This window comes from Haloglomus halophilum (assembly GCF_024298885.1).
Taxonomy (GTDB): Archaea; Halobacteriota; Halobacteria; order Halobacteriales; family Haloarculaceae; genus Haloglomus; species Haloglomus halophilum.
In genome coordinates this window covers 397,020-840,435 of record NZ_CP101166.1, presented here as the reverse complement: position 1 = coordinate 840,435, position 443,416 = coordinate 397,020, and the positions used below count along the sequence as shown (strand labels likewise).

Annotated in this window: 468 protein-coding genes, 5 tRNA genes, 1 other RNA gene and 1 pseudogene (1 of these 475 running past the window's edge); 273 read left to right on the top strand and 202 right to left on the bottom strand. The window is 69.1% G+C overall.

Features of this window, described 5'->3' with window-relative positions:
• Positions 1-515 precede the first annotated feature (515 nt).
• From NL114_RS04215 to NL114_RS04205, 3 genes are all read left to right on the top strand, one after another.
• Positions 516-746, top strand: coding sequence for an Lrp/AsnC ligand binding domain-containing protein (locus tag NL114_RS04215; RefSeq protein WP_254823549.1), 231 nt, complete (start codon positions 516-518; stop codon positions 744-746).
• Complete coding sequence (locus NL114_RS04210) at positions 743-1,264, top strand: ester cyclase (RefSeq protein WP_254823548.1); 522 nt, start codon at positions 743-745, stop codon at positions 1,262-1,264. Before NL114_RS04215 ends, NL114_RS04210 begins: the two co-directional genes overlap by 4 nt.
• A gap of 327 nt (positions 1,265-1,591) precedes the next feature.
• Complete coding sequence (locus NL114_RS04205; RefSeq protein WP_254823547.1) at positions 1,592-2,626, top strand: tyrosine-type recombinase/integrase; 1,035 nt, start codon at positions 1,592-1,594, stop codon at positions 2,624-2,626.
• Positions 2,627-2,775: 149 nt separating this feature from the next.
• Here the strand turns inward: NL114_RS04205 and NL114_RS04200 are convergent, their stop codons facing one another.
• The 5 genes from NL114_RS04200 to NL114_RS04180 all read right to left on the bottom strand — a co-directional run bounded on the left by NL114_RS04200 (position 2,776) and on the right by NL114_RS04180 (position 6,912).
• On the bottom strand, positions 2,776-3,423 hold the full coding sequence (locus tag NL114_RS04200) for a hypothetical protein (RefSeq protein WP_254823546.1): 648 nt from the start codon (positions 3,421-3,423) through the stop codon (positions 2,776-2,778).
• 60 nt (positions 3,424-3,483) lie between these two features.
• Entirely contained in the window at positions 3,484-3,873 is a 390-nt protein-coding gene (locus NL114_RS04195) for a hypothetical protein (RefSeq protein ID WP_254823545.1), read from the bottom strand.
• A 202-nt stretch (positions 3,874-4,075) separates the two neighbouring features.
• Positions 4,076-5,224, bottom strand: a complete 1,149-nt coding sequence (locus NL114_RS04190; RefSeq protein ID WP_254823544.1) for a hypothetical protein — start codon at positions 5,222-5,224, stop codon at positions 4,076-4,078.
• An 81-nt stretch (positions 5,225-5,305) separates the two neighbouring features.
• On the bottom strand, positions 5,306-5,932 hold the full coding sequence (locus NL114_RS04185) for a phage NrS-1 polymerase family protein (RefSeq protein WP_254823543.1): 627 nt from the start codon (positions 5,930-5,932) through the stop codon (positions 5,306-5,308).
• Positions 5,933-6,414: 482 nt separating this feature from the next.
• Positions 6,415-6,912, bottom strand: a complete 498-nt coding sequence (locus NL114_RS04180; RefSeq protein ID WP_254823542.1) for a transcription initiation factor IIB family protein — start codon at positions 6,910-6,912, stop codon at positions 6,415-6,417.
• Positions 6,913-8,085: 1,173 nt separating this feature from the next.
• Between NL114_RS04180 and NL114_RS04175 the strand changes: the two genes are divergently transcribed.
• Entirely contained in the window at positions 8,086-8,340 is a 255-nt protein-coding gene (locus tag NL114_RS04175; RefSeq protein WP_254823541.1) for a hypothetical protein, read from the top strand.
• Positions 8,341-8,918: 578 nt separating this feature from the next.
• Here the strand turns inward: NL114_RS04175 and NL114_RS04170 are convergent.
• Positions 8,919-8,991: transfer RNA gene (locus NL114_RS04170), tRNA-Arg, on the bottom strand.
• Between the two features lie 49 nt (positions 8,992-9,040).
• Positions 9,041-9,691, bottom strand: a complete 651-nt coding sequence (locus NL114_RS04165) for a hypothetical protein (protein WP_254823540.1) — start codon at positions 9,689-9,691, stop codon at positions 9,041-9,043.
• Between the two features lie 150 nt (positions 9,692-9,841).
• Here NL114_RS04165 and NL114_RS04160 point away from each other — a divergent pair, with 150 nt between their 5' ends.
• The gene (locus tag NL114_RS04160) at positions 9,842-10,744 is read left to right on the top strand and encodes an AhpC/TSA family protein (protein WP_254823539.1); all 903 of its coding nucleotides are present in this window, start codon (positions 9,842-9,844) and stop codon (positions 10,742-10,744) included.
• Positions 10,745-10,784: 40 nt separating this feature from the next.
• On the opposite strand, the gene NL114_RS04155 is transcribed toward NL114_RS04160, so the two are convergent.
• A complete protein-coding gene (locus tag NL114_RS04155; RefSeq protein WP_434084108.1) occupies positions 10,785-12,338 on the bottom strand; it encodes an MATE family efflux transporter in 1,554 nt (517 codons plus the stop codon).
• A 209-nt stretch (positions 12,339-12,547) separates the two neighbouring features.
• Between NL114_RS04155 and NL114_RS04150 the strand changes: the two genes are divergently transcribed.
• From NL114_RS04150 to NL114_RS04120, 7 genes are all read left to right on the top strand, one after another.
• Positions 12,548-13,444 (top strand): pantoate kinase, encoded by an 897-nt coding sequence (locus NL114_RS04150; RefSeq protein WP_254823537.1) that lies wholly within the window; start codon positions 12,548-12,550, stop codon positions 13,442-13,444.
• Positions 13,445-13,502: 58 nt separating this feature from the next.
• A complete protein-coding gene (locus NL114_RS04145; protein ID WP_254823536.1) occupies positions 13,503-13,934 on the top strand; it encodes a DUF8009 family protein in 432 nt (143 codons plus the stop codon).
• 313 nt (positions 13,935-14,247) lie between these two features.
• Complete coding sequence (locus NL114_RS04140; protein WP_254823535.1) at positions 14,248-14,550, top strand: DUF8028 family protein; 303 nt, start codon at positions 14,248-14,250, stop codon at positions 14,548-14,550.
• Between the two features lie 143 nt (positions 14,551-14,693).
• Positions 14,694-15,194, top strand: a complete 501-nt coding sequence (locus NL114_RS04135; RefSeq protein WP_254823534.1) for a hypothetical protein — start codon at positions 14,694-14,696, stop codon at positions 15,192-15,194.
• A 77-nt stretch (positions 15,195-15,271) separates the two neighbouring features.
• The gene (locus tag NL114_RS04130) at positions 15,272-15,841 is read left to right on the top strand and encodes a GNAT family N-acetyltransferase (protein ID WP_254823533.1); all 570 of its coding nucleotides are present in this window, start codon (positions 15,272-15,274) and stop codon (positions 15,839-15,841) included.
• The gene (locus tag NL114_RS04125; protein ID WP_254823532.1) at positions 15,841-16,617 is read left to right on the top strand and encodes a GNAT family N-acetyltransferase; all 777 of its coding nucleotides are present in this window, start codon (positions 15,841-15,843) and stop codon (positions 16,615-16,617) included. The genes NL114_RS04130 and NL114_RS04125 overlap by 1 nt, the downstream gene beginning before the upstream one ends.
• Positions 16,617-17,162 carry a GNAT family N-acetyltransferase gene (locus NL114_RS04120; RefSeq protein ID WP_254823531.1) on the top strand — a complete coding sequence of 182 codons (546 nt, stop codon included), beginning with the start codon at positions 16,617-16,619 and terminating at the stop codon, positions 17,160-17,162. The genes NL114_RS04125 and NL114_RS04120 overlap by 1 nt, the downstream gene beginning before the upstream one ends.
• 73 nt (positions 17,163-17,235) lie before the next feature.
• Here NL114_RS04120 and NL114_RS04115 read toward each other — a convergent pair whose 3' ends face one another.
• Positions 17,236-17,955 carry a Yip1 family protein gene (locus NL114_RS04115; protein WP_254823530.1) on the bottom strand — a complete coding sequence of 240 codons (720 nt, stop codon included), beginning with the start codon at positions 17,953-17,955 and terminating at the stop codon, positions 17,236-17,238.
• Between the two features lie 61 nt (positions 17,956-18,016).
• A complete protein-coding gene (locus NL114_RS04110; RefSeq protein ID WP_254823529.1) occupies positions 18,017-18,631 on the bottom strand; it encodes a helix-turn-helix domain-containing protein in 615 nt (204 codons plus the stop codon).
• Positions 18,632-18,906: 275 nt separating this feature from the next.
• Here NL114_RS04110 and NL114_RS04105 point away from each other — a divergent pair, with 275 nt between their 5' ends.
• The 10 genes from NL114_RS04105 (at position 18,907) to NL114_RS04060 (ending at position 36,213) form a co-directional block, all read left to right on the top strand.
• Positions 18,907-21,168: a (Fe-S)-binding protein gene (locus tag NL114_RS04105; protein ID WP_254823528.1), complete on the top strand. Its 2,262-nt coding sequence runs from the start codon at positions 18,907-18,909 to the stop codon at positions 21,166-21,168.
• 119 nt (positions 21,169-21,287) lie between these two features.
• Complete coding sequence (locus NL114_RS04100; protein WP_254823527.1) at positions 21,288-21,836, top strand: response regulator; 549 nt, start codon at positions 21,288-21,290, stop codon at positions 21,834-21,836.
• 197 nt (positions 21,837-22,033) lie between these two features.
• Positions 22,034-26,590 carry a glutamate synthase large subunit gene (gene gltB / locus NL114_RS04095; RefSeq protein ID WP_254823526.1) on the top strand — a complete coding sequence of 1,519 codons (4,557 nt, stop codon included), beginning with the start codon at positions 22,034-22,036 and terminating at the stop codon, positions 26,588-26,590.
• A gap of 814 nt (positions 26,591-27,404) precedes the next feature.
• A complete protein-coding gene (locus tag NL114_RS04090; RefSeq protein ID WP_254823525.1) occupies positions 27,405-28,145 on the top strand; it encodes an MBL fold metallo-hydrolase in 741 nt (246 codons plus the stop codon).
• Positions 28,146-28,218: 73 nt separating this feature from the next.
• Positions 28,219-30,024 (top strand): DUF7408 domain-containing protein, encoded by a 1,806-nt coding sequence (locus NL114_RS04085; protein WP_254823524.1) that lies wholly within the window; start codon positions 28,219-28,221, stop codon positions 30,022-30,024.
• Positions 30,024-32,474 (top strand): VWA domain-containing protein, encoded by a 2,451-nt coding sequence (locus NL114_RS04080; protein ID WP_254823523.1) that lies wholly within the window; start codon positions 30,024-30,026, stop codon positions 32,472-32,474. The genes NL114_RS04085 and NL114_RS04080 overlap by 1 nt, the downstream gene beginning before the upstream one ends.
• Positions 32,475-32,606: 132 nt before the next feature.
• A complete protein-coding gene (locus NL114_RS04075; protein WP_254823522.1) occupies positions 32,607-33,323 on the top strand; it encodes a hypothetical protein in 717 nt (238 codons plus the stop codon).
• Positions 33,320-34,219, top strand: coding sequence for a DUF7502 family protein (locus tag NL114_RS04070; protein ID WP_254823521.1), 900 nt, complete (start codon positions 33,320-33,322; stop codon positions 34,217-34,219). Before NL114_RS04075 ends, NL114_RS04070 begins: the two co-directional genes overlap by 4 nt.
• A gap of 133 nt (positions 34,220-34,352) precedes the next feature.
• On the top strand, positions 34,353-35,318 hold the full coding sequence (locus NL114_RS04065) for an AAA family ATPase (RefSeq protein ID WP_254823520.1): 966 nt from the start codon (positions 34,353-34,355) through the stop codon (positions 35,316-35,318).
• Between the two features lie 28 nt (positions 35,319-35,346).
• On the top strand, positions 35,347-36,213 hold the full coding sequence (locus NL114_RS04060; RefSeq protein ID WP_254823519.1) for a DUF58 domain-containing protein: 867 nt from the start codon (positions 35,347-35,349) through the stop codon (positions 36,211-36,213).
• Positions 36,214-36,255: 42 nt separating this feature from the next.
• Here NL114_RS04060 and polX read toward each other — a convergent pair whose 3' ends face one another.
• Positions 36,256-38,007 (bottom strand): DNA polymerase/3'-5' exonuclease PolX, encoded by a 1,752-nt coding sequence (polX, locus tag NL114_RS04055; RefSeq protein WP_254823518.1) that lies wholly within the window; start codon positions 38,005-38,007, stop codon positions 36,256-36,258.
• Positions 38,008-38,096: 89 nt separating this feature from the next.
• Between polX and NL114_RS04050 the strand changes: the two genes are divergently transcribed.
• Positions 38,097-38,939, top strand: a complete 843-nt coding sequence (locus NL114_RS04050; RefSeq protein WP_254823517.1) for an ABC transporter permease — start codon at positions 38,097-38,099, stop codon at positions 38,937-38,939.
• 92 nt (positions 38,940-39,031) lie between these two features.
• Here NL114_RS04050 and NL114_RS04045 read toward each other — a convergent pair whose 3' ends face one another.
• Both NL114_RS04045 and NL114_RS04040 read right to left on the bottom strand, forming a co-directional pair.
• Positions 39,032-39,484 (bottom strand): DUF5788 family protein, encoded by a 453-nt coding sequence (locus tag NL114_RS04045; RefSeq protein ID WP_254823516.1) that lies wholly within the window; start codon positions 39,482-39,484, stop codon positions 39,032-39,034.
• A gap of 198 nt (positions 39,485-39,682) precedes the next feature.
• Complete coding sequence (locus NL114_RS04040) at positions 39,683-40,675, bottom strand: radical SAM protein (RefSeq protein WP_254823515.1); 993 nt, start codon at positions 40,673-40,675, stop codon at positions 39,683-39,685.
• A 282-nt stretch (positions 40,676-40,957) separates the two neighbouring features.
• Here NL114_RS04040 and NL114_RS04035 point away from each other — a divergent pair, with 282 nt between their 5' ends.
• The 6 genes from NL114_RS04035 (at position 40,958) to NL114_RS21860 (ending at position 45,043) form a co-directional block, all read left to right on the top strand.
• Complete coding sequence (locus NL114_RS04035; RefSeq protein WP_254823514.1) at positions 40,958-41,161, top strand: hypothetical protein; 204 nt, start codon at positions 40,958-40,960, stop codon at positions 41,159-41,161.
• A complete protein-coding gene (locus tag NL114_RS04030) occupies positions 41,161-41,301 on the top strand; it encodes a hypothetical protein (protein ID WP_254823513.1) in 141 nt (46 codons plus the stop codon). The genes NL114_RS04035 and NL114_RS04030 overlap by 1 nt, the downstream gene beginning before the upstream one ends.
• Positions 41,302-41,432: 131 nt before the next feature.
• Positions 41,433-42,143 (top strand): DUF6517 family protein, encoded by a 711-nt coding sequence (locus tag NL114_RS04025; RefSeq protein WP_254823512.1) that lies wholly within the window; start codon positions 41,433-41,435, stop codon positions 42,141-42,143.
• Between the two features lie 54 nt (positions 42,144-42,197).
• On the top strand, positions 42,198-43,295 hold the full coding sequence (locus NL114_RS04020; RefSeq protein ID WP_254823511.1) for a DUF373 family protein: 1,098 nt from the start codon (positions 42,198-42,200) through the stop codon (positions 43,293-43,295).
• 100 nt (positions 43,296-43,395) lie between these two features.
• A complete protein-coding gene (locus NL114_RS04015) occupies positions 43,396-44,694 on the top strand; it encodes an O-acetylhomoserine aminocarboxypropyltransferase/cysteine synthase family protein (RefSeq protein ID WP_254823510.1) in 1,299 nt (432 codons plus the stop codon).
• Positions 44,695-44,851: 157 nt separating this feature from the next.
• Entirely contained in the window at positions 44,852-45,043 is a 192-nt protein-coding gene (locus NL114_RS21860) for a DUF8106 domain-containing protein (protein WP_491543636.1), read from the top strand.
• A gap of 86 nt (positions 45,044-45,129) precedes the next feature.
• On the opposite strand, the gene NL114_RS04010 is transcribed toward NL114_RS21860, so the two are convergent.
• Positions 45,130-46,206: a pyridoxal-phosphate dependent enzyme gene (locus NL114_RS04010; RefSeq protein WP_254823509.1), complete on the bottom strand. Its 1,077-nt coding sequence runs from the start codon at positions 46,204-46,206 to the stop codon at positions 45,130-45,132.
• Positions 46,207-46,444: 238 nt separating this feature from the next.
• Positions 46,445-47,401, bottom strand: a complete 957-nt coding sequence (locus NL114_RS04005; RefSeq protein WP_254823508.1) for a succinylglutamate desuccinylase/aspartoacylase family protein — start codon at positions 47,399-47,401, stop codon at positions 46,445-46,447.
• 118 nt (positions 47,402-47,519) lie between these two features.
• Between NL114_RS04005 and NL114_RS04000 the strand changes: the two genes are divergently transcribed.
• Complete coding sequence (locus NL114_RS04000) at positions 47,520-47,822, top strand: DUF7536 family protein (RefSeq protein ID WP_254823507.1); 303 nt, start codon at positions 47,520-47,522, stop codon at positions 47,820-47,822.
• 9 nt (positions 47,823-47,831) lie between these two features.
• On the opposite strand, the gene NL114_RS03995 is transcribed toward NL114_RS04000, so the two are convergent.
• Entirely contained in the window at positions 47,832-49,055 is a 1,224-nt protein-coding gene (locus NL114_RS03995) for a potassium channel family protein (protein ID WP_254823506.1), read from the bottom strand.
• A gap of 219 nt (positions 49,056-49,274) precedes the next feature.
• Between NL114_RS03995 and NL114_RS03990 the strand changes: the two genes are divergently transcribed.
• Positions 49,275-52,355 (top strand): MMPL family transporter, encoded by a 3,081-nt coding sequence (locus NL114_RS03990; protein WP_254823505.1) that lies wholly within the window; start codon positions 49,275-49,277, stop codon positions 52,353-52,355.
• Positions 52,356-52,413: 58 nt separating this feature from the next.
• Here the strand turns inward: NL114_RS03990 and NL114_RS03985 are convergent, their stop codons facing one another.
• Together NL114_RS03985 and NL114_RS03980 are read right to left on the bottom strand one after the other, a co-directional pair.
• Positions 52,414-52,938: a hypothetical protein gene (locus NL114_RS03985; RefSeq protein WP_254823504.1), complete on the bottom strand. Its 525-nt coding sequence runs from the start codon at positions 52,936-52,938 to the stop codon at positions 52,414-52,416.
• 111 nt (positions 52,939-53,049) lie between these two features.
• Positions 53,050-55,725 carry a valine--tRNA ligase gene (locus NL114_RS03980; RefSeq protein ID WP_254823503.1) on the bottom strand — a complete coding sequence of 892 codons (2,676 nt, stop codon included), beginning with the start codon at positions 55,723-55,725 and terminating at the stop codon, positions 53,050-53,052.
• A gap of 221 nt (positions 55,726-55,946) precedes the next feature.
• Between NL114_RS03980 and NL114_RS03975 the strand changes: the two genes are divergently transcribed.
• Positions 55,947-57,155 carry an ATPase domain-containing protein gene (locus NL114_RS03975; protein WP_254823502.1) on the top strand — a complete coding sequence of 403 codons (1,209 nt, stop codon included), beginning with the start codon at positions 55,947-55,949 and terminating at the stop codon, positions 57,153-57,155.
• A gap of 174 nt (positions 57,156-57,329) precedes the next feature.
• Positions 57,330-58,514 (top strand): aspartate kinase, encoded by a 1,185-nt coding sequence (locus NL114_RS03970; RefSeq protein WP_254823501.1) that lies wholly within the window; start codon positions 57,330-57,332, stop codon positions 58,512-58,514.
• A 33-nt stretch (positions 58,515-58,547) separates the two neighbouring features.
• Here the strand turns inward: NL114_RS03970 and NL114_RS03965 are convergent, their stop codons facing one another.
• The 3 genes from NL114_RS03965 to NL114_RS03955 all read right to left on the bottom strand — a co-directional run bounded on the left by NL114_RS03965 (position 58,548) and on the right by NL114_RS03955 (position 61,495).
• Positions 58,548-59,768 carry a sensor histidine kinase gene (locus NL114_RS03965; protein ID WP_254823500.1) on the bottom strand — a complete coding sequence of 407 codons (1,221 nt, stop codon included), beginning with the start codon at positions 59,766-59,768 and terminating at the stop codon, positions 58,548-58,550.
• A 50-nt stretch (positions 59,769-59,818) separates the two neighbouring features.
• The gene (locus NL114_RS03960) at positions 59,819-60,559 is read right to left on the bottom strand and encodes a metallophosphoesterase family protein (RefSeq protein WP_254823499.1); all 741 of its coding nucleotides are present in this window, start codon (positions 60,557-60,559) and stop codon (positions 59,819-59,821) included.
• A gap of 342 nt (positions 60,560-60,901) precedes the next feature.
• Positions 60,902-61,495, bottom strand: a complete 594-nt coding sequence (locus NL114_RS03955) for an IMP cyclohydrolase (protein ID WP_254823498.1) — start codon at positions 61,493-61,495, stop codon at positions 60,902-60,904.
• 127 nt (positions 61,496-61,622) lie between these two features.
• Between NL114_RS03955 and NL114_RS03950 the strand changes: the two genes are divergently transcribed.
• A complete protein-coding gene (locus NL114_RS03950) occupies positions 61,623-61,880 on the top strand; it encodes a hypothetical protein (RefSeq protein ID WP_254823497.1) in 258 nt (85 codons plus the stop codon).
• A 6-nt stretch (positions 61,881-61,886) separates the two neighbouring features.
• Here the strand turns inward: NL114_RS03950 and NL114_RS03945 are convergent, their stop codons facing one another.
• Both NL114_RS03945 and NL114_RS03940 read right to left on the bottom strand, forming a co-directional pair.
• Positions 61,887-63,398, bottom strand: coding sequence for a glutamate-cysteine ligase family protein (locus NL114_RS03945; protein WP_254823496.1), 1,512 nt, complete (start codon positions 63,396-63,398; stop codon positions 61,887-61,889).
• Between the two features lie 59 nt (positions 63,399-63,457).
• Positions 63,458-64,432 (bottom strand): phosphotransferase family protein, encoded by a 975-nt coding sequence (locus NL114_RS03940; RefSeq protein ID WP_254823495.1) that lies wholly within the window; start codon positions 64,430-64,432, stop codon positions 63,458-63,460.
• Positions 64,433-64,581: 149 nt separating this feature from the next.
• On the opposite strand from NL114_RS03940, the gene NL114_RS03935 reads away from it, so the two are divergent.
• From NL114_RS03935 to NL114_RS03920, 4 genes are all read left to right on the top strand, one after another.
• Positions 64,582-66,204: a glutamate-cysteine ligase family protein gene (locus tag NL114_RS03935; protein ID WP_254823494.1), complete on the top strand. Its 1,623-nt coding sequence runs from the start codon at positions 64,582-64,584 to the stop codon at positions 66,202-66,204.
• A 629-nt stretch (positions 66,205-66,833) separates the two neighbouring features.
• The gene (locus NL114_RS03930; RefSeq protein ID WP_254823493.1) at positions 66,834-67,844 is read left to right on the top strand and encodes an NOG1 family protein; all 1,011 of its coding nucleotides are present in this window, start codon (positions 66,834-66,836) and stop codon (positions 67,842-67,844) included.
• Between the two features lie 80 nt (positions 67,845-67,924).
• Complete coding sequence (locus tag NL114_RS03925; RefSeq protein ID WP_254823492.1) at positions 67,925-68,356, top strand: DUF7555 family protein; 432 nt, start codon at positions 67,925-67,927, stop codon at positions 68,354-68,356.
• Positions 68,357-68,514: 158 nt separating this feature from the next.
• The gene (locus NL114_RS03920) at positions 68,515-69,096 is read left to right on the top strand and encodes a DUF7529 family protein (RefSeq protein ID WP_254823491.1); all 582 of its coding nucleotides are present in this window, start codon (positions 68,515-68,517) and stop codon (positions 69,094-69,096) included.
• 2 nt (positions 69,097-69,098) lie between these two features.
• Here NL114_RS03920 and NL114_RS03915 read toward each other — a convergent pair whose 3' ends face one another.
• Together NL114_RS03915 and NL114_RS03910 are read right to left on the bottom strand one after the other, a co-directional pair.
• Positions 69,099-69,539: a DUF7988 family protein gene (locus tag NL114_RS03915; protein ID WP_254823490.1), complete on the bottom strand. Its 441-nt coding sequence runs from the start codon at positions 69,537-69,539 to the stop codon at positions 69,099-69,101.
• Between the two features lies 1 nt (position 69,540).
• A complete protein-coding gene (locus tag NL114_RS03910; protein WP_254823489.1) occupies positions 69,541-70,779 on the bottom strand; it encodes an MBL fold metallo-hydrolase in 1,239 nt (412 codons plus the stop codon).
• A 90-nt stretch (positions 70,780-70,869) separates the two neighbouring features.
• On the opposite strand from NL114_RS03910, the gene NL114_RS03905 reads away from it, so the two are divergent.
• The gene (locus tag NL114_RS03905) at positions 70,870-71,502 is read left to right on the top strand and encodes a transcription antitermination protein (RefSeq protein ID WP_254823488.1); all 633 of its coding nucleotides are present in this window, start codon (positions 70,870-70,872) and stop codon (positions 71,500-71,502) included.
• Here the strand turns inward: NL114_RS03905 and NL114_RS03900 are convergent, their stop codons facing one another.
• The 4 genes from NL114_RS03900 to NL114_RS03880 form a co-directional block, all read right to left on the bottom strand.
• Entirely contained in the window at positions 71,503-71,892 is a 390-nt protein-coding gene (locus tag NL114_RS03900; protein WP_254823487.1) for a DUF8159 domain-containing protein, read from the bottom strand.
• Between the two features lie 75 nt (positions 71,893-71,967).
• Positions 71,968-72,429, bottom strand: a complete 462-nt coding sequence (locus tag NL114_RS03895; protein WP_254823486.1) for an acyl-CoA thioesterase — start codon at positions 72,427-72,429, stop codon at positions 71,968-71,970.
• A gap of 30 nt (positions 72,430-72,459) precedes the next feature.
• Positions 72,460-73,053, bottom strand: coding sequence for a DUF5810 domain-containing protein (locus NL114_RS21595; RefSeq protein WP_286671097.1), 594 nt, complete (start codon positions 73,051-73,053; stop codon positions 72,460-72,462).
• 55 nt (positions 73,054-73,108) lie between these two features.
• A complete protein-coding gene (locus NL114_RS03880) occupies positions 73,109-73,597 on the bottom strand; it encodes a GNAT family N-acetyltransferase (protein WP_254823485.1) in 489 nt (162 codons plus the stop codon).
• Between the two features lie 387 nt (positions 73,598-73,984).
• Here NL114_RS03880 and NL114_RS03875 point away from each other — a divergent pair, with 387 nt between their 5' ends.
• Positions 73,985-74,815, top strand: a complete 831-nt coding sequence (locus NL114_RS03875) for a J domain-containing protein (RefSeq protein ID WP_254823484.1) — start codon at positions 73,985-73,987, stop codon at positions 74,813-74,815.
• 181 nt (positions 74,816-74,996) lie between these two features.
• Here the strand turns inward: NL114_RS03875 and NL114_RS03870 are convergent, their stop codons facing one another.
• A complete protein-coding gene (locus NL114_RS03870; RefSeq protein ID WP_254823483.1) occupies positions 74,997-76,976 on the bottom strand; it encodes an aconitate hydratase in 1,980 nt (659 codons plus the stop codon).
• 219 nt (positions 76,977-77,195) lie between these two features.
• Here NL114_RS03870 and NL114_RS03865 point away from each other — a divergent pair, with 219 nt between their 5' ends.
• The 5 genes from NL114_RS03865 (at position 77,196) to NL114_RS03845 (ending at position 81,587) form a co-directional block, all read left to right on the top strand.
• Positions 77,196-77,855, top strand: a complete 660-nt coding sequence (locus tag NL114_RS03865; protein WP_254823482.1) for an HVO_0476 family zinc finger protein — start codon at positions 77,196-77,198, stop codon at positions 77,853-77,855.
• A gap of 6 nt (positions 77,856-77,861) precedes the next feature.
• Entirely contained in the window at positions 77,862-78,497 is a 636-nt protein-coding gene (locus NL114_RS03860; RefSeq protein WP_286671096.1) for a protein-L-isoaspartate(D-aspartate) O-methyltransferase, read from the top strand.
• Between the two features lie 527 nt (positions 78,498-79,024).
• Positions 79,025-79,816: a CAP domain-containing protein gene (locus NL114_RS03855; RefSeq protein ID WP_254823481.1), complete on the top strand. Its 792-nt coding sequence runs from the start codon at positions 79,025-79,027 to the stop codon at positions 79,814-79,816.
• Positions 79,817-80,553: 737 nt separating this feature from the next.
• On the top strand, positions 80,554-81,177 hold the full coding sequence (locus tag NL114_RS03850; protein WP_254823480.1) for an AAA family ATPase: 624 nt from the start codon (positions 80,554-80,556) through the stop codon (positions 81,175-81,177).
• Positions 81,174-81,587 carry an RNA-binding domain-containing protein gene (locus NL114_RS03845; RefSeq protein ID WP_254823479.1) on the top strand — a complete coding sequence of 138 codons (414 nt, stop codon included), beginning with the start codon at positions 81,174-81,176 and terminating at the stop codon, positions 81,585-81,587. The genes NL114_RS03850 and NL114_RS03845 overlap by 4 nt, the downstream gene beginning before the upstream one ends.
• Before the next feature lie 42 nt (positions 81,588-81,629).
• On the opposite strand, the gene NL114_RS03840 is transcribed toward NL114_RS03845, so the two are convergent.
• Positions 81,630-82,793: a polymer-forming cytoskeletal protein gene (locus tag NL114_RS03840; RefSeq protein ID WP_254823478.1), complete on the bottom strand. Its 1,164-nt coding sequence runs from the start codon at positions 82,791-82,793 to the stop codon at positions 81,630-81,632.
• A 175-nt stretch (positions 82,794-82,968) separates the two neighbouring features.
• Here NL114_RS03840 and NL114_RS03835 point away from each other — a divergent pair, with 175 nt between their 5' ends.
• Positions 82,969-83,877: a rhomboid family intramembrane serine protease gene (locus NL114_RS03835; protein ID WP_254823477.1), complete on the top strand. Its 909-nt coding sequence runs from the start codon at positions 82,969-82,971 to the stop codon at positions 83,875-83,877.
• A gap of 24 nt (positions 83,878-83,901) precedes the next feature.
• Here the strand turns inward: NL114_RS03835 and NL114_RS03830 are convergent, their stop codons facing one another.
• The gene (locus NL114_RS03830) at positions 83,902-85,839 is read right to left on the bottom strand and encodes a sensor histidine kinase (RefSeq protein WP_254823476.1); all 1,938 of its coding nucleotides are present in this window, start codon (positions 85,837-85,839) and stop codon (positions 83,902-83,904) included.
• A 110-nt stretch (positions 85,840-85,949) separates the two neighbouring features.
• Here NL114_RS03830 and NL114_RS03825 point away from each other — a divergent pair, with 110 nt between their 5' ends.
• The 4 genes from NL114_RS03825 (at position 85,950) to mtnP (ending at position 90,015) form a co-directional block, all read left to right on the top strand.
• Entirely contained in the window at positions 85,950-86,723 is a 774-nt protein-coding gene (locus NL114_RS03825) for an endonuclease V (protein ID WP_254823475.1), read from the top strand.
• A gap of 49 nt (positions 86,724-86,772) precedes the next feature.
• Positions 86,773-87,864, top strand: a complete 1,092-nt coding sequence (locus NL114_RS03820) for an aldo/keto reductase (protein ID WP_254823474.1) — start codon at positions 86,773-86,775, stop codon at positions 87,862-87,864.
• A gap of 129 nt (positions 87,865-87,993) precedes the next feature.
• Positions 87,994-89,007, top strand: coding sequence for a matrixin family metalloprotease (locus NL114_RS03815; protein WP_254823473.1), 1,014 nt, complete (start codon positions 87,994-87,996; stop codon positions 89,005-89,007).
• A 153-nt stretch (positions 89,008-89,160) separates the two neighbouring features.
• Positions 89,161-90,015, top strand: coding sequence for an S-methyl-5'-thioadenosine phosphorylase (mtnP, locus tag NL114_RS03810; RefSeq protein WP_254823472.1), 855 nt, complete (start codon positions 89,161-89,163; stop codon positions 90,013-90,015).
• Positions 90,016-90,026: 11 nt separating this feature from the next.
• On the opposite strand, the gene NL114_RS03805 is transcribed toward mtnP, so the two are convergent.
• The 6 genes from NL114_RS03805 to NL114_RS03780 form a co-directional block, all read right to left on the bottom strand.
• Entirely contained in the window at positions 90,027-90,194 is a 168-nt protein-coding gene (locus NL114_RS03805) for a hypothetical protein (RefSeq protein ID WP_254823471.1), read from the bottom strand.
• A 135-nt stretch (positions 90,195-90,329) separates the two neighbouring features.
• Positions 90,330-91,391: a segregation/condensation protein A gene (locus NL114_RS03800; RefSeq protein ID WP_254823470.1), complete on the bottom strand. Its 1,062-nt coding sequence runs from the start codon at positions 91,389-91,391 to the stop codon at positions 90,330-90,332.
• A 12-nt stretch (positions 91,392-91,403) separates the two neighbouring features.
• A complete protein-coding gene (gene smc / locus NL114_RS03795; protein WP_254823469.1) occupies positions 91,404-95,000 on the bottom strand; it encodes a chromosome segregation protein SMC in 3,597 nt (1,198 codons plus the stop codon).
• A 23-nt stretch (positions 95,001-95,023) separates the two neighbouring features.
• Positions 95,024-95,335, bottom strand: a complete 312-nt coding sequence (locus tag NL114_RS03790; protein WP_254823468.1) for a DUF7518 family protein — start codon at positions 95,333-95,335, stop codon at positions 95,024-95,026.
• A 96-nt stretch (positions 95,336-95,431) separates the two neighbouring features.
• The gene (locus NL114_RS03785; RefSeq protein WP_254823467.1) at positions 95,432-97,096 is read right to left on the bottom strand and encodes a CocE/NonD family hydrolase; all 1,665 of its coding nucleotides are present in this window, start codon (positions 97,094-97,096) and stop codon (positions 95,432-95,434) included.
• A 75-nt stretch (positions 97,097-97,171) separates the two neighbouring features.
• A complete protein-coding gene (locus NL114_RS03780) occupies positions 97,172-99,232 on the bottom strand; it encodes a CocE/NonD family hydrolase (protein ID WP_254823466.1) in 2,061 nt (686 codons plus the stop codon).
• A 179-nt stretch (positions 99,233-99,411) separates the two neighbouring features.
• Between NL114_RS03780 and NL114_RS03775 the strand changes: the two genes are divergently transcribed.
• From NL114_RS03775 to NL114_RS03765, 3 genes are all read left to right on the top strand, one after another.
• Positions 99,412-100,281, top strand: a complete 870-nt coding sequence (locus tag NL114_RS03775; protein WP_254823465.1) for a hypothetical protein — start codon at positions 99,412-99,414, stop codon at positions 100,279-100,281.
• 80 nt (positions 100,282-100,361) lie between these two features.
• On the top strand, positions 100,362-101,111 hold the full coding sequence (locus NL114_RS03770; RefSeq protein WP_254823464.1) for a 4-phosphopantoate--beta-alanine ligase: 750 nt from the start codon (positions 100,362-100,364) through the stop codon (positions 101,109-101,111).
• 117 nt (positions 101,112-101,228) lie between these two features.
• Positions 101,229-102,191 (top strand): sulfide-dependent adenosine diphosphate thiazole synthase, encoded by a 963-nt coding sequence (locus NL114_RS03765; RefSeq protein WP_254823463.1) that lies wholly within the window; start codon positions 101,229-101,231, stop codon positions 102,189-102,191.
• Between the two features lie 20 nt (positions 102,192-102,211).
• On the opposite strand, the gene NL114_RS03760 is transcribed toward NL114_RS03765, so the two are convergent.
• The 3 genes from NL114_RS03760 to dcd form a co-directional block, all read right to left on the bottom strand.
• The gene (locus tag NL114_RS03760) at positions 102,212-102,910 is read right to left on the bottom strand and encodes a class I SAM-dependent methyltransferase (protein ID WP_254823462.1); all 699 of its coding nucleotides are present in this window, start codon (positions 102,908-102,910) and stop codon (positions 102,212-102,214) included.
• On the bottom strand, positions 102,907-103,851 hold the full coding sequence (locus NL114_RS03755; protein ID WP_254823461.1) for a thiamine-phosphate synthase family protein: 945 nt from the start codon (positions 103,849-103,851) through the stop codon (positions 102,907-102,909). Before NL114_RS03755 ends, NL114_RS03760 begins: the two co-directional genes overlap by 4 nt.
• Positions 103,852-103,916: 65 nt before the next feature.
• A complete protein-coding gene (gene dcd / locus NL114_RS03750; RefSeq protein ID WP_254823460.1) occupies positions 103,917-104,504 on the bottom strand; it encodes a dCTP deaminase in 588 nt (195 codons plus the stop codon).
• A gap of 305 nt (positions 104,505-104,809) precedes the next feature.
• Here dcd and NL114_RS03745 point away from each other — a divergent pair, with 305 nt between their 5' ends.
• The 3 genes from NL114_RS03745 to pth2 all read left to right on the top strand — a co-directional run bounded on the left by NL114_RS03745 (position 104,810) and on the right by pth2 (position 109,651).
• Entirely contained in the window at positions 104,810-106,948 is a 2,139-nt protein-coding gene (locus NL114_RS03745) for a type II/IV secretion system ATPase subunit (RefSeq protein ID WP_254823459.1), read from the top strand.
• Positions 106,945-109,035: a type II secretion system F family protein gene (locus NL114_RS03740; protein WP_254823458.1), complete on the top strand. Its 2,091-nt coding sequence runs from the start codon at positions 106,945-106,947 to the stop codon at positions 109,033-109,035. Before NL114_RS03745 ends, NL114_RS03740 begins: the two co-directional genes overlap by 4 nt.
• Positions 109,036-109,306: 271 nt before the next feature.
• Positions 109,307-109,651 carry a peptidyl-tRNA hydrolase Pth2 gene (gene pth2, locus NL114_RS03735; protein WP_254823457.1) on the top strand — a complete coding sequence of 115 codons (345 nt, stop codon included), beginning with the start codon at positions 109,307-109,309 and terminating at the stop codon, positions 109,649-109,651.
• 90 nt (positions 109,652-109,741) lie between these two features.
• Here the strand turns inward: pth2 and NL114_RS03730 are convergent, their stop codons facing one another.
• Entirely contained in the window at positions 109,742-110,776 is a 1,035-nt protein-coding gene (locus tag NL114_RS03730; protein WP_254823456.1) for an FAD-dependent oxidoreductase, read from the bottom strand.
• An 80-nt stretch (positions 110,777-110,856) separates the two neighbouring features.
• Positions 110,857-111,978, bottom strand: a complete 1,122-nt coding sequence (locus NL114_RS03725) for an NADH:flavin oxidoreductase/NADH oxidase (RefSeq protein ID WP_254823455.1) — start codon at positions 111,976-111,978, stop codon at positions 110,857-110,859.
• Between the two features lie 242 nt (positions 111,979-112,220).
• Here NL114_RS03725 and NL114_RS03720 point away from each other — a divergent pair, with 242 nt between their 5' ends.
• Entirely contained in the window at positions 112,221-113,399 is a 1,179-nt protein-coding gene (locus NL114_RS03720) for a 3-dehydroquinate synthase II (protein ID WP_254823454.1), read from the top strand.
• A gap of 73 nt (positions 113,400-113,472) precedes the next feature.
• Here NL114_RS03720 and NL114_RS03715 read toward each other — a convergent pair whose 3' ends face one another.
• The 8 genes from NL114_RS03715 to NL114_RS03680 all read right to left on the bottom strand — a co-directional run bounded on the left by NL114_RS03715 (position 113,473) and on the right by NL114_RS03680 (position 123,031).
• Complete coding sequence (locus tag NL114_RS03715) at positions 113,473-113,898, bottom strand: universal stress protein (RefSeq protein WP_254823453.1); 426 nt, start codon at positions 113,896-113,898, stop codon at positions 113,473-113,475.
• Positions 113,899-114,023: 125 nt separating this feature from the next.
• Positions 114,024-114,482 carry a zinc ribbon domain-containing protein gene (locus NL114_RS03710; protein WP_254823452.1) on the bottom strand — a complete coding sequence of 153 codons (459 nt, stop codon included), beginning with the start codon at positions 114,480-114,482 and terminating at the stop codon, positions 114,024-114,026.
• 100 nt (positions 114,483-114,582) lie between these two features.
• A complete protein-coding gene (locus tag NL114_RS03705) occupies positions 114,583-115,287 on the bottom strand; it encodes a type I 3-dehydroquinate dehydratase (RefSeq protein WP_254823451.1) in 705 nt (234 codons plus the stop codon).
• Positions 115,288-115,357: 70 nt separating this feature from the next.
• The gene (locus NL114_RS03700) at positions 115,358-116,404 is read right to left on the bottom strand and encodes a DNA-methyltransferase (RefSeq protein WP_254823450.1); all 1,047 of its coding nucleotides are present in this window, start codon (positions 116,402-116,404) and stop codon (positions 115,358-115,360) included.
• A gap of 393 nt (positions 116,405-116,797) precedes the next feature.
• Entirely contained in the window at positions 116,798-117,763 is a 966-nt protein-coding gene (locus NL114_RS03695; protein ID WP_254823449.1) for a transcription initiation factor IIB, read from the bottom strand.
• Positions 117,764-118,097: 334 nt separating this feature from the next.
• Entirely contained in the window at positions 118,098-119,918 is a 1,821-nt protein-coding gene (locus NL114_RS03690; RefSeq protein WP_254823448.1) for a flippase-like domain-containing protein, read from the bottom strand.
• A 137-nt stretch (positions 119,919-120,055) separates the two neighbouring features.
• Complete coding sequence (locus NL114_RS03685) at positions 120,056-121,783, bottom strand: radical SAM protein (protein WP_254823447.1); 1,728 nt, start codon at positions 121,781-121,783, stop codon at positions 120,056-120,058.
• A gap of 84 nt (positions 121,784-121,867) precedes the next feature.
• Entirely contained in the window at positions 121,868-123,031 is a 1,164-nt protein-coding gene (locus tag NL114_RS03680; RefSeq protein WP_254823446.1) for an AI-2E family transporter, read from the bottom strand.
• A 405-nt stretch (positions 123,032-123,436) separates the two neighbouring features.
• Between NL114_RS03680 and pdxT the strand changes: the two genes are divergently transcribed.
• From pdxT to hisE, 3 genes are all read left to right on the top strand, one after another.
• Positions 123,437-124,057, top strand: coding sequence for a pyridoxal 5'-phosphate synthase glutaminase subunit PdxT (gene pdxT / locus NL114_RS03675; protein ID WP_254823445.1), 621 nt, complete (start codon positions 123,437-123,439; stop codon positions 124,055-124,057).
• Between the two features lie 78 nt (positions 124,058-124,135).
• Positions 124,136-124,720: a bifunctional nuclease family protein gene (locus tag NL114_RS03670; RefSeq protein WP_254823444.1), complete on the top strand. Its 585-nt coding sequence runs from the start codon at positions 124,136-124,138 to the stop codon at positions 124,718-124,720.
• On the top strand, positions 124,710-125,027 hold the full coding sequence (hisE, locus tag NL114_RS03665; protein ID WP_254823443.1) for a phosphoribosyl-ATP diphosphatase: 318 nt from the start codon (positions 124,710-124,712) through the stop codon (positions 125,025-125,027). Before NL114_RS03670 ends, hisE begins: the two co-directional genes overlap by 11 nt.
• An 18-nt stretch (positions 125,028-125,045) precedes the next feature.
• Here the strand turns inward: hisE and NL114_RS03660 are convergent, their stop codons facing one another.
• The gene (locus NL114_RS03660; RefSeq protein WP_254823442.1) at positions 125,046-125,387 is read right to left on the bottom strand and encodes an ASCH domain-containing protein; all 342 of its coding nucleotides are present in this window, start codon (positions 125,385-125,387) and stop codon (positions 125,046-125,048) included.
• 83 nt (positions 125,388-125,470) lie between these two features.
• The gene (locus NL114_RS03655) at positions 125,471-125,836 is read right to left on the bottom strand and encodes a DUF5518 domain-containing protein (protein ID WP_254823441.1); all 366 of its coding nucleotides are present in this window, start codon (positions 125,834-125,836) and stop codon (positions 125,471-125,473) included.
• 137 nt (positions 125,837-125,973) lie between these two features.
• On the opposite strand from NL114_RS03655, the gene NL114_RS03650 reads away from it, so the two are divergent.
• Both NL114_RS03650 and NL114_RS03645 read left to right on the top strand, forming a co-directional pair.
• Positions 125,974-126,753 carry a PHP domain-containing protein gene (locus NL114_RS03650; RefSeq protein WP_254823440.1) on the top strand — a complete coding sequence of 260 codons (780 nt, stop codon included), beginning with the start codon at positions 125,974-125,976 and terminating at the stop codon, positions 126,751-126,753.
• 299 nt (positions 126,754-127,052) lie between these two features.
• Complete coding sequence (locus tag NL114_RS03645; protein WP_254823439.1) at positions 127,053-127,577, top strand: DUF8173 domain-containing protein; 525 nt, start codon at positions 127,053-127,055, stop codon at positions 127,575-127,577.
• Between the two features lie 184 nt (positions 127,578-127,761).
• On the opposite strand, the gene NL114_RS03640 is transcribed toward NL114_RS03645, so the two are convergent.
• Positions 127,762-127,941, bottom strand: a complete 180-nt coding sequence (locus NL114_RS03640; RefSeq protein ID WP_254823438.1) for a hypothetical protein — start codon at positions 127,939-127,941, stop codon at positions 127,762-127,764.
• 146 nt (positions 127,942-128,087) lie between these two features.
• Here NL114_RS03640 and NL114_RS03635 point away from each other — a divergent pair, with 146 nt between their 5' ends.
• Complete coding sequence (locus NL114_RS03635) at positions 128,088-129,137, top strand: SPL family radical SAM protein (RefSeq protein WP_350355397.1); 1,050 nt, start codon at positions 128,088-128,090, stop codon at positions 129,135-129,137.
• Here NL114_RS03635 and tcmP read toward each other — a convergent pair.
• Both tcmP and NL114_RS03625 read right to left on the bottom strand, forming a co-directional pair.
• Positions 129,134-130,159 (bottom strand): three-Cys-motif partner protein TcmP, encoded by a 1,026-nt coding sequence (gene tcmP, locus NL114_RS03630; protein ID WP_254823436.1) that lies wholly within the window; start codon positions 130,157-130,159, stop codon positions 129,134-129,136. The two genes, NL114_RS03635 and tcmP, sit on opposite strands and share 4 nt — an antisense overlap.
• Before the next feature lie 192 nt (positions 130,160-130,351).
• Entirely contained in the window at positions 130,352-130,873 is a 522-nt protein-coding gene (locus NL114_RS03625; protein WP_254823435.1) for an archaemetzincin family Zn-dependent metalloprotease, read from the bottom strand.
• Between the two features lie 175 nt (positions 130,874-131,048).
• On the opposite strand from NL114_RS03625, the gene NL114_RS03620 reads away from it, so the two are divergent.
• The 4 genes from NL114_RS03620 to npdG all read left to right on the top strand — a co-directional run bounded on the left by NL114_RS03620 (position 131,049) and on the right by npdG (position 133,505).
• Positions 131,049-131,513 carry a UPF0146 family protein gene (locus NL114_RS03620; RefSeq protein WP_254824673.1) on the top strand — a complete coding sequence of 155 codons (465 nt, stop codon included), beginning with the start codon at positions 131,049-131,051 and terminating at the stop codon, positions 131,511-131,513.
• A gap of 8 nt (positions 131,514-131,521) precedes the next feature.
• Entirely contained in the window at positions 131,522-132,400 is an 879-nt protein-coding gene (locus tag NL114_RS03615) for a TIGR01548 family HAD-type hydrolase (RefSeq protein ID WP_254824672.1), read from the top strand.
• 109 nt (positions 132,401-132,509) lie between these two features.
• The gene (locus NL114_RS03610) at positions 132,510-132,728 is read left to right on the top strand and encodes a hypothetical protein (RefSeq protein ID WP_254823434.1); all 219 of its coding nucleotides are present in this window, start codon (positions 132,510-132,512) and stop codon (positions 132,726-132,728) included.
• 114 nt (positions 132,729-132,842) lie between these two features.
• The gene (npdG, locus tag NL114_RS03605) at positions 132,843-133,505 is read left to right on the top strand and encodes an NADPH-dependent F420 reductase (RefSeq protein ID WP_254823433.1); all 663 of its coding nucleotides are present in this window, start codon (positions 132,843-132,845) and stop codon (positions 133,503-133,505) included.
• A gap of 342 nt (positions 133,506-133,847) precedes the next feature.
• Here npdG and NL114_RS03600 read toward each other — a convergent pair whose 3' ends face one another.
• From NL114_RS03600 to NL114_RS03580, 6 genes are all read right to left on the bottom strand, one after another.
• Complete coding sequence (locus tag NL114_RS03600; protein WP_254823432.1) at positions 133,848-135,197, bottom strand: APC family permease; 1,350 nt, start codon at positions 135,195-135,197, stop codon at positions 133,848-133,850.
• 27 nt (positions 135,198-135,224) lie between these two features.
• Complete coding sequence (locus NL114_RS03595) at positions 135,225-136,403, bottom strand: alkyl sulfatase dimerization domain-containing protein (RefSeq protein ID WP_254823431.1); 1,179 nt, start codon at positions 136,401-136,403, stop codon at positions 135,225-135,227.
• Between the two features lie 163 nt (positions 136,404-136,566).
• Positions 136,567-137,250: a helix-turn-helix domain-containing protein gene (locus NL114_RS03590; protein WP_254823430.1), complete on the bottom strand. Its 684-nt coding sequence runs from the start codon at positions 137,248-137,250 to the stop codon at positions 136,567-136,569.
• A 76-nt stretch (positions 137,251-137,326) separates the two neighbouring features.
• Positions 137,327-138,934, bottom strand: a complete 1,608-nt coding sequence (locus NL114_RS03585) for a sulfatase (RefSeq protein WP_254823429.1) — start codon at positions 138,932-138,934, stop codon at positions 137,327-137,329.
• Positions 138,927-139,217, bottom strand: a complete 291-nt coding sequence (locus tag NL114_RS21725; RefSeq protein ID WP_350355396.1) for a DUF1450 domain-containing protein — start codon at positions 139,215-139,217, stop codon at positions 138,927-138,929. Before NL114_RS21725 ends, NL114_RS03585 begins: the two co-directional genes overlap by 8 nt.
• 289 nt (positions 139,218-139,506) lie before the next feature.
• Positions 139,507-139,983, bottom strand: coding sequence for a bifunctional nuclease family protein (locus NL114_RS03580; protein ID WP_254823428.1), 477 nt, complete (start codon positions 139,981-139,983; stop codon positions 139,507-139,509).
• 61 nt (positions 139,984-140,044) lie between these two features.
• Between NL114_RS03580 and NL114_RS03575 the strand changes: the two genes are divergently transcribed.
• Both NL114_RS03575 and NL114_RS03570 read left to right on the top strand, forming a co-directional pair.
• Positions 140,045-140,323: a DUF8081 domain-containing protein gene (locus NL114_RS03575; protein WP_254823427.1), complete on the top strand. Its 279-nt coding sequence runs from the start codon at positions 140,045-140,047 to the stop codon at positions 140,321-140,323.
• A 186-nt stretch (positions 140,324-140,509) separates the two neighbouring features.
• Positions 140,510-140,845 (top strand): hypothetical protein, encoded by a 336-nt coding sequence (locus tag NL114_RS03570; RefSeq protein WP_254823426.1) that lies wholly within the window; start codon positions 140,510-140,512, stop codon positions 140,843-140,845.
• A gap of 24 nt (positions 140,846-140,869) precedes the next feature.
• Here NL114_RS03570 and NL114_RS03565 read toward each other — a convergent pair whose 3' ends face one another.
• Complete coding sequence (locus NL114_RS03565; protein ID WP_254823425.1) at positions 140,870-141,403, bottom strand: hypothetical protein; 534 nt, start codon at positions 141,401-141,403, stop codon at positions 140,870-140,872.
• 125 nt (positions 141,404-141,528) lie between these two features.
• Between NL114_RS03565 and NL114_RS03560 the strand changes: the two genes are divergently transcribed.
• From NL114_RS03560 to NL114_RS03550, 3 genes are all read left to right on the top strand, one after another.
• Positions 141,529-142,323 (top strand): enoyl-CoA hydratase/isomerase family protein, encoded by a 795-nt coding sequence (locus NL114_RS03560; RefSeq protein ID WP_254823424.1) that lies wholly within the window; start codon positions 141,529-141,531, stop codon positions 142,321-142,323.
• A gap of 95 nt (positions 142,324-142,418) precedes the next feature.
• Entirely contained in the window at positions 142,419-142,751 is a 333-nt protein-coding gene (locus tag NL114_RS03555; RefSeq protein ID WP_254823423.1) for a DUF6684 family protein, read from the top strand.
• 61 nt (positions 142,752-142,812) lie between these two features.
• Entirely contained in the window at positions 142,813-143,073 is a 261-nt protein-coding gene (locus NL114_RS03550; protein WP_254823422.1) for a DUF8142 family protein, read from the top strand.
• 33 nt (positions 143,074-143,106) lie between these two features.
• Here the strand turns inward: NL114_RS03550 and NL114_RS03545 are convergent, their stop codons facing one another.
• Together NL114_RS03545 and NL114_RS03540 are read right to left on the bottom strand one after the other, a co-directional pair.
• Complete coding sequence (locus tag NL114_RS03545) at positions 143,107-143,397, bottom strand: hypothetical protein (RefSeq protein ID WP_254823421.1); 291 nt, start codon at positions 143,395-143,397, stop codon at positions 143,107-143,109.
• A gap of 141 nt (positions 143,398-143,538) precedes the next feature.
• Positions 143,539-143,623, bottom strand: a tRNA-Ser gene (locus NL114_RS03540).
• A 179-nt stretch (positions 143,624-143,802) separates the two neighbouring features.
• On the opposite strand from NL114_RS03540, the gene NL114_RS03535 reads away from it, so the two are divergent.
• The 9 genes from NL114_RS03535 to NL114_RS03495 all read left to right on the top strand — a co-directional run bounded on the left by NL114_RS03535 (position 143,803) and on the right by NL114_RS03495 (position 150,680).
• Positions 143,803-144,360 carry a DNA-binding transcriptional response regulator gene (locus NL114_RS03535; RefSeq protein ID WP_254823420.1) on the top strand — a complete coding sequence of 186 codons (558 nt, stop codon included), beginning with the start codon at positions 143,803-143,805 and terminating at the stop codon, positions 144,358-144,360.
• A 65-nt stretch (positions 144,361-144,425) separates the two neighbouring features.
• Positions 144,426-145,100, top strand: a complete 675-nt coding sequence (locus NL114_RS03530; RefSeq protein ID WP_254823419.1) for a DUF7504 family protein — start codon at positions 144,426-144,428, stop codon at positions 145,098-145,100.
• 84 nt (positions 145,101-145,184) lie between these two features.
• Complete coding sequence (locus NL114_RS03525; protein ID WP_254823418.1) at positions 145,185-145,853, top strand: HAD family hydrolase; 669 nt, start codon at positions 145,185-145,187, stop codon at positions 145,851-145,853.
• Positions 145,850-146,800: a CobD/CbiB family cobalamin biosynthesis protein gene (locus NL114_RS03520; RefSeq protein WP_254823417.1), complete on the top strand. Its 951-nt coding sequence runs from the start codon at positions 145,850-145,852 to the stop codon at positions 146,798-146,800. Before NL114_RS03525 ends, NL114_RS03520 begins: the two co-directional genes overlap by 4 nt.
• Entirely contained in the window at positions 146,800-147,621 is an 822-nt protein-coding gene (locus NL114_RS03515; RefSeq protein WP_254823416.1) for an adenosylcobinamide-GDP ribazoletransferase, read from the top strand. The genes NL114_RS03520 and NL114_RS03515 overlap by 1 nt, the downstream gene beginning before the upstream one ends.
• 32 nt (positions 147,622-147,653) lie before the next feature.
• Positions 147,654-148,337: an NTP transferase domain-containing protein gene (locus tag NL114_RS03510; RefSeq protein WP_254824671.1), complete on the top strand. Its 684-nt coding sequence runs from the start codon at positions 147,654-147,656 to the stop codon at positions 148,335-148,337.
• On the top strand, positions 148,334-149,353 hold the full coding sequence (locus NL114_RS03505) for an aminotransferase class I/II-fold pyridoxal phosphate-dependent enzyme (RefSeq protein WP_254823415.1): 1,020 nt from the start codon (positions 148,334-148,336) through the stop codon (positions 149,351-149,353). The genes NL114_RS03510 and NL114_RS03505 overlap by 4 nt, the downstream gene beginning before the upstream one ends.
• Positions 149,346-150,107, top strand: a complete 762-nt coding sequence (locus NL114_RS03500) for an adenosylcobinamide amidohydrolase (protein WP_254823414.1) — start codon at positions 149,346-149,348, stop codon at positions 150,105-150,107. Before NL114_RS03505 ends, NL114_RS03500 begins: the two co-directional genes overlap by 8 nt.
• 57 nt (positions 150,108-150,164) lie before the next feature.
• A complete protein-coding gene (locus NL114_RS03495) occupies positions 150,165-150,680 on the top strand; it encodes a glutathione S-transferase N-terminal domain-containing protein (protein WP_254823413.1) in 516 nt (171 codons plus the stop codon).
• Positions 150,681-150,966: 286 nt separating this feature from the next.
• On the opposite strand, the gene NL114_RS03490 is transcribed toward NL114_RS03495, so the two are convergent.
• The 5 genes from NL114_RS03490 to NL114_RS03470 all read right to left on the bottom strand — a co-directional run bounded on the left by NL114_RS03490 (position 150,967) and on the right by NL114_RS03470 (position 156,201).
• Positions 150,967-152,079, bottom strand: a complete 1,113-nt coding sequence (locus tag NL114_RS03490; protein WP_254823412.1) for a mandelate racemase/muconate lactonizing enzyme family protein — start codon at positions 152,077-152,079, stop codon at positions 150,967-150,969.
• 66 nt (positions 152,080-152,145) lie between these two features.
• Positions 152,146-154,128, bottom strand: coding sequence for a sensor histidine kinase (locus NL114_RS03485; RefSeq protein ID WP_254823411.1), 1,983 nt, complete (start codon positions 154,126-154,128; stop codon positions 152,146-152,148).
• A 109-nt stretch (positions 154,129-154,237) separates the two neighbouring features.
• On the bottom strand, positions 154,238-154,534 hold the full coding sequence (locus NL114_RS03480) for a DUF424 domain-containing protein (RefSeq protein ID WP_254823410.1): 297 nt from the start codon (positions 154,532-154,534) through the stop codon (positions 154,238-154,240).
• Entirely contained in the window at positions 154,531-155,529 is a 999-nt protein-coding gene (locus NL114_RS03475; RefSeq protein WP_350355395.1) for a tetratricopeptide repeat protein, read from the bottom strand. Before NL114_RS03475 ends, NL114_RS03480 begins: the two co-directional genes overlap by 4 nt.
• Positions 155,530-155,607: 78 nt before the next feature.
• On the bottom strand, positions 155,608-156,201 hold the full coding sequence (locus tag NL114_RS03470) for an NUDIX hydrolase (RefSeq protein ID WP_254823409.1): 594 nt from the start codon (positions 156,199-156,201) through the stop codon (positions 155,608-155,610).
• Between the two features lie 337 nt (positions 156,202-156,538).
• Here NL114_RS03470 and NL114_RS03465 point away from each other — a divergent pair, with 337 nt between their 5' ends.
• Positions 156,539-157,225, top strand: a complete 687-nt coding sequence (locus tag NL114_RS03465) for a DUF7504 family protein (RefSeq protein ID WP_254823408.1) — start codon at positions 156,539-156,541, stop codon at positions 157,223-157,225.
• A 78-nt stretch (positions 157,226-157,303) separates the two neighbouring features.
• Here NL114_RS03465 and NL114_RS03460 read toward each other — a convergent pair whose 3' ends face one another.
• Complete coding sequence (locus NL114_RS03460) at positions 157,304-157,717, bottom strand: Lrp/AsnC family transcriptional regulator (protein ID WP_254823407.1); 414 nt, start codon at positions 157,715-157,717, stop codon at positions 157,304-157,306.
• A 143-nt stretch (positions 157,718-157,860) separates the two neighbouring features.
• On the opposite strand from NL114_RS03460, the gene carA reads away from it, so the two are divergent.
• Positions 157,861-158,985: a glutamine-hydrolyzing carbamoyl-phosphate synthase small subunit gene (gene carA / locus NL114_RS03455; RefSeq protein ID WP_254823406.1), complete on the top strand. Its 1,125-nt coding sequence runs from the start codon at positions 157,861-157,863 to the stop codon at positions 158,983-158,985.
• Positions 158,986-159,013: 28 nt separating this feature from the next.
• On the opposite strand, the gene NL114_RS03450 is transcribed toward carA, so the two are convergent.
• Positions 159,014-159,424, bottom strand: coding sequence for a hypothetical protein (locus NL114_RS03450; RefSeq protein ID WP_254823405.1), 411 nt, complete (start codon positions 159,422-159,424; stop codon positions 159,014-159,016).
• 112 nt (positions 159,425-159,536) lie between these two features.
• Here NL114_RS03450 and NL114_RS03445 point away from each other — a divergent pair, with 112 nt between their 5' ends.
• Together NL114_RS03445 and NL114_RS03440 are read left to right on the top strand one after the other, a co-directional pair.
• Entirely contained in the window at positions 159,537-160,376 is an 840-nt protein-coding gene (locus NL114_RS03445) for a PspA/IM30 family protein (protein ID WP_254823404.1), read from the top strand.
• Between the two features lie 147 nt (positions 160,377-160,523).
• Complete coding sequence (locus NL114_RS03440) at positions 160,524-161,582, top strand: DUF7972 family membrane protein (RefSeq protein WP_254823403.1); 1,059 nt, start codon at positions 160,524-160,526, stop codon at positions 161,580-161,582.
• Positions 161,583-161,630: 48 nt separating this feature from the next.
• On the opposite strand, the gene NL114_RS03435 is transcribed toward NL114_RS03440, so the two are convergent.
• From NL114_RS03435 to NL114_RS03410, 6 genes are all read right to left on the bottom strand, one after another.
• Positions 161,631-161,975, bottom strand: a complete 345-nt coding sequence (locus NL114_RS03435) for a hypothetical protein (protein ID WP_254823402.1) — start codon at positions 161,973-161,975, stop codon at positions 161,631-161,633.
• Between the two features lie 3 nt (positions 161,976-161,978).
• Positions 161,979-162,326 (bottom strand): hypothetical protein, encoded by a 348-nt coding sequence (locus NL114_RS03430; protein WP_254823401.1) that lies wholly within the window; start codon positions 162,324-162,326, stop codon positions 161,979-161,981.
• Between the two features lie 102 nt (positions 162,327-162,428).
• Positions 162,429-162,599 carry an HVO_0758 family zinc finger protein gene (locus NL114_RS03425; protein ID WP_254823400.1) on the bottom strand — a complete coding sequence of 57 codons (171 nt, stop codon included), beginning with the start codon at positions 162,597-162,599 and terminating at the stop codon, positions 162,429-162,431.
• A 101-nt stretch (positions 162,600-162,700) separates the two neighbouring features.
• An RNA gene (rnpB, locus tag NL114_RS03420) (RNase P RNA component) lies at positions 162,701-163,066 on the bottom strand.
• A 635-nt stretch (positions 163,067-163,701) separates the two neighbouring features.
• Positions 163,702-165,261, bottom strand: a complete 1,560-nt coding sequence (gene thsA / locus NL114_RS03415) for a thermosome subunit alpha (protein WP_434084121.1) — start codon at positions 165,259-165,261, stop codon at positions 163,702-163,704.
• A 169-nt stretch (positions 165,262-165,430) separates the two neighbouring features.
• On the bottom strand, positions 165,431-165,667 hold the full coding sequence (locus tag NL114_RS03410) for a hypothetical protein (RefSeq protein WP_254823398.1): 237 nt from the start codon (positions 165,665-165,667) through the stop codon (positions 165,431-165,433).
• 114 nt (positions 165,668-165,781) lie between these two features.
• Between NL114_RS03410 and NL114_RS03405 the strand changes: the two genes are divergently transcribed.
• From NL114_RS03405 to NL114_RS03390, 4 genes are all read left to right on the top strand, one after another.
• On the top strand, positions 165,782-166,204 hold the full coding sequence (locus NL114_RS03405; RefSeq protein ID WP_254823397.1) for a DUF7124 domain-containing protein: 423 nt from the start codon (positions 165,782-165,784) through the stop codon (positions 166,202-166,204).
• 1 nt (position 166,205) lies between these two features.
• The gene (locus NL114_RS03400; RefSeq protein ID WP_254823396.1) at positions 166,206-167,156 is read left to right on the top strand and encodes a DUF7847 domain-containing protein; all 951 of its coding nucleotides are present in this window, start codon (positions 166,206-166,208) and stop codon (positions 167,154-167,156) included.
• A 73-nt stretch (positions 167,157-167,229) separates the two neighbouring features.
• On the top strand, positions 167,230-167,517 hold the full coding sequence (locus NL114_RS03395) for a hypothetical protein (RefSeq protein ID WP_254823395.1): 288 nt from the start codon (positions 167,230-167,232) through the stop codon (positions 167,515-167,517).
• Positions 167,518-167,673: 156 nt separating this feature from the next.
• On the top strand, positions 167,674-169,899 hold the full coding sequence (locus NL114_RS03390; protein WP_254823394.1) for a CDC48 family AAA ATPase: 2,226 nt from the start codon (positions 167,674-167,676) through the stop codon (positions 169,897-169,899).
• A gap of 178 nt (positions 169,900-170,077) precedes the next feature.
• Here the strand turns inward: NL114_RS03390 and NL114_RS03385 are convergent, their stop codons facing one another.
• Positions 170,078-170,338: a hypothetical protein gene (locus NL114_RS03385; RefSeq protein WP_254823393.1), complete on the bottom strand. Its 261-nt coding sequence runs from the start codon at positions 170,336-170,338 to the stop codon at positions 170,078-170,080.
• Between the two features lie 6 nt (positions 170,339-170,344).
• Positions 170,345-170,893, bottom strand: a complete 549-nt coding sequence (locus NL114_RS03380) for a DoxX family protein (RefSeq protein ID WP_254823392.1) — start codon at positions 170,891-170,893, stop codon at positions 170,345-170,347.
• Positions 170,894-171,054: 161 nt separating this feature from the next.
• On the opposite strand from NL114_RS03380, the gene NL114_RS03375 reads away from it, so the two are divergent.
• Together NL114_RS03375 and NL114_RS03370 are read left to right on the top strand one after the other, a co-directional pair.
• Positions 171,055-172,992, top strand: a complete 1,938-nt coding sequence (locus NL114_RS03375; RefSeq protein ID WP_254823391.1) for an ABC transporter ATP-binding protein — start codon at positions 171,055-171,057, stop codon at positions 172,990-172,992.
• A 54-nt stretch (positions 172,993-173,046) separates the two neighbouring features.
• Entirely contained in the window at positions 173,047-173,811 is a 765-nt protein-coding gene (locus tag NL114_RS03370; protein ID WP_254823390.1) for a formyltransferase family protein, read from the top strand.
• A 66-nt stretch (positions 173,812-173,877) separates the two neighbouring features.
• On the opposite strand, the gene NL114_RS03365 is transcribed toward NL114_RS03370, so the two are convergent.
• Both NL114_RS03365 and NL114_RS03360 read right to left on the bottom strand, forming a co-directional pair.
• Positions 173,878-174,699, bottom strand: a complete 822-nt coding sequence (locus NL114_RS03365) for a polysaccharide deacetylase family protein (protein ID WP_254823389.1) — start codon at positions 174,697-174,699, stop codon at positions 173,878-173,880.
• Positions 174,700-174,724: 25 nt separating this feature from the next.
• On the bottom strand, positions 174,725-176,011 hold the full coding sequence (locus NL114_RS03360; RefSeq protein ID WP_254823388.1) for a glycosyltransferase family protein: 1,287 nt from the start codon (positions 176,009-176,011) through the stop codon (positions 174,725-174,727).
• A 106-nt stretch (positions 176,012-176,117) separates the two neighbouring features.
• On the opposite strand from NL114_RS03360, the gene NL114_RS03355 reads away from it, so the two are divergent.
• Positions 176,118-176,618 (top strand): cupin domain-containing protein, encoded by a 501-nt coding sequence (locus NL114_RS03355; protein ID WP_254823387.1) that lies wholly within the window; start codon positions 176,118-176,120, stop codon positions 176,616-176,618.
• 43 nt (positions 176,619-176,661) lie between these two features.
• On the opposite strand, the gene NL114_RS03350 is transcribed toward NL114_RS03355, so the two are convergent.
• The 4 genes from NL114_RS03350 to NL114_RS03335 all read right to left on the bottom strand — a co-directional run bounded on the left by NL114_RS03350 (position 176,662) and on the right by NL114_RS03335 (position 180,309).
• The gene (locus tag NL114_RS03350) at positions 176,662-177,840 is read right to left on the bottom strand and encodes an inorganic phosphate transporter (RefSeq protein WP_254823386.1); all 1,179 of its coding nucleotides are present in this window, start codon (positions 177,838-177,840) and stop codon (positions 176,662-176,664) included.
• The gene (locus NL114_RS03345) at positions 177,840-178,805 is read right to left on the bottom strand and encodes a hypothetical protein (protein WP_254823385.1); all 966 of its coding nucleotides are present in this window, start codon (positions 178,803-178,805) and stop codon (positions 177,840-177,842) included. Before NL114_RS03345 ends, NL114_RS03350 begins: the two co-directional genes overlap by 1 nt.
• A 160-nt stretch (positions 178,806-178,965) precedes the next feature.
• Positions 178,966-179,787 (bottom strand): MBL fold metallo-hydrolase, encoded by an 822-nt coding sequence (locus tag NL114_RS03340; protein ID WP_254823384.1) that lies wholly within the window; start codon positions 179,785-179,787, stop codon positions 178,966-178,968.
• 69 nt (positions 179,788-179,856) lie between these two features.
• Positions 179,857-180,309 carry a helix-turn-helix transcriptional regulator gene (locus NL114_RS03335; RefSeq protein WP_254823383.1) on the bottom strand — a complete coding sequence of 151 codons (453 nt, stop codon included), beginning with the start codon at positions 180,307-180,309 and terminating at the stop codon, positions 179,857-179,859.
• Between the two features lie 243 nt (positions 180,310-180,552).
• Here NL114_RS03335 and NL114_RS03330 point away from each other — a divergent pair, with 243 nt between their 5' ends.
• On the top strand, positions 180,553-183,756 hold the full coding sequence (locus tag NL114_RS03330) for a PAS domain S-box protein (RefSeq protein ID WP_254823382.1): 3,204 nt from the start codon (positions 180,553-180,555) through the stop codon (positions 183,754-183,756).
• Positions 183,757-183,790: 34 nt separating this feature from the next.
• Here NL114_RS03330 and NL114_RS03325 read toward each other — a convergent pair whose 3' ends face one another.
• On the bottom strand, positions 183,791-185,161 hold the full coding sequence (locus NL114_RS03325) for an ATP-binding protein (protein WP_254823381.1): 1,371 nt from the start codon (positions 185,159-185,161) through the stop codon (positions 183,791-183,793).
• A gap of 214 nt (positions 185,162-185,375) precedes the next feature.
• On the bottom strand, positions 185,376-186,080 hold the full coding sequence (locus NL114_RS03320; RefSeq protein ID WP_254823380.1) for a TOBE domain-containing protein: 705 nt from the start codon (positions 186,078-186,080) through the stop codon (positions 185,376-185,378).
• 187 nt (positions 186,081-186,267) lie between these two features.
• Between NL114_RS03320 and NL114_RS03315 the strand changes: the two genes are divergently transcribed.
• The 5 genes from NL114_RS03315 to NL114_RS03295 all read left to right on the top strand — a co-directional run bounded on the left by NL114_RS03315 (position 186,268) and on the right by NL114_RS03295 (position 190,679).
• On the top strand, positions 186,268-187,215 hold the full coding sequence (locus NL114_RS03315; protein ID WP_350355444.1) for an ABC transporter substrate-binding protein: 948 nt from the start codon (positions 186,268-186,270) through the stop codon (positions 187,213-187,215).
• 18 nt (positions 187,216-187,233) lie between these two features.
• Positions 187,234-187,971, top strand: coding sequence for an ABC transporter permease (locus tag NL114_RS03310; protein ID WP_254823378.1), 738 nt, complete (start codon positions 187,234-187,236; stop codon positions 187,969-187,971).
• Complete coding sequence (locus tag NL114_RS03305) at positions 187,968-188,846, top strand: ABC transporter ATP-binding protein (protein ID WP_254823377.1); 879 nt, start codon at positions 187,968-187,970, stop codon at positions 188,844-188,846. Before NL114_RS03310 ends, NL114_RS03305 begins: the two co-directional genes overlap by 4 nt.
• A gap of 94 nt (positions 188,847-188,940) precedes the next feature.
• Complete coding sequence (locus NL114_RS03300) at positions 188,941-190,056, top strand: putative sulfate/molybdate transporter (RefSeq protein ID WP_254823376.1); 1,116 nt, start codon at positions 188,941-188,943, stop codon at positions 190,054-190,056.
• Positions 190,057-190,115: 59 nt separating this feature from the next.
• Positions 190,116-190,679, top strand: coding sequence for an MGMT family protein (locus tag NL114_RS03295; protein ID WP_434084120.1), 564 nt, complete (start codon positions 190,116-190,118; stop codon positions 190,677-190,679).
• A 14-nt stretch (positions 190,680-190,693) separates the two neighbouring features.
• Here the strand turns inward: NL114_RS03295 and NL114_RS03290 are convergent, their stop codons facing one another.
• Both NL114_RS03290 and lonB read right to left on the bottom strand, forming a co-directional pair.
• On the bottom strand, positions 190,694-191,512 hold the full coding sequence (locus tag NL114_RS03290) for a CPBP family intramembrane glutamic endopeptidase (RefSeq protein WP_254823375.1): 819 nt from the start codon (positions 191,510-191,512) through the stop codon (positions 190,694-190,696).
• Position 191,513: 1 nt separating this feature from the next.
• Positions 191,514-193,622, bottom strand: a complete 2,109-nt coding sequence (lonB, locus tag NL114_RS03285; RefSeq protein WP_254823374.1) for an ATP-dependent protease LonB — start codon at positions 193,620-193,622, stop codon at positions 191,514-191,516.
• 245 nt (positions 193,623-193,867) lie between these two features.
• Between lonB and NL114_RS03280 the strand changes: the two genes are divergently transcribed.
• A complete protein-coding gene (locus tag NL114_RS03280; RefSeq protein WP_254823373.1) occupies positions 193,868-194,392 on the top strand; it encodes a nicotinamide-nucleotide adenylyltransferase in 525 nt (174 codons plus the stop codon).
• Between the two features lie 503 nt (positions 194,393-194,895).
• Here the strand turns inward: NL114_RS03280 and NL114_RS03275 are convergent.
• Entirely contained in the window at positions 194,896-195,243 is a 348-nt protein-coding gene (locus tag NL114_RS03275) for a DUF7991 family protein (protein WP_254823372.1), read from the bottom strand.
• 136 nt (positions 195,244-195,379) lie between these two features.
• Here NL114_RS03275 and NL114_RS03270 point away from each other — a divergent pair, with 136 nt between their 5' ends.
• Complete coding sequence (locus NL114_RS03270) at positions 195,380-195,973, top strand: response regulator transcription factor (protein ID WP_254823371.1); 594 nt, start codon at positions 195,380-195,382, stop codon at positions 195,971-195,973.
• A 52-nt stretch (positions 195,974-196,025) separates the two neighbouring features.
• Here NL114_RS03270 and NL114_RS03265 read toward each other — a convergent pair whose 3' ends face one another.
• From NL114_RS03265 to NL114_RS03245, 5 genes are read right to left on the bottom strand one after another with little or no spacing between them, the layout of a single operon-like run.
• On the bottom strand, positions 196,026-196,643 hold the full coding sequence (locus NL114_RS03265) for a GTP-dependent dephospho-CoA kinase family protein (protein ID WP_434084107.1): 618 nt from the start codon (positions 196,641-196,643) through the stop codon (positions 196,026-196,028).
• Complete coding sequence (gene spt4, locus NL114_RS03260; RefSeq protein WP_254823370.1) at positions 196,643-196,840, bottom strand: transcription elongation factor subunit Spt4; 198 nt, start codon at positions 196,838-196,840, stop codon at positions 196,643-196,645. The genes NL114_RS03265 and spt4 overlap by 1 nt, the downstream gene beginning before the upstream one ends.
• Complete coding sequence (locus tag NL114_RS03255) at positions 196,841-197,416, bottom strand: DNA-directed RNA polymerase (protein WP_254823369.1); 576 nt, start codon at positions 197,414-197,416, stop codon at positions 196,841-196,843. It lies immediately after the preceding gene.
• A 60-nt stretch (positions 197,417-197,476) separates the two neighbouring features.
• Positions 197,477-197,872, bottom strand: coding sequence for a type II toxin-antitoxin system VapC family toxin (locus NL114_RS03250; RefSeq protein ID WP_254823368.1), 396 nt, complete (start codon positions 197,870-197,872; stop codon positions 197,477-197,479).
• Position 197,873: 1 nt separating this feature from the next.
• A complete protein-coding gene (locus NL114_RS03245; RefSeq protein WP_254823367.1) occupies positions 197,874-199,103 on the bottom strand; it encodes a translation initiation factor IF-2 subunit gamma in 1,230 nt (409 codons plus the stop codon).
• A 187-nt stretch (positions 199,104-199,290) separates the two neighbouring features.
• On the opposite strand from NL114_RS03245, the gene NL114_RS03240 reads away from it, so the two are divergent.
• The 16 genes from NL114_RS03240 (at position 199,291) to NL114_RS03170 (ending at position 212,040) form a co-directional block, all read left to right on the top strand.
• The gene (locus tag NL114_RS03240) at positions 199,291-200,286 is read left to right on the top strand and encodes a winged helix-turn-helix domain-containing protein (RefSeq protein WP_254823366.1); all 996 of its coding nucleotides are present in this window, start codon (positions 199,291-199,293) and stop codon (positions 200,284-200,286) included.
• Positions 200,279-200,590, top strand: coding sequence for a hypothetical protein (locus NL114_RS03235; RefSeq protein ID WP_254823365.1), 312 nt, complete (start codon positions 200,279-200,281; stop codon positions 200,588-200,590). Before NL114_RS03240 ends, NL114_RS03235 begins: the two co-directional genes overlap by 8 nt.
• A 103-nt stretch (positions 200,591-200,693) precedes the next feature.
• Entirely contained in the window at positions 200,694-202,154 is a 1,461-nt protein-coding gene (locus NL114_RS03230; RefSeq protein ID WP_254823364.1) for a cytochrome P450, read from the top strand.
• Between the two features lie 141 nt (positions 202,155-202,295).
• A complete protein-coding gene (locus NL114_RS03225; RefSeq protein ID WP_254823363.1) occupies positions 202,296-202,562 on the top strand; it encodes a hypothetical protein in 267 nt (88 codons plus the stop codon).
• Positions 202,563-202,617: 55 nt separating this feature from the next.
• Entirely contained in the window at positions 202,618-203,307 is a 690-nt protein-coding gene (locus NL114_RS03220) for a haloacid dehalogenase type II (RefSeq protein WP_254823362.1), read from the top strand.
• A 50-nt stretch (positions 203,308-203,357) separates the two neighbouring features.
• Entirely contained in the window at positions 203,358-204,044 is a 687-nt protein-coding gene (locus NL114_RS03215; protein ID WP_254823361.1) for a haloacid dehalogenase type II, read from the top strand.
• Positions 204,045-204,121: 77 nt separating this feature from the next.
• Positions 204,122-205,930 carry an SLC13 family permease gene (locus NL114_RS03210; RefSeq protein WP_254824769.1) on the top strand — a complete coding sequence of 603 codons (1,809 nt, stop codon included), beginning with the start codon at positions 204,122-204,124 and terminating at the stop codon, positions 205,928-205,930.
• A gap of 51 nt (positions 205,931-205,981) precedes the next feature.
• A tRNA-Pro gene (locus NL114_RS03205) sits at positions 205,982-206,054 on the top strand.
• 188 nt (positions 206,055-206,242) lie between these two features.
• On the top strand, positions 206,243-206,374 hold the full coding sequence (locus NL114_RS21590; RefSeq protein WP_286671095.1) for a hypothetical protein: 132 nt from the start codon (positions 206,243-206,245) through the stop codon (positions 206,372-206,374).
• Between the two features lie 230 nt (positions 206,375-206,604).
• Positions 206,605-206,820, top strand: coding sequence for a hypothetical protein (locus NL114_RS03200; RefSeq protein WP_254823360.1), 216 nt, complete (start codon positions 206,605-206,607; stop codon positions 206,818-206,820).
• A gap of 693 nt (positions 206,821-207,513) precedes the next feature.
• Entirely contained in the window at positions 207,514-207,999 is a 486-nt protein-coding gene (locus tag NL114_RS03195) for a type IV pilin domain-containing protein (RefSeq protein WP_254823359.1), read from the top strand.
• Positions 208,000-208,011: 12 nt separating this feature from the next.
• A complete protein-coding gene (locus tag NL114_RS03190) occupies positions 208,012-208,548 on the top strand; it encodes a type IV pilin domain-containing protein (protein WP_254823358.1) in 537 nt (178 codons plus the stop codon).
• Positions 208,549-208,555: 7 nt separating this feature from the next.
• Positions 208,556-209,095, top strand: a complete 540-nt coding sequence (locus NL114_RS03185) for a type IV pilin domain-containing protein (RefSeq protein ID WP_254823357.1) — start codon at positions 208,556-208,558, stop codon at positions 209,093-209,095.
• Positions 209,096-209,116: 21 nt separating this feature from the next.
• Positions 209,117-209,587, top strand: a complete 471-nt coding sequence (locus NL114_RS03180; protein ID WP_254823356.1) for a type IV pilin domain-containing protein — start codon at positions 209,117-209,119, stop codon at positions 209,585-209,587.
• Positions 209,588-209,716: 129 nt separating this feature from the next.
• Positions 209,717-210,211 (top strand): hypothetical protein, encoded by a 495-nt coding sequence (locus tag NL114_RS03175; RefSeq protein WP_254823355.1) that lies wholly within the window; start codon positions 209,717-209,719, stop codon positions 210,209-210,211.
• Entirely contained in the window at positions 210,208-212,040 is a 1,833-nt protein-coding gene (locus NL114_RS03170; RefSeq protein ID WP_254823354.1) for a hypothetical protein, read from the top strand. The genes NL114_RS03175 and NL114_RS03170 overlap by 4 nt, the downstream gene beginning before the upstream one ends.
• A 406-nt stretch (positions 212,041-212,446) precedes the next feature.
• Here NL114_RS03170 and NL114_RS03165 read toward each other — a convergent pair whose 3' ends face one another.
• From NL114_RS03165 to NL114_RS03155, 3 genes are all read right to left on the bottom strand, one after another.
• Positions 212,447-213,544: an SMP-30/gluconolactonase/LRE family protein gene (locus tag NL114_RS03165; protein WP_254823353.1), complete on the bottom strand. Its 1,098-nt coding sequence runs from the start codon at positions 213,542-213,544 to the stop codon at positions 212,447-212,449.
• Positions 213,545-213,632: 88 nt separating this feature from the next.
• On the bottom strand, positions 213,633-213,785 hold the full coding sequence (locus tag NL114_RS03160; RefSeq protein WP_254823352.1) for a hypothetical protein: 153 nt from the start codon (positions 213,783-213,785) through the stop codon (positions 213,633-213,635).
• A 188-nt stretch (positions 213,786-213,973) separates the two neighbouring features.
• Positions 213,974-214,663, bottom strand: a complete 690-nt coding sequence (locus NL114_RS03155; RefSeq protein WP_254823351.1) for a lipoate--protein ligase family protein — start codon at positions 214,661-214,663, stop codon at positions 213,974-213,976.
• 840 nt (positions 214,664-215,503) lie between these two features.
• Between NL114_RS03155 and NL114_RS03150 the strand changes: the two genes are divergently transcribed.
• The 25 genes from NL114_RS03150 (at position 215,504) to secY (ending at position 230,292) form a co-directional block, all read left to right on the top strand.
• The gene (locus NL114_RS03150) at positions 215,504-216,448 is read left to right on the top strand and encodes a putative RNA uridine N3 methyltransferase (protein ID WP_254823350.1); all 945 of its coding nucleotides are present in this window, start codon (positions 215,504-215,506) and stop codon (positions 216,446-216,448) included.
• A gap of 136 nt (positions 216,449-216,584) precedes the next feature.
• Positions 216,585-217,592 carry a 50S ribosomal protein L3 gene (locus tag NL114_RS03145; RefSeq protein WP_254823349.1) on the top strand — a complete coding sequence of 336 codons (1,008 nt, stop codon included), beginning with the start codon at positions 216,585-216,587 and terminating at the stop codon, positions 217,590-217,592.
• 3 nt (positions 217,593-217,595) lie between these two features.
• Positions 217,596-218,342, top strand: a complete 747-nt coding sequence (rpl4p, locus tag NL114_RS03140; RefSeq protein ID WP_254823348.1) for a 50S ribosomal protein L4 — start codon at positions 217,596-217,598, stop codon at positions 218,340-218,342.
• The gene (locus NL114_RS03135; protein WP_254823347.1) at positions 218,339-218,596 is read left to right on the top strand and encodes a 50S ribosomal protein L23; all 258 of its coding nucleotides are present in this window, start codon (positions 218,339-218,341) and stop codon (positions 218,594-218,596) included. The genes rpl4p and NL114_RS03135 overlap by 4 nt, the downstream gene beginning before the upstream one ends.
• Positions 218,597-219,334, top strand: a complete 738-nt coding sequence (locus NL114_RS03130; protein ID WP_254823346.1) for a 50S ribosomal protein L2 — start codon at positions 218,597-218,599, stop codon at positions 219,332-219,334.
• A complete protein-coding gene (locus NL114_RS03125) occupies positions 219,331-219,759 on the top strand; it encodes a 30S ribosomal protein S19 (protein ID WP_254823345.1) in 429 nt (142 codons plus the stop codon). Before NL114_RS03130 ends, NL114_RS03125 begins: the two co-directional genes overlap by 4 nt.
• Before the next feature lie 3 nt (positions 219,760-219,762).
• The gene (locus NL114_RS03120) at positions 219,763-220,227 is read left to right on the top strand and encodes a 50S ribosomal protein L22 (protein WP_254823344.1); all 465 of its coding nucleotides are present in this window, start codon (positions 219,763-219,765) and stop codon (positions 220,225-220,227) included.
• Positions 220,227-221,225, top strand: a complete 999-nt coding sequence (locus NL114_RS03115) for a 30S ribosomal protein S3 (protein WP_254823343.1) — start codon at positions 220,227-220,229, stop codon at positions 221,223-221,225. Before NL114_RS03120 ends, NL114_RS03115 begins: the two co-directional genes overlap by 1 nt.
• Positions 221,222-221,425 (top strand): 50S ribosomal protein L29, encoded by a 204-nt coding sequence (gene rpmC, locus NL114_RS03110; protein ID WP_254823342.1) that lies wholly within the window; start codon positions 221,222-221,224, stop codon positions 221,423-221,425. The genes NL114_RS03115 and rpmC overlap by 4 nt, the downstream gene beginning before the upstream one ends.
• Before the next feature lie 2 nt (positions 221,426-221,427).
• Positions 221,428-221,826 carry a ribonuclease P protein component 1 gene (locus NL114_RS03105; RefSeq protein ID WP_350355442.1) on the top strand — a complete coding sequence of 133 codons (399 nt, stop codon included), beginning with the start codon at positions 221,428-221,430 and terminating at the stop codon, positions 221,824-221,826.
• Complete coding sequence (locus tag NL114_RS03100) at positions 221,817-222,143, top strand: 30S ribosomal protein S17 (RefSeq protein WP_254823340.1); 327 nt, start codon at positions 221,817-221,819, stop codon at positions 222,141-222,143. Before NL114_RS03105 ends, NL114_RS03100 begins: the two co-directional genes overlap by 10 nt.
• Positions 222,143-222,541 (top strand): 50S ribosomal protein L14, encoded by a 399-nt coding sequence (locus NL114_RS03095; RefSeq protein WP_254823339.1) that lies wholly within the window; start codon positions 222,143-222,145, stop codon positions 222,539-222,541. The genes NL114_RS03100 and NL114_RS03095 overlap by 1 nt, the downstream gene beginning before the upstream one ends.
• Positions 222,538-222,906 (top strand): 50S ribosomal protein L24, encoded by a 369-nt coding sequence (gene rplX, locus NL114_RS03090; protein ID WP_254823338.1) that lies wholly within the window; start codon positions 222,538-222,540, stop codon positions 222,904-222,906. Before NL114_RS03095 ends, rplX begins: the two co-directional genes overlap by 4 nt.
• Positions 222,903-223,703 (top strand): 30S ribosomal protein S4e, encoded by an 801-nt coding sequence (locus NL114_RS03085; RefSeq protein WP_254823337.1) that lies wholly within the window; start codon positions 222,903-222,905, stop codon positions 223,701-223,703. Before rplX ends, NL114_RS03085 begins: the two co-directional genes overlap by 4 nt.
• A complete protein-coding gene (locus tag NL114_RS03080; protein WP_254823336.1) occupies positions 223,696-224,226 on the top strand; it encodes a 50S ribosomal protein L5 in 531 nt (176 codons plus the stop codon). Before NL114_RS03085 ends, NL114_RS03080 begins: the two co-directional genes overlap by 8 nt.
• Complete coding sequence (locus NL114_RS03075) at positions 224,223-224,414, top strand: 30S ribosomal protein S14 (RefSeq protein ID WP_254823335.1); 192 nt, start codon at positions 224,223-224,225, stop codon at positions 224,412-224,414. Before NL114_RS03080 ends, NL114_RS03075 begins: the two co-directional genes overlap by 4 nt.
• Positions 224,414-224,806, top strand: a complete 393-nt coding sequence (locus tag NL114_RS03070) for a 30S ribosomal protein S8 (RefSeq protein WP_254823334.1) — start codon at positions 224,414-224,416, stop codon at positions 224,804-224,806. Before NL114_RS03075 ends, NL114_RS03070 begins: the two co-directional genes overlap by 1 nt.
• A gap of 2 nt (positions 224,807-224,808) precedes the next feature.
• Positions 224,809-225,348 carry a 50S ribosomal protein L6 gene (locus NL114_RS03065; protein WP_254823333.1) on the top strand — a complete coding sequence of 180 codons (540 nt, stop codon included), beginning with the start codon at positions 224,809-224,811 and terminating at the stop codon, positions 225,346-225,348.
• An 89-nt stretch (positions 225,349-225,437) separates the two neighbouring features.
• Positions 225,438-226,166 (top strand): 50S ribosomal protein L32e, encoded by a 729-nt coding sequence (locus tag NL114_RS03060; RefSeq protein ID WP_254824768.1) that lies wholly within the window; start codon positions 225,438-225,440, stop codon positions 226,164-226,166.
• Positions 226,163-226,621, top strand: coding sequence for a 50S ribosomal protein L19e (locus NL114_RS03055; RefSeq protein ID WP_254823332.1), 459 nt, complete (start codon positions 226,163-226,165; stop codon positions 226,619-226,621). The genes NL114_RS03060 and NL114_RS03055 overlap by 4 nt, the downstream gene beginning before the upstream one ends.
• Positions 226,621-227,181, top strand: coding sequence for a 50S ribosomal protein L18 (locus tag NL114_RS03050; protein WP_254823331.1), 561 nt, complete (start codon positions 226,621-226,623; stop codon positions 227,179-227,181). Before NL114_RS03055 ends, NL114_RS03050 begins: the two co-directional genes overlap by 1 nt.
• Positions 227,178-227,825 (top strand): 30S ribosomal protein S5, encoded by a 648-nt coding sequence (locus tag NL114_RS03045; protein WP_254823330.1) that lies wholly within the window; start codon positions 227,178-227,180, stop codon positions 227,823-227,825. Before NL114_RS03050 ends, NL114_RS03045 begins: the two co-directional genes overlap by 4 nt.
• Complete coding sequence (locus NL114_RS03040) at positions 227,825-228,289, top strand: 50S ribosomal protein L30 (RefSeq protein ID WP_254823329.1); 465 nt, start codon at positions 227,825-227,827, stop codon at positions 228,287-228,289. Before NL114_RS03045 ends, NL114_RS03040 begins: the two co-directional genes overlap by 1 nt.
• A complete protein-coding gene (locus NL114_RS03035; RefSeq protein WP_254823328.1) occupies positions 228,286-228,801 on the top strand; it encodes an uL15m family ribosomal protein in 516 nt (171 codons plus the stop codon). The genes NL114_RS03040 and NL114_RS03035 overlap by 4 nt, the downstream gene beginning before the upstream one ends.
• A 3-nt stretch (positions 228,802-228,804) precedes the next feature.
• Positions 228,805-230,292, top strand: a complete 1,488-nt coding sequence (gene secY, locus NL114_RS03030; RefSeq protein WP_254823327.1) for a preprotein translocase subunit SecY — start codon at positions 228,805-228,807, stop codon at positions 230,290-230,292.
• Positions 230,293-230,455: 163 nt separating this feature from the next.
• Here secY and NL114_RS03025 read toward each other — a convergent pair whose 3' ends face one another.
• Together NL114_RS03025 and cmk are read right to left on the bottom strand one after the other, a co-directional pair.
• Positions 230,456-231,955 (bottom strand): ABC transporter substrate-binding protein, encoded by a 1,500-nt coding sequence (locus NL114_RS03025; protein ID WP_254823326.1) that lies wholly within the window; start codon positions 231,953-231,955, stop codon positions 230,456-230,458.
• Between the two features lie 154 nt (positions 231,956-232,109).
• On the bottom strand, positions 232,110-232,727 hold the full coding sequence (gene cmk / locus NL114_RS03020) for a (d)CMP kinase (protein WP_254823325.1): 618 nt from the start codon (positions 232,725-232,727) through the stop codon (positions 232,110-232,112).
• Positions 232,728-232,831: 104 nt separating this feature from the next.
• On the opposite strand from cmk, the gene NL114_RS03015 reads away from it, so the two are divergent.
• Both NL114_RS03015 and NL114_RS03010 read left to right on the top strand, forming a co-directional pair.
• The gene (locus tag NL114_RS03015) at positions 232,832-233,254 is read left to right on the top strand and encodes a DUF7975 family protein (protein ID WP_254823324.1); all 423 of its coding nucleotides are present in this window, start codon (positions 232,832-232,834) and stop codon (positions 233,252-233,254) included.
• A 158-nt stretch (positions 233,255-233,412) separates the two neighbouring features.
• Positions 233,413-233,751: a hypothetical protein gene (locus NL114_RS03010; protein WP_254823323.1), complete on the top strand. Its 339-nt coding sequence runs from the start codon at positions 233,413-233,415 to the stop codon at positions 233,749-233,751.
• 91 nt (positions 233,752-233,842) lie between these two features.
• On the opposite strand, the gene NL114_RS03005 is transcribed toward NL114_RS03010, so the two are convergent.
• The gene (locus NL114_RS03005; protein ID WP_254823322.1) at positions 233,843-234,817 is read right to left on the bottom strand and encodes a transcriptional regulator; all 975 of its coding nucleotides are present in this window, start codon (positions 234,815-234,817) and stop codon (positions 233,843-233,845) included.
• 221 nt (positions 234,818-235,038) lie between these two features.
• Here NL114_RS03005 and NL114_RS03000 point away from each other — a divergent pair, with 221 nt between their 5' ends.
• Positions 235,039-236,349 (top strand): tRNA(Ile)(2)-agmatinylcytidine synthase, encoded by a 1,311-nt coding sequence (locus NL114_RS03000; RefSeq protein ID WP_254824767.1) that lies wholly within the window; start codon positions 235,039-235,041, stop codon positions 236,347-236,349.
• Positions 236,350-236,358: 9 nt separating this feature from the next.
• Here the strand turns inward: NL114_RS03000 and NL114_RS02995 are convergent, their stop codons facing one another.
• Complete coding sequence (locus NL114_RS02995; protein WP_254823321.1) at positions 236,359-236,676, bottom strand: MTH1187 family thiamine-binding protein; 318 nt, start codon at positions 236,674-236,676, stop codon at positions 236,359-236,361.
• Between the two features lie 52 nt (positions 236,677-236,728).
• On the opposite strand from NL114_RS02995, the gene NL114_RS02990 reads away from it, so the two are divergent.
• On the top strand, positions 236,729-237,721 hold the full coding sequence (locus NL114_RS02990; RefSeq protein ID WP_254823320.1) for an alpha/beta fold hydrolase: 993 nt from the start codon (positions 236,729-236,731) through the stop codon (positions 237,719-237,721).
• Positions 237,722-237,759: 38 nt separating this feature from the next.
• On the opposite strand, the gene NL114_RS02985 is transcribed toward NL114_RS02990, so the two are convergent.
• Positions 237,760-238,146 carry a DUF7522 family protein gene (locus NL114_RS02985; protein WP_254823319.1) on the bottom strand — a complete coding sequence of 129 codons (387 nt, stop codon included), beginning with the start codon at positions 238,144-238,146 and terminating at the stop codon, positions 237,760-237,762.
• Between the two features lie 121 nt (positions 238,147-238,267).
• Between NL114_RS02985 and NL114_RS02980 the strand changes: the two genes are divergently transcribed.
• The gene (locus NL114_RS02980) at positions 238,268-239,404 is read left to right on the top strand and encodes a YihY/virulence factor BrkB family protein (protein WP_254823318.1); all 1,137 of its coding nucleotides are present in this window, start codon (positions 238,268-238,270) and stop codon (positions 239,402-239,404) included.
• Between the two features lie 41 nt (positions 239,405-239,445).
• Positions 239,446-239,616 carry a hypothetical protein gene (locus tag NL114_RS02975; protein WP_254823317.1) on the top strand — a complete coding sequence of 57 codons (171 nt, stop codon included), beginning with the start codon at positions 239,446-239,448 and terminating at the stop codon, positions 239,614-239,616.
• A gap of 254 nt (positions 239,617-239,870) precedes the next feature.
• Here NL114_RS02975 and NL114_RS02970 read toward each other — a convergent pair.
• Positions 239,871-239,941: transfer RNA gene (locus tag NL114_RS02970), tRNA-Gly, on the bottom strand.
• Positions 239,942-240,036: 95 nt separating this feature from the next.
• Between NL114_RS02970 and NL114_RS02965 the strand changes: the two genes are divergently transcribed.
• The 3 genes from NL114_RS02965 (at position 240,037) to hisA (ending at position 242,528) form a co-directional block, all read left to right on the top strand.
• On the top strand, positions 240,037-240,423 hold the full coding sequence (locus NL114_RS02965) for a nuclear transport factor 2 family protein (RefSeq protein ID WP_254823316.1): 387 nt from the start codon (positions 240,037-240,039) through the stop codon (positions 240,421-240,423).
• 150 nt (positions 240,424-240,573) lie between these two features.
• Positions 240,574-241,752: a serine hydrolase domain-containing protein gene (locus tag NL114_RS02960; RefSeq protein WP_254823315.1), complete on the top strand. Its 1,179-nt coding sequence runs from the start codon at positions 240,574-240,576 to the stop codon at positions 241,750-241,752.
• A 53-nt stretch (positions 241,753-241,805) separates the two neighbouring features.
• Entirely contained in the window at positions 241,806-242,528 is a 723-nt protein-coding gene (gene hisA / locus NL114_RS02955) for a 1-(5-phosphoribosyl)-5-[(5-phosphoribosylamino)methylideneamino]imidazole-4-carboxamide isomerase (protein WP_254823314.1), read from the top strand.
• 32 nt (positions 242,529-242,560) lie between these two features.
• Here hisA and NL114_RS02950 read toward each other — a convergent pair whose 3' ends face one another.
• Positions 242,561-242,716, bottom strand: a complete 156-nt coding sequence (locus tag NL114_RS02950; RefSeq protein ID WP_254823313.1) for a hypothetical protein — start codon at positions 242,714-242,716, stop codon at positions 242,561-242,563.
• Positions 242,717-242,884: 168 nt separating this feature from the next.
• Positions 242,885-246,079 carry a tetratricopeptide repeat protein gene (locus NL114_RS02945; RefSeq protein ID WP_254823312.1) on the bottom strand — a complete coding sequence of 1,065 codons (3,195 nt, stop codon included), beginning with the start codon at positions 246,077-246,079 and terminating at the stop codon, positions 242,885-242,887.
• Positions 246,080-246,371: 292 nt separating this feature from the next.
• Here NL114_RS02945 and hisB point away from each other — a divergent pair, with 292 nt between their 5' ends.
• The gene (gene hisB, locus NL114_RS02940) at positions 246,372-246,983 is read left to right on the top strand and encodes an imidazoleglycerol-phosphate dehydratase HisB (protein ID WP_254823311.1); all 612 of its coding nucleotides are present in this window, start codon (positions 246,372-246,374) and stop codon (positions 246,981-246,983) included.
• A 179-nt stretch (positions 246,984-247,162) separates the two neighbouring features.
• A complete protein-coding gene (locus tag NL114_RS02935; RefSeq protein ID WP_254823310.1) occupies positions 247,163-248,431 on the top strand; it encodes an outer membrane protein assembly factor BamB family protein in 1,269 nt (422 codons plus the stop codon).
• Here the strand turns inward: NL114_RS02935 and NL114_RS02930 are convergent, their stop codons facing one another.
• A complete protein-coding gene (locus NL114_RS02930; RefSeq protein ID WP_254823309.1) occupies positions 248,432-248,908 on the bottom strand; it encodes a hypothetical protein in 477 nt (158 codons plus the stop codon).
• Positions 248,909-249,028: 120 nt separating this feature from the next.
• On the opposite strand from NL114_RS02930, the gene NL114_RS02925 reads away from it, so the two are divergent.
• Entirely contained in the window at positions 249,029-249,367 is a 339-nt protein-coding gene (locus tag NL114_RS02925) for a twin-arginine translocation signal domain-containing protein (protein WP_254823308.1), read from the top strand.
• Between the two features lie 9 nt (positions 249,368-249,376).
• Here NL114_RS02925 and NL114_RS02920 read toward each other — a convergent pair whose 3' ends face one another.
• Positions 249,377-249,997 (bottom strand): uracil-DNA glycosylase, encoded by a 621-nt coding sequence (locus NL114_RS02920; protein ID WP_254823307.1) that lies wholly within the window; start codon positions 249,995-249,997, stop codon positions 249,377-249,379.
• Positions 249,998-250,207: 210 nt separating this feature from the next.
• Between NL114_RS02920 and NL114_RS02915 the strand changes: the two genes are divergently transcribed.
• The 3 genes from NL114_RS02915 (at position 250,208) to NL114_RS02905 (ending at position 251,039) form a co-directional block, all read left to right on the top strand.
• Positions 250,208-250,393, top strand: a complete 186-nt coding sequence (locus NL114_RS02915) for a DUF7331 family protein (protein WP_254823306.1) — start codon at positions 250,208-250,210, stop codon at positions 250,391-250,393.
• On the top strand, positions 250,393-250,584 hold the full coding sequence (locus NL114_RS02910; protein WP_254823305.1) for a DUF7331 family protein: 192 nt from the start codon (positions 250,393-250,395) through the stop codon (positions 250,582-250,584). The genes NL114_RS02915 and NL114_RS02910 overlap by 1 nt, the downstream gene beginning before the upstream one ends.
• A gap of 260 nt (positions 250,585-250,844) precedes the next feature.
• Positions 250,845-251,039: a DUF7331 family protein gene (locus NL114_RS02905; protein ID WP_254823304.1), complete on the top strand. Its 195-nt coding sequence runs from the start codon at positions 250,845-250,847 to the stop codon at positions 251,037-251,039.
• A gap of 3 nt (positions 251,040-251,042) precedes the next feature.
• Here NL114_RS02905 and NL114_RS02900 read toward each other — a convergent pair whose 3' ends face one another.
• Positions 251,043-252,134 (bottom strand): sensor histidine kinase, encoded by a 1,092-nt coding sequence (locus NL114_RS02900; protein ID WP_254823303.1) that lies wholly within the window; start codon positions 252,132-252,134, stop codon positions 251,043-251,045.
• Positions 252,135-252,365: 231 nt separating this feature from the next.
• On the opposite strand from NL114_RS02900, the gene NL114_RS02895 reads away from it, so the two are divergent.
• Both NL114_RS02895 and NL114_RS02890 read left to right on the top strand, forming a co-directional pair.
• Complete coding sequence (locus NL114_RS02895) at positions 252,366-254,594, top strand: hypothetical protein (RefSeq protein ID WP_254823302.1); 2,229 nt, start codon at positions 252,366-252,368, stop codon at positions 254,592-254,594.
• 25 nt (positions 254,595-254,619) lie between these two features.
• Complete coding sequence (locus tag NL114_RS02890) at positions 254,620-256,251, top strand: acyl-CoA carboxylase subunit beta (RefSeq protein WP_254823301.1); 1,632 nt, start codon at positions 254,620-254,622, stop codon at positions 256,249-256,251.
• Positions 256,252-256,306: 55 nt separating this feature from the next.
• On the opposite strand, the gene NL114_RS02885 is transcribed toward NL114_RS02890, so the two are convergent.
• On the bottom strand, positions 256,307-256,573 hold the full coding sequence (locus tag NL114_RS02885) for a hypothetical protein (RefSeq protein ID WP_254823300.1): 267 nt from the start codon (positions 256,571-256,573) through the stop codon (positions 256,307-256,309).
• A gap of 131 nt (positions 256,574-256,704) precedes the next feature.
• Here NL114_RS02885 and NL114_RS02880 point away from each other — a divergent pair, with 131 nt between their 5' ends.
• Positions 256,705-257,262 carry a metal-dependent hydrolase gene (locus NL114_RS02880; protein ID WP_254823299.1) on the top strand — a complete coding sequence of 186 codons (558 nt, stop codon included), beginning with the start codon at positions 256,705-256,707 and terminating at the stop codon, positions 257,260-257,262.
• 1 nt (position 257,263) lies between these two features.
• Here the strand turns inward: NL114_RS02880 and NL114_RS02875 are convergent, their stop codons facing one another.
• From NL114_RS02875 to NL114_RS02830, 10 genes are all read right to left on the bottom strand, one after another.
• Positions 257,264-258,025 (bottom strand): PHP-associated domain-containing protein, encoded by a 762-nt coding sequence (locus tag NL114_RS02875; protein ID WP_254823298.1) that lies wholly within the window; start codon positions 258,023-258,025, stop codon positions 257,264-257,266.
• 91 nt (positions 258,026-258,116) lie between these two features.
• Positions 258,117-260,519, bottom strand: coding sequence for a DUF2309 domain-containing protein (locus NL114_RS02870; RefSeq protein ID WP_254823297.1), 2,403 nt, complete (start codon positions 260,517-260,519; stop codon positions 258,117-258,119).
• Positions 260,509-262,005 (bottom strand): proton-conducting transporter transmembrane domain-containing protein, encoded by a 1,497-nt coding sequence (locus NL114_RS02865; RefSeq protein ID WP_254823296.1) that lies wholly within the window; start codon positions 262,003-262,005, stop codon positions 260,509-260,511. Before NL114_RS02865 ends, NL114_RS02870 begins: the two co-directional genes overlap by 11 nt.
• Before the next feature lie 270 nt (positions 262,006-262,275).
• Positions 262,276-262,749, bottom strand: coding sequence for an Lrp/AsnC family transcriptional regulator (locus NL114_RS02860; protein ID WP_254823295.1), 474 nt, complete (start codon positions 262,747-262,749; stop codon positions 262,276-262,278).
• Between the two features lie 241 nt (positions 262,750-262,990).
• Positions 262,991-263,428 carry a transcription elongation factor Spt5 gene (locus NL114_RS02855; RefSeq protein ID WP_254824766.1) on the bottom strand — a complete coding sequence of 146 codons (438 nt, stop codon included), beginning with the start codon at positions 263,426-263,428 and terminating at the stop codon, positions 262,991-262,993.
• 4 nt (positions 263,429-263,432) lie between these two features.
• Entirely contained in the window at positions 263,433-263,606 is a 174-nt protein-coding gene (locus tag NL114_RS02850; RefSeq protein WP_254823294.1) for a protein translocase SEC61 complex subunit gamma, read from the bottom strand.
• A gap of 102 nt (positions 263,607-263,708) precedes the next feature.
• Positions 263,709-266,159, bottom strand: coding sequence for a CARDB domain-containing protein (locus NL114_RS02845; protein WP_254823293.1), 2,451 nt, complete (start codon positions 266,157-266,159; stop codon positions 263,709-263,711).
• Positions 266,160-266,350: 191 nt separating this feature from the next.
• On the bottom strand, positions 266,351-267,568 hold the full coding sequence (gene ftsZ, locus NL114_RS02840) for a cell division protein FtsZ (protein WP_254823292.1): 1,218 nt from the start codon (positions 267,566-267,568) through the stop codon (positions 266,351-266,353).
• Positions 267,569-267,775: 207 nt separating this feature from the next.
• On the bottom strand, positions 267,776-269,155 hold the full coding sequence (locus NL114_RS02835) for a D-aminoacyl-tRNA deacylase (RefSeq protein WP_350355393.1): 1,380 nt from the start codon (positions 269,153-269,155) through the stop codon (positions 267,776-267,778).
• Between the two features lie 54 nt (positions 269,156-269,209).
• Positions 269,210-269,731, bottom strand: coding sequence for a CinA family protein (locus tag NL114_RS02830; RefSeq protein ID WP_254823290.1), 522 nt, complete (start codon positions 269,729-269,731; stop codon positions 269,210-269,212).
• 192 nt (positions 269,732-269,923) lie between these two features.
• Here NL114_RS02830 and NL114_RS02825 point away from each other — a divergent pair, with 192 nt between their 5' ends.
• Positions 269,924-271,024: a pyridoxal phosphate-dependent aminotransferase gene (locus NL114_RS02825; protein ID WP_254823289.1), complete on the top strand. Its 1,101-nt coding sequence runs from the start codon at positions 269,924-269,926 to the stop codon at positions 271,022-271,024.
• Between the two features lie 212 nt (positions 271,025-271,236).
• A complete protein-coding gene (locus NL114_RS02820; protein ID WP_254823288.1) occupies positions 271,237-272,280 on the top strand; it encodes an ArsA family ATPase in 1,044 nt (347 codons plus the stop codon).
• 25 nt (positions 272,281-272,305) lie between these two features.
• On the opposite strand, the gene NL114_RS02815 is transcribed toward NL114_RS02820, so the two are convergent.
• From NL114_RS02815 to serS, 3 genes are all read right to left on the bottom strand, one after another.
• Positions 272,306-272,572: a hypothetical protein gene (locus tag NL114_RS02815; RefSeq protein ID WP_254823287.1), complete on the bottom strand. Its 267-nt coding sequence runs from the start codon at positions 272,570-272,572 to the stop codon at positions 272,306-272,308.
• Positions 272,569-273,930 (bottom strand): glycerate kinase type-2 family protein, encoded by a 1,362-nt coding sequence (locus NL114_RS02810; protein ID WP_350355392.1) that lies wholly within the window; start codon positions 273,928-273,930, stop codon positions 272,569-272,571. Before NL114_RS02810 ends, NL114_RS02815 begins: the two co-directional genes overlap by 4 nt.
• Positions 273,931-274,219: 289 nt before the next feature.
• On the bottom strand, positions 274,220-275,602 hold the full coding sequence (gene serS, locus NL114_RS02805) for a serine--tRNA ligase (RefSeq protein ID WP_254823286.1): 1,383 nt from the start codon (positions 275,600-275,602) through the stop codon (positions 274,220-274,222).
• 626 nt (positions 275,603-276,228) lie between these two features.
• Between serS and NL114_RS02800 the strand changes: the two genes are divergently transcribed.
• On the top strand, positions 276,229-277,029 hold the full coding sequence (locus NL114_RS02800) for an SDR family NAD(P)-dependent oxidoreductase (protein WP_254823285.1): 801 nt from the start codon (positions 276,229-276,231) through the stop codon (positions 277,027-277,029).
• An 18-nt stretch (positions 277,030-277,047) separates the two neighbouring features.
• On the opposite strand, the gene NL114_RS02795 is transcribed toward NL114_RS02800, so the two are convergent.
• The 4 genes from NL114_RS02795 to NL114_RS02780 all read right to left on the bottom strand — a co-directional run bounded on the left by NL114_RS02795 (position 277,048) and on the right by NL114_RS02780 (position 281,079).
• Complete coding sequence (locus tag NL114_RS02795) at positions 277,048-277,590, bottom strand: DUF7384 family protein (protein WP_254823284.1); 543 nt, start codon at positions 277,588-277,590, stop codon at positions 277,048-277,050.
• A 76-nt stretch (positions 277,591-277,666) separates the two neighbouring features.
• Complete coding sequence (locus NL114_RS02790) at positions 277,667-279,067, bottom strand: outer membrane protein assembly factor BamB family protein (protein ID WP_254823283.1); 1,401 nt, start codon at positions 279,065-279,067, stop codon at positions 277,667-277,669.
• Positions 279,068-279,380: 313 nt separating this feature from the next.
• On the bottom strand, positions 279,381-279,770 hold the full coding sequence (gene fer / locus NL114_RS02785) for a ferredoxin Fer (RefSeq protein WP_254823282.1): 390 nt from the start codon (positions 279,768-279,770) through the stop codon (positions 279,381-279,383).
• A gap of 103 nt (positions 279,771-279,873) precedes the next feature.
• Positions 279,874-281,079, bottom strand: a complete 1,206-nt coding sequence (locus NL114_RS02780) for an inorganic phosphate transporter (RefSeq protein WP_254823281.1) — start codon at positions 281,077-281,079, stop codon at positions 279,874-279,876.
• Between the two features lie 245 nt (positions 281,080-281,324).
• On the opposite strand from NL114_RS02780, the gene NL114_RS02775 reads away from it, so the two are divergent.
• The 7 genes from NL114_RS02775 to NL114_RS02745 all read left to right on the top strand — a co-directional run bounded on the left by NL114_RS02775 (position 281,325) and on the right by NL114_RS02745 (position 285,844).
• Positions 281,325-281,510, top strand: coding sequence for a DUF7987 family protein (locus NL114_RS02775; protein ID WP_254823280.1), 186 nt, complete (start codon positions 281,325-281,327; stop codon positions 281,508-281,510).
• An 83-nt stretch (positions 281,511-281,593) separates the two neighbouring features.
• The gene (locus tag NL114_RS02770) at positions 281,594-281,866 is read left to right on the top strand and encodes an eL43 family ribosomal protein (RefSeq protein ID WP_254823279.1); all 273 of its coding nucleotides are present in this window, start codon (positions 281,594-281,596) and stop codon (positions 281,864-281,866) included.
• 3 nt (positions 281,867-281,869) lie between these two features.
• Entirely contained in the window at positions 281,870-282,004 is a 135-nt protein-coding gene (locus NL114_RS02765; RefSeq protein ID WP_248653523.1) for a DNA-directed RNA polymerase subunit P, read from the top strand.
• A gap of 3 nt (positions 282,005-282,007) precedes the next feature.
• Positions 282,008-282,292: a KEOPS complex subunit Pcc1 gene (locus tag NL114_RS02760; RefSeq protein ID WP_254823278.1), complete on the top strand. Its 285-nt coding sequence runs from the start codon at positions 282,008-282,010 to the stop codon at positions 282,290-282,292.
• Positions 282,293-282,386: 94 nt separating this feature from the next.
• Positions 282,387-282,794, top strand: a complete 408-nt coding sequence (locus tag NL114_RS02755; RefSeq protein ID WP_254823277.1) for a prefoldin subunit beta — start codon at positions 282,387-282,389, stop codon at positions 282,792-282,794.
• Between the two features lie 10 nt (positions 282,795-282,804).
• Entirely contained in the window at positions 282,805-283,089 is a 285-nt protein-coding gene (locus NL114_RS02750) for a DUF3194 domain-containing protein (protein ID WP_254823276.1), read from the top strand.
• 253 nt (positions 283,090-283,342) lie between these two features.
• Positions 283,343-285,844, top strand: coding sequence for a DNA topoisomerase I (locus NL114_RS02745; protein WP_254823275.1), 2,502 nt, complete (start codon positions 283,343-283,345; stop codon positions 285,842-285,844).
• Positions 285,845-285,901: 57 nt separating this feature from the next.
• On the opposite strand, the gene NL114_RS02740 is transcribed toward NL114_RS02745, so the two are convergent.
• Together NL114_RS02740 and NL114_RS02735 are read right to left on the bottom strand one after the other, a co-directional pair.
• On the bottom strand, positions 285,902-286,537 hold the full coding sequence (locus tag NL114_RS02740) for a helix-turn-helix domain-containing protein (RefSeq protein ID WP_254823274.1): 636 nt from the start codon (positions 286,535-286,537) through the stop codon (positions 285,902-285,904).
• A gap of 133 nt (positions 286,538-286,670) precedes the next feature.
• Positions 286,671-287,390: a phosphoglycerol geranylgeranyltransferase gene (locus NL114_RS02735; protein WP_254823273.1), complete on the bottom strand. Its 720-nt coding sequence runs from the start codon at positions 287,388-287,390 to the stop codon at positions 286,671-286,673.
• Positions 287,391-288,595: 1,205 nt separating this feature from the next.
• On the opposite strand from NL114_RS02735, the gene aspS reads away from it, so the two are divergent.
• The 4 genes from aspS to NL114_RS02715 all read left to right on the top strand — a co-directional run bounded on the left by aspS (position 288,596) and on the right by NL114_RS02715 (position 291,686).
• On the top strand, positions 288,596-289,900 hold the full coding sequence (gene aspS / locus NL114_RS02730; RefSeq protein WP_254823272.1) for an aspartate--tRNA(Asn) ligase: 1,305 nt from the start codon (positions 288,596-288,598) through the stop codon (positions 289,898-289,900).
• Positions 289,901-290,015: 115 nt separating this feature from the next.
• Positions 290,016-290,579 (top strand): DUF4188 domain-containing protein, encoded by a 564-nt coding sequence (locus NL114_RS02725; RefSeq protein WP_254823271.1) that lies wholly within the window; start codon positions 290,016-290,018, stop codon positions 290,577-290,579.
• On the top strand, positions 290,576-291,031 hold the full coding sequence (locus tag NL114_RS02720; protein ID WP_254823270.1) for an SHOCT domain-containing protein: 456 nt from the start codon (positions 290,576-290,578) through the stop codon (positions 291,029-291,031). The genes NL114_RS02725 and NL114_RS02720 overlap by 4 nt, the downstream gene beginning before the upstream one ends.
• Complete coding sequence (locus NL114_RS02715) at positions 290,961-291,686, top strand: DUF2306 domain-containing protein (protein WP_254823269.1); 726 nt, start codon at positions 290,961-290,963, stop codon at positions 291,684-291,686. The genes NL114_RS02720 and NL114_RS02715 overlap by 71 nt, the downstream gene beginning before the upstream one ends.
• A gap of 8 nt (positions 291,687-291,694) precedes the next feature.
• Here the strand turns inward: NL114_RS02715 and NL114_RS02710 are convergent, their stop codons facing one another.
• Together NL114_RS02710 and NL114_RS02705 are read right to left on the bottom strand one after the other, a co-directional pair.
• A complete protein-coding gene (locus NL114_RS02710; RefSeq protein ID WP_254823268.1) occupies positions 291,695-292,327 on the bottom strand; it encodes a TetR/AcrR family transcriptional regulator in 633 nt (210 codons plus the stop codon).
• Between the two features lie 71 nt (positions 292,328-292,398).
• A complete protein-coding gene (locus NL114_RS02705; RefSeq protein ID WP_254823267.1) occupies positions 292,399-292,869 on the bottom strand; it encodes a hypothetical protein in 471 nt (156 codons plus the stop codon).
• Positions 292,870-292,951: 82 nt separating this feature from the next.
• On the opposite strand from NL114_RS02705, the gene NL114_RS02700 reads away from it, so the two are divergent.
• The 6 genes from NL114_RS02700 (at position 292,952) to NL114_RS02675 (ending at position 298,385) form a co-directional block, all read left to right on the top strand.
• A complete protein-coding gene (locus NL114_RS02700) occupies positions 292,952-294,304 on the top strand; it encodes a dihydroorotase (protein WP_254823266.1) in 1,353 nt (450 codons plus the stop codon).
• 48 nt (positions 294,305-294,352) lie between these two features.
• Entirely contained in the window at positions 294,353-295,003 is a 651-nt protein-coding gene (locus NL114_RS02695) for a helix-turn-helix domain-containing protein (RefSeq protein ID WP_254823265.1), read from the top strand.
• 277 nt (positions 295,004-295,280) lie between these two features.
• Positions 295,281-295,928, top strand: a complete 648-nt coding sequence (locus NL114_RS02690) for a hypothetical protein (RefSeq protein WP_254823264.1) — start codon at positions 295,281-295,283, stop codon at positions 295,926-295,928.
• Between the two features lie 2 nt (positions 295,929-295,930).
• Positions 295,931-296,464 (top strand): DUF6114 domain-containing protein, encoded by a 534-nt coding sequence (locus NL114_RS02685; protein ID WP_254823263.1) that lies wholly within the window; start codon positions 295,931-295,933, stop codon positions 296,462-296,464.
• 6 nt (positions 296,465-296,470) lie between these two features.
• Positions 296,471-297,664 carry a hypothetical protein gene (locus NL114_RS02680; protein ID WP_254823262.1) on the top strand — a complete coding sequence of 398 codons (1,194 nt, stop codon included), beginning with the start codon at positions 296,471-296,473 and terminating at the stop codon, positions 297,662-297,664.
• Positions 297,665-297,740: 76 nt separating this feature from the next.
• Entirely contained in the window at positions 297,741-298,385 is a 645-nt protein-coding gene (locus NL114_RS02675) for a DUF7529 family protein (protein ID WP_254823261.1), read from the top strand.
• Positions 298,386-298,456: 71 nt separating this feature from the next.
• Here NL114_RS02675 and NL114_RS02670 read toward each other — a convergent pair whose 3' ends face one another.
• Positions 298,457-299,176 (bottom strand): DUF5806 family protein, encoded by a 720-nt coding sequence (locus NL114_RS02670; RefSeq protein WP_254823260.1) that lies wholly within the window; start codon positions 299,174-299,176, stop codon positions 298,457-298,459.
• A gap of 184 nt (positions 299,177-299,360) precedes the next feature.
• On the opposite strand from NL114_RS02670, the gene NL114_RS02665 reads away from it, so the two are divergent.
• Positions 299,361-300,200, top strand: coding sequence for a sugar phosphate isomerase/epimerase family protein (locus tag NL114_RS02665; RefSeq protein ID WP_254823259.1), 840 nt, complete (start codon positions 299,361-299,363; stop codon positions 300,198-300,200).
• A 30-nt stretch (positions 300,201-300,230) separates the two neighbouring features.
• Here the strand turns inward: NL114_RS02665 and NL114_RS21585 are convergent, their stop codons facing one another.
• Positions 300,231-300,365 carry a hypothetical protein gene (locus NL114_RS21585; protein ID WP_286671094.1) on the bottom strand — a complete coding sequence of 45 codons (135 nt, stop codon included), beginning with the start codon at positions 300,363-300,365 and terminating at the stop codon, positions 300,231-300,233.
• 183 nt (positions 300,366-300,548) lie between these two features.
• On the bottom strand, positions 300,549-300,989 hold the full coding sequence (locus NL114_RS02660) for an acyl-CoA thioesterase (RefSeq protein WP_254823258.1): 441 nt from the start codon (positions 300,987-300,989) through the stop codon (positions 300,549-300,551).
• A gap of 124 nt (positions 300,990-301,113) precedes the next feature.
• Between NL114_RS02660 and NL114_RS02655 the strand changes: the two genes are divergently transcribed.
• Positions 301,114-303,438, top strand: coding sequence for a receiver/sensor box histidine kinase (locus NL114_RS02655; protein ID WP_254823257.1), 2,325 nt, complete (start codon positions 301,114-301,116; stop codon positions 303,436-303,438).
• A gap of 7 nt (positions 303,439-303,445) precedes the next feature.
• Here the strand turns inward: NL114_RS02655 and uvrB are convergent, their stop codons facing one another.
• The 3 genes from uvrB to NL114_RS02640 form a co-directional block, all read right to left on the bottom strand.
• Positions 303,446-305,518, bottom strand: coding sequence for an excinuclease ABC subunit UvrB (uvrB, locus tag NL114_RS02650; RefSeq protein WP_254823256.1), 2,073 nt, complete (start codon positions 305,516-305,518; stop codon positions 303,446-303,448).
• A 100-nt stretch (positions 305,519-305,618) separates the two neighbouring features.
• Positions 305,619-306,929 (bottom strand): MFS transporter, encoded by a 1,311-nt coding sequence (locus NL114_RS02645; protein WP_254823255.1) that lies wholly within the window; start codon positions 306,927-306,929, stop codon positions 305,619-305,621.
• Between the two features lie 155 nt (positions 306,930-307,084).
• Positions 307,085-307,780 carry an SDR family NAD(P)-dependent oxidoreductase gene (locus NL114_RS02640; RefSeq protein WP_254823254.1) on the bottom strand — a complete coding sequence of 232 codons (696 nt, stop codon included), beginning with the start codon at positions 307,778-307,780 and terminating at the stop codon, positions 307,085-307,087.
• 174 nt (positions 307,781-307,954) lie between these two features.
• On the opposite strand from NL114_RS02640, the gene NL114_RS21810 reads away from it, so the two are divergent.
• Positions 307,955-308,113, top strand: a complete 159-nt coding sequence (locus NL114_RS21810) for a DUF7563 family protein (RefSeq protein WP_434084007.1) — start codon at positions 307,955-307,957, stop codon at positions 308,111-308,113.
• Between the two features lie 17 nt (positions 308,114-308,130).
• Here the strand turns inward: NL114_RS21810 and glmM are convergent, their stop codons facing one another.
• Together glmM and NL114_RS02630 are read right to left on the bottom strand one after the other, a co-directional pair.
• Positions 308,131-309,441 (bottom strand): phosphoglucosamine mutase, encoded by a 1,311-nt coding sequence (gene glmM, locus NL114_RS02635; protein WP_254823253.1) that lies wholly within the window; start codon positions 309,439-309,441, stop codon positions 308,131-308,133.
• A gap of 63 nt (positions 309,442-309,504) precedes the next feature.
• A complete protein-coding gene (locus NL114_RS02630; protein WP_254823252.1) occupies positions 309,505-309,705 on the bottom strand; it encodes a hypothetical protein in 201 nt (66 codons plus the stop codon).
• Between the two features lie 105 nt (positions 309,706-309,810).
• Between NL114_RS02630 and rpiA the strand changes: the two genes are divergently transcribed.
• Positions 309,811-310,542 carry a ribose-5-phosphate isomerase RpiA gene (gene rpiA / locus NL114_RS02625; RefSeq protein ID WP_254823251.1) on the top strand — a complete coding sequence of 244 codons (732 nt, stop codon included), beginning with the start codon at positions 309,811-309,813 and terminating at the stop codon, positions 310,540-310,542.
• A 72-nt stretch (positions 310,543-310,614) separates the two neighbouring features.
• Here the strand turns inward: rpiA and NL114_RS02620 are convergent, their stop codons facing one another.
• Positions 310,615-310,782, bottom strand: a complete 168-nt coding sequence (locus NL114_RS02620) for a DUF1931 family protein (protein WP_254823250.1) — start codon at positions 310,780-310,782, stop codon at positions 310,615-310,617.
• Positions 310,783-310,991: 209 nt separating this feature from the next.
• On the opposite strand from NL114_RS02620, the gene larB reads away from it, so the two are divergent.
• From larB to NL114_RS02610, 3 genes are all read left to right on the top strand, one after another.
• Positions 310,992-311,765, top strand: a complete 774-nt coding sequence (larB, locus tag NL114_RS02615) for a nickel pincer cofactor biosynthesis protein LarB (protein ID WP_254823249.1) — start codon at positions 310,992-310,994, stop codon at positions 311,763-311,765.
• A 115-nt stretch (positions 311,766-311,880) separates the two neighbouring features.
• Entirely contained in the window at positions 311,881-312,036 is a 156-nt protein-coding gene (locus NL114_RS21805; RefSeq protein ID WP_434084106.1) for a DUF7563 family protein, read from the top strand.
• Between the two features lie 63 nt (positions 312,037-312,099).
• Positions 312,100-312,378, top strand: coding sequence for a GIY-YIG nuclease family protein (locus NL114_RS02610; RefSeq protein WP_254824764.1), 279 nt, complete (start codon positions 312,100-312,102; stop codon positions 312,376-312,378).
• Positions 312,379-312,388: 10 nt separating this feature from the next.
• Here NL114_RS02610 and NL114_RS02605 read toward each other — a convergent pair whose 3' ends face one another.
• Both NL114_RS02605 and NL114_RS02600 read right to left on the bottom strand, forming a co-directional pair.
• Positions 312,389-312,547: a DUF6757 family protein gene (locus tag NL114_RS02605; RefSeq protein ID WP_254823248.1), complete on the bottom strand. Its 159-nt coding sequence runs from the start codon at positions 312,545-312,547 to the stop codon at positions 312,389-312,391.
• A 33-nt stretch (positions 312,548-312,580) separates the two neighbouring features.
• A complete protein-coding gene (locus tag NL114_RS02600) occupies positions 312,581-313,360 on the bottom strand; it encodes a PHP domain-containing protein (protein ID WP_254823247.1) in 780 nt (259 codons plus the stop codon).
• Positions 313,361-313,513: 153 nt separating this feature from the next.
• On the opposite strand from NL114_RS02600, the gene NL114_RS02595 reads away from it, so the two are divergent.
• Positions 313,514-313,801, top strand: a complete 288-nt coding sequence (locus NL114_RS02595; protein ID WP_254823246.1) for a DUF5789 family protein — start codon at positions 313,514-313,516, stop codon at positions 313,799-313,801.
• Positions 313,802-314,243: 442 nt separating this feature from the next.
• Here NL114_RS02595 and ligA read toward each other — a convergent pair whose 3' ends face one another.
• The gene (gene ligA, locus NL114_RS02590) at positions 314,244-316,337 is read right to left on the bottom strand and encodes an NAD-dependent DNA ligase LigA (RefSeq protein ID WP_254823245.1); all 2,094 of its coding nucleotides are present in this window, start codon (positions 316,335-316,337) and stop codon (positions 314,244-314,246) included.
• 156 nt (positions 316,338-316,493) lie between these two features.
• On the opposite strand from ligA, the gene NL114_RS02585 reads away from it, so the two are divergent.
• The 3 genes from NL114_RS02585 (at position 316,494) to NL114_RS02575 (ending at position 321,391) form a co-directional block, all read left to right on the top strand.
• On the top strand, positions 316,494-319,985 hold the full coding sequence (locus NL114_RS02585) for an LAGLIDADG family homing endonuclease (RefSeq protein ID WP_254823244.1): 3,492 nt from the start codon (positions 316,494-316,496) through the stop codon (positions 319,983-319,985).
• 124 nt (positions 319,986-320,109) lie between these two features.
• Positions 320,110-321,027, top strand: coding sequence for a hypothetical protein (locus NL114_RS02580; RefSeq protein ID WP_254823243.1), 918 nt, complete (start codon positions 320,110-320,112; stop codon positions 321,025-321,027).
• Between the two features lie 94 nt (positions 321,028-321,121).
• Positions 321,122-321,391 carry a DUF7854 family protein gene (locus tag NL114_RS02575; RefSeq protein WP_254823242.1) on the top strand — a complete coding sequence of 90 codons (270 nt, stop codon included), beginning with the start codon at positions 321,122-321,124 and terminating at the stop codon, positions 321,389-321,391.
• A 9-nt stretch (positions 321,392-321,400) separates the two neighbouring features.
• Here the strand turns inward: NL114_RS02575 and NL114_RS02570 are convergent, their stop codons facing one another.
• The gene (locus NL114_RS02570) at positions 321,401-322,885 is read right to left on the bottom strand and encodes an alpha/beta hydrolase family protein (protein ID WP_254823241.1); all 1,485 of its coding nucleotides are present in this window, start codon (positions 322,883-322,885) and stop codon (positions 321,401-321,403) included.
• Between the two features lie 153 nt (positions 322,886-323,038).
• Between NL114_RS02570 and gnd the strand changes: the two genes are divergently transcribed.
• A complete protein-coding gene (gene gnd / locus NL114_RS02565) occupies positions 323,039-323,947 on the top strand; it encodes a phosphogluconate dehydrogenase (NAD(+)-dependent, decarboxylating) (RefSeq protein ID WP_254823240.1) in 909 nt (302 codons plus the stop codon).
• Between the two features lie 94 nt (positions 323,948-324,041).
• The gene (locus NL114_RS02560) at positions 324,042-324,629 is read left to right on the top strand and encodes a 2Fe-2S iron-sulfur cluster-binding protein (protein ID WP_254823239.1); all 588 of its coding nucleotides are present in this window, start codon (positions 324,042-324,044) and stop codon (positions 324,627-324,629) included.
• Positions 324,630-325,229: 600 nt separating this feature from the next.
• Here the strand turns inward: NL114_RS02560 and NL114_RS02555 are convergent.
• Together NL114_RS02555 and NL114_RS02550 are read right to left on the bottom strand one after the other, a co-directional pair.
• Complete coding sequence (locus tag NL114_RS02555) at positions 325,230-325,769, bottom strand: GNAT family N-acetyltransferase (RefSeq protein ID WP_254823238.1); 540 nt, start codon at positions 325,767-325,769, stop codon at positions 325,230-325,232.
• Entirely contained in the window at positions 325,766-326,134 is a 369-nt protein-coding gene (locus NL114_RS02550; protein WP_254823237.1) for a universal stress protein, read from the bottom strand. Before NL114_RS02550 ends, NL114_RS02555 begins: the two co-directional genes overlap by 4 nt.
• Positions 326,135-326,287: 153 nt before the next feature.
• Between NL114_RS02550 and NL114_RS02545 the strand changes: the two genes are divergently transcribed.
• Positions 326,288-326,752: a plastocyanin/azurin family copper-binding protein gene (locus NL114_RS02545; RefSeq protein WP_254823236.1), complete on the top strand. Its 465-nt coding sequence runs from the start codon at positions 326,288-326,290 to the stop codon at positions 326,750-326,752.
• A 94-nt stretch (positions 326,753-326,846) separates the two neighbouring features.
• Positions 326,847-327,989 (top strand): acyl-CoA dehydrogenase family protein, encoded by a 1,143-nt coding sequence (locus NL114_RS02540; RefSeq protein WP_254823235.1) that lies wholly within the window; start codon positions 326,847-326,849, stop codon positions 327,987-327,989.
• 145 nt (positions 327,990-328,134) lie between these two features.
• On the opposite strand, the gene NL114_RS02535 is transcribed toward NL114_RS02540, so the two are convergent.
• Positions 328,135-328,701 carry a hypothetical protein gene (locus NL114_RS02535; protein ID WP_254823234.1) on the bottom strand — a complete coding sequence of 189 codons (567 nt, stop codon included), beginning with the start codon at positions 328,699-328,701 and terminating at the stop codon, positions 328,135-328,137.
• 119 nt (positions 328,702-328,820) lie between these two features.
• Between NL114_RS02535 and nth the strand changes: the two genes are divergently transcribed.
• On the top strand, positions 328,821-329,504 hold the full coding sequence (gene nth / locus NL114_RS02530; RefSeq protein WP_254823233.1) for an endonuclease III: 684 nt from the start codon (positions 328,821-328,823) through the stop codon (positions 329,502-329,504).
• Between the two features lie 90 nt (positions 329,505-329,594).
• On the opposite strand, the gene NL114_RS02525 is transcribed toward nth, so the two are convergent.
• Together NL114_RS02525 and NL114_RS02520 are read right to left on the bottom strand one after the other, a co-directional pair.
• On the bottom strand, positions 329,595-330,098 hold the full coding sequence (locus tag NL114_RS02525) for a DUF7321 family protein (RefSeq protein ID WP_254823232.1): 504 nt from the start codon (positions 330,096-330,098) through the stop codon (positions 329,595-329,597).
• An 89-nt stretch (positions 330,099-330,187) separates the two neighbouring features.
• Entirely contained in the window at positions 330,188-330,829 is a 642-nt protein-coding gene (locus NL114_RS02520; protein WP_254823231.1) for a helix-turn-helix domain-containing protein, read from the bottom strand.
• Positions 330,830-330,952: 123 nt separating this feature from the next.
• On the opposite strand from NL114_RS02520, the gene NL114_RS02515 reads away from it, so the two are divergent.
• The 8 genes from NL114_RS02515 to NL114_RS02480 all read left to right on the top strand — a co-directional run bounded on the left by NL114_RS02515 (position 330,953) and on the right by NL114_RS02480 (position 336,355).
• On the top strand, positions 330,953-331,867 hold the full coding sequence (locus tag NL114_RS02515) for a DUF7319 domain-containing protein (protein WP_254823230.1): 915 nt from the start codon (positions 330,953-330,955) through the stop codon (positions 331,865-331,867).
• Positions 331,868-332,007: 140 nt separating this feature from the next.
• A complete protein-coding gene (locus NL114_RS02510; protein WP_254823229.1) occupies positions 332,008-332,568 on the top strand; it encodes a plastocyanin/azurin family copper-binding protein in 561 nt (186 codons plus the stop codon).
• 1 nt (position 332,569) lies between these two features.
• Entirely contained in the window at positions 332,570-332,956 is a 387-nt protein-coding gene (locus NL114_RS02505; RefSeq protein ID WP_254823228.1) for a DUF7318 family protein, read from the top strand.
• A complete protein-coding gene (locus NL114_RS02500) occupies positions 332,956-333,798 on the top strand; it encodes a Rieske (2Fe-2S) protein (protein ID WP_254823227.1) in 843 nt (280 codons plus the stop codon). The genes NL114_RS02505 and NL114_RS02500 overlap by 1 nt, the downstream gene beginning before the upstream one ends.
• A 93-nt stretch (positions 333,799-333,891) precedes the next feature.
• On the top strand, positions 333,892-334,686 hold the full coding sequence (locus NL114_RS02495) for a cytochrome b (protein ID WP_254823226.1): 795 nt from the start codon (positions 333,892-333,894) through the stop codon (positions 334,684-334,686).
• Positions 334,687-334,692: 6 nt separating this feature from the next.
• Positions 334,693-335,541 (top strand): cytochrome b family protein, encoded by an 849-nt coding sequence (locus tag NL114_RS02490; protein ID WP_254823225.1) that lies wholly within the window; start codon positions 334,693-334,695, stop codon positions 335,539-335,541.
• Between the two features lie 155 nt (positions 335,542-335,696).
• Positions 335,697-336,077 (top strand): DUF7315 family membrane protein, encoded by a 381-nt coding sequence (locus NL114_RS02485; protein WP_434084105.1) that lies wholly within the window; start codon positions 335,697-335,699, stop codon positions 336,075-336,077.
• A gap of 8 nt (positions 336,078-336,085) precedes the next feature.
• Entirely contained in the window at positions 336,086-336,355 is a 270-nt protein-coding gene (locus NL114_RS02480) for a DUF7314 family protein (RefSeq protein WP_254823224.1), read from the top strand.
• A 150-nt stretch (positions 336,356-336,505) separates the two neighbouring features.
• On the opposite strand, the gene NL114_RS02475 is transcribed toward NL114_RS02480, so the two are convergent.
• Both NL114_RS02475 and NL114_RS02470 read right to left on the bottom strand, forming a co-directional pair.
• On the bottom strand, positions 336,506-337,567 hold the full coding sequence (locus NL114_RS02475) for a polyprenyl synthetase family protein (protein WP_254823223.1): 1,062 nt from the start codon (positions 337,565-337,567) through the stop codon (positions 336,506-336,508).
• A gap of 98 nt (positions 337,568-337,665) precedes the next feature.
• Positions 337,666-338,967, bottom strand: a complete 1,302-nt coding sequence (locus NL114_RS02470; RefSeq protein WP_254823222.1) for a M28 family peptidase — start codon at positions 338,965-338,967, stop codon at positions 337,666-337,668.
• 151 nt (positions 338,968-339,118) lie between these two features.
• On the opposite strand from NL114_RS02470, the gene NL114_RS02465 reads away from it, so the two are divergent.
• The 3 genes from NL114_RS02465 to NL114_RS02455 all read left to right on the top strand — a co-directional run bounded on the left by NL114_RS02465 (position 339,119) and on the right by NL114_RS02455 (position 341,194).
• A complete protein-coding gene (locus NL114_RS02465; protein WP_254823221.1) occupies positions 339,119-339,562 on the top strand; it encodes a DUF7313 family protein in 444 nt (147 codons plus the stop codon).
• 163 nt (positions 339,563-339,725) lie between these two features.
• A complete protein-coding gene (locus NL114_RS02460) occupies positions 339,726-340,505 on the top strand; it encodes an NAD(+)/NADH kinase (RefSeq protein ID WP_254823220.1) in 780 nt (259 codons plus the stop codon).
• A gap of 122 nt (positions 340,506-340,627) precedes the next feature.
• Positions 340,628-341,194, top strand: a complete 567-nt coding sequence (locus NL114_RS02455) for a plastocyanin/azurin family copper-binding protein (RefSeq protein ID WP_254823219.1) — start codon at positions 340,628-340,630, stop codon at positions 341,192-341,194.
• Between the two features lie 39 nt (positions 341,195-341,233).
• On the opposite strand, the gene NL114_RS02450 is transcribed toward NL114_RS02455, so the two are convergent.
• Positions 341,234-341,530: a DUF7967 family protein gene (locus tag NL114_RS02450; protein ID WP_254823218.1), complete on the bottom strand. Its 297-nt coding sequence runs from the start codon at positions 341,528-341,530 to the stop codon at positions 341,234-341,236.
• Positions 341,531-341,596: 66 nt separating this feature from the next.
• A complete protein-coding gene (locus NL114_RS02445; protein WP_254823217.1) occupies positions 341,597-342,130 on the bottom strand; it encodes an SRPBCC family protein in 534 nt (177 codons plus the stop codon).
• Between the two features lie 82 nt (positions 342,131-342,212).
• Here NL114_RS02445 and NL114_RS02440 point away from each other — a divergent pair, with 82 nt between their 5' ends.
• Positions 342,213-343,043 (top strand): FAD-dependent oxidoreductase, encoded by an 831-nt coding sequence (locus NL114_RS02440; RefSeq protein ID WP_254823216.1) that lies wholly within the window; start codon positions 342,213-342,215, stop codon positions 343,041-343,043.
• A gap of 23 nt (positions 343,044-343,066) precedes the next feature.
• Here the strand turns inward: NL114_RS02440 and NL114_RS02435 are convergent, their stop codons facing one another.
• A complete protein-coding gene (locus tag NL114_RS02435; protein WP_254823215.1) occupies positions 343,067-343,291 on the bottom strand; it encodes a hypothetical protein in 225 nt (74 codons plus the stop codon).
• Between the two features lie 98 nt (positions 343,292-343,389).
• On the opposite strand from NL114_RS02435, the gene coaBC reads away from it, so the two are divergent.
• From coaBC to NL114_RS02420, 3 genes are all read left to right on the top strand, one after another.
• Complete coding sequence (coaBC, locus tag NL114_RS02430) at positions 343,390-344,559, top strand: bifunctional phosphopantothenoylcysteine decarboxylase/phosphopantothenate--cysteine ligase CoaBC (protein WP_254823214.1); 1,170 nt, start codon at positions 343,390-343,392, stop codon at positions 344,557-344,559.
• 130 nt (positions 344,560-344,689) lie between these two features.
• Positions 344,690-345,040 carry a DUF5518 domain-containing protein gene (locus tag NL114_RS02425; RefSeq protein ID WP_254823213.1) on the top strand — a complete coding sequence of 117 codons (351 nt, stop codon included), beginning with the start codon at positions 344,690-344,692 and terminating at the stop codon, positions 345,038-345,040.
• Between the two features lie 52 nt (positions 345,041-345,092).
• Positions 345,093-345,872, top strand: coding sequence for an SDR family NAD(P)-dependent oxidoreductase (locus tag NL114_RS02420; protein ID WP_254823212.1), 780 nt, complete (start codon positions 345,093-345,095; stop codon positions 345,870-345,872).
• A 30-nt stretch (positions 345,873-345,902) separates the two neighbouring features.
• Here the strand turns inward: NL114_RS02420 and mnhG are convergent, their stop codons facing one another.
• From mnhG to mbhE, 7 genes and pseudogenes are all read right to left on the bottom strand, one after another.
• Positions 345,903-346,364 (bottom strand): monovalent cation/H(+) antiporter subunit G, encoded by a 462-nt coding sequence (mnhG, locus tag NL114_RS02415; RefSeq protein WP_434084104.1) that lies wholly within the window; start codon positions 346,362-346,364, stop codon positions 345,903-345,905.
• Between the two features lie 2 nt (positions 346,365-346,366).
• The gene (locus NL114_RS02410) at positions 346,367-346,654 is read right to left on the bottom strand and encodes an MrpF/PhaF family protein (RefSeq protein WP_254823211.1); all 288 of its coding nucleotides are present in this window, start codon (positions 346,652-346,654) and stop codon (positions 346,367-346,369) included.
• The gene (locus tag NL114_RS02405) at positions 346,644-347,267 is read right to left on the bottom strand and encodes a Na+/H+ antiporter subunit E (RefSeq protein WP_254823210.1); all 624 of its coding nucleotides are present in this window, start codon (positions 347,265-347,267) and stop codon (positions 346,644-346,646) included. The genes NL114_RS02410 and NL114_RS02405 overlap by 11 nt, the downstream gene beginning before the upstream one ends.
• On the bottom strand, positions 347,264-349,051 hold the full coding sequence (locus NL114_RS02400; protein ID WP_254823209.1) for a complex I subunit 5 family protein: 1,788 nt from the start codon (positions 349,049-349,051) through the stop codon (positions 347,264-347,266). Before NL114_RS02400 ends, NL114_RS02405 begins: the two co-directional genes overlap by 4 nt.
• Positions 349,052-349,158: 107 nt before the next feature.
• A pseudogene (locus NL114_RS02395) lies at positions 349,159-349,497 on the bottom strand (sodium:proton antiporter); the annotation flags it as partial.
• A gap of 112 nt (positions 349,498-349,609) precedes the next feature.
• On the bottom strand, positions 349,610-350,080 hold the full coding sequence (locus tag NL114_RS02390) for an MnhB domain-containing protein (protein ID WP_254823208.1): 471 nt from the start codon (positions 350,078-350,080) through the stop codon (positions 349,610-349,612).
• Positions 350,077-352,617, bottom strand: coding sequence for a hydrogen gas-evolving membrane-bound hydrogenase subunit E (mbhE, locus tag NL114_RS02385; RefSeq protein WP_254823207.1), 2,541 nt, complete (start codon positions 352,615-352,617; stop codon positions 350,077-350,079). Before mbhE ends, NL114_RS02390 begins: the two co-directional genes overlap by 4 nt.
• A gap of 140 nt (positions 352,618-352,757) precedes the next feature.
• Between mbhE and NL114_RS02380 the strand changes: the two genes are divergently transcribed.
• The 3 genes from NL114_RS02380 to hpt all read left to right on the top strand — a co-directional run bounded on the left by NL114_RS02380 (position 352,758) and on the right by hpt (position 354,466).
• On the top strand, positions 352,758-353,252 hold the full coding sequence (locus NL114_RS02380; RefSeq protein WP_254823206.1) for a hypothetical protein: 495 nt from the start codon (positions 352,758-352,760) through the stop codon (positions 353,250-353,252).
• An 82-nt stretch (positions 353,253-353,334) separates the two neighbouring features.
• Complete coding sequence (locus NL114_RS02375) at positions 353,335-353,841, top strand: type IV pilin N-terminal domain-containing protein (protein WP_254823205.1); 507 nt, start codon at positions 353,335-353,337, stop codon at positions 353,839-353,841.
• A 58-nt stretch (positions 353,842-353,899) separates the two neighbouring features.
• Positions 353,900-354,466, top strand: a complete 567-nt coding sequence (hpt, locus tag NL114_RS02370; RefSeq protein WP_254823204.1) for a hypoxanthine/guanine phosphoribosyltransferase — start codon at positions 353,900-353,902, stop codon at positions 354,464-354,466.
• A 966-nt stretch (positions 354,467-355,432) separates the two neighbouring features.
• On the opposite strand, the gene NL114_RS02365 is transcribed toward hpt, so the two are convergent.
• The 5 genes from NL114_RS02365 to NL114_RS02345 form a co-directional block, all read right to left on the bottom strand.
• Positions 355,433-356,620, bottom strand: a complete 1,188-nt coding sequence (locus NL114_RS02365) for an RNA-guided endonuclease InsQ/TnpB family protein (protein WP_254823203.1) — start codon at positions 356,618-356,620, stop codon at positions 355,433-355,435.
• Positions 356,621-356,738: 118 nt separating this feature from the next.
• Positions 356,739-356,813: transfer RNA gene (locus NL114_RS02360), tRNA-Met, on the bottom strand.
• 96 nt (positions 356,814-356,909) lie between these two features.
• The gene (locus NL114_RS02355; RefSeq protein ID WP_254823202.1) at positions 356,910-357,401 is read right to left on the bottom strand and encodes a GtrA family protein; all 492 of its coding nucleotides are present in this window, start codon (positions 357,399-357,401) and stop codon (positions 356,910-356,912) included.
• The gene (locus NL114_RS02350) at positions 357,398-358,183 is read right to left on the bottom strand and encodes a glycosyltransferase (RefSeq protein WP_254823201.1); all 786 of its coding nucleotides are present in this window, start codon (positions 358,181-358,183) and stop codon (positions 357,398-357,400) included. Before NL114_RS02350 ends, NL114_RS02355 begins: the two co-directional genes overlap by 4 nt.
• A 45-nt stretch (positions 358,184-358,228) precedes the next feature.
• Positions 358,229-358,939 carry a hypothetical protein gene (locus NL114_RS02345; RefSeq protein ID WP_254823200.1) on the bottom strand — a complete coding sequence of 237 codons (711 nt, stop codon included), beginning with the start codon at positions 358,937-358,939 and terminating at the stop codon, positions 358,229-358,231.
• 142 nt (positions 358,940-359,081) lie between these two features.
• Between NL114_RS02345 and NL114_RS02340 the strand changes: the two genes are divergently transcribed.
• A complete protein-coding gene (locus tag NL114_RS02340; protein ID WP_254823199.1) occupies positions 359,082-361,589 on the top strand; it encodes a DUF2298 domain-containing protein in 2,508 nt (835 codons plus the stop codon).
• A 671-nt stretch (positions 361,590-362,260) separates the two neighbouring features.
• A complete protein-coding gene (locus tag NL114_RS02335) occupies positions 362,261-363,331 on the top strand; it encodes a glycosyltransferase family 4 protein (RefSeq protein WP_254823198.1) in 1,071 nt (356 codons plus the stop codon).
• A 62-nt stretch (positions 363,332-363,393) separates the two neighbouring features.
• Here NL114_RS02335 and NL114_RS02330 read toward each other — a convergent pair whose 3' ends face one another.
• Together NL114_RS02330 and NL114_RS02325 are read right to left on the bottom strand one after the other, a co-directional pair.
• Positions 363,394-363,573, bottom strand: coding sequence for a 30S ribosomal protein S27e (locus tag NL114_RS02330; RefSeq protein ID WP_254823197.1), 180 nt, complete (start codon positions 363,571-363,573; stop codon positions 363,394-363,396).
• A complete protein-coding gene (locus tag NL114_RS02325) occupies positions 363,573-363,854 on the bottom strand; it encodes a 50S ribosomal protein L44e (RefSeq protein WP_254823196.1) in 282 nt (93 codons plus the stop codon). Before NL114_RS02325 ends, NL114_RS02330 begins: the two co-directional genes overlap by 1 nt.
• 156 nt (positions 363,855-364,010) lie before the next feature.
• Between NL114_RS02325 and NL114_RS02320 the strand changes: the two genes are divergently transcribed.
• Genes NL114_RS02320 through NL114_RS02310 form a run of 3 tightly spaced genes read left to right on the top strand, consistent with a single transcriptional unit; the run spans position 364,011 to position 366,564 of the window.
• Entirely contained in the window at positions 364,011-365,450 is a 1,440-nt protein-coding gene (locus NL114_RS02320) for a sensor histidine kinase (RefSeq protein WP_254823195.1), read from the top strand.
• Between the two features lie 50 nt (positions 365,451-365,500).
• A complete protein-coding gene (locus NL114_RS02315; protein ID WP_254823194.1) occupies positions 365,501-365,767 on the top strand; it encodes an HAH_0734 family protein in 267 nt (88 codons plus the stop codon).
• Between the two features lie 59 nt (positions 365,768-365,826).
• A complete protein-coding gene (locus tag NL114_RS02310) occupies positions 365,827-366,564 on the top strand; it encodes a metallophosphoesterase (RefSeq protein WP_254823193.1) in 738 nt (245 codons plus the stop codon).
• A 30-nt stretch (positions 366,565-366,594) separates the two neighbouring features.
• Here the strand turns inward: NL114_RS02310 and NL114_RS02305 are convergent, their stop codons facing one another.
• Complete coding sequence (locus tag NL114_RS02305) at positions 366,595-367,881, bottom strand: NAD(P)/FAD-dependent oxidoreductase (protein WP_254823192.1); 1,287 nt, start codon at positions 367,879-367,881, stop codon at positions 366,595-366,597.
• A gap of 124 nt (positions 367,882-368,005) precedes the next feature.
• On the opposite strand from NL114_RS02305, the gene NL114_RS02300 reads away from it, so the two are divergent.
• Together NL114_RS02300 and NL114_RS02295 are read left to right on the top strand one after the other, a co-directional pair.
• Complete coding sequence (locus NL114_RS02300; protein ID WP_254823191.1) at positions 368,006-369,211, top strand: threonine synthase; 1,206 nt, start codon at positions 368,006-368,008, stop codon at positions 369,209-369,211.
• Positions 369,212-369,353: 142 nt separating this feature from the next.
• The gene (locus tag NL114_RS02295; protein WP_254823190.1) at positions 369,354-370,091 is read left to right on the top strand and encodes an ATP-grasp domain-containing protein; all 738 of its coding nucleotides are present in this window, start codon (positions 369,354-369,356) and stop codon (positions 370,089-370,091) included.
• Positions 370,092-370,192: 101 nt separating this feature from the next.
• Here the strand turns inward: NL114_RS02295 and NL114_RS02290 are convergent, their stop codons facing one another.
• Positions 370,193-371,263 carry a saccharopine dehydrogenase family protein gene (locus tag NL114_RS02290; protein ID WP_254823189.1) on the bottom strand — a complete coding sequence of 357 codons (1,071 nt, stop codon included), beginning with the start codon at positions 371,261-371,263 and terminating at the stop codon, positions 370,193-370,195.
• A gap of 111 nt (positions 371,264-371,374) precedes the next feature.
• Between NL114_RS02290 and NL114_RS02285 the strand changes: the two genes are divergently transcribed.
• The 4 genes from NL114_RS02285 to NL114_RS02270 all read left to right on the top strand — a co-directional run bounded on the left by NL114_RS02285 (position 371,375) and on the right by NL114_RS02270 (position 375,462).
• Positions 371,375-371,977, top strand: coding sequence for a rhomboid family intramembrane serine protease (locus NL114_RS02285; protein ID WP_254823188.1), 603 nt, complete (start codon positions 371,375-371,377; stop codon positions 371,975-371,977).
• A gap of 118 nt (positions 371,978-372,095) precedes the next feature.
• Positions 372,096-372,374: a DUF8028 family protein gene (locus NL114_RS02280; RefSeq protein WP_254823187.1), complete on the top strand. Its 279-nt coding sequence runs from the start codon at positions 372,096-372,098 to the stop codon at positions 372,372-372,374.
• A gap of 135 nt (positions 372,375-372,509) precedes the next feature.
• Positions 372,510-374,873, top strand: coding sequence for a tubulin-like doman-containing protein (locus tag NL114_RS02275; RefSeq protein ID WP_254823186.1), 2,364 nt, complete (start codon positions 372,510-372,512; stop codon positions 374,871-374,873).
• A gap of 61 nt (positions 374,874-374,934) precedes the next feature.
• Entirely contained in the window at positions 374,935-375,462 is a 528-nt protein-coding gene (locus NL114_RS02270) for a gamma carbonic anhydrase family protein (RefSeq protein WP_254823185.1), read from the top strand.
• Positions 375,463-375,802: 340 nt separating this feature from the next.
• Here NL114_RS02270 and NL114_RS02265 read toward each other — a convergent pair whose 3' ends face one another.
• Positions 375,803-377,023, bottom strand: a complete 1,221-nt coding sequence (locus tag NL114_RS02265; protein ID WP_254823184.1) for an MFS transporter — start codon at positions 377,021-377,023, stop codon at positions 375,803-375,805.
• 112 nt (positions 377,024-377,135) lie between these two features.
• A complete protein-coding gene (locus NL114_RS02260; RefSeq protein ID WP_254823183.1) occupies positions 377,136-378,575 on the bottom strand; it encodes an aryl-sulfate sulfotransferase in 1,440 nt (479 codons plus the stop codon).
• Between the two features lie 153 nt (positions 378,576-378,728).
• Here NL114_RS02260 and NL114_RS02255 point away from each other — a divergent pair, with 153 nt between their 5' ends.
• The gene (locus NL114_RS02255) at positions 378,729-379,361 is read left to right on the top strand and encodes an NUDIX hydrolase (protein WP_254823182.1); all 633 of its coding nucleotides are present in this window, start codon (positions 378,729-378,731) and stop codon (positions 379,359-379,361) included.
• A gap of 1 nt (position 379,362) precedes the next feature.
• On the opposite strand, the gene NL114_RS02250 is transcribed toward NL114_RS02255, so the two are convergent.
• Together NL114_RS02250 and NL114_RS02245 are read right to left on the bottom strand one after the other, a co-directional pair.
• Entirely contained in the window at positions 379,363-380,025 is a 663-nt protein-coding gene (locus NL114_RS02250; protein WP_254823181.1) for a hypothetical protein, read from the bottom strand.
• 6 nt (positions 380,026-380,031) lie between these two features.
• Complete coding sequence (locus NL114_RS02245) at positions 380,032-380,415, bottom strand: SHOCT domain-containing protein (protein ID WP_254823180.1); 384 nt, start codon at positions 380,413-380,415, stop codon at positions 380,032-380,034.
• A 414-nt stretch (positions 380,416-380,829) separates the two neighbouring features.
• Between NL114_RS02245 and gpmI the strand changes: the two genes are divergently transcribed.
• Entirely contained in the window at positions 380,830-382,350 is a 1,521-nt protein-coding gene (gpmI, locus tag NL114_RS02240) for a 2,3-bisphosphoglycerate-independent phosphoglycerate mutase (protein ID WP_254823179.1), read from the top strand.
• A gap of 183 nt (positions 382,351-382,533) precedes the next feature.
• On the opposite strand, the gene NL114_RS02235 is transcribed toward gpmI, so the two are convergent.
• A complete protein-coding gene (locus NL114_RS02235; protein WP_254823178.1) occupies positions 382,534-384,477 on the bottom strand; it encodes an aldehyde ferredoxin oxidoreductase family protein in 1,944 nt (647 codons plus the stop codon).
• A gap of 298 nt (positions 384,478-384,775) precedes the next feature.
• On the opposite strand from NL114_RS02235, the gene NL114_RS02230 reads away from it, so the two are divergent.
• The 4 genes from NL114_RS02230 (at position 384,776) to NL114_RS02215 (ending at position 388,296) form a co-directional block, all read left to right on the top strand.
• Positions 384,776-385,240 carry a VanZ family protein gene (locus NL114_RS02230; protein ID WP_254823177.1) on the top strand — a complete coding sequence of 155 codons (465 nt, stop codon included), beginning with the start codon at positions 384,776-384,778 and terminating at the stop codon, positions 385,238-385,240.
• A gap of 63 nt (positions 385,241-385,303) precedes the next feature.
• Entirely contained in the window at positions 385,304-386,386 is a 1,083-nt protein-coding gene (locus NL114_RS02225) for an archaeosine biosynthesis radical SAM protein RaSEA (RefSeq protein ID WP_254823176.1), read from the top strand.
• Between the two features lie 64 nt (positions 386,387-386,450).
• Positions 386,451-387,374 (top strand): helix-turn-helix domain-containing protein, encoded by a 924-nt coding sequence (locus NL114_RS02220; protein ID WP_254823175.1) that lies wholly within the window; start codon positions 386,451-386,453, stop codon positions 387,372-387,374.
• 313 nt (positions 387,375-387,687) lie between these two features.
• Positions 387,688-388,296: a class I SAM-dependent methyltransferase gene (locus NL114_RS02215; protein WP_434084119.1), complete on the top strand. Its 609-nt coding sequence runs from the start codon at positions 387,688-387,690 to the stop codon at positions 388,294-388,296.
• A 33-nt stretch (positions 388,297-388,329) separates the two neighbouring features.
• On the opposite strand, the gene NL114_RS02210 is transcribed toward NL114_RS02215, so the two are convergent.
• Positions 388,330-389,157, bottom strand: coding sequence for an SDR family oxidoreductase (locus NL114_RS02210; protein ID WP_254823173.1), 828 nt, complete (start codon positions 389,155-389,157; stop codon positions 388,330-388,332).
• Between the two features lie 138 nt (positions 389,158-389,295).
• Between NL114_RS02210 and NL114_RS02205 the strand changes: the two genes are divergently transcribed.
• Positions 389,296-390,381: a lysylphosphatidylglycerol synthase transmembrane domain-containing protein gene (locus NL114_RS02205; protein WP_254823172.1), complete on the top strand. Its 1,086-nt coding sequence runs from the start codon at positions 389,296-389,298 to the stop codon at positions 390,379-390,381.
• A 77-nt stretch (positions 390,382-390,458) separates the two neighbouring features.
• The gene (locus tag NL114_RS02200) at positions 390,459-390,920 is read left to right on the top strand and encodes a 30S ribosomal protein S19e (RefSeq protein ID WP_254823171.1); all 462 of its coding nucleotides are present in this window, start codon (positions 390,459-390,461) and stop codon (positions 390,918-390,920) included.
• Positions 390,921-390,984: 64 nt separating this feature from the next.
• Here NL114_RS02200 and NL114_RS02195 read toward each other — a convergent pair whose 3' ends face one another.
• A complete protein-coding gene (locus tag NL114_RS02195; protein ID WP_254823170.1) occupies positions 390,985-392,127 on the bottom strand; it encodes a mechanosensitive ion channel family protein in 1,143 nt (380 codons plus the stop codon).
• A 103-nt stretch (positions 392,128-392,230) separates the two neighbouring features.
• Here NL114_RS02195 and NL114_RS02190 point away from each other — a divergent pair, with 103 nt between their 5' ends.
• The 4 genes from NL114_RS02190 (at position 392,231) to NL114_RS02175 (ending at position 398,103) form a co-directional block, all read left to right on the top strand.
• Entirely contained in the window at positions 392,231-393,541 is a 1,311-nt protein-coding gene (locus NL114_RS02190; protein WP_254823169.1) for a phosphoglucose isomerase-related protein, read from the top strand.
• 89 nt (positions 393,542-393,630) lie between these two features.
• Positions 393,631-394,383 carry a CPBP family intramembrane glutamic endopeptidase gene (locus NL114_RS02185; protein ID WP_254823168.1) on the top strand — a complete coding sequence of 251 codons (753 nt, stop codon included), beginning with the start codon at positions 393,631-393,633 and terminating at the stop codon, positions 394,381-394,383.
• Positions 394,384-394,645: 262 nt separating this feature from the next.
• Positions 394,646-395,764 (top strand): sensor histidine kinase, encoded by a 1,119-nt coding sequence (locus tag NL114_RS02180; protein ID WP_254823167.1) that lies wholly within the window; start codon positions 394,646-394,648, stop codon positions 395,762-395,764.
• Positions 395,765-395,868: 104 nt separating this feature from the next.
• Positions 395,869-398,103, top strand: a complete 2,235-nt coding sequence (locus NL114_RS02175; protein ID WP_254823166.1) for an HU family DNA-binding protein — start codon at positions 395,869-395,871, stop codon at positions 398,101-398,103.
• A 75-nt stretch (positions 398,104-398,178) separates the two neighbouring features.
• Here NL114_RS02175 and NL114_RS02170 read toward each other — a convergent pair whose 3' ends face one another.
• Entirely contained in the window at positions 398,179-398,640 is a 462-nt protein-coding gene (locus tag NL114_RS02170; RefSeq protein ID WP_254823165.1) for an NOB1 family endonuclease, read from the bottom strand.
• 119 nt (positions 398,641-398,759) lie between these two features.
• On the opposite strand from NL114_RS02170, the gene NL114_RS02165 reads away from it, so the two are divergent.
• From NL114_RS02165 to NL114_RS02145, 5 genes are all read left to right on the top strand, one after another.
• On the top strand, positions 398,760-399,530 hold the full coding sequence (locus NL114_RS02165; RefSeq protein ID WP_254823164.1) for a YkgJ family cysteine cluster protein: 771 nt from the start codon (positions 398,760-398,762) through the stop codon (positions 399,528-399,530).
• A gap of 226 nt (positions 399,531-399,756) precedes the next feature.
• Positions 399,757-400,155: a TRAM domain-containing protein gene (locus tag NL114_RS02160; RefSeq protein ID WP_254823163.1), complete on the top strand. Its 399-nt coding sequence runs from the start codon at positions 399,757-399,759 to the stop codon at positions 400,153-400,155.
• A gap of 253 nt (positions 400,156-400,408) precedes the next feature.
• A complete protein-coding gene (locus NL114_RS02155) occupies positions 400,409-402,259 on the top strand; it encodes a PAS domain S-box protein (protein ID WP_350355441.1) in 1,851 nt (616 codons plus the stop codon).
• Between the two features lie 71 nt (positions 402,260-402,330).
• Positions 402,331-402,840: a pyruvoyl-dependent arginine decarboxylase gene (locus tag NL114_RS02150; RefSeq protein ID WP_254823161.1), complete on the top strand. Its 510-nt coding sequence runs from the start codon at positions 402,331-402,333 to the stop codon at positions 402,838-402,840.
• Positions 402,841-402,930: 90 nt separating this feature from the next.
• The gene (locus NL114_RS02145) at positions 402,931-403,251 is read left to right on the top strand and encodes a DUF5811 family protein (RefSeq protein WP_254823160.1); all 321 of its coding nucleotides are present in this window, start codon (positions 402,931-402,933) and stop codon (positions 403,249-403,251) included.
• An 18-nt stretch (positions 403,252-403,269) separates the two neighbouring features.
• Here NL114_RS02145 and NL114_RS02140 read toward each other — a convergent pair whose 3' ends face one another.
• The gene (locus NL114_RS02140) at positions 403,270-403,566 is read right to left on the bottom strand and encodes a DUF8015 family protein (protein ID WP_254823159.1); all 297 of its coding nucleotides are present in this window, start codon (positions 403,564-403,566) and stop codon (positions 403,270-403,272) included.
• Between the two features lie 169 nt (positions 403,567-403,735).
• On the opposite strand from NL114_RS02140, the gene NL114_RS02135 reads away from it, so the two are divergent.
• From NL114_RS02135 to NL114_RS02125, 3 genes are all read left to right on the top strand, one after another.
• The gene (locus NL114_RS02135) at positions 403,736-404,521 is read left to right on the top strand and encodes a hypothetical protein (protein ID WP_254823158.1); all 786 of its coding nucleotides are present in this window, start codon (positions 403,736-403,738) and stop codon (positions 404,519-404,521) included.
• A 181-nt stretch (positions 404,522-404,702) separates the two neighbouring features.
• Positions 404,703-404,888 (top strand): hypothetical protein, encoded by a 186-nt coding sequence (locus NL114_RS02130; protein WP_254823157.1) that lies wholly within the window; start codon positions 404,703-404,705, stop codon positions 404,886-404,888.
• A 75-nt stretch (positions 404,889-404,963) separates the two neighbouring features.
• A complete protein-coding gene (locus NL114_RS02125) occupies positions 404,964-405,257 on the top strand; it encodes a hypothetical protein (protein WP_254823156.1) in 294 nt (97 codons plus the stop codon).
• A 102-nt stretch (positions 405,258-405,359) separates the two neighbouring features.
• Here NL114_RS02125 and NL114_RS02120 read toward each other — a convergent pair whose 3' ends face one another.
• Entirely contained in the window at positions 405,360-405,734 is a 375-nt protein-coding gene (locus NL114_RS02120; protein ID WP_254823155.1) for a hypothetical protein, read from the bottom strand.
• A gap of 164 nt (positions 405,735-405,898) precedes the next feature.
• Here NL114_RS02120 and NL114_RS02115 point away from each other — a divergent pair, with 164 nt between their 5' ends.
• Positions 405,899-406,102, top strand: coding sequence for a hypothetical protein (locus tag NL114_RS02115; protein WP_254823154.1), 204 nt, complete (start codon positions 405,899-405,901; stop codon positions 406,100-406,102).
• A 20-nt stretch (positions 406,103-406,122) separates the two neighbouring features.
• Here NL114_RS02115 and infB read toward each other — a convergent pair whose 3' ends face one another.
• Together infB and NL114_RS02105 are read right to left on the bottom strand one after the other, a co-directional pair.
• Entirely contained in the window at positions 406,123-407,943 is a 1,821-nt protein-coding gene (gene infB, locus NL114_RS02110) for a translation initiation factor IF-2 (protein WP_254823153.1), read from the bottom strand.
• A gap of 108 nt (positions 407,944-408,051) precedes the next feature.
• The gene (locus NL114_RS02105; RefSeq protein WP_254823152.1) at positions 408,052-408,594 is read right to left on the bottom strand and encodes a plastocyanin/azurin family copper-binding protein; all 543 of its coding nucleotides are present in this window, start codon (positions 408,592-408,594) and stop codon (positions 408,052-408,054) included.
• A 150-nt stretch (positions 408,595-408,744) separates the two neighbouring features.
• On the opposite strand from NL114_RS02105, the gene NL114_RS02100 reads away from it, so the two are divergent.
• Positions 408,745-408,987, top strand: coding sequence for a PRC-barrel domain-containing protein (locus NL114_RS02100; protein ID WP_254823151.1), 243 nt, complete (start codon positions 408,745-408,747; stop codon positions 408,985-408,987).
• A gap of 165 nt (positions 408,988-409,152) precedes the next feature.
• Here NL114_RS02100 and NL114_RS02095 read toward each other — a convergent pair whose 3' ends face one another.
• A complete protein-coding gene (locus NL114_RS02095; RefSeq protein ID WP_254823150.1) occupies positions 409,153-409,686 on the bottom strand; it encodes a 50S ribosomal protein L16 in 534 nt (177 codons plus the stop codon).
• Between the two features lie 194 nt (positions 409,687-409,880).
• Between NL114_RS02095 and NL114_RS02090 the strand changes: the two genes are divergently transcribed.
• The 3 genes from NL114_RS02090 (at position 409,881) to radB (ending at position 412,696) form a co-directional block, all read left to right on the top strand.
• Entirely contained in the window at positions 409,881-410,321 is a 441-nt protein-coding gene (locus NL114_RS02090) for a universal stress protein (RefSeq protein ID WP_254823149.1), read from the top strand.
• A gap of 109 nt (positions 410,322-410,430) precedes the next feature.
• Positions 410,431-411,885, top strand: coding sequence for a cytochrome P450 (locus NL114_RS02085; protein ID WP_254823148.1), 1,455 nt, complete (start codon positions 410,431-410,433; stop codon positions 411,883-411,885).
• Between the two features lie 82 nt (positions 411,886-411,967).
• Positions 411,968-412,696: a DNA repair and recombination protein RadB gene (gene radB / locus NL114_RS02080; RefSeq protein ID WP_254823147.1), complete on the top strand. Its 729-nt coding sequence runs from the start codon at positions 411,968-411,970 to the stop codon at positions 412,694-412,696.
• Between the two features lie 3 nt (positions 412,697-412,699).
• Here radB and NL114_RS02075 read toward each other — a convergent pair whose 3' ends face one another.
• The 12 genes from NL114_RS02075 to NL114_RS02020 all read right to left on the bottom strand — a co-directional run bounded on the left by NL114_RS02075 (position 412,700) and on the right by NL114_RS02020 (position 420,900).
• The gene (locus NL114_RS02075) at positions 412,700-412,912 is read right to left on the bottom strand and encodes a hypothetical protein (RefSeq protein WP_254823146.1); all 213 of its coding nucleotides are present in this window, start codon (positions 412,910-412,912) and stop codon (positions 412,700-412,702) included.
• Positions 412,913-413,115: 203 nt separating this feature from the next.
• The gene (locus tag NL114_RS02070; RefSeq protein ID WP_254823145.1) at positions 413,116-414,258 is read right to left on the bottom strand and encodes a CBS domain-containing protein; all 1,143 of its coding nucleotides are present in this window, start codon (positions 414,256-414,258) and stop codon (positions 413,116-413,118) included.
• Between the two features lie 941 nt (positions 414,259-415,199).
• On the bottom strand, positions 415,200-415,595 hold the full coding sequence (locus NL114_RS02065; protein WP_254823144.1) for a hypothetical protein: 396 nt from the start codon (positions 415,593-415,595) through the stop codon (positions 415,200-415,202).
• 152 nt (positions 415,596-415,747) lie between these two features.
• The gene (locus NL114_RS02060; protein WP_254823143.1) at positions 415,748-416,782 is read right to left on the bottom strand and encodes a tyrosine-type recombinase/integrase; all 1,035 of its coding nucleotides are present in this window, start codon (positions 416,780-416,782) and stop codon (positions 415,748-415,750) included.
• The gene (locus NL114_RS02055; RefSeq protein WP_254823142.1) at positions 416,779-417,366 is read right to left on the bottom strand and encodes a J domain-containing protein; all 588 of its coding nucleotides are present in this window, start codon (positions 417,364-417,366) and stop codon (positions 416,779-416,781) included. Before NL114_RS02055 ends, NL114_RS02060 begins: the two co-directional genes overlap by 4 nt.
• Positions 417,363-418,826, bottom strand: coding sequence for a hypothetical protein (locus NL114_RS02050; protein WP_254823141.1), 1,464 nt, complete (start codon positions 418,824-418,826; stop codon positions 417,363-417,365). Before NL114_RS02050 ends, NL114_RS02055 begins: the two co-directional genes overlap by 4 nt.
• A 112-nt stretch (positions 418,827-418,938) precedes the next feature.
• A complete protein-coding gene (locus tag NL114_RS02045; protein WP_254823140.1) occupies positions 418,939-419,166 on the bottom strand; it encodes a hypothetical protein in 228 nt (75 codons plus the stop codon).
• A 115-nt stretch (positions 419,167-419,281) separates the two neighbouring features.
• A complete protein-coding gene (locus NL114_RS02040; protein ID WP_254823139.1) occupies positions 419,282-419,476 on the bottom strand; it encodes a hypothetical protein in 195 nt (64 codons plus the stop codon).
• Positions 419,473-419,910 carry a hypothetical protein gene (locus NL114_RS02035; RefSeq protein WP_254823138.1) on the bottom strand — a complete coding sequence of 146 codons (438 nt, stop codon included), beginning with the start codon at positions 419,908-419,910 and terminating at the stop codon, positions 419,473-419,475. Before NL114_RS02035 ends, NL114_RS02040 begins: the two co-directional genes overlap by 4 nt.
• Complete coding sequence (locus tag NL114_RS02030; RefSeq protein WP_254823137.1) at positions 419,907-420,206, bottom strand: hypothetical protein; 300 nt, start codon at positions 420,204-420,206, stop codon at positions 419,907-419,909. Before NL114_RS02030 ends, NL114_RS02035 begins: the two co-directional genes overlap by 4 nt.
• Complete coding sequence (locus NL114_RS02025) at positions 420,203-420,640, bottom strand: hypothetical protein (RefSeq protein WP_254823136.1); 438 nt, start codon at positions 420,638-420,640, stop codon at positions 420,203-420,205. The genes NL114_RS02030 and NL114_RS02025 overlap by 4 nt, the downstream gene beginning before the upstream one ends.
• A complete protein-coding gene (locus NL114_RS02020; protein WP_254823135.1) occupies positions 420,637-420,900 on the bottom strand; it encodes a hypothetical protein in 264 nt (87 codons plus the stop codon). The genes NL114_RS02025 and NL114_RS02020 overlap by 4 nt, the downstream gene beginning before the upstream one ends.
• A gap of 354 nt (positions 420,901-421,254) precedes the next feature.
• Here NL114_RS02020 and NL114_RS02015 point away from each other — a divergent pair, with 354 nt between their 5' ends.
• From NL114_RS02015 to NL114_RS01995, 6 genes are all read left to right on the top strand, one after another.
• Positions 421,255-421,527 carry a hypothetical protein gene (locus NL114_RS02015; RefSeq protein ID WP_254823134.1) on the top strand — a complete coding sequence of 91 codons (273 nt, stop codon included), beginning with the start codon at positions 421,255-421,257 and terminating at the stop codon, positions 421,525-421,527.
• A 158-nt stretch (positions 421,528-421,685) separates the two neighbouring features.
• Positions 421,686-421,952, top strand: a complete 267-nt coding sequence (locus NL114_RS02010) for a hypothetical protein (protein WP_254823133.1) — start codon at positions 421,686-421,688, stop codon at positions 421,950-421,952.
• Complete coding sequence (locus tag NL114_RS21580) at positions 421,949-422,077, top strand: hypothetical protein (protein ID WP_286671093.1); 129 nt, start codon at positions 421,949-421,951, stop codon at positions 422,075-422,077. The genes NL114_RS02010 and NL114_RS21580 overlap by 4 nt, the downstream gene beginning before the upstream one ends.
• Entirely contained in the window at positions 422,074-422,283 is a 210-nt protein-coding gene (locus NL114_RS02005; RefSeq protein ID WP_254823132.1) for a hypothetical protein, read from the top strand. Before NL114_RS21580 ends, NL114_RS02005 begins: the two co-directional genes overlap by 4 nt.
• Positions 422,284-422,507: 224 nt before the next feature.
• The gene (locus NL114_RS02000) at positions 422,508-422,693 is read left to right on the top strand and encodes a DUF2188 domain-containing protein (RefSeq protein ID WP_254823131.1); all 186 of its coding nucleotides are present in this window, start codon (positions 422,508-422,510) and stop codon (positions 422,691-422,693) included.
• Between the two features lie 167 nt (positions 422,694-422,860).
• The gene (locus tag NL114_RS01995) at positions 422,861-422,998 is read left to right on the top strand and encodes a hypothetical protein (protein WP_254823130.1); all 138 of its coding nucleotides are present in this window, start codon (positions 422,861-422,863) and stop codon (positions 422,996-422,998) included.
• Here NL114_RS01995 and NL114_RS01990 read toward each other — a convergent pair whose 3' ends face one another.
• The 5 genes from NL114_RS01990 to NL114_RS01970 all read right to left on the bottom strand — a co-directional run bounded on the left by NL114_RS01990 (position 422,999) and on the right by NL114_RS01970 (position 427,330).
• Positions 422,999-424,006, bottom strand: coding sequence for a Cdc6/Cdc18 family protein (locus NL114_RS01990; RefSeq protein ID WP_254823129.1), 1,008 nt, complete (start codon positions 424,004-424,006; stop codon positions 422,999-423,001).
• Positions 424,007-424,123: 117 nt separating this feature from the next.
• Complete coding sequence (locus tag NL114_RS01985; protein WP_254823128.1) at positions 424,124-424,705, bottom strand: type IV pilin domain-containing protein; 582 nt, start codon at positions 424,703-424,705, stop codon at positions 424,124-424,126.
• Positions 424,706-424,714: 9 nt separating this feature from the next.
• Positions 424,715-425,209 (bottom strand): type IV pilin domain-containing protein, encoded by a 495-nt coding sequence (locus tag NL114_RS01980; RefSeq protein ID WP_254823127.1) that lies wholly within the window; start codon positions 425,207-425,209, stop codon positions 424,715-424,717.
• A gap of 29 nt (positions 425,210-425,238) precedes the next feature.
• On the bottom strand, positions 425,239-425,706 hold the full coding sequence (locus NL114_RS01975; RefSeq protein ID WP_254823126.1) for a type IV pilin domain-containing protein: 468 nt from the start codon (positions 425,704-425,706) through the stop codon (positions 425,239-425,241).
• Between the two features lie 766 nt (positions 425,707-426,472).
• Positions 426,473-427,330, bottom strand: coding sequence for a hypothetical protein (locus tag NL114_RS01970; RefSeq protein WP_254823125.1), 858 nt, complete (start codon positions 427,328-427,330; stop codon positions 426,473-426,475).
• Positions 427,331-427,446: 116 nt separating this feature from the next.
• On the opposite strand from NL114_RS01970, the gene NL114_RS01965 reads away from it, so the two are divergent.
• Both NL114_RS01965 and NL114_RS01960 read left to right on the top strand, forming a co-directional pair.
• Positions 427,447-427,596: a DUF8106 domain-containing protein gene (locus NL114_RS01965; RefSeq protein WP_254823124.1), complete on the top strand. Its 150-nt coding sequence runs from the start codon at positions 427,447-427,449 to the stop codon at positions 427,594-427,596.
• Between the two features lie 485 nt (positions 427,597-428,081).
• Positions 428,082-428,675, top strand: a complete 594-nt coding sequence (locus tag NL114_RS01960) for a site-specific integrase (protein ID WP_254823123.1) — start codon at positions 428,082-428,084, stop codon at positions 428,673-428,675.
• 1 nt (position 428,676) lies between these two features.
• On the opposite strand, the gene NL114_RS01955 is transcribed toward NL114_RS01960, so the two are convergent.
• Complete coding sequence (locus NL114_RS01955; RefSeq protein WP_254823122.1) at positions 428,677-429,021, bottom strand: hypothetical protein; 345 nt, start codon at positions 429,019-429,021, stop codon at positions 428,677-428,679.
• Between the two features lie 195 nt (positions 429,022-429,216).
• On the opposite strand from NL114_RS01955, the gene NL114_RS01950 reads away from it, so the two are divergent.
• From NL114_RS01950 to NL114_RS01875, 16 genes are all read left to right on the top strand, one after another.
• Positions 429,217-429,402 (top strand): hypothetical protein, encoded by a 186-nt coding sequence (locus tag NL114_RS01950; RefSeq protein WP_254823121.1) that lies wholly within the window; start codon positions 429,217-429,219, stop codon positions 429,400-429,402.
• Positions 429,399-430,970, top strand: a complete 1,572-nt coding sequence (locus NL114_RS01945; RefSeq protein WP_254823120.1) for a hypothetical protein — start codon at positions 429,399-429,401, stop codon at positions 430,968-430,970. The genes NL114_RS01950 and NL114_RS01945 overlap by 4 nt, the downstream gene beginning before the upstream one ends.
• 3 nt (positions 430,971-430,973) lie before the next feature.
• Positions 430,974-431,453, top strand: a complete 480-nt coding sequence (locus tag NL114_RS01940; RefSeq protein ID WP_254823119.1) for a hypothetical protein — start codon at positions 430,974-430,976, stop codon at positions 431,451-431,453.
• Between the two features lie 75 nt (positions 431,454-431,528).
• Positions 431,529-431,918 carry a hypothetical protein gene (locus tag NL114_RS01935; RefSeq protein WP_254823118.1) on the top strand — a complete coding sequence of 130 codons (390 nt, stop codon included), beginning with the start codon at positions 431,529-431,531 and terminating at the stop codon, positions 431,916-431,918.
• Positions 431,911-432,462, top strand: coding sequence for a hypothetical protein (locus NL114_RS01930; RefSeq protein WP_254823117.1), 552 nt, complete (start codon positions 431,911-431,913; stop codon positions 432,460-432,462). The genes NL114_RS01935 and NL114_RS01930 overlap by 8 nt, the downstream gene beginning before the upstream one ends.
• Positions 432,463-432,486: 24 nt before the next feature.
• Positions 432,487-432,780 (top strand): hypothetical protein, encoded by a 294-nt coding sequence (locus NL114_RS01925; protein ID WP_254823116.1) that lies wholly within the window; start codon positions 432,487-432,489, stop codon positions 432,778-432,780.
• 214 nt (positions 432,781-432,994) lie between these two features.
• Positions 432,995-433,729 carry a hypothetical protein gene (locus tag NL114_RS01920; RefSeq protein ID WP_254823115.1) on the top strand — a complete coding sequence of 245 codons (735 nt, stop codon included), beginning with the start codon at positions 432,995-432,997 and terminating at the stop codon, positions 433,727-433,729.
• Entirely contained in the window at positions 433,722-434,618 is an 897-nt protein-coding gene (locus NL114_RS01915) for a hypothetical protein (RefSeq protein WP_254823114.1), read from the top strand. Before NL114_RS01920 ends, NL114_RS01915 begins: the two co-directional genes overlap by 8 nt.
• Positions 434,615-436,666 carry a hypothetical protein gene (locus NL114_RS01910; RefSeq protein WP_254823113.1) on the top strand — a complete coding sequence of 684 codons (2,052 nt, stop codon included), beginning with the start codon at positions 434,615-434,617 and terminating at the stop codon, positions 436,664-436,666. The genes NL114_RS01915 and NL114_RS01910 overlap by 4 nt, the downstream gene beginning before the upstream one ends.
• Positions 436,663-437,514, top strand: a complete 852-nt coding sequence (locus NL114_RS01905) for a hypothetical protein (protein ID WP_254823112.1) — start codon at positions 436,663-436,665, stop codon at positions 437,512-437,514. Before NL114_RS01910 ends, NL114_RS01905 begins: the two co-directional genes overlap by 4 nt.
• Before the next feature lie 5 nt (positions 437,515-437,519).
• Entirely contained in the window at positions 437,520-438,911 is a 1,392-nt protein-coding gene (locus NL114_RS01900; protein ID WP_254823111.1) for a hypothetical protein, read from the top strand.
• A gap of 68 nt (positions 438,912-438,979) precedes the next feature.
• Entirely contained in the window at positions 438,980-439,363 is a 384-nt protein-coding gene (locus NL114_RS01895) for a hypothetical protein (protein WP_254823110.1), read from the top strand.
• A 55-nt stretch (positions 439,364-439,418) separates the two neighbouring features.
• Positions 439,419-439,676 carry a hypothetical protein gene (locus NL114_RS01890; RefSeq protein ID WP_254823109.1) on the top strand — a complete coding sequence of 86 codons (258 nt, stop codon included), beginning with the start codon at positions 439,419-439,421 and terminating at the stop codon, positions 439,674-439,676.
• On the top strand, positions 439,676-442,162 hold the full coding sequence (locus NL114_RS01885) for a carboxypeptidase-like regulatory domain-containing protein (RefSeq protein WP_254824761.1): 2,487 nt from the start codon (positions 439,676-439,678) through the stop codon (positions 442,160-442,162). Before NL114_RS01890 ends, NL114_RS01885 begins: the two co-directional genes overlap by 1 nt.
• Positions 442,163-442,176: 14 nt before the next feature.
• Positions 442,177-443,031 carry a hypothetical protein gene (locus tag NL114_RS01880; protein ID WP_254823108.1) on the top strand — a complete coding sequence of 285 codons (855 nt, stop codon included), beginning with the start codon at positions 442,177-442,179 and terminating at the stop codon, positions 443,029-443,031.
• Positions 443,028-443,416: the 5' portion of a hypothetical protein gene (locus tag NL114_RS01875; RefSeq protein WP_254823107.1), read on the top strand. 268 nt of this gene lie beyond the right edge of the window; 389 of the gene's 657 nt are visible here — the first part of the coding sequence; the start codon lies at positions 443,028-443,030; its stop codon lies off the right edge, out of view. Before NL114_RS01880 ends, NL114_RS01875 begins: the two co-directional genes overlap by 4 nt.

Sequence of the window (443,416 nt, the reverse complement as noted above, 5' to 3'; positions counted from 1 at the left end):
GTTCTATTCCAGTCGTTGCAGGGAGTGTAGTTGGAGGGAGATGCAGAGCGAGGAACCGCGAATAGAACCGGTTTGGAAGCCCCTGGCCGCTCGACCGTCCGCGGCCCGCTGCGGTCCTCGGCGGCCTTCGGCCGCCTGCGGTCCTTGCTTCGCCGGGGCCGGGTCGAGCGGCCAGCCCCTTCCATTCCACCCGAGAGTGTCCGGTCCACGGAGCGTCCGCACCGAGCCAGCCTGGTGCGAAGCGACCCTGGAACGCCGACCCAGGCGGGACTGAAAGGGGCCGAGCACTCCGCGGCTCCCGGGCGACGTAAGGACCGCAGGCCGCCTCCGGCGGCCGAGGACCGCAGCGAGCCCCGGAGCCCGGAGCGCTCGGGGGCTTTCCAGAAGGTCAGGGAAGCGCTGTCACCAGAGAGCCCTTCTGTATCTTCGCACGCCCTGGTTATCACTCTCCGCTACCCGACCCCCGTTCACTCCACCGGGCGAAGGTTTAGGACGGCGGTGGTCGAACGGCTGCTATGGTCCGTGCGTTCATCATGGTCAAGGCCGATGCCGGCTACGCCGAGTCGACCCTGGACGAGGTGCTTGCGCTCGAGCGCGTCACGGAAGCGCACGTCGTCGCCGGCGATTTCGACCTGGTCGTGGAGGCCGAAGGCGAGGAAGTGTACGACGTGCTCCACTCCGCCTCGAACGCCATCCGCTCTGTCGAGGGTGTGACGGATACGAAGACCTACGTCTGTCTCGAATGAGCGACAACACCGACTCGCCGCCGGCCGCCGAGCTGGCCCGCGAGTACTTCGGTCACGTCGCCGACCGTGACCCGGACGCGATGGCGGCGATGGTACACGAGGACGTGGTCGAGGAGTTCGTGGTACTGGGGACCTTCCACGGCCGCGCGGCACTGCGTGATTTCTTCGCGGAACTGTTCGCGGCCGTCCCGGACTCCACCTTCGAGATCGAGTCGATCCACGCCGTCGACGCCGACACCGCCATCGGCCAGTGGCGCTTCACCGGCACGTTCGACGGCGGCCCCTTCCAGGGCATCGAGCCGACCGGGGCGGACCTCGACTTCCGCGGCGTCGACGTGATGGAGTTCGAGGCGCGCTCGGCCGACGAGAAGCGCCTGTGCCACAACACCATCTACTACGACGGGCTCACGTTCGCCCGGCAGGTCGGCCTGCTCCCCGACGAGGACTCGCTCGGGGACCGGGCGCTGATGACTGGCTTCAACGGGCTGACGAAGGTGCGGCGGGAACTGCTGGACTGAGTTCCGAATCGGCTCGCAGGAGCGAGCCCGGAGGGATTCGAACCACGGTCACTCCGCTCGCTATCGCTCGCTCCGTTCCCTGATTCGAATCCCTCGTCGGCTCGTGGTCGTCACTCACTGCGTTCGTGACGACACACGAGCCCGGAGGGATTCTCCACCCCCGTCAGCGGGCACCTCAGCCGCTCTCGTGCCCGGACACAACATATGCTGGGAACACGGCGTGCTGTCCGGGCCCGAGCTACTGGCGGCACCACAGGCCCCGAGCGACGGGTCGGATTCCGGTCGAACTGGATGTGCGGAAATCAGACTATGACCGACCCGAACCCGATGGCAGTACCCGGAGACGCACCGCTCGAACCGATCACGCCACGCGAGGCCTACAACTGGTATCTCGAAGACCGGGCCAGCGAGTTGACCGAGTTGACCCACCAGACCCACCGCTCCCGGCTGATCGACTTCGTGGAGTGGTGCGAAGACTCCGAGAAGGGCGGCATCGACAATATGAACGACGTGGGCGGGCGTCAGCTGATGCGCTTCAAGAGCGTATGGCGACAGAGAGGCGACGGCATCAAGACGGTCACGTTGCGCGGCTACGTCACCACCCTTCGCGCCTTCATCAAGTGGTGTGAGACGATTCAGGCCGTCCCACCGTTCACCTCGCAGATGGTCCAACTTCCCGAGGTGGGCGACGACGGCGTGGACGACCGGATGATAGACTACGAGCACGCCAACGACGTACTGGCCTACCTGAGCAAGTTCGAGTACGCCAGCCTCCGGCACGCCCTGTTCGAGTTGCTGTGGGTGACGGGGATGCGAATCGGCGCGGCGTGGTCGCTGGATATAGACGATTTCGACGCCGAGAACCGCTCGCTATCCATCCGCCACCGCCCGGAGCAGGGCACGTATCTCAAGCAGAAGGAGAAGGGGGAGCGGGACGTGTCACTCCGGTCGAACACCGTTGCGGTCGTGGAGGACTACATCGCCCACACCCGCGAGAGCAAGACGGACGACTACGGGAGGGAGCCGCTGTTCACCTCGCAGTACGGACGGCGCGGAACATCGAACCTCCGAGAGCAGATCTACCGGGTCACACAGCCCTGCTACTACGGTAGCTGTCCCGTCGGAAACGACCCGGAGACGTGTGACTACATCGGCAAACCGCTCTTGGCTCGCTGCCCCGAGAACGTCAACCCGCACGCGATCCGACGCGGGGCGATTACGTGGGCGCTGCTCAACGATGTACCTCCGTATGCCGCCTCGAAGCGGATGAATGTCAGCGAGAAGACCATAGAGAAGCATTACTACCCCGCGACGGAGCAGGAGAAGATGGAATCACGGCGGGACTACTTCGACAATCTGTAATCGAGGGCTGGAAACCGCCGAGAACGCCCCCCTCCCGCCTGCCCCTCTCAGACGCTCCAGATTCGTTCCTGCGTGCGTTCTTCGGTCGGACGATAGGAGACTCGCACCTGCGTCTCGGAGTGCAGCAGCGGGCCACCTGCGACCCCGGCCTACTCGTTCGGGGCCTCTATCTCCAACTTGAGGCTCCACGAAAGTGGGGTGGTTTCAGCGTCCGTGGATCTGGGGACAGGCTTGTATGAGAGATCGCGCCAATCGAACCGATACGTGCCGGGTGAAATACACCCTTTCACGCGAGGGTCGTCCACGACACCAAACGGAATTGTCACAGACTCGCCGGGAGTGAACTCCCGAACCCACCTGACCCCCGCCTCGCCGAACGGACCCTGCTCTTTGCCGTCCGTCCCGATACATTTCGGAGCATAAGTGACCGGGCCGAGTAGCGCCCCTTCATCGGCGAACAAGCCGCGGCGCACCTCTACATCCTCGAACCCATAGAACGTCCGTGTCTTTGAGGCTCGATTCGTCAGCGTGATATCCACCGTGGCGGTGTGCTCGCTGGTGATCCAATCCTCTGTTAGCTCTGCCTCCAATCCGACTTGGTGCTCATCGGAAGGAGGATACTGATTAACGAGAGATACGCTTCGGAAGTATCCGCTGGGGGTGTCTCGGGGCGTCGGTGTTTCGGTTGGTGTAGCGGTCGGGTCCCGTGTAACGCCCGTCAGGCCATCGTAACCGCCGCTGCATCCAGCACCGAAGATTGCGGGGACCGTGGTGAGGAGCAGGCGGCGGCGCTTCATAGCCGTCTCAAGACCGCAGAGGTATGAGTGTCTTGGGCAGGATGGCCGCCGTGTTAACGTTTACAACCGCTGTCCGATGATATGTCCCATTATTCCGACCGGCACCGCAACGGCAAGCGCCAGCGCGACCCCATAGAGAACCCCCGGATTCGGGTGACCAATCCCGAATACGATGTCAAACTCTCTCTCAACAGCAACAGGGAGAAATGCCACGAGTATCGACAGGAGGACGCTCCCGTCGGCTTTACTGTTGCCAGCCGCCAGCGCACCGGTCACGACGACCAGCAAGCCCACCGCCAGCCAACTTGTAAGAAGAAATGCTGGCCCGCCGACCGTGTAACCGACAAACTTGATCGTGAATACGATTACACTCACCCCGACGCTCAACAGAAGATAGCGAAGCGGCCACTCTGTTCCGCCGCCAGCCTCGGTCTGTGCCGTTGTAGCCATTTGCGGTCCTTAGGCGGGAATCGGTAAGTGTCTGGGGGGAACCACTTCTCAACGGCCTACAAAATCGCCGTGAACGAAGTCGCGGGCAGAAGTCGTAAAATTCTGTTACCCCCCGTTTTCCGTCTCGGAGTATAGATAATCACAGGTGTGGGGGGTAGAGACGGTTAATGAGTCTGCACGCGGGTCGAGGAAATTTTACGACTCAAAAGACCGGGAAGTCGAGACGCCGCGGCCAGACAAACCGCTCGTCAATCGTGAGGGCCTTCGTTTCCCGCCTATCGATCTCAATGTAGCCACCGAACCCGAGCGCAGCAACTTCCTCCATCCGCTTGTGCGCCGTTGGTCGGCTCAGGCCGGTCGCCGCTTCTATATCGGCCGCGGTGAGCGTGCCGCCGTTGGCCGGGTCAAGCAGCGCCCGAATCACCGCCCGACGCTTCTCGGGCATCGTGCTCAGGGCTATCCGGGCGCACAGGTTCAGGTCGTCAACCTCGATGTGCCGGCGCCCGTATAGCAGCGCCCGGCCCTGTGCCAGCGTCTTCAGCACCGAGACGAGACGGAAGGCGTTCTCGCGGTGAACCGACCCAGCAGACTGCTGTGCGCGGGCGTGGCGGATCACCTCCGCGAGATAGCCGAGAACCACCCCAACCTCCGGGTCACGGTGCGGTTCCATCAGGGCGCTTCCGACGCCGCCCGTGTCGCCCCATAGCTGGGTGACGAACGCGGTCACGGCCTCGCGCACGCGCCGTACCTTCTCGGGATACGAAGTCCCGTTCAACACGGCGTCAACCACGTCCTCGATATCGGTCGTGCCGCGCTTCTCGTGGAAGACGAACCGGCTCCCGGCGTTCCCCATCGCGGCCCACGCGCGGGGCTGGAGCGGGGTGCTCGCGCCGATGAAGTTGAAGCGGTATTCGCTCCCGGTGTAGCCCCGCCCCCCGTGCGAACCGGAGTCGCGGGTGTAACCGTGGCCGTCCATCAGGGTCGTCATCGTCGCCATCCGTTCGTACACCTCGTCCTGCTCGCCGGCGAACCACGTCGAGAGGTCACGGACCAGCAGGGTCTTCTGTGCAATCTTCGGGAGCAGGTCCACTTTGCGCAGCTGCTCCTCGCTCTTGGAGGCGTCGTGCGAGACGAATGAGGCAGGCGTCACGTCGTCGGAGCGGTAAATCAGCTCGTCCAGCCCTTCGAGGAACGAGAGCGCCGTCGTCTTGCCGCTGCTGGACGGCCCAACCACAATCAGGCCGGTGCAAGCATCCACGTCTTCGATCAGCAGAGTCGCAAGCGTGGCAAGCTCGGCTTCGAGCACGTCCCACGTCCGCTCGTCGAACTCCTCGATGGTGACCCGGCGCACGTCATCGATGGTCGTGCGGTTCGGGAAGTCGGAAGGCTGTGCGCCGCTGGGGGTGTTGTCGTTGGTAGACATTTTCTCAGATCAGTATTTGTAGTAGTTATCGACCCGCCGAAGGGCAGCGTCGATGGTCATCTCGCCGTAAGTGCGTCCGTCGCTGCCGTGCCGGGCAGCCCACTTGGAACGCATCAGCCCGGATCGTCGGAACAGCCGGTCCATCTGGCGACGGTTCCCGCCGGTCCAGAAGGCCAGTTGACAGCACAGGGCTTGGTCGGCCTCGCTCTGGCTGGGGTAGCCGGCGGTCGAGCCGTTCCACAACCGCTCGAATTTCGCGCCGTTCTTGGCCGCCTTCGCTTTGCTCAGGAGGTAGTCGTCGCCCTGCGTCCGGGTGGTCCGACCCACAACCTGTGATGATCGTAATTCCGACCGTGGCTCGGGCCGGGCCTCGGGAGTCAACTCGGCGTAGAGTGCGTCAATCGCGCCCTGCAGGTCGTGAACCCGCCTCGGTGTGCCGTCCACGCGCAGGCCGGTCATCGTGAAGTAGCGGGCCGTATCGTACATCTCGATTTGCCCGCGCCGTACACCGCCGGACGGGACTTCTCCCGCGACGATGATGTGAACGCCCGTTCCCGACGGGCTGTATTCCGTGTACGAGTCCACGCGCGAGATGATCTCGGCTGCCCACTCCGCCATCTCGCCGTTCTCGTCCACGCACCCGTCGAGGTCGATCCCCGTGTACGGGTCGTTCTCGGAGAAGACGAATCCGATACCTCCCAATTCGCCAGCTCCCCGTTCGTCGGTAGCGAGGCAGGTCACGGCATCAGCGAAGGTCCGCCACGTTTCGGGGTCGCTGATGTTCGCAGGGGTCCCAGCCACGTCCGGTTGTGGGGTGACGGGCACCTTCGCGGGTTTTCCGTCCGCTCGGGAGTGATACCGCCAGCAGACCCAACTCTCGTGGCTCCGCAATTCAGCAGGGATGTTTTCGTGGTCAGTACTCTCATTTGGTTGGGGTGGTGCGTTCATTTTTCGAACTCCCGCAGACCCGTGGGAGACGACCCGAAGACGTGTCTCGTGAGTCTGCGACAAGCGTCAGAAGTAGCCGAGCCGGAGCCCGTCTCGCGACGCTTACCAAGATGAAAGCTGACGGGTTATATAGGGTATCTCGGACGGGTTAAATAGGGTGTGCCGGTTCGTCACCAATCGAGGGGTGTTTCGCGGACGAGTTTGCTCATACAGCGGAGGATGTGGCGCTGCTCGTACTGGCTGAGATCTTCGCTGGCAACTTCGAGAAACACGGGGTCGTTGTTCTCGTCGCTCCGGTTCGGGTGGTAGAACCGATTATCCGCCCGGACAGCCAGCGCACAGACGCAAAAGGCCACAAGCTCCCGAGAGAAGCCGAACGTCTGGAGATTGATATCGGTGAACCGACCCTTGGCTATGGCTTTCCGGTGGTCGGTGAGATTGAGCCGGTTTGCGATCCGGTCGAAGACACCCGACTTCTCCCGTTGATTCCGTGGCTTCGAGTCTTCCCATCCTTTGTGGGTTTTTCCCTGCTGGATCTGTCGCAACCTGCGGTAAGTTCGTTGCTGTTCTGGTGGTAGGCTCCAGATATCCTCCCGAGTGATAATCGTACCCGGCTCGTGATATTCGTCCATCGGGGCTCCTATCTGAAGATAGTCGGGAGTGAGCATAGCTTCATACGGTCAAGAGGATCCATACTCCCGGTTCTTGATAGCAGCAACATACTCGATTTCTATCGGTAACTGAGCGTAACGCGGGGGCGAAATTCCGAAATTCTGCGAGTGGGCAACGTCAAGTTCTCCGTCTGTTCGATTTCGTGGTGTCACAACCCCCTCGCATCCGGGGGTCGGCTGGAGTGAGGGACGGGGCGGTCAAGCTCGGGGCTGGCGGCGTTCTCGCGGAATTCAGAACATCTCCGGGCCGACCCATTCACCGTGCAAGACTCGCCCCCTCTATGCAGCAGCGTCGTTTCGAACGCTATACCGCCTGTCAGTAGCAGCGTGACCGATATCGAGGATGAGGTCAGCAGCAGGGTGAGGAGAATCAGAACCGCCCTTTGTAGGACTCAACGGAGGCAACTGTCAGTAGCGAAAGAATGTACCAAACTCCTCCAATCGTAAGCGTAGGTAGGACGAAGTATACGATGCATTCCCACGAGTTACAGGGAATAACGCCCGGCTGAGCGTCAAGAACTGCCCAGAAAGTCTCAGATAGTACTGCGTTGTAGCTTGATAGAATAGGGATTTCAGCCCCAGTACGAGAGATTACAGCCAAGAATAGATACATCAGAAAGTATCCTAGAAAGGCAACTCCAAGACGCCGGTCGTGGAGGTTGCTGAACGTGATACCCATCGGGTGAGCCTCTGTTTTACACTTCCCTCGCGCTGGCATATGTTTTGTCCACATCCCGATCTCTCTGTGATACTGGTCTGGGTGAGCCGGAGTCGATGCTCTACTCGTGACTGACTCGCACGGTGATTTCAGCAACTGTCGAGAGACGTACCTGCTCGCTGTCAGTACCCTCTTGACCGACAAAGAGGGTGAGTTTAGCAAAGGCGAGACTCTCGCAGCCATCCCCTCCTCCAGCAGAAAGTACTTGTTCAATCCTTGAAGTTGATGGACAAATGCCCTCCCGCTTGGCCATCTTGGCCCTCGTCGGCCTGCTCTGTCTCGCAGGCTGTACAGGGGCCCCCGGCACACAGCCGACCGACACAACGCACTCAACACCGACCACCGCAGCGACGCCGACCGCCGAACCAATCACGTTCCCCGAAGGGCCGAAATCGAAGCCTGAGCGACCCGATGAACTATCGAACACTTCTGTCCGGCAGTACGTCTACGAGATGGAATCACGAGCCGTCTACAACAGTCTCTGGCGCGGCAACTACTCGCAGGTGACGGTGCGGTGCGAGGTTGAGGAAGTGACCCAGCACGACGACCGATACGAGGCTGTCGTCGTCTGTACCGGGTTCAACAACGTTCGTCCCCCTGAGAACAGCACGGCGACGCCCGGGCCCCACTACGATTACTTCACGCAGGCGTTCCGGTACTACGTGACCGATGAAATGACTCGGAAGACGTTCCTCGGAGAGCGGTGATAATCCGACCGTTTCCGAGAGGAACCGAGCCAGAGAACACGTCCAATATCAAACCGCCCTGACCGACTCGCGCCTTCTATGCAGCACGACCGGTGAAACCCATCACCGATTGAGGATTTCAGCAGAGCCACCCAACCAATACATCAAGCGGGGAACCCGGGCTGGGTGGGACTCTCGGGATCGGTGCCGTTCTCGGAGTATTCCCGCCGGGCACCCTGCTAACACGATTGCTTTCGTGGGGCCCGAAATCCCGAAATTCTGCGAGCGGGTAACGTCGAATTCACCGCCCGTCACGAATACTGGTGTCACAACCCCCTAACATCCGGTGGCCGGCTGGAGTCAGGCGGGCGGCGTTCTCGCGTGTTCCCTGCCTCGATTGTCCCCAGCTAACCCGTCCACAAACCCGACAATTCGTTTAACTTGGCTCCCGCGTAGCTCCTGTTGCACATCAAGTATGGCCGGAAACGACCCGCCGCGAGTCGAAATCCAAACCGGACCCACAGGCAATCTGATGAAAACAATCAGTACGAGGCTGGAGACGGCGGAATACTTCGGCTCCCCAGCGCACCGCGCTGGCACGAGCCCGGAGGGATTCGAACCCCCGACAACCAGGTCCGGAACCTGGCACTCTGTCCACTGAGCTACGGGCCCTCACCCACCGATAACGGAGTCCCCTGTAAAACCGTTACCACTCCGGCCCCTACACGTCCTGGGTGGCCGCTAGCTCCCCGGCCGTGGGGTTCGCGCTCCCCTCGTCGACCCGGAGCAGGTTGACGCGCCGGTCCCGGGCGAGCGTGCGGACCTCCTCGTCGGGGTCGCCGGTCGTGAGGAGGACCGGGCTGGCACCGGTGTCGTCGGCGGTCGCTCGCAGATCCAGCACGTCGTCAGCCATGGTCCCGGGCGCGAGGCCGACGACGAGCTCCGTGCCGATGAGTTCGTCCTCGGCGTGGAGGTGGACGCGGTAGCGCTCGCCCGAGGAGCCGGTCAGCGTCGTATCGGTCTCGACCTCGTAGCCCCGGCCGGTGAGCAGGTCCGAGGCCGCCTCGATGGCGCCGCGCTGGGTAGCCACCCACTGCTCACCCTGGTCGGAGATGTCGTACTCTGTGAGCTGGAGATCGATGGTCTCGTGGGGGTCCGAGAGGACGCAGGTACAGTCGCGGGTGCTCGCCGGCTCGAGCAGGCCGAGGTCGGTGAACTCGCGTAGCGTCTCGGCCACGTTCTCCGTCTCGAGGACCGCGGCAGCCTCGGGATAGACGATCCGCCCCGCGTCGGCGTCGATGGATGCGGCCACGTGCTCGAGCGAGCCGTCCGCCAGCTTTCCGAGCAGGTCCAGTTCGCTTGGGGTGATCATACCGGCGGCTACCGGCCGCTCCGACCTAAAACCGACCCCTCCACGCGCTCGATGCCCGCCGGCCCGACCGGGCGTGTCCGGTACCGAGCCGTCCGACGCCCGTCGTGCGGTGGAGAAGGGTCTTTGTGCGACCGGCCGTACCTCCGGGACATGTTCCGCTCACTGTGGAAGCGGCTCGCCAGCTTCCGGCGCCCGGACGGGCCGGCGCTGGCCGAACCACCCGCGGTGGGGGACCCCGCCCCGGAGCGCCCACGGCTCGGCGCCGGCGAGCCACGAGTGGTGCTGTTCCTGCGGCACACGGGCTGTGCCTTCGGGGAGCACATGCTGACGGAGTTCCGGGAGACCGCCCGGGCGACCCCTGACGTCCAGTTCGTCGCCATCACGCATGGGGACCCCGAGGCCGCCACCGGCTGGTGCGAGGAACTCGGACTCGACCGGGTCGCGGTCCACAACCCCGACGCCGAGGACGCCGTCGACCGGTGGTGTCGGGGGACCGACGCCGGCAACCTCCGCGTCATCGTCGACGAGGAGCGCGAACTGTACGCCGAGTGGGGGCTGGGACTGGGCGGCCTCCGCCACCTCCTCCGGCCGACGGTGGTCCGGAACCTCCTCCGGGCGCGCCGGGCGGGCGCGAAGGACCGCACCCCGAGCGGCACCCGCTGGCAGCGCGCCGGGATGTTCGGCGTGGACCCCGACGGGACCGTCAGGACCCGGTACATCGCCGACTACGCCGGTGACCTCCCCGACATCCGCGTCGCACCGACGTTCCTCGACCGGTCGTCCGAGACCACCGCGTCCCTGCGGAACGTCACTGAGGACGACGCCACGGCCGAGGGGGCGACCGAGCCAGCGCCCGAACCTCGGTCGGTCGCGACCGACACCGTCGCCGCGACGACCCGTGTCCCGCCCGCTCCCCGGGTCGTCGCCGGGGAGCCGGCCGCCGCGGTCCGCTCTGTCGGGTCGAGCGAGGCCGCGCCCAACGAGGCCGAGGCGGACGCTGACACCGATGCCGACGAGCGCCACCGCCAGCGGCTCCGCACGGACGGCGGCTGAGGGCGCTGCTCGACGGTCTTCGCTCGCTCTGCTCCCAGCGCTACTGCTCCGTCCGCCCGCTCGGCCGGTTCGCCTCGGGGTCTGGGAGGTCGGCCTCGGTCGGTTGCGTGGCGCCGGTGGCCGGCTCCGGTTCGTCCGGGTCGACGACGGCGTCCTTCCAGGTCCCGCGGGTGAACCAGAGGCCGGCCCCGAGCGCGCCGAGGATGTGGCCCGTCGTCATCCCGACCCAGATGCCGGTCGCGCCCATGCCCGCGAGGAAGGCGAACCCGTACACCATCGGCACCCGGCCGAGCCAGAGCGCGACGAGCGAGAATCCGAGCGCGGTCCGGGTGTTGCCGGCACCCCGGTAGGCGCCCAGCAGCACCTGGAACACGCCGATGAAGGCGAACTCGACGGCCCGGATGCGGAGGTACTCCGTCGCGAGGTCGATGGTCGCCGTCGCCGTCGCCGTCCCCGTGGTCATGAAGACGCTCACGACCGGGCGCGCGGCGAGCAGCGCCACCACGCCGACCCCGACCATCACGAGCGCGGCGGCGCCGGCGGCGATGCCGACGGCACGCTCGGCGCGGTCCGGGTTGCCGGCGCCGAGGTTCTGCCCGACCATCGTGTTCGTCGCCCGACCCAGCCCCATCGCGGGGAGGTAGACGAGCGAGATGAGCCGGTTACCCAGGCCGTACGCCGCGACGACCGGCGGGCCGAACGCGGCGACCATCCCCGTGAGCGCGACCATCGCGAGCGCCGTCGTCGACTGTTCGAGCGCCGCGGGCGTCCCGATGGAGACGATCTCGCGGACGCGCTCGTACTGGAGCCGGAGATGCCGGACCGCCACGTCCGGCCCCCGGGTCGTCCGGAACAGGATGTAGAGGCCGATTGCCGTCGCGAGGCCGCGCGAGATGACCGTCGCGTACGCCGCGCCCGCAACCTCCAGCCGGGGCGCCCCGAACCAGCCGAAGATGAGGACGGGGTCGAGCGCGACGTTCAACGCGACGGACAGCGCCATCACGACCATCGGCGTCCGCGTGTCGCCGTACCCCCGCATCAGCGCCGAGAACAGGAAGAAGCCGAACAGGAACGGTGTCCCCAGGAAGAACACGCGCATGTACTCCTCGGCGAGCGGGATGACGTCGGTCGCCGTCGCGGCGTCCGCGGGGAACAGGCCCAGCAGCGGGACGACGCCGAGGAAGCCCAGGATACCCAGGCCCGTCGCGAGCAGCGTGACGAACGAGAGCGTCTGCCCGGCCACCTCTCCCGGCCCCGACGCCTCGTCGGTGTCTTCCCCGGCCCCTGGCTCCGCGGTCCCGTCGTCACCGGCGCTCGCGCCGGTGTGCTGTGCGACCAGCGTCGAGCCGGCGACGGTGAAGCCGCCGCCGACCGAGAGGACGAGGAAGACGAGCGGGAACGCGATGCTCAGCGCCCCGACCGCCTCCGCGGACAGCCGGCCGAGCCACAGCGTATCGGCGATGTTGTAGGTCACCTGCAGCAGCTGGGTGACGACGATGGGCCACGCCAGCCCGAACAGCGGCCGTGCCAGGCCACCCTCGGTGATGGTGTCCTCGGAGGGCTGCACCAGCGGGGGCAGGAACGGACCGGGCATGTGTCTGTTCCTTCATCGAGAGCGTGTGTCGTGGCACCGCCTGGCTCGTAGTACATCGGGTGTTGATTCCGAGACGACGGATTAGTCTTCCAGATTCGGGATTAATCAGTAAGATTCCAACATTATAGATGAAGTAACGGATCTCGTCCCGTACTTCCAGCTCCGGCGGGGAGAGTGAGCGTTAACACGCCGGCCGCCCCAGGTCGGCCATGACCGACACCGCCGACCGGCCGCTGCAGGTCGGAAGCGGCATCGACGCCGACGCCACGCCGACGGCGTTCGTCCCCGCTCACATCACGGGCTTCTTCACGGCCGAGCCAGCGGACGACCCGACGGAGGCGGGGTCGACCGGCGCCGGCCTCGCGCTCTCGGACGGCGTCACCGTCCGCGTCGAGCCGACGACCCCCGGGACCTACGAGGTCGTCCTCGACGGTGAGACCCTGGATATCGCCGCCCCGAAGCGCGTCCTCCGTGCGCTCCGCGTGGACGGGGCTCGCGTGCGGGCCCGCTCGGAGGTCCCGCTGGCCTCCGGGTTCGGCGTGAGCGGCGCGCTCGCGCTCGGGACCGCGCTCTGTGCGAACGCCGTCTTCGACCGCGACCTCTCGGAGAACGAACTCGTCACCGTCGCCCACGGTGCGGAGGTGCAGGCCGGCACCGGGCTCGGTGACGTGGTGGCGCAGGCCCGCGGTGGCGTCCCCATCCGGCTCGAACCCGGCGCGCCCGGCCACGGCACGATGGACGGCATCCCCGCCCGCTCGCGGGTGGAGTACGTCACGCTCGGCGAACTCTCCACGGAGGGCGTGCTGTCGGGCGATACGGAGCTGCTGACCCACGCCGGCCAGCGCGCGCGCTCCGCGCTCGTGCAGGAGCCCACGCTGGATACGTTCGTCCGCTCGTCCCGGCGGTTCGCCCGCGAGGCCGAACTCCTCACCGACCGTGTCCGCGATGTCATCCTCGATGTGAGCGAGGCCGACGGCTCGGGGTCGATGGCGATGCTCGGCGAGACGGTGTTCGCGCTGGGAACGGGGCTCTCGGACGCCGGCCACGACCCCGCCGTCTGCCGCATCCACCCGACCGGCGCGCACCTCACGCTCGACGGCTGGTGAGCGCATCGGGACCGTCGGAGGCGACACGCTGAAGCGGTTCCCGGCCGTCCGTTCGGCCGTGTCGGCAGACGACCCGACCCGCATCCGTTCGCTGGCCATCACCGCCGAGGACCTCCTGGCGGCGCTGGAGGCGAACGCCCGTCGTGACGCGGGCGCCGTCCTCCGGGTGACGCCGCCGTTCAGCGGTCGGATGCGCGCACGCCTCCACCTCGCCGGCGCGGAGGGCGGCTACGACGGGCCGCCACAGCCGATCCACATCGACCCCGAGCAGTTGCTCGACGACGGCGCGCCCGCCTTCCCCAGCGTCGACGCCACCGAGGACGACCTCCGGTCGGACCCTGACAGCGAGTACACGCCCGAGCGCCACCGCGAGCGCCACGAGCAACGCGTCGCGGAGTGGCGCGCCGCCGTCCGCGACCGCGTCCGCGAGGAGACGACACTCGAAACGCCCGACGGCGAGGCGACAGTCGAGGTATCGGTGCTCGGGTAGGGGGTCCATAACCGGACCTGCCCGCCGCGCCGGTGATGCCCGGTGGGCCGGTGCCCCGGTGCCCCGTCGGTCGTTCCCACGAGTTCGCCGCGGTTCCAGTTTCCACTCGGCCACCAGAGTGATATATATCCGTCAGTGCCGGTATCTTGATACGGAGATAATGGCTGATAGCGCCGTATAAAACTTCTAAACGATTCTAGGGCGTTCGTAAAACGTTCCCTCTGGACCGTTCGTGCGCGGTGAAAGGTCCGAAACGATACGAAGGCTCTCGCGGTTATATGCCGGTGTCCGTCCATGGGGTGAGTGAAGCACGATGTCCACGAACAGTCCCTCGCTCTGGCCCCCCGCCGACGCATCCCCCGCCCGCATCGCCGACCAGCTCCGCCGTGGCGCTCGCACCGCCGTCGACCACGTCCGCCCGCTGCTCCAGGCGACCGCCTTCTGGTCGGCGGTCGTCATGCCCTTCCTCTACGTCCCGCTCCTGCTGGGCGGGCTCACGGGCGGCGAGTTCACCACGTTCGTCGGGCTCCTGCTCGTGAACGCCCTCGTCCTCGTCCTCGGGCACAACCACCACGTTGGCGACCCCACCGAGGAGAGCGAGGCAGCCACGCAGTAGGCAGCCACCTGACGCCCTCCACGCGGTCGATGCCCTCCAGCCATTCCCTCCACGCGGCCCTCCCACGCTCCGGGCGGCGTCCCGTGGGTTACCTGCCCACCACGCTCCCCCGGCTTCTTGCGCGCCCCGACCGTGATTCGCCCATGAGCGACGACCTCGACCGGGTCGACTGTCTCCAGTTCCCCGGTGATGCGGCCGACACCGTCCGACTCGTTCCCGCGGGACTGGGCGAGCGCGTCGTCGCGGCCCACGACGAGGAGCGCCGGCGGCGGAACCGTCTCGGCGTGGTCGCCGCGGCCCTCCTCACCCTCCTCTCGGGTGCGGTGGCCCTCGCCGTCATCGGTCCGACACCCGTCACCGCGGTCGGGACGGTGCTAATCGGTATCGTGAGCGTCTACGCCGCGCGCCGGTCGCCTTCGGGCGCGGCGGCGCCGTCCCCGGACCTTCTCGCGACCGATATCCCGGTCGCGGAGGCGCGAGCCCGGTACGAGGTGGCGGCCGAATCGGCGAATCCCTTCGAAGCGGGGACGACCGATTCCGAGCCAGCGACTTCCGACGGACCGGGTGGCGACCCCCTGGACGGCGACGGCTCGGACGGGGAGTCGGCTGACGGCGGCGACCCAGATAGCGACGACCCGGCGTGACCCCCGGAACCTCTCGGTGTGATTACGTGTCTCAGTTTCAGGGAAGCGTTTAGTCACTCCGAACAGGAGTAACGGCCATGCCAGGTCCCGCGTTCCGTCGCGGCGAAACCGTCGCCCTCCACCCCATCAACGAGGAGGATATCGACTTCCTCCACGAGAACCGGAACGACCCCGAGGTCCGATGGGGCCTGACGACGGCCTTCCCGCAGACCCGCGAGCAAGCCGAGAAGCGACACGAACAGCACGCCGAGGACGACTCCGGCGTCGGCCTCCTCATCGTCCCGACGGACGCCGACGACCCGGTCGGCAACGTCGTCGGCTTCGATATCGACCCCGCACACGGGACCGCCGAACTCGCCGCCTGGGTCGCCCCCGAGGCACAGGGCGAGGGGTACGCCACCGAGGGAACCGCCCTGATGATGGACTACCTGTTCGCCGAGCGGCGACTGCACACGGTCGTCGCCCGCGCCATCGTCCAGAACGAGGCCAGCCGCGCGGTGCTGGAGGGCCTCGGCTTCCAGCAGGAGGGTATCCAGCCCGCCGAGAAGTACGTCGACGGCGAGCACGTCGACGTGGTCCGGTACTCGATGCTGGCCCGGGAGTGGGACGGTGCCGCCGCGGCCCTCGGTCACGGGGGTGAGGCCTGATGCCCGGTCCCGCCTTCCGCATCGGCGAGGACGTGGCGCTCCACACCATCGAGCGCGAGGACCTGGAGTTCGTCGCGCGACTCCGCAACGACCCGGACATCCGCCACGGCGTGACGTTCACCCGCCCCGAGAGCGATGTCGAACTCGAGTCCTGGTTCGAGGACCACGTCTCCGCGACGGACACCGACGACGAGGGGGCACAGCTCCTCATCGTTCCGCGCGACGCCGCCCACGGGACGGATGCCGAGCCCGACGGCGGCAGCGACGAGGCCGCGGATGATGCCCGGCCCGCGCCCCAGCCGGTCGGCTACGTCTCGCTGTTCGACATCGAGCGCCCCGCCGGCACCGGGGAGATCGCGGTCACCGTCGCGCCCGAGCACCGGGGCCAGGGGTACGCCACCGACGCGGTCCGCGAGCTGGTCGCCTACGGCATCGAGGAACTCCGGCTGACCAAGGTCCGGGCGCTCGCGCTCGTGACGAACGACGCCTCCCGTGCGGTGCTGGAGAACGTCGGCTTCCGCGTCGGCGAGGTCCGGCGCGAACTCAAGCGGGTCGATGGCGAGCACGTCGACGTGGTGGCCCACTCGCTGCTCGCCGACGACTGGTTCGACCGGCCGGACACCACTCGCGGGCTCCCGGACAGCCCGCCGGGCGCGACCGCCGCCGAGCGCGGCCACACGAACCCGTTCGCCACGGACGCCGACGGGACGGTCGGCGGCGAGCGGCGCCCCGACGCCGGCGACGGTGCGGGCGCGGACCAGGGGGGTGAGCGGTGATGCCGGGCCCCGTCTTCCGCGCGACCGACGACGGCGAGGTGACGCTGCGCCCCCGGCAGGCCGAGGATCACGAGTTCGTCCGTGACGTGACGAACCTGCCGGAGGTGCGCCGGTTGATGCGGAACACGACCCCGAAGAACGCCCAGGCCGTCGAGGACGAGTTCGAGGAGTACGCCGACAACGACGACGGCGCCGGCTTCTGCATCTGTGCTCCGGACGAGCCCGTGGGCCACATCGGTATCTGGAACATCGACCACGTCAACGGCACCGCGTGGATGGGTGCGTGGATCGACCCGGACCATCACGGCGAGGGGTACGCCCCCCGCGGCACCGCACTGGCCATCGACTGGGCGTTCGAGGAGCTGGACCTCCACCGGCTCAACACCGGCGTCTACGAGCCGAACCGGCCCTCACAGCGCGTGATGGAGAAGCTCGGCTTCACCCGCGAGGGCGTCCAGCGCGAGTCCATCTACATCGAGGGCGCCTACTACGACACCTACAACTACGGCCTCCTCCGCGAGGAGTGGGACGGCTACGACCGGTAGCGGCCGTTCGCCGCTGGAAGCGGACGCCGCTCCACTTCTCCAGGCTCCGGAGATACCGTGATGACTCAGGGCGTCACGCCACGCCCAGCAGCAGGAACAGGACCGCGGCGACGGCGGCGACCGCCGAGGCTGCGGTCCCGGAGACTCCGCGCTCGTGGAGCAGGCCGAACCGCCAGATGACGGCGCCCCAGGCCATCGTGAGAACGCCACTGGCCTGCCCCACGAGTCGCATCGCGTCCAGCTGTGCGATGGCCTGGTCCCGGAACGCCGCGGGGTCCTGCCCGCTGCTGACGGTGATGGGGTCGAACGTGACCCAGAACGCGAGGAGCGTGACCACCATGCCGAGCAGGGCCGGGACCATCCCCCAGGCCGCGACGGTCAGCGTCCGGCCGAACGGGCCCTCGCCGTTCGCGAGCCACGACCCGGCGTGGAGTGTCCCGGCGACGAGGACCCAGACGATGGGGAGGCCGATGGCGAGCTGGCCCGCGACCGTGCCGATGGCCTTCCAGATGAAATGGTCGATGTTCCGCTCGACCTGCTCGGGCTCGTCGCAGCCGCTCGGGGTGAAGCGCCCGGGACTGTCACCGTCGCAGAAGGTGTCGCCCGGATACGCCGGGTTGTCCACCGTGACGGTGCCGTCGATGTTGGCAGCGAACATCCAGCCGAGCGCGTAGACGCCCGCCAGGAGTACGAGGATGGTGAGGCCGGCGACGGCGACGCCACGGCCGAGGCTGGCCGTGCGCTCGCTGAAGTACCGGTCCGGTCGGCGGAGGGGAGTGGAGGGCGGCGACATGCGGCGATGGGTCCGACGGCCGGGATGAAAAGTCTCGTGACGGAGCGTTGCGGGGACGGGATTACAGCGACATGTCGCTCTCGGCCTCGGCGCCCTCGGTGGCGTCCTGGAGGCCGTCCTCCTGGATGTCGCTGGTCATGTCGTGGCTGATGCCCGCGTCGGTCAGGACATCCTCGAAGTCGGCCTGGTAGCGGGCGGAGACGCTCCGGATCTCCGTCTCCGTCTCGACGACGCGGCGGTAGCGCCGGACCGTGCTCGGCGACACGTCCAGCTCCTCGGCGAGGTCCCCCGTCCCGAGGTCCTCGTCCGCGTTGAGGAGCCTGCGTAGCTCCTTCAGCTCGAACGGGGCGTCGCGGTCCCGGTCCCGGACCAGATGCACGTCGAGTCGGGCCCGGACCACGTCGCGGCGGTCGACGTCGAGCGTGTCGGCGATGTCGGTGTCGTCCTCGCCCTCGTAGTAGCCCCGGACGACACGGGCGTACTCGGCGTCCGAGAGGTCGGTCTCGAACTCGTACTTCTCCCGCATGCGCGCGACCACGTCGGCCAGCCGCTCGGCGACCTCCTCGTCGTCCTCGCCCGCCAGCGTTCCCGGCGTCTCCTCCTGTTTCTCGGTGACTGTCTCCTCCCCGGTCACCTCCTCGAAGATGTCCCGCAACTCCTCCGTCTTCTCGTCCATGGCTTGGTGGGGACGGACCGCGGTATTTAGTTCTGTGGGGCGGTTCCCGCGGCGCGGGGGCGGTCGCGGCGCGGGCGGCGGCCACGGCGCGGTCGACCGTGTCGCGACCGCTGCGTGGAACAGGACCGATGGGGGCGGGACGGCGCGGAGATAAACCCCCCGTTCGCTACTGGTTTTACAGCGGAAATCAAGCTGGAAATTTGCGCAAAAGGCGGCAACGGAGCGGGTGCGGGCGCTTGACAAGACTTAACCATATAGGCTCCCGTTCCCGCGGTATGACGTGGACGCTACCCTTGCAGGCCGGCGTCGAGTCCGGGGTCACCACCCGACCGACGTTCTGGAAGATCTCGCACACCGGCGAGGTGGTGTTCTACTACCTCGCGGCGGTGACGATCTTCGTCTTCGCCTACGGGGTGTACGACCGCTTCGCCCGCTACCAGCGCGGTACCGAGGACTGGTTCGACCGGCTGGACGACCTCCCCGGACGCATCACGAGCGCGGCCAAGATCGTCGCCTCCAACGAGAAACAGTTCAACCGCGACCTCGTCGGCGGCGTGATGCACGCGTTCATCATGTGGGGCTTCCTGACCCTGCTGATCGGGACGACCATCATCGCCATCGACATCGACTTCTTCCGCAACGGGACCCAGTTCCTGCTGGGCGAGCGCCAGTCGTTCTTCATCGGTGACTTCTATCTCTCGTACTCGCTGGTGATGGACTTCATGGGGCTGCTGTTCGTGGTCGGCCTCGGCATCGCACTGTGGCGCCGCTACGTCACCCGGAAGGACCGCCTCCACGGCAAGCACACGGGCTGGGAGGACGCCTTCCTCGTCTGGTCGCTGTTCCTGCTCGGTGTCGGCGGCTACATCCAGGAGGGGCTGCGCATCCTCGGTACCGCGAGCGTCGAGAACGGCACGGTCCAGTTCATCTCCTTCGAGCAGGTCTCGTTCGTCGGCTGGTTCGTCGCCGACGTGTTGAACGTCTTCTTCCAGGGGCTGGGCATGGGCCCGAGCGAGTCCGTCGGCGCGGCCGCCGCGCTCTACCCCGTCGGCTGGTGGTCCCACGCCCTGCTCGCGTTCGTCTTCATCGCCGCGGTGCCGTACGCCAAGCCGTTCCACATGATCTCCTCGTTCGCGAACGTGGTCACCCGCGACGAGAAGGCCGGCAAGCGCCTGCCCGGCGTCCCCGCCGACCTCGATGCTGACACCGGCGCCGAGTCCATCGACCAGTTCTCCTGGAAGGAGATGCTGGACCAGGACGCCTGCACGAAGTGTGGCCGCTGTTCGTCGGTCTGTCCGGCGAACGCGTCCGGCCGCAACCTCGACCCCCGTGACGTCATCCTCGACCTCAAGCAGTACCGCGAGGAGGTCGACGCCACGGGCGAGGAGAAAGAGATCATCGCCGAGGACGGCGACGTCATCGCGGCCGAGACGATGGAGTCCTGCATGGCCTGCATGGCCTGCATGGACGCCTGCCCGGTCGAGATCGAGCACCTGAAGAGCTTCACCCGTCTCAACCGCCAGCTCACCGACCAGGGCGACATCCAGCCCTCGCTGCAGGAGGTCTTCCAGAACGTGATGCAGAAGGGCAACACGTTCGGGAACAGCCAGCGCAAGCGCGCCGACTGGGCCGACGAGCTGGAGTTCGACATCACGGACGCCCGCGAGGAGGAGGTGGAGTACCTCTGGTACGTCGGTGACTACCCGAGCTACGACGACCGGAACAAGAAGGTCGCTCGGTCGCTCGCCAAACTGCTGAAGGAGTCCGGCGTGAGCTTCGGTATCCTGTTCGACGACGAGAAGTACGACGGCAACGACATCCGCCGTGTCGGCGAGGAGTTCCTCTACGTCGAGCTGGCCGGCCACCACGTCGAGTCGTTCCAGGAGTGTGACTTCGACAAGCTGGTCTGTACGGACCCACACTCGTACAACACCTTCAAGAACGAGTACCCGGAGGTCGACTTCGACGAGTTCGCCGACGACCCGATGATGCCGTTCGAGATCGAGGAGGGCTGGAACCAGAACGGCGAGGTCGACGTGCTCCACTGGACGCAGGTCGTCGAGGAACTGGTCGAGCGCAACGCGCTCGGGCTGACGGGGACGGAACTCGACTACACCGTCACCTACCACGACCCGTGTCACCTGGGCCGGTACAACGACGAGTACGAGGCCCCCCGCGAACTGATTCGCGCGACGGGCTGTGACCTCCACGAGATGCCGCGCAACCGCGACAACTCCTACTGCTGCGGTGGCGGCGGCGGCGGGCTCTGGCTCGAGCACGAGCAGGAGGAGAAGGCCTCCGAGGAGCGCCTTCGCGAGGCCCTCAACGATACCGAGGCCGGGAGCGCCGTCGAGAAGTTCGTCGTCGCCTGCCCGATGTGCATGACGATGTACGAGGACGGCCGCAAGACCGGCGACTTCGAGGACGACATCGAGATCGTCGACGTGGCCGAACTGCTCATCGAGGCCATCGAGCAGGGCGGCCCCGCGGCCACGGCAGCCGGCGAGTCCGGCGGCCCGGCCCCGGCCGACGACTGAGTTCCGTCCACTCGGCCGACACGTTTCCCGGACCGTTCTCTGGTTCTGAAAACGCTTTTCAGGGCCTGAAACCACTGTTGGAGGGTTATGACCTCACGGGGTGTAGCTGGGTGTGAAGCATGGCCTCCTCACCCACCCCGACCGTCCTCCTCGTCGAGGACGACGAACCGCTGGCGGACCTGTACGCCGACTGGCTCCGGGGAGACTACGACGTCGAGGTGGTTCTCGGTGGGGAGCCGGCGCTCGAGCGGCTGGCCGAGGGAGGCATCGACGTGGTCCTCCTGGACCGACACATGCCGGATATCTCGGGCGACGAGGTGCTGGTCACGCTGCGGGACTGGGGGCTCGACGCCCGGGTGGCGATGGTCACCGGGGTCTCACCCGAGATGGACATCCTGGAGATGGGGTTCGACGACTACCTGCTCAAGCCCGTGGACCGGGGGACGCTGGTGGGGACCGTCGAGGGGCTGCTCGAGCGCGACACGTACGAATCGCTCCGCATCGAACTGGGCTCGCTCCGGGTGAAACGGAACGTCCTGCAGGTCGAGCAGTCCGAGCGCCGCCTGGCGGAGGACGACCGCTACGAGGCGTTGTGTGCCCGTATCGAACGCCTCGAGGCGCTGGTCGAGGAGCACCGTTCGCAGGTCGGCGTTCCGGCCGCCGACTGAGCTCGCTGCCGACCAGTGGAGCGCGGATGGAGACGACATCCTCTTTCCTGCACGACCATGAGTTGTGTTCACGCACGCGACAGCCATGTTCCGACACCTAGGATTCCGTGGATGCGTATTATGCCCCTTAGTTGCGGTTAGTGAACCATTAGTCCTTAACAGGAACCCTCTTATGCGGCGTCGAGCGAGGTGTTGACATGCAGGAACGCACGACAGGGTCCGCGAGCGACGACGGCGCGACGCTCCTCGCCGACCCCGAGGACCACCGCGCCAACTGTGGCGTCGGGGTGGTGTTCGACCTCGACGGTGAGGGTGGCCACGACGTACTGGCGGACGGCCTCGACCTCCTCGAGAACCTCGAACACCGCGGCACGACCGGCGCCGAGGAGAACACGGGCGACGGGGCCGGCGTCCTCATCCAGATCCCGGATCGCTTCTTCCGAGACGAACTCGATGTCGACCTCCCGCCCGCCCGGGAGTACGCCGTCGGCTCCGTCTTCCTCCCGCAGGACGACGAGGCCGCGGCCAGCCTCCAGGCGGTCGTCGAGCAGGAACTCGCCGACCAGGGGCTGGAGGTCTTCCACTGGCGGAGTGTCGAGACGGACAACTCGATGCTGGGCGCGACGGCCGTCGAGAGCGAGCCCCAGATCGCGCAGGTCTTCGTCCGGCCCGAGGCCGACCTCGACGCGGACGCCTTCGACCGCGCACTGTACGTCGGCCGACGGGCCATCGAGAACCGACTGGAGGACGAGCAGCCCACCGGCGCCGAGCGCTTCTACATCGTCTCGCTGGACCGGAAGACGCTCGTCTACAAGGGGCTCCTGAAGGCCGACCAGCTCCCCGGCTACTTCCCCGAGCTCACGGACGAGCGGATGGCGTCGACGTTCGCGATGGTCCACGCGCGGTTCTCGACGAACACGCTCGGCGCGTGGCATCTCGCCCATCCGTACCGCAACATCATCCACAACGGCGAGTTCAACACCATCCAGGGCAACATCAACTGGATGCGGGCCCGGGAGACGGATATCGCCCACGAGGACTTCGGCGACGACATCGAGACCATCAAGCCGATCATCGACGACCCGGAGCAGTCAGACACCGCCTCGGTGGACAACGGGCTCGAACTCCTCCTCGAGGGCGGGCGCGACCTGCCCCACGCCCTGCGGATGCTCATCCCCGAGGCGTGGCGCAAGGACGGCAACCACGTCCCCGAGGAGCGCCAGGAGTGGTACGACTACCACGCCTCGCTCGTCGAGCCGTGGGACGGCCCGGCGCTCGTCGCGGCCACCGACGGCGACCGCATCGGCGCGGTCCTCGACCGGAACGGGCTCCGGCCCTGCCGGTACGACGTGCTGAGCGACAACACGCTGGTCATGGCCAGCGAGGCCGGTGCCATGGACCACGACCCCTCGGAGATCGAGACGCGCGACCGGCTCCAGCCCGGCCAGCTGTTCCTCGCCGACCCCGAGGAGGGTCGCGTCATCCCGGACGAGGAGGTCTTCGACGGCCTGCTCGACGAGAAGTACGGCGAGTGGGTCGACTCCGAACAGGTCGATATCGACGACATCGCCGACCGCGAGGACCGCGCCCCTCGCGGCGACGTCGACGGGCTGCGGGCCCACCAGGCGATGTACGGCTACACGTACGACGAGATGGACCACCTGCTGGAGCCGATGGCGAGCGAGGGGAAGGACCCCGTCGGCTCGATGGGGGACGACACGCCCCTCTCCGTACTGTCGCAGTTCAACCGGCCGCTGTTCACCTACTTCAAGCAGCTGTTCGCGCAGGTCACGAACCCGCCGCTGGACTACATCCGCGAGGAGGTCGTCACGTCGATGGAGACGCGGCTGGGCAACCAGCGCAACCTGCTGGACGAGACGCCCGAGCACGCCCGCCAGCTGGTCTGTGACTCGCCGGTTCTCACCGACGCGGAGACGGCGAGCATCAAGGAGCTGGACGGCGGCGAGGGCGAGCTCTCCTCGACGGTCGTGGACATCACGTACGACCCCGAGGAGACCGCGAGCCTGGAGGCCGCGGTCGAGGCGCTCCGGGCCGAGGCCACCGACGCCGCACAGGAGCACGACATCGTCGTGCTCTCGGACCGCGCGGCCGGCGAGGGCCGCGTCCCCATCCCCTCGCTGCTCGCGGTCGGCGGCGTCCACCACCACCTCGTCCGGAACGGCCTGCGGAACCGCGCGGGCCTCGTCATCGAGTCGGGCGACCCGCGTGCGGTCCACCACTTCGCGACGCTCATCGGCTACGGCGCCGGCGCGGTGAACCCGTACCTCGCCTACCAGTCCATCAGCGACCTCGTCGCCGGCCCGGACGGCGCCGACGAGGAGCAGGCTGTCGACGCGTACGTCCACGCCGTCGAGGACGGGCTGCTGAAGACGATGGCGAAGATGGGCATCTCGACCGTCGAGTCCTACCAGGGCGCCCAGATCTTCGAGGCCGTCGGCCTCGACTCGGACTTCGTCGCCGAGTACTTCGAGGGCACCACCGCCCGCACCGAGGGCATCGACATCGACGACGTGGAGGCCGACCTGACGAAGCGCCACACGGTCGCCTGGGGCGAGGAGGCCGACCTCGAGCGACAGGGCGAGTACGAGCACCGCTCGGACGGCATCTTCCACGAGTGGAACCCCCAGTCCGTGGGCGCGCTCCAGCAGGCGGTGCGGACGGGTGACTACGAGCGCTACGGCGACTTCGCGGACCTGATGAACGAGCAGACCGAGCAGCTCCAGACGCTGCGCGGCCTGCTGGAGTTCGATTCGGACCGCGACCCCGTCGACATCGACGAGGTCCAGCCGGTCGAGGAGATCGTCAAGCACTTCTCGACCGCCGCGATGAGCCTCGGGAGCCTCTCGCCGGAGGCCCACGAGAACAACTCCATCGCGATGAACCGGCTCGGGGCCAAATCCAACACCGGCGAGGGCGGCGAGCCCCCCGAGCGCTTCGACACGGAGAAGGAGTGCAACATCAAGCAGGTCGCCTCCGGCCGCTTCGGGGTCACCTCCGACTACCTCACCAACGCCGAGGAGATCCAGATCAAGATGGCCCAGGGCTCCAAGCCCGGCGAGGGCGGCCACCTGCCCGGCAAGAAGGTCAACGAGATGATCGCGCACGTCCGGTACGCGACGCCGGGCGTGGGTCTCATCTCGCCGCCGCCGCTGCACGACATCTACTCCATCGAGGACCTCAAGCAGCTCATCCACGACCTGAAGGCGGCCAACCCGGACGCCGACATCAACGTCAAACTCGTCTCCGAGGCCGGCATCGGCACCATCGCCGCCGGCGTCGCGAAGGCCAACGCCGACGTGGTCCACATCTCGGGCCACTCGGGCGGCACCGGCGCCTCGCCGAAGACCAGTATCAAGAACGCCGGCCTGCCGTGGGAGCTCGGGCTGGCCGAGGCCAACCAGATGCTCCGCGCGACGGACCTGCGCAACCGCATCCGCGTCACCGCCGACGGCGGGCTGAAGACCGGCCGTGACGTGGCCATCGCTGCCCTCCTCGGTGCGGAGGAGTACGTCTTCGGGACCGCCTCCCTGGTCACCTCGGGCTGTGTGATGGCCCGGCAGTGCCACGAGAACACCTGCCCGGTCGGTGTCGCCACGCAGCGCGACGAGCTGCGCAACCGGTTCCCCGGCGAGCCCGACCACGTCATCAACTACATGACGTTCATGGCCCAGGAGCTGCGCGAGATCATGGCCGACCTGGGCTTCACCTCGCTGGACGAGATGATCGGTCGCCCCGAGTTCCTGGCCCAGCGGACCGACGTGGAACAGGAGAAGGCCCGGAAGCTCGACCTCTCCTCGGTCATCGCCCAGCCGCCGGGCGACCAGCGACGCAAGACCGAGCCCCAGACCCACGAGGTCGACGAGCAGCTGGACTGGGAGATCATGGACGAGCTGGGCGACGCCCTCGAGACGGGCGAGCCCGCGCATCTGGACATGGAGATCGGCAACCAGCACCGCGCGGTCGGCGCGACCCTCTCGAACCACATCTCGAAGGAGCACGGCCTCGACGGGCTCCCGGAGGACACCTTCCGTATCGACTTCGACGGCGTCGCCGGCCAGTCGTTCGGTGCCTTCCTCAAGCACGGCGTGACGATGTCGCTGACCGGCAGCGGCAACGACTACGTCGGCAAGGGGCTCTCCGGCGGGAAGCTCATCGTCCAGACGCCCAACTCGGCGCCGTACGAGCCCGAGGAGAACATCGTCACCGGCAACGTCGCGCTGTACGGCGCGACCCAGGGGCAGATGTACGTCAACGGGAAGGCCGGCGAGCGCTTCGCCGTCCGCAACTCCGGCGTGAAGGCCGTCGTCGAGTCCGTCGGCGACCACGGCTGTGAGTACATGACCGGCGGCGTCGTCGTCTGCCTGGGTGACACGGGCAAGAACTTCGCTGCGGGCATGTCCGGCGGTATCGCCTACGTCCTCGACCGCGAGGGCGACTTCGAGGACCGGGTGAACTACGGGATGGTCGAGACCACCCGTGAACTCGGCGAGTCCGACCGGCGCATGATGCGCCGCCTCGTCGAGAACCACGTCGCCCACACCGATTCCGACCGCGCCGAGTACGTCCTCGAGCACTGGGAGGAGGAACTCGACAGGTTCGTGAAGGTGATGCCCGAGGCGTACAGCCGCGCGCTCAGCGAGGGCGCGGAGGACGTCCGCGAGGACCTGCCCGAGTCCGTCGGCCCGGACGCCGACGCTGCGGGGCAGGGCTTCGCTGCGTCGACCGACGACTAACACGCACTTTTTACTCCTCGGGTGTCCTCGGCCGGCGGCTTCGCCGCCGGCCTGCGGGCACCACTCGTCGCAAAAACTTGCGGAAAAACGTTGCCGGCCTCCGCGCCCTTCGGGCGCTCCGGCCGGTGAAACAGCGCTCGCTCCGCTCGCGCGGTATGCAGCAATCCATGCTGTTGCACCGGGCATACCATACATGCTGCCACTATAGTCTGTTTTTAGAAAAGGTTCGACATTATGCGTTGTATCGGGATTTATATAGAATATATCGTTCGTAGCTCGATTAAATCTCTCGCAAATGATATTATTCAGTGGTCGTGCTGAATAGAGGGCGCAAGTCGGTCATTGGTTAATCAGCGCGGACCTTCGATAATAACTGCTTAGTGGCTCCTGTTCTGGTTAATTGTATGTCCGATGGAGCCTTTCAACTATCGATGCTAGTGATGGTTCTTAGTGGATTCCTTCTCGTCGGAAGGGATATCTTCGCAGGAATGGACCAACTTATCGGGACTATTGCACTCGGTCTCCTCCTGACTGGATTTGTAGTCGGTCTAGTTGGCCTCTTGACCTCAGAGTAGCCGAAATCGGGCGGAGAATCCGACGCAACCTCTCTGAGACCTCTCTGAAACTCAGATATTCGTTTGCTGAATCCATCCTCTATATTCAGCACGCACATCCTGTCAGTCGCTGAGGGCATCGCCACAGTCGCCTCCACCGATTTCTTCGAAAACGGGTGCGCGGCCTGCTCGCCGGAGTCGACCTCCCCCTTGCCGCCTCCGGCGGCATCCCTATGCCCCATCCACCCGATGGCGGTGGTATGGCCACGCTCCAGCTCCTGCGCCACGCGACACTCCGACTGACGCTCGGTGACACGACACTGCTGGTCGACCCGATGCTCTCCGAGCCCGGCGAGATGCCGCCCATCCCGAACTCGCCCAACGACCGGCGGAACCCGCTCGTCGAGTTGCCGGACGCCCCGCTCGACCACGACGCGCTGCTGGTCACCCACCTCCACCGCGACCACCTCGACGACCGGGCGCGCGAGGAACTCGCCGACGGGCAGCCGACGCTCTGCCAGCCCGCGGACACTGACGAGTTGGCCGACGACGGCTTCGACCCCCGGCCGGTCGACGACACGGCGACGCTGGGTGACCTGACCGTGACGCGGACGCCGGCGCGCCACGGCTACGGCGACCTGGCCGAGCAGATGGGCCCGGTGTCGGGGTTCGTGCTGGAGGCCCCTGACGAGCCGACCGTCTACCACGCGGGCGACACCGTGCCGTACGAGGCGGTCCGGGAGACGCTGGACGAGTACGAGCCGGACGTGGTGGTGGCGAACGCGGGCGCGGCACAGTTCACCGAGGGTCGGCCCATCACGATGACGCCCGAGGACGTGGTGACACTGACCGAGTGGACGGACGCGACCATCGTCGCGGACCACATGGACAGCATCAACCACTGTCTCGCGACGCGCGAGGACCTGCAGGCGACGCTCGACGAGGCGGGCGTCGAGGAGCAGGTCGTCGTGCCCGACGACGGCGAGACGGTCGACCTCTGAGCCGGCCGGTTCGACCGCTACCCGGCGCGTCGCGTCACAAGGGGTTTGGCGGTCGCCGCCGAGCCTCCGTCCGATGGCAGGCCTCGCCGACGTGTTCCTGACCCCGCTCGGTCTGCTCGCCCTCCTCGCCGTCGTGCCCATCCTGCTGCTGTACCTGGTCCGGCCGGACCCCCGTCGGCTACAGCTGCCGACGCTGGAGTTCCTCGCGGCCGGAGAGGAGGGCGGCACCGACAGCGCCGCCCTCGAGACGCTCCGCCGGAACCTCCTGTTGTTCCTCCAGCTACTCGTGGTCGTGCTGGTGGCACTCGCGCTGGCCTCGCCGTACGTCACGACCAGCGGGACCGCGACGGTCACGGAGACGGTGGTCGTGCTGGACACCTCCGCGAGCATGGCCGTCGAGGACGCAAGCGGGGGGAGCCGGTTCGACCGGGCCCGGGCCATCGCCCGGGAGTCGGTCTCGCAGACCACGTCCGTCGTGACCGCCGGCGCGACGCCGCGGGTCCGGCTCCAGGCCAGTGGCGCGGCGGACGCCCGCGAGGTGCTCGACGACCTCTCGCGGACGGATGCCGCGGGCGACCTCTCAGCGGCCGTCTCGCAGGCGGTCGCCGTGGCCGACGAGGACGCCCGCATCGTCGTCGTCAGCGACTTCGCCGGCGCCGGCGCGTGGCGTGACGCCGTCGAGACCGCCCGTGGCCGGGGCTACACGGTCGACCTGCGGCCGGTCGGGAGCGAGGCCACCAACGTCGGCTTCGTGGACGCCGAGTACGGCCGGACGAGCGTCACGCTCTCCGTGAAGAGCTACGCCGACCGCCCGGTCGAGCGGACGGTCAGTCTGGGTGGCGCGCGCGAGACCCTGCGACTCCAGCCCGGCGACGTGGGGACCGCGACGCTGCCGGTCCCGACCGGCGACGCGACCGCCCGCCTCTCGCCGGGCGACGGGTTCGCCCTCGACGACCGGGTCGCCGTCTCCGGCCCCGGGGAGGCGAGGATTCGCGTCCTGCTGGTGAGCAACGACCCGGACCGGTATCTGGTGACGGCGCTGGAGGTGCTCGACGAGGTCTCGCTGACGGTCGCCGAGCCGCCGACGGCCGTCGAGAGGGAGTACGACGTGGTCGTCTTCGCCGGCGTGGACCGCCAGCGGCTGCTACAGGGCACGCGCGAGGCCGCCGGGTCGGTGACGCGCGAGGGTGGTGGCACCATCGTCGTCGCGCAGGACGACCTCGGACAGGTCGGTTACGGCGGCCTCCTGCCGGTCGAGCCGACCGGGCGTTCGTCGGGCCCCTCGGTTCGGGCGAGCGACGACCCGCTCGTCAGGGGCATCAGCTTCCCGCCACCGAAGTCGTACCTCACCGCCGAGTTGCGCAACGACTCCGAGAGCCTGGTCCGGGCGAACGACTCGCCGCTACTCGCGCGCGGGCGACTCGGGAACGGCCGGACCCTCTACTACGGCTACCTCCCGGGCGCCAGCCAGTTCCAGTTCAACTACCAGTACCCGGTGCTGTGGAAGCGGCTGGTCTACGAGGCGGCCGGACGGGAGCCGCTCCCGCGGACCAACTACGAGACGGGCACGCGCCTCTCTGTCCCCAACGGGACGGCGGTGGCGGCCCCGGACGGGAGCCGGACCGCGGCCGACGGCTCGGTCTCTCTGGACGCCGCGGGCCACTACCGCCTCGACGACCGGCGGGTGGCGGCCGCGCTGCTCGACGCGGCGGAGTCGAACGTCTCGGCCCCGGCGCTCCGGACCGGCCCCGACGGCGTCGCGCGGTCGCGGGAGGAGGTCGTCCAGCGGCCGCTGGACCTCTCCCCGGCGGTCGCGCTCGCCGCGCTCGGCGTGTTGCTGACGGAGGTGGCGCTGCTCCGGCGCCGGGGTGACCTGTGATGTCGCCTCTCCAGGCCGGACCGGGGACCGAGCTCCAGGCTGGCCTCCCCGGGACCGGGCTCCAGGCCGGTATTCCCGGGACCGAGGCGGCCGAGGTCACCGTCAGGGGCGTGACCCTCGGGGTCGAGTTGCCCCTCGTCGCACTGGCGCTCCCGGTCGTGCTCGTCGCGCTCGTCGCGCTGACGTTCCACCTCCGCGGGGCGGCCGGCGACTGGAGCCGGCGCCGACGGCTGGGGCTGTTCGCCTCACGGGTGGTCCTCGCGACGCTTCTGGTGGCCGCTGCTGCCGGGCCGTACACGGTCACCGCCCGCGAGACGCCCGGCGACCCGCGGGTCCGCCTGCTGGCCGACGAGTCCGACTCGATGGCCGTGACCGACGCGAACGTCGACGCGCTCGCGGCCGCCATCGAGGCCGAGGGGGTCCCGGTCAGCCGGTCGGTCGTCGGGTCGGGCACCACCTCGCGGCTGGGTGATGCCGTCGTCGCCAACACCGAGCGGGACGCGGAGCTGCTGGTGGTCTCGGACGGACAGGTGACGGGTGGTCGGTCGCTGGGCGAGGCCGCGGAGGTCGCCACCAGCGCCGGCGCCACCGTTCACGCGGTCCGGCTCTCGACGACCCGGACCGAACGGTACGTCACCCTCGCCGGCCCCGCCAAGACCAGCGCCGGCGTCGGCAACAGCTTCCTCGTCCGTGTCAGCGGGGCGGACCTGGGGTCGAGCACCGCCACCGTCACGGTCACGGCCGACGGGACGCCCGTCTTCACCGAGGAGATCTCGGGCGCGGGCGCCGCCGAGTTCACCTACACCTTCGACGAGGTGGGCTCTCACGAGCTGGTCGCGAGGGTCGACGCCGACGACGTCCACGACGGCAACGACGTCGTCCGGCGGAGCGTCCGCGTCGTCCCGAAGCCGCGGGTCCTGTACGTCTCCCGCGGCGAGTACCCGCTGGAGGGGCTGCTCGACCGTCTCTACAACGTGACCAGCCGGCCAGCGGTGCCGGACGACCTCGAACCCTACCAGGCCGTCGTCCTGCAGGACCTCCCCGCGGACGAAGCGGGTAACGTGACCGCCCTCCAGCGGGCGGTCATCGACGGGACGGGCCTGGTCGCGGTCGGTGGTCGGAACGCGTACGACAACGGCGGCTACGCGAACTCCTCGCTGGGGTCGATGCTCCCCGTCAGCGTCGGCGAGGGTGGCGGTCGGACGACCCGGATGGTCCTCCTGGTCGACGTCTCCGGCAGCTCCGAGGCGGGCATGGAGACGCAGAAACGCGTCGCGCTCGACGTGCTGGAGCAGCTCGGCGACGGCAACGAGGTCGGGGTGGTCGGCTTCAACTGGCAGGCCCACCTCGTCAACGATGTCGTCCCGCTGGGCTCGAACCGGGAGCAGCTCCGCTCGAAGGTCCGGCGGCTCCAGAGCGGCGGCGGGACCGACCTCGGGGTCGGGCTGCAGGGCGCCGCCGACCTGCTCGACGGTCCCGGGACCGTCATCGTCGTCTCGGACGGGCAGGCCCAGGATGTCACGTCCCGGGCGGTCGCCCGGCGGCTGAACCAGCAGGGCGTGCAGGTCGTGACCGTCGGCGTCGGGCGCCGGGTGAACGAGGACCTGCTGTCGGACGTGGCGTCGGCCACCGGTGGGCAGTACCTCCGAGCCGACGAGACCGACCGGCTCCGGCTCCTGTTCGGCGGCGAGTCGCGAACCTTCGCCGCCGGGAAGCTGACCGTCGTGGACCGGAACCAGTTCATCACGGCCGGGGTCGAGCCCGAGTCGGACCCCGGCCTGGCCAACGAGGTGTCGGTCAAGTCCGGCGCGGAGTTCCTCGTCGCCACCGGTGACGGGGAGCCCGCGCTGGCCCAGTGGCGCTACGGCCTCGGCCGGGTCGTCTCCGTCACGGCCTACGGTGTCGACGGCTCGCTGGACGGGCTGCTGGAGCGGCCGGACTCGCTCCTGCTGTCGAAGTCGGTCAACTGGGTGGTCGGTGACCCGGAACGCGACGCCCGCGGTGTCGTGTCCGCCCCCGACGCGCGTGTCGGCGAGCAGGTGACGGTGCGGTACGTGGGCCGTGAGCGGCCCGACGGCCCGCCACGGTTCCGGCAGGTCGCCCCCGAGACGTACGAGGCGACGCTGGTTCCCGAGGCACAGGGCTTCCGCGAGGTGCTGGGAGCCACCGTCGCGGTCAACTACCCCCGCGAGTACGAGGGGTACGGCCAGTCAGACGCGCTGTCCGGACTCGTCCGGACGACCGGCGGACAGCAGTTCGGCCCGGGCGAGGCCGCGGCCATCGCCGAGACGGTCCAGCAGTCGGCCAGCCGGACCCGCGAGGTCCGCCGGGAGTGGGGCTGGCTGTTGCTCGTCGGCGCCCTCCTGCTGTTCCTGCTCGAGGTGGCGGCCCGGCGAATCTCGCGGTACCGCCGGCGAACCGCCACGACCGCGACCGCCGCCGACGACTGACCACCCCTCGGGCTGACCACCCCTCGGTTCCGGCGGCCTCTTCCCGTGGGCCCGGGCCGACGCCCGGAGTGACGGGGGCGGTGCGAGCCGAGCGCACCGAAGAGATTTGTGAACCGCGGGGCTGGGTCCGGTATGAAGCTCCTCGGTGGCAGCATCAACGTGGTCCTCGTCCTCCTCGTCGGCGCCACCATGGCCGGTACCGCCGGGGCGACCCTCTACTACCAGGAGTCCGTCGAGGACCTCCGGGACCGGAACGAACAGCTCCGCCAGCAGAACGCCGAGCTGGCGGCGGACGTCGACGAGAAGCAGGAGCAACTGGCCACTGCCGAGCAACGACTGCAGCGCCTGAACCGGAGCATCGACACCCGCCAGTCCGACCTGCAGCAGGTGACCGACGATCTCCGGGAGACCGAACAGGAACTCCGAGAGGCCGAGGACGAGCTCCTGCAGACCCGCGAGTCGCTGCAGACCGCCCGCTCGCAGCTCGTCCAGCTGCGCTCGGAGAAACAGGGACTCGAGGAGCGTGTCGCCAATCTGGAGGACCGCCGGGACCGGCTCGAATCGACCAACGACGAGCTGCAGGCCCGCGTTGACAGCCTGCGAAGCCGGGAGCGAACGCTGGAGAGCCAGGTCGATGACCTCGAGTCCCGGGTCGAGGATCTGGAGACGGAGAACCAGAACCTCGAGGACGAGAACCAGCAACTCCGGACGGAGAACCAGAACCTCGAGGACGAGAACCAGCAACTCCGGACGGAGAACCAGAACCTCGAGGACGAGAACCAGCGGCTGAAGCGGGAGCTGGAGGAGTGCCGGAACAACAACGACAGCAGCGGCGGGTCGAGCTCGTGACCGACGACGCGTCCGACGGTGGTGCCGACACCGCCCGGAACGGTGAGGGCGACAGCACCCCGGCAGCTACCGCGCCCCCGGAGGAACTCAGGGAACGCGTCGAGCGGGCCGTCCGGCAGGTCCGGCGCGAGGCTCGCAAGGCCGCGGCGGTCCACGCCGTCGTCGACGGCGTGGTCGTCCTCCTGGCGGCGAACCTCGCGCTGACCGTCGCCGGCGTCGTGTTTCCGGGCCCGTCGTGGCTGGAGACCGCCGTCGTGGTCAGCCTGGGTGTCGTGGCCGCCACCACCGAGTTCCTCGCCCGCACCCGGCAGCCACTGGTCCAGCAGTTCGAGGCCGTGAACCCGCAGGTCCGGGAGGCGCTCCGGACGGCCCGCGACGCCGCCGCGGACGGCGCGGAGACGCGGGTCGCCCGCCGCCTGTACGCCGACGTGCTCGATGGGCTCCGGTCGGCCTCCAGCGGCGACCTGATCTCGACCCGGCACGTCTCCGCCGGCGCCGGCCTCGTCGTGATACTGGCCGTCTCGACGGTCGGCATCAGCGCCGCCGGGCTCGGCCTGGGACTGGGCCCCGGTGCCGACACGGGCGGCCCGACCGACGGTGACGTGCCGACGGGCGGGTCCGGCGACTACGACGGCCTGCAGGACGGCGACGCGGTGCTGGGCGAGGAGACGAACGTGAGCGAGGGTGACGAGTCCGAGGACGTCGTCATCGGTGGCAGCACCGGCGAGGCGGGCGACGCCCCCGCCGGCGACGGTGGCTTCGACACCGGCGGGTTCGCCTCCGAGGGCTCGTACGATGCCCAGCAGGCCGGCTTCGACTCCCCGGACGACGTGGAGAACGCCGACATCATCCGGGAGTACAACCTCCGCATCCGTTCCGACGATGACGAGACATGATCGCCGTGGCCCCCGCGCCGACTGGCGTCCCCCCCGCGCCGACTGGCGTGTCCCCCGCGCCGACCGGCATCTCCCGGAACCAATCCCGCGACCGACCGCGGTCCCCGAACGACCCCACATCGAACCCCCACACATGAGTCAGGACCCCACGACCGACGACCTCGAACTGGATATCGACGAACTGCAGACGAAACTGGCACGCGTCCGCGAGGAGGTCGGCCGGCGACTGGTCGGCCAGCAGCGTGTCCTCGATGACCTCCTCGCCTGCGTCCTCGCGGACGGGAACGCCCTCCTGGAGTCGAACCCGGGGCTCGCGAAGACGCTCACGGTCCGGACGCTCGCGAACGTCACCGACCTCGACTTCTCGCGGGTCCAGAACACGCCGGACCTGATGCCGTCGGACATCACCGGCACCGAGATCATCCGCGAGGGCGAGGGCGGCAGCCGGGAGTTCGTCTTCGAGCAGGGCCCCATCTTCGCCAACGTCGTGCTCGCGGACGAGATAAACAGGGCGACGCCGAAGACGCAGGCCGCGCTGCTCGAAGCGATGGAGGAGGGACAGGTGACCGCCGCGGGCGAGACCCACGCGCTGCCGGACCCGTTCTTCGTGATGGCGACGCAGAACCCCATCGAGCAGGAGGGGACCTACCGGTTGCCGGAGGCACAGATGGACCGCTTCCTGCTGAAGATCCTCGTCGACTACCCGTCTCTGGACGAGGAGCTGGCGGTCGTGGACCGGTACACGGGCCGCGTCGACGAGGCGATTCCCGTCGAGCAGGTGCTCAGCCGCGAGGAACTGCTGGACGCACAGACCCTCACCCGGGAGGTCCCAATCGCGGACGACATCCGCGAGCGGGCGGTCGAACTCGTCCGAGAGACCCGCGAGGCCGACCACATCGAGTACGGGGCCTCGCCCCGCGCCAGCATGGCGCTGGTGGTGACCGCCAAGGCCCGCGCGCTCATCGAGGGGCGGGCGTACGTCAGCGAGGACGACATCGAGCGGATGGCCAAGCCGGTGCTCCGGCACCGGGTCGTCGTCGACTTCCGGGCCGAGCGCGACGGGATGACACCCGACGACGCCGTCGACGAGCTGCTATGACGGGCCATCCGACCGTCGGGTGGTGCCGATGACCATCGACCCGTCCTTCCTGGACGAACTGGAGCGGTACGCTCGCTCGCGCGAGCGGGACGTCTCCTCCCGGTTCAGGGGCGAGCAGCGGACGAAGGAGCGCGGTGAAGGGCTCACGTTCGCCGACTACCGGCGGTACTCCCCCGGCGACGATACGCGTCGCATCGACTGGAAGCTGTTCGCCCGGACGGACGAGTTCTACGTGACCGAGTACGAGGCCGAGCGCAACCGCACGCTCCACGTCCTGCTCGACACCAGCGGGTCGATGGGGTTCGCCGGGGACGAGGGGACGCCGACCAAGTTCGAGTTCGCCGCGAAACTCGGGCTGGGGTTCGCGTACCTGGTCGCCCGCGAGCACGACGAGTTCCGGTTCTCCCTGTTCGACGAGCGCCCGCGCCGCATCGACCGCGGACGGTCGAACCGGGGGGAGGTCCTGTCGCTGGTCGACGAGGTGGAACAGGTCACGCCCGCCGGTGAGGGTGACTTCGGCGGGGCGCTGGAGGCGTACGCCGACCAGATCGGGTCGCGGTCGCTGGTGCTGGTCTGCAGCGACTGCCTGGCGCCGGCCGACGAGGTCGAGCGGGGGCTGGAGGCGCTGGCCCGGAACGAGGTGATACTGGCGCGGGTGCTGGACCCGGTCGAGCGCGACCTCCCCGTGAGCGGCGATGTCGTCGCCGAGGACCCCGAGTCGACGCGGTCCCTACGGACCCACGTCGGGAGCCGCCGGCGCGAGCGGTACCGGTCCCGGCTGACCGAGCACGTCGACGACGTGGCCGAGCGGGCCCGGACCCTCCGGGTCCGACACCGGCTGGTCGAGTCCGACGCGGACTTCTTCGACGCGTTCGGCGAGGTCTGGACGGCCTGAGCCGAGTCGAGCCGACTCCGACCACGCTCTCCGTGTCGTCGCCTACAGCCCGAGGAACTGCCGGATACCGCTGGCGGGCTGGGTGTTCAGCACGTCCGCCGGTTCCGCCCACCCCCGGCGCGCCGTGTGGACGCCGTATCGGATGTAGGCGTAGCTCTCCGGGCGGTGGGCGTCCGTGTCGATGGCGATTGTCGCGCCCTGCTCGACGACCTCCTTGACCGCGGCGCCCCGCAGGTCGAGCCGGCGGGGGTTGGCGTTGATCTCGAGCGCCACGTCGTGCTCGGCGGCGGCCGTGCCGACCGTCTCGAAGTCCAGGTCGAGCCCGGAGCGCTGGTTGAGCTGGCGGCCCGTCGGGTGGCCGACGATGTCCGTCGCGGGGTGCTCGATGGCCGCGACCACGCGGTCGGTGCCGTCGCCGTCCAGCGCGGCGTGCGGAGAGGCGACCACGCAGTCGAGTTCGTCCAGCACGTCGTCGCCGACGCTCAGGCCACCCTCGGCGTCGATGTTCGCCTCGACACCCGTGAACACGTCCACGTCGGCGTCGCCCGCGACCTCACGGACCTCGGCGATCTGCTCGCGAAGCTCCTCGTCGTCGAGGCCGACGCCGCCCACCATCCCCGGCCCGGTGGCGTGGTCGGTGATGGCGATGTACTCGTGGCCGAACGCGGCCGCGCCCTCGGCCATCTCCGCGATGGTGTTGTTCCCGTCGGACCACTCGCTGTGGAGGTGGAGGTCGCCGCGCACGTCGGGCTGCTCGACGAGGTCGGGCAGGTCGCCGGCTGCGGCGGCGTCGACCTCGCCGCGGTCCTCGCGGAGTTCGGGGGGCATCCACGGCAGGTCGACGGCTGCGTACATCCCGCGCTCGGACTCGCCCGCGACGCGCTCACCCGCTCGTGGGCCGGCCTCGTCGCGTTCCTCCTCGCTCAGCTCCGAGATGTCGAAGACACCGTACTCGTTCATCGTCAGGCCGCGCTCGATGGCCCGATTCCGGACGCGGACGTTGTGGTCGCGGCTCCCCGTGAAGTACTGGAGCGCGGCGCCGAACTCGTCGGGGTCGACGACGCGCAGGTCGACCCGGAGCCCGTCGGCCCGGACGGATGCTTTGGCCTCGCCCGCCTCGATGACCCGGTCCGTGCCGTCCCAGCTCGTGAACGCGTCGAACACGGTCTCGGGCTCGTCGCTGGAGACCAGTACGTCCACGTCGCCGATGGTCGGCCGCCACCGCCGGAGCGAACCCGCAGCCTCGGCACGCTCGACGCTACTCGCCGCCTCCAGGTGGTTGATGACCCGGTCGGCGAGCGGTCGGCCCTCGCCCAGCAACTCGCGGCCGTGGCTCTCGCGGGCGAAGTCGATGCCCTCCAGGATGTTCTGCTCGGTCTTCGGGCCGAAGCCCTTCACCGTCTGTATCTCGCCGGCCTCCGCGGCCGCTTCGAGGTCGTCCAGTGTCTCGACCCCGAGTTCGCGATACAGGTCGCCGACGGTCTTCGGGCCGACCCCCTCGACCCGGGTGAGCACCTCGATGTCAGCCGGGAGCTCCTCCCGGAGGTCCGCCAGTTCCTCGATTTCGCCGGTCTCGACGTACTCCACGACCTTCTCCGCGATGGCATCGCCCACGCCCTCGATCTCCTGGACGGCGGCCTCGCCCTCTCTCGCGAGCCCCGCGATGTCGGCTGGGTGGCCCCTGATGTTCTCCGCGGCGCGGCGGTAGGCCCGTGGCTTGTACTCCACGTCCATCGCCTCCAGCCGGTCAGCCATCTCCTCCAGCAGGTCCGCGACGGCGGCGTTCTGGGTCATTGTTCGTGTGAACTCGGCCCTGCGTGATAGTTCGGGCGGGTAACCGCCGGCTGGGAAAGCTTGAACGGGCAGGTCACCGAACCGCGGATATGAGCCTCGCTGCCGTCTTCCGGAAGGATTTCGAGGACGCTGTCAGGTCCAAATCGCTGCTGGTGTCGGTCCTGCTGTTCGGCCTCTTCGCGGCCCTGCTCGCGGCCCTCCAGTTCTTCCCGACCCTGTACATAGACGACGGCAGCACCGCCCCGGCGACCACGCTGGCCCTCCTGAACAGCATGCGACAGCCGGCGGTGTTCTTCGTCCCGCTGTTCGGCCTCATGGTCGCCTACGACACCATCGTCGGCGAGCGCGAGAGCGGGAGTATCCGCCTCCTGCTCGGCCTCCCCAACTCCCGGCGGGAGGTCGTGCTCGGGAAGTTCCTCGGTCGGACCAGCGTCGTCGCGGTCGCGGTGCTGGCCGGGTACGCCGTGGCCGGCGGCATCGCCCTGGCGACGTACGAGTCGTTCGACACCGCCGTCTTCACCCTGTTCACGCTCCTCACGCTGGTCTACGGGGCCGTCTACGTCGCCATCGCCACGGGGTTCTCCGCGGGGATGCGCTCGCGACTCGGCGCGTTCGTCGGCGCTGGTGGCCTCTACTTCCTGTTCATCATCGGCTGGGATATCGGGCTGTTGCTCCTCCAGCTGGCGATCTACGGGCAGGACATCCCCGAGGCCGGCCTGCCTGACTGGTTCAGCTTCATCGGGATGTTGAACCCCTCGACCGCGTTCATGCACGCGGCCCGGACCGTCATCCCGGCGTACCGCGAGATCACCTTCTACCCGGAGGCGAGCGCCGCCTACGCCCAGGGCTGGGTCGGGTTCCCCATCCTGGCGGTCTGGATAGTTCTCCCGCTGGCGTTCGGCTACGTCCGCTTCCGGCGGTTCGATGTCTGACCACTCCTCGTCACGGTCGGGCACCGCCGACCGACGGGTTCGGGCCGCTCCACCCGGTGGCAGCGTACTGTCCGGTGCCACGATGCGGTGGGTCAGTACCCGCCCCGCTTCCCGGTATCGTCCTCGCGCCCGAGCGCCTGCTTCAGGAACTTCATCCACCGCTTCTTGTCGGCGGCCTCCTGCGCTTTGGCCTCCTGCTCGATGCTCGTCGGGCCGAGCGACTGCAACGCTTCGAGCGCCCGGTCGATGCCGATGATGGACTCGACGAGCTCCTCGCCCTCCGCGAAGGTGAGGTCGGCCGCCTCGGCCTCGTCCTCCAGCCGCTGCTTGCGCTGGAGCCGCTCGCGCCGGAGGTTCTTCTTCGCCTCCTCGACCCGCTCGCGCTCGCCCGGCGGGACGGTGTCCCGGCGCTTGATCTCGAAGACGAACTGGTGCAGTTCGACGGTCTCGCCCTGCACCTCGATCTCGTCGGGGATGTCGGCACCGAGCGTGGCCCCCTCGCGCTCGACCCGTTCGAGGAGCTGTTTCCGCTCGAACTCTCGCATTACCTGTCGATTGGTGACTGTGGCTGATTAGTCGTGCGCTCCGGGCTGGTTGGCTGGTGAGTACTGGTGCTACTGCCACCACTGCCGGCCTGTCGAAAGCGCCCGGCCCCTTTCAGTCCCGCCCGTCCCTCGTGTCGCACCGAGCATCGCCACTCGCTACTCTGGTGTGGACGTGATTCAGTCGAGGCGGATTCGACTCTACGCCAGCGGCGTGCGCTCCACCACGGTCCCGTCGTAGGTCGGGTACTGCTCGACCAGTTCCCCCTCGGAGACGTCGCCCTCCTCGACCATCTCCTCCAGCAGCCACCACGCCAGCTCGACGTGGTCGGATTTGACGGTGTAGAACTCGTCGGGCACCCCGAGCGCCTCCAGCTTCTCGGGGTCGAGCCACGTCTTCCCGTAGACGAGCGTGCCGTCGTCCGTTATCTCGTCGAACGGGCGGCGGATGTTCCGGGCCATCCGCTTGAGGCGGTTGCGGTGCTGGGCGGCGTCCTTGAAGACGCTCGTGCAGAAGTAGACCCGCTCGTGGTCGCCCATCACCTCGAGGATATCGTGGCTCCCCTCGACCGCGCTCATGTGGCCGTCCTTGAGTTCGAAGCCCGCCTCCTGCATCCGGCGGTAGTTCCCGTCGGACATCTCGAACTCGTTGATGTTGCAGAACTCGGCGGCCCCCTCGTCGAGGAACTCGAGGAACTCCGGCTCCGCGCGGATACCCGGAATCTCGAAGGAGGGTGTGAGTCCCTCCTCGCGGGCGATGTAGAGGATCTCCTCCCACTCGGTCCCGTGGAGGTCACCCCACAGCTCGAACGGCGGGTGGAAGCGGATCTCGTCGAGACCTGCCTCGCTCAGGCGGCGCATGTTCTCGCGCCCGCCCGTGATGCCCGTGTACAGGTGCGTGTGGTGGTCCTCGCCGAACTCCTCTTTCAGCAGCGAGAGGTACCGCGTCGTGCGCGCCATCGCCTCCTGGGGCTCGCCGCCCGTGATGGAGGTGCCCAGGGCGTCCATCCGGTGGGCCTCCTCCAGCACGTCCTCGTCGGACTCGACGGGGCGCTCGTTGGCGTACACCTGGTTCACGTTCTTCCGGTTCTCACCGAGGGGGCAGTAGAAGCAGTCGCGCTGGTCACAGTAGCCGTAGACGAACAGCACCATCTTCCCGCCTTCCGCGCACTGTTCGCACCCCTCGGAGATCATGTGTGTCTGCCCACTGTTGTCGGAGCGACGTGAAAAGTCGTGCGTCTCGTCCACCGGCGTGCGTGGCGCCCGCATGCCGCCACGAACCAGGGTGAGCTACACGGGGGGGACTACACACCTGTGGAGATGCGGGATACCTATATCCGAATATCAACTATTGAGTCCAATTTAGAACACGATAACGGAATGGATGCGAAGTATATAATGTGTTTGTAGTGGTACAAGCTCTTCTGGTGGACATTCACGAAACGCTTTAGTGGGTGGCTGGCATGGACACTGGTGATGGCAGTACGCGAGACCTCCGACGACGGTTCCGACCTCGAAACGACGACGACCGACTTCCCGGCCGGGCACACCTGTCCGGACTGTGGCGCAGCGGTGCTCAACGGGCAGGGTCTCTACACCTGCTTCGAGTGCGAGTTCTCGCTGACCTCCGCGGCGTTCACGGAGGAGAGCACGTTCGACCACCCGGTGTTCCGCCTCTGATGGCCGCCACCGAACCCTCCGGCGACGGCGACCCGCTCGCCGGCATCCCGGCGGCCACCTGCCCCTTCTGCGGTGGGGCGACGGGCATCGTCAGCGACCTGGCGACGTGTGGCGAGTGTGGCTGGATGGACGCCGCCTGACCCATCCCGGCGCCCGGCACTGCGGCTCGATCTCCTTTCCTATCTCTCTGACCTCATGTCTCTCTAACGTGTGTTGTCGAGCCACATGCACGGCCGACAGGCCCATATCCGCCGACGGCGTGGCGTCGGATATGACCGAGGAGTCGCCGGGGAGGAGCCGTCGTTCGGTTCTCGCGGCCGGCGCGACCGCCGCCACCGTCGGGCTCGCTGGCTGTGCGGGCCTGGCGGGTGACCTGTCGTTCGAGTCCGGTAGCGCCACCGTCACGGCACAGGCACGTTCCGAGGCGGGCTATCAGGAGGCCGGTGTGACCGCGATTCCGTTCAGCCGTCAGGTCTCGCTGGGGCCGATCCGGCGGACGGTGGAGGTGACGAACCTGCTGGCCGAGTACGACCGCAGCGTCGGCCTCGACAGCGGTGGCCTGACCGACGGGCTCGGCATCCCGACCGACGCGCGAGCCGCGGTGTTCGCCGCGTTCACGACGCCGGCGGTCGACATTTTCGGCCGGACACTCAACCCGGTCGCCAACCTCTCGACCGACGAACTGGCGAACCTCATCCAGCAACACTACGGCGGCTTCCGGAACCTCGCGACGGACGCCGAGCTCTCGGGAACGCTCCTCGGGCAGTCCACGGGGGTGACCCGGTACACCGCCGAGGCGGACCTGCTGACGACCGCCGTCGTCTCGACGGACGTCCCCATCTACCTCTACGTCGGCACGCCCGTCCGGGCCGGCGAGGACTTCGTGCTCACCGTCGCGGCCCACCCGCGGGCCGCCGGCCCCCGCGAGGGGACCATGCGGACGTTACTCGAGGGCGTCGAGCACGCGGCGGGGTCGGCCTGACCTGCCAGCCACCCACAAGCGAATTAACCCGGCCCGTCGTAGGCAGCCGCGACCGTGCTGCTCGTGCTGTGTGTGGACCTCGATGACGATCTCGGCCGGAAGACGGACCACGATACGCCCGTCATCGGCCGCGAGCGTGTCGAGCGTGCAGCGGTGGACCTGGCGACCGCCGACCCCGAGGACTCGGACGTGAACGTCTGCTTCGAGGGGTGTCACCTCTACGACCGTATCACCGACGAGACCGTCGAGGTGGCCGTCGTCACCGGCAACGAACGCGGCGACGTGGCCGCCAACCGCGAGGTCGGCGACGAGGTGGACACGGTGCTCGCCTCCCTCGCGACGGGCGAGGACGTCCGCGCGCTCGTGGTCACCGACGGCGCCCAGGACGAGTCCGTCATCCCAGTCATCCGCTCGCGGGTCCCCATCGACGGCGTCCGCCGGGTGGTCGTCCGGCAGGCCCAGGACCTCGAGTCGATGTACTACACCTTCAAACAGGTCCTCTCGGACCCCGAGACCCGCGGGACCATCCTCGTGCCGCTGGGCATCCTGTTGCTCATCTATCCGGTCGCGGTGCTGGCCGACCTGCTCAAGCTCCCCGGCTCGACGCTGGGGGTGGTATCCGCGCTGCTCGGACTCTACATCCTCGCACGCGGGCTCGCGGTCGAGCGCACCATCGACCGCGTGGTCGAGCGCGCCCGGACGAGCCTGTTCACCGGTCGTGTGACGCTGGTCACGTACGTCGTCGCGGCGGCGCTGCTGGTCGTCGGCGGGGTCACCGGTGTCGACCTCGTCGAGACGCTCCGCGCGACGGCCGGCGGTCGGCTGGGGCCGGGGCAGACGCTCGCGGCGCTGGTCAACGGTGCTGTCGAGTGGTTCGCCGCGGCCGGCGTCATCGCCTCGCTCGGGCGCATCACCGACGAGTACATCGCCGGCGACTTCCGCTGGCGCTACCTCAACGCCCCGTTCTACGTCATCGCCATCGCGGTCGTCCTCCACGGCGTGAGCGCGTTCTTCCTCGCGCTGCCGTACGCGGACCTGGCGTACCTCGCGGCCGCGCTGGCGGGGGGAACGCTGCTGGGGCTGTTCAGCACGCTCGCCTTCGCCATCGCGGAGCAGCGTGCCCCCCGGCGGCCGGACTCGAAGGCCGCGTAGTCCGGGTCCCGGTGACGGCGACGGCGTCCCCACCGAGCGGCCGAACGTTCACCGGGCATTCGGAGGTGGGTTGATTACCTTCCCCGCCGAGCGGCCGGTTATGGGTGACGAACCCTCCGACGACCGACACCTCGCGACAGACTCGCTTCACGCCGGCCAGGAGCCCGACCCCGCCACGGGTGCCCGGGCGCCGCCGCTGTACCAGACCACCTCGTACGTCTTCGAGGATGCCGAGGACGCCGCCGCGCAGTTCGAGCTCTCGAAACCTGGCTACATCTACTCCCGGCTGATGAACCCCACCCTGGAGACGCTCCAGGAGCGCCTCGCGGCGCTGGAGGGTGGCGTCGGCGCCGCGGTCACCTCCTCCGGGATGGCCGCGTTCGACCTGACGACGTTCCTGCTCGCCGAGGCCGGCGACAACATCGTCTCGGCCTCCTCGCTGTACGGTGGCACCTACACCTACCTCACCCACACCGTCGAGCGTCGGGGCATCACGACACGCTTCGTCGACACGCTGGACTACGACTCATACGCCGAGGCCATCGACGAGGATACCGCGTACGTCCACCTCGAGACGATCGGCAACCCGGCGCTGGACACGCCCGACATCCAGCGTATCGCGGACATCGCCCACGAGCACGGGACGCCGTTGTTCGTGGACAACACGTTCGCGACGCCCGCGCTCTGCCGGCCGCTCGAACACGGCGCCGACCTCGTCTGGAACTCCACGACGAAGTGGCTCCACGGTTCGGGCACCACCATCGGCGGGGTCGTCGTCGACGGCGGCTCGTTCCCGTGGCAGGAGTACGCCGACGACTACCCGGAGATCGCGAAGGACAACCCCGCGTACCACGGCGTCAACTTCGCCGAGACGTTCGGCGAGCAGGCGTTCACCTACGCCGCCATCGCTCGCGGCCTGCGTGACCTGGGCAACCAGCAGTCACCGTTCGACGCCTGGCAGACCATCCAGGGCATCGAGACGCTCCCCCTGCGGATGGAGCGCCACTGCGAGAACGCGATGGCCGTCGCCGAGTTCCTCGACCAGCACGAGGACGTGGCGTGGGTCAACTACCCCGGCCTCGAATCGCACCCGACCCACGACACCGCCAGCGAGTACCTCGACAGGGGCTACGGCGGCATGATCACCTTCGGGCTGGAGGCCGGCTACGAGGCCGCCCGCACGACCGTCGAGTCCACCGAACTCGCCAGCCTCCTCGCGAACGTCGGCGACGCGAAGACGCTCATCATCCACCCCGCCTCCACGACCCACCAGCAGTTAACCGACGAGGAGAAGGAGTCCTCGGGCGTCACCGACGACCTCGTCCGACTCTCGGTCGGCATCGAGGACCCCGGCCGCATCATCGACGACCTCCGGCAGGCCATCGAGGCCGCGACCTGAATACCCCGGAGCGCCGGGTCGCGGGAGCCGGCCCCTCCCGTCGTATCGGGCCACCCGAAACCGAAACCGAAACTAATTGCCCATATGACGATTATATGGCGTCGTCATTGGTTGATTGATTGTCTTAAGTTCGTATTATTCCTAGTACTAGTGTCTTATGGGCGATGGAATCGTACGGATTCGTACGATGGCCTCCAACTCGACGTTCCCCAAACTGACGCTGTTCTGCCCCGAGTGTCCACACCGCGCTCCCATCGACGGCGACTGGCGACGGGTCGAGCGGTCGGATGGGGTACAGCTGCGCTGTCCCAACTGCCGAGCTGCTATCGACAGGCGGTTCAGAGGATAGTTCGAACTGGCGTTATTATCGCCAAAAACGAGAGCTAATTCCACTACTTCGGAGATATCATCTGGGAATGGAGAGTGATTTCCTAATCATCCTTTCAGCCCGCTCCCGCTCAGCCCGACCACCACGTCGTCGTCCGCGTCTACCACTCCGCGCTCCCGGTACGCGCGCAGTGCGGCGGGCGCGACCGCACAGGTCGGCTCGACGTAGAAGCCCGCACGGTGGAGCGCGTCGAGCTCCCGCTCGACGGCCTCGCTCCCGAGCGCGATGGCGTCCCCGCCGGTGGCGTCGACCGCGCCGAGTATCCCGTCGAACCGGACCGGTTCCCGTATCTGGATACCGTCGGCGGCGTTGTTGTCGCCCGCGGCGGCCGCCTCGCCGTGCAGTTCCTCGACCACGGGCGCGTACCCGGCGGCCTGTGCGCCCAGTAGCCGCGGCATCGAGTCGGTCCACCCCGCGTCCCGGAGCGCCCGGAAGCCCCGATACGCGCCGAGGAACATCGTCCCGTGGCCCAGCGGCAGCACCACCGCGTCCGGCACCGACCAGCCGCGCTGCCACGCGAGTTCGTACGCCATCGTCGCCGTGCCGGCGAAGAAGTAGGGGTTCCACGCATGGCTGGCGTACCAGCCCTCGCCCGCCTCCACCGCCGCGATGCAGGCCTCGGTCACGGCCTCGCGCGACCCCTCCACTCGCTCGACTGCTGCCCCGGCGCGTTCGATGGCCCGCACCTTCCCCGGCTTCACGTCTGCGGGGACGTACACCGCACAGTCGATACCGGCCCGCGCCGCGTAGGTGGCGATGGCGGCGCCTGCATTGCCCGAGGAGTCCTCCACGACCCGTTCGACGCCCAGCTCCGCGGCCCGCGACAGCACCGCCGTCGCGCCGCGGTCCTTGAACGACCCCGAGGGGAACGTCCAGTCGAGCTTGAACTCGGCGTCCCACTCCGGCGCCTCGACCAGCGGCGTCGGCCCCTCGCCCAGCGTCACGTGCGCGCCGACGGGCAGGAACGCCGAGAACGCCCACAGCCCCCGCGAGAGGTCGAGGTCGGCCTCGGCCGGGCTGTCGGCGTCCGGCAGCGGCTGCTCGTAATCCAGCGGCGCCCCACACTCGCAGCGCCAGCGGTCGGCGTACTCGTTTCCACACGCGGGACAGTGGAGGTCGCTCATGCTGGCGGGTCACGCGGGGACGGCGTGGGCGTTTCGGTGGTTGGGTGGTGCTGGTGGAGCAGGCAACAGGGCCGTGCCGGTGCCACGGAGACAGTATCCTGCATACGCCCGAGCGGAGCGAGGGCGTTTCACCGCTCGGAGCGAGCGAAGCGAGCGGAGAGCGGCAGCCTTTTTCAACCAGTTTTTGCGAGGAGCGGTTCGGCGGCGAAGCCGCCGAACCCGACGAGTAAAAAGTGGGTTAGTATTGGTCGATATCCGTCCCGACACTGCACACGTACTCCCCGGTCGCGATCTGCGGGAGCCGTCGGGTCCGCCAGAAGATGCCCGCGGTGTCGGCGGTCACCTCGCTCTTGACCGTGCCGAACGGGTCGGTCACCTCGAACAGGGTGTCGCCGCGCTCGACGGTGTCGCCGAGGTCGGCGTGGAAGGAGACCAGCCCGCCCGCGGGGGCGCCGTACTGCTCGAAGCCGGTCGCGCGGGTCTGGGCATCGGGGTCGTGGGTGCCGTCGAGGAAGTCGTAGTAGGTCAGCACGTTCATCACGCCCTGCAGGCCCAGACGGATGGACTCCTCGTCCCAGCCGACCGACCCCCCCAGCTCGGGGTCGATGGTGGGGATGCCCTCGTCCGGGGCGGCCCGGGCGAGCTGACCGTCGGGGCCCTTCTGGTCGAGGATGTAGCCACAGCCGAACACCTTCGCGAGTTCGAGGCAATCCCGGTGAAGGCGGTGGCGCGGGCCACAGCGGACGCGGGTCTCGTTTATCATCCGGCTGGTCGACCCCTGATGGAGGTCCAGCACGAGGTCCGCCCGCGTCGCGGCGTCGAAGGTGGCGGCGGCGATACGCTCGCTGGCCGTGCCGTTGGCGTTGCCCGGATAGGCGCGGTTCAGTTTCGTGTCGTCGATGGGGTTGCGGTGCTCGGCGATCTGGAAGCCGTAGTGGTTGACGATGCCGACGATGAGGAGCGTTCCCGAGAGTTCCTTCGGGTTGATTCGGGGGTAGAGCCGCTGGACAACACCCAGACCGTTGAGTTCGTCACCGTCGCTGACGGCCTGCACGTACAGCGTCCGGCCGTCCCGAGCCCCGTTGACGACGGCGACGGGGAGCCCCACCTCCGACCCGTCGCGGGCCTCACCGACGGGTAGCCGGCCCGTGTCCTTCTCGCCGGGGGCCGCACTCGCCGTCCCGAGGCTGGTCATGGACGCTAGTCATCCCGGGCCCGTTATTAGGAGGTTCGGTATCCGCCCGCCCTGCCGGTTTCGGGCCCGCCCAGCCGCGATGCCAACCGATTTGCACGCGCGTTCCCTACCGGTGTGCGTGCCCGACCTCGACGCCGATGCCGCTGACGCCGACGCCGCTGACGCCGATGTCCCCGACCGGCCGGGCGTCGCCAACGTCGTCGCGGCGCTGAACGTCCGCCGGAACGCCGCTATCGGCTTCACGCTCGGCGTCCTGTTCACCGTGTTCGTCGTCTACGTCTACGTCGTCGTCCCCGACCGGCCGTACTCGCTGGCGCTGTGGGCGACGCTGGGGTTCGTCCTCGCGGTCGGGATGGGGCTGTTGCTGACGGCGATACTCACGCTGCGCTCGGCGCTCCACCGGGCGCGGGAACTCGACTGACGGGCCGCGTCAACCCGTCTCGGGTGGTTCGTCGCCGGCCAGTTCGCCGAGTCGACCGGCCCCCGAGCGGGTCCCCTTCGCGACGAACCGGTCGTTCGCCCGGAGCCGCGTCTCCGGCCCGGGCGAGACCACCCAGTCCGACTCGCCCGTGGTGGCGGACTCGGAGGGGTGTCCCCGCCGGACAGCGATGACGCGCATCCCGGTCTCCGTCGAGACCTCCGCGTCGCCCAGCGTCGCCCCGTCGAGCGGGCTGCCCGGCGAGACCGTGTAGCGGACGATGACCTCGTCGGACTCCCACACCGCCTCGGTGATGACCGGGTGGGTGCCCAGCCCCCGGAGGACGCCCTCGCTGATCTCGACGGCGGCGTCGGAGATGACCTCCGTCGCGGTGGCCAGGTGGACCAGCCCCCGGAGCGAGACGGGGTCGTCGACGCTCGCGGCGGCCCGGAGGATCCAGGCCTCGAACCGGGACTGCAGCGCGTCGACCTCCGCCTCGAGTTCGAGCACCTCCTCGGCGAGCGCCTCGCTGTCGTACAGGATAGCACCGTACGCGAGGTCGACGGCGAGTTCGCTCATGTCCTTCATCAGGACGATGGAGTCGAGCGCCCGTTCGAGGTCGGCGATGGCCGGCTCGTCGGGGGTCGGTGGCTCGTAGGGCTGGCCACAGAGTTGCTCGTGGACCTCGGCGATCCCCTCGACGGCACCCCGAAGGAGCGCCACGTCGCCGGCCAGGATACGGGTGTCGTGGGCCGGGTTGAGCAGCCAGTCCCCCTCGCGTCGGATGGCGATGACCCGGACACCGGTCTCGGTCTCGAGGTTGGCCTCGCCGAGCGTCGTGTCCGCGAGCGGGGAGTCGGCCGCCACCCCGACCGGGACGAGCGCCTCGACCGCCTCCGGCAGCGCCGTCCGCATCGAGTCGGGCAGGCCGACCTCCTCGACGACGACCTTCGCGATGTCGCCGGCGGCGTCGCTGATCTTCTCGGCGGCGCCGACAACGCCGAGAACGGGCGCGAGCGCTTCGGCGTCCTCGGGATTCCGCGCGGCCATCAGCAGGCTCATCCGGGCCTGCATCTGGAGGACGTCCATCCGTTCCTCGAGTTCCAGCACCTCGTGGGCGACCTCGGTGCTACCGAGCAGCACCGCCGAGTACGAGAGGTCGATGAGCAGTTCGGCGGTGTCTTTCATCTCCGCCAGCACCTCCTTGACGCTCACCGGCTCGTACTCGACTGCCATGCCCCGCCTTGCGCGGCACCCGACTAAAACGTTCGCGGACCCGGCGCCCGCCGTGCCCTCCGGCACCGGCGTTCGGGGATGCCGACGCCGGGCTGTCATGTAAGCCCGTCTTCTGGTGGCGAAGCGCCTAAGTCGGGGGCCGCGGAGTGATGTGGTGAACGTGCACACTCGTCGGTCCTCGCTGCCGTCTGCCCTCCCCACTTGCCCGAGGTGGTTCACGTGAAGAGCCCCCGAGAGGTGGCGCGGCTCCTCGTCGACGAACGTCGTCGGCTCACACTCGTCGCCATCCTCGTCGCGACGCTCCTGCTCGGCGCGGCGGCACCGTCGGTCGAACTCTCGACCTCGCTCGAACAGTTCCGCGGCGGTACCGAACCCGCCGCCGCCGACAGCTACGTCGAACGGGAGATGTCCGGCTCCGTCGCCGGCGTCGAGCAGTCGTTGCTCGTCGTTCGCAACACCAACGAGTCCGCCGGCGCAACCGAGCGCAACGTCCTCACCGAGGAGGGGTACCTCACGGTGTTGCGCATCCAGGAGCGGCTGCTGGCCAACGAGACCGTCAACCGGACCCTGGTTGCCGAGCAACGGCCCATCTCCATGGCCAACGCCGTGGCCATCATCGCCATCCGGGAACAGCAGGGTGTCTCGGTCGACGAGATGGATATCGAGCCCCGGCCGCCCCTCTCCGAGCAGAAGGCGGCCCTCCGGAACATCTCGGAGTACCAGCGTCGCCTCTACACCACCTACGCCATCGGCGAGGTGCTGTCCGACCCCGAGCACACCTGGCCGGACGGGGGCGGTTTCGCGTTCGTCCCGCTCAGCTACGAGGGCAACGGCAAGACCGCGCCCGCGACCGGTATCGTCCTCTCGCACGACGAGGATACCGACCCGAAGAACCTGACCACCGCACAGCTCACGGCACAGCGCATCGCCGCCGACGAGCTCTCGGACCCCGAGCGGGACGCGCTCATCATCGGGAACGGTATCATCAACGCCGAGTTGCGGCAGTCGTCGCTCGACAGCCTCACCATCGTCGGGCCGCTCGCGCTCCTGCTGATGGTGTTCATGTTGCTGTTCGCCTACCGTGACCTCGTGGATGCCGGACTCGGGCTGCTCGGTGTCGGGATGGTCCAGGTCTGGACCTTCGGCTTCATGGGCTGGATGGACATCACGTTCAACCAGCTGTTCGTCGCCGTCCCGGTCCTGCTGATGGGCCTCTCCGTGGACTACGCCATCCACGTGTTCATGCGCCACCGCGAGGAGCGCCCGCCCGACACGGGCGGCGAGTCCGACCGGCGCTCGGCGCCCCGGTCCCGCGGCGCGGCCGCCGACGGTGGTACGCGCGATACCGCTCGGACCGATGGGGGCCGCCCGGAGGACGACGAGGCGGCCGATACCGCCGAGACGGACGACGAGGCGGCCGACACCGAAGACGAGGAGGGCGGTTTCGTCTTCGGCGACGACGCGTTCAGTGACCCAGAGGAGGGGTCGGACGGGGAGCCGGAGGACGGGGCCGACACGTCTGATGCGCCCGACGACCCGGCCGCGGGACCGGACGGCGCTGCGGACGACGGCGACACCCCGGACGCCACGCCGACTCCAGGCGAGTCGGACCGTACGGCCGAGCCCCCGGCTGGACCGGGAAGCACGCGTGAGCCCGACCGGACCGCGTCCGGTGGCGGTCGTGACCCGGACCCGCCCGGCGGCCGCTCGGGTGCCACCGGCGGGCCGTTCGACGACATCACGGACACGATGACGGTCGGGCTGGCCGGTGTCGGGACGGCGCTGGCGCTGGTGACGCTGACGACCGCGACGGGCTTCCTCGCCAACCTGACGAGCGGCGTCGGTCCCATCCGCGAGTTCGGCGTCGTGAGCGCGGTCGGCATCGTCGCGGCGCTGGTCGTCTTCGGCGCGTTCATCCCCGCGCTGAAGGTCGAGGTCGACCGGTTCCTGGAGGCACGCGGCCACGACCGACGCAAGGCCGCGTTCGGGACGCAGGGTCGCTTCGAGTCGCTGCTGGGGACCATCGTCACGTTCGCCCACCGGACGCCGTGGCTCGTCGTCGGCGTCGCCCTGCTGGCGACGTTCGCGGGCATCGCTGGCGCCACGCAGGTCTCCAACCAGTTCGAACAGGATGACCTGCTCGTCGACGACGGCGACGTGCCCGGCTGGGCCGACGACCTCCCGCCCGCCTTCCAGCCCGCGAACTACACCGCACAGGAGAACCTCGACTACGTCGAGGAGGAGGGGTTCATCTACGACGGGACGTTCACCCAGTACGTCATCAGGGGTGATGTGACACAGGACGCGGCCCTCGACCGGGCCCAGCGGGCCGGCGACCGCGTCAACGACACCGGCGTCGTCCTCCAGCTGCCGGACGAGACGTACGCGACCCAGACCCCCGTCCGCCTGATGAACACGGTCGCCAGCCGGAACGAGACGTTCGCCCGGGTCAAGCAGCAGGCCGACACCGACGGCGACGGCATCCCGGACCGGAACATCGAGGCGGTCTACGACACGCTCTACCGGGTCGCCCCGGAGGCCGCGCCGACGATGGTCGCGCGCGAGGACGGCGAGTACGTCGCGCTCCGGGTGAAGATTCCCGTCAACGGGACCTACTCCGAGTCCACCATCACCGAGCGCGTGCGCAACGCCTCGGCGCCGGTGCAGGGGAACGGCCTCCGGACGGTCCCGACCGGCCAGCCCATCAAGAACCAGGCCGTCGCCGCGCAGCTCCTCTCGACGGTCAACACGGGCCTCCTCCTCACGCTGAGCATCGTGCTGGTCATCCTGATGCTGGTCTACCGCCGGACCGAGGGCTACCCCTCGCTCGGTGTCGTCACGCTGTTACCCATCACCTTCGCCCTCGCGTGGATCCTCGGGACGATGTTCGTCCTGGACATCCCGTTCAACGTGATGACGGCGCTCATCACCTCGTTCACCATCGGTATCGGAGTGGACTACGCCATCCACCTCTCCGAGCGGTACATGCAGGAACTCCACGCTCAGGGCGACATGGGCGCCGCGCTCGAAACTGCCGTGCTCGGCTCGGGTGGCGCGATGCTGGGCTCGGCCATCACCGACATCGCCGGCGTCGGCGTGCTCGCGTTCGCCATCCTCGTCCCGCTCCAGCAGTTCGGCATCATCACGGCACTCACCATCGCCTACTCGTTCATCGGGGCGGTCGTGGTGCTGCCCGCACTGCTGGTGCTGTGGACCCGCCGGTACGGACCCGACGAGGTCCGGGGCGGAACCGGCGCCTCACGGAGCCGGTCACCGGAACCGATGAGTGTGGACGACTGACCCCGCAGCCGCGTGTACACGAGATACAGAGCGCACTCGGAGGGGATTTGCAGCAGAATCAGTTGGTGCGATCCGGTCGAGTGAGACGAGCCCGGGCATGACGTTCGCCAGCCCGGAACGCCGTTGGCTTGCGCACGACGAGCGGGTACTCCGGGCTGGTGTCCGTTCTGTCGGTAGCGATCGCCCGCATCAGCGCCACGATAACTCGTCGGTGTAGAGCGGTCTCGATCTCACAGAAATCCAGGATGTTCTCGAAGTCACGCTCCGTCTCCAGTCGATAGATGATGAGTTCGGTGTCCTCGAATACCACCTCCAACGCCGCATCATAGCGGGCGATTCGTGTTTCGAGTACGCGTTGGAGCGACGCAAACTCGCCCCGAACCCTTCGGACCGTCTCTGGGACGTTCTTCGCCGGGTCTCCGTGCTCGGCGACCGTCGTTCGTAGCAGGCCTTCCGAGACGACATCGGACGCATCGCCTCCCCGTATCGTTTGGATGGGAATCGATTCCGGGGGCGCTTCACCCCCACTGTCTGCCCGCTGCTCGGATGTTTCGGTGGTGAACTCTGTGCCGAAGAGGTTCATGCTATGCGGTAGCATTTCTCCACAGGTGCTATTAGTGCTACCGCCCATCCGTGATGACTACGCCCGGGAGGTTCTATCGCGATCTATCGAGGTTCATGTGGGAGTACAGTCCTATCCCACGATGACCACGGCGCCGTCGGTCTCCAGCAGGTCACCCTTGCCGTCGTAACGGCGCTCCTCCTCCACGTCGAACATGTCGGCGGTGAGTTCGTGCTCGCCGGCGATGAGCGTCGCGTCGTCGCCCTCGCCCTCGAGGACGTACTCGCCGCTCTCGATGGCGGCCTCGATGTCGGGCACGTCGCCGCCGAACTCCGGGCCGACGACCGAGTAGTCGAGGTCGATACCCGTCACGACCGTCTCGACTTCGGGGGCCTCGTCCAGCAGGTCGAGGGTCTCGACGTGCATCGCGCGGGCGATGTCGTCGACGTAGTCGGCCACGTCGCCGTACACCTCGACGTGGTCGAGTTCCGTGTTCAGCGCGAGGTCGCGCTCGGACTTGTACTTCCGGAGCGCCGAGACGACCTCCAGGGCGCGCTCGCCGCCCTCGATATCGGCGTCGAGGCCGAGCGGTTCGGGCCAGTCGGTCCGGTGGATGCTGTTCACCGTCGCCCCCCCGTCCGCGGCGGTGGCGTCCTCGCTCGTGGCGCCCACGGAGTCGGCGTCGACGTACATGTCGTGCCACAGTTCCTCGGTGACGTGCGAGAGGACGGGCGCGAACAGCTTCAGGAAGCGCTCGTGGGCGGTCCGGAGGGTGTAGCGGGCGCCGGGGTCGTCGGTCTCGCGGATGCGCCCCTTCGCGATCTCGAGGTAGTCGTCACAGAACGTGTGCCAGAAGAACGACCGCAGGGAGTCCCGGTACTTCGAGAACGCACGGGATTCGAGGTGTTCGGCCGCGCGCGCGGCCTCCTCGTCCAGCCGGGCGAGCAGCCACTCGTCGAGCGCCGCCAGCTCGGGCTGCTCGTCGGGCACCTCGTCGGCGGGCGCGAGTTCGTCGACGAGTTTGGAGGCGTTCCAGAGCTTCTGGAGCAGGCGCTCGCCCGAGACGATGCCCTTCTCCTTGTACGGCAGGTCGTCGCCGACACTGGAGCCGGCGGCCCAGTAGCGCGCCGCGTCGACCGGGTACTTCTCGAGGACCTCGTCGGGCGCGACGATGTTGCCGACGGATTTGGACATCTTCTTGCGGTTCTCGTCCAGCACCATCCCGTTGATCATCACCGACTCGAACGGCGGCTCGCCGGTGTGCTCGTAGCACTTGACGACCGTGTGGAACAACCAGAACGAGATGATGTCGTGGCCCTGGGGCCGCATGTCCATCGGGTAGAGCTCGGGCCGGGCCATCGCGTCCGAGGCGGGGTCGTCGTCACCCTCGGCCCAGCCGGCGTTGATGAGCGGCGTCAGCGACGAGGTGGCCCAGGTGTCGAACACGTCGTCCTCGGGCTCGAATTCGTCGTGCCCACACTCCGGGCACGCGTCGACCGGTGGCTCGTCCGAGAGCGGGTCGACCGGGAGGTCGGCCCGGTCGGCGACGACCGCCTCGTCGCAGGATTCGCAGTACCAGACCGGGAACGGGATACCCGAGGAGCGCTGGCGCGAGATACACCAGTCCCATTCGAGCCCCTCGATCCAGTGTTTGTACCGGGTGAACATCTTCTCCGGGTACCAGTCCATCTCGCGGCCGGCCTGGAGGTACTCCTCCTTCTTGTCGAGTATCTCGACGTACCACTGCTCGGTGACGAGGAACTCGACGGGCGTGTCACACCGCTCGTGGACGTTGACGCTGTGGGTGATGGCGCGCTTGTCCAGCAGCGCGCCCGTCTCGTCGAGGTCCGCGACGATGGCCTCGCGGGCCTCGTCGCTGTCCATCCCCTGATAGTCGCCGGCCTGCTCGGTCATCGTGCCGGTCTCGTCGATGGCGATGCGGAGCGGGAGGTCGTGGGCCTGGTACCACTCGATGTCCGTCTGGTCACCGAAGGTACAGCACATCACGACGCCGCTGCCGGTCTCCATGTCGACGCGCTCGTCCTCGATGATGGGGACCTCCTGACCGAAGAGGGGGATACGGGCTTCCTCACCGACGAGGTGTTCGTTCTCGTCGTCGTCCGGGTGGACGAAGACGGAGACGCAGGCGGGCAGGAGTTCCGGCCGGGTGGTGGAGATGGTGAACGCCTCGTCGGAGTCGACCACGTCGAACTCGATGTCGTGGAAGTGGCTCCCGCGCTCGTCGTCCTCGGTCTCGACCTGCGAGATGGCGGTCGCACAGTCCGGACACCAGATGGTCGGGGCGCGGCGGCGGTACTCCCGTCCCTGCTCGTAGAGGTCGATGAACGACCGCTGGGAGATGCGCTGGACGCGGGGCTCGATGGTCTGGTAGGTGTGGCCCCAGTCGATGGAGACGCCGAGCGCCTGCATCTTCTCCGTGAAGTCGGCCTCGTACTCGGCACAGACCTCGCGACACTTGCGCTGGAACTCCCGGCGCTCGAAGTTCGAGTGCTCGATGCCGAGCTCGTCCTCGGTCAGCCGTTCCGAGGCGATGCCGTTGTCGTCGTAGCCGAAGGGGAAGAACACCTCCCCGTTGGCCATCCGCTGGAACCGGGCGACGAAGTCCTGCAGGGTGGCGCCGTAGACGTGGCCCCAGTGCAGGTCGCCGGAGACGGTCGGCGGCGGCGTGTCGATACTGAACGACAGGTCCGGGTCGTCGACCGACTCGTAGGCGTAGGTGTCGGTCTCGACCCACCGGTCCTGCCAGGCCGGTTCGACCGCGTCGGGGTCGTAGCTCCCGCTGGGCATTACCGTGAGGTGTGCCCGGTTCGCGGTTAAAGGCCTCGGTCCGGTGGGGACGGGTGGCACGCGACGGTGCGGACCGAACCGCCAGCGGGCGAACCAATCGCATAGATGATAGATATATGGCCAATTCGGATAATCGCCCGAGGGCACCCGAACCGGTTGGGAACCGGCTCGGAACGTCGGGACCGCAACCCCCTTCTACGCTGGAACCCCAAACAGTGGACATGACCGACGAGCGCCGGTCGACCGCCGAGGACGATGCGGCCGGTGGTCCGGACCCGGAAGCGCCTCGCGACGACGGCGAGGCCGAGCCCGGCCACCCGCACGCGGGAGAGCGGTGCGCGTTCTGTGAACTCCCCATCCCGACCGACGGGGTCGAGGTGAACCACGACGGCGAGACGTATCGCTGCTGTTCGGCGGCGTGCCGGGACGCACTCGAACGGGTCGAGTTCGACCCCGCTGCCGGCGGTGGTCACCGCCGCGTCCGCTCGGGCGTGGCGGCGTTCGACAGTTCGCTCCCCCAGGGGTTCCCCCGGAACGCGTTCGTCCTGCTGGCCGGCGAGGCCGGCAGCCGCGACCGCGCGGTCCACGCCGAACTCGTCTGGCGGGCGCTCCAGCGCGGCGAGCCCGCCGTCGTCGTCTCGTTCAAGGAACCGCCGGGGAGCGTCGTCCAGCAGTTCCTCACGCTGGAGTGGAACGTCCTCCCCTTCCTCGAATCCGGGCAGCTGCACATCGTCGACTGCTTCACCTACCGGCTCTCGGACCGCGACCGGATGTTCGACCGGATGGACGAGTGGAACGCCCATCTCTACGACGTGGCGACCGACGCCACCACGACCATCCGCGACCCCACCGACCTCGGCGAGGTCCGCAACAAGGTCGACAACGCGCTCGAGGCACGGGACATGGTCGACGAGGGACTCGTCCTCATCGACTCGCTGACCGAGCTGGGGACGCTCGTCCAGCCGGTGCAGGCGTACGACTTCGTGAAGGACCTCCGCGCGGATGTCTCGAAGGGCCGGTTCGTCCCCATCTTCGCCGGCGCGACCATCGCGGGTGGCCACGACGGCTTCCCCCACGACCTGGGCTACGTCGTCGACGGCATCGTCGAGATGCGGCTCAACGAGGAGATCATCCCGGACACGCTCATCAAGCAGGCCCGCATCCGGAAGCTGAACGGTGTCCTCGTGATTCCGGAGTGGCACGCCTACGAGTACACCAGCGGGCTGGGGATGGTGACGTTCGACCCGGAGGAGGAACAGGAGAAGACGCGTCGCCGGCGGGCCGCGGCCGCGCGCGAGAACGGCGACGCTGCGCTCGATGCCGAGGACGGGAACGGCGACCACCGAAAGGGGGAGACGCCGGCGCCGGTCGGGCCGGAGTCGGCGCCGCCGGACGAGCCCAAGCCCGGTGCCGAGGCCCGCGACGACTGACGGGCCACCTGTTCTCGGCGCCGGCGGTCCCCCGTCCACTCGCCGCCCGGCGATGCCGACCTCGGCAAGGCTTCGGTTCAGGGACAGGGTTATCCCCGGCGCGGAGATAGCGCGGGGTATGCACGACGAGACGCAGCACCACGTACCATCGGCTGCAGGGGGGCGAGCGGACTGATGCGCGTCGTCGCCAAGTTCGGCGGGACCAGCCTCGGGAACGGGGACCGTGTCAACCGGGCCGCCGACTCCATCGCCGCCGCCGTCGAGGCCGGCCACGAAGTCGCCGTCGTCGCGAGCGCGATGGGGTCCACGACGGACTTCCTGCTCGACGCCATCACCTTCGAGGCCGACGACAGCGACGAGGCCGAGATCGTCAGCATGGGCGAGCGCACCTCCGTCCGGATGCTGAAGGCCGCGCTCGGCGCGCGCGGCGTCGACGCCGAGTTCCTCGAACCCGGCCGGGACGACTGGCCCGTCATCACGGACGCCCACGGCGAGGTCGACGTCGAGGAGACCCAGCGCCGCGCGAAGAAGCTCGCCGACCGCATGGACGGGGTCGTCCCCGTCATCACCGGCTTCCTCGCCCAGGACCACGACGGCAACGTCACGACGCTCGGCCGCGGCGGCTCCGACACGACCGCCGTCATGCTGGGCAACTACATGGACGCCGACGAGGTCGTCATCGTGACCGACGTCGAGGGCGTCATGACGGGCGACCCCCGCGTCGTCGAGGGTGCCCGCAACGTCGGGGAGATCTCCGTCGACGAACTCCGGAACCTCTCGTTCCGTGGTGCGGAGGTGGTGGCGCCGTCCGCGCTCTCGTACAAGACCGGCAAGATGGACGTCCGGGTCGTCCACTACCAGCACGGTGACCTGCTCACCGGCGGGACGAGCATCGAGGGGCAGTTCCAGAACCTCATCGACCTCCGGGAGGGGCGGCTCTCCTGTATCACCGTGGCGGGCCGGGCCATCCGGAACTCGCCCGGCGTCCTCGCGGAGCTCGCCAACGCGCTCGGCGAGGCCGGCATCAACATCGACTGTGTCGCCAGCGGGATGGACTCGGTCACGTTCTACGTCGACGACGACCGGGCTGAGGAGGCCGAGACGGTCCTCCACGACGCCGTGGTCGAGGACGACATCCTCTCGTCGGTCACCGTCGAGGACGACATCGCCGTCGTCCGCGTGACGGGCGGCGAGCTGCCGGCCGAGTCCGGCATCCTCCACGACATCGTGGACCCGCTCCACGACGCACACATCACCGTCCACGACCTCGTCACGTCGGCCACGTCCGTGGCCGCCTTCGTCGACTGGGAGGACCGCGAGGAGACGCTGGAGATCATCCAGAGCAAGTTCAAGTCGTAAGCCGGCCGCCCCGCGCGTTCGAGTGCGGGGCCATCAGCTCTCGCCGATGCGGAACTCGAACCGGGCCCCACCCGCATCGCTCTCCGTCGCCGCGACCGTCCAGCCGTGGGCTTCCGCGATGGTACGAACGATGGTGAGGCCGAGGCCGGTACCGCCGGCCGTCGAGACGCCGTGCTCGAAGACCGACTCGCGTTCGGCGTCGGGGATGCCGCTGCCGTCGTCGGCCACGTAGAAACCCGCGCCGGCCGTGAGCGGGCCGACGGTGACGGTCAGCGCGGCCGTGGCGTCGGCGCCGTGTTCCACACTGTTCCGGAAGAGGTTCTCCAGCAGTTGCTGGAGCCGGTCGGGGTCGGCCTGGAGTTCGGGCACCGGCTCGGTCTCGAGGCGCGCGTCGCCGGTATCGACGGTCGTCCAGGCCCGCTCGGCGATGGTGACGATGTCCACGGCCGAGATGTCGCCCACGCCCCGGCCCTCACGGGCGAGCGTGAGCAGGCCGTCGACCAGCGACTCCATCCGGTCGAGCGCGTCACGTGTCCGCTCCAGTTCGTCCATGCCGTCGTCCTCGAGCGCCATCTGGAGGCTGGCCTGTGCGATGGCCAGCGGGTTCCGGAGGTCGTGACTGATGACGCCCGCGAACTCCTCGAGCCGGCGGTTCTGTCGGGCCAGTTCCTGCTCGCGCCTCTCGACCGCTCGGCGGGAGGCGAGGTTGTCGAGCGCCGCGGTGGTGTTGGCCGCGAGGATGCGCGCGAAGTAGATGTCCTCGGCGTCGAACTCGTCGACCTCGGCCGACCCGATGATGAGGAGTCCGTGGCGCCCCAGCGGGACGTGCAGTTCGCTCCGGAACGCCGTGTCCGGGTCCATCAGCTCGGCGTCGGCCGTCCGGAGGTCGTCGTAGACCCGGAGCGTCCCCTCCTCGAAGCTCTCCCACGCGACCCCGACCCCCGGCTCGATGGTCGGTGGTGGGGACTGGCCGATGATGTCGACCAGTGCGTCCGTCCACGCCACCGACTCCAGCCCCACCGGGGCGTCGTCCGCGGCCGCCCGTTCCGACAGCGGGGCACCCGGGTGGAGGTGGGCGCCGACGAGTTCGTAGCCGAGCCGGTCGTTCGCGGCGTCGACAGCCACCTGGCAGATGGCCTCGGCGTCCCCCGCGATCATCAGCTCACGGGTCGCGTCCAGCAGCGACGCCAGCACCCGCTCGCGGTTCGCGTCGGCCGCCCCTTTGTCATCAGATGGCCCCGCCTCCTCGGGCATCACTGCCAGACACTACGGCTGGAGTCGACATACGTCCATCGGGTGCGCGCTCAGGCACCTTTCCGGAGCCGCTCGCCCGCGGCCGCGGGGAGCCCCGCCTCACGCACGGCCCGGACCGTCCGCTCCACGTCGTACGCCACCCGGTGGAGCGTCGCCTCGGGGCTGCCGTCGAGCCCCAGCGTGGCGTACGCCGCATCGGGGTCGCCGTCGGAGCGCCGCTCCGACGAGCCCGCGCTCGCGCTACTCGCGCGGACGCCGTCCCGGGGCTGGCCGACGCTCCCCGGATTCAGGACGAGCCGTCGCTCGGGCCCACCCCAGCCGGACCGCTCGAACGCCCGACGCGCCTGGACGTGGGTGTGGCCCAGCACCAGCACGCGCTCGTCGTCGAGCAGTGACTCGTCGAACAGCGACGGGTAGACGTAGCGGTCCGGGTCCTCGGGGTGGCCGTGCGCGACCCGGAGGCGGCCGTCGAACGCCGTGCGGACCGCGGGCAGTGCGTCGAGCCACGCGAGCGCGTCCTCGTCGAGTTCCGCCCGGGCGTGCCGGATTCCGGCCCCCGCCATCCCGTCACCGATGTCGGCGCCGACAGCGACGGCGCGGTCGTGGTTCCCCTGCACCGCCAGCACGTCCCCCTCCCACTCGCGGAGCGCCGCCACGCACTCGGCCGGATGTGGGCCGTACCCGACGACGTCGCCCGCACAGACCAGTGCGTCGACCGTCGGGAGGTCGGCGAGGACTGCCTCCAGCGCGGGGAGATTGGCGTGCACGTCCGCGAGGACAGCCAGGCGCATCTACCGGTGACGGCGGACCCGCGGACAATGAACCCGGCGTGTGGTGTGTCACCGCCCCGTGTCCACCCGAAGAGAGGGGCTCCACCCGAAACAGTGGAAGCGTCTGACGTGGTGGGCAGAAGTTATACTGGCCGGTGGGTGCCGGTTCGAGTCGAAGCGAGGGGCCACAGATGAAACAGTGGAAGCGTCAGACGCACGGCGTACGGCGCCGAGTGCGCCGTGCCTCCCGATGAGTAGTCAGGGTGCGGGCAGAGTGAGAGGGGAGATAAACTCTAAATTCTGGGCATTGTTCTCAAGATGGCCCACTAAGTGGGGAATATTGTTTAGATTCTTGTTATCTGTCTACTCCGGCGTGAACGCGGCCACATCGAACCCCTCGCCGTCGCGGGTCGCGGCGGCCGCACAGACCGCGTGTTCGAAGTCGAGGTCGTAGGCGGCGCGAGCGGCCGCCTCCGGGCCGTCGACCTCGAAGTCGAACGCGACGGGTGCGTCCTCCTCGTAGGTCGCGACGAGCGTCGGTTCGTCGACCTCGCGGACGAGCAGGGCATCGCTCCGGACGGTCCCGATGTAGGCGGCGTCCGGGCCGAGGACGCCGGCGATGCGGGGCGTGTCGTAGTCGTCCTTCTCGAAGTCGAGTGCGTGCAGCGCCGTCACGAGCGCGTCGCGGGGCGGGTAGCCCAGCGTCAGTTTCTCGGCCACGGGGTCGACGTGCGAGCCGTTCCCGATGGCGGTCGCCGTCCCCGCGGGCGTCTCGACGATGCGCAGGCAGTTGTAGGAGATGTAGGGGTTGTCGCTGGGCGGGGCGTCCGGCGTGGGCTCGATGGTGACCGTCTCGCCGTCCTCGCGGACGGTGGCCTGACGGTTCGGGAACGAGCGCGAGGAGACGCGGTAGGCTGCGGTTTCGGGGCCGACCACGAGCAGGCGTCCGACGTACATGGACGGGCGTGCGGGCAGCGGCGGCAAGTGCGTGCCGGTTCCGGGCGCGGCGGGCACGCCGTCCCCCGCTCGACCGCCGCTGAGGTGGCCGGACCGTTTACCCGGGCGGCGGTCCCGTGCCCGACCAATGGATACGGACTGGTGGTACCGGCGGGTCGTCCTGCCCGCGGGCGGGCTCGGCCTGCTGCTGGGCCTCGCGTCGCTCCTGCTCACGGGGACCTACCGCGGGCCCGCGGACGGCGGCCTGCTCGCGCTCGTCGGCTACGGGACGTACGCCCCGCTCGTCGACTGGCTCGGGCTGGCGGGGTTCGCGACGCTCCTGCTGGCGGCGGGCTTCCGGGCCCGGTACGTCGCTGCCGGGGACGGGGACCGCGCCGACGGGTGAGCGGCGTCAACCGTCGAACCAGTCGGTGAAGCAGCCCTCGATGAGGGTCTCGGCCTGCCAGTCGATGTAGTCGGCCTGCATCCCCCAGATGGCCTGACCGAGCGGGACACCGTGGTTCACCCGGCGGGCGACCTCGCGGTACTTCCAGCGCGCGGGCGTGATGCCGGTCTCCCAGCGGCGCTCCAGCGGGCGGACGTAGCGGTCGATGTCGTCGTCGCTCAGCCCCCGGAGTTCGAGCCCGTCGCGGGCGGCGTCGAACAGTTCCTCGAACAGCACGTCGGTGTCGGTCGTCTCGGTCCCCTCCAGCGTGATCCAGTTCATGTCCGCCTCCAGGCCATCCTCGACGGCGGCGTAGAAGTTGTCGCGGGCGTCCGCCCACGGGAGCGAGCGGAGCGGATGCTCACGGCGCGGCAGCGACTCCATCAGCCCCGCGAAGACGGCCAGGAACGCCATCGAGTCCCGGACGGTCGGCTGCGCGGGGAGCGGCCGGAACTCGATACGGGCGTTGGCGCCGGCCCGCGATGGCCCGTCGAGGACCGGCCGGACCCAGCGCCAGTAGGTGCCGTGCTTGTGGCGGAAATGCGCGAACCGGTCGTCGAAGCGCCCCGCATCGTCCTGCAGCATCGGGACGACGGTGCGGTCGGCCGCGATGCGGTCGACGACCTGGTCGATGTCCTCGACGTCCTCCGGGAAGTCGACCTTCGCCTCGCCGTCCGGGTTGAGGACGGACTCGAAGACGGTGACGCGGTTCTCCATCGCGCACTCGCTCAGCACCTCCTCGGCGTCGTCCGTGTCGTAGAGGTCCGGCGGGAAGAACGGGCTGTTGACCGAGAGCGCCACCAGCGGGCCCGCCACGCGCAGCGCGTACCGGAACCGCTCGGGCAGGTCGGCGGCCTGGGCCATCTGGTAGTGGGGCTGGATGGAGGTGATGAGGCTCTCGGGCATCACGGTCCGCGCGTCGAGGTGGACGTGCGGGGCCGACAGCGACATGTCCTCCTTGAATCCGGTGTTGGCCATCGCGTGGTAGCGGACGGCGTCGCTCATGTTCGTCGCCAGCACCACCCCATCCTCCTCGATGCTGTCCGCCAGATACGAGGACGCCGTCTCGCCGATCGGCGGGACCGTCCACATCCCGTCGCTGACGAGGCGCATCCCCTCGGGTTCGCAGGCGGCCTGTGCGGCGTCGAGTTTGGCCTGTACCTCGCGCTCGGTCGCGCGCAGGCCGTACGCCGAGCAGGGTTCGGGCGAGGTCTGCATCTCGGCGTTGTGCAGGCCGAGTTCCTTCTCGAAGCCGATGTACTCCAGCAGCCGTCGAGGGACGCGCTTGAGCGCGTCCGTTTCCGCGTCGACGGCGTAGAACTCGTACTCCAGCCCGACGATGGCCTGGGAGTTGTCGAAGGTGCCCTTCTCCACCTCGCGCTTGAGGTCCTCGACCTCCGACTCGACGCGGGCGGCGAACTCCTCTCCGTCGGCCTCCAGCGTCTCACGCACCCGCGCGGCGAGCTCCGAGCCAGACATTGTTGCGTGGTCGGTGGCCGGCCGATGGCTTCAAACCCTGCGGTTGATGGCCCCGTCGCTCACCCAAGCCGTTCCAGCGCCGCCGTGACCCGCTCGCGGTGGAACGCGACCGCCTCGTCGGCGTCCACGACGGGGTAGCGCGGTCGCGTCACCTCGCCCCGTGAGTCCGCGGCCGAGTCGGCCATCCCGAGCAGGCGGAAGGCATCGAACGACGCCTCGGGGAACGGGCGCACCTCCCGATACCCCGCCCGATACGCCTCCCGGAGCGCCGCCACGTCGGCCTCCGCGCGGAGGTACCAGTCACACAGCGTGAACTCCGCCTTCGCGGCCGAGAGCCCAGGGTGGGCCGCGAGCGGTTCGCCCCAGTCCAGCACCGCCGCCACCTCGGGCGGGTCCCCGCTGACGACGACGTTCCCCGGCCGGTAGTCCCACGGGAACAGGCGGGCCTCGTCGGCCGGGAGGGAATCGAGTCGGTCGCCGAGCGCCGCCTCGACGCGGGGTTCGAGAGCCGCCAGCGCGTCCGGCCAGTCGGCCAGCGCGCGGCGCAGGTACTCGCGGTAGAACGCGCCCGCCGGGAGCGGCTCCGTGACGGCGAGGTCGTCCCCGTCGGCCGTCACGCGGCCGGGCGCATCGAACGCGAACGCGTCGTGGACGGCCGCGAGGTGTCGGCCGAGCGTCCGGGCGAGCCGTTCGCGGGTCGCGGCGTCGAACCCGGTGAATCGCTCGTGGAGGTCCGCGCCGGGGACCCGCTCGGTGACGAGGTACGTGATCCCGAGGTCCGCGAGTCCGCCGGCCGCGAGGACCCGTGCGACGGGTACGTCGGTTCGCCTCGCGACGGCGCGCGTGACGGCGGCCTCGGCGGCGAGCGACCGCTCCCGGTCGCGGTACTGCACCGCCACCTCGCGACCGTCGGCGAGCGTGACCAGCGCGGTCCGCTTCGAGTTCCCGGTGGGCGGCTCGCGGACGGCGGCGGGCGTCGCGGCCAGCGCGCGCTCACAGACCGCGGCCACCACCTGCTCGCACTGGTCCGGCACGGCCCGGCTCTCGGGGCCGCCCGCACTAAACAGTCGCGGCGGGCCGGGTGCGCGTCGGTGGCTGGCCGGGTGCGCGGCGGTGGGTCGGGGCCGCGTCGCTTCTTGCGACGGGCGGGGATGCTTTAGGAGAGGGCATCGTCGGCCCCAGCATGGACGAAGGCGAGCCGCGCCGGGGCGGGGGCGGGTCGGGACCCGGGGACGGCACGGAGGACCGGCTGGTCGCAGCCGTACACGCGGCGCTGGCGGCGGAGACCTACGAGCGGTTCGACGACCGCGTGGCCGAGCAGGCCGCGCAGGTCGCGGCCGACTGCGAGGCCGGCCGCCTCGACAACGCCGACTACGCCGTCGGCCTCGAACTCGAGGCGTACACGGTCGACCCGCAGGCGCGCCTGCACGACGTACCCGCGGGCGCGCCCGAGGCGGGCGGCTTCGCGCCGGAACTCGGCCGGCACAACCTCGAGGTGAACACGCCGCCGGACGTGCTCTCCCCGGCGGGACTCGACCGGCAGGCCGAGCGCCTCGATACGGCCGTCACGGACGCCCGCGAGGCCATCGCCGAGGCGGGCGCGGCGGCGGGCGTCGACGGGCGCGTCAGGCCCGTGCTGGACTCGATGTGGACGGTCGCGCCGCCGGAGGGCACGAGCGCCTACCTCTCGGCCGGCGAGGCGCGTGACGGCGTCTGGATCGCCGAGAACATGGCCACGGACGCCCGCTACCACGCGCTCGACGCGGACACGCTCCGCCGGATGGACAACGGCATCCCCATCGATCTGCCGGGTGCCGAGCATCACTTCCCGTCCATCCTCGTCGAGTCGCTGGCCACCTCCGTGCAGCCCCATCTGCAGCTGCCCGCCGCGGCCGACGTGGGGCGGTACATGCGCTACGCCACCCGCATCCTCGGCCCGGCGGTCGCGCTGACGGCCAACAGCCCGTTCCTCCCGGCGGACCTCTACCCCGAGGCGGTCGACGCCGAGGCGGTGCTGGACGGCCCCCACGAACTCCGCGTGCCGGTGTACGAGGACAGCATCAACCCGCCCGGCATCGAGAAGGTCCGGGTCCCCGACGACGTGGCGGACGCCAGCGAGGCCGTCGACGCCATCGTCGCCGACGAGACGTTCGCGCCCTTCTGCACGGACCCCGAGGACGTGCCCGACGACGCGCCCTACCGCGAGCGGTTCCCGGAGTTCGCCCACAAGCACGGCACCTACTGGCGCTGGGTCCGGCCGGTGTTCGGCGGCGACACGCCCGCTGCTGCCGACGGCCGCGCGGACGGCAACGACGACGCGTCGGTTCGCCTGGAGTTCCGGCCGGTTCCGACCCAGCCGACGGTCCGGGACTGTATCGCCGTGCAGGCGATGGTTGCCGGCGCGCTCCGCGGTCTCGACGAACTGGACCACCCGCTCCGGGAACTGCCCTGGGCGGCCGCCCGCGACTCCTTCTACAACGCGGTCGCGGACGGCCCCGGCGCCGACCTCGCGTGGATCACCGAGGACGGCGACCGGACGGACAACCCCGACATCGCGCTGGCGGAGCTGCTGTCGGTCGCCCGGGTCGGGCTGTCGGCGGCCGGGTTCCCCGAGGACGAGATCGACCGCTGGATCGGGCCGCTCGAAGCCCGCCAGGTGACGGCCATCACGCCCAGCGTCTGGAAGAAACACCGCGTCCGGGCCGGCATGGACCACGGCGAGACCTTCCACGAGGCCGTCGAGGCGATGCAGTGGGAGTACATCGAGCTGAGCGAGGCGACCGATTCGTTCACCGAGTGGCTGTAGGAGGACGTCTTTGGTCCTCTCGGCGTTCCTCGGGGGGACCACTACGACCGAGCCACCTACGAAGCCCTCGCGCTCTGCGGGGCCAGGCCTCGCTGCGCGCGGGTGCGCTCCTCAGCCCTCGCACGTATAGAGGCAGCTGGCCTTCGGCACAGCCGCCAGCGCGCGCCCGTTCGACTGACGGGGAGAGCGATTCTTCACAGTCCACGGGCCGGGAGCGCGTGGTGAGCCGCTTGCCGGCGAACCCGCGCGACCTGGGGAAGGGCAGGGCTGCCGCTCGATGACACGTCCGACTTCCTGGTGGAATCGAAGGGCGAGCGGGCTCCGGGCCTCTGACGACACAAGCACCGCAGGGTGAGCGGAGCGAACCCGAGGAGCACAGCGAGTCAGAGGCCCGGAGCGCGCGAGGGCTTCGTGGGTGTCTCCGTTGTCGTCGGTCCAATCGCCCGAGCGCGCGAGGGCTCCGTACTTGCCATCCGCATCAGTCAATAAACTTCAGAATAGGTTCAAAATGGCGATATTTGAAACATCATATTCTAAACATCGCGATAAAGCAGATATTGGTCCTTCTGCCCATCATCCCGGAACGAACGCCCTTATCCCCCCCGACGGACAAGTCCCCTCAACCAGCCATGCCCGCATTCGAATCCCTGCAGACCGTTCCTCGCTCGGAGGAACTCGTGGACAAGGCGTTCTCCCGAGCGGCGCGTGCGGGCCGCGCGAAGCAAGGCGTCGAGGCCCAGGAGTCGATGCTCATCACGGCCTCGAACATCCTGAGCGACAACCTGGAGAACGTCGTCACCAACTGGCCGGATTTCGACACCGTCGACCCGTTCTACCGTGAACTGGCCGACGCCGTCTGCCGGGACACCGAGGGTGTCCCCGGCGTGGACGCGCTCCGGCAGAACCTCTCGGAGGTCGGCTGGGCGAGCCGGCAGATCAGCGAACTCCGGAGCGACTACCAGGGGCGCATCCGCCGCGCGGACTCCGACACCGCGCGCAAGGTCCGCAAGCAGGCGTTCGCGCGGTTCGCCGACATCTGTGAGGAGGTCGAGGACGACCTGCTCGCGCTTGGCGAGGCACGCGAGGCGCTGAAGACCCTGCCCGACATCCGCGCGGACGAACCCGCCATCGTCGTCGCGGGCTACCCGAACGTCGGCAAGTCCTCGTTCGTCAACCACGTCACGAACGCCAGCAACGAGACCGCGAGCTACCCGTTCACGACGACGCAGATTCGCGTGGGCCACGTCGAGCGTGACCACATCCGCTACCAGCTCGTGGACACGCCCGGCCTGCTGGACCAGCCGGCCGACGAGCGTAACGCCATCGAGTCACAGGCCGTGAGCGCCCTGACCCACCTCGCCGACGCCGTCCTGTTCATGGTGGACGCGAGCGGGGACTGTGGCTACCCCATCGAGGCCCAGCTCGAACTCCGGGACGAACTGGAGGAGCGGTTCGCCGTCACGGCCGACGCGGACGACGAGCCCGTTCCCGTCCTCACGGTCTGCAACAAGAGCGACCGCTCGCGCGACGTGGACGCGGACGCGTACATGAGCGTCACCGAGGGCGAGAACGTCGACGGGGTGCTCGACCTCGTCGTCGACGCGGTCGGCTACGAGCCGGAGCTCCCGTTCGACGAGTAGCCCCCGCGACGCGTCGGCTCGTGCGGCCACGCGCGGTCCGGCCCGTAAGAGTCAATCCGGCGGCTCGGCTACCTCGGCGTGTGACCGAGTCGCTCCGGCTGAAGCTGGCCGATGCCCTCCTCTACGCCGTCGTGCTGACCGCGGTCTGGGCCGCCGTCTTCCTGCCGCCGAGCCTGCTGCTCGGCGGCGACCTCGTCGGGGTGAAGTGGGGGCTGTTCCTGGTCGGGCTGCTGGCGCTCGGCACCGGGTCGTTCAAGCTCCGGCCCGGGAAGCGCTGGCGTGCCGAGGACGACGGCCTGGTCTCCGGCAGCGACGGGCTCATCTCGGACAGTCGTGGGCAGTCGCAGGTCCAGCGGCTCGTCGACCGCCTCCCCCCGTTCCGCGGCTCGCCGCTGGCCGACGACCAGCGCTTCTCCGATGGTCTGAAGCTCCTGTTCGGCGCCGTCTGTATGCTGCTGACCTCGTTCCTGCTGGAGGCCGTGCTCGGCGTCGGCGTGCCGACGGTCGGGTGAGGCGCCGACGAACGGATGCCGACGAACGGATCCACGACGACCGGATGCCAAGGAACGGGCGCCGACGAACGGATGCCGGCGAACGGGTGTCGAGGGGTCGTTGCGGCCGTTTCGCGAAGCCGACAGGTATAGGCACGCGGGCAGGCAACCCGTGGGACATGACCGACGCGGGAGAGCAGTCGGACGACATCGACCCCGCCGAACAGCTGGCCGCGAACGCCGAGGTGCATACCAGCGCGTGGGGGGAGACCATCGAGGAGATGCAGGCCCGCGCCACGGAGTACGAGGCGGACGGCTGGGAGACCCACCATGTCGCGACGCTGGACACGTCGACGGCGTCGGCCGATGAGGCACAGGCTGCCCGCGGCGACTACGGCTGGGGTATCCTCCACACCATCCCCGACAACTACGTCGAGGAGTTCGCGGACGCCGTCGACCGCGGCGAGTTCCCCGAGTACGACGTCTTCCGCCGCCTCGTCGACGGCCGCGTCTTCCACCTTCTGGTCCTCCGGGACCCCGACGAGCGCATCGCGCTGTTCGTCGCCGGCAACTACCTCCTCCAGCGGGCCGAGGGCTGTATCGCCACTGCCAAGCGCGAGGGATACGTCCAGACCTGGCTCATGGGGACCGACGGAACCGTCGCCGGGACCTTCCGCCACGAGGCCCCCGAGAAGTTCTTCCCCCGCTGGGACGACTTCGCGGCGTACTTCGGCCGCGACGAGGACGCGGAAGACGCCTGAGGCTACCGGCCACGAACCGCGACGGCGACTATCTCCTCGGCCGACTCTCCGCTCCGGACGTACCGTGCCGGCGAGCCCCCGCCACCTCGCTTGAGGGCGAACACGCGGAGCGTCACAACCAGCCGCCCACCGTCCAGCGTCGCGCGCAGCACGGGTCCGACGCTGGTGACGACGACGTACGGCGGCGCGGCCACGGGCTCGGCCTGTAGCCGCCCGCCGGTGGCGGCCACGCACTCGCGGAGCACCGTCGGGAACTCCGCCAGCACGCCGGCCCGCTCCAGCGTCGCACGGAGCGGTTCCACCACGGCACCCCGGTCGGTAGTCGACGCGTCCGTCCAGCCCGCAGCCACGGCGTCCGCACAGTCCCGGACCGTCACGACGAGCTCCCGGCGCTCGCCCAGCAAGTGTGCCCGGACCGCCGCCGCGTCCAGTCCGTCCGGCACGTCAGTCGGCGGTCGCGGCGCAGTTGTTCGGCCCGAGTTCGAGTTCGAACGCCGCCTCCGCGTCGGCCGTCTCGCGCCCGAGGTTGACCGCGATGATGGTCTCGTGGTTCGCGGGGCGGGGCGGCATCGCCGCGAGGACGCGCTCGACGAACGTCTCGCGGTCGACGGCGAGGAGGTCGAGTGACTCCCGCAGGTCGCCGAGGCGCGCGGTCACGCGACCGTCCTCGACCTCGTCCTCGCTGGCGTAGTGGCCGGGTGCGATGAGCGTGCCGTCGTCGAACGCGTCGAACCGCCCGGTCAGGGTCTCGTGGAGGGTCGCCGCGAACGCCTCGATGTCCTCGTCACCGGCCTCCAGATCCGGCCGCGCGACGCTGTGCGTGAACAGCGAGTCGCCCGTCAGGAGGAGGTCCCCGACGCGGTAGGCGAGCATCTCGGTGGTGTGGCCCGGCGCGGCGACGGCCTCGAGTGTGGTGTCTCCCACGTCGAGCGTCTCGCCCGCATCGAGGAGCGTCGCATCCCACGCCAACCCGCGGTCCGTGGCCCCCGCCGGGAGGACCGCGGCCGCGTCGGTCGCGTCGGCCACGGCCCGGACGCCGCTGACGTGGTCGGCGTGGACGTGCGTGTCGACGGCGGCGACGAGGTCGGCCCCGTGCTCGCGCGCGTCGGCCGCGTACCGCTCTGCGAACGCGCGCAGCGGATCCACGACGACGGCCTCGTCGCCTGCGACCACGAGGTACGCGAGACAGCCACTGGAGGGCCGGCGGTACTGGAGAACGGTCACGCCCTCGGGCGTGGTCCCGGCCGGGAGCTCCGCGGCCTCGTACAGCCGCGCCCACCCGTGCATGCCGCCGGCGAGGTTGTACGCCTCGTACCCTTCATCCGCGAGCAGGTCCGCGACCTCCGCGCTGGCCTCGCCGCGCGGACAGACCGCGACGAACGGGCCCTCGGGGTCGCCGTCGTCAACATCCGTGACGAGGTCGGCAACGCCGCCGGTCACGCGTGCGCTCACGAACTTCATGTACGGCACGTCCAGCCGCCGGGGGGCGTCGATGCGCCACTCGTCGATCTCCTCGCGGTTCCGGGTGTCCAGCAGGGTGAACTTGCGGCCCTCGTCGAGCCACGCCTGGAGGTCGGCGGGCGTGAGCGTGCCCGCCTCCTCCGGTTCCGGGGATCCGGCCACGGGGTCGCCCGCGGCCGGACTGGCCTCGGTGGCGGCTCCGGGGTCGGCGTCGTCGGTCATACGCTCGGGTAGGTCGCGCCCGGAGATAAGCGTGGGGCGGTGCCCGTGGCCGGGACTACACCTATGGCGTTCCCGGTCGACCGTCCGGCCATGAACGGCGAGGAACTCGTGGCGAACGTCCGGGCCGAGCGCGAGACCGAACTCGGCCGCCTCGGCTCCGAGAAGGCGGTGGTCGCGGCGACCGGGGCACAACTGGAGACGAGCCCGGTCCTGAGCGCGGCCGCCCGACTCCTCGACGGTGGGGCGGATACGCTGGCTGCGTGGACCGACGAGGTCGAGCACGAGGCCGCCCGCGCGGCGTTCACGGATGCGGGCGGCAGCCTCGCCGACCACCGGGACGCCATCCTCGGCATCGACGACGACGCGAGCGCGGACGGGGACGTACCGTACGTGGTCGACGAACTCCGAACCGCCGAGCGGACGCCCGAGCGCGTCGCTGCGGGGCTGGTCGCGCTCCCGCTCGTCGCCGACCGCCTCCTGCTCCAGGTCATCAATTTCCTCGTCAACGAGGGTGTCCGTTCGGGCGCCGACACCGTCCGCGAGGCCCGGAGCGACCTGCAGGCGATGCCCGAGGACGCGGCCGATCTGCTGGACGACGTGTGCGACGACGACGGGGACTGGGTGACCGCACAACAGGCCGCGACCGACGCTATCGGGACGGCGTACGACGAGTACGCCGAGCGGCTGGAGGAGATGGGGCTGGACCCGAAGCCCGTCTGCTGACTACCCCCGCGTCGCCTCCAGGTCCACCGTCGAGATGACCAGCGTCGAGAGGTCCGTCTCGGAGAGGTTGTCGTTCTCGAACGCGCGGAACCAGCCCTCGCGGGCCTCCCAGCGACCCTTCGGCTCGCGCTCCTCGGCCGGTTCGTCGACGTCGTACACCCAGACGGTAACGTCCGTCGCCGGCCAGCCGTCGGCGTGCGCGTCGAGCAGTTCCTGCAGGATGCTCCCCATCTCGTTTCGCGGCACACCCTCCTCGGGCGCGGCCGTCTCGTAGGCGACGTGGAACGTCCCCTCGGTGACGGTGTAGTCCGTGATGTAGACCCCGTCGGCCATCAGGTGCTCCTCGAGGTGCTCACCGAGGTCCTGATGCGGGTCCTCCGATTCGCTCATGGCGACCCCTTCGCACTCGGGGTGTTAATCGGTGTCGTCGGTCCGGTGCGTGCGCCCACGGGAGTGGGTGTGGCCTCACACCGGCTCTGGCGGCTCGTCCTGGAACGCCACGACCGCCTCCCGGAAGTCGTCGGGGACGCGGGTGGGGCCGTCCTCGCCGACGGCGACGTGGGTGATGGCGCCGCTGGCGACGACGCGGTCGTCGTCGGCCTGCCGGCAGACCCACTCGAAGTCGGCGCTCGAATCGCGAACCGCCGCGACGCGGAAGCCGTTGCGGAGTTCGTCGTCGAACTCGGCGAACGAGTGGTAGTCCAGTTCCGTGTGGACGACGTGGAAGTCGACGCCGCTCGCCTCGAACTCGTCGTACGGGAAGTCGATGGTCCGGAGGAACTCCGAGAACGTCTCGTCCTGGTAGGTGACGTACTCGCCGTAGAAGACGACGCCCTGCGCGTCCGTCTCGGCGTACCGGACGCGGTTCTCGTAGACGTAGTGGAAGCGGTCGTCGGCCGGGTCGTCGGGGATGGTGTCGGCGTCCATGCCGGCCCCGCGGGCGCGGGCGGGTTAATGCTACTCGTCGTCGGTCGCGTCTTCGGTCGTCCCGTCATCCCCGTCGCTGTGGACGGTTGGCTCCCCCTCGCCCTCCTCGCCCCCGTCGCCATCGTGCAGCTTCCGGGTCATCTCGCGAGCCTCCTCGATGATTGCCTCGTGCTCCTCGTCGTCGATCTCACCGCCCGGGACGGAGGCCGTCTCGACGTCCTCGGGGATACCGGACGGTCCGTGGTCGTGGCCGTGCTGGTGGTCGTGACTGTGCTGGTGGCCGTGGTCGTGACCGTCCTGCTCACTGTGGCCGTGGGCGTGCCCGTCGTCGAACAGCGCGCCCGAGCGCTCGGTCGGGTCATCCCGGCCAGGAGCGGTGCCGTCCTCCCCGGTGGTGTCCTCGAACACCTGCGGGTACTCGCGCTCCTCGAGGCGGTCCGTGTGGTCTGCCAGCGCCGACGAGAGCTCCGCCTCGTCGTACTCGTTCCACGCCGGGACGTGCTCGTCCAGCCAGTCGGCGTGGGCCTCGTCCCGGAGTATCGCGGTGAACGCGAGGTGGTTGGCGAGATGGCCGATGTCGGCCTGGGGGTCGTCACAGACCGGACAGGCGTAGCCCGTGCTCATGGCCGGGTGTAGTGGGTGCGGATACAAAACCCGGGCGGTGAGTGCGTGTGGTGACTCAGCTTCCGGGACGCACCATCACCAGCGCGTCCGTCCCGTCGTCGTAGTAGCCGGGGACGGTGTGGTGGTGGGTGAAGCCGAGGTCACGGTACAGCGAGAGGGCGGCCTCGTTCCCGTCCCGTACCTCCAGTTTGACGCGGGCGGCGCCGCGGCTGTCCATCACGGCGAGTCCCCGTTCCAGCAGACGCCGGCCGATACCCTGGCCGCGATGGTCCGGGTGGACGGCGATGTCCTTCACGTGGCCGATGGGGCTGCCGTGGTTCGGAACCGTATCGGCGACGATGTAGCCGGCGATGGTGCCCGGGTCGTCGTCGCCCTCGTCGCGGCACTCGGCCACCAGGAAGCCGGGCGTCCCGAGGAACCCCTCGAACGCCCCGTAGGGCCACGGCTGGGGGAACGAGGTCCGCTCGATGCGGAACACCTCCAGCAGGTCCGCGCGGGTGGCCTCGCGGACCACGAGCGTCCGACGCGGGGGGGTGGCCGTCACGGGCCGCTCTACTCCCCCCTGGAATTTAAGCCCTGTTGCCGGGTGTTCGAGGTCGATACGCTCGGTTCCGATGGGTCGGCCCCACTCGCGACGCCCGGGTCGCCGTCCGCCCGCTCGGCGTCAGCGACGATGGGTCCACGACGTCCACTCTCCCGGCGTGTCTGAGTCTGTACGCCGATGTCAGTTCGTGTCTTCTCGCCAACACTGGAGGACGTAGCTGTGGCCACAAGGTTCATACTCCTGCCGAGGTTACGCTCAGGTGCACCCGATCAGGGTGCATCCCCACCCCCCCACCCCGCTTTTACTACCCTCGAGCCACGGCCACTGCGACCTCATGCTCGGTGAATCACCGATAGCGTTTGGTTCCCCGAGTCCGTGAGACCAACAATGTCCGACCGGGGCGACGGTGTGGAGGACTACTACGCGGTGCTCGGTGTGTCCTCCGACGCCAGCGTCGCGGCCATCGAGGCCGCCTACCGCGACCGGGTCAAACAGACGCATCCGGACCTCAACGACGCCCCGAACGCGACCGAGCAGTTCCAGCGCGTCAAGCGGGCCGAGGAGGTCCTCACGGACCCCGAGGAGCGGGCCCGGTACGACCGACTCGGGCACGAACGATACGTCGGTGGTGGGGCCGATACCACCACGGCCGACGCCGGCGGCAACGCCGACGGCCGGTCCCGCCAGCGCCAGCGCGCCCGCTGGACCGCCGAGGGCTGGGCCGGCTCCAGCTCCGCTGGCGCGGCGGGTGCCGGGGCCGGTACGTCGACGGGGTCCGGCCCCCGGCAGACCGCCAACTCCGCTACACCACCCGGCGACGCCGGTCCCTCCACCGAGCCGATGGATATGGGTGACCGCATCACCATCGCGGCCCGGATGCTGGAGCGCTACCGGTTCGACCTCGCCCCGAAGACCGCCATCTTCGGGCTGGCGACGTTCTTCCTCTACCCGGTGTTCCTCGCCAGCAGCTTCACCCCGAAGTTCCCACTCGTGGTCAATCTCATCCTGCTGTGCTGTCTGCTCTGCACGGTCGGCTACCTGCTCGCGACCCCGGAGGTCGGTGTCCCCGTCTTCGGGGCGTGGTCGCTGTTCGGCCCCATCATCTTCATCTTCACCGACCAGCCGCTCCTCTCGTGGGCCGGGTTCTTCCTGGTCGCGGTGACGTTCGTCCCGCTCGGACTGAGCCTGGCGATCGTCGAGCTGTTGCGGATGGACTAGTTGTCGTCCTGCCTCATCCATCCACTCGCAGGTTGCCGATGATATGCGTGCCAGGGGCTATACTACCTGGCTCTTGTTCTCGGCCCACGCCGAGCCATCCGTGCGTCCTGCGTTGGGTGTGTGATTCGCGACGCTCTCCGGGCAGGCGCGAAAGAAAGGGGAACGTTCGTCGGGGGCTCGCTCAGTCGTCGGCGGGCGTCGCGCCGGAGTCGCCGCCCTTCGCCTGCTTTTTCGTGTGCGACAGCTTGCCACCGTCGGCGAGGATCTCGCGCTCGCGCTCGGAGGCGTCGAGGTTGGCGGTGAACTCCCACTCGCCGTCGTTGACGCTGACCGTGAACTCCTCCTCGCCGCCGCGGACGCCTGCCGCGACATCGTCGAGGATCTCCAGGTCGTCGCCCTGCTCGAGCTGCTCGTAGGTCTCCGCGTCGATGGTGAGCGGGATGAGGCCGAAGTTGAACAGGTTCGCCTTGTGGATGCGGGCGAAGCTCTGCGCGAAGACACCCTCGATGCCCAGATACATCGGGCAGAGGGCGGCGTGCTCACGCGAGGAGCCCTGACCGTAGTTCTCGCCGGCGACGAGGAAGCCGCCGTCGCTGTCGAGCGCACGCTGCGCGAACGTGTCGTCGACACGCGAGAGCGTGAACTCGGACAGCTTCGGAACGTTCGACCGGTACATCAGGATGTCCTGCGTGGCCGGGATGATGTGGTCGGTCGTGATGTTGTCCTCCATGTGGAGGAGGTTCGGCCCCTTCAGCTCGGAGTCCAGCTCGTCCTTCAGCGGGACGTCGCCGATGTTCGGGCCCTTGACGAGGCCGTCGTCGACGGCCTCGTCGGGCGCGATGAGGTCGGCCTTCGAGCCGTCGTACTTGTCGGGGAGCTCGACGCCCGGCGCCTCCAGGTCGCCGAGTTCGTCGGCGAGGTCACGCGGGTCGACGATCTCGCCCTTGAGGGCGGCCGCGGCCGCGACCTCCGGCGAGGAGAGGAAGACGGAGTCGTCCTCGATGCCGGAGCGGCCCTCGAAGTTGCGGTTGAACGTCCGCACGGAGACCGAATCCGACGCGGGGACGTGGCCGATGCCGATACAGGCACCACACGTCGCCTCGGAGAAGTTGACGCCGGCGGCCATCAGCTCCGCGGTCCAGCCCTGGCGGGCGAGGATCTCGGAGGCCTGCTTCGAACCGGGCGCGACGATCATCTCGGTCTTCTTGTCGATCTCGCGACCCTCCAGCATCTTCGCCGTCGGGAGGATGTCCTCGTAGCCACCGTTCGTACAGGAGCCGATGATGACCTGGTCGACGGACGTGCCGGCAGCCTCGCGGACCGGGACGACCTTGTCCGGCATCGAGGGCTCGGCGATGAGCGGCTCGATCTCGGACATGTCGACGACGATCTCGTCGTCGTACTCGGCGTCCTCGTCCGGGCCGATGTCGACGTACTCGTCGCCGCGACCCTGGCGCTCCAGGTAGTCCTTGGTCTCCTCGTCGGTCGGGAAGATGGAGGTGGTCGCGCCGAGCTCCGTGCCCAGGTTGGTGATGGTCGTCCGCTCCGGCACCGTGAGGTTCTCCACACCGGGTCCGGTGTACTCGAAGATCTTGCCGACGCCGCCCTTGACGGTGAGGCGACGCAGCATCTCCAGCGCCACGTCCTTGGCGGTGCTCCACTCGGGGAGCTCGCCCTCCAGCCGGACGTTGACGATCTCGGGCATCTCGATGTAGTACGGGCCGCCACCCATCGCGACGGCGACGTCGAGGCCGCCGGCACCGATGGCCAGCTCGCCGAGGCCACCGGGCGTCGGCGTGTGGGAGTCGGAGCCGAGCATCGTCTTGCCGGGCGCCGCGAAGTTCTCCTTGTGGACGTTGTGGCAGATACCGTTGCCCGGGCGCGAGAAGTGCGCGCCGAACGTGCCCGCCGCACTGCGGAGGAAGCGGTGGTCGTCCGTGTTCTTGAAGTCGAACTGGTAGGTCTGGTGGTCGCAGTACTGGGCCGCGATCTCCGTCTGGACCTCGTCGAGGTCAAGCGCCTCGAACTGCAGCCAGACGAGCGTCCCGGTCGTGTCCTGTGTGAGCACCTGGTCGATCTCGATCCCGATCTCCTCGCCGGTCTCGAGCTCCCCGTCCACGAGGTGGTCGGAGAGGATCTTCTCGGTAAGCGTCTGTCCCATTGTCGTCTGACGATGTGCGACCCTCGAATATAAATCCGGCGTGTCCGCCGCTTCTTGCGGGGTTTAGGCGGGCCTCAAGCGCCCGAAATCGGGGGTTTCGGTTCTCCGGACTCCTGCGCTGTGTGCCCCGATACCCCCGCTGCTGGCGGCGCGTGGTACCGTCACGCTCCCCGTCGCCGGGACCGCGGGCTTATACGCTCGGGCCGGCAAGCCGCCCGTATGAGCACGACTCGCGTTGCGGTCGCCTGTCCGTCCTGTTCGCCGGGGGACGAGACGGTCCACGAGGTGTTACACGAGAGCGGTCACGCCACCGTCCGCTGTACGGAGTGCGACCACGTCCACAAGACGGACCTCCCGAGCGAGCCCACCGTCGAGCGCCGGGTCATCGTCTCCCAGGAGGGGGATTCGTTCGATGCTCCCGTCGAGTTCGACCCGGACGAGACGCTGGCGGTCGACGACGAGTTCCTCGTCGAGACCGACGAGGCCATCCTCTCGGTCGCGGTGACGAGCCTCGAACTCGCCGGCGAGGACGAATCCCCGCGGACCGACGCCGCGCCCGTCGACGACGTGAAGACGGTCTGGACCCGCGTCGTCGGCAACGTCTCGGTCGACCTCACCCTCCACCCGAAGGACGGACGCCACGACTCGACGTACTCGACGACGGTCCGGGTGCCCGGCGACGAGGTGTTCACCGTGGGCGAGACCCAGGAGTACGGCGAGAACGAGTTCACCGTCGAGGGCATCTTCCTCCGGAGCGACGTGGAGCGCTACGGCCAGCAGAAACTCGATTACGCGGGCGACCAGGCGCCCGCCAAACACATCAAGCGGGTGTACGCCCGCGACGAGACCCGGAGTTCGAACGCCTGGTCCGGGTGGTGAGACCCGATGGCGGATGCGGACTATCGCGAGGCCCGCGAACGGATGGTCGAGGGCCTCGTCTCGGGCGGCCGCATCAGCGACGACGCCGTCGCCGAGGCGCTCCGTGCGGTCCCGCGCCACGAGTTCGTTCCCGAGGGGAAGCGCGACGCTGCGTACGCCGACCGCCCGCTCCCCATCGGCGACGGACAGACCATCTCCGCGCCGCACATGGTGGCCGTGATGGCCGAACTGCTCGATGTCGGTGCGGGCGACCGCGTCCTCGAGATCGGCACGGGCTGTGGCTACCACGCCGCCGTCACGGCCGAACTCGGCGCCGAGGTGTACAGCGTCGAGTTCGAGCCTCGGCTGGCCCGCGAGGCCCGCGAGCGCCTCGACCGACTCGGCTACGATATCCACGTGCGCGAGGGCGACGGCCACGAGGGCTGGCCCGAACACGCCCCCTACGACGCCGCGTATCTGACCTGCGCGGCGGACGCGTTCCCCGAGGCCGTCGTCGAGCAGGTCCGCCCCGGCGGGCGCCTGCTCGCGCCGCTCTCCGACGGGGTCGGGCAGACGCTCGTGGCGGCCACGCGCCGCGAGGACGGCTCGCTGGACCGCGAATCCCACGGCGGTGTCCGCTTCGTCGAGATGCGCGGTGGCTGACGTTCGGGCAGTTCCGCCGCCCGAGCGATGGAATTATCATTGGCGGGTGCTAGCCACCCACACGGGCAGTCGAGACACATCGTCTCTCCCCCCAACGGCTGCCCGTAACCTGCCCCTACCCGGTAGGGACCCGGTGCTCGGCACGCCGGGTTCGTGGTCCCCCTTTCGCGTGGCCGTGGCTCCCGACTTCGGGTACCGACAGGAACGGACCTCCCCAGAGGGGTGTAGCGTCGTGTGGGGCGACGCCTCCCCGACCGCGCGCGGCCTCGGATGCTACATGCGGGTCCCGGCGCCCGGTGTGGGGTCAGAGGCGGTCGGGTATCCCGCAATCCCACGTGAGTCCCGTTCGCTAATAAACGCGGGGGCCACTTGCCGGCCCACCTCGGACGCGTGGGACGTATGCCCGGGTGTGAGAGCGTCGGTCGCTTCCCAGCAGCCCTCGCTCTCGACGCTCCCCTCGATTCCCTCCCGGGCCCGGAACACCGCCGGCGCGTCGCTTTTCACGCGCCGTCACCTACACCCTCGGTATGGCCGACTGCGTCGTCTGTGGCCGGGAGACATCCGTCACGGCCGCCTGTCCGCACTGCGGCCAGCCGGTCTGTGCGGCTCACCGGTCGACCGACGCACACGACTGCCCCGGCCTCGACGCCGAGCGGACGCGCGGCTGGATCATCGACCTCGACGGGCCGCAGCCGAAACCCACCGACCGCGAGGACGGTATCGCAGCGGGTACTGCCCGTGAGGACGGTATCGCAGCGGGCACCGCCCGCGAGGACCCGGACTGGGTCGACCTGCTGACCCCCTCCCGGAGCGGCGCGTACATGGCCGTCGCCAGCGTCCTCGTCCTCCTCGTCGCCGCGCTGCTGGTCGTCTTCGCGGCGCCGGGCCCCGGCGCGGCGGCCGGCGACGGCCTCAACGAGACCCGTGTCGAACGGCTCGTCGCCCAGGAGGTCAACGACCGCCGGGCTGCGAACGGCCTCGGCGCCCTCGACTACGACACCGACCTGGCCGAGGTGGCCGCCTACCACTCCCGGGACATGCACGAGCGCGACTACTTCGCCCACGAGGGCCCCGACGGGGAGACGGTCCGCGACCGCTACGCCCGCTTCGGCATCGACTGCAACGGCGGCGAGAACATCTACCTCACCCATGGCGGCGGGCTGGCCGCGACCGAGCGGACGCTGGCCGAGCACGTCGTCCGCGAGTGGATGAACTCCGAGGGCCACCGCGAGGCCATCCTGAAGGAGCGCTTCACCCGGCAGGGCATCGGCATCGTCATCGTCGACGGGTCGGTGTACGCCACGCAGAACTTCTGTTAAATCCGTTTAATCTGCTTAATACTATTAGAATAGAAATATTGACACTTTCGAAGTTTTATCTGTGGTCCTGTCGTCTATCTTGGTCGGGCGGCTTACGAAGCCCTCGCGCTCTGTGGGGCCGGGCCTCGCTGCGCGCCTCGCCTTCCGTCAGAGCAAGCTCTGCCGACCTTCGCCTCGCTTCGCCTCGCTTCGCTCGGCTCAGCTTCGAGTCCACCAGGGACCGCCATTGGTCAGTCGGTAGCCGTGGGCCTCACGCCTCCCCATCCGCCTGCAGTGCTCACTCGCTCCGCTCGTTGCGCGCTCGCCCCTCGCACGCAGTGCGGCGGCCGGCTCTCCGGGCACGGCCGCCAGCGCGCGCCCGTTCGACTGACGGGAGGAGCGACCTGCCACAGTCCACGGGCCGGGAGCGCGTGGCCGACCGCAAGGGAGGCCCGCGCGACCTGGGGAAGGGCAGGGACGCCGCTCCGTGCAACGTTCCCTGTTCCTGGCGGACTCGAAGGGCGAGCGGGCTCCGGGTCAACTGACGACGCAAGCACCGCAGCGCGAGCGAAGCGAGCGCGAGGCGCGCAGCGAGTCAGGGACCCGGAGCGCGCGAGGGCTTCGGAGGCGTCGTTGTCGTCGTCCAAGTCATCCTCGGCATCGTTGGCATCGACACCAGCATATCTTGCTCACCGGATGTCGCGCCACTCCCAGAACGTAGCCGTTAACCCCGAACACGCAGAACCCCACGACAACCAATGCGTGTCATCGGAACCGTCGGGCTGGCTGGGAGCGGCAAGGGCGAGTTCGCCGAGGTGGCCCGCGAGGCCGGCGTCCCGGTCGTCACGATGGGCGACGTCATCCGCGCGGAGTGCCGGGACCGCGGGCTCGACCCCGCCGACCACCACGGCGAGGTGGCCCAGGCGCTCCGTGCCGAGAACGGGCCCGCGGCCATCGCGGAGCGCTCGCTCCCGCTCATCCGGGAGGCCCTGGAGGAGAGCGACGTGGTCCTCGTGGACGGCCTCCGGTCGGACGTGGAGGTCGACGCCTTCGAGGACGCCTTCGGCGACGCCTTCTCGCTGGTGAGCGTCGAGGCGCCCTACGACGTCCGTGAGGAGCGCATCACCGACCGCGGGCGGGACAACACCGACCGCGAGACGCTGGCCGAGCGCGACGCCCGCGAACTCGGCTTCGGGATGGGCCGGGCGATGGACCGCGCGGACCTCGTCGTCGAGAACGTCGACTCGCTGGAGCGGCTCCGCGAGCGCGCCCGCACCGTCATCGAGGAGGGTATCGATGCCGTCGAGCCCGACGACGGCTTCGACTGGCGCGAGAGCCCCGGTGCCGAGGAACGGCCGTCGGGGGAGGTGGGGGAGTCGTGACTGACGTCTACAGCGTCGACGTCCAGATCACGGCGCCCGTCATGCCGACGGAGGTGACCGACCGCGTCCGCGACGCCGTCGAGAACCTGTTCCCCGAGGCCGACATCGAGGAGGGCCACGGCGAGCTGCTCGCCGAGGCCCACAGCATGGAGACGTTCTCCGAACTCCTCCACGAGGAGGCCATCCTCGACACCGCGCGCGGCCAGTTCCTCGCGGACCGGCAGGGTGGCACCTTCTCGTTCGACCTGAAGAAGCAGGCCGCCTTCCAGAGCGTGGTCAACTTCGCCGTCGGCGAGCCCGCGGAACTCGGCGACATCCACGTCCGCGTGACCGTCCACGAGCCCTCCGTCGAGGCGTACATCGACCACGTCGCGCCACGGACGGAGGACGGCAGGCCTGTCGAGGACTGAGCGCCGTACAGCAGGTATCGGAATCGGGCGGGAGAACAGTTCTCAGCGCTTCTCCGCCTCGGCGATGGCGCTGGAGAGGCCGTGGCCGTTCGTCGCGGGCTCTGGGGCGGAGGTGCTGTAGTCCGGGTCGCGGGGCTCCTCGTCACCGTCGCCGTCGTCGGCCGTGGACCCGCCGTCCGCCCCGTCGACCCGGCGGATTGCGGGTGTGAGGTCGCCGCTGGCGGTCAGCTCGTCCGGACTGGTCGCGGAGCGCACGGCCGGCGTCGCGTCGCCGGACACCTCGCGGGGTGAGACCGTCGGCTCGACGCGCTCGATAGCGTCGGGCGGGTCGGGCGGCGCGCTGGCCGCCTCGTCGGCCGACTCCTCCTCGCCGTCGTCCCGGGTGATGTTCATCGCGCCGCGGGCGCGGATGGCGCCGTCGACCTCCGCGTCGTCGTGGAGGTCGACGTTCTCGCCGGCCACGTCGCCGCGGATGTGGGCGTCCTCGGCGATGGTCACGTCGCCGCCGCGCGTCGTCACGTCGCCGTGGATGACCGCGTCGGCGGCCACGGTGATGTCGCCCTTCGCGCGGAGCGAGCCGAACAGCTCGGTTCCCTCGCCCACGTCGATGGACTCGGCCCGGAGGTTCCCGTGGAGCCGGCAGTCCGCGCCGACCGTCGCGGGCGTCGAGACCTGCCAGGCGTCGTCGGAGACGCGCGCGCCCCGCGGAACGAGCACGGGCTCGTGCTCGCGGTCGTCGGTGAGGAACTCGTCGACGACCTCCTCGGCGTCCTCGTCGCGCCCCAGCCGCAGGAGCTGCGAGAGGTAGACGAACAGGAAGACGATAGTCGGCATCGGGTTCCGGATGACGATCCAGCCGTTCGCCTCGAAGCCGTCCTCGATGTCGACGTCGTCGCCGATGTCGAGGTCACCCGAGACGATGAGCTGGCCGGCGACGTGGACACGCTCGCCCAGATACGCGTCGCCGCCGACGAGGACGTTCCCGCCGACGTCACACCAGACGTCCAGCCGACACTCCCCGTCGGCCTCGATGTCGCCGCCGAAGCGGACCCGCTCGCCGGCGTAGACGTTCCGCCCGCGGACCCCGAACTCGACGGTCGACTGGCCGCCCACGACCACGTCCCCGTTCGCGACGAGGTCGTGCTCCTCGACGGTCGTGCCGTCGGGGATCTGCAACCGGTCCAGTGGGTCCGAGCGGATGGACACGCCGACGGATTGGCACACCTTCAGCATAAACCCTGACGGCGCGCACGCCGAGCGTCTGACGCCCGTGTGACGCGCCGGGCCTGCCTACTCGGACCCGCGGCCGGCAGCCGGGGCCATGCAGTGCCGTCGCCGGGGACCCCAACCCATTTGCGTGGTCCACGCCACTCCCGACGTAATGGCGAACTGTGCCGTGTGTGGCAAGCACGTGGATATGCCGTACCGCTGCAACCGGTGCGGTGAGAACTACTGCTCGGAGCATCGACTCCCCGAGAACCACTCCTGTGCGGGCCTGAACGACTGGAACGACCCCGACGGCGTGTTCGACTCGGGCTTCGACGACGGCGTGAACGAGCGCGGCGGCTCCGGCGGGTTCCTCTCGGGGCTCACCAGCACCGGCGGCCCGCTGAGCTACTTCCGGGGGAACGTCTCGTACCTGTTCCTCGCCATCATGTTCGTCGTCTTCATCCTGGAGTTCCTCGTCATCTTCCTGGCGCCGGGCCTGTTCCGGGACATCTTCGTGCTCACGTCCGAGAACCCGTTCTACGTCTGGACGTGGGTCACGTCGGTGTTCTCACACTCGCCGAACACGTTCTTCCACATCATCGGGAACGGTATCGTGCTGTACTTCTTCGGGCCGGTCGTCGAGCGACGTATCGGTTCGAAGCGCTTCGCCGCGCTGTTCCTCGCGACGGGCATCATCGCCGGCCTCGCGCAGATCGCCTTCGGCTTCGCCATCGGGAGCCCCATCACGGGCGTCCTGGGCGCCAGCGGTGCCATCATGGCGATTCTCGGCGTCCTGACGGTCCTGAATCCGGGGCTGAAGGTCTACCTCTACTTCATCCTTCCCGTCCCCATCTGGTTGCTGACCCTGGGCTACGCCGCGCTCTCCGTGGTCGGCGTCCTCCCGACGAGCGTGGGGGGCACCACCGCACTGGGCAACGTCGCGCACATGGCCCACCTCTCCGGCCTCGTCCTCGGCCTGCTCTACGGGCAGTACGTCAAGGGCGATGTCCGGAGCCCAAGCGAGGTCTCACTCGGGGGGCGTGGCGGCGGTCGCCGGGGCGGCGGTCGGGGGCCGTTCTGAAGCGAATCGCCGTGCGACTGCCGGTCAATAGACCGTCACACCGGTCACCTCGAACCGGGCGCCGCCCCCGCTCCCCTCGGTGACCTCGATGTCCCAGCCGTGGGCCTCGGCGATGGTCTGGACGATGCTGAGACCGAACCCGGTCCCCTCTCGCTCCGTCGTGTAGCCCGCCTCGAACACGGACCCGCGCTTCTCCGGCGGGATGCCCGGCCCGTCGTCCTCGACGTAGAACCCCCGGGGCAGCGACCCGACGGTGACGGTCACGGGGTCGTCGGCCGTGGTGCCGTGCTCGACCGCGTTCCGGAAGAGGTTCTCGAACAGCTGTGTGAGCCGGCTCGGGTCGGCCTCTATCGTCGTGTCCGTCTCGACCGCCAGCCGGGCCTCCCCGGTTTCGACACCGGCCCAGCAGTCCCGGACGTGGTCTCCGAGGTCGAACGACTGTGGCTCGTCGATGGCCTCCCCCTCGCGGGCGAGCGTGAGCAGGTCGTCGATGAGCGTTCCCATGCGGTCGAGTGCCGAGTCGATGGTCTCGACGCTCTCGTGGTCGCACTCCTCGCCGACGAGGTCCAGGTGGCCGCGCGCCACCGCGAGCGGGTTCCGGAGGTCGTGGCTCACGACGCTCGTGAACTCGTCGAGCCGCTCGTTGCGCCGCTCGAGCGCGCGGCGACTCTCCTCCAGCTCTCTGGTCCCCTCGATGCGGGCCAGCGCCACCTCCACGTTCGCGGCCAGCACCTTCCCCAGCGACACCTGCCAGTTCTCGAGCGGGCCGGTCGTCGTCGACCCGGCCATGAACACTCCGTACTCACCCAGCGGGAGCACCATCTCGCTCCGTGTCGGGGCGTTGGGGCCGCCGGGCGCGACCCGGACCTCGTTGAACACCTGGGGCTCGCCGGACTCGTAGACCTCCCGTGCGAGTCTCGTCCCGGTCTTGAACCGCGGAAGTGGTCGCGAGGCAGCTTCGGCGGCCGCGCTCGCTGCCGTCGAGATCAGCTCGTCGCGCTCGTCGTCGTGGAGCCAGATGGTGTTGAGCCGGAGGCCGAGGACCTCCTCGGCCGCATCCGTCGCCTTCCGCGCGGCCTCCTCCTCCGTCTCCGCCCGGAACAGCTCCCGCGTGGCGTCGTGGAGTCGCACCAGCCGCTCGCGGTGCGTCCGCCGGCTGGTGACATCGCGGGCGACGCAGGCGACGGTGTCACGGTCGTCGCCGTCGGTGACGGGCCATCCGCTCAGCCACACCCAGCGTCCGAACCCGTCGTCGGGGTTCGCCCGGAGTTCGAATTCGACGGGGTCGCCGTCGGCAAGTCGGTCGAAGCCGTCGCGGAGCGCCTCGCGGTCGTCGGGGTGGACCACCTCGATGACGGCCCGTGGGTCGTCGACCAGCTCCTCGGTATCCTGTCCGAACAGGCGCTCGTACGCCGGATTGACGTAGAGCGTCTCCGAGTGCTCCGGGTCGAACAGCCACGCGGCCTGGTCGCCGGTCGCGAGCAGGCGTGCCGGCGCGTGTCGACTGCGAGCCGCTCGCCCGCGCCACGCTCCCAGGACGAACCCGGACGCCCCGCCGAGGCCGCCGGCGACCACCAGCCAGGTGGCCCGGAGCTCTCCCGGAACCGGTACCGGGTCGGCCGGGCCGGTGCCGACGACGAGCCAGGCCAGCGTGGCGGCACCGACCCCGACGCCCGCCAGGTACCAGCCACCGACGTGCCGCCAGTCGGGGTCCGGGTACGCCGTCCGTCGCAGCCCGAGCGCGCCCAGTAGCACCAGCACCGACGGTCCGGCGCTCACCCCGGCCGCGAGGAGCAGCCGTACCCGCGGCCCGCTGATTCCGGGGTCGACGGGGAGCCGTCCGGTCGCGGCGATGTAGCCCCCCGCGAGGACGTGGAGCCCAGCGACGACGTAGACGCAGAGCTCGAACGGTGACGGTCGGTCGCCCCCCTGCGACCGTTGGCGTGACGCGCGTGCACTCACCACGTGACTTGTCCCCCGATACTCCCCGTTTTGCGCGTCCGATAATAAGTATCTGTACCGTACTCGCCTCCCGACAGGTTCCTCTGGGTGCCGGTCGAACGCCGCCGCACATGCGCGAGCCGCCAGCCCGCTTCGACCCGGACCCGACGCTCGGTCGCGAGGAGATGGAATCGCTCCAGCGCGACATCGCCGACGCGGCCAGCTTCACCGACGACCTCTCGTTCGACCCGGAACGGGTGGGCGAGGCCGGCCCCGATGCGCCGCTCGTCGCCGGCGTCGACCAGGCGTTCCGAACGGACCGTGACCCCGAGCAAGCCGTCAGTGCCGTCGTCCTGTGGCGCGGTGGCGAGGTCGTCGAGCGTGCCCACGCCGTCGCCGACTGCGAGCTGCCGTACATCCCGGGGCTGCTCTCGTTCCGGGAGGCGCCCTCCATCCTCGCGGCGTTCGCCGAACTCGACCGCGAGCCCGACCTCGCGCTGTTCGACGGGAGCGGGCGCATCCACTTCCGGCAGGCGGGGCTGGCGACCCACGTCGGCGCGGCGCTGGACCTGCCCAGCGTCGGCGTCGCCAAATCGTTGCTCTGCGGGACTCCCCGCGAGTCCGTGGCCGCGCTCCCCGAGGGCGCGCGCGTGCCCATCGAGGTCCGCGAGGGTGACGACGTGGACGCCCTCGTCGGGACGGTCATCGGCTACGCCTTCCAGAGCCGCCAGTTCCCCGACTCGAAGCGCATCAATCCGCTGTACGTCTCGCCCGGCCACCGCGTGAGCGCCGGGACGGCCGTCGACCTCGTCGAGCGCTGCGGCGGCGACTACAAGCTCCCCGAGCCGACACGGCTGGCCGACGCGTACGCCGACGAGTGCAAGCGCGCGGGCCGCGACGGGTAGCCGCCCGAACGTCAGACCTACCCCGCCACCACACCAATCCCCGCTACCGATGGTCACCAAGGAGGCGTCGTGGGCGTACCGCGACGGCGTCGACGAGGAGTTCGCGCGGACCTACTTCCGCCGGTTCGGGCCGGGCGTCGTCTCCTCGGTCGGCGTCGGCACCTACCTCGGCGACCCCACGGACGAGCAGGACGAGCGCTACGAGACGGCGGTGCGGCAGGCCGTCGAGTCCGGCGTGAGCGTCGTCGATACGGCCGTCAACTACCGCGCCCAGCGCTCGGAGCGCGCGGTGGGACGGGCCATCGAGGCCGCCGATGTGGACCGCGAGGCCCTGCTGGTCGCGACGAAGGGCGGGTTCGTCCCGTTCGACGGTGCCCAGCCCGACGACCCGGCAGCGTACGTCCGCGAGGAGTGGTTCGAGCCCGACCACGCGAGCCCCGGGGAGATGGTCCGGGGGAACTGCCTCTCCCCGCGCTTCCTGAGTCGGTCGCTGGACCTGTCGCTGGAGAACCTCGGGCTGGACACGGTCGACCTGTACTACGTCCACAACCCCGAGACGCAGCTGGCAGAGCGCGACCGCGAGACGGTGTACGACCTGCTGGAGGACGCGTTCGTCCGGCTGGAGGAGCGCCGCGAGGCGGGCGACCTGCGCTACTACGGTGTCGCGACCTGGGAGTGCTTCCGGGTCCCCCAGGACCACCCGAACTACCTCTCCCTGCCGGAGGTCGTCCGGCGCGCCCGGGCCGCGAGCGACCGCGCCGACACGAACGCGACCGGCTTCCGGGCGGTACAGCTGCCGTTCAACGTCCACATGGCCGACGCGTTCACCCGTGCGGCCCACGACGGGCCCGAGGGGCCACAGAGCGCGCTCGCGTTCGCCCACGAGGCCGGACTGGACGTCTTCGCCAGCGCGCCGCTGAAGCAGGGCGCCCTCGCTCGCGAGGGCGCCATCCCCGACGACGTGGCAGCGAAGCTGGCCGGCGAGACGCCGGCCCAGCGGGCCATCAACTTCGCCCGCTCCGCACCGGGCGTTACCGCCGCACTCGTCGGGACGGGCAGCCCGGAGCACGTCGCCGAGAACGTCGGTGCCGGCCGGTACGAGCCGCTGGGTGCCGACGCCTTCGACGCCACGTTCGAGTGACCCCGTCGCCCGTGACCTGCCCGACTGAACGACCGGACAGCCGTGTGCGACCGTCTCACGCGGCTCTGGGGGGTGCTCAGACATCAGTGGCCGCAAGCCCCATACGCACCCGTCTCCTATCCACGACCGATGAGGCAACGGGCGGTCTCGCTCCTGGTTGCGGCGCTCCTCGTCCTCTCGGGCTGTACGCTCGGACCCGGGGGGCCGAGCCTCGACGACGGTGGCGGCGACCCCGTCTGGACCGGCGACGAGGATAACCCCTTCCGGCAGGAGACCCTGACCGTCGCGGTGGTCGGGTCGGCCAACGAGTCGCGTGACTTCACGCCGCTCGTCCGCCAGGCGCTCGACTACTGGGAGGCCAACAGCGAGCAGTACGCGGGCTACCCCATCGAGTACCGACTGGTCGCGAACGATTCCGACCCGGACGTACGGGTCACCTTCGTCGAGTCGGTCGCCGCGTGCGGGACCGAGGAGCACGCCGCGGGCTGTGCGCCGGTCATCACGAAGCCCGGCCAGTTCGACCCACCCGTCAGCGTCGAGGTCAGGACCGGATTCTCCGACGAATCGACGGTACAGGTGCTGAAACACGAGTTCGGTCACTCGCTCGGGCTGAACCACGGCGACGCCCCGCAGGCGGTGATGCAGGCGTCCTCGACGCTGACCACGCCGCCACAGACGGACGCGAGCGAGCGGGCACTCCCCTGGCGGTCGGAGACGCTCTCGGTGTACGTCGACGTGTCCGCGCTCCCGGCGAGCGAGCGCGACGAGGCCCGCCGGCAGGTGCGTGGCGCGCTGGGTTACTTCGCCGACGGCGCCGAGGGCACCGTCCCGGAGAACGTCAGCTTCGTCCGGACGGACAACCGCACTGCCGCCGATATCACCATCCGCGCGACCGACGAGTCGCCCTGCTCGACCTCCTCGGGCTCGTGTGGCTATCTCCTCGGGTCCGACCCGGACGGCGACGGCGCCCGCGAGTGGTACACCCGGCTGGAGATCACCGTCACCGACCTCGACACCGAGGCCGTCGGCTGGCACGTCGGCCGCTGGCTCGGCGTCGGCTTCGGGCTGGAGGGTGAGGAGTACCCCGAGCCGCTCCGCGAGGGCGCGTCCTACTCCGAGCGCCGGAGCGACTGGTGGGAGTAGGCGACCGTAGCTCCGGATTTCTACCGGTTCTGGTCGATATACCGGTAATATCCCGAACTGCCGGGTAATCTCCGGGTTACGCAGGCTGTTCGCGAAGCTCTCCCTGTCTTCCCGACACCTACAATCAAGTACATCCCGGTCCCCAGCCAGGGTATGACCGTCGGCATCATCGGTGGCAGCGGGGTGTACGAGGCGCTGGACCTGGAGCAGGAGGCGACCCAGTACGTCGACACGCCCTTCGGCGAGCCGAGCGGCCGGCTCACGGTCGGGCAGCTGGCGGGCGAGGAGGTCGTCTTCCTCCCGCGACACGGCCGCAACCACTCGCTCTCCCCGACGGAGGTGCCGTACCGGGCGAACATCCACGCGCTGAAGCAGGTCGGCGTCGAGCGCGTCCTCTCGACGAACGCCGTCGGCAGCCTCCGCGAGGACCTCCCGCCCCGGACCCTCGTGGTGCCGGACCAGTACTTCGACCGGACGAAGCAGCGTCCGATGAGCTTCTTCGGCGACGGCGTGGTCGCCCACCTCTCGATGGCCGACCCGTACTGCCCGCACACCCGCGAGCATCTCGTCGATTCAGCCGACGCGACCGACGCCGACCTCGCCGACGGAGGGACCTACGTCTGCATCGAGGGGCCGCAGTTCTCGACCCGCGCCGAGAGCGAGTTCTACCGGTCGAACGACTGGGACATCATCGGCATGACCACCGTTCCCGAGGCGAACCTCGCGCGGGAGGCCGAACTCTGCTACGCCACGCTGACCGGCGTCACGGACTACGATGTCTGGCGCGAGGAGGGCGTCACGCTGGCGGAGGTCCAGGAGAACGCCGCGGCCAACGAGGCCGCCATCAACGCGGTCCTCGAGCGGGCCATCCGGACGCTCCCCGACGAGCGGGACTGCGATTGCGGCTCGGCGCTCGCCGGTGCCATCACCACGCCGTCCGAGGCCATCCCGGTCGAGAAGCGCGAGCCGCTGGAGCTGCTCGCCGGGGCGTATCTGGACGAGCGGTAGGGCTCACGGGCTCACTTCTGATATGCGCCGCAGTCGACACACTCGAAGGCGTTCACGTCCGTCTCGGACACGTACGGGTCGCTCGACCCGCCGTCGTAGTCCTCGATGTACGACTCGAGGTCGTCCCAGACCCGTGTCGGTGCCAGGTCGCCGCCGCATCTCGCACAGACGAGTGCCATGTCCCCGCGGCGGTCGCCCGGCGCCTACCCGTTTCGGTTCGTGACCGACCGCCAGCTGTCGGCACTCCGAGAGAAGCGCACGGACCGCTTCGGCCGGCGCGACCGGAGAGCGGTGGCCGGACGACCCACGCCCGCTCAGTCCGCGACGGCCTCCTCTGTCCCCTCCACGGCCGCCGGGTCCTGTACCCAGAGGTCGCCGAACGTCTCGTCCTGTTCGAGGCGGACCTGGCCACGGTGTGCGAGAAAGAGCAGCCCGAGGAACGTCTGGACCTTGCTGCCGCCGGCCTCCTCCACCTCGGTGAACAGCACCTCGGCGCGGCCCTGGTCGTACTGCTCACGGAGCGCCGTATAGACCTCCGTGATGATGTCCTCCATGTGCTCGTCGTGTGCGGTGCCGGTCACGTCGTCGACCGTCGGCTCCTCCTCCATCCGGAAATCGTCGCCCGAGCGGTAGTCCAGGGTCTGGGTCCCGCGGCTGTAGCCGCTGGGTGAGCCGCTGGTGTCGTAGGTCCGGGACTCCTTCCACCGGGACTCGCGCTCGCGCTCGCGGAGCTCCCGGACCAGCTGGTCCAGGGTCTGGGGCATCCCGCGGGCGTTCTTCCGGTCGAGCCGGCGCTCCATCTCCTGCTCCAGCCCGGCGATGGGGTCGACCGACGGGTCGCCCGCGGCCCCCTCGGCGTCGGCGGGACCGTCCTCCCAGGCGACTTCCCAGGGCTCGCGCTGGTCCGCCTCCCAGGCGTCGTCGTCATCGTCGGCGAGCATCGCGTCGCTCTTCATCCGCAGGAGCACGCTCGCGTAGAACAGTGCCCGCCCGCCCGTCCGGATGTCGGCCTCGTCCAGCCGGTCGAGGAACGCGTCGGTGACGGTGACGATGTCGATGTCCCACGGGTCGATGCGGTCCTCGTCCGCGAGCTGGACGAGCATCTCGACCGGCTCGACACCCTCGTCGCCCCCGACATCGCTCTCGTCGACCGCCTCGACCTCCTCGGCGACGGAGAAGCCGCCGAAGCCGGTATCGGGTTCGTCAGCTGCCGAGTCGTCGGGGCCGAGTCCGGGAACGTCGACCGACGGCTCGCCCGGTTCGGCCGCGTCGCCCGATTCGTCCGTGTCACGGCCGCCGTCGCCCTCGTCATCCTCGCCGGGGCGGGTCCGGTCCTCGTGGCCCGTGATGTTCAGCGGGATGTCGTCGTCGCTCATATCGACCACCCGTCAGTCATCCGCGACCACCTCGTCGTCCGCGTCGGGCCCCTCCTCGGAGAGGTCGATGCCGGTGACGGCGGAGACGTTGTCGTCCTGCATCATCACGCCGATGGCGCGCTCGGAGCGCTCCAGCAGCGCGGCGCGGTGCGAGACGACGATGAACTGCGCGTCGCCGGCGAGTTCGTCGACCATCTCCCCGACCATCTCGGCGTTGGCCGCATCGAGGAAGGCGTCGACCTCGTCCAGCGCGTAGAACGGCGCCGGGTTGAACCGCTGGATGGCGAAGATGAACGCCAGCGCAGTCAGTGATTTCTCGCCGCCGGACATGGCTGCGAGCCGCTGGACCGGCTTGTCCCGTGGCTGGGCCTTCATCGTCAGGCCGCCGTCGAACGGGTCCTCGCGGTTCTCCAGGTGGAGCTCACCCGAGCCGTCCGAGAGCTTCGCGAAGATGCGCTGGAAGTGGTCGTTGATGCCCTCGTAGGCCTCCATGAACACCTCGCGCTTGCGCTCCTCGTAGCCCTCGATGCGCTCGCGGATGCCGTCGGCCTCCTCCTGCAGGACCTCGCGTTTCTCCTGCAGGTCCTCGAGGGCGTCCTGAACGGTGTCGTACTGGTCGATGGCGCGCATGTTGACCGGCTCCAGCTCGGCCATCTGGTTCTCGAGTTTGGTGATCTGCCCCTTGACGAAGCCGTGGTCGGGAATCTCCTCGGCGTCGTAGTCGCCGACCTCGTCCTCGAGTTCGTCGACCTCCCACTCGAGGCGTTCGGCCTCGCCCTCCAGCTCCGAGAGGTCGGACTCGACCGACGAGACGGCGTCCTTCTGTGCGTCGCGTTCCTGCCGGGCCTCCCGCAACTCGTCCTTGAGGTCCTCGCGCTCCTCCTTCAGGTCCGCGAGCTCTTCCTCGAGTTCGGCGACGGCCGCCTCCTTCTCCGCGAGCAGTTCCTCCTGCTCGTCGATCTCGCCCTCCAGCTCCTCGACGGCTTCCTCGGCCTCCGCCTTCCGGTTCTGGGCGTCCTCGATGGTGTCGTGGAGGTCGTCGATCTCGTTCTCGGCGTACTGCTTCTCGAGCTGGAGCTGGTTCAGGTCGCCGTCGATGTCGTCCATCCGGTCCTCGAGGTCCGATATCTCCTCGCGGAGCTCGTCGGCCTCGGCGTTCAGCTCGGCGATCTCGGACTCCTCGAGCTCCGTCTCGAGTTCGGCGATTTCGGCCTGAACGGACTCGATTTCGGCGGTCTTCGCGGCGATGGTCTCCTCCAGCTCGTCCATCTCCTCCGAGACTGCCTCGCGTTGCTCCTCGATGTCCGCGAGTTCGGACTCCAGGCGCTCGACCCGCGCCTCGGTGTCGGCGATTTCGCTCTCGACGCGGTCGATCTCGTTCTCCACGTCGCGGACCTGCTCGGACGCGTTCGACTGCCGGTCACGGGCGTCCTCGAGCCGGTCCTCCACGTCGCGGATTTCCTCACGGAGGTCGCGACGCTGGTCCTCCAGTTCGTTGATGCGCTCGGCGACGCGCTCGATGCGGCCCTTGCCGCTCTTGGTGAACGAGTAGCGCGAGCCCGACGAGGAGCCGCCGGTCATCGCGCCGCTCTTCTCGACGAGTTCGCCGTCGAGCGTGACGAGCCGGTACTGGCCCATCAGGTCCCGTGCCGTCTCGATGTCCTCGACGACGAGCGTGTCGCCCAGCACGTACGAGAAGATACCCGAGTAGTGCGAATCGAAGTCGACGAGGTTGTACGCGAAGTCGACCACGCCGGGCTGGCTCGGGGCGCTCGGGAGCGAGCGGTCGTCCATCTGGTTGATGGGGAGGAAGGTCGCCCGGCCCGCGCCCCGCGATTTCAGGTGCTCGATGCCGCGCTGGCCGACGCCGTCGTCGTCGACGACGACGTGCGCGAGCCGCCCGCCGGCGGCCGTCTCACACGCGGTGGCGTACTCGCCGGGGACGCCGCCGAGTTGCCCGACGGTCCCGTGGACGCCGTCCATGTCGGCGTTGAGGATGGTCGTGACCGCGCGGCCGTAGGACTGGTCGCCGCTCTGCCCGGCGTTGGCCTCCAGCTCGGCGTACTCGGACTGCTTGGCCTTGATCTCGTCCTCGACATCGTCGAGGTCGTCGGTCAGCGACCGCTTCTCGGTCTTGAGGTCCTCGACGACCTCGGTGATGGTCTCGCGGTTCTTCTCGGCCTTCTCGCGCTCGGTCTCGAGGTCGGAGAGTTCCGCCTTCAGTTCGGGCAGGTCCGCCTCCGCCTCCTCGATGGCCTCGCGCTTCTCGCGCTCCTCGTTGGAGCGCCGGCGCGCCTCGTCGGTGAGGCGGTCCTGCTCGCGCTGCAGCTCGTTCTTCTCGTCTTTCAGCCCGTCGAGCTCCTCCCGCTTCGCGGCGAGGTTCTCCCGGAGCTCGTCGTACTCCGTGTCGATGGCCTCGATCTCGGCCTCGACCTCGTCCAGCGCCTCCTGCTTCTCGACCTCGTCGGCCTTCAGCGAGGACTTCTGGACCTTCAGCTGGCGGATGTCTCCCTCCAGCTCGTCGACCTCCTCGTTCTTGCGGTCGATCTTGACGAACGCCTGCCGGCGCTCGTTCTCGGCGGCCTCGATGCGCTCCTCGGCGTTGGTAATCTTGTCCTCGAGCCGGGATATCTCGCCCTTGATCTCCTCCATCTCGCGCTTGATCGCGAGCTGCTCGTCCTCGCCCTTGCGCTCGATTTCCCGGTTCAGCTCCGCGAGTTCGTCCTCCAGGCGGGTGACCCGTCCCTGGCGGCTGTCGAGCTCCTCGCGCAGCTCCGCCAGCTCCGCCTCTGTCTCCTCGATGGCCTCACGGGTCTCCTCTAGCTCGCTCCGCTTCGTCTCGAGTTCGGCGGCCTTCAGGTAGCCCTCGTACTCCGCTTTCTCCTCTTTCAGGTCGCGGTACCGGAGTGCGGTCTCGCGTTCGTCCTCGAGTTCCTCGAGGCGTTTCTCCTTCTCCTCGATACGGAGGTCGGCCTCCTCGATACGTTCCTGGACCGTCTCCAGTTCCTCGAACGCGTCGTCCTTCTTCGCGTCGAACTCGGCGACGCCGGCGATCTCGTCGATGATCTCCCGCCGTCGCCCGGCGGTCATCGTGATGATCTCGGTCACGTCGCCCTGCATCACGACGTTGTAGCCCTCGGGCGTGACGCCGGCCTGCGCGAGCAGGTCGCGGATGTCCGAGAGGTTCACCGAGCGACCGTTGAGGTAGTAGTACGAGTAGTAGGTGTCCTCGTCGGTCTGCTTGACGCGGCGGCGGATGGAGATCTCCTCCACGTCGCCGACGTCCTCGGTGCCCGCGGCGCTGACGACCTGCGAGCGTTCGAGGGTCCGGTCCTCGTTGGCGAGGATGACCTCCACGCTGGCCTCGCGCTCGCCGGAGAAGTCGTTCGCCTCGTCGTCGTGGCCGGGGTTGTATATCAGGTCGGTGAGCTTGTCGGCGCGGATGCCCGAGGTCCGGGCGAGTCCCAGGGCGAACAGGACGGCGTCGATGATGTTCGACTTGCCCGACCCGTTCGGGCCGCTGATGGTGGTGAAGTCCTGATAGAACGGGATGCGTGTCTTCCGGCCGAAGCTCTTGAAGTCGTCCAGTACGAGCTCTTTGATGTGCATGTGGGGCGCTCGTTGCCCCGCGTTCAGGCGACGATGATGTCGTCCGACGCGGAGTCCTCGTCAGCCTCCTCGCCCGCCTCGCTTTTAGAGTCGTCGGCCGATTCGACCGCCTCTTCGACCTCCTCCTGTGGGGCCTCGCGGCCGTTCTCCGCGCTGGGCTGGGTGCCGGTCGGCTCCGGGGCCATGATATCGCTGGTCGCGGGGTCCGGTTCGACCTCGGCCTCCAGATGCTGGATGCGCTCCTTGCATTCGACGAGTTCGTCGGTCAGGCCGTCGACGGTCGCTTCCAGCGAGCGCACTTTCGCCTCGAGTTCCTCGACCCGGTTGCCGGTCATACACCCACACGGTCCCTGCCGGCCCTTAAACCTGCGTCAGACACCCACACCGTGTCTGACGGGCGTCATCCGTCCCGGCGGCGGGCGGTTTCTCCACTACGACGTGGGGTCCGGCCGCGTCGGCACCCGCAGCACGGAGTCGTGCCCGACGGCCGCCCCGGCACTCTGCCGCGAGAAGTTGAACCCCGTGTCCGCGCCCGCAACCGTGTACCGGAGGCTGTCGCCCGGTTCGAGGTAGCGGTGGAACGCCAGCAGCTCCAGCGACACCTGCTGGACCTGCCCGGCGCCCTGTGGCCCCGCGGAGACACGCAGCGGCGTCACGAGGTCGTTGATGTGGGTCGCGCTGCCGTCCGCGCGGATGTGGTACGGCTTGAAGAACAGGAACGCCTCGTCGCCGAGCGGCCGGACGTTCAGGTCCAGGTGCGGCGCGCCCAGCACCTCGATGCGATCGCCGTCCTCGCTCGCGCCCAGTTCCGTCGCCGGGATGTCGAAGTCCACGGACGTGGCGGGCCCGTCGTAGCTGTCCTTCAGGACGTAGCTGTTCGATGTGGCTGGCCCGTTCGCGACCACGCTCTCGCCCTGCACGCCGGGGACCGTCTCGCTGGTGCCCAGCGGGACCGAGTGGGTGGTCGCCCCGCTCGGCGGGATGGCGTCGGCCGAGCGGTTGACCTCGTCCTGTGCGGAGTAGTAGGTCACGTCGTCGGGAAGGAGGCTCCGGAGTCGCTTCCGGCCCTTCGCCGCCACCCGCCCTCGTTTCAGGTGCACGTCGAGCCAGGCGCGCCGGGCCTCGTCGCTGATGTCGACCGTCTGCGTGTACTCGCCGTCGACGGGAATCTGCTCGTGGCCCTCGTTGTAGAACAGGAGCTTCGTCTCCAGCCCGCGTTCGCGGAGGCCCTCGTAGTTCCAGATGGCCTGGTTCGGGACGAACAGGTGGTCGGTCCACCCCTGGATGAACAGCGCCGGCGCGCTCGTCTCGGCGATGGCCTCCAGCTGGTGGCCGGGCGACCGGACCGCGAAGTACGACTCGGTCCCCTGCGAGAAATCGTTGAGTGCGAGGCCCTCTGCGATGCCGCGGTGGACGGCCGTGTCCAGTCCCTGCCGGAGGCCACGCACGTCGCCGGATTCGGCCTCGTGCTGGCGCGAGCCGCCGATGCCGACGCCGTACAGCCCGAGCCCCCACACCGTCTTGACGACGCCGTTGGGCTGGAGCGCGTAGTTCAGGTCGTGCCAGCAGATCTCCGGGACGAGCGCGTCCAGCCGGTCGTCGTGGGCGGCCGCGTTGAGCTGGATGCCGCCCGCGTACGACCCGCCGAACATCCCGACGACGGGGTCCTCGCCGTCCGGATCCTCGGTCCGGACCTTCGGGTGGTCCGCGAGGTGGTCGATGAGTGCCGACACGTCGCGGACCTCCTTCGGCCCGTCGACGCCGACGTTGCCGCCGGACTCGCCGAAGCCGCGCGAGTCGAACGTCAGCAGGACGTACCCCCGTGAGGCGTAGTCCTCTCCCTCCCCGAAGTTCTGATCGCGGCTCCCGCCCCAGCCGTGGGTCGCCATGACCGCCGGATACTCCCCGTCGGCCTTCGGTTCGAAGATGGTCGTCTCGATGCGTGTCCCGTCGAACGACCGGACGGTCACGTCCGCGCGCTGGACCTCGTACCCTCCCTCGGGTGGCGCCGCGGCGCTCGCCGGGACCGACCCCAGCGTCACGGCCCCCGCTGCCGCACCGAGCCCCCTCACGAAGTCGCGTCGGTTCTGTCGCATGCCCCTCCGTCCCGGTACTCCAGTATCGGCCTGCTGCCGCCGATGCAGGGGCGTTGAAGGCACGAACGGGCTGAATTACCGGTCAGCGCCGTCGAGCGTGCCCGTGGGGCCGCTGCCGAGCGTGCCAGCGGGGGCGTCCGGCAGGCCGCTCCCGGTGCCTGCGGGGTCGGCGTACCCGTCCAGACAGCGGTAGCCATCGGGTCCGCCACAGGCCGGTTCCGGGGGGAGCGGCTGGTCCTCGGGCCAGTCGACCATCGGAAACAGCACGCTCGAAGGGTGTTCGCTGTCGTGATAGACGGTGTTGACGCCGGGCGCCCGCGAGGGCTCGTAGCCCGACAGGCCGTCGGTCGCCGGCGGCGTGTGGACCCGGACGACGAGCCGGTGGCCGGGGTAGAGGACGTGCCCCAGCGGGAACACCTCCACGTCGTAGCGGGTCACCTCGCCCGGCGTCACCGGCTCGGGGTTCGTGTGTGGCCGGTACGGCCGGACGATGTCACCGGCGTGGTTGTACAGCGTCCGGTCCTCGTCGAGTTCGCGGTGGCTGGCCCGGAGTAGGCCACGCTGGAGTGGGGTTATCTGCCCCGTCTCGGCGTTCCGGTCGGCGATGCGGACGAACAGGTCCATCTCCGGCGCGGTCGTCTCGATGTACAGGGTGGCCGTGATGGGTCCGGCGACGATCCGCGGCTCCTCGACCGCCTCCGAGGTGTAGGTCAGCACGTCCGGCCCCTCGGCCATCGCCGGCCGACTCCCGGCCTCGGGGGCCTCGAAGAACCAGCTCTGACGCGGACTCCCGGTGACGTAGCGGTCCGGAGCCTCGTCACCGGGCGCCGTCGTCGAGAGCGCCTCCCCCTCGCGGAGGTAGTAACGCGTCCAGTCCGACTCGGGGACCGGATACCCGTCGAAGCCGAGCGTCGCCTCGGAGTCCGTGCCACGGTTGACGTGGAACTCGACCGGTGACTCGTCCATGATGCCCGTCTCCTTCCCGCGGAGCCAGTACTCGAACCAGCGGGCGGCGTCGTCGTCGGCGACGGAGAAGGCCGTCGAGTGCACACCGTTGGTGCCACGCAGGAGCTTCGGCTCGTCGTGGGCTGCCAGATTGCGCTGCGCTGCCGTCGGCGGACCGCGTCCCTCGGACGGGTGGTCCTCGCCCGGCGTCGGACCGGGCTCTCCCGGCGGCGACGCGGGCGCCGGCGAGATGGCGTCGAACAGTTCCGGGCCGCCTCGGGGCCCGGTCTGCTCGTCCTGCCAGGCGTTGGCGATGTAGGTCGGGACCTCCACCTTCTCGGCGTAGGTGATCAGCGAGCGCGACCGCCACAGTGCGTCGTCGGTCCGGTGGGCGTACCACGTGGCCTCCTCGTGGGTCGGGTTGTGCTGGCCGCGGGTCGTGATATTCTGCATGCAGATCTCGTCCTGTGCCTGAGCCCCCTCGGCCGCGGACTGGTAGTCCGAGGACGGTCGCCGGCCGAGCGCCCAGAAACTCGGGAACACCGTGTTCGGCACGCCACCGGGGAAGACGACGCCCCGGTAGAGGTCCGCCGTGAGCATGTTCGCGCTCACCGCGGCCAGCGACGGCGGCTGCGTCGCGGCGATGAAGAAGGCCGTGAACCCGGAGTACGAGCCGCCGTACAGCCCGACGCGGTCGAGACTCCACTCACGGTCGGCCAGCCACTCTACCGTCTCGTAGCCGTCGAGCGCCTGCGTCTGACTGTAGAGGTCGAAGGTCCCACCCGAACAGCCCGTCCCGCGGAGGCTGAGGTGGGCACAGACGTACTCGTCGGGGAGTCCGGGCGGCGCCCGCCAGACGTGGTCCTCCTTCGTCACCGTCACCGCGACCAGCGCGCCGTCACGCATCCGGAGGTAGTGGGTCGGCGACCCCTGCGTGTAGCCGTCGGCAGTCACCACGACCGGACGGTCCTCGCCGGTGGGTGACTCGTAGTCGGACTTGACGTAGCCCCACTCCGTCTCCTCGAAGTCGTCGCCGTGGACGCGCCCGTCCGGTGGCGTCTGGGGGTCCCCCGCGGCTACTCCGGTCCCCAGCGCCGTCGTGGCCGCAGCGGCCGCGGTCGCGCGCCGCAGTACGCCGCGCCTGCTGATGCCGCCCGATGCGCCGTCCTGACCCCTCGCTCCGTCCCTCATATACAGCCACCGGCAGTACACTGTGGTAAAGTCGTACTGCCGTCGAAGCACGGAGGTATTTCCGTGTATTCGGCCCTGAGACGCCTGAATGTCGGGTCAGGGCGGACGGCTGTCCGGCTGCTCCGACCGGACCTGTTCGGCCAGAACGACTTTCCGCCGATGCCGACAGTTCCACCCCAATGTTCGGCGACCAGGAGCGCGTGACCGTCCGCGAGTTGATGACCGAGGACCCCCAGGAGGTCCACCCCGCGGCCACCGTCGCGGACGTCCGCGAGTGGCTCGACGAGAAGGGGTACACGGCGGCGCCGCTGGCCCGCGACGAGCCGCCGTTCATGTACGTCACGCGCCAGGGCCTCGCCGACGCCTCCGCAGAGGCCATCGACGACCCCGTCTACGAGCACGCCGAGCGCTTCGGGCTGGACGACCTCGTCGCGCCGGACCTGGGGTTCGAGGGGCTCCTGCGCGAACTGGAGGACCGACCGTTCTACTTCGTCGGCTGGCACGGCCGCGTCGAGGGCATCGTCACCCGCGCGGACCTGAACAAGCCCGCCGCCCACGCCTTCCTCTACACCCGGGTCGGCGAGCTGGAGATGCGCCTCCGCGACCTGCTGGACGCCGAGACCTCCTGGGCCGGCGCGCTCTCGATGCTCCAGCGCGAGGGCCACGGCGAGGAGACCGAGTACGACGCCGTCCTCGAGGAGTACGAGGCCCACGCCGGCTCGGACCTGCAGCTGCGGGAGATCGACTACACCACCTTCTGGCAGCTCACCCAGTGCGTCCGCGAGGAGGACGCCGCCGTCGAGCGCCTCCCGTTCGAGGACGGCGAGGCCGCCGCCGCCGCGCTCCACGACATCCGGGAACTCCGCAACCAGGTCGCCCACTACGGCAACGTCGTCCACAATCTCGATGCCGACACGCTGTCCTCGGGCCGGAACGTCCACGAACTGGAGGAGACCTACGCCGATATCGAGGCCACGCTGGAGGCGCTCCGCGAGTGGTCGGACCACGAGACGGGGCGGCGGCCCGTCGGTGCAGTGCCCGAGGAGTGAACGAAGAGGCCACGTGATGAGGGAGTGGGGCGCAGAACTGCGGCGCACCCCTTTTGACCCACGGTGCCGGTAGTCCGTGTATGACCGAGGTCGACGTGCCGGAGAGCCACCCGCGGTACGAGTCGCTGCTGACCCGCCACCGCATCGAGGCAGGCGTCGAGAAGGGTATCACCTCCCGGCAGGGACTCATCGCACAGGGACGGGGCGAGGCGTACGACTACCTCCTCGGTGAGCGCACCATCCCGTCGGCCGACGAGGCCGAGCGCGCCGCCGCCGCACACTTCCTCCTCGCGGAGCAGGCGGTCATCTCCGTCAACGGGAACGTGGCGGCGCTCTGCCCCGGCGAGGTGGTCGAACTCGCCGAGGCGACCGGCGCGGAGATCGAGGTGAACCTGTTCAACCGCACCCGCGAGCGGATGGAGCGCATCGCTGACCACCTCCGCGAGCACGGCGCCGAGGAGGTGCTCGGGCTGGAGGCGGACGGGCGCATCCCCGGGCTCGACCACGAGCGCGCGAAGGTCGATGCCGACGGCATCGGGAGCGCCGACGTGGTGCTCGTCCCGCTGGAGGACGGCGACCGCGCCGAGGCGCTGGCCGCGATGGGGAAGACGGAACTCGTCATCGACCTGAACCCGCTGTCGCGGTCGGCCCAGTCCGCGAGCGTCCCCATCGTGGACAACGTCATCCGGGCGGTCCCGAACATCACCGAACACGCCCGCAGCCTGCAGGGGTCCTCCGAGGCGGAACTGCGCGACATCGTCGCGGCGTTCGACCGCGACGCGGCGCTGGCGGCGGCCGAGGACGCCATCCGGAGCGGCGACCTGAACTGAGGGCGGCGACCTGTCTCCCGTGGAACCCGTTTCGATAGCGGCGGCACTCCCGGTTCCGCCTGGATGGTTCCCCGGACCCCAACGACTTTCAACCACTGGATAATATTCTAGGGTGGTATGCAGAACACGGAGCAGTTCGACGGCTTCAGCGACGCGAGCGAGGCACAGGTCACCCGCGCCATCGCCGGCGAGTGGCACGAGGAGTTCATGGAGTTCACGGAGAGTGATGTCATCATCGTCGGCGGCGGGCCCTCGGGACTGATGGCGGGCAAGGAACTCGCCGAGCGCGGCGTCGACGTGATGCTGCTGGAGAAGAACAACTACCTCGGCGGCGGCTTCTGGCTGGGCGGCTTCCTGATGAACAAGGTGACGGTGCGCGAGCCGGCCGACCGCGTCCTCGACAGCCTCGATGTCGACCACTCCCCGACCGACGAGGCCGAGGGGCTCCACGTCGCGAGCGGGCCCGAGGCGTGTTCGGGCCTCATTAAGGCCGCATGCGACGCGGGCGTCAACGTCCAGAACATGACCGAGTTCACCGACCTCGTCGTCCGGGATGATGACACCGCAGCGGCCGACGGCCGCGAGGGCCACCGCGTCGGCGGCGTCGTGATGAACTGGACGCCGGTCCACGCGCTCCCCCGCGAGATAACGTGTGTCGACCCGGTCGCCGTGGAGTCCGACCTCGTCATCGACGCGACGGGCCACGAGGCCGTCGCGCTCTCGAAGCTCCACGAGCGCGGCGTCCTCGACGTGGCGGGCATCGCCGAGGCCGAGGAACGCGCGACGGGGATGGACAACACGGACGCGGAGTCGTACGGCGCGCCCGGCCACGACTCGCCCGGCCACGATTCCATGCACGTCGCCGAGTCCGAGGACGCCGTCGTCGAGCACACGGGGGTCGTCCACCCCGGCCTCGTCGCGAGCGGGATGGCGGTCGCGACCGCGCACGGCCTCCCGCGGATGGGCCCGACGTTCGGCGCGATGCTCCTCTCGGGGAAGCGCGCCGCGCAGGCCGCGCTCGACGAGCTCGGCGTCGATGCGCCCGACGTGTCGACGGCGCCGGCGCCGGCCGACGACTGAGCTGTCCAGCGCGGGGGGACTCAGACCTGCCCGGACAGCACGCCCACGAACCCCAGCCCCATCGTCTCGTAGCGCCGCGCCCGTGACCGTGCCGTGAGCGTCCGCCGTGACGCGCGTACACGCTCCGAGAGCGGTCCGTCGAGGTCGCTTCCCGGGACGAGCGCGCGGGCCACGTCCTCTGCCGACGACGAGGGAGCCCCGGCGGCCACGAACGCGCGGAACGCCGGGTTCAGGAACCGGCCAGCGGGGTGCTCGCTGGCGGTCGCGTCGACCAGCGCGACGCGGCCGCCCGTGCCGTCGCCGGGGCCACCCGCCACGAGGGCACACCAGTCCTCGACGGCGGTCGCGGGGTCGTCGAGCAGCCCGACGACGAACGTCGCCAGCAGCGCGTCGGGGGCGGTGACGGGCGGACTCGTCGCGTCGCCCTGCACGACGTGGACGTTGGTCCATCCCTCGCGGGCGACCCGGTCCCGGGCCCGCGCGAGCAGCGGCCCGGTCAGGTCGACGCCGACCACGCGGCCGCCGGGGCCGACCGCGCGCCGGAGGTACGGCAGGTTCGCGCCCGTCCCACAGCCCATCTCGACGACCGTGTCGCCCGGGGCGAGGTCGAGTGCTGCGACCGCCCGGGCGCGCCACCGGCCGACGGGCGGGAGCGTCGCGATGCGGTCGTACAGCGCGGCGTTGTCGCCGTAGAACTCGGCGACGCCGCGCCCGCTCATCGGGCCTCGGCCAGGTCCCGGACGCTGTCGGCGACGGTCGCGGCGTCCGGCCCGAGGACGTAGACGATGGGTTCGACGCCGAACCCGCCGGTCTGGTAGAGTGCGTCCGCATCGGGGGTGTCGGCGAGCGCCTCGGCGATGGCCGCGTCGAGATCATCGTCCGTCTCGTCCGCGGTGCCCGCCCGTTCGGCCTCGCCGACGGCGTCGAACTCGGCCGTCTCGTAGCCGAGGTCCTCGATCGACTCGACGATGGCCGGCGTGTAGCGGACGTTGCACGCCGCACGGGCGGCGTGCCCAGCGCGTCGCGCCGCGAGCAGCACGCTCGCGACGTAGACGGAGACGCCGAACTCCGGCTCCGCCGGGACCGCCGCGTGCCCCTTCACGTCGAGGATGCGCCCGGGAACGGCGGCCACGTCCTCGACGCGGGTGGCCTCGGGGAGCGCCTCGACCAGGTTCGAGCCGACGGCCGGGACGAGCGTCGTGAAGGCGGGCGATTCCTCCAGCGTCCGCAGGCCGCTCCGGACCGACGACAGGACGCGCTCGCTCGCCCGGAGCCCGGACTCGGGGTCGTGCACGTCGAAACTCCCCTCGTACTCCGCGAGCGGCGGGAACGCCTCCTCGTGGAGCTTCGCCAGCAGGTCGCCCTGTTCGAGCTGGCGGACCAGCACCTCCGCCTCGGCCAGCGCGCCGACCGGTGACAGCTCCCCGTTCGCGAGGCCGGACCCGACCCGCCCGACGAGGTCGCGAACGCGGTCGTCGTCCGCCACGCGGTCGTTCACCTCGACCGCGCCGGTGGCGTACTTCGAGACGGCGCTCTGGCTGATACCCAGCAGGTCGGCGACCTCGCTCTGTGTGAGGCCACGGTCCCGAAGGTCCGCCGCCAGCAGCGACCGGTACGTCGGCAGGAACTCCTCGACCACGACCTCCTCGACGAACTTCATCGGTTACTGGTCACCACCGAACGCCATCGTTCGGTGCCGAGACGCGGCCACGGCACGGTCGGGCCTCATTGGTCACCACCGAACTCGGTGTCCGAGCCGACGCGAGACGCCTGCGGCCCGGCCTGGTCCTGGTACTTCGATCCGCGCTCGCTCCCGTAGGGGCGGTCGGCTGGCGAGGAGAGTTCCGTGAACAGCACCTGCGAGATGCGCATTCCCGGCGTCAGTGCGACCGGTGCGGTCCCGAGGTTCGACAGCTCGAGAGTGATCTGCCCACGGTACCCGGGGTCGATAATCCCGGCCGTCGCGTGGATGACGACGGCGAGTCGCCCCAGCGAGGACCGGCCCTGAACGTGGGCGATGAGATCGGGCGGTACCTCCACGCGCTCTTTCGTCGTCCCGAGGACGAAGTCACCCGGGTGGAGGATGAACTCGCCGTCCTCGGGCACGACGGTCTCGTCGACGTACTCGTCGGTCTCGGCCTCGCTACCCGGATGGATGCAGGGGATGTTCGTCCGCTGGAACTCCAGGAACTCCCGCCCCAGCCGGAGGTCGACGCTGGCGGGCTGGACCTGCAGGTCGATGTCGTCCAGCGGCTCGACGACGAGGTCGCCCTCCTCCAGCCGGCGGAGGATGTCCGCGTCCGAGAGTATCATGGCCGTTGGCGGGAGCGACGGCGAGGAAAGGATTCCGGTCGGGGGTCACGGGGCGGCGCCCCCGGTCCGCTCCCCGCGAGCGCGGTCTCCCTGCTCGGCCGACCACGCCGCGGCCCCTGTCGCGAGCCCTGCTCGCCTGCCCACGCCGAGGCCCCGCTCCGTCGCGGCCTCCAACAACCACAGAAACGCCGCCGCGGATATCATCCTCTAGTGGCAATCCAAGTTGTTTTTCGATATGGAACTTTGGAATAATCGTGGCGGGCAACAACATTTATGACTCGTGTTCCAGTCAGTCACACCTAGCAATGGGGGGCAATGATAACAACTCTCGTGGGGGCGATAGTAACCGAGACCCGGGGGACGGCCCGTTCCGGACGGTCGCCGACACGGTCGCCGGAGCTGTCGTCGGGATCCGAGCGAGCCTGTCCAGTGGGCTCGGTGCTGACTCGGGGTCGGGACCCGCCTCGGAGGCGGCCCGGTCGCTGCAGGAGATGCCACCGGTTCCGGAGGCGGTTCGTGACCATCCGACTCGCTCTTCGGTCCTGGCCGATGTCTTCGACTACTTCCGGGACATCGACGGGGACGGGCAGTTTCCGGCCCCCGACGACGAGGCCATCAACCGTCGACTGTTCGACTTCTCCTACCTGGAGCACAACGACGAGATAGAGCGGTACTGGGTGAACGAACCCTTCGCGTACGTCTCCATCATCGAGGAGCAGGGGACCAACGAGCTCCGGTACCGGGTCACAGAGCCGATGCTCGACGAGTACGAGGCGTTCGTCCTCGACGAGCTGTCGAAGGTGCTCCGGGACAGCCTGATGTACCAGGACATCGCGGAGGGCGCGAACCTGGCGGACACGTTCGCCCGACGGGCCCGTGAGCTGATGGACCAGCACACCGCGGCGCTGGACCCGATCTCGCTGCACAAGATCCTCTACTACCTCAAACGCGACTTCGTGGAGTACGAGCGTATCGACCCCATCATGCGCGACGAGGCGGTCGAGGACATCTCCTGTGACGGCGCGGACGTCCCCGTCTTCGTCTACCACCGCGAGCACCGCGACCTCGATACGAACGTCCAGTTCGACCGCGACGGCCTCCTGTCGTTCGTCACGCGGATGGCCCAGCGCGCCGGCAAGCACCTCTCCGTGTCGAACCCGCTGGTCGACGCCTCGCTCCCGGACGGGAGCCGCGTCCAGCTCACCTTCGGCGGTGACGTGGCGACCCGCGGGCCGAACTTCACCATCCGGCAGTTCTCCTCGGTGCCGGATACGCCGGTCGACCTCGTCAACTGGGGGACCTTCAGCGTCGAGCAGATGGCCTACTTCTGGTTGGCCATCGAGAACAACCGCTCGCTCGTCTTCGCCGGCGGCACCGGCTCCGGGAAGACGACCTCGCTGAACGCCGTCTCCTTCTTCATCCCCAAGAAGTCGAAGATCGTCTCCATCGAGGACACCCGCGAGATCTCGCTGCCCCACGACAACTGGGTCCAGTCGCTCACCCGCGAATCCGTCACGGAGGAGGGGCGGGGCGAGGTGACGATGTACGAGCAGCTCCAGACCGCACTCCGCCAGCGCCCCGAGTACATCCTCGTGGGCGAGATCCGGACCGAGGCCAACGTCGCCCTGACCTTCTTCCAGGCGATGGCGACCGGTCACACCGCCTACACCACCATCCACTCCGAGTCCGTCACGGGCGTCATCAACCGCCTCGAGAACGACCCGCTGGGGGTACCGACACAGATGGTCAAGGAGCTCGACATCGTCTCCATCCAGCGGCAGGTGATGCTGAACGGCGAGCGGGTCCGCCGGAACGCCCGCGTCACCGAACTCCTCTCGCGCGGCGAGGTCGACGACGTCTCGGTACACGACGTGTTCGAGTGGGACGCCGCCGAGGACTCGTACAACGAGATGTTCGACTCCCGGGTGCTGGACGACATCGCCGACGACCGGGGCTGGGACCACAAACAGCTCAACCAGGAACTCGACCGGCGCGTCGAGGTGCTGAACTACCTCGTCGACAACGACATCACCTGGTACGAGGACGTGGCTCGGGTCATCCACACCTTCATGCAGGACCAGGAGCGGGTGCTGGAGGCCATCCGGTCGGGTGAGGAGGGGCTGGCGGAACTGGACTCCCGGATGTCGGGCCAGAGCCGGGGTATCGATGCGGGCGCGAGCGCGGCCAGCAGCGCCGTCGCCGAGGGAGCGGCCGGCTCGCGTCCCGCGGGCGCGCCGAACCCGTGGGAGCGAGTCGATTCCGACGCTGACGGCGAACTCTCCGGGGCCGATGCCGACCAGCCGCCCCGGGCCAACGGCGGCCGGGTCGAGGGGTCGTCCGCGATGGACCCGGAGGACACAGCCGTTCCCGACGAGCCACCGGCGGACACCGACGGTGACGGCGACGCCGACGACGGGACCGCCGACCGGGGTGACGGGTCGTGACCGACCGGGCCGAAGGGCCCGACGGTGGTGACTCCGACGCCGCGACGGGCGATGTCGCCTCCGACGGTGGGACGGCCGAACACCCGCCCGTCCCGGAGTACGAGGCCGAGCAGTACGTTCCGGGGACGGAGTCGGCCGTCGAGAAGGAGTTCCGCGAGCGGGTGCTGAGCGAGAAGTTCGGGCCCGTCAGGGCCTACTTCAAGACCCGCCCGGAACGGCACTGGAAGCTCCAGGAGTGGCTCAACCAGGGCCGCTTCGGCGTCACCTACGACATCTATCTCACGCGGACTGCGACCTACGCCGCGGCGGCGGGCATCCTCGGCGCGCTGCTGGGGTTCGCGCTGGTGGTCGCGCTGGCGCAATCGGGCGTGCTGGCGGGCATCTCGGCCCCGTCGTTCGTCCCCACCTGGCTCGCCGAGGCCGCCGCCGCCAACCGGCTGGTCATCGCGACCGTCACCTCCGTGACGACGGTCGGCCTGCTGGCCGGCGGCGGCGTCTGGCTCGGCGCGTACTACTACCCCTCGACCGTCGTCGAGGTCAGACGCCGGAGCGTCGATGTCACGCTCCCACACGCCATCGTCTACATGTACGCCCTGTCGTTCGGCGGGATGGAGATGACCGCCGTGCTGCGGCAGATGGCGGCCGCGGACGACACCTACGGCGAGGTCGCCCACGAGTTCGACATGATCGTCCGGGACGTCGACGTGTTCGGCAACGACCTGTTCACCGCGGTCCGGAACGCCCGGAACCTCACGCCCAGCGACAACCTCGAACAGTTCCTCGACGACCTGCTGTCGGTGCTGGACTCGGGCGGGGAGCTGACGGTGTTCCTCGAGGACGAGAGCGAGAAGTACATGCAGCGGGCTCGTGACGAGCAGCAGTCGTTCCTGGACGCGCTCGCCACCCTCTCGGAGATCTTCGTCGTCGCGTTCGTCGCCGCCCCTCTGTTCGTCGTGGTGACGATGATGATGCTGAGCCTGCTGGGCAACGTCGGGACCATCCCGCTCGCCGTCATCGTCTACCTCGTCATCCCGCTCGGGATGACCGCGTTCCTCGTCATCATCTCCGTCCTCTCCGAGCCGTACAAGCAGCCGGACCACCAGCTCCAGCTGGACGACCGGGAGCCCAGTGACCCCAGCGAGGCCGTCCGGTCCCACCCGCACTTCGGTACCTTCCGACGACTCCGCGAGCGTGCGTGGCTGCGCGACCGACTGGCCGACCCCACCGCGGTGTTCCGGGAGTATCCGCCCGCGACGCTCCTCGTGACGGTCCCGCTCGCGCTCGTCCTGCTCGGCGGTATCGTGACGGCGGGACTGGCCGACCCGACGCCCGCCGCGTTCATCGACGCCCCCGTCTCGACGACGGCGCTGCTCCTCATCGCCCCGTTCCTCCTCGTCTCGGTGCCGCTGTCGCTCTTCCACGAGCTCGCGCGGCGCCGCTCGGAGTCCATCTCCCGGCGGCTCCCCGACGCGCTCGACATCCTCGCCAGCGCGAACCAGATGGGTGTCGGCCTCGTCGAGGGGCTTGACCTCGTGGCCCGGAACCTCAGCGGCCGCCTCGCCCTCGAACTCCGGCGTGTCAGCAACGACATCCGCTGGAACAACGACATCCGCCGGGCGCTGCTGGGGCTGGCCGACCGGCTCCAGGTCTCCCAGCTCACCCGGACCTGCAAGATCCTCGCCGAGGGGTCGCGCTCGACGGGTGACCTCCACCGGGTGCTCGACATCGCCGCCGAGGACACCCGGCACCGCTACCGACTCGCCCGCGACCGCAAGCAGACCCTCTCCTCGTACACGGCGGTCGTCATCATCGGGTTCCTCGTCTACCTCGCGGTCATCGTCATCATCAACGAGAGCTTCCTCGGCCCCATCACGGGGAGCGGCCTCACGACCGGCGACAGCGGTCCCGTCACCATCTCGCAGGGCGCGGTCGACGCCTACCGCACCCTGTTCTTCCACTCCGCCATCATCCAGGCCGTCGGGACTGGCCTCATCACCGGGAAGCTCTCGGACAATGCGGTCCTGACGGGCCTGAAGTACAGCATCGCGCTCGTGCTCATCGCCTTCGGGGTCTTCCTGTTCCTCTGAGGCGGGACCCTGGCCCGCCCCCTCGTGTGCCGTTTTCCGGCGGCAACCTGTTGAAAGCCCCCACGCGCTCGGCGCCGCCGGGCCTCGCTGCGCGCTGCAGTGCTTGCGTCGGCCGGGCGGCGCCGGCCAGGGGCTTCCAAGCTGTTCCTTCCAGTCGTATCTCCCCCAAACAACCTGCTAAACTCATCCCCTGCTCGTCCCATACGACCATCTGAACACGGCCCGTGCGGCGAGCCGTCGCGCCTAAGCCGGTCGCCCCCGCAGCGCCCGTATGAACCAGAAGCAGGCCATCGTCGCACGCACGGACATCGGGATGGGGCAGGGGAAACTCGCCGCGCAGGTCGCGCACGCCTCGCTCCAGGCCTACGAGGACGCCGACGGGAAGACCCAGCGCGAGTGGAAGGGGAGCGGGGGGAAGAAGATCGTCCTGAAGGGCGAATCCGAGTCCCAGCTACAGGAACTCGCCGACCTCGCCCGGCGCGAGGGGCTCCCCTACGCGCTGGTCCGGGACGCCGGCCACACCCAGCTCGAACCCGGAACGGTCACCGCACTCGCCGTCGGTCCCGGCCCGGAGAACATCGTCGACAAGGTGACTGGGGACCTCTCGCTGTTCTGAAAGCTGCTGTATAATAGATATATCTCTGGGTTTAGGGGATAAATCTCTATTTATTTCTATAACGTGCTGTAGATACTCGGTAGGTCTGGGTTACCCTTCCAGCGGGCCGTCCCGCTGGAGGCGGGCCTGCCGAGCGAAGTCCATGGCCCGCCGGCCGGCGTCGAGCCCGGTCTCCAGCGGTGCGAACGTCCGGTCCGTGCCGGCCACCCAGTCCCCGGCGAGGTAGCAGTCCGCGGCCGCCGCGTCCTCGGCGAGCGTGGGGTCGGGCCGGTTGTAGGGGGCGGCGTAGCGGTACCGCTCGTGGTCCGTCCACGAGGGGTCGGCGAGTCGGTCGTCGTCCAGCAGGGTCGCGGCCGCCTCGCACGCGCGGTCGACGGCCGCTCCCGGGTCGTGGGCCGACGCCCAGTCGTCACCGAGCCTGACCACGAGTGCCTCCTGTCCCGCCGGGACGCGGCCCGGCTTGGCCGACTCCCGCGAGAGCCAGCGGACGTCGTGGGGCTCGCCGTCCGCCGCGAGGGCGTACCACTCCCGGTCGACGGCGTGGTCGTACCCGAGGACGACGCTGTCGACGGTCCGGTGGTCGACGCGCTGGGCCGCCAGTTCGAGGCCCGGGGCCAGCGGGTCGTCGGCGAGCAGCGCGGCCGTCCGCTCGGCGCCCGTCGCCATGACGACGCGCTGGGCGTCGATGGTGCCCGCGTCCGTGTGGGCGCGCCAGCCGTCGTCGGTCCGCTCCAGCCGCTCGACGGACGCGTCGGGCCGGTGGTCGCAGTGCCGGGCCGCGAGCAGCTGCTCGGGGACCTGTTCGATACCGTGGCGGCCCGTCAGGCGCGCGTGGGTGGTCCGTGGGTGGGCGGGCTCGTCGCCGGTACCGAACGCCTCGATACGCCCCTCGAACGCGACGCAGTCGGCGCCGAGCAGCTCACGGACGAGCGTCGAGCGTTCGTCGCCACGGTCGCGGAGACAGGTCGTGCCGATGTCGTACGTCGCACCGTCGTGGCTGCGGGTCTCCATCCGCCCTCCGCCCCCGACCCCGCCCTGCTCGTCGGCCGGCAGCACGACCGCGTCCAGACAGACGTGTGCCGCGGCCGCCCCCGCTGGCCCGTCACCGATGATGAGCGTCGTCATGAGAGAACGGAGACACCCTACCACCCTCCCCCTACCGGCGAATATTATGGTCCTTTATACGCACTCCGCGGTGTGTGGCGTCAGTGGGTGAAGCCGCGGTAGTACTGTCGGGGCACGTCCACGCGGTCGAGCGCGTCGAGTTCCTGCGCGGCGGTGAGCGTGAAGTGCGGGTCGCGGATGTGCTCGCGGGCCATGATGGCGAGGTCGGCCCGGTCGTTGCGGACGAGTTCGTCGGCGCCCTCCGGCGTGGTGATGCCGCCGACGGCCCCGACCGCGCAGTCGGCGTCCGCCTCGTGGAGCGACTCGCGGACGCGCTCCGCGTACGGCACCTGGTAGTGCGGGCCGAGGTCAGGGACGTCCTGTTCGGGGTCGATGGCGCCGGCGCTCACGTCGATGAGGTCGGTGCCGTCCTCGGCCAGCAGCGGTGCCAGTCGTGCGGTGTCCGCGACGGTCCACGCGTCCTCGCCCATCCAGTCCGTCGCCGACAGCCGGACGAACACGGGCTTGTCGTCGGGCCACACGTCACGCACCGCGCGGGTGACCTCCCGAACGAGGCGCGTCCGGCCCTCGAAATCGCCGCCGTAGTCGTCCTGACGCTCGTTGGTGACGGGCGAGCAGAACTCGTGGAGCAGGTAGCCGTGCGCGCCGTGGACCTCCGCAACCTGGAAGCCCGCGTCGAGCGCCCGCTCGGCGGCCGCCCGGAAGTCGTCGACCACCTGCTGGATGCCCTCGACGTCCAGCCGCTCGGTCGGAACGGGGCCGCCCGCCTCCTCGTCGTGGGGCCACGGCTTCGCGCTCGGCGCCACGGTGGTCCAGCCGCGGTCGTCGTGGACCGGGCCGCCGCCGTCGGCCGGCCGCTCGGTCGACGCTTTGCGGCCGGCGTGTGCGAGCTGGATGCCCGCCAGGGCCCCGTGCTCGCGCATGAACGCCGCGGTGTCGGCCAGCGCCTCGCCGTGTGCGTCCGTCCAGATACCGAGGTCGTTTGGGGTGATGCGACCCTCCGGCGAGACGGCCGTCGCCTCGGCCATCACGATGCCGGCACCCCCCACGGCACGGGAACCGAGGTGGACGTGATGCCAGTCCGTCGCGAGGCCGTCCTCGTCACAGGAGTACTGGCACATCGGGGAGACCATCACGCGGTTGCGGGCGGTGGTGTCGCGCAGTTCCAGCGGCGTGAACAGGTCCGCCGTGTCGTCGCTCATGGCGCTGGTTTCGGGCCTGCACGCGAAAGGGAAGCGGGAACCGGCAGTCACGGCCGCCGAATCGGCCGAGTGACGGACACACCGGGCTGGCGCGCGAGTCGAACCGGCCGGGGCTTCCGACAGGTTCCGGTCGCTCCGCTTGCCGGGTGCAGCGGCGACTGTCCTCCGTCCGTCTGACAGTACACGGCTGTACTGCACCTTCCGCCACGGTTAAACCGCCGCCAGTCGACCCGCCGGTATACATGTCACGCGCCGTCTGGCTGAAGGCCGACGACACGGTCGGCGACTGGGAGGAGCGAAAACGCCGCATCACCGCCGGCCTCGAGGCCGGCGTCGACTGGGTGCTCGTCGACCGGAAGGACGTGGCCAAGGTCCGCGAACTCGGCCGGGTCAACGTCGCGGCCTTCTCCGGCGACGACGTCCACGTCATCGACGACGCCGAACCCGGCGAGGAGGCCGAACCCGACGCCGTCGTCGTCGGGAAGGACGGCGAGGGCGACGGGACGGTCGACCTCCCGTCGGACTTCTCGGGCAGCGCCGACCTGACGACGCTCCGGCGTACCGAGGGCACCAGCGGTGCGTACATCCGCGTCCTGGGCCCGGGCTACGAGGAACTCGCGCAGGAAGCTGCCCGCGACGCCGACTACACCATCGTCGTCGGCGAGGACTGGTCCATCATCCCGCTGGAGAACCTCATCGCCCGCATCGGCGAGGAGACTGACCTCGTCGCCGGCGTCCAGACGGCCGAGGAGGCCCGGACCGCCTTCGAGACGCTGGAGCTCGGCGCCGACGCGGTCCTGCTGGATACCGACGACCCCGACGAGATTCGTGCGACCGTCGACGCCCGGGACGCCACCGACCGCGAGTCGCTCGACCTGACGACGGCGACCGTCACGGCCGTCGACGAGGTCGGCAGCGCCGACCGCGTCTGCGTCGACACCGGCTCGCTGATGGAGCACGACGAGGGGATGCTGGTCGGCTCGATGAGCCGGGGACTGTTCTTCGTCCACGCCGAGACCGCCGACTCACCCTACGTCGCCTCGCGGCCGTTCCGGGTCAACGCGGGCGCCGTCCACGCCTACGTCCGCACGCCCGGCGGCGAGACGAAGTACCTCTCGGAGGTGCGGAGCGGCGACGAGGTCCAGATCGTCGACACGGACGGCAACACCCGCGAGACCATCGTCGGCCGCTCGAAGATCGAGAAGCGCCCCATGTTCCGGGTGCAGGCCGAGGTGAGCCACGACGGCGAGACGGATGTCATCGAGACGCTGCTGCAGAACGCCGAGACCATCAAGGTCGCCACCAGCGAGGGCCGCAAGGCGGTGACGGATCTGGAGGTGGGCGACGAGGTGCTGGTCTACTACGAACCCGTCGCGCGGCACTTCGGTGAGGCGGTCGAGGAGTCGATCATCGAGCAGTAGCGCATCCAGACCAACTCCGCGACTCCGTCCGCCCCTCGGGACGGTAGCACGGGCTCGCTCGGCTCGGACCCAATCAGCGAACGACGATGACCGTGGTCGGGGCCCGTCGAACCACGTTCTCGGCGACGTTCCCCAGTAACACCCGGGAGACGCCCTCCCGACCGTGGCTCCCGATGACGATCTCCGAGACGTCGTGCTCCTCTGCGTACGAGACGATCTCCCTGGCCGGCTTGCCGGCCACGGCCTCGATGCGGAACTCGACCGCTTCCGACTCCAGCAGGGACCTGATATCCGCGGACAACTCCTTCGGCTCCTGCTCTCGGAACTCCTTCAGTCGGTCCTGGACGATGTCGAATCCCGCCTCGAGCATCCCGTCAGCTGCCTCGATAACTCGCAAGAGGACGACTTCGTCCTCTCCAATCTCGTTCGCGGCTCTGACCGCACGCTGGACCGCTTTCTGTGCCGGGTCGGACCCGTCGTAGGCCACGAGAACTGCCATACGAGTAGTCGACGCCGACCCGGAATAAATCCCTACTCAATAGTCGCTGCTATGGGCGACCGTACCGAACGGCGGTGGCGTCCGACCCCGGCCGTTCGCTCGCCGGCTGTTCCGTGGCCCTGGCCTCACGGCGCCTCGCCGGCGCCCGCTCCGCTCGCGCGCGGGCCACTGACATCGTCCTCGGGGCTCTCGAACTCCGTCGTACACCAGTGACAGAACTCGAGGTTCGGGTCCGTCTCGCGGCCGCACGCGGGACACTGGAACGCGTCGGCGAACTGCTCCTGTCTGGCGGCGTTGCGGGCGCCCAGCCAGTAGGCGTCGAGGACGCTGAACGCGGTGACGGAGACGAGCGCCAGCGTCGCCTCGAACTCCAGGCCCTGTATCCCGGTCGCGAGCCCCTGGAGGAACGCGACGGGCTCCGTCGCCGGGACGCCCGGAGCGGGGACGACGACCATCACGGTCGCGGCCCAGAGCCCGAACCAGAGGACGGCACGGATCCACGACCGCAGGTAGGCGTGCCCCAGTCCCGGCTGGAGCGCGAGCATGGCCGCCAGCCACGGCCGCTTTCGGTCGTTGGGCGCCACTTCCATCGCCGTAGCCACTCTGGGGTAATAAACCCCGTGCAGGGCGTCTGACGCTTCGATGGTCTGAGCGGGCGCGAGCAGCCCCCTATCGCCCGAACCGCTAGTGTAGCGCGTCGATCAACTCGCGAAGCGTCGCGAGGTCGTACTGCCCCGGCGCGGTGGCGCGGGCGGGGTCGACCGGTGCGTAGCCGATGCGCGAGCCGTACACGGGCGCGACGGCGCGGGTGTGGCTCCCGGCCGCGCCCATCGCCATCGTGGCGACCGTCAGGCCGTCGCTGGCGGCCGCGCGGGTCGCGCCCAGCACGCGGAGGGCATCGTCGAGGCCGGTCGCGGTGACGGCGAGCTTCGCCACGTCGCCGTGCTCGCTGGCGTCGCCGAGCAGGCGCTCCAGTTCCTCGCGCGGCGGCGTCGACTCGAAATCGTGTGTGGAGACGATGACCTGCGCGTCGTGTTCGTGGGCGTGCCTGACGGCTGCGGGGCCGTCCTCCGGGTCCACGGCGTCGGCGGGCGCGCCCTCGCCGGTGATGGCGGCCAGCTCCACGTCGATGGCCGCGACGGCGTCGTACTCGGCGGCCGCCCGGAGCGCCGCCAGCCGTCCCTCCTCGGCGGCCTCGCCACCCTCCCAGGTGGGACGGTTGGTGGCGACGAGCGGCAGGTCGCCGTCGTACCGGCCCAGCGCGTCCAGCGGGTCGTCGGCCATGTCCATCCGGAACTCCACGGCGTCGGCGTGCTCGCGGGCGGCCGGCTCCTCGCCGAGGTCGGCCGTGGCGGCCGCCAGTACGAACTCGTCGAACGAGAGGTCCATGCGTACTTCTGGCACGGCGCCGGAGGTATAGCCACCGGTTCGGATGATGGGTCGTCGGCCGGTGTCGGCGTCAGATGGGGTCGTGCTCGGCGACGTACCGACGGCGCTCCGCGGCCGCATCCTCGCGTGTCACGGTCGTTGCCTCGTACAGCCGGATGCGGCGCTCCTGCTTCGTGACGACCGGGAAGTCGTAGTGTTCGGCGTCGTACTGCAGCGTCTTCCCGTCGGCACGGCGCTCGGCGACGAACTCGCGGTGGCGGTCGAGTCGCTCGCGGACGAGGTCGGCCGACAGCTCGGGGGCGTCGGCCACGCGCGCGTCGAACGCTCGGACGAGGTCGGGGTCGCGCTCGATGCCCACCGAGGGGCGCCCGGCCACGAGCGCCGCGAGACTCGTCGTTCCGGTCCCCCAGAACGGGTCGAGGACGGTGTCGCCGTAGACGGAGAACATCCGGACGAGCCGGAGCGGGAGGTCCAGCGGGAACGCACCCGAGCGGTCGCGTGCCTCGGCAGCCGCGCCCGACAGCGCCTGGCGCTCGCCGGTGAACTCCCAGAGGTCCGAGAACCACTCGTTGCGCTCCTCCCAGAAGTAGGCCGCCGCGTCGCGCCGCTCGGGGTCCGGCTGGCGGAGCCCGCCGTTCCGGAAGACCAGCAGGTGTTCGTGCTCCAGCGTGACGTAGGCGTTCGGCGGGCGCATTCCGCTCCCCATGAACTTCGCGGCGCTGTTGGTCGGCTTGCGCCACAGCACGCCAGGGAGCGACTGGAAGCCGTGGTCCCGCAGTCGCCGGCTGATTGCCTCGTGGTTGGGGTACTGTCGGAACCGGTCGAGGGTGCGCGTGGCTGGCCCGACGTTCACCACGACGATGCCCCCCTCGCTGACGACACGCGGGAGTTCGGCCCACACCTCGTCGAGCAGGTCGTGCATCAGTTCGAACGCGCGGTCGCCCTCGTTCGCCGCCAGCGCCTCGCCGATGGCCGGGTCCTGCGCGGTGAACGACTCGTCCCACATCTCCACCATCGGGTACGGGGGCGAGGTGACGACGAGGTCGACCGCGTCGTCGCCGAGTTCGGCCACGGCCTCCCGCGCGTCGGCGACGTGAACGACGTGCTCGGTCTGCACATGCGGGCGTCGGTGGCGGGGGACTAGACGCTTTCCCAACCGGGCCGCACCCTCCCGTCAGTCGAACAGGCGCGCGCTGGCGGCCGTGCCCGGAGGGCCGGCCGCCGCTACACGTGCGAGGGCCGAGCAGCGGAGCGAGCGAAGCGAGCGAGGAGCGCAGGCGGGTGGGGAGGTGTGAGGCCGACGACTACCGACTGACGAGTTGCGGTCCTGGCGGACTCGAAGGGCGAGAGCGCGAGGGCTTCGTAGGTATCTCCGCTGTCGGTGTCAGGAGAAAATCGCGACCATCCCGATTATGCGACGTATTACAAATTTATGGTCGGGACCTGAGAATTATTCTCCAGAATATATGCGGAAATACGAGGGAGTTCAGATATGGGCGTATTCTGACTCTTACGCCATCGCCAGTCCCTGCTCGGCTTCGAGCAGTTCGTGGTACCGGTTCCGGATGGTGACCTCGGAGATGTCCGCGACCTCACCGACCTCGCTCTGCGTGACCTTCTCGTTCGTCAGGAGCGACGCGGCGTACACCGCCGCGGCCGCCAGCCCGACCGGGGACTTCCCGGAGTGGATGCCGGCCTCCTTCGCGTTCGAGAGCAGTTCGCGCGCCCGCCCCGCGGCTTCCTCGCTGAGTTCGAGGTCGGAGGCGAACCGGGGCACGTAGCTCTCCGGGTCCGCGGGGGCGATCTCCAGCCCCAGCTCGCGGGCGACGTAGCGGTAGGTGCGGGCGATCTCGTCCTTGTCGACGCGGCAGACGCCGGCGACCTCGTCCAGCGAACGCGGAACGCCGGCCTGTCGTGCGGCGGCGTACAGCGCGCTGGTGGAGACCCCCTCGATGGAGCGGCCGGGGAGGAGGTTCTCGTCGAGCGCGCGCCGGTAGATGACGGAGGCGGTCTCGCGGACGTTGTCCGGGAGGCCGAGCGCGGAGGCCATCCGGTCGATCTCGCCGAGGGCCTGCTTGAGGTTGCGCTCCTTGGAGTCGCGCGTGCGGAACCGCTCGTTCCACTTGCGCAGGCGCTGCATCTTCTGGCGCTGCTTGCTCGACAGGCTGTTGCCGTAGGCGTCCTTGTCGCGCCAGTCGATGTTGGTCGAGAGCCCCTTGTCGTGCATCATATTGGTCGTCGGGGCGCCGACGCGGCTCTTCTCGTCTTTCTCCTGGGCGTCGAACGCGCGCCACTCGGGCCCGCGGTCGATGTTGTCCTCGTCGACCACGAGGCCACAGTCCTGGCAGACGACCTCCCCATGCTCCGTGTCGTTCGCGATATCGCCGCCACACTCTGGGCAGCCGTGTTTCTCGTCGCTCTCCTCGGCTTCCGTCTCGGTCGGGTCCCACTCGCGGGTGCTGATTCGTTCGCTCATTGGTTGATACGTTGCGACGGTCGAGCAGACGCCCGGCCGCCCTGTTGTCCCCCGTTACTACAAAAAACTCGTATTTAGTAGTGTCGAGTTACTTCGGAATCTGTCATGATGATGTCCTGTACCGTCTGGAACGTGATTACCGACTGATTCCACAGGATGGTATATGGAACCGGAAAGAACGGCATGATACACGGGTGGGACCATTCGATGGTAGCGAACACCACCGTCGTCGAGCCGTCACGCGCCGGTGTCAATCAGAATAACACGTTCCATACGACTGACTGACGGGACAGTATTCCGACGGACGGTCAGTTCTGTCGGTTCGTTCCGGTCGTCAGTCCGGTCCGTCGGTATCGGCTTCGTCCCCGCCGTCGGCCTTGACCTCCGCGGACTCCTCGACGGCCGTGGTGAGCGAAACGTTGAGGAGGAGGGTCGAGCCGATACCCCCCACGAGCGTCACGACGTTCTTCACGGCGTGGTCGACGATGGCGATGCCCAGCGCCGTACCAGCGCTGACGGGCGTGAGCCCGACGACGAGTAGGGTGAACGCCCCCTCGTACAGGCCGACGCCCCCCGGCGACAGCGGAAGCACCTTCGCGAGGTTCCCGACGCTGACCGCGAAGAAGCCGACCGCGACGACGAGCATCGGGCTCGCGGCGACCAGCGCGGGTTCGAACGCGGCGAACACCAGCAGCGCCGTCACCACGTCCAGCGACCAGATGGCGACGCTGCTCGCGCCGACACGGGCGAACGCTGCCCGGTTCCCGGCGACCTGCTGGACGTCGCCGACGAACTGCTCGATGATGCCGGCCAGCCAGTCGGCGTACGAGTCCGTACTGACCGCGCGCACCGCTCGCCGGACCAGGTTCCGGTCCGAGCGCGCGGAGGCGACGATGGCCACGACCGCCAGGATCGCCGCGGCGCCGACACCGGCCGCCACGACGAGTGCCGTCTGCCCGCTCTGTGAGACATCACCGGACGCCGCGCTCGTCGGGTCGAGTCCCGCGAGGGCGAACAGGACGAGGACGGTCCCCGCGAGTCCGGCGATGGTCAGCAGGTCGAACACCCGCTCGACGGCGAGCGAGGCGAATCCGGTCGGGTACGGGACGGCCCGGCGCGTCTTCACCACGTACGCGCGGACGGCATCACCCGCACGCGCGGGGAACACGAGGTTCCCGGTCTGCGAGATGAACACCGCGCCGGTGAGGAATCCGACGGACCCGTGATAGCCGAGCTCCTCGAGGATATCGCGGTAGCGCGCCCCCCTGAGCGGCCACGACAGTGCGTAGACGATGGCCGCGACCCCCACCAGCTGCGGGTCGGCCTCGGAGATACGTTGCAGGACCGTCGAGGGGTCGAGGTAGACGGTCATCAGCGCGACCGCCGCGAGGACCAGCAGCGTCCCGACGGCGACCGTGACGCGGCGGGTGACCCGTGGGGCGACCGCGAACTCCCACCAGACCCGGAGAATCTGGCTCCCCATCCCGAACACGTCCCGGACGAGGTCGACCTTCGTGTCCCCCTTCGGCGTCCAGTCGACGGGGAACTCCTTCACCCGGTAGCCGCCCCGCTGGGCCCGCACCAGCACCTCCGTGTCCCAGAACCAGTGCTCGTCCTCAACGTCGTCCAGCAGGTCGAACAGCGCCGTGCGGTCGAACGCCTTGAACCCGCACTGGTGGTCGTACAGGTCCGACCGGAGGAAGAGCCGGACGAGGGAGTTGAACCCGGTGGAGGCGACCCCGCGCTCGGGCTCGCGGTCCTGCTTCTCGCCGGGCATCCGCCGCGAGCCCGTGGCCACGTCGTACCCCTCGGAGCGGATGCTCTCGACCAGCTCCTCGAGGTGGCGCATGTCCGTCGCCAGGTCCGTGTCGAAGTAGACCAGCGTCTCGCCGTCGGCGGCGCGGAACGCGCGTTCGAGGGCCCCGCCGCGACCCAGCCGCTCGTCGCTGTGGAAGTGTCGGACGCGGCTGTCCGCCTCGGCCATCCGCGAGGCGATGTCGGGCGTACGGTCCTCGCAGCCGTCCTCGGCCACGATGACCTCGAACGCGTTCGCCGGGAGGAACGAGGCGAGCGTCTCCAGGGTCCTCTCGACCGTGTGTTCGATCGTATCCTCCTCGTTGTACGCGGGGAGGACGACGCTCACCTCGACACTCATTGCTCGTGGGTTTGTGTGGCGCCCTAAGAGCCTTCCTCTCCGTGGCATCCCTTAGCTCGGTCCTAACCGTTCCGGGCGGCCGTTTCGGGGCGTTCCGCGCTTCCGCCGACTCCTGCCCGACGCTCCAGCTGAACGGTTCAATCGGCCGACCCCGGTTCGGTGGCGTCGAGGAACCGCGTCAGGTCGACCTCCTCCGAACTCGACACCTCGTTCGTCGCTGCGTACGGCCGGTTGACGACGATGTCGCCCGCGCGCTGCTTGCCGATACCCGGAATCGCCGTCAGCTCGTCCATCGTCGCGCTGTTCACGTCCAGCGGGTGCGGCACCCCCGTCACGGAGCGGTAGCCGTGGTCCGTGATGGCCACGTCGAGCGTCCGCCCCAGCTCGCGCTCGCCCGGAATCGCCACCAGCAGCGGGTAGGTCCCCAGCTGCCGGCCGAACGTCCGCCCGTCCTGGTGGTACTCCAGATGCACGTCCGGCAGGACGGTCCCGGGCGGCGCTACCCGCTGGAGCATCGGGTTGTCGACCGTCTCGCGGATCTCCGACTTGTACTGCTGGAACTGCTCCTTGTGGGCGTGCGCGACCGACGCACCCGTCTCGGCCATCTCGGTGCCCTCGAACGCCATCACCTGCCGGATGTTCACCCGCCGGAGCATCAGCCCCGCGTCCATCACGCGCTGGAGGAACCGTTTGTTGTGCTCGTAGGTCTCCATCCGCTCGCCCTTCAGCCCGTGCAGCAGGTTGATGCCCGGCAGGAGTTTGGGGAGCCGACGCGCGGCGTCGGGGCCGTGATTCGGCGCGGAGTCGCGGTCGCCGCCCGGTCGCCAGCCCGCCGCCTCGTTGACGATCTCCACCGCCCGGAAGCACTCGTCGGCGGTGACGTTCAGGTTGTTCTCCTCCTGCACGAGGGGGTCCGCCGACTCGAGCCCGAACGCCGCGGTGTCGCCGGGCGTGTTGTGTTCGGCGATGATTTCGATGCCCTCGCGGGCCTTCTCCGGCCACTCGACGACCGTGATGGGGTTCATGTTGTCGAGGTGGAGCGTGTCGAGGTCGGGCGCCACCTCGCGGATGCCGCCGTACAGCTCGCGCAGCGCCTCGGGGTTGGGCTTCTCGCCGTCGCCCCCGTACGCGAGGATGTCGGCCTGCCGTCCAAGCCGGAAGTCCGTGATGCCGTGCTCGTAGAGGGCCTCCACCTCGCCCGTCACCGTGTCGACCGTGCGGAACGACGGGTCGCCGTACATCGGTTCCGTGCAGAACGAACAGCGGTAGGGACAGCCCCGCGACGTTTCGAGTTCGGCGATGATGTAGTCCGGGTGGTTGGGATGCTGCTCGACGACGAACGCACCCTTCTGGGCCCACCGGCCGATCTCCTCGTTCGAGCGGTAACGGTTCTCGAACCCCTCCATGCCGCCGTGCGCGAGGTCGTACGCCGCGGCTTCGATGTCGGCCATCGCGAGGAAGTCGAAGTCGAGGTCGTCGCGGGCGGTCTCGGTGGCGCCCTCGTTGGCCTCGCCGACGCCGAACCGGACGGGGCCGCCGATGAGGCTCGTCCCCTCGGCGTTCCAGGCGAGTTCGCGCACCTCGTCGGGCTCGGCGGGCGTGCCGCCCACGTACTTGCCGGGCACGGTCATCCCGCCGATGTAGATCATCAGGTCGGCGTCGACCACGTCGTGCCAGCGCGAGCGCTCCTCGCGTAGCGCGTCGATGGTGTGGTAGGTGATGTTCGCCTCCGGAACCCCGGCGTCGACCAGCGCGCCCGCCGTGTACCGCGGATACGTCGAGATGTAGGGGGGCACGCCGAAGTGGGCCGGCTCGTCGACGTAGCCGTCGACCAGCGTCACGTCGAGGTCGGCGGGGTCCTTCATTGGAGGGACGTATCGTGTGGAGGGACAAGAGCGTGACTACCCGGAGCGTCGTCTCGACGGGGTGTGAGTCTGCCCCGTGGGAGGTTACTCCTCGGCAGCGGCGTCAGCGTCCCCGGACACCGCCTCATCTGGTGGTTCATCGCCGGGTCGTGGCATCGAGCCGAGCCCGTGAGCGGTCGTCACCTCCGGGGTGATACGGTCGCCATGGGCGAGTTCCGAGAGCCCCACGCGGACGAGATGGATGGTCGCGATCAGCACTAGCGGCCCGAGGAAGACACCGTACCAGCTGAAAAGCAGCCCACCGAAGATGTAGGAGAACATCATCGCCCCCCTGTGGGTGCTCTGGCCGGCGAAGAACGGCCGGATGACCATGATCGGGAACAGGTCGAGGACGAGCAGTGCCACGATGGCCACGGCGATGGGGAACCAGAGCGTCTGTGGGTCCGACTCGGCCGCTTTCACCCCGAGATACACCGCCATCGGGACGTACACGACCTTCCCCACGACGATGGGGATGAGCGTCGCCGCGCCCGTCAGGAGGGCGAGGACGTTGGGGATGGGGATCTTCAGCCCCGGCGGGGCGACCACGTTGAGCCCGTTGTAGATGCCCAGGGCGAGCAGCGCGACGACGACGACGGTACGGACGTTCCCGAAATACACCACCTGGAAGTCGCGATCGACGAGCGACGCATAGAGCCACAGTGCCGAATCCTCCCCCACCTCGTCACGGAACCAGTCCGCGATGCGGCCACCGTCCCGGAGCAGGTAGAACGCGAGGGCGACGGCCAGCGTGAGATGCAGGAAGAACGTCGTGACCGGCCCCAACACGTCCCCTCCAGTACTGATAATCTCGGTGAGCGATGCGACGTCGAACGACGAAGCGTACGCCCTCGGGTCGGCGATCGCCCGTTTTATCTCTGCAGGGGGGATCGGCAGGAACCAGGCGACGAGTTCGGCGCCCGAGCCAGCGTACTGCTCGAGTTCCCTGACGGCGAGGAACAGGAGGTACCCGGCTATCGCGAGAAACGGGAGTTCGAACGCGAACAGCGCGCCCGCCGCGGCGAGCCCGGAGCTGTCGACGACGAGCCGCAACCGGCGGTAGACGGGCCGGGCAGCGTAGTAGATGAATATCGCGAGGACGAACGTCCCGATATACGAGTACACCAGCAGCCCGAGCGCTCCGACGAGGGCGGCAGTGAGGGCCCACCAGAGGACCCGTGACCGGTCGAACTCCCTCTCATCCATCATGGCGACGGACTCCTTGTGTGCCGGGTGACAGCCGTCGCCCCTCGCCCCGTGTCTCGTCTCGGTTCAGTCCTGCAATATGCGCCGTGCCGGTCTCGCCATCGGCGGTTACGTCTTCGTATCCTCGTGTCGTCCTGCGATCGTTACGGGGTAGCGCTCTCATGACATGTGGCTCTGTTTTCCAGGGTATTATATCTCGGATTGCTCGGAAACGAGTGCGGCGAGTGACTCGCTCAGTTGGCGGCGATGTACGCTCCGCCTCGAGGGTCGATTCGCGCGACGACCGAACTCGGTGTGACCTGGTGTCAGCGATAGCTCTCGCGTCCCGGAGGGCGACGCTGGTGCCTCGACGACATCGGCGTCTCCCAGAGCGCGGCCGTTTTGTCGCTCGGCCCGCTACACCTACGCATGACACTCACGGCCGGCGTCCTCGCGGTGCAGGGGGACGTCTCCGAACACGCCGACGCCATCGAGCGGGCCGCGGCCGCCCACGGCGAGGACGCGGTCGTCCACGAGATCCGTCACGCCGGCACGGTCCCCGACTGCGACGCGCTCCTGATGCCCGGCGGCGAGTCAACGACCATCTCGAAGACCATCGCGGAGGAGGGCATCGACGAGGAGATCAGCGAGCACGTCGCGGCCGGCAAGCCCGTCCTCGCGACGTGTGCCGGGCTCATCGTTCTGAGCCGGGACGCGGGTGACGACCGTGTGGCGACGCTCGACCTCGTGGACGCCACCGTCGAGCGCAACGCCTTCGGTCGCCAGCGCGACTCCTTCCAGGCCCCGCTCGACATCGAGGGGCTCGACTCACCGTTCCCGGCCGTCTTCATCCGCGCGCCGGCCATCGAGTCCGTCGGCGAGGGCGTCGAGGTGCTCGCCTCGTGGGACGGCCGCCCGGTCGCCGTGCGCGACGGTCCGGTCGTCGGGACCGCCTTCCACCCGGAACTGACCGAGGACTCGCGGGTCCACGACCTCGCGTTCTTCGAGGGGACGCCCGCCGAGCGCGACGCGGCCGCGGCCGACGACTGAGTCGGCGCTGGACGCGCCGGCGCCACCCGCTGCGACCCAACGAGATAGCCTTTTCCGCCGCGGCCGCCTCGTCACTGTATGAACACGGACGTCTCCGGCGACGGCGAGGACACCGATGCCGACGCCGACGTGACCGAGGGCCTCCCCGCACGCATCGACTCGGTGCGGGTCGCGGGCACCCCGAACGGCCCGGTTCCGGTCGTCCTGCTCGCGGTCGAGGAGGACGGCACCGCAGCGGGCGATGCCCGCGAGGACGGGGTCGATAGCGCGGGCGGCCCGGAGGGCCCGCTCGAGGGCGAGGTGCTCCCCATCTTCATCGGCTTCGAGGAGGCCCGCAGCATCGTCCGCGGGATGGAGGCCGAGGACATCGGGCGCCCCATGACCCACGACCTCACCCTGGACATCGTCGAGGAACTGGGTGGCCGTGTCGACCGCGTGGCCGTCTCGAACCTGGAGGAGGGGACCTTCTTCGCGACGCTGTGGCTCAACACGCCCCGCGACGACGTGACCGTCGATGCCCGCCCGAGCGACTCGCTGGCGCTGGCCGCACGGACGAACGCCCCGCTGCTGGTCGCGCGCCCGGTCTGGGAGGGTGCCGCCGAGGACGCCGACCGCTTCGCGGAACTCGACAACATCCGCGAGGTGTTCGAGGATGAGGAGTGACGCGGCGGAAGACGCGCCCGGCACCGACGAGATTCTGGACGAGCTGTTCGCCGTCATCGAATCCCGGAAGGAGGAACTCCCGGAGGATTCGTACACGGCGTCGCTGTTCACCCACGAGAAAGGGGAGAACGCGGTGCTTGAGAAGCTGGGCGAGGAGACGACCGAACTCCTGCTCGCCGCGAAGGACGACGACCACGAGGAGCTGGCACACGAGGCCGCCGACCTCGTCTACCACCTGCTCGTCCTGCTCGCGATGAAGGACATGGACGTGGCGGACCTGCGGGCGGAGCTGGCCGAGCGGCGGTAGCCGGTCGTTGCCGGCCGGTCAGTTCTCGACGGGCTCGAACTGGTACCGGACGACCGTGCTCGAATCGTCCCACTCGAAGTTACCGCCGTGGACGCGCTCCATCCGCTGCTTGTAGGCCTCCAGTGAGTCCGAGCCCTCGCGCCGGGCGTCCTCGTCGGTCATGTCGCCGAGCGTGCGGTCCTCGACGCCCGTCACCTCGAACGTCGTCCCGTCGATGACGAACTGGTCGCCCTCGTCGGCGTAGTGTTGGCTCGCGCCGCGGTGAATCTGGGTCACCTCGCCCTCCAGCGCGAGTTGCTGGACGTGGTCGTTCGGCAGGAGGTCGCCGGCGTCGATGTCGGCCTCGGTGGTCTCGCTCATGGGCCGGTGTAGGGGCCGCTCCATCAAAAACCCGGAGCCCGCGGCAGTCCGTCGCCCGCGCCGCGCCACCACGGTCGGTCGCCTCAGTCGGCGACGGCCGCGCCGACCGCACCGCCGATAGCCGAGTCCACGGCGAGGATGAGCGCGATGACTACGCCGATGACGAGCGCGCCGGAGCCGCCGAGGAGGCCGAGGCCGCCGCCGAGCAGGACCTCCACGATGAACCCGAGCGCGACGGCGGCGAACACCGCGAGCAGGATGCCGCCGAGCGCCCCGGCGACGAGTCCGTTCCACGCGCCGTTGACGAGGTCACCCCCAGCGATGTACCCGGTCAGGAACCCGCCGAGGAGGCCGACGGCGACGTGGCCGATACCCGGCGCGAGGAAGGCGAAGAATCCCAGTACGACGTGCGCGAGGAAGCCGAGTCCGACCGCTTGCCAGTCGACCATGCCGGCTCTGGGGCGGTCGCCGGCAAATCCCTTCCGGGGCCCGTACCGGCCGCCGTTCGGTTCGGACCAGCCGCCGCGTGTGGGTGTATCCCGTCGGCCCGACAGGTACTCGTGGCACACGCCCCTACGCGACGCCAGTGACCCGAATCGCCCACGACTACCACACCCACTCGACGTACTCGGACGGCAGCTTCCTCTGGTCGATGATCGGGGCCGCCGCCGACGCCGGGCTGGAGGGACTCGGCATCACCGACCACTGCAACGTCTCCGAGGAGGCGGACCACGACCGGCGCAAGAAGGTGATGGGGTTCAACCTCGATGCGACCTACGAGCGCCGGCGCGAGGGCATCGAGGCAATGCGCGACCGGTTCGATATCGACATCTACGACGCGGTGGAGATGGACTACGAACCCGAGGACGAGGCGGCCATCCGTGAGTTCCTCGACGTGGCCGACTTCGACTACGCCATCGGGAGCGTCCACTACCTCGACGGCGTGAACGTCCACTTCGGCTCCTACTACGCCGACATGCCCCGCGAGGAGCGCCGGGAGCTGGTGGACCGCTACTTCGAGAAACTCGTCGCCCTCGTCGACTCGGAGCTGTTCGACATCGCCGCGCACCCGGACCTGTTCGAGCGGACCGCCGAGTTCCGCGGCCTCGCGAGCGACGACCACTACCACGAGGTCGCCGAGGCGTTCCGGTCCTCGCGGACGGTTCCGGAACTCAACGCCGGCCGCGCGCTGGACGACTACGGCGAGTTCCACCCCGCACCCCGGTTCGTCGAGGTCCTGCTGGAGCACGATGTCGCGTTCACGGTCGGGACGGACTCGCACGAACCGGATGTCATCGAGCCCCGCATCGAGGCCATCGCCGAGCAGTTCGAGCGGTACGGTATCGAGCCAGTCGAGCTTTTTTGACGGCTCGGGTACCGCTTGACCGGCGTTCGCGAGAGCGAAGCTCTCGCGCAGCCCATCAGAACCGCGAAGCGGTCCTGAGGACGGCGAAGCCGCCGGTCTGCGGGTACCTCTCGCCGCAAAAAACGTTCAGAAAAAATGCCGGCGGCTCACTCCGTTCGCCGCCGGTGAAACCGCGCTCGCTCCGCTCGCGCGGTATGCAACGACGGTTACTCTCTCGGTGGCCGACCTCTCGTGGCCCCCACGGTGCGTGCTATGAGACCTCAAGGAACTGATTTTGTCCCGCTCGTCATTCAGTCGGTATGAACCTCCAGTCCCCGGTCTCGGAACTCCTCCTCCAGATGGGTGGGAGCGGCATCGACGTCAACGTCGGCGCCAACCCCATCGGCAACGTCGTCGGGAGCGCCATCGGTGCGTTCGTCACGACGCTCGTCGTCGGCGCCATCCTCGTCGCGGTCGCGCCGGCCTACGTCGAGCGGATGATGGACACGGTCGTCGACGAGCCCGTCGGCTCGTTCGTCTACGGTCTCGTCTGCCTGGTGGGTGTCATCCTCGTGACCATCATCCTCGTCATCACCATCATCGGCATCCTCGTGGCCGTCCCCTTCGCCATCCTGGCGGCCCTCATCTGGTCGGTCGGCGCGGCCATCGCCTACCTCGCCATCGCCGAGCGACTCGTGGGCCGCGACGGCGACGAGTGGGCGAAACCGCTGCTCGTCGCGGCGGCGCTCAACGGCGCCCTCACGCTCACCGGCATCGGTGGCCTCGTCGCGTTCGGTATCGGGGCGGCCGGGTTCGGGGCGGTGCTGAAGGACCGACTCGGCTGAGCTTTTTTGACGCCTCGGGTGTCCTCGCGCTCGCTTCGCTCGCGCTGCGAGCACCGCTCGGCGCAAAAAACGTTCAGAAAAAATGCCGGCACTCGGGCGCTTCGCGCCCTCGTACCGGTAAAACCGCGCTCGCTTCGCTCGCGCGGTATGCAAAACGTCGTGGGAAGTCCTGGGCCGGTGAAAATCAGAACACTTGCTTGAGCGGCCCCGCACGACTGACGACCTCACGTTTCTCCCGGACGGCCTCGAAGGAGAGGTACTGCAGCGAGCAGTGTTTCGCTTCGCCCATCACGTGCTGGAACGTCGGGCGGTCGATCTGCCGACGGACCTGATCCTCGTCAGCCTCCGGGGCGACGATGTGCATGTCGACAGCGAGATGTCAGTATCTACTAGTAGATACTCTCAGCCAAGCAGAATCCCAGACGAATTTGTTCTCTAATTCCACTACCACCCCGATTTCCCCAGCATTATAGGTCGTTGGGCGGTAGAGCGAGGTAAGGAGCACCTCAGATGCCTCAACCTCCACAACTCCAAGATGGGGTGCGAACGGGCGAAGACCCGACCAAAGCAATTCTCAGTGAGTCCAGTCTGAACGGCAAGTACCTCTGCGATTACAGCATCAACGTAGCGACCGGTTGTCGCCACGGGTGCAAGTTCTGTTACGTTCCGTCCACACCGCAGATACGGGCGCGGCCAGATATGCTGGAGGAGGAAGCTGACGTTCAGAATAGCCAGAAGGAGTGGGGGAGCTACGTTCTCTATCGGGATGACTTACCCGAACGGCTTGACGAGCATCTCGACAGAAAGCGCACATGGAGAGAAACTGAAGGTGGATGTGGGATTGTGGGTATCTCCTTCTCGACTGATTGCTATATGGACGGCAGAGCGGGCGAAATTACGCAGGGGGTAGTGGAAGCTCTCGCCGACCACCAAAAAAACGCCCGTGTATTAACTCGGAACCCGATTCTAGCCCTGCAAGATATCGATGTGTTCGAGCAGGCCGGAGAATACGTGACTGTGGGGTCCTCAGTACCGACACTTAATCGAGCAGAAGCCGCCGCAATCGAACCACAGGCCCCCGCCCCAGAACACCGATTGCGTGGTCTTGAGGAGTTCAACGAGTACGGCATACAGACGTACGTGAGCGTCAGTCCAACCTACCCGACGATGGATTCCGGGGACATACGCAACCTCCTTCAGCGCGTCGCAGAGTGTGACCCGGATGTGGTTTTCCACGAACCCATCAACCCGAGAGCCGGTAACGCAGAGATGTGTATACGAGCGGCTCGCGAGGCGGGAAAGCTTGAGCTTGCGAATGAACTGGAGGCGCTACGAGACGTAGACCAATGGGTAGACTACTCCATCACCCACCTCAAGACCGTTCAGGAGATTGGAACGGAACTTGGACTACCGATTCATCTCTGGCCCGATAAGGAACTCCTGAAGCATACTGAGCCGCCGGTGTCAGATTGGCTCAAAGCGTGGCGCGAACGGCAGTCGCCCGAGGAGTTCGCTGGTCGGGATACGCCTGAATGTGACCCACCAGAGATCCCGAATTAGAAGCCACCGAGCCTTGATTGAGAATCTTCGTCCGGGGACCAGAGTCCGAGGTGAGTGGAGGTCCCCTTCATCGTGTCAAGAACATTCTCAATATCGTCTCCGGTAAGTGCCTCAATCTTCCGTTGGTACGTTTCCATGAACTCCACGTACTCGCTTCCCCCGCCAGTAGGCCGGGTTGCGTATATCATCTTGTACCCGTACGGATGCTCGTCGGACCCATGTATGGTCAAAGATTCGTACTCGGACCGGTTGATACTGTCAAGTTTCCCTAAGTAGAGTTCAAACCGCTCGTTTGGCGTCGAATCACGCTGGATGTGAGCATCATCATCGAAGAAGGCCAAGATTTCGTCCCAGCCGTCTTTCTCTCCACTCTCAATTAGTCCGATTTCACGGTTGATTCCCTTCTCCTGATAATTAATCAGGAGATCACCCCACATCGAACTCAGTCGGCGGAGTGAGTCAAATTCCACCTCGACCCGTTCGTTGTCAATAAACGCGAGATGATGAGCACCGTCTTGGCCGTCCTGACCTCCTAGGTATCCCCCTCTCTCATCACGGACCCGGCTGGGAATTGAGGGTAACTCCTCATTAGTATCTCCCTCAATCACAACCCACTCGTCGCGAGACTGGGTGAACGTGTCAATTTCCTCCGTCGCAAATTCCAGTCGATCCCGGAGGGCCTCCGCCCGCTCCTCATTCTGCTCAATTAAGAACATTTTGCTGAACGGTTCGTGAGCGACTGTTCCAGCAACGATCGGGGACCCGATTAGAGTATCTCTACCTCCATCTAACTCGGTTATGCCACTCCCTGCCATCGCATCGACATAGTAGGGGTCGAAATCGTAATCGTGGATAATCTGAGTATAAACGTCCACCGTCGCGGTAAGGACGATTAGCTTGAGAGCTGTCCACGGGCCAAAATTCGGTTCGTCTGCCGCATCACCAACCCTCTGCAACTCATCAGCGTGGGCAGTCAGGCTGGAGAGCTTGTCCTGGATCCACTCACGGTCGGGTTGGTGCATCTCGTGTTCATATGGTGGTAATATGTATAATACGTTAGGGACGGTTCGATTCGGAAGAAGGCTAAATGCCGAGTCTATAGATGTTCTCGCGGTACACCTGCTCGATATCCTCGTAGTAGGTGTGCAAATCGGAGTCAATCGGCTCGGCCATCGACTCCTTCGCAACGGAGGTACTTCACCAGTTTCCGATTTTCACAATACCTGCTTCTGACAGCTCCCGCACAGGGTCTGTTCCTTGATATCGACCTCGCGGACGGTGGGTGAGAAGTTCATCACGCAGCGCTTGTTGTCGCAGTGCTCCAGGCCGAGGGTGTGGCCGATCTCGTGGATGACCTCCTTGCGGACGCGGTCGGCGAATATCTCCGAGGCGGGCTTGTTGGAGAAGCCCCCATCGGTGGAGGTCTGGAGCCGGTAGGTGGAGATGACCGAGCCGTTGCCCGAGAGGTAGGCCAGGCCGAAGACGTAGTTCCGGCGGCGGTAGTACAGGTCGTGCCCGGTGATAGCGATGTTCTTGGTCCCGTTGCCGATTCGGGAGGCCAGCTCGATGAACTCCTCTGCCCGGTACTGCTGGCGACCGGGGTCGTACGCGCCGTCGGGTACGTCCTGCCCGTCGTGCAGGGTCACCTCGCAGTCGTACACGGAGCGGAGTCCGGAGGAGGCCTCCCGCTTGACGACTGCAGGGACATCGCCCACCGGCACGATGTCGACATGCATAGCTGCCGATTGGGTAGGGCGCAGTATAAACATCCCGCCCCCGTTCGCGTCCTGAGAACGGCCGACCCGAGCGGCGTGGCCGGGGTACCTCGGGTCGCCGGAGTCCGTTCCGCGATGGCCGTCCGGTCCGGCGCGGTACGGGTCGCAACGCTGAAGTTCGCACCAGCGCCTATCCCTGGCCGTGACCCGGGGACTCGTCGCCCGACTCGCGACACACGACCGACTGGTCGAGGTCGGCATCGGCAATCGACCGGACGTAGCCCGCGACCTCGCACAGCGCGGCTGTGCCGTGACCGCGACCGACATCCACGAGCGGCCGGTCCCCGACGGCGTCGCGTTCGTCCGGGACGACGTGACCGACCCCGACCCGGCGGTCTACGGGGACGCGGACGCCGTGTACGCGCTCCGATGCCCGCCGGAGCTCCAGCGGCCCGCCCACGAGGCCGCCCGCCGGGCCGGCGCCGCGTTCTACTTCACCACGCTGGGCGCCGACCCGGCCGTCGTCCCGGCGACGCCGACGACGCTCGACGAGGGGACGCTCTTCCGGGCGACCGACGCGCCGGGGAGGGGAGCGGCCGTGGACACTGGGGGACGGTCGCCCGTCGACCCGCAGCCCCGACACGGAGGTGAGTCGCCGTGAGGGGCGACATCAGGGCGGATACGGTCGTCTTCGACGTCGACGGGGTCCTCATCGACGTGGCCGACTCCTACCGGCGTGCGGTCGTCGAGTCCGTCGAGCGCGTCCACGGCGAGACGGTCCACAGCGACGACGTGCAGCAGTTCAAGAACGCCGGCGGCTTCAACAACGACTGGACGGTCACCTACGCGGTCGCGCTGTACGTCCTCGCGTACCGCGAGGGGCTGGGCCGCTCCGTGACGACGTTCACCGACACCGTCGCGGCCTCCGGCGGTGGGCTCGAAGCGGTGGAGGCGGTCGTCGCGGACCTGCTGGACCCGGACGCCCGCGAGCGGGTGTACGCCGAGTGGGACCGTGACCGGCTCCGGCGCGTCTTCCAGCAGCTCTACCTCGGCGACGAGCGGTTCCGCGAGCTGGAGGGCGGGGAACCGCCGCTCGCGAGCGAGGAACGGGGCTTCATCGAGGACGAACCCGTGTTGCTCGACCCGTCGACGCTCGACGCGCTCGCGGACCGCGAACTCGGCGTCGTGACCGGACGCCCCCGGGCCGAGGCCGCCATCGCGCTCGAACGCGTCGGCCTCGATACGCTCCCGGACGAGCGGGTGTACGCGATGGAGGACGGCCCCGGGAAGCCGGCGCCCGAGACGCTCGTCGCCGTCGCGGAGGACGCCGACGCCGAGTCGGTCGTCTTCGTCGGTGATACGCTGGACGACATCGAGACGGCCCACAACGCCCGGGAGTCCGACCCCGACCGCGAGTACCACGGCGTCGGCGTCCTGACTGGCGGGCTCACGGGCCCCTCCGGCCGCCGGAAGTACGAGACGGCGGGGGCGAGCGCCGTCCTCGACAGTGTCGACGACCTGCCGGCACTGCTCGACGGCGCCGAGTAGGCCGCCCGTCGCTCGCCGTACCGTTCCTCCGGGTATCGACCGGCACCACGGTTGAAACCCCGTTCCATGCCGGCAGGAGCACTATCTGACTGCGGGAACAGTCCCCGATATGTCACGCCTGGCTCGGTCCCTGCTCACCGCCATGGTGCTGATGGCGCTGCTCGGGGCGCCGGTGCTGTACCTGCTCCCGGCGGACCCGATGGTTCGAGCCCCGTTCGTGCCTATCGTGGTGATCGTCGCCGGCGTCGCCTCCTACATCTACGTCTACCGCGAGGGACCCGACGAGCGCCGTTCCGTCACCGGGTCGGGGCCACCGCGGGAGAAGTGATGACCCGCCGAACCGCCCGGTGTGGGTGTCCCGCCCCCGGACCACACGACCGCTCGTGAGGCAAGGGGTTCCGAGAGCACAATCCCTACCGTGTGGGCGCCCTTCGCTCCGGGTATGGATATCGCGCTGCTTGGCGGGACCGGCGACATCGGCGAGGGACTCGCCCTCCGGCTGGCGTACGACACGAACCACGCGGTTCGAATCGGCTCGCGTGAGGCGTCGAAGGCCGAGGCGAAGGCCGAGGAGTACCTGAACGAGCTGGACAGCCGTGGCACCGAGGCCGAGGTGACGGGCCACGCGAACCCCGAGGCCGCCGCGGGGGCGGACGTGGTGGTGCTGGCGGTGCCGGCCTACCACCTCACGGACACCATCGAGGCGGTCGCCGACGAGCTGACGGGCGTCCTCGTGACACCGGCTGTCGGGATGAAACGTGACGAGGACGGCCTCCACTACAACCCGCCTGGGCACGGGAGCGTGACGGCGCTCGCGCGTGATGCCGCACCCGACGAGGTACCCGTCGTCGGTGCCTTCCACAACCTCCCGGCCGGCCGCCTGGCGGACCTCGACGCCACGTTCGAGTGGGACACGGTCGTGGTCGGCGACGACGACGACGCGAAGCGGACCGTGATGGACATCACCGAGGGTATCGCGGGACTGCGGGCGCTCGACGGCGGCGGCATCGCCAACGCCGGCGAGGTGGAGGCAGTCACGCCGCTGCTGGTCAATCTCGCCAGCGAGAACGAGGGGCTCCACGGGCTCGGGGTCAGGTTCCAGTAGAGCTTCTTTCCCGCTCGGGTTCGCCGGCTCCGCCGGCGAACCACTCGCGGTCGTGGAATCGCGCCGCGATTCCACGGGCAATCAGAACGCGCCGCGTTCTGATGACGGCAGAAAACGTTCAGAAAAGAGGCCGGACTCCGCGCCCTTCGGGCGCTCCGGCCGGTGAACCGCGCGCCTGCGGCGCGCGGATGCGGAACGACGACCCTGTTGAATCCTCAACTGCTGACAGTAACGACGTGAAAGAGACAGAGCGTGGATGTGGTACGCGACGACACTCAATTCGGCAAGCGGGGTCCCCTCGTCGCACCGGACGTAGCCCCGGAGTACCGCGACTCGAGAGCCTCACTCGTGGGACGCCAGCTGACGAAGGGTAGATCGGAGGTCCGTCCCGCGGCCAGCCAGCTGGCGCACCCGCAGTCGGAATGCAATGTACCCGAGGGCTATGTGGCCGAGGAAGACGCCGAGGAGTTGGGGGAGCTGTGTGGCGACGACGAACACCAACACCAGTGACGTGAGCGCACCAAGAACCGCCACGGTCTTGAGCATCCCCTGGGGGAACGTCACCGGCGCCTCCGCGTAGCGGTCCGGATACACCGCCGGGAGTCGCCATAGTGCGACGGCCTTGAGCGTCCCAGCGGTGAGCACCGCGAGTGCGATCCAGATCGAGAGGATCACTGGCGAGGGGCGAACAGGCGCAACCACCAACGGTGGGATTCCGAGAACCAGTAGTGCCACATGCGGCGTTCCGAACTCTGGGTGGATGTCCGCGAGCCGCCGAGGGAGCAGTTCGTCTCGAGCCGCTCGCATGAGTGATCGCGAGAATCCGGTGTACGTGGTGCTGAGCGATGTGAGTCCGCCGACGACGGGGCCGACCGCCACGGCCACGATTACCGGGTCGGGAAGGAACGTCCGAGCGGCGACGAGTACGGCAGCGTCGACGCCAGCCAGTGACTGCCAATTGACCACGCCAACGAGGACCGCCACCAGCGAGACGAACATCGTCAGCGAGATGGCCGCGCTGTAGCCGAGTACCCGCGGGATGTTCCGTGCGGGCTCGGTGAGCTCTTCACCCAGGGCGGTTATCAGCCCGAAGCCACGGAGCGGGAAGTACAGCGAGACCACTGCGATAGCGAAGGGGGCCACGCCGTTCGGCAGTGCGGGCGTATAGTTCGATGGGGTGATGGAGAACGCTCCAGGAACGATGAACACCAGCATACTCGCGAACAGCACGACAACGAGTGTGAGCTGGACACGGGCCAGGGGTCGAATACCGACGATGTTCAACACCAGGAACGGCACGAGCAGGGCATAGACCAGAGCGAGGTCAGGGACGGATAGGAAGACGCCGACGTACTCCGCGAACCCGTCGCCGATGAACAGGAGGCCAGCCCACACGCCGGGGAGAATCAGCCACGGGATCAGAAATCCGGCGAATGGGTGGACCAATCGACTCGCGTAGACGTAGTTTCCACCGGCGACGGGAATGGCGCTCCCGAGTTGGAAGCTGATCAGGATCCCGAACCCGAGCGGAATGGCCGCCACCAGAATACCGATCGCGACGAGTGGCCCGGCGTCGGCGGCGAGCGGTCCCGGTAGCGTGAAGATGCTGATTCCGATGACGTTTCCGACGAGTAGCGCCGTTGCCTCTACCACGCCGATCCGCCCCGAGAGCAGGTCGAAGTCCCTACGCATGATTCCCCCCACAGGTACACGTCGGAATCATCTGAACGGTCGCCCCTCGCTTGCGTACGCGGCCGCCGCCGCATAGAGGTTCCCCGACATGAGGTTGCGTTCCTCGCTGGCGCGATGTCTGTAGATCTCCGCAACAGCTGCTTGTACAGATTCGTTCCCCGGCGCCGCTTCGAGGGCGAAATCGGCTAGATGACAGGACAGTCGCACGTCCTCGTCGGCAAGCGCGAGCGCTCTGTCGGCCAGCACGTCGGCGCCGCCCGCCAGCGAGGCAAGTTCCGACGCGAGACGCTCGCGCGGTGCGGGTTTGAGTTCCGATGGACGTCCCGACCACCAGCCGCCGTAGCGCCGGATCACGTTCCGCGCGATGAACTCGCTCTCGTCGTACGTTTCTGCGAGCCACGGGGCGTCGCAGTCGGGCGCATCGACCTCGTGGATGATGTCGACATGCGGTGGCGAGCCGTCGTTCAACGCGTCGATGGTCTGCTCGACGATCGATTCGAGATACTCGGCCGAACTCCCCAACCGGTTCTGGATCTCGTCGGGTGCGTCAACGACGGGCTCGCCATGCCCTGGACAGAGGTGGTGCGGGGCCAGCGCCGCCATCTCACGGAGCGTTTCGGCCCACTCCTCCGGGTAGCGCTGAACCTTCTGTGGGTTGCCCGGATTCGGTGCGACATTGATGTGGAAGTCACCCGTACAGAGGACATCCTTCTCGGGGCAGTAGACCCACGAGTGGTCATCCGTCTCGCCCCTCGAATGGCGGACCTCGAAGGTGAGCCCTCCGATATCGAGGGTCAGTTCGTCACGGTAGCAGATCGTGGGCGGATACTCGGGCCACCGAAACTGGCTCTCGCCATCACCAGCTGATTGTTCGGCCGCAGTGCCACCGAACTGACGGGCGTTTATCGCCTCGTTGTGGCCGGAAGTCCGCTCGTAGCGGTCGAACCGAGCCGGCATGTTCTCGTGAGCGATGACCCTCGGGTCCGACTGGTCTTCGAGCAGGAACGCCTCCAATCCGAATGCATGGTCGAGGTGTCCGTGCGTGTAGACGACGGTGTCGACGGGCTGGTCAGTTTCCGTACGGATCGTCTCGGCGAGGGCCGGGGCGTTATCCTCGAGACCGGTGTCGACGAGGACGAGGCCCTCCTCGGTCTCGAAGGCGGTCACACCGCTGAACTCAGCGTAGTAGTAGACGCCGTCGGTCACCTCGACGGGACCATCGAGATGGTCGACGAACATGTCGATCTCGAATGGGCTGATGCCGGAGTGTGGCATAGGACTGGGTGTGAGGGTCTGTGACTAACGCCCGTTCCTCCGCATGCAAAGACATTCATATCCGGGCAGATGTTCTGGCGGAGACGGGACGGAATCAGGAAGGGTTGCCGGACGTAGCTCCGAACTGGGCAGTCATTATCTCGCCGATGATGTTGTTCTCGATACGGCGGAGGATGTCACCGACGTTCGACGGCGTGCAATCCAGCTCGCTGGCGATATCCTGATGTGTAACCTGACGCGGGTCCTGGTAGTATCCGAGTTCGTGGGCCGTCCGAAGCACCTCACGCTGGCGCTCGCTCAGGTTCGTGAACAGCTGCTCTGCACCGGGATGGTAGTCACCGACGCGCTTGACTGATACCGTGAGATCGTCAGGGGGCGAGGAGAACGCCTTCCTGATGTCTTCCTCCTCGCCGACGAGCGTGATCTCGAGGGTTCCGTCGTCTCGGATAGTCACCGGCCCTTCGATGAGGAGCCCGTACTCTCCCGGTGCCCGGAGGAGCTGCTCGGCAGTCGGCGTCGGCTCGAAGTGGATATACGCGAACACGGACTCCGTTCCCTGGACCACCTGATAGCTGGTGGCGATATCGGTCTCGTCGAGGACATCCCGGACAGTTCCAGCATCCCCGACAAGTTCGTACAGGTAGATCGCCTGCCCATCGTCGAGTAACCGCTGGGAGTGGACCGCGACCCGGGCCACGTCATCGGCACTGGCGAAGGCCCTGCCGAGCGATTGCAGCCCCCCATCGGGATGCCGGAACGTGAACGTAGCAAATCGCATGATACCCGATTATCTCCGAGGCCCATCAACGCTCGGGGAGACAAGCAATCGGGCATGAGTGATTCGTCCGGGCATCTCACCGATCGATTCCGTACTGCTCGAAGACCTCCTCGGGAGCCTCCATGGTCTCGAGCGCGTCCTGCAGTAGTTCCTCCATCTCCGTCTTCACCGACGGTGATTCGGTCACGATGTTGTCGGACTGGCGCGGGTCAGCGTCGGTATCGTACAGTCTGGGCTGCCGAACCAGGGATGCCGAGGGGTACTGCTGTCGCCAGACCGGGACGTCGGTGTACGGGAGGAACGGCCCCGACTCCGCACCCTCGTAGCCGCTTGTCGGAGTGAACGGACTCTGTGCTCTCATCTGCATCGTCGAGTAGTTGTACAACGGGACATCCTCCTGTATGGGTGCCATGTAGGTGTGTGTTCCATCGGTGACGTTGATATCCGAGTGCCACCAGCCGTAGAGCGCCCAGTCCCGGTGTTCCGTGGCTTCTCCCTGGATGGTCGGGAGCAGGCTCTCGCTGTGTGTCCCGGTGTCGCTCTCGGCACCCAGAAGGTCGAGAACCGTCGCGTGCAGGTCGACGGCCGAGGTCAGTGCCTCGACAGTCGAGCCCGACTCGGGGCTATCCGGGTGCCAGACGAACAGCGGCGTCTTCGCGACGAGGTCGAAGTCCGGACTCATCTTCCCGATCCAGCCGTGTTCGCCGAGGAGGAACCCGTGATCGGACGTGATGACGACGGCCGTCTCGTCCCAGAGGTCCTGCTCGTCGAGCGCATCGAAGACACGGCCAAGCCAGGTGTCGACCATGGTCACCTTCCCGGCGAACTGCGAGCGGATGAACGACAGCTCGCGGTCAGTGAGCGCCGCTTGCCCTCTGTCCGTCCGGCCATAGTATGGCCAGACGGGTAGCTCCGGGTCACGCGGGTCCTCGTCCGTATACATCGAGGCGTACGGCTCCGGGCAGTGGAACGGCTCATGGACGTCGAACTCGTCGATCCGAAGTAACCACTGGTCCCATCCGCTGGTGGTCCGGAGCCAGTCGGCCGCCCTGGAGAACACCTTCGCGGCGAAGAAATCCGTCTCGTCCTCGTCATCGAACTCTGCGACGTTGCGGACGTATTTCCAGCGCGGCCGATAGTGTTCCAGATCGTAGGGGTCGAGAACGTGATTGGGGTTCGCTGCGGCATCCGTCACCTCCGCAGTCGTTTCAGCCTGCTCCCCGCCGAAATCGTAGCCGACCTGTTGCAAGAGCCCCTCGTCGGCCTCGTACGGCTGTGTCTTCCAGAGGTCGTCCTCGTGTCCACGGACGAACTCGAACCCGTGGTAGTCCTCGTAGTATCCGCTTGAGCCGTGCTGGAAGAGATGGAAGTGGTCCGTGAGTAGCTTCGTTAGCACGCCAGCGTTGCGGGCCTTCTCGGCGAGTGTCGTGTCGTACGCCTCGATCGGTCCCCAGCCCCGCCAGAGGAACTCCTGAATCCCAGTATCCCACTCCCGGCGGGCCGGCATACACGGGAGGCTCCCGGCGTAGTGGTTGTCGAACGTGATGGCCTTCTCGGCGAACTGATCGAGGTTGGGAGTCTCAACTCCCATCTCGGTGACCCAGTCGAACGGGGACTCGTAGGCCCCGAGCATGTCCCGCCGGAGGCTATCGATCGAGATGAAGAGGACGTTCAGGTCACGCATCGTGGGTCACCCCGGACTCCAGCGTTTCGAGAAGCGTTGAGTGGTCGGCTCCGGTGATTGCCTCACCATCGACGACGAAGAACGGTTCCTTGTAGCAGCGTCCACACCGTTGGAGACAGTACCGAACGTCGACCGACTTGTCACTGGCCTCGATTGCCCGGCGGCTCTCGGAGTCCAGATTATCGATACAACACTCTACGGCTGGGCTGGCTCCCTCGACATCTGGTACAGCCTCGCAAGGGGTCGTGTTCCCATCCGAGGGGTCCGTCCAGTCTGACGACATGTGGACGAGTCCGAGGCGGGGCTGCTAACAACGATTCCTTCGTATAGCCAGGAGTTTATATGATATTCAGGCCGGGGCCTGCATGAACCAAAGACTCTGCTTCTTTCGAGGCTACCATTCGTTTGCCACGAGGATTTCGAGGCCCGATCATGCGTCTCATCGTGACCAGCACGGTTTCGTGCTGCCTAACCGTGCTCTTGCTGACTGAGCGCTATCTATTCAGTGCGGCTGCAGAAACCTATCACCGGGTGAGGATTCCAACAGACCCAGAACGGCCAACGCCGTCCGCTCACTCCTCGCTGCGGTCCCGTTCGGGCCCCTGTCCGGGCTCCTGCCGGATGTCGAACTGGTCCGGCGAGCGCCCCGCCCGGTCGAGCACGTCCTCGTCGACGAGTATCGGGCAGTCGACCCGGAGCGCGACGGCGATGGCGTCGGAGGGCCGGGCGTCGAAGGTGGCCGTCCGGCGCTCGCCGTTCGTGTACTGCTCGGCGTCGAGCTTCGCGAGGAAGGTCCCCTCGGCGAGCCCGTCGATGCGGACGCGGTCGACGGCGCCGCCGAACTCCGCGACCATGTCGACGAACAGGTCGTGCGTGAGCGGTCGTTTGAACGGCTCGCCTCGAAGTGCGTGGCCGATGGACTGTGCCTGGTCCGCGCTGATGAATATCGGAACGACCCGCCCGTCGGCGGCGAGCAACACCACCGGCGTCTCCGGACCGTCCTCGCCGATGCCGACGCCGAGTCCCCTGACCGTGGCCTCGTGTGCCATCCCTACACATGCTTCCGCGAGGGTCGTGAAAGCTTTTGCCACACCCCGTGTAGCCACGAGTGTGAGCTACGTCGTCGCGGTGAAGCGTTCGGCCCGGCAGGCCAGCGTCACGGCCGGCGAGTGGGTCCGTGACCGGGGGGCCCGCCGTGACTTCGACTCGAAGCAGGCCGCCCGGGAGTGGGCCAGCGACCTCGGCGAGGAGCGGACGGTGTGGGTCCAGGACGCCCACCCGCAGGACGACACGGTGGACGGCTATCTGGTCGCGCGGCGGGTCGCGTTCTGGGTCTCGCGTGACGAGGACCCGCCCGGCGAGCAGGTCACGCTCGCCGACGGTGGCTGAGCCGCCGTCCGTTCACGCGTATATATCCGGCGGCCACGATGTCCTGGTATCGGCGGCTCGTGCTCCGTTCAGATGCTTCAGATCTGCCGTTTTCACGTTCAACAGGCCACGAAAGGGCCGAACGGTCTGAACGAGTTCATCCCCTCAAGTAGGCCCGGTGCCCAGATGGGGGTGGAGGCAACGAACATGAATCTGCGACACATCATCGCGGCCCTGCTGGCGCTGCTCGTACTGGGCGCCGGCGCGGCCGCCGCGACCCCGGGCCAGGCACCCGACGACGTACCGGCCGACGACCAGGACGGCGACACGGGCCCGAGCGTGGACGTGAACGTGGGCCCGCCGGGTGGCCTGCCGGATGTGGTTCCGGACTTCGTGGGTGACATCCACGACGGAATCGGCGGCTTCCTGGACGGCTCCATCGAGTCGCTCGGCGAGGCCGTCTCCGGCGTGACGCCCGGCGGTGACGAGAAGCCGAGTCCCGCCGAGCGTGGCGGGAGCGGCGACAGCAGTGCCGGCACCTAATCCCCTGACGCTCCGGTTCGCGGCTCAGTTCGCTTCTGCGGTTCCGTCCGTTCCAGTAGCCTCGGCGCCCCCGTCCTCGGCTTCGGCCTCGTCGGAGTCGGCGTCGACATCCGTGTCGTCCCCGTTCTCCCGCGCGGCGCCCGCGACGCGCCCGACGCGCCGGCCGAAGCCCAGCACCCGGTCCAGGCCGAGCGCCTCGCCGACCGCCTCGGCGGTCTGCTCGGGCGCGTCGACGAGGACGTGGCCGAGTGGCTCGTACCGAGGGTTGTACCGGTCGATGTGGAGCTCCCAGCGGTCCGGGTACTCGACGACGTGGACGCTGTCGCGGCGGCGGCCGTCGCGGTAGCTGGCAAGGGCGTCCTCGCGGACGGCGGCGAGGCGGGTCCGCGTGAACTCGTCGGGCACCTCGTCGACGACGGTCTTCGAGACCGTCAGGCGCCGGAGCCGCGACCCGCGGAGCCAGTCGGCGTACTCGTCGAGCGAGTCGTTGACCGGCACTGCCGGCGGGTCACGCCGTCCGAGGCTCGGGAGCGGGAGCGGGAACGGTGGCCGCAGCATGGCGCGGGGTACGGACCGACGACGTATGCCCGGTGCGGTCGCGGCAGCACCTCTCACGGTCGGGCACACCGTCGCCCACTGCCGGCCGCCCACGGTTTCAAGTCCACGCCGCTGCACCCCGGGGTATGGCTGTCACTGCCGACGACCTGGAACTGGTCCGCATCGAGACCGAGGGGCACCGTGCCGACGTGGTCATCGACCGGCCGGACAAGCGCAACGCCATGAATCCGCAGGTCATCGCGGAACTCACCGAGGCGTTCGAGCGCGTCTCCGGCGCCGACGGAGTTCGGGCCGTGACGCTGCTCGGCGAGGGCTCCGTCTTCTGTGCCGGGATGGACCTGAACATGATGCGCAACCGCGTCGAGGACGACAGCGAGGTGACCGAGACGGCGTTCCCGGACCTGCTGGACGCCGTCGATGCCTGCGAGCAGCCGGTCGTCGCGGGTATCAAGCGCGCCGGGCCCGCCGGCGCGTTCGAGTTGACGCTCCCCTGCGACCTGCGCGTCCTCGGCGAGGAGGCCAAATACGGCGTCATCGAGGTTCGGCTGGGGACGTTCCCACACGGCGGCGCCACGCAACGGCTGCCCCGGCTCGTGGGCCTCTCGAAGGCCAAGGAGATCGTCCTCACCGGCGAGTTCATCGACCCCGAGGAGGCCCACGACATCGGCCTCGTCCACGAGGTCTGCCCGGACGAGGCGGTCGACGCGCAGGCCCGCGCGCTCGCGGACGACCTCTGCGAGAACGCACCGCTCGGGCTGCGGAACGCGAAGCAGGCGCTGAACGCCGCCCTGGAGACGCCGCTCGACGAGGGACTGGCACTGGAGCGGGCGCTGGGCCGGGAGCTGGACGACACGGCCGACTATCGGGAGGGGTTCGACGCGCGACTGGAGGGGCGCGAACCCGAGTTCCAGGGGGAGTGACGCGGGCGAGAAGCGGCGGCCACACGGGGTGCGGAGACGGTCACCCTCGCCGGGGACGCAGGACCCATGCCGCCGGCAGCCCGACGTGCGGGCGGATGCCGACCGACGACCCGAGCGAGGAGCGGGCGTGGTACGACGTGAGCCACCGTGAGGTGTTCGACGGGCGGACGCTGTCGGACCTGTTCGTGAACCTCGTTCCGGTGGCCATCATCGCGGCGTTCGTGGGGCTGTTCAGCCTCCTGCCGCTGTACGGGTCCGGGAGCGAGCCGTTGCTGGCATTCCACGCCGCCATCGTTCTCGGGGTCGCGCTGGTGAGCTACGTCGCCGCGCGCGCCATCGCCGGCGACGAGCGGCGACTCGAACTCCAGGGCGGGGTGCCCGACCGCGGCGGCGTCGAGGGTGAGGACGTGGCGAGCGACGACGAGTGAGTCACGGCCACCCACGACCGGAGACGGACGGTTTTTGCCGCTCCGCCCCTCACGGACAGCTATGGACGCCGGCAAGTTCGAGGTGGGCCGGAAGACCGCCGCGCTCTACATCCTTCCCTTCCTCGCGCTGGGGGTCGCGGACGTGCTCTTGCTGCTGTTCTGGGGGCTGGACCCGCTCTGGGGGTTCATGATCCTCCCGCCTATCCTCGCTATCAGCATCCTCGGCTGGCTCGCCATCCGCGGCGGGTTCGCCCGCGACCGGGTCGAGGACGAGCCGGCCTCGGGAACGCGGCCGGCCGACGAGCGCGACCCCGGCTACTGACGGGCGCAGGAAGGGCAGCAGGGGTGTCGGGGCTCAGTTCGTCGCGCCGACATCGCCGAACCCTTCCAGTCGGTAGGGCCGCGAGTCGGTGCAGTCGTCCAGCTCACCACAGATGTCGCCGACCGCCCAGTTCCACTTGCGGTCGAACTCGTCGTAGGGAGCCTCGTGGATGCGGTCGATGAACGCCTGTGCGTCGAACCCGGCGTCCTCGTAGTCGGTGACGAGCGTGTCGGCCTTCGCGGCGATCTCGCCGGCCACCTCGTCCGGGCAGTCGAACTCGGTCTCGAGGCGGTGTGCCAGCGTCTCGATGAGGTCGTCCGTCATGGACGGGCGTTCCCGACGGGGACCCAATCCGATTGCGATAGCGGCGGTGCTCGCCGTTGTCGGTGACGCTCCGTCGTGGCGATGTCGGGGATACAGCTCCGCGATAGGGGTGATATCGATCCGGCCGCCGAGACAAGTGAGCGCCGAGGGGGAGATTTGAACTCCCGAGTCCGTGAGGACAGTTGCTCTCGAAGCAACCGCCTTGGCCAGGCTAGGCTACCTCGGCTCACTCACCGGTCCGGCGGTTTCGATGTTAGGGGTTTCGATTCGCGGGGGCGGGCGGCCAGGGCCGCGTGCGGCCCGGCGCTTGTGACCGGGGCTGGCCCCAACTGGTGTCGTGTCGCAAGCGGTTGCCGGATAGTGATTGACACAAGGATTAAACGAGCCATGCCGGTAGTGGAACGTATGTCGGAGTCGGCGTGCGGCGCGGCGTTGGTGGTTGGCGGTTCCGAGAGAGAGCGGGAACGCTGGCGGACGGCGCTCGTCGACCTCGTCAGTACCGAGGCTGTCGCCGACGGAGCGGAGGCACTCACGTGCATCGACGAGGGGGTCGAGGTGCTCGTCGTTCACCGCGACCTGCCCGACCGCGAGGCGTCGGAGCTGATCGCGACGGTCCGCGACCGGGGGTTCAGCGTCCGTGCCGTGCTGCTGTCTCCCGAGCGCCCCGAGGGGGACGTGGTCGCGCAGGGGTTCGACGCGTGGCTCCAGACGCCCGTCGAGGCGGACCTGCTGGTCCGGACGGTGGAGGGGCTCCTCGCATGTCGACGCTACGACCGTGCTATCGCCGACCTCTACGAACTCGCGAGCGAGCACGCCGGACGGGAGGCGGACACGCTGACGGTGCGTGAGCGGATCCACGAGGCACGGAGCGAGGCCGATGCCGCGCTCGCGGCGGTCGAGACCATCGACCGCGAGGCGCTGCTGGCCAACAGTCCTGCCGCGTTCTCCGAAGGGGGCCAGTAGGTCGTCCGGCCTTCCTACCGGTGGGGCGAACGCTTTTGTTCAACCTTGACGAAGGGATGACAATAATGACATCTGGGAGCCGAACGAAGCGGGCCGGAGCATTCGCGGATGCCCTCGGCCGACTACAGCGGGACGGCGGCGCCCTGCTGGTGGTCGGGGCGACGCCCGGGAACACCCACGAGCGGGCGTGCAGCCGGATGCTCGGGAGCAGTGACCAGCCGCGGGTGGTCTGTCGGACCGACGGGAGCTGTTCGGCCGGCGTGACCGGCGCGGGGCCGAACGACCGACTCATCGACCTCGCCGTTGACGCACGCAGTGCGACCGCCAGCGTCGGAACCGGCCACGACGGCGCGGTCCCCGGGGCCGCCGCGGGTGAGGGAGCCACGCGGACCGTGGTGGAGACACCCGCCGAGTTCGGGGCACGGGCTGCCGAGGCCGTCGCGGAACTGACGAGCGAGGCCGACGACCCGCGGGTCTGCGTGGACTCGCTCCTCCCGCTCATCGAGGAACTCGGCGAGGAGCGCGCCTTCGAGTGGTACCACGCCATCGCGGCCGACGTGCGCGCGGCTGGCGGCGTCTGCCACGCACACCTCCCTGTCGACCGCGACGACGACCTCGTCACCCGTTTCGAGGCGCTGGCCGACGCGACCGTCGTGCTCCGGCTGGCCGACAACGAGCCACAGCAGCGCTGGTTCGTCCACGGGTCGGTCACCTCCGACTGGCTCTCGCTACAGGAGTAGTCGCCGCGCCCGCCTCCCGCTCGCTCCGTTCTCCGGCCGCCATCCGTGGGTCGGATTCAAGTTCCATCGGGTCCCTCTCCCGCCGTGGCAGTTTCGTTCGACCTGTTCGGGACGCTCGTCCGCGTGGACCGCACCGGTGACCCCGGCCGAGCCATCGCCGACGAACTCGCGTCCCGGGGTGTGCAGGTTCCCGACGACTGGGACCGGGCCTTCCGTGAGCACCACATCGACGCCCCCGAGGGTGCCGAGGTGCCGCTTCCGGCGCACGTGGCCGCGGCCCTCCGGAGCCGCGGCGTCGAGACGTCTGGCAACGTCCCCCGGCGGGCCGTCGTCGCCGCCTTCGACCCCGACGTGGAGCGCCGCGAGGGCGCCGAGGCGGCCATCGCGGCCGCCCGGGAGAAGGGTCCTGTCGGCGTCATGTCCAACACGAGCGTCCCGGAACTCGCCCGGCGGGCGCTCATCCGCGCGGACCTCGCGGACGCCTTCGACGCCGTCGTGACCAGCGCCGGCTGTGGCTGGCGCAAGCCCGATACCCGGGCGTTCGAGGCCGTCGCCAACCGCCTCGGCGTCGAGCCGGCCGCCCTCGTCCACGTCGGCGACGACCCGGAAGCCGACGGCGGTATCGAGGGCGCGGGCGGCCGGTTCGTCGACGTGACCGAAACGCCGCTCGCCTCGTTCCCCGCGTGGCTCGAAGCGGACGAGGAGGGCCGGCGACCCTCCGGGGACGATGCCGACGGGGTGACCGGGCCGTGAGCCGGCGGGCGGCATGGACGGTCCTGATTGCGGCGCTGCTGGACCGGCTCGTCGCGGAGCCGCCGGACCCCCACCCCGTGGCACTGTTCGGCCGGCTGGTCGCGCCGCTCGACCGCGCGTGGTCGCACCCGCGAGCGGCCGGGGCAGCCATCGCCGGCCTGCTCCCCGCCATCGCCGCCGCGACGGTCGGTGGGCTGGTCGCGCTCGCCGAGCGCCGAGGTCGCGGGCTGGGCGTCCTCGCGGCCGCAGTCGCGCTGTTCACCGCGACGAGCCACCGGTTGCTCGTCGAGACGGCCGGCGACGTGGTGGCGACGAGCGAGCGCGATCTCGACGCGGCCCGGGACGCGTTACTCGCGCTCGCCGGGCGCGACGCGAGCGACCTCTCGGCGGGCGCGGTGCGGAGCGCGGCGGTCGAGTCCGCCGCCGAGAACCTCGCTGACGGGCTGGTCGCGCCGCTCGCGGGCTTCTGTCTCGGGGCGCTCGTCTCGCTCCCGGCGGCCGCCGCGGGTGCCGCGTGGGTGAAGGCCGTCAACACGCTGGACTCGATGCTGGGCTACCCGGAGAAGGCCCACGGCACCGCGAGCGCGCGGCTGGACGACGCCGTCGCGTGGCTGCCCGCCCGCGCGAGCGCCGGCCTGCTGGCGCTCGCGGCCGGCGACCCGAGCGCCCCCGTTCGGGCCCGCTCGTGGCTCGACGATGTCCCCTCGCCCAACTCGGGCTGGCCGATGGGGACGCTCGCGGCCGCGCTCGGGACACGACTCGAGAAGCCCGGCGTGTACGCGTTGCCGGGCGGCGAAAGGTTCCCCGACGGCGCGGTCGCCCGGCGTGGCGTCCGACTCGTCGCGCGTGCCGGGTGGCTGGCGTGGGCCGGGGCGGCGGGGCTGGCGTGGCTCGCCCGTCGGGCCGAGGACCCCGATGCGACGACGGACGCGGGGGGCGGTTCCTGATGCCGCCGACCCGCGTGCGGCTCCGGCGGGCGGTCCGCGGGGCGCTGGGGTTCCTGACCCGGCTCCCGGTGTCCCACGAGGGTCGCGCGTGGGTCGCGTTCCAGGGGACGCCGCTGGCCTTCCCGGTCGCGGGCTACGTCGTCGGCCTCATCGCGGCCGTGCCGCTGGCCGCGTTCTCGGCCGTCGGCGCGCCGGCGCCGGTCGCCGCGGCCGCGACGCTCGCGACGCTGTATCTGGTCACGGGCATCAACCACCTCGACGGGCTGGCCGACTGCGGCGACGCAGCCGCCGTCCACACCGTCGAGCGCCGGCGCGAGGTGCTGAAGGACACGACGACCGGCGTCGGCGCGCTCGCGGCCGTCGGCATCGGGCTGGCGGGGACGACGCTGGGCCTGCTGGCAGTCGCGCAGCTCGGTCGGGGGCCGCTGTTCGGGCCGCTCGTGGTGAACGGGAGCCCCGCGCCCCCGCTCCGGGCCGCCGGGCTCGTCGTCGCGGCCGAGGTGGGGGCGAAACTGGGGATGGCCGCCGTCGCGTGCTACGGCGAGGCCATCACCGACGGCTTCGGCGCCGCGTTCACCGGCCGTGCGACGCCCGGGTTGCTCGTGGGTCCCGTGGCGGTGTCGGTCCCCGCTACCCTCCTGACGGGCGTCTCGGCCGCCGCCCCCGTGGCCCTGCTCGCCGCGTTCACGACGGCGCTCGTGGTACTGCGCTGGGCCCGGTCGCGACTCGGCGGGGTCAACGGCGACGTGTTCGGCGCAGCGAACGAGCTGGGCCGACTGGTCGCGCTCAACGCCGGGGCCGTGGCGTGGGTGATGGCGTGAGTCGAGATATCTCCGCGATGAACGCGATACTCATGTGCGGCGGTCGCGGCACGCGCCTCGACAGCCCCCAGGAGAAACCGCTCCACGAGGTCGCCGGCCGGCCGATGGTCGACCGGGTCCGTGGCGCACTCCGGCGTGCCGACCGCGTCGAGGCGGTCCACGTCGTCACCGCCCCGAACGCGCCCCGGACCGCACGCCACGTCGCCGAGACTGCCGCTTCCCACGAGACCGTCATCGAGGCGCCGGGCGAGGGGTACGTCGCCGACCTCGGCCGGGCGCTCCGCGACGAGCGGGTCACGATCCCCATCCTCACCGTCGTCGCCGACCTCCCGCTGCTCGCGGCTGATGCCGTCGACACGGTCTGTGACCACTACGCCGCCCTCGCCCCGGAGCCGACCGCCGCCCCGTCGCTCACGGTCTGTGTTCCGACCGCGCTGAAGGAGGCGCTCGGGGTCTCCGCGGACACCACCCGCGCGCACGGCGGCCGCGAGCTGGCGCCGACCGGCGTGAACGTGGTCGGCAGGGTCGCCGGCGACGGCGGAGGCCCCCCGACCGACGACGCGCCGACCGACGACGCCTCCGGCGCGAACGGAACCGACACCTCCCCGGAGCACGACGAGCGGCTGTACGTGACATACGACGCCCGGCTGGCGGTGAACGTCAACCGACTGGCGGACGCGACGGTCGCAGCGCGTCTCGCGGAGGCCGAACGATGAACCCCGACGGCGTCGACCGAGCCGAGCGCGTCCCGCACGGCTCCAGCGACGACCCCTCCATCCTCGATTTCAGCGCCAACATCAACCCGCGGACCCCGCCCGGAACGCGCGCGGTGTACGAGGATGCTCTCGACGCGGCGCGCTCGTACCCGCCGCGTGGCTACCCCGACTACCGTGCCGCCGCCGCCGACTACGCCGACTGTGCGCCCGACCGGGTCGTCCCGACCGCCGGCGGCCTGCAGGCCATCCGACTCACGGTGGCCACGCACGTCGAACCCGGCGACAGCGTGCTCGTTCCCGCGCCGAGCTTCGGCGAGTACGCCCGCGAGGTCCGACTCCAGGGCGGCGAGCCCGAGTTCGTGCCGCACGACGAACTCGTCGACGCCGACCCCGCTCCGCACGCGCTCGTCATCGTCTGCGTCCCGAACAACCCGACCGGCGACGCCCCTGCGCCCGACGCGCTCCGGGTGTTCGCCGACCGGTGTCGAGCTGCCGATACGCTCCTGCTCGCAGACGAAGCGTTCCTCGGATTCACCGAGCGCGACTCCCTCGCGGGGCGGGAGGGCGTCGTCGCGGCGCGCTCGCTCACGAAGCTGTTCGGCCTGCCCGGCCTCCGCGCGGGCTTCGCGGTCGCTCGCGGCCGGGCGCTCGACCGCCTGCGGACGGCCGTGCCCGCGTGGGCGCTCGGGACGCCCGCGTCCGCCGTGGGCGCGCACGCGATGCGCGCGGACGAGTTCGTCAGGGAGACACGCGAGCGAGTGGCCAGCGAGCGCGAGCGGATGCGCGAGCGCCTCGGCGGGCGGTTCGATGTCCACGACTCCGAGGCGCCGTTCCTGCTGTGTCACCTCCGGGACGACGACCCCGCCGGGAGCGTCGACGCGCTCGTCGCCCGCCTCGACCGCGAGGACATCGCCGTCCGCGATGCGACTACCTTCCGCGGACTGGACCGTCACGTCCGCGTCGCCGTGCGACTGCCCGACGAGAACGACCGACTGCTGGAGGCGCTCGATGTCTGAGGGGGACGACCCACCGGCCGACGCGGGGGCCGCGGTGACCGCGACCGTCCGCGAGGGGGTCTGCCGGGTCGCCGCACCGACCGCGTGGCGCTGGCTCGTCACGGGTATCCGTGGCGGTATCCGGCGCGCGCCCGCGGCCTACAACGTCACCGTCCCGGAGGGGTTCGACCGGACCGACCTCGACGCCTACACCCGCGAGCGCCGCCGCGAGGCCGGCTTCGACACTGACGGCCCGGCGCTCCTGACCGGCGTCGCGATGCGCCACGCCCGGGTCGCCGTTCGGGGCCCGGTCACCGTCCTCGCGACCGGGGGGCTGTCCAACCCCGCCACGCTCCCGCTGGGGGGCGCGGTGCCGCCGACCGCGTCGGGGGGCGACGACCGCCCGCCCGTCGGCACCGTCAACCTCGTCGTCGCCACGGACCGCGCGCTGGCCGCGGGGACGTGCGCCGAACTGCTCGCGACGGCCGTCGAGGCGAAGACCGCGACGCTGCTCGACGCGACCGGCTTCACCGGCACGAGCTCGGACGCCGTCGCCGTCGGCTGCGACCCGTCGGGCGCCCCGGCCGAGTTCGCCGGGAGCGCCACCGGCGTCGGCGCGGCCACCCGTGCCTGCGTCCGGGACGCCCTGCTCGCGAGCCTCGACGCGCGCTACGACGGCCGCGGGAACGAACTCCCCGATACCGTGGCGGCGGCCGAGCACGGCGTCGTCACGGACGGCTCGGCCCGGGTGTTCGCGCCCGACGGGGCCGAGTGACCGCGCCGCGTGCCGACGCGCCGGGCTTCAAGTCGTCGGCCCGCAACCTCCGTCGTGATGACGACACCGCTCCAGCGACTCGGTGGGCCCGAGCGGGTCCGCGACGGCACGACCTGGCTGCTGGCGTTCATCGGCGCGTTCGCGACGGTCACCGGCCTCACCGGCCGCCTCGACACCCTCACCAGCGGGAGCCTCCTCCCGGTCGGCGCGGTCGCGCTGGCCGTGCTGGTGGGCATGGTCGGCCTGACGGTCCAGCGCGAACTCGGCCTCGACGCCGACGAGGGCGGTCGCCCCGACACGGCCGGCTCGCTGCTCCTGTACCAGGCGGAGGACTGCCCCCACTGTGCGAAGGTCCGGCGATTCTGTACCCGGAACGGCATCAGCTACACCTGCCACAACCCCCGGACCGCTGGCACCCCGTTCTCCGGCGGCACCGTCACGAACCGCGACCGCCACGCCGAACTGGAGGGGTACGGCCAGGACCAGGTCCCGCTGCTGGTGGATACGGAGCGCGGGGAGTCGCTGTACGAGAGCGACGATATCGTCGAATACCTCGGCGAATACTACTGTTGAATAGATATAATGGAATCAAGTCACCAATACTCGATATTATCTGTGGATATGGGAAATGGTGAGTTAGCTCGCTCTATCGGCACCCGCTAGCCGTCAGTCAGTGGGCGCGCGCTGGCGGCTGTGCCACAGGCCAGCCGTCGCCCAGCGCGCGAGGGCTGAGCACCGCAGCGAGCGCGCGCAGCGACTCCCGGCCGGTCGAGAGCGTGAGGGCTTCGGAGATGGTCTCGGTTCCGCGGCCGTCACGAGAGTGCCCGAGGACCCCACGAGGGGGCCAGGAACCGGAGTCTCAGTCCTCGGCCTTCGCTTCCTCGACAACCTCCTCGTCCAGTTTGACCCCCAGCCCCGGTTCATCCGGCGCCCGAATCATCCCATCCTCGTGCTCGAAGCCCTCTTCGAGCATGAACGACCACACGTCGGGCGTCCACGGCGGCTCCATCGGGTACTCGCACCAGTCCGACCCGGCCGCGGTCATCGTATGAAGGTTCGCCGCGAACCCGAGCGCGTTCGTCCAGGTGTGGGGGACGAACTTCGCGCCGAACTCCTGGGCCATCGCCGCCACCTCGACGCCTTGCTTGATGCCGGTCGCGAGCGCGGCGTCGGGCTGGAACACGTCCAGCGACTCGTGTTTCGCGAACTCGCGGAAGTGGTGGGTGTCGTTGTTGAACTCCCCGCCCGCGATGGGCACGTCGGTCTTCTCGCGCAGCCGACCGTACGCCCGATAATCGTGGCGGGGGAGCGGCTCCTCCAGCCAGCGGACGTTGCCGACCTCCTCCAGCCCGCGGGCGAACTCCACCGCATCCGACAGCGACCACTTCGTCTCCTCCTCCATCACCCGAACCGCCCAGCCCTTGTTGGCGTCGACCATCAGCGGGAGGTCCGGGAAGTGGTCGCGGATCTGCTTGACCATCTCGATGTGCTCGACCTCCGTCACGCGGAGCTTGACGGCCTCGAACCCCTCGTCGATGCGGTCCTGGATGTAGTCGACGCGCTCGTCGGCGGGCTTGTACTCGCCCGTCGAGGCGTAGCAGGGGATGTCCGTGGCCTCGGCGCCGAGCAGCTCGTAGACGGGCTTGCCGGCGTCCTTGCCGATGATATCCCACAGCGCCATCTCGAGGTGCCACGGGCGCGGCCCGACCAGATTCACGGTCTCGAGTTTCTGCAGGATACCATCGACGTTGTGCGGGTCCTCGCCGGTGAGGAAGAGCCCGAGCTGGTCGCCGTACTCCAGCCCGCCCGCGAACGAGGGACTGGCCGCGTAGCCCGTGATGCCCTCGTCGGTCTGGACCTCGAACAGTTCCAGTTCGTGCGTGCTCTGCGGGTAGCCCGGAATCCACGTCGGGTAGAACATCCCGTCGACGGCGCCGTCGAGGTGGGTCTGCTCGATGCCGGTGATCTGCATGCGCGAGGACGGGATGGGGGGCGCCGAATAACTTGCGCCTGTCTTGCACGGCCCCGTGGACGAGTGTCAGGGCTCCGCCAGCCACGTCTCGCCCTCGCGGTCGAACCGACCGACGCCAGTCACCTCGAACCGGGCACCGCCGGATTCGCTCTCGACGACGCGCACGTCCCAGCCGTGCGCGTCGGCCACCGTCTCGACGATGGCCAGTCCGAAGCCGCTGCCAGCCTCCCGGGTAGTGAAGCCGTAGTCGAAGACGCGCTCGCGGTCCTCGTCCGGGATGCCGGGGCCGTCGTCGGCGACGTAGAACCCGTCCGGCGTCCGGCTGACGGTGACGGTGATGGACTCGCCACCGCCGGCCTGCTGGACGGCGTTGACGAGCAGGTTCTCGAGGAGCTGGACCAGTCGGTCCGTGTCCGCCGGCACGGGGTCGCCCGATTCGACCTGGAGGGTTGCTCCCTTCGTCTCGATGCCGCTCCAGGCGCGTTCGGCGGCCGCCTCCAGCGACACCGGAACGGCGGACTCGACGAGCCGGCCCCGCCGTCCCAGCGACAGCAGGTCCTCGACGAGTCGGCTCATCCGGCCGGTCGCCTCGTCGATGCGGTCGAGATGCTCCGGGTCGGGGTCCTCGCGGACCAGCTCCAGGTAGCCATCGATGACGTTCAGCGGGTTCCGCAGGTCGTGTGCCGCGGCGGCCGCGAACTCCTCCAGCCGCTCGTTCTGCTTCCGGAGCTGCCGGAGGTGTTCCCGCTGCGGTGTCACGTCGGTCAGCAGGAGCACCGTCGCATGGGGGACCGTCGCGGCTCCGGGTGTCAACACCGGTGACGTGGGCCGACCGCCGCCGCCGTCGCCGTCGTCACCGCCGCCGCCGTTGCCGTCCGTATCGGTCGCGGTGCCATCACCGAGCGTCTGGAGGGGGAGCGTCCGAACCCGGTAACAGCGGGTTTCATCCGCCCGGGACAGCTCGATGACCTGCCCGGACCCGGACCGCTCCTCGTGGTCGGCCGTCGCCAGCGGGTCCTCCAGCCAGTTCCCGGAGCCGTTCGTACTGGGGACACCACCACTTCCACCGGCCGCGTCGGAGGCACCCCTCGAACCGTTCGCGGGGGAGAACGCACTGTTCGTGCCGGAGGATGCTCCCGCACGTTCCGTCTCGGTGGCCTCGAGCGCCGCCGTGAGCGCCTCCGGGAGGACCGCCGCTGCCGGCTTCCCGACCGGATTGTCGGGGCCGAGCAGGGCCTCGGCGGCCGCGTTGATGTCGACAACCCGTCCCCCTTCCAGAACGATGACCACGTCGTCGAGTGCCTCCAGCACCGCGTCCCGGGCCACCGGTGTCACGTCGATGAGGCGGGCACGGAACACCGCCAGTGCCAGGAGTGCCCCGGCCAGGGCCAGTCCGACCGGCGTCAGGTCCAGCACCGGGATGGGGGTGCGTCCGGCCAGATAGGCCACGTTGGTCGCCCAGGCCACCGCGACGGCGAGGACGATGAGGACGGCCTGCCGGCGGTAGATACGCCGCTGCCTCGCACCGAAGGTGACCAGCAGGATCGATGCGACGGCGAGAGTGGCGAAACTGTACGCCGTGTGGACCCAGAACCACGGTCCACTGGCGGCGCTGGTCGTCGACAGCGGGCCGACCTGGACGACCCGGAACGAGGTGTAGAACAGCCCGTGGGACCGTGTCGTCGCGAGCAGCGCCAGCGTCACCAGCGGCACCACCAGCAACAGGGCAGTCGTGCCGGGTGTGACGTACTGCTCGCGGTCGGTGTACCGCAGCGCGAACAGCAGCACCGCGACCGGCGTCGTCGTGATGCCGACGAACGCGAGGACCGTCAGGCCGAAGGCCGCCCACTCGGGGGCGAACAGGCGGACGAAGTACGCCCCGGCCCAGACCGTGATCCCGGCCATCGTCGCCGCGAACGCCCGGGCCGTCGCCGAATCCGGTCGGCTCCGGGTCGCGTACCACGCCAGCCCTGCCGGGATGGCGGTCGCGAGGGCGTACCCGACCACGATAGCGGCGAGAACCGGCTCGACCCCCGACTGCGAAGACATCTGCGTCGGACGGTGGTTTCGTGTCGTCGGGTTTAGGTGTGGTGGCTACCCCGATGGACCACGACGGCCCGAGGGACTCGACGATTGGCGTCTCGGGAACACTGGCGTCTCAGAACCGAACGTACTGCGCGTGGACGGTTCCGCCGAGGTCGAGGACGTTCTCGGGGTCGACGAAGCCGCCGTCGACCGCGGTCGAGACGGCCTGTTCGCCGACGATGTTTGCGGTCTCGGCCCGTGCGAGTGCCGCCAGCACCGTCTCGGCGTCGGCAGGGTTCCCGCCGTAGAACTCCTCGGTCACGGTGAGCGACACACGGCCGTTCTCGTAGGACTCGCCCAGCGTCGCCTCGTCACAGACCGCGACGATGAGTCCCTCCGGTGTCTCTCGTTCGCTCAGCAGGAGCGTCATTCGTCGAGCCGCTCGCGGTCGCGCTCCTCGTCCGCGGGGGGCTCCCCCGCGAACTCCTCGGCGAGTTCCTCGGCCAGCCCGCCGCCGGGAGCGCTCGGTGCGTCCCCGGTGGCTCCGCCGGCTCCGCCGGCCCCACCGGCTGCTCCGGCCGCCCCGCCCCGGCCGTGCTGGTCGACGAGGTCCTGCTCGGCCTCCTTCCGGATCTCCTCGGCCTCCGAGGCGACCTCCTCGGCCCGGTCGTAGTGGCCGAGTTCGTCGAGCGCGCGGGCCTTCTCCTCCAGTATCTCCGTGTTCCGGAAGCCCAGTCGGAGCGCGTTGTCGAACGCGTTGAGGGCGTCTTCCGCGAGGCCCCGCTCGAGCAGGAAGAAGCCGCGGTTGTACCACGCCTGGCCGAAGCGCGGATCGAGCTCCACCGCCTTCTCGGCGTGTTCGAGCGCCTGCTCGCTCCGGCCCGACTCGTACAGCGCGTACGCCAGGTTCGTGTGTGCGCTCGCGGCGTGGTCGCTGTCGCCGTCGATGCGGAGCGCCTCCTGATACGAGCTGATGGCGGGCTCCCACTCCTCCAGTTCCGCGTGGGCGACGCCCTTGTCGACCCAGGCCTCCTGCTCTAAGCGCTCGTCGTCGGTGAACCGGGCGACCCGCTCGAACGCGTCGGCGGCCTGCTCGTGGCGGTTGATGCGCATGTAGGAGAGCCCCACGTCGAGCAGATCGTCGGCGTCGACCTGGTCGGCGCCGACCTGCCGGTCGTCGAGCGTATCCGCCACGACCCGCGAATCGACGGGGTCGACCTTCCCGGAGTCGACCTTCAGCTCGGGTGGTTCGAGGTCGAAGCCCTCCTCGTACGGGTCGCCGAACCCCTGGCCGCTGGAGAACTGGTGGTCGCTACCGCCGGACGGTGCCTCCTGTTCCTCGTCCCCGTCCTCCTCGGCCTGCCCCGGAGGGACGGGCGGTTTGGCCTCCTCCGGCGCCGTCGCGGTCTCGTCGTCGTCGCTCATTACGTCCGGGTTGGCGGTTCGCGAGGGTAAGGCTTGCGTCAGGGGCGCGACGTGCGGACCGGCCTCCGGTGGAGCCGGCTACTCCTCCTCGAAGTCGCGTCGCATCGCGATCTCGAACCACGGGCAGAGCCGGAGCTGCCGGTACTGCTTCTGGTTCTCGTAGAGGTGCTCGTAGGGCACCCACATCCGGCCGCCGACCTCCTCGGGGTCGGGGTCGAGCGTACGGTCCTCCAGCGTGCATTTCAGGACCGCACAGACCTCCCACTCGAGGCCCTGGTCGAGGTAGTAGCGCTTGTACTCGAACTTGTCCGTGATGCGGAGGTCGTCGTACTGGTCGGGCGTGACACCGAGTTCCTCTTCGAGGCGCTGGCGGGTCGCGGCCTTCTGACTCTGCCCCGCCTCGGGGTGCGAGGCGACGGTGCCGTCCCAGTGGGTGTCCCACAGCCGCTTGTCGGCCGCCCGCTGGGCCAGCAGCACGTTGTCCTCGCGGTCGAAGACGAGGACGGTGAACGCGCGGTGTCGGATGCCGTCGCCCGTGTGGGCCTCCAGTCGGTTGGCGAGCCCCTGTTCGGTGTCGTTCTCGTCGACGACGATGACCTCCTGGCGAGCGTTCTCGTGGTCGGCGTCGTCGCCCGCCGCGGCGCCGCCGGGGTCGATCTCGTCGGTGCTCATGGTGGTCGCTTGCCCGTTCACCTTAAGACCGCTTCGGCTTCTCGGACTGATTCCGGGGCGGTCCCGAATGGCCGGAGAATATAAATGGCCGAACACTTCCGGCGCCAGGTTCCGATTCTGGTGGGTGGCTGCCGACCGTGCGGCCGGCGCATGCCGGCACGACTATGATAGCCGGTTCACGAGGACGGGTCCCTCGGCGCCCGAGGGGCCCGTGTGTGTATGTGTGTCGATGTCGTGGTGGGTGGGGACAGGGGATGGTGCCAGGCGCCGGCGCCAGGTGACTCTAGGTGGTTAGTACACAGCATTTTATCCATCTGGACGGTAGTGTGGTGTACGGATGCTACACGAAGCTGTGGACACCGGCGGTGTGGGCCGCGGGGACATCGGCGCGGAGGAGACCGAGCTGCGGCGGCTCGGCGCACAGGGCTGTCTGTCGCTGTTCGTCGGCGAGGAGTCGCCGGCGCACGCGACGGCGAGCAGCCGACTCCACGCACGTGCCCCCGAAGAGGATCACCACCTGTTCGTGAGTCCCGCGCGGACTCTGCCTTCAGTGAAACACCACGTCGACGCCGTCCCGAAGGGCGCGTCCGTCCGGGTCATCCGGACCTCGCGCGGCCCGGACCACGACGGCCGGTTCGACGGTATCCCGACCCGGGCCGCCGTCGACCAGGTCAACGGCTCGCTCCGCGCGCTCGGTGCCGCTGTCTCCGACGCGATGGAGATCACCGCGGCCCGCGACGAGGGCCGCCCCGTCGTCTGCCTGCGCGACGTGACCTCGCTGACCGACGACCGGTTCGAGCTGGAGCGGTTCCTGCTCGAACTCCGTGTCGCCGCCCTCGGGACGAACGCGGTCGTGCACGCCCACCTTCCGGTCGCACCGGACCACGAGTGGCTCGACGGGCTCCTCGACCTCGCGGATGCGACCTGCTACGTCGAGGACGGGCTGCCGCCGGCGGGCGAGTGGGACCTCCACACGGAGACCCTCGACGCCGCCGCACCGGGCGCTGCCAGCGAGTCCGCCTGATCCCGGCCACCCACCGCCGGACCCCACGGTCCGGACCTGCCGTTCTTCACCTCGCCGAGCGACGCGGTCGCCCGGAGGTCACCCGAGTCTCTCGTCCAGAATCAGCCGCGTCTTCGTCGACACCACCTCGTCCAGTTCTCGAGCACGCGTGATGAGCGCGTTCAGCGCGTCCGTGTCGGTCGTGTCCGCGACCACGACGATATCCTCTTCGCCGGAGACCTGCCAGACGAAGTCGACCTCCGACCAGTCGGCCATGTCGCCGGACATCGTGGTGGTGTCGACATCGACGGCCACGTCGATCTCGATCATCGCCTTCACGTTCCCCGTCCGGGTGGCGACGGTGAACCGCTCGATGACGCCCTCCTCCAGCATCCGGTCCACCCGGTTCCGGACGGTGCCCTCGCTGGTGCCGACCTCGTCGGCGATCTCCGTGTACGGCGTGCGCGAGTCCCGCCGGAGGATGGCGAGTATCTCCCGGTCCAGGCTATCCATGGTCGTTGATGCGGGGTGACCCGGTGACTGCGGGGCCCCGCTGAGGTGCGACGATATCCGGGGGGCGCACTTACCGATTACGAAATTCGTAATTCGGCTTCGAACGCAACGGTTATTCCGGGGGCGACGATACGAGCATCGTAATGACTGACGCCGCAACCGACGACGGCGACGAGCATCCGACCGCGTACGTGGCCATCGAGGGGGGACGGGTCGTGGAGGCTCGGAGCCGCGCACCCGGGCGCGCTCGCGGCGAACTCGTGTTCACGACCGCCTACACCGGCTACGAGGAGTCGCTCACCGACCCCTCCTACGAGGAGCAGATCCTCACGTTCTCCTACCCGCTCATCGGCAACTACGGGGTCCGAGAGGAGCGCTTCGAGTCCGACCGCGTCCACCCGCGTGCCGCGGTCGCCCGCGAGTTCACCGAGGACGTGGCCGAGTGGCTCGCCAACGAGGGGATTCCGGCGGTCGACCACCTCGACACCCGCGACCTCGTGACCGGCATCCGCGAGGAGGGCGCGATGAAGTGTGGTATCTCGGCCGGGCCGGACGCCTCCCCCGAGGCCGCGACGGAGGAACTCGACCAGTGTGTCGCGATGAGCGACCACACCGACATCGGCTCGCAGGTCAGCGTCCCGGGTCGCGAGACACACAATCGCGAGGGCGACGGGCCCACGGTCGCCCTCGTCGACTGCGGCGCGAAGGGCAGCATCATCAGTTCGCTCGTCGAGCGCGACGCCGTCGTCGAGGTCCTCCCCTACGACGCGACGGTCGCGGATGTCGAGTCCGTCGACCCGGACCTCATGTTCATCTCGAACGGCCCCGGCGACCCGGAGAACTTCGAGCGCGCGGCCGCCCTGGTCGACGAGTACGTCGGCGAGACGCCCATCGCGGGCATCTGCCTGGGCCAGCAGGTCGTCGCCAACGCGCTCGGCGGCTCCACCGAGAAGATGGAGTTCGGGCACCGCGGGGTCAACCAGCCGGTCCGTGACCTGCGCTCGGGGCGCGTCGTGATGACCACCCAGAACCACGGCTACACCGTCGACGAGCCCGGCGACCAGCTCGAGGTCACGCAGATCAACGTCAACGACGATACGCCCGAGGGCCTCGAATCGGATGAACTGGACATCATCACCCGCCAGTACCACCCCGAGGCGAACCCGGGGCCGAACGACTCGCTGGACTTCTTCGATGACGTGCTCGCGCTGGCCGGCTACGAGACCGACGCCGGGACGACCGGCGCTCCGACGAAGGCGACGCAGTAGAGCTTCCTTCCGGCCCGGGGGTCCTCGATCACGCCTCCTCCGCGTCCTCGTCCCCACCGCCACCGAGTCGCGCGCCGAACTCCTGGAGGCGGTCGGCGAACTGGCCGAACACGAAGTTGAACACGCCGGCCATCGCCAGCAGTGCGCCCAGGAACAGCGCCGAGCGCTGCGAGGTCGGTACCACGACCGGATAGAGCCACACGAGGACGCCACTGACGAGGAAGCCCAGCGAGACACCCCGCTGGACGTTCTCCGTGTACTCGAACACCATCGCCGCGATGCCGAGGAAGCCCAGGATGCCCACCATCGGCTCGTAGGGGCTCTCGCTGACCATCGCCGCCCCGAACACGAGAAGCCCCGCGATGACGGAGCCGACGCCCATCAGCCGCATCTGCCGTCGCTTCAGGTCCACCTCCACGTCGGCTTCGTCGTCTGCCATACCCGTTCTGTGCGGGCCGTGCGCTAATCCCTGTCGGTCGTCCGGGTCCGCCGGGCTATGGCCGCCCACCGGACATGGGAAATTTATGCCCACGGGCCGCGAAAGCCGGGGTATGGGAATCCTCTCGCGGGCCTCGTACGTCATCCGGTCGAAGCTGAACGCCATCGTCTCCAGCCAGGAGGACCCCTCCGAGACGCTGGACTACAGCTACGAGAAGATGCGCGACGAACTGCAGGACGTCAAGCAGGGTATCGCGGACCTGACGACCCAGAAGAAGCGCCTCGAGATACAGAAGCGGCGGCTGGCGGAGAACGTCGAGAAGCACAACGAGCAGGCCCGCGAGGCCGTCAACGCGGGCCGTGACGACCTCGCGCGCCGCGCGCTCGAGAAGAAGAAACAGAAGATGACGCAGATCGAGGACCTCGAAGGGCAGATCGCGGACCTGCAGAGCACGCAGGACCGCCTCGTCGAGAAGAAGGACGAGCTGCAGGAGCGCATCGAGCGGTTCCGCACGGAGAAGGAGACCATGAAGGCGCGCTACGAGGCCGCCGAGGCCAGCGCCCGCGTCTCCGAGGCGATGAGCGGCGTCGGCGACGAGATGGAGGAGACCGCCCGCGCCATCGAGCGCGCCCGCGACCGGACCGACGAGATGGAGGCCCGTGCCGAGGCGATGGACGAACTCCAGGAGACGGGCGCGTTCGACGACGCCCTCTCCGACGAGGACGACCTCGACCGCGAACTCCGCGAACTCCGGAGCGACAGCGAGGTCGAGGCCGAGCTGGAGACGCTGAAGACCGAGGCCGGCCGCGGCTCGACGGAGGCGGCGGCCGAGTCTGCGACGAGCGACGAGTCCGACCCCGAGGAGGTGGCGGAGCCGGCCCCCGACCCCGAGGTCGAGGCGGAACTCGCGGACCTGAAGGAGGGCGAGGAGCCCGAGGACGAGTCGAACTGAGAGGTCCCGCCGCCGGGTCGTGACACGCCTCGTTGCTTCTGACCGGATACGTCCGCATTCGGCTTCGTCAAGCACTAAGAGCCCGACGCTACTCGGCCCGGGCATGAACCCCGAAACGCCGTGGCCGACTCGACGGGTGGTGTGGCGGTGAGCGACAGCGCGACGACCGCCGACGTCGGTGCGGACGCCGAGGAGACCATCGCCGAGCGGGCCGGCCGGGATACCCGGCTCTCCTACCTGCTCGTCGAGGCCGACCGGCGGCTCGTGACGGCCGGGCTCCTGGCCGGGGTGCTGGGGTCGCTCCTGCTGGTGGTGGCCGTCGTGCCCGGGTCGGAGGCGGCGGTCCGTAGCGGTGACCCCGTGGAGACGCTGTTCCAGGCGCTGGTCGGCGCCACGGTGACGGGTGTGACGCTGGTCCTGACGCTGAACCAGCTCGTCCTCTCGCAGGAGCTGGGGGCCGCGGGCGACCAGCGCGAGCGGATGGACGGCGCGATGGAGTTCCGCCAGGACGTGGCCGAGTTCCTCGAGGACCCCGTCGCACCCGCCGAGCCCTCCGCCTTCCTCCGGGCGATGGTGACGGCGACCGCCGCCCGAGCCGAGGCCCTCGGCGACTCGGTGGCCGACGACCCCGACGACGAGGCGAGGAAGGGCGTGCGCGACCTCGCCGACGGCGTGACGACGGCTGCCGACGCGGTGGTCGATTCGCTCTCGGATTCGACGTTCGGCCAGTACGAGGTCGTCGACGCCGCGCTCGACTTCGAGTACTCCCGGAAGCTCTACCGTGCCCGGCGGCTCCGGACGGCCTACGCCGACGAGCTGTCGGACGAGACCTGCGAGACGCTGGAGGAACTGGAGGGACTGCTCCAGCTGTTCGGACCCGCCCGCGAACATTTCAAGACGCTCTACTTCCAGTCCGAGCTGGTCGACCTCTCGCGGCTCGTGCTGTTGGCATCCCTCCCGTCGCTGGTCGTCACGGTCTCCGTGCTGGCCTTCTTCGACGCGTCGGCGGCCCCGCCGACCACGGTCCTCGGCATCGGCGGGGCGTCGCTGGTCGTCTGCATCACGACGGTGCTGGCGCTCCTGCCCTTCGTCGTCCTGCTGTCGTACGTCCTCCGTATCGCGACCATCACCGGGCGCACCCTCTCCATCGGACCGTTCATCCTCCGGGAGACCGAGCGCGAGGGGACCACGGAGACGGACGAGTGAGCTGGGTGCTGCGGCCGGCGGGGCGGTCCGTGTCGTCGTGACGGCCGCTCAGCCGACGACGAGCGCCGCGATGGCGCCCGCCGCGACCCCGACGAGCAGGAAGAGGATGATACGGTACCAGTGGACCGGGACGGGGAGCGTCCCCCGCGCGTAGCCGGGCGGTCGCCGGGCGTAGTGGACGGCGAGCCCCGCCTGCGCGACGGCCGCCGCGCCGATGAGCCACGGGTCGCCCGCGGCGGCACCGAGCGCGCGCGCCGCCGCGAGGCCCCCGAACGAGAGGGCGGCGAGGGCCAGCAGGACCGCCCAGAACTCCGCGCGGACGAGTGGCCGGCCCAGAACCGGGACGGTCGGTGGGTCCGCGCTGGTCTCGTCGTCGCTGTCGCCCTCGACCATCGCTCAGATGAACTCCCGGACGTCGGAGTACCACATGTCGTGGTGGTCGACGGCGTCGATGCGGGGGGCGATCTTCGCGGCGATGACGTGCCAGCAGAGCTCGTCCGGGTCGTCGGCGTCGAGGTTGTACTGGCTGTCCTCGCAGGTGCAGCCGTCGTCCTCGACGACGTACTCCTCGGTGTGGCCGACGACGACGGTGAAGTCGCGGTACTGCTTGACGCGCTGCTCGCCGACCGCCTCGATGGCGCGACGACCGCGCTTGCCGTGCGCCTCGATGATGCGGTCGACGACGGCCGGGGTCAGCTCCCCGGCCTCGGCGAGCGCGTCGGTCCACTCCGCGACGGTACTCACTGTGCTACCTGGGTAACGTGGGCACAAAACCGTTCGGTGGCTCGTCCGACGCGCGTCCGCCGTTTCCGACCCGTGAGTCCGGGCTGGGCGCCCCTCGCCGTGCTACCCGACCTGCTGCCACTCCCGACCGCACTCCGGACAGGACCGGACCTTCCCGAGTCCGTCCGGGTTGTCCTTGGAGTCCAGGTTCTCACCACACTCCGCACACACCAGCCGCTCGTACGTGTCCTTCGTGATCTGCTCGGAGCGGAGTCCCTTTCGGACGGAGTCCATACCCGCCCGTATGCGACCCCCTATCAAAAGCCCGGCGGCGCGTCCCAGCGCCCGGAATCGCCGGAGAGTACCCGAGAGCGCGGCCGCTCCGTGGTGCTGATGGCTGAGGGGAGTAAGCCCCCTTCTGTTCGTCCCGGCATTCGGCTGAGCGCCCGCCGCCGTGTCCGGGCTACCAGCACGGCGGGCTTGCACCGGCGAGGATTCGCCGTTCCATCCGTTCCCGGTCGTCGACGTTCTGCAGGTTAGCTGGCTCGCCTCGCGGCTCGCTTCGCACGCTCGCGGGTCACGCCCGCTCGCGCCGGGGGGCCTCGTGGCCCCTCGCGCATCATCACTCGGACCGGGGGGTCTCGTTGCTGTTCCAGAGCCGACGGTCTCCCGTCCCGGGCTTGCGCCCGGTCGCCTGCCCGGACGGTGGGGGGACTTTCCTCGTGCGCCATGTCGCGCACGGGAGCCGGGCTCCCTCTGCCAGCCACACGTAGGCTGGTGCCCGTCTTGAGGGGTTCGGTCGATAGCACGGGTCTCTCGTGACTGCTCGGGTGACTGCGACGGCGATGGAGACGACGAGCGCCCTCGCCTTCCGTCAGAGCAAGCTCTGACGACCTTCGCCTCACTCCGTTCGGCTCAGCTTCGATTCCGCCAGGGCCGTCTCTGGTCAGTCGGCTAGCGGGAGCCTCGTACCTCCCCAGCCGCCTGCGGTGCTCACTCCGGTCGCTTCGCTCCCTTCGTTGCGCTCCTCGTCCCTCGCGCGCTGGCGGCGGCTGGCCTGCGGCACAGCCGCCAGCGCGCGCCCGGTCGACTGACGGCGACGTGAGCCTCCACAACCACGGGCCGGGAGCGCGTGGTGAGCGAAAGCGAACCCGCGCGTGCCGGGGGACTCCGTCCCCGTACCTCGCGGCGTAGCCGCGAGAACCCGGGGAAGGGTAGGGGCGCCGCTCCGTGCAACGTTCCACGTCCCTGGTGGACTTGAAGGGCGAGAGCGCGAGGGCTTCGTAGGGGCCCTTCACTTCTCCGAAACAATACTTGGAACGCAGAGAATAATCTACCACGCCCGGGATAAATAAGTTATTCGAGAATTTACAACCGAACGGGTGTATTTGAGACGTTAGCTCGACGAGATGACGTCGTCGATGCGGACGATCATCGTGGCCGCCTCGGTGGCGGACTCGACGGCCTCGCGCTTGACCGCGGCGGGGTCGAAGACGCCGTAGTCGACGGGGTCGTCGATGTGGCCGGTCTGTCCCTCGGAGATGATGCCGGCGACGCCCTCCTCCTCGTGGCGCGAGCGGAGGTCGACCAGCGCGTCGATGGGGTCGAGGCCGGTGTTCTCCGCGAGCGTGCGCGGGATGACGTCCATCGCGTCGGCGAACGCCTCGACGGCGAGCTGCTTGCGGCCCTCGATGCCGGCCGAGCCCGAGCGGATGTGGTCCGCGATGGCGATCTCGGAGGCGCCGGCGCCGGGGACGATGCCGCCGGAGTCGAGCGCGGCGGTGGCGACGTCGATGGCGTCGTTGAGCGCGCGCTCGAGCTCGTCGGCGACGTGCTCGGTGCCACCACGGGCGAGGACGGTGACGGCCTCGGCAGCCGCGCCGCCCTCGACGAAGACGAGGCCGTCGTCGGCGAACTGCTCGACGCGGATGGAGTCGGCGTGGCCGAAGTCGTCGGCGTCGAGGTCCTCGACGGAGCCGAGCGTCTTCGCGCCCGTCGCGCGGGCGATGGAGCCGGCGTCGTCGTCGCCGATGGAGTCGAAGGCGAGGATGCCGAACTCGGCCAGGTAGGAGCCGACGTGGTCGTCGACGTCGCCCGTGACGAAGGCGACATCGATGCCGGCCTCGTCGAGGGTCTCCGCGTAGCCGCGGAGCTCGGACTGCTCGGCCTCGATGGCCTGGTTCAGCTGGTCGACGTCGCTGATGTCGTACTCGGCGTCGATGTTGGCCTCGCGGATCTCCAGGTCCACGTCGAGGACGGCGACGGTCGCGTCCTCGACGGAGCGGGGCATGTCCTCGTGGAGCGGCTCTTCCTCGGCGATGACGCCCTCGACCAGTTCGGTCGCGGAGGAGGAGGCGCCCTTCTGCGTGCGGACGGTGATGTTCTCGCGCTCGACACCGTCCTCGCCCTCGACGGCGCGGACGGCACCGACGACGGTCTCGGCGAGCGCACCGGCCTCGATGTCACCGGTGCCCTTGCCGGTCATCGAGGTCTCGGTCACCTTCCTGAGGAGGTCGTCGTCGAGCTCCTCGTCCAGCGTCATGTCCTCGATGGCCTCCAGCGCGAGTGCGCTGGCCTCGTGGTAGCCCTCGACGATGGTCGTCGGGTGGACGTCGTCCTCGAGGAGGTCCTCGGCCTGCGCGAGGAGCCGGCCCGCCAGGACGGAGGCGGTCGTGGTACCGTCACCGACCTCCTCCTCCTGGGTCTCGGCGACCTCGACGATCATCTGCGCGGCGGGGTGCTCGATATCCATCTTGTCGAGGATGGTCGCCCCGTCGTTCGTGATGACGACGTCGCCGTCGTCGCTCACGAGCATCTTGTCCATGCCGCGCGGCCCGAGTGTCGTGCGTACCGATTCGGCGATGGCCTTGCCGGCCTGGATGTTCGAGGACTGTGCGTCCTCGCCGCGGGTCCGCTGGGAGTCCTCGGCGAGGATGAACATCGGCTGTCCGCCCATGCGCTGCTGCTGCTGTGCCATAGTCGTACGAAAATCAGTCAGCGGTTCTATATAAGTGTTGTCGAACAGGTCTATGAAACCCCGACACGGGGCCCTCGTCAACTGTTCGCAGGGCGCCCGCAGTGACACCTAAATAGGGGTGGCCGTGGACGAGGGATGGTCGTCCGGCTCAGTGGAACCACAGGACGTTCGCCGTCGTCCGACAGCAGACGAACGGGCGGTCCTCGACGCGCGAGAGGCTGATGGCGCCGAGACTCGCAAGCAGGGCGACACCGACGAGGCCCGCGACGGGGAGGGCGAACGCCGGGCCGGCGAGCCGTCGTCCCCCGAGGAAGGCCACGACGACCCCGACGAGGGCGAACGGCAACGCGTCGGCCGCCGCGATGACGAACGAGCGGGTGGTCATGGCCGACGGTATCGCCGGGGACGACATGAGTCTGGCCACGACCGCCCCGGGCTTCCGGACCGAGCGTCAGGCCCTTTCCAAAGCGTTTTCTCCGGCGGGCGGGACCCACTCGGTATGGACGGAGGCGGCGGTTCGAGCGACATGACCCTCGCGTTCGAGTTGGCGGCCCTGAAGCGGCTGGCCGAGCCGGACGCCGTCTTCTCGGACGCGCGCACGTGGAGCAAGTACGTCGGCGTCGTCTCGGAGGAGCCGACCTACGTGGTGACGAACTTCACCCGGAAGAATCGCATCCGACAGGACTTCTTCTCCGGCCCGCGGGGCCGGGAGGAGTCCCTCGAGAACGTCAAGCGCCAGTTCGACACGGACCGGCACGTCTTCGTCGGCACGAGTGACGAGGACGCTGCTCTCGCCGACCAGGTCGACTGGGAGTACCTCCCCGTCGAGCAGGCCGCCGATGCGGCCGGCTGGGAGCTGGGGGACACGGAACAGGCGGCATCGTCCGAGCCGACCGAGGACGAACGCGACGACTGGCCCTGACGTGTCCGACGACAGTAGCGGCCCGCCCCCCCGGGTGGACGATACCGACGCCGACGAGCCCTCCTCCGACGGACCTGGTTCGCGCGGACCGGAACCGGACGGCACGCTCGCGGTCGGCGACGCGCTGAGCGGTGCCGTCGCGCGGCTCGTCCGCCCGGTCGGGCTGGCGCTCGTCGCCGGCTACCTGCTGGTCGGCTTCGCGGGTGCGGTCGCCACGACGAGCCTGTTCGCGACCCTCGTGCCCCGTGTCCGGACCGCGGTCATCGAGAACTCGGCCGCGACCCCGGCCGACTTCCCGCCGCTGGCGGACCCCTCGCCGCTCGCCCTCCCCGTCGAGTTGAGCACGGCCCTCGGACTCGTGCTGTTGACCGCGCTGCTGGCCGAGACGCTGAACGTGGTCGCCGTTCAGGTGTTCGTGCGCGACGCCCGCGAGTTCCCGCGCGAGGCGCTGGCGGACCTCCCGGCGCGCTCGCTCGTCTCGTTCGTGGCGAACTCGCTGGCCGCCGCCGCGGTGTTCGTCGGCTTCGTCGCGTTCATCCTCCCCGGGGTCTTCCTCGCGGTCGCGTTCTACCAGGTCCGCGCCGTCGTCGCCGTGGAGGGCGCGGGCGTCGTGCCGGCGCTCCGTCGGTCGTGGCGGCTGGTGAAGGGCCACCGCATCCGGGTCCTGTTCGTCCTGCTGGTCGTGGTCCTCGTCGGGCAGGTCGCCACCCTCCCCGGGAGCCTGGTCGAGGTCACGCCGCTGGGCGAGGCCGCCGCGGCCGCGCTCGGGGTCGTCCTCGGTGCGGTCGTCACCGCGTTCGGGGCCGCCGTCGCCGCGCGGGTGTACGTCCAGCTCGTCGGCATGGAGGCCGCCGAGATGGCCGCCCGCGAGGCTGGCGGGGGCGAAGCCCAGGACGACGAGCCCCTCGGCGCGCTCACGCCCGAGGAGATCGACGAGCGGTTCGGCGACTGAGACCCGAGCGCGAAAGCCCCCGGACGTTGCCGGGGGAGTATCGGTTTTTATCCGTCCGAAACTGGTCGGGGCTATGAGCGACGAGACCGAGCTCGACATCGAGGTGGAGGTCGAAGTGGCGGTCGATCGTGAGGAACTGGAGATCGAGATCGGCGGAACCCGCGAAGCCGAGGCGGAACTGGAGACCGACGGGCTCGAGATAGAGGTGGAAGTCGAGGTCGAAGGGGAGGGTGGGGAGGACGAGGAGATAGACGAGGAGACGGCCGAAGGGGAGGAGGGGGAAGACGATGATGAGGTGGATGAGGAGACGGTCGAAGGCGAGGAAGCGGACAACGACGAACAGCCTCCCAGCGACGAGTAATCCCACCGACGCCAGCAGGGGGCACGGGACCCAGCCGGGCGACCACGAACCGTGAGGAGCCGTCGGTGTCCACGTCAGGAAAAGTGTCACGGGTTCCCGTGTGAGCACAAGACATATCGCCGCGGGCGTTGAGTTCCTTGGTATACCACTCCTACCATGAACGAGGTTCAACTGGAGGTGGCGAAGGCGTACCCCAACGACTCGGGGCGCGGCATCGCACGCCTCGACCCGGACACGCTGTTGCACCTGAAGCTGAGCCCAGGGGACATCATCGAGATCGAGGGCGGCGACCGGACCGCGGCGAAGGTCTGGCGCGCCGACCGACAGGACTGGAACACCGACACCGTCCGCATCGATGGGTTCACCCGGCAGAACGCGGATGTCGGCATCGGCGAGCGCGTCGAGATCCGCAAGGCCGAGGCCACCAAGGCCGACCGGCTCGTGCTGGCGCCGCCCGAGGAGGCCAGCGTCCAGTTCGGCTCCGACGCCGCCGGCATGGTCAAGCGTCAGATCCTGAAGCGCCCGGTCGTCGAACACGACATCGTTCCGGTGATGTCCTCGACCAACCATCCATTCATGCGGTCGCCCGGACAGGCGATTCCGCTCATCGCGGTCGAGACGGACCCCGAGGGCGTCGTGCTCGTCACCGAGGATACGGAGGTCGAGCTGCGGGAGGAGCCCATCTCCGGCTTCGAGAAGACCGGCGGCGGCATCACGTACGAGGACATCGGCGGCCTCTCCAACGAGATCCAGCGGGTGCGCGAGATGGTCGAGCTGCCGATGAAGCACCCGCAGATCTTCAAGAAGCTCGGCATCGAGCCGCCACAGGGGGTGCTACTTCACGGCCCGCCCGGCACCGGCAAGACGCTGCTGGCGAAGGCGGTCGCCAACGAGACCTCCGCGAGCTTCTTCTCCATCGCGGGCCCGGAGATCATCTCGAAGTACTACGGCGAGTCCGAGCAACAGCTCCGGGAGATCTTCGAGGACGCCTCCGAGGAGAGTCCCTCTATCATCTTCATCGACGAACTGGACTCCATCGCACCCAAACGCGAGGACGTGACCGGCGAGGTCGAGCGCCGGGTCGTCGCCCAGCTGCTGACGATGATGGACGGCCTCGAATCGCGCGGGCAGGTCATCGTCATCGCCGCGACGAACCGCGTCGATTCGGTCGACCCCGCGCTCCGCCGGCCGGGCCGGTTCGACCGCGAGATCGAGATCGGCGTCCCCGACGAGACGGGCCGCAAGGAGATCCTCCAGATCCACACCCGCGGGATGCCCCTCTCCGACGACGTCTCGCTGGACCACATGGCCGACGAGACCCACGGCTTCGTCGGTGCCGACATCGAGTCGCTGACGAAGGAGGCCGCGATGAAGGCCCTGCGCCGGTACCTCCCCGAGATCGATCTCGACGAGGAGGACATCCCGCCGAGCCTCATCGACCGGATGATAATCAAGCGCGACGACTTCCGCGGCGCGCTGAACGAGGTCTCCCCCTCGGCGATGCGGGAGGTGCTGGTCGAACTCCCGAAGGTCTCCTGGGACGACGTGGGCGGCCTGGACGAGGCCAAGGGCCAGGTCCAGGAGTCCATCGAGTGGCCGATGACCCAGCGCGAGAAGTTCGAGCGCATGGGCGTCGAGCCGCCCGCCGGCGTGCTGCTGTACGGTCCGCCCGGCACCGGGAAGACGTTGATGGCGAAGGCGGTCGCCAACGAGACGAACGCGAACTTCATCAGCGTCCGCGGCCCGCAACTGCTCTCGAAGTGGGTCGGCGAGTCCGAGAAGGCCATCCGACAGACGTTCCGCAAGGCGAGGCAGGTGGCCCCGACGGTCATCTTCTTCGACGAGCTGGACTCGCTGGCGCCCGGTCGGGGCGGTGATGTCGGCTCGAACGTCTCCGAGCGCGTCGTCAACCAGCTCCTGACCGAGCTGGACGGGCTGGAGGAGATGGGCGACGTGATGGTCATCGGCGCGACCAACCGCCCGGACATGATCGACCCCGCGCTCATCCGCTCGGGCCGGTTCGACCGGCTGGTCTACATCGGCGAGCCGGAGGTCGACGGTCGCGAGCAGATCTTCCGCATCCACACGGACGACACGCCGCTCTCGCCGGACGTCTCGCTCCGTGAACTCGCGGAGCTCACGGGCGGCTACGTCGGCTCCGACATCGAGTCCATCGCCCGCGAGGCCGCCATCGAGGCACTCCGCGAGGACGACGACGCCGAGATGGTCGAGATGCGCCACTTCCGCAAGGCGCTCGAATCGGTCCGTCCCACCATCAACGAGGACATCCGCGACTACTACGACCGCATCGAGGAGGACTTCAAGGGCGGCGGCGCCGAGCCCGGTCCACAGCAGGGTGGCGGGCGTATCGGGTTCCAGTAGAGCTTTTTACTCGTCAGGTTCGCGGGCTCCGCCCGCGAACCGCTCCTCGCAAAAACGTTCAGAAAAACTGTTGCCCGCTGGCTCGCTTCGCTCGCCAGCGGTGAACGGCGCGCCTGCGGCGCGCCGATGCAGGTGCAGCTCTCCGACGAACGAAGCGAACGCTGCTGTCGCTCGTTCCTCAGGCCGCCCTCCCGGTGTCGGGCGTGGTCGCGACCACCCTGTAGACCGCGTAGAACATCCAGATAAGCAGGCCGAGGATGATGATGTACGAGCGGATCTCGAGGGGGACGAGCGCCTCGTGGACGATCTGTCCTTCGCCGTCGACCGGATGTGGTGAGCCTGCGAGCACCTCGAGCAGGCCGATGACCACCGTTCCGAGGACCACGAGGCCACCGCCGCCGTACGCCGCGATCCTGTCCGCCGTGTCGAGTTCACTCATGACGTATCACCCCACGATGTACCGGAGCTTCGGATGGTTCTGGACGATGTCCGACTCGGCGAGGTACGCGTCGACACCGAGGACGCGCCCAGCGCCGAGCGTGGCGATCATCGCGAAGATGAGGAGTCCCAGCAGCTCGCCGGTGACGACGCCGTGATTCCAGCCACCGGTCTCCCCGTTGATGAAGTAGAAGAAGGCCATCAGGAGGGCGCCGAAGAACGACGCCAGCCTGGTCAGTGCCCCGAGGATGAGCCCGAGGCCGATCAGCGTCTGCCCGAGCGGGATGGCGACGTTGACGAACGAGAGGAGGATGCCGTCGGCGAACAGGGTCACTATCGGCCCGAGACTGGTCCCCTGCGCGGCGCCGCTGACGAACCAGCCGGCGTCGAACGGCCAGGCGAGGAACTTGTCGAGCCCCGCATGGAGCATCCACCACCCGACCGCGAGCCGCATGATCACCAGCCAGTACGCCAGCCACGGCTCGGAGACGGGGAACGAGACGTTCCGTCCGAGCAGTCGGGTCTTCACGTTCTGTGTCATGGTATCATGCCTCATTTCGAGCGCGCGAGGGAACAGGGTATAAATGTTGCCCCTATCCTGGATAATCGGCAGATTTCGCGACAAGAATCACGACAGTTGATTTCCAGCGCCCCACATTCCACGCCGGCATCGCTGAATACCCGAGTTTATGAGCGAAGCCGCCCGAAACGGGCGCAATGAGCGAGGACGCCGGGCCGAACCCGGACCCCGAGGCCCCGGACGTGGGGCGCCGCGAGAAGTTCGCGGCGGTCCGGGCCGTCGCCGCCTACCGACCGCTGACGACCGTCGCGGTCGTCGTCCTGGCGGTCGCTGCGGCCGTCCTCTCGGGCGTTGGCGCGGGCTTCATCCTCCCCATCATCGAGCTGGCCCAGGGCACCAGCAGCGACACCACCGGCATCCTCGCGGCGTTCGTCGCCACCTACGACCTGCTCGGGCTCCCGCTGACCCTCGAAACGGCGGTCGCGGGGGTCGCGGTCGTGATGACCGCCCGCCACGCCGCGTCGTTCGTCGTCGCCTACCTCCGGGCGGTGCTCCAGACCGCGTACGTCCGGGACCTCCAGACCCGCGCGTTCGACCGGGCGCTCGACGCGCGCGTGGGGTACTACGACCGGAACGGCTCCGACGAGATTCTCAACGCCATCGTCACGCAGGCCCGGTACGCGGGCGGGTTCATCAAGAACGGGACCCGCCTGCTGGAGGCGGCGCTGGTCTCGGCGGCGTATCTCGGCCTGGCGCTGTATCTCGCGCCACAGCTCACACTCCTGACGGGTGTCGTCCTCGGCAGCACGACCGTCCTCGTCCGCACCCAGTTCGAGTCCGGCTACGAGGTCGGCGACCGCATCGCCGACGCCAACGAGCGCGTCCAGGAGTCGGTACAGGCCGGGACACAGGGTATCCGGGACGTGAAACTGTTCGGGGTCGCCGAGGAGCTGTTCGCGGACTTCCGCGGCGCCGTCGACACCTACGCCCGGGCGAACGTCCTGCTCCGCCGGAACCAGGCGGCGTTCAAGGAGATATACCAGTGGGTCAGCGCGCTGACCGTCTTCGGGCTGCTGTACCTGGGCCTGGCCGTCTTCGGCCTCCCCGTCTCCCGGCTCGCGGTCTTCCTGTTCGCGATGTTCCGGCTCGCGCCGAAGGTCTCGGACGTGAACGACCTCTACTACCGCGCCGAGGGGGACCTCCCCCACGTCGTCCGGATGGAGCGGTTCGTCGACGCGCTGGAGGCCAACGCCGAACCCGACGCGGGCGACCCCGTTCCCACACCCGTGGACGAGGTGGCGTTCGACACCGTTCGCTTCTCGTATCCCGAGGCCGACGAGACGATTCTCGACGGCGTCTCCTTCGACTTCGAGCGCGGCGAGTTCGTCGCGTTCGTCGGGCAGTCGGGCGCCGGAAAGTCCACCGTGGTGTCGCTGCTGACGCGTCTGTACGAACCCGATTCCGGCGCCGTCCGCGCCGACGGGACGGACATCCGCGCGTTCGACCGGCGCGAGTGGCGCTCCCGGGTGAGCGTCGTCCGCCAGCAGCCCTGGATATTCAACGACACCCTCCGGTACAACCTCACTGTCGGCAACCGGGACGCGACCGACGCCGAGGTCCGGCGGGTCTGTGACATCGCGCAGGTCACCGAGTTCGCCGACGACCTGCCCGCCGGCCTCGAGACGCAGCTGGGCGACGACGGCGTCCGGCTCTCGGGCGGCCAGCGCCAGCGCGTCGCCATCGCCCGCGCACTCCTGAAGGACGCCGACGTGCTCGTGCTGGACGAGGCGACCTCCGACCTCGACACCGGCCTCGAGGAGCGCGTCCACACCGCCATCGAGGAGATGGAGCGCGACTACGCCATCGTCGCCATCGCGCACCGCCTGTCGACCGTCGTCGGCGCGGACCGCATCTACGCGCTCGATGCCGGCCGCATCGCCGAGGCCGGGCCGCACGAGGAGCTCCTCTCGCAGGGCGGCCAGTACGCTGACCTCTACGCGACCCAGGCCGAGGCCGGCGTCGCGAGCGACGGCGAGGCCCGCGCGGAGCCGGACGGCGGCGCGACCGGGACGGACAGCGACACGACTGAGCGGGACGACAGCGCGACCGGGGCGGACGGCGGCGCGCCGGAGTAACGCCACACCGCCCGCGAGCGGTAGCCTCTTGCCCCGTCCGGGCGCCGACGGGACATGGCCATCGAGCGGCTCGCGCTCCTCCTCGGACGGGACCACCTCCGCGACTGGCTCGCCGACGCGCTCGTGGAGATGGCGGCCCGGACGGACGCCCGCGTCGCGCTCGTCGTCCGCACGGACACGGCCGGGCGCGACCCGGGCGCGGACGGGCGCGTCGACATCCCCGAGACAGCCAGGGCGTCCGACCTGGAGCGCCGCTACGTCGCTCTCGACCCCGTCGCGGACGGGCCGGGCGTCCGGTTCCCGGCGGCGACCGTCGACCGCATCGCCGAGACCGACGCCGCGCTCCAGAACGGCGTCGGCATCCTGAAGGGCGACGTGCTCACGGCGCCCGAACACGGCGTGCTCTCCTACCACCACGGCGACATCCGGCGCTACCGGGGCGTCTACACCCACCTCTGGAACTACCTCGACCGCGTGGCGACGGGCGGCGTGACGCTGCTCCAGCTGACCGAGGCCCTCGATGCCGGCGCCATCGCCGCCGAGCGCGAGGTCGACATCGCGGACTGCCTGACGTGGTCGGAACTCGAAGGGCGCAAGCACCGCGCCGGCGTCCCGCTCGTGGCCGACGCCATCGAGCGGTTCGACGCTGGACGCGAGCCGGAGACAGTGCCCGAGGACGAACTCGGCCGGATGTACTACTCCTCGGACGTGACGCTCGGTGTCGTGGCGAAGTACGTCGCGCTGGAGACGGCGAAGACGACGCTCAATCGGGTCCGGAACACGCGGAGGTTGCTTGGTATCTGGCGAGATAGTCACTGATTCTGGCCAATAGGCCTCGAAATTGGTTAGCAGATGCCGAATCCAGCCAGTAAACGTCGAATTCGGTCAGGAAACGTCGAACCTGGCCAGGCGAGCGAGCAGCATCAGTTCGCCGTTCAGGTCGCTCATGTGCCAGCGCCAGCGCCGGAACGGGAGGCCCGCGTCGACCCGCGGGACGAGCATCGGGTCCTCGCTCCCGAGCAGGGGCCGCCGGGACTCGTTCATCGTCGCGATGTCGTGGGTCTCGCGGACGATGGACACCGAGGTGTCGTTGAAGCCCCCGTTCGGGTAGCAGAAGCGGTCGCAGTCGATGCCGAACCGCTCGGCGAGGTCCTGCTGGGCGCCGACGACCTCCTCGCGGATGATGTCGCGGTCGTGGTGGGCGCCCACGTTGTGGTGGGTCCGGGTGTGGTTCCCGACGGTGACCAGCGGGTCGTCGGCCAGCTCGAGCACCTGGTCGCTCGTCAGGGTGTCGAACATGTGGCCGGTGTTCATCACCTGTTCGCGGCGGCAGGCGTTGTCCAGCAGCGCCGGGCAGACGAACACCGTCGCGGGCACCTCGTACTCGTGCAGCAACGGCCGGACCTCCGTGTAGAAGTCGCGGTAGCCGTCGTCGAAGGTGAGCGCGACGTGCTTGCGCCCGACGCCGCGGCCGTCGTTCAGCCGGACGTCCGGCAGGTCGACCACCTCGAAGTTGCCGGTGAGGTACTCGAGGTGGGACCGGAAGTCCTCGACGGCCACGTCCGACGTTCCGGGCCGACACTCGCCGGCGGGTCGGACGGAGTGATACATCAGGACGGCGCTCCGGTGGCGGTAGTCCGGCCGGTCGAGGCGGGCAGCCATCCCGAGTCGCGAGAGGGCGCCGTAACCGTACCGTCCGACGTTCATCGACGGCGGTGCGTCGGCCTCGGACTTAACTCCGGCTCTCGGAGCCGGCCGGCTCGCCGGTCGTCCCGTCACCAGTCACCCGCCGGTACGCGCGCGCCGCCGTCCGGTGGAGCGGCACCGGCACCTGTCGGTCGACCGCCCGGAGGACGCGCCCCGCCACCGCCTCCGGGCCCGCCTCGCGCAAGTCGTCGATGGTGGCCTCGGCGTCGGCCCGGCGAGCGGTCGCGCGGTCGGCCAGCGGCGTCGTGCGGTCCAGCTTGTAGTCGACGAACCGGACGAACGCCTCGCGCGAACGCAGGTCGTTCGTGTTCCCCGAGCGCATCGACTCGGGCAGCGTGACGGTGTGGCTCCCGAGTTTGAACGCCAGGTCCGTCGTCTCCAGGTCTCCCTCGTACGGGCGCCCGAGGTCGGCGTACACCTCGCGGACGCGCTCCTCGAAGACGGGGCCGGTGAACGCCTCGACCAGCTCCCGGCGGAGCGGCTCGGCGTCGAAGGACGGCGCGTCCCCCTCTGCGAGCGTCTGGAAGGCGTCGGCCGCCTCGTCGACATCGCCGAACTGGAGCGAGTTCGTCGCGTCCAGCTTGTCCCGGCCACCGCCCTTCAGGCCCTCGTGGACGACGACGGGCGTGCCACAGCAGAGCGCCTCGTGGACCACCTTCGACTGGCCCTCCTCGCGCGAGAACAGCGCGAACCCGCGCGAGGCGTTGTAGAGGTACGGGAACACCTCGTTCGGGATGGGGTGGAGGGGGCGGTCGCCGAACGACGCCTCGACGGGCACCCCGAGGTCGATGTGCTCGCGCTCGGCGTCCGTGAAGTCGGCCTCGTACTGCTCGAAGAACTCGGTGTCCCAGTAGCCGCCGAGGTCGTCGGGCGGTTCCGGAACGGCACAGATGAGGAGGACATCGAGGTCGACGCCGCGGTCGAAGCACTCGCGGACGGTATCGAGCAGTTCCGAGTACCGCTTGATGTCGATGGGGTGGCCCACACTGAACACGTCCCACTGCTGGGGCACGTCCATCGGCCGGAAGCGGGCGGGCGTGAAGTCCCGTGAGCACAGCTCGACCAGCCGGGGGTCGGCGCCGGGCGCCCAGTCGACGGTGCCGGGACAGGCCATCTGGAAGTCGACGTACGGCGTGTCGCCCACGTCGGCGTGGTAGGCTCCCCACTGGAGCCCGAGGACGTAGCGCTCCTTCAGCGCGACCAGCCGCCGGGCCAGCGGCTCGGGCGAGTCGAAGAAGTAGGGGCGCTCCTTGTGCGTGAACATCAGCAGCCCCGGCGACCCTCCGACCGGTGGCTTCAGCTCGTACACCATTGGGGGTGCTGGGGTCGGGGTCGGCAAAACGCTGCCCACTCGGATTCCGTGTGGATGGATGGCACTGCCGGCCAACCCTTACGCCGCTGGCTCGGGACGCCCCCGTATGGCCGACGAGCCACACTACTCGGTCCAGACAGGTGCCGACGGGCAGCTCGGCGCCGACCTGCAGGTCGCGCCGGACGAGAGCGACAGCGAGGTGGCGGTCGTCGAACACACGCTCCCACCCGGGACGCTCGGGTCGCCACTCCACCGGCACAGCCGCGAGGACGAGATCTCGCACGTGCTGGCCGGGCGGATGGGCATCGAGGAAGGAACGGGGGCGGACCGGGAGGTCCGGGTCGTCGAGGCGGGCGGGACCGTGGTGAAGGAGCGCGGCGTCTGGCACGCCTTCTGGAACCCCGGGTCGGAGCCGCTCCGGTTCCTCGAGGTCATCGCCCCGGGCGGGTTCGCGTGGTACTTCGAGGAACTCGCGGAGCTACTCGACGACGACGCGCCGCCCGAGGAACTGCTGGTGCGCATCGACCGGCTGGGCGACGAGTACGGGTTCGAGTCGAAGCCCGAGAGCGTCCCCGAGCTGCGCGAGCGCCACGGCCTCGACGGCTGACGGCCCGCGCGGCGGCCACCATCGGGCCGGGCGGGACCGCCGTTCAGAACCCGAATATCGGGACGAACCGGAACGTGAGGTACGCCCCGACGGTGGCGATGGCCGGCACGACGTTCTGCATCAGGACGACCCGGGCGGTCGTCGCGGGGTTGAAGAGGTCGCCGGCGTCGGTCCGTTCGGGTGATTCCTCGCCGATGGGGGGGAGCTCCTCGCCCTCCTCGTCGGCGGCCAGCGCGTCGACCGACACCCTGGGCGGGTCCTCGGCGGCGGTGACCGCCTCCGGGACGGTCACCGGTCGGGTCGCCCGGCCCCAGCCCAGGCCGATGATGGAGACCGTCGCGATGACGACGAAGCTCGCGGGGATGCCCAGCGTCGAGAGGAAGACGACCAGCGTGGAGCTGACCGTCGCGACCACGATGGCGGCCGTCAGCGGCAGCTCCGTGATGTCGCTCCCCATCGTCTCCAGGGTCCGCCGGGCGATGGTGAACGCGCCGATGGCGACGGCGATGCCGCCGAAGATGATGGCCGGGTTCATCGCCAGCTCCTTGCTCCCGACCAGCGGCGCGACGGCGTTGGCGATGTTCGAGGTTCCGGAACTGAACGCCATCAGACAGCCGATAGCGACGACCGTTATCGTCCCGTACAGTTCACGCCGGTTGGTCGTCCGGTGAACCCGTGGAATCGGTATCGGTCCCGAACGGTCGACATCGAGCAGCGGGCCCGTGCTGCGCTCCATCGCGATCATCCGGTTGAGCCGCGCGTAGAAGTACCGGCCGATGATGAGCGACACCCAGAAGCCGATGATGGGCGAGACGACCCACCAGATGACGATCTCGCCCATGACGGCGAAGTCGAGGACGCCGCCCGCGAGCCCCAGCCCCGCGATGGCGCCGACGGCCGTCATGGAGGTCGAGGCCGGGACGCCGAAGAGGTTCCCCATCAGCAGCGCGACCCCGATGAAGAACAGGACCGCGATGGACGACTCCAGCGTGAACACGCCGGGGTCCGCGACCAGCTCCGTGCCGAGCTTCGTCACGACGTTCCGACCGATAGTCCAGGCCCCGAGGAAGAAGAACACCGACATCAGCGCCGCGGCGGCCGTCTTCGAGATGGCGTCGGCGCCGACCGCCGGCCCGAACGCCGGCCCGGTCGTCGACCCGCCGATGTTGTACGCGACGAACATCGAGACGAGGACGCCGACGACGAGCAACGGGTCGACCATCAGGCGTCCTCCGGGTCGTCCGCGTCCTCGTCGCTAGCATCGTCCTCGCCGTTCGTCGCATCCGATCCGTCGTCGTTCGTTTCGTCCTCTCCCTCGCTGTCGCTCGCCTCGTCGTCCTCCCACACCTCCCGCTCGTCCTCGTCCTCCCACTCGCCGTCGGCCGCCTCGTCCTCCCACACCTCTTCCTCGGTCCGGTCCTCCCACTCGCCGGACTTCGAGTCCACCTGCGCACCCAGCGTCTCCTCGACCGTCGTCTCGACGGTTTCCCCGACCTTCTCCTCGACCGTCTCGTCCACGGTTTCCTCGACCGTCTTCTCGACTGTCTCGCTGACGGTTTCCTCGACCGTCTTCTCGACGGTTTCCCCGACCTTCTCCTCCACCGTCTCGTCCACGGTCTTCTCCACCGTCTCGCCCACGGTCTCCTCCACGGTCTTCTCGACGGTCTCCTCGACCTTCTCCTCGACCGTCTCGCCAACCGTCTCTTCGACCGTCTCCTCGACCGTCTCGCCGACGGTCTCCTCTACGGTCTTCTCCACCGTCTCACCGACGGTTTCGTCGACGGTCTTCTCCACCGTCTCGCCGACCGTCTCGTCCACGGTCTCTTCGACCGTCTTCTCGACGGTCTCGCTGACGGTTTCATCGACGGTCTCTTCGACGGTCTCACCGACCTTCTCCTCGACCGTCTCGCCGACCTTCTCTTCGACGGTCTCACCGACGGTCTTCTCCACCGTCTCGCTGACCGTCTCGTCGACGGTCTCCTCGACCGTCCGCTGGACCTCCGTGGTCATCCAGTTCGGGTCGAACCGCGCCATCTTCCAGACGACGTGGAGCATGAACGAGAGGAGGACGCCGAAGCCGAAGGCCAGTCCGACGGTGTTCCCGGCGACCACGATGAGTCCGACCGAGGCCGCGATGAGCAGGCCGTACGTCAGGTCGACGATGGAGTCGACCCGGCTGGGGTTCACAGGTCTCCCCGGACGGCCCCGGGTTGGCTGCTGACGGGTGTCCGCTCCCCCACAGCAAGTGTCAGGGAAATCATATACACGTACAGAGTGGCCCTCGACGCAAGAGCCTTGGCAACCACGGCGTCCCGACCCCGCCCCAGCCTCGTCCCGGTCCCGCGAACTACAGGACGTACCGCTCCCCGTCGACCGCCAGCGGCTCCTCGAACGCCTCCTCGGCCGGGACGAAATGCGAGATGTGGACGACGCGCGTCTCGTCGGCATCGAGGTTCCGGCCGAGGCGCTGGGCCCCCTCGAAGGTCATGTGCTTCGTGCCGAACGTCATGAACTCGCCGTCGACCTCGTCGGCGCCACCGAGCGGGTGGTACTCACAGAGGTGCGCCGGGACGATACCGTCGGCCAGCAGCAGGTCGGGGTCCCTGAGCACGTCGAGCGACTCGTCGGGGATGTCGTAGCCCGTATCGCCGGAGAGCGAGAGCTTCGCGCCCGTCTCGGGGTCCTCGATGGCGAGCCCGTAACACACGAGCGGCGGATGGTCGACCGGGACGAGCGTCAGCTCCAGGCCGCAGACCTCGAACGGCTCGAAGGGGGTCCGGGGCTCGACGACGACGGTGTCGAGGTAGTCGTAGCGCCGGCGGACGGCCGCGGCGACGCTCTCGCCGGTCTCCGGGTCGGTCTCGTCGGCGGCGTACACCGGCACCTCGGGGAACAGCCGGTAGGCGTTGCCCAGCCCATCGAGATGGTCGAAGTGGATGTGGCTGATGACGACCTCGTCGGGCAGGTCGACATCGTGGTCGAGGAACTGCTGGCGGAGGTCCGGGCTGGCGTCGACGAGCAGCGACTCGCCGGTCCGCTCGTTGTGGACGTGGACCGAGAACCGTGAGCGCTCGATGCCGCGCTCGCGGGCCGCCTCGCAGGTGTCACATGAACAGCCCGGCGTCGGCGTGCCGGTCGTGTCGCCGGTTCCGAGGAGGGTGACCTCCATCGGTTCCCGAATCGTGGTGTCGGGCCAAAAGTACCGTGGTGGGGGCCGGAAGCGCCGGGGGACCGGTCCTCAGACCGCCCGCTGGTTCGCGCTGTCGGGCGTCGAGGAGGGGAGACAGACGACCTTCTCGCGACCGATAGAGACGCGCGTGATCTGCTGGTCGGCCTCCATCTCCGAGAGGAGCCGACTCGTCGTCGATGCTGACAGCCGGGCCAGGTCGCCCACGTCGCTCTGCCGGAGTCGGCCGTCGTGCTCCGCGAGCAACTGCCGGATGTACTGCTCCGGGCTGAGTCCGGTTCTGCCGGCGAGCTCCGAGCGTGTCAGGGTCTCGGCGGCGCCGGACCCGTCGGCGATGGTCGGTGCGTCCGTCGTGCCCGCGGGGGGGTCCGTCTCGGTGGTCTCCGGGAATCCAACCCCGACATCGGTCTCCTGCCGGTCGCCACGGCCGGTTCCGAGGGCTCGACGGAGTCTCGCATACATCGTCGTGACGTGGTCCTTGAGTGATGTGCGGTCGGTGTTCATTGGCTGTGTGGACGGCGGTTGTTCGATGGCCCGTTCGGTGTCCGCGTCGTACTGTCGCTATCGCAATGCAGGATGGACTGGGGCATATCGGTGCTGGCAAACCATTTTGGTACCGGTGTCGCAGTTCACCAGCGGTCGGCTCTCGGATTCGGTCGCGTCGCCCGCGCTGTCCTGACCAGTTCGGCCGTAAGAGGGATATCACTCCCTCGACCGTGTGGAGATACGGACGGATGGACGACCACCATGCCGAGTGAGACCTCTGCTCCCCAGACCACGGCGCTCCAGTGCATCAGCGACCCCGTCGTGTCGCTCGACGCGGACTGGCGGCTCACGTACGTCAACGACGCCGCGGCCGACCTCATCGGGGGGACGGCGGCGGACCTGGAGGGACGCCGCGTCTGGGACGCGTGGCCGGACCTGCAGGGGACGGCCGCCGCGGACCGCCTCCGGGAGGCGCGGGATGAGGGGTCGGCGACGACGGTCCGGCTCCCGGCGACGGACGGGGTGTTCCGTTCGGGTCGAGTCTACCCGGACGGTGAGCGTCTGACGCTCCTCGTGACGCCGGCCGACGGGGAACCGGCGTCTCCGGCCCATGTGGATACCGCCGACGCCGCGGCCGGGTTCGACTCCGGGGAGGACACGGAGGCGGTCTTCGACCGCATCTCCCACGGGTTCTTCGCGCTCGACGACGACTGGCGGTTCACCTACGCGAACGAGCGGACGGGCGAGCTGCTCGGCCACTCCCCGGACGAGCTCGAGGGGGAGCACATCTGGGAGCTGTACCCGGAGGCCCGAGGGACGGCGTTCCAGGAGGAGTACGAGGCGGCGATGCGGACCCAGCAGCCGGTCGAGTTCGAGGCCCACTACGACCCGCTCGACACCTGGTTCCGGGTGAACGCCTACCCCTCAGAGACGGGGCTATCGGTGTACTTCACCGACATCACCGAGCCCAGGCGCCGCGAGCGCGAACTCGAACGGTACGAGACCATCGTCCAGGCGATGAACGACGGGGTGTACACGGTCGACGAGGACGGTCGGTTCACGATGGTCAACGACGAGTACGCGCGGATGACCGGCTACGACAGCGAGGCGTTGCTCGGCGACCACGTCTCGAAACTCGTCGACGAGGAGACCATCGAGCGGGCCCGCGAGATCGAGGCCGACATGGCGGCCGACGAGCGCGTCTCGCCGACCATCCGGGCCGAGGTCGAACGGGCCGACGGCTCGACGTTCCCGGCCGAAGCCCGCTTCGCGCTCATCGAGGGCGCGACCGGCCTGGAGCGTATCGGCGTGGTCCGCGACATCACCGAGCGGCGGGCCCAGCAGCGCGAGCTGGAGCGGCGGGTCGACCAGCAGACGGCCGTCGCCGACCTCGGTAGACAGGCACTCGGTGGCGAGTCGCTGGACGACCTGTTCGACAGCGCCGTCGCGGCCGTCGCGGGCGTGCTCGACGCCGATTACTGCAAGGTGCTCGATCTCCAGCCCGAGGCGGGGGAACTCGAGCTGCGGGCCGGTGTGGGCTGGCAGCCCGGCTACGTCGGGGAGGCGGCGGTCGGCACCGGTCGCGACTCGCAGGCGGGGTTCACACTGGTCTCCGAGGAGCCGGTCGTGGTCGAGGACTTCGCCGAGGAGACGCGTTTCGCCCCGCCGTCGCTCCTGACCGACCACGATGTGGAGAGCGGCATCAGCGTCGTCATCGGCCCGACGGACGACCCGTGGGGCATCCTCGGCGTCCACGACACCTCGCCGCGTTCCTTCGCCGGGACCGACACCTCGTTCGTCGAGAGCGTCGCGAACGTGCTCGCGACCGCCATCGACCGGGTGGCGTACGAGCGGCGACTCAAGCAGTACGAGGTGGCACTCGAACGCTCGACCGACGTGAGCGCCATCCTCGACGAGGACGGGACCATCACGTACATCACGCCATCCGTCGAGGAGGTGTTCGGCTACACGCCGGCCGAGGCCCTCGGTGAGTCCATCTTCGAGTACCTCGACCAGGGGGAGGTCGAAGGCGTGGCCCAGGAACTCGAGGGGCTCCTGGCGGACCCGTCCTCGCAGCCGACCATCGAGGTCACCCTCCGCCGCGAGGACGGGTCCGAGGCCATCGTCGAGGCCAGCGCCCGCAACCTCACCGACGAGCCCCACGTCGATGGCATCCTGGTCAACACCCGTGAGGTGACCGAGCGCCGGGAGCGCGAGCGCCGGCTCCGCGAGCAGCGCGACCAGCTGGGGGCGCTCGTCGACCTGAACGAGGTCGTCCGCGAGGTCAACGGTGCCGTCATCGACGCCACCTCGCGTACCGAACTGGAGGAGCGGGTCTGCGAGACGCTCGCGGGCGCGGACTCGTACGCCTTCGCGTGGGTCGGCGAGGTCGACACCACGGCCGGCGAGGTGGTCCCGCGGACGAGTGCCGGGCCACACCAGGCGTATCTGGACGCCGTCTCCATCCCGTACGGCGAGGACACCGAGCCGACGGGGCCGGGCGCGACCGCCCTGGAGACGGGCCGGACACAGGTGGTACGGGATATCGACGGGCTCGCGGACGAGGCGTGGCAGGTGGCGGCCCGCGACGCCGGGTTCCGTGCCATGGCGGCGATTCCGCTCCGGTACGACGGCCGCCAGTACGGCCTGCTGGCCCTCTACTCCCGGCGTGAGGCGGCGTTCGACGACCGCGAACGGACCGTCGTCTCGCATCTCGGCGAGAGCATCGGCCACGCTATCGCGGCGCTGGAGCACCGGGAGGCCCTGATGGCCGAGAGTGCCATCGAGCTGGAACTCTCGATCCCGAGTGACGACCTCCCGGTCGACGAGTCCGGGGACACGACACCACGCATCCAGGTCGAGCGCACCATCCCGCTCGATGACGGCCGGTTCCTCGTCTACGCGAGCGCCGACGGGACGACCGAGTCGGCGGTCCGGACGTTCATCGAGCAGGGGGCCGACACGGTGGCCCGGTTCCGGCACGTGGGCGAGCACGACGGCGTCGGACTGTACGAGTGGTTGCTCGACGAGCCCCCGACACTCTCGATGCTCGGCGAGCGCGGCGGCCAGGTCCGGGAGATCGTCATCCAGCCATCGAGCGCCATCGTCACCGTCGAACTCCCGCCGGAGAGCGACGTGCGGTCGGTCGTCGATGCCGTCGCCGAGCAGTATCCGGACACCTCACTGGTCAGCCAGCAGCAGGTCACCCTGGAATCGAAGAGCAGTATCGAGTACGTGGGCGAGGTGGAGTCGAAACTGACCGAGCGCCAGCGCCAGACCCTCGAAACGGCGTACGTCTCGGGCTACTACGAGTGGCCCCGGCGGACCGACGCCAGCGAGCTGGCCGACGCGCTCTCCATCGGCGATGCGACCGTCTCACAGCATCTCCGGGCCGGCCACCGCAAGCTCTGTGGCACGCTGTTCGAGCGGGAGGAACGCGAGGACCGGAGCGACGGATCGGAGTGAGTAGCCGACGGTCGACCCGGAACCCAGTGGCCCCCTACTCGGAGGGCGGCTCGACCTCGGTCGACTCGTGCGTGTGGTCGTGGTCGGAGTGGTCGTGCGAGTCCCCCTCGCCGTTCTCGCTCTCGTCCGAGCGGGTCCCCTTCCAGTTGTCGAAGTCGTCCATGTTCTTGAGGTTGTCCCGTTCCTCGAACCCCTCGACGGCCCGCCGGAGGTCGGCCTGCGTGAGGGTGGTCCGCTCCTCGGTCAGCGCATCCAGCACCGCCTCGCGGAGGACGAGCCGGAGGTCGCTGCCGGTCAGGCCCTCGGTCAGGTCGGCCACCTCGGCCGGGTCGAAGTCGTCGATCTCCATCCGCCGGGTGACGACCTCCAGGATGTCCGCGCGCATCCCGGCGTCGGGCTTGGGGAAGTTGACGATCTCGTCGAACCGGCGCCACGCCGCGGCGTCGAGCTGATCGGGGTGGTTGGTCGCGCCGATGAGGAGCACGTCGTCCTGGATGAGGCTCACTTCGTCGATGCTCTTCAGGAGCGTGTTGACCGCGCGCTTGATGGCGGCGTGCTCGTCGGAGGAGCGCGTCTTCGCGACGAAGTCGAACTCGTCCATGAACAGGATACAGGGCGAGAGCCGCTTGGCGACCTCGAACGTCTTGTCGACGTTCTTGGCCGTCTCCCCGAGGTACTGGCTCGTGATCATCGACAGCTTGACCTCCACGAACGGGAGATCGAGTTCACGCGCCAGCGCGCGCGCGACGCTCGTCTTCCCCGTGCCGGGCGGCCCGACGAACAGGAGCTTGCCGATCTCCCGGAGGCCGATCTCCGCGAGGTAGTCGCGGTGCTCGATGGCCTTGACGACCTTCTCGATCTCGCCCTCCTGGTCCTCGGTGAGGACGAGGTCGTTCATCGTGATCTCGACCTCCTCGGGCGCTTTGACCTCGACGAGGTCCAGCATCTCCTCGTCGTCCTCGTCGAACATCTCGTCGAGCAGGGAGTCGATCCAGACGCGGTCGGCGTGGACCGGGCGGTTCCGCTCCCGCGAGGACTGGTAGTCGATCTCGTCCATCTCGGCCTCGAAGTGCGAGGCCAGTGTGGGGTTCTCCTGGATGCGCTCGGTGTCGACGCGCTGGACGTACCACGACTCGGCCATGTCCCGGTCCGAGAGGTCGATGGTCCCCGAGAAGTCGTCGCGCTCGGTGAACATCAGGCCGGAGACGGCCTCCCACGGCCGGTCGACGCCGGTTGCGGCGGCCGCGGTGTTCCCCGTCGTCGCCAGCGGCCGTTCGATATCTCCCTCCGACCAGAACACCCGCCGGTACCGCGGTGGCAGGTCGCGCTCGTCGAGGTCACCGTTCTCCGTGTAGACCGCTGCGGTGAGGAGAAACTCGACGACATCGAGTTCAGGACTGCTCATTCTCGGGAGAGTTCGGGAGGAAGGGACATAAGCCGTTCGAGACTGGCGACGTTCGCGGCGAGGTCTGCTGGCCGTTCCCGTCCTGGAGGGGTTCATCCCCACCGAGGCCGCGGCGAGCGCCCACGTTGAACGGTGTAGTCGGATTACGTCCGATATTTTCAGATTGGGAAACAATTTATCGAGTTCTCATCGTGGTTCGGAATCTGTTCGGACACTACGACATGCCGGTCGCCCGCGTGGCCGTCGCCTTGAACGTCGCGACGACCGCCGTTCCCTCGGCCAGCCCCAGCCGGTCGACGCTCTCCAGCGTGACCAGCGCGACGAGCTCGACGGTCCCGTCCGTGCGTCCGTCCGTGTCCTCCACGGTGACCCGCACGTGCGCGACCGACTCGCCGCGTTCGACCGCGCGAACCGTCCCCGCCAGCCGGTTCCGCGCGCTCGTCCCGCCGGCGGGTGGGGCCTCGTCGGGCGCGTGGAGCGTCACGGCGTCGGCGCGGAGCGACACCTGCACCCGGTCGGCGCCGGCCGGGGCGAGCGCACGCACCTCGCCGACCGAGGTCGCCACCGTGGCCAGTTCCCCGTCCCGGTCGAGGACCCGACCCTCCAGCACGCACTCCTCGGCCGCGGCGACCCCCGAGAGCGTCGTCCCGAGGCGGTCGAACCGGGCGAGCAGTCGCCGGGCCTCCGAGGTGAGCTCCGTGCCGCCACCGCCCGTCCCGCCCCGCGTGCGCTCGACCAGCGAGCCGAACGCGGCCTCCAGGTCGTCCAGCCGGCCGGTCGCGCGGGCTCGCGACCGCTCCAGCGCGCTCGCGGCCGCGCTCACCGACCCGTGTTCGTCGATGGCCCGGAGGAGCGCCGCGTCGTCGGCACCGAACGCCACCGTGCCGGCCCGCAGTTCCGGGGTCACGTTCGGGTCCATACCCACACTGTGGGAGCCGGTGGCAAAACGATTATGACGGTGCCGCTGCACCAGCGTTGTATCCATGTCGGAACAACGGAACACGGGACCTGAGGCTGACGACGAGACGGGTTGGGGCTCGACGACGCGACGGCGGGCGCTGCAGGCCGCCGGTGTCGGCGGCGCGCTCGCGCTCGCCGGCTGTACGATGGGGAACCAGGGCGACGGGGGCGACGGCGGTGGCGACGGGGGCGACGGCGGTGGTGGTGGTGGCTCGAACAGTGTCGGCGACGGGACCCTGACGGTCGCGACCACCACCTCGACGTACGACACGGGGCTGCTGGGCGAACTGAACCCGATGTTCCAGTCGACGTTCGGCATCCAGGTGGAGCCACTGGTCCAGGGGACCGGCGCGGCCATCCGCACGGCGCGTGACGGCGACGCCGACATCATCCTCGTCCACGCGCGGGGCGCCGAGGACCAGTTCCTCAAGGACGGCTTCGGTGTCAACCGCCGCGACGTGATGTTCAACGACTTCGTCATCGTCGGCCCGCAGGACGACCCCGCCGGCATCAACGGGATGTCGAGCGCGACGGAGGCGTTCGCGACCATCGCCGAGACGGAATCGACGTTCCTCTCGCGCGGTGACGACTCCGGGACGAACAAGAAGGAGCTCACCATCTGGGACCAGTCCAGCGCCTCACCGACGGGGTCGTGGTACCAGGAGACCGGCAAGGGGATGGGCGATACGCTGAACCAGGCCAACCAGGTCGGCGGCTACACGCTTGCCGACCGGGGCACCTTCCTCTCGCTCAAGAGCGATATCGACCTCGTCATCCACGTTCAGGGGCCGCTCAAGGACGGCCCGGCCATCCTGCGGAACCCGTACGGCGTCATCCCGGTCAACCCTGCTGTCCACGACAACGTCAACTACCAGGCGGCGATGGCGTACGTCGGATTCCTCACGAGCCCGGCGGGCCAGGAGGCCATCGGGAACTACACCGCGAACGGCTCGCAGCTGTTCTTCCCGAACGCGCTGGCCGAGGAGCCGCAGTTCGACCAGTACGTCCCCCAGGACTACGGCGGCAACACGGAGGAGTTACGGCGCCGTCGCTACCAGCACTGGGTGGACAACATCGTCCCGAACGACTACTGAACGGGGCACCCAGACAGCATGGCAGGAGCAGGACTGCTCTCCGAGTTCGGCACGCGCTATCTCGTCAGCGTGGTGCTCGTCACGCTGCAGGTGAGCCTCGTCGCCGTCGGCATCAGCACCCTCATCAGCCTCGCTATCTCGCTGACGATGGGCTTCGTCGACTTCCGCGGCAAGCGTGTGGTCGAGACGGTCATCAACACGGGGATGGGCTTTCCCAGCGTCGTGGTCGGACTGGCGGTCCTCCTGCTCCTGTCGAACCAGGGGCCGGTCGGCGGGGGGTTCGCCGTCGGTCCGCTCCGCTTCGGCGGTGTCGAACTCCTGTTCACGAAGGAGGCGATGGTCGTCTCCCAGTGTATCCTCGCCGTGCCGGTCATCACGAGCGTCTCGCTGTCGGCCATCGAGGACGTGGACGAGTCGCTCCGGGACGCCGCCTTCGCCGCCGGGGGGACCCGCCGCGACGTGCAGCTTGCGGTCCTCCGGGAGGCCCGCTACGGTCTCATCACCGCCATCCTCGCGGGGTTCGGTCGTGCCGTCAGTGAGGTCGGCTCCGTCCTCATCGTCGGCGGCAACATCGCTATCCGCAACCAGTCGGGCGAACTCGTCTCGCTCACGCGCACCCTGACCACCGCCATCACCATCGAGGCCCGCCGGGGCCAGTACGAGGTCGGCATCGCGCTCGGGGTCGTCCTGCTGGCGCTCGCGCTCGGGGTCAACGCCGTCGGCAACGTGGTCCGTGCCCGGGGGGAGCGCTCGTGACCGCGAGCGGCCCCGACACGGGCGCCGCCCACGGCCGCCGGGATGCCGAGCCGACCGACGCATCTGAGACCGACGCGCCCCCCGCCGTGGACGGCACGCGTGTCGTCGCGGATGGGGTGACCTACGGCTACGCGGGGAGCGACGGCCAGCAGCGCGTGCTCTCGGACACCAGCCTCGCCGCCGAGCCCGGCGAGGTCGTCGCGCTGGTCGGGCCTTCGGGGACCGGGAAGACGACGCTCCTGCGGCTGCTCGCGCTGTTCGATCCGCCGGACGAGGGACGGGTCACCGTCGACGGGCGTGACGCCTGGACGCTCGGCGACCGGGAGCGCCTGCGGCTCCGCCGCCGTATCGCCTTCGTCTTCCAGGACCGCTCGCTGTTCACCGGCAGCGTCGCCCGGAACGTCGCGTACGGACTCACCGTCCGCCGGTCGTGGCGCGAGCGCGCCGCCCGCTGGCTCCGGGGACTGGTCGGCCGAAGCGAGCCACCTGCCCGGGTGACCCGTGCCCTCGAGACGGTCGGCCTGGGGGGGATGGCCGACCGGAACGCCCGCTCGCTCTCGGCCGGCGAGGCCCAGCGGGTCGCCGTCGCCCGTGCGCTCGCGACCGACCCGGCCGTGATGCTGCTGGACGAGCCCACTTCCAACCTCGACCCCCGGAACACCGACGCCATCGAGACCGCCGTCGCCGACGCCCGCGACCGCGGCATCGCCGTCGTACTCGCCACCCACGACATGGCACAGGCACGCCGCGTCGCCGACCGCAGCGCCGTCATGCTCGACGGCACCGTCATCGAGCAGGGCGCCACGGAACGGGTCTTCGACGACCCCGACGACGACCGGGCCCGCGCGTTCGTCCGCGGCGAACTCGTCTACTGACCGCGGAACCACTCACGGTTACACTCCCCCTGGCCGCGCATCTGTGTAAGGTTTCTGATAAGCGTCATGTGGTGGCGGCCGCTACCGGACGGCGATGGCCACGGCGGAGGTGTTCGGACGACAGGTCGCGCTTCGGTTCGACCGCGGCGAGGTCGCCGGTGCGCTTGGAGATTCGATCACGGTCCTCCCGCTCGTCGTGGCGCTGGGTGCCCTCACCGACGCCTCGCTCGGGCTGGTGTTGCTGGGGTTCGCGGTCTTCCAGGTCGTCTGGGGGGTCCACTACGGGCTACCGATGTCCGTCGAGCCGATGAAGGCACTCGCCGGCCTCGCCATCGCCGGGACGCTCGGCTACGGCGAACTCGTCGCTGCCGGCCTCCTCGCCGGCGGCTTCCTGCTCGCCGCGGGCGTGACCGGTCTCGTCGGTCGTATCGCTCGCCTCGTCGGGCGCCCGGTCGTCCGCGGGGTCCAGTTCGCGGTCGCGCTCCTCCTGCTCGTCGCGGGCGTCGAACTCGCGGCCGGCGCGCCCGTCGTGGCAGCCGGTGGCGTCGCCGTCGCTGCCGTCGCCGCGCTCGTCGACCATCGCGCACCCGCGCCCGCGGTGCTACTCGCGGGCACGCTCGCGGCGCTCTACGCCGTCGGCGGGACGCCGACAGTCGCGGTCCCCACGCTCTCGGCGTTCCCGACCCCGATGGTCACGCAGGACGCGCTGACCGGCCTCGCCGGCCAGCTCGCCATGACCGTCGGTAACGCCGCCGTCGCGACGGCGCTCCTGGTCGACGACCTCTACAGTCGCGATATCTCGCCCGACGGTCTCGCGCGGAGCATGGGTGTCACCAACCTGCTCGCGGTGCCGCTGGGCGGGGTGCCGATGTGTCACGGCTCCGGTGGCCTCGCCGGCAAGCACGCCTTCGGGGCGCGGACCGCCGGCGCGAACATCGTTCTCGCGGTCCTCTACGCCGGTGCCGCGCTGGTCGCCGGCCTCTGGAGCAGCTTCCCGATGGCCGCCCTGGGCGTGCTGCTCGTCCTCGTGGCGGTCCACCTCGGCCGCGTGGCGCTCGAATCGGTCGAGACGCCCGCCGAGGGCGCGGTGGTCGTCGGAACGGGCGTCGCCGCGCTCCTCGCGAACGTCGGCATCGCCTTCCTGCTGGCCGCCGGGGGACACGCGGCCTACGAGCGACTCCGTGAGCGGGCGACGACGGGCGAAGCTTGATTGCCCGGACGGGCGATGCCCCGTCCATGCCCGACCCCGAGGACGCCCCCGAGGACGATATGTCGGTGAAAGCCGACGCGGACGCCGAGGACGCCGACCCGCCGGCCGACCCGGCCGACCCGGCTGACACGGCCGACGTGACCACCGACGACGGCGCGCCCGGCCCGGAGTACGAGACGGGCATCTACGCCCGCGAGTCGCCGTACCTCGACCGCCACGTCCAGCTGGGCGTCGCGGGCGAGAAGCTCATCAACGTCTCCTTCCCGGCGGAGCCCAACGAGGATGCGGAGGACGAGTACCCGCTGCTGAAGCGTATCTTCGCCTATCTCGAGGGGAAGAAGGACCAGTTCCAGGACGTCGATATCGCGCTGACCGTCCCCACCGAGCAGCGGACCGTGCTGGAGGCACTCCGGAACGTGCCGTACGGCGAAGACGTCTCCGTCGAGCGGCTGGCCCGCATGGCCGGGCTGGACGACGACGACCAGGGCGACCTCCAGACCGTGCGGATGGCGCTCGACACGAACCCGGTCCCCATCGTCGTTCCCGACCACCGCGTCCGCGATGGCCCCAGCTCGGCGCCGCCGAAGGTCGAGCAGAAGCTCCGGTCGCTGGAGGGTCTGTAGCGTCGACCACCGCGTCAGGGCCCGAACGGCGGCTCCAGCCCGAACCCCTCGTAGGCCACGAACTCCACGGCGTTGACGAGGTAGTGCGCGACCACCACGACCAGCAGGCTCCCCGTCACGACGTAGCCGGCCGCGAGGACGAATCCCAGCAGCCCCGTCACGACGATGCCGATGGGCCCCTGTGCGCCATGGCCCAGTGCGAAGGCGACCGACGACGCGACCGCCAGCAGCCACGGCGACCAGCCGAAGCCCGTCGCCATGACGCCGACGAGCGCCCCGCGGAAGAGGAGCTCCTCGAAGCCCGCGATGAGCGGCAGGACCACGCCCAGCAGCAGCACCCAGCCACCGGCCGAGTCGGGGGCGAGCAGCTCGCGGAGGTCCTCGCTGGGGTCGTGCCCCAGCGCGCTCGCGGCGGCGCCCGCGACGCCGTTGGCCAGCGAGAGCGCGATGCCGAAGCCCACGCCGACCGCGAGCGCATCGAGACCGACATCGGCGCTCCCGACGCCGAACGCGCTCGCCGGGATGCCGGTGTACCACGCTCCGGCGAGGAGGAGGAGTCCGAACAGGCCCTGCGAGAAGGCGACGTTGACCAGCAGGACGGCCGAGGACATCGAATCCGGACCCGCCATCGACGCCTCGAACGGGCTCGCTGGTGTGGGGTCGGGCGCCCCGCTGGCGTCGAGGTGGTCGGCGCCGTCCTCGAGCCGGTCGAGCCAGCGGACCTCGCCCGGCGTGGCAGGTGGCGTGCCGACGGCTGCCTGTGAGGCGCGCGCCAGAAGAAGCAGCAGAACCGTGACCGCGACCGCGACGCCCGCGAACGCGGCCCACCGCACCTTACTGCGGCGAGGGAGAGCCGCTGGAGCGGCCGACCTGCCGGTCCAGCGCGGAGCCGGTGATGTTCTTGAGGCGGTCGACCAGCGAGTCCTTCTCGGGTTCGCCGGCCAGCGCGACCTCCAGCACCTCGCTGATGTGCGTGACCGGGATGATCTCGATCTGGTCCTTGAACTCCTCCTCGATCATCACGTCCTGCTCGTTGGCGGCCGGGATGATGACCCGGTCGAGGCCGGTCTTGGCGGCGGCCTCGATCTTGTGGGTCACGCCCCCGACCGGCAGCACGTCGCCACGGACCGACAGCGAGCCGGTCATGGCGAGGTCCTGCTCGACGGGGATGTCCTCCAGCGCGGAGATGACCGCCGTGGCCATCGTCACGCTGGCCGAATCACCCTGCACGCCCTCGTAGGACATGACGTACTGGATGTGGATGTCCTTCTTGCCGATGTCCTCGTCCGAGAACTTCTTGATGATGGCCGAGACGTTCTGGACGGCCTCCTGAGCGATGTCCTGCAGGTTCCCGGTGGCGATGACCTCACCGGCACCCTGTGCCGGCGTGACCTCCGCCATGACGGGCATCACGATACCGGAGTCCTCGCCCATGACGGCGAGGCCGTTGACGCGCCCGACGACCTGGCCCTCCGAGACGGAGAGCTCGTAGTCCTTCCGGCGCTCGATGTAGTCGTCGGCGAGCTGCTGCTCGATGGAGCGGCTGCGGCGCTTGGCCTGCAGCACGTGGTCGCGCGTGGTGAACTCGGCGTTCTCGGCCCGGGCGATGTCGCCCGCGACACGCACGAGGCCGCCGAGGTTCCGGAGTTCCAGCGTGAGGTGCTCCTTCCGGCCGGCACGCCGCTGGGCCTCGAGGATGACCTCCTCCATCGCGCCCTCGTCGAACGCGGGGAGCCGGCCGTCCTTCTCGACCTCCTGGGCGATGAACCGGGCGTACTTCCGGCGCATCTCCGGGGTGTCGCGGATGGTGTCGTCCATGTACACCTCGTAGCCGTACCCCTTGATACGGGAGCGCAGCGCCGGGTGCATGTTCTCCATCGCGTCGAGGTTCCCGGCGGCGACCATCACGAAGTCACACGGGACGGCCTCGGTCTGGACCATCGCACCCGAGGAGCGCTCGGACTGGCCCGTGATGGAGAACTCGCCCTCCTGGATGGCGGTCATCAGCTTCTGCTGGGACCGGATGTCGAGGGTGTTGATCTCGTCGACGAACAGCACGCCCTTGTTGGCCTTGTGGATGGCGCCCGCTTCCACGCGGTCGTGGCTCGGGGTCTCCATCCCGCCGGACTGGAACGGGTCGTGCCGGACGTCGCCGAGCAGTGCGCCGGCGTGCGCGCCGGTCGCGTCCTCGAACGGCGCGGTCTGCTGGTCGGCGTTGTTGACCAGCAGGTTCGGGATCATCGCGTCGCTGCCCCGCGAGGAGTAGCGGAACGCGAGGTAGATGACACCCGCCGCCAGGATGCCGAGCAGGAGTTGCCCGGCGATGAGCAGCGAGTAGCCGAAGACCACCGCGATGATGATCCACATCAGGAAGCTCCGCATCTGGTTGCGCTTCCTGGCTTCCTCCTTGTGTGCTTCGACGATCTGTTCGCCCTTCCCCGCGGGCACGGTGCGGACCTTCGGCTCGTTGCCGTCGTCCGGGTTGTGGTAGACGAGGATGTCCTGCAGGTCCTCCTTCGGGAGGAGCTGGCTCATCGCCTTCGCGAGCATCGACTTGCCCGTCCCGGGCGAGCCGATCATCATGACGTGGCGGCGCTGCTTGGCCGCCTTCAGGATGATGTCGCGGGCGTCGTCCTGCCCGATGACCTGGTCGACGAGGCGGTCGGGAACCTCGATATCGTCGGTCGAGCCGATCTGGAGGCCACCGAGCAGCCCGTCCTCCTCCTCGGGCTCGACCTCCGCGCCGGCCTCGACGGTGACGTCGCTCCCGAGGTCCGACCCGTCGGTCAGTTCGTCGGACTCCTCGGCGGGCGCCGGCGGCCCGCTCGGGGTCTCGCTCTCCTCCCGGTCGAGCGGGATGCCCGGGTCGGGGTGCTCCTCCTCGGGCACCTCGTCCTCGGACCCGCGACCGGGGTGCTCATCCGCGTTGTTGTCATCGCTCATAGAACCGTTGCTATCATCGATATGGAGGGGCCTTCGACTGATATACTTTCTCCCAACTGGTGACCGCCGTACACGCGTAAACCGGGCGACAGCGGCTCTCTAACGAGTTTCGGCGCGAGCAGCTGCTGGCGGTGCCCGGCGCTCCTCGTGGACCGGCCAGCGAGCGTGGTGACGGGCGGCCGCCGCGTGGGACGGCGACCCGGGGGGCTTATGAACGGGGCCACACAATCCGTCGAGGAGACAGGATGGCAACCAGTCGAGGGTTCTACATCGGGCGATTCCAGCCCTACCACGAGGGTCACCAGGCGATGGTCGAGCGCATCGCTCGGGACGTGGACGAACTCGTTCTCGGCATCGGGAGCGCCGACCAGTCGCACACGCCCCACGACCCGTTCACCGCCGGCGAACGGGTGATGATGATCACGAAGGCCACCCAGGGGATGGACCTGCTCACCTACGCGGTCCCCATCGAGGACCTCAACCGCAACGCGGTCTGGGTAAGTCACGTCCAGTCGATGAGCCCGAACTTCGACGTGGCCTACTCCAACAACCCGCTCGTCATCCGGCTGTTCGAGGAGGCCGGCATCGAGGTCCGCCAGTCCGAGATGTACCGCCGCGACGAGTTCCAGGGCACCGAGGTCCGCCAGCGCATCATCGACGGCGGCGACTGGCAGTCGCTCGTCCCCGACCCCGTGGTCGACGTACTCGAGGAGTGTGACGGCGTGGCGCGATTGCGGCAGGTCGCGGACTCGGACGACCCCGACGAGTAGCAGCGAGACGTAGTTCGTATTCTCTGGGGATTTTATTTCTAATGGTCCCTATTCATATATTATGGGCACAGATAGATATTAATTACGAGATATAATTGGTTATTGTGGTGTGCTGAAGTTCTATGTCGCCGGTAACCGTGGGGCTGTAGCCCTGTCGGTAGGCTGGTCGTGCGTGGTTACTGGTCTGCTCTGGTGGGAGTCGAGCCGACAGCGCTGACCGGACTCTGTTGAAAGCCCCCGCGGGCTGAGGGTCCCGCGGCTCGCTGCGCTCCTCGGGTTCGCTTCGCTCACCCTGCGGTGCTTACGTCGCCGGGGGACCGCTCAGCCCGCGGCCCCTTTCAGTCCCGCCCGATGCAGCGCTCCAGGGTCGCTTCGCACCGTGCTGGCTCGGTGCGGACGCTCCGTGAGACGAGTAATCTCGGGTGGGAATGGAAGCGGCCAGGGGCTTCCAACACGGTTCTATTCACGACGGAGAGCTCTGCATCCCGCTCCAACTACACTCCCTACAGCTCCCGTCGGTTCCGACTCGAACGCTCCCGGTACTCGGCGGGCAGGTCCACGTCGTCGGGTGCGGGCATCCAGAAGTAGTCGAAGGCGATGCCGGTCGCCAGCGGGAGGACCACCGTCAGGCCCATGACCGCGGCCGGGTTGCCCAGGTCCGGGCCGAGCCCCACGCCTCCGAGGACGATGGTGAGGACCGTCAGGACCAACGTTCCCAGCAGGACGGCGTACAGTGCCGCGCCCCAGCGGGTGTTGAGCCGGACCCGGAAGAATCGGGTCAGCAGGGCGGCCGCCGCCGAGTTCACCCCGAGGATGACGAGCAGGCCGACCACGTCGGCGATGGAGATCATTCACGCGCCCGTAGGGTGGCCGGGTGTATCAGTCCCTCGGCGTCGTCGGAGGTCGTCGCGGGGCCGTGCCGGCGCGGGTGATACTCTATATCCTGGTGACCGCTAAATTAAGGTTGTCTGGAACCGTAACAGTGTTATGTCCGACAGCAACACCGAGTCTTCTCCCACGTCCGGCGCCGTCTCCTCTCCGGGAGCGACCGTCCTCATCGTCGACGATGAGGCGGCGATGACCGAGATCCTCTCGACCTGGGTCGGCGAGCGCCACGAGACCCTCGTCGCCTACGACGGCCAGGAGGCGCTGGATGTCATCACCGAGGACGTGGACGTGGTGCTCCTCGACCGTCGGATGCCCCGGATGGGCGGTGACGAGTTCCTCCTGGAGATGAAAGAACGGGGTTACGACGCCCGCGTCGTCATGCTGACCGCGGTGGACCCCGGGCCGGACATCGTCAGCCTCCCGTTCGACGACTACATCACCAAACCCGTCACGAAGGACGTGGTGCTCAGCGTCATCGACCGGATGCTCCGGCTCCGCAAGGCGGGGAAGGCGGTCCGTGAGTACCACTCGCTGGAGCGCCGACGGGACGTGCTCCGGACGGCGCGACAGACGACGGGGGTCTCGGACTCGGAGGCGTTCGAACTCCTGACGCGCCGGCTCGAGGCGGCTGCGAAGGATGCCGGCGCCGGACTGGCGTGGTTGAAGGAGGACTACTACCAGACGCGACAGTAACCGGGTCTCGGGAGGATTCCAGGGCGTCTCTCGCGGTGTCGCACGCGCCGCGTTACGCCCCGAGCAGGTCACGGACCTGCTCGATGTCGCCGTCCATCCGTTCGAGGAGGTCCCAGACGCCGGCACGGGCCTCGTCGTCCACGGTCGCGAGGACCATCCCCTCGTCGGGCTGGCCGTAGACGACGCCCGCGTCGTCCGGCGCCACGGCGAGCGCCGGGAGCGCGGCGAGGTCCTCCTCGCCCTCCGTCACCTCGATGACCGTCGACTGGCCCTCGCCGGCGGTCGCGCGGTCGAGCGCGGCCCGGAGTTCCTCGAGGAGCCCCACGGTGAGCGTCGCGGCCGGGTTCCGGACCCGGACGTGGTGGTCGAACGCACCCGTGTCGATGGCGTCCCGGACCTCCGCGGTGACGGCTTCCCGCTTCGTCTTCCCGTCGACCAGCGCGATGGCCGGGCGGGTGTGGCCCAGCAGGAGATGGTAGGTGACGATGTCACCGACGGCGATGAGCGGGCTTCCCGACCGGCCCAGCAGTTCGTCGGCGTCGGTGTAGATGGGGCCGAGCGGGTCCTTCAGCTCGTGACGCATCGAGTCGGGCAGCGAGAGGACGACCCGGGGCTGGCCGGGGTCCGGGGAGTCGTCGTCGGCGCCGTTCGCATCCCCGGCGTCGGCCATTATCGGACCTTGAGGGCGTACTTGCCCGGCTCGGTCACGTCCATCTCCTCGGCGATCCGTGACTCCTCGGGGTGGGCGATGATGACGTAGCCGGCCCAGTCCTCCGTGACGGAGGTCGAGCCGCAGGCGGGGCACTGCTCCCCGTCGTCCGTCTCGAGCACGCGGTGGCACTCGCGGCAGACGAGTCGGTCGGCCATCTAATCACCCGCCTGGCCCTGCTGGGCCCGGCGCTTGCGGTCCTGCTCGAGCCACTCGTGCTTGCCGAGACCGGGCTGCTTGGCCGTCAGGCCGATCTTCGAGTCGCGTGGATTCCGCTCGTCGATGCTCTTGGTGACGATGCGTGCCCGCACGGAGTCACCCACCGAGAGGACGCGGCTGGAGTCGCGCGAGGCGAGCTGCTGGTTCTCCTCGTCGTAGGCGAGGTACTCGTCGTCGATCTGCGAGACGTGGAGCAGCCCGTCGACGGGGCCGATACCGACGAAGGCGCCGAAGTTGACGACCTCGACGACCTCGCCGTCGACGACCTCCTGCATCTCGGGGTCGAACGTGAGAGCGTCGAACTCGGCCTCGTAGTAGACGCCGGGGCGGTTGGGGAGGACGGCGCCGGTGCCGATGTCGTGGATATCGATGACGCTCACGACGGAGCCGACGTCCTCGTCCATCCGGCCCTCCAGTTTGTCCTGCAGGAGTCGTTTCACCAGGTCGGGGGAGACGTCCGCCAGGTGCTTGGGCGGCACCTCGACGGTGTCCTTGAGTCGAACGCGTTTGTACATTGGTTGTATCGTGTGTGGTCCGGGTGTGGTGTTCTCGTGTGCGGTCCGGGAGACGGCGAGTTACGGCTGAGTGAGCGCGAGTTCGTTTCGCCCGCGTAAACCGATTACGGGTACGTCGCGGGCCAGCAGGCGGTCGCGCAGCTCGGCGTCGTTCGTGGCGACACAGTCGACGGTGGCTCCCTCGCCGGGGTCGCGGGTCGCGATCTCGACGACGGCGTCGTCGGCGTACTGCTCGGTGTGGGCGACCTGCTCGCACCGGTCGGCGAGGTCGCGGCCGACGCTCGCGGCGACGGCCTCCTCGCCCTGCCCCTCGCTGAGCTTCTCCAGCTCCGCGACGCACGCGGCCGGGACGACCGGCTCCGGGTCCTCCAGCACCCGGTCGAGTTCCTCGAAGACGCGCACGTCGCACTCGACGGGCATCATGAGCGCGTTGGTGTCGAGCAGGACCGAGGTCATCCTATCGCAGCGTCCCCACGCCGATGAGCCGCCAGCGCGAGCCGACACGGCGATTGATGGCGATCTTCGCGCCCTCCTGGGCGCAGACGGGCCGCTTGAGCGCGACCTCGCACTCCTCGTCGCGGGCGCTGGTGACGGAGCCGACGGTCGTGGCGGTCCCGACGGTGAGCATGAGGGGTTCGCCCGTCGAGATGGGCTCGATCTCCTCGGCGTCCTCGCCGACGACCCGTTCGAGCAGGTCCACGTCCATCACGAACGAGTCCCGCGTCGGCGGGAGCGAGCCCGGCGGCCCGGCGACCTGCCCGGCCAGCGCGTCGCCCTTCGTGAACGAGGGGTCCAGTCCCGTGCCGACGCCGATGAGGCCACCCGGCGTGGCCTCGTCGGCGGACTCGCCGCCGGCCTGCAGCGACCGGACGGTGGTCTCGACGGGGCGGTACTCAGACTGGCCGCCCTCCTCGACCTCGCGGCCCGGGCGGATCTCCATCTCGTCGTCGACGTGGAGGCGACCCTGCGAGAGCGAGCCGCCGATGACACCGCCCATCAGCCCGCCGGCGTCCGTGCCGGGGCGGTTGATGTCGAACGAGCGCGCGACCTGCAGCCGTGCGTCGGCGTCGGCGTCGCGCTCGGGCGTCGGAATCTCCTCCTCGATGGCGTCGATGAGGACGTCGATGTTGACCTCCTGCTGTGCGGAGACGGGGACGATGGGGGCGCCCTCGGCGACGGTCCCCTCGATGAAGTTCTCGATCTGCTCCCTGTTCTCGAGGGCGGCCTCGCGGTCGCGGACCAGGTCGATCTTGTTCTGGGCGATGACGATGTTGTCGATGCCGATGATGTCCAGCGCCATCAGGTGCTCCTGGGTCTGGGCCTGGGGCACCGGCTCGTTCGCGCCGATGACCAGCACGGCGCCGTCCATGATGGATGCGCCCGACAGCATCGTCGCCATCAGCGTCTCGTGGCCGGGGGCGTCGACGAACGACACCGTCCGCACGACCTCCGTCTCCTCGCCGTCGACCTCCTCTGCTACAGTGTAGCACTCGGGCGGGTCGGCGCCCGGCCGCCGGCGGAAGGTGGCGTCAGCGTACCCGAGGCGGATGGAGATGCCGCGTTTCATCTCCTCGGAGTGCTGGTCGGTCCACTCCCCCGAGAGCGCCTGCACCAGGGTCGTCTTCCCGTGGTCGACGTGGCCGACCAGTCCGATGTTCACCTCCGGTTGTCGGTGTGTGTTCGACATCAGTAATATACCGGTTATCATCCCCTGCGGCGTATAAGGCTACCGAAGTGGGGCGTCACGCCAGTCGGGTCGGCTCGACCGCTCGCTGCTGTCTCGCCCGCCGTGGCCCCTCGGGCGCTCGTCTCGGCTCCCTTACAGAAACCCGCTTCAGCCAACGCTTTAGCCGGTACGGGACGACGGCACACACATGAGCGACGACGCCAGCGCGAGCGAGGATTCCATCCTCCAGTGCGAGGAGTGTCTCCCGCCGGCGGACGCGTTCGCCATCGTCGGCAACGAGACGCGCCTGCATATCCTGGAGGCGCTGTGGGCGGCCGACCGGCCCGCGGCGTTCTCGGAGCTGCGGCGGTCGGTGGGGATGCGCGATTCGGCACAGTTCAACTACCACCTCTCCAAACTGCGGGGCCAGTTCGTCCGCAAGACCGACGACGGCTACGAGTTCCGCCAGGCGGGGAAGGCCATCGTCCGTGCGGTGCTGGCGGGGACGTACAACCAGGACCCCGAACTGGAGCCGTTCCCGGTCGAGGGCGAGTGTGTCGCCTGTAGCGGCGGTCTGCAGGCCTCGTACCGTGACGAGGCGTTCCTCATCATGTGCGCGGAGTGCCAGCGTCCACACGGCACCTACCCGTTCCCGCCCGGAGGGCTGGAGGACCGCTCCCGGGACGAGGTGCTGTCGGCGTTCAACCAGCGGGCCCGACACCTTGCCTGCCTCACCGCCGACGGGGTCTGCCCGGACTGCAACGGGCGCGTGCGGACTGAGATCCTCGAGCCCGAGGACCTCCCGCCGGACAAGGTGAAACCCATCGCCGAGCAGGACCTGTTCGTCGTCCACGAGTGCGAGCGGTGCAACAATCATATCGTCTCCTCCGTCGGGCTGACGCTCCTGGACGACGCCGAGATCGTCTCCTTCTATCGGGACCACGGTATCGACCTGAACACGGTCCGCTTCTGGACGCTGGAGTGGTGCATCAGCGACCGGCATCTGGAGATCCTCTCGCGGGACCCGTGGCGGCTCCGGGTGACGGTGCCGCTGGGCGACGAGGAGCTCCGGGTCACCGTCGACGACGACATCGCCGTCCAGCACACCGAGCGGCGGGCACGGACGGGCGACGCGGCGACGGAGGCGACGACACCGACCGAGGCCGGCGACACCGAGGAGCCGCTCGGGACGCAGGATGCGTGACCTCCGACGGTGGCTGTCGGCGGCCACCCGCTCGCTGGCGGTCGATATCGCGGGGCGGGAGCGCCGGCAGGCGGCGCGCTCGCGCATCCGGACGCTGCTGGTCGACCTGCTCGTCCTCGGCTGTGTCCTGCTCGTCGCCCTGCTCGTGGTGGCCGTCGCCGGCCTCGCCATCGGCGTCACCGTCTCCCACGGACAGAACGTCCCGGTCGTCGTCACGGCGTGGACGCTGCTGATGGCACAGCTCGCGTTCGTCCCGCTGGTTGCGATGCGGGTCGGAACCGCCGTCTACACCCGGCTCGGTTGACGCCGCCGTTCCGGTCGCTCCGGACGCATCGCCCCCCGACATAAGACCCCCGCCCGTATCCGGGGCACGAGACTTATCAACACACACCACGCAACCGCCGGCTATGAGTTCAGACACCGGGCCGACTGGCGGCAGCATCGACACCGTCGGGTCGGGAGGAGTCCGCGACGAGGAGGACGACTCGGCAGGAGCGGCGGCCGACGAGGAGGTATCGGACCTGCCGCTGGCGCCCTACCCGCCGAACCTCGGGAACCCGAAGCTGCACGCGCTCCGGCAGGTGCAGGACCCCATCGGGTTCAGCGACCGGGCCGCGGCCGTCCGTGATGTCTACCGCGTCTGGCTCCCCGGCCTCGGTGACCTGACGCAGGTCACCCATCCGGACCACATGAAGCGTGTCATGCTGACCGAGCGCGAGAAGTTCCGCAAGTCCGACGACTTCGGCATCGCGTTCGGCGACGGCCTCCTCACCGTCGAGGGTGAGGAGTGGGCCCAGCAGCGCAAGACCCTGCAGCCGCTGTTCGTCCGCGAGAGCGTGATGGGCCACGCCGAGACGATGGTCGAGCAGGTCCAGCGCCGCGTCGGTCGCTGGGAGGGTGGCCAGCAACTCGACCTCCAGTCGGAGATGACCGACCTGACGCTGGACGTGCTGTTCGCGGCCATCCTCGGGCGCGAGCTCGAACTCGACGGCGACGAGAAGATCCGACGGGGTGCCGAGGCGCTGCACGACTGGTTCCTGCCCACCTCCTACCCGCTTCCACGCTGGATGCCGACGCCCGCGCGCCGACGGTTCAGACAGGGCAAGCAGACGCTCCAGGAGGAGGCCGACCGCCTGCTCGACGAGGCCGCCCGGAACCCGCCCGCGGACCCGACGGAGGCCGACGACCTGATGAGCCTGCTGGTCGGCCTCCGCGAGTCCGGGATGACCGACTCGGGGATGTTCACCGACGAGGACCTCCGCGACCAGATGGTGACTATCATCTTCGCGGGCCACGACACGACGACCACGTCGCTGACGTTCGCGCTCTGGGCGCTCGCCGAGCATCCCGACATCCGCGAGCGGTTCCACCAGGAGGTCGACGCTCTGGACGGCCCGCCGACCGCCGAGGACATCGAGGAGGGACGGCTGGAGTTCACGGACAAGGTCGTCACCGAGACGCTCCGGCTGTTCCCCCCCGTCTACGCGCTCCCCCGTGTCGCCGACCAGGACGTGCAGTTCGACGGCTATCGCGTCCCCGAGGGTGAGCGTATCGGCGTCCTCATCCGGCGCATCCAGCGTGACCCCCGGTTCTTCGACGACCCTACTGATTTCGACCCGGACCGGTGGACCGACGAGTTCCGGCAGAACCTCCACGACTTCGCGTACGCGCCGTTCGGCGGCGGCCCACGCATCTGCATCGGCCGCCAGTTCGCCCTGCTCGAAGCCAAACTCTCGCTGGCGACCATCGCCCAGGACTACGAGCTCTACTACCTCGGCGAGGAGGGCGACCACGACGGCGCGCCGCTCTCGCCACAGATGACGCTCCGGATGAAGGAGGGCCAGGAGTTCCTCATCACCGAGCGCTGAGCCCTCCTCCCGTCTATCGTTCTCCCGCCGCTCGGTTCGTGTACGTATCCTTACAGAAGGAGGGTCCAGTAAGCTCGCATACAGAAATGTAATTCAGATTACCATTATCCGTCCGGGGGTCCTCGATACAGATGAAGACAGATGCGAACCGAACACCCAACCTCCCATCGGACGACGACGGTATCGAGCGGCAAACACCGGAGCAGAGCGGCCCTGACGGTGCTCGCGCTCGTCGCCCTGGCGCCGCTGGCGTTCGTCGGCGCGCTGGTCGCGGTCGGCATCACGGCCACGACCGGCCCGCTCGGCGCGGGCGTCGCCGCGGTGGCCCTGTTCACGGCGCCGGTCCTGCTGCCGTGGGTCGCCGTCCGCGGCGCGGTCACGGCGATGGAGCACCGACAGACGCGGTGACAGCAGGTCGTCCGTGCCCCGGAGAACTAACTCGGCGCCGGTCGACGGTCCAGCCATGTCCTTCGACCCCGGCCGCGTGGAGACGCTGACCTTCGACTCCTACAGCACCGTCGTCGACGTCGATTCCGCCGAATCCGCGCTCGACGAGCACCTCCCCGAGGACGTGCCCACCGAGCAGCTCTCGAACCTCTGGCGGGCCCACTCCATCATGTACACGCTCGTCGCCAACCACCTCGACACGTACGACACCTTCTACGAGTACAACCGGCAGGCGCTGACCCACGCGCTGGAGACGTTCGGGGTCGAGGCTCCGGAGGGGATCCGCGACGAGATTCTCGCGGTCTACATGGACCTCGACGTGTTCACCGACGTCGAGGACGGGATGGCCCGCCTCGCCGACGAGTACGAGGTCTACATCGTCTCGAACGGCGACCCGGCGATGTTGGACGCGATGGTGCAGGTGGCCGACATCGGCGACTACGTCGAGGACACCATCAGCGCCGACGAGGTGGAGACGTACAAGCCCGACGCGACGCTGTACGAGCACGCCGCCGAGCGCGCTGGGACCGACATCGAGCGGATGGCGCACACCTCGGCGGGCTGGTTCGACGTGCAGGGCGCGAGCCACGCGGGGATGCAGGGCGTCTGGGTGAACCGCGACGACGGGCCGTGGGTCCACTTCGACGGGGAGCCGGATCTGGAGGTAGGTGACTTCCACGGCCTCGCGGACGAACTGGGCGTCTGACCCGGGGGCTAGGCACCTCCCTTATGTGGCGGGCTCCGGGTGTCCCGCCCATGTCGTTCGACCCCGACCGCGTGGAGACGCTGACCTTCGACTCGTACGGCACCCTCGTCGACGTGGCCGCCGTCGAGGCGGCGCTCGCGAACGTCGACGGCGTGACCGACCCCGAGCCGATCTCGAACCACTGGCGCTCGCGCTCGTTGCTGTACACGATGGTCGCGAACGCCATCGACGCCTACCAGCCGTTCTACGCGCTGAACCGGGCCGCGCTGACCCACGCACTCGCCGCCCACGGCATCGAGACCACGCCCGCCGAGCGCGAGGCCGTCCTCGAGACGTACCACGACCTCGACGTGTTCGACGACGTGGCCGACGGTATCGCCGCCCTCGCCGCCGACTACGACTGCTACGTCGTCTCCAACGGGAACCCGGAGATGCTCGACTCGATGGTCGAGGCGGCCGATATCGACGATGTCATCGAGGATACCATCAGCGCTGACGAGGTGGCGACGTTCAAACCGGACGCCGAGATCTACCGTCATGCCGCCGCCCGAACGGGGACGCCCATCGACCGCATCGCACACGTCTGTGGCCCGTTCTTCGACGTGTACGGCGCGATGAACGCCGGGATGCAGGCCGTGCGGGTCGCCCGGGGCGGCGAACCGTGGGACGCGTTCGCCGGCGACCCGGACCTGACGGTCGACGACTTCCACGGGCTGGCCGACGCGCTCGGGGTCTGAATCGCGACGAGGCCGCAACCTTTTCCTCGCCGCTACGAGTGCCGGACGGCGTGGCACTACCGCCGGTCACGCCCGGGATGTTGGCCGTGTTCGCCATCATCGTCGTGGCGCTGGTCCTGTTCGCGACGGAGCCGGTCCCCATCGACATCACGGCCATCGGGGTGATGGTCTCGCTGATGGTGCTCGGGACGGCCGGCCCCCTCGACCTGACCGGTATCTCGCCCCAGCAGGGCATCTCGGGGTTCGCCTCCGGCGCGACCATCACCGTCCTGGCGATGTTCATCCTCAGCGCCGGCGTCCAGCGGACGGGCGTGGTCCAGATCCTCGGTCGGGAGCTGTCCGCCCTGACCGGCGACAGCGAGACCCGACAGCTGGGCGCCACCATCGGCGCCGTCGGCCCCATCTCCGGGTTCATCAACAACACCGCCGCGGTCGCCATCCTCCTCCCGATGGTGACCGACATCGCCCACGAGGGGAAGACATCGCCGTCGAAACTGCTGCTCCCGCTCTCGTACGCCTCGATGTTCGGCGGCACCCTCACCCTCATCGGGACCTCGACCAACATCCTCGCCAGCGAGGTGGCCGCCGACCTCGGCGTGCCGAACGCGCCGTTCTCGATGTTCCAGTTCACCGCGCTCGGCATCCTCGTCAGCATCGCGGGCACCATCTACCTGTTCACGCTGGGCCAGTACCTCACGCCCGAGCGCATCAAACCCCGCGAGGACCTGACCGAGGAGTTCGAGATGGGCGAGTACCTGACGGAGGTGACCGTCCGCGAGGACTCACCCATCGTCGGCGACACCATCCGTGACGCGCTGGTAGAGACGGACTTCGACGTCGACATCGTCCAGCTCATCCGCGGCGACGAGGTGTTCCTCGAACCGCTCGGGCCGAAGACCATCCAGCCCGGCGACATCTTCGCGCTCCGGACCGACCGGGACACCCTGGTCGAGATCATGGACGTCGACGGGCTGGACCTGGTCGCCCGCACCGTCGACGAGGCCGAACTCGAGGCCGCCGAGGAGGAGGCGAACAACCTCGTCGAGGTGGTCGTCGCGCCCGGCTCCTTCCTGGTCGGCGAGACGCTCGCGTCGACCAACTTCCGCCAGCGCTACGACGCGACCGTTCTCGCGTTCCGGCGTGGCCCGGAACTCATCCGCCAGCGGATGGACCGCACCCGCCTCAAGGTGGGCGACACGCTGCTCATCCAGGCCACCACCGACTCCATCGACCGTCTCGCCGACCGTCGGGACTTCATCATCGCCCAGGAGATCGAGCGCCCGGACTTCCGGCAGTCCCGCATCCCCGTGGCGGTCGGCATCGTCGCCGCCGTCGTCGGTGTCGCCGCGCTCGATATCCTCCCCATCGTCGTCTCGGCACTGGCGGGCGCCCTGCTGATGGTGCTGACGGGCTGCCTGAAGCCGACGGAGGTGTACGAGGACATCCAGTGGGATGTCATCTTCCTGCTCGCCGGCGTCATCCCGCTCGGGCTCGCCATGGAGGAGACCGGCGGTGCCGACTTCATCGCGGAGGGTATCGTCATGGCCGCCGGGTCGCTCCCGCTGGTGGCCGTCCTGGGACTGATGTACGTGGTCACGGCCACGCTCACCAACATCATCTCCAACAACGCCGCGGTCGTGCTGATGATCCCGGTCGCGTTCGAGGCTGCCCTGCAGATCCAGCCGAGCGCCGCGTACGCGTTCGTCCTGGCCGTGACGTTCGCCGCCTCGACGGCGTTCATGACGCCCGTCGGCTACCAGACCAACCTGTTCGTCTACGGTCCCGGCGGCTACCGCTTCACGGACTACCTCCGCGTTGGCACGCCGCTGCAGATACTGCTCGCCATCGTGACGACGGCCGGTATCTCGGTTCTGGTCGGGGTGTGAGCGGAGAGGGAGCGAAACGCTTTCCCACCGGCTTCCAGTAGAGTTCCCTGCGGGACCGTGGGTTAGCATGGTATACTTCGGGCCTTGGGTGCCCGTGACCCCGGTTCAAATCCGGGCGGTCCCACTGCTGGCGTGTCGCGAACGAATGTGAGCGACCGCCGAGGCGAGCGCCGGATTCGGACCCTGCGAGACGAGCGGAGCGAGTCTCGCTCTGGTTCAAATCCGGGCGGTCCCATCCGTAATTAAAGGAAGAGCCGCAGTTCTGCCCCTCTACTTACCGACGCCCCTCGCCAGCTCGGCGGGTGGTACTGCATGAGCGAGACGCAGCCGCGCGTCTCCCTCGCGGACCTCGACAACCCCATCTGCGAGTTCTGTGGGTTCGAGATCGAGGACCGAGACCTGCAGTGCTACGCCCGCGGTGACGGCGAGGTGTGCGCGCCTTGAGCGTCGAGCAGCAGCGGCGCTCCGAGAGCGACGGCCCGAAGCCCGCGTGTAGCCGCACCAACAGCGACTGGCGGCCCGAGCCCGCCACCGGTGGCCTGCTCGCCTTCCACCCGCCGTGCCAGGAGTTTCCCCGACGACGGGTCCGAGGAGGGTGAGACGGTCCTGCGGTCGCGTGGCACCTGCGGGAACCGCGTCCACCGGCCGCCCGACGACGACGGAGGTGACGCGTGATGGCGGCGACCGACGCCGAACCCGACGGTGCCGTCCTCGCGACGTACTTCCCCGACGACGCGGACTTCCGGGCCGAGAGCGAGCCCCGGACGCTGCCGGCCAGCTGGCGCGCCGCCCGCTTCGACCAGGCCGACCGCGAGGCCACCGAGCACGTCGGTACGCCGTGCTCATGGTCCGCGGGCGGTTCCGCGGGCTCGGCGGCGACCGTGCGATGATTCGCGTTAGCTTGTCGACCGCGCGGTCTCGCGCACGTGGTATCGAGACCCGTTGCCCGGGGCTCTCCATCATTCGCGTTTCTGCAACGATATTCACGGCCAGCAAACGGTGAGGGCGGTTTATACCCGCTGGGGGCGTCCGGACAGCTACCCACGGTGTCGCAGTGAGCCCGATGCGGCCGTGGGGAGGATCGGCGGCGGGGTTCCTGCCCGGGTCCCGACCCGCCGCCACCGCATCGTACCCGGCAATATCCGGGCCGCGCGTCAAACCACCAGATAGCCTCAGCCTTTATACTCAACGCTCGAACTGGCCAGTGCGTTTATATACCCGTGTCAGCCCGACGCAGCGGAAAACCGGCTAAACCGGCCGTTAATCGGCCGTTGAGCGGCGCTCGATAGGGCCGATTGGTGACACAACCGCCTGGAGACCGCGCCAGTGGCCGCGAGGGGCGCTGTACCTATGTGATACAAATATCCCCGGTTGACTCCGGCCGCGGAATCGAATCAGTGAGAACGGCTCTACCGCCCGATAACGCGTCGTTAAAAGACTGGTGCGGCGACTAAACCGCCCGTATCTTTATATACGTCCGTTGGATGCCTCAGGGTACGCGACCCGGGCAACGCGGTGCGGGCGGCGGGCGGGCTCACTTCCCGCCGCGCCGGCCACGGGACCCGGGCGCGACACACACGACAATGCAATTCACATACCTACTCGGCGACGACGACGCCGTGTCACCGGTTATTGGGGTTATCCTAATGGTCGCAATCACGGTGATTCTCGCAGCCGTAATCGGTACGTTCGTCCTCGGTCTGGGCGATCAGGTCTCGAACACGAGTCCGCAGGCGAGCTTCACGTTCGACTTCGATGGGAGCAACCACAATGCCGACGCTTTCAGCGAAAGTCCAAACTCCGGAGCTTCCAACCCTGATCAGGGCCTCCTCACTATCACGCACGACGGTGGAGATGGGATTGAGGCTGGACAAATCGGAGTTAGCGGTGGCCTGACTGACCGAGACCTTGCAGCAGATTCTGGAGACTTCAACAGCGGTGACACTGTCAGTGCAGGGACTTCGTTCGATTACGCAGTTGCAAGCGATGACACCGTTCGCGTCACCTGGGCCTCCTCGAACGGCGGCGACACGTCTACGCTCGGCAAGTGGACCGGTCCGGACGCCTAAACTAAGAAAATCATGAATTTCAAAAACATATTCACAGACGACGACGCGGTCTCGCCGGTCATCGGCGTAATTCTGATGGTCGCAATCACGGTGATTCTCGCGGCCGTCATCGGCACGTTCGTGCTCGGCCTCGGTGATCAGGTCTCGAACACGAGCCCGCAAGCGAGCTTCACCTTCGATCTGGATGATAACGCCGACTACGATGGCGACGGTAATCAGGAAGGTGACGTTCTCTCCATCACTCACGACGGAGGGGACAAAATTGAGCAAACACAGCTGAGTGTTGTCTCTGACGTGGATGGAGACCTCAGCAAGAGTGAACCATCAACGTCAACTGGGCTGCCCGGATCCAACAGCAGTGAGACCTTCTCATCTGCCGGATACACCAGTGAAATCACTGCAGGCAGCACTGCGTACTGGTACACTGGCGATGGTTCTGGTGCTGGTTCCGACGTTGAGCTGAACGGCGCTACGGTTCGAGTGACGTGGGCATCCTCGAACGGCGGCGATACGGCCACGCTCGGCAAGTGGACTGGTCCGAACGCGTAATTGAACAATGAATTTCAAAAACATATTCACAGACGACGACGCGGTGTCGCCGGTCATCGGAGTCATCCTGATGGTCGCAATCACGGTAATCCTCGCGGCCGTCATCGGCACGTTCGTGCTTGGTCTCGGTGACCAGGTCTCGAACACGAGTCCAACCGCGAGTTTCACGTTCGACCTAAATGAAGGCGCTACAAGTCGGGGAGACGCACTGACCGTCACACACGATGGTGGCGATCAGATTACGGCCTCGCAGATTAATGCCAGTGTAAACGGCGCAGAAGCGCCTACTGGCACTGCAGTCGCGTTCGGAAAAGGCGGTGCCAACAGTCCGGGATCGCAAAACGGCACGCTTTACCCGACCGGGCCAGTCTCCGCAGGGAGTTCTGACGTAATCGACTTCAACGATTTCGATGATGGGAGTGGCAACAAGCTGAGTGGTGCCAGCGGCGACCTGGACCTCTCCGGCGCAACTGTCCGTGTCATATGGCAGTCCTCGAACGGCGGCGACACGGCCACGCTCGGCAAGTGGACCGGCCCCGACGCGTAAACTGAACACCCAATTCAATCCATGAACTTCAACAACCTATTCACAGACGACGACGCGGTGTCACCGGTCATCGGAGTCATTCTGATGGTCGCCATCACGGTCATCCTCGCGGCCGTCATCGGCACGTTCGTGCTCGGCCTGGGCGACCAGGTCTCGAACACGAGTCCGACGGCCAGCTTCACGTTCGACTTCAGTGACTCCAACGGTGAGCTCGCCATCACGCATGATGGCGGTAATTCCATCCCGGCTTCGCAGTTGACCATCGTTGCCCAGGGCGCGTCCTACAATAACGGTAACCTCGGAGCGGCCACATCGTCAACCTCATGGGAGGCCGCGAGTGGGTCGTCAGATGATGTTACTGCCGGGTCCAGCGTTACGATCGTGGAGGATACCGCAGATGGCCTCAACGGTGCGACCGTCCGCATGACGTGGCAGTCCTCGAACGGCGGCGACACGGCCACGCTCGGCAAGTGGACCGGCCCCGACGCGTAAACCCGCTGATCTGATTACTTTCATTTTCTGTCAAGCCGGAGCTACATAGCGAAACCGATAATCGGGTTTCAGGGCTATCCACTCTCTGCCCGAGGCATTTATCGCGGTGGTCATCGATTAAGTTGCTAGATGGACTACGGAAGGGTTGCATCGCTCATTGCGATTGGAATATTCTTTTCGGTAGCAACCGTCTCCGGTCCACTGGTTCAGGGCATCGACTTAACAGAATCACAGGGAGAGCTTCCGCCCCCTGGCTCGGGGAGCGCAGACGTGACTATCGTCTCAACGCCGCAGGACGCCATGATTGTCCCGAAGTCGCTTGGGGACGACGCTGGTTACAAGCTACAGGTTCCAGAAGCTACTGCCAGGGTTGAGAACGTGACTCTCAGACCGATACTGGTCTACAAAATCCAGATTCGAGAGCTTGGTCATACCCAGGGGACCACTCTGTTCCTGAATGCGTCCCGGACTGGAACGCAAACGCTCACGCTTGAAACCAGCCAATTCGAAGAGTCACGTATTCGCGAAGAGACGTATAACGGAACGCTGACAGTTCTCCTTCGATCTGATGCCGGTGAGAAGATACTTCACCAAGAGACGATCGTGGTAGAGGTGCGAGAGTGACCGACAAAACGCTGGAGTACGATAGACTGAATATCGGTATCGACCGCCTCCGTGGAATCCAGGATGGCGGTTATCGGATGCTGTTCGAAGATCGGTTCGGTTTCGCTATCTTCCTCCTCGGGTTCGTTATTGGAACTCCTCTCATCTCGCTAGGATTCGCCATCACAGACAACTACACCGTCGCTAACACTCTGGTAGCAGTTGGCGAAGGATCACTCGCAGTGAGCGAGGCCGTATACGGGCAGACTCTGGACACCCCCGGGATGGTTCAGTCCGGGGGAGAGGCATACGGCCGGAACTACGGCCACGTCTTGCTTGCTCTTCCAATTCTGCTTCTCCTCCGGGGAGTCTCGGCCGTTGCCGACCCATTCGTAATCCTCGCTGGCGTCTGGTCTTTAGCCGTCTACGGGGTCTTCGAAATTGGGTTATCAGTATTCGGCTTTGAGCGAGAAGGTGCTCTCGGGGGACTCGGTATCTCTTTACTCCTGTTTACGATGACGGTACTGCTCGGCGGAAATCTGAACACCCTTTGGTTCCCGTATATATCTCTCGCACTGGTATCGGTCCTCGCCGCTGGACTCATCGGTACAGGCGTATATCGATCGCTCCTTGGCCGTGCTGACCGGAGAGTAGCAGTGGCGGCAGGGATCGTGGCTTCGATTGGAACGCCAGTTATCTTCTGGGCACCGATTCCAAAACGGCACGTGCTTCTGGCGGGTCTTGCTGTCTGTTCGCTGTTCTTCTTCCAGCGGAGTACAGTTCAGGACGCTGAGAAGATGGCCACCACCTATCGAGCACTGGCCTACGCACCAGTCGGCCTCACCGCATGGGTCAGCGCACCCGATGGAGTGATTCTGGGGATCGCTGTCTTCATTGCTGATATCGCGACCCTACGTGGAATCACTCTACGCGGAGTTGGCCTGAGAGGTATCGTGATAATCGTATCGTTCATACCATTTGTCGCGACGAATATTGCGATTTCTGGTTCTCCTATCAGAGCTCCTCGTCTCCTGATGGACTACGGTACAGCTCCAGAACCTGTCCCAGATTCGAATCCCGAAATCGGGGCCTCGTTCGTCCCACCGTGGTTCCGTTCGACGCCTATCTGGCGGATTATCAATCAATATCTCATTGGAACCGCCGTCTTCCTCACGCAACCAGAGCGTGTTTTTACTGTCTTCATCCGATCGGAGTACAATCTCGCGACGCCAGGGGGATTCCCCTCCACGGATGGAATCAACCTATCTGTCATCGAATCGGTTCCAATCATCAGCCCGGTGGTGATTACTCTGGGTGTCGTAGCCTCCCGGCTATCAGTATCGAACTGGAAGCCGGCTTCGTCGGACGCTTTCGTTGGCGCCTACACATTGCTACTGGTTCTTGCGTATCTCCCACGCCTACCCCTCTACGCCACAATTACGGTTCGCTATCTCGTCCCGATGTATCCGCTTCTTGTCTACGCCGTCGCCCGTCTTCCAGCCGTCAGACGAGCCATAGAATACCGCTGGAAGTGGGGACTCTGGACCTACGCGGGAACAGTACTGATTGGAGGCCAATTGTTCCTCGCAGGTGTCACGCTTCTAAACCAGGGTGCTGGCGAGTCCATGCAGACACACGCGGTCGTCAATCTCTCCATGGCAACATTGCTCGCCCTGTGGGCCCTCGCCGCTACCCTCGCCACCCGGCCAGATACTTCCGACCGCTACGACACGGTCGGCGCGATCCTCCTCGGCCTCGCCGCGGGGGCGGGAACGGTCCTCGTGCTGCTCGCAACCATCGCGTACTTCCCTGTCGGGGAGTTCCTGCTTCCGATTGTTCCCTCGCTGTGAAGCGGCCCAGGCGTCAGAGAACGACTCCAGCGGGGCACACGCGGCGGTGTTAACTTAGAGAATGAAGCGTTCGGTTTCGGGTGTCCATGCCAGAAATCCCTCGATTCTCTCTCTCCACCTCACTCGAACCTGTCGTCAGGCACGGGACCGGCCGGCAGACACACCTCTTCGGGCCGTCAGGCGCCGGGAATACCTGTCTCGCGCGCTACTGTCTCAAGCAACTGTGCGAGGAGGCCCCGCACGTCCGCCGGCAGTACATCAACCACTGCACGGCGCACCGACTGCCGCACGAACCGGTCGGTCAATCCGATTCCTCCCGGCGGATCGGTACGAGCACACACGACCCGTCAGGCAAGAAGGTCTCGCCGACCGACGGGGTCACCATCTCCGAGGTACGCGGGCGCGACTACAGCTCGTACCGGTAGACGTAGTCGTTGAACAGCGAGCCCAGGTAGAGGTCGCCGTCGTACTCCGTCGCGGAGGTGACGCCGAAGACGCCGCCCGCGGGGTCATGGAGCGAGTCGACGACCTCACCGGACTCGTCGACGCGGAGGACGAGCCCGTACGCGTCGCCGCTGACCTGCTGGAGGACGGACTCGGGCAGCTTGCCGAGCTGTCGTTTCACCCACGGACGGCGCTGGAGCGCCTCCAGCGATTCGTCGCGCAGGCTGGGGATGGCGACCCAGTAGCCACCCTCGCTGGCCACGTCGACGTTGTCGGGGTAGCCGGGGAGGTTGTCGACGAACACCTCGTCCTCGCCGGCGCGGTCCCCCTCGACCCAGTAGCGGCGGATGCGGTAGCGCGAGGTCTCGTTGACCAGCAGCGACTCCCCGTCGGGGCCGGGCGCGACGCCGTTGGCGAAGCCCAGTCCCGTCAGTTCGACCGTCGTCTCGCCCGTCTCGAGGTCGTAGCTCAGCAGGCGGCCGGTGTCCTGCAGTTCGAACAGCTCGTCCTGGAAGATCTCGTGGACCGTCGCGTCCGTGACGTAGACGACGCCGTCGTGGACGTAGAGGTCGTCGGCGAACTGGGTGTGCTGGCCGGCGGCGCTGTCGGTGAGCGTCTCCACGTCGCCGTCGGGCGAGACGCTCACGAGGCCGGCGTCCTCGGCGGCGACGATGAGGTCCGACCCCGGGTCGCCCTCGTCGATACCGTCCTCGAAGACGAGGCCGAGCGGCCGGCCGCCGACGCGGGCGAAGGGTTCGACCGGGCAGTCCGTGCGGCCATCGACCGGTTCGACGGTGCGGTAGACGACGCCGTCGTCGGCGCCGGTGTAGCACCGCCCCTCGGCATCGAACGCGGTGTCCTCCGGGCCGTCGACGGTCAGCACGCGGTCGGCGTCGGCCAGCGCGTGGTCCGGCTCCAGTGCGCCCGCCATCGGGGGCGGGTCGGGCGGGTGCCAGCCGACGGGGTCGAGGCGTGAGTCGGCGAGCGAACCGGCGGCGGCGACCGCGCCGAGCAGGAGTCCGCCCGTCGCGAGCGGATGTCGACGGAGTGGTCCGAGCATACGCTTGCCTCTCGTGGCGTCCTCAAGAAAGTAGGCATATGGGGGGTGAGTCGTGCTGGACGGCGGCCCGGACGGTCGTCCCGCCGTCTCAGAGGCCGACGGGGATGACGCCGAGGCCGATGCCGAGACCGAGCGCGACCGCGAGGATGAGGGCGAAGAGCAGCGCGACTTTCAGGAACCAGGTCACGCCGACCTCGGACCCGTTCGTGGTACCGCGACTGCCGTGGCCGGAGGAATCCATGCTATGATGTCCTGCACGACCGGCAATAAACCCGACGGCCGCCACGCTCGCGGTATGGTGCTCGAAGCGGACGGCGTCGGCGCCATGCTCGGCGACGAACCGTCAGGTGTGGGGCGTCCCGGCATCCGCGGTCAGTCGTGCTCTCGTTCGGTCGGTGGCGGTTCCGCACGGTCGATGACAGCAGCCCCTCAGTCGAGCTGTTCGACGGTGGTCGTGGCGTTCCCGACGAGGTGGTGTTCCAGCGTCCGGGCGACCGCCTCGGGGTCCACGGCGTCAGGTGAGATCCCGCGCGCTCGCGCGATGCTCCCCACGGTCGCCGGGTCGAACGGCACCCCCAGCGCGTCGTAGACGGGTGTCAACACGGTGGCGACCGCTTCGTGGTCGTGGACGACGAGGATGCCGCCGACGCGGGCGACGCCCCCGCCGACGCGCTGGGCGATGCCACACAGCTTCCCGTCGGCCGACAGCGAGTGTGCGCCCGGGCAGAACGAATCCGGCGGTTCGCCGCGCTCGGCGTCGACGCCGCAGTCGGCCAGCGCGGCTCTCACGAGCGTGACGGCCTCGTCGTAGCGTTCCTCGATGCCCGTTCGGAGTTCCTCGATGGGTTCGACGCGCGTGAACGCGACCGTGTTCCCCGTGTAGGCGACTGCACGCCCGCCGGTCTCGCGCTCGTGGGGCGGGTAGCCGTGGTCCTGGGCGGCCGCGCGCGCCCCTTCGTAGCCCGGCTCCCGCGCGTCGCGCCGCCCGAACGCGACCTGCCGATGGGGGGTCCAGACCCGGACCGCGGGCACGCCGGTCTCGGCGGCATCGGTGACCAGATGCTCCGTGACGGCCCGGTCCTCCTCGATGTCCGCCGCGCGCCCGCGTACGACTCGCATAGACGGGTGGACGTTCGGGGGGTGGCTACATGCGATTGGCGGATACCGGAGAATATTGTTATATACCATTTAATAGATTTACTAACTACTTGTGCCGCCGTTTTCCAATTACAATCCGATTCTAGACGATGTTCCCCGAGTTCTGTTCGTCAGGAGCCTCCTCCGAAGCCCTCGCGCGGTGCCGGCGTTCCGGCTCCGGCGTGGTGCTCGCGAGATGAACTCGCTCACGGAAGCCGGAGCCGGAGCGCCAGCGCGCGCCCATCGGACTGACGGTGCTGCGCGATTCTCGGCAGTCCACGGGCCGGGAGCGCGTGGCCGACCGCAAGGGAGGCCCGCGCGACTCGGGGAAGGGCAGGGCGACCTGACCGTGACACATCGACGCCCTGGCGGAATCGAAGGGCGAGCGCGCTCAGCGGGCCCCCGGCGACGCAAGGACCACAGGGAGCGAACGGAGTGAGCGACCGAGGACCGCAGCGAGTCGCGGGCCCCTGAGCGCGCGAGGGCTTCGTCGGTGTCCTTTGCTCGTCGGTGTCCTTTGCTCGTCGGTGTCCTTTGCTCGTCAGTGTCCTTTCGGTCGCTGTCGTTGGGGAACTCCTTTCGGTCGCTGTCGTCGTTCGAGCGGTCGAGGGTCCCGAGAGGGTTGCAGCATCTTCCGGGTGCCCGCGAACCACACGACCGACACACCCATCTTCCGGCACCGTTTACCGCCACCACGACACGCGTTCCCACGGCGAAACCCGTGCGAGACGGCCACAGACGCCGTGTAGAAACACTATCCTTTTATGCGCGGATTCGGTACGACCGGCACAGTCTAGTGGCCCGGCGTGGAAGCGCCACGGCATGACACGCAGCGTGCTCGTGCCGTCGTCACTGGTCCGGGAAGCCGAGGACAAGCGGGCTGCGACCCGCAAACTCGGCACCGTCGCCCGCGCGGCGGCGGTCTTCCGGGTCGACCGGCTGGTCGTCTACCCCGACCCCGTCGGGGAGCGTGACGCCAGCTGGGGTGACGGCGGGTTCGTGCACACCGTACTCGCGTACGCCGCCACGGCCCCCTACCTCCGAAAGGAGGCCTGGGGCAGGCGGAGCGAACTGGAGTACGCGGGCGTGCTGCCGCCGCTCCACCTGGGTGCACAGACCGGCTCCGGATCGAACGGTTCGGGGTCGTCAAGACAGGGCATCGTGACCGAGGTCGGACCTGAGGAGCGCGTCCGGGTCAATTGCGGCCTGCAACACCCGATCTCCCTGCCGGTCCCGCCAGGAATGGCGGTTCCGCGCGAGGGAGAACGCGTGACTATCAGGGTCTCCTCACGCGAACCGGTCCGCGCGAAGCTCGTCGACGAACCCCAGCCGGGGTTCGACGTCGAACGCGCGGACCTGGCCACCACGCTCGCCCGGGCCGACGCCGGCGTCCGTATCGCCGCGTCGCGCTTCGGTGAGCGGCTCACCGTCGCCCGGCTCGACTCCCTTCGCGGGGAGTGCGAGTCGGCCGGCGGCTGGACGGTGGCTTTCGGGGCTCCCGAACGGGGGCTCCCCGCCATCCTCGACATCGAGGATGCGGCGCGCGAGGCGACTCCGAGTGAGACTGGTACCGTGGCCGTGGCCGGCCACACCGACACCGACGACGGCGCATCCGCCGACGAGGCGGCTGTCGCCACCGACAACGAACCGCGCGACCCGCGGTTCGACCTCTGGCTCAACACGGTCCCCGACCAGGGAAGCGAGACGGTGCGAACGGAAGAGGCGATGTTCGCGTCGCTCTCGCCCCTGCGTCTCCCCCGGCGGTAGGGGGTTCGGGGGCGTCGAGTTCCACGGTGCGACGAGGGACGCCTGCGCGCGGTATTCGCGCGTCAGGTGGCGATACAGGCCCTCGTCGTACCCCACGCGAGACGCCCACCAGACAGCAGACAGAGGAACACAACACATGCCACAACCGAGCAGACCACGCAAGGGCTCGATGGGGTACAGCCCCCGGTCGCGGACGGACAGCGAGGTGCCTCGCATCTCGACCTGGCCGGACGACGGCGACCAGCCCGCGATTCAGGGCTTCGCCGGCTACAAGGCCGGTATGACCCACGTCGTCATGATCAACGACGAACCCGACTCCCCGCGCGAGGGGATGGAGGAGACCGTCCCCGTGACGGTCGTGGAGACGCCGCCCGTCCGGGCGGCCGCCCTGCGAGCCTACGAGTCGACGCCGTACGGACAGCGACCGATCACCGAGGTGTGGGCCGACGCCGAGGACCGTCACGACGACCTCGAGCGTGCGGTCTCCGCTCCGGACGAGATGGACGATTCGGACCTCCAGACGGCCCTCGACGAGGGCCGCGTGGACGACGTGCGCCTAATCACGCACACCGTCCCCGGTGAGCTCCCGAGCGTCCCGAAGACGACTCCGGATGTCATGGAGACGCGGGTCGGCGGCCCGTCCGTCGACGCGCGCGTCGAGTTCGCCATGGACCTCCTCGAGGAGGGTGGCGCACACGACGTGACCGACGTCTTCCGTGCCGGCGAGTACGCCGACATCTCGGGCGTCACGAAGGGCAAGGGCACCCAGGGCCCGGTCAAGCGCTGGGGCGTCCAGAAGCGGAAGGGCAAGCACGCACGCCAGGGGTGGCGCCGACGCATCGGCAACCTCGGTCCGTGGAACCCCTCCCGCGTCCGCTCGACGGTCCCGCAGCAGGGCCAGATGGGGTACAGCCAGCGGACGGAACTGAACAAGCGACTCCTCGCGCTGGACGAGGGCGAGATGGCGCCGGACGGCGGCTTCGTCAACTACGGCGAGGTCGACGGGTCGTACGCGCTGGTGAAGGGCTCCGTTCCGGGCCCGAACAAGCGCCTCCTGCGTCTCCGCCCCGCGGTCCGCGCGACGAAGCAGCCGCCCCTCGACCCCGAGGTGCGGTACGTCTCCACGGAATCCAACCAGGGATAGATCATGGAAGCAACAGTACGCGACCTGGACGGCGAGGACGCTGGCAGCCTCGAGCTGCCGGACGTGTTCGAGACGGTCCACCGACCGGACCTCATCAAGCGCGCCGTGCTCGCCGCCCAGGCCAACCGACGACAGGACTACGGTACCGACGAGTTCGCGGGCCTGCGGACGCCCGCCGAGTCCCCCGGCTCCGGCCGTGGGATGGCGCACGTCCCCCGGCAGAACGGCGTCGCCAAGCGCGTCCCCCAGACGGTGGGCGGGCGCCCGGCGCACCCGCCGAAGGCCGAGAAGGACCGCACGCTCGACATCAACGACAAGGAGCGCCAGCTCGCCGTTCGCTCGGCGCTGGCGGCCACCACGGACGGCGACCTCGTCGCCGAGCGTGGCCACGACTTCAACGAGGACATCGCGTTCCCGCTCGTCGTCTCCGACGAGTTCGAGGACCTGCAGAAGACCCAGGAGGCCCTGGGTGTGCTGGAGGCACTCGGCGTCGCCGCCGACGTCGAGCGCGCCGACGAGGGCCGCTCGGTCCGCGCCGGCAAGGGCAAGGGCCGCGGCCGGAAGTACAAGCAGCCCAAGTCCGTGCTCGTCGTGACCAGCGAGGAGCCCTCGCGCGCCGCCCGCAACCTCGCGGGCGTCGATGTCGCGACGGCCGACGAGGTCAACGCGGAGGACCTCGCGCCCGGTACGCATCCGGGCCGCCTGACGCTGTTCACCGAGTCCGCCATCGAGGAGGTGGCCGACCGATGAGCAAGGACGTCGTCAAGCACCCGCTCGTCACGGAGAAGGCCATGAACAAGATGGACTTCGAGAACAAGCTCGAGTTCGTCTGTGACATGGGCGCGAACAAGGACGAGATCGCGGCCGCCGTCGAGGAGCGCTTCGACGTGCGCGTCACGAACGTCAACACCCAGAACACGATGAAGGGCCACAAGAAGGCGACCATCACGCTTCACGAGGACGACGACGCACAGGATGTCGCGTCCCGCGTGGGGGTGTTCTAGATGGGGCGTCGTATCCAGGGCCAGCGGCGTGGGCGCGGTACCCCCACGTTCCGTGCGCCCTCGCACCGCTACAAGGCCGACCTCTCCCACCGGAAGGTCGAAGACGGCGACGTGATCTCCGGGGAGGTCGTCGGCATCGAGCACGACCCCGCGCGCAGCGCGCCCGTCGCGGACATCCAGTTCGAGGACGGCGACCGCCGGCTCGTGCTCGCCCCCGAGGGCATCGCCGTCGGGGACACGCTCCAGCTCGGTGTCTCCGCCGAGGTGGCACCGGGGAACACGCTCCCGCTGGCCGAGATCCCGGAAGGGGTCCCGGTCTGCAACGTCGAGCGCCAGCCCGGTGACGGTGGGAAGTTCGCGCGCGCCTCCGGCGTCAGCGCGGACCTGCTGACTCACGACCGCAACGCGGCCGTGGTCCAGCTTCCCTCCGGTGAGGTCCGGCGCCTCTCGCCGGATTGCCGCGCCACCATCGGCGTGGTCGCCGGCGGCGGTCGAACGGAGAAGCCGTTCGTCAAGGCCGGCAACAAGCACCACAAGATGCGAGCGCGCGGTGGGAAGTACCCCACCGTCCGGGGCGTGGCGATGAACGCCGTCGACCACCCGTTCGGTGGCGGCGGCCGCCAGCACCCCGGCAAGCCGAAGAGTATCTCCCGGAACGCCCCGCCGGGACGCAAGGTCGGTGACATCTCCTCGCGGCGGACGGGCCGCGGGGGCAAAGGGGGCCGAGACAAATCATGAGTTCCGAATACCAGATCGGCCGCGACAAGGACGAGGAGTTCACGTACCGCGGTCACACGCTCGACGAGCTCCAGGAGCTGTCGCTGGAGGAGGTCGCCGAACTGCTGCCCGCCCGCCAGCGGCGGAGTATCACCCGAGGGCTGACGACCGAGCAGCAGAAACTGCTCGAGGACGCCCGCGAGGCCGAGGAGGAAGCGACGGCCAACGACCCGCTCCGGACGCATCTGCGTGACATGCCGATCGTCCCGGAGATGGTCGGTCTCACCTTCGAGGTGTACAACGGCCACGAGTTCGACCGCGTCCTGGTCGAGCCGGAGATGCTGGGCCACTTCCTGGGCGAGTTCACCCTCACCCGCACCTCGGTCGAACACGGCCAGGCCGGCATCGGCGCGACCCGGTCCTCGAAGTTCGTGCCCCTCAAGTAAACCATGGGAATCAGCTACTCGGTCGACGCCGACCCGGACTCGACGGCGAAAGCGATGCTCCGGGAGCGGCACATGAGCCACAAGCACAGCAAGGAGATCGCCCGCGAGATCAAGGGCATGACGGCCGGCGACGCCATCGATTACCTCGAAGAGGTGATCGCCGGCGAGACGTCGGTCCCGTTCAAGTCCCACAACTCCGGGGTCGGTCACCGCAACGACATCGATGGCTGGGACGCGGGCCGCTACCCGGAGAAGGCCAGCAAGGCCTTCCTCGACCTGCTGGAGAACGCCATCGGCAACGCCGACCACCAGGGGTTCGACGGCGAGACCATGGCCATCATGCACGTCGCCGCCCACAAGGTGGGCGAGTCCCCGGGGCGCAAGCCCCGCGCGTTCGGACGCGCCTCCGAGTGGAACACCCCGCAGGTCGACGTCGAGATGATCCTGACCCAGGAGGAGACCGAATAATGGCAGACGAACACCAGTTCATCGAGAACGGCCTCGAACGGGCCCAGATCGACGAGTTCTTCCAGTCCGAACTGTCCCGAGCGGGCTACGGCGGCATGGACGTCGCCCAGACCCCGATGGGGACCCAGATCGTCCTCAAGGCCGAGAAGCCCGGGATGGTCATCGGCAAGGGCGGGAAGAACATCCGGAAGATCACGTCCGAGCTCGAGTCCCGCTTCGACATGGACGACCCGCAGATCGACGTCCAGGAGGTGGACGAGCCGGACCTCAACGCGCAGATCGTCGCCGACCGGCTGGCGAACGCGCTCGAACGTGGCTGGTACTTCCGGAAGGCCGGCCACACGACCATCGACCGTATCATGGAGTCCGGCGCGAAGGGCGCCGAGATCGTCCTGAGCGGAAAGGTCACGGGCGCCCGCTCGCGCGTCGAGAAGTTCAACCGCGGCTACATCAAGCACAACGGCGAGCCCGCCGAGACCGTGGTCGACCACGGGCAGGGGGTCGCCGTGATGAAGCTCGGCACCATCGGTGTCGACGTGAAGATCATCGGCCCCGACGCCGTGCTCCCCGACGACTTCGAGGTCTACGAGGACGTCGAGGTCGAGGACTACATCGAGGAGTCCGACGAGAGCGTCGAGGAACTCCTCGAGGGCGAGCCCGAGGAGGGTGAGGTCGCCGAGGGTGAGGCAGAGGTTCCCGAGGACCTCGCCGAGACCACCGAGGGCGACGCCGCTGACGCCGAGGAGGAGGCCCTCGACGAGGCGGACATCGAGGAGGAGGTCCTCGAGGACGAGGAGGAGCCCGCCCCGGCCGTCGAGCCCGACGAGGAGATCGAGGACGAACTCGAGGAGCTCGAGGAGTCCGTCGAGGACGAGGCCGACGACCTGATGGAGCAGATGCCCGACGAGGCCGACGAGGGCGCACAGGCTCCCGCGGACGATGACGATTCGGAGTCGGCGGACGCCGACGAGACCGACGCGGAGGGTGACGACGAATGACCATCCTGCACGTCGAGGAGATCCGCGACATGACGCCCGCCGAGCGGGAGACCGAGCTCGACGAGCTCGAGACGGAGCTCCTGAACGCGCGGGCTGTGCAGGCGGCCGGTGGTGCGCCGGAGAACCCCGGACGGATTCCGGAGCTCCGCAAGGCCATCGCCCGCATCAAGACGATCCAGAACGAGGAGGCTGACGAGTGACGATGCTGACCCCCGAGACGCTGCCGCGCCACGAACTCACCGGCCTGCCGGTCCGTGTCGCCGACGCCACCCACGACGGGTACGTCGGTATCACGGGTCGCGTGGTCGAGGAGACCGAGCGGACGCTGCTCGTCGAGAGCGGCGACGCTGTCAGTGGTGCGGACGGAGCGGCGCCCCGCGCCGCGAGCGAGGCCTCGGGGGCCAGCGTGCGGCAGGTCCCGAAGGCGGCGGCGACGTTCGAGTTCCGCCTGCCCGCGGACACGACCCCGAGCGATGACGCCTCGGCACGCCACGGTGGCGTGCAGGAGGCCGAGGACGCGTTCGTGACCGTGGCAGGCGAGCGACTCGTCGCCCGCCCGGCCCGACGGACCGAACATAGAGGTGATTCGATATGGCGCTAGGACTGAACGCAACCGAACCTGAGGCGGCCTGTGCCGACCCCAACTGTCCCTTCCACGGGGAGCTCTCCGTGCGGGGCGGGGTCATCGAGGGACAGGTAGCCTCGACAGACATGGACAAGACCGTCGTCGTCGAGCGGGAGTACGACGTGACGGTACCCAAGTACGACCGGCTGATGAAACGCCGGTCGCGGGTATCCGCACACCACCCGCCGTGCCTCGAGGTCGAGGTCGGCGACACGGTCCGTATCGCAGAGACACGACCGCTCTCGAAGACGAAGAGCCACGTCGTGATAGATATCAAGGAGGGTGACGACTGATGGAGGCACTCAACGCCGACGTCACGCCCGGCCTGGAGAAGGGCTCGCTCATCCGGTGTGCGGACAACACCGGTGCCCGCGAGCTCAAGGTCATCAGCGTGGCCGGCCAGTCCGGCACGAAGAACCGGCACCCGAAGGCCGGGCTCGGTGACAAGGTCACCGTCTCCGTCACGAAGGGCACCCCGGAGATGCGACGGCAGGTCCTGCCTGCGGTCATCATCCGGCAGCGCAAGCCCATCCGCCGTCCCGACGGGACGCGCGTGAAGTTCGAGGATAACGCGGCGGTCGTCGTCGACGACAACGAGGACCCCCGCGGGACCGAACTCAAGGGCCCCATCGCACGCGAAGTCGCCGAGCGGTTCGGCTCCATCGCGTCCACCGCGACGATGATAGTATGAGCAAGCAGCCATCCAAACAGCGGACACGACAGCGACGTGCGCCGCTCCACGAGAAGCAGAAGCAGGTCCGGGCCCACCTCTCGGAGGAGCTCCGGGAGGAGTACGGGCAGCGGTCCGTCCGCGTCAACGCGGGCGACACCGTCGAGGTCCAGCGTGGCGACTTCGCCGGCGAGACCGGCGAGGTCGTCGATGTCGACCTCCGGTCGGCGACCATCAACGTCGAGGACGTGACCGTCGAGAAGGCCGACGGGGAGGAGGTTCCCCGCGATCTCGACGCGTCCAACCTCGTCGTGACGGACCTCGACCTCGAGGACGACCTGCGCGAGGAGCGGCTGGAACAGACCGAGGGAGGTGACGACGAATGACGCGCCACCAGAAACGGCTCTCCGTGCCGAAGTCGTGGCCCGTCGAGCGCAAGACCGCCGCCTACACCGTCAAGGCCGACGCCGGCCCGCACGGTGAGAGCGGGGTCCCGCTGCTCATCGTCCTCCGCGACGTGCTGGGCTACGCGAACTCCCGGAAGGAGACCCGCTACGCCCTCGAGCAGGACAACGTGCTCGTGAACGGCCAGCCGGCCTCCGACGAGGAGCGCCCCATCGGGATGTTCGACATCCTCGAGTTCACCGAGCGCGACGAGCATTATCGCGTCTTCCCCGACGAGGGTGGTCGGCTCGCGCTGACCGCCATCGACGCCGACAGCGCGGGCTCGCGCCTCGGCAAGGTCGTCGGCAAGACCCAGGAGGCAGGCGGCCACACGCAGCTCACGCTGCACGACGGCGCCACGCTCCGGTCCGGCGACGACCAGATCTCGCCGAACGACTCCGTCGTCGTCTCGAACGACGACAAGTCCATCGTGGCCCACTTCCCGTACGAGGAGGGTGCGCTGGTGACGGCCGTCCGCGGCACGCACGCCGGCGAGATCGGCCGCATCGACCAGATCCAGGTCACCCCCGGCTCCTCGAAGAACAACGTCCTCATCGAGGGCGACGACGGCCGCTTCGAGACGGTCGAGGACTACGTCGTCGTCATCGACGAGAACTTCACCGACGACGAGGGCGAGGCCGAGCCCGACGTGACCGCCACCGACGAGGATGAGGCGGACGCGGGCACGGACGACGAACCCGAGTCCGACGACGCCGAGGAGGTGAGCGACGATGAGTAGTGAAGCCGAGGGCGGCGAGTTCCACGAGATGCGCAAGCCGCGCATCGAGAAGGTCGTCGTCCACATGGGCGTCGGCGAGGGTGGGCGCGAGCTCGCCAACGCCGAGGAGATCCTGGCGGAGGTCGCTGGCCAGGAGCCCGTCCGGACGACCGCGAAGGGCACCATCGCCGAGTTCGGCGTCCGCGAGGGCGACCCGATCGGCGCGAAGGTGACCCTGCGCGACGACATCGCCCGCGAGTTCCTCGAGACATCGCTGCCGCTCGTCGAGCTGTCGGCGAGCCAGTTCGACGAGTTCGGGAACTTCTCGTTTGGTGTCGAGGAGCACACCGACTTCCCGAGCCAGGAGTACGACCCGAGCATCGGTATCTACGGGCTGGACGTGACGGTCAACCTCGTCCGGCCGGGCTACCGGGTCCGCAAGCGCGACAAGGCAACGAGCGACATCCCGCCGCGCCACCGCCTCGATGCGGCCGACGCGGTGGCGTTCGTCGAGAGCGAGTTCGACGCGGAGGTCAACGAATGAGCGAGAGCGAAACCGAAGGAGAACACGAGGAACCCACCGGCGAGAACGCCGCGAAGCGCACCGGCGCGCAGGAGGCCTGCCAGCGGTGCGGTCGCGAGCAGGGCCTGGTCGGCAAGTACGACATCTGGCTCTGCCGGCAGTGCTTCCGCGAGATCGCCCGCGGTATGGGGTTCGAGAAGTACAACTGATGACAGGAAACGATCCACTGGCCGCCGCGCTGTCCGGCATCGACAACGCCGAGCGAGTCGGCCACCTGACGCATGAGGTCGAGCCCGCCTCGAACGAGATCGGCTCCGTGCTCGAGGTCCTCTACGACCGCGGGTACGTCGACGGCTTCCAGTACGTCGACGACGGGAAGGCCGGCCTGTTCGAGGTCGAACTGAAGGGAGCAATCAACCAGTGTGGCGCGGTGAAGCCGCGCTACTCGGCAGGCGCCGACGAGTTCGAGCGCTGGGAGAAACGATTCCTCCCCGCCCGTGACTACGGTGCCTTGGTCGTCACCACCTCGCAGGGCGTCATGTCCCACTACGAGGCCCGCGAGGCCGGCGTTGGTGGCCAGGTTATCGCCTACGTATACTGACAATGACAACACGCATCGAAATCGACGTACCCGAGGACGTGGACGCCTCGATGGACCGGCTCGACCTCACGGTCGAGGGGCCCAACGGGAGCGTCACGCGCAAGCTCTGGTACCCGGACATCGACGTCGCCGTCGAGGACGGTCAGGTCGTCATCACCTCGGACGAGGAGGACGCCAAGACCAACGCCACGGCCGGCACGTTCGAGTCCCACGTGCGGAACATGTTCCACGGGGTGACCGAGGGCTGGGAGTACACGATGGAGGTCTTCTACTCCCACTTCCCGATGCAGGTGAAGGTCGAAGGTGGCGAGGTCGTCATCTCGAACTTCCTCGGCGAGAAGTCCCCCCGGCGGACGCCCGTCCGCGGCGACACGGAGGTCGAGGTGGACGGCGAGGACGTGACGCTCCGCGGCAGCGACATCGAGGCGGTGGGCCAGACGGCCGCCGACATCGAGCAGCTGACCCGCGTGAACGACAAGGACACCCGCGTCTTCCAGGACGGGGTCTACATCACCAGCAAGCCGTCGCGAGGTGACGCCTGATGGCGGACGACAAGGAGGGTCGCGAGGATCAGGCACGCGACCAGGCCGACGAGCAGGCTCGCGAGGAGACCGAAGAGGAACTCGAACGGATGGACGAAGAAGAGCCCGAGGCCGAGGACGAGGAGGACGAGTACACCGACCTGACCGACATCAGTGGTGTCGGGAACGCGAAGGCCGCGGCCCTCGAGGGCGCGGGCTACGAGACGGTCGACGACGTGCGTCGTGCCTCCCAGTCCGACCTCGCAGAGGTCGACGGCATCGGGAACGCGCTCGCCGCGCGTATCAAGGCCGACGTCGGCGGTCTCGAGGTCTCCGAGGAGACCGAGGCCGAGGTCGAGGGCGACGAGGAGGAGGAGGAGGCGGCCGAGGACGTGGAGACGGAGCTCCGTCCCCGCGGCCACGCCGACAAGACGCCCGACCTCTCCGAGCAGGAAGAACGGCTGCTGGCCCAGCGCAAGCGCGTGGGCAAGCCGCAGTTCTACCGGCAGGACTACCACAAGAAGAAGCGGACGCCGACCTCGTGGCGCCGACCCCGCGGTGGCCTGTCGAAGCAGCGACGGGGCATCAAGGGCAAGGGCCCGAAGGTCGAGGCCGGCTTCCGGACGCCGAAGGCCGTTCGCGGCAAGCACCCCTCGGGCTTCGAGGAGGTCCGCGTGATGAACGTGGACGACCTCGAGGGCGTCGACGGGGACACGGAGGCCGTCCGTATCGGCTCCACCGTCGGTGCCCGCAAGCGCGAGCGCATCGAGGAGGAGGCCGAGGACCGCGGTATCCGCGTCCTCAACCCGACCTACGAGGAGGTGGAGGTCGAACAATGACTGACCTGAAGGCACAGAAGCGACTGGCCGCCGACGTCCTCGACGTCGGCAAGAACCGTGTGAAGCTCGACCCGAGCCGGCAGGAGGACATCGCGGACGCCATCACGCGCGACGACGTGCGTGAACTCATCGACGAGGGCGCCATCCGCGTCGAGCCCAAGCAGGGCAACAGCCGTGGCCGGGCCCGCGAGCGCGCGAAGAAGCGTGCGTACGGGCACCGCAAGGGCCAGGGTTCCCGCAAGGGCAAGGCCGGCGGTCGGAAGAACGAGAAGGAGGAGTGGCAGAGCAAGATCCGCGCCCAGCGGCGCCGGCTCCGCAAGTACCGACAGAACGGCGAACTGGACCCCACCGACTACCGCCAGCTGTACCGGATGGCGGGCGGTGGCGAGTTCGACTCGGTCGCGGACGTGGAGCGCCACGTCCGGGCCAACTACGACGTTGGAGGTGACGACTGATGGCGACAGGACCACGATACAAGGTGCCGATGCGGCGTCGGCGCGAATCCAGGACGAACTACCACCAGCGGTTGCGCCTGCTGAAATCCGGCAAGCCGCGACTGGTCGCTCGAAAGAGCAACCAGCACACCAGGGCGCAGCTGATAGTGCGCGGTGCACAGGGAGACGACACGGTCGCATCGGCGACCTCGAACGACCTGCAGGACTTCGGCTGGGAGGCTCCCACCGGGAACCTGCCGGCGGCGTACCTGACCGGCCTGCTGGCCGGCAAGCGCGCCCTCGACGCCGGGCTCGAGGAGGCGGTCCTCGACATCGGCCTCAACACGGCGACGCCCGGCAACAAGGCGTTCGCCGTCCAGGAGGGCGCTATCGACGCCGGGCTCGAGGTTCCGCACAGCGACGACGTGTTCGCGGAGTGGCCCCGCACGCGCGGGGAGCACATCGCTGAGTACGCCGAGTCGCTCGACGAGCCGCTGTACAGCGGCGAGTTCGACGCGACCGAACTGCCGGACCACTTCGATACGGTCCGCGAGACCATCATGGAGGACATCGAACAATGAGCAGAGGCTGGGAACCCCAGACACGACTGGGCCGGAAGGTGGCCGAGGGCGAGATCAGCGACATGAAGACCGCCCTCGAATCCGGGCTCCCGCTGAAGGAGCCCGAGATCGTCGACCAGCTCCTCCCGGGGCTGGAGGACGAGGTGCTGGACATCAACATGGTCCAGCGGATGACCGACTCCGGGCGCCGGGTGAAGTTCCGGTGCGTGGTGGCGGTCGGCAACCGCGACGGCTACGTCGGCTACGCCGAGGGGCGTGACGACCAGGTCGGCGGTGCCATCCAGAAGGCCATCGGAATCGCGAAGCTGAACATGATCAAGGTCGAGCGCGGCGCTGGCTCGTGGGAGGACCGGTCGGACCGGCCCCACTCGCTGGCCCGGAAGACCGAGGGCAAGGCGGGCTCCGTCACGGTGGAGCTCATCCCGGCCCCCGAGGGTCTGGGTCTCGCCGCGAGCGAGACCGTCCGGAACGTGCTCGAGCTGGCCGGCGTGGAGAACGCCTGGACCAAGAGCCACGGCAACACCCGGACGACGCTCAACCTCGGGAAGGCGACCTTCCGCGCGCTGGAGAACGCCGCGATGGCTCGTGGCCCCCGCGCACTGCGTGCCGAATCCGACGTCGAGCCCGGGGAGGTGAGCGACTGATGCGTGTACTCGTCCAGCTCCGCGGTGAGGTCAACCAGGGCACCGACGTACGCGACACGCTCGGCATGCTCAACCTTCACCGCGTCAACCACGCCACGCTGGTGCCGGAGACTGACACCTACCGTGGCATGGTGAACAAGGTGAACGACTGGGTGGCCCACGGGGAGCCCTCGGCCGAGATGGTCGAGACGCTCGTCCGTCGTCGCGGCGAGCCCGCCGAGGGCGACGCCGACATCGACGACGAGTGGGTCGCCGACAACACGGACTACAGCGACGTCGCGTCGCTGGCCGAGGCGCTCGTCGCCGAGGAGACGAAGCTCCAGGACGAGGGCCTCTCGCCCACGCTGCGGCTCCACCCGCCGCGTGGCGGCCACGACGGCATCAAGCACCCCATCAAGGAGGGCGGGGTCCTCGGCAAGCAGTCGACCGAGGAGATCGACGCCCTGCTGGAGGCGATGCGATGACATCCAAGAAACGACGACAGCGCGGCTCCCGCACGCACGGCGGGGGCTCGCACAAGAAACGACGGGGCGCCGGCCACCGCGGCGGCCGCGGTCGCGCCGGTCGTGACAAGCACGAGCAGTACCTCTACCCGCCGCTCGGCAAGTCCGGCTTCAAGCGCCCCCAGAAGGTACAGGAGGACATCGAGACCATCAACGTCCGCGAACTCGACGAGGACGCGGTCGTCCTCGCGGCGGAGGGCGTCGCCGAGGAGACCGACGACGGCTACGAGGTCGACGTTCGCGACGTCGTCGAGGACGGCCACGAGGCCGACGCGGTGAAGCTCCTCGCCGGCGGGCAGGTCCACGAGTCCCTGACCGTCCACGCCGACGCGTTCTCGGACGAGGCTCGCGAGGCCCTCGAGGCCGCGGGCGGCGAGGCGGTCCTCACCGAGCGCGGTGAGGAGCGCGCCGCCGAGGCAGACGACTCCGACGAGGCCGAAGGAGATACAACGGACGAGGCCAACGAGGATTAACGAATGAGTTGGAAGGAGACCGCCGAACCAGTACTCACGCGGATGCCCGGCGTCGAGCGCCCGGAGGGGCACGTACCCTTCCGCCGCAAGCTCGGCTGGACAGCCGGCGTTCTCGTGCTGTACTTCTTCCTCACGAACGTGTTCATCTACGGACTCGCGAGTGGGGGCGGCAACGACGCGTTCGGGCAGTTCCGGACCATCCTCGCTGGTGGGCAGGGAACCATCCTGCAGCTCGGTATCGGGCCCATCGTCACCGCGTCCATCGTGCTGCAGTTGCTCGGCGGTGCCGACCTGCTCGGGCTGGACACCCAGGAGAACCCGCGGGACCAGATCCTCTACCAGGGACTCCAGAAGCTGCTGGTGATCGTGATGTGTATCCTGACGGGCCTGCCGATGGTGTTCGCTGGCGGATTCCTGCCGGCGAGCCCGCAGATTGCCCAGCAGCTCGGCATCGGTCTCGCCGGGCTCAAGTGGCTGATGTTCACGCAGATCCTGATCGGCGGTCTCCTCATCCTGTTCATGGACGAGGTCATCTCGAAGTGGGGCGTCGGCTCCGGTATCGGCCTGTTCATCATCGCCGGTATCAGCCAGCGTCTCATCGGCGGCTTCTTCGGCGTCCCCGGTGTCACCCGTAACCCCGGGTTCTTCTACAACTGGTACACCATCCTGACCGGGCAACAGCAGCTCGGCGCGGTCCTCTCGACGCAGGGCCTGCTGAACCTGCTCATCGAGCCCGGACAGATACTGTTCCTGTTCACGACGGTCGCCATCTTCGGGGTCGTCGTCTACGCCGAATCGGTCCGTGTCGAGATTCCGCTCTCGCACGCCCGGGTCAAGGGCGCACGTGGTCGCTTCCCCGTGAAGCTCATCTACGCCAGCGTCCTGCCGATGATTCTCGTCCGCGCGCTCCAGGCCAACATCCAGTTCCTCGGGCGCATCCTCAACAGTCAGCTGGGTGGCGGCATGCCCGGCTGGCTCGGCGTCTACCAGTCCAGCGGCGCCGGCACCGCCGAACCCGTCGGCGGGCTGTTCTACTACCTGGCACCCATCTACAGCTACCAGGACTGGATGTGGTTCCTCGGGACGACCTCGAACCCGCCCAGCATGATCCTGGTCCGGGTGTTCGTCGACCTGTTCATCATGGTCGTCGGCGGCGCCATCTTCGCCATCTTCTGGGTCGAGACCGCGGACATGGGGCCGGAGGCGACGGCCCAGCAGATCCAGAACTCCGGGATGCAGATTCCCGGGTTCCGCCAGTCGCCCGGCGTCATCGAGAAGGTGCTCGAACGCTACATCCCGCAGGTGACCGTCATCGGCGGCGCCCTGGTCGGGCTGCTGGCCGTCATGGCCAACATGCTCGGCACCATCGGCGCCGTCTCCGGGACGGGCCTGCTGCTGACCGTCTCCATCACGTACAAGCTCTACGAGGAGATCGCAGAAGAGCAGCTGATGGAGATGCACCCGATGATGCGGCAGGTCTTCGGGGACTAGCGCGGCCCCCGAGGTCTCGTCGTCGGCTTTCCGCTCTTCCCCCTCGCCATCTTCTGCCGTGGGTCGAGCTGGCTGCACCAGCAACCCGCACGAGCTCGGGGGGACCGTTCGGTGCCACAGGACGACACCGACAGACGCCAACTGAGCAGCCGTCCCGACCGGCTCAGCCCTTCTGGTTGGCCGGATGGTTCTTGGGGTAGTTGATCCAGTCCGGATACGAGTAGTCGGCGGTCTTGTTCTGTTCCGGCGCGAACGAGTGCATCACGCCGTAGTCTTTCGCGATCTCCTCGTCGACCTGCCACTGCTGCCAGACCGGGACGCCGGTCTCCTTCATCGAGGTCCAGGCCGGCTCGTGGGCGTAGTCGGCCTCCGGCGGCGTGAACTTGATCTCCGGCAGGATGGTCCCCTGATCGAACTTGTACTTCTCCAGTGCCTTCACCATGTCCGCGTTCGTGGGGATCTTCTCGAGGTTGTTGTCCAGCACGTACCTCGCCATCGCGGTGGCGTAGGCTCGGACCGCGTCGTAGGTGATGGGGCCGGAGTAGACGGGGTAGGTGTCGAACTTCTTGCGGTAGCGCTTCATGAAGTCCTGGGTTCGGGGGGTGTTGGTCGTCTGGGGCGTGACGGCGTTCATCGTGAAGATGTACCGGCAGGCCCCGGAGACCTCCTCCCAGAACTCGTAGATCTGGGCCGGGAGACTGATGCCGCCCATCTCGAACGGGCGGTTCTGGTTGGCCCACTGCTTGACCGCCGCGGTCCCCGTCAGGGCGTGGGCGATCAGACAGATGTCGGCGCCCGAGGAGCCGACCTCGTCGAACAGCGGCGTCCAGTTGGTCGTCCCCGAGGAGGAGCGCTTGAACACCGGCACGTCGTCGAAGAACTCGCCCATGTTCGGCTTGAGCAACTCGGCGAAGGGGTCGAACGGGGCGATGTTCTCGATGAGGGCGGCCGCCGTGTTCCAGCCGAGTTTGTCCGCGTAGAGGTTGAGGAACTCCAGCTCCGCCCGGGCGAGGTCGTACGAGTGGATGGGCCCGGCGCGGAAGTGCCACTTGAACTCGTCGTAGCGGTCGTGGACGATGCGCCCCGGCTTCGGTCCGGCGGCCGCGGTCGTGATGTGGACCGTCCGGGTCGCCTTCATCGGGTTGAAGATCTGGAGCGTGCACTGGGTCAGGAACGTCCCGAACGTGGTCTTGCAGCGCTCCTTCTGGACGAGCCGTCGGAACTCCTTCCGTGCGGTCCCCGGCGAGGCCTCCGTGTTGCCGGAGAACGCTTTCAACTTCGCGCCGAGGATGCCACGGCCGCCGATGCCGGGCACGCCGTTCTTGTTGATGTCCTCGACCGCCAGCTGCATCGACTTCCACATCGACTGGCCGACCGGGAAGCTCTCGGGCTGTGGGGCCAGGCAACCGAGGCGGATGGTGTTCCCGGCGAGCGGCTGTGGGGGTGCGGTCCCCGTGCCGCTGCCGCCGCCGATGGAACCCTCGAAGCCGCCCTCGCCCCGGTTCTGTGCCTTCCGGGACTTGCAGCCCGCGGCCAGCGCCGCGGTACTGCCCGCCCCGGCGTATCTGAGGAACGACCGTCGGTCCTGCCCGCTGTCAACCGCTGTCCCCGCCGGGTCTGCCGACGGTGCCCCGGAATCCGTCTCCCGCGTCTGTTCCGTCATGTGTGATACCCGTTCACACTGTGCTCGGGTCGATGGTTAGCTTATTTTCGGCCTAGAGAAATGATATCGACAGTAGATACGGCAGCGAATCGGCGTCGCCGGAGGCGATTGCCGGCGCAGGTCACCGGGACGAACACCGTCCGGTAGCCGCCGCTTACGCGTTCGGGCCCAGGTCCGTCTCGCCGTCCGTCTCGGGCAGTTCGATCTCGTTGGTGAACGCTCCCTCGTCCTCGGTGTACTCGTACTCCGAGACCGCCTGCATGATTATCTCGACGACCGATTCGCGCGACCAGCGCGACGTGTTGACCGACAGGTCGTAGAAGGAGGTGTCCGTGACATCGACGCCGTAGGCACGCTCGAAGCGACCGACCTCCTGGACCTCGCGGACCCGCATCTCGGACTCCATCTCCTCGCGGTCGGCGGTCCGCTCGACGCGGACCTCCTCGGGGGCGTTGAGCCAGATGCGCAGGTCCGCGCGGTTGCCGGCCAGCCAGCCCGCCAGCCGGGACTCCAGGACGAACCCCTTGTTGGAGGCGCCCCACACCTCGGCGACGCGCTGGAGGCGTCGGTCGATGAGCTGGTCGATCTCGGGGTCCTCGTCGGCCTTCGCGGAGAACTGCGTGAGGCTCATCCCCCGTTCCTCCGCGAGCTCGCGGAACACCTCGCCGCCATCGACCCGCTGGACTCCAAGCGCCTCTGCCAGCGCCTGTGACGTGCTCGACGCGCCGCTGCCCGGCGGCCCCGACACCGTGATGAGGAGGTTGTGCTCCATGCGTTGTGGGAGACGGCTCCCGCCGCTACCTAACGGTGTCGATGACTGTGACCGTCGCCGCCGTCTCCGTCAGAGCGAAAGGGCTCGCGCTCGGAGTCGGACTGATGCCCGCCACGTCCCCGGCCGACCGGAAACGGCTCGCCGTTCGGGCCATCGCTCGCCATCGCTCCCGCGAGGACGGCGTCGACTTCGTCGCGCGGGCGGGCGACCGGCGGGTCGGCATCACCTACGCCGACCGGACCATCACGCTGGACCTCGCGGAGGCGGGTGCCGCCACCGATGCCGGGGGCGCACGCGCCGCACTCGACGAGTTGCTGGCGTCGTTTCCCGTGTTCAAGATACAGCAGCCCGAGACCCGCAAGGCCCGCGACGGGACGGTGCACGTCTCGGCGCTTGCCGACCCGAAGCATGCGGCCGACTTCCTCGAGGCCTGCTGCCGGGAGGTGTTCGGGCTCGGTGCGGCGTACGAACTGGCGGTCGAGATAGAGGCCGGGGAGGGTGGCGACGACGGTGGCGACCGGGAATGAGGGCCTCGTCGGGGGCGACAGGCCGCAGCGCTCGCACTGAACGCGGGGGCGCGTCACTCACGGAGCGGGCCACGGGTTCCGTGTCGATGAGCACCGATTGTTCTCAGAAACTCGGAATACGATAATATCTTAATACCGTTTCCGTCGTATCCCCGGATATGGAGACAGATTGGAAGGATGCCGGCGGTTTCGTGGCGGTTGGGCTGCTGGTAATCGCGCTGGTGTTGACACTGGCAGGTGTCGAAACCATCGCCGGATACGAGGTGCTGGCTGCCGGGCAATCGGCCTTCGGGTTCCTCGCAGCAGGGAACTTCAGTCTGGGCGTGCTTTCCGCGGGCATCTTCTCGGTCGGAATCTTCTCTGCAGGTGTCTTCGCGGTCGGTATCTTCTCCGTCGGCATCTTCGCAGTCGGACCGTTCGCGTTCGGAATCTATGCCGTCGGATTCTACGCGACACGACGGTATGTCGCATCCTCGGAAGCGGCCTCCGAGGAATGATCTGCGGAGAGTGCTGAACTCGTGTTCCTGTCCAGCAGTCTGGTCTCGGGTGACCAGCGACCCGAGGCGACAGGACCGCTCCAGAACGGCCTTACGCCGGTTCCTCGACGTCGATGTCGACGCGCTCCTGGATCAGGTCGCGCAGGTCGTCGGCGTCCTCGACCTGCTCCAGGTCCTCGCGCTCGACGAGCGCCGTGCCCGCCACGCTGTCCCGCGTCGCGCGGTCGACGACGTACACCGACCGCGTGCGAGTGACACGACCCACCGAGGACATGATGCGGGCGCGTTTCTCGGCGGTTCTGTCGAAGGTGGAGTGGCCGGTCAGCATCGAGGCCAGGCGCGCCCGCCGGGCCTCGCCGACGGCCTTGAAGGGGGCGCGGTCGGTCGGGTGGACGTCGTAACCAACACGGGTGAGAACCGCGATGACGGGCTCGTCGTCCGGGTCGGCGTCGGGGTCATCGGGCGTGGGGTCGCCCTCACGGACCTCCTCGGCGCCGTCGAGCACCTCGACGGGCGAGGTGAGCGGCGCGTCGAACATCTCCTCCAGTTCGGCCGCGACCTCGACGGAGGCGTTCATGCCGTCCTCGTACTTCGAGACGGTACGCCGGGAGACGCCGAGTTCCTGTGCGAGACGGCCGAGCGACCAGTCCTTCTGCTCGCGGGCATCGGCCAGCACCTCGCTGTCGATGTTGACGTACAGTCCGCCGGGGGCGGCGTAGATGAGCGGCGGCACCTCCTCGACGAACAGGTCCATCGCGGTGTCCGGCGAGAGCACCGGGACACCCTGGCGGAAGTAGACGACGCCGGGGTCGAGCTCCTCGTCGCGCGTCCGGAGTCCGAGGACCATGGGTGTCGCGCCCAGGTAGTGGCCGAGTCGGCGCATCTCCGCCCCCGTCGGGGCGTCGAACGCGTCGATGTTGACGAGGACCTTCAGCAGGAGCGTGTCCTCGCCGCGGCGAGCGGCCACGTCGAAGCTCTTCGGACGGATCGCACACCGGTCGCTGACGAGGAACCCAGCGTCCTCGAGCATCGCGGTCACGTTCTCGACCAGTGCGGACCGGGACATAGAGGAATATAGATGACTCGATGAACATATGTGTTGTGTCCCCTCACCCGCTGTGTCCGTCGATTCTGGAGGCACCGGGGACACATTCAAATACCGGGTAGTGTGGCACGGCGAACGGGGGTCCGAGGGCTGTTCGTGGCCGCTCAGCGGCGAACCGGGGTGCAGTCGGTCGGGCGGTCGCGGAGCGAAACCCGTTCGTAACCGGGCAGATAATGACGACCGTGACCGTCGTCGGACTGGACGACACGGACTCGCGCGAGGCGGGGATGTGCACCACGTACGCGGCCGCGGTGCTCGCCGAGCGGTTGCGCGGGCGCGGTGCCAGCGTCGCCCGGGTCTGCCTCGTCCGGCTCAACCCTGCCGTCGAGTACAAGACCCGCGGCAACGCCGCACTCGCGGTCCATACCGACGCTGCCGTGGACACGGCGTTCGACGCTGCCCGTGCCCTCGTCGACGACACCGCCGTCGTCGACGACCCGCGGACCAACCCCGGCGTGGTCGCCCTCGGCGGCGCGCCCGGGGCGGTGCCCGAAGCCGTCGCCGACCTCTCCGGCCGGGCCGTCCGCGAGGTCCTGGCGCGCGAGACGGCCCGCGATGTGCTCGCCGACGCGGCGGGGGCGGTCGAGACCCGTCACGCGACCTGGGGTGACGGGCGCGGCCTCGTGGGCGCGCTCGCGGCCACCGGTGCGTGGCGTGCCTGGGCCGAGGACGACCTGACACCGACCTACGAGCACATCGTCTACCGGCCGCGCGAGCGCTGGGGGACCGAGCGCTCCGTCGACGCCGCGAGCGTCTTCGCCGCCGCCGACGAGGCGTACCCGACCGTCTGGGACACCGTCGACCGTGGCGAGCGAGAGACGGTCTGTGTCCCCCACACGCCGGGGCCGGTTCTCTACGGCATCCGCGGCGACGCCCCCGACGCCTGCCGGCGGGTCGCCGCCGCCATCGACTCGGAGCCGGCCGAGCGCGCGCGAACGTTCGTCACCAACCAGGGAACCGACGCACACCTCCGCGACGGGACGCTCGCGAACGCCCGTGACGGGCGTGCGTACCGGCTGGACGGGGTCGTCTCGGAGCCGCCCGAGACGCGCCGGGGCGGGCACGTCTTCTGTGAACTCCGCGCCCCCGGTGACGACCGGGCGGACGCCGTGACGCTCGGCTGTGCCGCCTTCGAGCCGACCAAGCGCTTCCGCGACCGCGTGCGCGCCCTGCGCGTCGGCGACCACATCACCGCCTGCGGCGAGGTGAGCGACGGGACGCTGAAACTGGAGAAGTTCGCCGTTCGCGAACTGGCCCGGACCGAACCCGCGACGCCGGACTGTCCGGACTGCGGCCGGTCGATGTCCTCCGCGGGTCGCGGACAGGGCTACCGCTGCCGGGACTGTGACACCTCAGCGCCGGGGAAGGTCGAGCGGGCGGTCGAACGCGACCTCGAACGGGGCTGGTACGAGGTGCCGCCCTGTGCCCGTCGGCACATCGCGAAGCCACTCGTCCGGGGTGGGTTCGACGCGCCCACGCATCCCGAGCGGTGAGTGTCCCGGTCACCGCTCCCGTTCCCGCGTCGCCTCCCGCCCCAGCTCCCGCTCGACGGCGTCGACCTTTTCGCGGGCGCGGAACTCCCGGGTCCGCTTGTCGTCGATCTTCAGGACCGTACTGACGCGGTCGCCATCGACCGCCTCGTGAGCGGCCTGCGCGGCGGCGAACAGCGTCCCGATGTCATCGGTCTCGATGACCGTCCCCATCGGATTCGTCTCGTACGAGACGTCGAACTCGTCGAGCGCGGCGACCGCCTTCGCTACCTCGCCCGCCATGCTCCCTTCGATGACCGGTGCGACCGACAGCAGCGCGACGACCGTCATGGCCGGGCCTACGACACCCACGGCTAAGAGCGTGGGCGTCGGAGGGGCGAGTATGAGCGACGACTCCACGGATGCCCCGACGACGAGTGACCCCGAGACGCGCCCGGCCGACCCGGTCGCCGCCGGTGACACGGCGGGGTACGGGACCATCGAATTCGAGGCGAACGGCCTCACCTTCGAGTGTCTGGTCGAACAGCCCGCGACCGACGCCGAGGACACCGGCGACCTCGCGGTCTGCCTCCACGGTTTCCCGGACGACGCGGGGTCGATGGTACCCGTGCTGGACGCGCTCTCGGAATCGGGCTACACCGCCGTCGCGCCGTACATGCGCGGGTACGCGCCCACGGACCCCGCACCCGACGGCGAGTACACCGCCGAGGCGCTGGGCGCCGACGCGAACGCCCTGCTGGACGTGGCAGCCGACCACTTCGACCGCGATGGCGAGCGCGTCCTCGTGGGCCACGACTGGGGGGCCGTCGCCACGTACGCCGCCGCGGCCGCGAATCCGGACGCGATGGACCGGCTGGTGGCGATGGCGGTCCCGCCACGCTTCGAGGCGCTGCTGACGCGCTACCCGAAGCAGGTGCTGCGCTCGTGGTACATGTGGCTGTTCCAGGTCCCCGGTGCGCCCGAGCAGGCGCTCCGGTGGCGGGACTTCGAGTTCGTCGAGTTCCTCTGGGGGCTCTGGAGCCCCGGCTGGGACTACTCCCGCAGCCGCATCGAGAGCGTGAAGGCCACCCTGGAGCGCGAGGACACCGTCGAGCACGCGCTCGCGTACTACCGGCAGATCGTCGGCGGCGGACTGAAGGAGATGGTCTTCCACGGCCCGCCCTCACCGGACGAGGGTCCGACCATCGAGGTGCCCGCGCTGCTCATCACCGGCGAGCGCGACGGCTGTATCGGCACTGAGCTGTACGACGAGGCCGAGCGGGCCTTCGACGCGCCCTGTCGCGTCCTCCGGGTCAGCGACGCGGGCCATTTCGTCCACCAGGAGCGCCCCGCGCTCGTCGGCGACGAGATCCGCCGCTTCCTCGACGGCGCCTGAACCCGCTCGCTTCGGCGTCGACGCCGTCGCCGGTCGCCTCACCGCTCCCCACGCTCCGCCCCCGCCCCGACCGACTGGTGGTGGTGTATCCCCCGGAGGAGGTCGTAGAGCTCGGAGAGTGCGTCCGGGTCCGCCGTGACGAGTGTGCCCCGGTCGTTCCCCTCCGGGAGATGGACCAGGACGGTGTCCTCGTAGCACTCGATGGTCCCGCGTCGAGCGCCGAGCGTGTTGCGGACCGCCGTCCCTGCTGAGCCCGTGTCGGCCTCGCGGAGCGCCGCACGGACCTCGTCGGATAACCCCTCGTCACAGTACAGCCGCTCGTACCCGTCATCGTGGTACCGTATCACGGTTCGGAGGCCCCGACCCAGCGAGCCGCGGAGGTACGGGACGAGCCGCTCGGGAGCGTTCGAGGTCGTTTCGGTCATGCTGTTTCTAGCCGGTGCTGTTCGTCGGGTGGGTTCGCCGGCTAACAGTTCGGTCCTTCTTGCGTGGGGCCGTATCGTCGTCATCCCGGGGGGTTATAGGGCGGCGCGAGAAGGGGCCGCCATGAGCAGCCGGGTACTCGACGACCCACGCGTCCGCCGCGCGCGAACCGTGGTGGAGGCCATCATCACCGAGGTCAGGGCCGAGAACGTCACGTTCATGGCCGGGAGCATCGCCTACCATGCGTTCGTCTCGCTGGTACCCTTCCTGTTGCTGGTGCTGTTCCTCATCTCGCAGGTCGGTGACGACGCGCTCGCCGAGTCGTTCCTCCGCGCCATCGCGGCCAACCTCACCCCGGTCGGTGCCGCCCAGGACGAGGGCGTCGTCGGCCAGTTCACGCAGGTCCTGCTGGACGCCGCGACCAGCGGGACGCAGAACGCCAGCATATCCGCTCTGTCGTTCGCTGCACTCATCTGGGGGACGCTGCGCATCTTCCGCGGGCTCGACCAGGCGTTCTCCGACATCTACGAGTCCGAGTCGCTGAACACCTTCGCCGACCAGATGATCGACGGCGTCATCGTCTTCGGGGCGCTCGGTATCGCCCTCTTCGTCGTCAGTGCCGCCGAGCGCTTCATCGGGGTTCCCACGCTCGGCGAGGCCGACACCGTCGTCCGCCCCCTCCTCTCGGTCCTCAGTATCGGTATCGCCCTGTTCCCGATGTACTACATCTTCCCGGACGAGGATGTCACCGTCCGCGAGGTGATTCCGGGTGCCCTGGCCGCCGCGGCCGGCTGGACCGCCCTCAGCGCCGTGTTCCGCTACTACGTCGCCGCCTCCTCGACCTCCTCCTACGGCATCGTCGGCGTCATCATCCTCCTCATCACCTGGCTCTACTTCGGCGGGCTGATCCTGCTCGTCGGCGCGTCCATCAACGCCGTCCTCTCGGGCCGCAGCGAGGACGTGGAGAACATCGCCTGGGGCGCCGAACCCGGGACACACCACTCGTACAACGACGACGACTTCGTCGAGCCGCTCCGCGAACTGGAGGAGGCTCTCGAGGTCGCCGAGGCCGAGGGGTACGACGAGGTCCGGGTCGCCATCGACGACCGCGAGGTGACGCTCCCGCGCCCGGACGAGGCCTCGGTCACGGTCAAGACCGTCGACCGGCCACGGCTCCTCGGCGGTGACCGCGAGACCGGGAGGGTCCTGTTCCAGTGGGATTCCCGGAGCGACCGCCGCCGGGACGACCCGGACGCGTAGCCGTCGAGAACGTTATATCCTTAGATGGTGTAGCTTGAAATATGCTGTCGCTCGACGCCATCGTCGTCGGCCAGTTCGACGATACATCCCTGGGACTCCTGCTGGCCATCGGCTTCCTGCTGCTGACGGCTCTGTCGGGCCTCGGGCTCAGCCTCCTTCTCTGGTTCCGGAACCGGGCGGGGCGAAAGGGTCGCCGCCGCCACTCCAAGTAGCCTCCTTTCCGGTGACCATCTCCGCACCGCAGTCGTCCTGTCTACCGACGAGCGGGCTTCACGCAGCGGACGAGACCCATCGCTGCTGGGAGAGGTGGTCGGAGAGCGCGGCCGCTCGACGGGCAGTGTTCGGAGAAGTGCGCTGGCGGGGATTTGAACCGGACGAGACGGTCGCCTCGCTCCGCCCGGCGCTGCGACTCGTTCGCTCGAATCCCCGTGAGCGACTCAACTGCTCACTTCGCTCGCAGTAGAAGTGCGCTGGCGGGGATTTGAACCCCGGTTGTGACCATGGCAAGGTCACGTGATACCACTACACTACCAGCGCGCCTGTACCAGATGGGACGCCGGTGTTGCACAAAAGGATTCCGGAACCCCTGCGGCCGCGGGGTTTGATACCGTCCACGCACCCAGGTCCCAGCCATGACCGACGCCGGAGCCCTCGCCCGTGCCTACTACCGGACCATCGATGACGGCGACTACGAGTCGCTCCGGGACCTCCTCGCCGACGACTTCGCCCAGCACCGGCCCGACCGGACCCTGGACGGGGCCGACGCGTTCGTCCGGTTCATGCGCGAGGAGCGTCCGGAGACCGACACCACACACGTCGTCGAGCGGGTCTACCGGACGGAGGAGGCGACCACCGCTACGGCTGCCGCGGACGACCCGCTCGCCACGGCCGACGCCGACGCGTACGTCGCCGTCGAGGGGTGGCTGGAGCGGGCGGGCGGCGAGACGTGGTTCCGGTTCGTCGACACCTTCGCCGTCGCGGACGGCCGGTTGGCCGCGCTGACAACGTACACGATGTAGCACCCGACGGCCGGGGCTGCGGCGGACAGCGCAGTGGACGAGCTTCTGTTCACCGACCGGTAGCCCCCGGTCAAGATTTATCTTCGCTTGTGGCCTACCCGGTATCATGTCTGTCCGGATTGATAACACGATACAAGGGGACGATCGCTGATGCCGGTCGTCGACGGGACGGCCGCGGACGGGTTCGGACCGGTGGTGGACGCCTTCGCCGAGAACTTCCGGTCGCGGAACGAGCTCGGGGCCGCCTGTACCGTCTACCACGAGGGGGAGTGTGTCGTCGACATCTGGGGTGGCTACCGGGACACCGCTGGCGAGCAGCCCTGGGCGGAGCACACGATGGCGATGGCGTTCTCCGGGACGAAGGGGATGGCAGCGACGGCGACGGCGGTCGCGCTCTCGCGGGGACTGTTCGCCCTCGAGGACCGCATCGCCGACCACTGGCCCGAGTTCGCTCGGCACGGCAAGGAGACGATCACCGTCCAGCAGCTGCTGCGCCACCGGAGCGGGCTGGCGACGCTGGACGAGCCGGTGACCGCCGCGCAGCTGGCCGACCACGACGAACTCGCCGAGGTTCTGGCGGCCCAGAATCCCGACTGGGGCCCCGGGACCCGCCATGGCTACCACACGTTCACGCTGGGCTGGTACACGAGCGAGCTGTTCCGCCGGACGGACGGGCGGACCGTCGGCGAGTTCTTCGCGGACGAGGTCGCCGACCCGCTGGACGCCGAGTTCCACATCGGCCTGCCCGAGTCCGTCCCGGACGAGCGGGTGGCCGAGCTCGACCCCTTCGGCCCGGTCCAGCTCCTCCGGAACGCCCACCGGCTATCGCCGCGCTACCTCGCGGCGTTGCTGAACCCGCGGTCGCTCAGCAACCGCGCCGCGAACTGCGTCGCCTACGACGACCCGACGGACCTGACGGAGCCGCCGCTCCGGTCGGTCGAGATCCCCTCGGCCAACGGCATCGGGACGGCCCGGGGGCTGGCCCAAGTCTACGACGACCTCGCGACCGGTGGTGACCGCCTCGGCATCGACGAGGCGACCTACGAGGAGCTGACGACGGTCCCGACGCCCCCGTCGGGTGGCGACCGGGACCTCGTCGTGCGGATCCGAAACGAGTACGACATGGGCTACTCGAAGCCGTACGGCGAGTTCACGTTCGGGAGCTCCGACGCGGCGTTCGGGACGCCCGGCTTCGGCGGCACGTTCGGCTTCGCCGACCCCGACGCCGACCTCGCCTTCGCGTACGTTCCGAACCGACTGGGCGTCCATCTCGTCGACGACCCCCGCGAGGTGGCCGTCCGGGAGGCCGTCTACGACTGTCTCCAGTGACGGCCCGACCAGCACCGTTTAGCCGCGCGGCCACCCAGTACGCACCAACCGGAATGTTCGACTCGTTCGAGGTCGTGCCGGCGGTCGACGTACAGGACGGGCAGGTCGTCCAGCTCGTGGGCGGCGAGCGTGGAACCGGGCGGACCTACGGCGACCCCGTCGAGGCCGCCCAGGGCTGGGAGGAGGAGGGCGCCCGGACGCTCCATCTCGTCGACCTCGACGGGGCGTTCGAGGGCGAGCGCGAGAACGCGGGCGCCATCGAGCGCGTGGTCGCGGCCACGAGCGCCGACGTGCAGGTCGGGGGCGGCATCCGTACCGCGACCGATGCCGTCTCGCTGCTGGAGGGTGGCGTCGACCGCGTCATCCTCGGGACGGCAGCCGTCGAGAACCCCGACATCGTCTCGACCATCGCCGAGCGCTTCCCCGACGGCGTCATCGTGAGCCTCGACAGCCGGGGCGGCGAGGTCGTCGTCTCCGGCTGGACCGAGGGGACGGGTCTCGACCCGGCCGAGGCCGCCGCGCGGTTCGTCGATGCCGGCGCGGCGGGTATCCTCTTCACCGACGTGGATGTCGAGGGACAGATGGAGGGTGTTCGCGGTGAGGAGATCCGGCGCGTCGCCGAGGCGGCGGACGCTCCCGTCATCGCGAGCGGCGGCGTCGCGACCATCGAGGATGTCCGGACTGTCCACGACGCGGGGGCCGCGGCGGTCGTCGTCGGCACGGCGCTCTACGAGGGCGCGTTCACGCTCGCCGAGGCGAGCGCGGCCGTCGAGTGACGAACCGTGCCCGACTCCGCGCCCGGTCGGCCTCAGGTTCCGTCCGTGGGTCGGTGCTCCCGCCGGCCCGCCAGCCGGACCAGCGCGTAGGCGGCGGCACCGGAGACGGCCGCTCCCGTCGGGGAGGCGGCCGCCATCTGTGGCGCCGCCGCAACGACCGTATCCGTCACTGACTGGATGAGCGACACTGTACCCGTTCGTTGGGGCAGAGATATATAAAATCGAGCACCAATCCGGTTCCACCCTGCTATTTATATGGTCCGGGGGCGGCCGGGGCAGTGCCCCCCGCTCGCCCCCGGCGACGGGGAGTGTGAGGCCCGCCGAGCCACGGTGCCGGCGCCGCGGGTCGGGACGGTTCAGTCCGCGACGCCCGCCATCCGGCTCTCGCACTCCGCAACCCGGTGGTCCGCGCCGAGTGCCCGGTACTGGGCCCGTGCGGTCTCGAAGGCCTCACGCGCCGCCGCGTCGTCGCCGAGCGCCAGCAACGCCTCGCCGCGCTCGCGGTGTGCACGTGCCGTCTCGGCGTTCCGCGTCTCCGGGTCGAACGTCTCCAGGCACGCGTCCAGTCGGTCGAGCGCCACCTCGCTGTCACCGCGCTCGCGGGCGAGCGTGCCCAGTTCCCGGAGTACGAGCGCGAGCGCGCGATCGGCGTCGACGGCGTCGGCGGTCCCGCGGCTCTCGGTCAGGTAGCGCTCGGCCCGGTCGAGGTCGCCCCGTTCGCGAGCGGCCACGCCCAGCCCCCGGAGGCAGTGGGCGACGTTCTCCCGGTTGCCGGCGTCACGGGCGAGGGTGAGGGCTTCCTCGAGTCGTTCGGTGGCTGCCGTGTGGCGGCCGTCGTCGGCGAGCGTGTTCCCGAGCGCACGCAACGCGTGCGCGAGATAGTCGCGAGCTCCGGTGTCACGCGCCAGGTCCACTGCCGTCTCGAACCGTTCGATGGCCGCCTCCGGCCGTCCCCGGTCGCGCTCGATGACGCCGAGGTTGACCAGGGAGTCGACGAGCGCGACCCGGACACCCGCCCGCTCGCGGAGCGCTCGGCTCCGCTCGAACCGGTCCAGCGCGGCGTCGAACTCGCCCCGCTCGTAGTGGACGATGCCGAGGTTGTTCTGGATGGAGGCCGCCCCGGCCGGGTCCCCCTCGGCGTCGGCCCGTGACTCGGCGGTCCCGAGGTGGCGTTCGGCGTCGTCCAGGTCGCCGGCGAGCCACGCCGCGACGCCGCGGGCCCCGAGCGCCTTCCGGGCCCGTTCGTCGTCGTCGACCGTCTCGGCCAGCGCGAGCGCCCACTCGGCGTACCGGTCGGCGTCGTCGAACGCACCGGTCCTGATGGCGGCCCAGGCCCGGTGGAAGAACGCTTCCGACCGGAAGCGCGTCCGTTCAGGTGCGTCGAGGACGCCCGCCCGATGGTACAGCCCCGCCGCCTCGCGGGCGAGCGTCTCGTAGTCCCCCTGGTCGAAGCGGGCCTGACAGCGCCGTGCGACGGTCCGGACGACCGTCCGCGGGGAACAGGCGTCGGGCAGGGTGAGCGCCGAGTGGTCGCTCTCGCCCAGCAACGGTGCGAGCCCCGGCTGGCGCTCGACGAGCGTGAACAGGGCGTCGACCGTCTCGTCGGCCCACGCGGTCGGGTCGGCGGCGATCCGTTCGAGGACCGCCGCCTCCGCGCCCAGCGCGTCCCGGACCGCCTCACGGCCTTCGGGGTCGTCGGCCAGCGACCAGAGCGCCGAGCAGACGCGGCCGACCCGGCGCTGGGCCGCCGGCGCCGGCTCCGTCTCGACCAGCGCGTCGAGGAACGCGACCGACCACTCCTCGTGGGGGAGCTGACAGTCCAGCGGCGATGGTCCGAACAGCACCCGCCCGTGGAGGGTCTCGATGGCGGCGTCGATGGCCGTCGCGTCGTAGCCGGCCGGCGGCGCGACCAGCGCGTAGAGGGACGCCGGCTCCACGGCCACTCCCGCCGCGTTCAGCAGGTTGGCCAGCACGCCGAGGTCGTACGCCGCCGGGTCCCCCTCGCGGAGCCGCGCCAGCGTCGTCTCCGCGTCCGCCTGCAGCGCGCTCGGAACGTCCTCCCCGACGCCCGCGGCCGTCGCGAGGCAGTGGAGGAAGGCCAGTACCGCCGACGGTGCGCCGGCCGCCTCGTCGTCGGAGCAGTGCGCGACCGCCTCGACCGCCGCCGCCAGTTCCTCGGCCGACCGGTCGCGGTCGGCGGCGACGTGGGCGACGAACCGCTCGCGCTCGCGTTCGTCGAGGGGGGGCATCCGGAACACCTCGACCGCCTCGTCCCGGTCGGCTCTGACCGCGGGGGACAGCGGCTCGCCCGGCGGGTCACCCCACTCGGCCGTCCGCGCGTCCACGAGTACCGAGACCGTCGGGTCGTCCCGGAGGGCACGCATCGTCTCGAACACGGCCCGGCCCGACCGGACGGCGTCCTCGACGACGACCAGCGTGTGGCCGGGGTCACGCCGGGCCGCGGCTGCGAGTGCCTCCGGCGCGGTGAACTGTCGCCCCCGGCCACTCCGGCGGTACCACACCGCGCCGTGGTCGGCCTCGTCCCAGCGGTGTGCGACCTGCCGGCAGACGGTGCTCTTGCCGCTCCCCGGCGGCCCCACGAGCGCCACGTCGCGGCCGTCGGTCAGGCGTGCCAGGAGACAGTCGTCGAGGCGCTCGCGGGCAGCGTCACCGCCGCCGGGTCGCTCCCGCGGCAGCGCGTGCCCAGCGGCCACGTCCGCGAACTCGTGGCCGGTCCGGAGCGCCAGCACGAGGTCACGGGCGTTCGCCGGGTCGAACGCGGCGTCGCCGAGGCGCTCGAACCCATCCGACGCCAGCCGTGCCGACTCCGACCCGTCCTCCTGTCTTGGGGGCGTCGCGGTAGCCCGCTCCGGGTCGAGTTCGGCGAGCCGCTCCCCGGCCCACGCGAGCGCGTCGTCGCCGGTCGCCTCGACCAGTGCGTGCGGGCGTCCGTCGTCGGCGTGTATCAGTAGCAGGACGGCCGTCGGCGTCCGGAGCAGCGAGAACGGTGGGTTGGTCGTCGCCGTCCGGCCGTTCGGCCCCGTGTCGGCGCCCGGCGCCAGCAGCACGGACGCCCCGCCCGTCGCAACGGCCTCGGCCGTGAACGACTCGTCCGCGGCTGCTGCGATGGCGGCCGCCACCCTGTCCGCGCTCGCGAGGCGGTCGAGGAACCGGTCGGCGAGCGCCGTCGCGTCGGCATCCGACCCGGTGAGGTCGACCGTCGCGTCGGCCAGCGCCGCGCCCGACAGCGGGGCGTCGTACGGCAGCGGCTCCAGCGCGGCGACCGCCGCCTCGACCGCCGCCAGTGAGTCCGTCGCCGCCCGGTACTCCTCGGCGGCGAGTCGCCCGGCCACGGTCGCGACGTAGCCGCCGTCCGTCCGCTCGACCAGTCCGGCCGCCTCCAGTTCCCGAACGGCCCGGTCGACGGTCGACCGCGACCGGTCGACCGATGCGACGAGGTCGCGCTTGTACGAGGGGCCGTCCAGCAATTGCTCGAACACCGGCCAGCGCCGCTTGACAACGTCGAGTACGGGCTCCCCCCCGTCGTCCATTTGTCGCTCGTTCTTCGGCCACTCACAAAAGGTCTGCCCGGCGAGCGCACCCCCACCCCCCGGTAGCGGCACGCGCGCCAAGCGGTGTCGTGTCGACGCGGTCGCCAGTGACGGATCGAAGATGGAGCCGAGCCGACCCGGGGCACTGCCGACGCGGAGACACGATACCCCGCAGTGATTGTTTCGAGTACGGGGGCATTACGTCACATACTGAGTTTAAGTACTGCCGCGCCGGGCGGCGCGTCCGTGCCGAGGGGGAACCGTCTTGCCGGTGGGCCCCGGAGCCGCGACCATGAGCGACGAGACGACCGCGGGTGGTGCCCGGGAGGCCGCCGTGACCCGCGAGACCGCCGAGACCGACATCGAGGTCACGCTGGCGCTCGACGGCGACGGCGAGTCCACCGTCGACACCGGCGTCGGCTTCTTCGACCACATGCTCACCGCCCTCGCCAAACACGGCCTGTTCGACCTCACGGTCCAGTGCGACGGTGACCTCCACATCGACGACCACCACACCGTCGAGGACGTGGCCATCGCCATCGGGCAGGCGTTCGACGCGGCGCTCGGCGAGAAACGTGGCATCGTCCGCTACGCCGACCGCCGGGTCCCGCTGGACGAGGCCGTCGCGGACGTGGTCGTGGATGTCTCCGGGCGCCCCTACTTCGACTTCGACGGCGCGTTCTCACAGCCGTCGGTCGGCGAGTTCACCAGCGACATGGCCGCGCACTTCGCCCGCTCGCTCGCGATGAACGCCGGGCTCACGCTCCACGCCGGCGTCACCGGCGAGAACGCCCACCACGAGGTCGAGGCGCTGTTCAAGGCGCTCGCCCGCGCGCTGGACGATGCCACCCGCGTCGACGAGCGCCGGGCGGGTGACACGCCGAGTACGAAGGGCGAGCTGTAGGCTGAGACAGTTCCGGAGCTCTCGACATACTCAACTTTCCGTTCATCTCTGCGGGATATGGGCCGGAGATAATCGATAATGGCAGGATTACGAACATCTCTGTCATCAGCGACCAGTCCGCCACCTGGCCGCTCTCCGGACCACAAACCACTCGGTGGTTCGTCGGGAACCGGCCGGTGATGCCCTCCCGACGTGTCCTCCTGGCCGGTGCGGCCGGTCTCGTCGCCGGTGGCGGACTGGTCGCCGACCGCGTCCGACTCGGCGAGGTGGACGACTGGACGCCGACCGCGGATACGTGGCCACTCTCCCGCTACGACCTCGCGAACACGGCTGCCGTGCCCGACGTGAGCGTTCCCGACGACCCGACGGTCGACTGGACCGCGTCCGTCGCGGCGTCGTCGCAGTTCGCGCCGCAGGCGCTCGTCGTCGATACCGACCGGGTGTACGCTGGTGCCGACGGTCTCGTCGCACTCGACCGGGGCGGCGGGTCGAAGGTGTGGAGCGACGAGCGGCCGGTGGATACCCTCGCACGCCGCGGTGGTCGCCTGTTCGTCGCCGGCGGCGACGGCGAGAGTCCGAGGGTCGCCGCCCGCGACGCCGCGACCGGCGACACAGCGTGGACACGGGACCTCCCCGCTCTACCGGCGGGGCTGACGGTCGCAGCCGGGATGGTCCTGACCACGACCCGATTCGGGTCGGTCGCCCGGGAGCAGGACACGGGCATCCGTCGCTGGGGTGGTGAGTCGCCCGACCTGCGGGCCCAGCCGCTCGTCCACGACGGCGCGCTGTTCGGCCACGACGGCTACGAACTCGTCCGGTACCGGCCACGGAGTGCGTTGGACGTGCCACTGCGCGCGGTGCCGCCGGCCGAGTGGCGGTCCGTGACACAGGTGGAACGCATCGACGCCCCCGTGGGCGCCGGCTCTCGGGTGCTCGTGCCGGGTACGCGGTACGGATTCCGGACGGACGCCGGCGCGCCGGCCTTCCGAGCGGTCGACGCGACGACGGGCGAGGTGGCGTGGCGGGCGATTCGCAGCGACGAGCGGGACGCGTTCCTCGGGTCCCGGTATGCCGCCGTCGACGCCGCCCGCGACCGGGTGTACGCTGGCGTCTACCGGCAGTGGACCAGCGAGCCGACGACCGGGGAGCGGTTCCGGGCGACGGTGCGGGCGTTCGCGCTCGAGGACGGGGCCGTCGCGTGGACACACGAGGCCGGTACCGGCCGATTCGTCCGCGATGTCGTGTTCGCGGGCGACCGCGTGCTCGTGGCGACGGCCAGAGACGAGGATGCGACGGATGGGGCGCCCGGCGACGTGCGGGCACTCGACCCCATCGACGGACGCGAGCGCTGGCGGGTCGCGTTCGACGCACCGGCCCGAACGCTCGCGCCCGTCGACGGAACGGTGTTCGCGATGGCCGGGAACGGGCTCGTGGCCGCGCTCCGGTAGCTACTGTCCGCCCTGACCCTGTTGTCCGCCCTGCTGCTCGCCCTGTTGCTGCCCCCGGCCACCCTGCGCCCCGGGGAACCGCTGGCGGTCCAGCAGGCGGAAGTTGACCGTGACGATGCCGACCTCGACACCGTCGGCGGCGCGCTCGATGGTTCCCGAGAAGGTGACCTGCGTCGAGTGGACCGCGAACAGCTCCGTGTCGAAGCGGACGTCGACCCCCTCGGCGGCAGGCGCGCTCACCTCGAACTCCCCGTTCTGCGTCGCGATGCCGACCCCCTCGGGGAGGTACTCGCCCAGCGCGTTCCGGGCCAGGTCCTCGACCTTCCGGACCGCGCTCCCGGCGTCGAGGACCCGCACCGGCTCACCGACATCGTCCGGGAACACGTTGGTCCCGTTCTGGACGGTCACCGTCTCGGTCGCGGCCACCTCCGCGTTCCGGAGTTCGCGCACCGCCCGCTGGATCGCCTGGTCCGACATGGTCGTTGGTGTCGAATCCGCGGGGGAGGGCTTGAAACCTGCCCTCCCGGCGGGTCCTGCGACCCCTCCCCGCACCTTTCGCACCGCGTAAGTTAGTCGGACCGTCCGCAACGACGACACGTGCAACGGAGACGCTTCCTCGCGACGACGGCGGCCGCCGGGGCGGTCACGCTGGCGGGGTGCTCGACCGTCCTGCCCGCCCCCGAGATCGTCGAATCGAACGCCAGCGGCAGCCTCCTCGGTCCCACGACCGTCGAGTTCGTGGTCGAGAACGGGGGTGCCGGCGGCGACGTGACCGTCACCCTCACCATCTACGGGCAGGGCGAGACCGTCCAGAGCAAACACGGTAAGACCGTCTCGATGGACGCCGGCGAGCGCCGCGAGGTCTCCTTCGAGGTCGACATCGAATCCGAGGCCGAGCGCTACAGCGGGTCCGCGAAGCCGGCGCTCCCGTTCTGAGCGCTCGGCTCAGGCCAGCAGCGCCCGCAACTCCGTGAGGTACGACTCGCGGGTGTGGTCCAGCCGGGAGAGCCACACCTCCTGGTAGCTGGGGTGGAGCAGCGGAATCACCCGCCCGATGTCCGTCGCTACGGGTTCGAGCACGGCGTCGAGGAACCCGTCGAGCGACCGGCCGGTCATCACGAACACCGATGTCGTCGCGTGCTTGCCGGTGGTGAGGACGGTGTCCGGGTCGACGGCCGCCAGTTCCTCACGGAGATACGGCCGGCAGTTCGCCCGCTCCTCGGGCGTGGGTTCACGGTTGCTCCCCGCGCCGTCGCACGGGAAGCACTTGACGGCGTTCGTGTAGTAGGCGTCGTCCGCGAAGCCGGCGTCGGCGACCAGCCGGCGCACCTTCCGCCCGGAGTTGCGGGTCGTGTAGGCCATCCCCGTCAGGTTCCCGCCCCGCCAGCGGTCGGCCGCCGGCGCGCCCGCGCCGGGCGCCTCCCCGACCACGACCAGCGACGCGTCCGTCGGCCCGACGCCGTGGCTGATATGCGTGCGACAGTCGACCAGTTCCGGGCAGCGTTCACAGCCGGCTGCCACCGGGTTCCGCCGGCTGGGGTCCGGAAAGGTCGGGTCCTCGGGCACGGCTCACGGGAGGCGCCCCGCCGGCATGAAACCCGCCCACCTGTCAGGCGTGGTCGTTCGGGCGACGCGTGCCGGGTGTGACGGCCGCGGTTCGCTCCGGCCGAACCGATATTTGCCGTCTCAATATGGTGTATTATAAATCGACGAATAATAAATACCTGGCTAGAACCGGGAACAGCCTCAGGGAGGTCCCCGGACAAGCATCTGTCGATGGGAGACACGAACGAACGGACCGACAGGGTGGCCGTCGAGACGCCGGCGGACGAGCGGCTGCCGCCGGTTCCCGACGCGCGATACGGGGCCTTCGATGTCGCGGACGGGACGACCGTCCTCTTCGACCGTGAGGCCGAGGACGCCTGGCTCCGCGCCGACTGTGCAGTCGAGGTGGGTCACTGATGGACCAGCACCACGAGGACGACGGCGCAGACCTGGCGGCGGTTCACACCCCGGAGGACGATTCGCTGCCCAGCATCCACCCGGAGCGCTACGGCGCGTTCGAGACCCGAAGCGGCGAGACCGTGCTCTACGACAGCGACGCGAAGGGGGCCTGGATCCGTGCGGACCACTCGGTCGAACTCGGTCGGTGAGGTGCCTGTCCCCACTGTCCGCGTTGTCTCCACTGCTCCCCTGTCTCTGCTGTCTCCGCTGCTCACCGTCTCCGCTGTCGCTCGATACCGGTTCCCCACCGGCACTCTCACGCCGATTCCTCTCGTGTTCATCCGGAGATACCACTCGGTGACGGACAGCTCCGGATGTCCCCACTCTCCGTGCCATTCTCACCATGTATTACCTTCTCCCGGCAATGACTGGCATCACGCTCAGGGTGGTGGAACGTGTCGTGACACACATGCCCACGAACGAGAACCGGAGCGAGGCGACCGAACTGTCGACCGTCCGCACCCCCGACGACGACTCGTTGCCGAGCATCGACCCGGAGCGCTACGGCGCGTTCACCACCCGGAACGACGAGACCATCCTCTACGACAGCGACGCGAAGGGGGCCTGGATCCGCGCGGACCACTCGGTCGAACTCGGTCGGTGAGGCTCACGCCTCGGCGCGCGTCAGCGTCAGCTCCACGACCGTCCCCCGGGGTTCGTTGTCCCGGATACCGACCGACCCGCCGTACCCCTCGATGACGGTCCGCGCGAGATAGAGCCCGAGGCCGCTGTCCCCGTGCTCGCCGGGGGTGAGCACCTCCTCCTTCAGGCCGTTCGGGATGCCGGGGCCGTCGTCGCTGATGCGGAGGTGGGCCGTCTCCCCGTCGGTCGTCCCCGTCACCCGGACGGTCGCCGCCTCCCGGTCGTGATGCTGGAAGCTGTTCCGGACGAGGTTCTCGACGACGTACTTCAGGAGGTCGTCACCCTCGACGGTGACGGCGGGCACGTCGGCCTCGACGGTGCCGCCGGATTCGGGGTCGATGGATTCGACGGCGGCCTCCACCGCCGCCTGCAGGTCGACCGGACGTGGGGGGGTGTCGTCGGTCGTCGCTCGGACGAGGTGGCGGACGTTCTCGACGAGTTCGGCCACCTCGCGGGTCTGCTCCATCGTCGTCCCCAGTTCCTCGTCGAACTCGCCGTCCTGCTGGTCGGCGACCTCGCGGGTGTACGCGCGGACGATCTGCATCTTGTTGAGGACGTTGTGGCGCAGCAGGTTGTTGAGGAATCGAAGGCGGTCACGTTCCTCGCGGACGTGTTCGGCTGAGACGCGGGCGCGCTCGGCCCGGCGGGCCGCCTCGACGCTCCGTGCCTCACTGGTGCCGATGGCGACCCCGGACGCGGTCCCGACGCCGGTGAGGAACTGGAGGAGTTCGAACCACTCGAACAGTCCACCCCCCTGGACCAGTGCGACCACGATGATGATACTGCCGAGGACCCCGCCGCCGATGAGCGTCCAGCGGAGCAGGCGTGGCTGGTGTTCCGTCCCAACCCACCGGTTCCGCGCCACCACCCAGAGACCCGTCGTCGCGGCTCCGGGCAGACTCGCGACCGCCGTGATGAAGAACTCGCTGTCCGGTGTGACGGTGTGGTAGGCGGCGCCGCTGGCGACGAGTGCCAGGCCCAGCACTGCGACCGTCCAGCCTGCGGCCTCTTCCGGTATCGCGTCCGGGAGCTCTCCGGCCGTGTGACTGAAGGCCATCTTCGGTTCGGTACTCGTCCACACGACAAAACGGTTTGGGCGTACTCGGTGACAACTGACACTCGATACGGCCGATTCCCGCCGCGTCCGACGTTCCGTACCAGCCCCTCCATACGAGCGAACCGGTCCGTACCCGTCCGTGCCCGTGCGTACCCATCCGTACCAGCCGGTCGCAGTCAGCCTCGCCGCTCGCCGGGGGATTATGCCGCTTCGGCCCGGACGGGGCGGTAGATGACACGGTCCCGCCGTCGCGTCCGGGTCGCGGCTCGCTCCGTACTCCTCGCGGTCCTCGTCGTCACGAGCACTGTCGCAGTCCCGCTCGCGGGGATAGCGGCCGCGGAGACGGGGGCCGGGACCGACTCCGCCACGGTCACGCGCGCGGCCACGACGGCCGGACCCACGACGCCACACGGCGGCGTCGACATCGAGTTCACCTCGTCGCTGACGCCCGAGCGCCCCGGCGAGATCGGTGTCGACGCCCGCTTTACCATCCCCGACGGCGTCACCTCGCTGACCGCGGAGGTCCCCGAGGGGGTGACGGTCACGAACACCGAGGGGTTCAGCCAGCGCGGCCCCCGCCAGTACGAGTGGACGCGGACGACGAACCGGCCGTCGCTGTCCTACCGGCTGCCCGTGAACGAGACCGTGACGCGCGGGCGCGAGGGCGCCGAGACGAGCGGGTACCTCTTCGTCGACACCGGCGAGTGGGCACTGACGAAGGTCCCGCGCCTCGGCGTGACCTACTCCGGGACGGGCCAGCGCCAGCCCATCCGGACCGACCACGCGGTCGCGGGCGAGGGTGTGGCCGGCGAATCGCTCCTCTTCCTCGGCCCGGTCGACACGACGACCCGCGAGGTCGCGGGGCAACGCATCACGCTCGCCGTCCCGGAGGCTGCCGACCTCCGTGACTCCCGGGCCGACGTGCTCGGCGCGCTCGCGGGCACCGCCCGCACGCTGACACTCGGCCCGGCCGACGACGAGGTCCTCGCCATCACCGCCCCGACCGAGGGCGTCGAGTACGGTTCCACGGGGCTCCAGCGCGGGCCCGAGGACTTCTGGGTCCGTGACGTGCAGCGCCTCGACACTCCGGAGAACGTCTGGTCCCACGAGTACGTCCACACCCGGCAGACGTATCGCCCGACGACGGAGACGCGCTGGACGTACGAGGGGATGGCCGACTACTACGCCGCCAGCCGGGCACTCCGGAGCGGCCGCATCAACTACTCGCAGTTCCAGCGCCACCTGAACATCGGCACGCGCCAGCGCTACGGCGACGTGGTCCTCGCGGACCCGGACACGTGGAGCGGGACGACCGCCCACTACTGGAAGGGGGCGCTGGTGTTCGCCGCCATCGACCGACAGATACGGGTCGAGACCGACGGGAGCGCCACCCTGCAGGATGCCATCCGGCGCGCGCAGGACCGTGCCGATGGCGGCCGCCTGAACCAGTCGATCTTCCTCGCCAGCATCGAGGCTGTCGGCGGCGCCGACTCCCGCGAGGTCGCGCGCCGGTACACCGAGACCGACGCGGCGCCCGAACCGCCGAACCGCTCGGAGTACGCTCGCGTCTTCGGCGGCCTCGCCGACCTCGACTACCGCTTCGAGGAGTTCCGCCTCACGGGGCCCTACCGGAACACGACCGTCGACCGGCTCCCGACGCTCGTCCCGGGCGAGCGGGTCGTCGTCCGCGCGACCGCCGAGAACACCGGAGACGCCGCCGGGGAGTTCGCCATCACGCTGCGCCGGGGTGACCGCGCGGTCGGGACCCGGACGGGCGAGCTCGACGCCGGCGCCACGGCCGACCTCTCCTGGACGGTGCCGTTCGACGCCGCCGCGGACACACAACTCCGCCTCGGCGAGTCCAGCCGTGCCGTCACCGTTCGGCCGCCCGCGACCCCCACCGTTACCGGGCTGGAGGTGCCCGAACGTATCGCCGTCGGCGAGTCCGTCACGGTCCGTGCACTCGTCCGGAACCCGGCTGAGCGCCCGGCCGACGGGACCCTCACCCTCACCGTCGACGGGGAGCCGGTGGCAGAACGTACCCTCCGGCTCGCGCCGGGTGAGTCCGTCACGCTGACCGGGACCGCGACGTTCGACACACCCGGCGAGTACCCCGTCGAGGCTGGCGCCCGCGCGACGACCGTCACGGTCCGCGATTCGACGCCGACCCGGACGACCGCCGGGCGACGTGGTCCCGGCGACGGGACCGCCGCCCCGTCGACGGACACCGCCGGCAGCGATGGGACGGCCCGGGGAACCAGCGGTGGTGACGGCCGCGGCAGCGGTGGGTCGGCCTCGTCCGTCACGGCGACCGGGACGGCGACCGGGTCGCCGGTGACACCCTCCGGCGCGGGTGGCGCCGGATTCGGGGTCGGCGTGGCGCTCCTCGCGGCCGCACTTCTCGCCCTCGGTGCGGCCCGACGAGGCCGGGACGGCGGCCGCACTCGGGGCAACCGATAACAGGCCGCCACCCGACCGCCGGGTCATGGACGAGACGCCCGACGACGCGGCGACGGACGGAGCCGGTGGCGACCCGGCCGACAGACGCGACCTCGATGCGACGGCACTGACCGAGCGTCTGCGTGCCGAGCGACGGGCCGTGAGCGACGAGGGACGCCCCGAGGCCGTCGAACGCCAGCACGAGCACGGGAAACTGACCGCCCGCGAACGGGTGGCCCACCTCTGCGACGACGGGAGCTTCGACGAACTCGGGCAACTGGCGGCGCCCGCACCGACCACGCCCGAGACGGTCGACTGGGAGCGCGAGGACGCCCCTGCCGACGGCGTCGTGGCTGGAATCGGCGAGGTCGAGGGTCGGCCGGTCGCCATCGCGGCGACGGACTTCACCGTCAAGGGCGGCTCCATCGGCCACACCGGCGGGCACAAGCTCGAACGGCTGTACGACCTCGCCATCGACCGCGGGTTCCCGGTCGTCAACCTCCACGACGGCGGCGGCCACCGCATCCAGGAGGGGCTGGATGCCCGCCCGACCGCGCAGGGAGACGGCGGCCTGTTCCGCCAGCAGACGAAGCTCTCGGGCTGGGTCCCGTTCGTCTCGGCGATGATGGGACCGGGGTTCGCCGCGCCGACCAACTTCTCCGTGATGGCCGACTTCGTGCCGATGGTCGAGGGCTCGACGCTCGGCGTGGCCGGGCCCTCCCTGGTCGAGGCCGCGCTCGGAACGGAGGTCCCGAAGGAGGAACTCGGCGGCGCCGATGTCCACACCGTGCGGACGGGGATGGCCGACGCCGCGTACCCGGACGACGAGGCGTGTCTCGACGCCATCGCGGAGTGGCTGTCGTACCTCCCGCGCAACTGCCGGCGCGACCCGCCCGCGGTCGAGCCCCGCGCTCCCGAGCGCGACCCCGAGGACCTCGTCGACGTCATCCCGGCGGACCCGAAGAAGGGCTACGACGTGCGCGATGTCATCGCGGGCGTGGTCGACGCGGGGTCGGTGTTCGAGCTGAAGTCACGCTACGCCCGCAACATCGTCACCGCCTTCGCCCGCGTCGAGGGCGAGCCCGTGGGTGTCATCGCCAACGCGCCCCGCGTGATGGCCGGCACCATCGACACGGACGCCTCCGAGAAGGCCGCCCGCTTCGCGTCGCTCTGTGACGCGTTCGATCTGCCCATCCTGCTGTTCGAGGACACGCCCGGCGTCCTGCCGGGGCCGGACTCGGAGGCCGAGGGTGTCGCCCGCCACGCCGGCAAGCTCCCCTTCCAGCTGAACCGGGCGACAGTCCCCATCGCGAACGTCGTTCTCCGGCGGGGGTACGGGTTCGGCCACGTCGCGATGGGGGGCGGCCGGTCGGCGCGCAACGACCTCACCGTCGTCTGGGCGACGGCGGAGGTCGCGGCGATGGGTATCGAGGGTGCTGTCGACATCGCGTATCGCCGGGAGATACAGGCGGCCGACGACCCCGAGGCCAAGCGCGAGGAGCTCGTCGCGAAGTTCCAGGACCGGACCGGCGCCATCCGCGCCGCGTCGGGCGTCGGCGTGGACGCGGCCATCGCACCGGGCGAGACACGCGGCCGCATCGCCCGGATGCTCGCCCGTGCGGACGAGGAACTGGAGGCGGACTGGCCGCCGAAGAAACACCATATCGACCCGATCTGAGACCGTTCAACCGGGCGCTCCCAGCCGAGGCCGTCCCACCGCTCTCGGGGCCGTCTCAGACGAACAGCGCGCCGTACACCGTGAACGCGAGGAGGGCACCCCCCACCAGCGACAGGACGAGGCCACCCAGGAGGAACGTGTCCCGGCGGTCCGCGCGTGTCTGGTCGTAATACTCGGGATTCTCCTCGGGACCGACCGCCGCGACCCGCTCGGCGTACCGCTCCTGGTACTCGATTGCCCGCTCGGGCCGCAGGAGGAGGGCGAGGCCGGTCGCGAGGATGGCCGTCGAGAGGCTGCCCACCGCGAGGAGTTCGACGAACATGCTGGCCGGGTCGGGGCTCCGGTGGCAAACGCCTTGGGGGCCGGCCGGGACGGTGGCGCCGTCTGCCGCGCGTCGGACGCCCGCGCCGCCGACGGAAACGCTTGTCCGGCCCCCGCGAGTCCCTCCGACCGATGAACAAGAAGGGTCACGTACTGAACGGTGTCCTGCTGGCCATCGGGCTGGGGTACGTTCTGGAGCCGGCCGGGGATTTCGAGACGTTCCGCACCATCGCGATGACGCTCGTACCGGTGACGCTGGGCGCGCTGTTCCCCGACATCGACACCGCGTTCGGGAAGCACCGCAAGACGTTCCACAGCCTCACCGTACTGGCCGTCTTCGTCGCCTACCCCATCTACCTCGACAACCTCCACTACGTCTGGATCGGCGTCCTCAGCCACTACGTGCTCGACATGGTCGGGTCGAAGCGCGGCATCGCGCTGTTCCACCCGCTCTGGGACGAGGAGTTCGGGCTCCCCTTCGGCGTCAAGACGAGCAGTTCGTACGCCGACGCCGTGACGCTGCTCGTGACGCTTCTGGAGCTCGCCGTGGTCGCCGTGTTCGTCCACGTCGTCCCCGGCCTCCTCCGGGACCTCGCGGCAGCGCTGCCGTTCGCACCCGGCGTGGGGAACGAGCCCTCGACCGCCGTGTTCGGCTGGCTGGTCGGGGCCGTCGCTGGCCTGCCCGTCTGAGCTAGTAGACCGACACGTCGTCGAACCGGCCGTCGTAGGCGATATGTCGTGGATGGGTCGGCTCGGTCCCCTGGAGGAACAGGCGGTCGACCTTCTCCCAGGTGTTCTCGTACAGCAGGTGTGCGGTCTCGGCCGCACAGCGGGCGCCGTGTCCGGGGCCGTCGCGGTGGTGGACCCGCCGAGGAGCGCCCGTCTGGAACGCCTCGACGAGCTCGCGCTCGGACCAGAGCGGCTCCTCGAACGTGGTCCACACCTCGCCGATGGTGCCCCGGAGGTGGGCGTACGACGAGCCGAACGGTGACAGACCCGTCTCCCGGGCGAGTTCCAGCGCCCGCTCGTTGTGGCCCGGCAGATGCTTCGGGTTGTACACCTCGATGGCGTCGACGGTATCACGGTACTCGGCGAGGTCGTCGGCGTCGAGGCTGACGGTCGCGAACTCCGGATGCGGGGCGAGGACGGCCGCGTCCTGGCGCCGGAACTCGGCCATCGCCGCGTCGAGCGTGATGAAGTCGGGAACCGGTTCGGAGAGCCCGACCGCGAGGACGTGCTTGCGCTCGCGGAAGCTCCCGGTGAACACTTCGCGAGCGGGCAACACGAGCAGCTCCTCGTCGGAGAACCGGCGCGCCCGGGCCCGAATGTCGGGGAGCCGGGTGAAGTGGGGCGCGTAGATGAGCGCATCGAGCCCCCGGCGTTTGGCCCGCTGGACGACCCGGTCGTCGAGAATCTTCACATGAGGGTCGACCCGGAACTCGCTCTCGGTCACTGGTGTCGGGTCAGGCATGCGGGGGCTAAGCCGTTGCGGGTTCGGGACGGCGACGACCGACGCCACGGCGGCCGGGTGTCTCTGTTCCGGCTCAGTCGTCCGCCACCGCGGGCGTGGTCGGCGCCGCGGGCTCGGGGGCGGCCTCCTCCGATACCGGCGTCCACTCCAGGTCCTCCTCGTAGTGGAACGCGCGGTGGTCCTGGGTCGGGTCGACGACCGTCAGCGAGAGCCAGTCGTTGTCGAGCAGCTCCGCCAGCTCCCCGTGCTCGGCGAGGACCTCGGTGACGCGGTCGACCGGCGCGTGGACGACCGTCGAGAGGCGGAGCGGCTGGTGGTGTGGCTGGTCGTCGGCCGCCATCAGCGACTGGAGCGGGAGCCCGGTCATCAGGTCGCCACCGTTGCCCTGGTAGACGCCGACGTTGCCGACGGGGTTGTGGGTCACCTTCGAGCCGCTGCCGTAGACGGCGTTGTCGACCGTCGAGAAGTAGTACTGGGTGTTTATCCACTGGGTGACGACCATCGGCCCGGTCATGATGGCCTCCAGCGCCTCGCCATCGGGGTCGGTCGACCAGTCGTAGGAGTGGAGGAACGCGCGGCCGTCGAGGTCGAGGTCGCTCGTCAACTCACGGGGGCCGACGACGAAGCCGGCGTTGCCGGCCAGGCCCCACTCGGGGCGGGTCTCGGCCCAGTCGGCGGCGCGGCGCTCCACCTCGTCGACGCCCGACCCGTCGGCACCCATCGACGCGGCGCGCTCGGCGGCCGCGTGCTCGCGGGCGGTGGCGAGGTCGGCGCGCAACTGCGCGAGGTCCTCGGCGTGGCTCTCGGGCACGTCGCCGTCGTACAGCTCGACCTCGTCGGTCGTCGTGTTGTGCTGCCCGGCGAGGAAGACGGTGTCCTCGGGGACCTCGTGGCCGCGTTCGCGGAGCTTCGCCTGCACCTCGGTGTCGTTGCAGATGGTCGCGAGGACGCGGGCGCTCGGCCCGCCGGGGTTGCCGGCGCAGGCCCCACAGTCGAGGCTCGAATCGTAGGGGTTGTTGGCCGTCTCGCTGGCGTGGCCGGTGAAGACGACGAGGCGGCCGAACGCCTCCCAGCCCATCAGGTCGAAGGCGGTTGCGGCGTACTCGACCTTCTCCTCGGTCGTCAGCCCCACCGGCAGGTCGCCGGCGTACTGGTGCTGGTGGTGGACGAGCGGGTCACAGAACTCGTGCTCGTCGGGCACCGACCCGTCGGCGGCGGTGACCAGGTCGCGGACGCGGCCGGGGACGAGCGTCCGGGCCGCGAGCGCGAGCCCGTAGCCGCTCCCGGCGGTCTCGACGTAGCCGTAGGCCGTCGCGGCGTTGGCCTTCAGCGTCTCGACCGTCTCGGTGGCGGCCTCCCGGAGGTTCGACCAGCGGTCGTGGCGTGCCTGGGTGTCGTCGTCGGTCGGGAAGTCGGTGACGTGGTGCTGTGGGTCGAGGATGGGCGGGCAGGCATCGACCGCCATGTCGGCGTCGTACCCCTGGTACTCCATCGGGATACCGAAGAAGCCGGCGTATCCGTGGGTCTCGTAGTCGCCCGTCGACTCGATGTGACGGCGGATGATCTCCGAGCGGGTGTCGATACAGAAGACCAGCTGGGCGTCCGGGCGGCCCGACGCCTCGCCGTCGGCCAGCGACCGGCTCTCCGTGGCGATGCCCTCGACGAGGTCACCGCGGTAGGTCGCCTCCCACGCGCGCAGGAACGCCCGGGCGAGTTCGTCGGCCGGGTTCGCGTCGACGCTGTCGTTCGATGGCTCGATGTCGGTATCGACCGCATCCAGCAGTGCCAGGCGCACCGCGAGGTAGCCCTTCAGCGAGATCGGGTACGTCGACTGCCACTCGCCGTCGTCCGCGGCCCGCTGCTTGATGAACCCCGTCCAGCCGGGGAGGGCGGTCAGCTGCTCCTCGAGGATGGGCACCCACTGGCTCTCCGGGAACGGTGCCAGCACCGTCTTGATGGCCTCTGACGGCCGTTCGGGCAGGTCCGCGACGACCCCCTCGTCGGGGATCTCGCCGTCGTGTTCGGCCACGCCACGGAAGGCGGTGTAGAACCCCGCCTCGCGGTTCGGCATCGGCCAGTGGGCGCCCCCTTCGTCGAGGAAGGCCGACAGCCACTTCGCCAGCACCCGGTCGACGTGGTCGGTGGGGGTGTCGGCCTCGTCTGCCTCGCTGCCGGTCGCATCCGCCATGCGGTCGAGCAGCGTCTCGGGGTCGTCCTCGTAGCCGGCCGCGGCGAGCTCCGTCTCGAGGAGCGCCGGGTCGATCTGCCCGCGGTCCAGCGCCGCCCGGAACGTCTCGGGGTCGGGATAGCCACGGCCACCCAGCAGGTCGGCTGCCTGTTCGACCGCCTGGTCGAACGGCTGGTCCTCGAACCCCGAGAGGGGGTTGGCGGTCACGAACGAGTGGATGGGCCAGAGCGAGCCCACGACGGTCGCTGCCCTGTCGATGCTGTCGTCGATGGCGGATTCAGTACTCATTGTAGTCCTCCGTGGAGGTCAGCACGCTGTCCGGGGATGGCTGGCTGGCGTTCAGCAGCGCCACGTAGAGCCGCTGGCTGTGCTCGTGGACGCCGGTCTCGATGGCGACGTAGATGCCGACGAAGATGGCTGCGAGGATGCCGTGGAGCAGGGTCAGCTCCGTCGGCACCGCGACCATGGGGAGGCCGGAGAGGAGTCCGGACACCGCCCCGTAGACCACGGCGTAGACGACGATGGCCGGGAGGAAGACCAGCGGAACGGCCGCGTACCGGGCCGCCCTCGGAAGCGAGGTGTGCTGGACCGTACTCCGGGCGGCGTGGAGCGTGGTGAAGACCACGAAGACGGTCAGCAGGAGGCTGCTGTCGACGCTCGTCCCTTTCCCCGTCAGCGCTGCGAAGAGGACGCCGCCAGCCAGCCCGGTCAGCACCGTCACGACGCCGCCAGCGACGCTCGGAAGCGGCCCCGTCGTGTGCGGGGTCCGCTCGCTCGGGCCGGTGTGTTCGACCTGGCCGCCCGCGCTCAGGAACTGGTAGGCCTTGTAGAAGCCGTGCAGGATGAGATGGGTGATGGCGGCCCCGAAGAAGCCGAGCCCGGCCTGCATGAGCATGAACCCCATCTGCCCGACGGTCGAACAGCCGAGCTTGCTCTTGATGTCCGGCTGGACCGATTTCAGGAGCTTCCCGCCGATGGCGCTGGCCCCGCCCACGGCGACCACCGCGAGCATGAGCGCGGGGTCGACGGTGATGACCGGGGCGAAGCGGGTCAGCAGGATGCCGCCCGCGTTGACGAACCCGGCGTGCATCAGCGCCGACGCCGGCGTCGGGGCGGTCATCGAGGAGAGCAGCCAGGTGTGGAACGGCACCAGAGCGGATTGGATCATCGCCGCGAGCACGAGCGCGCCGGCGGCGACCAGCCAGACCGGGCCACCGAGCGTGTCGGCGGCCCCGGCGATGCCGGAGACCGTCGTCGCGCCGGTCGTCCACCACAGGGCCGTCAGCGCGACGCCGAGGAGCGCGCTGCTGGCGAGGAAGTGCCTGCGGGCGACCGTCGCGGCCGCCTGTGCCTGCTCCCAGCCGCTGACGGTGCCGATGAGGGTCGCCATCAGCAGGCCCATCGCCAGCCACAGGACGCCGAACAGGGCGAGGTGGTCGGCCGCAACCAGCCCCATCACGACCACCGTGAACCCGAACATGGTGGCGAAGAAGCGCGTCTCGTGGGCGCTTCCGGCCATGTAGCGCCGCGAGTAGCTGTGCACGATGCCGCTGAAGAAGGTGACGACCACCCACATCAGGACGGTCAGCCCGTCGACGGCCACCAGCCCGGGCACCTCCCACGCGCCCCCGCCCCGGACTCGGAGTGCGAGCGCAGCGATGCTCGCGGCCAGCAGCGACCAGACGAGCCAGGTGAGTGCGACGGGCACGAACGGTGACTCGGCCGTCGTGTCCGGAAGTGGTCCGACCGTCGTCGATGAGCTGTGTCCTGACATCGTTCGTCCAGCGGCCAGCCACGACCACCGGGGACCCGGTGAACCGTTACTGGTCGTCTTCGCCTCCTTCTGAGAACAGTTCGGTTGTTAAATCTACCTATCCGACCAGTTCGTTCGAACTGGCTGGTATTATAGAACATTATGGTCTGGCAAGGGTTGCGTGATCCGATAGCGGATATACCGGTTCGGGCCGCTCGGGAGGCGCAGGGCGAGGCGGATTCCGATGTCGGGGTCGCCACGTTCGCTCGGCCACCCGTCGGGATACGACAGTCAGCTCTCGTCTCCGGGCTCGAACCTGCTGAAGGGTGTCGTCTCGTGGCTCCGGACGAGCACCTCGTCGGCGACCGTCAGTCCCATGTCGAGGAGCGCCTGTGCGACGGGTGTGATGTCGCTGTCGGACTCGCCGACGGCCGTCACGAGGAGGTTCTGTTCGCCGGTGACCAGCTCCTGGACCGAGATGACGCCGTCGATCCCCAGGATCTCGGGGATCATCTCGCCGCGCTCGGGGATCGAGGCGGTGCAGTAGAGCAACATCCGGAGCGGGTACCCCGACCGCTGGTAGTCGACGCTGGCGCTGTACCCCTTGATTATCCCGTCGGACTCGAGGCGCTGGATGCGCTTGCGGACCGTGCTGTCCGAGGTCCCGGTTCGCTCCGCGATGTCGCCGGACGACATGTTCCGGGCGTCCTCCTGGAGCGCGTGCAGGATCGCCCTGTCGACGTCGTCGAGGTCGTCGTCGGCCATGCGAGGAACTCCGCAGCAGAGCCACTTTAGTTTGGACCCGCGCACGCCATCGGTCCCGGGCGGGGGCCCGGTATCCGATATCGCCCGTTCGGCTCCTGCTCGTGGTCGTGCGTGGGAACGGCTACCGGGTCGTGGCCGTGGGTACGTCCGACGTTCGCGCTGTATGTCTGGATTATCCGGAGAATGGCCGAGGAAACTACCGAAAGATGGAACTATGCCTCGAAAATGCGGAGTTGGTATCTTACCGTTCTTCGGAGTCAAGCACGCGGATCTGGTCCCCACGGACCGTGACCGGGATGGGGACGGTCGCCTCGTACAGCTCGACGGTGACCTGGTCCTTGCCCTCGTCGATGCGCTGGACCTTGGCCTTCTCGCCCTTGAACGGGCCGGCGATGAGCTCCACGATGTCGCCCTCGGCGATGCCCTCCACGTCCGGTTTCGGCGAGAGGAAATGCTCCACCTCGGCGATGGAGGACTTCCCCTGCACGACGCCCCGGGAGTGGGGAATCTCGTCGAGGATGCGGTCGAAGACCGAGATGTCGTCGGCCTCGACCATCACGTAGGAGGTGAGCGAGTCCGGCGCCAGCGCGGCGTGGACGCTGTCCTCCTCGCGGCTCATGATCATGTCCGCGACGGTGCGTTCCTGGCTCGCGGTGGTCTTGACGGCGAAGATGGGCACGGCCTCAGACACCTCCGGGGACGAAGCTCATCATGACGAAGATCAGGAACCCCAGGATGCCGACGAGGATGACCCCCACGCCCGCGATGAGGGCGACCCTGGAGAACTCCTGCCAGGAGGGGGTGCTCGCGAGCTTGAGCACCCGGGTGTACGCGCCGAGTTCCTTCGGTACTTGCATGCCGAGTCATTTCCGGTCGGGCTTTCTATACCTGTTGGTCCGGGGGAACGATGGCGCTACGCAGCAGCGCAGGGAAAAGAGCGTGGTGTCGAGTTCGCCCGGTCAGTCCCGGCGGCGGGCGGACAGGAGCGCCGCACCGAGGAGCGCCAACAGCGCCGTCACGAGGGCGAACCCCGGTTGCCCGTCGCTGGCCGTCGTCGCCGGCGTCCCGTCGTCCGTCTCGGTCGGTGTCGAACTGCCCGACTCCGTCGGCGTGTCGGTCGGCTCCGGCTCCTCGGTCGGGGTGGGCGTCGGTTCGGGTGTCGGCGTGGCGGCTGCCTCCACCGTCAGGGTCCCCGCGCTGACGTTGTCGAGGGTGATGGCGTACTCGCCGGGCTCTTGGAACGTCTCGCGGAACTGGACGTTCCGTGACTCCCCGGCGGGGACGAAGACGTCCCGGCTGGTGCGCCGGTCGCCGTCGACCCGCAGCACGGCGGTGTAGGTGCCGTTGCGGTCGCCGTCGTTGGCGACGGTCGCCCGGATGCGGGCGTCGTCACCGGCGGTGATCGTCTCCGAGGCGAGGCGCACGTCGCGCAGGTCGAACTCCGTGCCGGCGGCCCCGACGGCGAACGTCGAGAAGCCGGGCGTCGAGCCCCGGAAGCGGTAGGCGTTGTCGGTCTCGCCGATCAGCTCCATCTCGAACCGCTCCCAGGTGCCGCTCTCGGGGTCGTACCGGAACAGCGCGGTGCCCGCGGCGGGGTCCGTCTCGTCGATGAACTCCTTGTAGAGCCGCTTCTGGATCGTGAAGGTGAACCCGGCGTCGGTCACGTTCCCCGCCGACTCCACGTCGATGGTGAAGAAGCTGAACTCGCGGGTGCCGCCGGCGACCGGCGGCTCGTCGTTCTGCGGTCGTCCGGACTGCTCGACGGTGACAACGGTGTCCGTCCGCCTGTCGACGGTGACGTTCAGGCTGTCGAGGTGCACGCCGCTCTCGTCGCTCGTGTTGGTGAACGGGAACGCGACGAACACCGGCCTCCCCGGCTGTGGGTCGCGGAGCGCGGCCTCGACCCGGTTCGGGCGCTGCCTGTCGGTCTCGACCGTCGCGCTGGGTTCACGCAGCGGCGTCACGGTGACCCGACCGAGGACGTGGGCCCGGCTCTGGATGTAGTACCCGCCGGGCCTGTTCAGGGCGAACTCGTAGGTGAGCGTCGCGGTCTCGTCGGGAGCGACCCGGGGCATCTGGGTCTCGATAAGCCTGTTGTCGGCGCTCAGGAGCCCGATGTAGGTTCCCGCTCGGTCGCCGCTGTTCTCCACCGTGACCGTGACCGTGATGTTCTCGCCGATCTCGACCTCATCGGGGGAGATCGAACTGTCGATGACGCTGAATCGTGCGGGTCTCCGCACCTGCCTGCTCTCGCCATCCGCAGCGATGTCGACCCGAGCAACGGCCGAGAAGGTCGATGTCTCGGTGTCAGCCGTCAGCGTGATGTCGTACGACCCGGACCCGACCGACTCGGGCGGTGTCGCGGTGACCGTTACCGGCTCCGTGGCCCCACCGTCGAGGTCGATACCGCCGGGCGTCGAGACGGTCCAGCCGCTCGGACCGTCCGTGGCGAAGCTCACGGCGGTCTGGGTGTCGCCGACGTTGGTCACGTCGAACTGGAGGTTGACGGGGTCACCGCTCGACGACACAGCGCCCGGACTGTCGACGATGACCGAGGACTTCGCGAACCCCTCGCGGGCTCGTACCGTCCACGTATCACCGGCGGCGAGCGAACTCCGTCGCCATTCCAGCGCGTAGCCGTTGTCGTGGTTACTGGTGTCCACGATTCCCGTGAGCGCTCCGGCTTCGAGACTGTCCTGGACGCTGCTGTAGCTGTTACTCTGGTGGTTGAACGGCTCCGATCCCGGGAGGCCACTCATCGTGAGCTGTTGTCGCTCGTTACCGACCTCCTTGGCCACGCCGATCGTGGCGATGCCCGGGTTCCAGAACCCCTCGCCGTTGTCACCACCGGCGAGATAGGTGTCCTTCCCGTTGAGAAGCCGGAGGCCGGTGGCCGTACTCGAGCCCGTGTTCTCGACCTCCCAGGTCAGGTCGAAGAACTGCTGAGTGCCGGTGTAACTGACCCGCTGGACCAGCTGGATACCCGTGCTGCCGGCAGGTTCGAACCGGGTCACGATGGTGTCGCCCGACATGGACTGCTCCGCGACCGTCAGCTCGATGCCGTCCGCGTCGGCCGTGCCGCCGCCCGGGATGTCGTAGACCGTCCCGCCGGCGTACAGCACCGTGTCGGAGCTATCGTCGCTGTAGTACTGGCGCACCCAGGAACTGCTCTGGTAGCGCGCGACGGCGAGGTTCCCCTGGTCGACCGTGATCCGGAGGGCGCCCTCCACCGTCTGTCCGCCGAGTACATCCGGGCCTGTCTGTGCCGCTACGGGCGCCGCGACGAAGGCGACGAAACCGCTGGTGACGACCAGCAGTGTGACGAGGACGGCGAGCGCCTGCCGGAGGCGCTGGCCCGACCGCTCCCCGCCACGTGGTGCTGTCGGTCCATCTGTCGATGATGTGTTCATTTGTTTCCGGGCGTCCGGATGCCGGAACCGAGTATAGGTATTGCAGCAGTACCAGGCGTTAACGTGGCGTTAATGGCGAAACCGCAGCGGTAGAACAGCGGCGAGGATGTCGCCGTGTCATCACGGGCTGACGGGTCGCTCCCCTGGAGCCGGGGGTTCGGCAGAAGACAGAACGGCAGGACGAGCCGCGGTTACTCCACGAAGTCGATGCCGCCGTCCGAGGAGGCGGGCTGCTGACCGCCCGACCCGTCGGTGGTCGCCTGTCCGTCGAGGTTGCCGACCTGCGTGCCGCCCTGGGTGTCGGCCTCGGCCTCGTTCTTGCCGTAGATCTGCGGGCTCTCGACGCCCGTGACGACGATCATCGTCTCCATCTTCCCGTCGAACTCGTTGTTGACGGAGGCGCCCCAGATGATGCGGGCGTCGGGGTCGATGCGGTCGTAGATCTGCTCGACGACGCCCTCGGCCTCCTCGATGCTCATGTCGGGGCCGCCGACGACGTTGACCAGGGCCGAGTTGGCCCCGTCGAACTCCACGTCCAGCAGCGGCGACCGCAGTGCCGAGCGGATAGAGTCCTGGGCCTTGTTCTGGGAGTCGGACTCGCCGAGACCGATCATGGCGACGCCGCCGTTCTCCATGATGGTCTTCACGTCGGCGAAGTCGACGTTGACCAGTCCCGGCTTCGTGATGAGCTCGGTCATCCCCTTCACCGAGCGCATCAGGACCCGGTCGCAGATCTTGAACGCGTCCTGGAGCGGCAGGTTCGGCGCGTAGTCCAGCAGTCGGTCGTTCGGGATGACGATGACGGTGTCCGCGACGGCCCGGAGCCGCTCCAGGCCGGCGTCGGCGTTGGCCCGCCGGCGCTCACCCTCCGCGGTGAACGGGACCGTGACGACCGCAATCGTCAGGGCGCCCTGCTCCTGGGCAGCCTGGGCGACGACGGGCGCCGAGCCCGTCCCCGTCCCGCCGCCGAGCCCGGCGGTGACGAACACCATGTCCGAGCCGTCGATGGCGGCGTTGATGTCGTCGATGTTCTCCTGGGCGGCCTCCTCCCCGATCTTCGGGACCGAACCCGCACCGCGGCCGCCGGTCCGCTGGCGACCGATGAGGATCTTCGTGTCGGCTTCTACCTCGGTCGCGAGGTGCTGGGCGTCGGTGTTCGCGGCGACCAGCTTCGCGCCGTGGATGCCCTCGCGGTCCATCCGGGTGACGGTGTTGCCGCCGGCGCCGCCGCAGCCGACGACGGTGATCTTGGTTTCGAGGTCCTCGACGACGCTCGCCAGCTCATCGTCGGTCATGGTGCCCGACGTGTTCGGCGATGCGTCGTTCGAGTTCGCCGGCCCGTCCCCAGCCGGGCCCTCCTCCTCCCTATTCTCGGCCTCGTCGATGGCGTCCTCGATCAGCGAGTCCATGCTGTCAGGTCGGATGCCTACGTCCCGTAAGTAGCTTTCTCCGGCGTCACGCGCGTGTCTGACGCCGATGCGCGGTTTTGCCGCTTTCGAGCCGGGTTCGGCCGATAAACCGTCTGGGACGATACGGAATCCGGGCGCGACTGTCACCGACGCGCCGCTCCGCGCACGATGTCTGACGGGCGCGCACCCGCCCCGGACGAGGACGAGTCAGAGCGGGAACCGCAGCTCCTCCTCGGAGTGGACCGCCTCCGGCTCGATGGTCCGACCGTTCACCTCCACCGATTCGCCGGCCGAGAGCTTCCCGAACGCCGGGCCCTCGGGGATACCGAGCGTCCGAGCCTTCTCCGGATCGAAGGCCGTGCGGCGCGCCACGACCGCGTCGGCGTGGACGCTCACGCCGTCGTAGCGCTCCCGGAGGACGGCCACCAGTTCGTCGACCAGTTCGGCCCGGATGTCCGCGGCAGCCGCCTCGTCGCCGGTCGGTACGACCGCACGGTCGTCGACGCGGGTCCCGTTCTCGGTGGTCGTTACGGCGACGGTCCGACTGTCGACGGCCTCCCGTGTCCGCTCGGGGTCGATGCCCTCGCACTCGATGACCAGGCCGGCAGGGAGGTCGACCGCGGTCAGGGGGCCGTCGTACCCGGTCGCGCGGTCACCGAAGCGGAGTCCATCCCCGACCCGGCAGAGCTCGGCCTCGGAGCGCTCGACCGTTCCCTGGGGCACGCCGGTCGTCTCCCGGAGATACGTCTCGCCGACCGCACGGTAGCCGAGCTCTTCGATGGCGGCCACGAGGTCCGGGTGGCGCCCCTCGACGAGCGCGTGGGTCGCACCGCTCTCCGTGAAGGCGGCGTCGAGAGTCTCGCGAGCCGCCGTCGAATCCGGGTCACCGAGGTCGTCCAGGCACCAGTCGGCGGCGATGTGGCCCACGGTCCAGTCCGTCTCGCGGACGACGCGCTCGGGCCGGGCGGCGTAGTGGCCGCCACCGAAGCAGACGACCGTCCGCTCCGCGTCGGGGGTCACGTCGCGGAGGTCCAGAATCGCCGCCGCCACCGCGCCGGCAGCCGCCGGGTCCTCCCACTGCGGTTCCGCACTCCCGACCTCCACGAACAGCGACGGGCAGCCCACGTCCGTCGGGCCGTGGTGGGTACACTCCAGTCCCGTCTCGTAGCCGTCGGGCGCGTGGTCGGACAGTGCCTCCAGCGCTCGTCGGGTGGCGTTCGGTGCGGCGGCCGCCAGCTCGCCGTCCGCGCCGCCGTGGTCCGCCGGGCCGAAGTTGCCCGTGTGGTGGGCGGTCAGGAGACGGCCGGTCTCGCCGGCGTGTCGCGAGGCGAACGCCAGCAGGTCGGGCTCGTGTTCGGGGCCGTCGTCGACGGTGCCGAACGCCGACGCGACGCCGTCGAGGTGGAGATGCAGGTCGTCGAAGACCCGGAGCGCCGCGCCCTCCGTCCGGTAGACGGTGTCGCCGCCGTCGCCGTCCGAGCGCGTCCCGTCCGTGTGCTCGGTCCAGGATGCGCGGTCCAGGAGCTGCTCGGCGATGTGGACGGACGCGCTGTCGGCACGGCTGGCGACGATGGCTAGCACGGGCATCGCTCGGCTCCGGGTGGTCGAAAACGCGTCGGTCTCGGCCGCCGAGGCGGTCGACTACCCGCGACGTGCCTCGATGGCTGCGAGCGCGTCGCGCAGTGCCTGCCGGGCGAACCGTTCCTTGACCTGCAGGCGGTCACCGTCGAAGACGTAGCGTTCGACCGTACTCGTCGACTCGCCCGAACCCCACGCGCCCGCGTACGCGACACCGATGTAGACGGTCCCGACGGGGTCCTCGTCGTCGCCGCCGGTCGGGCCGGCGATACCGGTGGTCGCGACGCCCCAGGTCGTGTCGGCCGTATCCCGGACTCCGCGGGCCATCGCCCGCGCGACCGGCTCGCTGACGGCACCGTGTTCGTCGAGATGTTCGCGCGGGATCGCGAGCACGTCGCGCTTGGCGTCGTAGGAGTAGGTCACTACGGAACGGTCGAAGTAGTCGCTGGAACCCGGGATGTCGGTCAGCAGCGATCCGATGAGGCCGCCGGTCGCGGATTCGGCGGCCGCGATGGTGGCGCCCGTGTCCCGGAGAGCGTCCCCGATGCGTTCCTCGACCGGCGGGTCGTCGGCGAACTCGCGCATATCGGGAACAGGGACCTCTCGCCCATGAAACCGGGCGCTCTCGTGTGCGGGGTGTTGCGAACGGGTGGCGATTCTGTATCGCGATATCCGATTTACGAGTCGAGGGGGAACCACGGATTGTGTCGTCTGACAGGGGGTCGAAATACCATCCGGAAAGGCAAGAACCACGTCGAACGACCCGCGAGAGCGGGTATGGACTACGAGCGGCCACTGTTCTTCCGGGTGATGCAGTACGCCGCGGCCGCCGAGCGGGACGTGGTCGACATGGTGAGCGGCAACCCGGACTGGGCGCCACCCGACGCGCTCCGCGAGGGACTCCGCGAGTTCGCGGATCTGCCCGTCGAACACTACCAGTACCCGCCGAGCGAGGGGCTGGACGAACTCCGGGCCGCTATCGCGACACACCACGACGTGCCGGCCGAGAGCGTCTTCGTCACGAACGGGACCGGCGAGGCCAACCACCTCGGGACGGCCATCGGCCTCGATGAGTACCCCGGGAACGAGGTGCTACTGACCGACCCCGTCTACCCGTACTACGCCGGGCGGGCGGAGCTGCTGGGTGCCGATGCGACGTACGTGCCGGCCGACGAACGGGGACGCCTCGACCCCGACGATGTCCGTCGGGCGGCGAGTGACGAGACGGCCGTCATCGTCGTCAACTCGCCGAACAACCCGACGGGCGCGGTGTACGGCCGCGAGACGAAGCAGGCGCTGGTCGGGGTCGCCGAGGCCCACGATGCGCTGCTGGTCAGCGACGAGGTGTACGAGCGGTTCGACCACTCCGGGCGGTTCTGCTCGGCGCTGGCCTTCGACTCCGAGCACCGGTTCGTGACGAACGCGTTCTCGAAGTCGATGGCCATCACGGGCCTGCGGGTCGGCTACTGCATCGCTCCGGAGCACCTGTGGCCGGCGGTCCGGACGCGCCACATGCTGACGAACGTGACCTGTTCGCGCCCGGCACAGTACGCCGTGCTCCGGGCGCTCCGGGAGACGCCCGAGTCGTACTACGAGCGGAACCGCTCGCTCGTGGGCGAGCGTATCGAGACGTTCACGGCCGCGCTGGACGCAGCCGGGGCTGATTACGTCACACCCGAGGGTGCCTTCTACGTCCTCGCACGGTTCGAGGACTACCCCGGCACGCTGGCGAACGTCGAGCGGCTCATCGACGAGGCCGGCGTCGCGGGGATGCCCGGCGACGCGTTCGGCGAGTCGCGTGCCGACTGGCTCCGGTTCGCGCTGGTGACACCCCGGGTCGAGGAGGCGGCCGAGCGACTCCGCGAGTTCTTCGCCTGACTGGCGCAGGGCGTGGCGGTGGCTCCTCGTGCTCGCGACCGTGCTCACGCACGGTGTAGCCGGACTCCCGGTTGGCCTCGGAACCGGGCCGCCCCGCGCTGGCGGCGCGTCCGCGTTCGGTGGCGCGGCCTCCGGTTTGAATCCTCGTCTCGCGAACGGGTGTGAGACCGGAGACCGACGGGTACTCCCGTCCCCACGGAGTAGCGTCGCACATGAGCAGTATCGACGTGGAGGCCGTGGAGTCGGTCGAGGAGGAGGGGCTCGCGGTGGACGCACCGGAGTACGTCCTCTACGGCGGGAAGGGCGGCGTCGGCAAGACGACGATGGCGGCCGCCACCGCGCTCGCGTCGGCCCGTGACGGCGTGTCGACACTCGCCGTCTCGACGGACCCGGCCCACTCGCTGTCGGACTCACTGGAGACGCCGATCCCGGCGGAGCCGACGCGCGTCCGTGAGGACGTACCACTGTACGCCGCCGAGATCGACCCGGACGCGATGACGAGCGGCCCGTTCGCCGAGGGTGGCGAGGGTGGCGGGATGCTCGGCGGACTGGACGCGCTGATGCAGGACGAGGGGCTGAACCCGTTCGCCGCGGGGACGATGCCCGGCGCCGACGAGGCCGCCGCGATGCAGCTGCTCCTGCAGTACATGGACGACGAGCGGTTCGACCGTGTCGTCGTCGACACGGCGCCGACGGGGCACACGCTGCGGTTGCTGGAGCTACCCGAGCTGATGGAGTCGCTGACGGGCCGTCTGCTCGCCTTCCGCGAGCGCCTGTCGGGGATGATGGGCAGCGTGAAGGGGCTGTTCGGTTCGGGGGCGGACGAGGAGTCGCTGGAGCAGGGGATGGACGACCTCCGCGCGCTGGCCGACCGCGTCGAGCGGCTCCGGGAGCGCCTTCGCGACCCCGCCCGCACCGACTTCCGGGTCGTGATGGTGCCCGAGGAGATGAGCGTCGTCGAGTCCGAGCACCTGCTGGAGCGCCTGCGTACCTTCGAGATTCCCGTGAGCACGGTCGTCGTCAATCGCGTGATGCAGGACCTCGCGGACGTGGCGGAAGGGGCCGATGCCGACTGGTTCGTCGCGCCCGACCTGGAGGACTGTGAGTTCTGCCAGCGGCGCTGGGAGGTCCAGCGCGAGGCGCTCTCGCGGGCCCAGGACGTGTTCCGCGGCCACGACGTGAAGCGCGTCCCGCTGTTCGCAGAGGAGGTCCGAGGCGAACGGATGCTGCGGGTCGTCGCGGCCTGTCTCTCCTGAATCCCGTTCTGTGTCCCATCCGTGGCTACGTCCGTCGGCCGACGACCCGCGCGATGACGAGGCCGAGCCCGACGAACAGGAGCGCCAGCAGCGACTGGAGCGCGGCACCCATCGGCGCACCCTGCTGGAGGAACCCGACAGCCCCCGCGACGAACAGCGATGCGACGAGGCAGTGGAGGCCGAAGACGGCCCACTGCAACCGGTCGAAGGTCAGCGGTGAGGGGAAGAACTCCAGCACGGCCGACCGTACGGTCGGAGCCAGCAAAAACACGTCCGTGGCGGCGAGGCTCACTCCCGGCTGCCGACCACGAACACCCGCAGGTCGTTCACGTTCGTCCCCGTCGCGCCGGTCCGGACGACGGCCCCACGCTCGGCGAGGTACCCGTGGGAGTCGCTCCGTGCGAGCGCGTCCCGGGCGACAGACGGGGCCTCGACGGTTCCCGAATCGACCAGTGCTCCAGCGGCGTCGGCGCTCCCATCGCGGCCATCGGTGTCCACGCACGCGAGCGCGACCGGCACGTCGGTACCCGACAGTTCCAGCGCCGCCCGGAGCGCGTACTCCCCGTTCGGGCCGCCGGTGCCGTCACCACGGACGGTGACGGTTGTCTCCCCGCCCGAGAGGATGACTGCCGGCGGCTCGACGGGGTCGCCGGTCGCCAGTGCCTCTTCCGCGATGGCCACGCCCGTGAGTGCGGCCTCCCGCGCTTCCCCGCGCACGCGTGAGGACAGCACGAGCGGGTCGTAGCCGGCTGCCGCGGCGTGGTCCCGGGCCGCATCCAGTGCGGTCCGATTCCCCGCGAGGACGTGGTTCTCGACGTGGTGTTCGTCGAACACCTCGCTCCCGGCGGCTGGCGTCTCCGGGTGGCTACCACGCTCGCCGGCCTCGAGATGCGCTCGGACGGCCGGGGCGCCGATATCGTACCGGTCCAGCACCCCGAGTGCGCCGGCGTAGGTCGTCGGGTCGGATGCGGTCGGGCCGCTGGCGATGACCCCGGGGCCGTCGCCGACCACGTCACTGACGAGCAGGCCGACGACGGTCGCAGGTGTGGCCGCGCGGGCGAGGCGGCCGCCCTTGAGCGCCGAGACGTGCTTGCGGACGGCGTTCGTCTCCTCGATGCTGGCACCAGCGGCGAGCAGGGCATCGGTCACGTCCCGGAGGTCGGCGAGCGCGAGGTCGCCGGCGGGTGCCGCGAGGCACGCGGAGCCGCCGCCCGTGATGACTGCGAGGACGAGCGTTCGGTCGTCGGCAGCGCTGGCGGCTTCGAGCAGCCGCTCGCCCGCCTCGACGCTCCCCTCGGTCGGGGTCGGGTGGCCCGCCCGGACGGTTTCGACCCGGCCGAGCCCCGACGTATCGACATCCGCGGGTACGCCGACGACGCCCGCGGAGAGCCGGTCACCGAGCGTCGCTTCGAGGGCGCGGGCCACGCCGGCCGCGGCCTTCCCACCGCCGAGGACCGCGACCCGGTCGTACTCCGCGAGGTCGTACGTGTCGTCGGCGACGGAGAGGTGCCCGTCCTCGACCTGAACGCACTCGCGGGTCGCCCGCTCGGGGTCGGCCGCGCGGATACCGGCTTCGACGCAGTCTAGCGCGAGCGCTGCCAGGTCGCGGTCGCGAGCGCCGGCCAGCAGGTCGTCGCGGTTCCGAATCACGTCCGGTCGGTAGCGCGGTGGCCTGATAACGGTGTCTCGGGCGGCGGCTCCGCGGCGGGGACGCTCCGGGGGAGTATATACGATAAACTACTTATCGCGATACCGAATCGGGCGGCGCAGGTGGCTGGCGACCGTAGAGCTGAGGCTGTTTCTCTGCCTGAGGGTTATTTGAGCGCCAATATATAGGAAACGTCTGGACTTTCTGATTAAAATGGCATTTTGTAGATATATCTGCGGTGCTTGTCAAATGTTGTCGCCTTCCGAGGTGGCGGTCCGTGTCGTCGGTCGGCTACTCCTTCTCGCCGGCGCCGACGGCCGACTCCCCGACGGGGTCGTGGCCCTCGATGACCTCGGTCCCACCCATGTACGGCTGGAGCGGTTCGGGCACGTCGACGGTACCGTCCTCGTTCTGGTAGTACTCGAGGATGGCGACCATCACGCGGCCGACGGCGGTCCCCGACGCGTTCAGCGTGTGGAGGTACTCGGCCGACTCGTGGCGCTCGGGGCGGTACTGGATGCCGGCGCGGCGGGCCTGGAAGTCCTCGAAGTTCGACGCCGAGGAGACCTCCAGCCAGCGGCCGCCCTCTTCGGGGCCGTCCTCGCTGTCCGTACCGGGGGCCCAGACCTCGATGTCGACGGTGCGGGCCGAGGCGAAGGTGAGGTCGCCCGTGCAGAGGTCGAGCGTGCGGTACGGCAGCCCGAGCCGGTCGATGACCTCGCAGGCCTCGTCGATGAGCGCGTCCAGTCGGTCGTACGATTCGTCGGGCCGGACGAAGTTGACGAGCTCGACCTTGTTGAACTGGTGGACGCGGACGATGCCGCGGGTCTCCGTGCCGTGTTCGCCGGCCTCGCGCCGGAAGTTCGGCGTGTAGGCCTGGTACTTCAGCGGGAGGTCGTCGTCCAGCAGGATCTCCTCGCGGTGCATGTTCGTGACCGGGACCTCCGCGGTCGGGCAGAGCCACAGGTCGTCGTCCGTGTAGTCCTCCTGTTCGGCGCCGCCGACCCGGTAGGCGTCGTGGTTGAACTTCGGCAGCTGGCCGGTCCCGCGCATCGACGCGCTCGTGACGGGGACGGGCGGGAAGATGTCGTGGTAGTCCTGCTCGCGGTGGACGTCCAGCATGAACTGGATGAGTGCGTGTTCGAGGCGCGCGCCCTCGCCCTTCAGGAAGTAGAAGCCGCCGCCGGTCGTCTTCGCGCCGCGGGCCTCGTCGATGATCTCGAGTTCCTCGCCGAGGTCGTAGTGCGGCGTCACCTCGTCGGGCAGGTCGCGGGGGTCGTCGAACCCCTCGCGCCGGCGCTCGACGTTGTCGGCCTCGTCCGCGCCCACGGGGACATCCTCGTGGGGGATCTGCGGGAGTTCGAGCAGGCCCTGTTCGAGTTTCGCCTCCAGTTCGTCGGCGCGGTCCTCGACGCGCTCGATCTCGGCCTTGAGCTCCTGTGACTGCTCGATGGCCTCCTGGGCTTCATCCTCCTTGCCCTCCTGTTTGAGTTCGCCGATCTTGCTCGACACCTCGTTGCGCTCGTGGCGGAGGCCGTCGCCCTCGGCCTTCAGGTCGCGCCACTCCTCGTCGACAGCGAGGAGCGTATCAACGTCCACGTCGTCGTACCCGCGCGCGTCGAGTGCCGCGCGCACCTCGTCGGGATGCTCGCGGAGGTACTGTCGGGGGATCATCTGTTGTCCGTGGTTTCTGGGGTCGTCGGAAAAGTCGTGTCGGTGTCGCGGGAGTGGGTGGCACGGGGATACGTCGGTGGCGTGGTCGGGGGTGCGTGACGGGTCGGAGACTGCTACGAAGCCCTCGCGCTCTCGACCGCCCGCGGCTCGCTGTGGTCCTCGGTCGCTGCGCTCCCTGCGGTCCTTACGTCGCCGGGGACGGATCGAGAGCGCTCGCCCTTCGATTCCACCAGGATTCGGGTGTCCGTCCGAGCGCTCGCGCATGGTGGTCCCGGACGAGCAGAGTGTCCCCGAACCTCCCCGCGCGAGCGCGGCGTGAGGCCTCGCCCCCTCGCTTCGCTCGGGAGGCTCGGTCGGAGCGCGCTCGCGCGCTTCCTCTGTTCGGAACCAGTCGACCGACCAACCGCCCCTTGGCCGGGGGAACGGGGCGCACGAGGGCTTCGCAGGTGTCTCCGTCGTCGTCGGCTCAGCTGTCTCCGTCGTCGTCGGCTCAGCTGTCTCCGTCGTCGTCGGCTCAGCTGTCTCCGTCGTCGTCGGGGAGACCGGGCTCGCCACCTCGACTATCCCGCCCTGCTGCACGCGAGAGGTCAGAACTATACGCGCACCACACGCCGAACGACCCACACATGCCACACGGAACCGCGCTCGTGACGGGTGCCTCGGCCGGAATCGGTCGCGCGATCGCCGAGGAATTCGCCCGGAACGGCTACGACCTCGTCCTCGTCGCGCGCCGGGAGGAGAAACTCCAGGAGGCCGCCAACGAGTTCGAGCAGTACGGTAGCACCGCCCACGTCGTCCCGACCGACCTCGGAACTCGGGAGAACCGCGAAGACCTGTACGAGGAGGTCACGGAGGAGCGGGGCATCGAGGTGGACACGCTCGTCAACAACGTCGGCATCGGTACACAGGGCAAGTACACCGACATCCCCGCCGACCGGGACCTGCTGCAGATAGAGCTCAACATCACGACGCCGTCGCACCTCACCAAACTGTTCGGCGCGGACATGGTCGAGCGCGGTGACGGCCGTATCCTCAACGTCGCCTCCTCGGCGGCGTTCCAGCCCGGGCCGTTCATGGCCGTCTACTACGCCAGCAAGGCGTACCTGCTCTCGTTCTCGGAGGCGCTCCACGAGGAGCTGAAGGAGGACGGGGTGACCGTGACGGCGCTCTGCCCCGGGCCCGTGGAGACGGAGTTCCAGGCACGCGCCGAGAACGAGGACGCCCCCATCGGCGGCGGCGAGCACGACGGGCTGATGAGCATCAACTGGCAGGACGCGGTCGATGTCGCCGAGGCTGGCTACGAGGGTGTCCACGACGGGGAGGCGGTCGTCGTCACCGGGACGGACCTGAAGGTCCTCTCCCGCGTGGTACCGCTCCTCCCGCGCTCGACGGTGCGGAAGCTGTCACGGAGCCTGAACGAGGCCTGAGTTGGTTCTGGGCAGTGGTCACGCCCGCGGGTCCCGGTCCGGCCCCGGATACTCGTCGGGGGCGGCGTCGTGGACGGCGGCCCACAGCGCGGCGGCGTCGAACACCCGGGCGAACGCGCGGGGGTGCCGCACCGAGACGTCGAGATGCTTGCGGAGGTTCGCGCCCGAGCCCGCGCTCGCGAGTGATTCCTCGAAGGTGAGAATGTGTGCTGCAGGGCCGGCGTGGGCTGCCACGAGTGCAGGCTGACCGCCGGCGCTGGGGTCGACGACCGTGGCCCAGTCCCCGATGCGCTCGCGCCAGTCCGCCGCCAGCCCGGGGTCCGCGAGGTCGACGATGACGGCCTCCGCGTCGTCGAGCAGCGTCTCGGTAGCGACCAGCGTCGCCCACGAGTGTGCACGGAGCTGGTCGAGCGCGGCACGGGCCGCGGCGCCGTCGCCGGCTGCGTCGAGCCGCTCCGCGTCGGGCGTGGCGTCGGCCGGCCCGCCACACAGCAGGTCGGCCGCGAGCACGTCGGCGTCGGCCACGACGCGGGCGGGGTTCGGGCGCTCGGTCCGGTCCATGCCAGCCGTGGGGACGAGGACGGCGATAAACGATGGGGTCCCATCCCGGGCGGCGCCGCGGTGACCCGGCGACGGCTCACATCCGGGTGCCACACGCCGGACAGAAGGTCGGCCCGTCCCCTTCCTCGACCGCCTCGCCACAGGTGGGGCAGGGTGCCGTCGAGCGGTCGTCCCCGACACCAGTCTCGGTGGTCGCGTCGTCGGGTGCTTCCGCGTCGCCGGGTGCTTCCGCGTCGTCGCGCCCCGTCGCCGTCTCGGTTGCCGTCCCCATCGTCGTGTCCCCGTCGTCCGACGTCACGAGGTCGCCGACGGCCGAACGGACCGTCGAGGCCAGGTCCGACCCGGGAAGCGAGCGTCCGGCGCCGAACGTCGGGTCGTCGGTCGCCCGTCGGTGGTGATGGCCCAGCGTGCCGAGCAGCACCCGCGACCCCTCGCTGGTGCCGGCGGCTCTGACGGCGACCACCTGGCCGCCGTTCGTCCCGGCGTACAGCGTCCCGTCGACCACGGTCGGTGAGGACCTGTTGGCACCGGCGACCCGCGAGCAGGTCCACTCCTGCGCGCCGGTGTCGGCATCGAGCGCGTACACGCCGCCGTCCGTCCCGTTGATGTAGACCGTCCCGTCGGCAGCCGTCGGGGAGCTGCGGCGCAGCCCGGTCGGAACCGTGAACGTCCACTCCCGGTGTCCCGAGGTCGCCGAGACGGCGAAGAGCGTCCCGTCGGGGCTTCCGATGTAGACCGTCCCTGCGTACACCGTCGGCGACGAGTAGGTCCCGTCATCGGTACCGGTGAACGTCCACTCCTCGCGCCCGGTGTCGGCGTCGACTGCGTACAGGTCCTTGCTTGCGAAGTAGACCGTTCCGTCGGCCACCGTCGGCGACGAGTACGGGGCCCACTCCGACTCCTCGAAGGTCCACTCCTCGCTGCCCGTAGCGGCGTCGACCGCGTACAGGCCGTACGTCGAGTCCCCGCTGATGTAGACGGCTCCGTCAGCCACCGTCGGCGACGCGCCCGTCCAGCCCACGTCCCGCCGGTTGAACCGCCACTGCACCCTGCCGGTGTCGGCGTCGAGCGCGTACAGTGTGTCCCCTTCCGTCCCGTGGTTCTCCCCCGCCACGTAGACGGTCCCGTCGGCGGCCGTCGGCGACCCCTCGATGCCGAGGGACTGCTCGGCGAACTCCCACCGCTGCTCGCCGGTGGCGATATCGACCGCGTACAGGCGCTCTTTCTGGTTGAAGTGTTCGAAGTTGGCACAGACGACATCGCCGACCACCGCAGCCGAGGAGACCAGCCCCTTCCCCTGGACGTTCGGGCGGAACTGCCATCGCTGCTCGCCCGTGTCGGCGTCGATGGCGCACAGACGGTCGCTGCACCCCACGAAGACCGTTCCATCGACCACCGTCGGCGAGCCCCGCACCTCGTGTCGTGCCTCGACGAGACGAGTCCTCCACGCCATCGTTCCCGCCTCCTGCTGACTCATCGTTTGGTTCACTCGGAGTTCCAGTCCCCTGTAGTTAGTTCACCCGAACCGACGCCTCGGCGTGCTGGGGCTGTTGAGCTACGAGCGTTCTTCTCGCTGTACGGCGAGCGATTCGCGGACGGCTGCGACGCTGACGCCGTACTCGTCGCCCCGGTCGAACAGGTCGGCCCAGTCCATGTGTGGTGAGTGCTGCGCGCGAAGATAATACAGCCGTGGCGGCCGACGGCGCGGCCCCGTTGGGCGCGTCGCATAGCCCGCTGCTGCGGTTGTGACTGCAGGACGGCTTCTCGACTCGAAGACGGGAGACGCGGCGCTAGATGACGCGGTTCTGGAGGTAGTCCAGATGCTTGGCGTTGTAGACGATGCGGACGGTGTCGGCCGCGGGCGACCCGATGCAGGTCAGGCGGACGTTCTTCTCGTCGACCTCCTCGTCGGAGAGGATCTGCTGCATGTCCATGTCGATGTCGCCCTCGAGGACGATGGCGGCGCAGTTCGCACACGCGCCGGCCCGGCACGAGAAGGGCCAGTCGTAGCCCTGGGCCTCGGCGGCCTCGAGGATGTACTCGCCCTCGTTGACGTCCAGCTCGCCGTAGTCCTCGTCGTCGAGGCTCATGTCCGCGGCCTCGTCGAAGACGGGGTCGTCGTACATATCCCAGCCGTTGTCCTCGACGACCTCGTAGTTGAGGTATTCTACTGTAGGCATCGCTCACCGGTACGCCCGCCCCTACCTTCAAAGCTACTGTTAGGCGGCCCTAAACCGGTTTGCTGGACGTTTGTCGACCGGAAGCCGGTTCGGGGTGGCTATCTCAGAAGAACGGGGCGTACTCGAAGAGGAGGAACGAGGCCGCCGCGGAGATGGAGGGGGTCATGATCCAGAGGACGATGACGCGGCCGGTGGTGGCGGGGTCGAACAGCTCCGTGGCGGCGAGGTCGTCGGGGTCCTCCTCGCCGATGCGGGGCACGGCCTGCGTCTCGGTGCCGTCCCCGCCACTGCCGCCCTGTCCGTCCGCGGCCAGTGCGTCCACGCGGGCCGTCGCGGTCGGCTCCTCGCCGGCCATCGCCGCGCCGGCGGCCTCCGAGAGCGTCGTCGTCCGGGTGGCACGGCCCCACCCGAGGCCGACGATGGACATCGTCGCCGACACCGCGAGCGAGGCGGGGATGCCGATGAACGACAGGAAGGTGATGAGCGAGGCCGCCACCGTCTCCACGATGAGCGCGGCCAGCAGCGGCAGGTCCGTCAGGTCGTTGCCGACCGTGTCCAGCGTCCGGCGTGCGATGGTGAACGCGCCGACGCCGATGGCGCCGCCCGCGAGGAGGACGCCGGTGTTCGGCCTGATGGCCTCGCTCCCGACCAGCGGTGCGACCGCGTTCGCGACGTTCGACGCGCCGGCGGAGAAGGCCATGTAGCAGGCGATGGCGACGACGAGGACGACGCCGACGACGTCCTTCATCGCGGCGCCGGGCGCGCGGGCGGGGTACGGGACCGGGCCCGCGTAGCGCCGTTCGATGACGCCGCCGGCCGAGTCGAGCGGTACCTTCGCGTCGAGGTACGGGTAGAGGTAGCGCCCGATGACCGCACAGACCCAGAACGCGGCGATGGGGGCGACCAGCCACCACGAGACGATGCGGCCCATGACGGGCCAGACGATGGAATCCGTGGCGACACCCAGTCCGGCGATGGCGCCGACGGCGGTCATCGACGTGGAGGCGGGGACGCCGAACAGGTTCGACACCAGCAGCGCCAGCCCGACGAAGAACAGCACGGCGACCGAGGCAGCCAGCGTGAACTTCGAGGCCGGGACGATCTCACCGCCCATCGTCCGGATGACGTTCTTCCCGACGGTGTAGCCGCCGAGCAGGGCGAACGCGGTCATCAGGCCGGCGGCTGCGGTCTTCGAGACCGTGTCGCTACCGACGGCTGGACCGAAGGCGACGCCGGTCGAGGAGCCGCCGATGTTGAAGCCGACGAACGCCGCGACCAGCAACCCCACGACGAGGAGCGGCGCTATCACGGCGCGGGCTTCGAGACGATTGCAGTTAAGCGGTACTCCTTCGACATACCGAGACATCTACTGGAAACGTTCCCTCGTCGAGTTGTATTTTCTGTTGCATCCTAAATGTGGCCGTAATATTCGTAGTGGGGGCATAAGGTCCGAGATTCGCGTACAGTCGATGTCGGGTTCCGTAGCGAATGGGGTTCGGAGGGCTCAGCTCGGCGCCGAGAAACCCTTTCCTGGCTCGGTCCCGTGCTCCCGGTGTGCTCTCCCGCGAGAACCGGATCGGCATCGCGTTCATCGTGTTCGCCCTCCTCTCCGCGTACGCCGCGTTGCAGTTCGACGCACCGAGCTGGGCCGTCTCCGCCATCATCCTCGGCGTCGGCGTCGTCTCGCCCCTCCTCCTGAACGACTATCTCGACCGGCGCGAGGATGCGGGCGCCGACTGATGTCGTGACCGGCGGCTCCGCGCTGGCCCGCCGTACTCGAACTCGCAGGGCTTATACGGGCGAGGGCCGCACGGTCGGGTACTATGGCCAAGAGCAAGACGGGTAGTGCGGGCCGTTTCGGTGCGCGCTACGGACGTGTCTCGCGTCGCCGCGTCGCCGAGATCGAGGCTGACACGAACAGTGCGACGGTCGACGGCAACGATGTCAAGCGCGTCGGCACCGGCATCTGGGTGGACGAGGAGACGGGCGAGAAGTTCACCGGTGGCGCCTACCGCGCCCAGACCCCCGCGGGCAAGACGGTCCGCCGCTCGCTCCGCGCGGCTCTGTCCGGTGGCGAGGAAGCCGACGAAGCATAACCGATGAGCTACAAGTGCTCCCGCTGCAAGCGCGACGTCGAACTGGACGAGTACGGCGGCGTCCGCTGTCCGTACTGTGGCCACCGCGTCCTGCTGAAGGAGCGGAGCCGTGACGTGAAAGAGATCGACGTTCACTGACAGGTGCCCGACGCCGCTGACACCCCGCCCGGCGACCGGTTCCCACACGAGACCGTTCTCGACTGCTCCTACGACGACCCCGAAGCGGCCGCGCTGGTCACGACCAGCCTCCGGCAGGACATCGACCGCATCGACGGCGACCGCAGCACCGCGGCCGTCGCTCGCGAGGGGAGCACCGTCCGTGTGACGGTCCGGGCGGCCGACCTGACCGCGCTCCGGGCCGGGCTGAACACGTGGACCTCTCTGGTCGACGTGGCTGACCGCACCCGAGCGGCGGCACTGGAGTGACCAGCTGGGTCGCCCGGCCGCGGGTCGCGATGGGTGGGGTCGCCGTGAGCCCGAGAAGCGGGGGTTTTTCACGGGCGAACCCGAGCCGACAGGTATGCAGGGTAACCTTCCGCCGGAGGCCCAGGAGAAGCTCGAAGAGCTACAGGACCTCCAGGAGACCGCACAGCAGGTCGCGGCCCAGAAGCAGCAGGCCGAGACCACCCTCCGCGAGTCCGAGAACGCCCTCGAGGCGCTCGACGATGTCGAGGATGACACCGAGATCTACCGCGAGGTCGGCGAACTCCTCGTGAAGAGCGAGTACGACGAGGCGTACGACGAGCTGGAGGAGAAGGTCGACTCGCTGGAGATCCGCGTCGAGACCCTCGAGAAGCAGGAGGAGCGCGTCCGAGAGCAGTTCGAGGACCTCCAGGAGGAGCTCCAGCAGCTGCTCCAGGGCGGCGCCGGCGGCCCCGGTGGCGGCGGCCCGATGGGACCGGGCGGCCCGGGCGCAGGCGGCGACTGAACGCCCGACCGTGACCGATTCCTCGACCGACGACACCGACGCCCCCAGCGACGAGGCCGTCGTGAACACCGCCTCGGAGGCCGCCGAGGGGCTCGTCCTCTCGCGGTTCAAGCAGTCCGAGGTCCGCGACCTCGACGTGACCGTCACCTTCGAGGACGGCGTGCTGGAGGTGGACGTCTACCTCAACGCGCCCGACGCCGAGGGTGACCTCGACCCGGAACAGGTCGCCGACGACGCCGCGCTCGCCGCACAGTCGGCCGTCGACGAACTGTTCGCCGAGTACGAGTACGAGTAACTGTTCGCCGAGTACGAAGTAGTCCTCGCGCGCGTGTCCGGGTGCGGGCCCGGGCGCCCACTCACCCGCCCCACACGCTCGCGTCCGGCGCGCCCCCGGACACGCGGCCGCGGCGCGCTCGGACGCCCGTCCGCACGCACACCCGCGCTGTCCGGCGATTTCGCCCGAAACGTTTAGCAACCGGTGGCGGCTACGGGGCGGTAATGAGTACGAGCGAGACCAGGTCGGCTGCCTGCCGAGGGGGTGAGCGCGCGTGGAACTGATCATCACCGAGAAGGACAACGCCGCGCGGCGCATCGCCGATATCCTCAGCGACGGCTCGGCCGGGACCGACCGGCGCAATGGGGTCAACGTCTACCAGTGGGCCGGCGGTGAGACCGTCTGCGTCGGGCTGTCAGGGCACGTCGTCGGGGTGGACTTCCCGCCGGAGTACGACGACTGGCGCGATGTCCGGCCGGTCGAACTGCTGCACGCCGACATCGAGAAGCGCCCGACCCAGGAGAACATCGTCCGCACCCTCCAGCAGCTCGCGCGCGAGGCGGACGAGGCGGTCATCGCGACCGACTACGACCGCGAGGGCGAGCTCATCGGGAAGGAGGCCTACGAACTCGTCGACGAGGTGGCCTCCATCCCCATCCAGCGGGTCCGGTTCTCCTCCATCACCGAGCGCGAGGTGAAGGAGGCGTTCGAGAACCCGGACGAGCTGGACTTCGACCTCGCGGCCGCGGGCGAGGCCCGGCAGATCATCGACCTGCTGTGGGGTGCTGCCCTGACGCGGTTCCTCTCGCTGTCGGCTGGCCAACTCGGCGAGGACTTCATCTCCGTCGGGCGGGTCCAGAGCCCGACGCTGAAGCTCATCGTCGACCGCGAGCGCGAGATCGAGGCGTTCGACCCCGACGACTACTGGGAGCTGTTCGCAGACCTGCACAAGGACGCGGTCGAGTTCGAGGCGCAGTACTTCTACGAGGGCGAGGACGGCACCGAGAACGAGCGCGTCTGGAACGAGGGCGACGCCGACGACGCGTACGCCCGGCTCTCGACGGCGTCGAGCGCGACCGTCACGGGCGTCCGCCGCCGCACGCGCACCGACGACCCGCCGGCGCCGTTCAACACGACCCAGTTCATCCGCGCGGCGAGTTCGCTGGGCTACGGTGCCGGCCGCGCGATGAGCATCGCCGAGGAGCTGTACACGGCTGGCTACATCACCTACCCCCGGACGGACAACACCGTCTACCCGGAGGACCTCGACCCCGAGGACCTGCTGGCGACGCTCGCCGACACGGGCGCGTTCGGGGAGGACGCCGCCTCGCTGCTCGACGGCGACGCGGACATCGAGCCGACGCGCGGCGACACCGAGACGACCGACCATCCGCCCATCCACCCCACCGGGGAGGTGCCGGGCAAGGTCGACATCGGCGACGACGAGTGGGAGGTGTACGAACTCGTCGTCCGGCGGTTCCTCGCGACCTGCGCGGACCCGGCGGAGTGGGAGCACCTCCGCGTCACGGTCGAGGCGAACGGCTGCCAGCTGAAGGCCAACGGGAAGCGCCTGCTGGAACCGGGCTACCTCGATGTCTACCCGTACGCCTCCTCGGACGAGAACCTGGTCCCCGACGTAGACGAGGGCGAGGAACTCGACCTGACGGACGCGCGGCTGGAGGCCAAGCAGACCCAGCCGCCGCGCCGGCGCGGGCAGTCCCGGCTCATCGAGACGATGGAAAGTCTCGGAATCGGAACAAAAAGTACTCGACATAACACTTTGGAGAAACTTTACAGCCGCGGCTACATCGAGGACGACCCGCCGCGCCCGACGCGGCTGGCGATGGCGGTCGTCGAGGCGGCCGAGGAGTTCGCCGACCTCGTCGTCGACGAGGCGATGACCCAGCAACTGGAGCAGGATATGACGGCCATCGCCAACGGCGAGGCGACGCTGGACGACGTGACCGACGAGTCCCGGGAGATGCTGAACCGGGTGTTCGACGAACTCCACGAGTCCCGCGAGGCCATCGGCGAGCACCTGCGCGAGGCGCTGAAGGACGACAAGCGGCTCGGCCCCTGTCCGGAGTGCGGCGAGACGCTCATCGTCCGGCGGTCGCGGCGCGGGTCGTACTTCGTCGGCTGCGAGGGGTACCCGGACTGCGAGAACACCTACCAGCTCCCCTCCTCGGGCGAGCCGACGGTGATGGAGGAATCGTGTGGGGAGCACGACCTGCGGCACGTGAAGATGCTCGCCGGCCGGTCGACGTTCGTCCACGGTTGTCCCATCTGCAAGGCCGAGGAGGCCGACGCCCAGGAGGACGAGGTCATCGGCGCCTGTCCGGAGTGTGGCGAGGACGAGGGCGGCGAACTCGCCATCAAGCACCTCCAGAGCGGGAGCCGGCTCGTGGGATGTACGCGCTACCCCGACTGCGATTACTCGCTGCCGCTGCCCCGGCGCGGCGACATCGAGGTGACCGGCGAGTTCTGTCCCGACCACGACCTGCCGGAGCTGGTCATCCACGACGGCGACGGCGACCCGTGGGAGCTTGGCTGTCCCATCTGCAACTTCGAGGAGTTCCAGGCGCGCCGGGCGACCCGGGACCTGGACGACCTCGACGGCGTGGGGGAGAAGACCGCCGCGAAGCTGGCCGACGCGGACATCGAGTCGCTCGCGGACCTGCAGGCCGCCGACCCGGACGACGTGGCCAGCCGCGTCTCGGGTGTGAGCGCCGACCGCGTCCGGGACTGGCAGGAACAGGCCGAGAGCGCGGGCTGAAGCGGGAACGGGATAGCAGCTGTCCGGCGTTCGATGATTCGCGTCGGGCGCGGCCGCTCAGATGAGCTGTTCGACCAGCCGGCTGTAGCCACGGCGGAGCCGCTCGGAGATGGCCTGGTTCGAGATGTCGAGTTCCTCGGCCAGCCCCGAGGTGGTGGTACCCCGTGGGATGTCGAAGTAGCCCATCTCGTAGGCCAGCACGAGCGTCTCGCGCTGTTCCGGCGTCAGGCCGAGGTCGTCATCCGTCGCCTGCTCGGCGTCGTACAGCCGCTTCAGCTGGAAGGCGATGTCGTTGTCGTCGAGGTAGGTCCGGTAGTCGGCGAGCGCGTCGCGGTCCGGGAAGCGCGTCCGGGAGTGCCACCAGTCGTCGGCGTACCACGCCTCCAGCCGTTCGGCACCGAGTTCGACCCACCGTGGGTAGAGGACGACCTCCGTGGCGTCGCCGACGGCGATGCGGTAGAGCCGCTTCTCGCCGACGGTGTCCAGCACGTTCAGGTCCGCGACCGTCGGGTCGCCGGCCGCGGCGCGTTCGAACGCGTCCAGCGGTCCCCGGCCCCACGCGAAGAGGATGGGATGGTCCGGGTCCGTGGCGAACGACCGCTCCAGCTCCAGCTCGATGCCCGGAACCGTCTCGAACGTCGGCCCCAGGACGAGCCGGTCCGCGGAGAGCCGGTACTCCGCGATGACGCTCATACGAGGCCCCCGGCTCCGTCGAACTCCCGCATGCACTCGGGTTCGATGCGACACGTAAACAGCTGTCGGTGGTGTGTCGCGTTGGCCGGCGTACCGCGGGAGTCCCACACGATGCGCCGAACGGGGCTCCCGTCTACCGCGTCGCGGCCTGGGCGTCGCGGGCGCCCTCGACCGTCTCCCGGACCGCGTCGGCGCCCTCGTCGTGGACCAGGTCGCCGACGATGACCGTGTCCGCGTGCTCGCCCATCGTCCGGGCCGACTCGTAGTCGTGGATGCCGCCGCCGTAGAAGAGGGTGGCCTCGTCGAGCGCGTCGCGGCCCGCGGCGACCTTCTCGGTATCGCCGAGCATGCCCGAGTACTCGATGTAGATGATCTCCTGGCCGAACATCTGCTCGGCCGCCGTGGCGTAGGCTGCGACCTCCTCGGCGTCGAGGTTGCAGTCGGCCTGCGTGTACTCCGCCACGGAGGAGTCGGGGTTGAGGACGATGTACGCCTCCGTGTGGGTTCGCTCCCAGTCGATGTCGGGGTCCACCCGGACCCACTCCTTGTGGGCGCCGGTGACCCACGCGATATCGCCGGCGTTGAACACGATGGGGATGAGGTAGCCGTCCAGCCCCTCGTCGTGGACGACGGTGCCCGAATGGGAGGGCTCGATGTAGACGGGCACGTCGTGGGCGACGCAGGCCTCGACGACCCGCTCCATCTTCTCCTCGGTCATCCCGGTGGTGCCGCCGATCTCGATGGCGTCCGTGCCGGTCTCGCAGACGTCGCCGAACGTCTCGCCCTCGACAAGCTCCTTGTCCGGGTCGAGCTTGGTGATGTGGGTCCAGTCGGACCACGGCGTGCCGCTCATACGCGGGCGTGGCTACCGCGCGACTAAACCGTGTCGGAAGGGTCAGCAGCAGTTGTCTCGCTTCTCGGTGGCGATGGAACTGCTTCCGAAGCCCTCGCGCTCTCGGGTCGGGGGGCTCGCTGTCTCTGAAAATCAGAGATTTTCAGGATGACGAGAGAGCTTTGCTCTCTCGAACCACGCTCCTCGCTCCCTCCGGTCGCTGTCGTTCGAGAGAGCGCGAAGCGCTCTCTCGTGATGACGAGAGGCGCCTCCGGCGCCTCTCGAACCACGGTGCTTGCGTCACCCGCCTTCCCCGAGAGCGCTCGCCCTTCGATTCCACCAGGACCGCGCGCTGGTCAGTCGGGTCCGTGAGCCTCACGCCTCCCCAGCCGCCTGCGATGCTCGCATCGCTCACTGCGTTCGCTCGCTGCGCTTCTCGGCCCTCGCACGTGTAGAGGCGGCTGGCCTGCGGCACAGCCGCCAGCGCGCGCCAGTTCGACTGACGGACGAGCACGCACCAGCCGAGCGGCTGGTCGGCCAGTTGGTTCCGGGACTAGGAAGCGCGCGAGCGCCACCACTGGCGGAGCCGGCGCGCCAGCGCCGTGCGGAGCCACCACAGCGCTCGCGCGGGGAGGTGTGGGGACGCTAGCGCTCCGGTGGAACCACCCCGAGCGAACGCTCGGCCGAGAAATAGCCCCCTGGTGGACTCGAAGGGCGAGCACTCTCGATTCGTCCCGGAGGAAGCAAGCACCGGAGCGAACGTAGTGAGCGAGGAGCGCAGCGACTCCCGGACGGTCGAGAGCGCGAGGGCTTCGTAGGGGTCCCTGCCGTCGCGTTCGTGAGAGAGCGCGAGGGAAGCGAAGTCTCCATCGCCACCACTACCATCCCAGTCTAGCGAACAGGCGACACTGCGGGAGCCCACGAACCCCCACCGGCGACGGGTCGGTCGTGTCGCGCTGGCCGAACCGTGGCGCGGTACGATACCGCGCCCGGATTCCCCGACCCGCTCGGTGCGTCAGGTCACGGGGCGTCTGGTCGCGGTCTCGTACTTGAACCTCGGGGACGCACAATCTGCGAGGATTATCGAATTATGGCCAGGTTATGAGGGGAATATGCTGACTTCTGAGTTTTGTGTGAATGTTATGGGATTGCCCTCGCCCTTCGCATTCGCAGAACAGGTAACACGGTAACGACACGTTTTCGGCCCCGGTACGAGAACCACGGATATGGACAACAGAACGTACACCGCGGACGCCGAGCCGGGCGACCACGTGACGGTCGCTGGCTGGGCCCACGAGATCCGCGACCTCGGCGGCATCGCCTTCCTCATCGTCCGGGACACGACCGGCAAGATACAGGTCAAGTTCGAGAAGGACGAGATGGACGACGACCTCGTCGAGACGGGTACCGAGGTCACGCGCGAGTCCGTCGTGCAGGTCACCGGCGCCGTCGAGGAGGAGGAGCGCGCCCCCACCGGCGTCGAGGTCGTCCCCGAGTCCGTCGAGGTCATCGCGCCCGCCGAGCCGGAGCTGCCGCTCGACCCCTCCGGGAAGGTCGACGCCGAACTCCCGACCCGCCTGGACAACCGCACCCTGGACGTGCGCCGTCCCGAGGCGCAGGCCATCTTCGAGATCCGCGCCGAGGTCCTCCGCGCGGTGCGTGACTACTTCCGCGGCGAGGGCTGTACGGAGATCAACACGCCGAAGATCGTCGCCACGGGGACCGAGGGCGGGACGGAGCTGTTCCCGGTCACGTACTTCGGGCGCGAGGCGTTCATGAACCAGAGCCCGCAGCTGTTCAAGCAGCTGATGGTCGGCTCCGGGCTGGAGCGCGTCTTCGAGGTCGGGCCCATCTTCCGCGCGGAGGAGCACAACACCCCGCGCCACCTGAACGAGGCGACGATGATCGACTTCGAGTCCGCGTTCATCGACCACCACGAGGCGATGGACGTCTGTGAGGGCACCCTGATGGCCGCGTACGAGGCCGTCGCGGAGAACTGTCAGGACGAGCTGGAGACCCTGGACATGGTCGAGGCGTTCGAGGTGCCCGACGAGGGCTTCCCGCGGCTGACCTACGAGGAGGCCATCGAGCGCATCAACGCGACCGGTGAACTCGACGAACACCTCGTGTGGGGCGACGACCTCCCCACCGAGGGCGAGAAGGCGCTCGGCGACGACGTGGGCGGGCACTACTTCATCACGGACTGGCCCGCGGAGATCAAGCCGTTCTACATCCAGGACGACGACGACGACCCCGAGTACTCGAAGGGCTTCGACCTGATGCACCCGCGGATGGAACTGGTCTCGGGCGGCCAGCGTGAGCACCGCTACGAGGAACTCGTCGCGGGCTTCGAGCAGCAGGGCCTCGACCCCGACCAGTTCGAGTACTACACGAAGATGTTCAAGTATGGCATGCCGCCCCACGCCGGCTGGGCGTACGGCGTCGAGCGGCTGGTCATGACGATGCTGGGCCTCGCCAACATCCGCGAGGCCGTGCTGTTCCCGCGAGACCGGCAGCGGCTGAGTCCGTAGTCGGCCTGCCGGCTGCTTCCGCTTTTTCGACGACCGATTCCGTAGCGGTTGCTCTGAGCATCGTGTCACCGAGTGTCCACCTAGATTTATACTGAGTGAGTACTTACTCAGTACTATGAACGTGAATCGTGAGCGGCTCCACGCGGAGCGGGAGGGTGACTTCGTCGTCTTCCTCGTCGGGATGCGCATCAACCGGCTCCGGGCCGTCCACCGGTGGTTGCCGGTGTTCCTGAGCGCGCCGCGGATGGTCCGGGAGCAGGAGGCCGACCCGGTCGGGTTGCTGGAGTCGCGGTCGATGATGGTGAGCCCCCGGGAGTTCCAGTTCGTCCAGTACTGGGAATCGTTCGAGGCGCTCCGGGACTACGCCCGCGAGGGCGAGGAACACCGCTCGATGTGGTCGCGGTTCGACGGCGACCTCGCCGACGGCGCGGTCGGCATCTGGCACGAGACCTACCTCGTCCGCGAGGACGAGTACGAGACGGTCTACCGGAACATGCCCGCCACCGGACTCGGGGCCGCCTCCGGGACCGACCGTGTCCCGGCGACGGGCCAGCGCGAGACGGCCGACGGCCGGCTGGGTCGGACTGACGGGTTGGACGCGCCCGCCACCGCCGGCGGCGAAGCGGCGGCCGTCGCCGCTGACGGCGCGAGTGCGACGAACGGTGGTGACCGCCGGTGACCCGGCACGTCCGCCCCTCGTTCCCGACGGACGGCGACCCCGGTGAGGTCGCGGGGGTCGTCACGATGGCGACCCTCGGGACCGCGTTCACCCTCCTCGCGCTGCACGTCGAGTGGTTCTGGGTCGTCTTCCCGGTCGGGTTCGGCGGTGTCCTGCCGGTCGCGGTCGGCGCCGCGAAGCGTCGTCGTGCCCGTGACGGCGAGCGCGGTGGCCGGCGTCGGGGAGCCGAAGCGGAGGCTGGTGCGAGCGATGGCACGGACGCCGCGCTGGCACGGCTCCGCGAACGGTACGCGAGCGGCGATCTGGACGAGGCCGCGTTCGAGGCCCGGCTGGAGCGGCTGCTCCTGACGGAGGACGTGGCGACGGCCCGCGAGTTCGTCCGTGGGCGGGCCGACGGCGCTCGCCGGTCCTCCATCGAAGTCGACCGTTCCGACGACCACGGGGTACGGTGAGATGGTGGCCGTCGAGCGGGCGGTGCTCGTCGTCCACATCGCCGCCGGGTTCCTCGCCCTGTTCGCGGGCGGCGGGGCGTTCGGAACCCGCAAGGGCGGGTGGTATCACCGGCGGTTCGGCCGGACGTTCGTGGCCGCGATGGCGGTCGTCTCCGGCTCGGCGCTGGTGCTCTACCCGTTCGACCCGGGATTCCTCCGACTGTTCCTCTCCCTGGTCGCGGTGTTCAGTTTCTACTTCGCCTTCTCCGGCTACCGGGCGCTGTCGCGCAAGCGCCCGGCCGACGACGCGGCGGCCGTGGACTGGCTCGCCGCGGGGCTGTACGGCCTGGCCAGCGTCGGCCTCCTCGTGCTCGGCGGCTGGCGACTGCTCGGCGGGAGCGGGTTCGGCGTGGTCCTGCTCGTCTTCGGTGCGCTCGGCGGCGTGTTCACACTCGTCGACGTGCGGTCGTTCCGCGGCGAGCGTGCCAGGGGAGACTGGGTCGGCGAGCACGTCACCCGGATGGGTGGGGGATACATCGCCGCGGTCAGTGCCTTCTCGGCGGTCAACTTCGGGTTCCTGCCGCCGGTCGTCCGATGGCTCTGGCCGACACTGCTCGGTGTGCCCCTGCTCATCTACCTCCGCCGGCGGTACGAGGCCCGGCTCGGCGCCGCCTGACGCCGCGCTCAGTCGAGCGAGGGGGACTCGACCCCATCGGCGAGAACGCGATGCTCCAGGTAGTCGAACAGCCGCTCGCGAACGCCCTCGCCGACCTCGGTCATCCCGAGCGCCTGCACCGCGCCCACGGTGCCGTCGGCCAGCGTCAGGATGAACGCCGCCGTCGACTCCGGGTCGACCTCGCGGAACTGACCCGTCTCGATGCCGTCCCGGATGAGGGCGGCGGTGTCGTCGATGATGGCCTGCTCGTAGGCGACGAGCCGCTCCCGGAACACCCGGTTGTGCCGTGCGTGCGCCAGCAACTCCATCATCGCGACGTTCGTCCCGCGCTCCACGTCGTCGCCGGGGTCACCGACGAGCGCGTCACAGAGCCCGTAGAGCCGCTGGACCGGGTCCCCCTCGACCCCCTCGAGCCGGTCGGTCACGCGGCCGGCCGCCCAGTCCATGAACGCGAGGACGAGCTCCTCCTTGCTGTCGTAGTGATAGAAGAGGAAGGCCTCGCTCTTGTCGGACTCGGCGGCGATCTTCTTCGTGGTGAGACCGGCGTAGCCGTGCTCGGCGAGCGCCCGCCGGACGGCCTCGACCGCCTCCTCGCGGGCCGCGGGGGGGACGCCGTCGCTCGTGGCCTCGTCGCCGGACATGGTCAGCCATCCACGAGCGGGCGACAAAGCCCTGTCTCTTCACCGCGGGGCGTCGGCGAAGTCCTATCTCCTCACCGCGGGGCGTCGACGAAGCAGTTGAACTCCAGTGTCGCTTCCGCCACGACCGTCCCGTCGGAAACCGCCTCGACCCGGTAGTCGCCGTGGACCGGCGGCTCGCCCAGGTTGACCGGGAACGGGACCTCGTCGCCGCCGATGCCGTCCGGCTCCCACTGGTTCAGGTCCGCCGTGTCCTGCACGGGGATGTCGTGGACGAGCCGGTCGGCACCATCGTAGACGCGGAGCGCGTCCAGCGGGTCCGGAACCTGCGAGGCCGGGACCCCGATGAGGAGGTACGCGTCCTCCTCGCCGGGCGTGGCCCGGAGCGTCCGGATGGTCTGACCACCTCCCTCGCCGGTACTGCCACAGCGGACCTGCGAGGAGCGACCCAGCGTACAGCCCGCGAGTCCGGCCGCAGCGGCCGCGCTCCCGGCGGCGAGCAGTCGACGCCGCGTGAACCGTCGTCCGTCGGTGTCGGAGGGCATGGCCGCGGACACGACGACGGGCGCCATAGCTCTTCCGTGGGAACTCCGGAAGACCGAAGCGACCCGCCCGCGAGCCACGGGTATGCTCATCCGGAACGCCACCCTCCCGGACGGACGCGTCCGCGACGTCCGCGTCGAGGGCGAGCGCATCGCAGCCGTCGCCGCGGAGCTGACGGCGGCCGACGACGAGGACGTGCTGGTCGCCACCGGGAAGCGGCTTCTCCCGGGGATGATCGACGTCCACGTCCACTTCCGCCAGCCCGGCTTCGGCCACAAGGAGGACTGGACCACGGGGTCGAAGGCGGCCGCCGCGGGCGGCGTCACGACCGTCGTCGACCAGCCCAACACCGACCCGCCCACGACGACCGGCGACGCCTACGACGGGAAGGAGTCGTTCGCCCGCGCCTCGGCCGTCGACTACGGCATCAACGGCGGTGTCACCGCCGACTGGGCCCCCGACTCGCTGTTCGACCGGCCCCTCTTCGCGCTCGGCGAGGTGTTCCTCGCGGACTCGACCGGCGACATGGGTATCGACGCCGACCTGTTCGACGACGCCGTCGCGCGGGCGGCCGCGGCGGACGTGGCCGTTACGGTCCACGCGGAGGACGCCGACCTGTTCGACGACAGCGTGCTGCCACGCAGCACACGGTCGAGCGGCGAGCGGAGCGAGCCGCGAGACGAGGCACTGGAACGGCCCGACGACGACGCCGACGCGTGGAGCGCCTACCGCACGCCCGAGGCCGAGGCCGCCGCGGTCGAGCGCGCGGGCGAGGTCGCGGCCGACCACGACGCCACCGTCCACATCGCCCACACCTCCACGCCCGAGGGGGTCGACGCGGCCGTCGATGCAGGGCTGACCTGCGAGGTGACGCCACACCACCTCTTTCTCTCCCGTGACGACCTCGACGAGCTGGGGACGTACGGTCGGATGAACCCGCCGCTCCGGAGCGATGACCGCCGCGAGGCGCTGTTCGAGCGCCTCGCCGACGGGACTGTCGACGTGGTCGCGACGGACCACGCGCCCCACACGCGCGAGGAGAAGGACGCCGGCATCTGGGATGCCCCGTCGGGCGTGCCCGGTGTGGAGACGGCACTTCCCCTGCTGCTCGTCGCGGCCGGCGACGGGAAGCTCTCGTACGAGCGCGTCCGCGATGTCACCGCGGCGAACCCCGCAGAGATATTCGGCCTCCCGTCGAAGGGCCGCATCGAGGAAGGGCGCGACGCCGACCTCGTGCTCGTCGACCCGGCGGAGACGCGCCCCATCCGGGGACTGGACCTGCACTCGAAGTGTGGCTGGACGCCGTTCGAGGGCAGCGAGGGTGTCTTCCCCGAGTGGACGATGCTCCGCGGCGAGGTGGTCTACGACGGCGACGCCGACGCCTTCGCCGAGACGCAGGGGCGGAACGTCCGCCATGGCAGCCGAGATGGCTTATAAATAATGGGCACATAGCCGAGTATACGCTGTTATTGATACACAAACATCGTGCGTTACGTCCGGACCTCGCTCACCCCGACCGACCGGCCCCTCCACCCGTTCGACCGGCGACTGGCCAAGGCCGACGGCGTCACCCGGAAGCGACTCGCCCACCTCCACCGGCTGGCGGACGGGACAGCGGTCGTCCTCTACGAGCTTGCCGGTGACGTCGGCCGCGTCCGGGAACTGGTCGCGGCGGCCGACCTCCACGAGTCGCAACTGACCACCGACCGGGGTCGCATCACTCTCTACGTGCAGGTCGAGACCAGCGACCTGATGGACGAACTCCTCTCGCTGTTCCGCGAGTACGAACTCATCCTGGACCTCCCGCTCGAGTGCATCGAGCGCGGCGGGGTCCGGGCGGTCGTCATCGGGGAGCTGTCGACCATCCGAGAGGTGATCCCGGAACTCCCCAGGGACCTCACGGTACGGCTCGAACAGACCGGGGAGTACGACCACAGCGCCGATGTCGCGTTCGACGCACTCACCGACCGGCAACAGGAGATACTGCTCACCGCCCTCGATCTCGGCTACTACGAGGTACCTCGACAGGCGACCCAGGCCGACATCGCGGACGAACTCGACCGGACGATGTCGACCGTCGGCGAGCACCTCCGGCGCGTCGAGGCGACGGTCCTCTCGGCGGTCGCGCCCCGGTGAACGGGGACGGGGAACGGGACCGATGGCGGCGAAACTGCCAGGAACAACTGCGATGTTTATCCATCTCAGACGTACTCTTTCAACTGATATCGGCGGAATCGAGTTCACGGGTATACAGCCGACTGGTTTTAATTGGCCTTCTCTAGCCGGGGTAATCCCTACTCCTAAATGGGGCGGCGTAACGAGCGTTCAGTTCGCCGCCCCCGGCAGGCGGTCGAGCGGTCCCCGCGTGTCATCCGTCGGGGGCGGACCACTGGACGGAGACCGAGAGCTACGCATGTACGACAAGTCACTACTGGCGAAGGGAACTGGACTCTCGCTCGGCGTGGTCGCCCTCGTGGCGATGCTGGTACTGCACACCGGGACGGCCTACGCGGTACCGCTGGCCGGCGTCGGCGGCTTCACCGTCAAGGCCGACGAGATACGGGGACAGGACGCCCACATCTACGTGGGTGTCGGCGACACGAGCGAGAAGCAAGCGATTCCCGTGGGGGTCACCGAGCTGGAGAGCTCCGAGATAGAGGGGCTGAAGCTCATCAAGGAACTGAGCGTCGAGAGCCTGCCCGGGCTGAGCGGCGACGCGAAGATGGTCATCTCCGGCACCGGGACGGTGACGACGGGCAACCAGATACTGAAGGCGTCCCGCATCCAGGCCGACCAGGCCGTTCTCCGCGAGCAGGTCATCGACGAGTCGCCCGCGAGCGACCCGAACGACCGGTTCACCATCGACGCGCAGGGGAACGCCTCGGCGGGCGAGACCGTCGACCCCTCCCTCTCGTCAGGCAAGCCCGGACTGGTGCTGAAGAACGCCACCATCAACGCCCACTACCTGGCGACCAACCGTATCTCCATCCCGGGACAGAAGATCACCATCCAGTACGACCCCGACGACGACGGGACGTACGAACAACAGTACGGACAGTGACGATGTCGGACACCACATCGACCACCCGCGAGGAGTGGTTCGACGACGCGGACGACGACGGCGACGACGGCGACGATGGCGACGACGGGGAGGCGCGGCTCGAGCCCCGGGAGCGACTGCACGCGACCCACCAGCGACTCGCCGAGACTCGCGCCCGGTTCGACCGGTGGCGGCACGACCGTCCGTTCCTGGGCGGGGCGCTTTTGCTCCTGGCCGGGCTCGTCATCGCCTACGTCCCGATGCAGTTCGCGACGGAGCTGCTGCTCGTGGGTGGGTCGTTCACCTTCATCGGGCTGCTGTTCGCCGTCCTCGTCGCGCTGACGGGGGTGTTCGCCCTGATGCGACCCGACCTCTCGCGTGAGCTGGGCATCCTCGGGGTAGCGATGTCCATCCTGTCCATCTTCGGTGCGCTCGGCGGACTCGTGGTCGGGATGCTCGTCGGTATCGTTGGCGGGAACCTCTGCATCGCCTGGGATCCCTCGGCCGACGAGGAGCCAGCGACCCCCTCGAGTTCGAGCGGGGCCACGGCCGACTGACCCCGGATGGACCGGAGCCACGCGGCGCTCGTTCTCGTTCTCGTCCTCGTCGCTGCCAGCGTCCTGCAGGTCGCGGCGCTCCCCGGGCGGGCGACGGGCCAGTCCGGAGACGGAGTCCCCGCCACCGTCACGGACGGCGAGGTGTTCACGGTGCGGACCGGGAGCATCGTCCTCGAACCCGGCGGGAGCATCTGCGCCTCGGAACTGGCGTCGGAACGCAACCGCGTCACCATCGAGAACGCCGTCCTGAAGGAGGTCAGCCTCTGGCACGAGGGGGAGCTACCCATGCGGCTGGCCATCCCACGTGGCGAGACCGACGAGACGATGCTCTACACGAACGGCGAGAACGACCTCGTCGACGCGCTTGCGGAACTCGACGCCTGCCTCCACCTCTCGCAGCCGCTGCCCGTTACCCTGGAGGCCTACTACATGGAGTCCGACGTGCTGAACGCCAGGGGGATGGAGCTCGTCACCGGCTCGGACGAGGTCGGCTCGGTCCCCGACCCCGGCGGCCTCCGCGTCGGTGACCTGCTCTCCCAGACCGGGACTCCCGACAGCGCAACGGCCACGCCAGAGGGGACCTCTCCCGCCGAGACCGACGTACCGGAGCGCACGCCCACGGACGCGGACGCCACGACGAGGACAGCGGCGTCCGATTCCTCTCCCACTCCCACAGCGGCGTCCGATTCCTCTCCCACTCCCGGTCCAGCCACGCCACCAGCCACGGCGTCGGCGACCCGGACGGCGGCGGCCACCGCGACGCCGACCACTCACACCACGGGCACGGGTGTCTCCACGGCCGCACCGACCGCTGGCGCCACGACGACGGCGACATCGACCGTCGAGACTAGCGTGGACACGCCGGTAACGGCCCCCCCGTCACCGTCCCCGACGTCGACCGCTGGACTCACGCCGACGCCGGACACGGCGACGGCGACGACCGAGTCGGCGGCGACGAGGGGTTCGCCAACCACGACGGCCACCGCCGTGTCGACCTCGACGTCGGCTCCGGCGGCAACCGCCACGGAGACACCAGCCGCGGCACCGATGCCGACCGCGACCGGCACCCCCGTCGCGAGCGCGTCACCAACCGATACGTCCACCGCGACCCCGACCGCCACATCCACCGCGACCCCCGCGGACGACGACGATGGGTGGTGGCTGTTCGGGGGCGACGACTCCGACGACGGGCTGCTCTGACCCGCCCCGGGGGGCGTGGACCGGGTCGGGACCCCACGGCGAACAGGTTTTCCCACCTCCGCCACGGAGTGTGGACATGGACGACGAGACCGCGGGTGCAGACGACGGCGATGAACCTGCCGCTGACGTGGAGTCGCCAGACGAGCAGGGCGAGTCACGCGATGCCGACCCGGAGGAGGTCCCCGACGGCGCCACGGAGAACCACTGGAAACAGCTCGTGCTGGAGATGGAACAGTCCGCCGAGGAGCACCGCAAGGCCGGCTGGCGGACCGCCGTCCTCCACCCGACGGCCAGCGGCGTCATCGACGACGAGGAGCCCGGCGTCGGCGTGGTCGTCCGGCGCGAGGAGTTCGACGGGCTGGACGAGATCGTCAGTGTCCACGAGATCGACGAGTACGAGGTCCTCCGGGCCGACCTCCCGGGCGAGATACAGTTCCTCACCATCCTCTACAGCGCGGACGCGGAGGTTGCTATCTTCGTCCCCGCGGCGGTCGACGAGGACCGGCTCGAGGGGCTCCGCGCCGTGGTCGATGGCACGTTCTACACCCACGTCACGCCACCCGAGGACGACGCCACCGTCTCGTTCACCCACGACGACCCGAGCCTGTTCTTCCCCGGCGCCGAGATGCCCCGGACGGCCCGGACCCGCGAGGGAACGCCGGGAACGTCGGACCGGTCGGCGGTCGAGGGGACCGAGACGGACGCCGACGAGGAGTCATAGCTCGGGACTCGCCGCTGGGCGTTCCGTACGCCGCCCCGGACTCGTCGCGGAGGAACAGTGCCGGCGGGTCCTCAGTCGTCCGCGCTGGCCGGCTCGTGGTCGCTCTCGTGGCCGGCGTCGGCGGAGTCGATCTCGTGACCACACTCCGGACAGGTGACGTGGTCGTGCCGGAGCGCCGCCGAGGACTCGCGGACCTCACGCATCACGTCGCCGATGCGGTCCTCCGCGGCGAGTTCCTCCTCGACGGTCAGCTCGACGCCCTCGACCTCCAGCAGGAACTTCGCCACCTCGGTCACCTCGTACATCAGCTCGTCCAGCTCCTCGGCGGTGTAGAAATCACACATCGCCCCGTAGAGGAAGGTGGCGCCGGACTTGCGGACCTTCTCCTTGAACGAGGCCCGCGCCTGGTTCACGGCCTGTGGCGAGTAGGTGTCGGTCATGAACGGGACGAGGTGGGGCAGGTTCTCGCCGATCTTCGTCATCTCGACGCCCGTCTCCGTCCGGAAGTCCGCACACAACCGCGCGATGGCCCACTCCCGGGCCGTGATGTAGGTCCGGTCCCGGAGGAACTCGTTGGCACGGTCGTAGGTGGCGCCGTCCATCTTCTTGAAGCGGTCGTACTTGCGCACGTCCTCGGGCACGTCCGGCGCCATCGGTGTCGTCGGGTCGTCGGCCGCCTCGACCCGTCGGACTGCCGACTCCGCCGCCCCGGGGTCACGGGGCGTCGGCGCGGTTCCCATCCCATCGACGTCCGGCTCCCCCTCCGGTCGTCCGTCGGCCTCGTCGGTCATACCGTGGCCTGGGGGCGTCCCGGTCAAAGGGGTGTCGGCGGTGTCGGACGGGCCGATGACGACCGACCGACGACCGACGACCGACGACCGGCGTCCCGGTCCCTGTCGCCGGCGCGGTCGGGAGCGTCGCCGGGAGCGTCCCGCCGACCACGGGGTTGAACACGGCGGCCGACGACCTCCCGCCGTGTTCACCCGCCCTGACCCTGACCCGGAACCGGTCGACGCCTCGGTCGACCTCGACCTGGGGTTCACCCTCCCCCACCGCGACGTGGGGTCGACGGTCGAGTGGGCCGCGAGCGAGGGGTTCGACCTCGTGGAGGTGCTGCTGGACGGGCCACACGCTCGCTCCCGCGCCGATGCCTGGCGTGACCCTCTCGCGGACGCCCTCGACGACACCGGGCTCTCGCTCGTCGTTCACCTCCCGTTCTCGCTCGACCTCGGCTCGCCGTTCGGTCCCGTCCGGGACGGAGCCGTCCGCGAGTGCCGGGCCTGTCTCGACCTGGCGGCCGACCTCGGGGCCGAGAAGGCCGTCTTCCACCCCTCATCGGATGCGTGGGACCTCGGCTGGACCGACGCCGAGGTCCGGGAGTTCGTCGTCGACGGGACCCGACGCGTCGTCAGGGCGGCACGGGAGCGCGGCGTCACGCCGGTGCCCGAGAACGTCATCCACGGGCCCTTCGTCGCGCCGGAGTTCGACGACCTGCTTGCCACCCTCGACGAGGACGGGGCGGCCGACGACCTCGGAACGACGTTCGACACCGCACACGCCGTGCTCGGGGACCCGCCGGTGGAACCGGACGCGTACGCCGCCGCCAACGCGGGCCGCATCGACCACCTCCACCTCTCGGACACCCGCGGTGGTAGCGACGAGCACCTCCCCGCCGGGATGGGCGAGATCGACTTCGCGGGCCTGTTCGCGGCGCTCGATGGGTGGTCGGGGACCGCGACGCTGGAGGTCGGGACGCGCGACCACGAGACCATCGCGCTCGGAAAACGGCATGTCGACCGGTTGCTGGGTCGGTAGTCACGCGGGCAGGTCGGTACGGATACCCCCTCAGCCGACCAGTACCGGCAGCAGCAGGGCGTACAGCGGCCCGAGGGCCAGCGCCGCGAGGAGGAACCAGTACTTCCACGCCTCCGGTTGGGGTGCGTACGACTCGCGGATGTCGGTGTATTCGGTGTCGGTCATGCGCGCGGTTACGCGCGTTCGTCGGATAGGCCTGTGCCCGACTCCGCCCGGGAGTATATCTACTCGGGTGCGACGGAGACGCCGCAACTGCTGCCGTACCTCTCTCACTGATCCTCTGATATCTGATTATAATGTGGGATGTGGATATAACTCAGAAAAGGGGTTCGTTTCTGTGTTACGATGCTACTCGGGTGCGTCGTCCAGTGCTTCCTCGCGGAGGCGTTCGCCCGTCTCCGTAGCGACGGTCAGGTCCGGGACTGGGACCGGCTCGTTGCGCTCGTCGATGGCGACGAACACCATGTAGCAGTTGGTCGTCAGTTCCCGGTGGCCGCTCTTGAGGTCCTCGCGGTAGACCTGCGCGCGGACCTTCACGCTGGTCCGGCCGGCGCCGTAGACGTAGGCGTCGATGAACGCCGTCTCCCCGACGGGGACGGGCTGTTTGAAGTTCACCTCGTCCATATGCGCGGTGACACAGGTCTCTCCGGAGAAACGGACGGCGCTCATCGCACCGGCCTCGTCCATCCACTTCAGCACGTTCCCCCCGTGGGCGGCGCCGAGGTTGTTCGCGTGGTTGGGCTGGACCATCCACCGGTTCTGGATACGCGTGTCGACGAGGTCGGGCATGGCTCCGGGTTCGGCGGTGGAGGGTAAAAGGCCGCTCCTCTCCGATGCACGGGGGTCCGTCGCCCCCCTCGCCGCTCGATTCGATGCCAACTGATATTATCTCCGATGGTGTACAGGGCACAGAATGGCGGCCAACGGGGCCACAGTCCAGGCTCGTCCGGACGGGGACGCTGCCGTACGCGTACTGCTGGTGGATGACGAGCCGGGAGTGGCCGACATCACGTCGCGGTTCCTCGAGCGGGCAGACGAATCACTCGATGTCGTCGTGGAACACGACGCGGACGCGGGGCTCGAACGACTCGCCGACGAGTCGTTCGACTGTGTCGTCTCGGACTACCAGATGCCGGGCACGAACGGCATCGAGTTCCTGGAGCAGGTCCGGGCGCGGAACTCCGATATCCCGTTCATCCTGTTCACGGGGAAGGGGAGCGAGGACCTCGCCAGCGAGGCTATCTCCGCGGGCGTCACCAACTACCTCCAGAAGGAGACCGGGACGGACCACTACGAGGTGCTCGCCCGGCAGGTGAGAAACGCCGTCGCGAAGCGCCGGGCCGAGGAGCGTGTCTCGAAGCACATGGACGCCGCTCCCGACGGTATCGTCATCGTCGGGACCGACGGGCGGATCCGGCGGGCCAACGAGGAGGTCGAGCGGCTGTTCGGCTACGAGGCGACGGAGCTGGAGGGCGAACCCGTCGAGACGCTCATCCCGGAGCGGTACCGCGAGGACCACGTCGACTACCGCGAGTCGTACACGGCGGACCCGGAGCGGCGACCGATGGGAACCGGTCGGGAGCTGTACGGTCGGCGCAAGGACGGGACGGAGTTCCCGGTCGATGTCAGCCTCAGCCCGATGGAGATCGCCGACCACGCCGAGATCGTCGCCACCATCCGCGACGCCAGCGACCGCCAGCAGCGCAAAGCCGAGGTTGCGGAACTGAACCGCATCAACCGGACGCTCCGCGAGACGACGCAGGCGGTGGTCCAGGCCGAGAGCAGGGACGATATCGAACAGGTGCTCTGTGAGCAGCTGGCCGACTCCGAGCCGTACGTGTTCGCGTGGGTCGGGCACGTGACCGAGGACTCGACCATCGTCCCGGCGGCCTGGGTGGGCGTCGACGAGGGCTATCTCGACGACATCACGGTCACGGTCGACCGGAGCGAGACGGGCCTGGGCCCCGCCGGCCGGGCGGCACGCACACACGAGCCACAGGCCGTCCAGGACATCCTCGAGGCCCCCGACTTCGAGCCGTGGCGCGAGGCCGCACGGGAGCGGGGGTTCCAGTCCGCCGCCGCGGTACCGCTCGTCTATCAGGAGACGCTGTACGGCGTCCTGAACGTGTACGCCGACCGTCCGGCGGCGTTCGGCGAGCGGGAACTCTCGGTGTTCGACGAACTCGGGACCACCGTGGCCCACGCCATCAACCGCGTCGAGCTGACCGAGCGACTCCGCGAGCAGTACCGCGACCTGTTCGAGGAGGCGCCGGTCATGGGCGTACTCACCCGGAACGAGGACGGCACGCCCGTCGTCGACGCCTGCAACCAGCTCTTCCTCGACACGCTGGGCTACGAACGCGACGAGGTCCTCGACCGTCCACTCGCGGCGTTCTACACGGACGGCTCCGCGGACGAACTCCTCGACCAGGGGGGGTACGACCGGGCTCTGACCGACCAGTTCACCAACGAGGAACGGCAGCTGGTCACCAGCGACGGCGATCGCGTGGACGCGCTGCTCCGTGCCGTGCCGCGGCAGGGAGAGACCGGGGAGGTCGTCGGCTCGCTGGCGCTCTACGTCGACATCACCGAGCGCAAGCAGCTCGAGCGCGAGAACGAGCGCCTCGATGCCTTCACCAGCATCGTGAGCCACGACCTCCGGAACCCGTTGAACGTCATCCAGGGGAGCGTCGCCCTTCTTGCCGAGGAGGTCGAGAGCGACGACCTCGACCGCATCGCCGATGCCGCCGACCGCATGGAGCGGCTCATCGAGGACCTGCTGACGCTGGCCCGGCAGGGGGAGGCGGTCGGTGAGCCCCGCCCCGTCGAGCTGTCGGCGCTGGCCGAACGCGCGTGGGGGAACGTCGAGACGCCGCACGCGACGCTCGCCGTCGATCCGGCGGTGCCACGCATCGCGGCCGACCCCGACCGGCTCGCCCAGCTCCTCGAGAACCTCTACCGGAACGCGGTCGAGCACGCGGGGGCGGACGTGTCCGTCACCGTCGGTCCCCTCGAAGACGGTGACGGCTTCTACGTCGCCGACGACGGCCCCGGCATCCCCCCGGAGGAGCGCGATTCGGTGTTCGACCAGGGGTACTCCACGAAGACCGGCGGGACGGGCTTCGGCCTCACCATCGTCGAGACCGTCGCTGCCGCGCACGGCTGGACGGTGGCTGTGACCGAGAGCGAGACCGGCGGCGCCCGCTTCGAGTTCACCGGCGTCGAGTCACTGGAGTAGGCGGGCCTCAGAACTCCTCGTCCGGGGCCGGGATGGACTCGTCCTCCGGCGGGACGCCGTCGTCGCCGTCGAGTTCGAAGGCCTCGCGCAGTTCGCGGATGCGGTCGCGGATGTCCGCGGCCAGCTCGAACTCGAGGTTGTCGGCGGCCTCGCGCATCCGGCGCTCCAGCCGCTCGATCAGTTCGCGCGCCTCGTCCGGGTCGTCGGCCTCGTACCCCGAGACGCCGTCCGTCTCCGTCTTCGCGCCGGGCAGGTTCGTCTCGCCGACCTCCTTCTCGATGGTGGTGGGGGTGTGGCCCTGCTCCTCGTTGAACTGCTGCTGGATCTCGCGGCGACGCTGGGTCTCCTCGATGGCCGACCGCATCGAGTCCGTCGTCTCGTCGGCGTACAGCACCACCTCGCCGTTGACGTTCCGGGCCGCCCGCCCCATCGTCTGGACGAGCGTGGTCTCCGAGCGGAGGAACCCCTCCTGGTCGGCGTCGAGGATGGCGACCAGACTCACCTCCGGGATGTCCAGCCCCTCGCGGAGCAGGTTGATGCCGACGAGGACCTGGATCTCACCCAGTCGCAGCGACCGGACGAGTTCGTGGCGTTCGAGCGTGTCCGTCTCGTCGTGCATGTAGGCGACATCGACGCCGGCCTCCTCCAGGTACTCCGTGAGGTCCTCGGCCATCCGCTTGGTGAGCGTCGTCACGAGAACGCGCTCGTCCTCGGGGACGGCGTCGATGCGGTCCATCAGGTTCTCGACCTGCCCCTCGGCCGGTTCGACGGTCACCTTCGGGTCGACGAGGTGGGTGGGCCGGACGATCTGTTCGACCACCTGCTCCGAGTGCTCGCGCTCGTAGTCGCCCGGCGTCGCACTCACGTACAGCGTGCGGTCCGTGCGTTCCTGGAACTCCTCGAACGAGAGCGGTCGATTGTCGTACGCCGTCGGGAGCCGGAAGCCGTTGTCCACGAGCGACTCCTTGCGGGCCTTGTCGCCCGCGAGCTGCCCACGTATCTGCGGGAGCGTCTGGTGTGACTCGTCGACCACGGTGAGGAAGTCGTCGGGGAAGTAGTCGAGCAGGGTGTAGGGGGCCTCCCCGGCCTCACGGTCGCTCAGGTGGAGCGAGTAGTTCTCGATGCCCGAGCAGTAGCCCGTCTCGCGCATCATCTCGAGGTCGAACGTCGTGCGTTCCTCGATGCGCTGGGCCGCGACGAGGTCGCCCTGGCGCTCGAAGTAGCGCACGCGGTCCTCCAGCAGGGCCTCGATCTCCTCGATGGCGCGCTCCAGGCGCTGTTCGGGGATGGAGTAGTGCTCGGCCGGGTGGAACAGGACCGCGGGCTCCTGGCTCTTGATCTCGCCCTCCAACGGGTCGAGCTTCTGGAGCCGGTCGACCTCGTCACCCCAGAACTCCACCCGAACGGCGTAGCGGCCGTACATCGGGAACACCTCGACCGTGTCCCCGCGCACGCGGAAGGTGCCGTTGGTGAAGTCGACGTCGTTGCGCTCGTAGTTGAGGTCGACGAGCTGAGCCAGGAGTTCGTCGCGGTCGATCTCGTCGCCCTCCTCCAGGCGCATCGCCATCTCGACGTAGTTGGCGGGGTCACCGAGTCCGTAGATGGCCGAGACGGAGGCGACGACGATGACGTCGTCCCGGGTGAGGAGCGAGCGCGTCGCGGAGTGGCGCAAGCGGTCGATCTCGTCGTTGATGGAGGCGTCCTTGTCGATGTAGGTGTCCGTCCCCTCGACGTAGGCCTCGGGCTGGTAGTAGTCGTAGTAGGAGACGAAGTACTCGACGGCGTTGTCGGGGAACAGGTTGCGGAACTCCTCGTACAGCTGGGCCGCGAGGGTCTTGTTGTGGGCGATGACCAGCGTCGGCTGCTGGAGTTCCTCGACCACCCAGGAGACGGTGTTGGTCTTGCCCGACCCCGTCACACCCAGCAGGGTCTGTTTCGTCATGCCGGACTCGTAGCCCGCCACGAGTTCCTTGATGGCGTCGGGCTGGTCGCCGGCGGGGTCGAACGGGGCGTCGACCCGGAACGGGCGTTCGGCCTCGGGCTCGTCGGGCGAGAGGGCGCCGCCCGCTGAATCGCTCATACACGTGGCAGGGCGCGCGCGCACTTGAGCGGCGCGCCCGCGCGGTGGAAGTGGTCGTGGGACGCGGAGGTCGCGGGACGCGGCTGGGGGCTGCCGGCCCTCAGTCGTCGCCGGCGGCGGCGTCCTGCGCCGCGGCGGGCGCGCCAACGCGCCGGTGGAGCGCGAGCGCGCAGGCCAGCGCCACCACCCCTGCGAGCGTCGCCAGGCCGAACGCGACCTGGTAGCCGAACTCCGTGTAGACGCGCGCGCCGGCGACCGTCTCGCCGGTCCAGTAGGCGTCGAGGATGACCCCCATCGCGACCGGGAAGACGGCCGCGCCGGAGAAGCCGATGGCGTTGACGGTCCCGGTGGCGACGCCGGAGGCGGCGGCGCTGTGCTGTTCCTTGACGACGGCGTAGCCCAGCGCGAACGCGCCGCCGAGCGCGCCCGCCGTGAACAGCACGATGCCGACGACGAACTTCGGGGGTGTGCCCAGTGCGAGGATGCCGAACGCGGCGGTGTAGATGACCCCGCCGACGACCATCAGGGCCGTCCGGCGCTCCAGCCGGTCCGAGAGGCGGCCGATGAGCGGCGGGCCGAGCAGGAGGCCGACGCTGCCCGCGAGCGCGTACGTCGAAGCCTCCGTGACGCCCACGCCGGGGTAGTTCTGGACCATGTAGGGAACGCCCCACAGTCCGATGACGGTGAGGTTGACCCCGATCTCACAGAAGAGGACGATGCCGACGAGCCAGGTGTCGGCGCCACCCAGGACGCGCTTCGCGTTCGTGAGGACGCCCGACAGCGAGAGTGTCTCGGCCGACGGGACGCCCTGGATGGCCGGGAGGCCCGCGTCGGCCGGCGAGTCCCGCGCGGCGACCGCGACGATGGCGCCGACGACCAGTCCGACGAGGCCCAGGCCGAGCATCGCCTGTCGCCAGCCCGTCCGCTCGACCAGCAGTGCGAGCGGCGTCGTGGCGACGATGCCGCCGAGGCCGGCGATGGCGACGGTGACGCCGGACATCGTGGCGAACTCGTCCGGTCGGAACCAGTTGGCGCAGAACCGCAGCGTCGCGATGAAGACGACGCTCCCACCGAGGCCGACGAGCAGGCGCGCGGCGAACGCGGCCGGGAAGAACGGCGCCAGCGCGAACAGCACGCCGCCGACGCTCATCACGACGGTGCCGATGGCGGCGGTCCAGCGGATGCCCGCGCGGTCGGCGAGGACGCCCGCGACGACCTGGAGCGGTGCGTAGACGTAGAAGAACGCCGCGTGCAGCGTTCCGAGTTCGGCGGCCGTCGTGTCGAACGACCGTGCGAGCGGGTCGGCGAGGACGGCGGTCGAGAGGCGGTGGACGTTGACCAGCAGGAACGCGCCGGCGAGGACGGCGAAGACGAGCCACCGGCGGCGTTCGGGGTCATCGAGGAGACTCACGGTGACTGCGTTGTGTCTGCTGATTTTGAATAACCCGTCGATGTCCGGCCCGGGGATGATACAGCTCCGGCACCGTGCTGTCGCCTGTGTCGCATCCGTCCCTCCCTGACGAAGTAGTCGAGCATAGCACCGCCCCTTGACAATGTCGGGTTTTATCAGAACTCCTCGACGTGTGGCCGGAGGTCCAGCTCCAGCGTCCACGCCGAGCGGTCCTGCTGGACGAGCCGCCAGTACTCCTCGGCGATGGCGTCGGGGTCGAGGTACTGCTCGTCGTCGTCCGCGCCGGGGGGCCGAATCATCCCGTCGAGCACGACGTGGGCGACGTGGACGCCCTCGGGTCCCAGCTCCCGGGCCATCGACTCGGCCAGCCCGCGGGCGCCGAACTTCGCGGCCGAGAAGCCGACCGCGCCCTCGCGCCCGCGCACCGAGGTCGTCGCGCCGGTGAAGATGACGGTCCCGCCGTCGCCGTCGACCATGTCCGCGACGGCTTCCTGCGAGCAGTGGAAGGCCCCCTCGACGTTGACGCCGAGCGCGCGGCGGAACTCCTCGGGGTCCGCATCGAGGAGGCCGTCACACGCGGCCGCGGACGCGTGGTTCACGAGGACGTCCACGTCGCCGAACGCCTCGCGGACGGCACCGAACGCCTCGACGACGGCGTCGCGGTCGCTGATGTCGGTCGGGACCGCGAGCGCCTCGCCAGCGGTGCTGCCGTCGAGGTCGATGGCGAGTTCGTCGATGTAGCCGGCGCTGCGCGCGAGCAGCGCGACCTCACAGCCCTCCGCCGCGAACCGGCGGGCAAGCGACTCGCCGAGCCCGGGCCCGAACCCGGCGATGACGGTGGTGTGTGTCACGGGGACGAACTCGGCCGCCCGATGCTTAGCTCTTGGCCGGTCGCGTGTCGTCGGCTGGACACAGCAATATGACGGAACTGCCTTCCCTTGCCGGAACGTTCAAGTTCCAGCTCGAAATCGTGGTATAGTTTCACACAGTATCATTATGTGAAACCCAGCCTATCGTACACGTGTATGCCGGAGTGTCAGAACTGTTCTTCGTTCGTAACGGCAGCATACGCTCGGGTCTTCACACCGAACGGTGTCGAAAGCCCCCGTGTCTGCCCCCGGTGTGAGGATAAGATCCGTGACGGCGCGGACGTACGAGAGGCGCGCTCGACCCGACGAACCTGACCTGATCCTGCGGCCCCCTACTCACTGCGTGCAGTGTCGACCAGCGATAGCGCTGTCTCCCGGAGTGCGTCGGCCCGCTCGGGGTCGCGTGCCTCGGCGGTCACGCGGACGAGCGGCTGGGTCCCGCTGGCGCGGAGCAGGAACCAGCCGTCGTCCCGGTCGACGCGGACACCGTCCAGCGTCGACACGTCGGCGGCGTCGTACTCCGCGGTGACAGTCTCCCGAACCCGCTCCATGACCGCCGCCTTCGCCTCGGTCTCGATGTTCTCGCGGCGGATGGGGTAGGTCGGCACCTCGGCCGCGCGCTCGGCCAGCGGTCGCTCGGCGTCGAGTGCGGCCAGCCGGCAGGCCGCGAGCGGGCCGTCGGGACAGAGCGTCTCCTCGGGCCATATCCATGCGCCCGAGGGCTCGCCGCCGAACGTGACGCCGTCCTCGGCCGCGGCGGCCGCGACGTAGACGTCGCCCACGGGCGTCCGGACCGTCTCCACGCCGCGCTCGGCGAGGAAGTCCTCGACAGCGAGGCTCGTGTCGACGGGGACGGCCACGCTGTCCCCCGACTCGGCGGCGTCCGCCGCCAGCACCGCCAGCAGCGTGTCGCCGGAGAGGAACTCGCCGTCGCCCGCCACCGCCCGCATCCGGTCGGCGTCGCCGTCGTGGGCGATGCCCAGGTCGGCCTCGCCCTCCCGCACGAGCGTCGCGAGGCTCTCGCAGTTCTCGGGCGTCGGCTCCGATGGGCGGCCGGGGAACGAGCCGTCGGGCTGAGCGTTGAGCGTCTCGACGTGGCAGCCGAGGCCGACGAGCGCGCCGGCCGTGACGCCGCCGGCGCCGTTGCCCACGTCGAGGACGACCGAGCGCTCGCAGTCCTCGACGGTGTCGACCAGTGCGGCGACGTGGCGGTCGGTCGCGTCCGCAGCGCGCCGGTCGCCGAGGCCGTCCCACGCCTCGAGGTCGGGGTCGTCGGCGCGGACGCGCGCCTCGATCTCCTCGCGCAGGGGTCCGTCGAACGCCTGCCCGGAGGGCTGCCAGAGCTTGATGCCGTTGTCGGGTGCGGGGTTGTGCGAGGCCGTGATGGCGACGCCGGCGTCGGCGTCCTCCCACGCGACCGCCCGGCCCACCGTGGGGGTCGCGGCCACGCCGAGGTCGACGACCTCGACGCCACACTCCCGGCAGCCGGCCGCGAGCGCATCCACGAGGAGCCGTCCCGAGTTACGGGGATCCCGTCCGACGACGACGCGGTCGCGGTCGCCGAGCGCGCGCCCGACGCGAAGCGCGAGTTCGGCGGTCACGTCCTCGCCGACAGGCCCACGCACACCGCTGGTTCCGAACATGGCTGGAGACCCGGCCGGACGCGGTAAAAATATGCTCGGCCTACAGTCCGCTTCCGCCCGGATTCAACAGCAATCACCGGCGCTGCCGGGCGACCACTCGCAACTCGAACCGAGGGTGAGCCCCGCCTCCTCGACGTGCTGGACCAGACAGGCGTAGTTGCAGAATCTCGCGTCGATGCTGGTGCCGGTCCCGTCGTCGCACTCGCAGACACAGACCGGGTCGTGGTTCTCGACCGGCGCGTCGCAGTAGGTGCAGGCAGGCATGGTCCGTCTTTCGCCCGGGAGCGACTCGAACCTGTCGCGGGTCCGCGTCGATATCCCCCACACGCTGTCGGTGGCTTCTATACCCGCGACCGAGACGCCACGCGCATGAAGTCGAACGACGGGACGACAGCGGCCAAGCGCCGGGCCGGCGAATCCGCTGCCGACCGGGTCAGCGACGGCGAGGTCGTCGGCCTCGGCACGGGGAGCACGGCCGCCCACGCCATCCGGGCGCTCGGGCGGGCCGTCGACGGTGGTCTCGACGTGTGGGGCATCCCGACCTCCTACCAGTCCCGGGCGCTCGCCCGCGAGGTCGGCATCCCGCTGACGACGCTGGAGGACGCCACGCCCGACGTGGCCATCGACGGCGCCGACCAGGCCGCGCCGCTCGGCGGGGGGGACGCCACTGCCGACGGATTCAGCGACGCCGACGGGGCCGTCCTCGTCAAGGGCGGCGGTGCCGCGCACGCACGCGAGAAGGTCGTCGACGCGGCGGCCGACCGGTTGCTGGTCGTCGTGGACGAGTCGAAACTCGCGTCGGCGCCCGACCACCCCGTCCCGGTCGAGGTCCTGTCCGACGCGACGCCGACGGTTCGTGAACGGGTGGTCGACATCGGCGGCGAACCGACCCTCCGTGCCGCCGAGCGCAAGGACGGCCCGGTCGTGACGGACAACGGGAACCTCGTGCTGGACTGTGACTTCGGGCCCATCGAGGCGGCCGGGGACCTCGCAACACGACTCGACGCGGTACCGGGCGTGGTCGCCCACGGCCTCTTCGTCGACCTGGCCGAGGAACTTCACGTGGGGATGGGCGACGACACGGCCGTCTACGAGTTCTGAGGCTGCCCCGACGACTGCGAGACGCACGGCTCCGGGGTGGAGTGGGCAAAGAATCGGGAGGGTCGAACCGGTTTACAGGTCGCGCGGCTGGACCGTCTTCCGGTCGTTGGCGTCGGCTCGGCGGGAGGCGTCCTCGAGGAGCTCCTCGACCTCCTCGTCGAGCGCGTCGTAGAAGTCCGAAGCAACGTTCATGTCGTCCAGTGCGTCCTTCACAGCGGCCTTGACGATCAGGTCTGCCATACGAACTCCCGTTGACAGGCACCCTTTATAATAGTGACTGAAGCCGGGTGGTTTCGCCGCTTCTATCGCCCGTTTTGGGGCCTCTGAAACGCCGAACCGTTACGGTCCAAGTGGGTTTTATATATTCTTTGCGGCTACAGGTCGCCTCGGTCGGGTACTGGCGGGGCGGAACCGACAGGCACGTCCGCTCGCGCGCGCAGAGGCCGGGTATGCGCGACTTGCTCGAACGGGTCGCCCGCGGTGAGACGAGCCCGGCGACCGCCGAGGCCGAACTCCGCGGCTACACCACGCTCGACGCCGGGCGGTTCGACGCCGCCCGTGAGCGACGGACCGGCATCCCCGAGGGGATTCTCGCCGAGGGGAAGACGCCGCCCGAGGTGGCGGCACTCGCGGCCGCCGCCGTCGAGACGACCGGCCACGCGCTCGTGACGCGGGCCGATACCGAGGACGCGACCGCGGTCCGGAAGGTCCTCGCGGCCGAGGAACCGGACGCGACCGTCGCCTGGGACGAGCGCGGGCGGACGGTCGTCGTCCACGCCCCCGACTACGAACCACCCTCGCTGTCGGCGAGCGTGGGCGTCGTGACCGCCGGCACGTCCGACGCCCAGCCGGCGCGCGAGGCGGTCACGGTCGCCCGCGAGATGGGGGCCGAGATCCGGCTCGTCGAGGATGTCGGCGTCGCCAGCATCGACCGCCTGCTCGACGCGCTCCCGGCGGTCCGGGAGCCGGACGTGCTCGTCGTCGCCGCCGGGCGCGAGGGGGCGCTCCCCACGGTCGTCGCGGGGCTGGTCGACGCACCCGTCATCGGGCTCCCGGTCGGAACCGGCTACGGCCACGGTGGGGTGGGGCAGGCCGCCCTATCGGGCATGCTCCAGTCCTGTACGCCACTGACGGTCGTCAACATCGGTGCGGGGTTCACCGCGGGATCGCAGGCCGGCCTGGTCGCCCGGACCGTCAGTGCCGCCCGGGAGGAGTCCGAGTGACCGCCACGCCGGCTCGCGGTTGGGTGGTGTGTCACTACCTGTCGGGGGAGTTTTACGCATCGGCCACGTACGCTGTGGCACCGGCGAGGGGCCCCTGCCCGAGTCGGTCACCAGCATGCCAAGGTGCGACCACTGCGACGCGCACGTCTCGGACCGGTTCGCGCGCGTGTTCGCCGACGAACGCGGGGCTATCCACGCGTGTCCGAACTGTTCGGCGAACGCGGGTATCGCCGAGGTATCGAGGGAGCGCGCACACGAAACACGGTCCTGAGCGGGCCGTGGAATCGTGCAGTAACCACAGGGTGCCCTCATCTTATCGGTGCAACGTCGACCCGTGAGCCACTACGCCTACCTGCTCCGCTGTGCCGACGGCACGTTCTACGCCGGTTACACGACGGACCCGGAGCGCCGCGTCGCCGAGCACGACGCTGGGGAGGGTGCGAAGTACACCCGCGGTCGGACGCCCGTGGAACTGGTCCATCTGGAGGCGTTCCCGGACCGGTCGGCCGCGATGTCGCGCGAGTACGAACTCAAGCAGCTTTCGCACGACTCGAAGGCGGCGCTGGCCGAGCGCGAGACGGGCGTGGATGGCGAGACGGCCGAGGAAGGCTGACCGCGACGGCTCACCGGTCGATATCGAGGTCCTCCTGGATGTCCTCCAGGAAGCCGGACTCGGAGAGCTCCTCCAGGCGCTCCTGGAAGTGGTCCTCGCAGAGCCCGACCTTGATGCCGTCTTTCTCGACGGCCAGAGCGGCGTCCCCGTCGCAGTAGTGGCACTGCATATACCGGCATTGAGGTGGCTGTCCGTTTCAGTGCTACGGGTCCGGCAACCGGGCCCGAACCCGCTCCCACTCCGACCGCTCCAGCCCGGACCGGCCGAGCCGATGGTCGTGCGCGTCGCTGCCGCCGGTCGCCAGCAGGTCGTTCGCCTCCATCGCCGCCTCCACGGCCGAGACCTCCGGGTCGAACCCGTAGGGGTAGTACCGCTCTACCGCGTCGAGGGCCGCCGTCAACTCGAGTGCGGCCGCCGGGTCCTCGTACCGGAAGGGGTGTGCGAGGCCGACCAGCGCGCAGGCGCCGGCCAGTACCTCCCGGCCGGTCTCGAACGTCGGGATGTCGCGCGCGACGTAGCATGGCTGGTCCTCGCCGATGAGCTGCTCGAACACCTCACCGAACTCGTACTCCGTGGCCGCGGCGACCGCCCTGGCGACATCCGGGCGACCGAATCCCGGCTCGACGGTCACGTCGAGGTCCACGCTCAGGTGGTCCTCGACCCGCTCGACCATCGCCCGGCCGCGCTCGACGCGGTCGCGCTGGAGGTGACCGACGAGGTCGGACAGCGCCGGCGTCTCGCGGACCCCGTACCCGAGTAGATCGACGCGTCCGGCGGGACTCTCGACCCGGAGCTCGATGCCGTGGACGACGGTCACGCCGTCGCGCTCGGTTACGGGGGCGTCCAGTCCGGGATGGAGTCGGTCGTGGTCCGTCACCGCGACCACCTCGACGCCGGCCCGACGGGCGGCTGCCGGGACCTCGTCCAGCGTCATCTCCCCGTCCGAGTTCGTCGTGTGCGCGTGGAGGTCCGCGACGACCATACGGCGGGTCCGGTGGGGCGACCCAAAAGTCCCCGCTTGGCGTGTGGGGTGATCACACGCATCGTGGCCTAGTATGTCATTATCTTCCTTGTAGATTGGTGGGGTCGTCTGTAGAGAACATTTATGAAGGTCTCGGGCTGGAATGGAGGTACGATGCGCTTCATGAACGACGTGGACGAGAAGATCGACGCCCACTCCTACCCCGCGACGACCGAGGAACTGGTCGAGGCGTACGGGGAGCTGGAGCTGGAGCTCGCCGACGGGACGGAGACGTTCGGCGACGCCATCCAGCGGCTCGGGGAGCAGACGTTCGAGGACGCCGAGGAGGTCCGCCTCACCGCCTACTCCGCGCTCTCGGAGTCCGCCGTCGGCCGCGTCGGCTACTCGGACCGCGACGCCCCCGGACTGGGCGAGAACGGGCACGAGCAGGTTTCCTTCTAACGCACCTTTTTTGCGCTCGGGTGTCCTCGGCGCGGCTTCGCCGCGCCTGCGGCACCACTCGCGCAAAAAATCTGCACCAAAAAAGCCGGCCTCCGCGCGCTTCGCGCGCTCCGGCCGGAGAACCGCGCTCGCTGCGCTCGCGCGGATGCAGAGACATACTCAATCGATTTCCATATGCTATGATATATGGTGGCCTGAGGTGCTACGTCGAGTATTGTATCTGAACTCGAATCGTATCGGGTTTGTTGTCTGCTACGAATTCCTCCCCGACCTCAGGTTCAAGTACGAGAACGCGACCAGCGCCCCCGTGACCTGACGAGCCACCGCGAGGCGGGCAGATGGGGCGCGAGCCCCGAGCGTGGGCCGGAACCGGCCGGGCCGCGGGAAGCGTGCGGTCCGTCGCCTCGCGTGCCGGAGGACCTGCCTGTTCGCCCCTTCCGGGTCACTCCTTCATCTCGACGCCGCGCTCGGCGAGGAGTTCCTCGAACCGCTCCTGGTCGACGATGGGGACGTCGTTGGCCTCGGCGTCGTCCTGCTTGCTGGCGCCCGGATTCGAGCCGGCCACGAGGTAGTCCGTGTTCCCGGAGACGCTGCTGGTGGCGTTGCCACCGTGGCGCTCGACGAGGTCCTGAGCCTCGCCTCTGGTGTAGCCATCGAGCGAGCCCGTGAACACGAAGGTGAGGCCGTCGAGTTCGTCCCCGGTCTCGGTCTCGGCTTCCTGTGGCTCGACGCCGCGCTCCCGGAGCGCCTCGACCACCGCGCGGTTCCGCTCGCTCCGGAAGAACTCGTGGATCTCCTCGGCGACGATGGGGCCCACGTCGTCGACGGCCTCGAGTTCCTCCTCGGAAGCGTCTATCACCGCATCGAGCGTGCCGAAGTGGCGTGCGAGGTTCGTGGCGGTGGTCTTGCCGACCTCCGGAACGCCGATAGCGGCGAGGAAGTCGGCCAGCGGCGGCTCTTTGGCGGCTTCGAGTTCCCTGACGAGGTTCTCGGCACTCGTCTCACCCCAGCCCTCCAGCTCGGCCAGTTCCTCGACCGTGAGGTCGTACAGGTCCGGGATGCCCTCGACGAGCCCCTCGTCGATGAGCTGTGCGACCATCTTCTCGCCGAGTCCCTCGATGTCCAGCCCGGCCCGGGCGGCGTAATGCTCCACCGCGCGCTGGAGCTGTGCCGGGCACGCGACGCCACCGGTGCAGAACGCGTTCGGGCCGTCGCGCTCGACGGCGCTGTCACACGCGGGACAGTGGTCGGGGAACTCGAAGTGCCCCGCCGACGAGGACTCCGTCACCTCCTCGACGTACGGGATGACGTCGCCCGCGCGCTGGATGCGGACGCGGTCGCCCACATCGACGCCCAGATCGGCGATCTGGTCGGGGTTGTGGAGCGTCGCCCGCGAGACGGTGACGCCACCGACCTCGACGGGGTCGAGCATCGCGACCGGCGTCAGTCGCCCCGTCCGACCGACCTGGACGGCGATCTGGCGGACGGTCGTCTCCTCGGTCCGTGCGGGGAACTTGTAGGCGAACGCCCAGCGCGGCGCCCGCGACGTGGCTCCCAGCACCTCGCACGCGGCCAGGTCGTCGAGCTTGATGACGGTCCCGTCCACCTCGTAGGAGAGGTCGTCGCGCTCGGCGAGCAGTCGGTCGCGGTAGTCGAGTGCGGCCTCGATATCGTCGACGTGCTCGACCTTCGCGCTCGTCTTCAGTCCCCACTCCGGGAGCCGCCGGACCTGCTCCGTGTGCGTCTCGAAGTCGGCGCTCGATTCGAGGACATCGAAGAAGAAGCAGTCGAGCGGGCGCTCGGCGACCGTCGACGGGTCCAGCTGCCGGACGGTCCCCGCCACGGCGTTGCGCGGGTTCGCGAACGGCTCCTTCCCTTCGGCGACCCGCTCGGAGTTGTAGGCCGAGAACGGCTCCCGCGGCATGAACAGCTCACCCCGGACGGCGAGGTACGCCGGCGCGTCCCCGCGCAGGCGCTGCGGGATGGAGCCGACCGTCCGGACGTTGGCGGTGATATCATCCCCCTCGTACCCGTCGCCCCGTGTGGCCGCGCGTTCGAGAACGCCGTCCTCGTAGACGAGCTCGACGGAGATGCCGTCGAACTTCGGCTCGCAGACGTAGGCGATGTCGGCCTCGGCGTCCGAGTCGGCCAGTCGGTCCCGGACTCGGCGGTCGAACTCCCGGACCTCGTCGGGGTCGCCCGAGGAGTCGATGGAGAGCATCGGTGCCACGTGTTCGACTGTCTCCAGTTCGTCGAGCGGCTCCCCCCCGATGCGGTTCGTCGGCGAGTTCGTCGTGTCGAGGTCGAACGCGGTCTCGAGTCGCTCCAGTCGGTCGAACAGCAGGTCGTACGTCCGGTCGTCGATAGCAGGGTCGGCATCGATGTAGTAGCGCCGGTCGTGGAACCGAACGGCCTCACGAAGCTGCGCGGTCTGCTCGCGTGCCGTCTCGGGATCGAGCTCCTCGACCGGCTCGAAGTCGGTCGGTGGGTCCCGAAGGTAGGGATTGTCGTCGGCTGCCTGCGCGGCGTCGCTCATTGGACGCCGCTACGATTCCCCCCGGGAAAAACCCGGCTCACCGGGATTCACGTCGACGGCCGTTCGGCGAAACCGCTCGACAGTGGCTCCCCACGACCACTTCCGCCCTGCATCGCGAAACTTCTTACCCGGTGGCGCACAACCCACCCTAATCCGATGGACCGCCCGGACAACACCGAGATCATCGACCGGTTCCTGGAGTTCTACCGGACCTACTGTGCCGACGACATCGGCCAGCTGGCCCAGGCCTACCCCAACGACCGGAAGTCACTCTACCTCGACTGGCAGGACCTCTACCGGTTCGACCGCGACATGGCCGAGGACTACCAGGCCCAGCCCGGCCAGATGCAGGACTACGCCGAGGAGGCATTGCGACTGTACGACCTGCCGGCGGACGTGAAGCTGGGCAACGCCCACGTCCGGATGACCAACCTCGGGGAGTCGACCGGCATCCGGGACATCCGCGAGCGCCACCACGGCAACCTCATCTCCGTGCAGGGGACCGTCAACAAGGCCACCAGCGTCCGCCCCAAACTCCGCGAGGCGGCCTTCGAGTGCCAGCGCTGTGGCACCCTCTCGTACATCCCCCAGCACGCGGGTTTCACCGAACCCCACCAGTGCGAGGGCTGCGAACGACAGGGGCCGTTCAACATCAACTTCGAGCAGTCCGAGTTCGTCGACGCCCAGACGCTGCGGGTCCAGGAGTCGCCCGAGGGCCTGCGCGGCGGGCAGACGCCCGAGGCCATCGACGTCAACATCGAGGACGACATCACCGGCGAGGTCACGGCGGGCGACCACGTTCGGGTCACGGGTATCCTCCGGCTCGAACAGCAGGGCAACCAGCAGGAGAAGTCCCTGATGTTCGAGAAGTACATGCAGGGCGTCTCCGTCGAGGTCGAGGACGAGGAGTTCGAGGAGATGGACATCACCGAGGAGGACAAACAGGAGATCATCGGACTCTCCAACGACCCCGACATCTACGAGAAGATGGTCGCGTCGATGGCGCCCTCCATCTGGGGCTACGAGACCCACAAGAAGGCCATCATCTTCCAGCTGTTCTCCGGCGTGACGAAGCGACTCCCCGACAATTCGCGGATTCGGGGTGACCTGCATATGCTCCTGATAGGCGATCCGGGGACGGGAAAGTGCCTCGACGGCGATACGAGAGTGACTCTCTCGGACGGCTCCGAGCCTCGGATTCGGGACCTCGTAGAGTCGAACCTCGACGACCCGAAGCCGGTCGATGACGGGGTCTGGGACGATGTCGATATCGAGGTACCGTCGATGGCCTCCGATGGTTCTCTGGGGACACGGCGGGCAACGAAGGTCTGGAAGCGGGAGGCACCAGAGCGGATGTACGAGCTCACGACCGAGAGCGGTCGGGAACTGACGGTGACGCCGTCACACCCGCTGTTCGTCGCCCAGGACGGGGATGTCGAGGCCGTTATCGCCGACGACCTGACCGAAGGAGAGTTCGTCGCGACTCCCGCTTCCCTCGAAACCGCGGGACACGACGAACTGGATGTCTCCTACCGCCGGTCGCGAGCGAACAACGCTGTCAGACTCGACCCGCCGGAAGAACTGCAACCGTGGTTTGCACGGCTTCTTGGCTACATCGTTGCAGAAGGACACATACAGGACCACGATTCAGGAAGTGGAACGCTGTACGTCACGAACAACGACCGGGAGATCCTCGATGATGTTCGGCAGGCGCTCGAACGACTCGGCCTCAATCCCACCGAACGAACCCCCCACAAGGGCAAGGATGCGAACGAAATCGTTTGCTCGTCCAGCGAACTGGTGAGTTTCCTGGGGGGACTCGACCCGGCTCTGCTCAAGAACTCCGCTGAACAGCGAGTCCCGGAACCGATCCACCGAGCGACGAGCCCAGTAACCCGAGCCTTCCTCCGTGCCTACATCGATGGCGAGGGGACCATCTCACCGAAGCAGCGGTCGGTGGTCACCGCCTCGATGAGTCGTTCGCTACTGGAGGACGTTCGCAGCCTGCTGCTCTCGTTCGGCATCGAATCGCAACTCCATGGGCGTGAGAACGGGAGCTACCGGCTTCGTATCAGCGGTGACGATTTCGACCGTTACGTGTCCCAGATCGGCTTCGTCACCGGCCGCAAGCGCGCTGCCGCAGAGGAGATGACTGGCGGCTCGTCGAACCCCAATCGTGATGTCGTTCCTGTCGCAGGTGAACGACTCCGGAGCGTTCGAGAGGGGCTGGGACTCACACAGGCCGATTGTGGGCTCCCTCGGTCGACCTACCAGCATTACGAGCGTGGTGACCGGAATCCGAGCAGAGCGAGCCTACGAACTGTTCTGGATTCCTTCGAGTCTGCCGAGGGGGCTGCTGCCGTCGCCGATGGTGGTACCGATATCGAAGCAGAACTGGGAGCGCTCTCCGCGCTGGCGAGTGACGACCTCTCTTGGGACCGTATCGAGTCGATCAACGCCGTAGAGCCAGCCGAGGAGTGGGTGTATGACCTCGAAGTTGAGGGGACACACAACTACCTCTCGAACGGGGTCGTCTCACACAACTCACAACTCCTCCAGTATGTCAAGAATATCGCACCACGTTCGGTTTATACTTCAGGAAAAGGCAGTTCTGCGGCAGGTTTAACAGCAACAGCGGTGAGAGACGACTTCGGCGAAGGTGATCAGTGGTCCCTCGAAGCTGGCGCACTCGTCCTTGCGGACAAGGGTATCGCGGCCATCGACGAGCTGGACAAGATGGACGCCGGTGACCGTTCAGCCATGCACGAGGCGCTAGAGCAGCAATCTATTAGCGTAGCCAAGGCTGGAATAAATGCCACTCTCAAGTCTCGCTGCTCGCTGCTCGGCGCCGCGAACCCCAAGTACGGTCGCTTCGACGAGTACGAGTCCATCTCCGAGCAGATCGACCTGGAGCCGGCGCTCATCTCCCGGTTCGACCTCATCTTCACCATCACCGACAAGCCCGACGAGGAAGAGGACCGGAAGCTGGCCCGGCACATAATCGACACGAACTACGCCGGCGAGTTGCACACCCACCGCCAGAACGTGCCGACGGCGAACGTCTCGGAGGAGGAGGTGGCGACCGCCACGGAGGACGTGGAGCCGGCCATCGACGCACACCTCCTGCGCAAGTACGTCGCGCACGCGAAGCGTTCCTGTTACCCGACGATGACCGACGAGGCCCGGAGCGCCATCGAGGAGTTCTACGTGGACCTGCGCTCGCATGGCGAGGGGGAGGACGCGCCCGTGCCCGTCACGGCCCGGAAGCTGGAGGCGCTGGTGCGGCTCGCGGAGGCGAGCGCCCGGGTCCGGCTCTCTGACACCGTCGAGCAGCAGGACGCCGACCGCGTCATCGACATCGTCCGCAAGTCGCTGGAGGACGTGGGGATGGACCCCGAGACCAACGAGTTCGACGCGGACATGATCGAGGCGGGCCACTCGAAGAGCCAGCGCGACCGCATCAAGGGCCTGAAGGCGATCATCCAGGAACTGGAGGACGAGTACGAGGAGGGGGCCCCGTACGACGAGGTGCTGGAGATGGCCGTCGAGAACGGGACCGACCGCGACAAGGCCGAGCACGAGATCGAGAAGCTGAAACAGCGCGGTGAGGTGTACGAGCCGTCGCAGGGGCATCTCCGGACGACGTGACCGGCGCAGCGGGTCGCCGGTTACGGCGAGCATAAGCAAGTTCCGGCGCCTCCCAGACGACGGCCATGACGAACACGAGCCGGTCGTCCGCTCGCCGCGTCACGGGGCCGGGAGGGACACACGAGTGACCCGGCTTCTCGGTGGTGACTGCGACCGATTCGCGGCCGTCCGGTCGATGGTCGACGGTGACCGGCTGAAGCGCGTCGGGGTCGTCACCTACTTCTCGGTCTATCTGGGCATCGCGCTGGGCGGCTGGCGGCGGCTGGTCGGACTCACCCAGCAGTTGCCGGTGCTGGTCCGGCCGCCCGCGCTCTCCCAGTTACACGTCCTCCTCGGACTGCCCCGGAGCGTCGCGTGGGGGCTCGTGAGTCTCTCGGTCACGTTCCTCACCATGGGGCTCGTCGTGTCGGTCCAGTACTATCGATTCCGCAGCGATGCCCCACCCAGTCTCGCCGACATCAGTGACCGGTCGTGGCGGGACCGGGTGCCGACCGTCCGTGACATCCGGGGTGGCCTTTCGGGGCGTGCCCGTCTCCGTGACCGCCTCCCGGTCGCGCCCAGTCTCGGGAATCAGCTCCCCGACGCTCCCGGCCTCCCGCCTGTCCGACCGCCCGGCGGTGGCGACCCCGACATCCGTGTCTGTGACGCCTCGCTCGCAGTGCCGGTCGCGTCGCTGTCGCTCCCACAGTCTGGCCCCGGCACGCGCCATCCACCGATAATGGTCCCCGAGAGCCACGCTGTCGCCGAAGGCGTCCCGGGGCTGGCGGCCGGTCCTGTCTCGGGCGCCGATGCCGACGGTTCGGAACGGGCGGATGGCGGTCCGGGGGTCCCCGTCCCGGACGTGCTGGACCCCGAGGAGACGCTGGGACGCGCGACGCCGGGCGAGTGTATCGGCCGTCGCGACGCTCCGGCGGAGACGGGTGCCACCGAGGAGAGTGGAGATACCATGATGGACACAGCCGACGGTGGCGAGGACGCTGTCGAGGGACCCGATGCGGAGGTTGCGTGGCCCGACGGTTGGCGGCGTGGCGACGAACTCTGAGGGGCAGGCCACGGAGTTTTCCGGCTCCAGGAGGGGCGCCAGTTCTCGAGACGAACAGAATCGGTAAGTGGCCCATCCACCGATACGTGAATCCATGGACCGCATCTCCGCGCTCCGGAACGTCGAGGACGCGCTCCGCGAGTTCGAGAACGGCGAGTGCGACCTGTCGACGCTGGAGCGCCGCGTTCGGGGGACGGTCCGGACGTACGCGACCCAGTTCGAGACCGACGGCACGGCCCCCTACCGCGTCACCGGGGACGACGCCGAGGTCGTGGTCGTGGCGAGCGACCCCGCCGACGCCCGCGCCCGGGCCCGGCGGCTGGGCGACATCGAGGGTGACCTCGGGGTCGACCGGTTGGACTGACGGGCGGGTTCAGTCCTGTCCGGGGGGCGTGGGGCCGTCACAGCCGGCCTTGATGTCGGGACAGTCTCTGACCTGCTGGTTTCGTGTCGTGAAGTCGCGTGCCGAGCGGTAGTAAAAGGAGAGGCGGTCGCGCCAGCGGTCGTCGGCCAGCAGCCGGTCGTCGGCGCCGTGGAACCCCTCTTCTCCGGGATGCTTGAGATAGCGGTCGAGCCACGCGAGCGAGTAGTGGTCGGCCATCGGGTTGCCAAAGTCCCAGGAGGTGGTCGGGAAGGTGGGGATGAGCGACCACTCGTAGTGGGTGCCGCCACGGACGTTCACCTGGTAGGTGTCGACGCCGGCCTCGCTCCAGGCTGCCTGGGCGGTCACCTTCGCGTCCTCGTTCGGTGGCTCCGTCTTCGGCTGTGGGGTGAGCCCGTAGTCCGCCGACTGGCCCATCGCGGGGACGCGGGGCCGGACCTCGAAGCCCGCGAGCGACTCGCCGGGCGCCGCGAGGTTGTCCCACGCCACCGCGGCATCGACGGGGTTAGCGTCGTCGATGGCACCGGGCCACTTCTCGTCCGGGATGCCCTGGACGACGCTGACGCCGGTCGCGCCCAGCGAGTGGCCGACGATGCCGAGTCGCGAGCGGTCCAGCCGGTCGTGGAAGGGGTTGAACTCCGCGATGGGGGCGGGCACCGCGTGGGGAGCCTCGGTATTGTGTGGGTAGCGGTTCTCGGGCGTCGAGCGGAGGAGGTCGATGGCGTCGACCTGGTTCGTGACGAAGACGGTCGAGTTGGCGTTCGTGCCCAGTGTCCCGTCGGGCGTCGCCGTGTCCGAGCGCCCCTGGCCGCGCGGGTCGTAGGTCATCACCACGTAGCCGTTCCGGGCGAGCGTGTCCGCGAACCACCAGTACAGCGTCTGGGAGGCCTGTACGGAACCGTTGGTGATGACGACGCCGGGGAGGTCGTCGCCGGGGTCGCTGTCGGCGGGCGCCCAGACCCAGCCGGTGAGGCGGGCGCCGCCGGGGTCGCTGTCCAGCCCCGAATCGTGGAAGGCGACGCGCTGGCGCTCGATACCGTCGTACGTGTGGCTCTCGCCGGCGGTCGTGTTCGCGGGATAGCTGAACGGGTCGCCGGTACACTGCTCGGCGTACTCCTTGCAGAGGTTGCCCTCGCTGTTCCAGCGTGGCTCCGCGACCGTCCGCTGGCGGAAGTCGACCGCGTTGCGCGCGCTCTGTGTCTGCAGGTGCTGCTGGAACGCGGGGTCCCCGGCCTGCTCGCGCGGTGCCTCCTGTGTCTTCGCGTAGTTGGCCTGCTCGCGCTGGAACCACGCGGCCGAGGGGTACGCCGGGTCGTCGCTGCCGGTGGCCGTGCTGTCGGCTCCCACGTCCGCCGCGCTCGCCGTCCCGGCGACCGTGACGGCACCCGTTGCCGTCGCGCCCGCGGCTCGGAGTACGCTCCGCCGCGAGAGTCCCCCCTCGTCGCTCGCCTCGTCGGATCGACCCTGTCCGTCCATGGACGGGGATGTGGCCATCCCCCCGTGACGTTGCTGGCGTGCGTAGCGGGGTGTTTATATTGCCGATGGGACGTTCGGCGGTCGTGTCCGCGTCATCGTCCGGTCGCGCCCGAACACCACAACCCTCAGTAGCGCGCCCCTGCCACTCCGGGCATGGAACTCGGCGTCATCGGACTCGGTCGGATGGGGCGTATCGTGGTCGACAGGGTACTCGACGCGGGACACGACGTGGTCGCGTTCGACGTGGACCCCGAGGCGGTGGCGGACGCGGCCGACGCCGGCGCGGTGCCGGCCGAATCGGTCGCGGACCTCGCCGAGCGACTCGGCGAGGCAAAGCGAGTCTGGCTGATGGTGCCCGCTGGCGACGCGGTGGACGCCGCGCTGGACGACCTCGAACCGCACCTCGATGGCGAGGACGTCGTCGTCGACGGGGGGAACTCCCATTTCGAGGACTCCGTGCGCCGCGCGGAGGCGACGGAGGCGGCGTACCTGGACTGTGGCACGTCGGGCGGTCCCGCCGGGGCCGAACTCGGCTTCTCGCTGATGGTCGGCGGCCCGGCGTGGGCCTACGACGAGCTGACGCCCGTCTTCGATGCGGTGGCGACCGGTCCGGCGGGCCACGACCGGATGGGCCGGTCGGGGTCGGGCCACTACGTGAAGATGGTCCACAACGGTGTGGAGTACGCCCTGATGCAGGCGTACGGCGAGGGGTTCGAACTGCTCCACGAGGGGCGCTACGACCTCGACATGGAGTCGGTCGCGCGGACGTGGAACAACGGTGCGGTCATCCGGTCGTGGCTGCTGGAGCTGTGCGAGGAGGCGTTCCGCGAGGAGGGGTCGGACCTGGGTGACGTGGCCGACCACGTCGCGGGCGGGTCGACGGGGACGTGGACGGTGCAGGAGGCACTCGCGCAGGAGGTGCCGATGCCGCTGGTGTACGCGGCCCTCTCCGAGCGGTTCAACTCGCGGGCGACGGGCGACGGCGAGGGGCGCTTCTCGCGGCGGCTCGCGAACCGGCTTCGGTACGGCTTCGGCCGGCACGAGGTCGCACGGACGGAGTAAGCCCGCGTGCGCCGGCGTCCAGCAGGGGGGAGAATCCCGCACACGTGGCGCGAGCAATCACAACGGCTTTGAAGCGCCTTTCCCAACCGCGCGTATGGTCGAAGCACTCGCCGTCGCGCTGGGGGCGACGCTGACCCTCCTCGTGGTCGGCATTCACTTCTCCAAGGGGACGGAGAAGGCGATCCCCGACGACATCGCACAGGAGGTCACCGAGCGGCGGGCCGCGCAGGTGCCCGAGACGGACTTCGCGGAACCGATGAACCGCTCCATCGGCGGCGGCGGCGCGGTCGCCGCCGTCGGCGGCGCCGAGGGTGAGGCTGCTGGCGAACTCGGCGACGAGGAGGAGGAGGTCGACCCCTCCGACGACCCGTCGGTCATCCCGGACGACGAGGCCGACGTGTTCGAGGTCGAGTACGTCAAGGAGGGTGAGACGGTCGAGGTCAAGGAGAACGAGACGCTGCTCGAGGCCGGCGAGGACGAGGGCTGGGACCTCCCCTACGCCTGCCGCGAGGGCCAGTGTGTCTCCTGTGCGGGCCACATCACCGACGGCGCCACGGACGACTTCATCATCCACTCCAACAACGAGATGCTGGGTCAGGAGGAGCTGGACGACGGCTACACGCTCACCTGCGTGGCCTACCCCACCGACGACCTCTCGCTCGAGACCGGCGAGACGCCGTAAATTCCGAAATATTCCTTTTTCCACCGAACTAGAGTTTCTCGCCTCTCATTGTCGCTATTAAGGCATAAACTGCCGCATTTCTATTCAACCTGGCTGCGGAAATTCTATCGGGCGTGATTGAGCCATCTCCGAAGCCCTCACGCGCTCGGCTCGCGCGCCTCGCTGCGCGCTTCCCTCGCTCCCGATGGTCGCTCGGTGCAGTGCTTGCGTCGTCGTGCTTCGCCGAGCGCGCCCGCGCGCTTCCTGGTCCCGGAACCGGCTCGCCGAGCAACCGCTCGCCGGCCGGGAGCGGGTGGTTCGCGGCGCGCCCGCGAACCCCCGCGACCTGGGGAAGGGCAGGGTCACAGCGTCGTGCCACTATCCACGTTCCTGGCGGACTCGAAGGGCGAGCGGTCTCGACCCGGTGAGGCGACGTAAGCACCGCAGCGCGAGCGAAGCGAGCGCGAGGGGCGCAACGAGCCGCAACCGGTCGAGAGCGCGAGGGCTTCGTAGGTGGTAGCGTTGCTGTTGTGGATGCAGTCGTCCTGTGAGAGCGCGAGGGCTTCGTAGGTGGTTCGGTCGCCGTACCTGCCAATCGCTACGGAAACACGGTAAAACCGCCTATTCTTCTCGTAATCGGGCCGTCATCTCGAGTTCGAAGCTGCCGTCGCCGGTTCGCTCGAAGCCGACCTTGTGGTAGAGGCTGATGGCGGGTTCGTTCCAGCGTTCGACCGTGAGCCACACTCGTTCGATGCCGATGTCGTGGCCGTGACCCAGCAGGCCCTCGATGAGCTGGGTGCCGATGCCGGCGTTCTGGTAGTCGCTGTCGACGAAGATGGCGAGTTCGTAGGCGCCGCCGCGGTCCGGGACGAGCGTGGCGTGGCCGGCGGGCCAGTCGTCGTGCCACGCGACGACGTTGTAGCAGTCGTCGTCGGTGATGGTGTCGAGCCAGCTCCGGATACGCTCCTCGCCGGCGGGCGGGATGCCCTGGGCGCGGTCCTCGGGGTCGTAGCCCTCGTACATCTCCACCAGCGCCTCGAGGTCGTCACCGGGGCCCTCGCCGTACACCCGGACGGTGAGCTCGCGGTCCGCGCGGTCGGTGAATGTGCGCGGCGGCGGTTCGTACGGTCCGGCGACCGTGTCGGGGTAGTCGCGAGTCATCTGACGAGGGTGACCGAGACGCTGGCGTTCAGGACGACGAACTCCGCGATGCTCCCGAGCTGGATCTTCCCGAGCGGGCTGGTCTCGCCGCCGCCGAGGACGATGCGGTCGAAGCCCTCGCGCTCGGCCACGTCGACGAGCCGGCTGCCGGGGTCGCCCTCCAGCCGCCGGACCGCGGCGTCGACATCAGCCGCCGCGAGCGTGTCTCGGACCCGTTCCTCGACATCGTCGACGGCGGCGGCGCTCTCCGGGTTGTCGAGGACGGCGACGGTCAACTCGTCGCCGGCCTCTCGGGCTCGTTCGACGGCGCGCTCCAGCGCTCGGAGCGAGTCGTCGCTCCCACCGACGCCCAGCAGTACCTTCATGCGTCGCCTCTCGGCGGGCCGGAGCAAAAGCCTCCCGGCGACAACGTGACTCGGCAGGGCCCACGGCGCGAGCGACCGGCTCTCGGAACCCGCCCCCTGAGCGGGACGCTGTGGACCTTCGGTTACTTGAGGACCCAGCCGGAAGGCGCGGGCATGACCGACCGGACGACGCGGCGGCGGCTGCTCGCACTCGGCGGAACCGCACTGGCGACCACCCTGGCTGGCTGTGGCGGGGGCGGCGGGGACGGTGGGAGCGATGGTGGCGACGGGGGCGGTGATGGAGACAACGGTGGCGATGCGACCCCGACCCCGACCCCGACCCCGACACCCGTGGAGCCCGACCAGGAGATCATCGTCGGGCCCGGTGGCTCGCTCGTGTTCGACCCGGCCGAGGTGACCGTCTCGACGGACGCGACGGTCCAGTGGACCTGGGAGTCGGACTTCCACACGGTGACCGTCGAGAGCCAGCCCGAGGGCGAGAACTGGAACGGGACCGGGGAGGAGACGCACGACGAGGGGTACACCCACGTCCACACGTTCTCGACGGCCGGGACCTACGAGTACTTCTGCCAGCCACACCGGGGACAGGGGATGGTCGGAACGCTCACGGTGGAGTAGCCGCCGTTCGGCAGGCACACGGGCCAGCGACCACTGACCGTCCGTGGTCGGGGGTTGGAGTGAGTTTTATGGCCACTGGACCGGAGGATTGGGCATGGACTTCGAGCTACCCGGCGAGCATCGGATGATCCGGGATACGGTTCGTGACTTCTGTGAGGCCGAGATCGAGCCCATCGCCCAGGAGATCGAGGACGAACACCGCTTCCCCGCCGAGGTGTTCGAGGAGCTGGGTGACCTGGACCTGATGGGGGTCCCGGTGGCCGAGGAGTACGGCGGCGCCGGCGGCGACTACCTCATGTACTCGCTCGTCGCCGAGGAGCTCGGCCGCGTCTCCGGTTCCATCGGCCTCTCGTACGTCGCCCACACCTCGCTGGGGAGCAAGCCCATCGAGGCGTTCGGCACCGAGGCACAGAAGGAGGAGTGGCTCCGGCCGCTCGCAGAGGGAGAGGAGATGGGCGCGTGGGCACTCACCGAGCCCTCCTCCGGGAGCGACGCCTCGGATATGGACACGATGGCCGAGAAGGACGGGGACGAGTACGTCATCAACGGGACGAAGCAGTTCATCACGAACGCGAACGTCGCCAACTCCGTGCTCGTGAAGGCCGTCACGGAGCCGGGCGCGGGCTACGACGGCATCTCCACGTTCATCGTCGACCCCGAGAACGACGACGGCTTCGAGGTCTCGACGGTGTGGGACAAGATGGGGCTGAACGCCTCGCCCACGTGTGAGCTCCAGCTCGACAATGTCCGCATCCCCGAGGACCGTCTCCTCGGAGAGGAGGGCGAGGGCTGGAAGCAGACCAAGAAGACCCTCGACGGCGGCCGCATCTCCATCGCGGCGCTCTCGACGGGCCTCGCACAGGGCGCGTTCGAGGCCGCGAAGGAGTACGCCACCGAGCGCGAGCAGTTCGGCAAGCCCATCTCGAAGTTCGACGCCATCCGCGACAAGGTCGTGGACATGGACCGGAAGATCGAGCGGGCGCGCCTGCTCACCCACAAGGCCGCCACCATGTACGACGACGGCGAGAACGTCACCCGCATCTCCTCGCTCGCGAAGCTGGATGCCTCCGAGGTCAGCCGGGAGGTCGCCGAGGAGGCCGTCCAGACGCTCGGCGGCTACGGCTATACGGAGGACTTCGCCCCCCAGCGGTTCTACCGGGATGCGAAGCTGATGGAGATCGGCGAGGGCACCAGCGAGATCCAGCATCTCGTCATCGGCCGCGAACTCGGACTGTAACCCCTCGAACCCCGAACCTGGGCTGCTACCGGCCCACAAGAGGTTTCCCCCTGAGATTCAGAGTTGCTCATGCGGGTCCCCGGGTAGGGGAGGACCCGCACGCCGTTCCACCCGGTGAGCGCCGGCTCCGGGGCCGGTTCCGGGCTCAGAGCCGGGCGGAGTGGTACCGGTACAGGGCCTCCCGTGCGAGGCCGACGAGGAACCGGTCGCCGCCCACGGCGAGGCCGACGAGGCCGGCGAGGAAGACGATTCCCCACGCGACGCTGGTGAGGGCCGCTCCGCCCAGCGGCACCCCCGCGACGAGTCGCCGGGCGAGCACGATGGCACCGTCGAGTGCGTCGACGAACCGGGCGTACCCCACGGCGACGATGACGAGTCCACCCAGTGCGGCGGCCCCGTGGACGGCGTGGCGGGCCGGGTCCGGGCGGTGCTGTTCGAGGAACTTCACGAGCACATCGCGTGCGGCGAACTCCGGGGCACGGCCGCGCCGCTGGCGGACGGCCGAGACGGCGAGTGCGATGGCGAGCGCGACCCACAGTAGAATCGCGAAGCCCAGGCGGATGCGGCCCGGGGTCGTGCCGGTGGCCTCTGCGAGCGGCCCGGCCAGTGCCGGCGTCGCCCGGTGGACCACCAGCGCGAACAGGGCGAACGCGATAGCGGCCTCCAGGTGGCCGTACTCCGGATACCGGACGGTGAACGAGAGCCGCTCCATACCGGCACGCGGCCCCGGGCGGACTTGAGGCTCCCGGCCACCGACCGGTCATCTGGGCGAAGCCGGCCGGAGCCGCGGGAAAGGCCACGACTCAAGGGGCACCCGCCCGCGTCCCTGGTATGGGCACGCCGCTTTCGTCCCGGGAGGCACAGGCCGCCGAAGTCGTCGACCGGCTGTACGAGCAGTACCCGGAGCCGGAGATATCGCTGGACTTCTCGAACCGCCTCGAACTACTCGTCGCGGTCGTCCTCAGCGCGCAGTGTACCGACGAGCGCGTCAACGAGGTCACCGCGGAGCTGTTCGAGGAGTACCGGTCGGCCGAGGACTACGCCGAGGCGAGCGAGGAGCAGCTCGCCGAGGACATCTACGGCATCACCTTCCACAACAACAAGGGCGGCTACCTGAAGGGTATCGGCGAGATGCTCGTCGAGGAACACGACGGCGAGGTCCCCGACACGATGTCGGCGCTGACGGACCTGCCGGGCGTGGGCCGCAAGACCGCGAACGTCGTCCTCCAGCACGGCCACGAGGTCGTCGAGGGTATCGTGGTCGACACGCACGTCCAGCGTATCTCCCGGCGGCTCGGGCTGACCGAGGAAGAGCGGCCGGAGACCATCGAGCAGGATCTCATGGATATCGTCCCGGAGGAGGAGTGGCGGGACCTCACCCATCTGCTCATCAGTCACGGTCGGGAGACGTGTACGGCGCGGAACCCCTCATGTGCCGACTGCACCCTGGCGGACATCTGTCCCTCGGAGAAGGGCGACGCGGACGTGGACCTCGCGAGCGGCGAGGCGTGGTGAACGGCAGCCGTCATGATTACTCGGTAACTTCGGCTGCACGGGACGAACAGCCTGAATATCTCGATATCTGATCATGGTATCGGCGTCGGGTCAGGTCACCACGTACCGCAGCACGAACCGCGAGACCCCCGTCAGCCACGCGATGATCCAGAAGAAGGTGTAGCCGAACACGCCGACGCGCAGGCGCGAGCGCCAGTGGCTCATGCGCTCGGAGCCGATCTCCTCCAGCAGCACGTCCTCGTCGTAGTCGTGGTAGAGGTCGTGTTCCCACTTCGCGCGGAAGATGCGGACGATGCCGGTGAACGCGAACAGGAGGAAGGCGTAGGCGGTGAGGCCGATGAAGGCGTGGACGGCGGAGTAGCCGCCGAACTGGGCGCTGTGCCCCCAGATACCGAACAGTCGGGGGAACATCCAGCCGACGAGCGGGACCGTCGTCAGCGCCAGGCCCGTGAAGATGAACTTGAGGTGGTAGGTGAGGACGCCCCAGGTCACCGCCTCGGCGTCGATCATGATCCACGCGCCGTAGAGGAAGCAGGGGAGCGACAGCGTCACCGCCACGGCGACCAGCGTGGCGACGAGGGCGTCCGAGACCATCACCCGGCAGTAGGGGGCGGAGTCGTTTGAGCGTCCCGATGGCGGAAGGGACGGGTCGACCCTCGCGTGGCCCCGGGCGCTGGGCGGCCTCAGTCCTCGCGCTCGCCGAGGAGGTTGTCGATCAGGTTCGCCTGCGCGCGGCGGAGATGTTCGCCGACCGTCGAGGGTTCGAGGCCGAGTTCGGCGGCGATGTCCTCGGGGGTGGCCGAGCGGGGGACCTCGAAGTAGCCCAGTTCGTGGGCGACCTCGACGACCTCGCGCTGGCGGTCGGTGAGCGCGTCCAGCGGGGCCGAGGGGCCGCGGTAGTCGGCGAACCGTTCGACACGGGCGCTGATGCCGACCTCGCCGAGGCGCTCGACACCACGGCTGATGTCCTCCTGGGACCCGACGACGGACACCTGGATGCCACGCTCGTTCATCCCGCGGACGTTCCGGGTGATGGCGTCCTGCTCCTCCGGGAGTTCGGGGATGCTGATCTCGCAGAGATAGGCCGCGCCGGAGCCGTCCCCCTCGATACGCTCCCACCAGACGATTGGCTCGAGGTCGTCGATCCGGCCGTCGGCGACCGGGTTCTCCAGACGGATGAGGACGATACCGCTCGAGCCACGCCAGACGAGGTCCTGCACGTCGCGGATTCCGGCCTCGGTGGCGGCCTCGAACAGCCCGTCCATCCCGAGGGCCTCAAGCTGGGAACGGTCGATATGTAACACGGCCTCGCGAACGTCCGGCATCGATACGTCCGTGAGGAACGGACGTGCATAGTCTCTGCCCCTTCCCGGCGGCGGGCTGTCCCCCGTCAGCGACGGGCGGATGCGTCGGAAACGGTTTACCGCGAGCAGCCGTAGGTTCGGGCGATGGCTGACCCCCGGTCCACCCCCAGCGAGGAGGCGGATGGCGACGCCGAGGCACCGCGCGGCGACGAGCCACGCGACAGCCGCGGGCAGGAGGCGGGTGGGAGCGGCGAGACGACAGCCGAGGGCGCCGCCGACATCGATGATGCCGACGGTGGGGCGACGGGCGACCCCGGTACCGACGAGCTCCGGGCACAGGTCGAGAAGCAGTACGATTTCGAGGACTTCACGCCCGAGGACATGAAGCGGATGTCCCCGAAGGAGTGGGACGCCGCGTTCGACCCGGACACGTGGATTACGGGCGAGGAGCTGATGGACCGGGTGGAGGCCGACATCAAGGCGGCCGTCGTCCGTCGGGACGTGTTCGCCCGCGTCGAGCGGCTCGCCGACCCCGACCGCATCGTCGCGTACTCCGACGAGGGGTACGCCGTCGTCTACGAGGACGGCAGCGTCGAGGGCTCCGGGACGGTCCTGCGCGACGTGAAGCCGGTTGTGGCGCTGTGCTCGATGGAGGAGTACGAAGCCGACGAGATGCCCGACGGCGAGTTGCTGCCGGACCCGATGGAGGTGCCCGAGGGGAGCGGCGAGCGGGGGAACCTGATGCTGCAGATCGTCGCCGGGGTGCAGGTACTCGCGGGGCTCGTCCTGCTCGGCGGCGGCATCGTCTCGGCCCTGAACGGCCGGGAGGGGAGTTCGGTTCTCGTCGTCGCGGGGCTGTTCTTCCTCCTCATCGCGTTCATCCTCTTCTTCACGGTGGCCAACGCCCGGCTCTCGGACAAGTTCCGGGCCGAGGAGTACCGGAACCGTCTGCGGGCGCTCGGGATGGAGGGCGAGGACCGACCGGCGTTCATGGACGACCTGCTCGAGGAGCACCCCGAGCTGGCCGAGCCCGACGACGATGGCGAGTCGGCCGCCTGACCTTCCGACCGGTGATTGCAACGGGTTGATACGCCGGGTGCGAACCGGCGTGTGTGCCGCTCTCGAACCCTACCGAGGCCGGCACCACGGCGTTGCGTTCGGTGAGTTTATACGCGCGTAATCCGGAGTCCTTGGTGTATATGAACAGACGGGAGTTCCTGCGGACCGGTGCCGGGGCGACCGCCGTCGCCGCGGCAGCGTCCGCCAGCACCGCGGGCACGGCCAGCGCCCAGGCCGCCGAGGTCACCGTCGGCCCTGGCGGCAACCTCGTCTACGAGCCCTCTGAGGTGTACGTCAAACCGGGCGACACCGTGAAGTGGGTCTGGGATTCGGACAACCACAACATCCAGGTCCTCTCCACACCGGAGGGCGCCACCTGGGAGGGCACGGAGGGCCCGAAGACGAAGACGTACAACACGGGCCACGAGTACGAGCACACGTTCGAGACGAAGGGTACCTACGAGTACCAGTGTTTCCCGCACGCGCCCTCGATGGCCGGGCAGGTCATCGTCAACGAGGAAGGGAAGAAGCCCGGCGGCGGAGGTGGCGGGCAGAAGGAGGCCGACCCCAAGCACATGGGTGTCCCTATCCAGGCACACTTCGTGGGCATCGCGACCATCCTCGCCATCCTCGTGTCGGTGATGTTCACGTTCTTCATGCTCAAGTACGGCGAGAGCCCGCACGCGAGCGGGGGTGACTGAGATGAGTTCGGGTAACAACACATACGGCGCCATCCACCGCTACGAGCCCCCAAGCGAGTCGACGGCGGCTCTCATCGGCATCGTCCTCCTGACGGTCGTCGAGGTCGTCTTCGTGGGCCTGTTCACCTACGGGCTCGTCGCGGGCTGGGCGATGTCCGAGTTCGGGAACATGTTCCTCGGCGGGATGCTCGCGGTCATCTTCCTGGACCTGGCGTTCATCCTGCTCCTCTACCGGAAGGAGTTCCTTCCGGACGTGATGATCGTCAAGAAGCGCCGGCGGAAGTGGGAGGACCTCTACGTCCGCGAGGAGGACATGCACGGAACCGATTCGGTACCCGACGCCTGGGAGTCGGTGAAGCGCGCGGTCTACCCCTACTACAAGAAATAATGAGCGCAGACGACAAGTATCCGGCCGAGAGCGGCCGACGGCGCTTCGTCAAGGGCGTCGTCGGGAGCGCGACCCTGGCCGGTATCGGCACCGGCTCGGCGGTCGCGGTCAACACCGCGACCTCGTCCTCCGGAGCTGGCGGTGGTATCACACAGTACTTCGCCATCGAGAACACGGACGGGCCCGCCCCACGCGGCATGCCGCAGGTACCGGTGAAGAAGAACGACGCCGGCGAACTCGTCGGCATCTGGCCCGACACCGTCGAGGACGGCGTCGCGAAGATGCAGCTGGGTGGCTCGACGTACACCTCGGCCGCGTTCCAGTACTGCGGTGTGCAGACCTACCCCGGTGTGCAGCCCGGTGCCGACCAGAACAACGTGTTCAAGGCGGCCGCCTCGCCGCCGTACGACTGGCAGTCCGAGCAGCTGGAGCCGGGGGACCCTATCACGGCGGACCTGTTCGAGGACTTCCGCGAGTGGAACGGTGGCATCGGCAAGGCCGGACTCGGCAAGCCCGCGATGGCCAACTGGCGCTCCGAGGACGTACCGCCGTCCTCGACCATCCCGGTGCAGGTACTCCGCTCGCCGAAGATTATCGAGATGCGCGAGAACCCGCCGGAGGACATCGACGGCGACTGGCTCCGCGCCACGACCACCGAGGACGGGTTCATGGCGTGGGTCGACAAATGTACGCACTTCTGCTGCGTGCCGGCGTTCAAGGCCTACGAGGGTAGCGCCAAGTTCGGTGCCGAGGACGGTGTCTACTGCCAGTGCCACCAGTCGATCTACGACCCGTTCAGTATCGTCAACGTGTCGTTCGTCGCGCTGCCGCGCCCCGAGTAGCTGACGGGTCGCGAACCACGGCTATAAGTCGTATCGGCACCAACAATCGGGCAGGCGGTCACCACGGAAACCGGGAGACGGGAACCACACAACATGAGTCTGGAACGCAAGGACGAGTACGACCACGAGGGCTGGATGAAGGAGCGGGACCTGACTCCGGTCGAGACGGTCTACCTCACGACGCTGATGTGGCTCGACAAGCGGCTCCGCATCGTTGATTACCTCGAGCTGCTCGAGGACCTGTACTACAAGATCAACATGCAGATGCCGAAGAGCCACACGGAACAGTACAACCTGGACAACAAGTTCTGGTACTGGTACCCCCTGTACGCACTCGGGAGCTTCAGTACCATCGCCTACGTCGTCGCAGCCATCTCGGGAGCGCTGCTTGGCTTCTACTACTCGCCCGCGACCACGGGCGACCCCTCGACGGCGTACAACTCCATCACCTTCATCATGACCGACCTGCGGTTCGGCTTCTTCCTGCGGAGCCTCCACCGCTGGTCGGCGCAGGTGATGGTCGCGGCGGTCTTCCTCCACATGCTGCGCGTCTACTTCACGGGCGCGTACAAGGAGCCCCGCGAACTGAACTGGATCATCGGCATCGTGCTCATCTCGCTGACGATGGTCTTCGGGTACACGGGCTACCTGCTCCCGTGGGACCAGCTGGCCTTCTGGGCCGGACAGATCGGGGTCGAGATGGCGTTATCAGTGCCGTTGGCGGGTGAGTGGGTGGCCCAGCTGCTGTTCGGCGGGTTCACCCTGAGCCAGTCCACGCTGCAACGGATGTACATCCTGCACGTGTTCTTCCTGCCGTTCATCACGACGGCGCTCATCGCCATCCACATCGGCATCGTCTGGATGCAGGGCATCGCGGAGCCGCACTGATCAACAATGAGCAACGAAACCACCACCACCGACGACGCGAAGGAGACCGCCACGGACGGCGGTGAGGCGAGCGACGCGAGCCGAGCCTCGTCAGAGGTCCGCTCTGACGGCGGCAAGGAGGCTGCCGCCGACGGGAGCGGTATCGTCGCGCCGGACGACGAGACGCCGACGTGGCGCGAGCGCAAGGAGCGCACGCAGGGGCTCTCGCAGCTGACCTACGAGTACTTCGAGCGGGCGCGCCGCGAGGACCAGGACCTGCGGACGGAGAGCGACTACGTCGAGCGGGACGTGCTGGCGTTCCCGGTATGGCCCCACGAGATGATCCGGAACCTCGCGCTGACGAGCTTCTTCGTCGGCATGATGGTCTTCCTCTCGGCGGCGCTGCCGCCCCACATCGGGGCGCCGGCCAACCCGTCCCAGACGCCGGCAGTCATCCTGCCGGACTGGTATCTCTACTGGTCGTTCGGGCTGCTCAAGCTCGGGCCGCTGAACCCGGACCTGGCGCTGCTGGGCGGGAGCAAGCTGATGGCCGACCGGACCTACGGCGTCGTCGCCAATCTGGTCGTCGTGGGTTTCATCGCCATCGTGCCGTTCCTGAACAAGGGTGCGGCCCGGCGCCCCGTCGAGCAGCCGTTCTGGGCGGCGGTCGGCGTCTTCGGCGTCATCTTCGCCCTCACCATCAGTACGCTGTCGGTCAAGAACCTGTTCCCGATGGACTCCCACCTGCTGTTCGACCTGACGTTCCTGCTGCCCTTCGTGGGCGGCTTCCTCACCTACGCGGTGCTGAAGTCGATGCGGGAGGGGTACATGTTCGAGCTGAACCGGCGCTACTACCGGCTGCGGCCGCCGAAGTAACGCCGACCCCCGACCGTCCGTCTTCCCGGTCGTTCTCACTGTTCTCCGCGTCCGATAGCGACCGCGGCGCCAAGCAGCCTCGCCGTGGGTCCGGTCGGCTCGCACATCGCGCCGCACTCTCAATCCTCAAGTGCGTCCCTCGCGTAGTCGGCGTGATGACGGACAGCGAGGGCGCGAACGCGGACGCTGGCGAGCCGGCGCCGGACCACGCACCCGACCCGGAACTCGACGAGGGGCCGTCGGTCTCGGACGCCGAGGTCGAGCCCGAGGGCGCCGGCGGCCGCGACGTGGTCGTGCCGCTGGCGCTCTACAAGCGCATCACGGTCTTCTCGACGCTGTTCGCGGTCGTCGCCGTCCTCGCGGGCTTCATCCTGCTCGACACGGCGACGGGTCGGGCGAGCCGCGACCTGAACGAGGTGAACGTCGTGCTGGCGGTCGCGGGCCTGCTGAGCATCGCCGCGGGGGCCGCGGTGTACGCGTTCTCCACGCGGTTCCGGACGGCGGGAATGGGAAACCCTAAAGACGGCGAGAGCTAAGCGCGAGTATGGCAGACGAGTTCGCCAAGGGCTTCGGCATCCTCGTGACGGCGGGGCTGGGCTGGATGACGCTGGCCGGCTGGTACACCACGGCCGGCTTCGAGAGCACCCAGCTCATCGCACCGGAACCGGAGGCCGCGACGTTCTACGACACCGTCGCGCTCCTCCTGAAGGACGTCCTGTTCTGGTTCGCCATCCTCGGCGCCATCACGTTCTGGGTCGTCATCCCGGCGATGCGGGAGGCCCGGCGCGCCTACCGCGGCGAGCCCGAGAACTGACACGGCAGCCTACACACGGCGACGGCCGCCGCTCGACCGTCGTCCCTCGACTTCCTGCGTTTCTCCGGCACCGATGACACGGGAGAACAGCCGTGTCGATATCTCTCGGAGGGGGTGGATTATCGAAGAACGGTTCGAATATACAGGATATCAGACGTCCCGCTCGACGACGAACCGTGTGAAGTCGGCCAGCTGTTCGGCGGCGCCGGGGTCGAGGTCGGCCTCGTCCAGGTGGTCGCGTGCGTCGGCGGCGAGCGCCTCGGCCTGTTCACGGGCGTAGTCGACGCTGCCGGTCGACTGGAGCACCCCGATGGCCTCGCTGACCTCGGCGTCGGTGTTCTCGTCGCTCCAGAGGATGTCGACGAGCCGTTCGGCGTCGCCGCGGTCGGCGTGCGTGACCGCGTGGATGACCGGGAGGGTCTTCTTCCCCTCCCGGATGTCGTTGCCGACGCCCTTGCCGAAGTCGCCGCCGGCCTCCATCGCGTGCTCGATGTCGAGGATGTCGTCGGCGATCTGGAAGGCGACGCTCATCGACTCGGCGAAGCGGGCCACGTCGAGTTCGTCGGCCTCGTTGTCCGTGATGATGGCCGCGAGCCGGGCGACGATGCGGCCCAGTGCGCCCGTCTTGCAGGCGGACATCTCGAGGTACTCGTCCTCGGTCAGGTCCACGTCGCGGGCGTTGTGCCACCGGATGTCCATCCCCTGGCCGAGGTGGGTCCGGTTGAGTTCGTGCATCAGCATCTCGTAGGCCGCGAGTCGGGTCTCCGCGTCGAGGTCCGCGGGGTTCCGGGTGATGACCTTCAGCGGGAGGAAGTACATCGCGTTGCCGGCGTTCAGCGCGATATCGACACCGAACTCGTGGTGGAGGGCGGGCTCGCCCCGGCGCATCGTGGCGCCGTCCTCCACGTCGTCGACGATGATGGTGCCGTTGTGGAGGATCTCGGGGATGCAGGCGTACTGGAGGTACTCCTCCGGGTCCTCCCCGAACCCGTCGACGAGGACGAGCAGGAGGACCGCCCGCCAGCGTTTGCCACCCCGGTCCAGCAGGTTCCAGATGGGGTCCGCGAGCGCCGTCTGGATGGCTTCGGGGTCGTACCGGTAGGCGGCGGGGCCGAAGTAGTCCGTGAGGTAGTCCTCGTCGATCTCGCGGGGGAGCAGCTCCTCGATGGTCTCGTCGACGACCGGCCGCCACTCCGCGAGTACCTCGCGCATGAGCAATCGCAATCCGGGACCGGACTAAACGCTTGCGCGTCGCTCCGGCCGTCCCAGCCGCGAGGTCACACTGCTGGGGGACTCGGGCATGGGGACGCTCAGTACGGCCAGTCGCCGGTGACCTTCAGCCCCTCGGCGTAGTCCTCGGCTTCCAGTTGCGACGCGATGTCCTCGGAATCGCGGTGGGCGACGGTCGTCCCGTCGGCCGCGAGGTAGACGACGAGTTCGGTCAGCAGGATGGCCTGCTCGCGGAGGGTCCGGGCCTCCAGTTTGTCCAGCGTGTCGGCCCGGGTGTGGCCCCAGCCGCGGTCCGCGGAGCCGGTGTGACTGGTCAGGTGGTAGCCCGGAACGCCCCACTTGACGTACTGCCAGTGGTCGCTGTGCGGCCCGAGGCGCGGCGTCGTCTCGATGGGGTGGTCGAACCGGTTGGCGACCGTCTCCACCGCGTCCCGGAGCCCGTCGAACCCGTGCGTGTACGCCTTCAGGGTTCGAGCGGTCACCACGCCGTCGTTGTTCACGACGGCCGTCACGTCGTCGAGGTCGCGCTGTGTGGCGTCGTAGCCCGAGCCGAGCAGGCCGACCTCCTCGGCGCCGTAGCAGACGACGTGGACACGTGTGTCCAGTTCGGACTCCCGTGCGGCCAGCGCGCGGGCGAGTTCGACGACCATCGCCGTGCCGGCGCCGTTGTCGCTCGCCCCCTCGGCGATGTCGTGTGCGTCGATGTGGCTCGTCAGGAGGACCGCCTCGTCCGTGTCGGGCCCGAGGTCTGCGTGGACGTTCCGGCTGGTCGCGTCGGGCGTCTCGCAGCCGACCCGGGCGGTCACCTCCTCGCCCTCGTGCCGGCGAGCGAGCCGGGCGCCGACCTCCTTCGAGACGCCGACGGCGGGGATGTCACCGATGGGGGCCTCGGGGGTGCCGACGCTGCCGGTGGGTGCGAGACAGCCCTCGACGTGGTTCCGGAAGACGAACGCCGCCGCGCCGCCCTCGACGGCGTGGTAGTACTTCTCGCGCCGGTGGAGGAAGCGGTCGTACCATTCGGGCACGTTCGAGGCCGCCATGACGACTTTCCCCTCGAGGTCACGGTCGAAGTCCTCGGGCAGGCCGTAGCCGACATCGACCAGCTCGCCCGTGACCTCGTCCGCGGGCGAGCGCGGGAGCGCGATGCACGCCTCGGTCCCCGCGTCGGTTGCCACCGCCGAGGAGCCGCGGACCCAGCCCTGGATATCGAACGGTTCGAGGCGGGCGTCGCGCGCGCCGACCGCGGCCAGCGCATCACGGGTCGCCTCGGCGGCCCGGCGCTCGCCCTCGCTGCCGGCCATCCGGTTCCCGATATCCACCAGCGTCTCGAGGTGGTCCCAGCCGATATCGCTCGTGAACGTCTCGCCGATCCAGTCGGACATGGCCACGTAGGGGGGCGGCGAGGGCAAAAAGACACGCCCCCCGTCCCGACGGGCCGGGTGTCGGTCGGTCACGGCACGGGTCCGTTCGAGGGAGAGTGAACCGGGCCGGGGATTGGAAAGTTTGAAACGCGCATACGACCGAACGTGAGGTATGGCCGAGCCACTCGTCAACCTCTTCGGTCCCGTGGACACCGTCGTCGGGCCGTACATCGAGTACGTCCTGCTGGTGCTGCTGGTCGTCAACATCGGCGCTCGCGCGCTGGAGTACGAGCGCATCAAGAGCCAGGTGGCCGAGGGCGGCGCCGACGCCGTCAGCCGACATCCGGTCCGTATCGCGACGAACGTCCTGCTGCTGGTCGGGGCGTTCTACTACATGACGGTCCACCACCACGGCGGGATGGTGTTCTCCATCATCGTCCTCGGCCTGTTCCTCACGGACCTGTTCGAGTTCGAGTCCCGCAAGGTGGAGGCACGCCGCGAGATCGACATCGAGCGGCCGAAGGGTGCCATCGCCGCGTCCATCCTGGCCCTGATGTACATCGGCTACCAGACCCTCTTCTTCATCATCAAGCCGGTCTGGTCGTCCATCGTCTGAATCACGGCCGAACTGCTCGGACTATCGCCTTCTCCGCGCCAGGACACATCCGTATCCCAGAGCGACGCGTCGCTCGACGGGGACTGCCGGCGGTCCGGCGAGCGTGTGACGTGAACACTGCCTTTCCGGGGGCTTATGTCGCCGCCCGCCGACGGTTCCCGACATGAGCGACGAGGGGGTCCTCCGGCGGCTGGGCGTGGTCGGCGAGGGGGCGGTGGCCCGGGCCGCGCTGGGGGCTGCCGAGCGTGCGGGCCTCGACACCGTCGAGGGCGGGGCCCGCGCGATGGCCGAGGAGCGGAGCGTCGACGCCATCGTGACGGTCGGTGAGGCGGCGCTGGTGTCGCTGGTGCGACACGGCGTCTCGGCGGCGGTGCTGCCCGCGGGTGCGGTGTCGGGGGTCGGTGCGATCCCCTCGTCGGCTATCGAGCGGGGGGTCGGGTCGCTCGTCGCGGGCGAGTTCGAGGTCGTCGAGCATCCGGTGCTCGGCGCGACCGGGGCGCTGGCGGAGACCCGCGCGCTGTTCGACCTGACGCTGGTGACCGAGGAGGCCGCGCGCATCTCCGAGTACACCGTCCGTTCGGGGGCGGCGACGGTGCGGCAGTTCCGCGCGGACGGGGTCGTGGTCGCGACGCCGGCCGGGAGCCCCGACTACGCGCGGGCCGCCGGCGGGCCGGTTGTCGGGCCCGAAACCGGTGTGGTCGGGGTCGTTCCGATATCACCGTTCGCGACGGATACGGACCACTGGGTGCTGGCCGACGACTCGGTCGCCCTCCGGGTCGACCGTGACGAGGCGCCCGTCGAACTGCTCGCCGACGGCCGGCCTGCCGGTAACGTCCCCGCCGGTGAGGACGTACACGTCCGCCCGGTCGACGACATCCGGCTCCTCCGGGTCCCCGAGGGCCGGTCGGCGTTCGAGGAACGGGCGATCCCGGTCGAACGATAGCGCCCGGACGGGCACCGCACGTCGCGGTGGCCCGCTCCCGACGCCGGAGCATGGGCTGTCGGGGGCTACCGTGTCGGCCGCGAACCGATATATTCAGGGGCGGGTAGTAGTTAGGAACGGGCATGACAGGACACGATTCGTCCGCCGGGCACGTGAGCCGTCGCGGCTTCCTCCGCGCGGCGACCGGCGGTGCCGCCGCCGCGGGTGGTGTGGCCGTCACGAGCGGGAGCGCCGCGGCCCAGGCCGCCACCGTCACCGTCGGCCCCGGTGGCGACCTCGTCTTCGAACCCGCGACCGTCTACGTCGCCGCCGGCGAGACGGTCAAGTGGGAGTGGGACTCCAACAACCACAACATCGTCGTCAACTCCCAGCCCGAGGGCGCTGGCTGGGAGGGGACCGAGGGAGCCGAGACGAAGACGTACAACGAGGGGCACACCTACGAACACACGTTCGAGACGAAGGGCGAGTACGAGTACGTCTGCTTCCCGCACGCCCCCGGAATGGCCGGTAAAATCGTCGTCAACGAGGACGGCTCCTCGCCGACCCCGGAGCCGGCCAGCGGCCCACCGCAGATTCCGGACTCGGCGAAGACGCTCGGCATCGCCACCGGCTTCGGGATGGTCTCGACGCTCGGATTGGCTTACTTTTTCATGAAATATGGGGGAGATTACGAGACGCCCGACGAGTAACGCCGGTAACATCTCTTCTGCTGTCCGCTCGATTGCTCCTCAGAGCTTGTCGTCCTGCTCGTGTGTCTCGGCCATCCGGGCGGCCTCGGCCGCGTAGCGCTCGCGTTCGTCGGGGTCACTCGTCCCGAGGTCCGAGACGGCGACCTCGCGGGCGACCGGCGTTCCGCTGTCGGTCCCCGAGAACGTCGTCAGGGCGCGCTCCTGGCGGTAGTAGCGCGCGCCGTCGGGCGTGGCGTAGGTACTGATGATGAGGTTCTGTTCGTCGTCGGAGTAGGTCCGCTCGACGAGCCACACGCGAACCGTCTCGGCGTCCGTCCGGGCTTCAGTTCCACTCATGCGTACGAATACGGGACGAAGTGGTATTCGCGTTCCGCCGAATCCCACAGTGCGGGACAGTCGCCGTCAGACCGAATCCGGGGTGGTGTGGATCTCCAGGTCCACGTCCCGCGGTTCGCCTTCGAGGTCGGCGACGATACGCCGGACGATGCGCTCGGCCTCCTCCTGGATGAGGGGTTTCACCCTCTCGACGACCCAGCCGATGGAGACGAACCGGGGGAGGTCGACGGCGTTCTCGTCGGCCGAGTCGGGGAAGAACTGTATCTGCAGCCGCACGCGGGTCGCGTGTGCCCGGTCGGGTGGCACCTCCTCGTCGGGGAGTTCCTCGACCACCCAGCGGCCGCGCGCGTCGATGTCCTTGACGACCGTCCAGTCCAGCCGGTCCGGCGGCTCCACCGCGACCACGCGTGACCGGGCGGTGTAGTGTAGCTTCCACCACGAGAAGTGGAGGTCGTACTCCGTGCCGGGGCTGCCGTCGCCGTGCTGGTCGACCCGGTCGAGATACTCCGAGTACCGGGCGTACCCCGGGAAGTCCACCAGGAACTCGTGGGCCTCCGCGGGCGGGATGTAGACGACGGTACTGACCTCGACGGTGTCCACGTCCGGGCGTCGCCCCGCGCGGCCGTAAGCGTTCCGTGGGACGAATCGTCAGGTTCCTGTCGGCCGGTGGTCGACTGCAGATATGAGCGAGACCGACGATACGACGGCCGAGCGTGCGCCCAGCGACGAACCACCCACGGACCCGGATGTCATCGTCGTCGGCGGTGGCGTTTCCGGGCTGATGGCAGCGACCTTCACGGCGCGTGCCGGGCTGGAGACGCTCGTGATTGATGACGGCGAGTCCATCCTCCGACGGAACGCGCACCTCGAGAACGTCCCCGGCTTCCCGGCCGGCGTGAACGCGCGCCTGTTCCTCGACCTGCTCGCCGAGCAGGCGGGGGCGAACGGGGCGGCGTTCCTCGAGGGGCGCGTGACGGACATCGACCCGGACGAGGACGCACACGCCGTCAGAGTCGAGCGGACGGACGACGAGACGGTCCTGACGGCGCCGTTCGTCGTGGCATCGTCCTGGAGCGACGCCTCGTATCTCGAGGACAGTGGCGTCGCCCTCCTCGACCGCGGGTCGAAGACCTACGTCGACACGGACGACGACTGCGGCCGGACGGCCGTGGAGGGGCTGTACGCGGCCGGGCGACTGGCGACGAAGGCCCACCAGACCGCCGTCTGCGCCGGTCACGGCGCGGAGGTCGGCCTCGCAGTCGTCGAGGACAGCGAGGTGCCCTTCTACCACGACTGGGTCGTCCCGGAGGGGTACTTCACCGAGCGCGACCGCGACGTGCCGCCGGGCTGCGAGGAGGTCCCCGCCGAGGAGCGCGAGCGCCGCGAGCAGGCGTCCATCGAGCGGATGCGGGAGGCGTTCGCCGAGCCCCACCCCGACGAGCCGACGATGCACCCGAGCGTGGTCGCGAAGCGAGCGCGGGAGGCAGGAACGGAGGGGGAGGGCGACGAGTAGCGGGGCGGCGGGACGCGGAGGCTTCAGTAGCCGGTCAGGCCACGCGTGAAGGCGGCGTAGCCGAGGAGGAGGAAGATGAGCCCCAGCGTGACGCCGAGCGCGACCATCAGGTCGCCGCCGGTGCCGCAGGCGCCCGTGGTGAGCGAGCCGACGAGGCAGCCGCGCTCGCCCAGTACCGGTGCCGCCGCGAGCATGACCAGCCCGAGCAGGGCGAGGGCCGGCCCGGTGACGACGTTCGCCTGGCGCATACTTGACCGGGCGTTCAGCAGGTGGTTATATCTTTCGTCGGCTGGCCCCGCACGCGTCGTGCGGGGGACTCAATACCCCCAGGCATCAACGGCGGGCTATGCTGGAGGGTGTGAACGTCGCGCTGGGGGTGTCGGGCTCCATCGCGGCGGTGAAGACGGTCGAGCTGGCACACGAGCTGCGACGCCACGGGGCCGAGGTGCGTGCGGTCACCACCGACGCCGCGACGGGCATCATCCACCCGTGGGCACTGGAGTTCGCCACCGAGAACGACGTGGTCACGGAGATCACGGGCGCCGTCGAGCACGTCGAGCTCTGCGGGCGTGACGGCTGGGCGGACGTGTTCCTCGTGGCCCCGGCCACCGCCAACACCGTCGGCAAGATGGCCGCCGCGGTCGACGACACGCCCGTCACGACCTGCGCGACGGTGGCGCTCGGCACGGATATCCCCGTGGTGGTCGCGCCGGCGATGCACGAGCCGATGTACGACCATCCGGGTGTCCTGGCGTCGCTCGACCGCCTCGAGGAGTGGGGTGTCGATTTCGTCGACCCGCGGCTGGAGGAGGGGAAGGCGAAGATCGCCGCCGAGGACGACATCGTGACCGAGGTCGCTCGCGCGGCGGGGTCGACGCCGCTGGCCGGCCGGCACGTCGTCGTCACGAGCGGCGCGACGAGCGAGCGCATCGACCCCGTCAGAACCATCACCAACCGTGCCTCCGGGCGGACCGGCCGCGCCGTCGCGCGGGCGTGCTACGTCCTCGGGGCGGACGTGACGCTGGTCCACGACGGCCCGGATACGACGTACGCGGCCGTCGAGCAGGTCGAGAGTGCCGCCGAGATGCTCGACGGCGTACGCGCCCACGCCGACGACGCGGACGCACTGGTGAGCGCGGCCGCAATCTCCGACTACACGGTCGCGCCGAGCGAGGAGAAGCTCCGCTCGGGTCAGGAGCTGACGCTCGAACTGGAGCCGACACCGAAGCTCATCGACACCGTCGGCGAGGAGTATCCGGACCTCACGGTCGTCGGCTTCAAACTGGAGACGAGCGGCGACGACGACGAACTCGTCGCGAGGGCGCGCGAGACCCTCGACCGGGCGGGGCTGGCGTTCGTCGTCGGGAACGACGCCTCCGTCCTGGGAGACGCCGAGACCCGGACGCTGTTCGTCCGCGGTTCGAGCATCACGGAGTTCGTGGGAAGCAAGGACGCACTCGGCATCCGGGTGGCGGAGGAACTCGCCGCCGAACTCGACGACCCCGACGACGGCTAGCGTGTGCCCGGTGGCTGCGGGAGCGACCAGGCTCCCCGGCCCTATTGAATGCCCGGTCAAAACCGGCAAAAAGAACTACTTGCTGAACACTCGTTCAACAGGTATGTCTCCGCTTCCCGATTGGGGGTCGATGAGCAGGTATCTCCTGCCGGCCGTCGTCGCGGCGGGGACGGCACTGGTCCCGCTGACGGTCGGCTTCGTGGTAGGGTACCGGACGACGGGTCGGATGAGCGACCGCCTCCGGGCAGGCGCCCGGGCCGGTGGGGTCCTGACCGTGCTCGCCACGCTCGTGGTGGGTGGATCGGGGCTGTCCCTGGTGTGGGGTTCACCCGGCTACGACATGACGACGCTACTGACGCTCATCCCGACGGTGGGCATCGTCTGGATTCTCCTGGCCGGCCTGTACGCGGTCAGCGTCTCGGTCATCGGGAGCGTCGTCGGGGGGTACGTCCGGACACGCTCCCGGTACACCACGGCCTGAGTCCTTCGCCGGGACGCGAACGCTTACTCGCCGGCCGGTCGACGGCTCGACAATGCTCGAGGGAACGACGGCGCTCGTGACGGGTGCCTCGCAGGGAATCGGTCGGGAGATAGCCACGACGTTCGGGAGCCACGGCGCCAACGTCGTCTGTGCGGCCCGCAGCGGGGACGCCATCGACGAGACCGCCGACATGGTCGCGGACGCGGGCGGAGCAGCCGTCGCGGTCGAGACGGACGTGACCGACGAGGACGACGTGGCCGCGGTCGTCGAGGCGACCGTCGAGGAGTTCGGCGGACTGGACTGCCTCGTCAACAACGCCGGTATCGGTGGCCCGGTGGAGCCGGTCCACCGCATCGACGCCGACGACTTCCGGCACACGCAGGAGGTGAACGTGGTCGGGCCGTTCCTCTGTGCGAAACACGCGGAGGAGCCCCTCCGGGAGTCCGAGCGAGGGAGCGTCGTCAACATCGGCTCCGTCGGCGGCAAACGCCCGTACGTCAACCGGCTCCCGTACGCGGCCTCGAAGATGGCGCTCGTCGGGATGACGCGGACGCTGGCCTACGAGCTAGGCCGGGACGGCGTCACCGTCAACACGGTCCTGCCGGGGCCGGTCGAGGGACCACGCATCGAGGATGTCGTCGCGAAACAGGCCGAACTCGCTGACGTCGAGCGCGCCGAACCGGCCACCATGGGTCCCGACGACTTCGCACTCCCCGACTACATGACCGACGCCGAGGAGGTCGCCGAGCAGGTGGCGTACCTCGCCAGCGAGCGCGGTCGACATATCACGGCACAGGAGATCGGCATCGACGCCGGGATGACCTGGTACTGAGAGCGTGAGGGGAGAGCGTGGCCCTGGTGCTCAGTCGTCAGCCGGTTCGGTCCCGTCGGACTCGGTGGGGTCGTCGACATCGTCGCTCGCACCCGGCCAGGTCACGTCGCCGGCGAAGTCGACACCCATCCGCTGGGCGGCCCGACTGATCATATGCGACCCCGTCGGGGCGGTGACGAACAGGAAGACGATGCCGACCAGCGAGACGAGTCCGGCCCCACGCGGCCCGAAGTAGGCCGTGTTGGCCAGCAGGATGGACGCGGCGCCGATGGTGGTCGCCTTGCTGGTCGCGTGCATCCGGTTGTAGATGTCCGGGAGCCGGACGAGGCCGACGGTCCCCACGATGAGGAAGAAGGCCCCGAGCGCGACGAGCGCGACGACGACAGCCCCTCTGATGGGGCCGACCGCCGGGGGCCCACCGCTCTCCGAGACGAGCACGACGGGGTCGAGCATGTGGGCGAGCGCGGTCGGCGCGGTGGTGGTGTCGAACATGGTCACTCGATGATGTCCCCCTCGGTCACGTAGCGCGCGACGGTGATGGTGCTGATGAAGCCGATGATGGCGAGCACGAGCGCCACGTCGGCGAAGAGGCCCCGGGCGGAGAACATCGCGTACAGCGCGGCGATGGCGACCACGTTCGTCCCGATGACGTCCAGCGCCACGACGCGGTCCGGCGTCGTCGGGCCGACGATGACCCGGTAGCCCGCGACCAGCGTGATGGCCGCCGAGAGGACGAGCGCCGCCAGCAGAACGGGGTCGAGGAACGCGGCCTCACTGGCCATCGGAGTCACCTCCGCTCGCCGCCGGTCCGGGCGTGCCGCCGTCGGCCGACGGCTGTCCGGGTTCGGGACCGGGAACCGGCGTCGAGGGGTCGCGCCCCTCGAAGATGACCAGCGCGTAGTCCTCCCAGGTCCGGATGGGGGCGACGACGGATGCCTGGTCCTGACAGTTGATGGCGTGCACGTACAGCGTGTTGGTCTCGGCGTCGTGGTCCATGGTGAGCGTGCCGGGGGTGAGCGTGATGGAGTTCGCGATGGTGGTGATGGCGGCGTCGGACTCGACGCGGAGCGGCACTGCGATGACGTCGGGTTCGATGGGCATCGACGGCGCGAGGACCCGGTAGGCCACGTCGATGTTCGCCGTCAGCAGCTCCCGGATGAAGACCGCGACGTACCGAACGGCGTAGGGGACGACCCGGAGCGAGGGGCGGACGGCGAACTCGTCCGCGTAGAACGCCCGGAGCGCGAACGCCGTCGGAACCCCCACGAGCAGGCCGATGATGAACTCCTCGGCGATGATGACCAGGCCGCCCGGGAGCGGCGTCGGGTCGACACCGCGGACGAACAGCCACAGGACCGCCAGCGCGACGGCGTTCGCGAGCCAGCGACGGGTCACTGACCGCCACCTCCGAACAGGGCACGGAGCGTCTCGATATCGTGGCCACCGCCACTGCCGCCGCCGTCGCCGGCGAGGGCCTCGCCCGCGGTCGTCGGGTCGACGGCGTCGACGTAGGCGCCCGTGTCGAGGGCGGCGCTCGCGGCCTGTGTGGTGGCCGTGTAGAGCGGGTCGAAGCCGATCCCGAGCGCCACCAGCAGGACCGCCAGCGCCAGCGTGCAGGTCACGAGGACGGGGTCGGCGATGCTCGCAGCAGCCGACACGTCGTCACCGTGGTCGTCGTCGTTGTCGCCCGCCTGCCCGCCGTCCGCCAGCGCGGTGTCCTCTGAATCCCTGCTCGACCCGGCCAGCGCGGCGACCGCCGCGGCACGGACCCGGGGACCGGGGTCGCCCCAGAAGGCGCGGTTCCACGCGCGGGTCACGTATGCGATGGTGAGGACCGCGCCGACGAGTGCGACCGCCAGCGCGAGCGGTGCCCCGGCACGGACGGCCGTGTCGAAGACGAGGAGCTTCGCGAAGAAGCCCGTCAGCGGCGGGATACCGACCAGCGAGAGCGCGCCGATGAGGAAGGCACCCGACAGGACCGGCGCCGCCTCCGCCAGGCCGCCGAGGTCGGACAGCCGCGTGGAGCCGACCGCGTCCTCGACGGCGCCGACGGCCATGAACAGCAGTCCCTTCGCCAGCCCGTGGTTGATACTGTAGACGAGCGCGGCCGCGATGCCGAGGGTACGGACCGCCGGGTCGGTCGCGGTCGCCGCCACCGCGAGCGGGAGCATGATGAAGCCGACCTGCCCGATGGAGGAGTACGCCAGCAGGCCTTCCATGTCGGGCTGGTCGATGGCGCCGATGCCGCCGAGGACGGTGCTGGCGGCCGCCATGAGGAAGAGGATGGGGCCGAAGAAGGCGAGGAAGCCCAGCTCCGGCCCCCCCTCGATGCCGGGGAGCGAGACGGCCAGCGGCGCGGCCGCGAAGACCGTGAAGTAGAGCCGGATGACGGCGTAGACGCCGACCTTCTTCACCACGCCGGCGAGCATCGCCGTCGCCGGTGCCGGTGCGGCCCGATAGGCGTCGGGCACCCAGAACTGGAACGGGACGACCCCTGCCTTCAGGAGGAAGACGACGAGCAGGACCGCCGAGAGCCCGAGGACGGGCGCCGGGTCGATGCCGTACGCGGCGGGCTCGGCGAGCCGGCGGGCCATGTCGGCCATGTTGAGCGTCCCGGTCGTGGCGTAGAGGCCGCCGATGGCCAGGAGCATGACCGCGCTCCCGAGCAGGTTGAGGACGGCGTACTGGAGCGCGGCGCGGGTGCTGTCGGGGCCGCTGTAGAACGCCACCAGCACGTACGAGGACATCAGCATCACCTCGAACCAGACGAACAGGTTGAAGATGTCGCCGGTGAGGAACGCGCCCGTGATGCCGACGACCATGAAGTGATACAGCGCGTGGTAGGAGAGGCGCTGGCCCTCGCGGTCGATGGCACGGACGCTGTAGACGGTGGCGACGAGCGAGACGACCGCCGCGAGCGCGAGCAACAGCACGGACAGCGGGTCCGCGACGAGCGTGATGCCGAACGGGGCGTCCCAGTTCGACACCTGGTAGACGAGGCGGTTGTCCGGGTCGAGCCGGACCGCCCGGAACAGCGCGGCGACGCCGACGACGTAGGCCACGGCGCCCGCGACCGAGAGCGTCCGCTGGACCTGCGGACTCCAGCGCGTCAGGAGCGCGAGGATGGCCGTCACGAGCGCGGCCAGCAGCGGCGCGATGACGACCTGTGCCGGCGCCATCAGTGGTCACCCCCGTCGGCGGGGTCGTCCCCGCGATCCGATTCGGGCCGCCCGCCGTCCGCCCGTGCCTCGGCGGCAGCCGCCTGCGGCCCCTCGAAGGGGTTCGAGGCGAGTTCCTCGAGGTCGATGGTGCCGTTCTCCTCGTAGACGCGGAAGGTGAGCACGAGCGCGAACGCGGTCGTCCCGAAGCCGATGACGATGGCCGTCAGGACCAGGGCCTGCACCAGCGGGTCGGCGAACGGTGCCTCGGCCCCGCCCGTCAGAATCGGCGCGTCGGCACCCTCGGCGCCCGTGAGACCGAAGCCCATCGTGACGAGGTAGAGGTTCGCCGCCTGCGAGATGATGGTCACGCCCCAGACGACCCGGACCACGTCCCGCCGGAGGACGAGGAACGTCCCGAGCGCGAACAGCAGGCCCAGCGCGAGCGCGAGGACGACCTCCGCCATCAGGCCGTCACCCCCGTCGATTCGCCGCGGATGTCAGATATTTTCAGAATATCCCGACGATATTTCAGATGGCGCCGAAGCTCGGTCGTAACGGTGTAGGTTTCGAGATTCATCATTCCTTGCCCACCACCGCGAGGATCGTCAGGAGCGACCCGACGACGACGAAGTAGACGCCGAGGTCGAACGCCAGCGCGGAGGCGTACTCCAGCGTGCCGTACAGAGGGACGCCCTCGAGGAAGACGACCGCCTGCGTCAGGAACGGCACCTCGAAGAACATCGCGGCGACCCCCGAGGCGACCGCCAGCGCGAGGCCGACGGCGAACGTCCGCTCGTACGACTCCGTCGGCCCCGAGAGGAGTCCGTACCCCTCCGAGCGCGTGACGAGGTCGCGCCGGACCGTCTCGATGCCGTAGATGACGTACATCAGGACGAACGCCGTCGCCGTCAGGACGCCCGCGATGAACCCGCCGCCCGGCAGGTTGTGACCCTGGATGAGGAGGGCGACAGCGGTGACGGCGATGATGGGGACGACCGTCCTGGTGACCGTCTTCGCGATGACGGTCGGCTCGCGCTCCTGGCTCATCGGGCGTCACCTCCGTTCCGGTCCCCGGCCGACGACCCGTCAGGGGTGCCGCCGTCCGCAACGGCAGCGCCCTCCTCCCCCTCGGTCACCTCGGGATTCTCGACACCCGCGTCCGTCTGGGCACGCATCCCGATGAGCGTCAGCACCGAGAGCGCGGCCATCGCCACGACGGATATCTCACCGAGCGTGTCGAACGCCCGGAAGTCGACGAGGATGACGTTGACGACGTTGCTCCCGCCGCCGTAGTCGGCGAAGACGGGGCCGTGCTCGGCGGGCACGCCTGCGCGGGCGAGGAAGTACTCGAAGATGGGGCCGTCGGGCTGTGCGCTCGTCGCGATGATGACCGTCGCGAAGACCGTGAAGCCGACGAGTGACGCGAGCGCGGCGTCCGCGACCGTCCGGGCGCGGCTGCGTATCTCCCCGTAGTACGCCGGGAGCTTGTCGAGGACGAGCAGGAAGATGACCAGCACGAGCGTCTCGATGACGAGCTGGGTCAGCGCGAGGTCGGGCGCGTTCGCGAGGATGTAGACGATGGCGACCATGAACCCGAGGATGGAGAGCGTGAGCACGCCCGCGATGTGCGAGGGCGCGCGGGCGACGGCCAGCGCGCCGACGACGGCGACGCCGAGGACGAGCGCGAGCGGTGCCGACGGCAGTGCGCCGACGCCCTCGACGGAGATAGTGCCCGCCGCGGCGTATCCGGCGAGCGTGATGGTCGCGGTCGCGAGGAGCAGCGGGGCAGCGTACGTCCGGAACGCACCGCCGTGGACGGCGATGGCGACCCGGCGGGAGACGCCGTTCGCACCCTCGGTGAGCGAGTCGTAGTACCGGTTCGGGCTCGTGTAGGGCACGGCGCGGGCGCGGCGGACGCCCGCGTGGAGGCGGTCGTAGAACGGGTACGCGACCGCGCCCAGGGCGATTGTCAGGAGGCTCATCCCGAGGTACGGCGTGAAGCTGAACAGCTTCGGAATCGACAGCTTCAGCGAGTGGGCCTCGACGCCGACCGGGACGCTCGCCTCGAACGCCGACTGGACGATGGCGTCGATGGCGACCTGCGGGACGACGCCGGCGACGATAGCGATGCCCGCAAGGAGCGCGGGCGGCGCGAGCATCGAGAGCGGCGGCCGGTGGACGTCGACATCCGCGAGGGCCTCGGGCCGGTCGCCGAAGAACAGCGAGAGGAACTTCAGGGAGTAGAGGAACGTGAACACGCTCCCGAAGACGGCGATGGCGGGGTAGAGCCAGAACCAGCCGCCGTTGGCCGTCGCGACGTAGTAGGTCGTCTCGAAGAGCAGTTCCTTCGACCAGAAGCCGTTGAACGGCGGGACGCCGGCCATCCCCAGCGCGGCGATACCCGTGATGCCCGCCACGATGGGGAGGTCCTTTCGGAGCCCGCCCAGTTCGGATATCTTCCGCGTGTGGGCCTCGTGGGCGACGATTCCCGCGACGAGGAACAGGGTCGCCTTGAAGACGGCGTGGTTGAAGATGTGGAACGCGCCCGTCTCGGCCCCGAGTTCGAGCGCCTCGGCGCCTGCCAGCCCGTAGCCCGCGATGATGAGGCCGAGATGGGAGGCGGTGGAGTACGCGAGCAGTTCCTTGATGTCGGTCGCCCCCACGGCGAGGATAGCCGTGATGGTCATCGAGACGAGCCCGAGCGTCGCGAGCAGGAGCGTCCACTCCGGAACCGCGGGCAGGTCGGGGACGAACAGCGGCCGGAAGCGCCCGACGAGGTAGACACCCGCCTTGACCATCGTCGCGCTGTGGAGGAACGCCGAGACGGGCGTGGGCGCCTCCATCGCGTTCGGGAGCCAGACGTGGAAGGGCGCCTGTGCGGATTTGGTGACCGCGCCCACCGCGACGAGCGCGAGCGCGGGCACGAACAGGCCCGCGGCGCGCAGGGCCTCGCGGACGGCCTCGCCGTTGGCGATGAGCGAGTCCGAGGTCCCGATGAGGACGAAGGTCCGGCCCGCAGCGGTATCACCCGAGGCGAACGCGAGGACGAGAAAACCCGCGAGCATGAACAGGCCGCCCGCGACCGTGATGAGCATCGACTTGCGGGCGGCGTACTGCGAGTCGGCCTCGCGCTGGTGGTGGCCGATGAGGAGGAAGGAGGTGACCGACGTGAGCTCCCAGAAGACGAACAGGGCCAGCAGGTCGGCGGCGAAGGCGACGCCGAGCATCGACCCCATGAACGCGAGCAGCGTGGCGTAGTACTTGACGTGGCCGTGCTCGTGGGCCATGTAGCCATACGAGTAGGTGAAGACGAGGACGCCGACGCCGCTGGCCAGGAAACCGATGAGCAGCGCGAGGCCGTCGACGTACAGCGTGAGGGTGACGCCGAGCGAGGGGATCCAGGGGAGCTGGACCGCGCCGTGGGCGCCGTACTGGGTCGCGAGCAGGCCGAAACTGCCCGCCGCGACCGTGGCCGCGAAGAAGGCGACGCGCTGGCCCAGCACGCGGAACAGCACGGGGACCAGCGGCGCCGCGACGAACGGCAGGGCGAGCGCGGCCACGAGGACGCCGGCGTCCGGTTGCACGGTTGCGAGTCGGGCGCGGGCGGGCAATAAGGGTTGTCGATTGGGCTCCAGCCGGTCGCCACGAACACGGTTCGCCGTCGTGCTGGCGGCGAACCGGTGCCCCGAACACGTATGCCCGCCCCGGTCGTCGTCCCGTCTGGATGGACCGGACCCACGTCGCCGGCGCACTCCTTCTCGCGGCCTGCTTCGGCATCGCACTCGCCGCGGGCCCGTACGGCGCCGATATCCGGTCACTGGCGTCGAGCGACGAGCGAGCGGCGTACGCGACGGGCGGTATGGACGCCACGGTTCTCGACGCCCCGGCGACCGCCCGGCTCGACCGCTACACGGAGAACGGAACCGACCGGTACCGGCTGGTCGTCCCCGACGCGACCGTCGACGTGGCGAACGTCTCCGGGCGGCCGGTACTGACCTACAAGCTCCGCATCGACGGCGTCGGCCACACCCGCGGTACCGCCCACGTCCTGAGCACGGCCCAGGAGGGCTCCTTCCGAGCCGCACTCGAACCCTCCACGCTCGCGGTCGAGCGTATCGAGAACGACAGCTACGCCGCCGACCTCACGCTCGTCGTCCGGAGCGACCGCGGGACTCGACGTATCCACGCGTCGAACGTGACCGTCCGGGTCACCGCCTGAGGCCGGGGCGACGGCCCGAAAGCTTCCGTTAATCCTCTGACAACACCCGATTAAATATATGGTCGGCTCGCAGTGGGTCGATATGGGGGAACACGACCGGCTTGCCCGCCCCGACCGCGGGCAGAGCGAGTCGACGGGGGTCATCCTGATCGTCCTCATCGCGTTCATCCTCGGCACGTCCGTCGCGGCGTTCGCGTTCACGACGTTCCAGCAGGAGAGCGGCACCGCACCGAACGTCGCGTTCGGCTACAACTACGAGGACGTGGACAGTGACAGCGACCGGGAGCTGCAACTCGTCATCGAGTCCGAGAGCGGCGGTATCGAGGACGGCAACGGGTTCGAAGGTGAGCACGTCCACCTCGTCTGCAAGGACGGGGCGAGCTGTAGCGCCGTCCACGAGAAGCCCCTGGATGCCGTCGCAACGGGGGGCGGCGGGGGTGGGCCCGACGGGCGATTCATCGCGGGTGACACCATCGCGCTCGAACCGTCCGAGGTCGGTGACGATACCGAACTCCGCATCCGCTGGGAGGAGCCCAACCCGCAGGGCAAGACCGTCATCGTCGGGGCCTGGCGCGGGCCGGACGCCTGAGTGTTGAACCGTCGGGCCGCTTCGTCAAGTTTTCACCATCCGCCGCGCAACCCGCGACATGGACCGGCTTCGTCAGTCCCTGCTGGATGCGCCGATAATCGAGAAGGATGGCTACCACTACTTCGTCCATCCCATCAGCGACGGGGTCCCGATGCTCCGTCCGGAACTCCTCCGGGAGATCGTCATCAGCATCATCCGGAAGGCCGACCTCGATGTGGACAAGATCGTCACGCCCGCCGCGATGGGCATCCACATCTCCACGGCCGTCTCCCTGATGACCGACATCCCGCTGGTCGTCGTCCGCAAGCGCCAGTACGGGCTGGAGGGCGAGGTGGCGCTCTCGCAGGTCACCGGCTACTCCGAGTCGGAGATGTACATCAACGACGTGGAGCCGGGCGACCGCGTGCTCGTGCTGGACGACGTGCTCTCGACCGGCGGCACCCTCACGGCCATCACCGGCGCACTCGACGAGGTCGGCGCCGAGATCGCCGACGTGGTCGCGGTCATCAAGAAGGTCGGCGGCGAGAACAAGCTCGAGGAGACCGAGCACGACGCCAAGACGCTCATCAACGTCGATGTCGTGGACGGCGAGGTCGTCATCGTCGACGAGAACGGCGACGGCTGAGCCACACAGCAAGAACGAGCCCGAGTGTTGGATTCCGGGCGCGCAGACCGCAACCAGATTCTATCGAGCAGTCGAACGGGGGGTCCGGCAGGCTATTGTCCGAAGCGCCGGCGAATCACATCTCACGGGGCTGTATTCGGTCGATCCGAACTCGAATATCCCGGTACACCTGCGGCGTCCCCCGCAGCATAGACGCTGTGTCGGAATGTGGTGGACATGGTGCCTCGACTGACCTGCCAGTCGGCTACAACCGCTCACGCGCGAATCGCTACAGCGCCGGGACAGCGCAGCGCTCGCTCGAGTTCGCGGAAGATTGGGCCACACTCGGTAATCGACTATCGCAGCCGATTTGCAGGCTGCGTTCGCCGGCAAATCGCCACTGTTCGCCGGGCGAATCGCCGGATTCGGGAATCGACGTTCGAGCCAGTGCAAGGGTACGAACACCTATTCGCCAGTCAGAGATGTTCTGACCCGCGATTATCCGGGAATACGGGATGCGTACGGGTTCCCCCAGAGAGACCGTCGTACTGAGGAATCTATCCAGCGAGAGCGCCGTGTTCGGGCGATATCGAGAATCGGAACTTTCCCAATCGACTGGTCGCATGCCTGATATCCAGCGAGATAGCGAGCAAGACTGTGATATTCGTCCGGTTCGCTCGTGCAGCATCACTCAGATTCGGGCTGATCTGATAGAATCACACCACACAGGCGATGAGGACACGTACATCTGCGGATTTGGCGCTTCTGTAGGCCAGTCTCAGACCCCTCACTGCGGAGACTTCGACGTGTTTCTCCCGCGAGAGCCCGTCACACGAGCCTGTTCGGTAAAGTTGGACTGGTAGAACGTACTCGGCGTCATCCTGCTCGGAGCAGGGGCCCAGAGGAGTGCCCTCTGACGAGGAGGCGCTACACCGGGGGTGAATAGCGGGAGGAAGATACCAGTTGCTCGTTACTTGTCCGTGGACGTCACCTGGGAACGAACGTCCCGTTCGCGGTGACAATCCCGGACTTCAGGGCACACTGGCGGGTGCCCGTCCGCCGTGACGACTGAGGGCCACGACGGACGTGCCTGAGCGCGATGTTCTTCGCCGCGTTGTAGTCGGCATTCGCCTCCGACCCGCAGGCGACACACCTGAAGTGGTCCCTACTCGGCCGGTTGCTGTCGGCAACGTGGCCACAGTCCGAACAGGCCTTCGACGTATTCCGAGGTTCGACGGAGACGACCTCGATGTCTGAGGCTTCGGCCTTGTAGCGGAGATATTCCCGAAGCCGCCGGAAGGCCCAGCGGTGGAACCAGGTCGCCTCGGGCAGCTCGTCGTGGATGCCGGTCAACTCCTCGACAGCGATGACCGAGCAATCGTGCGAGAGGGCTTCCTCCACGATTCCGTTCGCGATCTCGTGGAGCCGCTGTCGATGTCGCCGCACCTCACGGCCCGCCACCTGTTGCAGCGTCCGATGTGCGCTCCGTGTTCCCGTCTGCTGCAACGAGGCCCGGCGTTGCTCGAACTGCCGCTGTTCATGGGCTAGCTCCCGGCCGCTGAAGAACCGCGCCGTGCTGGTGACCGCGATGTTCTCGATTCCGAAGTCGACCCCGAGAACCGTTCCGTCCTCGGCAGTCGTGGCTTCAGTGGGCCGCCGGAATCCGAGATGCAGGTAGAACTCCCCATCACGGATGGTGAGCGAACTCTCGGTCACGGACCAACGGTCATCCTCCAGATACTGGTACTGGTAGCCGTCTTCGTCCTCAGGGAGTGCGAGTTCCGGCCGGACGCGACTCTCGACGGTCGTGAGTGACACCGTTCCGTCATCGAACAGCGTCATCGTCCGGTCGTCGTAGGGGATAGTGGGGCTCGTGAACTCGGGTTTCGAGGCGCTCTGCCCCTCGTCCCAGCTATCACGGACTCCAGCGATAGCCTCGGCTGCCCGGTGCGTGGCCAGAATCGCGTGTTGGCTCTTTAGCGCGGTGGCGTCTCGAACGTCATCGTAGGCGAGCGACTGAAGACGCTGTTTCTCGGTGACGCCCGGGAATCCCCGCTCGACCGCGAGTTGACATCCGTCCCGGAACTCGTCGATGGTCCGTTCCAGCAGCCGACGGTCTGATGTATCTACCCGGAGCCGCGTAATCGCCGTCCGGTAGCAGTACTCGGCGGCCACGAGGCGGAATGCTGCGGAATGACTTTTAAAATTCAGGTGTTGGAGGTTGTACAAGATATATCGAGAGTTGAGACTGAGAGTTCCGGATAATCTGTGAAAATAGTTGATAAGTCTCGAATAGCGGGAAGTGGATTTGAACCACCGATCTCCGGGTTATGAGCCCGGCGGAATCTCCTGGCTATCCCATCCCGCTACCAACTCGTAGCGCGGAACCCCGGTTAAGGGTTGTGCTATCGCCGTCGGAGTGAAAGGAACTCACACAGGGCGGCGGTACGAGTGGCCACCGGACTCACGCATCCATCTCGTGGACCCGCCACGTCACGAGACTCTCCGCGACGTAGTTGATGGTGAGCCCGACACCGATACCGATGGCGTTGGCGAGCGTCGGCCAGACGTCGCCGCCGGCGACGACGAGGGTCACGTCGGTCCAGGACGTGAGCACGAACAGCGTGGCGAACGCGACGGCCAGGCCGACCGACCGCACGAGATGCGACTTCACCCAGCGGCGGACGAGCGCGACCGGCCCGGCGCCCCCGTGGTCGGCGAAGGTCCAGTTGTCGTTCAGCAGGAACATCAGCGTGATGGAGGCCTCAGCGCCGACGGCCTTCGCGACGAGCGGCTGTCCCGCGAGCACCGCCTCGACGACGAAGCCGCCGGTGAGCAGGGCGACAATGACCGTCTCCAGCGAGGCGCCGGCGACGCCGACGGAGACGAACTGTCCGATGCGCCCGGCCGAGGCGAGCGCACGCAGGCGGGCACGTAGGAGGTCGGCGACGCTCACGGTTCCTCCCGGTCGACGAGGGCGGTCTCGTCCGCGCGCTGGCGGGCGATGGCGTCGTGCAGGCGGCTGTCCTGCAGGCGCTTGGCACGGTGGCGGGCGACGAACAGGGCGGCCCCGAGCGAGATGGCGGTGTCGACGGGGTCGACGGTCGACCCGGGCTGGTCCTCCCACTCGATGGGGACCTCCAGCACTCGCAGGCCGAGTGCGCCGGCCATCGCGATGAGTTCGACGTCCCAGGCGAAGCCGGCCTCGTACAGGTGCGGGCGGACGCGTTCCCAGGCGTCGGCCGAGATGGCCTTCGCGCCACACTGGTAGTCGTAGCAGTCGGCGTCGAGCAGGCGGCGCGCGAGCCAGGCGAAGCCGTCACCGAGGCGGCGTCGCGCGAGGGTCTGGTGGCCCACGACCTCGGAGTCCGGGTGGCGGCGCGACCCGACCGCGAGGTCGGTGCGGCCGTCGAGTACCGGCCCCACGACGGTGGCGAGGCTCTCGGGTGGGGTGGAGCCGTCGGCATCGGCGAACGCGAGCACGTCCACCTCGTCCGCGAGGGCCTCGAAGCCGGCCGTGACCGCGGCGCCCTTGCCGCGGCGCTCGCGGGCGACCGAGACGCCCACGTCGGGGAGGTGCTCGCGGAGGGTGTCGGCGGTACCGGCTGCGGGTGCGTCGAGTTCGATACGGAGGGCGGCGGGGTCGAGCGCCGTGCGGCAGGCTCGGACGTACGCGGTGAGTCGGTCGACATCCGGCTGGTAGGCCGGCACGACGAGTCCCAGCGACCGGTCAGCCATCGCCAACGGGTCGGAAGCGGGGGAGCAAAAGCCGTTCGACTACGGTCACGTGCCGTCGAGTGGCTCGACGACCGCCGAGAGACCGCAGAACGCCAGCGGCGCCGCCGCGTCCGGGCCGTCCTCGAGGACGCGCGAGGCGGCGGTGTCGACGGAGTCGCGTCGCGCGGCGAGCTCGGCTGCGGAGGGCGAGACGCTCGCGTGGCCCGTCCGGCTGGTGGTGCCGCCGCCGTCGGGGACCTGGCCGGAACCGTCGTCCGGGTCCGAGAAGCCGAACGAGGCATCCGTCGCGTCCGGCGTCCCGGAGTCGAGCCCGTCGTCCTGCTCGTCGGCGGCGACCCAGTCGGCCGACCCGCCCACGTCGCCGGACGGGGGCTCGTCACCGCTCGCGACGGCGACGGCCGAGGCGACGCCGAAGTGGGCGTCGGCGGTCGCGTCGAGTTCGACGGTCCGTCGGATGAGTTCGACCGCCGGGTCCGCCTCGGGCGCCTCGGTACTGTGACAGGTCACACTCGGGCGCGCGCCGGGGGGTTTCGGCACGACGAGGACCGTCCGGCCGGCGATGTCGGCCTCGCCCGTGCGCTCGGTTCGGGTTCCCGACGTCCGCCGGTCGACGACCAGCACGTCGGCCCGCTTCGCCGCCGCGACCGCTGCCCGGGAGACCTCGCTGGGGAGCCGATCGACTAGCCGCTCGGGGCCACTCGCCGTGACGGCGAGCCCCGGGGTCGAACCGGATGTCCACGCACCACCGGTTGCCATGCCCCAGGCGAAGGGCCGGACCACCATAACCGGTCGCACTAGTTCTCACCGTTCTGAACCGTTCACCGGCCAATAGTGGCCCGTTAAAACCTCGAGAACGGTGGGAAAGACGTATGTTCGACGCCACCCGTCCCTCGGTCGAATGGAGTACCTGCTGGTCGCCGTCTGGCTGGTGACGTATCTGGCGCTGGGGCTGGCGGCGCTGCCGGCGGCCGCCTGGCTGTTCCCACGGTTCGCCGACCGGGGAGCCGCCTTCGCCCTGCCGCTCGCGCTCGCGGTACTCGGTATCGTCGGCTACCTGGTCGGGCAGGTCGCCTTCGGCTGGCCGGCCCTCATCGCCGGGCTTCTCGCCCTCGTCGGCGCCTCCTATCTCGCCGGGGACGTGGAGATCGACCGTGGCGGGGCCATCGAGGCCGCGGCCGTGTTCGCCGTCGGCTTCCTGTTCGTCGTCGCCGTTCGCGCGTTCGACCCCGCCGTCCATCCCATCGGCGGCGAGAAGTTCCTCGACTTCGGCCTCCTCAAGTCGCTCCTGCGGACGGGCGCCGGGATGGGCACGCTCGCGCCCGAGGACATGTGGTTCGCGAACGAGCCGGTCCAGTACTACTACGGCGGTCACATGCTCGCGGCCCTGCTGACGATGCTCACCAGCACGGCCGCGCGGTTCGCCTACAACCTCGCGCTCGCGGGCTTCTTCGGCGCGCTCGTCGTCTCGGCGTGGGGCATCGCGAGCAACGTCGCCGCGGTCTACGGGGCCCCCCGCCGCTTCGCCGGCGCGCTGGGCGCGTTCTTCGCCGGCATCGCCGCGAACCTGCAGACGGCTGCCCTCGCTGTGCTCTGGTTGCTCCCCGACGGCATCGCTTCGGGTATCGTCGCCGCCGCCGGCCTCCCGTCCGAGCTCACGGCCTGGACGCCCGCCGACTTCTCCTACTGGTCGGCCTCCCGTGTCATCCCGGGCACCATCAACGAGTTCCCCCTGTTCGCGTGGCTGAACGGCGACCTCCACGCACACATGATGAGCACGCCGTTCACGCTGCTGCTGGCGGCCATCCTCTTTGCCTACTGGCGGACGCCGGAGGCGGACCTGACCCGCCGCCGGCTCCTCGTCTTCGGTCTCGTTCCGCCGCTGGCGGGCTTCATCGCCGTCGTCAACACGTGGTCGTTCCCGACGGCGGCCGGGCTCACCTTCCTCACGCTGGCGTTCGCACCCACGCGCCCGTCGACGCTCCTCCCCGACCGGGTCCGCGGGCGGCTCCCGGACCTCGCACGGGCGGATGGCGGGGTCGCGGCGGGCACCGGGACCGACCCCGCCGAGTCCGACGACGCGCCCACCGACGTCGGCCTCGGCGACCGCCTCCGCGAGGAGGCGCTGCGCTCGGGGCTCGCGCTCGGCCTCGCAGCCGGGATGCTCGTCGTCGGAGTGCTCTGGGCACTCCCGTTCTGGCTGGGGACCGCCAGCGGCCGGTCCGTCGGCTTCCTCCCCGGCCGGAGTTCGCTGGGCGGCCTCCTGCTCGTCCACGGCGCCTTCGTGCTGGCGTTCGGGGCCTACCTCGGTCGCCGCGTCGGGCGCGATCTCCGGGGCGTCGAGCAGCCGCTCCTGACGGCACTCGTCTCGACGCTGTTCTCGGTCGCGGCCATCTCCGTCCCGCTGTACGTCATCCCGCTCCCCGTCGGCAGCGGGCTGCCGGCCTCGCTGCTCCTGCTCGGTGCGGTGCTCGTCGTCGGGAGCCGGCTCGACCCGTTCGAGGACCTCTCGCTCCCGGTGCTGCTCGCGCCGTATCTCGTCCTGACGGCGTACGCGATGGACTTCGCCGCGCTCGCGCTGTTCGGCCCGCTGCTGGCGGCCGGCTGGGTCCTCCTCCGGCTGGACCGCGACGTGGGCTACGAGACGATGCTCGTCGTCGCCGGTGCCGGCCTCGTCGTCCTCGTCGAGTTCCTCTACGTCATCGAGCGCGCCGGGCCGGAGCGGTTCAACACCGTCTTCAAGACCTACGCGCAGGTGTGGGCGCTCTGGGCGCCCGCGATGGGTGTCGTCCTGACGCGGCTGGCCTTCGCCGGGCGCTGGTCGTTCGACGCGCCGAACGCCGACACCTGGCGCACACTCGGCCGCGGACTCGCCGCAGGGCTCGTCTTCCTCAGCGCCCTGTACGCCGGCTTCGCCGTCCCCGCCCACTTCAACGCGGGCGGCCCGCAGTCGCTCGACGGCAAGGCCTTCGTCGCGGAGTCACACCCGGCCGAGGCCCGCGCCATCGCCTACGTCGACGGGCTGGAGGGCCAGCCGAACATCGTCACCGCGGCGCCAGCGGGCTACCGGTGGAACCCCCAGGCCGGGAAGGGCGCCGCCGCTCCTGCCTCGCTGACCGGGGTCCCGACCGTTGCGGGCTGGTTCCACGAGGTCGGCTATCGCGGGCAGGAGCCGTACCAGAACCGCGTGGACGATGTCGAGACCATCTACACCGGGTCGACACAACAGCAGGTCGAACTGCTGGACGCCTACAACGTCGAGTACATCTACTACGGCCCGGCCGAGCGCAACCGCTACGATGGGACCACCATCGGCGTCCTCCGCCAGCACGAGGCCGTGACCGTGGTCCACCAGTCCGGCGGGAGCAACGGGGTCGCCATCCTCCGGGTCGACCAGTCGAAATTATAGGACTGTAGCGGTTTTTGAGGCCAGTTTCTCGGTTTCACTACGCTCTCAGGACGACGGCAACGACGACCAGTACGAAGCCCTCGCACTCTCGCCCTTCGAGTCCGCTAGGAGACAGATGTTCCACGGGCACCCCGCCCCTGCCCTCCCCCGCGTCGCGCGTGGTTCGCGGGTCCGCGCTCGGCCACGCGCTCCCGGCCGGAGAATGATTGCCCGGCCAGCTGGTTCCGAGACCAGGAAGCGTGCGAGCGCCACCGGTCGGCGGCTCCCGAGCCAACGGCGAGGGGCCGCTACCTCACCGGCGCTCGCGCGGGGAGGTTTGGGGATACTAGCGCTCCGCTGGAACCACCACGCGCGAACACTCGATGCGACAGGCAACAGGGTGGGACTGAAAGGGGCCGCCTGTCTCGACCCTCCCCCGGCGATGTAAGGACCGCAGGCCGAACGTAGTGAGGCCGAGGACCGCAGCGAGCCGCGGGAGGTCGAGCGGGCGGGGCTTTCAACAGATTTCGTCCGACGCCAGGTCCATACTACCAGGCCATATTTACCACAAATTCCAAAATTATACAGATATGCCCAGGGTTAAGAAGATAAAAAGACGATAGAAATATTATTTTGCCTCCATGCTACAACGACACCGTTTAGCGCGGCCCCCTGCGACCTTCGAACAACGAATGCGGGTCCTCAACTACCTCGAACTGGAGGACCAGTTGGAGCGCAGCGGTATCGGCACCAGCACCACCCACCAGCGGGCGGCGCTGGCCGACACCGAGCACGTCGTCGAGACCTCGCCCTGGAACGGCGGCTCCCCGCTCTCGGCAGCGGGCCGTCGCCTGCTCGGCGACCGCTTCTTCCGCGAGTACGACCTCGCGCACTGCAACGTCATCGGGCCCGGGAGCGTCGCCGTCGCCCGCCACGCGAGGCGCAACTCGATTCCGCTCGTCCTCCACGCCCACGTCACCGCCGAGGACTTCGCGGAGTCGTTCCGCTTCTCCTCGCAGGTGACCGGCCCGCTCCGGCGGTACCTGCGGTGGTTCTACTCGCAGGCGGACCTCGTGCTCGTGCCCTCGGAGTACACCCGCTCGAACATCGAGTCCTACCCCGTCGACGCCCCCATCCGGCAGCTCACGAACGGGGTCGACGCCGAGCGTCTCGAGGGCCACGAGGACCTCCGCGCGGAGTACCGCGACCGCTACGATATCGACGGGATGAGCGTGTTCACCGTCGGCAGTGTCTTCGAGCGCAAGGGCCTGACGACGTTCTGTGAACTCGCACAGGCCACCGATTACGACTTCACCTGGTTCGGCCACGTCGACGAGGGGCCACACGCCTCACCCGTCGTGGAAGAGTGGACCCGTGACCCGCCGGAGAACGCCACGTTCACCGGCTGGGTCGAGGACATCCGCGGCGGCTACGGCGCCGGCGACGTGTTCCTCCTCCCGACGAAGGACGAGAACCAGGGCATCGTCGTCCTCGAAGCGATGAGCTGCGGGAAGGCGGTCGTCCTGAGCGACATCCCCGTCTTCCGTGAGTTCTACACCGACGGCGAGGACTGCCTGATGTGCTCGTCGTTCGAGGAGTACGTCGAGGCGCTTGACCGCCTGGCCGCGAACCCCGACCTCCGCGAGCGGCTCGGCGAGAACGCGAAGGAGACCGCCGCCGAGCACTCCATAGAGCGGGTGGCGCGGGAACTGGAGGACGCCTACCGGTCGGTGACGGCGGGCGCCGACGCCGGACCCGAGTAGGCCGCCGCGTCGACGAGCCGGCGGCTCGGGGCGTGAAAGCAGGAGAGATGGAGTGCTCCGGTTCAGGCAGCGCGGGACTCGACGACCTCGAGGACCTCCCCCTCGATGTCGGCGAGGCCACCCGTCGGCCGGACGAGGACGTGGCCACAGACGGCACACGCGACCTCGGTGGCGGCCTTCCCGAAGACGGTCTGTTCGTTCTCGCAGTCCGGACACCGGACGGAGACGAAATCCCCCGCCATTATTCGGTCAGCTCCAGCTTGCCTGCTCGCCATCCCTCGCGGAGGTGGGCCTTCCCACAGTCCGAGCAGCGGTAGCGCAGGTTCGTCTTCTTGGTGGGCTTGTCCCCACCGGGCACCTTCGAGAAGCGCCCGGCGTTCCCGATGACGCTCTTGCCCCGACGGGTGCGGCGCGCGTCCCACTTGGTGCCCGAGGAGCGGCCCGTCCGGACCTTCTCCACCTCGTGCTGGTGGTGGGCGTTGCAGTGTGGACAGTACGTGTTGAACCGGCGTGGCATCTCCATAGGTTGTCGGCGGTAGCGCGTCCCTCGGTAAAACGGGTTCGGTTCCGCGACAGGCCCGCGGGTGGCACGCTCTGGAGCCATCGACGCGAGGTATATCTACCGGTACGGCGTACCGGAACCATGCGGTCGCAGACGGGGGTGGACCGCGGAGGGGGAATGATCACCGACTCGACAGCGCCAGTCCGTGTCGTCCAGCTCGTCACGGAGGCCGAAGGATCGTCCAGAACTCGACACACAGAGGCCACCGACCGCTCGGGCCTCGGCGAGACCGCAGGGCTCGTGGTCGTCCGGACGACCGAGGACCCGGAGCGTGCTGCGACGGCAGTGACGGCCGGCGAGGCCGACTGCGTGGTCGCCCTGGGTGCCGACCCGGCGGCAGCGCTGGACGCCGTCCGCGCGGACACGGCCGACATCCCGTTCCTCGCTATCCTCCCGCGGGACGACCGGATCGGAGCGCAGGGGCTCCTCGCAGCGCCCGCCGCGGACGTGGTGTGGGCCGACGACGAATTGCTCCCGGAGCTCGTCGCGCGCCGGGCCGCGGCCCTCGTCGCCGCCGCGGACGTGGAGACGCTCCGCTGGAAGCGCGAGCAGGTCGACCATGCCCTGGACAGCCTTACCGACCTGTTCTACGTCATCGATGCCGACGGGCGGATGGTCCGGTGGAACCGACGGTTCAACGAGCGCTGGGGGCTCACGGACGCGGAGATCGCCGAGACGTGGCCCTGGGAGTTCCTCGTCGAGGACGACTGGGCCGCTGTGCAGGAAGCTATCGGACAGACTCTGAGCGAGGGTGAGGCGTCCGCCCGCGTCCGGGCGGCGCTTCCCGACGGCCGGACGCCCATGCTCGAACTGCAGGGCCGCCGGCTCACCGACGACCACGGGAACATCCTCGGGCTCTGCGGGACCGGGCGTGACATCTCCGAGCAGGCGGCCCGCGAGGACAGCCTGCGGACCCGAAACGAGCAACTGGACGAGTTCGCGGCGGTGCTGAGCCACGACCTCCGGAACCCGCTGTCGGTCGCCATCGGCTCACTGGACATCGCTCGGGCCGAGCGGGATACGTCGGACCTGGAACGAACGGCCGACGCGCTCGCCCGACTGAACGACCTCATCGACGACATCCTCACGGCCGCACGGCAGGACCGGACCGTCATCGACCCGGTCCCGGTCTCGCTCCGGGCCATCTCGCAGGCGGCCTGGAACAGCGTGTCGACCCACGGGGCGACCCTGGAGGTGACGACGGATATCGTCATCCGGGCCGACCCCACGCGGCTCCGCCGTGTCCTGGAGAACCTGTTCCGGAACAGCGTGGAACACGGTTCCACCGCGGGCCACGATGTCACCGTCACGGTGGCCACGCTCGCGGGCGAAGACGGGACGGCGGGGTTCGTCGTCGCCGACGATGGCCCGGGTGTCCCCGAGACGGACCGCGAGCGCGTCTTCGACCGGGGCCACTCCACGGGCGACGGGGTCGGGCTCGGGCTGGCCGTGGTGCGGAACCTCGCGGAGGCCCACGGCTGGCGCGTGACGCTCGGCGACGGCCAGGGCGCTCGCTTCGAGTTCCACGATGTCGACGTGGTCCCCCCCGGGAACTGAACGGGCATCGCTTCGACACGCTTAACCACCGATGCTCGCAACGTGGGCGCATGAAGCGGCTCATCATCCACGGGGACCCCGGCATCCGCAAGGACGCCGTCATCGAGGTCGACGGCGAGGAACTCGTCTGCTTCGCGATCGCCCGGCAGGGCGACTGGCACGGCCCCGACCGCGTCCAGCTCTGGTGCACCGTCGGGACCGAGGACGAGCGCGAGACGTTCGCGCGGCGGGATTTCATCCCGATGCATATGGAGGTCGATGACGTCGACGCCGAGGCCGTCACGGTACTCAGCGAGAAGAGCGATCTCGCGGTCTGAGCCGGGGCGACACGCCGGCAGCCGGGACCCTTTTCGCCGCCGACCCACTACGCACGGCCATGTCCACGCGCGGCGCGCCCGTCGAGGGAGTCAGCTTCCGCGACCGCGCGGTCTACCTCGAGCGCGCCGACGCGCTGGTTCTGGCCGATACCCACCTCGGCCGCGACGAGTCCTCGAACGTCCAGCTCCGGCTCGGCGAGGACCGCGATATCGTCGAGCGGGTCGGCGCGCTTCTCGAGCGGTTCGACCCCGCCGAGCTGGTCGTCGCGGGCGACCTCCTCCACTCGTTCAGCAGCGTCCCGCGTGGCGTCCGCGAGTCGCTGCGTGACCTCCGGGCCGCCGTGGACGAGGCCGACGCACACGTGGTCATCACGCCGGGCAACCACGACACGATGCTGGCCGAGCTGTGGGACGGCTCGACGACCGCCGGATATCCACTCGTCGACGGCGACCGTACGGTTGTGGTCTGTCACGGCCACGAGTCGCCGGCCGAGACGGATGTGGATGGGGACGCGGACCTGTACGTGGTCGGCCACGACCACCCGACCATCGAGATCGAGGGGAAACGCCGCCCCTGCTACCTTCACGGCCGGGGCTGCTACCGCGGCGCGGACCTGCTGATGCTGCCCTCGTTCACGCGACTCGCGGCGGGTGCCCCCGTCAACGGAATGGGCACGAACGATTTCATGTCGCCGCTCGTCACGGACGCGGACCTGCTCCGGCCGGTCGTTCAGGACGAGCGCGCCGACGAGACGCTGGCGTTCCCGCCGCTGGGGCGGTTCCGGGAGATGCTGTAGCTGCGCGGTCGCAGGTCGGCACCGGAGCTCTCAGATGCCCTGCTCGTCCAGTACCGTCTGCGTCGCTCGTCCGCCCGAGTCCAGCGCCGCGTGGATGGAGGACCAGGAGGTGTAGTCGCCGGCGAGGTACACCGGCCCCTCGGGTTCCGTGACCCCGGGCAGGTCGTCACGGAACCCCGGCGGCTGGGCGAACTGCGCGAACGCGACCCGGTCGGTATGCTCGTGTTCGAGGTCGTCGAAGCGGTGCTCGGGATACCACTCGACGAGGGCCTCCCGGACCTCCTCGGTCAGCGCGTCGTCGTCGGCATCGGGACTCCCGAGCCAGGTCGCGCTCAGGAGCTGCCGGTCGTCGGGGGCGTACTCGGGTGCCACCTCGGAGAGGGGGGCGACCTCGTTCGGCCGGTCGTCGGCCGCGTTCAGCAGGATGCGCCCGCCGGTCCGGAGGTCCTTGTGCGCCGGGAGCGAGTAGTAGCCGGTTGTACACGAGCGGGTCTCGTCGGGCGTCGCGATGCCGGTCAGGCCGCTCGCGGCCTTCGGGTTCGTCGCGACCACGCAGGCATCGAAGCGACGGGTCCCGGTCACGCCGTCCAGGGTGAGTGCTACGCCGTCCGTCCGGGGGTCCTCGCCGTCCGGCGCGACCGTCGTCACCGTCTCCCCGGCGTGGAGCGTGGCATCAGCCCGCTCGGCTCGCGTCGCGAGCTGTTCGGGGATGGCGCCCATCCCCGCCGCCGGCACGGCGATGGCACCCTCCGAGAGGCACTTGAAGGTGTACTGGAAGACGGCCGCCGAGGATTCGAGCGAGCGGTCGAGCGTGATACCCCCGTAGAACGGTTCCGCGAAGTTCTCGACGAGCGACTGCGAGAAGCCGTAGTCAGCGAGGAACGCACGGATGGACGTATCCTCCCCCGCGAAGATCTCGCGCTCGGACTTCCCCTTCAGCTCGCGCTGGAGCTGGAACAGCCGGAGCTTGTCCGCGGTGCGGATGTCCCGATTGAGGAGCGTCGGGACGAGCGCACTCAGGTCCCGTAGCGGGTCCGACAGCGTCGAGCGATGGCCGGGGCGGCAGATGACCGCGCCGGGGGGGAACTCGCGCAGATCCAGCCGGTCCAGGTCGAGTTCGCGCCGGGCGGCCGGATAGCCCGTGAACAGCACTTGGAAGCCGTGGTCGAAGGTGTAGCGCCCGTCGTGCGTGCTGCGGACACGGCCGCCGAACGCCTCGCGGCGCTCGAACAGTTCGACGCGTGCCCCGGCCTCCGCGAGTCGTCGGGCGGCCACCAGTCCCGCGAGCCCACCGCCGACGACGGCGACGTCTGTCATGGCCGGCGGTTCTCGCGGCGGGGACTAAACCACTGTCGTCGCGGATGTCACCGCGGAGATACAGCATCCGGCCCGTGCAGCCGCGAAAGACAGCCCTTTGCCGCGGACACCCCAACGCCCGACCATGGAGACGACGGACGCGTTCACCGGGCTGGAGTGTCTCGACTGCGGGGCGTCGTTCGACGCCGCCGACGAGCCGGGGCGATGTCCCGACTGCGGCGGCGTCCTCGACCCGACGTACGACTACGACGCGCTGGACCTGACGCGCAACTCCTTCGCCAGCGATGCCATCCGCGCCGGGCGGGCGGGGGTCTGGCGCTACGAGCCGCTGCTCCCGTTCCCGCGCGACGCGGCGGTGACGATGGACGAGGGTGGCACGCCGCTCGTGGAGTGTCCGAACCTGGCCGAGGAACTGGGCGTCGGGCGCGTCCTCATCAAGGACGAGGGACGCAACCCGACGGGGACGTTCACGGACCGCGGTGCGGCGGTCGCGGTGTCGGCGGCCGCCCAGCACGGCGCGACGGACGTGGCGCTCGCCTCGGCCGGCAACGCCGGGCAGGCCGCCTCGGCGTACGCCGCCCGCGCGGGCATGGCGTCGCACGTGTTCGTCCCCTCGCGCGCCTCGTTCGTCAACAAGGCGATGATCAACGCCCATGGCGGCGACATGTACGTCGTCGAGGGGCAGATCGACGACGCCGCCGAGGCCTACCGGGACGTGATGGACGAGCGCGACGACTACTACGCGCTCCAGACGTTCGTCACGCCGTACCGCCACGAGGGGAAGAAGACGATGTACTACGAGCTCATCGAGCAGCTCGGGTGGGAGACCCCCGACGCCATCGTCCACCCGACAGGTGGCGGCGTCGGCCTCGTCGGGATGCACAAGGCCGCCCGCGAGTTCCGCGAGCTGGGGCTCGTCGACGAGGTTCCGCCGCTGTACGCCGCCCAGTCGGAGGGCTGTGCCCCCATCGTCGAGGCGTTCGAGGCGGGCCGCGACGAGCACGAGCCCTGGGAGTACCCCGACACCATCTGTGGCGGCATCGAGATCCCCGACCCCGGCGAGAGCCGGCTCGTGCTTGAGGCGTTGCGGGAGTCGGATGGCGGCGCCGTGGCGACCGACGACCAGGACATCATGGACTCGGCGGCGACCGTGGCCCAGCACGAGGGCCTGGAGATGGGTGTGACCTGCGCGGCCGCCGCCTCCGGGGCGTGGGAGCTGGCACAGGAGGGGGCGTTCGGCGAGGACGACACCATCGTCCTGCTGAACACCGGCGCCGGGAACAAGGACGCCGATATGATCCGGAGCCGGTTGATGGCGAGAGGGATGTAGAAACGGCGCGGATCATCTATCGATATCGAATGCCCTATCACGGAGAAAGGTCGGGCATAGCCGTGGTTCCCCAGAGCTGGCGCTGGAACGGCGTCGTACGGACTGACCGGGATGACCGATGCCGATCCGCCGGCAACACGGTATGACCACCGGCGACGGATCCCGGATCGGGATCATCTGCCGGCCGGACCACCACGTGTTCGAGACGGTCGGGCGTCGCCTCCGCCGCCGAGGGCACGAAGTGACGTACTTCGAGCCGGAGCGGGAACTGCCCCGGTCAGCGATCGAGGAGCTGTCACTTCTGGTCTGCAAGAAGGTCCGCCCCGCATCGGTCCGGGCATTACGCCTGGCCGAACGTGCCGGAATCGCCACCTGGAACGGCCGGCTGTCGACCACGATCCTCGCCTCACGGCTGGTGATGCTGGAGGCGCTGTCGGCGGTCGGCTTCCGCGTTCCACCGGTGAGCTTCGAGCCACCCGAGGGGCAGTACGTCACCAAGCCACTGTTCAGCTGGGATGGGGATCCGGAGATCGGCGGAACCGGCGGCTTCTACCAGCCCCTGCTGGATACCGACGGGCGCGACCGGAAGTGCTACCTCGTCGACGATGGCCGGCAGCTACACGCCGAGACCGTCATCTGTTCGTCGAAGCTGTCCGGGGAGAAACGGGTACTTGGCCACGAGCCGACGCCCGAGCGGGACGTCGACCGGATGGAACGGCTGCTGTCGCTGGCGGACACACAGGCGGTGGGGGTCGACATCATCGAGGCGGATGGTATCCGATACGCCGTCGACTGTAACGCCGCACCGAGTTTCCGGGAGGCAGGACTGGAGTCGGCCCTGACCGATTCGATCCACCGGGCGGTCCCGAGTCCCGAGTGAGTTCGAGTCGTGGGCGCATGCTCCCACGCATCAGCCACTGGGCCGCCCGCGCCTCTCCCGGTCGCTCCGGAGGCGAACGTCGACGGTTCAGCCGTTGGATCTCAGCGACTCACCACGCGCACGGGCTCCTCGTCGGTCCGCTCGACGCCGTCGATCTCCAGCACCAGGTCCGGGCCGTAGACGCCGCCGGGGGTTCCGAAGCCGGCCTCCCACTCGCCGTCGAGCACCTTCCGGGCGACGATGAGCGCTGCATCCACCGTCAGCGTGTAGGTGTTCGGCGTGACGAGTCGGGAGACGACACGCTCCTCGTCGTTCGAGGCCTCACCCCAGACGTAGCAGTGCGTGTGCTCGCGGGTCTCCTCGTCCGGACCCTCCACGGTGGCGTGGACGAGGTCCTGCAGCGTGTCGGTCACGCCGGGCAGGTCGAACAGCGGCGCGAACAGGTCGGACGAGCGCATGAACAGCCGTGCGACGCCCGGAACGGCGGTGTAGACGGTGACGTTCTCGATGCCGGTCGTGTGGTACGCCGTCGCCACGTCCCCCCAGGGGATGGTGACGGCGCCGGTCTTCCCGCGGCCGAAGTCGATGCGGCGGGTCTCGTGGGCCGCCCCGACCGACTTGATGCGGCCGTCGCGCCGGACCGCGCCGCCCTCGCCCATGGAGTTGACGGCCGTCGCCGCGGTCCCGGGCGAGAGGCCCCCCTCGGCCTGGAAGCCCAGCCGGAGGTCCGTCGCGTCCGGCAGGCGTTCGGCGAGGTGGGCGGCGAGACAGTCCGTCGGGACCACGTCGAAGCCGACGCCGGGCATCAGCTGGACGCCCGCCTCCGTGGCGGCCTCGTCGTAGCTGGCGACGGACTCGAACACCTCGATCTCGCCGGTGATGTCGAGGTAGTGGGTGCCGGTGTCGATGCACGCCTCGACCATCGGCCGGTGGGTTTCGACGAACGGGCCGGCACAGTGGAGGACGGCATCCACGTCGGCGGCCGCGAGTTCGGCCGCCACGTCGTCCGCGTCGAGGTCGAAGACGCGGTGTGGCAGGTCGAGTTCCGTGGCCTGATGCTGTACCTTCGCTCGCGACCGCCCGGCGAGCGTCGGTTCCGCGCCGGCCTCGACCGCCTGCCGGGCGATGAGGTCGCCCGTGTAGCCGTAGGAGCCGTAGATGAGCAGGTCCATGGGCGAGCGTCCCGCGCGGGCGGCCTAAACCCACCGGAGGCAGCCACGACCGGTCGTCCGACCGTCCCATCTGCCCGACGGTCTTTTGCGCTATCCCCACTGAATCCGCCCGTGGCGCTTCGCGAGAGCCCGACGGTGGAGACGCTGACGGCGATGGCTTCGGTCTTCCTCGTCCAGAGTACGGTGGGGCTGGTCGGCATCCAGGGGCATCTCTTCGCGCTGGCGCCGCCGCTGCTCGCCCGTCCCTGGACGCTCGTCACGAACGTCTACGCGCACGCGAGCCTCCCGCACCTGCTGGGGAACGCGGTGGCGCTGGCAGCCATCGGGCTGGCCATCGAGCGGACGAGTACGCGCTTCCGGTTCCACGCCTTCTTCGTCCTGACGGGGATGCTCTCGGCCATCGTGCAGGTCCTGGTCGACGGGCTCGTGGGGCAGCCCACAGCGGTGCTGGGCGCGAGCGGCGCCGTCTTCGCGCTGGTCGGCTACGCCATCACGGGGAACGCCGTCGTCCACGCCGCGCTCCGTCGGTTCCGCCCGGACCGGACGCTCCTGCTCGTCGGCGGCGCCGCACTGGTGTCCGCAATCGTGCTGGTGACCGCGGCCCCGAACGTGGCGCTCGTCGCCCACGCCGTCGGCCTCGGCGCAGGGCTGGTCGCCGGCCGTCGCCGCGTCCTCCACGCGCGCGCCGGCCGGCGGCTGACGGACCACCCCTGAACGCCGGCTCTCGAGCCCGGCTCACGCCGGTGGTTGATACCCGAAGAACCCGGAGATGGGACACTTTTGAGTCGGTCTCCGGCGAAGCTTCATGTGGGCGGATACGTTACTCGTTACCATGCGATGGAACCCGCGACGCGTGCTCCGACAGGACGTCCCCGGACAGTCGAGGGACGTCCTCGCGGAGGCGCTCTCGGGCCTCGCGACGGCGGCCGGGGGACCAGCGGTCGCGGCGGTCGAGACGGTCGGTTTCTGGGCTGCCGTCCTCCTGCCGCTGACCTACGTCCCGCTCCTGCTTACTGGCCTCTCCAGCCAGCAGGACGCCATGCTCCTCGCTGCACTGGTCGTGCTCCACCTGCTCGCGTTGAGCGCCGGGCACACGCACAATCGGGACTGATGCCGGGACCGACGGTCGGACAGCGGGACCGACGGTCGGCGGGATGACGGTCAGCGGGCCGGCTGTGGCGGCCGGCAGGTTCCGTGTGCGCGGTGGCCGGGAGGGATTTATATTCCCCTCCGCACAGGTCGAGGCATGAACAGGCCGACGGTCGTCGTCGGCATCGGTGCGGGGGGCGCACGGATGCTGGCGGCAGTCGCTGACCGGGTCGGAGCCGTGGCCGACGGGAACGGGTCGGACTGGACCGGAGAGGCGGATATCGACCCCGACCGGTTCTCCTTCATCGCCGTCGACACCGACGAGGGCGACCTCGGGACGGAGGCTCCAGCGGTGGCCGAGACGGTTACGCTGGGGCCGCCGGACGCCAACGCGGAGCGGTCGTACCTGGCTGCACCCCCCTCGGCGACCGAACCCGGGTCGGGACTGCGCCGCCGCCGGGCGCTGGCACGGCTGGCGCTCGAATCCGGCGGCAACCTCGCAGCCGTCCGGTCGGCGCTCGACACCGCCATCGGCGAGGCCGCGGCGGTCGAGAACGCCGAGGACGGCATCGATGTCTGGTTGCTCGCGGGGCTCGGCGGTGGCATCGGCGGCGGAAGCCTCCCACTGCTGACCGCACTCGTCGCCGATATCGCCGACGAGTTGCGGCTCCCGGTCTCCACGTACGCGTTCGGGAGCCTCCCCAGCAGCACCGGTGACGCGACGAGTGCCATCCACGCGCGGAACGCCTACGTCACGGTTCGGGAGCTACAGGCGCTCCTGCCAGGGAGCGAGACGGCCTCCCCGATAGAGCTCGAGCTCCCGCTGGCCGAGGCCGTCCTCGGACGCCCGGCAATCACGCTCGACGAGCCGCCGCTCGCGGGCCTCTTCCTCGCCCCCGTCGACGACGAGGGGCGCGTGACGCCGGTCGAGCGCGCCGCCGCGACGACCGCCGTCGGCCACGCCCTGACGAACGGCCGGCCGGACCTCGCCTTCGACAACGCGACGTTCGGCCAGGAGCCCGGCCCGCCCATCTACGGGGTCACCGCCGGGCGTGTGACGCTCCCGGTCGACGACCTCGACCGGCTGTTCGATGTCCGCTCGGACCGGCTCGCGGTCACCGACCAGCTCGAGGACCTCGAGAACCGCATCGACGGGCTGGATGCGGATATCGACTGGCTCTCGACCATCCTCGACGCCGACCTCGACGGTGAGCGCGTCCCGGACGGCATCGAGGATGCGGTCTTCCACTACCCGGAGCGCCGCGTCGAGGACGCCGATGTCGACGCGCTCGCGCAGGGCCGGGTGGACCTGCAGGCCCACATCGACAGCGTGGTCAGCGAGGTCGGGCGGGCGGTTCCGAAGCGGGTTCCGACGCGGCCGGTGGTCGCGCTCATCCTCGGCCACGGCCTCGCCAAGCGGCTCGACGAGGCCGTCGACGGGCATCCGTTCCCGGCGACGCTGAACGAGACCACCAGCGAGTACGGCGACGCCGTCGACGCCGTGCTGGCGGAGCGTGGCGAGGACGGGCTCCCCTCGGAGCCGCTGGGAGCCTGGCGGCAGGTCGTCAAGCCGGCACTCTCGAACGAGGCCGAGTCGCTGTCCGCGGCAGCCGAGGACCGGCTCAACCCCATCGCGAGCCGCCGGCTCCGGAAGCAGGCCGAGGCCGTGAACGGGCGCGCCGCCGAACTCGACGACCTCGCGGACGCCTTCGCGACCCTCACGGCCGTCCGCGAGGCCGCGCGCGAGCGTGCCGGCGAGGCCCGCGAGCGACTCCGGGAGCGACGGGACGAACTGGAGCGCGAGCGCGATACGGTGCGGCGCAAGCACGACAGCATGAGCGAGTCCCGCCGGGAGATAACGCGCCGGCGCGACGACCTGCGCGAGCGGCTGTCCCACCCCCGGATCACGGAAGGGGGGCGCCACCGGCAGGTTCCGCTGACGAACGTCGCCGACCTCATCCCGGAGACGCTCTCGTTCGCGAACAGCCTCGCCGAGCTGGTCGCCGAGGGGTTCGTCGACGAGTCCGACATCGCGACCGAACTCACCACGCTGGTGGTGGCCCTCTCCGACCCGGTCCACGACCCGGACGGCGACGCGGCCCCGGAGAGTCGCCTCGTGATGGCGACCGCACGGGAGAACCGCTGGGGCCCGGCTGGGGACCTGCTGGCGCTGGCCCCCGAGGACGGCCCGGACGTGCAGGCGGCGCTGGCCGAGGCCTTCGACGACCGCATCGGCGTGGACGACGGCCGCGGGTTCGCCGTCGACCTCGCGGGGCTGTACGCACCCGTCTCGCTCCCGGAGATGCGTACGCTGGGGGCGCTTCACGAGGCGTTCGAGGACCCCGCCCGGAGCGTGAGCGAGGTGTTCGACGACCTCGACGACGCGGCCGTCCGCGACGCCATCGCCTACCCCGAACTCCTCCCCGAGGGTACGCAGGGCGCGAAGCAGCGCGAGGTGGCAGACGCCATCGCCGACATCGAGATGGATTCCGACAACAGCCGCCCGTTCGACCGGGACTGAACACGACCACGGGGGGCTGCCGCCCGACGGGCCTTTGACCCCTGGGGCCGACGCCCGGACCATGGCTATCCGCTCGTTCGAGGGTACGGAACCGACCATCCACGAGGACGCGTTCGTCCACCCTGCCGCCGAGGTCATCGGCGACGTGACGCTGGAGGCCGACGCCAGCGTCTGGCCCAACACCACGCTCCGGGGCGACCACGGCGCCATCGTCCTCCGCGAGGGCGCGAACGTGCAGGACAACGCCGTGCTCCACGAGGGCGCCGACATCGGCCCGTACGCGACCGTCGGCCACTCGGCCATCGTCCACGGGGCCGTCACGGAGGAGCGCTCGCTGGTCGGGATGAACGCGGTCGTCCTCGACGACTGCACCGTCGGCGAGGAGGCGATGGTCGGGGCCTGCGCGCTCGTGACGGAGGGCACCGAGATTCCGGCGAACACGCTCGCCGTCGGGCAGCCCGCGACGGTCAAGAAGGAGGTCGAGGAGTCCCCCTGGGCGTACGCCGGGCAGGCGTACACCCAGTACGCCGACGACCACCGCGAGGGCAGCGAGGTCGTCGCACGCGGCCATCCCCCGGTCGAGGACTGAGCCGCCCGCCGGCCCCGATGCGGCACGCGGTACCGTCCGGCGCCGGACACCCGACGAGAGCCTGTAATAAATCCCGGTACGTACCCGGCAGAACGGTTAGTTGTGGGTGTGCCTACCTCTCGCATGCGGTGGGTGGTTGCCACCACCACAAACATCACCACCACCACCACCCTGTCACCACCCACCGGCGCTGCCGTCACCACTCTGCCGCCTTCCTCTTTCGGCCCTCGATAAACAGCGGCTGGAGCAGTATCCATCCGGTAGTGGACTCTTTCGGTGTCTATCCTCGATAGAATACAGATATTCCGTACTTCATTCGAGAATTCGAGGCGTTCAAGAGCTATCCGCGCCGGGCGAGTGCCCCACCGGCGCCGACCGCGAGCAGGCCGGCCGCCGCGAGCAGGCCGAGTCCCGGGACGAACGAGTCGGTCGCGTCGCGGAGCGTCCCGACCAGCGCCGGGCCGGCGAAGCCGCCTATCTCCCCGACGGCGAACACCAGCCCCACGGCGGTCCCGGTACGCTCGGCACCGACGCCCTCCAGTTCGACCGGGAGTGCGCGCAGCAGCGGCGAGATGGTCCCGAGCCCCAGCCCGACGCCGGCGACCAGCACTGCGGCGACGAGCGGGTCGACGGCCAGCGCGACGCCGGCGGTCCCCGCGGCGAGGACCAGACCCGCGACGGGCACGGCCGCACGGCGCCGGTCCAGCCGTTCGGCGAGCGGCGCCAGCGTCACGGTGCCGGCCAGCTGGGCCACGACGAGGAGTGTGGTCACACGCGCTGCGAGCGTCGGGGAGGCACCGCGTGACTCCAGGACCGCCGTGAGCCAGCCCTGCAGGCCGTGGACGACGAACAGGTAGACGAAGCCGACGACGACCAGCAGCGCCACGGCCGGCGTGCGCGCGACGGCCCGGAGCGCCGCCAGCGACGACTCGCGCGAGGTCCGGTCGGGCACCGGCCCGACCCGCTCGGCCAGCGCCAGCGCGACCCACCAGCCCGCCGCGAAGGCGAGGACGGCGACGCCCGTGGCGCCGAAGAACGGCCGCCAGCCACCCAGGGCCGGGCCGATGGTCGGCCGCCCGAGGCCGAAGGCGGCCGCGGTACCGAGCGTCGACCCGACGAGGTAGACCGCCGACGCCGAACTCACCAGGCGCTCGGGGAACCGGTCGGCGACGAGTTTGGGGAGCCCGAAGGTGATGCCGGTCCCGCCGACCCCGAGCAGGAGCGTCGCGAGCAGCATCGTCGGGAAGTCCGGCGCCGTACTCCGCGCGAGGTGGGCGATGCCGACGAGTGTGACGCCGGCGCCGACGGCGCGCTCGCCGCCGACGCGGTCGGTCAGCGCACCGCTGAACAGGCCGATGGGGACGTACGTGAGCGGGACCGCCCCCGCGAGGACGCCGGCCTCCGTGTTGGTGAGCGAGAGGTCGGTCTGGAGGGTGGGGAGGTAGGCCGGCAGCGAGAACCAGGCGAACAGCAGACAGCCGTAGGCGAGCGCCCCGAGACCGAGGAGCGCGACGGAGGCACGCCCCGGCGTGGTCCGTTGCTGGTCGTCCTGGGTCGACACGGCCACTGCTGCGGGGCCAGGTGGTTTGAGGGTAGCGAAGGGCCCGCGAGACGGGGCCGGCGGTCGCCTGCCAGTTCCCGTCGGCTACATCGTTCACCCGCGTCGCCGTCGGCTACACCCGCTCGCCCGAGCTACCACGTCCCGCCAGCTCGCGGAGCGCTGCGGCGATGCGGCGGCGGGCGTACACCAGCTCCCCGACGCCCCAGCCCAGCAACAGCGGGATGGCGAGGAAGACGCCCAGCAGCGCCCACGAGGACATCCAGACCGGGCGGAGGAACGGCGTGATATGCTGGTAGCTGTCGGCGACCTCCTCCCCGAGCGACTCGACCGGGGTGCCGGCCGTCGAGCCGCGGAGCCAGTCCGGGAACGTCTCCTGCGAGGCCGGGCCCTCGCCGGCGCCGCCGGTCACCTCGTGGCTGCCACCCTCGCCCATCGCGGCCATCGAGGGCCCGTTCGAGCCGGGCGCCCCGCGCTCGGAATCGTACGGGGCCCACGCCGCGTAGAACTCCCAGACCACCTCGCCCTCGGGCGTTATCTCGACGGCACGGTGGTTGAGCGAGTCCGTCACGAGCGTGTTGCCGTTCGGCAGGCGGTCGGCGTCGCGGGGCCAGTTGAAGCCGCCGACGCTCCAGACCTCCCGCCAGCGGCCGTCCTCGTGGGTGAACTCGACGACGCGGTCGTTCTCGGAGTCCGCGACGAGGATGGTCGGGTTCCCCTGCTCGTCCACCCAGAAGTCGGGGTTGTGCTGCTCGAACAGGCGGGAGTGGTTCCCGTCGCTCCCGAGCCGGTACTCGATGTCGTTCGTCGAGCGGTTCACGAGGATGACCTGGTCGAAGTTGCGCGGGGAGGCGAGGTAGCGACCGTCACCGACCTTGTCGACGTCGTTGACGTGCGTCCAGTCGGGCTTGAAGCCGCCCTCGGTCGAGTTGGGGTAGTGCTGGTTGAACGTCCACTCCCAGACGACCGAGTCGTTGCCGCGGTCGTAGACGAGGATGCGGTCGTTCGAGACGCCGTCCTCGTACTCCCGCATGTTCGCGATGAGCAGCTGGTCGCCGTTGATGAGGTCCACGTCGTGGGTGTCGTGGAAGTCGAACTGCTCGGACCACGCCACCTCGTCGGCCGCGGGGTCGTACGAGAAGACGACCGTCCCGCCGGGGTTCGTGCTGGTCACGAGCAGGTTCCCGTTCGGCAGCGGGTCAGCGTCGTAGAACCAGCGCGCCGGGAACGCGAGGTCGTTGTCGACCCCGGAGATGAGTTCACGGCCGGTGGCGTCGCCGTCGGCGGCGACCACGCGGGCCGGCTTCTTCTCGTTGCCGACGCCCTTGAAGTGGAACCCCTGGACGGAGACGTAGGTCGTGTTCTCGGCGGGCTGTTCGACCGTTCCCGGGCCGAGCCGGGTGCCGCGGTCGGTGGCCGCGGAGACGACCGTCGGGCTCAGCAGGAGGAGCAGCACCACGAGGAGGACCGCGCGGGCACGCCAGGCCCGCGATTCGGCGAGGCGCCGTCGCGTACCCGCGAGGCGGGCACGCAGACGCTCGGAGACCGATTCCATACCCGCGCTGGGGAAGGCGCCTATCTGTCTCTTGTGGTTCCCGCACCGCACAGCCGCCGTCTCGGTGCCGCTGACCGGACACGTCTCCTGGGATGGCTCGTTCGCACTCCCGGTCGCCGAGGGCGTTAAGATGCCCCGACCGCTACCGGAGGTATGGACCTGTCCCGGGTGACCCGGCACGACCCCGTCTCGGTGACGGACGAGGAACGCGAGGCCGGCGTGCTGGTCTCGGTGGTCGACCCCGGCAACGACGAGTGGCCACACGGCGGCGTCCCCGAGGACCCGCACGTGCTGTTCATCAAGCGCCAGGACGACCTCGGCGAGCACGCCGGACAGATGAGTTTCCCGGGGGGTGGCCGCGAGGACGTGGACCCCGACCTCGAGGGGACGGCGCTCCGCGAGGCCCGCGAGGAGGTCGGCGTCGAACCGACGAACGCGGACGTGGTCGGGCGGCTGGACGACATCCGCACCGTCACCCGCTACGCCGTCCGGCCGTACGTCGCCCGCGTCCCGGACGCCGACTACCGGCCCCGCGACACCCGCGAGGTGGCCGAGGTCGCCGCGCTCTCGGTCGACGACCTCACCGACCGCGCGAACTACGACTCCGAGCGCCGCGACCACCCCCACTACGGCGACATCCGGCTCCACTACTTCCGCGTCGACGGCTACACCGTCTGGGGCGCGACCGGCCGGATGCTGGTGCAGTTCCTCGAACTCGCGACGGGCTGGGAGATGCCGCCCGAGCCGGACCGCGAGGTCGAGGCCGACGCCGAGTTCCCGGTCTGATTCAGGCGCCCACCGTGACCGGTCGGCCCTCGCTGCCGCCCCGGAACCGTCGGTACCCCTCGTACAGCGCCGGCAGTCCCAGCGGAAGCGCGAGCACGCCGAAGGCGACGAGCGCGTACCGGGCCGGGTCGTCGTCGCGCCACGCCAGCCCCGTCGCAACGACGCCCAGGCCGGCGACGAGGTACGCGAGGTTGCTCCAGAGCGGGTCGTACGACGAGCAGTAGAGCCAGCAGACGAGCGTGTAGGAGGGAGCGTTCCAGGTCGGTGGGGAGAGCTTCGGCCAGAAGAACCGACAGTAGGTCGTCCAGGCGAGCATCGCGGCCGTCGGGAGGCCGACGAGCCACCTCGTTCCGGAGCGACAGGTTCGCGAGCCGTAGCGCCGGTACCCGGCGAGGAACAGCGCCGGGAACCCGATGATCCACAACCAGATGCCGACCGTATACGTGACCGGCCAGTGCTCGATGCGAGGCTGGGTGACAGGCAGCCGGAGCGATGCGGGCAGCGTCGCCCACGGAAAGGAGGGGTCCGGAACGGGGTTCGTGAACAGTGCCGCGAGCGAGAGGACGGTCCCGGCCACGAGCCCGTACAGGGCGACGGTGGTGTAGGAATCGAGCCACGCCGGTAGCGCCGCGTCCGCGCTGGAGTGGCGGGAAGCGTCCGGCATCGGCGGTCAGTCCTCCCGTTCGAGGGTCTCCTTGCGCCGCTCGAACTCCTCGTCGCTCAGGTCGCCGCGGGCGTACGCCAGCCGCAGCTCCTCGAGGGCCGTGTCACCGCCCTCGCTGTCGGCCGTCAGCGTCCGGTAGAGCAGGTACCCGCCGCCGACGAGGCCGGCGAGGAGCGCCAGCCGGAGCAGGACCGCGAGCAGGAACATCCCGCCCGTCATCCCGCCCCCGCCGCCCCACATATGCCCTCCCCCCATCGTCCCGCCCCAGCCGGCCATCATGCCGTAGCCGACCATCCCGAGCCCCATGAACAGGAGCGGGAGGAGGACCAGGATACCGAGCAAGACCAGCGCGAACGTCAGGAGCTGATTGGTGGAGGTGTTGGTGGACATCGTGGGTCACCCCGGGTGTACCCCGGGCTCTGGGTGTAGATACACGCCCCACGTTCAATGTGGTTTCCCCTTCGAACCCGAAGCGCATCCGCCGAGATACTTTCGAAATCGTCGATTCGGGGACCACGAGAAGGGACACTGGAAAGATGATGGCCCCGACCGACAGCCAGTCGCTCCCGACGGCGGGACAAGACGTTCCTTCGACCACACACGACCGTCCGACGACATGATGCGCCCCGCGGTCGTCGTCGGGCTCGTCCTCATCGGCGTTGCCCTCTACACGGTCAGCGACCCGATGTCGCGGCCGGTCTGGTCCGTTCGAGACGGGGTTCCTCGTGGCGGCCTGGAAGCCCGAGCCACCCGGCAGGGCTTCCGACACGTTCTAACCCGCCCGTACCCCACCACCGACAACGAATGCGAGGCGCGCTCATCGTGCTGGACGGCTGGGGGCTCGCCCCCGAGGACCAGACGGGCCGGGACGCCGTGGCGGCGGCCGAGACGCCCAACTTCGACCGCTACCGCGAGACCGGCGCGGCCGGGACGCTCACCACCCACGGCCGCGCGGTGGGCCTCCCGGAGGGACAGATGGGCAACAGCGAGGTCGGCCACCTCAACATCGGGGCGGGCCGCGTCGTCAAGCAGGACTCGACGCGCGTCTCCGACGACATCGCCGACGGGTCGTTCTTCGAGAACGACCAGCTGGTGTCGGCGTTCGACTACGCCGACCGGAACGGGGGCCGCGTCCACCTCATGGGGCTGCTCAGTGACGGCGGCGTCCACTCGATGCAGGAGCACCTCCACGCGCTGGTCGAGATGGCCGACCGGCAGGGTGTCCCCGCGGTCACCCACGCCTTCACGGATGGCCGCGACACGGCACCGACATCGGGCGCGGGCTTCCTCCGGGAGTTCCAGGCGGTCACCGATGAGTACGGCACCGGCGACGTGGCGACCGTCACCGGCCGCTACTACGCGATGGACCGCGACCAGAACTGGGAGCGGACGAAACGGGCCTTCGACGCCATCGTCAACCGCGAAGCGCCTCACGAGGTCTCTTCCGCGGTCGAAGCGGTCGAGCGGTCCTACGAGCGCGACACGACCGACGAGTACGTCGAGCCCACCCTGGTCGAGGGGGAGGCGGCGCTCTCGGACGGCGACGCGGTGGTCTTCTTCAACTTCCGGGCCGACCGCGCCCGGCAACTGGTCCGGATGCTCGCGGACATCCGCCCGGAGTGGGACCTCGACACCTCGTCGCCCGACACCCGCGTCGTCACGATGACCGAGTACGACGCCACCTTCGACCTGCCGGTGGCGTACCCGCCGAACCAGCCCGCGGACGTGCTGGGTGAGGTGCTCGCGGACGCCGGGCTGAGCCAGCTCCGGGCCGCCGAGTCCGAGAAGTACGCCCACGTCACCTACTTCCTCAACGGGGGCCGCGAGGTCGCGTTCGAGGGCGAGGAGCGCGAGATCATCGACAGCCCGGACGTGGCGACCTACGACCAGCAACCCGAGATGCACGCCCACGAACTCACGGACGCGGTCATCGGGCGCATCGAGCGCGAGGACCCGGGCGCGCTCGTCCTGAACTACGCCAACCCGGACATGGTCGGGCACACGGGCGACTTCGACGCCGCCGTCGCCGCCGTCGAGGCGGTCGACGAGCAACTCGGGCGGCTCGTGGCGGCCTGTCACGACGCCGGCGCGCACGTCCTCGTCACGGCGGACCACGGCAACGCCGACGACATGGGGACGGAAGCGGACCCGCACACGGCCCACACGACGAACCCGGTCCCGTTCGTCTCGCTCCCGGCCGAGGGCGGCGAGGGGGGCGTGGAGGTCCGAGACGGGGGCGTGCTGGCCGACCTGGCGCCGACGCTTCTCGACCGGATGGGTCTCGACCAGCCCGAGGCGATGACGGGCGCGTCGCTGCTGGAGTGACCACGGAGTACTGCTCGGGGGGGTTACGTTCATCCTGCATACCGCGCCGAAGGCGCGGTTTCACCGACCGGAGCGAGCGAAGCGAGCGGAGGTCGGCCTTTTTTCTGAACGTTTTTTGCCGCGAGTGGTTGCCGACGGCGGCCGGAGGCCGCCGAGGCAACCCGAGCGGGAAAAAAGCTCCAGTTAGTCGTCGCTGGGGGCGGCCGCGCCGCTGCCGGCCGAGACGCCGGTACCGGGCCCGACCTCGATGTCCAGCTCGTCGAGCTTCTCGTCGGTGACGACGCCGTCGACCCAGCCACGCACCTCGTAGTACTCCTCCTTCATCGGCTCGAGCTCGCAGACTTCGCCCTCCGAGGCGCCCTGGCCCGGCATGGAGCCGGGGTTGTCGGGCAGGAAGCGGTCCGGGAGCGAGTCGTCCTCGGCGTCGAATCCGTTCAGGTTGTTGTAGTAGCGCTCGAGGTTGTAGACCCGCTCGCCGGCGGCCATCAGCTCCTCCTCACCGACATCGAGGCCGGTCATGCCGTTGTACTGGAGGACGTACTCCTCGACGCCCTCCGCGAAGGCGTTGAACTTGCAGATGTCGAAGGAGTCCGAGATGGCGTGCATGTCCTGGAAGGTCGCCGCCAGCTCGCCCTTGCCCTCCCAGGCGTAGGGGTCGACCTTCTCGGGGATACCGAGAATCTCCGCCGCCGGGGTGTAGGCCCGCAGGTGGCAGGCGCCGCGGTTCGAGGTGGCGTAGCCGATGCCCATCCCCTTCATGCAGCGCGGGTCGTAGGCGGCCATCGACTGGCCCTTGACGGCCAGCGAGTTCTCGTGGGCGTCGAACTCCTCGGCGAGATGGCTCGGTCCCTCGGCGAGGTGGTCCGCGAGCTCCGTCTCGCGGGTGGCGATCTTCGTCAGCATCTCGACCATCTCCTCGGTGTCGCCCCACTCGATGCCGTCGCCGAGGCCGTCCAGCTTGCCCTCCTCGGTCATCTCCATCGCCATCGCCATCGTGTTGCCGGCGTCGATGGTGTCGATGCCGTGGTCGTTGCAGCGCTGGAGCATGAGCGCGATGTCGTCGCGCTCGGTGTGCCCGGAGTTGGGGCCGAGCGCCCACGCCGACTCGTACTCGTACGATTCGGTGCGGACGTTCAGCTCCTCGCCCTTGTGCATCACGTCGACCTCGACCTCCTTCTTGCACGCGACCGGACAGGAGTGACAGGTCGGCTCGTCGACGAGGATGTTCTCGCGGACGTTCTCGCCGGAGACGCGCTCGGAGTCGAAGTCGTCGGCGCCCCAGCCGTCGTCACGGGCGTCGCTCGTGGACGTGTACTTCGCGTTGCGGGCCGGGAGGCCGGACATCTCCTCGGTCGCGTTCATCAGGACGTTCGTCCCGTACAGCGAGAGGCCGCCCTCGTTCGGGCCGGTGACCTCGGACTCCTGGATGAGCTGCATCGCCTGCTGGTGGCCCTTCTTGAACGTCTCGGGGTCGGCCGGCTTCTGCATCTTCGTCGTGGACTTGACGACGACCGCTTTCAGGTTCTTGTTGCCCATCACGCAGCCGGTGCCGCCCCGGCCCGAGGCGCGGTCGTCCTCGTTCATGATGCAGGCGAACTTCACCTCGTTCTCCCCACCCTGGCCGATGGCCATCGTGGAGAGGTTCTTGCCGTACGCGCCCTCGTGGCGCTCCTCCAGCGCGTCCATCGTGTCGTGGACGCCCTTGCCCCAGAGGTCGGAGGCGTCGTGGAGGGTGACCTCGCCGTCCTCGACGAAGGCGTACACCGGCTCGTCGGCGCGCCCCTCGAAGAGGAGGCCGTCGAAGCCGGCCCACTTGAGCCGCGCGCCCGACCAGCCGCCGTGATGGCTGTCGGTCACGGTGCCCGTCAACGGTGACTTCGTACAGATGGCGATGCGCCCGGACATCGTCACCTGCGTCCCCGTGAGCGGGCCGTTCATGAACGCCAGCAGGTTGTCCTCGCCCAGCGGGTCCACGTCGGGCCCCTGGTCGAAGACGTACTTCACACCGAGGCCGCGCGCGCCGATGTACTTGCGCGCGTCCTCGTCGTCTACACTTTCGTAGCCCACCGACCCCTCCGAGAGGTCGACGCGGGCGACGTGGTCCTGGAATCCGCCGAGATCTGTCATGGTGAACCAGTATCGATATGATTGGGGCGCTGGCATGTTAGAAATTGCCACGTACGCGTAACTCCGAACGGTTACATCTCGCGAACTGTGCCCGTTGATAGCCGGCCTCTATTTATCGGGCTTGGGTGGCCGACCGACACGACCGCCCACCCGGCGTCGGCGAAACCGGAACCCGTCACTGCCCGAGCGTGGGTCGTGTGCCCGGTTGGGCCGGTGACCGGACGGTCTGACTGGCCGGTGACTGGGGTGGCTGACCGGGACCGTCACGATCATGAGCCGCGTGGTCGTGCGCCCGGCCGTGTCGGATTCCGCCCCACTCGCGTGTCCCACACGCTGGGTGCGACGCCTCGTTCCGGTCGCGTGGGCGGGCTTCGTCCTCGTCGCGAGCGTCATCGAGCCCGGCGGTGGGGCCCCCTCCCCGCCGGTTCTCGGCTTCCCGGCCGACAAGGTGCTCCACGGGCTCACGTACGCGACGCTCGCGGCGGCCCTCGCCGTCGGGTTCGCGACGGTCGAGCCGGAGCGGTTGCCCGGGAACGAGCTCCGGGAGCGTCCCCTCGTCCGGGTGGCCCTGCTCGCCGTCGTCGTGGCCACGGCCTACGGCCTCGCGATAGAGGGCGTCCAGTTCCCCATCCCGTACCGGACGTTCGACCTGCTCGACGCCGCCGCGAACGCCGTCGGCGCGGCCGTCGGTGCGGCGGGCTGGGTGAGTGGCGCTCTCGTTCGGCGGCAGCTCGGCCGCTGCGGAGCGTGGCCCCCGGGGTGAGCCCCCGACCGGAGCGTCCCCCGAGCCGAAGCCGCTTTACCCGCCGCTCGGCAACCCGGACGTATGAGTACGGACGAGCCGAGCCCGGAGGTCTACGAGTCGGGCCGCGGGATGGACGCGCACAACGAGGCGATGCGCGAGATCCGCGCCCGCCGCGACGAGACCTACGACCCCCGCGAGCCCACCCGGGTCTGGCTCGACGAGGACAACACGCCGGACGGGACCCGGCGGTCACTGACCATCATCCTGAACACGGGCGGCTGTCGCTGGGCCCGCGCCGGCGGCTGCACGATGTGTGGCTACGTCGCCGAGTCCGTCGAGGGCGGCAGCGTCAGCCACGAGGACCTGATGGCACAGGTCGATGTCTGCCTGGAGCACGAGCAGGAGAACGCTGACGAACCGGCGCCGCTCATCAAGATCTACACCTCGGGGTCGTTCCTCGACGAGCGCGAGGTGCCGGCCGAGACCCGCGCCGCCATCGGCGAGACGTTCGCCGATCGCGAGCGCATGGTCGTGGAGTCGCTTCCCGACTTCGTCGCGACCGAGCGGCTCGCGGACTTCACCGAGCAGGGGCTGGAGACCGACGTGGCCATCGGGCTGGAGACCGCGACCGACCGCGTCCGCCACGACTGCGTCAACAAGTACTTCGACTTCACCGACTTCGAGGCCGCCTGCGCCGAGGCCCGCGAGGCCGACGCCGGCGTGAAGGCGTACCTCCTGATGAAGCCGCTCTTCCTCTCCGAACCCGAGGCCGTCGCGGACATGGAATCGAGCGTCCGGCGCTGTGCGTCGGTCGAGGGCTGCCACACCGTCTCGATGAACCCCTGCAACGTCCAGCGGTACACGATGGTCGAGGACGTCTTCCACGATGGGGGGTACCGACCACCCTGGCTCTGGTCGGTCGCCGAGGTGCTCGAATCGACCGCGGACGCCGACGCCATCGTCGTCTCGGACCCCGTCGGCCACGGCTCCGACCGCGGCCCGCACAACTGCGGCGAGTGCGACGACAACGTCCAGACCGCCATCAAGGACTTCGATCTGCGGCAGGACCCGTCGGTGTTCGAGCAGGTCTCGTGTGAGTGCGAACTGACGTGGGAGGCCGTGATGGAGCGAGAGAAGAGCTTCGGCCAGCCGCTGGCGCGGTAGGTGAGCGGCGCCCTCGGGTGGGCCGACGCCGTGGTTTGAATACCAGAGCCGTGCTGCAGCGGGTATGGGGAGCGACCGACCGGCGGACGAGGCCTTCCGGCTCCTGTCCGACGAGATACGGCTCGACATCCTCCGGGCCGTCGCGCTCGCACAGCACGAGGTCTCCGGCGCAGCGGTGGCCGCACCATCGTTCTCGGACATCTACGAGCGCGTCGATGTCGACAACACCTCCAAACTGTCGTACCACCTCGGGGAACTCACCGGGACGTTCCTCAGGAAGCACGACGGGGGATACGCGTTCACCCACGCCGGCGAGCGCGTCGTCCGGTTCGTCCTCGCCGAGAACCACCGCCGCCCCGCGGAGTTCGGGCGGATAGACGCGGCCGGGAACTGCCTGTTCTGTGGTGCGGCGCGTCTGCAGGCGACGCTCGAAGGGCAGTTCTTCATGATCCGATGTGGGGCGTGTGACCGCCCGGCGTTCTCCTACCGGGTCACGCCGGCACAGGTCCGGGCACACGAAGAGGGCGACCTCGTCGAGGCCGTCAGGGGCGAGCAGGCGGGCGACTTCCTGAAGATGCGCCAGGGGGTCTGCCCGGACTGCGCTGGACGACTGGAGACGGAGGTGCGAGCCATCGACGAGGCCCCCGAGTACGAGGGACTGCCGGCGTCGTTCGGGACGTTCAGCGAGTGTCAGGAGTGTCTCCGATGTCTCGGCGTTCCCCTGACCCACGCGGCGGTCTACCACCCGGAGTCGGTCGCGTTCCACTGGGAGCACGGCGTGGACATCCTCGGGACGGGGGTCTGGGAGTTCCACCGGTATCTCCGGGAGGGACGGTGGACGGACGAACGGGTCGACGACGACCCGGAGACGTACCGGGTCGACCTGCGGCGCGACGACGCCTCCCTGCGGCTCTTCCTCGACGGGTCCGCCGCGGTCACCCGGACCGAGCGGATCCAGCGGCGGGACCACGGCGGGGGCGACGGCTGACCCGCGCGGCCGGACGGGTGCCGACAATCATGGCAGGAACCTATCAAAAACGTCGTTGAGTTATCCGGGCGTGGTTTCGGCCCCTGTCGGACCATCGTCACAAAGAGCTCGCTCTCCGCCCCGAATCGCTCAACACGGATTTTGAAACGCACGCGACAAATTATCAATTTTCCGAGAAGATTTATCCGGGTGGAGACCGCACCGTGGAAGCACCGGACGTGATACACCGATGACCTCGACACCCAGCTCGGACCTGACGGAGCACAGCTCACACGAGACCGCGACCGGCCGCGACCCGGCATCGAACCGCCCGATGTCGGTCGAGGAGATCCAGGCGTCGTACGCCGAGTACGCCGACCTGATGCACCGGTTCGAGTGGGTCGACCGGCTGCTGACGGGGCGGTACCGCCGCCGCCGGTTCGGCGACGTGACGGGCCGTGTCCTCGATGTCGCCTGCGGGACCGGGACGAACTTCCGGTATCTCCCGACGACCGCCGACATCGTCGGTATCGACATCAGCCCGGAGATGCTGGCGAAGGCCGAGCGCCAGCTCGACGACCTCGGCCGCGACGGGAGGCTCGAACGGATGGACGCACAGGACCTGGCGTTCGAGGACGACAGGTTCGACGCGGTCGTCTCGGCGCTCTCGACCTGCACGTTCCCAGACCCGGTCGCCGCGCTCCGGGAGATGGAGCGGGTCTGCAAGCCGGACGGGACCATCCGACTCGTCGAACACGGGCGGAGCGATGTCGGGCCCATCGCCCGGTATCAGGAGTGGCGGAGCGACGCTCACTACGAACAGGCGGGCTGTCGCTGGACCCAGGAGCCCCGGGAGGTCGTCGCGGAGGCCGGCCTGTCGGTGACGGACACACGGACCGGACTGCTGGGCATCGTCACGACGTTCGAGATCGAGCCGCGCTGAGAATCGGACTCCCGGGCCGGACGGTCAGGCCGGTCAGGCGAACTTCCGAACGAGTCCGAAGAGACGGTCCCGAATCCGGTCGGGCAGGAAGCGCAGTTTCACCATCAGGTCGGCGAGGCCACCGACGACGTAGCGCGGCTCGGGGTCCGGGGAGACGCCGGCCTCGAGGATGACCCGGGCCACGTCCTTCGGATGGACGGCGACGGGCGAGTCCGCGCCGAACAGGGAGGCATCCTCCTGGAACTCGTAGATGTCGGCGTAGGCGTCGGTGCGGTCGTAGCGGTCGAGTTCCTCGTCGACGCGCTCGCGGAACTTCGTCTTGACCGGGCCGGGCTGGACGACGCTCACGTCGATTCCGTGCGGGGCGACCTCGTTGCGGAGCGCATCACTGTACCCCTCCAGCGCGAACTTCGAGGCGGAGTAGGCGCCCATCCCGGGCGAGGCGAGTCGGCCCGCGACCGAGGAGACGTTGACGATGGTGCCGTCCTCTCGCTCGCGCATGTGCGGCAGCACCGCGCGGATGAGGCGGTGGGGACCGTAGACGTTCACGTCGAACTGCCGGTGGAGCAACTCGTCGCTCACGTCCTCGAGCGGCCCGTGCTGGCCGTAGCCCGCGTTGTTGACGAGGCAGTCGATACGACCGTCGCGCTCGATGATACGGTCGACCACGCGCTCGACGTCCTCGGGGTCGGTCACGTCGAGGGTGTTGATGTCACAGCCCTCCTCGCCGAGTTTCTCGATATCCGCGGTGTTGCGGGCGGTCGCGTACACCTGCCAGTCGTCGTCGAGGAACGCGTAGGCGGTTGCCCGCCCGATGCCCGAGGAGCAGCCCGTGATGAGGACCGTCTTCGTGTCGACCATGGTCCGCGCGTCGTCGGGGGCCCACTTAGCGGTGGTCGTTTGGCAGGGCGGCCGCCGCGCCGGGACGGGAACACGGTTCGGTGAAGTGAGGAACGCGGTTCGGTGAATTGACGTGCCGCGCGAGCGGACGCCTCGGTGATGGATATCGACCTCCGCGCGACCGCGGTCGGCTTCGTGGGCGCACTCCTCGTCCTCGGGGCACTGCTCGCGTTCGTCGGGGTCGGGCGGGTCGTCGACGCACTGGTGCGGGCCGAGCCCACGCTGCTCGTGGGCGTGCTGGTGGCGGCGCTGGCGTGGCTCACGGCGTGGGGGCTGGCGCTCCGAACCGTCCTGCGCGTCCTGGGTGCGTCGCTCCGCGCCCCGGTCGCGGTGCTGGTGTTCACGGCGGCGACGTTCGCCAACAACGTCACGCCGTTCGGGCAGGCTGGCGGCGAGCCGATCGCCGCGCTGTTCATCTCGCGGGTCTCGGAGACGGAGTACGAGACCGGCCTCGCGGCCATCGCCAGCGTCGACTCGCTCAACTTCGTCCCCTCGATCACGCTTGCGACGCTGGGGCTGGCGTACTTCTCGACGAAGATCGCGTTCGGTCGGCGGCTCCAGTTCGCCACGGCCGCGGTGGTCGCGCTCGCACTCGCCATCCCGGTCGCGGGCTACTACGGCTGGCAGAACCGCTATGCCGTCGAGCGGCGGGTCATCGGGGCGCTCACGCCGTTCATCCGGGGCGTGGGCCGACTCGTCCCGGGGAAGCAGCCGCTCGACCCCGAGGTCATCGAGGAGCGCATCGAGGGGTTCTTCCACGCCATCGAGCGCGTCGCGAGCGACCGCGAGCGACTCGCGCTCGCGCTCGGCCTCTCGACGCTGGGCTGGCTCTGCCAGGGCGCGTCGCTCTACCTCGCGATGCTGGCCATCGGCGCGCCCGTCGAACCGGAGGTGGTGTTCGTGGTCATCCCGGTCGGCGCCATCGCGGGCATCACGCCGCTCCCCGGCGGGCTGGGCGGGGTCGAGGCGGTCCTCATCGCCCTGCTGGTGGCACTGGGCGTCCCCGCGGGCGCGGCCGCCGCCGGCGTCCTCATCCACCGGATGGGGACCTACTTCCTCCCGCTCCTGCTGGGCGGCGGGACCGCGACCGCGCTCGGTGCCGACGGCTTCCTCACCCGGCGGGCCACCGACGGCGCCTCCGGGGCGGGGGGGACGCGGCTGGACGACGACGACCGCGGGCCCTGAGGCCACAGCGGGGGCGGGGCACCCGTGCGACCCGGATAACGTCAGGATTAAACCCGGGCGTCGGGAAGAGGGCGGTAATGGCGACACTCTACGACGTACCCACCGAGGAGTTCATCGAGGCCCTCGCGGAGCGACTGGCCGAGGACGACACGTTCGACGAGCCCGACTGGGCGACGGTCGCGAAGACCGGCGTCGGCCGCGAACTGCCCCCCGAGCAGGAGGACTTCTGGCAGCGCCGTGCCGCCTCCGTCTTCCGGAAGGTCGCCGTCGACGGTCCCGTCGGCGTCCAGCGCCTCCGCACCAGCTACGGCGACTCGAAGCAGGGCTCGACGCGCTACCGCGTCCGCCCGGACCAGAAGACCGAGTCCTCGGGCAAGATCGTCCGCACCATCCTCCAGCAGCTCGAGGACGCCGACTACGTCCAGCAGGAGGGCAGCGCGGGCCGCGCCGTCACCGGTGACGGGCGCGCCTTCCTCAGCGAGGTCGCGACGGACCTCCTCGAGGAGCTCGACCGGCCGGAGCTGGAGCGCTACGCGTAGACCGGGTTTCTCTTCCGTTCTCCCGATTCGATAGCGGCCGCGCTCACTGGTCCCGGTCCAGCAGTCAGTCCGCACCGGGCACGTCGTGGCCGGTGATATCGGTCCCCCCGTCAGCATCGACGGTCGCCGTCACCCCCTCGTCGGCAGCCGGACCGAAGGGGTGGTCGCCCACGATGTGCACCTCGCGCTGCGGGAACGGGATAGCGATGTCGGCGTCCCGGAGGCCGGCGTGGACCGCCTTCAGCAGCAGGTGCGTCGCCCGCCCGCGCAGGACCGGGTCGGCTACCCAGATGAGCAGCTCCGTGTCGATGGCGCTGTCGCCGAACTCGCGGAACCGGACCCGCGGCGAGGGGCGCTCCTGCACCAGCGATTCCCCGGCAGCCACCGCCAGTAGCGTCGCCTCGACGTGGTCGAGGTCCGAGTCGTAGGCGACGCCGACGGGGATGCGGATGCGCCGCTCGCGCTTCGGCCCGGACTCGTTGATGACCCGCGCCGAGTTGAGGACGCTGTTCGGGAGGGTGACGAGCACGTCGTCGCGGGTCCGGATGGTCGTCGAGCGGATGGAGACGTCCTCGACGCGGCCGCGGTCGCCGTCCTCGGTGACGATGTAGTCGCCGACCTTGTACGTCCCATCGAAGTAGAGCGCGATGCTCCCGAAGAAGTTCGCGATGGTGTCACGGGCGGCGAACCCGAGGATGATGCCGAGGATACCCGCCGAGGCCAGCAGCGGCGTCACGTCGTAGTTCCAGACGCGGAGCAGCGCGAACGACGACAGCGCGATGATGCCGGCCGACCAGACGTTCTGGAAGACGGGGACGACCGATCGCTCCGCGGTGGTCGACTCGGCGGCGGTGATGGTCTTCGAGACGCGGCGGCCGAGTCGGACGAGCGTGGCCATCCAGACGAGGATGAGCGCCGAGAGGACGACGGCTGCAACGTCGGCGTCCAGCGCCGCGTCGAGTGCGAGCGGCGCCCGGGCGAAGTACGCACCGGCCAGTAGCGCGCTCAGGTAGAGGGCCGGGTGGACCGTCTGGAGCGCCACGTCGTCCACCTCGCCCTCGATACGGGTCGTGAGCGCGCGGATGAACGCGTCGCCGCCCACCTGGACGGCACGCGCGACCAGGACGGAGGCGAGGATGATGACGGCGAGCGTCTGCCACCGGGGCAGCGTCGCCAGCCACGCCATGAAGTCGGCGATGGGGGTCATTACGTTCCACTCGCGATACCGTGAGATAACTCTTCTCAGCAGCCGGTCGTGTAGTCGCTCCGCAACCCGAACCCGTTTTGATGCCCGGCCCGACCCCCCGCGTATGACCGATCTCACGGTGGACTTCGGGAACGCGCTCGATGTCGAGGCGACGCCGGGCGTGAGCGAGGGGATCCTCGAACGGCTGGACGAGCGCGTCGCCGACGTACACGACACCATCTCGACCGGGATGGCCGAGGGCGAGTTCGGCTACGCCAGCCTGAACCTGCCCGAGCGAACCGACCCGGCCGCCATCGAGGACGCCGTCGCGGATATCGACGCCGACCACGTCCTCACCGTCGGTATCGGCGGATCGGCGCTGGGCGCGGTCACCGTCTCGGCCGCGCTCGGCCTCGCCGACCGCCACCACACGCTCGACAACGTCGACCCCGAGGCGACACGCCGCCTGCTGGACTCGCTCCCGCTGGACCGTACGGCGGTCAACGTCGTCTCGCGCTCGGGCACGACCGCCGAGACGCTGGCGAACTTCCTCGTCGTCCGCGAGGCACTGGACGAGGCCGGCGTCGACTGGACCGAGCGGACGGTCGTCACGACGGGCGAGGGGGGACCGCTCCGGGCGGCCGCCGAGGAGCATGGCCTCCCGGCGCTGGACGTGCCCGAGGGCGTTCCCGGCCGGTTCTCCGCGCTCTCGGCGGTCGGGCTGGTTCCGGCTGCCATCCTGGGTGGTGACGTGGAGGGGGTCGTCGCGGGCGGTGTCGCCGGCCGCGAGGCGTTGCTCGACGGCGGGTCGCTGTTCGACTATCCGGGCTACGCTTACGGCGCGGTGGCGTACGCGCTGGAGCAGCGCGGCGCGACCGTGAACGCGATGCTGCCGTACGCCGAGTCGCTGGAGCCGTTCGCGGAGTGGTTCGCCCAGCTCTGGGCCGAGTCGCTCGGGAAGGACGGCCTCGGGCAGACGCCTGCCCGTGCGCTCGGCGCGACCGACCAGCACTCCCAGCTCCAGCTCTACCGGGGTGGCCGCCACGACAAGCTCGTCACGCTGGTCCGGCCGCGCGAGCGGGCCGACGTGGAGATACCGGCGACGGCGGTCGAGGGGATGCGCTATCTGGGCGACGCGACGCTGGGGGAGCTGCTGGACGCGGAGTTCGAGGCGACGGAGGCGTCGCTGGCCGCGGCCGACCAGCCCAACGTCCGGGTGGAGTTCCCGCGGGTCGACGGTCCCGGCATCGGGCGACTCCTGTTCGACGTGGAGGCCGCGTGCGTCCTCGCGGGCGAGCTCATGGGCGTCGAGACGTTCACCCAGCCCGCCGTCGAGTGGGGCAAGCGTGCGGCCCGGGGGCTGCTCGGTGGCGGCGAGTTCGCGGAGGCCGACGCGGTGGCCGAGAAGACCACGCGGGTCGTCGGCGGGAAGTAACCGTTCCGGGCCGGTGTGCGGTCGGCCGGGCGTTCGTCCTCCGATTCCAAGTGAGAAAGAGGTATTCGAGGGCGGCCCGAACCGACCCCATGGACGAACTGAGCGGACTGAGCGGTGCCAGCCCGGAGGAGCGCCTCCGGAGCGTCGGCACCGGTATCGGCCTCACCGTGGCCGGCTTCGTCACGGCCCTGGTGGTGCTGTTCGCCGGGGTGCAGGCACTCTCTGCCGCCGGTATCCCCGTACAGGAACAGCCCGTCCTCGTCATCGGCCTGAGCATCGTCCTCCAGGGGCTCGGCTTCGGCATCGCGGTCGCGGTCTACATGGCGCTCACGAAGCGGTTCGACCTCCTGAAGTACCGACTGCCGACGCTGCGGGACCTCGGCTGGGCGGCCGGCGGCCTGGTCGCGCTGTTCGCCGGCTACATGGCCATCGCGCTCATCGTCTCCCAGCTCGGCGTCGACACCGCGCAGAACGCTATCGTCGAGGAGGGGCGCAAGAACCCTCAGCTCGTGCTCTACCTCATCCCGCTGGCCATCCTCGTGGTCGGGCCGAGCGAGGAGCTGCTGTTCCGTGGTGCCATCCAGGGCGTCCTCCGGCGGGCGTACGCCCCGATTCCGGCCATCATCATCGCGTCGGCACTGTTCGGCGTCGCCCACGTCTTCGCGCTCTCGGGCTCGGGCACCGGCGTGCTGGTCTACATCGCGGTGACCTTCGTGCTGGGCTGCATCCTCGGGTTCGTCTACGAACGGACGGACAACCTCGTCGTCCCCGCCCTCATCCACGGCGTCTACAACGCCATCCTGTTCTCGCTCCTGTACGTGCAGGTCAGCGGCGGGGTCTGACTCGTGGAAGGTGGGGACTGGAAGCTCGATTCCTCGGACTGGAGTTAAATCAATTCTAACACTGTTACCAATTAACAGGCTTTATCCTGCCGCACTCTCTGCTGTGCAGCATGACTTCGGGATGGGCGTTCGTACGGGGGCCTCGCCACGGGCAGGTGAAGCGGGACGGACGGGGGACCAGCGGCCCGGCGGACGACAGGGACGGCGACCGGACGACGAGCCGACGCGACGGCCGCGGCGCTCGTCACGACGGGACGACGAGATGAGTACGCTGTCGAAGCCGAGTACCGAGTCGTTCGACCGGCTCCCACTGGACGGATCGGAGCTGGTCGCGGCCCTGGGGCTGGTCTTCGTGCTGAGCGGCGTCGCCTTCTGGTCACAGTCCATCCTCCCGACGACCGACACCGTGGCGACCGCCCTCTACGAGCTCGTGATGCACGTGCTGTTCGGGACGGTCATCCTCCTGCTCGGCATCCACATCGAGCGGAGCGAACTCGTCCCGGAGGAGCGCCGCGAGGTCATCCTCTGGTGTTTCTCGGCGTTCCTGTTCTTCTTCTGGCTCGCGGTCTGGTCGGAGCTCGACGCCGTCCTCGCGGCGACGATGACCCGGGACCTGGTCAGCAACATCGTCGTCTTCGGCAGCATCGGCGGCGCGTTCGGCGCCATCATCGGCGTGAACCGCGGCCGCGCCACCCGGAACGAGATACTGGCCGAGCGGACCGAGGACCAGCGCGAGACCCTGGAACTGCTGACGCGACTGCTCCGCCACGACATCCGCAACGACATGCAGGCGGTCAACGCCCACGCCGGCTTCCTCGCCGAGGAGGACCTCAGCGAGGACGGGGAGTCGTCGCTGGGGGTCATCAAGCAGCGGAGCGACGCCATCCTCCGACTGCTGGAGGACACCTCGACGCTCATCGAGACGCTCGGCTCCGACCGGGAGCTTCGCCCCATCTCGCTCTCGACTACCGTCGAGCAGGAGGCGGTCAGCATCCGCGACGAGCATCCCGAGGTCACCGTCGAGACCGACGTGCCCGAGGACCTGCAGGTCGTGGCCGACGGCCTGCTCCACCAGCTGTTCCTGAACCTCCTCTCGAACGCGGTGGCACACAACGACACCGAGGACCTGCGGATCCACGTCGGGGCGAAGCGACGGCAGGACCTCGTCGACATCACGGTGAGCGACAACGGGACGGGCATTCCCGAGGCGATCCGCGAGACCTGCTTCGAGCTCGGCGAGAAGGGACCGGGGAGCCAGGGTGACGGCCTCGGCCTCTACCTCGTCTCGCGGCTGGCGGATGTCTACGGCGGGTCGGTCACGGTAGACGACTCGCCGAGCGGTGGCGCACAGTTCGACATCACGCTCGAAACCGCCGACTGAGTCGACCGCCTCCGGCCGGAGACCGCCCGCTCCGTGGACTCTGTCGGGGTGTGGTAGTTAATTACAGCCACAACGCTCATTACGTTCGTGCCGAGTAGTCACTCATGAAGCGACGTGAGTTACTCGGGGCCGGAACTGGGGCGGCGCTCGTCGGGTTGAGTGGCTGTGTCGCGACCGTCGCGAACGCGACGACGCGGACGGGATCGGGACCCGCAGCCACGTACCTGTCGGGTGGGCAGGTCCCGACGACGTTCGACTTCGGTCTGCCCTCGGTCGAGACGACGAGCATCACGAAGGCGGCACTCACGGTCTCGGGGAGTGTCGCGGGGCTCTCGGGCTCGGTCGACATCGACGGCTGGTTCACCACGAGTCAGCTCCGGTCGAAGAACGACGACTCGACGCGGAGCAACGACCGGGACAGCGAGAGTGCGTCGGGGGATGGGGACTGCATGTGGGACGACTGCGCCGTGGCCGCGTACCTCGACGGCGAGGCCGTCATCGGCGAGGGGTTCCTGCTCTCGCTCCCGAACGCGAAGCCGCCCGGTGGGGGGGAGCCGATGGCCGAGTTCGCGCCCGACCAGTTGCTGGATGCGGTCACCGCCGGCGACGACAGCCGGGACGGCGGTGGCTCGACATCGGCGACAGCGGTCAAGTTCAAGCCTGGAGCGGAACTCTCGGACAGGGTCAAGCTGACCGCGGTCGGCACACCGGTCCGGAACGTCACGGTCCACAAGGAGATCGACAAGGCGTCACCGAAGATCTACGATGGCCTGACCACTGGGGGCGGGGGCGACGGGCTGCCTGGCCAGTGGCAGCAGGCGCGGACGTTCAAGGGCGGCACCATCTCCCAGACCATCCTCGGTGCCGCGGTCGTCTCGGTCGATGGCGTTGGCGGCGCGGCGGTCGACCTGCCCGCCCTCCTGCATATGAAGCGCATCCGGCACGGCGAGGACTACCTGTTCGTCGGCGGCTGGGTGCTCGACGCCGGGCGCATCTACAGCGACGCCGCCACCCTCCTGGTCGAGGCGGGTCCGAACGAGGTGGTTGGGCTCGGTGACGACGAGATCGGCAGCGCCGATGACGCGCTGCTCACTGGACGGCTCACTCGCGAGCGGAGCCGTCTCGGTGGTCTCGTCTACGATGGCCCTGCGACCGACGACCTCCTCCCGTTTCTTCCCCCAGCCCTCCGCGAGGGTGACGGGCTGGAGCGGTTCGGTACCGCCTCGAAACGGAGCGCCCGGAAGGGTCGGAACCCGCAGACCGGCAAGGAGATCAAGATCCCGGCGAAGCGAGTCGCGGCGATGGGAACCACCGTGGCCACCATCCAGACACGGGCCGACCGCTGCGGACTGGAGTCGTGTGGGACCGTGGGCGAACACGCCGGTGCCCGGAAGAGCCACATCGAGCGCGCACGGTCGGCACTCGAGGACGGCGACGACGCGGCCGCCCGCGAGGAACTGCTGGCGGTCCGGGAGATCGTGGCGGGTGACATCGAGTTACTGGCCGGCGTCGAGGACCGCGAGGCGGTCGGCGACCTGCTCGGTCTGGAGCGGGCCGTCAGGCGCGAGACGGCCCTCGCGCTGGACCCGCTCGACCGGGACGTGGATGGCGACGGGTTCGACGAGAGCGACAGCGAGGGGAACGATGTCGAGGAGATCGAACTGGCGGTCGAGAAGATAGAGCGTGGCATCGCCGGTGACGACGACGGCGACGGCATCTGGGACGCCATCGACGGGAGCGCCGTCGCGGGCGCGGTCTCGAGCGACAAGCTCCTGGTTACCGGCGGCGTGGTGGGGACCGCTCACACGTTCGAACTGAAGGAGGGCCGCAAGGGGATGAACGCCGTCAACGTCCAGCGGACGCGGACCGCTGGTGGTGACGCCAACGACCCGCCGCAGGTCCGGTACTGGAGCGTGTTCGGATCGGGCGATGACCTCCGGGTCGTCGTGATGGTCGTCACCGACGCGGAGGGCCGGGCGATGAACAAGGCCGAACTGATCGACGCCATCGCGTCGGAGGCCGACATCACGAAGGCCGATGCCAGGCGGTCGCTCGACGCATTCATCGACACGACCACCAAACTGCACGCGGGCATCGAGAAGGACCAGGTCAAGCGCGGGATGGTCACCGGGAAGGCAGGACCGAGTGGCGGTGCGGGCAGTTCCGTGGACCCCGTCGTCCCGCTCGTCGATGGGCCGGCCGGCGACGACGAGACACCCCTGAAGACGACGGTCGTCCCGCTGGACGCGCCACTGGTCCACCTGACCGCATCGACGCGGTCACTGAAGAAGGGCAACCGGGTCGCGCTCGTCGGCTTCGGGAGCTACGCCGGGGGCTGACCGACCGGCGCCTCCGGTGGACCGGCTGATGGCCCACCCGGGGCGTCGCGACCGTCGGCTGACCCGCTGCGACCGTCAGGACGGGTTCTTGCGCGCGAGGTCGCTGCCACAGATCTCACAGCGCTCGCGGTGGTCGTCGTACTCGCGGCCGCAGCCCTGGCACTGGTATATCCAGTCGCGGCGCTCGTCGATGCCCTCCTGGGCGATGGACTCGATGCGGACCTCCAGCTGGTCGGCGGTGTTCTGCATGGCGTAGTCGTCCGTGACGAGCGTAGCGTCGAGTTCGAGCGCGGCGGCGAGCAGGCGGATGTCGGTCCGGGAGAGTTCCGTCGCGTCACCGGTGGTCCCGGCCGCGCGCTCGACGCGCTCGACGGTCTCGCCGTCGGGCACGTGGATTCGCATCCCGCCGCCCTCCAGCGCATCGAACCGATAGCCGGAGGCATCGTCCTCGAGTTCCTCGCGGACCAGCGGGATGGTCGCGGTGTCGTCGTCCGTGTGGTAGTCGCCCATGAAGGCGGAGGCGTCGAGGACTCGCACTATCCTACCGCTTGGACCGGTCCATTTTGATACTGTCGGGTCCCGGTCGGCGACCGTGGGCCCCGCGCAGGCGTCGCCCGGACGCGCCGCTTTTGCCGCTCGGGCCCCCAGCTACGCCCGTGCAATCACTCGAGGCGGACCTGGCCGCCGCGCGCGACCTGGACACGGCCGACCTCGCGGACGCCATCGAGACCATCGGCTTCGAGTGTACCCGCTGTGGCGCCTGCTGCAAGGCCGAGACGTGTGCGAGCGGCGCGGAGCCCGAGAGTGACGCTGCCGGCGATGACCGCGGCAACGGCGACGGCGAGCCCGAACCACACACGGCGACCGTCTTCCCCGACGAGGTTCGCGAGCTGCAGGCCGCCACGGCCGCGAACGACGACTTCGACCGCGAGTACGACTGGCGCGACGTGGCCCGTCCCATGCCGTACGGCCTCCACGAGGGCGAGGACGGGCCCGAGGGCGAGACCTTCGAGTGGGCACTCCAGACCGACGCCTGTGGCGACTGTACCTTCTACCGCGAGAGCGACGACGGGACCGGCGCCTGCAGCGTCCACGGCTCGCGGCCGCTCATCTGCCGGACCTACCCGTTCAGCGTCGTCCTCGCCGGTGACGGGGACGACGGCGCCGAGCTCGCCCAGCCGATGGGTGCGGCGGTCGACCGCGAGGGCACGGTCCGGGCCCACGAGTGCGAGGGCCTCGGCCGCGACATCTCCCGGGCGGACGCCGAGGAGCTCGCGGCCGCGCTGAAGGAGCGCGCCGTCCGGGAACTGGAGGAGGCCATCGCCGTCCGTGACGAGTACGAGCCCGCGAACGTCGACGGCGTGGTGGTCCACGACTCCGAGGGCGCGAAACGGCCGGATGGAACGGCACTCGACGGACGTGAATGAGCCCGTCCGGGGCGTTTATTCGGCAATAGCTACGACAAATTGTTATTAGCGGGTATAGTATATGAGCGACAACAATAAATAAATTACACGTCAGAGTTCGTAATCGTCCCGTACCGTGCTTCCTCGTCCCTCATCGAACCGATGAGCCCCCGGTCAATCGGTTCGATAGCGTCACTCCGGCGGTAGGTTGAATACGCGCCCGCCGGACTGCGCATGTAGAACTCTCATGGAGATCTCCGAAAAGCTGCTCTGTCTGTTCAACGCGGATGTCGAGGCCGAGGAGGACCGGTTCGTCGTGGAGGTGCCGCGCCGCGAGGTCGACACGGGTGCGGTCGAGGCGGGCGAGACCTACCGGGTTGCGCTCATCAGCACCGACCAGGAGGGAACCGCCGAGGTCGAGGAGGCTTCCGAGCCGGCGACGGCGCCCGACGAACCCCAGCCGCCGGTCGAGCGCGGCGAGATCCGCTACGTCGAGGTCGAGGACCTCGGCAAGCAAGGCGACGGCATCGCCCGCGTCGAACGCGGCTACGTCATCATCGTCCCCGACGCCGAGGTCGGCGAGCGCGTCAAGATCGAGATCACCGAGGTCAAGTCGAACTTCGCGGTCGGCGAGATCATCGAATAACGCTCGTACTCGAGCTTCTTTCGGGTTCGAGTTCGCCGGCTCCGTCGGCGAACCGCTCACCCGAGGTCGTGAACGAGTGGGCGGTCGAACGTCGACTCGGTTCCGAGATACCGACAATCGCCACGAAACTGCAGTACTGGCGGGTCTCGCCCTGGATTCAACCCACAGATTCTACTCGCTGGCACGTCTACACGATTGTAGCGAGGATTCGATGAGCGAAACTCCGGAGAACGGTACCGAGTGGATTGGAGCGATGGACGGTGAGCCCGAGGGTGTCTACGAGGTAATCTTCCGCGAGATGGAGGATGCCGTCTTCCTGATAGACGTCGAGCAGCGGGATGGCGACTACGCGTTCACGTTCCGTCGGAACAACGCCTCACACCGAAGTCGGACCGGCCTGTCCGAGGACGAGCTACGGGGGCAGACCCCTCGGGACCTTCTCGGCGACGAACAGGGCGCGGTCGTCGCGGCGAACTACCGTCGCTGTATCGAACAGGGAGAGACCATCGAGTACGAGGAGGAGCTGGCCCTCCCGGGCGGAACGAGTCACTGGCAGACGAAACTCACCCCCATCACCGACGACGGGCAGGTAGCGCAGATCGTCGGGGTCGCACGGGACATCACGGAGCAACGGGAGCAGGAACGGGAGCTGCAGCGTATCCACCGCCGGTTCGAGGCGGTCATGGAGACCATGTCCGCGGCTGTCTTCCTGAAGGATACCGACGGCCAGTATCTGATGATGAACCGAGCGTGCCGTGAACTGTTCAACGTCGGCGACCAGGACGTCGTCGGGTTGACCGATGAGGAACTCGTCCCGCCGGAGACGGCTGAAAAGGCCAGAGCGGACGACCGACGAGTCGTCGAGGGCGGCGAGGTCATCGAGATAGAGGAGACGGTACCGACAGCTGCGGGGAACACCGTTCGGCTGACGCGGAAATCCCCCGTCTACGACGACGGGGACGACGAGGTCGTGGCTCTCTGCGGTGTCTCGACCGACATCACCGACCAGAAGCGACGAGAGCAGGAGTTCCAGCACCTCGCGGAACGGTTCGAGCTCGCCGTCGAAGGCGCGAAACTGGGCGTCTGGGACTGGGACCTGACCACCGACGAGGTCGAATTCAACGACCAGTGGGCCCGGATGCTCGGATACGCACCCGAGGAGATCGGTTCCCATCTCGAGGAATGGGAACGGCGCGTCCATCCGGACGACCTGGACCGGGTCGAGGACGCTCTGGAGAACCATCTCGCGGGCAGAACCGAACTCTACGACGCGGAACACCGGATGCGAACCGCCGACGGCACCTGGAACTGGATTCGCGATGTCGGGAAGGTCGCCGAGCGCGATGCGGACGGAGAGCCGGTTCGGGCCGTCGGAATCCACCTCGACATCGACGACCGGAAACAGTACGAGCGAACGCTCGAGCGCCAGCGTGACAACCTGGAGGTGCTCAACCAGGTCGTCCGCCACGACGTCCGTAACGCCCTCCAGCTCGTGCTCGCGTACACCGGGATACTGGAAGACCACGTTCAGGAGGACGGCGAGGAATACCTCCGGCAGATTCTGGACGCGGGTCGCGAAGCCGTCGATATCACCCGAACCGCCGGTGAGGTCACCAAGGTCCTGCTCCGCTCGGAGGCCGACCGTGCGCCGTTACACGTCGGTCCCGTCCTCGAGAACCAGGTCGAGGAGGTACGAACCAGCCACGAGCGCGCCATCGTCTCGGTCGACGGGCAGATTCCGAACGACGAGGTGCTCGCCGATGACATGCTGGAGTCGGTGTTCCGGAACCTGCTGAACAACGCCATCGTCCACAACGACAAGGAGGTTCCCGAGGTCACCGTCTCAGTGACTACCGACGACGAGCGGCTTCTGGTTCGTGTCGCGGACAACGGCCCGGGGATTCCCGACGACCAGAAGTCCCTGATCTTCGAGAAGGGCGAGAAAGGCCTCGGCAGCGAGGGAACTGGACTGGGGCTGTACCTCGTCCAGACGCTCGTGGACCGCTACGGGGGTTCGGTCCGTGTCACGGATAACGAGCCGGAAGGGAGCGTGTTCGTCGTGGCGTTGGTCCGTCACGAGGGACCCAGCGATGGCGCACCGTGACCGGTCGAGCGGTCCCCCTGCGGGAAACGGTCCATCGAAAGCCGCTTTTCCGCGCACACCGAGTACGACACATGCAGATCCGCATCGTGACGGGAACCGGCGCCGGGCGCACGGCGCTGTCGGCCTACGACGCCGCGCTCGCCGCCGCCAACGTCCACGACTACAACCTCGTGACGGTCTCGTCGGTGGTGCCCGCGGAGGCGACGGTGGAGGTCGTGGGGACCGCACCGGACCTCGGGGCCGTCGGGAACCGGCTGACCGTCGTCGAGGCGCGCGCGACCGTCGGGCCCGACACCGGCGACGCGGCCAGCGCGGCGCTGGGGTGGACTCGCGGGGCCGATGGGCGGGGGCTGTTCTACGAGGCATCGGGGCCCGACGCCGAGACCGCGCGCGAGCTCGTCGCGACCGGGCTCGAGGACGGTGTCACGCTGCGGGACTGGGAGCCCGTCACCCGGGGTATCGAGACCGTCAGGGCCGACCCGACCGACCCGGACGTGGTTGCGGGCGGGGCGTCCCCCGACGAGCGGTACACCGTGGCGCTCGCACTGGCGGTGTACGGCGATTCGACGCCCATCGTGTAGCGGGACGTGGACCGTGGACGGATGCCCATTCCCCGGGCGCCGCCGACGGGTTTATCCCGGGTGCAACCCAACCTCCGGGCCGTTCAATCAATGCACGGAAACACGCCGTACGCGGGGCCCGAGGAGGAGGAGACGACGAGCGCGCAGCGTCACTCCATCCGGCGTGACCTCGCGTCGGTGACAGCCTCGACGCGGTCGCTGCTCACGGACGACTTCGTCGTCGGCGGCGAGGTGACCGACGGCGCGGACGGCCTCAGCGCCACCGTCGCGGTCCGTCCGCCCGTTGGTCAGGTGGTGACTGTCCAGCTCGACCCGGACGAACTGACCGGGGAACTCGCCTCGGAACTCGCCGCCGGCGCCGCGCTCCAGATGCTCCGCTCGCCCGAGGGTGTCCCGGACCACGCGTCGTAACGAAGCCCGCGCGCCGGCTCAGACCGGCGACGCGGAGAACAGCGCCCAGCCGACGATTCCTGCCGACACCAGGCTCGCCGCGCCCAGCGTCAGCGTGACCGACAGCGAGGAGACCAGCGCGACGACCGCGCCCAGCGCCAGCGGCGCCGGCACGGCCGCCAGCACCGCGTCGTAGCCGCCCACCTCCCGCGCTGCGGCCGCCTCGGCTTCGCTCCCTCGCGGGTGGGCCTCGGCGTGGACGTGTGCGGCGACCGGGTCCGGGTCCTCGTCGCCGGAACGAGCGCGGTCGCTCGACGTGTCGGTCGACTGCGTCACGGACGGAACCAGTCCCGCCAGCTAATTAAATATTATTGCTCCCTGTCAGGGTCGTCGCGCGGTGGCCCGGACAGCATCGCCGGCCGTTCCAGTGCCCGGCGGTGACAGAGCCCCCGGCGCAAACGGTATCACACCATCCGGCGTCACCTCTTCTGACGGACCTCCACCGATGACCCACCGCACCATCACCCTCATCGTCGCCTGTCTCGCCCTCACGGCGGGCTGTTCGTTCCTCGCGCCGAACCCGGACAGCTACTCCAGCCACCACTACTACTCGGTCGGTGTGGACCTCGACGGCAACGTCTCGGATGTCACCATCCGACTTCCGGTCCCCCAGCAGGACGGTACCTCGACGTACAACGTGACGACGCTCACCGGGAACGGCACCGTCGAGGGGGTGTTCGACGCGACGGTCGTCGAGACCGACCGCGGCCCGATGCTGGAGTTGACGGCCGACGAGGTGACCGTCCAGCCGCGCTACTACCGATTCGTCGTGGAGGGTGACCAGGGCCGTCGCGAGCGCATCTCCGAGAGCGAGTACGACCCCGCGGACCCCGACCACCAGAAGGTCGACCGTCGCTCGGTCGGCCTGCGTGCCGATCAGCAGGTCGAGTACCCCATCGAGACCCGGGCGCCGCTCGGTACCTCGCCGACGCTGTACGCCGACGATGCGGTGGCCCGTGAGCTCACGGCGTGTGGCCCCACCAGCATGGAGTCCGCGACCTGCTTCGCGTACGACGCGCCGGTCTACCTCTCCTACGAGGCCGGGAGCGACGTTCGGGTCGCCGGAGTCGTCTCCGTCGAGGGGTCGAACGAGTGGTTCGCCGGCGGCTGGACCGGGAACAGCTACGTCGACCGTGCCCGGTTCAACACCACCGGCTCGCAGGATGGCTGGGTCATGTCCGAGGGCGAAACCGAGACGGGTATCGGGAGCTACCCGGCCCCCGAGCCGTGACCCACTGCGAGCGAAGCGAGTAGCCAGCGGTGACACGGCTCTTTCAGGCTCGCCGAGCTCGGACCGGATATCGCCGGTCCGAGCGTGACGAACGACAGATTCCATGGCGGTTCATCGCTCACCTGTGGAGGAACAGGAACTGAACCAGAACTTTTTGCCGCATAATGGTCAAGGTTGTGGCATGGACTCACACACCATCGACATCGGCCTCCGCATCGAGACGGTCGTGGCTGCCGTCGCCGGAACCGGGCTCATCCTGTTCGGTGGGCCCGCGCTCACCGCGCTCGGGGTCGTGCTGGTCATCATCGGGCTCGTCAGCCTCATCCCGGTCGTGGGGCTCTCCATCGGGGAGTGGCAGGCCACCTGAGTGTCCCCTGCAAGGGAAGCGCCAGGCGTGCGCCCGAACGTGACCGTTATTGTCGGCCCCAACCGACGTGCCAGCGTGGAGTATTCGGCATCGTTCGAGGCCGACATCGAGGACCTCGAACGGGTGGTCGTGGAGCTGGTCGAGGCCGACGAGGGGGCAGACTCGGACGCGGTCCACCGCGACTACCTCGTGGTCCTCGACCACGTCATCAACACCTATCCGGTCTCCGCGGCGGCGGTCCGGTCGCACGCGGAGCGGGTGGCAGCCATCCACGACAACAACGACCCCGGAACCGCCTCGAAGCGGATCGCGACCCAGCACGAGGTCTTCCTGGACGAGGTCTGCGACGACTACGACCCCGTGTTCTGAACGCCCGCCGCCGTCTCGGGTGGTCGCGATATCGTACCCGCAATCGGTCACGCCGGAGCGCGGAGAGCCGTCCGGGACCGACGGTACTCGCGCACAGACAGTCTACTGCTTGATCTTCCGGATTATCTGCTCACACTTGTGGCAGTAGACGACGGTCTGAACGTCCGCGACATCGAGGCCGGCACTCGAGATGAACGCGTCGACGATCCCCTTCTTTATCTCACTGATATCACGAACCTCCACGGCCGGGTCCTCTCGACTGTGCGTGCAGATGTCGCTCTCGCGGATGAGGTCGCCGAACTCGTCGGCCGTCTCGTCGTCCGCGAAGTACGGAGTTACCAGGCCGTAGTCGGTGTCTTCGAGCAAGACCGCTTTGCCATCGAGGCGGCCCCGTGAGGATACTTCGACGAACTCACTTCGTTCGATGAGTTCGGTGATCCGGTCCTCGTCGTGTGGGTGTGTCGAGTGCGTCGCCACAGGGATGGATATCCTGGGTGTACAATAAGGCTGCTCCCCCCGGTAAGCCCGGCGGCCACAGGTCCCCCGCGACTCGAGAGATTGCCCGACTCGGCGGTAGCGGGTACCCTCCGACGGCCCTCGGGTCGGAAAGCGTCTATTGTCTCACCAACCGTAGGTGGGGTATGAGCGACCGGAGTTCCTACGACCGAGAGCAACTCGATTCGGTGCCAGCCGAGGAGTTACTGCAGGAGTACCACGATGTGGTCCACCACCTCGGCATCTGCGCCGCCGAGGGCCAGGTCGACCTGCGGGAGCGCCGCTGGGAGGAGATCCTGTTCGACGAGTTGCTGTCGCGGCTGGAGTCGGCCGACGACGGGGCGGAGTGAACGCGACTGGAGAGTCCGGCCTACTTCCCCCAGAAGGGGTCGCGCTTGCGGTGCTTGTCGAGGTACATCCCGAGCGCCTCGAGTTCGTCGGCGGGAATCTCGTCGGAGAGCTCCTGTTCGAGGATCTTCGCGTGTTTCTCCGGCAGGTCGACCCACAGTTCGTCGCCCTCCTCGATCTGCCGGCCCACCGTGGGGCCGTCGATGGAGACGGCCGCACGCTCGCCGGCCCGGAGTTCGTCGATGTCCTCGCCCTCGTCCTGGATGGATTTGAGGTCGCCGACACGGGTCTGCTCGTTGCCCTCCCACTTCGCGATCTTCGAGTTGCGCTTCAGCGTCCCCGAGAGCACCTCGACGCCCACGACCGCGGGGTTGGACTGGCGGAAGGTGTGGTCCTGCAGGACCTGGAAGCGGGCCGGGCGGGAGATCTTGTCGAGGACGTTCTCCTGCTGGGCGCGCTCGATCTCGGCGACGTGCTCCTCGTACTCCTCGACGAGCTGGTAGATGACGTCGTCCTCGAAGAGGGTGACGCCGGTCTCTTTCGCCCGACGCTCGGCGTCGGGCAGGACGTCGACGTTGAACGCGAGGATGCACTCGTGTTTGGACTCGTTGGCGGTGTCGGCTACCGCGATGTCGCGGGGGGCCACGTCGCCGACCTCGGCGCGGACGATGGGCACCTCCGCCTCCTCCAGCGCGTCGGCGATGGCCTCCAGCGAGCCCAGGGTGTCGGCCTTGACGACCACGCCCTCCTCGGCGGTGTGGACCTCGAACTGCGCGAGTTCCTGTTCGACCTCCTCGATGACCGTCTCGCGGTCCTGGTCGCGGACGACGCGGACCGGAGCGCCCGCCATCGCGCGGTCGAGGTCGGGTGCGGCGATCTTGATACCCGCCGCGGCGACGACCTCGTCGACGTTCTCGAACCGGCTCTCGGTCCGGATCTCCGCGAGCGGTCGGGGCTGGAGCAGCGCGCGGACCTCCGTCACGATGGGGTCGTTCTGCCCCCCGACGACGATGATGTCGTCCTCGCGGACGGTGCCGTCGTAGAGGACGACGTCGATGGTGGTGCCGAAGCCCTGCTCGTCCTTGACCTCCAGCACCGTCCCGGCCCCGGGGCCGGAGGTGTCGATGGACATCTCCTCTTTCATGTAGCGCTGGGAGAGGCCCATCATCACCGCGAGCAGGTCCGGGACGCCCTCGCCGGTCATCGCCGAGCAGGGGACGACGCCGATGTTCGAGCGGAAGTCCTGCACCCGCCAGTACATGTCCGAGGAGAACTCGTTGTCGGACATCTGGCCGATGATCTCGTAGAGGCGCTCGTTGAGGTCGGACTCGGCGCGGTCGGACTGGGCCTCGATGGATTGCTGGATGGGGGTGTCCGGCTGCGGGTTCCAGCCGGGGACGGTGTCGACCTTGTTCGCGGCGACGATGAAGGGCGTCTGGGTCCGCTTGAGGATGTCGATGGCCTCCAGCGTCTGTGGCTGGAAGCCGTCGTTCACGTCGACGACGAGGATGGCGATGTCGGCGAGCGCCCCCCCGCGCGAGCGGAGCGTGGAGAACGAGTGGTGGCCGGGCGTGTCGATGAACAGCAACCCCGGCAGGTCGAAGTCGTCGGGGTCGACCAGCTTGCCCGACAGCTCCGAGATGACGTCCAGCGGGACGGCGGTCGCGCCGATGTGCTGGGTGATGGCGCCGGCCTCGCCCTCGGTCACCGCGGAGCCGCGGATCTTGTCGAGTAGCGTCGTCTTCCCGTGGTCGACGTGGCCGAGAACGGCCACGATGGGCGTGCGGAGTTCGCCGGGGGCTGTCTCGTCCTCGGCGTCGGAGTCGGCGTCAGCGTTTGACATATGGAGATCACCCGAGAAGGTTCGTTGGCCTGTCGTGCGGTCCGAGGGGGTTTGAACCTGTCCAACCCGTCTCGCCGTGGCCCGGCCGTGCGGGACGCGCCGGGAGCGTCACTCGACGGTGAACGACGCCGTCATGCCACTGCTCTGGTGTGGGATGCATTTGTAGTCGTACGACCCCGGGACGTCGAAGGTGTAGACGTAGCTGTAGTCGCTCCCGTAGGTGGTCAGGTTGTCCCCGGGGGTGCCCGTCCAGTCCGAGTCCGACGGGATGCCGTCGGGCTTGACGTTGTGGCCGCTCCCGTCCCACGTCCAGAGCACGGTATCGCCTGCGGAGATGGTGAACGAGGCCGGGTCGAACCGGAGGTTGCCGCTCGGCGCCACGGTCACCTCCATGTCGGGGACGGGCGTCGGCGTCCCCGTCGGTGTCGGGCTCTCGGTCGCGGTGGCCTCGTCGGTCGGCGTGGCCGTGGATTCGTCCGTCGGGGTCATCTGGTCGCTGGTCGTTCCCATCGCCTCGGTCGGCGTGGGCGTCGGTTCGTCGGTGTCGGTGTCGGTGGGTGTCGCTCCGCCGTCACCGTCGTTCGTACAGCCCGCGAGTGTGACCGGTATCCCTGCGACCGCGGCCGCGCGGAGGAATCGTCGTCGTTCCATGTCCCGCTAGCGGATGGGGGGACGCAAAAGCGTTGACCAGATTCCGACCCGAAATCCCCCGCCACCGGTTCCGGACCGCGCGCGACACGCGGCCGACGGCCGTCTGACGCCGCAGGAACGTTGAAGTGGGGGCGACGGTACCGACCGGACATGTCGGAGATACTGGCCGAGAACCTCTCGGGCAAGACGGTCATGGGCGCCGACGGGGCCGAACTGGGCATGCTGTACAACGTCACGATGGACCTCAAGACCGGGACGTTGCAGAACCTCATCGTCGACCCCGGCGAGACGGGCCCCCGCGAGACCGCCTTCCAGCGCAACGACCACGGCCACTTCCTCGTCCCCATCGGCAACGTGCAGGCCGTCCGGGACCACATCGTCGTCGGCCGGTAGGCGGTCCTCCCGTTCTCGGACTCCCACGGCCACGAGGAGCCACGGCTCGCTGGCGGATTCTCGAATCAGTTCGTCCTTTCCGCGGAACGAGACACCACCCGTCGGATACTGACGGGGCTATCCGGTAGAGAGATGAAAGAGTGATTCGCGGCGTCGCTCGCCGTATCAGGAGATGAGCGTCTCCTCGCCACGCTCGACGACGATGCGGCAGGGCGGGGAGATCTTGTTGTAGGCGCGGCGGAAGGCGTCCTTCACGGTGTCGGCGTCCTCGGGGTGGACCCACGCCGTGAACAGCTGGTCGCCCTTCTGGACGCGGGCGGCCGTGCCGACGATCTTGCCGAACGACTGGCGCATCCCGTCGGAGACACGGTCGGCGCCGGCGCCGGTCGCCTGCTTGTTCTCCCGGATGACCTGATGGGGGAACTTCCGGAGGATCATCTTGTAGTCGCCCTCCTCGCCGAGCACCTTCAGCATCCGACGGTTGGCCGACAGGCGCGAGGCCTCCAGCGACCCGTGGCGGAGCTGGCAGGACTCCTCCGTGACGAGCGAGATCTGGACCTCGTACTCGTCGGGGTCCTTCTTGATCCGTCCCATCTTGTGCTGTGCGATCTTCGAGCCCGGGATGCCCGTGATGTACTCCCGTCGCGTGTACGACGGCTTGTCGATGTCCCGGTACATCGAGGCCGGTTTGTCGCTCATATTACTGATACGCACACCCAGCAGAGTTAAGAACGCTTCGAAGCCGTGTTGGGGACTCACCGCTATCGCCGGTGTTTGCCACCCCGTCGTCCCCCGTCGCGGTCCAGGCCGACTGGGGTCGGGGGCTGTCGCAGGCGGGCCTGCACGGGTTCGGGTCGGGTGGCTTCTTGTACCCTGCCCGTCTCGGGCCGGGTATGGAGGCGGACCTGGTGCTGGCACCGGTCGACGGGAGCGACAACGCCGCCGAGGCGTTCGAGTACGCCGTCGCGGTCGCCGACCGTTACGACGCGGCAGTCCACGTCCTGTTCGTGCTGGGTGAGGAGATGTCCCGCCGCGTACAGGACGGGACCATCGACGGCGAAGTGGCGGCCGAGACGACGGTCGCCGCCGTCGACCCCATCCTCGACCGACTCGACGGGACCGACCTCGAGTCGACCCACTCGTCGGCGTACGGCTACTCGACCCAGCGCCTGACCCAGCACCCCGGTAGCGTCATCACGGAGGTGGCCGACCAGCTGGGGGCGGACTTCGTCGTCCTGCCGCGCGAGCCGGTCACGGGCGACCCCCAGGCGGCTATCGAGAAGGCCGCACAGTACGTCATCGCGCACGCCGACCAGCCCGTGCTCTCGGTCTGACGAATCCTCGACTCCCCGACAGCGGTCCAGCCGCTCCGGACTGCTTCTGATAAGCTAACCTCATATTGACGGGATAACAGGCAATTGTTGTCGTGCCACGTGATAGCACATGAGTTCCGGCGCTGGTCCGACCGGCGGCCGTGTCGATACCGTCGACGGGACCGAGTCCGATGTGACCGCGGTGCGTGACGACGACTCGGACGGGTCCCGACCTACCGACCTGCCGCTCCCGCCGTATCCCGAGACCCTCGGGCACCCGGCGTTCCACTCGCTGCAGTACATGCGGAGCCCGGTGGAGCTGCTGAACCGGGGCGGGCGCGAGCAGGATATCTTCCGCGCCCACCTGGCTGGCGTGGGCGACTGGTACCAGCTCTGCCATCCGGACCACTCGAAACGCGTCCTCCTCACGGAGCGCGACCGGTTCCGCAAGTCCGACGACTTCGGCATCGCGTTCGGTGACGGCCTCCTCACCGTCGAAGGCGAGGAGTGGACCCAGCAACGACAGACCCTGCAACCGTTGTTCGTCCGCGAGAGCGTTCGCGGCTACGCGGACACGATGGTCGAGCAGGTCGAGCGCCGCGTCGACCGGTGGGACGACGGCCAGCGTCTCACCCTCCAGAGCGAGATGACCGACCTGACGCTGGACGTGCTGTTCGCCGCCATCCTCGGGCGCGAACTCCGCCTCGATGGGGACGACCGCATCCGGTGGGCCGCCGAGGCGCTCCACGACTGGTTCGTCCCCACGTCGTACCCGCTTCCCGAGTGGGTTCCCACGCCCGCGCGCCGACGATTCAAGCAGGGCAAGCAGACACTCCAGGAGGAGGCCGACCGCCTTCTGGAGGATGCCGCCGAGAACCCGCCCGCGACCCCGGACGAGGCCGACGACCTGATGCGCCTGCTCGTCGGCCTGCGCGAGGCGGGTGTGACGGACTCGGGGATGCTGACCGACGAGCGCCTGCGCGACCAGATGGTGACCATCATCTTCGCGGGCCACGACACGACGACCACGTCGCTGACGTTCGCACTGTGGGCGCTCGCGGAGCATCCCGAGGTCCGCGAGCGGTTCCAGGCCGAAGTGGATGCGCTCGATGGGCCGCCGACCGCCGAGGACATCGAGGAGGGACGGCTGGAGTTCACGGACAAGGTCGTCACCGAGACGCTCCGGCTGTTCCCCCCCGTCTATGGCCTCCCGCGCGAGGCGGCCGAGGACGTGGCGTTCGACGGCTACCGCGTCCCCGAGGGCGAGCGCATCAACATCGTCCTCTACCGCATCCAGCGCGACCCGCGGTTCTTCGACCGGCCGGACACGTTCGACCCGGACCGGTGGACCGACGAGTTCCGGCAGAACCTCCACGACTTCGCGTACGCGCCGTTCGGCGGCGGCCCACGCATCTGCATCGGCCGCCAGTTCGCCCTGCTGGAGGCGAAGCTGGCGCTGGCGACCATCGGTCGGGAGTACGAGCTCTACTTCCTCGGGGAGAACGAGGACGGTGGCCCGCCGCTCTCGCCGCAGATGACGCTGCGGATGAAGGAGGACCAGGAGTTCCTCGTTCGGGAGCGGTGACCGGGTGGGCCGCCGGCCGCTCGACCGCGCGCGCCGGAACGCGACTCCGGACGTTTTTGTCGGATTGCGACCAACGACGCGTGTGAGCGAGTCCATCCCGACGGGGTGTTCGACGGTCGACGAGCTGCTGGACGGTGGGCTGGAGCGCGGCGCCGTGACCCAGATCTACGGCCCGCCGGCCGCCGGCAAGACGAATCTCGCGCTGTCGGCCGCCGTCGGCGTCGCCGCCCGTGGCGGGACCGCCCTCTACATCGACACGGAGGGGCTCTCGGTCGACCGGCTCGAACAGCTCGCGCGTGCGCGCGTTGCGGAGATGGACGACCCCGACGCCACCGTCGAGGACCTGGCCTCGCGCATCATCATCACGGAGGCGTACGACTTCGACGAGCAGGCCGAAGCGGTGCGGGACGCCGCCGAGTTCGCCGACCGCGTCGACATCGTCGTCCTCGATTCGGCGACGGGGTTCTACCGGCTCGCGCGCGACGACGAGGACGGTGGCGCCGCGCTCCGGGACGTGGCCCGACAGGTGACCCACCTCCTCTCGCTCGCGCGCAAGCACGACCTCGCGGTCGTCATCACGAACCAGGTGTACGCCGACCCGGAGAGCGAGTCCGAGCGCCCGCGGCCGCTCGGCGGGCACACGCTGACCCACTGGTCGGGCGTCGTGCTGCGGGTCGAGCGATTCCGCGCGGGCAACCGGCGCGCGACGCTGGAGAAGCACCGCTCGAAGGCCGCGGGTGAGACGGCGCGGTTCCGGATCACCGAGGACGGGCTGGAGGGGGTCGAGGAAGGGAGTCCGGCGGAGTTCTGACGGCTACAGTCCGACGAAGACGAACGAGAGGCCGAGGAACGCGATGACAGTACCGGCGAATCGGTTGAACGTGCGGCCACTGCTACTCAGCACCCTCGGTGATTCGCAGCGCCGGTCTATCTGACACTCGATATCCAGGATTCGCTGCGGTGCGACCGCCCCCGTAATCCCGGCCGACATCATGAACAGCCCGCCGAGGATTACTCCCCAGTTCATGATTGGTTGATTTCACTCCAACTCATAAAGATTCTACCCTCGTTTTTACTGCATACGCGCGCCGAAGGCGCGCGTTTCTCCGCTCCGAGCGGCGAAGCCGCGAGGAGCGGCCTTTTTTCTGAACGTTTTTTGCGCAAGTGGTTGCCGCAGACGGCCGGCCGCAGGCCGGCCGACAAGGCAACCCGCAGCGCAAAAAAGCTCGTTTAGAGCTCGCCCAGCTTCCGCAGGAGCTGGCCCTCGTACTCCTCGTCGGCGCGCATCCCCTTCCGCTCGAGGACGTTCCGTTCGAGCGTGTCGAGCGCGACGTGGAAGGCGGATTCGGCGCCGTAGCCCTCCCCGGAGCCGGCCATCTGCCCGACGTTCGTCCGGAGGCGGATCTGGCACTGTACCAGCGGCGTGCCCCGGAGCTTCTCGTCGTGCTCGTGGAAGCGGACGTGCGCGTGCTGGACCTGCATCTTCGCGAACTTGTCCGTGGTCTCCTCGATGGAGCGGACGATCTCCTCGCGCGAGAGGGTCTCCAGCAGCTTCACGTTCGTGATCTGGACGTCCATGTGCTCCTCCTCGGTGTAGGAGAGCGCACGCAGTACGTCCGTCTTCGTGAGGATGCCGGCGATGAGGTCGTCGTCGTCGTCCGGCGTGACCACGAGGCCGGCGTAGTCGTTCTCCAGCATCCGCTCGACGGCCTCGCGGACGGATTCGCCCTGGGTCACGGTCGACACCGGGCTGCTCATCAGGTCCGCCACCGGAAGGTCGAGGACGCGGTCGATGTCGCCCGCGCGGTCGCCGCGGGTCGTGCGGTCCTTGCGCTGGACCACGAACTCCGCGATGTCGTGGGTCGTCAGCATCCCCGTCAGCCGGCCGTTCTCGTTGACTACGGGGAGCCGCGAGATACCGTTCTCCCGGAGGCGGTTGATGGCCTGCCCGACGCTCGCGTCCTCGGGGAGCGTGCTGACCTCACGCGTGGCGATCTGCTCGACCGTCAGCACGTCGAGGTTGTCGAGGACGGCCTCGAGGATGGCGTCCTCCGTGACGACGCCCCAGAGCCGGTCGGCCTCGAACACGGGCGCCAGCTTCACGCCACCCTCCACCAGAACCCGCGCCACGTCCCGGACGTTCGCCGTCCGGTCGACCTTGGGCGCGGTCTGTGTCATCTTCCCCGCCTTCGCGTCGTCCTCGACGTGGGACTGGAGCAACTGGCGCTCCGTGATGACGCCCGCGTACTCGTCGTCCTCTGTGACGATGACGCTCTTGGGGTTCTCGCGGTCGAACAGCGAGCGGACCTTGGCCAACCGTTCGTCACTATCCACCTGCACGTACTCGCGGGTCGCGATATCTGCGATGTCCATCGTCTTCTCCCGAAACGGTTGACCGCCCGCGCTCTTAAGATTGGTTCTCGACGTGGCTGGTTCCACCTCTATGTCGACGGGTGTACGGGAGACGTGAGGATACGGAGTCCGGGGTGGACGGCCGCGAGAAATGGGTTGGGCCGGCTCCCAGGTTACGATGGGGACCACTCGCCGGTAGTTACAGACGGACCCCCGTGGAGTTGAAGCGCGGGCGGACTCGCGGAGGTGATGACCGATGGGTTGCGTTACAGACGGACCCTCGTGGGGTTGAAGCGGCAGCGCCGAGACCATCGCCGCCCAGTCGCCGGCCGAGGTCGCCGACGAGGTCGACGGCGTGGGCGAGGTCTACGCCGAGCGGGCGGTCACCGCGGTGAGGGCCTCGGCTGAAGCGTAGTACGTGAGATCGGAGTCTCGCTCTGTCCGCTCACTCTACCGGGATTTCGTCTTCACAGACTGGGCAATGGTAGGTACGACCCAGGGTGGTTAACTCGGACTCCGTACCAGTCCAGCCGCAGCCAGGACATTGGACGGGAACTGACTGTGACATTGGATGTAGGCCCACCATAGGACGACTCAAAAGCGTGGTGCAGGCCGGGGGATTCGAAGACCCCGAAAGCGTCCCGGCCGCCTGGACGGCTGCTGTACCGCCCAGTGACCGTCCCACGACCCGTCGTGGCTCTCCTCGCAGGCACAACTGGACGTCTGGGCTGGCACTGGCGAGCGGGGGGAGAATCACCCACCGTGCCAGCCCAGGGACAGCGGGCGGTGGTCGCTACTAAAAGATTCACGCGGTTATACAGGTATCTCTTCACCGAGCAGTTTCTCCCGGTCGTTGGTCGCGCGTGCCCAGGTCATTTGATTTCGATGAGCGTCTCCGCCCCGTCCTCCGACGTGGTGGTGATGGATCCCTTTCTGTGCGTCGTGAGCTTTCGCCGCTCAGTTCAGGACCGGCCACAATCCGTCGGGAGGACGAGGATGTCTGCTTCCGGCCAGTCGCCAGCGACGACAGCCACCTTGTGACAGTCATCGCCGTCACCTCTGGACGCCTTCAGCACTGCGTGTTGCCACTCGCTGGTGGTCGTTCTGGCTCGGACTTCCCATCTTTGCGCGGTGGGATTCCGTCGCCACTCGTAGAGAACGATCTGGGTACGTTCTTCGGGCGAGCCCGGCTCGAGTTGGTAGGACGAGTCGAGGACGGTTGTTCCGTCTCGAATGACCTCGACCTCGATCTCTGCTCGTTCGTCGATACTGTTTGCAAGTTCAACGCGGCCGAGTTCCTGCGTTCGCATTCTGAGTTCCGCTTTGACCGAGGTCGCAGATGGGGTCACTGAGGTCATCGAGCGGGACGCGCGGCTGCTGCTCGCTCACGAAATACCACCTCGGTTACATACACCGGTTGCACACAAAAACCTCTTATCGAAGGTGTGAACGGTATAAAATAGTGGGTTGGGGCGGATTACGCGGATAACTTATCGGAATGTGATTGTGATTATTCATTGGGGTCCTCCATAGCCAATCGGGTAACGGTTTCCGAGCGACGCTTGTGGAACGCTTCGTCCGCATCAGCCACGTCGTAGTGCTTTCTGATCGTCTCCGGACTGGCGTTGACGCGACGGCTGACTTCGTGTTCGTCGAGCCCGCGGTTGAGCTGCCAGGTGATGCTCCCGGTCCGTACCCGATGGGGCGAGAGCGTCGAGGGACACTTGTTCGCGGAGGTCCGGTCGAACCAGTCACAGGTGGCCCGCTGCCGGTCGTGTGGACAGGGACTCGCTCGACACGGGGCCGTCGCGTAGTAGATCCACTTCCGGATGGTGTTCGTACTGACCCGGCCGCGGCTCGTCGTGAGCAGCGGCCGGCGCTTGTGGTCATCGACGAGTTCCGTCCGCTGAAGCGCGAGGTACCGCTTGACGGTCGTCGCCGTCTCGTCGGGGATGCCGACGAGCCGCTCGCCCTTCTGCCCGTTCTTGAGGGTGGTGTCGGACTCGGGCCGGTGGACGAACCGGACGGTCCCGGCGTCGGTGTCGACATCCCCCACATCGAGGGCACGGATCGCGCCCATCCGCGCGCCGATGAACCACAGCAGCTCCAGGGCGACGTGATGGGCGCTGGCGCGCTCGTCGCCGTCGCGAAAGGCGCGGATGAGCGCCAGCGCCCGCTCGCTCTCCAGCCGCTCGGAGTTGACCTCGTCGCTCTCGTCGATGCTGGGTGGGTCGATCTTGTCGGGCAACCCCTCCTCGACCAGCTCGACGCGCTCGCAGTACGCGAGGAACTGCCGCAGTGTGGTGAGTTCGTTCGAGAGCGTGACCGGGCTGACGCCGGCCGCGCGCCGGGCCTGTTCGTAGCTATCGAGGTCCCAGCCCGAGAGGTCACGCACCGACTCGATGCCCTCCTCGTCGCACCACTCGACGAACAGCTTGAGCCGGTACCAGTACCCCGAGACCGTCGCCTCGGCCTTGTCGACGCGCAGCTTGTCGAGCCAGCGCTCGACAGCCTCGCGCGGGGATAGGTCGGGCGCACGGCTCACTGCGTACCCTCCAGCAGCGCCTCCTCGGCTGCCACGACCCGCTGGAACGCCTCGGTGCTCCCGCCGTTGTCTGGGTGGGTCTGCTTCTTCCGAGCGCGTGCGGCCCCCTTCACGACGCTCTCGGGCGCATCCTGCCGCACCCCGAGCACCTCGTGCGGTGGCGGCCCGGTCGCGACGGCCTCCTCGCCACCGGGCAGGGCTTGGGTCTCGAATTCGCTCCCGACCGTGCCGACCCCGTAGCGGTCCAGGGCGCGTTTGGCCTGCAGATACTTCGCGATGGCCCGGGCGTTGTCCCGGAGGGTGTCCCACCGGTCACACGGGAACGCCCGCCCCTCCCCATCGAGGTCGCAGTAGACGACGACACCCGGGTCGTCGGGCTCGCGGTCCTGGTAGGGCCGATGCGGGTTGGCCTGCGTGTGTGGCGCCGCGGTCTCGACGCGCGGGTTGACCGCGTCCATCTGCTCCAGCTCGGCGAGGATGGAGTCGAACGCCTCGGTCCGGGAGACGCGGAAGCCGTGCGGGTACGAGGTGCGCTCCTCGGCCGGCGTGCGGTCGAATCCTGCTGGCCAATCCAGGCCGCTCACCGCGGCTCACCTCCGTCGGTCGCGACCTCCTGACTCTCCTCCTCTGGGTCGTCGTAGATGAGTGCGTGGGCAGCGTCGTGAACAGCCTGCGCCTGACCGCTTCGAGCATACTCGCCACACTCCGCGCAGGTCGGCGGGTCACCGACGCTGAATCGCCAGCGCTCGGTTCCGCACCTCTGGCAGGCCGGGAAGGCGGCGATGGGTCGCTGTTCCAGCTCCTGCCATAGGCGCAACGAGCGCTTCCAGAGCTCGGACTCCGAGTCGAGTGAAGCCACGTCGTAGCGCTGGTACTCCTCCTGGAGTTCACGGGTGGTCAGCTCCGACGGGTCGGTCTGGGGAACACCCCCATCGGTCGCGACCGCTTGCTCTTCCGCGTGGTCGGCAGCGCGCAGGAGCGCCTTCCCGAGCCGACGCGCATCGCTCGGATCGAGCCCGGCGAGAACGCCGACCGAGCCGTTATCAGGGCTGCATTTGAGGAGGAACTGGACCTTCCCGTTCCAGCACTCCTCGATGCTGTACAGCGCACCCGCCTCGTCGAGCTCCATGTGCGTCCACGGTGACTCGACGCTGGCTGTGGCCGTCGTGTCGCCACGGAACGGGTACGAGATGGGGTCGCTGTCGGCCGCGCTCGTCCCTGGGTAGCCCTCGCTGCTGTCGAGCTGGTCGTGCTCGTCGAGGTCCTCACCGCCGTCAGGCAGCACCGCGTCGGGGTCGGCATCGAGCAGTGCCTGCTGGGTCTCCGGCAGCGGCGGGGCCGACCCCTCGCGCTCGCGGCGCTCGGGGGCGTCGAACTCCGTGCCACACCGCGAGCAGCCGTACCGATACTCCGAGGCCGGCGTCCGCATCGAGCCCACTCGCGGGCTGAAATCATGCGCGCCACACTCGGGACAGACCGCGACCTGCCCGCCGTCGGTCACCAGATCGTCGGGGTCGGCCTCGACCAGCGACTTCGCGAGCCCGTTCCGGGTGTCGCCGGACCGTTTCGCGGGGCGCTCGACGGGCTCATCGAAGTCGTGGCCACAGGCCGAACAGTGGAACCGTTCGGGACTGCCCGGCGGCGCCCCCGACGCGCTGGAGCCGTCGCGAGCGACCTTGAACGAGGAGTTGTCGCACTCGGGACAGGCCTCGACGCGGTCTCGGCCCCCATCGGGCACCAGATCGTCCGGGTCGGCATCGACGAGCGACTTCGCGGGCCCGTGCCGACACGAGCCCGACTCGCGCTCGGGCGACCGTTCGATGGGCGCCTCGAACGCCTCGCCACAGTCCTGACACGTCCACGACGCGCTCGCGGGCTCGCCGCCGAAGGGGGCGCCGGGGTGGTACTCGATACTCGCACTCTCGCAGGTCGGGCACGCGGTGACGGCCTCGTCGTCGGTGTCGTCGAGCCCCAGCTCATCACGGAGGTCGTCATCCTCGACGAGCGCCCGCTGGGCGGCGAGGATATCCTGGGAGTGCCCCATCACAGCCCACCTCCGGCGACGAGCAGCCCGCCCAGGACGATGCCCAGCAGCGCGACGGTCAGATGCGAGAGGATGAAGAATCGCACCCCGGGCCCGGCGCGGGTCGTGGCGCTCATGACTGGCCCCCCGGCCGGACGACACTCCGGCGCTCGATGGTGTAGTCGGTGCCCGGATGGACCTCCGAGCGCCGGTACTGCTCGTAGAGGTTCTCGACGGTGCCGAAATCGCTCGTCCACGCCGTGTGGATCGCGAGGTCCCCGACGTGCCAACGCAGGCGCCACTCGTCGTCGGTCAATTCCTCGTCGGTACGTTCTTCAGACGGGTTCGCTAGACTTGGCATGGTCTCGTTGATACGGGGCTGTGGTCCGAGCCGGAGCGCGCCGGGCTTTGGACAGTTGAGGCGCGCTCCGAGGGGACCACGGACGGGATAGTCGTGTAGCGGTGCGACTGGTCGGTCATCGGTCGGGAGCCTCACGTTCGTCGAGGACGCGGCTCCGCACTTCCTCGATCTCGGCCATCGTCACCGGCGACAACCGGATCGGCTCGGGGAGGGTGGACGCACGGAAGTGACACCCACCGTACTGGTCGACCTCGACCCGGAGGTCCTCGTGGACGTGGACCGTCTCGACCGGGGAGTGGTCCAGCGTCATCGGTCGGCCTCCGTCGGGAGCGCGGTCCGGTTCTCCATGTACTGGCGGTTGTAGACGGCGGGGTAGACACCGCTCTCGTGGCCGAAATCCGGCAGTCCGACCAGCCGCCACACCTCGTCTTTCTTGTGGAGTTCGAGCGTCACCTCGCCGCGCGCGAACCCGTCGTTGGTGTAGTGGCCGTAGGCGAACTCGATGAGTTCGGCCCACTGGCGAAGGTACGCCGGACAGTACGTGCCCAGCTGGACGCGCTCGTCGGGCTCGGTGCGGTCGTCGACGGCGACGCCCGCGACCGTCGCGGGGTCGTTGGCGAACTCGCGGTCGAGGAGGTCGTCCCAGTGACTGTGACCTCGGTAGCTCTCGGTACCGGCCTCCGGGAACACGGGCATTCCGGGCGGGTAGATCGATTCGTCGCTGTCGGTGTCGTTCGAACTCATGACTCGTCCTCCATCGCGTCGACGGCATCGCCGGTCGCACTGTGCAGGAAGCGCACGTCCGGGTCGGTGAGCCGCAGCTGGAGCCGCTGTTCGGCCGTGCGCCCTTCGAGGATGTAGTGGCCATCCTCGGCGCTCCCGAACGACCAGTTCCAGTGTGGCGCCGGCGGCTCGTCGTCCGCTTCGCGCAGGGTGGTGAGTGCGGTCTCGAACGCCTCGATCTCGGCGTCGGACAGTGCGGGCTCGGCCGCCGTGAGGAGGCCGTCGAGCCGGTCGAGTGGGGCGTCGCTGGTGGTCATCGGTCGCCCTCCGTGTCGCCGCGGTAGACCAGCCCGTCGATGGTCTCCTCGTACACGTCGGCCTCGCCGACCGAGAGGTGGTCGCCGAGAGTGTGGTCGACCGGCTCGGCACGCTCGATACCGGGGACGCGTTCCAGCGCGTCCTCGACCGCCGGCAGCACGCGAAGCTGGCTCGGGAAGAACGGGACGATCTCGTCGCTCCGTGGCGCCGAGGAGACGGGCTTCAGCCGGACGAGTTCCGCGACGCCGGATTCCAGCACGTCGTACCGGAGTTCGAGTTCGTGCCCGTGGGTCTGCTCGAAGTACTCGACATCCACATCGACGCGCAGCGGGACGCCATCACGGTCGCGGGTGGTCGTGAGACGCCGGATTTCGACGATGGGGTATCGGTCTTCGACCTGTGCCTCGGTCGTGTTGGTGTCGTCGGTACTCATGCGTGGGCACCCTCCAGCTCGGCGCGCTGCCGGAACTCGGTGCGCGCCCGGTCGAACGCACCCTCCTGCAGGTAGCGCTCGATCACTTCCGCATCTGCGCGGGCGAGCTGGTCCGCGGCGACCGCGTGGGTCAGCGCGTCGAGCAGCTCGTGGCGCAGGTCCGCAACCCGCTGCTCGGCCTGTTCGAAGGCGTGCTGTGCGGCGACGGCGTCGGCCGCGAGGTCGATGAACGCGTGCTCGCGGGGCTGGCTGTGGGCCATGCCAGTACGGTCGGGCCGAGGGGGCCGTAAGGCCGCCCCGGGCGTGTCCGAAGTGTCCGAAAGGCGCCGGGCCGTCGGATTCGGCGTGGTTGGGGGGCGCTGCGACTCGAATCGCGGATGTCCGAAACGTGTCCGATGGTCGGACGGTCGGTCGGAGCCGGCGGGTGGCCGGCGCGCGGTGTCGGTCGTCATGGGCGCACGGCGCTCGTCGCGCCGTCACCAGGGCTATACGAGGCAGGGTTTGTATAGTTTGCGTGTATTCAAGCAAATATGAGTGATAACGATAAATCTCGCTCAAATGCTGGCAGAGTTGCTAACGCTGCTAATTTTATGCATCGCTCTGAAGCCACCTGCATGGGAAAGGAGGAGCGGATGGAGATGGTTCTGCAGCTCCTCCACGAGTCGGAGTTGGCGCTACCCCCGGGCGTGATATTCCGGAATCTGAAATCTCGCGGAGCGACGTTCGAGCGACGAACGCTTGGGAATTACCTCGATGAGCTGCAGGATGAGGGATTGGTAATCAAAGTAGACCCCGACGAACTGGAGAAAGGGAATATCGTGGAGATAGACACCGACGAGACGGGTTATTACATCCTCACGACTGAAGGTGAAGAGCGACTAGAGTAGATACTAATTCTGTCGCACTTTTGCGTGTTTTCACGCAACTATTAAGTACCTCCCGCTCATGAGCATTTAGTAGGCACACCGGCCTCTCGGGGCTGATTTCAGCGGATGAATGATGCCCGAGTGATGGCACACTCGGGCCGGTGTCCTATCCCAGGACAATGAGCACTACCATCCACTCTGACAAGACCGTTGGGGTGCGCCCGAAGTACCTCGCACTGGGCGTCGACCGCGACGGTCGCTGGCACACGTACCGCACGACCGACGAGACCATTCTGGTGACCGACGACACGGGTCTCTGTCACGTCGAGCGACTGCACGGCCGCCCAGTTCGGCACTGGGTCGCGTACATCGACGACGGCGTCGGCTGGGTCGACCACCCCGACGCGAGCCCGGGCCGCGGCTGGCTGGAGGCGGTCGCGGCATGAGCACCACCGACGGCGCGCTGGCCCGTTGTCTCGGCTGTGGCGCCGAGTTCGACAGCGTCCGCGAACTGTGCCGTGGCGCCGCCCACGCCGAAACCTGCGACGAGCCCGGCGAGGTGTTCCCATGAGCGAGTACGAGCCTGAACCCGACTGGCAGTTCGTTCGCGCTCGCGTCCGGAAGGCCAGTCGTCTCGCCCGGCATCCCGAAGCCCGGAAGGAACTCCGCGCGGTCCTGGGCGAGCTGGCGCCCGACCTCGGCGCCCCCATCGAGCAGTGTCCGGCCTGTGGGGTGCTGGGCACGCGCGAGCGACTCCGAGAGCACGACTGCTGGTAGCGCCTGATTACTCCCCGACCAGTCACCCCTGCTTGCGAGTCCAAAAGCGAACGGATTCGCAAGCGAGAGGACTATTTTCGTCGTAAATATAAAGAGAACTGGCCGAGGCTAGCGGGACACCCACAGAAGCCGGCGGGGGGTGACCAGTGCCGGCGGTGGGACTGACGTGGTGCGGATGCACAGTCCTTCCGCCCGGGGCCTCGCGGGCTGCGTGGCGACCAACCATGACGGAATACAAAGTGCTCCCCAGCGGGAATCAATGGCGAGTCGAGAAAGGAAACGGCAGTGTCGTCTCGAACCACCGGAAGAAGGCGCCAGCGGTCTCCTCGGCCAAGTCCCAGGCCGGCAGCGGTGACGTGGTGATTATCCGGCGGTCCGACGGCACGATTCAGGACCGGCACGAATACTGAACCTCGGGCGACGACTGCACGGGCGCCGCCACGCCCCAATACGTCGTCCCGACCTGCATCCTCCTTGGCACGCTCAACCGGCTTCGCGAGCACGACTGCTGACAACCGTAACGTTCACAATCGAGACTCGGAATTTTTCACCCAGAATGCCCGGAAGAAGACGGAAGGTGAGCACGTTCGTCGACCCGGACGCCGACACGACCGACTGCGCCGAGTGTGGCGACACCATCGAGATCGCCGACGAGGAAGCCGTGGGTGACGCGATTGTCCGGCACTTCAACGCGGCCGGCCACTTCAGCGACTGACTATCGCGCCAGGTAGCGCCGCCCGCTCTTCTCGCCCTCGATTGCCACGAGGTTGTACTGCGCGAGCTTCTGCAGGTATCGCCGGAGCGTCTTCGTCGACTTCGGCTGCTCGACTCGCTCCCGGTACCGCTGCTCCAGGTCACCCATCCCGGTCTCTCCAGGCGCATCACAGAGCGCCTCGTACAGCAGCCGCTGGTGCCGCGTCAGCTGTGAGAGCGTCTTCTGTCGCAACTCCGACCGCGCCACCGGCTCGGCATCCTCGATGTCGCGCTGCTCGATGGTGCCACTCCCACGAGCCCGGGCCTTCCGCGCGGCCTGGAACAGCGTCTCGACGGCGACCCGGGCGTCCCCGGTGGCCAGCTGGGCGATCTCCGTGAGGATGGCCTCGGTCGTCGCGCCCGTCTCCAGCCCGGCCTCGGCGCGCCGCTCCAGGATGCTGACCAGCTCGTCTCGGGAGTACCGGTCGAGCGTGATGGGCTCGCCACTCCGAAGCCGACTGGTCAGCCGCTCGTCGAGCCGGGTGAAGAAGGCGTGCTCCTCGTTGGCGATGTAGATGGTGTGGACATGCGCCATTCGGTAGAGTTGATAGAGGAGCTGGGGCTCCTCGATCTGGTCGACCTCGTCGAGGACCACGACGTAGGCGTACTCGTCGGCGTCCCGGACCCGCCGGAGCAGCTCGTCATGCGACACCGTATCCGGCCGGATGTCGGCGGCCGTCCCGACGCCAGCGGCGAGCTGGTAGAGGATCGCGGTCGTGGCGAAGTGCTCCCAGCAGTTGATGTACTGCCGGCGGACGTGCGGGGCCTCCTCGCGGAGTTGCTTGAGACAGTAGCGCGCGAGACAGGTCTTCCCGGCGCCCGAGGGCCCGAAGATATGTGTCTGCCGGCCAGTCCCGTGCCTGACGACGGGCTCCAGCGAGGCCGAGAGGGCATCGAGCGGGCCGTCGCGATGGACCAGGTCGGACGGGACGAACGTCTCGACATCGAAGACCCCCCTGTCGAGTATCATCGCGTGGTGCTGACTCGGGTGGCCGGCATAAGCGCGGGGGCGACGTGTCCGAAGTGTCCGAAAGGGAGTGCCGTCGCTGGTCGGGTAGAAAGAAAGCAGGAAGGGGTGGTTACAGCTCTACGCGTTCGGGCCGGTCCACTTGCCGAGCGTGGCCGTGTCGCCGCCGTTCGAGGAGGCCCACGTCACGCGGACCGTTTCATCGTTTAATTCCTGATTGGGGAAAGCATCCCCGGCGGCGTTGATACTACCGTCGTCTGAGGTGTAGAGATAGACGGTCGTCCCGGCTGATATCTCGGACGAGACTCCGGCGTCGTCCTGATAATTAAGCGTCGTAGCGGTCGGGTCGCCACCACTGAAGTCTGCGTTGGTCGGGCTGGAACTGCTTAGGAGCGCAGGATTCCCGAGTTTGACATCCAGCTGCGATTGGGCGATTGAATCGCCACCGTCGTGCGTAATCGCAAGGATGTCACCATCTTCTGCATTAGAGTCACTCCCTGTGAAGTCCGTGTCATAGTCGGCATTGTCGTTCAGGTCGAACGTGAAGCTCGCCGTCGGACTCGTATCCGAGACTTGATCGCCGAGCCCGAGGACGAACGTGCCGATAACTGCTGCGAGAATCACCGTGATGGCAACCATCAAGATGACTCCGATGACTGGCGATACCGCGTCGTTGTCTGTGAGGAGCTGTTTGAAATTCATGATCCTATCTTACGCGTCCGGGCCAGTCCACTTGCCGAGCGTGGCCGTGTCACCGCCATTGGACGATTGCCAGGTAATGCGAATAGTGTCTCCATCATCAACTCGTGCTGCAGCAGTGGAGCCAGCTGAAATAGTGTCTGAGTTAGTATATCCAGCGTCGTTAGGCTCGTCAGCTGCTGCCCAGGTAATCGACGAGGAATTGCCTGCTGTCGAGCCAGCAACGCTCAGTTGACTGGCAGAGATTCCATCGCCCCCGTCGTGAGTCATCTCTAGAATTCCGGTCCCATCACCTGCAGCCCCACCGAAGTTTCCTCCAGTGGTGGCTTCCTCCGTATAATCGAAGGTGAAGCTGGCTTGCGGACTCGTGTTCGAGACCTGGTCACCCAGGCCGAGCACGAACGTCCCGATCACTGCTGCGAGGATCACCGTTATCGCCACCATCAGGATGACTCCGATAACTGGCGAAACCGCGTCGTCGTCTATGAATATGTTTTTGAAATTCATTGTCGTGTTATTGAACCAAATCCTTGCTGTTAGGCACCCGGCCCTGTCCACTTGCCGAGCGTAGCCGTGTCACCGCCGTTCGAAGACGCCCACGTCACACGGACGGTTGCGTCGTTTGCTGCGGCATATGTCCAGCTAGTTCCTGCTGTTACGTCAGATGCAGAGATGCAGGTGTCTACGTCCTTCTCGGCAGATCCACCGGAAACCTGCAACTGTGTTGCAGGAATGCTATCTCCGCCGTCATGCGTAATTGAGAGCTCATGCAGTGATGAGGTGTACGAAGTCCCACAGTCGGATGGCCCATCTCCTGATACTGCTGAGCTATCGTAATCGAACGTGAAGCTCGCCGTCGGACTCGTATTACTGACCTGGTCACCGAGACCGAGGACGAACGTGCCGATAACCGCTGCGAGGATCACCGTGATGGCGACCATCAGGATGACTCCGATGACCGGTGACACGGCGTCGTCGTCGCCGAGTAGGTTTGTGATTTGCATTGTATTGCTCACACGCCCGGGTCCCATGGCCGAGGCGACGGGTGGTGAGCCCGCCCGCCGCGTGACCGTGCTGCCCGGGTCGCGTACCCTGACGCATCCAACGGATACATATAAAGATAGGGGCGGTTTAGCCACCGCACCAGTCATTTAACGACGCGTTATCGGCAGGTAGAGCCGTTCTCGCGGATTCGATTCGCCAGCCGGAGCCAACCGGGGATATTTGTACCCGACACGGAGAGCGCCCCTCGCGGCCACTGTCGCGACTTCCACGCGGTTGTGTCGCCAATCGACCCTATCGAGCGCCGCGTAACGGCGGATTAACGGCCGGTTTAGCCGGTTTCTCGCTGCGACGGGCTGACACGCCCTGATAAACGTACTGGCCAGTTCGAGAGCTGACTATAAAGCCTGAGGCCACCGCCCGGTTTGACGCGCGGGCCGGATATTGCCGGTCGCGATGCGGTGGCGGCGGGTCGGGACCCGGGCAGGTGGCCCGCCGCCGATCCTCCCCACGGTCGCATCGGGCTCACTGCGACACCGTGGGTATCTGCCCCGACGCCCCCGGCCGGCATAAACCATCTTCACCGTTTGCTGGCCGTGAGAGTACGCTGCAGAACGCGAATGATGGAAGACCCGGGCAACGGGCTTCCATCGGGCGCGTGGAACCGGGCCAGTGCCCCAGCCGCGGGCCGAAGCCCGCTATTACCGAATGCCCCGTGAGGGACTACCGGACTCCTCGTCGCCCGGGTAGATAGCGGTTACGGCGGACTTACCGCGGCAGGAACCCGTCCAGCAGCGGCGCCGCAGCCAGCAACTCCGCGGCCCGCCGGTCCAGCCGGATGTTGCCACCGTCGTCGACCCGCACCTCACCGTCGGACGGGGCGACCGACCGGCACAGCCGGGCGATGGCCTCGCGGCGGCCGTCGCGGTGCAGGCCGAGCTGGAGCGGCATCGTCGGGAGATCGAGCGCGGTCCCGCGCTGCCGGACGGCCACCCGGGCAGCATCCAACCGCACTGCTCGGGGCGCATCCAACAGCAACCACGGCGGGAGCGAGGGCCCCTCGTCGGCGCCGGTCGGCGCGCCCAGGACCGCGAGCAGCCGCCCCAGGACCGACCCATCCCGTGCCGGCACCCACTCGGCGCCGCTGATGTCGTCGTCGACGTGGCGCTGTCGCCACTCCAGACCCAGCACGTCACCCAGCCGCTCGATGTCGGGCTCGGTGCCGTCGGCGACCGAGAACGCCGGCGTCCACCCCTGCCGCGGGAGCGACCCGCCGACGACCGTCCACACGATGAGTCCGGCCAGCGCCCGCAGCGTCGGGTCGTCCCACCCCAGATGCAGCCAGCCGCGCTCGGTCAGCCGGTCGAGCCCACGGACCGCGTCGGGCCGCCCGTCGTTGTCGACCCACGTCCGGATTCGCGGTCGCGGCAGGTCCAGCGCCGACGCGACCGCCGCCGAGCCCTGATTTGGATGCTCGGCACAGTGCTCCCGAACCCGCTCGTACTGGGCGACGAGCGTGGCGGCGTCGGCGGTCTCGCTCGCGGTCCCGTAGGTCCCGATGAACGCCGCACGAACCGCTTCGGTGTCTGTCGGGTCGGCGACGCGACGCAGCTCGCCAGCGGGCATTGGCGTGTCCGTCGCCAGCCGGTGGCTTGAATCCCCGCGACACTCGGCCGAAGGCGTGTTCGGTCGTGGTTGCTGGGACCCGACGGATTTTCACCCCGGCGTTCGGGGCCGTGGGTATGCCGACATGCCCCGAATGCGGCCACAGCGAGTCGACGGTCGATGACTGGTTCACGCACTCGAAGGAGAACGACGACTACGGCGGCTACACTCTAGTCTGCTGTCCGAGTTGCGATGCCGTCCTCGGCGGTGGCCCCTACGCCGCGTGACCGTGAGCCAGCGCCGGCGTCAGGTTCTTCCGGTCGCCCCCAGCAACCAGCTACCGTATGGCCGAATGCCCTCACTGCGGTGAGCCGATATTCATGGTATCGGAGCTGGACGAGACCACGTCAGGGATGAAGTCGATGTACTCGTGTCCTGAGTGTCAGGCCATCCTCGGCGTCACCGAGGCGTAGGCGAGTGCTTGGTTCAGAGACCACGGACCTCACCGAGAGTTATTGCCCTGGCGACGGCAGGCCGGCCATGGCACTCGTCTGTGGCGATTGTGGAGGCGACCTCGGCCTGTACAGCTTCGGGAGTGGGAAGAGTCGCGCCGAATGCGTCGACTGCGGGGAAGACTACCAGATCGGGAACTGGTGACTGTAAGCGAGTTCTTGTACTTCCCGCTCACAAAGCGCCCGAATCGGAGGTGAACCCGCGTCGATCACGCCGCCGACCCCAGTGTTTGTGCCCGTCTATCCCAGACAATCCGCTCATGGTTCGCGTGGATGACTCCGGCGACGTGACGAAGTGCTGGCTCGACCAGGAGGAACTCGCCCGGCTCGAACGCGAGGCCGGTCGCGACGACTGGATGCGCGAGGTCGCCATCCAGTTGATGGGCCGGTGTGGCCTCCGGGCCCACGAGGTGCCCTACCCGGCCGACAAGCATCTTCGCTGGAGCGAGGAGGGCGAGTGCTGGCTCTTCGAGGTCCGCGGGAAGAACACCGAGGGCGGCGCCCGGAAGCTCCGGGACGCCTGGATGCCAGACCGCGTCGCCGAGGACCTGAACAAGTACACGCGAGAGCGCGACCTCAGCCGCGACGAGCCCTGGGTCCCACGCTCGACGCCGACGGTGCGGCGCTGGGTCGACAACGCGACCGACGCCATCGCTGAGCAGCTGGGCGAGGCGCGCTGGCGGGCGGTGACGAGTCACGACCTCCGGCGGTCCTGGGCGACCCACTACCTCGTCGAGGAGGGCAAGGACGTACGGACGATGATGTCGGTCGGCGGCTGGAGCGACTACTCGGCCATCGAGCCGTATCTGAAGGAAGCGACTGAGGCGCGCATCGGCGAGGTGATGGGGAACTGAACTACGGCGCCTCGACGAGGATGTCCTCGCCGTCTTCCGTCCGCATGAGATAGAGCGACTCCGTTAGCTCGGCATCGAGCCACTCGCGGATGCCGGGCGGGAGCGTCACTGCGACCGAGTCCCCGCACTCTCCCAGCGTCCGCTCGTAGTCCACTGTATCTGGGTCGTACTCGCCCAGATAGAGCGTCGCCCCGCGCTCGGCGTACTTCCCGGAGACACGGTCGATGCCGATTGCCTCACCCACCGAGAGGTCGGCGTCGGCCACCCACCCCGGCTCCAGGGTCACGCCGTGCCGACGCGTCCCCAGACACATCAACGAACGGATAGAGCAGTTCTGCGTTGACATACGATAACCGGAGAGGTCAATCGTAACAAATCCTGCGTCCAGAGCGACCACAGAGGGCGGCTTCTGCACAGTATCTGCACAGTATCCGCGAGGTATCCGCACGCCATCCGCGCAGTATAATCCGACGGTTGACACTTATACCCGCACTGGGCTGGTGGAAGTCCTCAGGTCGCCCCTGGGGGCGGAGCGCAACCCATGAGCGCAACACCAGAGCGCGGGCGCGAGCCTCGCTCGACCTCCTTTTCGCAGGAGGCACGACCCAGTGGTATCGACAGCGCGACGACGCGCGCTGACATCGCTTCGGACCTGCGACTCGGCCATCTCGCGACGGTCGACGAGGAGCTGTTCGAGGTCTTCGACCTGGAGGGCCCCGGCCGATGAGACGACTGGCCCAGCAGGGCGTCGTCGCCCTGATGGTCGTCGCTCTCGCGTTCTCGATGGTCGCGGCACCGGTCGCCGCCGACCACGACGACCGCGGGAACGGCGCGCCACCGATCAACCCGGACAGCGACGAGAGTCCGCAGGTCTGGGTCGAGGAGACCGACGCGACCATCGCCGAGCATCGGATGGGTGAGCACGGGAACGACCCGCTCGCCTACGAAGCCGACGACGGCAGCAACACCGAGCTGCCGGCGGAGGTGAACGCCTCCGACGCCGACGCACCCATCGAGGTGTCGCCGGCGTACATCGACGACCCGGACCTCTACGGCCCGGTCACCGACGACGAGGCCAACGTCGAGGACCAGTCGTTCGTCGCTGAGGAGGGCGACTGGACCATCAGCGGCGGTGCCTCGGCAAAGGGCAGCGCCACTGAGTGGGGCGCGGCCCCGAACTTCCGCGCGGCGCCGACCCAGCTCGCCACCGACGGCAGCATGACCGGCGGCGACGTGGTGACGTTCAACTACTCGGACAACGTCAGCCTCGACAACGCCCGCAAGCGCGTGCTGACCACGGCGGGCAAGGTCAACACGCTCGACAGCAGCGCCGAGGTCCGCTTCGAGATCGTCGACTCGGACGGCGACTACGCCTACGCGAACATCTCCGAGGGCGCGGCCGACACCAACGCGGAGACGTTCGCGAACGAGACGGGCGCCTTCTTCTCGAGTGTTCGCGTGGATACGCTGGTCTCGGCGAACGGCGTCCAGGGCTCCGGTGACGGGACGATGGACGAGATCAACGCCGTCCGACTGAACGTCACCGACGCCGACGCCGACCTCGCCATCACCGGGATGGACATCTCCTCGAAGGAGACGAAGACCTTCGGCACGGTCGCCTACCAGGACGACACCGACGACCGCTACGAGACCGAGACCCGGACCAACATCGACGGCGGTGCCGTCCGGATGCGGTCCCTGGACGGGCTCGCTGACCACTTCGGTGACGCCCACGTCCACGACCTCGTCGTCGGCGCGGGTGACGCGACGGTCAACTACCCGCTCGCGATGGCCGACGGCAGCGAGGTCAACTTCACGGACGCCGAGGACTACGCGAGCTACTCCGACCGCCTCGAAGGCGAGCCGTTGGCGGTCTGGGACATCCCCGCACCGGTCGACGTAACTCACGGGACGCTGACGCTGGTCGCCGAGCAGCGCCAGCCCAGCTCCCAGTACGTCAGCGTCGACTACGCAACCGGCTACGCTGGCAACTACTCGGAAGCGTCGACGACCGACGCGACCAGCCAGTTCAGCGGCGCTATCGGTGACCGCGTCGAACTCGCGACCGGGCTCTCCGCGTCGAGTGACCACGACGCGGCCATCGGTGCGGAGATCCTCTACACCGACAGCGAGGCCGACGAGGTGATGGCGCCCCAGGGCGCCATCGCCGGCGGTCCGCCCCGACAGGGTGGCGGGAACGGCCTGTTCGGGTTCGGCATCCTGGGCGGGCTGGCCGGCCTGCTCGGCCTCGGGAGCTTCAAGCTGTTCGGCTGGATGGGCAACGGGGGCGGGTGACCGATGTCCGCCTCGGACGACCCGCTGTCGGTCAGCATCACGTCGACCGAGGAGTCACGCATCACGCGGCTCTTCGCGCGGGCTCGGAGTGCGGAGTCCCTCGTGACCATCCTGACGACCAGCATCGGCGTTATCATCTACGGGGGCGCCCGCGGCATCGCCCGCATCATGGCTGGTGTGGTCGACTTCTTCGTCGCCGTCATCGGCGGCGCGGCGGTCGGCACACAGAACCTGCTACTCGGGTTCTTCAACAGCCTGATCCGGCCGATTTTCGCGGGTGCACTCGGGACGGCCTCGGCGGTCGGCCCGGGGTCGCAGCTCGCACTGGTCGGACTCCCGGTCGGCGTGGGGATGGTGCTCATCGCCGCGTGGCTGGTCGCTCGGTTCCGCCAGGAGGACGAGACGACGGACAGCTTCTTCTTCGGAACCGGGGTCGATTTCGGCCCACTCGGTACCGACGAGGAGGCAGACCCGGAGGACTGACGATGGCTGGCGCCCGCCGCACTCGGCTCGCGGCGGTGCGGACAGCCCTGCCGCCGTCGACGGAGGTGCCCCGCGATGGCTGATACGCCGGCACCGGGCGGCGGTGGCGGTGGCGTGACGCTCCCGACGAGCGGCTACGTCGGCGAGTCCGGCATCCGCTGGTCCGACCTCGGCCTGTTCGTCTTCGGCGGCATCGTCCGGGTCTTCGTCGGCTCGATAGCGATGCTCATCGCGCGGTTCGTCGACGGTGTCGAGCTGCTGATCGGCTTCGCCGGCGCCGCCGTCCGTGCGATCATCGCGGCGCTGCTGGGCGGCGGCGCGACTGTCCTCGCAGGCGCCGGCCAGGCTGCGGTGCCGTCCATCCGGAGTTTCGGACCGGTCGCCATCGTCGTCGGCGTCGCGGTGATGCTGCTCTCGGCGTACGTCGCCCTGCGGGTCTTCAGCGAGGTGACGGCCCGTGCCTGAGGACGACGACAGCATCTCGTACCTCGGCCTGTTCCGCGCGGCGCTGGGCGCCGGCGTGCCGGCCGGCGAGGAGACGAACGAGGCGACCCGAGAGACGGCCAAACAGTTCTCGGCGAGCACGGCGAAGCGGCTGAGCAAGCTCGCGGCGGTCGCGGGCCCGCTGCTGGCGTTCGGGCAGTTCGTCGCCCAGCAGGGTGGCGTGATCCCGGCCGTCCTCGCCATCATCCGGCGGTGGTTCGTGAACGTCATCATCGGCGGCGGGCTGTGGCTCGCCGGCGCGATTGCGGCGCCGTTCATCCTGCTGGGCAACGAGCTGTTCGAGCTCGCCGTCGCCGGCGTCGAGGGCGCCCAGCCGCTCCTGGCTGGTACGCTGTCGACCATCGGCGGGTTCTACGCCGGTCTCGCGGGCGCGTTCGCGCCATTGGGGCCGTTCGCTCCGGTCGTCGCTGCGGGGGTAACCGCGGCCGCAGCGGGCGGCGTCGTGGTCGGGCTATCGCTCCTGGTGGACCGTGCCCTGCCGGGAGCGGGAGGGCTGCTCCGATGATGGGCACGGAGACGCGGACCACATATGGACAAGAAGAACGCACGCGAGGCGGCCGGGCCGGTGTCGGCGGCGGTCGGGGTGCTGTCGAGCATCGCCGCGCTGGCGAGTGGATTTCTCGATCCGCTCATCCAGGCGTCGCTGCTACTCGGCCCGACGTTGATGTCGGTCGTCGGCGCTGGGGCGCGGTTCAACCAGGTGGTGCCGGTGTTTCCACCCTGGCTGGTGACGGCAGGCATCGTGATCGCGGTGCCGCTGTTCGCCATCGCCCTTATCGTCCGGCTGCGGCGCCGGGCCGACCGGCTCGTCGACGACGACTGACCGGCCACCTCGCAACGACCTGTCGCACCACTCCCAGCCGGAGCACCCGGCTCGGCACCGATGCGGACACGACTACGGAGAGAGACATGATCCACACCAACGAGACACACGTATCGGCAGCCGACGGGGCCGTCCGTCGGCGTGAGAGACGACCACCGCGGGCCCCGCGGGGCCCGACCTGGGACCCGGCCCCGCATCCGGGAGGTGGGTTCGGATGGTGAACGTCGGCATGATCCTGCTGGTCGGGTTCGCGGTCCTGATCGCCGTGGCCGTCCTCGGAATCGGTCTGCGGTTCACGGCCGCCATCGGGAAGGACGATGTCGACGCCGACGAGGCGGTCGACCGCACCCAGACCTGGGCCCGTGGCCTTGTGGCGGCGGTGCTGGGTGGCGCGTTCGCGTCGCTCGTGCTCTTCGCCGACGTGGCTGTCGGCCTGTTCGGCTGGCTCGGCAACCACCCGCTCGCAGGGAGTAACCTCGTGACGGCGGCGCTCGGGGCGCTGGGCCTCCGCGGAGTCATCGGTATCAGCGCGGTGCAGCTGGTCGCCGGTGCCATCCTGGTCGTCGTCGTGGCCTATCTCGCGACGCGGACAAGCGACGAGAGCGGGACGAGCGCCGTCGGCTTCCTGCCGGTCGCACTGCTGAACGGGCTGCCGATGCAGGCGGCCGCGGCGATGATCGCCATCGCGGGGCTGGTGCTCATCGCGGTCTACACGGTCTCACGGCTGGGTGGCAGCGACGACGACCCGTCGCTCCGTGCGCAGTCGTCGGGGACGCTCGGCTCGATGTCGTTCCTGGTGTCGGGCATCTACGCCGTCGCGCTGCTCGCGCTGATCGTCGCCGGCGCGTCGAAGGTGGCGCTCGGCCGCGTGCCGGTGGCGGTCGTCATCATCCTCGGCGGACTGGTCACGCTCCACGCGGCCCAGGAGGTGCAAGAGCGCCGTGACTGACCCGATGCCCGGCGCGCCCGAACGCCCGGCCGACGCGGACAGCTACGAGGACGCCTACCGAGAGGCCGGCCGGACACCCGGCTCGTGGGCGGACTACTGTCACCGGCTCGCGATCTGGTCGCGCGACCGCCTCGCGTGGACGGGCCTCGTCGAGCGGCCGGCCGCGACCGAGCGACCCGGCCACGGCGGCCACCCGGACGCGGCGATAGGCCCGATGGGTGGCTGGCCAGCACCGCACGGCCTCCCGTCGCGAGTCTCGGGCGCGGAGGCCGACCGTGTCGAGCGCGTCCGCGAGGGCCGCTTCGGCTGGCTCGGCGCACTGCGCTATTCCTCGACGATTCGAGGAGACGCGTTCGCGGCCGGGGGCCTCCTCACGCTCGCGGTGGTCCTGCTCGGGATGTCGGTCCGGACGCTCGTCGGCCTGGGTGCCGCGGAGCCGTCCGTCGGCGGGGCCATCGGTGGCCTCGTCCTGACGGCCCTCGTCGCCGTGCCGGGCGCACGAGCGGCCTCACGGCTCGTCTGTGGGCTCGGGGCGTCGGTCCGCCCCGACGCCGCCGACGCGACCGAGGCCGAGCAGCGCTGGCGCTGTGGCGCCTGCAAGGAGGCCGACCGTGCGTGGGCCGACGGCGACCGTGACGTGACGCCGACGGCGGTCGGCGAGTGGGACATCCCGGCGCGGGTCCGGGGCGTCGGCTCGGAGCTCAACGAGCGGACTCGCCCGGACGCGGAGGCGACCACCATCACCGACGAGGCCGGCGCGACCGCCCCGAACAGCAGTTCCGAGACGGTCGCTGACGGGGGCGAGACGCCGATCGCGTTCGCCGCGGCCGTCGGGCCGGCCCGGCGCGACGACCCGGAGCACGACGCCGACGGGGGTGGTGACGAGTGAGCGACGGCGGCCGCCGGCTCTGCGCCGTCGTGCTGGCGCTGGTCGCGATGGCCAGTCTGCTCGCGCCGGCGCTCGCGGTCGGTGTCGCCCCGGCGGCCGCCGCGAACGACAGCACGGCGACACCGACACCGCGGCCCGACCTGGCTACGACTCCACAACCGACGGCGACGCCAACGCCGGCACCAACGCCGACCCCTACCCGGACGGCCACGGCGTCGACCGCGACAGCGACACCGACCGCTACGGCCACGCCGACACCGGCAAGCGCGGCCCCGGTCGAGGTCGCGACGGCCGACGATACGACCTGGACGCTCTCGGAGCTGCAGAAACCCGGCCAGCGCGTCTCGGGCTCACCGGCGGGCTACCGGATCGCCGACCCGCCCGGCATGAGCCTCTGGGCGACGTACACGCCGGCCTCGAACCCGGCCGCGAAGGAAGGCGCCCGGAGCGCGTGGCGGTTCATCTCGCCGTCGACGACGGTCCGACGTGACACGGTCCGACTCCGGACGATCCTCTCGCAGGACCCGGACCTGCTCGATGCGGACAGCTTCACCGCCGTCGTCGTGGCCTACCGCACGAGCACGGACGCGAACGGCTCGACAACGGTCCGGAACGTCTCCACCCGACAGCAGTCCGTCGCGTTCACCCGCGGCTGGTCGAACGTCTCGGTGGCGCTGCCGCCGACGAACGACCACGCCCGACAGGTGGCGCTGCTGCTCCGGAGCGACGATGGCGAGACCATCGCTCGCTGGCACTTCCAGCATCGCTCGTCAGCACTGAGTCAAGACGCGCCGGTGCCGGACGACCCGAGCAACTCGGACCTGCTGGAGTGGGGGATGCTGACGCTGGTGCTGCCCGTCGTGGCTGGCGCGCTCACCGGCGTCGGGACCGCCAGTGCGGCGCTCTACCGGGCCCGAGCCCCGCCGGGCTACGGCTGGATCAAGACCGCAGCCGCGATAGCCCTGCTCTACACCGGGCTCGCACTGAGCCTGTGGCTGACGGTCGGGCAGGCGCTGGTCGCGGCGGCGCCGGTGGTGCTCGCGGTCGCGACGTTCCTCGCGTTCCTGATCGTCGGCATCGAGCTGGTCGGCGAGCGGCGCATCCGGCGCGCCCTCGCGCTCAAACCCGACGTGTCGAAGGCGCCAGCCCCGAGCGGCGACCGCGGGCACGACTGGCTGTCGGCGACCTCGCGGGTCTACCTGCTCGCGCCGATGCCCGGCGCCGAGGAGGGCGACGGTGACGACGACGGCGACATGGCGGTCGTGCTCCCGGGCTGGCTGCGATTCCTCGCGCGAGCCCTGGGCGGCACGGCGACCGTCGAGAACTGGTCGGATGCCGACTCGCGCATCCGGATGTCCGGCCACCACGACGAGCTGCTCCTGGTCGACCCGGAGGCCGACACCAGCCGCTCGCTGCTGTCGAGCTACTCGGCCCCGTCGTTCACGTTCACGTCTCAGGACACGTTCCTCGGGAACTTCGTCCGCATCGCGCTGCCGATCCTGATCGCCGGTGCGACCTACGCCGTCCTCGCGCCGACCGGCCTGGGCGCGGTGCCGCTGGCCGTGCTGGTCGCGCTGCTGGGCTGGGGCCTGGCGTTCATCGGCGCGTCCGACGGGAGCGCCGTCATCCCGTTCGCGACCGTCCATATGCGCCGCGCGTTCGCGACGGCGCTGGGGCTGGCCCGCGAGATCGACGCGGCCAAATCGGCCGAGGAGTCCGAGCAGAAGCGCCTGGAGTCCGAGGCCCAGACCGAGCGCCGGGCCGCCGAGAAGGCGAGCGAGCGGGCGGGCTCGTTCCTCTCGACGATTCTCGGCGACGACGCCGGCCGCGACCGCGCCGACCGTGGCGCCGGGAAGACGCCGGCGGCCGACGGCGGCGACGGCCTCGACGTGGCCGGCGGTGCGACGACACCCGGCGGCGACACCGACCACCCGGACGAGAATCGGGTCGCCCGACTGCTCCAGAACGGCAGTATCAGCCGCTCGGAGGCCGCGAGCATCCTCGCCACCGGACCGAGCGAGGACGACGCGGGAGGTGATGGCCAGTGAGCCACGGCGTCCACCGCTGGCTGCCGAGTGACGCCCCGGACCCGCTGGCCGACCCGGTCGGCGCCCAGGATTTCGCGAGCGACCTGCAGGAGCGCCGCCAACCCGCGCTGGAACGACTCTCCCGTGACCACCGGGAGCATCGCGAGGCGCTGCTTGAGGGGTTCAACTCGCGGGCGGACGTGCTCGCGTGGCTGGTCTCGATAACGGGCGCGACGCTGGGGCGACTCCCGAAGGCGCTCTACGAGGCCGTCCACGCCGACATGGTGGCGGCCACCCGGGACGAGGCGACGCCCCTGGTCGGCGCGCTGCTGGACCGGCCGGACGCCGTCGAAGGCGTCGAGCCGCGGGTGATTCGGGCACGGCTCGCCGCGTCGACGCTGACGCCCGCCCACTCGAAGGCCATCCGGACGCTCCGTGACGACGCCCAGGAGCACGCCCCGAGCCGGTCCGGTGAGGACGCCCCGACCAAACCCGAGCGCGAGCGCCACGTCGCGATGCGGCCCTCGCTCTCGGCTATCGAGCGCCACCAGCAGCAGGCGCTGGTGGGACTGCTGGCGGGCTTCCAAGACCTGAGTGCCATCCTCCGCTGGGGCGACGTGCTGGAGCTGGCCTGTCACGGCACCCTGCCGAGCAACTGGGTCGCCGACGCGGTCAACGACCCGGCGATGCGGCGGGTGCTGCTCGCTGGCGGCGACGGGGCCCACCCCGACCCACCGGTGCATCGACGCGCCCGCGAGACGGTCGCGGCCAAACTGTGTGGGCGCTTCCGCGCGGGGACGCGGGCTCGCTACGACCACGCTGCGGAGTCGAGCGACCGCGAGACCGAGAGCCGCAGCAAGACCATGTGACCACCATGAGCAGAGCCAACCACCCGGACGACGACGTACCGAACACACCCGACGACGACATCCCGCTCGCGCCGCACGAGGACCCGCGGACGCCGGATACCGGCCTCCGAGGCGACCTCGTAGACACGGGCCGTGAGATGGCCGACGCGTACGCTCGCGACCACCACGCCTGGGAGCTGGCCGTCGGCGAGGTTACTCGCGACGACGCCGGCCGCCCGGTCGCCATCGGCGCCGACCTCAGGAGTGCGGAGCTGACGCCGGAGAACGGCAACGCCCACACGGACGCCAAATCCATCCGACGGCTCCACGGCATCCCCCGCTACGACCCGACGGTGTGGCGCTCGGATGGCGAGGGCTGGGGGCCGGTCGCGGACTTCTACGAGCACTACTGGACGAACCCACCGGCCGACCAGACCGAGGGCGGCATCTTCGGGCTGGTGCTGGGCCCGCCAGGGAAGGGAAAGAGCACGCTGCTCCGGACCTGCGCCCAGCGCTTTCTCGAGTGTAACGGCCACCGGATGGGCGAGGCGGTCGTGTGGCGCGGCGCGCCCTCGCGCTCGGAGTGGCTCCCGTTGGCGCCCTGGGTCCGGCTGATTCTCCCGGCGCGGGCCGAGATCGACGCGACGCTCCGGCCCGAGCGGCCGGTCGACCCCGTGGGCCGGGACCCAGAGCTGGGCAACTTCGCCCGAGAGGTCGTCCACTACCAGGGCCCCGTCGACGCGCTGCGGAAGTGTCGCGCGGGCGGCATCAACGTCGTCTACCCGGACCCGACGTTCTCGCACTGCCAGCGGCTCTTCGAGTCGATTCCGTCCCGAACCGTCGAGCCACCAGCCCAGCGCGACGACCTGTTCGCACCGGGCGACCCGACGCCACACTGGTGGGTTGCGCTGCTGCTGGCGGCCGTCGACGGCCGCGACCGGTCGACACCGCTGGCACTCATCTGGGACGAGATCAAGGACATCGCGCCGGACGACGCGAAGAAGGACGCGTTCGGCAGCTACCAGAAGGTCCACCAGCTGGGCGGCGACCTGACCGCGGACCTCCGGAAGCGGAACGTGACCTTAGTCGGCGCCGGCCACGGCGAGGTCGCGGTCTCGGCGCGCTGGCGCCGGAAGATCCACTACCGACTCCACACCGCTGGCCGCGCGGTCCCGACGACGGACGGGGCGGCGCCGCTCGGGTTCGGCTCGACGCCGTTCGAGAGCAACGTGAACAAGGGCAAGGACCCGGGCGAGGGGACGCTGTTCTCGCCGGAGAACTTCGAGGAGGTCGACTGGCCGAACGCGGCCGACTTGATGCCGAGTTACTCGCTCCAGATCAACACTCGCGACCCGATTCCCCGGGGCTCGGACGGCGACGAGCAGCCGGTCGCGACCGATGGAGGTGAGCCGATTTGAGCGTCGAATTCGGCTCGATTTCCGCTATTCGCGCGACCCCCGCCGGCGACCCGCGCGCCGGCGCCGCTGTGCGACAGCGCGCGCGCGTACTCCGGGACAAGCGGGGCGGTGGGGGAGGGGCCAGTCAGCACACGCTGTTCGGTTTCGCGCCTGGAATCGGCCTCGTTCCGCTCGTCGGTGGCGACCTCGTGTCGAGTCTGCTCGGCGCCGCCGGTATCGGCGTCTCGGGGACGCTCATCGCACTCATCGCGGTGGCGCTGTACGGGCGGAAGGCCCTGCAGGCTGGCGAGGCGGCCGGCCAGACGGTACGGTACCTCATCGTCATCGCCGGCGTGCTGGTGCTCGGCCTGCTGACGCGCGTGATTCCGACGCTCCGGGTCAGCCGGGCTATCGAGCTGGGCGCGGGCATCGTGCACTGGCTGGTGAGCGTCGTCGGCGGGGTGCTGGCATGATGGCGCGACCCTGGTGTCTCGGGCGGGAACTGGGCGGACTCGCGGTTTCAGACTCATGAGTGCAACACAGAACGCGGACGAGCACAGTACGGTACAGCCAACCGAGGAGGGACAGCGGCGCGAGCCGAGCCCCCGTGAGGCGGGCTTCTGGGCGTGGCAGGCCGGCCTCGCTGGGCTCGTCTTCGTCGGGAGCGTGCTGTCGGTCGGCGAGCTGCCGGTGCTCGCCGTCGGCATCGGCCTGCTGGCGCTGGTCGTCATGCTTGGGACCAGTCTCAGAGCGATGGCGGCGCTTGAGGGAGGTGAGTCGGCGTGATGGATGCCGTCCGTGAGCGGCCGGCGGTCGCGCTCTTCGCGAGCCTGACGCTGCTGCTGGCGGTTGTCGGGACTGCGGTCGTCGTGGTCTCGCCGTCGACGGCGCTGCCGGTCGGCGCCAGCCTGGCCACGGGCGACAGCATGGGCGAGTCGGTCCCGCAGTTCGTTCTCTACGGCCCGGCTGGTGACCTGGAGGCCGGCGACGTGGCCGTCTTCGACTCGGAGGCTGGCTGGCTGCGCCACGAGCTGGTCCGCGAGACGGCCGACGGCTGGATAACCCAGGGCACCGCGGAACCGCACACGGACCAGTGGAGCGGCGGCCCCGGCGCCGGCATCGGGCCGGTCGAGCGCTCGCAGGTCGCGGGTGTCGTCTACGCGGCCGCGTCGATCTACGTGGTCACGGGAGCGCTCGTCGGCCTGCTCGCGCTGCTGGCCGCGGGCGTGCTGTTCTCCACGCGGGAGCGCTGGGTCGCCCCGGCACGGGCTCGCAGTCAGGCGCTCGTGTCCGCAGGCGGAGGCGTTACCAGTCGGCTGTCTGAAGTTGACCGGCGACCGGCGCTGGCGACGGCGCTGGCCGCTCTCCTCGTCCTGTCTGCGGCCGCTCCGGCGCTGATTATAACCGGTAGCGAGCGAGCGAGTGCTACTGGTTCTGTTATTGATGATTTTAACGACGGCGACCTCTCAGAGTGGACATACGAATACGGTGACTCGGGCGATATTGCGGCTACTTCAGCCGCGGCCCTAGAAGGCTCTCACGGGGTTGAAGGGAAAGGCCAAACCGGGATTATTTCGCGCTCGGTATCGATTAAACCTGACACGCTGTCGTTTTTCTATTCAGATGCGGGAGACTTTGATTCTCCGGGCGGGGATAATACGATTCGGCTCGGTGGCGATTCGAGCTTTTCCAGTCTTGCAGGTAAAATCAGGTTCGGCCAATCGAATATCGAAGTTGGCGACGGAAGTGGTGGATATAATCAAGTAGCGGATCTCTCCGACCCGTCCGAACGGTATAAAATCACCTTTGATTTCAATTATTCGGCAGATACTCTGGAGGTGACTGTCTTTGACTCGGGCGGAGATGTTGTCGGGTCGGCGACGGGGAACATGGTAAGCAACCCATCAGATATACAAAAAATAGAGTATGCAAATAGGGGTAAAACCCAATATTTGGATTATTTTGTGACAGATGGCAAATCGCTTGGCAAAGAGGTATCTGGGACAGTAACTGATAGTAGTGGGTCTCCGATTACTGACGGAACGGTTGAGGTTAGAAATCAAACAGACGGCTCTATTGTTAAGAGCACCACGACAAATTCAACAGGGGGCTACAAATTTGATAGTGTATCGAAGGGCGAGTACGACCTTCGCGCTTCAGCGCCAGGATACCAGAACAAGACTAAGCAAATCAATACCAGTTCCCCGCGAACGGTTGACTTCTCGCTCTTCGAGACAGGTACGTTCGAGCGCGAGTTCCAGCTCGGCGAGCAGGCTCGCTACACCTACCCGCCGGCACTCTCGGAGCTGACCGTCTACCGCTTCGACCGCGCCATCGAACTCCCGCTCCCGGGCGGCACGACGTTCAAGGCTGGCCCGGGCACCTGGACCGAGGTCGCGAACAAAGACATCAACGCGTACGGGAACGCCGATGTTCGGCTCACCGACGGCGAGCCCTATCGCGTCGCGGTCACAGCCACCAGCGGCGGCCTCTCGACCCGCTGGGAGTCGCTGGGCTGGCGGGCGAACAAGTCCCGTGCGGACCCGTTCCTGATCTCGGTCACGCCGACGACGGCGTCGACGACCGCGACGGCCACGCCCGCCGGCACGCCGACCAGCGGCACTGCGACCGTGACTCCGGCCGGCCCGATCAACGGCGGCGGGCCCCTCACCCCACCACCGGACCCGTTCGACCGTGACGGTGACGGGTACCACTACGACTACCCGGACACACCGGACACGAACTTCACAGCGCCGGACTACGGCGATGGCTTCGGCCCGCGCCTGGCCGGCGAGTGCATCCAGGCCGACGGCTCCGAGGGCGTCCTCGTCGAGTACTGGGACCCGGCCTTCGAGACGACCTCGCTGACCTACAACCTCACGAGCGGCAACCAGTCCTACGCCGGCGAGCGGCAGTTCGACACCGCGGTCGGCTACACGACCTGGTGCGTGGGTGACGGCCTGACGGGCAACGCCTCGGACGCCCCTGGTGACACGACGCTGTCGGGCAACTACACGAGCGGCGGCGAGGCGTTCAACTACAGCGACGAACTCGGGAGCGACGCGCTGCTGGGTGCGCCCATCGGCGGCGGTGGGGGCGCCGGCGGTGGCGGGAGTCCGTCGACGAGTCAGACAGCCGTCGGCGTCGCGCTCATCGGCGCGGTCGGCTACCTCGCCTACCGCCGGTTCGGCTCGGGCGGAGCCGGCCCCAGCGACCCCGGTGCGGGCGGCGGCTCGTCGAGTAGCGTGCTTCCCTGGAGAGGTGGTGACTGACGGTGGCGCTCTGGATGACCGAGTCGTCGCCCCTCGCGGTCGGCCTCGCGATAGCGGTCGCGCTGCTCGCCACGGCGACCGCGGCGTGGGCACTGGTCGTACTGTGCGACCGGTACGTCGGCAGGTGCCCGGTCCCGTCGCTGGGCCGTGGCGTCGTGATGGCGACAGGCGTCCAGCTGGTGCTGATCGCGATATTCCCAGACATCCCGGTGCTGCTGGCTATCGCCGTCGCGGCTGGGTTCCTGCCGGCCCTGGAGACGTTCTGGCGGTGCTCGCTGGCCGGGCTCCAGGAGGGCCTGCGGACATGGGGTGTCTGGGTCTCCGTCGTGGCCGTCGTCCTGGCGCTCGTCACGGTCCCGGCAGCGGTTGTCCCGACGCTGTCGGTGGCGCAGTTCGCCCTGGTCTATCTCGTGTTCGTAGCATGCCACGTCGTCCTGTACGGCCCGCTCTCGGCCCGCGTCGGCTGCTGGCACGAGGCGACGCACCTCGCGGTCCTCCGGCTGCTGGGCGTCGACTACAGCCTCTCGGTCGACCTGCGCGAGTCGCGGTGGCTCGGGTACGAGATACTCCAGCAGGCCCGCTGGGAGGTCCGGTATCAGGACATCCTCTCGCTGGGCCGGCCACAGTACTACGCACTGCACCTGGCGCCGCTGGCGGTCGCCGTGCCGGCCGCAGCGGTCGCCGGCCTCCTGACGAGCCCACTCGGTCCCGGCGTCGCGCTCGGCGCCTACTACGGCGTGCTGGTGCATGCGGGCCCGAGCAGCTCCGACCTCCGTGCCGGCCTGTCGCCGGTGATGCGGGGCCCGTCGGCCGAGTCGGTCGCGGCCGCGCAGCGCAACCACGGGCTCGCCGAAGGGGTGCCGGCATGAGCGAGGAGACCGCGTGCTCCCGGCGGGCGCTGCTGGCGGCTGCCGGGTCAACGGCGGTCGCGGGCTGTGCTGGCCTCTCACCCCAGCGAATCCGGGCCGTCACGCGGACGCCGACCGCTGCGGACGAGCCCCCGATCTCCGAGGGTGCGGGTGACCTCGCGGCAGAGTACGCCAACGCGCTCCGGCCGACTGAGGGCCCGACGGGAACGCCCTACCGGCTCGAAACCGTCGCGTACGACCGGGCGGTCCTCCGTGTCCGCGGGCAGATGGCGGTCAAGTCGCTGTACCCGGTTCAGGAGACGCTGTCGGGGCTCCGTGACCCGTGGTTCAGCGAGCAGCTCGGAATCGGCCGCGCCGCGGGGCTCGTCGTCGAGGTCACGTCCTG

What these genes read in the sequence shown, in the direction of transcription:
- NL114_RS02570 (WP_254823241.1), bottom strand. Translation starts at nt 322,885, where the DNA reads ATGGACGGACAGGGTCGATCCGACGAGGCGAGCGACGAGGGGGGACTC.
- NL114_RS03875 (WP_254823484.1), top strand. Translation starts at nt 73,985, where the DNA reads ATGTCCGACCGGGGCGACGGTGTGGAGGACTACTACGCGGTGCTCGGT.
- NL114_RS03585 (WP_254823429.1), bottom strand. Translation starts at nt 138,934, where the DNA reads ATGCGTGACCTGAACGTCCTCTTCATCTCGATCGATAGCCTCCGGCGG.
- NL114_RS02560 (WP_254823239.1), top strand. Translation starts at nt 324,042, where the DNA reads ATGGTCGAAGCACTCGCCGTCGCGCTGGGGGCGACGCTGACCCTCCTC.
- NL114_RS02005 (WP_254823132.1), top strand. Translation starts at nt 422,074, where the DNA reads ATGAGCGAGTACGAGCCTGAACCCGACTGGCAGTTCGTTCGCGCTCGC.
- NL114_RS02190 (WP_254823169.1), top strand. Translation starts at nt 392,231, where the DNA reads ATGACCGATCTCACGGTGGACTTCGGGAACGCGCTCGATGTCGAGGCG.
- rplX (WP_254823338.1), top strand. Translation starts at nt 222,538, where the DNA reads ATGAGCAAGCAGCCATCCAAACAGCGGACACGACAGCGACGTGCGCCG.
- NL114_RS02620 (WP_254823250.1), bottom strand. Translation starts at nt 310,782, where the DNA reads ATGGCAGACCTGATCGTCAAGGCCGCTGTGAAGGACGCACTGGACGAC.
- NL114_RS02960 (WP_254823315.1), top strand. Translation starts at nt 240,574, where the DNA reads ATGCCGGTCGTCGACGGGACGGCCGCGGACGGGTTCGGACCGGTGGTG.
- NL114_RS04005 (WP_254823508.1), bottom strand. Translation starts at nt 47,401, where the DNA reads ATGACCAGCCTCGGGACGGCGAGTGCGGCCCCCGGCGAGAAGGACACG.
- NL114_RS03685 (WP_254823447.1), bottom strand. Translation starts at nt 121,783, where the DNA reads ATGAAGGACCCCGCCGACCTCGACGTGACGCTGGTCGACGGCTACGTC.
- NL114_RS02845 (WP_254823293.1), bottom strand. Translation starts at nt 266,159, where the DNA reads ATGAACACATCATCGACAGATGGACCGACAGCACCACGTGGCGGGGAG.
- mnhG (WP_434084104.1), bottom strand. Translation starts at nt 346,364, where the DNA reads ATGTTCGACACCACCACCGCGCCGACCGCGCTCGCCCACATGCTCGAC.
- dcd (WP_254823460.1), bottom strand. Translation starts at nt 104,504, where the DNA reads ATGATACTCTCGGACGCGGACATCCTCCGCCGGCTGGAGGAGGGCGAC.
- NL114_RS04160 (WP_254823539.1), top strand. Translation starts at nt 9,842, where the DNA reads ATGTTCCGCTCACTGTGGAAGCGGCTCGCCAGCTTCCGGCGCCCGGAC.
- NL114_RS01970 (WP_254823125.1), bottom strand. Translation starts at nt 427,330, where the DNA reads ATGCCCGCTGGCGAGCTGCGTCGCGTCGCCGACCCGACAGACACCGAA.
- larB (WP_254823249.1), top strand. Translation starts at nt 310,992, where the DNA reads ATGCGCGACTTGCTCGAACGGGTCGCCCGCGGTGAGACGAGCCCGGCG.
- NL114_RS03515 (WP_254823416.1), top strand. Translation starts at nt 146,800, where the DNA reads ATGCCGCCGACCCGCGTGCGGCTCCGGCGGGCGGTCCGCGGGGCGCTG.
- NL114_RS02455 (WP_254823219.1), top strand. Translation starts at nt 340,628, where the DNA reads ATGACAGGACACGATTCGTCCGCCGGGCACGTGAGCCGTCGCGGCTTC.
- NL114_RS04200 (WP_254823546.1), bottom strand. Translation starts at nt 3,423, where the DNA reads ATGAAGCGCCGCCGCCTGCTCCTCACCACGGTCCCCGCAATCTTCGGT.
- NL114_RS03200 (WP_254823360.1), top strand. Translation starts at nt 206,605, where the DNA reads ATGGCGGCGACCGACGCCGAACCCGACGGTGCCGTCCTCGCGACGTAC.
- NL114_RS03045 (WP_254823330.1), top strand. Translation starts at nt 227,178, where the DNA reads ATGAGCAGAGGCTGGGAACCCCAGACACGACTGGGCCGGAAGGTGGCC.
- NL114_RS03560 (WP_254823424.1), top strand. Translation starts at nt 141,529, where the DNA reads ATGGCTGTCACTGCCGACGACCTGGAACTGGTCCGCATCGAGACCGAG.
- NL114_RS04150 (WP_254823537.1), top strand. Translation starts at nt 12,548, where the DNA reads ATGACCGACACCGCCGACCGGCCGCTGCAGGTCGGAAGCGGCATCGAC.
- glmM (WP_254823253.1), bottom strand. Translation starts at nt 309,441, where the DNA reads ATGTTCGGAACCAGCGGTGTGCGTGGGCCTGTCGGCGAGGACGTGACC.
- NL114_RS03760 (WP_254823462.1), bottom strand. Translation starts at nt 102,910, where the DNA reads ATGAGCGGGCGCGGCGTCGCCGAGTTCTACGGCGACAACGCCGCGCTG.
- fer (WP_254823282.1), bottom strand. Translation starts at nt 279,770, where the DNA reads ATGCCTACAGTAGAATACCTCAACTACGAGGTCGTCGAGGACAACGGC.
- NL114_RS01950 (WP_254823121.1), top strand. Translation starts at nt 429,217, where the DNA reads ATGAGCGCAACACCAGAGCGCGGGCGCGAGCCTCGCTCGACCTCCTTT.
- thsA (WP_434084121.1), bottom strand. Translation starts at nt 165,261, where the DNA reads ATGGGCGGACAGCCGATGTTCATCCTCGCCGAGGACTCCCAGCGGACC.
- NL114_RS02270 (WP_254823185.1), top strand. Translation starts at nt 374,935, where the DNA reads ATGGCTATCCGCTCGTTCGAGGGTACGGAACCGACCATCCACGAGGAC.
- NL114_RS02440 (WP_254823216.1), top strand. Translation starts at nt 342,213, where the DNA reads ATGAGCGAGACCGACGATACGACGGCCGAGCGTGCGCCCAGCGACGAA.
- NL114_RS04065 (WP_254823520.1), top strand. Translation starts at nt 34,353, where the DNA reads ATGAGTCAGGACCCCACGACCGACGACCTCGAACTGGATATCGACGAA.
- NL114_RS03655 (WP_254823441.1), bottom strand. Translation starts at nt 125,836, where the DNA reads ATGGTCGACTGGCAAGCGGTCGGACTCGGCTTCCTCGCGCACGTCGTA.
- NL114_RS03935 (WP_254823494.1), top strand. Translation starts at nt 64,582, where the DNA reads ATGGACGAAGGCGAGCCGCGCCGGGGCGGGGGCGGGTCGGGACCCGGG.
- NL114_RS03495 (WP_254823413.1), top strand. Translation starts at nt 150,165, where the DNA reads ATGACGACACCGCTCCAGCGACTCGGTGGGCCCGAGCGGGTCCGCGAC.
- NL114_RS02470 (WP_254823222.1), bottom strand. Translation starts at nt 338,967, where the DNA reads ATGTCCGACTGGATCGGCGAGACGTTCACGAGCGATATCGGCTGGGAC.
- nth (WP_254823233.1), top strand. Translation starts at nt 328,821, where the DNA reads ATGGGCACGCCGCTTTCGTCCCGGGAGGCACAGGCCGCCGAAGTCGTC.
- NL114_RS03815 (WP_254823473.1), top strand. Translation starts at nt 87,994, where the DNA reads ATGAGGCAACGGGCGGTCTCGCTCCTGGTTGCGGCGCTCCTCGTCCTC.
- NL114_RS03070 (WP_254823334.1), top strand. Translation starts at nt 224,414, where the DNA reads ATGACAGGAAACGATCCACTGGCCGCCGCGCTGTCCGGCATCGACAAC.
- NL114_RS03425 (WP_254823400.1), bottom strand. Translation starts at nt 162,599, where the DNA reads ATGGACTCCGTCCGAAAGGGACTCCGCTCCGAGCAGATCACGAAGGAC.
- NL114_RS03755 (WP_254823461.1), bottom strand. Translation starts at nt 103,851, where the DNA reads ATGAAGTTCGTCGAGGAGGTCGTGGTCGAGGAGTTCCTGCCGACGTAC.
- NL114_RS02865 (WP_254823296.1), bottom strand. Translation starts at nt 262,005, where the DNA reads ATGTCAGGACACAGCTCATCGACGACGGTCGGACCACTTCCGGACACG.
- NL114_RS03060 (WP_254824768.1), top strand. Translation starts at nt 225,438, where the DNA reads ATGGACGAAGAAGAGCCCGAGGCCGAGGACGAGGAGGACGAGTACACC.
- NL114_RS03775 (WP_254823465.1), top strand. Translation starts at nt 99,412, where the DNA reads ATGTTCGGCGACCAGGAGCGCGTGACCGTCCGCGAGTTGATGACCGAG.
- NL114_RS02500 (WP_254823227.1), top strand. Translation starts at nt 332,956, where the DNA reads ATGAGCGCAGACGACAAGTATCCGGCCGAGAGCGGCCGACGGCGCTTC.
- NL114_RS02930 (WP_254823309.1), bottom strand. Translation starts at nt 248,908, where the DNA reads ATGTCGGACCAGGCGATCCAGCGGGCGGTGCGCGAACTCCGGAACGCG.
- NL114_RS03245 (WP_254823367.1), bottom strand. Translation starts at nt 199,103, where the DNA reads ATGTCGAACACACACCGACAACCGGAGGTGAACATCGGACTGGTCGGC.
- NL114_RS03355 (WP_254823387.1), top strand. Translation starts at nt 176,118, where the DNA reads ATGGCCGACGAGCCACACTACTCGGTCCAGACAGGTGCCGACGGGCAG.
- hisB (WP_254823311.1), top strand. Translation starts at nt 246,372, where the DNA reads ATGAGCGACGAGACGACCGCGGGTGGTGCCCGGGAGGCCGCCGTGACC.
- NL114_RS02215 (WP_434084119.1), top strand. Translation starts at nt 387,688, where the DNA reads ATGTCGGTCGAGGAGATCCAGGCGTCGTACGCCGAGTACGCCGACCTG.
- NL114_RS02585 (WP_254823244.1), top strand. Translation starts at nt 316,494, where the DNA reads ATGGACCGCCCGGACAACACCGAGATCATCGACCGGTTCCTGGAGTTC.
- NL114_RS02980 (WP_254823318.1), top strand. Translation starts at nt 238,268, where the DNA reads ATGAGCAGCCGGGTACTCGACGACCCACGCGTCCGCCGCGCGCGAACC.
- NL114_RS02330 (WP_254823197.1), bottom strand. Translation starts at nt 363,573, where the DNA reads ATGGCGGGGGATTTCGTCTCCGTCCGGTGTCCGGACTGCGAGAACGAA.
- NL114_RS03785 (WP_254823467.1), bottom strand. Translation starts at nt 97,096, where the DNA reads ATGCGACAGAACCGACGCGACTTCGTGAGGGGGCTCGGTGCGGCAGCG.
- NL114_RS03970 (WP_254823501.1), top strand. Translation starts at nt 57,330, where the DNA reads ATGCGCGTCGTCGCCAAGTTCGGCGGGACCAGCCTCGGGAACGGGGAC.
- NL114_RS03720 (WP_254823454.1), top strand. Translation starts at nt 112,221, where the DNA reads ATGTCACGCGCCGTCTGGCTGAAGGCCGACGACACGGTCGGCGACTGG.
- NL114_RS02895 (WP_254823302.1), top strand. Translation starts at nt 252,366, where the DNA reads ATGACACGGTCCCGCCGTCGCGTCCGGGTCGCGGCTCGCTCCGTACTC.
- NL114_RS03025 (WP_254823326.1), bottom strand. Translation starts at nt 231,955, where the DNA reads ATGACGGAACAGACGCGGGAGACGGATTCCGGGGCACCGTCGGCAGAC.
- NL114_RS03340 (WP_254823384.1), bottom strand. Translation starts at nt 179,787, where the DNA reads ATGGAGGTCACCCTCCTCGGAACCGGCGACACGACCGGCACGCCGACG.
- NL114_RS04045 (WP_254823516.1), bottom strand. Translation starts at nt 39,484, where the DNA reads ATGCGAGAGTTCGAGCGGAAACAGCTCCTCGAACGGGTCGAGCGCGAG.
- NL114_RS03180 (WP_254823356.1), top strand. Translation starts at nt 209,117, where the DNA reads ATGAACTTCAACAACCTATTCACAGACGACGACGCGGTGTCACCGGTC.
- NL114_RS21725 (WP_350355396.1), bottom strand. Translation starts at nt 139,217, where the DNA reads ATGTCGTCAGACTGGACGGACCCCTCGGATGGGAACACGACCCCTTGC.
- NL114_RS02085 (WP_254823148.1), top strand. Translation starts at nt 410,431, where the DNA reads ATGAGTTCCGGCGCTGGTCCGACCGGCGGCCGTGTCGATACCGTCGAC.
- aspS (WP_254823272.1), top strand. Translation starts at nt 288,596, where the DNA reads ATGGACAACAGAACGTACACCGCGGACGCCGAGCCGGGCGACCACGTG.
- NL114_RS03640 (WP_254823438.1), bottom strand. Translation starts at nt 127,941, where the DNA reads ATGCACATCGTCGCCCCGGAGGCTGACGAGGATCAGGTCCGTCGGCAG.
- NL114_RS04075 (WP_254823522.1), top strand. Translation starts at nt 32,607, where the DNA reads ATGAAGCTCCTCGGTGGCAGCATCAACGTGGTCCTCGTCCTCCTCGTC.
- NL114_RS03995 (WP_254823506.1), bottom strand. Translation starts at nt 49,055, where the DNA reads ATGGCAGTCGAGTACGAGCCGGTGAGCGTCAAGGAGGTGCTGGCGGAG.
- NL114_RS02210 (WP_254823173.1), bottom strand. Translation starts at nt 389,157, where the DNA reads ATGGTCGACACGAAGACGGTCCTCATCACGGGCTGCTCCTCGGGCATC.
- NL114_RS01975 (WP_254823126.1), bottom strand. Translation starts at nt 425,706, where the DNA reads ATGCAAATCACAAACCTACTCGGCGACGACGACGCCGTGTCACCGGTC.
- NL114_RS02030 (WP_254823137.1), bottom strand. Translation starts at nt 420,206, where the DNA reads ATGACCACCAGCGACGCCCCACTCGACCGGCTCGACGGCCTCCTCACG.
- NL114_RS03010 (WP_254823323.1), top strand. Translation starts at nt 233,413, where the DNA reads ATGGAGACAGATTGGAAGGATGCCGGCGGTTTCGTGGCGGTTGGGCTG.
- hisE (WP_254823443.1), top strand. Translation starts at nt 124,710, where the DNA reads ATGAGGAGTGACGCGGCGGAAGACGCGCCCGGCACCGACGAGATTCTG.
- NL114_RS02045 (WP_254823140.1), bottom strand. Translation starts at nt 419,166, where the DNA reads ATGCCAAGTCTAGCGAACCCGTCTGAAGAACGTACCGACGAGGAATTG.
- NL114_RS01965 (WP_254823124.1), top strand. Translation starts at nt 427,447, where the DNA reads ATGCCGACATGCCCCGAATGCGGCCACAGCGAGTCGACGGTCGATGAC.
- NL114_RS03435 (WP_254823402.1), bottom strand. Translation starts at nt 161,975, where the DNA reads ATGGTCGAGGGCGACAGCGACGACGAGACCAGCGCGGACCCACCGACC.
- carA (WP_254823406.1), top strand. Translation starts at nt 157,861, where the DNA reads ATGACTGACGCCGCAACCGACGACGGCGACGAGCATCCGACCGCGTAC.
- NL114_RS03225 (WP_254823363.1), top strand. Translation starts at nt 202,296, where the DNA reads ATGCGAACCGAACACCCAACCTCCCATCGGACGACGACGGTATCGAGC.
- tcmP (WP_254823436.1), bottom strand. Translation starts at nt 130,159, where the DNA reads ATGCACCAACCCGACCGTGAGTGGATCCAGGACAAGCTCTCCAGCCTG.
- NL114_RS03695 (WP_254823449.1), bottom strand. Translation starts at nt 117,763, where the DNA reads ATGAGCGAACGAATCAGCACCCGCGAGTGGGACCCGACCGAGACGGAA.
- NL114_RS02670 (WP_254823260.1), bottom strand. Translation starts at nt 299,176, where the DNA reads ATGACCGACGAGGCCGACGGACGACCGGAGGGGGAGCCGGACGTCGAT.
- NL114_RS02260 (WP_254823183.1), bottom strand. Translation starts at nt 378,575, where the DNA reads ATGGAATCGGTCTCCGAGCGTCTGCGTGCCCGCCTCGCGGGTACGCGA.
- NL114_RS03725 (WP_254823455.1), bottom strand. Translation starts at nt 111,978, where the DNA reads ATGAGCGACGACACGGCGGACCTGTTCACGCCGCTGGAACTGCGCGAC.
- NL114_RS03360 (WP_254823388.1), bottom strand. Translation starts at nt 176,011, where the DNA reads ATGGTGTACGAGCTGAAGCCACCGGTCGGAGGGTCGCCGGGGCTGCTG.
- NL114_RS04120 (WP_254823531.1), top strand. Translation starts at nt 16,617, where the DNA reads ATGCCGGGCCCCGTCTTCCGCGCGACCGACGACGGCGAGGTGACGCTG.
- NL114_RS04030 (WP_254823513.1), top strand. Translation starts at nt 41,161, where the DNA reads ATGGCCGCCACCGAACCCTCCGGCGACGGCGACCCGCTCGCCGGCATC.
- NL114_RS04025 (WP_254823512.1), top strand. Translation starts at nt 41,433, where the DNA reads ATGACCGAGGAGTCGCCGGGGAGGAGCCGTCGTTCGGTTCTCGCGGCC.
- NL114_RS02830 (WP_254823290.1), bottom strand. Translation starts at nt 269,731, where the DNA reads ATGCGCGAGTTCGCCGACGACCCGCCGGTCGAGGAACGCATCGGGGAC.
- NL114_RS02465 (WP_254823221.1), top strand. Translation starts at nt 339,119, where the DNA reads ATGGCCGAGCCACTCGTCAACCTCTTCGGTCCCGTGGACACCGTCGTC.
- NL114_RS02035 (WP_254823138.1), bottom strand. Translation starts at nt 419,910, where the DNA reads ATGAGTTCGAACGACACCGACAGCGACGAATCGATCTACCCGCCCGGA.
- NL114_RS02340 (WP_254823199.1), top strand. Translation starts at nt 359,082, where the DNA reads ATGGAGTACCTGCTGGTCGCCGTCTGGCTGGTGACGTATCTGGCGCTG.
- NL114_RS02185 (WP_254823168.1), top strand. Translation starts at nt 393,631, where the DNA reads ATGGACGAACTGAGCGGACTGAGCGGTGCCAGCCCGGAGGAGCGCCTC.
- NL114_RS03590 (WP_254823430.1), bottom strand. Translation starts at nt 137,250, where the DNA reads ATGCGATTTGCTACGTTCACGTTCCGGCATCCCGATGGGGGGCTGCAA.
- NL114_RS03255 (WP_254823369.1), bottom strand. Translation starts at nt 197,416, where the DNA reads ATGTACAAACGCGTTCGACTCAAGGACACCGTCGAGGTGCCGCCCAAG.
- NL114_RS02525 (WP_254823232.1), bottom strand. Translation starts at nt 330,098, where the DNA reads ATGGTCTCGGACGCCCTCGTCGCCACGCTGGTCGCCGTGGCGGTGACG.
- NL114_RS01960 (WP_254823123.1), top strand. Translation starts at nt 428,082, where the DNA reads ATGGTTCGCGTGGATGACTCCGGCGACGTGACGAAGTGCTGGCTCGAC.
- NL114_RS03960 (WP_254823499.1), bottom strand. Translation starts at nt 60,559, where the DNA reads ATGCGCCTGGCTGTCCTCGCGGACGTGCACGCCAATCTCCCCGCGCTG.
- NL114_RS01920 (WP_254823115.1), top strand. Translation starts at nt 432,995, where the DNA reads ATGGTGAACGTCGGCATGATCCTGCTGGTCGGGTTCGCGGTCCTGATC.
- NL114_RS03325 (WP_254823381.1), bottom strand. Translation starts at nt 185,161, where the DNA reads ATGAGCAGTCCTGAACTCGATGTCGTCGAGTTTCTCCTCACCGCAGCG.
- serS (WP_254823286.1), bottom strand. Translation starts at nt 275,602, where the DNA reads ATGATCCCCCGACAGTACCTCCGCGAGCATCCCGACGAGGTGCGCGCG.
- NL114_RS02910 (WP_254823305.1), top strand. Translation starts at nt 250,393, where the DNA reads ATGGACCAGCACCACGAGGACGACGGCGCAGACCTGGCGGCGGTTCAC.
- NL114_RS02245 (WP_254823180.1), bottom strand. Translation starts at nt 380,415, where the DNA reads ATGTCCACCAACACCTCCACCAATCAGCTCCTGACGTTCGCGCTGGTC.
- NL114_RS02985 (WP_254823319.1), bottom strand. Translation starts at nt 238,146, where the DNA reads ATGACCGAAACGACCTCGAACGCTCCCGAGCGGCTCGTCCCGTACCTC.
- NL114_RS02350 (WP_254823201.1), bottom strand. Translation starts at nt 358,183, where the DNA reads ATGGCTGACCGGTCGCTGGGACTCGTCGTGCCGGCCTACCAGCCGGAT.
- NL114_RS01980 (WP_254823127.1), bottom strand. Translation starts at nt 425,209, where the DNA reads ATGAATTTCAAAAACATATTCATAGACGACGACGCGGTTTCGCCAGTT.
- NL114_RS02305 (WP_254823192.1), bottom strand. Translation starts at nt 367,881, where the DNA reads ATGACAGACGTCGCCGTCGTCGGCGGTGGGCTCGCGGGACTGGTGGCC.
- NL114_RS04015 (WP_254823510.1), top strand. Translation starts at nt 43,396, where the DNA reads ATGGGTGACGAACCCTCCGACGACCGACACCTCGCGACAGACTCGCTT.
- NL114_RS04040 (WP_254823515.1), bottom strand. Translation starts at nt 40,675, where the DNA reads ATGATCTCCGAGGGGTGCGAACAGTGCGCGGAAGGCGGGAAGATGGTG.
- NL114_RS03320 (WP_254823380.1), bottom strand. Translation starts at nt 186,080, where the DNA reads ATGGACCCGAACGTGACCCCGGAACTGCGGGCCGGCACGGTGGCGTTC.
- NL114_RS04100 (WP_254823527.1), top strand. Translation starts at nt 21,288, where the DNA reads ATGGCCTCCTCACCCACCCCGACCGTCCTCCTCGTCGAGGACGACGAA.
- NL114_RS02995 (WP_254823321.1), bottom strand. Translation starts at nt 236,676, where the DNA reads ATGACGGTCGTCGCGCTGCTGTCGGTCGCACCGGTCATCGAAGGGAGC.
- NL114_RS02575 (WP_254823242.1), top strand. Translation starts at nt 321,122, where the DNA reads ATGGACCGCATCTCCGCGCTCCGGAACGTCGAGGACGCGCTCCGCGAG.
- NL114_RS01945 (WP_254823120.1), top strand. Translation starts at nt 429,399, where the DNA reads ATGAGACGACTGGCCCAGCAGGGCGTCGTCGCCCTGATGGTCGTCGCT.
- NL114_RS03600 (WP_254823432.1), bottom strand. Translation starts at nt 135,197, where the DNA reads ATGCGTAGGGACTTCGACCTGCTCTCGGGGCGGATCGGCGTGGTAGAG.
- NL114_RS03250 (WP_254823368.1), bottom strand. Translation starts at nt 197,872, where the DNA reads ATGACCTCGGTCCTGCTCGACACCAACGCGCTCATGATGCCCGTCGAG.
- NL114_RS02655 (WP_254823257.1), top strand. Translation starts at nt 301,114, where the DNA reads ATGGCGGCCAACGGGGCCACAGTCCAGGCTCGTCCGGACGGGGACGCT.
- NL114_RS03465 (WP_254823408.1), top strand. Translation starts at nt 156,539, where the DNA reads ATGCTACACGAAGCTGTGGACACCGGCGGTGTGGGCCGCGGGGACATC.
- NL114_RS03625 (WP_254823435.1), bottom strand. Translation starts at nt 130,873, where the DNA reads ATGCATGTCGACATCGTGCCGGTGGGCGATGTCCCTGCAGTCGTCAAG.
- NL114_RS02480 (WP_254823224.1), top strand. Translation starts at nt 336,086, where the DNA reads ATGGCAGACGAGTTCGCCAAGGGCTTCGGCATCCTCGTGACGGCGGGG.
- NL114_RS03150 (WP_254823350.1), top strand. Translation starts at nt 215,504, where the DNA reads ATGACACGCAGCGTGCTCGTGCCGTCGTCACTGGTCCGGGAAGCCGAG.
- NL114_RS04110 (WP_254823529.1), bottom strand. Translation starts at nt 18,631, where the DNA reads ATGGACGAGAAGACGGAGGAGTTGCGGGACATCTTCGAGGAGGTGACC.
- NL114_RS03085 (WP_254823337.1), top strand. Translation starts at nt 222,903, where the DNA reads ATGACGCGCCACCAGAAACGGCTCTCCGTGCCGAAGTCGTGGCCCGTC.
- NL114_RS02180 (WP_254823167.1), top strand. Translation starts at nt 394,646, where the DNA reads ATGAGTACGCTGTCGAAGCCGAGTACCGAGTCGTTCGACCGGCTCCCA.
- NL114_RS03275 (WP_254823372.1), bottom strand. Translation starts at nt 195,243, where the DNA reads ATGATCTCCATCGCCGACGTGGTCGGCCTGCTCGTCATCCTCGGGGTG.
- NL114_RS21810 (WP_434084007.1), top strand. Translation starts at nt 307,955, where the DNA reads ATGCCGGAGTGTCAGAACTGTTCTTCGTTCGTAACGGCAGCATACGCT.
- NL114_RS02160 (WP_254823163.1), top strand. Translation starts at nt 399,757, where the DNA reads ATGGAGATCTCCGAAAAGCTGCTCTGTCTGTTCAACGCGGATGTCGAG.
- NL114_RS02975 (WP_254823317.1), top strand. Translation starts at nt 239,446, where the DNA reads ATGCTGTCGCTCGACGCCATCGTCGTCGGCCAGTTCGACGATACATCC.
- NL114_RS02335 (WP_254823198.1), top strand. Translation starts at nt 362,261, where the DNA reads ATGCGGGTCCTCAACTACCTCGAACTGGAGGACCAGTTGGAGCGCAGC.
- NL114_RS03975 (WP_254823502.1), top strand. Translation starts at nt 55,947, where the DNA reads ATGACCGACGAGCGCCGGTCGACCGCCGAGGACGATGCGGCCGGTGGT.
- NL114_RS03800 (WP_254823470.1), bottom strand. Translation starts at nt 91,391, where the DNA reads ATGAGCGACGACGACATCCCGCTGAACATCACGGGCCACGAGGACCGG.
- NL114_RS03905 (WP_254823488.1), top strand. Translation starts at nt 70,870, where the DNA reads ATGAACGGCGAGGAACTCGTGGCGAACGTCCGGGCCGAGCGCGAGACC.
- NL114_RS02725 (WP_254823271.1), top strand. Translation starts at nt 290,016, where the DNA reads ATGAACGTGAATCGTGAGCGGCTCCACGCGGAGCGGGAGGGTGACTTC.
- NL114_RS02115 (WP_254823154.1), top strand. Translation starts at nt 405,899, where the DNA reads ATGAGCGACCGGAGTTCCTACGACCGAGAGCAACTCGATTCGGTGCCA.
- gltB (WP_254823526.1), top strand. Translation starts at nt 22,034, where the DNA reads ATGCAGGAACGCACGACAGGGTCCGCGAGCGACGACGGCGCGACGCTC.
- NL114_RS03705 (WP_254823451.1), bottom strand. Translation starts at nt 115,287, where the DNA reads ATGGACCTCTCGTTCGACGAGTTCGTACTGGCGGCCGCCACGGCCGAC.
- NL114_RS03100 (WP_254823340.1), top strand. Translation starts at nt 221,817, where the DNA reads ATGGCGCTAGGACTGAACGCAACCGAACCTGAGGCGGCCTGTGCCGAC.
- NL114_RS04060 (WP_254823519.1), top strand. Translation starts at nt 35,347, where the DNA reads ATGACCATCGACCCGTCCTTCCTGGACGAACTGGAGCGGTACGCTCGC.
- NL114_RS03930 (WP_254823493.1), top strand. Translation starts at nt 66,834, where the DNA reads ATGCCCGCATTCGAATCCCTGCAGACCGTTCCTCGCTCGGAGGAACTC.
- NL114_RS03265 (WP_434084107.1), bottom strand. Translation starts at nt 196,643, where the DNA reads ATGGCCGACGCCGGGGATGCGAACGGCGCCGACGACGACTCCCCGGAC.
- NL114_RS03410 (WP_254823398.1), bottom strand. Translation starts at nt 165,667, where the DNA reads ATGACCACCCGCTCGTTCGTCATCGCGGCGGCCGACGCGTTGCCGTTC.
- NL114_RS04140 (WP_254823535.1), top strand. Translation starts at nt 14,248, where the DNA reads ATGTCCACGAACAGTCCCTCGCTCTGGCCCCCCGCCGACGCATCCCCC.
- NL114_RS03855 (WP_254823481.1), top strand. Translation starts at nt 79,025, where the DNA reads ATGGCCGACTGCGTCGTCTGTGGCCGGGAGACATCCGTCACGGCCGCC.
- NL114_RS03470 (WP_254823409.1), bottom strand. Translation starts at nt 156,201, where the DNA reads ATGAGCACCGACGAGATCGACCCCGGCGGCGCCGCGGCGGGCGACGAC.
- NL114_RS02065 (WP_254823144.1), bottom strand. Translation starts at nt 415,595, where the DNA reads ATGACCTCAGTGACCCCATCTGCGACCTCGGTCAAAGCGGAACTCAGA.
- NL114_RS02025 (WP_254823136.1), bottom strand. Translation starts at nt 420,640, where the DNA reads ATGAGTACCGACGACACCAACACGACCGAGGCACAGGTCGAAGACCGA.
- lonB (WP_254823374.1), bottom strand. Translation starts at nt 193,622, where the DNA reads ATGAGCGATGACAACAACGCGGATGAGCACCCCGGTCGCGGGTCCGAG.
- NL114_RS03680 (WP_254823446.1), bottom strand. Translation starts at nt 123,031, where the DNA reads ATGATGGATGAGAGGGAGTTCGACCGGTCACGGGTCCTCTGGTGGGCC.
- NL114_RS02765 (WP_248653523.1), top strand. Translation starts at nt 281,870, where the DNA reads ATGAGCTACAAGTGCTCCCGCTGCAAGCGCGACGTCGAACTGGACGAG.
- NL114_RS04105 (WP_254823528.1), top strand. Translation starts at nt 18,907, where the DNA reads ATGACGTGGACGCTACCCTTGCAGGCCGGCGTCGAGTCCGGGGTCACC.
- NL114_RS03860 (WP_286671096.1), top strand. Translation starts at nt 77,862, where the DNA reads ATGGCGGATGCGGACTATCGCGAGGCCCGCGAACGGATGGTCGAGGGC.
- NL114_RS02860 (WP_254823295.1), bottom strand. Translation starts at nt 262,749, where the DNA reads ATGGCCGACGACGACCTCGACGACGTCGACAGGGCGATCCTGCACGCG.
- NL114_RS02660 (WP_254823258.1), bottom strand. Translation starts at nt 300,989, where the DNA reads ATGCCCGACCTCGTCGACACGCGTATCCAGAACCGGTGGATGGTCCAG.
- NL114_RS03870 (WP_254823483.1), bottom strand. Translation starts at nt 76,976, where the DNA reads ATGGGACAGACGCTTACCGAGAAGATCCTCTCCGACCACCTCGTGGAC.
- NL114_RS21805 (WP_434084106.1), top strand. Translation starts at nt 311,881, where the DNA reads ATGCCAAGGTGCGACCACTGCGACGCGCACGTCTCGGACCGGTTCGCG.
- NL114_RS02310 (WP_254823193.1), top strand. Translation starts at nt 365,827, where the DNA reads ATGTCCACGCGCGGCGCGCCCGTCGAGGGAGTCAGCTTCCGCGACCGC.
- NL114_RS03920 (WP_254823491.1), top strand. Translation starts at nt 68,515, where the DNA reads ATGACCGACGCGGGAGAGCAGTCGGACGACATCGACCCCGCCGAACAG.
- NL114_RS04165 (WP_254823540.1), bottom strand. Translation starts at nt 9,691, where the DNA reads ATGATCACCCCAAGCGAACTGGACCTGCTCGGAAAGCTGGCGGACGGC.
- NL114_RS03635 (WP_350355397.1), top strand. Translation starts at nt 128,088, where the DNA reads ATGCCTCAACCTCCACAACTCCAAGATGGGGTGCGAACGGGCGAAGAC.
- NL114_RS02100 (WP_254823151.1), top strand. Translation starts at nt 408,745, where the DNA reads ATGTCGGAGATACTGGCCGAGAACCTCTCGGGCAAGACGGTCATGGGC.
- NL114_RS02555 (WP_254823238.1), bottom strand. Translation starts at nt 325,769, where the DNA reads ATGACTCGCGACTACCCCGACACGGTCGCCGGACCGTACGAACCGCCG.
- NL114_RS02235 (WP_254823178.1), bottom strand. Translation starts at nt 384,477, where the DNA reads ATGACAGATCTCGGCGGATTCCAGGACCACGTCGCCCGCGTCGACCTC.
- NL114_RS02010 (WP_254823133.1), top strand. Translation starts at nt 421,686, where the DNA reads ATGAGCACTACCATCCACTCTGACAAGACCGTTGGGGTGCGCCCGAAG.
- NL114_RS02300 (WP_254823191.1), top strand. Translation starts at nt 368,006, where the DNA reads ATGGAGACGACGGACGCGTTCACCGGGCTGGAGTGTCTCGACTGCGGG.
- NL114_RS04180 (WP_254823542.1), bottom strand. Translation starts at nt 6,912, where the DNA reads ATGCTCACTCCCGACTATCTTCAGATAGGAGCCCCGATGGACGAATAT.
- NL114_RS03770 (WP_254823464.1), top strand. Translation starts at nt 100,362, where the DNA reads ATGACCGAGGTCGACGTGCCGGAGAGCCACCCGCGGTACGAGTCGCTG.
- NL114_RS02345 (WP_254823200.1), bottom strand. Translation starts at nt 358,939, where the DNA reads ATGGCAACCGGTGGTGCGTGGACATCCGGTTCGACCCCGGGGCTCGCC.
- NL114_RS03350 (WP_254823386.1), bottom strand. Translation starts at nt 177,840, where the DNA reads ATGGTCGACCCGTTGCTCGTCGTCGGCGTCCTCGTCTCGATGTTCGTC.
- NL114_RS02850 (WP_254823294.1), bottom strand. Translation starts at nt 263,606, where the DNA reads ATGCAAGTACCGAAGGAACTCGGCGCGTACACCCGGGTGCTCAAGCTC.
- NL114_RS02680 (WP_254823262.1), top strand. Translation starts at nt 296,471, where the DNA reads ATGGACCGGAGCCACGCGGCGCTCGTTCTCGTTCTCGTCCTCGTCGCT.
- NL114_RS03945 (WP_254823496.1), bottom strand. Translation starts at nt 63,398, where the DNA reads ATGTCTGGCTCGGAGCTCGCCGCGCGGGTGCGTGAGACGCTGGAGGCC.
- NL114_RS02740 (WP_254823274.1), bottom strand. Translation starts at nt 286,537, where the DNA reads ATGAGCGTCATCGCGGAGTACCGGCTCTCCGCGGACCGGCTCGTCCTG.
- NL114_RS02990 (WP_254823320.1), top strand. Translation starts at nt 236,729, where the DNA reads ATGAGCGACGACTCCACGGATGCCCCGACGACGAGTGACCCCGAGACG.
- NL114_RS04115 (WP_254823530.1), bottom strand. Translation starts at nt 17,955, where the DNA reads ATGTCGCCGCCCTCCACTCCCCTCCGCCGACCGGACCGGTACTTCAGC.
- NL114_RS02320 (WP_254823195.1), top strand. Translation starts at nt 364,011, where the DNA reads ATGATCACCGACTCGACAGCGCCAGTCCGTGTCGTCCAGCTCGTCACG.
- NL114_RS03500 (WP_254823414.1), top strand. Translation starts at nt 149,346, where the DNA reads ATGTCTGAGGGGGACGACCCACCGGCCGACGCGGGGGCCGCGGTGACC.
- NL114_RS01900 (WP_254823111.1), top strand. Translation starts at nt 437,520, where the DNA reads ATGAGCAGAGCCAACCACCCGGACGACGACGTACCGAACACACCCGAC.
- NL114_RS02460 (WP_254823220.1), top strand. Translation starts at nt 339,726, where the DNA reads ATGAGCGACGAGGGGGTCCTCCGGCGGCTGGGCGTGGTCGGCGAGGGG.
- NL114_RS03865 (WP_254823482.1), top strand. Translation starts at nt 77,196, where the DNA reads ATGAGCACGACTCGCGTTGCGGTCGCCTGTCCGTCCTGTTCGCCGGGG.
- NL114_RS02250 (WP_254823181.1), bottom strand. Translation starts at nt 380,025, where the DNA reads ATGCCGGACGCTTCCCGCCACTCCAGCGCGGACGCGGCGCTACCGGCG.
- NL114_RS02135 (WP_254823158.1), top strand. Translation starts at nt 403,736, where the DNA reads ATGACCCACCGCACCATCACCCTCATCGTCGCCTGTCTCGCCCTCACG.
- NL114_RS02915 (WP_254823306.1), top strand. Translation starts at nt 250,208, where the DNA reads ATGGGAGACACGAACGAACGGACCGACAGGGTGGCCGTCGAGACGCCG.
- NL114_RS03005 (WP_254823322.1), bottom strand. Translation starts at nt 234,817, where the DNA reads ATGTCCCGGTCCGCACTGGTCGAGAACGTGACCGCGATGCTCGAGGAC.
- NL114_RS02425 (WP_254823213.1), top strand. Translation starts at nt 344,690, where the DNA reads ATGAGCAGGTATCTCCTGCCGGCCGTCGTCGCGGCGGGGACGGCACTG.
- uvrB (WP_254823256.1), bottom strand. Translation starts at nt 305,518, where the DNA reads ATGAGCGATTCAGCGGGCGGCGCCCTCTCGCCCGACGAGCCCGAGGCC.
- secY (WP_254823327.1), top strand. Translation starts at nt 228,805, where the DNA reads ATGAGTTGGAAGGAGACCGCCGAACCAGTACTCACGCGGATGCCCGGC.
- NL114_RS04215 (WP_254823549.1), top strand. Translation starts at nt 516, where the DNA reads ATGGTCCGTGCGTTCATCATGGTCAAGGCCGATGCCGGCTACGCCGAG.
- NL114_RS03080 (WP_254823336.1), top strand. Translation starts at nt 223,696, where the DNA reads ATGAGTAGTGAAGCCGAGGGCGGCGAGTTCCACGAGATGCGCAAGCCG.
- NL114_RS03210 (WP_254824769.1), top strand. Translation starts at nt 204,122, where the DNA reads ATGTTGGCCGTGTTCGCCATCATCGTCGTGGCGCTGGTCCTGTTCGCG.
- NL114_RS03315 (WP_350355444.1), top strand. Translation starts at nt 186,268, where the DNA reads ATGGGGAACCAGGGCGACGGGGGCGACGGCGGTGGCGACGGGGGCGAC.
- NL114_RS01985 (WP_254823128.1), bottom strand. Translation starts at nt 424,705, where the DNA reads ATGAATTTCAAACAGCTCCTCACAGACAACGACGCGGTATCGCCAGTC.
- NL114_RS03125 (WP_254823345.1), top strand. Translation starts at nt 219,331, where the DNA reads ATGAGTTCCGAATACCAGATCGGCCGCGACAAGGACGAGGAGTTCACG.
- NL114_RS02535 (WP_254823234.1), bottom strand. Translation starts at nt 328,701, where the DNA reads ATGGAGCGGCTCTCGTTCACCGTCCGGTATCCGGAGTACGGCCACCTG.
- NL114_RS03215 (WP_254823361.1), top strand. Translation starts at nt 203,358, where the DNA reads ATGTCGTTCGACCCCGACCGCGTGGAGACGCTGACCTTCGACTCGTAC.
- NL114_RS04010 (WP_254823509.1), bottom strand. Translation starts at nt 46,206, where the DNA reads ATGAGCGACCTCCACTGTCCCGCGTGTGGAAACGAGTACGCCGACCGC.
- NL114_RS03365 (WP_254823389.1), bottom strand. Translation starts at nt 174,699, where the DNA reads ATGAACGTCGGACGGTACGGTTACGGCGCCCTCTCGCGACTCGGGATG.
- NL114_RS03185 (WP_254823357.1), top strand. Translation starts at nt 208,556, where the DNA reads ATGAATTTCAAAAACATATTCACAGACGACGACGCGGTGTCGCCGGTC.
- NL114_RS03115 (WP_254823343.1), top strand. Translation starts at nt 220,227, where the DNA reads ATGGCAGACGAACACCAGTTCATCGAGAACGGCCTCGAACGGGCCCAG.
- NL114_RS02275 (WP_254823186.1), top strand. Translation starts at nt 372,510, where the DNA reads ATGAACAGGCCGACGGTCGTCGTCGGCATCGGTGCGGGGGGCGCACGG.
- NL114_RS02015 (WP_254823134.1), top strand. Translation starts at nt 421,255, where the DNA reads ATGGGAAAGGAGGAGCGGATGGAGATGGTTCTGCAGCTCCTCCACGAG.
- NL114_RS04130 (WP_254823533.1), top strand. Translation starts at nt 15,272, where the DNA reads ATGCCAGGTCCCGCGTTCCGTCGCGGCGAAACCGTCGCCCTCCACCCC.
- NL114_RS02835 (WP_350355393.1), bottom strand. Translation starts at nt 269,155, where the DNA reads ATGCCCGTGCTAGCCATCGTCGCCAGCCGTGCCGACAGCGCGTCCGTC.
- pdxT (WP_254823445.1), top strand. Translation starts at nt 123,437, where the DNA reads ATGACACTCACGGCCGGCGTCCTCGCGGTGCAGGGGGACGTCTCCGAA.
- NL114_RS02890 (WP_254823301.1), top strand. Translation starts at nt 254,620, where the DNA reads ATGGACGAGACGCCCGACGACGCGGCGACGGACGGAGCCGGTGGCGAC.
- NL114_RS04080 (WP_254823523.1), top strand. Translation starts at nt 30,024, where the DNA reads ATGTCGCCTCTCCAGGCCGGACCGGGGACCGAGCTCCAGGCTGGCCTC.
- NL114_RS03050 (WP_254823331.1), top strand. Translation starts at nt 226,621, where the DNA reads ATGGCGACAGGACCACGATACAAGGTGCCGATGCGGCGTCGGCGCGAA.
- NL114_RS03460 (WP_254823407.1), bottom strand. Translation starts at nt 157,717, where the DNA reads ATGGATAGCCTGGACCGGGAGATACTCGCCATCCTCCGGCGGGACTCG.
- NL114_RS01890 (WP_254823109.1), top strand. Translation starts at nt 439,419, where the DNA reads ATGAGTGCAACACAGAACGCGGACGAGCACAGTACGGTACAGCCAACC.
- NL114_RS04195 (WP_254823545.1), bottom strand. Translation starts at nt 3,873, where the DNA reads ATGGCTACAACGGCACAGACCGAGGCTGGCGGCGGAACAGAGTGGCCG.
- NL114_RS03195 (WP_254823359.1), top strand. Translation starts at nt 207,514, where the DNA reads ATGCAATTCACATACCTACTCGGCGACGACGACGCCGTGTCACCGGTT.
- NL114_RS02820 (WP_254823288.1), top strand. Translation starts at nt 271,237, where the DNA reads ATGAGCAGTATCGACGTGGAGGCCGTGGAGTCGGTCGAGGAGGAGGGG.
- gnd (WP_254823240.1), top strand. Translation starts at nt 323,039, where the DNA reads ATGGAACTCGGCGTCATCGGACTCGGTCGGATGGGGCGTATCGTGGTC.
- NL114_RS03370 (WP_254823390.1), top strand. Translation starts at nt 173,047, where the DNA reads ATGGCCATCGAGCGGCTCGCGCTCCTCCTCGGACGGGACCACCTCCGC.
- NL114_RS03550 (WP_254823422.1), top strand. Translation starts at nt 142,813, where the DNA reads ATGGACGCCGGCAAGTTCGAGGTGGGCCGGAAGACCGCCGCGCTCTAC.
- NL114_RS03690 (WP_254823448.1), bottom strand. Translation starts at nt 119,918, where the DNA reads ATGAGTGTCGAGGTGAGCGTCGTCCTCCCCGCGTACAACGAGGAGGAT.
- NL114_RS02885 (WP_254823300.1), bottom strand. Translation starts at nt 256,573, where the DNA reads ATGTTCGTCGAACTCCTCGCGGTGGGCAGCCTCTCGACGGCCATCCTC.
- NL114_RS02400 (WP_254823209.1), bottom strand. Translation starts at nt 349,051, where the DNA reads ATGGCGCCGGCACAGGTCGTCATCGCGCCGCTGCTGGCCGCGCTCGTG.
- NL114_RS02105 (WP_254823152.1), bottom strand. Translation starts at nt 408,594, where the DNA reads ATGGAACGACGACGATTCCTCCGCGCGGCCGCGGTCGCAGGGATACCG.
- NL114_RS03105 (WP_350355442.1), top strand. Translation starts at nt 221,428, where the DNA reads ATGCTGACCCCCGAGACGCTGCCGCGCCACGAACTCACCGGCCTGCCG.
- NL114_RS02375 (WP_254823205.1), top strand. Translation starts at nt 353,335, where the DNA reads ATGGGGGAACACGACCGGCTTGCCCGCCCCGACCGCGGGCAGAGCGAG.
- NL114_RS03820 (WP_254823474.1), top strand. Translation starts at nt 86,773, where the DNA reads ATGGTCACCAAGGAGGCGTCGTGGGCGTACCGCGACGGCGTCGACGAG.
- NL114_RS03165 (WP_254823353.1), bottom strand. Translation starts at nt 213,544, where the DNA reads ATGCTCGGACCACTCCGTCGACATCCGCTCGCGACGGGCGGACTCCTG.
- hpt (WP_254823204.1), top strand. Translation starts at nt 353,900, where the DNA reads ATGGACCGGCTTCGTCAGTCCCTGCTGGATGCGCCGATAATCGAGAAG.
- NL114_RS02050 (WP_254823141.1), bottom strand. Translation starts at nt 418,826, where the DNA reads ATGGGGCACTCCCAGGATATCCTCGCCGCCCAGCGGGCGCTCGTCGAG.
- NL114_RS03055 (WP_254823332.1), top strand. Translation starts at nt 226,163, where the DNA reads ATGACTGACCTGAAGGCACAGAAGCGACTGGCCGCCGACGTCCTCGAC.
- NL114_RS02220 (WP_254823175.1), top strand. Translation starts at nt 386,451, where the DNA reads ATGGGGAGCGACCGACCGGCGGACGAGGCCTTCCGGCTCCTGTCCGAC.
- NL114_RS02755 (WP_254823277.1), top strand. Translation starts at nt 282,387, where the DNA reads ATGCAGGGTAACCTTCCGCCGGAGGCCCAGGAGAAGCTCGAAGAGCTA.
- NL114_RS02070 (WP_254823145.1), bottom strand. Translation starts at nt 414,258, where the DNA reads ATGGACATCGCAGATATCGCGACCCGCGAGTACGTGCAGGTGGATAGT.
- NL114_RS02705 (WP_254823267.1), bottom strand. Translation starts at nt 292,869, where the DNA reads ATGCCCTCCGACACCGACGGACGACGGTTCACGCGGCGTCGACTGCTC.
- NL114_RS02130 (WP_254823157.1), top strand. Translation starts at nt 404,703, where the DNA reads ATGGACTCACACACCATCGACATCGGCCTCCGCATCGAGACGGTCGTG.
- NL114_RS02200 (WP_254823171.1), top strand. Translation starts at nt 390,459, where the DNA reads ATGGCGACACTCTACGACGTACCCACCGAGGAGTTCATCGAGGCCCTC.
- NL114_RS03485 (WP_254823411.1), bottom strand. Translation starts at nt 154,128, where the DNA reads ATGTCTTCGCAGTCGGGGGTCGAGCCGGTTCTCGCCGCTATCGTGGTC.
- NL114_RS03015 (WP_254823324.1), top strand. Translation starts at nt 232,832, where the DNA reads ATGCCCGCCACGTCCCCGGCCGACCGGAAACGGCTCGCCGTTCGGGCC.
- NL114_RS04135 (WP_254823534.1), top strand. Translation starts at nt 14,694, where the DNA reads ATGAGCGACGACCTCGACCGGGTCGACTGTCTCCAGTTCCCCGGTGAT.
- NL114_RS02790 (WP_254823283.1), bottom strand. Translation starts at nt 279,067, where the DNA reads ATGAGTCAGCAGGAGGCGGGAACGATGGCGTGGAGGACTCGTCTCGTC.
- NL114_RS03530 (WP_254823419.1), top strand. Translation starts at nt 144,426, where the DNA reads ATGACATCTGGGAGCCGAACGAAGCGGGCCGGAGCATTCGCGGATGCC.
- NL114_RS21580 (WP_286671093.1), top strand. Translation starts at nt 421,949, where the DNA reads ATGAGCACCACCGACGGCGCGCTGGCCCGTTGTCTCGGCTGTGGCGCC.
- smc (WP_254823469.1), bottom strand. Translation starts at nt 95,000, where the DNA reads ATGCACATCAAAGAGCTCGTACTGGACGACTTCAAGAGCTTCGGCCGG.
- NL114_RS02605 (WP_254823248.1), bottom strand. Translation starts at nt 312,547, where the DNA reads ATGCAGTGCCACTACTGCGACGGGGACGCCGCTCTGGCCGTCGAGAAA.
- NL114_RS03780 (WP_254823466.1), bottom strand. Translation starts at nt 99,232, where the DNA reads ATGAGGGACGGAGCGAGGGGTCAGGACGGCGCATCGGGCGGCATCAGC.
- NL114_RS02495 (WP_254823226.1), top strand. Translation starts at nt 333,892, where the DNA reads ATGAGTCTGGAACGCAAGGACGAGTACGACCACGAGGGCTGGATGAAG.
- NL114_RS02935 (WP_254823310.1), top strand. Translation starts at nt 247,163, where the DNA reads ATGCCCTCCCGACGTGTCCTCCTGGCCGGTGCGGCCGGTCTCGTCGCC.
- NL114_RS03145 (WP_254823349.1), top strand. Translation starts at nt 216,585, where the DNA reads ATGCCACAACCGAGCAGACCACGCAAGGGCTCGATGGGGTACAGCCCC.
- NL114_RS01925 (WP_254823116.1), top strand. Translation starts at nt 432,487, where the DNA reads ATGGACAAGAAGAACGCACGCGAGGCGGCCGGGCCGGTGTCGGCGGCG.
- NL114_RS04155 (WP_434084108.1), bottom strand. Translation starts at nt 12,338, where the DNA reads ATGCCCGGTCCGTTCCTGCCCCCGCTGGTGCAGCCCTCCGAGGACACC.
- NL114_RS02900 (WP_254823303.1), bottom strand. Translation starts at nt 252,134, where the DNA reads ATGGCCTTCAGTCACACGGCCGGAGAGCTCCCGGACGCGATACCGGAA.
- ftsZ (WP_254823292.1), bottom strand. Translation starts at nt 267,568, where the DNA reads ATGGACTCGCTGATCGAGGACGCCATCGACGAGGCCGAGAATAGGGAG.
- NL114_RS02325 (WP_254823196.1), bottom strand. Translation starts at nt 363,854, where the DNA reads ATGGAGATGCCACGCCGGTTCAACACGTACTGTCCACACTGCAACGCC.
- NL114_RS02075 (WP_254823146.1), bottom strand. Translation starts at nt 412,912, where the DNA reads ATGAACTGGGGAGTAATCCTCGGCGGGCTGTTCATGATGTCGGCCGGG.
- NL114_RS03475 (WP_350355395.1), bottom strand. Translation starts at nt 155,529, where the DNA reads ATGAGCGACGACGACGAGACCGCGACGGCGCCGGAGGAGGCCAAACCG.
- rpl4p (WP_254823348.1), top strand. Translation starts at nt 217,596, where the DNA reads ATGGAAGCAACAGTACGCGACCTGGACGGCGAGGACGCTGGCAGCCTC.
- pth2 (WP_254823457.1), top strand. Translation starts at nt 109,307, where the DNA reads ATGAACCAGAAGCAGGCCATCGTCGCACGCACGGACATCGGGATGGGG.
- NL114_RS03120 (WP_254823344.1), top strand. Translation starts at nt 219,763, where the DNA reads ATGGGAATCAGCTACTCGGTCGACGCCGACCCGGACTCGACGGCGAAA.
- mtnP (WP_254823472.1), top strand. Translation starts at nt 89,161, where the DNA reads ATGACCGTCGGCATCATCGGTGGCAGCGGGGTGTACGAGGCGCTGGAC.
- NL114_RS02390 (WP_254823208.1), bottom strand. Translation starts at nt 350,080, where the DNA reads ATGAGCCAGGAGCGCGAGCCGACCGTCATCGCGAAGACGGTCACCAGG.
- NL114_RS03565 (WP_254823425.1), bottom strand. Translation starts at nt 141,403, where the DNA reads ATGCTGCGGCCACCGTTCCCGCTCCCGCTCCCGAGCCTCGGACGGCGT.
- NL114_RS03175 (WP_254823355.1), top strand. Translation starts at nt 209,717, where the DNA reads ATGGACTACGGAAGGGTTGCATCGCTCATTGCGATTGGAATATTCTTT.
- NL114_RS03405 (WP_254823397.1), top strand. Translation starts at nt 165,782, where the DNA reads ATGGACGGAGGCGGCGGTTCGAGCGACATGACCCTCGCGTTCGAGTTG.
- NL114_RS03220 (WP_254823362.1), top strand. Translation starts at nt 202,618, where the DNA reads ATGTCCTTCGACCCCGGCCGCGTGGAGACGCTGACCTTCGACTCCTAC.
- NL114_RS04085 (WP_254823524.1), top strand. Translation starts at nt 28,219, where the DNA reads ATGGCAGGCCTCGCCGACGTGTTCCTGACCCCGCTCGGTCTGCTCGCC.
- NL114_RS02675 (WP_254823261.1), top strand. Translation starts at nt 297,741, where the DNA reads ATGGACGACGAGACCGCGGGTGCAGACGACGGCGATGAACCTGCCGCT.
- NL114_RS02800 (WP_254823285.1), top strand. Translation starts at nt 276,229, where the DNA reads ATGCCACACGGAACCGCGCTCGTGACGGGTGCCTCGGCCGGAATCGGT.
- NL114_RS01880 (WP_254823108.1), top strand. Translation starts at nt 442,177, where the DNA reads ATGACCGAGTCGTCGCCCCTCGCGGTCGGCCTCGCGATAGCGGTCGCG.
- NL114_RS02595 (WP_254823246.1), top strand. Translation starts at nt 313,514, where the DNA reads ATGCGCTTCATGAACGACGTGGACGAGAAGATCGACGCCCACTCCTAC.
- NL114_RS02040 (WP_254823139.1), bottom strand. Translation starts at nt 419,476, where the DNA reads ATGACGCTGGACCACTCCCCGGTCGAGACGGTCCACGTCCACGAGGAC.
- NL114_RS03765 (WP_254823463.1), top strand. Translation starts at nt 101,229, where the DNA reads ATGCAGAACACGGAGCAGTTCGACGGCTTCAGCGACGCGAGCGAGGCA.
- npdG (WP_254823433.1), top strand. Translation starts at nt 132,843, where the DNA reads ATGGATATCGCGCTGCTTGGCGGGACCGGCGACATCGGCGAGGGACTC.
- NL114_RS02410 (WP_254823211.1), bottom strand. Translation starts at nt 346,654, where the DNA reads ATGGCCAGTGAGGCCGCGTTCCTCGACCCCGTTCTGCTGGCGGCGCTC.
- NL114_RS02540 (WP_254823235.1), top strand. Translation starts at nt 326,847, where the DNA reads ATGGACTTCGAGCTACCCGGCGAGCATCGGATGATCCGGGATACGGTT.
- NL114_RS21585 (WP_286671094.1), bottom strand. Translation starts at nt 300,365, where the DNA reads ATGACCGACACCGAATACACCGACATCCGCGAGTCGTACGCACCCCAA.
- NL114_RS03335 (WP_254823383.1), bottom strand. Translation starts at nt 180,309, where the DNA reads ATGAACACCGACCGCACATCACTCAAGGACCACGTCACGACGATGTAT.
- NL114_RS03295 (WP_434084120.1), top strand. Translation starts at nt 190,116, where the DNA reads ATGTCGGTGAAAGCCGACGCGGACGCCGAGGACGCCGACCCGCCGGCC.
- NL114_RS03450 (WP_254823405.1), bottom strand. Translation starts at nt 159,424, where the DNA reads ATGGCAGACGACGAAGCCGACGTGGAGGTGGACCTGAAGCGACGGCAG.
- NL114_RS03715 (WP_254823453.1), bottom strand. Translation starts at nt 113,898, where the DNA reads ATGGCAGTTCTCGTGGCCTACGACGGGTCCGACCCGGCACAGAAAGCG.
- infB (WP_254823153.1), bottom strand. Translation starts at nt 407,943, where the DNA reads ATGTCAAACGCTGACGCCGACTCCGACGCCGAGGACGAGACAGCCCCC.
- NL114_RS02175 (WP_254823166.1), top strand. Translation starts at nt 395,869, where the DNA reads ATGAAGCGACGTGAGTTACTCGGGGCCGGAACTGGGGCGGCGCTCGTC.
- NL114_RS03835 (WP_254823477.1), top strand. Translation starts at nt 82,969, where the DNA reads ATGGCGAACTGTGCCGTGTGTGGCAAGCACGTGGATATGCCGTACCGC.
- NL114_RS02880 (WP_254823299.1), top strand. Translation starts at nt 256,705, where the DNA reads ATGAACAAGAAGGGTCACGTACTGAACGGTGTCCTGCTGGCCATCGGG.
- NL114_RS02490 (WP_254823225.1), top strand. Translation starts at nt 334,693, where the DNA reads ATGAGCAACGAAACCACCACCACCGACGACGCGAAGGAGACCGCCACG.
- NL114_RS03645 (WP_254823439.1), top strand. Translation starts at nt 127,053, where the DNA reads ATGAACCTCCAGTCCCCGGTCTCGGAACTCCTCCTCCAGATGGGTGGG.
- NL114_RS03985 (WP_254823504.1), bottom strand. Translation starts at nt 52,938, where the DNA reads ATGAACCTCTTCGGCACAGAGTTCACCACCGAAACATCCGAGCAGCGG.
- NL114_RS04210 (WP_254823548.1), top strand. Translation starts at nt 743, where the DNA reads ATGAGCGACAACACCGACTCGCCGCCGGCCGCCGAGCTGGCCCGCGAG.
- NL114_RS04125 (WP_254823532.1), top strand. Translation starts at nt 15,841, where the DNA reads ATGCCCGGTCCCGCCTTCCGCATCGGCGAGGACGTGGCGCTCCACACC.
- NL114_RS02550 (WP_254823237.1), bottom strand. Translation starts at nt 326,134, where the DNA reads ATGAAGGTACTGCTGGGCGTCGGTGGGAGCGACGACTCGCTCCGAGCG.
- NL114_RS03390 (WP_254823394.1), top strand. Translation starts at nt 167,674, where the DNA reads ATGAACGAGGTTCAACTGGAGGTGGCGAAGGCGTACCCCAACGACTCG.
- NL114_RS01935 (WP_254823118.1), top strand. Translation starts at nt 431,529, where the DNA reads ATGGCTGATACGCCGGCACCGGGCGGCGGTGGCGGTGGCGTGACGCTC.
- NL114_RS03480 (WP_254823410.1), bottom strand. Translation starts at nt 154,534, where the DNA reads ATGACGCTCCTGCTGAGCGAACGAGAGACACCGGAGGGACTCATCGTC.
- NL114_RS02255 (WP_254823182.1), top strand. Translation starts at nt 378,729, where the DNA reads ATGGACCTGTCCCGGGTGACCCGGCACGACCCCGTCTCGGTGACGGAC.
- NL114_RS02280 (WP_254823187.1), top strand. Translation starts at nt 372,096, where the DNA reads ATGCGATGGAACCCGCGACGCGTGCTCCGACAGGACGTCCCCGGACAG.
- NL114_RS03545 (WP_254823421.1), bottom strand. Translation starts at nt 143,397, where the DNA reads ATGACGGACGACCTCATCGAGACGCTGGCACACCGCCTCGAGACCGAG.
- NL114_RS03670 (WP_254823444.1), top strand. Translation starts at nt 124,136, where the DNA reads ATGAACACGGACGTCTCCGGCGACGGCGAGGACACCGATGCCGACGCC.
- NL114_RS02710 (WP_254823268.1), bottom strand. Translation starts at nt 292,327, where the DNA reads ATGTCCGGCGACGAGGCCACGAGCGACGGCGTCCCCCCCGCGGCCCGC.
- NL114_RS03580 (WP_254823428.1), bottom strand. Translation starts at nt 139,983, where the DNA reads ATGGCACACGAGGCCACGGTCAGGGGACTCGGCGTCGGCATCGGCGAG.
- cmk (WP_254823325.1), bottom strand. Translation starts at nt 232,727, where the DNA reads ATGGAGCACAACCTCCTCATCACGGTGTCGGGGCCGCCGGGCAGCGGC.
- NL114_RS03895 (WP_254823486.1), bottom strand. Translation starts at nt 72,429, where the DNA reads ATGGACGCCGACACCATCCCCGACGACCCGGCCGACGACCGCTTCCAC.
- NL114_RS02380 (WP_254823206.1), top strand. Translation starts at nt 352,758, where the DNA reads ATGGACCGGACCCACGTCGCCGGCGCACTCCTTCTCGCGGCCTGCTTC.
- NL114_RS01955 (WP_254823122.1), bottom strand. Translation starts at nt 429,021, where the DNA reads ATGTCAACGCAGAACTGCTCTATCCGTTCGTTGATGTGTCTGGGGACG.
- NL114_RS04205 (WP_254823547.1), top strand. Translation starts at nt 1,592, where the DNA reads ATGGCAGTACCCGGAGACGCACCGCTCGAACCGATCACGCCACGCGAG.
- hisA (WP_254823314.1), top strand. Translation starts at nt 241,806, where the DNA reads ATGTTCGACTCGTTCGAGGTCGTGCCGGCGGTCGACGTACAGGACGGG.
- NL114_RS03745 (WP_254823459.1), top strand. Translation starts at nt 104,810, where the DNA reads ATGGGGGGCAATGATAACAACTCTCGTGGGGGCGATAGTAACCGAGAC.
- NL114_RS02205 (WP_254823172.1), top strand. Translation starts at nt 389,296, where the DNA reads ATGGATATCGACCTCCGCGCGACCGCGGTCGGCTTCGTGGGCGCACTC.
- ligA (WP_254823245.1), bottom strand. Translation starts at nt 316,337, where the DNA reads ATGAGCGACGCCGCGCAGGCAGCCGACGACAATCCCTACCTTCGGGAC.
- NL114_RS02825 (WP_254823289.1), top strand. Translation starts at nt 269,924, where the DNA reads ATGGACTACGAGCGGCCACTGTTCTTCCGGGTGATGCAGTACGCCGCG.
- NL114_RS03035 (WP_254823328.1), top strand. Translation starts at nt 228,286, where the DNA reads ATGACATCCAAGAAACGACGACAGCGCGGCTCCCGCACGCACGGCGGG.
- NL114_RS03980 (WP_254823503.1), bottom strand. Translation starts at nt 55,725, where the DNA reads ATGCCCAGCGGGAGCTACGACCCCGACGCGGTCGAACCGGCCTGGCAG.
- NL114_RS03155 (WP_254823351.1), bottom strand. Translation starts at nt 214,663, where the DNA reads ATGCGAGTCGTACGCGGGCGCGCGGCGGACATCGAGGAGGACCGGGCC.
- NL114_RS02020 (WP_254823135.1), bottom strand. Translation starts at nt 420,900, where the DNA reads ATGGCCCACAGCCAGCCCCGCGAGCACGCGTTCATCGACCTCGCGGCC.
- NL114_RS03160 (WP_254823352.1), bottom strand. Translation starts at nt 213,785, where the DNA reads ATGGATTCCTCCGGCCACGGCAGTCGCGGTACCACGAACGGGTCCGAG.
- NL114_RS02945 (WP_254823312.1), bottom strand. Translation starts at nt 246,079, where the DNA reads ATGGACGACGGGGGGGAGCCCGTACTCGACGTTGTCAAGCGGCGCTGG.
- NL114_RS02145 (WP_254823160.1), top strand. Translation starts at nt 402,931, where the DNA reads ATGCACGGAAACACGCCGTACGCGGGGCCCGAGGAGGAGGAGACGACG.
- NL114_RS02735 (WP_254823273.1), bottom strand. Translation starts at nt 287,390, where the DNA reads ATGAGCGGCACGCCGTGGTCCGACTGGACCCACATCACCAAGCTCGAC.
- NL114_RS03040 (WP_254823329.1), top strand. Translation starts at nt 227,825, where the DNA reads ATGCGTGTACTCGTCCAGCTCCGCGGTGAGGTCAACCAGGGCACCGAC.
- NL114_RS03610 (WP_254823434.1), top strand. Translation starts at nt 132,510, where the DNA reads ATGTCACGCCTGGCTCGGTCCCTGCTCACCGCCATGGTGCTGATGGCG.
- NL114_RS03375 (WP_254823391.1), top strand. Translation starts at nt 171,055, where the DNA reads ATGAGCGAGGACGCCGGGCCGAACCCGGACCCCGAGGCCCCGGACGTG.
- NL114_RS02150 (WP_254823161.1), top strand. Translation starts at nt 402,331, where the DNA reads ATGCAGATCCGCATCGTGACGGGAACCGGCGCCGGGCGCACGGCGCTG.
- NL114_RS03950 (WP_254823497.1), top strand. Translation starts at nt 61,623, where the DNA reads ATGGATACGGACTGGTGGTACCGGCGGGTCGTCCTGCCCGCGGGCGGG.
- NL114_RS03280 (WP_254823373.1), top strand. Translation starts at nt 193,868, where the DNA reads ATGGCAACCAGTCGAGGGTTCTACATCGGGCGATTCCAGCCCTACCAC.
- NL114_RS03235 (WP_254823365.1), top strand. Translation starts at nt 200,279, where the DNA reads ATGCGTGACCTCCGACGGTGGCTGTCGGCGGCCACCCGCTCGCTGGCG.
- NL114_RS03535 (WP_254823420.1), top strand. Translation starts at nt 143,803, where the DNA reads ATGTCGGAGTCGGCGTGCGGCGCGGCGTTGGTGGTTGGCGGTTCCGAG.
- NL114_RS02090 (WP_254823149.1), top strand. Translation starts at nt 409,881, where the DNA reads ATGGAGGCGGACCTGGTGCTGGCACCGGTCGACGGGAGCGACAACGCC.
- NL114_RS02000 (WP_254823131.1), top strand. Translation starts at nt 422,508, where the DNA reads ATGACGGAATACAAAGTGCTCCCCAGCGGGAATCAATGGCGAGTCGAG.
- NL114_RS21595 (WP_286671097.1), bottom strand. Translation starts at nt 73,053, where the DNA reads ATGAGCACGGGCTACGCCTGTCCGGTCTGTGACGACCCCCAGGCCGAC.
- NL114_RS03965 (WP_254823500.1), bottom strand. Translation starts at nt 59,768, where the DNA reads ATGCCCGAGGAGGCGGGGCCATCTGATGACAAAGGGGCGGCCGACGCG.
- NL114_RS03395 (WP_254823395.1), top strand. Translation starts at nt 167,230, where the DNA reads ATGAGCGACGAGACCGAGCTCGACATCGAGGTGGAGGTCGAAGTGGCG.
- NL114_RS02630 (WP_254823252.1), bottom strand. Translation starts at nt 309,705, where the DNA reads ATGCCTGCCTGCACCTACTGCGACGCGCCGGTCGAGAACCACGACCCG.
- NL114_RS02700 (WP_254823266.1), top strand. Translation starts at nt 292,952, where the DNA reads ATGCTCATCCGGAACGCCACCCTCCCGGACGGACGCGTCCGCGACGTC.
- polX (WP_254823518.1), bottom strand. Translation starts at nt 38,007, where the DNA reads ATGACCCAGAACGCCGCCGTCGCGGACCTGCTGGAGGAGATGGCTGAC.
- NL114_RS03270 (WP_254823371.1), top strand. Translation starts at nt 195,380, where the DNA reads ATGTCCGACAGCAACACCGAGTCTTCTCCCACGTCCGGCGCCGTCTCC.
- NL114_RS03330 (WP_254823382.1), top strand. Translation starts at nt 180,553, where the DNA reads ATGCCGAGTGAGACCTCTGCTCCCCAGACCACGGCGCTCCAGTGCATC.
- NL114_RS03790 (WP_254823468.1), bottom strand. Translation starts at nt 95,335, where the DNA reads ATGACCGGCAACCGGGTCGAGGAACTCGAGGCGAAAGTGCGCTCGCTG.
- NL114_RS03850 (WP_254823480.1), top strand. Translation starts at nt 80,554, where the DNA reads ATGCGTGTCATCGGAACCGTCGGGCTGGCTGGGAGCGGCAAGGGCGAG.
- gpmI (WP_254823179.1), top strand. Translation starts at nt 380,830, where the DNA reads ATGCGAGGCGCGCTCATCGTGCTGGACGGCTGGGGGCTCGCCCCCGAG.
- NL114_RS01990 (WP_254823129.1), bottom strand. Translation starts at nt 424,006, where the DNA reads ATGATACTCGACAGGGGGGTCTTCGATGTCGAGACGTTCGTCCCGTCC.
- NL114_RS02690 (WP_254823264.1), top strand. Translation starts at nt 295,281, where the DNA reads ATGTACGACAAGTCACTACTGGCGAAGGGAACTGGACTCTCGCTCGGC.
- NL114_RS02795 (WP_254823284.1), bottom strand. Translation starts at nt 277,590, where the DNA reads ATGGACCGGACCGAGCGCCCGAACCCCGCCCGCGTCGTGGCCGACGCC.
- NL114_RS03095 (WP_254823339.1), top strand. Translation starts at nt 222,143, where the DNA reads ATGGAGGCACTCAACGCCGACGTCACGCCCGGCCTGGAGAAGGGCTCG.
- NL114_RS01940 (WP_254823119.1), top strand. Translation starts at nt 430,974, where the DNA reads ATGTCCGCCTCGGACGACCCGCTGTCGGTCAGCATCACGTCGACCGAG.
- NL114_RS03385 (WP_254823393.1), bottom strand. Translation starts at nt 170,338, where the DNA reads ATGAGTGAACTCGACACGGCGGACAGGATCGCGGCGTACGGCGGCGGT.
- NL114_RS03510 (WP_254824671.1), top strand. Translation starts at nt 147,654, where the DNA reads ATGTGCGGCGGTCGCGGCACGCGCCTCGACAGCCCCCAGGAGAAACCG.
- NL114_RS03730 (WP_254823456.1), bottom strand. Translation starts at nt 110,776, where the DNA reads ATGACGACGCTCATCATCGGTGACGGGCCAGCGGGGGCGGCCGCGGCA.
- NL114_RS03805 (WP_254823471.1), bottom strand. Translation starts at nt 90,194, where the DNA reads ATGGCACTCGTCTGTGCGAGATGCGGCGGCGACCTGGCACCGACACGG.
- NL114_RS02485 (WP_434084105.1), top strand. Translation starts at nt 335,697, where the DNA reads ATGACGGACAGCGAGGGCGCGAACGCGGACGCTGGCGAGCCGGCGCCG.
- NL114_RS02505 (WP_254823228.1), top strand. Translation starts at nt 332,570, where the DNA reads ATGAGTTCGGGTAACAACACATACGGCGCCATCCACCGCTACGAGCCC.
- rpiA (WP_254823251.1), top strand. Translation starts at nt 309,811, where the DNA reads ATGAAGTCGAACGACGGGACGACAGCGGCCAAGCGCCGGGCCGGCGAA.
- NL114_RS03445 (WP_254823404.1), top strand. Translation starts at nt 159,537, where the DNA reads ATGGGAATCCTCTCGCGGGCCTCGTACGTCATCCGGTCGAAGCTGAAC.
- NL114_RS03955 (WP_254823498.1), bottom strand. Translation starts at nt 61,495, where the DNA reads ATGTACGTCGGACGCCTGCTCGTGGTCGGCCCCGAAACCGCAGCCTAC.
- NL114_RS02450 (WP_254823218.1), bottom strand. Translation starts at nt 341,530, where the DNA reads ATGAGTGGAACTGAAGCCCGGACGGACGCCGAGACGGTTCGCGTGTGG.
- NL114_RS02685 (WP_254823263.1), top strand. Translation starts at nt 295,931, where the DNA reads ATGTCGGACACCACATCGACCACCCGCGAGGAGTGGTTCGACGACGCG.
- NL114_RS02905 (WP_254823304.1), top strand. Translation starts at nt 250,845, where the DNA reads ATGCCCACGAACGAGAACCGGAGCGAGGCGACCGAACTGTCGACCGTC.
- NL114_RS03130 (WP_254823346.1), top strand. Translation starts at nt 218,597, where the DNA reads ATGGGGCGTCGTATCCAGGGCCAGCGGCGTGGGCGCGGTACCCCCACG.
- NL114_RS01885 (WP_254824761.1), top strand. Translation starts at nt 439,676, where the DNA reads ATGGATGCCGTCCGTGAGCGGCCGGCGGTCGCGCTCTTCGCGAGCCTG.
- NL114_RS02515 (WP_254823230.1), top strand. Translation starts at nt 330,953, where the DNA reads ATGGCTGACCCCCGGTCCACCCCCAGCGAGGAGGCGGATGGCGACGCC.
- NL114_RS21590 (WP_286671095.1), top strand. Translation starts at nt 206,243, where the DNA reads ATGAGCGAGACGCAGCCGCGCGTCTCCCTCGCGGACCTCGACAACCCC.
- NL114_RS21860 (WP_491543636.1), top strand. Translation starts at nt 44,852, where the DNA reads ATGGGCGATGGAATCGTACGGATTCGTACGATGGCCTCCAACTCGACG.
- NL114_RS02510 (WP_254823229.1), top strand. Translation starts at nt 332,008, where the DNA reads ATGAACAGACGGGAGTTCCTGCGGACCGGTGCCGGGGCGACCGCCGTC.
- NL114_RS03900 (WP_254823487.1), bottom strand. Translation starts at nt 71,892, where the DNA reads ATGAGCGAATCGGAGGACCCGCATCAGGACCTCGGTGAGCACCTCGAG.
- NL114_RS03135 (WP_254823347.1), top strand. Translation starts at nt 218,339, where the DNA reads ATGAGCAAGGACGTCGTCAAGCACCCGCTCGTCACGGAGAAGGCCATG.
- NL114_RS02195 (WP_254823170.1), bottom strand. Translation starts at nt 392,127, where the DNA reads ATGACCCCCATCGCCGACTTCATGGCGTGGCTGGCGACGCTGCCCCGG.
- rpmC (WP_254823342.1), top strand. Translation starts at nt 221,222, where the DNA reads ATGACCATCCTGCACGTCGAGGAGATCCGCGACATGACGCCCGCCGAG.
- NL114_RS02295 (WP_254823190.1), top strand. Translation starts at nt 369,354, where the DNA reads ATGACCACCGGCGACGGATCCCGGATCGGGATCATCTGCCGGCCGGAC.
- NL114_RS03075 (WP_254823335.1), top strand. Translation starts at nt 224,223, where the DNA reads ATGAGCGAGAGCGAAACCGAAGGAGAACACGAGGAACCCACCGGCGAG.
- NL114_RS03660 (WP_254823442.1), bottom strand. Translation starts at nt 125,387, where the DNA reads ATGAGCGAGACCACCGAGGCCGACATCGACGCCGGCGACCTCCTGCCG.
- NL114_RS03230 (WP_254823364.1), top strand. Translation starts at nt 200,694, where the DNA reads ATGAGTTCAGACACCGGGCCGACTGGCGGCAGCATCGACACCGTCGGG.
- NL114_RS02315 (WP_254823194.1), top strand. Translation starts at nt 365,501, where the DNA reads ATGAAGCGGCTCATCATCCACGGGGACCCCGGCATCCGCAAGGACGCC.
- NL114_RS03190 (WP_254823358.1), top strand. Translation starts at nt 208,012, where the DNA reads ATGAATTTCAAAAACATATTCACAGACGACGACGCGGTCTCGCCGGTC.
- NL114_RS03240 (WP_254823366.1), top strand. Translation starts at nt 199,291, where the DNA reads ATGAGCGACGACGCCAGCGCGAGCGAGGATTCCATCCTCCAGTGCGAG.
- NL114_RS04175 (WP_254823541.1), top strand. Translation starts at nt 8,086, where the DNA reads ATGGAATCACGAGCCGTCTACAACAGTCTCTGGCGCGGCAACTACTCG.
- NL114_RS02095 (WP_254823150.1), bottom strand. Translation starts at nt 409,686, where the DNA reads ATGAGCGACAAACCGGCCTCGATGTACCGGGACATCGACAAGCCGTCG.
- NL114_RS03505 (WP_254823415.1), top strand. Translation starts at nt 148,334, where the DNA reads ATGAACCCCGACGGCGTCGACCGAGCCGAGCGCGTCCCGCACGGCTCC.
- NL114_RS03380 (WP_254823392.1), bottom strand. Translation starts at nt 170,893, where the DNA reads ATGAGGCATGATACCATGACACAGAACGTGAAGACCCGACTGCTCGGA.
- NL114_RS02225 (WP_254823176.1), top strand. Translation starts at nt 385,304, where the DNA reads ATGAGTACGGACGAGCCGAGCCCGGAGGTCTACGAGTCGGGCCGCGGG.
- NL114_RS04035 (WP_254823514.1), top strand. Translation starts at nt 40,958, where the DNA reads ATGGCAGTACGCGAGACCTCCGACGACGGTTCCGACCTCGAAACGACG.
- NL114_RS02475 (WP_254823223.1), bottom strand. Translation starts at nt 337,567, where the DNA reads ATGCGCGAGGTACTCGCGGAGTGGCGGCCGGTCGTCGACGAGACCATC.
- NL114_RS02770 (WP_254823279.1), top strand. Translation starts at nt 281,594, where the DNA reads ATGGCCAAGAGCAAGACGGGTAGTGCGGGCCGTTTCGGTGCGCGCTAC.
- NL114_RS03910 (WP_254823489.1), bottom strand. Translation starts at nt 70,779, where the DNA reads ATGACCGACGACGCCGACCCCGGAGCCGCCACCGAGGCCAGTCCGGCC.
- NL114_RS03570 (WP_254823426.1), top strand. Translation starts at nt 140,510, where the DNA reads ATGAATCTGCGACACATCATCGCGGCCCTGCTGGCGCTGCTCGTACTG.
- coaBC (WP_254823214.1), top strand. Translation starts at nt 343,390, where the DNA reads ATGCTGGAGGGTGTGAACGTCGCGCTGGGGGTGTCGGGCTCCATCGCG.
- NL114_RS02965 (WP_254823316.1), top strand. Translation starts at nt 240,037, where the DNA reads ATGACCGACGCCGGAGCCCTCGCCCGTGCCTACTACCGGACCATCGAT.
- NL114_RS02420 (WP_254823212.1), top strand. Translation starts at nt 345,093, where the DNA reads ATGCTCGAGGGAACGACGGCGCTCGTGACGGGTGCCTCGCAGGGAATC.
- NL114_RS02545 (WP_254823236.1), top strand. Translation starts at nt 326,288, where the DNA reads ATGACCGACCGGACGACGCGGCGGCGGCTGCTCGCACTCGGCGGAACC.
- NL114_RS02155 (WP_350355441.1), top strand. Translation starts at nt 400,409, where the DNA reads ATGGACGGTGAGCCCGAGGGTGTCTACGAGGTAATCTTCCGCGAGATG.
- spt4 (WP_254823370.1), bottom strand. Translation starts at nt 196,840, where the DNA reads ATGGCCGACCGACTCGTCTGCCGCGAGTGCCACCGCGTGCTCGAGACG.
- NL114_RS02600 (WP_254823247.1), bottom strand. Translation starts at nt 313,360, where the DNA reads ATGGTCGTCGCGGACCTCCACGCGCACACGACGAACTCGGACGGGGAG.
- NL114_RS03310 (WP_254823378.1), top strand. Translation starts at nt 187,234, where the DNA reads ATGGCAGGAGCAGGACTGCTCTCCGAGTTCGGCACGCGCTATCTCGTC.
- NL114_RS03490 (WP_254823412.1), bottom strand. Translation starts at nt 152,079, where the DNA reads ATGCAGATCACCGGCATCGAGCAGACCCACCTCGACGGCGCCGTCGAC.
- NL114_RS02520 (WP_254823231.1), bottom strand. Translation starts at nt 330,829, where the DNA reads ATGCCGGACGTTCGCGAGGCCGTGTTACATATCGACCGTTCCCAGCTT.
- NL114_RS02870 (WP_254823297.1), bottom strand. Translation starts at nt 260,519, where the DNA reads ATGAGTACTGAATCCGCCATCGACGACAGCATCGACAGGGCAGCGACC.
- NL114_RS03300 (WP_254823376.1), top strand. Translation starts at nt 188,941, where the DNA reads ATGGCCACGGCGGAGGTGTTCGGACGACAGGTCGCGCTTCGGTTCGAC.
- NL114_RS02435 (WP_254823215.1), bottom strand. Translation starts at nt 343,291, where the DNA reads ATGCGCCAGGCGAACGTCGTCACCGGGCCGGCCCTCGCCCTGCTCGGG.
- NL114_RS03555 (WP_254823423.1), top strand. Translation starts at nt 142,419, where the DNA reads ATGCCGACCGACGACCCGAGCGAGGAGCGGGCGTGGTACGACGTGAGC.
- NL114_RS04090 (WP_254823525.1), top strand. Translation starts at nt 27,405, where the DNA reads ATGGCCACGCTCCAGCTCCTGCGCCACGCGACACTCCGACTGACGCTC.
- NL114_RS03825 (WP_254823475.1), top strand. Translation starts at nt 85,950, where the DNA reads ATGCGCGAGCCGCCAGCCCGCTTCGACCCGGACCCGACGCTCGGTCGC.
- NL114_RS03065 (WP_254823333.1), top strand. Translation starts at nt 224,809, where the DNA reads ATGACAACACGCATCGAAATCGACGTACCCGAGGACGTGGACGCCTCG.
- NL114_RS04050 (WP_254823517.1), top strand. Translation starts at nt 38,097, where the DNA reads ATGAGCCTCGCTGCCGTCTTCCGGAAGGATTTCGAGGACGCTGTCAGG.
- NL114_RS02290 (WP_254823189.1), bottom strand. Translation starts at nt 371,263, where the DNA reads ATGGACCTGCTCATCTACGGCTCCTACGGCTACACGGGCGACCTCATC.